This is a genomic window from Nonomuraea sp. NPDC051298 (genome assembly GCF_055586305.1).
Window position 1 is genome coordinate 643,095 of the sequence record NZ_JBVJIM010000002.1, and the last position, 363,028, is coordinate 1,006,122.

A 363,028-nucleotide genomic window follows, 5' to 3' on the forward strand; every position below is an offset into this window, starting at 1 on the left:
ACGGTTGCTGAGGGCGGAGGTGGTCGCGCGGCCTCCTGCGTTGGCGCGGTCGGGGGGATGGTTGCTGAGGGCGGAGGTGGTTGTGCACCTCCTGCGCTGGTGTGGCTGGGGAGACGGTTGCTGAGGGCGGAGGTGGTCGCGCGGCCTCCTGCGTTGGCGCGGTCGGGGGGATGGTTGCTGAGGGCGGAGGTGGTTGTGCACCTCCTGCGTTGGCGTGGCTGGGGAGACGGTTGCTGAGGGCGGAGGTGGTCGCGCGGCCTCCTGCGTTGGCGCGGTCGGGGGGATGGTTGCTGAGGGCGGAGGCGGTTGCGCACCCCCTGCGTCGGCGCGGCCCGGTGGACGGTTGCTGAGGTCAGGCCGGGATAGCTTCCCGCGTCGACTTGGCAGGTGGATGTTCGGTTGAGCGCGGGCGGGGGTCGCCGTGCGTGCCAGTACGGCTGTGGGTTGCTGGGCTGAGGTCACGGTGGGGAAGCTATCCGCCGCCTGGGGCAGCACAACCCCGAGACGGTTGGCTGGTAGCGGACCTTGACGGGACAGGGGCAGTCGCCCGCGCCATCACGGTTGCGGGACGGTTGGCCGAGTGCAGGGCCAGATGGGGCCAGGAGAGCGCGTTTGTGCTGGTGCGGCTGAGGGACGGTCGCCGGAGGTAGCTGCCTGTGTCGGCTCGGCTGCGGGATGGGCGGCTGACGATGGGCCGGGCCAAGGCAGCGGGGTCGGGCAAGGCGGCGGGGCCGGGGCAAGGCGATGGGCCGGGCAGGGCGGCGGGGTCGGGCAAGGCGGCGGGGCCGGGGCAAGGCGATGGGGTCGGGCAAGGCGGCGGGGCCGGGGCAAGGCGATGGGTCGGGCAGGGCGGCGGGGTCGGGCAAGGCGATGGGTCGGGCAAGGTGGCGGGGTCGGGCAGGGTGACAGGACAGGGTACGGCGAATGGGATCGTCGTCGTTCTGGCCTGCTTACTTCCTCTTGGTGGTGGTTGCTTGAAGGGCGGGTTGTGGCTTGGAGGGTGGTGGGGGTGCCGCCGCTCAGGGGCGCGCTCTGGCGAGTGCGTCCCTGAGCGGGGGTGCAGCCTTGTGGGGTGCTTCCTGACGGGTCAGGCGCGGCGGAGTTGGAAGGTCAGGCCCAGGTCGGCGTCCGTGTGGGACGGCAGGCCGTCGGCGGTGCCCTCCGTGAGGTCGGTCGCCAGCACCTCCTCCGTCACCACGTGGCCCTCCGCGCGCAGCGCCGTGGCCAGGTCGGGGGAGGAGGCGGTCCACCACAGGTGGATGCGGTCGGTGATCGACAGGCCCGTGGACTTGCGGGCGTCCTGGACCAGGCGGATGACCTCGCGCAGCAGGCCCGCGCGGCGCAGCTCGTCGGTCAGCTCCAGGTCGAGGGCGACCGTCTCACCGGTGCCCGTGCCGATCGCGCCGGTCTCCACCGCCCAGCCCGAGCGGGGCTGCTCGTTGACGATCACCTCGTCGGGGCCGAGCATGATCTCGCCCAGCTCGTCGGCCTCCACCATGACCGTCGAGCCCGAGCGCAGGGCACGGGCGACCCGGGTGGCGTCGGCGGCCTCGATCGCGGCGGCCACCATCTTCGTACGGGCCCCGAACCGCTTGCCCAGCGCCCGGAAGTTGGGCTTGACCGAGTAGGACACCAGATCGGCGCTGAAGCCCGACATGTCCTCCAGCGTCTGGACGTTCAGCTCGTCGGCCACCAGCCCGCGCAGCTCCCCGGGCAGCGACGGCCAGTCGTGCGCCCCCACCAGCGCGCGCCGCAGCGGCTGGCGGGTCTTGACGCCGGAGGAGGCGCGGGCCGAGCGGCCCAGCTCCACCAGGCGACGCACCAGGGCCATCTGGTCCGACAGCACGGGGTCGAGCAGGTCGTCGCGCACCTGCGGCCAGGTCGTCAGGTGCACCGAGGACGGCTCCTGCGGCCCGCGCAGCACGTCCCAGAGGTAGTCGGTGACGAACGGCGTGATCGGCGCCATCAGCTTGAGCACGGTGTCGAGGCACTCGTACAGGGTCGCGAACGCGTCTTCCGAGCCCTGCCAGAAGCGGCGGCGGGAGCGGCGGACGTACCAGTTGGACAGGTCGTCGAGGAAATCGGCCAGGCGGCGGCCGGCCCGCTGGGTGTCGTAGTCGTCGAGCGCCGCCGTGACCTCGGCCACCGTACGGTGCAGCTCGGCCAGCGCCCAGCGGTCGAGCAGCGGGCGCTGGGCGGCCGGGGTGGCCTCGGCGAGCCGGTCGGGCGACCAGGACTCGGCGTTGGCGTAGAGGGTGAAGAACGAGGCGGTGTTCCAGAGCGTCAGCAGGACCTTGCGGACGATCTCCTCCAGCGTGCCGTGCCCCACCCGGCGGGCCGCCCACGGCGAGCCGGAGCAGGCCATGAACCAGCGCAGGGCGTCGGCCCCGTGCTGGTCCATCAGCGGGATCGGCTCGAGGATGTTGCCCAGGTGCTTGCTCATCTTGCGGCCGTCCTCGGCCAGGATGAGGCCGAGGCAGAGCACGTTCTCGTAGGAGGAGCGGCCGAAGACGAGGGTGCCGACGGCCATCAGCGAGTAGAACCAGCCACGCGTCTGGTCGGTGGCCTCGCAGATGAACTGGGCCGGGTAGAGGCCCTCGGGCAGGCCCCGTTCGCCCCACTGGGCGAACGGCATGGAGCCCGAGTCGTACCAGGCGTCGATGACGTCGGGCACCCGGCGGGACACGCCGCCGCAGGCCGGGCAGTCGAACGTCACGTCGTCGACGTAGGGGCGGTGCGGGTCGAGCGCGGAGATGTCGCGGCCCGCCAGCGAGCCCAGCTCCTCCAGCGAGCCGACGCACGTCACGTGGGACTCGTCGCGCTCGCACACCCACAGCGGCAGCGGCGTGCCCCAGTAGCGCGAGCGGGACAGCGACCAGTCGACGTTGTTGCGCAGCCACTCGCCGAACCGGCCCCACTTGATCGTGTCGGGATACCAGTTGGTGTCGGCGTTCTCGGCCAGCATCTGGTCCTTGACCGCGGTGGTGCGGATGTACCAGGACGGGAGCGCGTAGTAGAGCAGCGCCGTGTGGCAGCGCCAGCAGTGCGGGTAGCTGTGCTCGAAGTGGCTGCCGCGGTAGAGCAGGCCGCGCGCCCGCAGGTCGTCGGTCAGCTCCTCGTCGGCGTCCTTGAAGAACTTGCCGCCGACCATGGGCACGTCGTCGAGGAAGCGGCCGTCGGGGCCGATCGGGTTGACGACCGGCATGTCGTAGCGCTTGGTGACGGCCAGGTCGTCGGCGCCGAAGGCCGGGGCCTGGTGTACCAGGCCGGTGCCGTCTTCGACGGTGACGTAGTCGCCCAGCACGACGTAGTGGGCGCCGGGGATGTCGACCAGGTCGAACGGCCGGCTGTAGGGAGTGTGCTCGAGGTCGCGGCCGGTGTAGCGGGCCACCTCGGTCACCCCCTCGCCGAGCACCGACAGCAGCGGCTCGGCCACGACGAGGACCTCGCCCTCGGCCGTGCGGGCCGCCACGTAGGTCACGTCGGGGTGCACGGCGACGGCCGTGTTGGAGACGAGCGTCCACGGCGTGGTCGTCCAGACCAGCAGCGCCGCGCCCAGCTCGGCCAGCGGGCCGGCGGTCACGGGCATGCGGACGTGGACCGACGGGCTGGAGACGGTCTCGTAGCCGCCCGGCTGGCCCAGCTCGTGGTCGGACAGCCCGGTGCCGCAGCGCGGGCAGTAGGGCGTGATCCGGAAGTCGCGGAACAGCAGCCCCTTGTCGAAGACGACCTTCAGCGACCACCACACGGACTCGATGTAGGACGGGTCCATCGTGCGGTAGGCCTGGGACAGGTCGATCCAGTAGCCCATCCGCTCGGTCATCTGCTCGAACGCGTCGACGTGCCGCAGCACCGACTCGCGGCACTTGGCGTTGAACTCGGCGATGCCGTACGTCTCGATGTCCTTCTTGCCGGACAGGCCCAGCTCGCGCTCGACGCCGACCTCGACCGGCAGGCCGTGGCAGTCCCAGCCAGCCTTGCGGGGCACGCTGAACCCGCGCATCGACTTGTAGCGTGGGAACAGGTCCTTGAACACGCGCGCCTCGACGTGGTGGACGCCCGGCAGGCCGTTGGCGGTGGGCGGCCCCTCGTAGAAGACCCAGGAGGGGTTGCCGGCGTTTTGCTCCACGGAACGCTCGAAGATCTTCCCGTCCCGCCAGCGGTCGAGAATCTCGCGCTCGAGCGCGGGCAGGTCGACCTGCGCGGGAAGAGAGCGGAACGTTGGCGACGACATTTCGGGCGTGACCTCCACGCTTGAGCGGCCGGTAGGGCTGTGCGTGAAGGGACGAAGCCTCGCGGCCCCGCGGTACCACCCCTCTTGACCCCGCGCTAGGCGAGGCCCTCTTCATTGACTGCGGCCGGTTCTAATGAGCCCGTGAGGGCCGTTCTTCCGGCGGCTCCGGGGTGATATCCCTCACAGTCGGGCCCCATCAACGCCTTGCAGACACAAACCATAACGCAGAGTGGAGGCGAAGGCTTCCAGGTTTTCCAGGGCGGAGCCCGGCTCTCGACACCGATCGGTACGCAAGTCGTAAACCGCGCAAAGTTGTGGGAATGGACGCCGCTGAGGAGGAGTTGAATGCGCGGGGCGGGATAGTACGGGAGAGGTAAACCGTCCGGCGGGTCGTTTGCCGTTCCGTTATCCGGATCCTAAGCTGCCCGCACCATTTCACGGCCTTGATCAGCAATGGAGGCAGCCATGGCGGCAGTCACGCAGACGGCTACACCGACGATGTGGTCGGCGGAAGAGCTGGCCGAGGTACGCGGCAGGCTCCAGAAGGAGATCGACGAGCTCGAGGCGGACATCCTCCGCCACGAGACCGAGATAGCCTCTGGAGACGTCACCCAGGGAGCCGGCGACGACCAGGCGGACGCCGGCGCCAAGACGTACGAGCGCGAACGCGAGATCGCCCTTACCCTGAATGCGCGCGATCTGGTCGCGCAGAACGAACGTGCGATCGCCAGGATCGACGCAGGGACCTATGGAGTGTGCGAATCGTGCCACAAGCCGATCGGCAAGGAACGCCTCCAGGCGTTCCCGAGGGCGACGCTGTGCGTGACCTGCAAGCAGAAGGAGGAGCGCCGGTAGCGGGCGGCCCGGGGGAGGGTGGCACGGCGGGCAGGGCCCGCCGTCGCCTGATCACCATCCTCATCGCGCTGGCGGCCGTGATCTACGCGGCCGACCTCGCCACCAAGACGGTGGTGCTGCGCACCCTGGAAGGCGAGGCGCCGCTGGTGGTCATCCCCGGCGTCCTGCAGTTCCGGGTCATCTTCAACTCCGGCGCCGCGTTCAGCATCGGCACCGGAATGACCTTCGTCTTCACCCTCATCGCGGCCGGCGTGGTCGTGGCCATCGTGCGCACCGCCCGCAAGCTGGGCAGCCTCTCCTGGGCGATCACGCTCGGCCTGCTGCTGGGCGGGGCGGTGGGCAACCTCACCGACCGGCTGCTGCGCTACCCCTCGGGCATCGGGCGCTCCACCCAGCTCCAAGGGCACGTCGTCGACTTCATCGAGGTGCTCCCGGGGAACTTCCCCGTCATCGACTACTTCCCCGTCTTCAACATCGCCGACTCGGCGATCGTCTGCGGCGGCATCCTGGCGGTCATCCTGGCCTGGCGCAACGTACAGCTCGACGGCTCCAAGGAGGAGCCGCGCACGCGCGGGCACGAGGAGAAGGAGGTGGCCGGCGATGACTGAGCAGCGCAGCCTGCCCGTGCCCGACGGCCTGGAGGGCGAGCGGCTCGACGCCGCGCTCTCGCGCCTGTTCGGCTTCTCCCGCACCCGCGCCGCCGAGCTGATCACGGCGGGCGAGGTGCTCGTCGACGGGCGGCAGCCCGCCAAGTCCGACCGGGTGCAGGCGGGCGCCTGGCTCGACGTGACCATGCCGCCGCCGGTCAGCGCGCCCATGCCGGTCGCCGAGCCGGTGCCGGGCATGTCCGTCGTCTACGAGGACGACGACATCGTCGTGGTCAACAAGCCCATCGGGGTGGCCGCCCACCCGACCGTCGGCTGGACGGGCCCCACCGTGATCGGCGGCCTGCTCGGGGCCGGGCACACCATCGCCACCAGCGGCGCCGCCGAGCGCCAGGGCATCGTGCACCGGCTCGACGCCAACACCACGGGCACCATGGTCGTGGCCAAGAGCGAGCACGCCTACTCGCATCTCAAGCGGGCCTTCAAGGAACGCACGGTCGACAAGCGCTACCACGCGCTCGTGCAGGGGCATCCCGACCCGTTCAGGGGCACGGTCGACGCGCCCATCGACCGGCACCCGGCGGGCGACGGCCGCTTCGCCGTGGTGGCAGGGGGCAAGCCGTCGGTGACGCACTACGACACGGTGGAGGCGTTCCGTGCCGCGTCGCTGCTGGACATCAAGCTGGAGACCGGGCGTACGCACCAGATCAGGGTGCACATGGCGGCGCTGCGCCACCCGTGCGTCGGAGACCTGCAGTACGGCGCCGACCCCACGCTCGCGGCCCGCCTCGGCGTCACCCGGCAGTGGCTGCACGCGGTGGCCCTCGGCTTCGAGCACCCCTCGACGGGCGAGTGGGTGTCGTTCGGCACCGACTACCCGCAGGACCTGCAGAAGGCCCTCGACATCGTGCGCGACGAGTCCTGAGGGCCGCGACGAGTCCTGAGGGCCTCTGTCCGGGGGAGCTAGCCCAGCGCCATCCGGGCGAGTGCCGTGACGACCGCCGCGGCCGCCAGGACGACCAGGAACGGCGCGCGCAGCAGCAGCGCCACCAGCGCGGCGCCGAGCCCAGCCGCGCGGGCCGGGTCGAAGCGCAGCCCGCCCTCCGCCGTGAACATCTGCACCGCGATCAACGCCGCCAGCAGCGCCACCGGCACGAGTTCGGCGAACCTGCGCACCGCCGGGTGGTCCAGCACCGCCCGGGGGGCGGCCAGCCCGGCCAGCTTGAGCGCGTAGCAGCCCGCGCAGACGGCGGCGATCGCCCACCACAACGTCATCGCACCATCACCACCAAAACGGCCACGGCCGACATCAGCACCGGCACGCCCGGCGGGAAGAACGGGGTGGCGCACAGCGCGACCGCCGCCGCGGCCACGGCGAGCCGGCGCAGTTCGGCGCTCTCCGTCAGCCGGGGCCACAGGATGGCCAGGAACGCGACCGGGCCCACCACGTCCAGGCCCAGCACGCCGGGGTCGCCCAGGAACGAGGTGCCGTACGCGCCGGCCAGCGTGGTCAGGTTCCAGGTGAGGTAGAGGCTGGCGAACGTGGTCACGAAGCCCGTACGCGCGGCCTCCTGGGTCGGCTGGGCCAGCGCGACGGCCGTGGTCTCGTCGATGACGCCCTGGGCGGCCAGGAGCCTGCGCGGGCCGCGTACCCGGAGGAGGTCGGCCAGGCGCAGGCCGTACAGGGTGTTGCGGCCGCCCAGCAGCAGCGCGCCCAGGGCGGCGGCCAGCAGGTCGCCGCCCGCCCCCACCGCGCCGGTCAGCGCGAACTGCGAGGCGCCCGTGAACGCCAGCAGGCTCAGCACGCACGCCTGCGGCACGGACAGGCCCGCGGTGACGGCCGCGGCGCCGAAGGCGAGCCCGGACAGCCCCACGGCCAGGCCCACGCCCAGTCCGTCCCGTACGGCGGCGGAACGGTGAGTTGTCGGTTCCATGCCTAGGGAGGCTAGGTGCCGGGTGATTAGCGGGTCTTGTACGTTCCTGCGGCCTTTTGGTAGGCGGCGGGAGGGACGCCCATGATGCGCTTGAAGTGGCGGTTGAGGTGGGCCTGGTCGGTGAAGCCCACCTCGGCGGCCACGAGCGCCGGGCGCACGCCGGCCAGCAGGAGGTGACGGGCCTGGCGTACCCGGAGGGAGGTCAGGTAGGCGTGCGGCGGCATCCCCGTCGCCTCCTTGAACGCCCGCAGCAGCGCGAACGGCCGCGCCCCCACCGCGCCCGCCAGGTCGTCCAGCGTCGGCGGATCGACCAGGCTCGCGTGCAGCACGTCGAGCGCCTCGCGCACCGCCCGCCTGCCCTCGGCGGGCGGCACCGCGGGCGGCCTGGGGGCGGCGTGGCGGGTCAGCAGCCGGGCGAACAGCGTCCGGCTCAACGTCGAGGCGGCCAGCGCGTCACCGCGTTCCGCGGCCTCGTGCGCGCGTCCGAGCAGCGCCGCCACCTGGTCGTCGCGCGCCACCTGGCGCGGGAAGTGCGGCGTCCCCGCGGGCGCGCCCAGCTCCTCCGCGACGGCGGCCAGCGCGTGGACCGACGGGTAGAGCATCCGGTACGCCCACCCGCCCGGCACCCCGGCCTGCCCCGTGTGCGCCGAGTCGGGGTTGACCAGCACCAGCTCGCCCGCGCCCGCCCGGTGCAGCGTGCCCCGGTAGTCGAACTCCTCCACGCCCGCGACGATGAGGCCGATGGCGTAGCCGTCGTGCGCGTGCCGGGAGAAGCGGTGGGTGACGTAGCGGGCCTTGAGCAGGTCGGTCTCCGGCACCGCCGGGTGCCGCCAGAACCGCGCCTGCTCCTTCATCGTGCTCTGAACGTCTTGGCGAACGTCTCGAAGTAGCGGCGGTCCTTGGTCCAGCGGGAGTTCGGGGTCTCCCAGTAGAGGGCGTACGGCCGGCGGTCGGCGGTGTGGAAGCCCCGGTTGACCACGTGGATGGTGACGCCCTCGCGCACCCTGGTGAACTCCCAGTCGGCGGCCGGGCGGCCCTGGTAGTCGAGGGCGGTGATGCCGATGCGCCGATAGCCCTGGAACTCGCCCTTGCGCTTGATCTCCGCCTCCAGCGCGGTCCAGTGTCGTACGGGGTCGGACCAGGGCAGGTCGGGCACCGTCCACTCCACGATCATCGCGCCGGAGGTGCCGGGGCCGGTGAAGGAGACGCTGTCGCGGGTGACGTGCTTCTTCGCCGTCCAGCCGTCGGGCATGGCGATCTGGAAGCGGCCCGCCGCGTTCGTGTAGCGCCGCCAGCCGTCGGGGACGGGCGTGGTGGGGGGTGCGGTGGGATCGTCTTCCGGGGTCGCCGACGGGTCCGCGGACGGCTGCTCGTCCGGGTCCTGGGCCGGGGCGCTCGGGTCGCCCGCCGGGACAGGGCCGGTGGTGGCCTGCCCGACCGGGGTGGGGTCGGTGTCGGTGGGCGCGGCGCTCCAGCGGTCGGACAGCAGCACGACCCCCGTGCCCAGCAGCGCCAGGGCGGCCACGGCCGCGGGCGCCCAGATCCACCACGCCCTCCCGCGTCGGTCCCGCTCTCCGGGGACGGTGGGGGACGGCCCGCCCGTCTCCGCCGGCCCTCCTCCGGCGAGCCCGTCACCGGTCCAGGGCGCGGGGGTGGGTGCGTGGCCTTGCGAAGTGGAGGGAGAGGGCTGAGGAAGGGGCGGGGCGGGGGAGGCGGAGGCAGGTGCGGAGGCGATCTCGTACAGGAGCCGGGCGGCCTCCTCCGCGCCCATCCGCGTGGCCGGGTCGGGGCGCAGCAGGCCCATGACGACCGGCCGCAGTGCCCCGGCCCGCGCCGGCGGCGCGGGCTCGTCGCGCAGCACCGCCGCCACGGTCGCCGCCCAGGAGTCGCGCCTGAACGGCGGCTCGCCCTCGACGGCCGCGTACAGGGTCGCGCCCAGCGACCACAGGTCGGACTCGGGCCGGGCCGGTTCGCCGTTGAGTCGCTCCGGCGGCATGTACGCGGGCGTGCCCACCAGGCCGCCGGTCGCCGTCAGCCCCGCCTCGGTCTCCATCGAGGCGATGCCGAAGTCGGTCAGCACCACCCGGCCGTCGTCGGCCAGCAGCACGTTCTCCGGTTTGACGTCGCGGTGCAGCACCCCGGTCGCGTGCGCGGCCCGCAGCGCGTCGAGCACCCGGCCGCCGATCACCGCGACCTGCCGCGGTCGCAGCGGCCCGTCCGCGCCGATCACCTGCGCCAGCGAGCGCGACCGGACGAGCTGCATCACGATCCAGGGCCGGCCGTCCTCCTCGACGACGTCGTGGATGACCACGACCGAGGGATGGTCGAGGCGGCCCGCCGCCCTGGCCTCCCTGATGGTCCTGCGGTTGAGCTCGGCCCGCTTGGCGTCGCCCACCCCGGTGTAGCGGACCTCCTTGATCGCCACCGTGCGGTCGAGCAACTCGTCGTACGCTCGCCACACGACGCCCATCCCGCCCTCGCCGAGCGGTTCGAGCAGACGATAGCGATTGCCGACGTGCACGGGCGCAGCCTACTTGGCGGGCTCGAACGTCGCGCAGAACCCCAGGAACAAGTCGTAGTCCGCCTTCCAGTGGCTGTTGAGCGTGTGCCAGTAGATGGCGTACGCCCGCCCGTTGTACGTGACGAACCCCCTGTTGCGGACCCGCGTCTTCCCCGTGTTGGTGTTCCAGGTGAAGTCCCAGTCGGCGGCGGCCTTCATGTAGGCGGGCGGATCCTCGACCTTCTCGATGGCGAGCTTGTCGTAGCCGCCGAAGTTGTTCTTGAGCGACGGCTCCTGCTTCTTCCAGTCCTTGTACGGGTCCGTGCCCGGCTTGGCCGCCTCCTCGATCATGACGTACGCGTTGGAGGCCGCGCCCGGTCCCTTGAACTTGACCTGCCGTCCGCTGCGCGTCCACACGTCCCAGCCCTTGGGCAGGCCGATGGAGAAGCCCATCTTCTTGTCCTTGTACATCTTCCACCCGGCGGGCAGCGGGTCCTTCGTCTCCTTGGGCGTCGCGCTCGGTGACGGCGCGGCGGTCTCCGAGGGAGAGGCGGAGGGCGACGCGGAGGGCGGGGGAGAGGGAGGGGACGCGCTCGCCGAGCCTGCCGGGGTCGAGGCGGTGACGGCGGCCGCGGTGGGGCCGCCGGTCTCGCGCGGCTCCTCGTCGGGGGCCGAGCTGAGGCCGAGGTAGCCGCCCACCCCGGCCACCAGCACGACGGCGACGGCCGCCGCGAGGATCATGCCCGCCCGCCGCGGCTCTGGCCTGACCGCGCCGATGGTGGACTCCCCGGAGCCGCCCGGGGGAGAGGGCGGCGTCGGCTTGACGGTCTGCGCCTGCGAGATGCGCGCGCCGGTCTCGGGCAGGGCCGCCGGTACGGGCTTGGGCCCCGGTTCCCCTCCCAGGACGAGGTCAGGGTCGGTGGGGGTGTCGTCCTCGACGGGGGCGTACGGGCGCCTGGCCTTGGCCGGGCCGGGCCGCTTCGGCTTCGCGGGCGGGGCGGCGGGACGCGGGGCCGGCGGCGGGACGTGGAGTTCCTGCGCGGGGAACTGCGTGGTGGGCGGCGGGCTCGCCTGCGCGACGGTTTCGCGCAGCAGCCGCTGCGCCTCCTCGAACGTCAGCCGCTGCACCGGCTCCTTGACCAGCAGCCCCTGGATCACGTCGGTGAGCGGACCCGCGTGCGGCGCGGGGTCGGGCTCGTCGGTGAGTACGGCGTGCATGGTGGCCAGCGCCATCCCGCGCTCGTGCGGGGAGCGGCCCTCCACGGCCGTGTACAGGGTGGCGCCGAGGGACCACAGGTCGGACTCGCGCCGCGCGGGCAGGCCCTTGAGCCGCTCGGGCGCGATGAACGCGGGCGTGCCCGCCAGGCCCGTGACCGTGAGCTGCGTCTCGGTCTCCAGGGTGGCGATGCCGAAGTCGGTGAGCACGACCCGGCCGTCGTCGGCCAGGAGCACGTTCTCGGGTTTGACGTCGCGGTGCAGCACCCCCGCCTCGTGGGCGCGGTGCAGCGCGTCCAGGACGGCCAGGCCGATCTCGGCCACCCGCTTGGGCGGCAGCGGCCCGTCCTGCTTGATCACCGCGCCCAGCGACCGTGACGGGACGAGCTGCATGACGATCCAGGGCCGTTCGTCCTCCTCGATCACGTCGTGCACGACGATCACGTTGGGGTGCTCGAACCGCGCGGCCGCCCTCGCCTCGCGCATGGTGCGGCGGTTGAGTAGCTGCACCTCCTCGCCCAGGGCGGCGGCGTATCTGACCTCCTTGACCGCCACCGTGCGGTCGAGCAGTTCGTCGTGGGCGCGCCAGACGATGCCCATGCCGCCCCTGCCGATGGGCTCCTGCAGGTGGTACCGGCCGGCGATGCGGCGTCCGTCCTGCTTACGATCCGACGTCAACGGCCTCAAACCCCTCCTCTAGGCCAAGAAATACTCCCATAGCGGGGGATCAACGGCGACTCGCCTGAAGGTCAGTCCGCCCTGTACAACGTGCCGACCAGCAGGTCGGGACGGGGTGTAGGGTTCAGATATGACTTGTCGTCGCTACGCGTTTACCGAGCCGGCTCCGGGAGAGCCGGTCGTCGGGTAGCGACCGCCTGGAGTCGGCACGAGGCAGAGACCATCGTCTCTGCCTTTTTGGTTTTCCGCCGGCTCCGCAGGGCCGGCCCTGGAGTCGAGGAGCCGGAATGTCATCGACCTTGGAACGTCAGGCTGTCGCGGTGGGCGGCCTGCTCGTCGGCGAGGGGCCCGCCGTGGTGATCGGCGGGCGCGTCAGCCTGCGGGCCCCGCGCGGGGCGGCCGACCCGTACACGGCGCTGCGGGAGGGGGCCACGCTGGTGGAGCCGGCCACGGCGGCCGACCTGCCGGCGATCGCCGAGCTGGCGGGGGCCGTGGTGGTGGGGGCGTCGTGGACGCGTGACATCCCCCTGGTGCGGGCGGCGTCCGGGCTCGGGCTGCCGGTCGTGGTGGAGCGGCGGCCGTCGGCCCCCGTGGAGGAGTGGCTGGGCCTGGCCGACTACTGCGCGACGGAGGGCGACGGGCGGGTCATCCTCTGCGAGGGCGGGCGTCCTGACCTGGGGCTGGTGCGGGCAGCGCGGGCCGCGGGCGGGCGTCCCGTGCTGGTGGACGTCTCGGGCGACGCCGGGCTGTCGGCCGCCGCGGTCGCGGCCGGGGCCGACGGGCTGATCACCGGCGCGGCGGACCGGCTGGCCGCCGAGGAGGCCGTGACGGTCGTGGGCGGGCTGCTGCGCGAGGAGACGCCCGCCACGCTGCCGGAGTGCCGCGAGGCGATCGACCGGGTCGACGCGGCGCTGGCCACGCTGCTGGAGCGGCGGGCCGGGCTGGCGGGGATCGTGCAGCGGATCAAGCCGGTCGGCGGGTTCGCCGGGCGCGACCTGGCCAGGGAGCGCGCGCTCGTCGCGCGGATGGCCGTACGGGCGCCGTCGCTGGGCGAGACGCGGCTCGCCGCGATCATGAACGCCGTCATCGAGGCCGGCCTGCACCTGGCCGAGGAACGCGCGGGCCGCTGAGCGCCGCATCCGAGAGCGGCCGTCAGGGGCGTGCGGAGCTGGGGGCGGTGGTCAGGTGGAAGTTGTTCATCGGGCGGCCCGGCCCCCGGGCGATCTGCCCGGTGATCAGCTCGGCGAAGCGGCGGTATCCGTCGCCCGTCGGGTGGTAGCTGCGGGCGTTGACCTTCAGCTCCTCCATGTCCATGGCCAGCCCGTTCAGGAACGGCTGCGGCTGCCCCACCTCGTGGCCGGCGAACGCCTCGTAGGCGTCCACGTACTCGGCGCTGCCGGGCGCCCCGAAGCCGGCGATCGCCCGGTCGAACTCGGCCACCACCGACCCCACCGTGTCGTTGAGCCGCCGCGTCACGCCGTTCAGCCAGCGCTGGTCCGCCACGCTCAGGTTGTCGACGCTCGCCACCGGGTCGGCGGGGAAGGGCCTGGGGTAACCGAGCACGACGACCCGCGCCTGCGGCGCGCGTACGCGCAGCTCCCTGAGCACCTCGAGCAGGCTCGTCCGCAGCTCGTCGATGCGCCGGTTGACGGCGGCGTCCTGGTCGACGCAGGCCGACGACCACGGGAGCTTGACGATGCAGCCGGTCAGCACCTTCGAGAACCCGGCGTCGTTGCCCCCGATGCTCAGCGTCACCAGGCTCGCGTCACCGCTCACCCGGGTGATCTGGGGAGGCTGGCCGTGCTGGCCGGTCAGGAGCTGGCGGGTGGTCGCGCCGCTGCAGGCGTAGAACGCGGTGCCGCCGCCGAACCGGTACGTCTCGGCCACCAGCGGCACGTACGAGCCCGTGGCCCGATGGCAGCGGTCGGCCCCGTCGTTGACCGGCTCCTTGTCGAGGTCGTAGACCCCTTCGCCGGAGGAGTAGGAGTCGCCGAGCGCCACGTAGGCGCCGCTCTGCGCCACCTGCACGGCCGTCAGCCGGGTGACCTGCGGCAGCGCCCCGGCGGGCGCCCGCCCGGTGGGACAGCCCGCGTCGAGCACGGCGCACGCCAGTTTCGGGAAGACGTCGAGCGCCAGGCACGCCAGCGCCAGTGCGACACCCGTCGCGGCCGCCGCCGCGACCTGGACGATCTTCCGTCTCGCCCCGTCCAGCGCGACCTCCCGAGCGGCGACTCCTTCTGGCTGCGCCATCGAGACTACCCAGCCGATGATCGGCGCGGGCGCCCGACTCTTCTTCCGCGAGGCGTCCCGGCTCAGGCGGGGACGGGGCTCAGACGGCGCGCGGAGGGTCGGGGTGCAGCTCGGGCGGCAGGCGCGCGGTGCGGGCGGCGCCGCGGCGGCGTACGATCACCCAGCCCACGGCGATGCCCGCCGCCAGGGCGGGGATGAGGTAGAAGGCCACCCGCTGGTCCTGGTCGGCGAACGGCATCAGCAGCACCACCAGCGCCAGGAACGCCAGCGTCAGCCAGTTGGTGTAGGGCGAGCCCGGCATCGGGAAGGTCGAGCGGTGACCGGCGCGGCGCAGGCGGGTCTGGCACCACACCAGCACGCCCCACGTGGTGACCACCCCGAGTGAGGCCACGGCGGTGGCGATGTTGAAGGCCCGCTCGGGCAGGAAGTAGAACAGCGCCACCCCGCCCAGGAACATGATCGCGGTGAACAGGATGCCGCCGGTCGGCACGTGCCGGGAGCTGAGCGCGCCGGCGAAGCGGGGGGCCTCCTGCTTCATGGCCATCGAGCGCAGGATGCGGCCCGTGGCGTACAGGCCGGAGTTGCAGGACGACAGCGCGGCGGTGATGACGACGAGGTTCATCGCGTCGGCCGCCCACGGCACGCCCAGCCCGGCGAAGACCGTCACGAAGGGGGAGGTGTCGGCCCGGTAGGCGGTCCACGGCAGCACCATGGACAGCAGCGCCACCGAGCCGACGTAGAAGATCGCGATGCGCCACACGACGCCGTTGATCGCCCGCGGCATGACCTCGTGCGGCCTGGCCGTCTCGCCCGCCGTGATGCCGACCAGCTCGATCGAGGCGTACGCGAAGACCACCGACTGCAGGCTCATCAGCACCATCGGGAACCCGGTCGGGAAGAACCCGCCGTGCGCGACCAGGTTGCCCGGCCCCGCCTCGCCCACCGCGAACACCACCAGCACCAGGCCCACCACCAGGAAGACCGTGATGGCCAGGACCTTGAGCATGGCGAACCAGAACTCCAGCTCGCCGAACAGCCGCACCGACAGCAGGTTGACGATCAGGACGAAGCACAGGGAGATCAGGGCGGTGAGCCACTCGGGGAAGGCGGGGGCCCAGTAGTGGATGTACGCGGCGATCGCGGTCAGCTCGGCGATGCCGGTGAAGGCCCAGTTGACCCAGTACATCCAGCCGCTGGCGAAGGCCGCCCACGGGCCGATGAACTCCCCGGCGTACTCGACGAACGAGCCGGAGGCGGGGCGGTAGAGCACCAGCTCGCCCAGCGCCCGCATGACGAAGAACGCCGCCAGCCCGGCGGCGGCGTACGAGAGCACGAGGGCGGGCCCGGCGGCGGCCAGCCGCCCCCCGGCGCCCAGGAACAGCCCCACGCCGATCGCCCCGCCGATGGCGATCATCTGAACCTGGCGGTTGCCCAGCGCGTGGCTGTATCCCTCGTCCGACTGCGTGCGCACCGAGTGACTCCTTGACTACCTTGGGTGAGTCCGAGGATATCGGCGCTGCTGGCCGCGACGCCCCCGGCACGCCGGTCGGAAGGGGGGCGCGAGGCGGCTCCGGGATGTCGGCCGGGCCCACTAGAGTCGGATCACACCCACCGCCATCGAGACCGGGAGGCGCCCCTCCATGTCGTCCAGCGACTCGTTCGTGCATCTGCACGTCCATACCGAATACTCGATGCTGGACGGGGCGGCCCGCCTCAAGCAGATGTTCAAGCAGGTCGGCGACCTGGGCATGCCCGCGATCGCGATCACCGACCACGGCAACATGCACGGCGCCTACGACTTCTACAAGCAGGCCACGGCCGCCGACATCAAGCCGATCATCGGCATCGAGGCATATGTCGCGCCCGAGTCGCGGCACAACAAGAAGCCGGTGCTGTGGGGCGAGCCGCACCAGAAGCGTGACGACGTCTCGGCGGGTGGCTACTACACCCACATGACGATCTGGGCGCGCAACAAGACCGGCCTGCACAACCTGATGCGGCTGTCCTCGCGCGCCTACACCGAGGGGTTCGTGCGCAAGTGGGCGCGCATGGACGCCGACACGCTCGCCGAGCACGCCGACGGCCTCATGGCCACCACCGGCTGCCCCTCGGGCGAGGTGCAGACACGGCTGCGGCTGGGCCAGTACGACGAGGCGCTCAAGGCCGCCGCGAAGTTCCAGGAGATCTTCGGCAGGGAGAACTTCTTCCTGGAGATCATGGACCACGGCCTGGACATCGAGCGCCGCGTCCGCGACGGGCTGACCCGCATCAGCCATGAGCTGGACATCCCGCCGTTGGTCACCAACGACTCGCACTACACCTACGAGTCCGACGCGCCCTCCCACGACGCCCTCCTGTGCATCCAGACCGGCAAGCAGTTGTCCGACCCCGACCGGTTCCGCTTCGACGGCAGCGGCTACTACATCAAGACCGCCGACGAGATGCGCGCGGTCGACTCCTCCGACCTGTGGGCCGAGGGCTGCCGCAACACGCTGCTGGTGGCCGAGCGGGTCGATCCCGCCGGGTTCTTCGAGTTCAAGAACCTCATGCCGACCTACCCGATCCCCGAGGGCATGACGGAGAGCGAGTTCTTCCGCCAGTCCGTCTGGGAGGGCATGGCCAGGCGCTGGCCCGAGGGCTACGACGAGCAGCACAAGAAGCAGGCCGAGTACGAGATCGGCATCATCGAGCAGATGGGCTTCCAGAGCTACTTCCTCGTGGTGGCCGACTTCATCATGTGGGCCAAGGAGAACGGCATCCCGGTCGGCCCGGGGCGCGGGTCCGCGGCGGGGTCGCTGGTGGCGTACGCGATGGGCATCACCGACCTCGACCCGATCCCGCACGGCCTGATCTTCGAGCGCTTCCTCAACCCCGAGCGCGTGTCCATGCCCGACGTCGACATCGACTTCGACGAGCGCAGGCGCGGCGACGTGATCCGCTACGTGACCGAGAAGTGGGGCGCCGACAAGGTCGCCATGATCGCCACGTTCGGCACCATCAAGGCGAAGGCCGCCATCAAGGACGCCGGCCGCGTCCTGGGCTACCCCTACGCGCTGGGCGACCGCGTCTCCAAGGCGTTCCCCCCGGCCGTCATGGGCAAGGACATCCCGCTGTCGGGCATCTTCGACAAGGACCACCCGCGGCACGCCGAGGCCGGCGAGCTGCGCAAGCTCTACGAGGAAGACGTCGACGTCAAGGCGACGATGGACCTCGGCAAGGGTCTCGAGGGCCTGATCCGGCAGACCGGCGTGCACGCCGCGGGCGTGATCATGTCGCGCGAGGTGCTGACCGACCACATCCCGGTCATGCGCCGCGACTCCGACGGCGTGATCATCACGCAGTTCGACTACCCGACCTGCGAGACGCTCGGCCTGCTCAAGATGGACTTCCTGGGCCTGCGCAACCTCACCATCATGGACGACTGTCTCAAGATGATCGAGTCGACCACGGGGGAGAAGGTCGACCTGCTCGCGCTGCCGCTCGACGACCGCAAGAGCTACGAGCTGCTGGCCAAGGGCGACACGCTGGGCGTGTTCCAGCTCGACGGCGGCGGCATGCGCTCGCTGCTGCGCCTGATGCGGCCCGACAACTTCGAGGACATCTCCGCGGCCCTCGCCCTCTACCGGCCGGGCCCGATGGGCGCCAACTCCCACACCAACTACGCGCTGCGGAAGAACGGCCAGCAGGAGATCACGCCGATCCACCCCGCGCTGGCCGACCCGCTGAAGGACATCCTCGACACGACCTACGGCCTGATCATCTACCAGGAGCAGGTCATGGCCATCGCCCAGCGCGTGGCCGGCTACTCGCTCGGCGCCGCCGACCTGCTGCGCCGCGCGATGGGCAAGAAGAAGAAGGCGGAGCTGGACAAGCAGTACGCCTCCTTCGAGCAGGGCATGAAGGACAACGGCTTCCCCGACGCCGCGATCAAGGCGCTGTGGGACATCCTGCTGCCGTTCTCCGACTACGCCTTCAACAAGGCCCACACCGCCGCCTACGGCCTCATCGCTTACTGGACCGCCTTCCTCAAGGCCAACCACCCGGCCGCCTACATGGCCGCGCTGCTGTCGTCGGTCAAGGACGACAAGGACAAGTCGGCCCTCTACCTCAACGAGTGCCGGCGCATGGGCATCAAGGTGTTCCCGCCCGACGTCAACGACTCCGACTTCGACTTCACCCCGCGCGGCACCGACATCCGCTTCGGCCTGTCGGCCGTCCGCAACGTCGGCGCCAACGTCGTCGACGGCATCATCTCCGCGCGCAAGGAGAAGGGCCGCTTCGCCGACTTCAAGGACTTCCTGCGCAAGGTGCCGGCCATCGTCTGCAACAAGCGCGTGATCGAGTCGCTGGTCAAGGCGGGGTCGTTCGACTCGCTGGGCCACGTGCGCAAGGGCCTGGTCATGGTGCACGAGCAGGCCGTCGACGCGATCATCGACATCAAGAAGAACGAGGCCATCGGCCAGGACTCCCTCTTCGGGGCGATCGACGGCGGCGAGGACCAGACCTTCGACGTGCAGATCCCGGTCGGCGAGTGGGACAAGAACACGCTGCTGCAGTTCGAGCGGGAGATGCTCGGCCTCTACGTGTCCGACCACCCGCTGTTCGGCGTCGAGCACATCCTGGCCGCAGGGGCCGACTGCTCGATCGCGGCGGTGCAGGACGAGAGCCGGGCCGACGGGCAGGTGGTGACCGTGGGCGGCATCCTGAGCGGGGTGCAGCGCAAGGTCACCAAGAAGGGCGACACCTGGGTGCTGACCCAGCTCGAGGACCTCGCGGGCTCGATCGAGGTGATGATCTTCCCGTCGGCGTACCAGTTGTGCTCGACGATCCTGGCAGAGGACGCGATCGTCTTCGTCAAGGGGCGCATCGACAAGCGCGAGGACGTCGCGAAGGTCATCGCCATGGAGGTGACCGCGCCCGACCTGACCCAGGAGGCCGGCGGGCCGCTGCTGGTGAGCCTGCCGCTGACCCGCTGCACGCCGCCGGTCGTGGGCCGGCTGAAGGAGATCCTGACGACGCACCCGGGCACCTCGGAGGTGCACCTGCAGGTGCACAACGGCCCCAGGACGACGGTGATGCGGGTCGGCGACCGGCTGCGGGTCACGCCGTCTCCGGCGCTCATGGGCGACCTCAAACAGCTCCTCGGCCCGGCCTGCCTGGGCGCCTGACCTCGCCGTCGCCTTTCGGGTGGCGGTGGGGGAGGATCGCAGGGTGAGCGAACTGCACTACCTGACCGCCACCGAGCTGGCCCGCCTGATCAAGACCCGGCAGGTCAGCGCCGTGGAGGTGCTCCAGGCCCACCTCGACCGCATCGAAGAGGTCAACCCCCGCCTCAACGCGATCGTCACCCTGGCCGCCGAACGCGCCCTCGACGCGGCCAGGGCGGCCGACGCGACCCTGTCCGCAGTGGCGCGGTCCGAGGGGGCACGGGAGGCGGCGCGGTCCGGGGAGCTGCCCCTGGGCCCGCTGCACGGCGTGCCGGTGGCGCACAAGGACCTGGTCGACACGGCCGGGATCCGCACCACGTACGGCTCGCCGCTGTTCGCCGAGCACGTCCCCGACCAGGACGACGTGATCGTCCGGCGGTTGCGGGCGGCGGGGGCCGTCACGGTCGGCAAGACCAACACCCCGGAGTTCGGCACCGGCTCCCACACCGTCAACGAGGTGTTCGGCGCCACCAGGAACCCCTACGACCTGGACAGGTCGGCCGGAGGCAGCAGCGGGGGAGCGGCCGCCGCGCTGGCCGCCGGCCTGGTGCCGCTGGCCGACGGCTCCGACATGGGCGGCTCGCTGCGCAACCCGGCCTCGTTCTGCAACGTGGTCGGGCTGCGGCCCACGCCCGGCCGCGTCCCCGACCCGTCCGACCTCGCCGCCTGGTACACACTGGCCGTGCCAGGCCCGATGGCCAGGACGGTCGACGACGTCACGCTGATGCTGGGGGCCATCGCCGGGTTCGACCGGCGCTCGCCGTACTCGATCAAGGAGGTCTTCGCGCCAGAGCCCGAGCAGGGCGTGGCGGGGCTGCGCGTGGCGTGGAGCCCCGACCTGGGCGGGCTGCCGGTCGACGCGGCCACGGCGGCGGTCACCGCTGCCGCGCCCGCCGTGTTCGAGCGGCTCGGCGCGCGGGTCGAGCAGGTCGAGCTCGACCTGAGCGGCGCCGAGGACGCGTTCAGGACCTACCGGGCCTGGTACTACCTGCTCGCCCACGGCGACAAGAGCGGCCTGGGCCCCAACACGGCCTGGAACGTCGAGCAGGGCCGCCAGGTCACCGGTGCCGACCTGGCCCGCGCCGAGGTGGCCCGCAGCCGCCTCTACCAGCGCATGGCCGCCTTCTTCGACACCTATGACGTGCTCATCGCGCCGGTCAGCCAGGTGCCGCCGTTCCCGGTCGAGCACCCGTACGTCGGCGAGATCAACGGGGAGAGGCTGCCCGACTACCTGTCGTGGATGCGCTCGGCGTACTGGATCAGCGTCCTGCACGCGCCGGCCGCGTCGGTGCCCGCCGGGTTCACCCCCGACGGCCTGCCGGTGGGCGTGCAGATCGTCGGGCGGCCGTTCGAGGACGCCAGGGTGCTGCGGGTGGCGCGCGCCTTCGAGCAGGCGACCGGGCACGGCCTGCGCAGACCCCCGCTCTAGCGGCGCTCGCCCAGGTCGGGCCCGATCCCGTACGGATGCCGCAGCGGCGACTCCCGGTAGCCGTGCATGCCCTCCAGCAGCCCGAAGAACCCCACGGCCAGCAACGGCCACGAGACCAGCACGCCGGAGGCGGTCAGCCGCAGCGCGCCGGGGACGACCTTGACCCCGGGCGCGGCGGCGGCCTCGACCGTGACCGCCCCGATCGTGAACGTGGTGCCCGTCCACAACGTCAGGAACGCGGCCAGCACGCCGCCCGCGCACAGCCCCAGCAGCACCGGCAGCATCCACTGCCGCCCGCTGAACCAGGCGACCCCGCCGCACAGCAGCCCGAGCGCGCCCGTGATCACCGCGTACCAGCCGTCGGCCGCGATCAGCGCCTGCGTGGCGGGGTCGGCGAGCACGGTCGTGCCCTGCTCGGTGACCTGGTAGGGGGCGCGCGGCGTCAGCCCGGACCAGACCAGGCCGGCGGCCACCCCGAGAGCGGCGAGTGTGAGGACAGTTACCGCAAAAGCGCGTACTTCCCTCGCCACGCCACTCCCCCTCACATGTACGTCCGAATCAGCTCGATGGTATCCCCCGGCTAGGCTCGCTCCGTGATTGAAGAAGAGGTCTGGCTCATAGAACCCTCCGGCCCGCTCCGGGGTGACGTCGAAGTGCGCGGTTCGAAGAACGGCGTGTCCAAGCACATGGTCGCGGCCATGCTCGGCTCCGGCGAGAGCAGCATCCACAACGCGCCCGAGGTGGGCGAGGTCGAGATCACCGCCGCCATGCTGCGGGCCCTCGGCATCCACGTGGAGATCTCGGGCACGGAGATCAGGATCGAGCAGGGCACGGAGATCGAGCCGCGCGTGCCCGCCGCGTTCACCGGCCTGAACCGGATCCCGATCCTCATGCTCGGCCCGCTGCTGCACCTGGCGGGCGAGGCGTTCGTGCCGCTGGTCGGCGGCGACCCGATCGGGCGGCGGCCGGTGAACTTCCACGTCGAGGCCCTGCGCGCGATGGGCGCGGAGGTGGAGGTGGGCGACACCGGCATCTTCGCCAAGGCCAAGCGGCTCAACGGCACCCGGATCGAGCTGCCGTACCCGAGCGTGGGCGCCACGGAGACCGTGCTGATGTCGGCGGTGCTGGCCGAGGGCAAGACCGTGCTGAAGAACGCCGCCATGGAGCCCGAGGTGGTGGAGCTGGCGCTGTTCCTGCAGCGGATGGGGGCGAGGATCGAGCTGTCGCCCGACCGCAGGATCGTCATCGAGGGCGTCGAACGGCTGCGCGGCGCCTCCACCTGGCTGACCGGCGACCGCATCGAGGCGTTCTCGTACCTGGCGGCGGGCCTGGTCACCCAGGGCGAGGTACGCGTGCACGGCTGCCCCCAGGACCGCCTGGTCACCGCGATCACCACGCTGGCCAGGATGGGCGCCCAGTTCGACATCAACGACGAGTACCTGTGCGCCACCGCGCCCCCAGAGGGCCTGCGCTCGGCGGCCGTCCAGACCGACACCCACCCCGGCTTCATGACCGACTGGCAGACGCCGCTCATGGTGCTGTTCACCCAGAGCCACGGCATGTCGGTGCTGCACGAGACGGTCTTCGAGAACCGCCTGGTCTACGTGCCCGCGCTGCAGAAGATGGGCTGCGAGATCGAGGTGTTCGACCAGTGCCTGGGCGGCCCCGCCTGCCGCTACCACGACACCAACGCCCGCCACTCGGCCGTCGTGCGCGGCGTGTCGCGGCTCAAGGGCGCCGACGTGACGCTGCCCGACATCAGGGCCGGGTTCTCGGCCGTGCTGGCGGCGGCGGTGGCCGACGGGCCGTCGACGCTGCGCGGCGTGCACCACATCGAGCGCGGCTACCACCGGCCGTTCGAGCAGTTCGTCTCGCTGGGTCTCAACATCACTCGGCAACGGTAAAGACGTTGGAAGCGGACGTTTGCCGCTGATCGGGACGTCGCAGATCATCTGACGTGACCGTACTCAGATCCGTCGGAGCTCTCGGGCTCGCGGGGGCGCTGGGCGGAGTGCTGGCGGCAGCGCTGGCCGCGCCGGTGGTGGGCGGGGGTGGCATCGCCGCGAAGGACGTCGCGAACACCTTCGTGGACCTGCCGCCCGCCCCGCGCGAGGAGCCGCTCGCGCAGGTGACCAGACTGCTCGACAAGGACGGCCGGCAGTTCGCCCAGTTCTACGAGGCCAACAGGACGGCCGTCCGGCTCGGCGCGGTCGCGCCCGTGATGCGCAAGGCCATCGTGGCCATCGAGGACGCCCGCTTCTACGAGCACGGCGGCCTCGACGTCAGGGGCACGCTCCGGGCGCTGCTCACCAACACCCAGGCGGGCGGCATCCGGCAGGGCGGCTCGTCGCTGACCCAGCAGCTCGTCAAGAACATCCTGGTCGAGAGCGCCCGCAGCGACGCCGAACGCGACAAGGCCCGCGCGCCCAACCTGGCACGCAAGATCACCGAGCTGCGGCTGGCGCTGGCGCTGGAGAAGAAGTACCGCAAGGACGAGATCCTTGAGCGCTACCTGAACATCGCCTACTTCGGGGCCGGGGCCCACGGCGTGGAGGCGGCGGCCAGGCGCTTCTTCTCCACCTCGGCCGCCCGGCTGAGCCTGCCCCAGGCGGCCACGCTGGCGGGGGCGCTGCGGATGCCGTACTCGACCGATCCCTCGCTCGGGAACACGCACAGGGCGCGGCTGAAGATGCGGCGCGACCTCGTCCTCGACCGCATGGCCGGGCTCAAGTGGATCACCCCGCAGGAGGCCGGCGCCGCCAAGGCGACGCCGCTCAACATCCGGCTGCGGCCCGAGCCAGGCGGCTGCGAGCAGAGCGACTATCCCTTCTACTGCCTGTACGTCCAGCGCGAGCTGCTGTCGAACCCCGTCTTCGGCAACACGCCCAGGGAACGGCAGGCCAGGATGACCAGGGGCGGCCTGGTGATCAGGACCAGCCTCGACCCGATCGCGCAGCGGGCCGCCGAGCAGGCCATCCGTCAGCACGTCTCGCCGGACGACACCGAGGTGGCCGCCGAGGCCATGGTGGAGCCGCGTACCGGCAGGATCAGGGCGATGGCGGCCAGCAAGCGCTTCGGCCGCAACCCCGGCAACCGCAAGAACGGCCCCAAGACCACCTTCAACCTGGTCGCCGACATCGCCCACGGTGGCGGGCAGGGCTTCCAGGCCGGTTCGACGTTCAAGGTGTTCACCCTGGCCACGGCGTTGCAGCAGGGGTGGCGCTTCGGCGACGGCTTCCAGACGCCTGGCTCGATGACGCCTTCGCAGGGCTACCGCAACTGCGCCGGCCGCTCCGTCAACGACCCCAACGCGCGCGTGCTCAACGCCAGCGGCGAAGGGTCCGGCGGCCCGCACAGCATCGAGACCGGCACCTGGAAGTCGGTGAACATCTTCTACATGATGCTGGAGCGCAAGGTCGGGCTCTGCAGCGTCGTCCGTACGGCCCAGGCGCTCGGCGCCGTACGGGCTGACGGGGCGCCGCTGCGGGAGGTGCCGACGTTCACGCTCGGCATCAACGAGATGGACCCGGTGACGGTGGCGGCGGCGTTCGCGGCGTTCGCGGGGCGCGGGCTCTACTGCCGGCCGCTGGCCATCGTCGAGATCACCGGACGGGACGGGCGGCGCACGCACGTTCCGCCCTCCTGCGACCAGGTCATCGAACGGCCGGTCGCGGACGCGGTCAACCACGTGCTCAGCGGCGTGTTCGACAAGGGCACCATGCAGGGGCAGAGCATCGGGCGGCCGGCCGCAGGCAAGACCGGCACCAACAACGGCTACACCTCGGCGTGGTTCGCCGGGTACACGCCCGACCTGGCGGCGGCGGTGAGCGTGGGGGACATCCGGGGGTCGTACAAGTTCCCGCTGCAGGGGGTGCAGATCGGGGGCCAGTACTACGGGTCGGTGCAGGGCGCGTCGCTGCCCGGGCCGATCTGGGTGCAGTCGATGCAGGCGGCCCTGGAGCGTACGGAGCCGCGCGGGTTCTCCGCGCCGGACATGTCACGCTTCGGGGGCGGGCACACGCCGGGGCTGGAGGAGGCGCTGGCCGAGGAGGCCCGCCGCAACCAGCCGGGTGACCAGCCGTTCGGGCGGCACCGGCGGCTCTTCGAATGGCTCCTCGGGCAGGTGGGGCCGTCGCTGGAGCGGCCGCGGCGCGGTCGCGACGAGGGGTGGGCGGACTGGCCGCCGTCCCGCGAACCGGCCCTGTCGCCGCGCCCCGCCCGGCCGGACCGGTTCGACCGGCCCGACCCGTACGTCCGGCCCCCCTCGTACGCCCGGCCCCACCCGTACGTCCGGCCCGACCGCTCGACCGAGCGGCCGTGGCGCGGCCGTCCGGAGTACGGGCTGCCCGAGCGCCGCCGCTACGGCCGCCCTTAGGACGGCCGACGGCCCGGAAGGGCGGGTTGCCCGAGCGCCGCCGCTACGGCCGCCTTATGACGGCCGTAGCGGCCCGGAGGGGTGGGTTGCCCGAGCGCCGCCCCGTCGGCCGCGCTGGCGCAGCCGACGGGGATGCGGCGGGGGTCAGGCGGTCTTGCCGATCCGGGCGGTGACGGCCCTGGTGAGCGTGATGAGGTTGTCGGGCGCGGTCTCGATCTGCAGGCCGCGCTTCCCGGCGGAGAAGTAGATCGTCTCGAAGTCGAGGGCCGAGGAGTCGACCACCGTCGGGAGCTGCTTGCGCTGGCCCAGCGGGCTGATGCCGCCGACGACGTAGCCCGTCACCCGCTCGACCTTCGCGGCGTCGGCCATCGCGGCCCGCTTGCCGCCGAGCGCGGCGGCCAGCGCCTTGAGGTCGAGCCTGCCCGCCACCGGCACGACCGCCACCGCCAGCCCGCTCTCCACCTCGGCGACCAGCGTCTTGAAGATCCGCTCGTACGGCACGCCCAGCGCGTCGGCCGCCTCCTCGCCGTAGGCCAGGGCGGAGGCGTCGTGCGCGTACGGATGGAGGGTGAACGCGGCCTTCGCGCCGGCCAGCGCCACGGTGGCCGGGGTGCCGCCGGTGCCGTGCCGTGACGCGTCAGCCGGAGCCGAGGCGTTGCCGTGAGCTGCGGTTCGGGTTTTCCTGGACATGTCTGTCGACCCTAGCGGGTCACGGGCACTGGGCACCGATGTGCGAGCATGCGCAGGTGCAGGACACCCGCACCGCGCCTGGGCGTCCGTACGGACGCGAAAACAGTCCGGCCCCGCTGCCAACCTTTTTCCCCACCCTCCGCGTTGAGGCCATGTGAGTGACCCAACGGAAGACGCGGCGTACGCCGCCTTCGTCGAGGCGGCCTGGAGCAGGCACATGGCCGTCGCCATCCTGCTCACCGGCGACCGGCACCGGGGCGAGGAACTCCTCCAGGACTGCCTGGTACGGCTGTACGTGCGGTGGCGACGCGTAGGCGCCACCGACCCGCATGCCTACCTGCGGCGAATGCTGGTCAACGGGAACGTGAGCTGGTGGCGGCGACGGCGACGCGAACTGCCCACCGCCAGCCCGCCCGACCACGCCGATCCCCGGTCCGGGCCGTACGAACCGCACGAGGAACTGCGGCGCGCGCTGCTCGCCCTGCCCCGCAGGCAGCGCGCCATCGTCGTGCTCCGCCACTACGAGGACCTGACGGAGAAGGCCGTCGCGGCGGCCCTCGGCTGCACGGTCGGCACAGTCAAGAACCAGCACTCCAGAGCGATGGCGCGGCTGCGCACGGCTCTGCGGGAAAGCCAGGAGGCGGCACGATGAACGACGACCGGGAACACGACGACCGGGAACACCTCGCCCAAGCGCTGCGCACCCTCGCCCACCGTGAACCGGCCACCCCCGCACCCGTGCCGGAGTTGGTGCGCCGGGGACGCCGCGCCAAGCGGACCCGTGCCGCGGTGAGCGCCCTCGCCGGAACGGCCCTCGCCTCGGCGGCCGTCGTCGTGGTCCTGGGCGCGGGCGGTCTCGGCCCGGCCGTCCCGCCGCCGAGCGCGGTCCCCGGCACGAGCACGCCACACTCCGGAGCGGGTACGCGGCCCGCGCAGCCCGCCCGTTCACCCGCTCCGGACGCCCGGTCCTTCCTGCTGGCCGCGGCCGAGACCGCCGCCCGTGAGCCGGCCGAGTCGGGCTCCCACTGGTACACCCGCCTGCGCACCGTCCAGCCGGCGCACCACCCGGGACAGCGGGGACGCGAGACCCCGTTCTCGGCGACCGTGGCGAGCACCCAGGAGACCTGGTACGCCCTCGGCGAGGGCGCGCGCAACCGGACCATCACCGGCCAGGACCAGAAGGTCGCCTTCGCCTCCCCCGAGGACGAGACGGAGTGGAAGAAGCTGGGCTCGCCCGAACTGACCCAGGGCGGGCCGTCGACCAACGACTACGACACGCAGCTCTACTTCCAGATCGGCACCCACCGGTTCACCGCCCAGCGACTGCTGGAGCTGCCGGCCGAGAAGGACGGACTGGAGGCCCTGCTGCGGCGGCTGTTCGACGAGGAGTCCGCGAGCGACTGGTGGCCGAGCAAGCCGGAACTCTCCGGCTACCTGTGGTCGACGGCCCAGGACCTGCTGGCCGGCCCGATCAGTCCCGGCACCCGCTCCGCCCTCTACCGGCTGCTCGCCGAACAGCCCGAGATCAGGTCGCTGGGAGAGGTCACCGATCCGCTGGGGCGCACGGGGATCGCCCTGACGCTGAACACGGCGGACAACGGAGACGGCGCGGGCGAGTCCCGCCTGATCGTGGACGACGGCACCGCGGAGTTGCTCGCCCACGAGTTTCGGCCACAGGGGCGATCGGCTCCGGCACTGCAGGTCACTTATGAGGACATGGGCTGGGTCGACGGCGTGGACGAACGCCCGCAGAGCTGACCCCGGCCCGAATCGGGGGCGCAGGTTGTCGATCGTTGCGAATCTACAGTGTAAAGGCCCGGCCCGGAGTGTAGCCGAACGCCCTCCTGAACACGTCGATGAACGCGCTCGCCGAGGCCCAGCCGCACCGATGGGCGACCGTGGTCACGGGTTCGCCGTCGGCGAGCAGGAGCAGGGCATGGTGCAGGCGGAGCTGGGTGCGCCACTGGGGGAAGCTCATGCCCAGCTCGGCCCGGCACAGGCGGGCGAGGGTACGGTCGCTGGTGCCCGTACGGGCCGCCAGCCGGGCCAGCGTGCTGCTGTCGGCCGGGTCGCGGCGCAGGGCGTCGCAGACGGCGGCCAGGCGGGGGTCTGTGGCGGTGGGCAGGTGCAGGGGCTGCTCGGGAGCGCGCCTGAGCTGGTCGAGCAGCACGGCCAGCAGCCGCGCCCGCTCCCCGCCGCCGTGCCCGTGCCCGCGATCGTCGCCGTCCTGTGCCTGTTCGCCCGCATGGTTGCCGGTGTGGTCGCCCGCGTACCGGCTCGCGCGGTCGCCCGTCGGGTCGGCGGTGTAGGCGATGATCAGCTCGCGGAGGAGGGGGCCGACCGCGAGGACCGCGGGCCGGTCCAGGGCGAGCGGGTTCTCCGTCAGCCCGACCAGCCGCAGGTCCGTGTCGCCGTGCGCCAGGTGCCGGTGGACGGTGCCCGACGGCACCCAGATCGCCCGGTTGGCGGGTGCCACCCAGGTGCCCGCGTCGGTGGTGACGGAGAGGACGCCGCGGCAGGCGTACACGATCTGGTGGTTGTCGTGCCGGTGCGCGTCGATGCCCGCCCCGGAGGCCAGGGGGCGCCGGCCGGTGGGCGCCTCGGCCAGATGGCGGATTCTCGACATGGATTGGCATTTTATCGGAAGCGAGCCAGCGGCGGCCGGGAAATCATCGAAGCGTGAGTCGAAGTGTGGGCCGAAGCGTGGGTCGCGGCGTGAACAGGATCTCCCCGCTCGCCGCCGGTCACGCCACCGTGGACTTCTACCAGGGCGCGGTCCCCGCCCTCGTGCCGTTCCTGGTCGCGGACCGCGGCTACGGGTACGTCGCCGCCTCCGGCATCGTGCTGGCCGCCACGCTGCTGTCGTCGATCGTGCAGCCCGTGTTCGGCGTGCTGACCGACAGGTGGCGCATGCCGTGGCTGATCCCGTTGAGCATGCTCCTGTCCGGGGCCGGGGTGGCGGCCGGGGGAGTGACGGACTCGTACGCGCTGACCTGGCTGGCCGTGGCCCTGTCCGGGCTGGGCGTGGCCGCCTACCACCCCGAGTCCGCCCGGCTGGCCAGGATCGCCAGTGAGGGCAGCCACGTGCGGATGAGCTGGTTCTCGCTGGGCGGGACGCTGGGCTTCGCCTCGGCCCCGGTGCTGGTGACGCCGCTGCTGTCGGTGTGGGGCCTGGGGGCCTCGCCGTTGCTCGCGCTGCCCGCGGTGCTGGGCGCTGTGCTCACGCTGCCCGCGGTCAGGGCGCTGGGCGGACAGGGGCCGCGGGCGCGGGCCGCGGCGCCGGTGGTGGGGAGTGACGACTGGCCGGCGTTCACCAGGCTGTCGATGGTGATCGTCTTCCGTTCCGTCGTGTACGTCGGCCTGAGCGCCTTCGTGGCCCTGTTCATGGGCGGCGGGGCGGCGGGGGCCGTGGCGTTGTTCGTGCTGTTCGCGGGCGGGGCGGTGGGCACGGTGCTGGGCGGGCGGCTGGCCGCGCGCTGGGGGCGCGTCCGTACGATGCGGCTGGCGTACGCGCTGGCGGTGCCCGCGGTCGCCGGGGTGGTGCTGGCGCCGGGGCCGGCCGCGTACGCGTTCATCGCCGCCTCCTCGATCGCCCTGTACGCCCCCTTCTCCCTCCACGTCACCCTGGGCCAGGACTTCCTGCCGACCCGGGTGGGCACGGCCGGCGGCGTCACCCTGGGGCTGGCGGTGAGCGTGGGCGGCCTGGCCAGTCCGCTGGTGGGCGCGGTGGCCGAGGCCGCCTCGCTCAGGACGGCGCTGGCCTGCCTGATCGTGTTCCCGGTGCTGGCCTGGCTGCTGTCGCGCACGCTCGTGGAGCCCGCTGCGGCCACAGCCTGACGTACTCCTGCCCTGCTCCGGCGATCGGCCTCCGGCTGTCGGTCAGCCGCGGGCGGACAGGCGCAACTCGTCGGTGTTGTCGCGCTGGGTCGGGTCCAGGCGGGTCGAGGTGACGCGGGCGGTGATCGGCAGGTCGCGGCCGGAGTTCCGCTCGACGTACGTGCGGGCCGTCAGGCGCACCGGCCTGCCGGGACGGACGGCCTCGATCGTGCAGGCGGCCTCCCGGCCGTCGATACGGCACGTGGCGCCGCTGACGGAGTTCAGGCGGACGCCCGGCGGCACCCTGAGCGTGACGGGCACCTGCGCGGCGGCCATCAGCCCGCGCATGGTGACCGTGGCCGTGACGGTGGCGGACCGGCCGCGACCCGCCGTCTGGTGGGGCCTGGCCAGCTTGACCGACAGCGCGTCGTAGACGCCGCGCGGGTCGGCCTTCTTGACGATGGCGCCGTAGCCTTCGAGGTTGAGCGCGTTGGCGACGGAGTTGCCGTCGGACGCGCCGTCCTCCGTGCCCGCCGACAGCACGCCGACCAGGTCGCCGGTGCCCCTGAGGATCCACGCCCCGCCGCTGTGCCCCTTGTACAGATGGCAGTTGTACGTCTCCAACCGCCCCGTCGTCGCGGGCAGGGCGGCCTGGCGGGCGGCGAGCATGGTCTCCGGCTCGCTGACCCCCTCGGCCTGCCTGGTCCTGGCCAGGCACCAGAGCTGGTCGCGGCCGTCGTACGGCTTCCTGCCGAGCAGGCCCGGGTAGCCGGTGGTGGCGATCGTGTGCCTGCCGCCCTGGTTGAGCATGGGGGTGAAGGCGCCGACCTCGTCCTGGAGGGTGCGCTTGCGGCGGCCGACCTCGATGAGGGCGATGTCGTAGATGGAGTTCCAGTCGCCGCCGCTCATCCCGGTGTAGCCGTCGGGTTTCCACGCGCGCCGCCCGCCCCACCGTCCGTACGGCTCGCGCTGCCGTACGCTCTCCGCCCGCCCGTCGTAGGCCGGCACGAAGGCGAAGTTGGTGTGCCAGCGGCCGGTCACCGTCCCCTCGGGAACGCCGTAGACGCAGTGGGCGGCGGTCACGATCAGCAGCCCGGCGGCCGAACGGACCACGGAGGCGCTGCACGAGTCACCGGTCCCGCCGGCGTTGACGAAGAACAGCCGGCCGCTGATGCGGCTGAAGGGCGTCGCGGTGTAGGGGCGGCGGACATCGGCGTAGCCGTTGGCGTCCGCGCCGGGGGTGAGCCGCTTGGCCGAGGGCACGCTGCGCAGGGCGGCCGTCCGCTCGGCGCCGGAGGTCGCGAACGTCCTCGGGGTGCTCGTCGCCGAACGCGGCGCGGCGTGCCGGGCCGCGCTGGTCGCGGCACCGCCGATCCCGGTGCCGACCTTGGTGCCGATGGTGGTGCCGATGGTGGCGCCGGTCGCGGAGCCGATGGTGGTGCCGGGAGTGGTGCCCGCGGTGGTTCCCGCGGTCGTGCCCGACACGGGCAGTTCGGCGGCCCTGGCCCTGGCCTGCTTGCCCGGGGTCCAGTAACGCACCGCCCGCCCTGGACGCATCAGCGGCGACGCCTCGGCGCCCCACCGCCGGTCGCCCGCGGCCGCCACGGCGGCGGCACGGCCGTCCGCCGGCGGATCGGCCTTCAGCGGCGTCCCATGACCGGCGTTCAACGGCGTCCCCCGCCCGGCTCGAAAGGGAGTCCCGTCCCCGGCTCGAAAGGGGGTCCCGTGCCCGGAGGTCAGGGACGTCACGGGGTGCCGGTCCGCCTGCGCCTGGGCGGGCGCGGGAGGCCGGTCGGCGGCCGCGGGCAGTGCGAGCGTGACGCCGGCCAGCGTGGTCAGCATGGTGGCGAGTGTTTTCTGCACAGTGTCCCCCGAGCGGCTCGACAACCTTCCAGTCACTGTAAGTCACCATAAGATGACGAAGAGTAGTGAGGGGGGTGCGTGTCGGTCATCGGCCCGCGGGTGCGGGCGGTGAGCCCCGATGGCCGGTCGCCGGTCGGCGGCAGCCGGTGATCAGCCCGCGGCGGCGTCGCCTTCGCGGTGCGGGAGCTGTTCGGTACGCGCCTCGGCGGGCTCCCGGTCCGGCCGCAGCCCCCGCCAGGAGGCGTGCCGCAGCCGTCCGTCACCGGTGACCTCGGCGTACTGCACCTCCCCGACCACCACGGGCGTGACCCAGTGCGTGTCCCTGACGTGCTCGCGCGGCACCGCCTCGTCGAAGGGCGGGTCGGGACGCTCCAGCGGCGCCAGCCGCTCGGCCAGGTCGCGCAGCACGGCCTCGGTGAACCCGGTGCCGACGTGGCCGACGTACCGCAGCCGCCCGCCGGGGTCGTACGCGCCGAGCAGCAGCGACCCGATCATCCCCGAGCGGCGTCCGCCGCCGGCCTTCCAGCCGCCGATGACGACCTCGACGGTGCTGACGTTCTTGACCTTCGTCCACTCGCCGGTACGCCGCCCCGGCCGGTACGGCGAGCCCATCCGCTTGCACACGACCCCTTCGAGCCCGAGCTGCCGGGAGGAGTCGAACGCCCGCGAGGCGTGGTCGGCGAACCAGACGGGCACCTCCCACCGGTAGCCGGGCGTGAGCGTGCCCTCCAGCAGCTCGCGCCGTTCGGTGTAGGGCCGGGCGATCACGCTCGCGCCGTCGAGGTGCAGCAGGTCGAAGGCCATGAACGTCACGGGCACCGTCCTGGCCAGCTCGGCCACGGCCGCCGGGTGGCGCTGGTGCATCCGGGGTTGCAGGGCCTCGAAGCTGGGCCGTCCCGCCTCGTCGAACGCCACGATCTCGCCGTCGATCACGGCGGCGTGCCCGCCGGTGGCGCCGCCCATGAGCCGAAGTTCGGGGTAGGCGGCGGTGATGTCCTTGTCGTTGCGTGACATCAGGCGGACGGCGCCGTCCTCGACGTAGGCGAGGGCGCGTACGCCGTCCCATTTCATCTCCACGGCCCAGTCGTCGCCCTGGACGGAGGTCAGTGTCCCGAGTTGGGCCAGCATCGGGGAGTAGGAGGGCAGCCGAACCATGGTGCAGGCCGTACCCCGTCCGCTTGATCGACAGTGGTGGACGGGGGTCTACAGATGGTCAAGTGGCGTGTCTTCCACCAGCTCGGCCAGGTCGACGCCGTGGTCGGCCAGCTCGGAGACCGTCGTGCAGTAGGCGCGCAGGTAGGTGCGGTCCTCGACGCGGTGGGAGACGCGCAGCAGCGGGCGGTCGTCCAGGATGATCGCCTCGACCAGGATGCCGTCGGGCCCGCGCCACTGTCTCATGGCGTAAGGGTAGGAGCCGGGAACGGCGGGCTCGCGGGCAGCCCCCGGGTGGCGCGTCAGGCCGCTCGCGGGTGGTCGGCGCAGGCCGGGACGGCCGATGCCGAAGTGACGGATGTGGCGCCCGTGCACGACACGGACCCCAGGTAAAACAACGTAACGTTACGTTTTGATCACGCGGGATTTTTCTTGGCACAGCGCGTTAGCCGGGGCGTGTCCCGGGCACAAGGCATGCCTCTGGCTTTCCCCGGCCGTGGCCGTACCCCCGTGACGGCCACGGCGCCGGCCCCGGCAGGCCCGGTCCGGGGTCATGACGGCCGCGGAGGCGCGCGTGGCTAACGCCGCCCCGCGGCCGTCAGGCGTCCGGATGGTGGATACACGATGACTCCAGGCCCGGACTCCGTAGACTGTGGGGGTGATTTCCCGTATCGACATGCGCGGCCCCCTGCCCGAGGGCCTGCGCGACGTGCTGCCACGCGCCGAGCTCGACGTCGAGGCCGCCCTGGAGAAGGTGCGGCCCATCTGCGACGACGTGCGCCATCGCGGGGCGGCGGCCGTACGGGAGCTGACCGCCAGGTTCGACGGCGTCGAGATCGCCTCCGCCGTCGTCCCCGCCGAGGCGCTCGAAAGGTCCCTGGCCGAGCTGGACCCGAAGGTCAGGGCGGCGCTGGAAGAGTCGATCAGGCGGGCCCGGCTGGTCCACCGCGACCAGCGGCGGGCCGACGTCACCACCCAGGTCGTGCCCGGCGGCACCGTGACCGAGCGGTGGGTGCCGGTCGAGCGCGTGGGCCTCTACGTCCCCGGCGGCCGCGCGGTCTACCCCTCCAGCGTGGTGATGAACGTCGTGCCCGCCCAGGAGGCCGGCGTCGGCTCGCTGGCCGTGGCGAGCCCGGCCCAGAAGGCGTACGGCGGCCTGCCGCACCCCACGATCCAGGCCGCGTGCGCGCTGCTCGGCGTGGACGAGGTCTACTCGGTGGGCGGGGCGCAGGCGGTGGCCATGTTCGCGTACGGCACCGAGGAGTGCCCGCCCGTCACCATGGTGACCGGGCCGGGCAACATCTGGGTGGCGGCGGCCAAGCGGCTGCTCAAGGGCCGCATCGGCATCGACTCCGAGGCCGGTCCGACCGAGATCGCCATCCTGGCCGACGAGACGGCCGACCCGGTGCACGTCGCCGCCGACCTGATCAGCCAGGCCGAGCACGACACGATCGCCGCCGCCGTGCTGGTCACCACCAGCCCCGAGCTGGCCGACGCGGTCGAGAAGGAGCTGCCCGGCCAGGTGTCGGCCACCCGGCACTCCGAGCGCGTCACCGAGGCGCTGTCCGGCAGGCAGTCGGGCATCGTGCTGGTGAGTTCGATCGACGACGGCCTCGCGGTCGTCGACGCGTACGCGGCCGAGCACCTCGAGATCCACACCGCCGACGCGGCGGCGGTCGCGGCGCGGGTGCGCAACGCCGGGGCGATCTTCGTGGGCACCTACGCCCCGGTCTCGCTCGGCGACTACCTCGCCGGCTCCAACCACGTGCTGCCCACGGGCGGCTGCGCCTGCCACTCCAGCGGCCTGTCGGTGCAGTCGTTCCTGCGCGGCATCCACGTCGTCGACTACACCCGCGAGGCGCTGGCGGGGGCGGCGGCCCACGTGTCGGTCCTGGCCGACGCCGAAGACCTGCCCGCCCACGGCGCCGCGATCCGGGCCCGGTTCGACTGGCGAGTGCCCACGGAGTCCGTGTGAACCGCGACCTGCCCAGTGACGTGCCCAGTGACGTGCCCAGTGACGTGCGCCGCGACGCCGACGGCGAGCTGACCCTCGACGCGCTGCCCATCCGCGACGACCTGCGGGGCAAGTCGCCCTACGGCGCCCCCCAGATCGACGTCCCGGTCCGGCTCAACACCAACGAAAACCCCTACCCGCCCTCGCCCGAGCTGGTCGCCGACCTGGCCAGGGAGATCGGGGAGCGGGCGGGCGGGCTCAACCGCTATCCCGACAGAGACGCGGTGGAGCTGCGCGCCGGGCTGGCGGCCTACCTCGGCCACGGCCTGACCACGGCGCAGGTGTGGGCCGCCAACGGCTCCAACGAGGTGCTCCAGCAGATCCTGCAGGCGTTCGGCGGCCACGGCCGCACCGCGATGGGGTTCGAGCCGTCCTACTCCATGCACCCGATCATCACCGGCGGCACCAACACCGAGTGGATCAAGGCGTTCCGCGAGGGCGACTTCTCGCTCGATCCGGGCAAGGCCACCGCCGCGATCGAGGAGCACCGCCCCGACCTCGTCTTCCTCACCTCCCCGAACAACCCCACCGGCACCGCGCAGCCGATGGAGACCATCGAGGCGGTGCTGGCCGCCGCGCCCGGCATGGTCGTGGTCGACGAGGCCTACTTCGAGTTCGCCCGCGAGGGCACGCCGTCGGCGCTGACCCTGCTGCCCGAGCACCCCAGGCTGATCGTCACCCGGACGATGTCCAAGGCGTTCGCCATGGCCGGCACCCGGCTGGGCTACCTGGCCGCGCATCCGGCCGTGGTGGAGGCGCTGCTGCTGGTGCGGCTGCCGTACCACCTGTCCACGCTCACGCAGGCGGCGGCGCTGGTGGCGCTGCGGCACCACGCCGAGCTGCTCGGCACGGTCGACGCGCTGCGGCGCGAGCGCGACGAGACGGTGGCGTGGCTGCGGGCCAGGGGTCTGGCCGTGGCCGACTCCGACGCCAACTTCGTGCTGTTCGGGCGTTTCCCCGACCGGCGGGTGGTGTGGGAGGGGCTGCTGGCGCGCGGGGTGCTCATCCGCGAGGTGGGCCCACCGGAGTGGTTGCGTGTGTCGATCGGCACGGGCGAGGAGATGGCGGCCTTCCGCGCCGCCCTGGAAGGAGTGTTGTGAGCCGCGTAGGTCGCGTCGAGCGTGTCACGAAGGAGACCTCGGTCCTGGTGGAGGTCGGCCTCGACGGCACCGGCCGGGTCGAGGTGGCCACGGGGGTCGGCTTCTACGACCACATGCTGGCCCAGCTCGGCAAGCACGGTCTGTTCGACCTGACCGTCAAGACCGAGGGCGACCTGCACATCGACTCCCACCACACGATCGAGGACACCGCGCTCGCGCTGGGCGCCGCCTTCCGCGAGGCTCTGGGCGACAAGTCGGGCATCAGGCGGTTCGGCAGCGCGTCGTGCCCGCTGGACGAGTCACTCGCGCAGGTCACCGTCGACCTGTCCGGTCGCCCCTACCTCGTGCACTCCGAGCCCGAGGGCATGGCGCCGATGATCGGCCCCGAGTACGACACGACGATGACCCGGCACATCCTGGAGTCGTTCGTCGCGCAGGCGGCGATCTGCCTGCACGTGCACGTCCCCTACGGCCGCAACGCCCACCACATCGTGGAGGCCCAGTTCAAGGCGCTGGCCAGGGCGCTGCGTGAGGCGTCCGAGCTCGACCCGCGCGCGACCGGCGTGCCCAGCACCAAGGGCGTGCTGTGACCGACAACCTGCTCGCGGTGGCGATGGTCTTCATCGGGTTGTTCCTGATCGGGGGTGTGTTCTCGCTGGCCAGGCAGGGTCTCAAGATCGGTGCGGGCATCTGCGCGCTGGGCGCGGCGATGGCGATCACGGCGGGGGTGCTGTGGTGGTGAGCAAGAAGAACGTCGTGGTCCTCGACTACGGCTCGGGCAACCTGCGCTCGGCCGAGCGCGCCCTGGCCAGGGCCGGGGCCGAGGTGACGGTGACGTCCGACTTCGAGGCGGCACTCGAGTGCGACGGGCTCGTCGTGCCGGGCGTGGGCGCGTTCGAGGCGTGCATGAAGGGCCTCAAGGCCGTGCACGGCGACCAGATCGTCGGCCGCCGCCTGGCGGGAGGCCGTCCGGTGCTGGGCATCTGCGTGGGTATGCAGATCCTGTTCGCCAGGGGCGTGGAGCACGGCGTGGAGACCGAGGGCTGCGGCGAGTGGCCGGGCACGGTCGAGCGGCTCGACGCGCCCATCCTCCCCCACATGGGCTGGAACACGGTCAAGGCGCCCGCGGGCAGCGTGCTGTTCGACGGGCTCGACGCCGCCACGCGCTTCTACTTCGTGCACTCCTACGGGGTGCGCGAGTGGGTGCTGCGCACCGGTGACGGCTTCGCCGAGCCCGTTGTGACGTGGGCCGAGCACGGCGTGCCGTTCGTGGCCGCGGTGGAGAACGGCCCGCTCATGGCCACCCAGTTCCACCCGGAGAAGTCCGGCGACGCCGGGGCCGCCTTGCTGAAGAACTGGCTCAGGACACTGTGAGCAAAGAACGCGCGCGCCGCCGGGCCGAGCGGGAGGCGGAGCGGGCGCGTGCGATGCGGGCCAACGAGGAGCGGCAGGCCCGCAGGGCCCGCCGCCACGCCCTGCTGGCCCGCCTGACACCGCACCCCGTGCGCTTCTACCGCCAGGGCGGGTTGCTGGCCCGCCGCCACCGGGCACAGAACACCGTGGTGGGGGTGGGATTCCTGCTCGTGCAGGTGGTCGTCTGGCTGGTGTGGGGGTCGTTCCCGATCAGCTTCGGCGTCCTGGTCCTGTCCCTGCTGCTCGCACCCGTTGTCGTGACCCTCGCTTTCGACCGGAGGATCTGATGTCGCTCGTATTGCTGCCCGCCGTGGATGTCATCGACGGCCAGGCCGTACGCCTGGTGCAGGGCGAGGCCGGGACGGAGACCGGCTACGGCGAGCCCCTGGCGGCCGCGCTCGCGTGGCAGGAGGCGGGCGCCGAGTGGATCCATCTCGTCGACCTCGACGCCGCCTTCGGCCGGGGCACCAACCGGGAGCTGATCGCCGACGTGATCGGCAGGCTCGACGTCGACGTCGAGCTGTCCGGCGGCATCCGCGACGACGAGTCGCTGGCCGCCGCGCTGGCCACCGGCTGCCGCCGGGTCAACATCGGCACGGCCGCGCTGGAGAACCCCGAGTGGTGCCGGAAGATCATCGCCGAGCACGGTGACCGGGTCGCGGTCGGCCTCGACGTACGCGGCACCACGCTGGCCGCCCGCGGCTGGACCGAGGACGCCGGAGACCTGTGGGAGGTCCTCGACCGGCTGGAGGCCGACGGCTGCCCCCGCTACGTGGTCACCGACGTGACCAAGGACGGCATGCTCCAGGGCCCCAACCTCGACCTCTACCGCCGCATCTGCGCCCGTACCGAGCGGCCCGTGGTGGCCAGCGGCGGCGTCTCCAGCCTCGACGACCTGGTCGCACTCGCCTCTCTGGTCCCCGACGGACTGGAGGGCGCCATCGTGGGCAGAGCGCTGTACGCTCACGCGTTCACACTGGAAAACGCACTGGCCGCGGTCCGCGGGTAGCTCTTGCCGGGAGGGGGCGAGATGAGCGTCAGCAGCATCGGCATGGAAAGCACCGGTTACCGGGTGTTCTCTGGTGGCATCTGGGAGGAGAAGTACGGTTACGCCCGTGCGGTGGTGGCGGGTGAACGCGTGATCGTGTCCGGCTGCACGGCCACGGTCGACGGAGAGGTGCGCCACATCGGCGACGCCTACCACCAGGCCCTGACCGCGATCGACATCGCGCTCGAAGCGGTCCTGATGGGCGGCCTGGCGCGCGAGGACGTCGTCATGGTCCGCTACTACGTGGTGGAACAGCGCCACTTCGACCCCGTCGGGCAGGCACTGCGCGAGGTGTTCGCGAAGGTGCGCCCGGCCTGCACGGGGGTCAGGGTGGCCGGGCTGGTCGACCCGAGAATGCTGGTAGAGATCGAAATCGAGGCACTGCGAACATGACCGTGGCGGTAAGAGTGATCCCCTGTCTCGACGTGGACGCCGGGCGTGTGGTCAAGGGCGTCAACTTCGAGAACCTGCGCGACGCGGGCGACCCCGTCGAGCTGGCCAGGCGCTACGACCAGGAGGGCGCCGACGAGCTGACCTTCCTGGACATCACGGCGTCGTCCGGCGAGCGGGAGACGATGCTCGACGTGGTGCGCAGGACCGCCGAGCAGGTGTTCATCCCGCTCACCGTCGGCGGGGGGATCCGCTCGGTCGAGGACGTCGACCGGCTGCTGCGGGCCGGGGCCGACAAGGTCTCGCTCAACACGGCCGCCATCGCCCGTCCTGAGCTGCTCACCGAGGCGTCCAGGCGGTTCGGCGCCCAGTGCGTCGTGCTGTCGGTGGACGCCCGCCGGGCGCCCGGCACCCCGAGCGGCTTCGAGGTGACCACCCACGGCGGGCGGCGCGGCACCGGGATCGACGCGGTGGAGTGGGCCGCCCGCGGCGAGGCGCTCGGCGTGGGCGAGATCCTGCTCAACTCGATGGACGGCGACGGCACGCTCGACGGTTACGACCTGGAGATGCTGCGCGCGGTCCGGGCGGCCGTGCGGGTGCCGGTGATCGCCAGCGGCGGCGCGGGCCGGCTGGAGCACTTCCCCCCGGCGGTGGCGGCGGGCGCGGACGCCGTGCTGGCGGCCAGCGTGTTCCACTTCGGCACGCTGAAGATCTCCGAGGTCAAGGAGACGCTCCGGATGGCGGGCCACCCGGTCCGCTAAGGGGGTCAGAAGACCCGCAGGTGCTGGGCGAGTTCGTAGGCGACGTCCCTGGCGGCGAACGCGGCGGCCTCGGACCGCTTGACGGCCAGGTACGCGCCGCGCCGCAGCGGTCCGAGCGCCTCCATGAGCACCTCGTCGGCCTCCAGCGCGTCGAGCGCCTCGTCGAGCGAGGCCGGCAGGCGGGGGTAGCGGCCGGGGCGCGTGTCGGGGTCGACCTCGACGGGCTCGCCCGGGTCGAGCCCGCGCCGGATGCCGTCGAGGCCCGCGTGAATGACGGCGCCCAGCGACAGGTAGGGGTTGGCCGAGGAGTCGGACGGTTTCAGCTCCAGGTTCGGCTCGCCGTGCTCGCCCACGGGGGAGCACACCCGGACGGCCGCCTCGCGGTTGTCCGGGCCGTGCACCGCGTACGCGCCCGCCCACGTACGGGGGGTCAGGCGGCGGAAGCTGTTGACGCTGCCGCAGGTCAGCGCCGTGAGCGCGGGGAGGTGCGCGATCAGGCCGCCGATGAACCCGGCGCGCACCCCGCTGTCGCCGGCGAAGACGTTGCGCGTGTCGTTCCACAGTGACAGGTGCAGGTGGGCGCCGTTGCCGGCCTGGTCGGCCAGCGGTTTGGGGGCCAGTGAGGCCCACATCTGCATGCGCATGGCCACGCCGCGCACGCTCTCGCGGTAGATGACGTGGTTGTCGGCGGCGCGCAGGGCGGGCGCGTGGTGCACGGAGAGCTCCTGCTGGCCGGGGCCCAGCTCGGGGTGGTAGTGCTCGACGCGCAGGCCCTGGGTCTCCAGCGTGCGGACCAGCTTGATCGTGTAGTCGTGCGCGGTGTCGAAGCCCGTTCCCGCGTAGCAGAGCGAGTCGTCGAGCGGCACCAGCCGGTCGGGCCCGCCGGCCGGGTCGGGCAGCCGCCGCCCCAGCGTGAACTCCGGCTCGAACGCGGCCGACAGCGTGTAGCCCTCGGACCTCAGCTCGGCGATCGCGTCCTTCAGGAACGTGCGGGCGCACGCTCCCCACGGGCTGCCGTCGGCCTGGCGCAGGTCCGACAGCATCGCCGCCGCGCCGGGCGCGTAGGGCAGCGGGACGTAGGTGGCGGGGTCGGGAACGATGCGCACCTCGCCCACCGGACCCAGGTGCTCGACCTCCTGGAGCTGGTCGAGCATGTTCATCGCCATCATGGCCACCGTGTGCCCGATGCCTGAGCTGAGCCGTTCGGCCAGCCGTGACCGGGATGCCGCTTTCCCGCGAATCACGCCGCCATGGTCGGCGTACAGGAAACGGATCAGCTCGACGCCCTCGAGCTCGGTTCGCTCGAGGATGCGCCGCGCATCGGCGTCGAGCCGATCGGGCTTGGCGGTGAGGCGATCTCTCATCCTGCCTGCGTAACACGATCCGGCAGCGCGGGGAAGCACCCCGGCGCAGACAGGACCGACTGTCAGGTCAGAACACTTGAGAAGAACACCGCCAACTGATTAGCTCCTTGGATGATTCCGTCGAACACACCGTTGACCGCGGCGGCGGCTTGGGCCGGCCGGGTGAACAGGTAGAAGACCACGAACGCGACAGCCACGTAGGTGATCACCTTCTTGACCTGCATGGGGGGCCTCCTGCAGTCCATTCCCAGCCGTATATACCCGGATCTGGGCGATCACTAGGCATCTTCTGTGAAGATGTTCATGATCCTAACCGGGGGGCTTCTTTCACCTGCCATGGTACGGGCTTGAGCTTGCCCGCGAGTGCCCGCCGCGCCGGGATTTCCGCGGTGACCGAGCCCGATCCGAGGGGGAGCCGGTCACGCGGCGACCGCACTCCTCGCTCGTGGCGCGGTCACCGCCACGCCGAGGGTGGCGACGACCAAGACGCCCAGTACGGCCAGCGTCGCGGCGTCGGGGTGGACGAGCGACTGCCCTCGTAGGGCCTGCCACAGGACGATTGCGAACAGTCCGGCGTAGAAGAGCCCGGCGGCGAACACCAGGCGCAGCCTGACGCTCTCCTGCCGCAGGACCGCCCAGCGCGCCGACAGCGCCACCAGCAGCAGCGCGAACAGCGGCAGCAGTTGCAGGGCGTGCATGCCGACGAAGTGAGGCACGCGCAGGTCGCCGCCCACGGTGCTCCACCCGACCAGCGGCAGTCCGGGGCCGCCGTCGGCGACGCCCACGCTGTGGGCGCCGGCGAAGTCCTCGGCCCAGGTCTGCCCGGGGACGCCGGTGGCCATCAGGGCGCCGGAGGCGACGCCGAGCGTGGAGACGACCAGGCCGATCCGTACGGTCCAGGTGCTGACGCGGTCGGCCTGCCGCTCGGCGATGACGAAGATCGCGGCGACGAGGTTGGCGAGCATGAGCACGCCGATCGTGGCGCCCATCGCGATCCAGATCGACCCGTCCAGCGGGGTCGCCTCGTTGAAGTGGCTGTGCCGGCCGCGGGCGGCCTGCAGGGCGATGAGGACGACCTCACCCAGGCCCGCCACGGCCAGCGTCGTACCCATCCACCAGCTCACCCGCCCGGCCCTGTGCCGCAGCGAGAGTAACCAGGCCCAGGTGAAGGAGTAGAGGGCCAGGGAGATCGTGAACTTCAACGGCTTGATCCAGATCGGGAGGCCGTCGAGCGTCCGCGGATCCACGAGGACGAGGACGAGGAGGACGGGGCTCGCCGCGGCCATGAGCGCGGCGAAGAGCATGAGGGGACGGTGCCAGTGCGACATGGGAAACGCCCTTCCGTCGAGCGGATAGTGGATAGTGCTACTTGTCACTATCTATAGCTAAACTATCCAGGAACGACAAGAGGGGACGTGAAAGCGTGCGGATGGCGGAGCTCAGCCAGACGACCGGGGTCCCGGTTCCGACGATCAAGTACTACATGCGGGAGGGACTGCTGGCCCCTGGGCGGCCGACCGGCCGTAACCAGGCCGAGTACGGGGAGGAGCACGTACGCCGGCTCCGCCTCGTACGGGCGCTGGTGGAGTACGGCGACCTGTCCATCGCGGTCATCCGCGACCTCACCGCGCGGATCGACAATCCGGACCTGGAGGAGTTCGACCTGCTGGGCGCCGCCCAGAAGACCGTGACCCAGCGGAAGGAGGCGCGGCCGGGGCCGTACAAGGACGAGGCGGAGCAGCGCCTGTACGACCTGCTGTCGGCGCGCGGCTGGCGGATCCGCACCGGCGACCCGGCCTACCGCACCGCCGTGGGCGTGCTGGCCACGCTCGACGAGGTGGGCAGGCACGACATGCTGGAGGCGCTCGACGCCTACGCCGACGGGGCCGAGCGCATCGCCGAGGCCGACGTACGCCTGCTGGGCGGCGATGTGAGCGATCGGGAGCGGGCGGTGGAGATCGTGGTCATCGGCACCTCGGTGGGCGACACGCTGATCGCCTGCCTGCGGCGGCTGGCCCAGTCCACCGTGGCGGAGCGCATCTACGCGCGCGTCCCGCCCGCCGGGGAACGCGGGCCCGGCCTCCCCGGAGCCCGGCGACCCTGAACCACGTCAGAGGCCGAGGGCGGCCTCGCGCAGGCGGGTCACCGCCTCGGGGTCGCCGGTGAGCTCGACCCTGGCGTGCCGCTGCCGTCCGAAGCTGAACAGGAGCAGCTCGGAGGCCCGGCCCGTGACCTCCACCCGCGCGCCGCCCTTGGGCCCGCCGAGCGCGACGCCCCCGCCGAGCCGGTGCAGCGCCACCCCCACGGGCGCCTTGCGCAGCATCAGCCGCGCGCCGGTCGCGACCCGCTTCCAGATCAGTTGCTCCAGGTCGGCGGGCAGCTCGCGCGGCTCCCACGACGGCTGCGCGCGCCGCACGTCCTCGTGGTGCACGAACAGCTCCAGCGCGTTGACCGCCTCGTCGAGCGCGGGCAGCAGGCCGTAGACGCCGCCGGGCCGGCGGACCAGGCCGACCAGCTCGGGGTAGGGGTGGCGGGCCTTGAACCCGCGCTGCACGGAGGCGGTGTATCCGGCCAGGGGCTTGAGCCCGATGCCGGCCATGGCGTCGGGTCTGCGCTCGCGCAGTGCGAGGTGGGCGGCCAGGTCGTAGGTGGTCCAGCCGGTGCACAGCGTCGGCGCGTCCGGGCCGAGCCGGTCGAGCAGGTCGCAGAGCGCGGAGCGTTCGCCACGGGCATGAGTCACGTATCCAACCCTACCGGCGGGAATAACCACATGATCGGGCGTGATAGGGACATACGTAGAAACGTCGGACATGAGAGGAAACCCGTCGAGTGGCGACCAAGGTCACCTCGGCCGTGATGCGTCAGGGGCTCCGCGTCCTTGGGGTGGCCATTCGCACAGAGAAGACGCTCTTCGCCGTGGCCGTCCTGGCCAGCGGCCTCTACGGCGGCATGACCGTGGCCTCCGCCTGGGCGCTCGGCTGGGCGACCCAGAACGTCGTGCTGCCCTCGTTCGCCGAGGGCCGGATCACCACGGGCGCCATGTGGACCGGTGTGCTGCTGATCCTCGGCACGGCGCTGCTCAAGGCGTTCGGCGTGGCGGGTCGGCGGATCCTGGCCGGGGTCATCCAGTACCGCATGCAGGCCCGCTCACGCCGCGACGTCACCAGTCAGTACCTGCGCCTGCCGCTGTCGTGGCACCACAGCCACCCCACCGGGCAGCTCCTGTCGAACGCCAGCGCCGACGCCGAGGCCGCCTGGGCGCCGCTCGCGCCGCTGCCCATGGCGGTCGGCGTGATCGTCATGCTGTTCACCGCGGCGATCGCGATGTTAGTGACAGATCTGCCGCTCGCGCTGGTGGGCTTCGTCATCTTCCCGGCCATCGCCGTACTCAACCTGATCTACCAGCGCAGGCTCAGCCCGCTGGCCACCCGCGCCCAGCAACTGCGCGCCGAGGTCAGCGAGATCGCGCACGAGAGCTTCGACGGCGCGCTCGTCGTCAAGACGCTCGGCCGCGAGGACCTGGAGACCGAGCGGTTCCGGCGGCGCGCACACGAGCTGCGCGACGCGAACGTGGCCGTCGGCCGGATTCGCGGGCTGTTCGACCCGATGCTGGAGGCGCTGCCCACGCTGGGCGTCCTCGCCGTGCTGGCCGTCGGCGCGGTACGGCTGTCGGCCGGCGCCATCGGCCCCGGCGACCTCGTGCAGGTCGCGTACCTGTTCACGCTGCTGGCCTTCCCCATCAGGGCGCTCGGCTGGGTGCTGGCCGAGCTGCCGCGCAGCGTCGTCGGCTGGCAACGGGTGCAGTCGGTGCTGGAGGCGACCGGCTCCATGGAGTACGGCACGACCCCCGCCACGGAGACGGCCGCCCCCGCCGCGCTGGAGATCGAGGGCGTCTCCTACGCCTACGGCACGGCCGAGGTGCTGCACGACATCACCTTCCGCGTGCCCGCCGGCCGTACCGTCGCGCTCGTCGGGCCCACCGGGTCGGGCAAGTCGACGCTGGTCCAGCTCCTGGTCCGGCTGGTCGACCCCGACGCCGGCCGGGTGCTGCTCGACGGCGTGGACCTGCGGGAGCTGCCCTACGGCGGCGTGGCGGCCGCGGTGGCGCTGGTGCCGCAGCAGACCTTCCTGTTCGACGACACCGTACGCGGCAACGTGGCACTCGGCGCCGACGCCACCGACGAGGACGTGGCGGCGGCCCTGCGCCTGGCCCAGGCCGACGGGTTCGTGGACCGCCTGTCCGCCGGTCCCGGCACCCGCGTCGGCGAGCGCGGCGCGTCCCTGTCGGGCGGCCAGCGCCAGCGCCTGGCCCTGGCCCGCGCGCTCGTGCGCCGGCCCCGCCTGCTCATCCTCGACGACGCCACCTCCAGCGTGGACCCGCAGGTCGAGGCCAAGATCCTGTACGGACTGCGGGACGCCGCCGAAGCCTCCACGGTCGTGGTCGTCGCCTACCGGATGGCCACCATCGCCCTGGCCGACGAGGTCGTCTACCTCGACCGGGGCCGCGTCGTGGACCGGGGCACGCACGAGCAGCTCATCGAGCGCTGCCTCGGCTACCGGAACCTGGTGACCGCCTACGAGCGGGAGGAGGCCGAGCGCGCCGCCATCGACGTCCCGGCCACGCCACCACCCGGTACGGGCCCCGCCACCCGTCCCGCCGACGACGAACCCATCGAAGAGGAAGAGATCAGCGCATGACGGCGCAGGGCATCCAGCGCGGCTCCGACCGCTCCGCGCTGGCCACGATCCGCCAGGGGCTCTCGCTCACCCCCGAGTTCCGCAACGGATTAGCGGGCACGATGGCGCTGGCCGTGGTCGCCACCATCGGCAAGATCATCGTGCCGATCGCGGTGCAGCAGACGATCGACACGGGTCTCAAGACCGGCACGCCCGACCTCCCGTACATCACCACTGCCGTACTGATCTGCGCGGCGGCGGTCGTGCTGACGGCGCTGGCCGGCTACGTCATGAACGTCCGCCTCTACCGGGCCACCGAGTCCTCCCTGGCCACCCTGCGCGTACGCGGCTTCCGGCACGTCCACGACCTGTCGGTGCTCACCCAGAACACCGAGCGCCGCGGCGCCCTGGTCTCCCGGGTCACCAACGACATCGACCAGATCAGCGCCTTCATGCAGTGGGGCGGCCTGATGATCATCGTGGCGTTCGGCCAGCTCTTCGTGGCCACCGTGCTGATGTTCGTCTACTCCTGGCAGCTCACGCTGCTGGTCTGGGCCTGTTTCGTCCCGCTGCTGATCGCGCTGCCGCGCTTCCAGCGGCTGCTCTCGCGGGCGTACACGGTCGTGCGCGAGCGTACCGGGGACATGCTGGCCGCCGTCAGCGAGTCCGTCGTCGGCGCGACCGTCATCAGGGCGTACGCCTCCGAGCGCCGCACCGCGGAACGCATCGGCGCGGCCGTGGACGCCAACAGGAAGGCCCAGATCAGGGCGCAGACCATCGTCGGGTTCGTGTTCCCGCTGACCGAGATCGTGGCCGCCCTCGCCATCGCCGGGATCGTGCTGCTCGGCGTGCGGCTGGGCGTGTCGGGCGAGATCACGCAGGGGCGGCTGGTGGCGTTCCTGTTCCTGGTCACGCTGTTCGTCTCGCCCCTGCAGACCGCCACCGAGGTGCTGAACGAGGCCCAGAACGCGGTCGCCGGCTGGCGGCGCATCCTCGGCGTCATCGACACGCCGCCGGACGTGGCCGACCCCGGCGAGAAGGGCGTGGTGCTGCCCCGCGGCCCCATCGAGGTGGCCTTCGAGGACGTGCACTTCTCCTATCCCGGAGGCGCGCCCGTGCTGCGCGAGGTCACGGTCGAGATCCCGCCCCGCTCCCGCGTCGCCGTGGTGGGGGAGACCGGCTCGGGCAAGACCACGTTCGCCAAGCTGCTGACCAGGCTCATGGACCCGGGCTCCGGCCGTGTCACGGTCGACGGCCACGACCTGCGCGACGTGCGCTTCACCTCCCTGCGCGAGCGGATCGTCATGGTCCCGCAGGACGGCTTCCTGTTCGACGGGACGCTGGAGGAGAACGTCCGCTACGGCAGGCCCGCCGCCACCACCACGGAGATCGAGCTGGCGCTGACCGAGCTGGGCCTGGCCGACTGGCTGGAGGGCCTGCCGAACGGCCTCGGCACCCCGGTCGGCCAGCGCGGCGAGTCGCTGTCGGCGGGGGAGCGCCAGCTCGTCGCGCTGGCCCGCGCCTACCTCGCCGACCCCGACCTGCTGCTGCTCGACGAGGCAACCTCCGCGGTCGACCCGGCCACGGAGGTACGCCTGGCGCGCGCGCTCGAAGGCGTCACCCGGGGCCGTACGGCCGTGTCGATCGCGCACCGGCTGTCCACGGCGGAGAACGCCGACGAGGTGCTCGTCTTCGACGCGGGACGCCTGGTGCAGCGGGGGTCGCACGCGGAGCTGGTGCGGGAGCCGGGCGTGTACGCCGACCTGCACGCGTCCTGGGTCTCGGCGGCCCGCACGTAGGGGGCGGGGCGCCGCGTACGGCAGCGGACGACGCGGCGTTCCCGGTGGGCCGGGCGGGCGACCCGGCTGGTTGAATGGGGTGCATGTCCCTGGATCCCAAGATCGCGTCCCGGCTGAGGCGGAACCCCGACGGGCTGGTGCCCGCGATCGCCCAGCAGTACGACACCGGCGAGGTGCTCATGCTGGCCTGGATGAACGACGAGGCCCTGCACCGCACGCTCACCACGGGCCGGGCGACCTACTGGTCCCGCAGTCGCGGCGAGTACTGGGTCAAGGGCGGCACCTCCGGGCACGTCCAGCACGTCAAGTCGGTGGCGCTCGACTGCGACGGCGACACCATTCTGATCAAGGTCGACCAGGTGGGTGTGGCCTGCCACACCGGCGACCGCACCTGCTTCGACGCCGACCGGCTCGAGCTGGCGCTCGGCTGAGGCGGGCGCCATGCGAGACGACAGGCGGGGCCTGTGGAGCTGGGTGGCGCTGACCGCCGCCGGATGCCTGCTGGTGCTGGTCGCCGCGGGCCGAGCCTGGGTGCGGGTGCTCCAGGGGGCGGGGGCGGTCGCGCCGACGGGCGGGCAGCTCAGCCCCGTACTGACGCCCGTGGCCCTGGCCGGGCTGGCCGGGGTGGTGGCCGTGCTGGCGACCAAGGGCACCGGGCGGCGGGTCATCGGCGGGCTGCTCGCCCTGTGCGGCGCGGGCGCGGCCGCGGCGACGTGGACGGCGCTCGACGACGCGGGCGTCACCGGCTGGCTGCGCGAGCAGAACGTGCTGCACGGCGCCGCCGATCTCCCCTGGGAGGCCATGCCCCTGTGGCCGAGCGTCTCGGCGGTCGGCGCGGCGCTGGTGCTGGCGGGCGGAATCGTCGCGGTCGTCCGCGGGGGCCGCTGGAGCGGCATGTCGGCCCGCTACGACCGGGGCGCGAGCTCGTCGGCGGAGGCCGCCACGCAGGTCAGTGACGACAGAGCCCTCTGGGACGCGCTCGACAGAGGAGACGACCCCACCGACGCGCGCCGCGATTAGGCAATGGCGAATCCTCCACTGTTCTGAATCCTTGTCTGCTTGGCAATCGTTTCCTCAATAAGCTGCCGTTGCAACTCGCGACGAAATACTTGAGGAGCCAGCTCATGAGCTACGGGGATCAGGGCGGTAACGGCGGCTATGGCGCGCAGCCGTCCGGCGGCGGTTACGGCCAGCAGCCCCAGAGCGGCGGCGGTTACGGCCAGCAGCCGGGAAGCGGGGGAGGCTACGGTCAGCAGCCGGGGAGCGGCGGGGGTTACGGTCAGCAGCCGGGGAGCGGCGGGGGCTATGGCCAGCAGCCCCCGAGCTACGGCGACTACGGCCAGCAGCCGCCCAGCCACCCGCAGGAACTCGGCTACGGCCAACTGCCCCCGAGCGGCGGCTACGGCCAGCAACCCCCCAGCTACGGCGGCCACGGTCAGCAGGGTTACGCCCAGCAGGGCTATGGCCAGCAGGGCTACGGGTACGGCCCGCCCCAGCAGCCCCGCTCCACCAACGGCATGGCGGTGGCCTCGCTCGTGCTGGGCATCATCGGCCTGGTCTTCTGCGGGATCACCAGCATCCCCGGCGTGATCCTCGGGCACATCGCGCTCAACCGGATCAAGCGCACTGGCGAGGAGGGCTCGGGCATGGCCGTGGGCGGCCTCGTCACGTCGTACATCACGGTCGTGATCTGGCTGCTGTGCTGGATCATCTTCGGCGGCATGCTGCTGTCGCTGATCGGCCTGAGCGCCGCCGCCACCTCGTCCACGTACGAGTAGGCCCGCCCGACACACCCGCAGCGTAGCCGGACCGTGACGACGTGCTTGCGGTCCGATTACGAATTGTCCGCAAAGCGGATGTTCGACCACGTAGAGGGATGGTTTCTCGCTAGGCTGCCGCGCGCACCTCGACTCAGATGACGACATAAGGGGTCATGAGCATGAGTTACGGAAACCAGGGCGACGGTGGTTACGGGGCCCAGCCACCCGGCGGCGGGTACGGCCAGCAGCCGCCCGGCGGCGGTGGTTACGGCGGCGGTTATGGTCAGCAGCCTCCCTCCGGCGGTGGCTACGGCCAGCAGCCCCCGAGCGGCGGCGGGTACGGCCAGCAGCCTCCGAGCGGCGGCGGCTACGGCGGTGGCTACGGTCAGCAGCCTCCCTCCGGCGGTGGTTACGGCGCCCCCGGGGCCGAGCCGCCGGACAACCACCTCGTCGCCGCCATCCTGACCACGCTGTTCTGCTGTCTGCCCTTCGGCATCGTGTCGATCGTCAAGTCGACGCAGGTGAACCAGAAGTGGCAGATCGGCGACTTCGCGGGCGCCCAGCAGGCGTCCGAGGAGGCCAAGACGTGGTGGAAGCGCGCCCTGATCACTGGCATCATCGTGAACGTCGTGTCCATCATCCTCGTCATCGTGTACTTCGTGGTGATCGCCGCCAGCATCAGCGCGTCGTACTCCAGCTACTAGAGCTGGTGAAGGGCGCTCTCCTGGACGTCACGCACGGAAGGCGGATACTGGACGCATGAGCATCGCGGCAACCGGGCGGCGGGGCACTGACCGCCTCAAGGGCATGCTGGCGCCGCTCGGGGTTGCGGCCGCGACGGGGGCGGTGTTCGCGATCGTCGCCGTGGTCGACCCCAACGAGCCGGGTCACTACCCGACCTGCCCGTTCCTGTGGCTCACCGGCCTCTACTGCCCGGGGTGCGGCACCCTGCGCACCATCCACGCGCTGGCCCATCTCGACCCGGTCGCCGCGCTCGGCCTCAATCCGCTGGCCGTGGCGATGACGCCGTTCCTGCTGTTCTGGTGGGGGCGGTGGATGGTGCGGGCCTGGCAGGGGCGTCCCCGGCGCACGACTCTGGCCCATCCGGCGTGGCTGTGGGCGTTCCTCGGAGTCGTCATGGTCTACTGGGTCGTCCGCAATCTGCCTTTCGGGGCGTTCCTCGCTCCCTAGGCGGTGCCCACTTGGGGGACCGGTGGTGAGGTGCCCGCGCGAGGGCCGATACCATCGCAGGACAAGGGCAGAGAGCGAACGCGACGCGAACTCTCCGCCGACCCCCAGCAGCCGACCGGAGGGACCCCAAGCGCGTGAGTGAGCGGACCGAAGGGCCGAGCGTCCTCGACGACATCCTCGACGGGGTGCGCGCCGACCTCGCCGCACGTCAGCAGGCCGTCTCGATCGACGAGCTCAAGCAGCGGGCCGGGCGGGCGCAGACGCCCAGAGACGCCATGGCCGCGCTAGGGGGCGACCGGGTCTCGGTGATCGCGGAGGTCAAGCGCTCGAGCCCGTCGAAGGGCGCGCTCGCCGCGATCGCCGACCCGGCCGCGCTGGCGGCCGACTACGAAGCGGGCGGCGCCCACGTCATCAGCGTGCTGACCGAGCGGCGCAAGTTCGGGGGCAGCCTCGAAGACCTGGCCGCGGTGCGCGCCCGGGTCGACATCCCGATCCTGCGCAAAGACTTCATCCTCACCTCCTACCAGCTCTGGGAGGCCCGCGCCCACGGCGCCGACCTGGCCCTGCTCATGGTCGTCTGCCTGGAGCAGGAGGCGCTGGTCTCGCTCATCGAGCGGGCCGAGTCGATCGGGCTCACCCCGCTGGTCGAGGTGCACACCGAGGAGGAGCTGGAGCGGGCGGTCGCGGCCGGTGCCCGGGTCATCGGGATCAACGCGCGAAATCTGAAGACACTCGAGGTCGACCGCGAGGTCTTCACGAAACTCGCGCCGAAGATCCCCGATAATGTGCTCAAGATTGCCGAGTCGGGCGTGCGCGGCCCGCATGACCTGCTCGCCTACGCCCGTGGCGGCGCCGACGCCGTCCTGGTGGGGGAGAGCCTGGTCACCGGCAAAGACCCGCGCAAGGCAGTGGAGGCGCTGGTGACCGCCGGCGCTCATCCGTCGACGCGCCCCGACCACTCAGCAGAGGGATAGCAGTGGCACACGAAGACACCATTCTGACGGCCGCCGATCTGGCGGGCAACGGCGTGCACGGGGACGACCCCGACGTGCATGGCAAGTTCGGCGTCTTCGGCGGCCGATACGTACCCGAGGCGCTCATCCCGGCGCTCGACGAGGTGGCCGCGGTCTACGACAAGGCCAAGAACGACGCGCAGTTCCTGCGCGAGTTCGACCACCTGCTGCGCACCTACGCGGGCCGCCCCACCACGCTGACCGAGGTGCCGCGCTTCGGTGAGCAGGCCGGCGGGGCCAGGATCGTGCTCAAGCGCGAAGACCTCACCCACACCGGTGCCCACAAGATCAACAACGTGCTGGGCCAGGCGCTGCTGACCAAGCGGCTGGGCAAGCGGCGGGTGATCGCCGAGACCGGCGCCGGCCAGCACGGCGTGGCCACCGCCACCGCCGCGGCCCTGCTCGGCCTGGAGTGCGTCATCTACATGGGCGCGGTCGACTGCGAGCGCCAGGCGCTCAACGTCGCCAGGATGAAGCTGCTCGGCGCCACCGTGGTGCCGGTCAAGAACGGCTCCCAGACCCTGAAGGACGCCATCAACGAGGCGTTCCGCGACTGGGTGACCAACGTCGACACCACCCACTACCTGTTCGGCACGGTCGCGGGGCCGCACCCGTTCCCCGAGATCGTCCGCGACTTCGCGCGCATCATCGGCGTCGAGGCCCGCCGCCAGATCCTCGAGCTGACCGGCGGGCTGCCCGACGCGGTGTGCGCCGCGGTCGGCGGCGGCAGCAACGCCATCGGCATCTTCCACGCCTTCATCGGCGACGAGGGCGTCCAGCTCCACGGCTACGAGGCCGGCGGGCACGGGCTGGAGAGCGGCGAGCATGCGCTCACGCTCACCGCCGGCTCGGTCGGCGTGCTGCACGGCTCGCGCACGTACGTGCTGCAGGACGACGAGGGCCAGACCATCGAGTCCCACTCGATCTCGGCCGGGCTCGACTACCCGGGCGTCGGCCCCGAGCACGCGTGGCTGAAGGACTCCGGCCGCGCCACCTACCACGGCGTCACCGACGACCAGGCGATGGCCGCGTTCTCGCTGCTGGCTCGCACCGAGGGCATCATCCCCGCCATCGAGTCCGCCCACGCCCTGGCCGGCGCGCTCGAGCTGGGCCGCGAGCTCGGCCCCGAGGCGACCATCCTGGTCAACCTGTCCGGGCGCGGCGACAAGGACATGGGCACGGCCATGAAGTACTTCAACCTGTGACGTGCTTCGGCTTGTGACGTGCTTCGGCCTGTGAAGTGCTTCGGCCTGTGACGCCGTGCCCCGCCGACGGCCTGCGCCGGGCCGGTCGGGCCCGCGACCCGGCCGCGTCCGACCGGCGCGGGGAATGACCGGCGCGGGGAATTCTGCGGCGGGCGCGCGGCAGGGCATCATGGTGAGACTCGACCTTCGAAACGGACAGACATGACGACTCTTCAGACGGTTTTCGCCAAGGCGAAGGCGGAAAACCGGGCCGCGCTCGTCGGCTACCTGCCCGCGGGCTTCCCGTCGAAAGACGGCGCCATCTCCGCCGCCGCGGCCCTGGTGGAGGCCGGCTGCGACGTCATCGAGATCGGCCTGCCCTACTCCGACCCGCTCATGGACGGGCCCACCATCCAGGACGCGGTGCACCGGTCGCTGACCAACGGCACCCGCATCGCCGACGTCATGCGCACGGTCGAGGGCGTGGCCGCCACCGGGGCCGCCACGCTCGTCATGACGTACTGGAACCCCGTCGACAAGTACGGCGCCGACCGCTTCGCCCGCGACCTGGCCAACGCCGGGGGCGTCGGCACGATCACGCCCGACCTGACGCCGGAGGAGTCCGAGCCGTGGCGGGCGGCGTCCGCGGCGGCGGGCATCGACACGGTGTTCCTGGTCGCGCCCAGTTCGACCGAGCCGCGCATCGAGGCCGTCGTCGAGTGCTGCACCGGCTTCGTGTACGCCGCCTCCCTCATGGGCGTCACCGGCGCCAGAGAGAGCGTCAACATCGCCGCGGAGGGCCTGGTCAAGCGCACCAAGGCGCACACCGGCCTGCCGGTGTGCGTGGGCCTGGGCGTCGGCACGGGCGCGCAGGCGGCCGAGGTGGCGGCCTACGCCGACGGCGTCATCGTGGGCTCGGCGTTCATCCGCCGGCTGCTCGACGCGCCCGACGAGGCGGCCGGGCGCGAGTCCGCGGCGGAGCTGGCGCGCGACATGGCCAAGGGCGTGCGCCGCTGAAGGAGGGCGTCAGGCGTTCCCGGGGGCTGTGGCGGGTGAGCGACGGCTGATCGTACGACGGTGTGTCGCCCTGGCGAGGGGCGCGGCCGGGTCGTCGGCGTACTCGTCCGGGTCCGCCCTCCTATCGGCCACAGGCAGGAGCGAAGGCCCGTCCTGCACCCGCTGTGGCACCCGTTCGGCCCGCGCTGGGTGTCGAGCGGGCGAACTCGCCGGTGCCCTGCCATCCAGGCCCTCAGGCGTTCGAGGCGGGAGCGCGCCGGCAGGCGGTGGTGCGCCCGGATGCGGCGCTGGTGACCGATTCACCCCTTCTTGCTTGTATGGGTAATTTTTAACTCAGGTAGGTAAAAGTGGGGAACTCTCCCAGGTCAGCGGCAGGAAACCCGCTTAGCTGACGCTTATCTTCGACGTGATCGGATGAGATCCGGGTACTGTGCCCATCCCGGCGCAGAGACAGAGGAGAACATTCGTGGCCGCGTCACCATCGTCGCCTTGGGCGAGAAGAGCGATACCCTGGGTGACGACCGTCGCTCGGCTCGTGCTGGGCGGGGTGCTGATCGCGGCGGGCGCGCTCAAGATCGGTAACCCGGCCGACTCCGTCGTGGCGGTCAAGGCTTACCAGTTGCTGCCGGAGTCGATCGCCGTCGCGGTGGGCTACGCCCTGCCGATCCTGGAGATCGTGGTCGGTGTGCTGCTGGTCGTCGGTCTGTTGACCAGGGTGGCCGCGGTCATCGCCGGGCTGCTCATGTTCGCGTTCGTGTTCGGCATCGCCTGGGCGTGGGCGAACGGTCTGCGGATCGACTGCGGCTGCTTCGGCGGCGGCGGCCAGTTGGGGGCGGGCCAGGAGCCGACCTACTTGCTCGACATCCTGCGCGACTTCGGCCTTGTGCTGCTCGGCGCCTGGGCCGCGCGTTTCCCGCCGGGCCGTTTCGCGCTCGACGGGGCCCTCGGGCTCGGGGGCGACACACGTGAGGAGGAAGACGAGTGATGAGCAAGGGCGAGCGCACCAAGACGAAGTCGCAGTCGGCGCGCGAGAAGATCAAGGCGCAGCAGGCCGAGCAGCGGGTCCGCGACAGGCGACGGCGCGTGGTGACATATGTCACCGCCGGGGTGGTCGCGGTGGCCGCGGTCGGGCTCGGCTGGTGGTACGCCGCCAGCATCTCACGCTCGGAGGAGGCCACCGGCGCGCTGGCGCCGATCACCGTGCAGTCCGACGGCAGCGTGGTGATGGCCCAGAACGGCGTCACCAGGCCGGTGGTCGACATCTACGAAGACTTCCAGTGCCCGGCCTGCAAGGAGCTCGAGCGGGTCAGCGGCCAGACCTTCAAGAACCTCGCCGCGGAGGGCAAGGCCAAGGTCGTCTATCACCCGATCACGATCTTCTCCCAGGAGCCCACCAAGTCCAACTCCGTACGCGCGAGCAGCGCCGCCCGGTGCATCGCCGACGGCAAGCAGTGGCTGACCTTCCACAACCTGCTCTTCGAGAACCAGCCCTCGGAGACCGCGCAGGGCTTCCTGCCCGACCAGCTCAAGGAGTGGGGCAAGGAGGCCGGGGTCACCGCGCCCGGCTTCGACCAGTGCGTCACCTCGAACAAGCACGCCGACGCGCAACTCGCGTACAGCAAGAAGATCATCGACGAACAGAAGATCGATCACACGCCGACAGTGAAATTGAACGGCACGGAAATAGACAATCCGGTATTGTTCAGCCCGTCGCAGCTACGCGATGAGATTACCGAGGCGGCCAAATAGGCTCGCGTCCGCTACCCTCACCTGACATGCCCCTAGCCTCGATTCCCAGCCCTTCCGAAGGGGTCTGGTATCTCGGAATCATCCCGATCCGGGCTTATGCGCTATGCATCGTGCTCGGCGTCATCGTCGCCGTCTGGCTGAGCGAGCGGCGCTGGCGCGCTCGCGGTGGCCAGAAGGGGACGATCATTGACATCGCCGTCCCCGCGGTCATCTTCGGCCTCATCGGCGGACGGCTCTACCATGTCATCACCGACTGGCAGACCTATTTCGGCAGCCGCGCGATCAAAGAGCCCTACAAGGCGCTCTACATCTGGGAGGGCGGCCTCGGCATCTGGGGCGCGATCGCCCTCGGCGGGGTCGGCGTCTGGCTGGCCGTGCGCAGACGCGGCCTGTCCATGGGCGCCGTCGCCGACACGGTCGCGCCAGGCATCGCCTTCGCCCAGGCCATCGGCCGCTGGGGCAACTGGTTCAACCAGGAGCTCTACGGCTCGCCCACCACGCTGCCGTGGGGCCTGGAGATCGACGTCGACCACGGCGGCGAGCCCGGCGTCCTCTACCACCCGACCTTCCTGTACGAGTCGCTGTGGGACGTCGCGCTCGGCTTCGTGCTGATCTACGCGGGCCGTCGCTTCGCGCTGCACCACGGCCGGCTGTTCGCCGTCTACGTCGCCGGATACACGCTCGGCCGCTTCTGGATCGAAGGGCTGCGCATCGACCCGGTGGGCGGCGTCGACCACGCGGTGGAGTTCCTCGGGTTGCGGATCAACCAGTGGACCTCGGTGGTGCTGTTCGTCGGCGCGCTGGTGTACCTCTGGGTGACCAGGAACAAGTCGGGCGAGGAGATCGTGGTGGCGCCGTCGCCCGACGACCCGGTCGACCCGGCCCACGCCTCCGGCCAGGCCGATCCCGGCACGGGCGAGTCCTCGGCGGCCGAGGCCGCTTCTGACGACTCGGCGGACGCTCCCGAGGGCTCCTCCAGGGATGCCACGAAGGACACGTCCACCGCCGCCACCACGGGCGACGCCACGACCGGTGCCACCGGTGACGCCTCCGCCGAGACCTCCGCCGACGCCGATTCCCCGAGGGCGGAGGGCTCCGACGCGGAAGCCTCCTCGTCCTCGTCCTCCTCCTCGGAGGAGGCCGCTGGGGAGCCCGCTGAGGAGAAGGTCTCCGACGCCGAGCCCGAAACCGTGACGAAGGAGAAGAACTCGCGATGAGCGGTCGCGCGGAGGTCCACCACCGGCATCGCGACGTCACCGGAGGTCGGTCACGGCCAGCGGTGTTCGGCGCGACGGACGGCCCGGTGTCGAACTTCGCGCTCATCGCCGTCGTCGCGTTCGGCACGGGCGGGGCGGCGGGGCGGTGATGGCCCGCAGACGCGCCACGCCCGGCGGCTCCAACGGTGGCGGCCGTTCGGCGGGCAACGGAGAAGGAACGGGCCGCTCCCGGGGCTCCCGCTCCGGGCGCGGCACCGAGCGTGGTGCCGAGCACGGTCGGCACTCGTCGAGCGCCGGCGACGGCACCCGGCCCGACCCGGGCGCCGGTGGCGGCGGCCGTCGGTCTGCCGGGCGCGACGGCGGCGGGCCCGTGGGCGGCGATGGCCGCGGCCGGGGTGCCTCGGACGCCGACGGCGGCTTCTGGCAGTCTTCCGACCCCGCTCCTGGCGACGCCCAGCCCGCTGGGTCGGACAGTGGCGCCTGGCACTCCACCAGCCCGGACGGTGGTGCGTGGCAGTCGGCTGGTTCGGACGGTGGTGCTTGGCAGTCCACTGGTCCAGGGAGCGGTGCTTGGCAGTCCGCCGGTTCGGATGGCGGTGCGCGGCGGTCGGCTGGGGCGGAAGGCGGGCGTGGTGGGCGCAGGGCCGCTCGTTCGCGTGGCAACGTCCCCTCCTCGGAGCAGGGCCAGGCCACCTCGGGGGCGGTCAGCGGCGACTGGCAGGCGGCCGGTTCCGCCACAGGCGGTCGGCGGGCGGCCGGTCCGTCCGGTGGTGATCGGCCGGATGCCGGCTCGGCGGGTGATGGCCGGTCGGGTGCCGGTGCTGACAACGGTGGGCGGTCGGTGGGCCGTCGAGGTCGACGGCGGTCGAGCACCGACGGCGACGCCGGGCGAGCGGCCACCGACGCTGGGCGGGCGGCCACCGACGGCTGGCGAACGGCCACCGACGGCGGCCAAGGCCGGGCTGCCACCGATGGTGGCGGATGGCCCGCTGGAGCTGGCTCCCATGGTGGTGCGGGAGTGGCGGGCACAGACGGTGGTGGTTGGCCTGCTCGTGGCTCCCGTGATGGCGTGGGGGCGGCGGGCACGGACGGCGGTGGTTGGCCTGCTGGAGGCCCCCGTGGTGGTGCGGGAATGGCAGGTACGGATGGTGGTGGTTGGCCTGCCGGTGGCTCCCGTGGTGGTGCGCGGTCGGTAGGCACGGATGGTGCTGGTTGGTCTGCTGGAGGCTCGCGTGATGGCGTCGGGGCGGCAGGGACGGACGGCGGTGGTTGGCCCGCTGGTGGCTCGCGTGGTGGTGCGGGGGCTGCGGGTACGGATGGTGGTGGATGGTCTGGTGGTGGCTCTCCCGGCGGTGTGGGGATGGCTGGCACCGATGACGGTGGTTGGTCGGTGGCGAGGTCCGGGAACGACGCGGCGGCCGGCTACGGAAGGGGCGCGGCGCAGGGCTCGGGGAACCACGCGGCGGCGGGCTCGGTAAACGACACGAGATTGGGCTCTGAGCCCGGCGGACGGTCGGTGCCGGATGGTGAGGCCGGAGGACGGCAGGGTGCGGGAGGTGAGAAACGGCGCTCGCGTGGCCTCGGCTTCCGGGGCCGTGGTCGCCAAGCCGACGCTGGTCGGCGGTCGGCCGGCGAACCCGAGCCCGATGTGGCGTCGGCGGATGGGACCGACGGTGACGAGTGGTCGACAGGCGGTGCCGGTGGCGGCACGTGGACCGCAGGTGGCGTAGCCGGAGGTTTGTGGGCTGCGGGCGGTGTCGATGGTGGCCGGCGTTCCAGGAGGGGCGGGCGCTCTTCGACCGGCAGACGGTCAAAGGACGGCGATGACGACGGTCAGTGGCTGGCGGACGATGGCCGGTCAACGGACACCGATGGCGGTGGCTGGCTTTCCGCGGACACTGACGGCGGCGGCTGGGGTTCTGGGGCTGGGGACACCGATGGTGGCGGTCGGCGGACAGCGGTGGCAGCGGACAGCGGCGGCAGCGGACGGCGGTCGGCGGACAGCAGTGGTGGTGGTCGGCGGTCGGCGGCCGACGACGGTGGTGGTTGGCGGTCGGCGGACAGTGATGGTGGCGGCGGACGGCGGTCGGCGGGTGGCGACGGTGGCAGGCGGTCTGCTCGGGGTGCCGGTGGGCGGCGGTCGGCCGAGGACGACGATGACGAGAGTGGGTGGTCGCTCCGAGACCTCGGCGGCGGGATACGTCCTGCCGCGAAGGAGGGCGGGAGGCGATCTGCCCGGGATGCCGGCGGGCGGCGGTCGGCCGGAGACGACGACGGAGAGGCCACCGAGAGTGGGGGCGACGTGGTGGGCGGGTCGCGTAAGCGGCGCCGGACGCCGCCCTCCGACTGGCAACTACCGCTGCTCACCGACTTGGGTCTGCGCCCCGGGCAACAGCGGATGCTCGTGATCATCGCGTCGGTCGCCGGTGCGCTGGCGGCTGCCGTGGGGTTCGTGGCGGTCGCGAATTCGCTCGGTACGTACACGCCCGAACGGCCGGCCAGTGCCGCCGTGGTCGCCCCCGGTGCGCCGCTGCCGCAGGTGTTCCACGGCTGGGGCTCACCCAAGCTGTTCGACCCCGTGGCCGAGAGGTCCAAGGACGCCAAGGCGCTCACAGAGAAGGAAGTGTTCAGCGAGACCGAGCTGACCGTGTCCAAGAAGTTGAAGCTCAAGCTCGTCTCCAAGCAGCTCGACGCCGACTGCGCCCAGGCGCTGTGGGGTGCCGACCTCCTCGAACTGACGTCGGACGCCGGTTGCACCCAGGCCGCGCGCGGCCTCTACGCCAGTTCCGACGGCCGCTACATCGGCCAGTACACGCTGCTCAACCTCAAGGACGGTCAGTCGGCCGGTGAGTTGGTGGAGTCCTTGAAGACTCTTTACCGTGGCGGGTGGGTCCACCCCCTGAGCACGGACAAGGCCGCCTTTCCCGCCGGTGGTTACTCGGAGGCGGGCAGTTACGCGCTCGGCCACTACGTTGGGCTGGTGTGGCTCGGCCGGGCCGACGGCGCGGAACCCACCGTCAAGGACGACTTCGTCTCCCTCACGCTGGCACTGCGGGGAGCGGAAAAGGCCGTCTACCGCCGTGTCGTCTCGATCACGGGGCCGTCCTCCTGATGCCGGGCGACGTGGCGTTCATCCGTGTGATGCGTGGCCCTTTGGGCTCCGCTGACTGCGCCGCTGCGTCGGCTGGTCCGGTGCTCCCTGGAGGGGTGGTGTTCCCTGAAGGGGTGGCGGTGTCCCCTGGAGGGGTGGTGTCCCCTGGAGGGGTGGCTTTCGGTCGGAGGGGCTTTGTGCGAGGGTTCCAGGGGCTCTCTGGGCGAGGTCGCGTGTCTGTGGGAGTCGTTCGAGGTGGCGGCGTGTCTGTGGGAGTCGTACGGGGTGGGGGCGTGTCTGTGGAGGTCGTACGGGGTGTGTCTGTAGGAGTCGTTCGGGGCGGCGTGTTTGTGGGAGTCGGCGTCTGATGTCGCGACGTGTTCTGATTCCTGCCGTGCTTGCCCTCGTGGCCGCAGTCGCCGTGGCAGGTTGGTTCTGGCTGGGGCGGGAGGAGCCTCGTCCCGCCACCTTCCGGGGCGAGCCGACCTCCGCGTTCTACACGGCCATCGGCACCCGCCAGAACGACGCCACCCCGCTGACCCTCCAAGAGGTCTTCACCGAGGCCACCCGTACCCTCGGGTCCATGAGTCTGGTCGCCACCCGCTCGTTCGCCGACTGTGGCGAGGTGCTGTGGGGCACGACGGCCGCCGGGTGCACGCAGGCGCTCCAGGCCACCTACCAGGGGGGCTCTTTGGCGGGGCAGTTCGTCATCTTCAACCTGAGTGACGGGCAGGCGGCCGATGCGCTGGTGGCGGCTCTGCAAAAGGACGCGTTCGTACGGCAGGAGGCCGCGTTCGACCCTGAGGGAAGCCGGGCCCAGGCCCGTGCCATGGGGCATTACGTGACGGTGAGCTGGGTTGGTGGGGCGGCGTCCGCATCGGCATCCACGTCCACGTCCACGTCCACGTCCACGTCCACGTCCACGTCCGCGTCCGCGTCCGCTCAGGATCTTGTGGCTGCCCTGGTCGCGCTGGACGGCCTCGGGCGCGTGGTCCAAGGCCGCATCGTCGCCGTCACCTGAGCCACCCCATCACCTGAGCCATCCATCACCTGAGCCTCCCGCCGTCACCCGGGCCCTGTCATCCGGGCCCTGTAGCTCGGGCCCTGTCGCTGGGGGCCTGTCATCCAGGTTTTGGCAGGCGACCAGTTCGTCGGACCTGGCGACGGGATCTGCTGATGGGGGCTGCTCTTTGGACCCGCGCCGATGGGGATGCTCTGAGGTCACGTTCACAGACGTGATCTTGGGCCAGAGGTGATGGTCTCGGGCCGTAGGCGGGTGAAGGGCCGACCGAATCGGCAATTCTGGGGACGGGTGATGGGTGGGGGGATTTGGGTGGGTTAGGTGGTTGTGGTGAGGGCTGTGATGGTGGTGGAGATGGCGGGGGCGAGCGCTGATAGGCGGTGGAGGGGGGCTTCCAGGGGGGTGAGGTCGTCTGACCAGTCGGCCGCCTCGCGGATCAGCGTCCGGGCCTCGTTCTTGGTCAGGGTCGTGCCCTGGGTGCGGGCTGCCGCGATGAGCCCTTCCCGCCACGTGTTCGCCAGCTTGGAGTGCCCGTTGTCCAGGATCCTGCGCAGCACCGACTCGGCCTGCCCGTCGGGCTGCGGCAGTCGTACGGCGTCGAGCACGCCCTCGTCCGCCTCGCTCACCGTGTACACGGCCGACAGCACCTCGGGCACGGATGCGAGAGTGGCCCCCACGACGCGTACGTGCGTGGCCCGGGTCGCCAGGAGCAGGCGCGGGAGCGCGGCCTCCAGGCCGGGCGGTACGGCCACGGCCACCCGGGCGGGCGCGGCGGCGTACGGCTTGGCGAGCCAGGTCGAGAGCTTGACCCGGGGGCGGTCGAGGTCCTTGGGCCATTCGCCCACCAGCAGGTCGGGCTCGAACCCGGACAGAGCCCGCGCGATGCCCGCAGAGGCGGCTGCCGTGCTCTCGGCTGCGGTACGTCTCTCAGCGGTGGCCCGCGTGTCGGCGGCGGCCCGTCTCCCGGTGGCGGTGCTTTCGACGGACTGCGGGCCCTGCGTGTAGATGGCGGTGGTCTGGCGGCTCAGCCGGGACTGCACGGCCGGGCGGGTCTTGGTGGTGGGGCGCAGGATGTACAGGTCGGCGGCCGACCCGATGGCCTCCGCCCCGAAATATCGGTTGAAATCTGGGTAAATTGCCTCGTACGTGAGGTTGAGCTCCGTGAGTTCCTGCTGCACCTTGAGCGCCAGCATCGGCGTACGCTCGCTGGCCCCGTATGCCAGCAGCACCCGTCCCTCGTCCTTCAGCCCTTCCACCGCCCGCGCCACGAACAGGCCCGTGCCCTCCGGCGTGTACGGCGGGTCGGTGAGCGCCAGGTCGTGGTCGCGGGCCGAGCCCGGCAGGCCGAGCCGCAGGTCGGCCCAGCGAGTGTGTACGCCCAACCGCTGGTCGTCGATGTAGGCCAGGATGCGCTCGTCGACGTCGACCACGGTGACGTCGGTCTCGGGATGCACCAGCTTGACGGCCAGCGAGGTCAGGTCGTGGTCGCCCACGCACAGCAGGCGCGCGCCCGGCAGCCAGAAGCGGGCCCCGAGCAGCAGCGCCCGCCGCAGCACCGTCTCCGGCGTGGCCGAGACGTGGTCGAGCACGTGGCGGGCGCGGGGGGCCTTCGCGACGAGGTCGCCGAGGCGGTCGAGCACGTGGGCGTAGTGGGGGAGCAGGTGGGCCACGGGGTCTTCCGGCTGCGGCGCCACGGCGAGAAGGTCCTGGTAGGCGGGGGTGTCGACGAGCGGGACGCGCACCCTGTCACCGTCGCGCTCCAGGACCAGCTCACGCAGCAGGGCCTCGACGGTACGCCGGGCCGTGGCGGTCTCCCTGACCAGGTCGGCCAGGGTGCGCCACTGGCCGTCGCAGAGGAGGGCCAGGGCGTGTCTCAGTCGCCTGCTGTCGGCCCCGGCCTCGCTGAGCAGCCGTTCCAGCCCGTCACGCTCCATGCGCGAACCCTATCGGGGTTTCGGCTGTTGAGGCCGCCGAGGGCACTGCGGCTGTTGAGGCCGATGAACGGCTGCTGAGGTCGATGAGGTCACTTTGGCGAAGTCAAGTCGAAGCAGCGAATGGGGCCGAAAGGTTCGAATTGGCGCTGGCAGCGCTGGCGGAGTTGGCGGAGGTTGGCGGCGCTGGTGACGCGGGTGGCGCCGTGGTGCTGGTGCTGGTGGTGCCTGTGTGGTGTGGGATGGTGCTGATGGTGATGTGCTGGTGCTGATGGTGCTGGCGGTGTTGTGGCTCTGTGGGGTCGGTAGCCCGGTGGTGCTGAGGATGCTGGCTTGAGCTGGTGGTGCTGATGAGGGGCTTCGAGCGTTGGGGCTGGCGAGGACAGTGGGGCCGTTGAGGTTGCTGCTGCTCGGACCGCTGAAGCCCGTTGAGGTCGCTCGGGCCGTGGGGCCAGTGGTGCCGTCGAGGCTGCCGATGTTCTCGAAGCGCTCCGGGCTCGGGGGCGGCGGGTACGGGACTCGCTTCCTCTGACGTATTCCCGTGGTCACGCTCGGGAATTTCGGGGGGTATGCCCGGGGTTTGGGATAAGGAGTTCGGATGTCGAGACGGTCGGAATGTTCGCAATGTGGATGCGGCGGGCACCATTCCGGCAGGGTGAGGTAACCTCTACCCACGATACGCAGCAGGGCCAACGTCGTCCCCGCCTGTAGAGCAGTTCGAGACAGACGATGACGACGGGAGGGATTCAATGCCTGCTGCCCACCTCGGGTTCCCCGAGCCTCAGGGTCTCTACCACCCCGCCAACGAGCACGATGCCTGCGGAGTCGCCATGGTGGCCGACGTCGCGGGCCGCCGTGGTCATGCGATCGTGGTCAAGGCCCTGACGGCGCTGTGCAATCTTGATCACAGGGGCGCCAAGGGTAGCGAGCCGGACACCGGCGACGGAGCCGGGATCCTGACGCAGATCCCCGATGGGTTCTACCGGGCGAGCGTGCCGTTCACGCTGCCCGCCGCCGGTTCGTACGCGACCGGCATCGCCTTCCTGCCGATCGACGACGAGGCCAGGGGCATCGCCACGCGCCTGATCGAGGAGATCGCGGCCGAGGAGGGCCTCACCGTGCTCGGCTGGCGGGAGCTGCCCGTCGACCGGGCGCTGCCCGGGCCGAGCGCCAGGGCCGTCATGCCGCACTTCGCCCAGCTCTTCGTCTCCAGCCCCGCCGGGCTCGAGGGGCTGGAGCTCGACCGGCTGGCGTTCTGCCTGCGCAAGCGGGCCGAGCACGAGGCCGACGTGTACTTCCCCTCGCTGTCGGCCCGTACGGTCGTCTACAAGGGCATGCTCACGCCCGGGCAGGTCGAGCCGTTCTTCCCCGACCTGAGCGACGAGCGTTTCGAGAGCGCGATCGCGCTGGTGCACTCGCGCTTCTCCACCAACACCTTCCCGAGCTGGCCGCTGGCCCACCCCTACCGTTACATCGCACACAACGGCGAGATCAACACGGTCAAGGGCAACCGCAACTGGATGCGGGCTCGCGAGGCGATGCTGGCTTCTGCCCACATTCCGGGCGAAATTTCACGACTTTTCCCCATCTGTGACCCGGATGGGAGCGACACCGCCAGCTTCGACGAGGCACTCGAACTGCTGCACATCGGCGGACGCAGCCTCCCCCACGCCGTGCTCATGATGATCCCCGAGGCGTGGGAGAACCACACGGAGATGGACCCGGCGCGGCGGGCCTTCTACGAGTTCCACTCCACGATGATGGAGGCGTGGGACGGCCCCGCCTCGATCACGTTCACCGACGGCACCCTGGCCGGCGCCGTGCTCGACCGCAACGGCCTGCGCCCAGGACGCTTCTGGGTGACCGCCGACGGCCTGGTCGTGCTGGCCTCCGAGGCCGGCGTGCTCGACATCAAGCCCGAGGACGTGGTGCGCAAGGGCCGCCTCCAGCCGGGCCGCATGTTCCTCATCGACACCGCCCGCGGCAAGATCATCGAAGACGACGAGATCAAGGCGGAGCTGGCGGCCGAGCTGCCGTACGTCGACTGGCTGCACGCCGGGCTCGTCCGCTTCGAGGAGCTGCCCGCCCGCCAGCGCGAGATCCCCACCCACGAGGCGCTCGTCAAGCGGCAGCAGACCTTCGGCTACACCGAGGAAGAGCTGCGCGTCATCCTGTCGCCCATGGCCAAGGTCGGCCAGGAGCCGATCGGCTCCATGGGCACCGACACGCCCGTGGCCGTGCTGAGCGAGAAGCCGCGGCTGCTGTTCGACTACTTCACCCAGCTCTTCGCGCAGGTCACGAACCCGCCGCTGGACGCCATCAGGGAAGAACTGGTCACCTCCCTGGCCAGCACGCTCGGGCCCGAGGGCAACCTGCTGGACCCGGGGCCCAGCTCCTGCCGTCAGCTCGTGCTGCCGTACCCGGTGCTCGACAACGACGAGCTCGCCAAGATCATCCACATCAACGACGAGCACGACCTGCCCGGCTTCCACCCGTACGTGATCAGCGGCCTGTACGAGGTCGCCGGGGGCGGAGAGGCGCTGCTGCGGCGGCTGGAGGAGATCAGGGCCGAGGCGTCGCGGGCGATCGCCGACGGCGCGCGCATCATCGTGCTGTCCGACCGCGGCTCCTCCGACACGCTCGCCCCGATCCCGTCGCTGCTGCTGACGGGCGCGGTGCACCACCACCTGATCCAGGAGAAGACCCGCACCAAGATCGGCCTGGTCGTCGAGACCGGCGAGGCCCGCGAGTGCCACCACATGGCGCTGCTGATCGGCTACGGCGCCGCGGCGATCAACCCCTACCTCGCGATCGAGACCATCGAGGACCTGGTCGACACCGGCGTCCTGCGGATCGGCAAGCACAAGGCCGTGCGCAACCTGATCAAGGCGTACGGCAAGGGCGTCATCAAGGTCATGTCCAAGATGGGCGTGTCCACGGTGGCCTCCTACACCGGCGCGCAGATCTTCGAGGCGCTCGGCCTGAGCCAGGAGGTCATCGACTCCTGCTTCACCGGCACCACCTCGCGCCTGGGCGGCGTCGGCTTCGACGTGCTGGCCGCCGAGGTCGAGCAGCGGCACCGGCACGCGTACCCGAGGGTGGAGAACGCCCACCGCAGGCTCCAGGTCGGCGGCGAGTACCAGTGGCGGCGCGAGGGCGAGCCGCACCTGTTCAACCCCGACACCGTCTTCAAGCTGCAGCACGCCACCCGCACCCGCCGCTACGAGATCTTCAAGGAGTACACGAGCCTCGTCGACTCCCAGGCGGAGCGGCTGATGACCCTGCGCGGCCTGTTCAAGCTGCGCAAGGGCACCCCGGTGCCCCTCGAAGAGGTCGAGCCGGTGGAGGACATCGTCAAGCGCTTCTCCACGGGCGCTATGTCGTACGGGTCCATCTCGATGGAGGCGCACGAGACGCTCGCCATCGCGATGAACCGGCTCGGCGGCAAGTCCAACACCGGCGAGGGCGGCGAGGACCCCGAGCGGCTGCACGACGCCGCCCGCAGGTCCGCGATCAAGCAGGTGGCCTCCGGCCGGTTCGGGGTCACCTCCGAGTACCTGGTCAACGCCGACGACCTGCAGATCAAGATGGCCCAGGGCGCCAAGCCCGGCGAGGGCGGCCAGCTCCCCGGCCACAAGGTCTACCCGTGGATCGCCAAGACCCGGCACTCCACGCCCGGCGTCGGCCTCATCTCGCCGCCGCCGCACCACGACATCTACTCGATCGAGGACCTCGCCCAGCTCATCCACGACCTGAAGAACTCCAACCCGCGGGCCAGGGTGCACGTCAAGCTGGTCGCCGAGGTCGGGGTGGGCACGGTCGCGGCGGGCGTGTCCAAGGCGCACGCCGACGTGGTGCTCATCTCCGGGCACGACGGCGGCACCGGCGCCTCGCCGCTCACCTCGCTCAAGCACGCGGGCGCGCCGTGGGAGCTGGGCCTCGCCGAGACCCAGCAGACCCTGCTGCTGAACGACCTGCGCGACCGCATCGTGGTCCAGGTCGACGGCCAGCTCAAGACCGGCCGCGACGTGGTCATCGCCGCGCTGCTCGGCGCCGAGGAGTACGGCTTCGCCACCGCTCCGCTGGTCGTCTCCGGCTGCGTGATGATGCGGGTCTGCCACCTCGACACCTGCCCGGTGGGCGTGGCCACGCAGAACCCCGAGCTGCGCAAGCGCTTCACCGGCAAGCCCGAGTTCGTGGTCAACTTCTTCGAGTTCGTCGCGCAGGAGATCCGCGAATACCTGGCCGAGCTGGGCTTCCGCTCGCTCGACGAGGCCATCGGGCACGTCGAGCTGCTCGACACCACGGCCGCGGAGGAGCACTGGAAGGCCGGCGGGCTCGACCTGTCGCCCATCCTGCACCGGCCCGACCTGCCCGCCGGCACCGCGCTGCGCAGGCTCGTCGAGCAGGACCACGGCCTGGAGCACGCGCTCGACAACACGCTCATCCAGCTCGCCGAGGGCGCGCTCAACGAGGGCACCCCGGTCACGCTCGACCTGCCCATCCGCAACGTGAACCGCACGGTCGGCACCATGCTCGGCTACCAGGTCACCCAGCGGTACGGCGGCAAGGGCCTGCCCGACAACACCATCGATATCTCCTTCACCGGCTCGGCGGGCAACTCGTTCGGCGCGTTCCTGCCGCGCGGTATCACGCTGCGCCTGACCGGCGACGCCAACGACTATCTCGGCAAGGGCCTGTCGGGCGGGCGGATCACCCTCCGGCCGCACGAGGAGGCCCCGCTCGACGGCCACATCATCGCCGGCAACGTCGCCCTGTACGGGGCCACGTCCGGCGAGGTGTTCATCAGGGGCGTCGTGGGCGAGCGGTTCTGCGTCCGCAACTCCGGCGCCACGGCGGTCGTCGAGGGCGTGGGCGACCACGGCTGCGAGTACATGACCGGCGGCAGGGCCGTGGTGCTCGGCCCGACCGGGCGCAACTTCGCGGCCGGGATGTCGGGCGGCGTGGCGTACCTGCTGGATCTGAAGCCCGAGCGGGTCAACCGCGAGATGGTCGCCATCGAGGCGCTCACCGAGCAGGACTCCGAGTTCCTCAAGGAGACGGTCGAGAAGCATTTCGCGGAGACCGGCTCGCCGGTGGCCAAGCGGCTGCTGGCCGACTGGGACGCGGCGCTGGCCAGGTTCGGCAAGATCATGCCGACCGACTACAAGAGGGTGCTGGAGGCCGCAGAGGCCGCCCGCATCGAGGGCAGGGACATCGACGAGGCGGTCATGGCCGCCGCTGTGCAGGGATAAGGGAGGCGTACCGAATGGCTGACCCGAAGGGTTTTCTCACGCACGACCGGGAGCTGCCGGCACGCCGCCCCGTGGACGTCCGCATCACCGACTGGCGCGAGGTCTACCAGGACTTCTCGCAGGAGCGGCTGACCAGGCAGGCGGCCCGCTGCATGGACTGCGGCATCCCGTTCTGCCACAACGGCTGCCCGCTGGGCAACCTCATCCCCGAGTGGAACGACCTCGTCTTCCGTACGGACTGGCGCGAGGCGATCGAGCGGCTGCACGCCACGAACAACTTCCCGGAGTTCACCGGCAGGCTCTGCCCGGCTCCGTGCGAGGCGGCGTGCGTGCTCGGCATCAACGCCGACCCGGTGGCGATCAAGCGGGTCGAGGTCGAGATCATCGACCGGGCCTTCGCCGAGGGCTGGGTGACCCCGCAGCCCCCGGCCGTCAGGACCGGCAAGAGGGTCGCGGTCGTCGGCTCCGGCCCGGCCGGGCTCGCCGCCGCCCAGCAGCTCACCAGGGCCGGGCACGACGTGGTGGTGTTCGAGCGGGCCGACAGGATCGGCGGGCTGCTGCGTTACGGCATCCCCGAGTTCAAGATGGAGAAGCGGCACATCGAGCGCCGCCTGGAGCAGATGCGGGCCGAGGGCACCGAGTTCCGCACCGGCGTGGACGTCGGCGTCGATCTCACGGCCGCGGAGCTGCGCGAGCGGTTCGACGCCGTGGTGCTGTCGGGCGGGGCCACCCAGTGGCGCGACCTGCCGGTGCCGGGGCGCGAGCTGGCGGGCGTCCACCAGGCGATGGAGTACCTGCCGCTGTCCAACAAGGTGCAGGAGGGCGATCTGGACCGGTCGCCGATCTCGGCCGAGGGCAAGCACGTGGTGGTCATCGGCGGCGGCGACACCGGCGCCGACTGCATCGGCACGGCGATCAGGCAGGGGGCCGCGTCGGTCACCCAGCTCGAGATCATGCCGCAGCCGCCGGCCAGCCGGCCCGGCAGCCAGCCGTGGCCGACGTTCCCGATGCTGTTCAAGATGGAGAGCGCCCACGAGGAGCTGGTCGACGGCGGGGGAGCGCGGGTCTACGCGGTCTCCACCACCGAGTTCGTCGGCGACGACGCCGGCAACGTGCGCGCCCTGCGGCTGGTCGACGTCGAGGGGCCGCAGAGCGGGTTCAAGCCGGTGCCGGGCACCGAGCGGGAACTCCCGGCCGAGCTGGTGACGCTGTCCATGGGCTTCGTCGGGCCGGAGAAGGGCGCCCTGCTGCGCGACCTGGCCGAAGTCGCCGGTGACGGCTTCTACGACGCCAGGGGGAACGTGGCGCGCGACAAGACGTACATGTCCAAGGTGGACGGCGTCTTCGTGGCGGGCGACATGGGGCGCGGGCAGTCGCTCATCGTGTGGGCCATCGCCGAGGGGCGGGCCGCCGCCTCCGGGGTCGACCGGTTCCTGACGGGCGAGACGGCGCTGCCGTACCCGATCCCGCCGACGGCCCGGCCGCTGGTCTGACGCCTCACGCTCCGGCGGGCCCGCTCTGGGCCCGCCGGACGACGGCGTCGAGCACCCGCTGCGACTCGGGGTCGGCGGCCCGGTAGATGACCAGCCGCTGGCTCTGGGCCTGCAACGGCATCAGCACCTCGTACGCGACGGTCAGCGGCCCCTCGGTGGCGTGCCGCAGCCGCTTCTGGCCCCGGGCGTTGACGCGTACGTCGCGCTTGGCCCACAGCCGGGCCGCCTCCTCGCTGCCCGTGGTGAGCTGCTCCACGAGCTGCGCCATCGCCTTGTCGCCTGGATGGGCCGCCCACGCGGCCCGCAGGTCGGCGATGCCCTCGCGCAGCGACCGCTCGCGGTCGCGGTAGAAGTGGCGCAGCCCCGGGTGCAGCATGCACAGCCACAGGGTGTTGCGCTGCTCGGGCGGCACCGCGCCGAAGTCGAGCATCAGCGCGGCCATCTCCGGATTCCAGGCCAGGATGTCGAAGCGGTGGTTGACCAGCATGGCGGGCAGCGGCGAGAGGTCGAGCACGAGCTGGGCCAGCGGCCCCGCCTCCTCCTCGGCCGCCTGCCGGGTGGGGCGCTGCTGGGCCAGGTCGAACAGGTAGGCCCGCTCGTCCTCGCTCAGCCGCAGCGCGTCGGCCAGCGCCTCCAGCACCTCGGGCGAGGGCCGCAGCCCGCGCCCCTGCTCCAGCCGGACCACGTAGTCGACGCTGACCCCGGCCAGCTCGGCGACCTCCTCGCGGCGCAGGCCGGGGGTGCGGCGGTGGGCGCGGCGGGACGGCAGCTCGACCGTGTCGGGATGCAGCCGCTCACGGCGGGTGCGCAGGAAGGCCGCCAGCTCGCGGGCCTGATCGACGGTGCTCATCACCTCCGATGGTACGGCCCGGCGTTCCTGGGACTTCCGATCCCAGGAAGAGCCTTCCCTTACCCACGACTCCCGGCCGGGGCAGCCTGGTGGGCATGACGACACTTGACACCTTCCGTCTGCTGGGCCGCTCCGGGCTGCGGGTCTCGCCGCTGTCGCTGGGCACGATGACGTTCGGGACGGACTGGGGCTGGGGCTCGGACAAGGACGAGTCGCGCCGCATCTTCGACACGTACGTGGATCGCGGCGGCAACTTCGTCGACACCGCCAGCCAGTACACCGAGGGCACGGCCGAGGCCCTGGTGGGGGAGTTCGCGGCGGGGCGGCGCGAGCAGCTCGTGCTGGCCACCAAGTACAGCATGGCCAGGCGCAAGGGCGACCCCAACTCCGGCGGCAACCACCGCAAGAGCATGGTGGGGTCGGTGGAGGCCAGCCTGCGCCGCCTGAACACCGACCACCTCGACCTGCTCTACCTGCACGCTTGGGACTTCACCACCCCCGTGGAGGAGATCCTGCGGGCGATGGACGACCTCGTCAGGGCGGGCAAGGTGCTCTACGTCGGCGTCTCCGACCTGCCCGCCTGGCAGGTCTCCCGCATGCAGGCCATCGCCGACCTGCGCGGATGGTCGCCGCTGATCGCCCTGCAGATCGAGTACAGCCTGGTGGAGCGGACGGTCGAGCGTGACCTCGTCCCCATGGCGCGCGAGATGGGCCTCGGGGTCGTCCCGTGGTCGCCGCTGGCCGGCGGGGTGCTCGCGGGCAAGTACACCCGCGCCGACCTCGACCTGGGAGAGGGCACCAGTGACCCGTCCGGCACCCGCAAGAACGTGGCCGCCGCCAACGGGTCGCTGACCGAGCGGTCCCTCGCGATCGCGGAGGTGGTCAAGCGGGTCGCCGCCGAGATCGGCTCGACGCCCTCGCAGGTGGCGCTGGCCTGGACGCTGCTCGACCCGGCCGTGACCGCGCCCATCGTGGGGGCCCGTACGCTGCGTCAGCTCGAGGACAACCTGGGCGCCCTCGACGTACGCCTGGACGCGGAGCACCTCGCCGCCCTGGACGAGGCCAGCAGGGTCGACCTGGGCTTCCCGCACGAGTTCCTGCGCCGGCCCATGTCGCGCGGCGTCATCATGGGCGGCGTCACCATCGAGCCCCGCCGCTGACATCCCGGCCTGTGAATCCGCTTCGCCCAGCTACGACCGAAATTTCACTATTAAGGGGCATCGCTGGTTAACTGTCGGGAAGATTGAGATTCTGCGACAGTCGGTGGATGGGGGAACGATGCGGCGCGTCGCCTCTGGCTTGACGGCGGTGGCCGTGCTCGCGATCAGCGCGTGCTCGACCGCCGCGCCACGACCCCTGGCCGCGGCGGGCCCGGCCGCCGTGGCCGCCTCGACCGGCTCGACCCCCTCGGCCGCGCCGGCCGCCTCCCAGGCCGAGTTCCTGGTCTTCTACGACCGCGGCAAGCAGGACGAGGCCCGCGCCGCCGTCGAGCGCGCCGGTGGGCGGACCGTCTCCGCCGACACCAAGCTCGACTATCTCATGGTCACCGGCTCGGGCGGCGGATTCGAGGAGGCCGTGGGCGCGGACGACGCCGTCGCCGGGATCTCGCCCGACCGGAGCATCGGCTACGCCGCCGCCCGCCCCGCCAAGACGCTCCCCGGCGCGGACGCGTTCGCCAAGAACCCGGCCAAGAACACCGGACAGGGCGCGGACCAGGCCGAGCCGCTCGCCGCACGCCAGTGGGACATGCGGATGATCGGCGCCGACCGCGCGAACGCCAAGGCGCCCGGCACCAAGCAGGTCCTGGTCGGCGTCATCGACACCGGCGTGGACGGCAAGCACCCCGACATCGCCCCCAACTTCAACCGTGAGCTCAGCCGCAACTTCGTCACCGACAAACCCAAGGACGAGCGCGGCGAGACCCTCGACGGACCCTGCGAGGCCGCCGACTGCAAGGACCCCGTCGACGTCGACGACGACGGCCACGGCACCCACGTCGCCAGCACCATCGCCTCGCCCGTCAACGGCATCGGCATCGCCGGGGTCGCGCCCGGCGTCCAGATCGTGAACATCAGGGCCGGCCAGGACTCCGGGTTCTTCTTCCTCAAGCCCAGTCTCGACGCCCTCACCTACGCCGGCGACATCGGCGTGGACGTCGTGAACATGAGCTACTACGTCGACCCCTGGCTGTTCAACTGCGCGGCGAACCAGGCCGACACCAGGAAGCAGCAGTTGGAGCAGCAGGCCGTGATCACCGGCATGCAGCGCGCACTCGACTACGCCCGCGAGCGCGGCGTCACGCTCGTCTCCGCCCTCGGCAACGGCTCCACCGACCTCGGCCACCCCAGCGTCGACAGGCAGAGCCCCGGCTACCCGAAGGGCGAGGAGAAGGAGCGCAAGGTCGACAACACCTGCCTCAACGTGCCCGCCGAGTCGAAGGGCGTCATCTCCATCTCCGCGCTCGGCCCCTCCGGCCGCAAGGCCATCTACAGCGACTACGGCGACGAGCAGACCGACCTGGCGGCGCCAGGCGGCGACGTGCTCGACGGGGAGGGCACCCTGGCCACCCGGTCGATCCTGGCCGCCGCGCCCGAGCGCGTGCTGCGCGCCACCGGCCGCATCGACGCCGCCGGCAGGCCCAAGGGCGCCGACGTCGTCGCGGACTGCACCGGCGGCACCTGCTCCTACTACCAGTACCTCGAAGGCACCTCCATGGCCTCGCCGCACGCCGCGGGCGTGGCCGCGATCCTCGTCAGCCGGTTCGGCAAGCCCGGCAAGGGCGGCCTCGAGCTGTCCCCTGACACCGTCGAGAACCTGCTCTACCAGACCGCCACCCAGAAGGCGTGCCCCACCCCGCGCCAGTACGTCTACAAGGCGTTCGGCCAGACCGCCACGCACGACTGCGAAGGCGGGCCGTCCGACAACGGCTTCTACGGTCACGGGATCGTGGACGCCTGGAAGGCGGCCACCGTCGAGCCATGATGTACCGCCTCCTCGCCGACGCAGCGATGGTGGTGCATTTCGCCTTTCTCGCCTACCTGGTCGTGGGCGGGTTCGTCGCCTGGGTGTGGAGGCGGACGATCTGGGCCCATCTCGCGGCCGTGACCTGGGGCGTGCTGTCGGTCGTGGTGGGCCTCGAGTGCCCGCTCACGCTGGTGGAGGACTGGGCACGACGCGCGGGCGGCGAGCCGGGGCTGCCGCCCAGCGGGTTCATCGACCACTACATCGAGGGCGTGATCTACCCGGAGGAGTACACGAACTTGGTGCGACTGGGGGTCGCCGTTCTCATAGTGTTCTCCTACGTCGGGTACGTTCTCCGTCGTCAGTGACTACCAAGTGGTCTGTACCAATTAAGGTAGGACTCGTGACTCGTCGCGCGAAAATAGTCTGCACCCTAGGCCCCGCCACTTCCTCCAAAGAACGCCTCCACGAGCTGATCGCGGCAGGCATGGACGTGGCACGGTTCAACCTCAGCCATGGCAATCATGACCTGCACAGAGAGATCTATGACCGGGTCAGGGAGGTGGCGGCCGACCTCGGCCGCGGTGTAGGCGTGCTCGCCGACCTGCAGGGCCCCAAGATCCGCGTCGGCACGTTCGAGGAGGGGCCGGTCAGGCTGGGCTTCGGCGACGTCTTCACCATCACCACCGAAGACGTGCCGGGCGACCGCGAGCAGGTCTCCACCACCTACAAGGGCCTGCCCAACGACGTGCGTCCCGGTGACACGATCCTGGTCGACGACGGCCGCCTCGTGCTCGAGGCCACCCGCGTCGACGGCGAGCGCATCGTCACCCGCGTCGTCATCGGGGGCATGATCTCCGACAACAAGGGCCTCAACCTGCCCGGCGTCAACGTCAGCGCCCCCGCGCTCACCGACAAGGACGAGGCCGACCTGCGCTGGGCGCTGCGCACCGGCTTCGACATGATCGCCCTGTCGTTCGTGCGCCGCCCGTCCGACGCCGACGTGGTGCGCAACATCATGGAGCAGGAGGCCGTCCGGCTGCCGCTGCTCGCCAAGATCGAGAAGCCGCAGGCCGTCGACCGCCTCCCCGAGATCGTCGACGCCTTCGACGGCATCATGGTGGCCCGTGGCGACCTCGGCGTCGAGCTTCCGCTGGAGCAGGTGCCGATCGTGCAGCGGCGCATCATCGAGCTGTGCCGCGAGAAGGCCCACCCGGTCATCGTGGCCACCCAGATGCTCGACTCGATGATGAACTCCCCGCGCCCCACCCGCGCCGAGACGTCCGACGTGGCCTACGCGGTCATGGACGGCGCCGACGCGGTCATGCTGTCGGGCGAGACCTCGGTCGGCAACTACCCGATCGAGGCCGTCTCCACGATGGACCGCATCGCCTGCGCCGCGGAGAAGTCCTCGCTGCACGCCACCCACACGCTGGAGCGCATGCCCGAGACCACCGGCGGCGCCATCGCGCGGGCCGCGGCCGAGGTGGGGGCGATCGTCGGCGCCAAGGCGCTGGTGGCCTTCACGATGTCGGGCGAGACGGCGCGGCGGCTGGCCCGCTACCGCTCGCCGATCCCGCTGCTGGCCTTCACCTCCGCGCCGCACGTGCGGGGGCAGCTCTCGCTGACGTGGGGGGTGGAGACGTTCCACGTGCCGTTCGTGCACCACACCGATGACATGGTGCGGCAGGTGGAGGCGTCGCTGCTGTCGCTGGGGCGGCTGGAGAAGGGCGACAAGGTGGTCATCGTGGCCGGTTCGCCTCCCGGCACCCACGGCTCCACCAACGCGCTGCGCGTCCACACGATCGGCTCGGCGGTCTCACACACTCACTGAGCCGACAGGGCGAGCGACCAGCCCGGCCCCGCGTCGGCCGTCGCCACGCGGGGCCCGCCGCTTTCCGACGCCGCGCCTCCCCTCCAGCGAGGGGCTTGGCGCGGCGGGCCGTCGGCGCGTCAGTTGGCGTGCAGGGCGGCGTTGAGCTCGATCCGGCCGCCCGTACGCGGCACCGCCTCCACGGCCCCCGACTGCGAGTTGCGGCGCAGCAGGACCCCGTCGGAGCCCGACAGCTCGGCCGCCTTCACCACGGTGCCGTCGGGCAGGCTCACCTTGGTGCCCGCGGTGACGTAGAGCCCGGCCTCCACCACGCAGTCGTCGCCCAGCGAGATGCCCAGCCCGGAGTTCGCGCCCAGCAGGCAGCGCTCGCCGACCGAGATGACCTGCTTGCCGCCGCCCGACAGCGTGCCCATGATCGAGGCGCCGCCGCCCACGTCGGAGCCGTCGCCGACGACCACCCCGGCGGAGACCCGGCCCTCGACCATCGAGGCGCCCAGCGTGCCGGCGTTGAAGTTCACGAAGCCCTCGTGCATGACCGTGGTGCCGGCGGCCAGGTGGGCGCCCAGGCGCACCCGGTCGGCGTCGGCGACGCGCACCCCTTCGGGCAGCACGTAGTCGACCATGCGGGGGAACTTGTCCACCCCGTAGACCGTCACCGCGCCCCTGGCCCGCAGCCGCAGCCGCGTACGCTCGAAGCCGGCCACCGGGCACGGCCCGAAGTTCGTCCACACCACGTTCGCCAGCAGGCCGAAGACGCCCTCCAGGCTGACGCCGTGCGGCCGCACCAGGCGCGCGGAGAGCAGGTGCAGGCGCAGGTAGACGTCGTGGGCGTCGGCGGGCGGCTCGGAGAGCTTGGCGATCTCGGTGCGCACCGCCACCACCTCCACGCCGCGCGCCGCGTCGGGGCCGGTCAGCTCGGCCAGCTCGCCCGCCTCCTCGGCGGACAGCCGCCGCGTGCCCGAGGCGGGCGCGTCGCCCAGCTCGGGGGCGGGGAACCAGGTGTCGAGTACGGTGCCGTCGGCGGCGACGGTGGCCAGGCCGACGCCGAAGGCGCCGGTCGAGGCGGGATCGATAGCAGTCACACGCCCAAAAATACCGTTTCGCAGGTCAGCCCAGGGCGCCCAGGTCGGCCGAGAGCCAGCGTTCCGGCCGCATCCTGAAGGTCACGAGCACGTTCAGGTCGGATCCCTGGACGTAGCCCGAGACCGCGTCGGGCGGCAGGTAGCGGGCCGAGATGCGGGTCAGCTCGTCGAGCGTGGTCGGCCCCGAGCCCACGACCGACCCCTCCACCGACACGTAGCGGTAGGTGGGGCTCACCCGCTGCACCAGGATCGAGAACCGGCCCGACTTCGCGATCAGCCTGGCCTTGATCGAGTCTTCGTCGGTCAGGAACCTGACGTCGCCGCCGGGACTGTAGTCGTACCAGACCGGTACGGTCAGCGGGGCCCGGCCCTCGCCGGACTCGACGGCCAGGCTCGCGATGTGCGGCTCCGCCAGGAACGCCTCCCGCACCGCCACGCTCAACGGCATCCCGCCCACCCCCCGGTAGTCACCGATCTTGAAACGGCTATTCCCACTGGGAGCGATTCCGAAAAGTCGCCCACGCCCGGCTTCGCAGGCCGACGGGCCGGTACGACGGCGGCCGGATGGTGGCCGAGGACCGTCGCAGGAGAGGGCGAGACGCCCGGCCGACGAGGGCCCGGCGGCTCACGGTGAAGTGCCCCGGGTGGGATTCGAACCCACACTGTATGGATTTTGAGGCCATCGACTCTGCCGATTGGTCTACCGGGGCGGGGGTGACCGGTCTGGGATCTCGTAGCGTAGCGCCCGAGCCGCACCGGCGTGGATCTAATCTACCGGACGTCTGTACTCTTCTGCTCGTGAGTACGCAGCGGCGAGTAGTGATCGCGGAAGACGAGGCCCTGATCCGCCTCGACCTCAAGGAGATGCTCCAGGAGGACGGCTACGTCGTCGTGGGCGAGGCCGGTGACGGTGAGCAGGCGATCCAACTGGCCGCCGACCTGAGACCCGACCTCGTCATCCTCGACGTGAAGATGCCCGTGCTCGACGGCATCTCGGCGGCCGAGCGGATCGTCGCCGACCGGATCGCCCCCTGCCTGATCCTGACCGCCTTCTCCCAGCGTGATCTGGTCGAGCGGGCGCGGGACGCCGGGGCCATGGCCTACCTGGTCAAGCCGTTCACCAAGGCCGACCTGGTGCCGGCGATCGAGATGGCGGTCAGCAGGCACGAGGAGATGGTGGCGCTGGCCGCCGAGGTGTCGAGCCTGTCGGAGCGGCTGGAGACCAGGAAGCTGGTCGAGCGGGCCAAGGGCCAGTTGATGACGCAGCACGGCTGGAGCGAGCCGCAGGCGTTCCGGTGGATCCAGAAGGCGTCGATGGACCGGCGGCTGAGCATGCGTGAGGTAGCCCAGATCGTTATAGACGACGCGGCGGAGCGATCTTGAGAAGGCGCAATATCAGGTGATTTGACCCGATGGGTGGTGGTTCGGTTACGACTGGGCATCCAACCGGCCTCGGGTGCTTTCGCGGTCGGCGTCCCGGCGCGTAACTGATGGGCGGACGGAACGTTCGCTCATCTTCGAACGGAGACGCTCTCGATGATCCGCATTTTCCGCGTGCCGCTCGCCGCCGTGACGGCGTGCGCGGCGCTGGCGGCGTGTTCGTCCGGCGGCCCGGTCCCCGGCGCCACGGGCTCGGCCTCGGTACAGCCCTCTTCCGGGCAGCCCTCCCCTGGCCGGGCGGCGAAGGGGGACGGCACGCTGACCGTCGGCACGGTGCTGCCGCAGACGGGTTCGCTGGCGTACCTGGGGCCGCCCATGTTCGGGGGCGTCGACCTCGCGCTCAAGGAGATCAACGAGGCGGGCGGGGTGCTGGGCAGGCCGGTCGCCAAGTTCGACACCGACTCGGGTGACACGACGACCAACATCGCCTCGCAGTCGGTGGACAAGCTGCTGGCGCAGAAGGCGGACGCGATCGTCGGGGCCGCCTCGTCGTCGGTGTCGGAGTCGGTGATCGACAAGATCACGAGGGCGGGGGTGGTGCAGTTCTCCCCGGCCAACACCTCCGACGCGTTCACCACGATCAACGACAACGGGCTGTACTTCCGTACCGCGCCGCCGGACAAGCTGCAGGGGCGGGTCCTGGGCGACCTGGTGGTCTCCGACGGCAACGACACCATCGGGATCCTCGCCATGCAGGACTCCTACGGCTCGGGCCTGGCCGACCAGGTGACCGCGACGGCCGAGGCGGGCGGGGCGACCGTGGTGGAGCGGGTCGACTACGACCCGAAGGCGGCCGACTTCTCCGCCGACGTCGCCCGGATCAAGGCCAAGAACCCCAAGGGCATCGTGCTGATCGGCTTCGAGGAGACCGCGAAAGTGGTGCAGGAGCTGGTCAAGCAGGGGCTGACCAGCGACAGGCACAAGTGGTACATGGTCGACGGCAACATGTCCAACACCAACTTCGCCACGGCTCCGAAGGGCACGCTGGAGGGGGTCAAGGGCACCCTGCCGGGGGCGGCGGCGCCGGAGGCGTTCCAGAAGCGGCTGCTGGCGGTGGATCCGGAGCTGAGCGAGTTCACGTACGCGACGGAGTCGTACGACGCCGTCACGCTCATCGCGCTGGCCGCCGAGGCGGCCGGCGACGACTCCGGGGCGGCGATCGCGGGCGAACTGGTGGAGGTCAGCAAGGGCGGCGAGAAGTGCGAGAGCTTCAAGGAGTGCGCCGACCTGCTCAGAGCCGGCCAGGACATCGACTATGAGGGCGTCAGCGGGCCCGTCGACTTCAACGACGTGGGTGACCCGTCGGTCGCGACGATCGGCGTCTACCAGTACGGCCCCGACAACACGTTCAACGCCGCCAAGGCCCTCGAATATCGCAAGGGCAACGTCGCCGGGTGACGTTCGCATTTAGCCCCTGGCCCGGAAATTTCTGATCGGAGGTTACTTATCAGGAGGTATCGGTAACTCTCGCGAAACAAGTCATTACTTAGGGTGTTTGGGACATTACGAATCGGCATAAAAGCCTCGTAAGAACTCCCCATTAGCACCCAGAACAGGCATGCTGAACTCGGAAAACCCGGCGAAGGTGATCGTCCTTCGCTGAGATAAGGGGAGTCTCTTTGATGTACCGCATTGCTCCAGCGGGACGCGTCCTGGCCGTCGCGGCCGCGGCGAGCCTGGCCCTGACGGCCTGTGGCGGCGGCGGTGACACGTCCGCACAGCAGTCCGCCTCCGCCGCGCCGTCCACGGCTGCCTCCTCGGCGCCGGCGGCGAAGGGCGACGGCACGCTGACCATCGGGACGGTCCTGCCGCAGACGGGTTCGCTGGCCTTCCTCGGCCCGCCCGAGTTCGCCGGTGTGGACCAGGCCGTCAAGGAGATCAACGAGGCCGGCGGGGTGCTGGGCAAGCCGGTCAACAAGATCGACACCGACTCGGGCGACACGACGACCAACATCGCCTCGCAGTCGGTGGACAAGCTGCTCGCGCAGAAGGCCGACGCCATCATCGGCGCCGCGTCCTCGTCGGTGTCGGAGTCGATCATTGACAAGATCACGGGGGCGGGGGTCGTGCAGTTCTCGCCGGCCAACACCTCCGACGCGTTCACCACGATCAACGACAACGGCCTGTACTTCCGTACCGCGCCGCCGGACAAGCTGCAGGGCCGCGTGCTCGGCGACCTGGTCGTGGCCGACGGCAACGACACCGTCGGCATCCTGGCCATGCAGGACTCCTACGGCTCCGGCCTGGCCGACCAGATCACCGCGACCGCCGAGGCGGGCGGCGCGAGCGTCGTCGAGCGGGTCGACTACGACCCCAAGGCGGCCGACTTCTCCGCCGACGTCGCCCGGATCAAGGCCAAGAACCCCAAGGCCGTCGTGCTGATCGGCTTCGAGGAGGGCGCCAAGGTCGTGGCCGAGCTGGTCAAGCAGGGGCTCACCGCCGACAAGGTGAAGTGGTACATGGTGGACGGCAACATGTCGAACACCAACTACAAGGAGATGCCCAAGGGCACGCTCAAGGGCGTCAAGGGCACCATCCCCGGCGCCGAGGCCCCCGGGGAGTTCAGGAAGAAGCTCCAGGAGATCAACCCCGACCTCGACGACTTCACCTACGCCGCAGAGTCGTACGACGCCGCCAACCTGATCGCCCTGGCCGCCGAGGCCGCCAAGGACGACACCGGCAAGTCCATCGCCGCCAAGCTGGCCGAGGTCAGCAAGGGCGGCGAGAAGTGCAAGAGCTTCAAGGAGTGCGTCGACCTGCTCAAGGCCGGCAAGGACATCGACTACGACGGGATCAGCGGGCCGGTGGAGTTCGACGCCAACGGTGACCCGTCCGTGGCCACGATCGGCGTCTACCAGTACGGCGACGACAACACGTACGACGCCGCCAAGGCGCTGGAGTACCGCACCGGCAAGATCGAGGGCTGACCGCCTTCCCCCGCCCCCTGCCCTCCCCTGAGGTCCTGTGAAGGGAGGGCGGGGGCTCTCCCGTTCCCCGCCGTCCCCGGTGGGGGGCGGGATTTTTCGTTCGAGCGGTCAGCCGGGGAGGCCGCAGGCCCGCAGGGCGTACGCGATGAGGCGGTCCTGCAGCGGCTTGGGCGGCGTCACGATCACCACGCGCTCCTCGCCCCCGTCGACGGCGGCCCGCACCGGGAACAGGAACGCCTTCTTGGCCTCGGCGAACGCGTGCGGGTCGCAGCGGCCGGGACTCAGCTCGACCGGCACCTCCAGCCGCCGCGCCCCGGCCGCCAGCGTGCCCAGCGGTCTGCTCTCCGGGGTGACGATGTAGTGGGTGGTGCCGCCCACGTCGTTGATCGTCACCGCGCCCGCCCCGCGCCGCGTGACCACGAGGTTGCCCCGCATGACCCGGTTCGCCCCATCGCCCGCCCCGCTGCCGGACTCGGCGTCCGTCTCCGTCCACTCCGGGCCGAACTCGATGCTCGCCGCCTGCTTGACCAGGAACTCCGAGCACTCGTCGCGCAGCAGCCTGGCCAGCAGCGGGTCGGGGTGCGGCACGGGGAAGACCACCTCGCGCAGGGCCTCCTCGGAGCCGGTGCGGACGTGGGCCACGACCGTGGCAGGACGGACCTGAGGCAGCCCCTGCGGGGAGCATTTGGCGGGGCCGTACTTGATGGGCAGGTCCGTACGTTCGGTCCGCCCGATGGCCGCGTCGGCCCGCTGCGGCGGCAATGTCGTGAACGACTCCGACACGAGCTGAAGATCGGCGAAATAGACGGAGGTGTCACCGGTATTTCGGACGGCCACCTGAAGCTCGTGCACCGGCTCGTCCGAACGCCATTGCGCGAGCGAGACCGACACCCCGGGCGGAGGCGTGGCGGCCGGGGCCGCGGGCGGTGGCGGCGAAGCGCAGGCGGCGGCGGCGAGGAAGGTGATCGCGAGGGGAACGGTAATGCGCTTCACCTGTCGCAGATTAAGCGTCCTTACGCAGGTCCGTAAGTTGAGGAGTGATTACGACTCCGCATCCAAGTGCCGACAGTTCCCCACCGGACCTGGTTGGAGTACACAGCGATTTTGTACGTTTCCTGCATTCGATCGGGAACGCTCGGCGGTGCTGACGGATCCCGGCCTGGAAATGAAGGAGACACTTCATGATCCGCATTGCTCCCGTGGGGCGGGCGCTGGCCGTCGTGGCTGCCACCAGCCTGGCCCTGACAGCCTGCGGTGGTGGCGGCAGTGACACCGCCACGCAGACCTCCCCCAGTGCTTCCGCGCCCGCCTCCTCCGCGTCCGCCCCCGCGGCGAAGGGCGACGGCACGCTCACCCTCGGCACGCTGCTGCCCCAGACCGGTTCGCTGGCGTTCCTCGGCCCGCCCGAGTTCGCGGGGGTCGACCTGGCCCTCAAGGAGATCAACGACGCCGGGGGCGTGCTGGGCAAGCCGGTCGCCAAGTTCGACACCGACTCGGGCGACACGACGACGAACATCGCCTCGCAGTCGGTGGACAAGTTGCTGGCGCAGAAGGCCGACGCCATCATCGGCGCCGCGTCCTCGTCGGTGTCCGAGTCCGTGATCGACAAGATCACGGGTGCCGGCGTGATCCACTTCTCGCCGGCCAACACCTCCGACGCGTTCACCACGATCAACGACAACGGCCTGTACTTCCGTACCGCGCCGCCGGACAAGCTGCAGGGCCGCGTGCTCGGCGACCTGATCGTGGCCGACGGCAACGACACGGTCGGCATCATGGCGATGCAGGACTCGTACGGCACCGGCCTGGCCGACCAGGTCCAGAAGACCGTCACCGACGGCGGCGCCGAAGTCGTCGAGCGCGTCGACTACGACCCCAAGGCGGCCGACTTCTCCGCCGACGTCGCCAAGCTCAAGGCCAAGAACCCCAAGGGCATCGTGCTGGTCGGCTTCGAGGAGACCGCGAAGGTCGTCCAGGAGCTGATCAAGCAGGGCATGCCGGCCAGCAAGCACAAGTGGTACATGGTCGACGGCAACACCTCCAACACCAACTACGTGAAGATGCCCAAGGGCACGCTCACGGGTGTGAAGGGCACGATCCCCGGCGCCGCGGCCCCCGAGGACTTCCAGACCAAGCTGCTCGAGATCAACAAGGACCTCGAGGACTTCAGCTACGCCCCCGAGTCGTACGACGCGGCGAACCTGATCGCGCTGGCCGCCGAGGCCGCCAAGAGCGACGCCGGCGTGGACATCGCGGCCAAGCTGGCCGAGGTCAGCAAGGGCGGCGAGAAGTGCAAGAGCTTCAAGGAGTGCGTCGACCTGCTGAAGGCCGGCACGGACATCGACTACGAGGGCGTCAGCGGCCCGGTCGAGTTCAACGAGGCCGGTGACCCGGCGGTCGCCACCATCGGCATCTACCAGTACGGCGAGGACAACAAGTACGCCACCAAGGCCCTGGAGTACCGCACCGGCAACATCGCCGGCTGAGCATCGCCCCAGTCCCGCAGAAGCGTACGAAGAGGGCCCGGTCACCCGACCGGGCCCTCTTCGCATGCCGTTCACATCCCGCCACAGAAAAACGGGGAAGGGGCCCTGGGGGAGCCCCTTCCCCGTCTCGGTCGTCGCGTCACGCCTTGGCGAGCGTCCCGAGGTAGAGCTCGATGACCTTGGGGTCGTTGGCGAGCTGCCGGCCGGTGCCGGTGTAGGCGTTGCGGCCCTGGTCGAGCACGTAGCCGCGGTGGCAGATCTGCAGGCAGCGCCGCGCGTTCTGCTCCACCATGATCACGGTGACGCCGGCCTTGTTGATCTGCTGGGCCTGGATGAAGACCAGGTCCTGCAGCTTGGGCGACAGACCGGCCGACGGCTCGTCGAGCAGCAGCACCGACGGCTCGGTCATGAGGGCCCTGGCCATGGCCACCATCTGCCGCTCACCGCCCGACAGGGAGCCGGCGCGCTGCTTGCGCCGCTCCTTGAGCGCGGGGAACAGCTCGGCCACGAACTCGAAGCGCTCCTTGAACTTCCCCGGCACCTGGAAGGCGCCCATCTCGAGGTTCTCCTCGATGGTGAGGCTGGGGAAGACGTTGTTGGTCTGCGGCACGTAACCGACGCCGCGGGAGACCAGCGAGTGGGCCTTCATGTTCGTGATGTTCTCGCCCTTGAGCAGCACCGTGCCGCTGCGGATGTTGACGAGCCCGAACATGGCCTTCAGCAGCGTCGACTTGCCGGCGCCGTTGGGGCCGATGATGCCGATCAGCTCGCCGTCCTTCACGTACAGGTCCGAGCCGTTGAGGATGTTGACGCCGGGCAGGTAGCCCGCGATCAGCTCGTCGCAGCGCAGCAGGGCGTCCTCGGCGCCCGCCAGGTGGGCGGAGCGGTCGGTGACGGCCGCCTGGGACACCGCCTCCGGGGCCGCTGCCGCTGCTGCTGCCGCTTCTGGGGCCGGGCCGGGGGCCGGCGCTTCGTCGGCGCTCACTTCTGCGTCTCCTCTTCGATCTCGGCCTCCAGGGCCGCCTCGGCCTCGTGAAGCTGGGCCGCCAGCTCGGTGTCCGACAGCGGGGCGTCGTGGTGGGCGCCCAGGTAGGCGTCGATCACGCGCTCGTCGGACATGATCGTGGACGGCGGGCCCTCGGCGATCACCGCGCCCTGCGCCATGACGACGACCCAGTCGCTGATGTCGCGGACCATGTCCATGTCGTGCTCGACGAACAGCACCGTCATGCCCTGCTCGCGCAGGTCCTTGACGTGCCCGAGCAGCGACTGCGTCAGCGCCGGGTTCACCCCGGCCATCGGCTCGTCGAGCATGACCAGCTCGGGCTGGACCATGAGCGCGCGGGCCATCTCCAGCAGCTTGCGCTGGCCGCCGGACAGCGACCCGGCGAAGTCGTCGCGCTTGGCGTCGAGCTTGAACCGCGCCAGCAGCTCCTCGGCGCGCTCGGTGATCTCGTCCTCCTGGGCTCGCCAGGAGCCCGGCACCAGGGCCCGCCAGAAGTTCTCGCCCTTCTGCCGCTGCGCGCCCAGGCGCATGTTCTCCAGCACCGTCAGGCGCGAGAGCGCCTTGGTGAGCTGGAACGTGCGGACCATGCCCGCCCGGGCGACCTTGTGCGCGGGCACGCCGTTCATCGACCGGTCGTTGAACCGCCACGACCCGGAGTCGGCCGTGTCGAAGCCGGTGAGCTGGTTGAAGAACGTGGTCTTGCCCGCCCCGTTGGGGCCGATCAGCGCGGTGATGGAGCCGCGCTGGATCTCGACGTGCTCCACCTCGACGGCGGTCAGGCCGCCGAAGCGGCGCACCACGTTGTCGACCACGAGGATGGGGTCGGGCTTGGGCACGCCGGGCTCGCGCGCCAGATCCTTGAAGGCCGCCAGTGCCGCGGCCTTGCGCTCGGTGGTCGTGGTGGGGGTCTCAGCGTGCATCGATCGCAATCTCCCTCTTGTCACCGAAGATGCCCTGTGGCCGGAAGACGAGCAACAGGATGAGGCCGAGACCGACGAAGACGTACCGCAGGGCGCCGACCTGGTTGGTGTCGATGAACGTGATGACGCCGGCGCCGACGGCCTCGCTGAGCACGCCGTTCAGCAGGACGAGCAGCACCCAGAACAGCATCGCCCCGACGACGGGGCCGAGCACGCGGGCGGCGCCGCCCAGGATGACCATCGTGTACAGGTAGAAGGTGGTCTCGGTGCCGAAGACGTCGGGCTGCACCGACCCGTAGGCCAGGCCGTAGATGAAGCCGCCCAGGCACCCGATGACGCCGCCCAGGATGAGCGACTGCATCTTGTACGAGAACACGCTCTTGCCCAGGCTGCGCACCGCGTCCTCGTCCTCGCGGATGGCCTTGAGCACGCGGCCCCAGGGGCTCTTCATCAGCAGGAAGACGATGGCGCAGCACAGGGCCACCAGCAGCCAGCCGACGACCAGCACCCACAGCGTGCGGTGGTTGAAGAACAGCGGCACGGGCCCGAGGTTGAAGCCGTACTCGCCGTCGGGGAACGGGTTGAGCGCGTAGAAGCCGTCGGTGAAGCCGCGCTGGCCGTCGGAGCCGCCGAAGACGCTCTTGAACTGCACCGAGCGGAAGATGAGCCGGACGATCTCCGCCGCGGCGATGGTGACGATGGCCAGGTAGTCGGCGCGAAGCTGCAGGGTCGGTATGCCCAGCAGGATCGCCAGAATCACGGCCGCGATCAGGCCGACGATGATGCCGATCCAGAACGGCAGGCCCATGACGGTGACCGTCACGGCCAGGCCGTAGCCGGCCACGCCCATGAACGCGGCCTGGCCGAAGTTGAGCAGGCCGGTGTAGCCGAAGTGGATGTTGATGCCGATGGCGGCGAGTCCGTACAGCACCGTCTCGACGTTGACCGCGGCCTTGAGGGTGGTGCTGATGATCGTGATCCAGTCCATGGTGATCCTCCCCCGATCAGCCGATCCGCTCGCGGCGGCCCAGGATGCCCTGCGGCCGGACGAGGAGCACGATGATGAGTACGGCCAGCGCGCCGACGCTCTTGAGCTCCGGCGGCACCCACAGGGTCGAGACCTGGATGAACAGGCCGACCACGAGCGAGCCCACCAGGGCGCCGAACGCGGTGCCGAGGCCGCCGAGCGTGACGCCGGCGAAGATGAGCAGCAGGATGTCCTGGCCCATCGTGTACTTCAGGTTCTGCGAGAGCCCGAGCATGATGCCGGCCAGTGCCGCGATGGCGCCGCCGAACGTCCAGATGATCCGGATGACCCGGTCGACGTTGATGCCGGACGAGGCCGCCAGCGCCGGGTTGTCGGCCACCGCGCGGGCGGCCTTGCCGGTGCGGGTGCGCAGCAGCGCGATGCCGACGATGATGAGGACCGCCAGCTCGATGCCCATGGCGACGAAGTTCTTGGGAGCGGCCGAGATGGGGCCGACCTGGATGCCGGGCTGGGCGGTGTACTGGGCGTACGCCTCGGTCTGGCCGCCGAAGAAGATCAGGAACACGTACCGCAGGAAGAGCGCCACGCCGATCGAGATGATCATCATGGCGATCGTGCCGGTGCCGCGCCGGCGCAGTTGCCCCCAGAAGAGCCGGTCCTGCAGATACCCGAGGACCGCGGCGACGGCGACGGCTATCACCGCCGCTGGGATGAGATGCAGCCCCATGCCGATGTTGAACGCGTAGGCCAGGATGGCGCCCAGGGTGACCAGCTCGCCGTGGGCGAAGTTGGTCAGGCCGGTGGTGCCGTAGATGAGCGAGAGGCCGAGCGCGGCGAGGGCGATGATCAGGCCGAGGTTGAGGCCCTCGAACGTGAGCTGCGCCGCCTGTGCCCAGAACGTGCTCCCGCCACCGCCGTCCCCCTGCTGCTGGTCCGCGGCACCCTTGGGCTGGAGCGCGAACAGCACCGTGGAGCAGTTGCCCTCGTAGACCGTCGGGGTGCGGACATTGGTGCCACCGCGCACTTCCGAGTTCTGTGGAAGACTGCTGACATCCAGGGTGACCTGGTACTTACCCGGTTTGTCGACCTGAACGTCCCACGTGCCTTGTGCGTCGGTTGCGACCTCCTTGACGGGTTGTCCGCCCTCGGTGGTCACGGCGATTTTGGCGCCGTTCACTGGCTGGCCTTGGAGTTTGAGTGTGCCCCTCAATCCCTGGCAATCGGCGGGGTCCGCGTGCGCGGGGCCGGCGATCAGGAAGATGAAGCCACTCAGAAAGGCCGTGAACGCGATCACGGCTCTGCGCAATGGTGCTCCCTCGGGTAGTCAAGGCGGGGTTGTGCCCCTCCATCTCGACATGCGCGCATCGCAGGCACAACTGGGATGCAATGGCGGGAGCTTATTCCTGCGACGCCCGTTTCAGTATGGTTCGTCACCAATTAGTGACATGCGTGTGTCACTCATGTGAGGAACCAACAACGCTGGTCAGGGGCTAAATCGGGGTATACACCTGGCGCTTTGAGAAACGAATCGGTAACGATCACGGAGAAAGGGTCGACGAACCCGCGGGGCGGCCTTTGGGGCCGTGTAGGGGCTTACCCTGCCGTACGCGGGAACCTCCGCGCTCGAACGGGACCGAACACGTTTTCTACTGGGCCTCCCCGCGGGCTCTGGTGGGGACCACCGTAGCGACCCGTGGGGGCCGCGTGCAAAGGATCGGTCAAAGTGACGCCAGGGTCACGCCAGGGTCACGCCACGGTCACGTCATGGTCAGCGGTCGCGCAGCATGCAGGTGAGGCGGGCGGTGCACACGCGCCGTCCCCGCTCGTCGCTGATCTCGACGTCGTACGTCGCCAACGTGCGACCCCCGTGCAACCGCGTCGCGACACCCGTGACGTGACCCGACGTCGCCGAGCGGTGGTGGGTGGCGTTCAGCTCGATCCCCACGGCGATGCGCTCGGGCCCGGCGTGGATGGCCGCCCCCGTCGAGCCCAGCGTCTCGGCGAGCACCGCGGAGGCCCCTCCGTGCAGCAGCCCGTACGGCTGCGTGTTGCCCGCCACGGGCATCCTGGCCACCACCCGCTCCGCGCTCGCCTCCAGGAACTCGATGCCCATCCGGTGGACGAGCGTGCCCTCGTGCACCGCGCCGAAGAACGCGGGATCCAGGAGGGCGGGGTCCGCGGACGCGGGGGCGGGTGCGGGGTCCGTGGGGCCGGTCTGCGTCAAAGGGACGCCTCCACTCTTCCGAGCTCAGGTTTTCTGTCGCAGACGCAGACTAGGCTGCCTCTGTGCCGAAGAGTGAAGTGACCCCCAGCCGCCCGTGCCTGTTGCTGCTCGACGGGCATTCCCTGGCCTACCGCGCGTTCTACGCGCTCAAGGACGCCAACCTCATGACCACCGACGGTCAGCACACCGAGGCGGTCTACGGGTTCACGTCCATGCTGACCAACGTCCTGCGCGACGAGCAGCCGACGCACGTCGCGGTGGCCTTCGACCGGTCGGAGCCCACGTTCCGGCACGAGGCGTACGCCGAATACAAGGCCAACAGGAGCGAGACGCCGGAAGACTTCCGCGGCCAGATGCAGCTCATCTACGAGCTGCTCGACACGTTGCGCATCCCGCGCCTGTCCAGGGCCGGCTTCGAGGCCGACGACCTCATCGCGACCCTGGCCACCCGCGCCGACGAGCAGGGCATGGACGTCCTGATCGTCACCGGCGACCGCGACGCGCTGCAGTTGGTCAACGAGCACGTCACCGTCCTGATGACCAGGCGCGGCATCAGCGACATGACCCGGTTCACGCCCGAGGCCGTCGAGGAGAAATACGGGCTCACCCCCGTGCAGTACCCCGACTTCGCCGCCCTGCGCGGCGACCCCAGCGACAACCTGCTGAGCATCCCCAGCGTGGGGGAGAAGACCGCGGCCAAGTGGGTGCGCGAGTTCGGCTCGCTGACCGCGCTCGTCGACCGGGTCGACGAGGTCAAGGGCAAGGTCGGCGACAAGCTGCGGGAGCACGTCGCCCAGGTGCTGATGAACCGCCGGCTCACCGAGCTGCTGCGCGACGTCCCCGTCGAGGCGGAGCTGGGCGACCTCCAGCAGGGCGAGTGGGACCGCGAGGAGATCAACAAGCTGTTCGACAGCCTGCAGATCCGCGGCGAGCTGCGCGAGCGGGTGTTCAAGGTGCTCGGCACCGGCGAGCAGGAGCCCGAGCAGGGCTTCGAGGTCGAGACCGTGCTGCTCGGCCCCGACCGGGTCGCCGGGTGGCTCTCCGCGCTCCCCGAGGGCCGTGCCGGGCTGGCGTTCAAGGGCTCCTACGGCAGCGGCACCGGCCGCATCGACGCCATCGCCGTCGCCTCGCCCGACGGCACCGCCGCGCACATCGACCCCGTCAAGCTCACCGAGGGCGACGAGGCCGCGCTGCGGGCCTGGCTGGGCGACGCGACCAGGCCCAAGGCCGTCCACGACGCCAAGGGGCCCATCCTGGCCCTGTGGGCGCAGGGCATGGAGCTGCGCGGCCTGAGCTGCGACACCGCCCTGGCCGCCTATCTGGCCATGCCGGGCCAGCGCACGTTCGCCCTCGAAGACCTCGCCCGCCGCTACCTCCACCGCGACCTGCGGGCCGAGGAGGAGCCCAGCGGGCAGGCCGCGCTCTTCGGCGACGACGAGGACGCCCCGGCCAAAGACCTCGCCCTGCGCGCCCACGCCGTGCGCGAGCTGGCCGAGGCCCTGGAGGCGTTCCTGGCCGGGCGGGGCGGCACCCAGCTCCTGGCCGACGTCGAGCTGCCGCTGCTGTCGGTGCTGGCCGGGATGGAGCAGTCCGGCATCGCCGTCGACAGCGAATACTTCACCGGGCTGGAGGCCGAGTTCGGGGCCGCGGTCAAGCACGCGGTGGAGGAGGCCCACCGCTCGGTCGGCGAGCAGTTCAACCTCGGCTCGCCCAAGCAGCTCCAGGAGATCCTCTTCGTCCGGCTCAACCTGCCCAAGACGAAGAAGATCAAGACCGGCTACAGCACCGACGCCGACCAGCTCGCCTGGCTGGCCGCCCAGACCGAGCACGAGCTGCCCACGATCATGCTGCGCCACCGCGACCAGCAGAAGCTGCGCACCACGGTCGAGGGCCTCATCAAGGAGATCGGCGACGACGGGCGCATCCACACCACGTTCAACCAGATCATCGCGGCCACGGGCCGGCTGTCGTCGGAGAAGCCCAACCTGCAGAACATCCCGATCCGTACCGCCGAGGGCCGCCGCATCCGGCAGAGCTTCGTGGTCGGCGCGGGCTTCGAGACGCTGCTGACCGCCGACTACAGCCAGATCGAGCTGCGCATCATGGCCCACCTGTCGGGCGACGAGTCGCTGATCGCGGCGTTCGAGTCGGGCCACGACTTCCACCAGGCCACCGCGGCGCGGGTGTTCGACCTGCCGCCCGAGCAGATCGACGGCGAGCTGCGGGCCCGCATCAAGGCGATGAACTACGGCCTGGCCTACGGCCTGTCCGACTTCGGGCTGGCCCAGCAGCTCAACATCCCGGTGGCCGAGGCGCGGGCGCTGAAGGAGGAATACTTCCAGGAGTTCGGCGGCGTACGCGACTTCCTGCACGCGATCGTCGCCCAGGCCCGCGCCGACGGCTACACCGAGACGATCATGGGCCGCCGCCGCTACCTGCCCGACCTCACCAGCGACAACCGTCAGCGTCGCGAGATGGCCGAGCGGATGGCGCTCAACGCCCCCATCCAGGGCTCGGCGGCCGACATCATCAAGGTCGCGATGCTCCACGTGCACCAGGCGCTGCGCGAGGAGGAGCTGACCTCGCGGATGCTGCTGCAGGTGCACGACGAGCTGGTGTTCGAGGTGGCGGCCGGCGAGCTGGAGCGGCTCACGCAGCTCGTCCGCGACCAGATGAACGCCGCCTACCACCTTCGGGTGCCGCTGGAGGTCTCCGTGGGCGTGGGGCGCACCTGGGAAGACGCGGGCCACTGAGGCGGGGCCGCCCGGACGGCGGCGCTCCGCGACTGTGTGAGCAACTGTGTGACCCCTTCACCGAACGGCCGGGAGTTTCGTGCGGCAACCAGCATCTCTCACGCGGATCGTCGGCATCGCGAACGTCCTGGTGATCGTCGTCGCCGTCGCCGGCCTCAGCCTGTTACCCGGCGAGCCCCGGCCGCACGGCGGGCAGGCCCGCACCGAGCCGAGCTCCGCCGGGCCGAAGGCGGCCGCCACGCCCGGGGGCAGCCCGGGGCCGCCGACCCCGTCCCCTGTCGGCCAGCCGCCCGGGGCCGTCGCCACCCCCGAGTTCGCCCGCCAGGTGCGCGCCAACGAGGCCGGGCTGGTGCCGGTGCTGATGTACCACCGCGTCCTGGCCAAGCGGATCGCCTCGCTCGACCGCACGCCCGCCCAGCTCAGGGACGAGCTGGAGAAGCTGGCCAAGAAGGGATACGTGCCGATCACCGCCAGGGAGTTCGTCACCGGCGACATCCGGGTGCCCGCGGGGAAGTTCCCGGTCGTGCTGACGTTCGACGACGGGCACCGCAGCCACTTCGGGCTCGACGCGGGCGGCGCGCCGCGGCCCGACACGGCCGTGGGCGTGATCGAGGACGTCGCGCGCCGATATCCGGGCTTCCGGCCGACGGCCACGTTCTGGATCAACCGCGAGCCCTTCGGGCTGCGCGACCGCGACGCGCAGGCGGCCGCCGTGCGGTGGCTGGTCGAGCACGGCTACGAGGTGGCCAACCACACCTGGAGCCACCCCGACCTGCGCCGTCTCAAACGCAAGAAGGTGCAGGAGCAGATCGTCCGGATCGAGCGCCTGCTCGGGAAGCTCGGCGCGCCGCCGTCGGAGACGATGGCCCTGCCGTACGGGTCGCTGCCCCGGGGCAAGAAACCGGCCAGGACCGGGTCCTGGGACGGCACGCGGTATGATTTTGCCGGAGTGTTCCTCGCCGGGGCCGAGCCGTCACTTTCGCCGTACGCGAAAAAGTTTGACCGCGGGGCGATCCAGCGCATCCAGAGCAACGGCAAGAAGGGCGAGTGCCGCAAGTGGTGCTCGCAGTACTGGCTGGAGTGGCTGGACAAGCACCCTGGTGAGCGCTTCGTCAGCGACGGCGATCCGGAGCGGATCTCCATGCCGGAGAAACTTCGAGGTAATATCGTCCTCAAGCGAGGGCGTGAGGTCATCGTCTATTGACTCCTCCCCGGATTGACCCCGTGGCGAAGGTCTCATATGCTGATCGCTGCGCTGTGGGCTCGCGCGCGCCTCAGACGGAGCGGGCTCGCGCTCGGTCACGTCGATGTCGTAATTCCTCGGCTTGATGCGGAAGAGGGCCTGCCGCGCATCCGCCACATCGACATCCTGTCCGCGTTCGGAGCAATTCCACACATGACGTCCAGCACTGAGGCCACCTCGAGCACCCCGCAGGTAGCGGTCAACGACATCGGGTCCGAGGAAGCCTTCCTCGCGGCGATCGACGAGACCATCAAGTATTTCAACGACGGCGACATCGTCGAGGGCACCGTCGTCAAGGTCGATCGAGACGAGGTTCTTCTCGATATCGGCTACAAGACCGAGGGTGTCATCCCCTCGCGCGAGCTTTCGATCAAGCACGATGTCGATCCTGCTGACGTCGTGGAAGTCGGAGAGCACGTCGAAGCCCTGGTCCTCCAGAAGGAGGACAAAGAGGGCCGCCTGATCCTGTCCAAGAAGCGGGCTCAGTACGAGCGCGCCTGGGGCACGATCGAGAAGATCAAGGACGAGGACGGCATCGTCACCGGCACCGTCATCGAGGTCGTCAAGGGTGGTCTCATCCTCGACATCGGCCTGCGCGGCTTCCTCCCGGCGTCCCTGGTCGAGATGCGCCGTGTGCGCGATCTGCAGCCGTACGTCGGGCGTGAGCTCGAAGCCAAGATCATCGAGCTCGACAAGAACCGCAACAACGTGGTCCTTTCGCGCCGTGCCTGGCTCGAGCAGACGCAGTCCGAGGTTCGCCAGACGTTCCTCAACACCCTTCAGAAGGGGCAGGTCCGCAAGGGCGTCGTCTCCTCGATCGTCAACTTCGGCGCGTTCGTCGACTTGGGCGGCGTAGACGGCCTGGTCCACGTCTCCGAGCTGTCCTGGAAGCACATCGATCACCCGTCCGAGGTGGTCGAGGTCGGCCAGGAGGTCACGGTCGAGGTCCTCGACGTCGACATGGAGCGCGAGCGCGTCTCCCTGTCGCTCAAGGCCACCCAGGAAGACCCGTGGCAGCAGTTCGCCCGCACCCACCAGATCGGCCAGGTCGTGCCGGGCCGCGTCACCAAGCTGGTGCCGTTCGGTGCGTTCGTCCGGGTCGAGGAGGGCATCGAGGGTCTGGTGCACATCTCCGAGCTGGCCGAGCGGCACGTGGAGATCCCCGAGCAGGTCGTCCAGGTCGGCGACGAGATCTTCGTGAAGATCATCGACATCGACCTCGACCGTCGTCGCATCAGCCTCTCGCTGAAGCAGGCCAACGAGGGTGTCGGCACCGAGGTCGAGTTCGACCCGACCCTCTACGGCATGGCGGCCACCTACGACGACCAGGGCAACTACATCTACCCCGAGGGCTTCGACTCGGAGACCGGGGAGTGGCTCGAGGGCTTCGACAAGCAGCGTGAGGAGTGGGAGCGGCAGTACGCCGAGGCCCAGCAGCGCTTCGAGGCCCACAGGAAGCAGATCGAGGAGGCCCGCAAGGCCGAGGCGGAGGCCGGCGAGGCCGCTCCCTCGTCCTACAGCGGCGAGACGCAGCCCCAGCAGGGCGGCGGCTCCACCTCCTCCACCCCGGCCAGCGGCGCGCTCGCCTCTGACGAGGCGCTCGCGGCTCTGCGCGAGAAGCTCGCGGGTGGGCAGAGCTGAGGTCCTCCTGAGGGTCTCAGCCGCTGCCCGGTGATCACGGGCAGGAAGTAGGTCGTCAAGGCCCCGCACGGGAAACCGTGCGGGGCCTTTTCGCGTTGGTGGGGGCCTTTGGGTGCTCGCGTGCTGCCGCAGGAGGTCTGAAGGGACGGGGACCGGCCGGAGGTGAACGCGGAACGAAATGTTCCGCATTGAGGGCTACGGTGCTGGTCATGAACGAAATCCAGCCTTTCCTTATCGACATCCCGCAGACCGACCTCGACGACCTGTACGACCGCCTGAGGCGTACCAGGTGGGCGGCGCAGTTGCCCGGCGGGTGGAGCAGGGGCGTGCCGGTGGCCTACCTGCGCGAGCTGGCCGCGTACTGGGCCGACGGGTTCGACTGGCGCGCCCAGGAGGCCCGGCTGAACGCCTTCCCGCAGTTCACCACCGTCATCGACGGCCAGACGATCCACTACCTGCACGTACGCTCGCCCGAGCCCGGCGCGCTGCCGCTGATCATGACGCATAGCTGGCCGAACACCGTGGCCGAGTTCCTCGACGTGATCGGGCCGCTCACCGACCCGCGCGGCCACGGCCTCGACCCCTCCGTCGCCTTCCACGTCGTGGCGCCGTCGCTGCCCGGGTTCGGGTTCTCGCCGTTCCCGGAGCCCGCCGACCAGCGGCCGTGGAGCATCGAGCGGGTGGCGCGCACCTGGGCCGAGCTGATGAGCCGGCTCGGGTACGAGCGCTACGGCGCGCAGGGCAACGACGCGGGCGCCCTCGTCACGCCGCAGCTCGCGGTCCTGGCCGCCGAGCACGTGGTCGGCTCGCTCATCACCGCCGGGCTCGGCATCCCCACCGGCAAGCCCGGGGAACTGGACGAGGCCAGTGCCGAGGAGCTGGCCGAGCTGGAGGTGATGGCCGGGCGGATGTCCGGGGGCAGCGGGTACGGGCCGTACCTGGCGGCCAGGCCGCAGACGCTCGCGTACGGGTTCGCCGACTCGCCGGTGACGCAACTCGCCTATCTGGTGGAGAGGTTCAAGGAGTTCGACGGGTGGGACGCGCCGGAGGCCGAGCACATCGCCAGGGATCTGGTGCTCACCAACGCCAGCCTGTACTGGTTCACCGGCACCGGCGGGTCGTCGTCCTGGACGTACTACGACGGCGCGGCCGGGCTGCCCATCGAGCAGACCGTGGTGCCCTCCGGGGTGACGCACGGCGGGCCCTCGGTGCTGAGGCGGATCGCGGAACGCGGTAACGACCTCGCGTACTGGGGGCAGGGGCAGAGCCCCAGTCACATGGTGGCCATGGCGGCGCCCGAGTCGCTGGTGAACGGTATACGGGAATTTTTCGGGACACGGCGCTGAAGGGGGTGCAGATTTTACCTCCGGCCTCGGTAAGGCACTGATCCGCGCGGCCGGGCGCTGGGACACTGGGCTGCGTTTTGTGACGGCTGTGACCCTCGGGGGCGATGCACATGAACGTGGTTCAGTGGGCGCGGCGCCGTCAGGGGGGTCGGCGGGGTCAGGGGCTTTGGTGGGGTCAGGGGCTTTGGTGGGGTCAGGGGCTTCGGCGGGTCTGCCGTGTCGCCTGGGTACGTGACCTTGGGGCGGCCCGTCGTGATGGGGTGGCCCGTCGTGATGGGTCGGCTCCTCGTGTCGCGTCGGGTCCTCGTGTTGCGTCGGGCTCCGCGTCGGGCTCTCGTGTCGCGTTGGCTTGTCGTGAGGGGTCGGCCTGTGGCCTTGGGTCGGCTCGTCGCCTTGGGTCGGTCCGTGGCGTTCGTCGCATCTGGCGTGTCTTGTCGATGGGGCGCGTTCAGTGGATGCGGCGCCTTTTGCTGGTGCGCCGGGTTGGGCGGATGCGGTGTGATCCGTCGGTGGGTCGCGTTCCGTGGGCGACGCGCGTTCGGTGGGCGCGGCGGATCGGCCGGGCGGCGGTCGCTATGATCGCCGCCACCGCCACTGCCGCCGCGATTGTCGTCGCCGTTGTCGTTGGCGGCTCGGGGATGTCGGATGCCGGGGCCTCGGCTCGCGGGAGGGTGGGGCCCGGTGTGGGCGGGCCCTCAGCGGTGGGGTCCGAAGCGGGTGGGCCATCAGCAGGTGAATCCGTAGCGGGTGGGCCTTCATCGGGTGGGCCTTCATCGGGTGGGCCTTCAGCGGGTGAATCCGTAGCGGGCGGGCCCTCAGCGATGGGCGCCCACCCCGTTCGGCCTGCCCCCGCCGACTTGGGCGGGGACGGGGGCGGACTCCCTGCGCCCGCCGGTGGCCTGGGTATGGCGGGCGGCCGATCCTTGGCGTTCGCTGGGGGTCTGGAGGCGGCGGTCCCGGTGTCGGCTGGTGGCTTGGGCGGGGCGGGGGGCCGATTCGGGGCATCTGCTGGTGGCTCGGGTGTGGTGGGTGGTGGCTTTTCCGGGCTCGACGGTGGGGCGGGTGGTGCTTGGGGGGTGGGGAAGTGGGCTGGGGGTTTTGGGGGTGGGCGTGTGGAAGGGCGTGGGTGGGGGTGGGAGGGGTGGTGGGACTGTGGGGATGGGTTGCAGTGCGGGAGGTTGTCGGTGCCGGTCGACTGGGCTCGGCCGGGCGGCGCCCGTACGGAGATCGATCTGGCCAGGATGCCTGCCCGTGACCCGGTCCGGAGCATGGGGGCGCTGGTCGTGAACACGGGGGAGGGCTCCACCGTGCAGGGGGTGCGGCACCGGCCCGACACCGTCAGCGAGCTGGCCCGGTGGTTCGACGTGGTGCTCGTGGAGCCGCGCGGCATCGGTGACCGGGGGAGTCCGGCCATGGTGCGGTGTTCCGTGCCGCAGCCCGACCCCCGCAGGCTCCAGGTGACCCCTGGGCGGGCCGCGTGGCGTGCGTACGCGCGTGACAACGCCGCCTACGACCGCAGTTGCCGCATCGCCGCCGGACCCGCCTACGCGGGCCTCACGTCCTGGCAGGTGGCACACGACCTCGACGCCCTGCGTGCCGCCCTCGGCGAGCGGCGGCTGCGGTACTTCGGCAACGGCTACGGGGCGGTGTACGGGCAGGCGTACCTGGAGCTGTTTCCGCGCAGGGTCGAGCGGATGTACCTGGAGGGCGTGCCCGACCATGGCGAGCCCGGCGTCGGGCGAAGGCTGATCGCCCACGCGCGGGCGGCCGAGCGGCAGTTGGCCCGGTTCCGCGACTGGTGTGCCGCGCACCTGGGCTGTCCCCTCGACGACGACGCCGTGTCGGTGCTCGACGGGCTGCTCGACGGGGCGCCCCTGCCCGGCCCAGGACGTACGCTGGACGGCCGCCGGATCGCCGCCGCCGTGTTCGCCGGGCTCGTCCCTCGGCGCTGGCCCGAGTTGGCGCGGGCGTTGTCGGCAGCCGAGGCGGGCGACGTGGGTCCGCTGGCCGCGATGGCGGCCGAGCCGCCGCCGGTCGCGCCCGCGACGGTGACCCGGTCGATGCTGTGCCACGACTTCATGCCCGCCGTGCCCGGCTACCGCCGGTTCCTGGCGATGGAGGAGCGGCTGCGCGCGGTCGCGCCCCGCGTGGGCTGGCTGAGCGGCCGCTACGAGGTCGGCCGCTGCCTGGGTCTGAGCGGACGCCCCGCCTGGCCGCCGCGCCCCGTTCACCTGGGCAAGGGCCCCTCGGTGCTCGTCGGCATCGGGCGGCTGGACACGGTCGGCCCCGCCTCCGCCTCCGCCCGCCTGGCCGCGCGGATCCCCGGCGCGACGGCGCTCTGGCACGGCGACGGGCACGGCGCGTACCTGGAGCAGGGGGCCGCCAAGCTCCGCGCCACCTGCCTGCGCGCCCGGGTGCACGCCTACCTCGTCAACGGCCGGCCGCCCCCGCCCCGCACCTTGTGCCCGGCGGAGCTGACGGCCGGTCACGGCTCCTGAGATAGGGTGGCGCGGGTGGTCATAGAAGCGGCTGTGGCGGCGGACGCGGGCGAGATCCTCACCCTGCAGCGGGCGGCCTATCTCAGCGAGGCCCAGCTCTACGGTGATCCGTACATCCCGGCGCTGGTGGAGTCGCTGGAGCAGGTGCGCAAGGTCATCGAGGGCGCGCTCGTGCTCAAGGCGGTCGACGCCGGGCGGATCGTGGGCTCCGTACGCGGGCGGTCGTCGGGCGCCACCTGCCTGGTCAGCCGCCTCGTCGTCGCCCCCGACCGTCAGGGGCAGGGGATCGGCACGGCCCTGCTGCGCGCCCTGCACGAGCGGGTGGCCGAGGCGACGGCGTTCGACCTGTCCACCGGCCACCTGTCCGACGGGCACCTGCGGCTCTGCCGACGCCTGGGCTACCGGGAGACCAGTCGCGAGCGCATGGACGACCACCTGACGATCGTGCACATGCGCAGGTCACCGGACCGGTCGCAGCCCGCGCGGTGACCCGCCGAGCCCTCGCCTCTTCGAGCCCGACCTGGCCGTATGCCGGGGTCGGCGGCTCGCGGTGAGGGTGGATAGGCTGCTCGGGTGCTGAAAATCGGGCTCACCGGCGGGATCGGCTCCGGCAAGAGCGAGGTGTCCAAGCGGCTGTCGGCCAAGGGCGCGATGGTGATCGACGCCGACAAGATCGCGCGTGAGGTGGTGGCGCCGGGCACGCCGGGGCTGGCGCGGGTGGTGGCCAGGTTCGGCGACGAGGTGCTCCATCCCGACGGTTCGCTCAACAGGGAGAAGCTCGGCTCGCTCGTCTTCGCCGACTCCGAGCAGCTCGCCGCGCTCAACGGGATCGTGCACCCGCTCGTGGGGGAGCGGGTGGCGCAGCTCCAGCGGGAGGCCGCCCCCGGCGCGATCATGGTCTACGACGTGCCGCTCCTGGTGGAGAACAAACTGGCCCCCATGTACGACGTCGTCATCGTCGTCGACGCCGCCGACGACCTGCGCATCAGGCGGCTGACCGGGCAGCGCGGCATGTCCGAGTCCGACGTCAGGGCCCGCATCGCCGCCCAGGCCACCCGGGAGGAACGCCTGGCGGCGGCCGACATCGTCATCCCCAACGAGGGCTCACTGGAGGAGCTGGACTCCCGGGTGGACGAGGTCTGGGGCGACCTGCTGCTCCGCGCCGCCGGAGGCTGAGACCGCGCGGAGGGCCACGGGCGTGAGCAGGGGCTGCCGCCGGGAGCGCAGGCTTGGCGCTCCTCCGCGCGGCAGAGCGCTGAAGCGGCTTGGCGCTTCTCCGCGCCGCAGAGTGCCGAAACCGGCCCGTGGGCGTGCCGGAGCTGCCGCCCGTCGCCCCGTTGACGGCATGACGTCCTTCCGTGACGATCGGAAAGATCGCCCGACAGGATCGTGGAAGGACCGCCGATGCCGCGTCCATCACTCCGGCGTGCCGCCTTGTCCGGCCTGGCCGTCGTCGTGAGCCTGATCGTCGCCACAGACCCCGCCATCGCCACAGACCCCGCCATCGCCACAGCCCCCGCCATCGCCACAGGCCCCGCCGTCCCCGCGGACGCGGCGGTGGGGTCGTTCCGTAACCCGGTCAACGCCGCCGCCGACCCCAGCCTGATGTACCACGACGGCAACTACTACGTGGCCACCACGCGCGGCGACCGGATCGGGATCTGGCGCTCGCCCAGCCTCGCCACCCTGCTGGCCGCGCCCGAGCAGGTCGTCTGGCGCGACGCCGACCCCGGCCGCAACACGCAGATGTGGGCGCCCGCCTTCCGCCACGTCGGATCCCGCTGGTACATCTACTACACCGCCTCCGACGGCGTGGACGCCAACCACCGCATGTACGTCCTGGAGTCGGCCGGCGACGACCCCATGGGCCCGTACGCGTTCAAGGCCAAGATCGCGGACTTCGGCGAGTACGCCATCGACGGCGAGCCGATCACCCACAACGGCGTGTCGTACTTCGTCTGGACCGGCCCAGGGCGGGGCATGGGCGGCCCCGCGCAGCTCTACATCGCCAGGATGAGCGACCCGTGGACCGTCACCGGCGGCCGGGTCGCCATCCCCGCCGACGGCGGCTGCGCCGAGGTGCGCGAGGGGCCGACCCCGCTCTACCGCAACGGCAGGACGTTCCTGACCTACTCCGCGTGCGACACCGGCAAGCCGGACTACCAGCTCTGGATGAAGAGCATCGCGAACGGCGCCGACCCCATGGTGGCCGCCAACTGGACGCAGCACCCGGGCCCGGTGTTCTCCCGCAACGACGCGACCGGCGTGTGGGGGCCCGGCCACCACTCGTTCTTCCGCTCCCCGGACGGCACCGAGGACTGGATCGCCTACCACGCCAAGAACACCGGCGTCTACACCTACGACTTCCGCACCACCCGCGTGCAACGGTTCACCTGGAACGCGGACGGCACTCCGAACTTCGGCCGCCCGCTGGCGGCCGGGGCCACCCAGCAGCTCCCGTCCGGCGACCCCGGCGCGGCCACGTCGGTGATCAACGACTTCGACGCGCAGGTGACGTACGCGGGCACGTGGCAGTCCGGCTCCGGCTGCGGCACCCAGTGCTTCTGGGGGAACGACCACTGGAGCGGCCAGGCCGGCGCGACCGCGACGGTCAGCTTCACCGGCACGCGGGTGGCCCTGCTGAGCGTGCGCGACCGGGGCAACGGCATCGCCGCCATCTCCATCGACGGCGGCCCCGAGCAGCGCGTGGACTACTACAGCGGCATCCGGGTGGGCGAGCAGCTCAACTACCTGAGCCCGGTGCTCGCGCCGGGGCCGCACACGCTGCGGGTGCGGGTGACCGGGGAACGCAATCCCGCCTCGGGCAGCACGGTGATCAGCATGGACCGGATCGAGGTGTACTGACCGCGCCCTGCCGGGACCGTGCCACGCCGCGACGCTCAGATGGGCGAGTCGAGCGGCACCTGCCGCACCCCCGGCAGGTACGCGTCCAGCTCCCCCAGCTCGAACCGCGACATGCCCACCACGTGCCAGAACTGCCCGCCGGGCTCGCCGTGGACCTTGTACCGGCCGTCGGGCGCCAGCGCGGCCCACCCCTCGGGCAGCGCGAGCAGGGTCGCCCGCCGCTCTCCGCCCGCCCAGAGGATCACCACGCCGTCGTCGCCGGCGCTGGCCAGCAGGTCGGAGACAGGGCTGAAGGCGACCGACCAGACCCGCCGGCTGTGCCCGGCCAGGACGTGCCGCGCCACGCCGGTCGCGGTGTCCCAGACGCGTACGAGCAGGTCGTCGCCGCCGGTGGCGATCCTGTCGCCGGAGGCGTCGAACGCCACGCTCCACAGCCGTCCCTCGTGCCGCAGCGTGTGCACCAGCCGTGGCTGCCACGCCTGGCCCGGCGGCAGCTCCCACACCATCGCCCTGCCGTCGTTGCCCGCGCTGGCCAGGTGGCGGCCGTCGGGGGAGAAGGCCACCGAGAAGACCCGGTCGGCATGCCCCTCCAGGGTGGCCACCCGGCCGCCGGTGGCCACGTGCCAGAGCCGGACGAGCTTGTCGTCGCAGCCGGTGGCCACATATTCGCCGTCGGGGCTGAACGCGATCGAGCGCACCCGCCCGCGGTGGTCCGTCAGGTTGACCACCAGCCGCCCGGTCGGGCGGTACCAGACGCGTACGCTGTCGTCGTCGTTGGCCGTGGCCAGCGCCTTGCCGTCGGGGCTGAACGCCTCGGCCCACACGTGGTCGGTCTCGGCGTGCAGCTCGCGCTCGTAGTCGCCGGTGGCGGCGTTCCAGAAGTGCACGCCGCCGTCGTTGCTGGAGGTGGCCAGCGTCGGGCCGGCGGGGGAGAAGGAGGCCGAGATCAGCCGGTCGGACGTGCCGGTGAACTCGCGTAGCCGCCGCCCGGTGCGCGGCTCCCACACGCGGACGATGCCGTCGTTGCCGCTGGTCGCCAGCATCGTGCCGTCGGCGCTGAACCTGACGGAGGAGATGCGCCGCCCGTGCCCGCGCAGCACCCGCTGGCTGTGGCCCGTCGCCGGATCCCACAGCCGCACGGTGCCGTCGTTGCTGCTGGTGGCCAGTTGCTGCCCGTCGGGGCTGTAGGCGAACGGCCAGACCGAGCTGCGGTGCCCGGTCAGCTCGACCCGCTGCCCGCCGCCGACGGGCTGCAGCCGCACCACGCCGTTGGCGTCGCCGCTGGCCAGCACCTGCCCGTCGGGGCTGAAGGTGACCTGGTAGACGGCCGCCGCGTGGGTGGTGTGCACGCCTCGGGACTCGCCGGACGGGCTCCACAGCCGTACGGCGCCCTTCGTGTCGCCGGAGGCCAGCAGCGAGCCGTCGGGCGAGAACGCCACGCAGTAGACGCTGCCCAGGTGCCCGGTCAGCTCGTGCAACCGGGTCCAGGTGGCGGTGTCCCACAACCGGACGGTGCCCGCCTCGTCGCAGGTGGCCAGCAGCCGGCCGTCGGGGCTGAGGGCGGCGCGGTAGACGCTGCCCCGGTGCTCGCCGAGCGTCTCCTTCATCTGCCCGGAGCCGAGGTCCCAGACCCGGACCACGCCCGCCGAGTCGCCGGTCACCAGCGCCGAGCCGCTGAAGCAGGCCGTGAAGACCGGCGCCCGGTGCCCGCTCAGCTCGTGCGCCAGCCGCCCGGTGGCGGTCTCCCACACCCGTACGACGCCGTCGCCGCCGCCCCCGGCCACCAGCTCGCCCGAGGGGTCGAGGCGCAGCGGCCAGACGCCGTCGGGATGGCCCGCGAGCTTGCGCAGGGGCTCGCCGGTCAGCGTGTCCCACAGCAGCACGACGCCGTCGCTCGCGCCCGTGGCCAGCAGGTCGCCGGCGAAGCCGACCGCGTAGACGCGGCCCCGGTGCCCCTGGAGCGTCCGCACGGGCGTGCCGCCCGCGCACAGCAGCACGCCGCCGTCCTCGTTGCCGACCGCGATCATGGCCCCGTCGGGGCTGTAGGCGATGGGCTCGGGCAGGCGGCTGGTGTCGAAGCGGTAGCCGTACGGGACGCCGATGCCGGCGGGCGCGAACTCCACCTCGACCGGCTGCCTCGGCACCACGGCCGCGCCCGGCAGGTGGGGCAGCGTGCCGGTCACGTCGATGAGCGAGGCCCGGTGCCAGCGGGCGCCCTCGACGGTCGCGTCGCTCAGGTCGACCCGGGTCAGCCGCGCGCCCGACAGGTCCGCGTCGCGCAGGTCGGCGCCGGTGAGCTGGGCGCCGTCGAGGCGGGCGCCCCGCAGCGCGGCCCCGCGCAGGGTGGCCCTGGACAGGTTGGTGCCGGCCAGCGTCGCCTCCGACAGGTCGGCGCCGGTCAGATCGACCTCCCGCAGGTCTCTGGCCGACAGGTCCTCGCCCTTGAGGTTGGCCCCGCGCAGGTCGGCGTGGGCGGGGGTGCGCAGCCTGGCGGCGATCTTGACCGCGTTGGCCCTGGACACGTCGTCGGGCGGCGGGTCGTTCACCCACGCCCGCAGCGCGCGTACGTCGGCCAGGTCGCACAGGAACTCCACGGTCAGCGCCGACAGCGGCCGGCGCGACAGCAGGACCGGGTTGTCCGCGGTGGCGGCGATGTGCCGGGCGATCAGCCACTCCATCACCGAGGCGTGGATGAACCCGAACATCCCCTCGTCGGTACGGACGAGCAGGCTCCCCGAGCCCATCCTGAACGCGGCGTGCGCGGCCGAGAGCTGCCCGTCGGCCAGGTCGGTCAGCGTCTCGCCGATCTCGGTCAGCTCGTCCAGGCCCAGCAGCGACTCGCCGGACTCCCACAGCCGCGCCGCCAGCGCGGTCACCGCCCGCCACAGCTCGTCGAGGGTCAGCCCGGCCGCCGAGCCGGGGACGCGCGCCCGCCGCTCCTCGAAGGCCAGCCAGGAGCCGAGGATCTCCTCGTACAGCAGGGCGGGGCTGATCGTGTGGCGGGCCTCGGCCACCGTACGCAGGCGGTCGGCGTCGAGGTCGGCGATGAAGCTGAGCATGCGCGGGTTCTGGGCCAGCGCCAGCAGGTCCTCGATCTCCCCCAGCAGCGACATGCGCGCGCGGGCCTCGTCGCCGCCGGAGAACCGGTTGGCCAGGTAGGAGCGGATCTGGTCGGGAGCGAAGTTCTGGACGGCGAGCACCCGCCGCTGGGGCAGCACCCCGACCATCTCGCCCAGCGAGGTCAGCACCTGGCTGTGCGACTTGAAGTGCTGGGTGCGGCTGGCCACCACGATCTTGGCCTTGTCGTCGGCCGCGGCCAGCAGCGTGGCCAGGTGGTCGGCCGCCCGGTCGTAGGTCAGCCGGGCCACCAGCTCGTCGAACCCGTCGAACAGCAGCACGATCCGGCCCTGCCGCAGCAGGTAGCGGAACGCCTTGAGGTCGATGAACTCCTCGCCGTGGCTCGCCAGGTGGGCCGCCACCAGCGCGTCCACCGACTGCGCCTTGTCGAGGGCGCGCAGCTCGATGAGGATCGGCGTCAGGTGCGGCAGCTCGGCCGGGATGCGGCGGGCCAGCTCGCGCAGCGCGAACGTCTTGCCGTGGCCGAAGTCGCCCAGCAGCAGCAGGAACCGGCCGTGGTCGGCGGCCAGCAGGCGCATCAGCTCGTCGGTCAGGCCGTGTCTGACCTGGCTGCCCGGGCGGTCCAGCTCGCGGTAGCGCTGGGGCACGTAGAGGGCGGGCGGGTAGCGGCGGTCGTTCGTCAGCCGGACGGTCTGCTCGGTGACGTAGCCGCTCAGGTCGAGCAGCCCCTGGAACTCGGCGAAGCTGCGCAGCCGCACACCCCTGCGCATCAGGTCGTCGCGCAGGGCCCGCGGCGCGGGCGGCCCCTGGTAGACCAGTTCGGCGGACAGGCCCGCCGCGTGCGCCCGCCGGACGAACTCCGCCGCCGCCTCCTCGGCCACCTCGCCCACGTGCGCGCCGATCATCATCTGCCGGACGAACCCGTCTTCGGGGTGGGTGACGACCAGGTGCGCGTCGAACCTGCGGATCCTGGCCCGCTCGTGCCGGGCCTCGCAGACCTCGGCGATGCGGTCGAGCAGCAGCTCGACCGGGGTGGGCTCGCGTACTTCCGGCTCTGGCGCTGGCGGCGGGAGCGCCGGGCTCTCGCCGCTGAACGTGGCCTGCGCGGCCCGCCAGCGGGCGCGGACCCGGTCGGGGCGCCCCTCGTCGGGCAGCCACGTGCGCAGCCCGTCGGGGCCGATCTCGACGACCTGGTGCCGCCCTGCGCGCGGCGTGGCCACCCGACCCTCGGCCGCCGTGCCCGTGCCGCCGTGGAAGAGCAGGTGGAGCCGGTGCCCCAGCAGGCGTTCGAACGTCGCCGCGTCTCTCAGCTCCTCCGGTGGGTGCCCCAGGGCGCCCAGGCGCAGCCACGCGCTCTCCTCGTACGGCCGCAGCCGCTCGGCGAACCAGGCCGCCTGGGCCTCCCCGAGCAGCGCGTACGCGTCGCGTTCCAGATGGCTCATCGCCATCGTCGAGTTGAGCCCGGCCACGACCACCTTCAGGTCGGGCACCTCGAACAGCGTCCACGGCTGCCCGCCGTCGAACACCCGGTCGTCCAGCCCCTGGTACACCTCGCCGAACAGCTTGGCGAAGTGGCGCCACTTGGGCCAGTAGGGCGGTTGCGGCCGCTCGTCGTCGGCCTCGCAGGTCATGAAGTACGCGCTGGCGGCGGCCTTGGTGACGTCGCGCGGGCCGGGCAGCAGGACGAGGCGGTGCGGCTCGAGCCCGATCAGCAGCCGCAGGTCGGTCACGAACCGCGTCGCCTGCCCGAACTGCCCCAGGCTGCCCGACTCGGTCAGGTCCCCGCTGACGACCATCAGGTCGGGGCGGGGCATGCCGCGGTCGTACATGGCGGTCAGGTCGGCCCAGATGCGCGCCTGCATGTCCTCCGGCGTGAACGGGTCGCCGGGGTCGGGCAGCGCCCGGCCGAACCGGGGCCCGCCGATGTGCAGCACGCTGATCGACTCGCGGGCCCGGCCGTCACCGGCCGACGGCGGGAACTTCGGCGCGGTGACCGGCGTGCGCCGGGCCCTGGACCGCTCGGCGGGCGGCGGGAGCGTCGGGGCGGGCGGCGGCGGGCGGGAGCCGTCGGGGAAGGCCGGCGCGGCCTCCGGCTTGGCCCGGCCGGACATCGCCTCTCTGACCCGGCCCAGCAGCAGCGCCCTGGCCTGCCCAGGGTCGGTGACGCCCAGCAGGTCGACCCAGGTGATCGTGGACAGCAGCCCTTCGAGCCGCACGTCCTCCAGCCTGATCGTGACGAGCTTGTTGGACGGGTGGTCGGGGTCGGCGCGCAGCGCGGCCTGCCACTCCAGGCGGCCGTAGCGGGAGCCCAGGTAGTTGCGCGAGAGCACGGCCACGACGAGCTGCGCCTCGCTGACCCCGCGGTCCATGAAGTCGATGAAGTTGGTGCCGGGCACGAAGTCCCACGCCTGGATCATGGTCTTGTAGCCCGCCGCCTCCAGCTCCCAGGCGATCCAGGTGGCCCAGGCCGTGTCGGCCGGGGAGTAGCTGACGAAGATGTCGGTCGGCCTGCCGTCACGTGCCATCTGCTCAGTATCCCCCGTGGGATCGGTGATTTGGAGTCCGTGTGCGATCATCGTCGGGTGGGGCGGCGTCTGGGCGTACTCGACTGGGTCAGGATCGGGCTGCTGGCTCTGGGCCTGGTCTTCCTGGTCACCGGGCTGCTGCCCTGGGCCCAGGCCGCCGAGAGCTTCGAGAGCGTCGGGCCGCTGCTGATCTTCCTGGTGGCGGTCATCGTGCTGGCCGAGCTGACCAAGGAGGCCCAGGTCTTCGACGCCATCGCGGCCAGGATGGCGGTGCTCGGGCGGGGCAACTACGCCGCGCTTTTCGTGCTCTGTACGGCCTTCGCGTCGTTCGTCACGATATTTCTGAACCTGGACACGACGGCCGTCCTGCTCACCCCCGTCATGCTCGCCCTGGCCCCCCGGGCCCGCATCGCCGCGCTGCCCCTGGCCATGACCACGATCTGGCTGGCCAACACCGCGAGCCTGCTGCTGCCGGTCTCCAACCTGACCAACCTCCTCGGCATGGACAAGATCGGCCTCGACGCCACGGAGTTCGCCGCCCGCATGTGGGCGCCCCAGGTCGTCTCGATCGCGGTGACGATGGCGTTCCTGTGGGTGTTCTTCTGGCGGCGCGGCGAGCGGCGCGACCTGCGCTACACGCCGCCGGTGCTGGAGCCGGTCGCCGACCGCGCGCTCTTCGCGGCGGCCTCGGCCGGCTGCCTGCTGTTCATCGTGCTGCTGCTGGCCGAGACACACGTCGCCGTCGCCGCCACCGCGGCGGCCGCCGTCGTGGTGGCGGCCTTCGTGCTGCGCGCCCGCGAGCGCCTGACGTGGAGCCTGATCCCGTGGCAGCTCGTCGTCCTGGTGACCGGCCTGTTCCTGGTGGTGCCCACGCTCAGCGCGCACGGCCTGTCCGGGCTGATGAGCTGGATGATCGGCGCAGAGGGCGACCCCTACCGCACGGCCGCCGTGGGCGCCGCGCTGTCCAACGCGATCAACAACCTGCCCGCCTACCAGGCCGTCGAGGCGGTCATCCCGGCCACCGATCCCGACCGCCTGCTGGCCCTGCTGGTCGGCACCAACGTCGGCCCGGTCATCACCCCGTGGGCGTCGCTGGCCACGCTGCTGTGGTTCGAGTCGTGCCGCCGCCACGGGGTGCGGGTGCCGATGCGCCGCTTCCTGCTCACCGGCGCGGGCCTGGCCGTCGTCGGGCTGGTGGCGACGGTGTGGGCGCTGGTCGCGTTCGCCTGAGGCGGCTTGACCGAGGTGGCGGACCGGCCTCAGCCCAGGAACGCCAGCAACCCCGGCAGGGCCCTGGGGTGGGCGGCCACGAAGCTGCGCTCGTCGGCCGGGGTGTCGATGCACTCCTCGTACGGCCCGCCGTCCAGCGCCCGGATCTCGATGCCCGCCTCCTGCGCCAGCAGCGCCCCGGCCGGCAGGTCGACCACCCCGGCCCGGTAACCGACGATGCCGTCGATGTCGCCGCGCGCCAGCATCGCCCACGCCAGCAGCGGCGCCCAGAGCTGAAGCACCCGGCGCGCGTTGAGGTCGAGCGCCGTCTTCAGCCGCCGTACGGTCGCGTCGTCCCTGGCCAGGCCGTAGCCCTGGGTCCAGGCCAGCAGCGGACCGTGCGGGCTCGGCGCGTAAGGGGCCGCCAGGCGCGCCCCCGAGGACGCCACCGCGCCCCCGCCGCGCACGGCCGACCACGTCTGCGCGGAGACCGGGTCGTGCACCACGCCCAGTTGGGGGCACCCGCCCCGGCAGAGCGCCACGCCGACCACGTACGCGGGCAGCCCGATGGCCACGTTGTTGGTGCCGTCGAGCGGGTCGACCAGCCACGTCCACTCACCTCCCGCCGCCCCCGCCAGCCCCGACTCCTCGGCGATCACCGTGTGCGACGGGTACGCCGTCAGTATCCGCTCCAGCAGCAGCTTCTCCGAGGCCAGGTCGAGATCGGTCACCACGTCGCCCGCCGCGCCCTTGGCCCGCACGCCCAGACCGGCCAGATCCTCTCCTGCGCCCCGCACGCCCTCCCGGAGCAGCGCTCCCGCCGCCTCGGCGGCTTCGACGGCGACCGTGCGAGCGTGATCCAGGTCCATCGGGTGCCCTCTCAGGTCAGGTGCGCGGTGATCAGACGGACGGCCAGGGCCGTCTCCTCGGAGTCCAGCGACTGCCTGGACACGTGGTGGGCGGCGCCGCCCAGCGGGCCCAGCGACAGATCACGGCTGCCGGGCCGGCCGCGCCCCAGCGCGATCGTGGCCGCCTCGTCGCCCTCGGGCACGACGCTGCTGTGGAACCGGCCCGCGCCAAGAGTGTAGGTGTCGCCGGGCCCGAACACCTCCACCAGGCTCGTGGCGTGCCGCACCGTGCGGCGGGTGGGCGAGATGCGGTCGCCGTCGGCCCCGCTGACCACCTCGTACACCCGGTGCGTGGCGTCGGAGCCGGCGTCGGTGACCATCGCGTGCACGTTGCGCATCTGGCCGTAGAGCACGTGGCTGACCAGGTCCCAGCTATGGCAGTGGATCTGGGAGGTGGTGGTCTCGGCGTGCGGGATCGAGCCGGACCACAGGTGCAGGCACACGCCCTCGCCGCCGTCGCGCTCCAGCGGCAGGCACACGAACCCGAGCGGGTGGCGCACCGCGCTCAGGCCGGGCCTGGACAGCTCTCCCAGGGCCCACGCGCGGGCCCTGCCCTCGCGAACGAGCCGCTGAACCCGTCGGTGACTCATGCGTACGGGTCCGGGGCACGGAGCGCCTTGAGGGCGATCTCGACGATGTCACGATCGCTGTAGGTCTTGGGCAGGGGCACCCCGATGCGTTCGAACAGCTCCTGCACCTCCTCCGTGGTGGGCTCCTTGCTGAGCGGCACGTCCTGGTACATCTCCAGCGGCACCCGCCGCGCCTGCTCGAAGCTGAGCCGCAGCTCGGTGTCGCAGTTTTCGTAGTAGAACGTGCCGGCCAGCGCGGTCATCGCCATGTTCGGGTCTTCGACCGTCATGATCAGCCGGGTGGTCGACAGGTCCCAGCGGAACGTGGTCATCGTCGACGACAGGCCCACCCCGATGTCGAGCAGGGTGTAGTCCTGGCGGTGCCAGAAGGCGGCCAGGATGGTGGCGTACGACTCCTTCCTGACCCGGTCGGTCGTCCACACCTCGCCGGTGCCGTCGGGGAGGTTGGACAGCGAGCGGCGGTAGTTGGCGTACTTGGCGCACAGCTCCTTGCTGGACGGGTCGATGACCTCGATCCGTACCGTGAGGTGGCGTTTGTCCCTGCGGGCGGCCTCGACGCACTTCGGCAGCGTGACCGCGCGCAGGTAGGTGCCGGTGCCGCCCTTGAAGCTCCACCGGGTGGTGTCCTTCCTGGCCTCGGCGTGGGACTGGGCGATCTCCTGCCTGCTGCCCAGCACCCGGACGAGCTGCAGCGCGTCGAGCGCCCTGCGCGTGCTGTGGGCCAGCGTCTCGATCTGCTCCAGGCGGGCCAGCCGCACGGGCAGCTCGGCCAGCGCGCCCGAGGTGATCGTCTTCTCGACGGGGGCCTGGCGGGCGCGGTCGCGCAGCAGCGCCGTGGCCACCAGCGCCAGGATCACGAGGGTCGCGGCGGTCACGAGCTGCGCCTGGATCTCGTCGCCCTTGGGGCCGAAGATCTCGTCGGGCATGATGCCGAGCACGCCGACCACGATCGCCAGCCCGAGCGCGATGGCGCCGTCGGCGTTGCGCGCCGCCCATGGGGCGCTTCGCTTCAACGCCGCCATGAACCGTGCCATCGCTCGCCCCACCGTCCGACGATCGGTCAGTCCCCGACGTCATGGTAACGACCGCGCCAGGCGACTGCCAGCACACGGAAAGGAGCGAAGTGCCTAGCCTCCGGGACTTTCCCGCCCGCTTTCGCCAGCGTCCTGAAACCCGCCGCGCTTCGGGACGGACGACGGCGGGCGGCGCCGAGCCGCCGCTCGACGCCGCCCGATCGAGGGCCAGGGGCCGGGGGTCAGAACCAGCCGCGCTTGCGGGCCATCTGCTCCAGGCCGCGCTGCAGGGCCGCCTCCGCCGAGCTGGGCGACTCGTCGTAGCGGACGGTGAAGCGGTTGTAGGAGTCGTGGCTGGAGGTCAGGAAGCCGCCCCGCTTGTCGGCCTCCAGGATGACGTCCATCTGCCGCGGCCCGGCGATGAACGTCAGCTCCAGCTCGTTGAAGTGACGCCGCCACTGGCCGCCCGCGTAGTACTCGATCTCCTGGAAGAACGGCATGGTCGACCCGTAGAGGGTGCCGCGCTCCAGGTCGGCCTTCTTGAACTGGAAGCCCAGCCGGTCCAGCGCGCCGATCACGTGGTCCTGGGCCGGCAGCGGGCTGACGAACAGCGGGTCGAGGTCGCCCTTGTCCAGCGCGCCCGCCAGCGCCAGCTCGGTCTGGACGCCCAGCTTCATGCCGTGCAGCGGGTGCCCGGCGATCGCGCTGATCGGCGTCTCCCACGGGATCGGGATCTCGAACGGGTGCTGGTGCTGCGCGCCCGCCGCGAGCTGGAACGTCCCGGCCACCTGCTGGCGCAGGAAGCTGTAGGACGTCTTGTACTCGCTGTCGCCCGACTCGACCTCCACCACGGCGGTGAGGTCGATGTAGATGCCCTCGACCTTGTACTCGGAGTTGCCGCCACGGAAGTGGACGACGCCGCGCAGCGGCTCGCCCGGACGCACGCCCGTGTTGGTCAGCACCGTGTCGACCTCGACGCCCGCACCGAACGCGGCCATCAACTTGCGGAACACCATGGGGTTCTCCTATGCGGAAGGTTTGTGACCGTTGATCTGGCCTGCTCCCGTGCCCGAGATGCGGGGGAGCAACTGGGCCAGGAGGAGGGTGGACAGAGCGGAGTCCGACTGGCCCTGCTGGGTGCGTACGACCAGGGGCTGGGGGGCGTTCTCCGCGAGTTTGGCGCCCACGTCGAGGCGCCGGCGGGCCAGCTCGTAGTGCAGCACGGCCCGGTTGTCCCGGTACGACTCGGCCAGCCGCCGCAGCGCCTTGGCCTCGTTCTCGGCGGCGGTCAGCTCGGCCCGGCCGCGCGCCTCGATCTCCCACGTCACCCGCTGCGCCTCGGTCTCCTGCTCCTCCAGCATGCGCGCCACGTCCTTGCGCGCCTTGTTGTGGGCGGCCTTGACCTCGACGACCCGGGCGTCACGGGTCTTCTTGGAGCGTTCGATCTCCATGAGCAGCGTGTCGATGCGGCGCTTGCGGGTCAGCTCCCACTCGCGCTCGTACGCCGACAGCTCCTTGGCCACCTTCTCGCGGGTGGCCAGGTGCTGCTGGTACTGGTCGGGCAGTTGCACGTCGGGGATGTTGGCGCCGGTGACGCGCACGCCGTAGCGGCCGAGTTGGCGGTTGAGCGCGTCCTGCATGTCGCCGACGTCGGAGCCGCGCAGGTCGTAGGCGCGCTCGGTGTTGACCCGGCGGCTGCGCTGCCTGATCGCGTCCTGCACGGCGCTCGACAGCACCAGGTCGAAGTTGCCCGCGCCGATCGTGCGCACGAACGCCACGGGGTCCACGATCCGGAACTTCAGGAAGAACTCGATCGACTTCAGCGGCACGTTCTCGGCCGTGGGGCAGGCCACGATCGGCGCCGAGTACGGGATCTCGGTGGAGGTGTCGACGACCGCGTCCACCCGGTCCCACGGCAGCCACAGGTAGTGGCGGCCCGGCGGGAGGGTGCCGACGATGGCGCCCCAGCGGCTGCGCACGCCGGTGGTGCCCTCCTCGATCTCGATGATCGCCTTGCGCCACATCGTGACCAGCGCCGCGAGCAGGGACACCAGCGCCGCGAGCCCGGCGAGGAGGGTGAGGTCGGTGAGCGCCGCCATCCCCGCGAAGTACAGCGCCAGGAACACCAGCGTCATCCAGGCGAAGCCGCGCCGGTCCTTGGGGATGACGACGGGCACGAGCTGGCCCTGCTCGCCGCCCCGCAGGAGCTGGCGGATGTCTCCCCAGGAGGCCAGCGACTCCTTGATCTTCGAAAACTCGCGGCTCATCAGCTCTCACTCCCCGGCTTGACGTGGTGCCTGCCGCCCGGCAGCAGCCGCTCGACGGTGCTCTCCAGCTCGGAGTCCGGCTCCGGCGTCTCCGGCGGCTGGGTGACGTCGGCGGCGGTCCGCTCCAGGAGGGCGCCGATCTCGTCCTCCCGCTCGCGTACGCGGGTGGCGATCTCGTCGAGCCTGGAACGGATGGCGGCCATGTCCTCGGCGGAGAACAGCACCGCGTCCTTGCCGCCCACGAGCTGCTGGGCCAGGGCCAGGAAGTCGATGTCGGTCTGCTCGCCCACCTGCACCACCTGGGGCAGCCGGGTGGCGACGGACTCGAGCTTGTTGAGCAGGTCCTGCTGGAAGCGGTAGTCGAGGATCTCGGGTGCCTCGGCGGCCGACAGCGCCCGGATGTCCAGCGCCTGCGCCTCCAGGAGCGCGGCGTTGGCGTTGGCCGTGGACTCGGCCTCGACCAGGCGCTGCCTGGCCTGCGCGGTGGCCTGGTGGGTGGCGCGTTCGAGCGCGGTGTCCATCCTGGCCTGGTAGCCGGCGATCTCCGCCTGGATGGCGCTCAGCGTCTCCTGCAGCCCGGCCAGCTCCTTGACCAGGTCGCCCTCGTTCTGCTCCTTGCGCAATTGCAGCTCGTACTCGTAGGTGTAGGCCTCCTTGGCGACCCGGACCATCTCGGGGGCGGCCAGGTCCATGCGGTACTCCTGGCTGGACGGCTCGGCGTGCGTGATGTTGACGTCGGTGAGCCGTACGGCGGGCAGGAACTGCTGGTTGAGGCTCTCCAGTATGCCGAGCGTGCTCTCGCCGACGAGGTCGTAGATGTCCTCGGCGCGCTGGGCGTAGATCAGGGAGCGGGTGACCTCGCTGATGGCGTTCTGGAGCTTGGACTGGAAGCCGCTGACCGAGCCGAGCACGAAGATGAACTCCGCCGGGTTCTCGATCCTGAACTGCAGGAAGAGGTCCACGCTGGCCTTGACGCCCTGCTGGGTGGGCGCCTCGCTGATCGGCGCGTTGAACGGGTACTCGCGGGTGGTGTTGACGATGTAGCTGACCCGCTTCCACGGGTTGAACAGCGTCACCCGGCCGGGGTCGGCGATCTGCACCAGCTTGCCGAACTGGGTGATCAGCGCCTTGCAGCCCTCGGGCACCATCACCACGCTGCGCCGCCACCACAGGAACGCGGCGGCCAGCACCAGCACCACCCAGTAGTGCGGGCCGAACACCACGTCGGAGCTGGGGATGATGTTGCCGAGCGCGCCGATGAGGCCGAGCAGCACGAGGATGCCCAGCGGCACGACCATCTTGGCGGTGCTGCCCTTGGGGATCACCACGGGGGAGATGACGTGCATGCCGTTCTCGGCGAAGCTGCGGTTGACGATCTCGCCGGCCTCGTTCAGCGACGCGGACCTGGCCTCGATGAGGGTGCCGACGGACGCGCCGCCGTCGCGGGCGGCGGCGAAGTCGTACGGGTTCAGCCTGAACCCCGGGGCTTGACCCGCCAGGTTCCCCGCCTGGTCCATCACCTGGCCCATGGCCTGTCCCATCGCATGGCGTACGTCACCCCCCTGGGCCACCGCTTGGGCTATGCCCTGCCCCGCCTGGATCAGTGCCTCTCTGGGTCGTGACATCGAACCTTCCTTTTCCGCTACAGGCGATTCAGACCGTATCGGGTGCGACTTACTGTTCGCTTGCAATGCGTGTCATATGTCTATTGCAGGATGTAGTAGGTGTGCTATTGATGTAGTAGACCTACTATCTGGAGGATCGATGGGAGCAGTGAGAGAGCTGACAGGCGGTACGGACCTCGGGGAGACGGCCGCCGCCATCGAGGCGCGCGGGCTGCGGATGGCGTACGGGCAGAAGGAGGTCCTGCGGGACGTCGCCTTCGCCATCCACCCCGGCGAGGTGATCGCGCTGCTCGGGCCCAACGGCGCGGGCAAGACGACCACGATCGAGATCCTGGAGGGGTTCCGGGTGCCGTCCGCCGGCCACGTACGCGTGCTGGGCGTCGAGCCGGCCCGCGGCGACGAGCGCTGGCGGGCCAGGCTGGGCGTGGTGCTCCAGTCGTGGCGCGACCACGGGCGCTGGCGGGTGCGCCAGCTCCTGGAGCACCTGAGCCGCTACTACGAGCCGTACGCGGACCCCGGCAGGACACCGCTCGACACCGGCGAGCTGATCGAGGCCGTCGGGCTCGCCGAACACGCCGGCCAGCGCATCAACCGGCTCTCCGGCGGGCAGCGGCGCCGCCTCGACGTCGCCATCGGCATCGTCGGGCGCCCCGAGGTGCTCTTCCTCGACGAGCCGACCGCCGGCTTCGACCCCCAGGCCAGGCGGGACTTCCACGACCTCGTCCACCGGCTGTCCGACCTCGACGACACCACGATCCTGCTCACCACGCACGACCTCGACGAGGCCGAGAAGCTCGCCGACCGCATCCTCATCCTCGCCGGTGGCCGCATCGTCGCCGACGGCAGCCCCGACAGGCTCGCCCGCGAGTTCTCCCGCGACGCCCAGGTGCGCTGGAGCCGCGACGGCGAGCACTTCGTGCACGCCACACAGGACGCCGTCGGCTTCGTCCGCGAGCTGCTCGACCAGCACCCCACCGGGATCGGCGACCTCGAGGTACGCCGGGCCACGCTCGAGGACACCTACATGACCATCGTCAAGGGGGAGGAAGCGTGAACCCCACGCTGCACGCCGCGCGGCTCGGGCTGTCCCGCGGCTGGGTCGAGTTCAAGCAACAGTTGACCAGCCCGCAGGACCTGGGGTTCACCGTGGTCAGCACCGTGGCCTTCGCCGTCGTGCTCTACTTCCAGCGCGACGCGACGCTGCCCGGCACCGACCTGCCGCTGGCGGCGGCCACGCTGCCCGGCCTGCTCGGGCTGCTGATCCCGGTCAACGGACTGCTGGGCGCGGTGGGCTCGCTGTCCGTCGAAAGGGAGGACGGCACCCTGCTCAGGGCCAAGGCCCTGCCCCAGGGCATGGTCGGCTACCTCGTCGGCCGGATCGTGTCGCTGTCCTACTCCACCGTGGCGTCGCTGGCGCTGATGCTCGTCGCGGGGCTGTTCTTCGTGCCGGGGCTGCTCGGGATCGGGCTGGGCAACTGGCTCACCATCGCCTGGCTCACGGTGCTGGGCCTGCTGTCGGCGCTGCCGCTGGGCGCGGTCATCGGCTCCCTGGCCGCCAGTCCGCAGACCGCGGCCGGGATGTCCATGCTCGCCATCGGCGGTCTCACCGCCGTCTCGGGCGTCTTCTACCCGATCACCGCGCTGGCCGGCTGGCTGCAGGCGCTGGCCCACGTCTTCCCGCTCTACTGGCTCGGCCTGGGCATGCGCTCGGCGCTGCTGCCCGACGCGGCCGCCGCCGCGGAGATCGGCGGCTCGTGGCGGCCGGTGGAGACCACGCTCGTGCTGCTCGCGTGGGCCGTGGCCGGGCTGGTGCTGGCGCCCCCGATCCTGCGCAGGATGGCCAGGCGCGAGTCCGGCTCGGCGATGGAACAGCGCCGCCATCGGGCGATGCAGCGGGTCACCTGAGAAACTACGTCCTGATGAGCGAGATCGTCTACAACCGCATCGCGCTGCTGCGCGCAGAGCGGAACGTGACCCGCAGGCAGCTCGCCGACGCGCTGGGGGTGCACTATCAGACCGTCGGTTACCTCGAACGCGGCGAATACAGTCCAAGCCTTTACCTGGCGCTGCGGATCGCCGATTATTTCGAGGTGCCTGTCGAGGTGGTCTTCTCCACCACCCCGTTCCCTCGCATCGGCGAGCGTACGGCCTGACGACGGCGTCCGGCGAAGATGTCGGTGGCGCCGCCTACAGTGGCAGCATGCGACCGGTCACTGATTTGCAGCGGAAGGTGGCGCCCTTCGAGGTCGTCACCGAGATGACTCCTTCCGGCGACCAGCCGACGGCCATCGCCGAGCTGGAGCGCCGCGTCAAGGCCGGGGAGAAGGACAACGTCCTGCTGGGCGCCACCGGCACCGGCAAGACGGCCACGATCGCCTGGCTGATCGAGCGGCTGCAGCGGCCCGCGCTGGTCATGCAGCCCAACAAGACCCTCGCCGCGCAGTTCGCCAACGAGCTGCGCGAGATGCTGCCCAACAACGCGGTCGAATACTTCGTCTCCTACTACGACTACTACCAGCCCGAGGCGTACGTCCCGCAGAGCGACACCTACATCGAGAAAGACTCCTCGATCAACGACGAGGTCGAGCGGCTGCGCCACTCGGCCACCAACTCGCTGCTCACCCGCCGCGACACCATCGTGGTCGCCTCGGTGTCGTGCATCTACGGCCTGGGCACGCCGCAGGAATACGTCGACCGCATGGCCCGGCTGCGCGTCGGCATGGACGTCGAGCGCGACCAGCTCCTGCGCCGCCTGGTCGACATGCAGTACGCGCGCAACGACCTGGCCTTCACCCGGGGCACGTTCCGGGTGCGCGGCGACACGATCGAGATCATCCCGAAGTACGAAGAGCTGGCCGTGCGCATCGAGATGTTCGGCGACGAGATCGAGAAGCTCTCGACCATGCACCCGCTGACCGGCGAGGTCATCACCGAGGACGAAGAGCTCTACATCTTCCCCGCCTCCCACTACGTCGCGGGCGAGCAGCGCATGGCCGCCGCAGTGGCCGGCATCGAGATCGAGCTGGCCGACCGGCTCGCCGAGCTGGAGCGGCAGGGCAAGCTGCTGGAGGCGCAGCGGCTGCGGATGCGCACGACGTACGACATCGAGATGATGCGCCAGATCGGCACCTGCTCCGGCATCGAGAACTACTCGCGCCACATGGACGGCCGCGAGGCCGGCAGCGCGCCCAACACGCTGCTCGACTACTTCCCTGAAGACTTCGTGCTGGTGCTCGACGAGTCGCACCAGACGGTGCCGCAGATCGGCGCGATGTACGAAGGCGACGCCTCCCGTAAGCGCACGCTGGTCGAGCACGGCTTCCGGCTGCCGTCGGCGCTCGACAACCGGCCGCTGAAGTGGGAGGAGTTCCTCGATCGCATCGGGCAGACCGTCTACCTGTCGGCCACGCCCGGGCCCTATGAGCTGGGGCGGGCCAAGGGCGACGTGGTCGAGCAGGTCATCCGCCCGACCGGCCTGGTCGACCCCGAGATCGTGGTCAAGCCCACCAAGGGCCAGATCGACGACCTGGTCCACGAGATCCGCGAGCGGGCCGGGCGCGACGAGCGCGTGCTGGTCACCACGCTGACCAAGAAGATGTCGGAAGACCTGACCGACTATCTTCTCGAGCTGGGCATCCGGGTCCGCTACCTGCACAGCGAGGTCGACACGCTGCGCCGCATCGAGCTGCTGCGAGAGCTGCGCACGGGCGAGTTCGACGTGCTGGTCGGCATCAACCTGCTGCGCGAGGGCCTCGACCTGCCCGAGGTGTCGCTGGTGGCGATCCTCGACGCCGACAAGGAGGGCTTCCTGCGCTCGGAGACGTCGCTCATCCAGACCATCGGCCGCGCCGCCCGTAACGTCTCCGGCCAGGTCCACATGTACGCCGACAAGGTCACCCCGTCGATGGAGCGCGCGATCGACGAGACCAACCGGCGCCGGGCCAAGCAGATCGCCTACAACGAGGCCAACGGCATCGACCCGCAGCCGCTGCGCAAGAAGATCGCCGACATCCTCGACTCGCTCCAGCGCGAAGACGCCGACACCGACCGTCTGCTCGGCGGGGGCCGTCAGCAGTCGCGCGGCAAGGCGCCCGTGCCCGGCCTGGCCCGCCAGGCAGGTCAGGCCGGTCAGCACGCCAAGGCCATCGCGGGCGAGATGCCGCGGGCGCAGATGGAGTCGCTCATCGAGTCGCTGACCGAGCAGATGCACCAGGCGGCGGCCGACCTCCAGTTCGAGGTGGCCGCGCGGCTGCGCGACGAGATCAAGGAGCTCAAACGCGAGCTGCGCGACATGCGCGAGGCGGGAGTGAAGTAAGCCGTGCCCGCTGACCTGGGCGAATGCTTTGCCTTCTGGCGGGCAGCGTCCAGGTATGAACAAGACGATCATCGGGGCCCTGATCGGCGCGACGGTGCTCGCGACAGGCTGTGGCACCGCCGCCAGGGAGGCGGAGCGGTTGTCCGCGCAGTCCTCGCCGACGCCGCCCACGGCCACCATGGAGCCGGCCAGCCCCACCGGGTCACCGACCGGCAGCCCAGGCACGGTCAGCCTCGAACACCTCAAGCAGGCCGCCCAGGCCGCGACCGCGGCGGTGCCCGGCTCCAAGCTCGTCGGCATCGAGAGCGAAGAGAACGGCCGGTGGTGGGAGGCACACGTCGTCGGGGAAGACGGCACCGAACACAAGATGGACATCGAGAACGGCAAGGTCGTGCGCGGCCCCACCACCGAGGAGGAGGACGCCGCCGCCAAGGCCAAGCGCAAGGAGGAGCTGGCCGCGGCCAAGGTCGACTACGTCCAGGCGGCCGACAAGCTCGTGGCCGCCGTGCCTGAGGGGCGGATCGTCGAGTTGCGGCTCGACACCGAGCACGGCAAGACCGTGTGGGAGGGTGAGCTGGTCACGCCCGACGGCACCAAGCACGAGGCCACCGTCGACGCCGCCACCGGCGAGGTCGTGAAGGGCAGCGCCTCCCCGACGTGACATCGGGCCGCCGGTCGAGCGCGCACCCCTGACCGCCATCCAGGACGCCCGCTCGACCGCCGCGACGGCGGGCCGTACCCACGGCCCGCCGCCGTCCCGTCCACCTCCGCAACGAGAACCGCAGACGGAGCCGCGACCGGAACCCAGATGAGGTCGCAGCCGGAGCCTCGGTTGGAGCAGCGGTTGGAGGCGTGGCAGGGCTGGGGTGGTGTGGTAGGTGAGCTGATATTGCGATGCGCCCGTCTCGCCCCACCTTGTATGTTGCGCACATGGGACGCTGCCCCGAATGCCATCGCTGGGAGCCCGCCGGGGTTCTCGGCTGCGCCCGATGCGCCGGGATCGTCGACGAGATCGTCGAGGAGGGCTGGCGGGCCTTCCTGGAGAGCGAGTTCGGCGCCGCCGAGCCGCCGGACGAGCGCCTGATCGCCGAGATGGTGACCGAGGAGCCCGACAGGCATCCGTGGCGCGTGGTCGACGCCGCGTACGACCGGCTGACCTGCGCGGAGTGCGGCGGCAAGCTCAGCAGGGGACCGGCCGGGTGCGGCCCGTGCGACCTGGCCAACGGCTTCCGCTACAGCGCCGTCGAGATCGACCGCCCGGGTGTGCCGCCGGGCAACGAGCACGCGCTGCGGGTCAACGTGTCGGTGGCCCGCCGCCCGTCGGGGATCTCGGCCCCGGAGGTGCTCGTACGGTGCCTCTCGCTGCCCCTGCTGCTGGCGGGCCGGCTGCCGACCCACGCCCAGGCCCAGGCCGTCAAGTCGCTGGCCGCCAGGGGCGCTACGGAGGCGGAGCTGGTCGCGGCGGTCTACGGCGACGACGGGAGCGCGGCCTGATCCGGCTCAGCCCGAGACCTGCCGCAGATCGAGGTCGAGGTCCACGTCGAACCCGAGGTTCGTCCGGAGCCGCCTGCGATGGATACCGGTGGGGACGTAAGCCTTGACCACGGGCTCGAGCTCGAACGTATACACCACCGCCAGGCCGTCCTCCTGCTCCACCCGCCAGAAGTGCTCGATGCCGGCGTCGGAGTATTTGATCGGCTTGGTGACTCGATCCCGCTCTCCGGATTCGTCGGAGACGACCTCGACGACCAGATGGACGTCCTCCGGCCGGAACGAGGTGATCTTCGTGCTGAAGGCAGACCTCTGGACCAGGAGGAGGTCGGGTTCGAGCCGCTGCCGCATGCCCAGCGTCACCGTCATCCCGCGCACGACCATGAGCGTGCCGGGCGGCCGGAACGACTGTTCGAGCAGGCGGAGCATGAGCATGTGGAAGCCGGTCTGCGGCGACCTCGAGATGAGGGACCCATCGATCAGCTCGACGTGCCGGGGCGCGTGAGGGGGCAGGTGATCGAGCAGGTCGGCGGTCCACCCGCCGGCGGGGCCGGGACGGAGCCGTTCCGGCCAGGCTGCGCTCATGGGGACGTCTCCTCAGGCCGTTGCACGCGACGCGTTCATCATGTCGCATGCCGTAGCCGTCAGGGGCGGTCCTTGCGGTCTTCGATCGTGCGGCGGTACAGCTCGTCGATCTCGTCGAGGGGGTCCTTGATCGGGGCCTGGCGGCGGGCCTCGATCTCCAGGTCGGTGCGCGAGGTGAGGTCGGCGATGCCCGTCGCCGTGTGCTGCACCTGGTCGCCCAGCAGGTCGGCCCGGATGCGGGCGCACATGGCCGTCAGCTTGGCCTGGTGCTCGCGCAGGCGGTCGAGGGTGGCGTGGTCGACGTAAGGGGACACGCGGCGCTGCTGGGCGTACATGCCGAGCTGGCTGTCGTGCACGTCGGCCTGGGCCGTCAGGTCGGCCAGCAGGCGGGGCAGCTCTCCGAGCCCCCACCCCTGGTGCTGGGCGTTCTCGACGGCCTGCCGGGTGAGGGTGACCTCGCGGCGCAGGTCGAGCCGGAGGCGCTCGACCTCGGCGGCGTCGCCGGTGCCCATCGCGTTGACGTGCGTGCTGAGCCGGACCGTGGCCTGCCTGGCCTTCACCGCGGCCTTCTTGCCCAGCTTGACCAGCAGGTAGATGCCCACACCGCCCAAGAGCAGGAGGAACGCCAGGATCACCAGCACGATGACGAGGAAATCGCCGAGCATTGCCACCTCTCGTTGGTGTTCGTGCCTTGAAGGATAGTCCGCCCCGGGCGTTCCGGCGCGCGTGAGGCGGTCCCGATGCCCAAGCAAGCTCTTGATCGAGGCGCGACGCCTGTGTTTCAGTGCACATGTCCGCTGAACCACCCCAGAAAGGGCGTACGGCGTGCTGGACGGCAAGGTAGTGATCATCACGGGCGGCGCCCGGGGCATGGGCGCGGCCACCGCCCGGCGCTGCGTGGCGGCCGGGGCGCGGGTCGTGCTGACCGACCTCCTGGTGGAGGAGGGTACGGCCACCGCCAAGGACCTGGGCGCCCGGTTCATCGCCCACGACGTGACGAGCCAGGACGACTGGGCCGCGGTGACCGCCGAGACCCTGGAGGAGCACGGACGGCTCGACGGCCTGGTGAACAACGCCGGCATCGCCACCGTCCTGCCGATCGAGCAGCAGTCGCTGGAGGAGTTCGAGCAGGTGCTCCGGGTGAACCTGGCCGGCGTCTTCCTGGGGCTCAAGGCCGTGGTCGGGCCCATGCGCGACTCGGGCGGCGGCGCGATCGTGAACGTGTCGTCGGTCGCGGGGCTGTTCGCCCTGCCGGGGACGGGCGGCTACGGCGCGTCCAAGTGGGGCGTGCGCGGGCTGACGAAGATCGCGGCACTGGAGTTCGCGCGGGATCGCATCCGGGTCAACTCCGTACATCCCGGGATGATCGCCACCCCGATGACGAGGCTGCTCGGGGCCGTGCCGGAGGAGGGGACCTTCGGGCTGGCGCCCGCCGGGCGGTGGGGCGAGGCCGCGGAGGTCGCGGAGGCGACCGCGTTCCTGCTGTCCGACGCGGCCTCGTACGTGACCGGCGCCGAGCTGGCCGTCGACGGCGGCTGGAGCGCGGGGGAGACCGCCATCCTGCCCCGTCCGAAGCCGCCCATGAGGCCGCCGACCTCGGACGGGAGCGCGGGATAGGTGCCATACGCGCAGGTCGGGCCCGAGGTCAGGCTCTTCTACACCGACGACGGGCAGGCGGGTGGCGGGCCGCCGCTTTTGCTCGTGCACGGCTGGGGCGCCGACTCCCACCAGTGGGCCTGGCACATCGACGCGCTGGCCGCCGCGCACCGGGTGATCGCCGTGGACCTGCGCGGCCACGGCTACTCCTCGGTCCCCGAGACCGGGAACACGCCCCGCATGATGGCCGCGGACCTGCACGCCCTGCTCGACCGCCTGGACGTCCCGCAGGTGGTGGCGGTCGGGCACTCCATGGGCGGCCAGGTGGTCTCGATCCTGGCGGTCGAGCACCCCGACCGGGTACGCGCGCTCGCCGCCCTCGACCCCGGCTACGGCATGACCGCCGAGCTGGCCCGCGGCTTCCCGAGGATGATCGAGGGACTGAGGGGCGAGCGCCCGCACGAGGCCGCCGAGCGGATCGACGAATGGTGCACGAACGCCGCCACCCCCGCTCTCATCAGGCGCTGGCACAAACGCCGCCTGTACGGGACGCCGCCGCACGTCCTCGCCCAGGCGTTCGAGGCCATGTTCACCGGCCGGGACGCCATCGGGGTGCGCCCGGCCAGCGACGACTACCTGGCGCGCAGGCGGTGCCCGGTGCTGTCGATCTGGGCCGACCCGGGGCGGGCGGAGTGGGAGGCGGGGCTGCTGAAGGACCCGGCGTCCGCGGTCGTGTGCTGGGAGGGGGCGAGCCACCGGCTGCACGAGGAGCGGCCCGCCGAGTTCGTGACCGCCTTGGAGGGCTGGCTGCGCACGCTCCAGGACGCCGCTCGGGAGCCGGGTCAGCCTGGCGGGTGACCGCCTGTCGCCCCCCTGCGGGCCCTCCGCCGTGCCCGGAAGCGGCGTACGCGCCGGATGGCCCACCACGCCACCACCGCGAACAGCAGCAGCGCGACGATCACCAGCGCGGGCGCGAACACCGCGACCAGGCTCATCCCGAGCGACCCCGCGTCCTCGGCCGTGCTCACGACCGGCGCCCCGACCCCGGCCGTCCCGGCGTTGACCACGGGGCGGGCGGCGGCCTTGACGGCGTGTACGGCCAGCGCCACGACGATGCCGAGCAGCCACCCGGCCCACGGGTGCTCGGTCATCCAGGACGAGCGCTCGAACTCGGCGGCGGCGTTCGTGGCCGAGAAGACCACGCCGCCCGAGGCCGGGCGCACCACGGTCTGGATGGCGTCGTTGACGCTGTCGACGGCGGGCACCTTGTCCAGCACCGTCTCCGCGACGAGCAGCACCGCGATGACGCCGAGGACGCCCCAGTTCGACAGCCAGGAGTAGCCGTCGGGCAGCCGGACGGCGTCGGTGAAGTTCGCGAGCACGCCCACCACGAGGAGCGGGATGTACGCGTTCAGCCCGGCGGCCGTGGACAGGCCCAGACCGGTCAATGCGGCGAGCATGCCCCTAGTCTGCCCGGACCGCCTCGTCCATGAGGCCGGTGAGGCCGGGATCGGTGAACTCGGCCACCGCCCGCTCGTACTTCTCCACGCCCCACGACCAGAAGTCGAAGTCGATGGTGTCGTTGGCGCCGTCCTGGATCGAGGCCCACAGGGTCCAGCCGTACTTGGACATGAGGCCGAGCAGGCGCGCTCGGGCGATCTTGTGGCGCAGGCGGCGGCCGTAGTAGGCGGTGACGAGCGCGTCCAGGTGGCCCGGCGGCAGGTCGGACTCGCTCCAGATGTTGCCCAGCTCGAAGCAGGCGTCGTTGTTGCCCGCGTACTCGTAGTCGATGAGCCACAGGCGCTCGCCGTCATCGAGGATGTTGCCGGGCAGCAGGTCGTTGTTGCACGGGACGGTGCCCTCGTCGCGCACGGCCAGGCACCTCCTGATCCGGGCGACGTCGGGCATGAAGTCGAGGTAGCGCGGCGGCAGCTTGAAGCCGCGCTCGCGCACGATCTCCAGGTAGCGCCGCTGGACCTCGAACATGTCGAAGTCGCGCACGAACCGCGGCCCCGCGTGCAGCCGCCGGCACGCCTCGGCCACCCGGGGCAGGTTCGCCGGGTCACGCAGGTCGTCGGCCGTGAACGCGCGCGCCGGCAGGTACCCCACCACCAGCACCCCGAGAGCGGGCAGATAGTCGTGCACCGGCGCTCCGACCCCGGCGCGGGCCGCCGCCACGGAGTTCGCGTGCTCGGCGTCCCTGTCGATGGCCAGCAGCGCCCCGTCACTGGCCCACACGCGGACGACGTAGACGCCACGCGGGGTCGTGACCTTGTAGTTGTGGTTGGTGAGCCCGCCGGGCAGCTCCTCGACGGAGCGCGGCACGCCGGACAGCAGGGGGATGCGATCGAGGACCTCGGGCGTGACCATGCTCGATGCTAGCCCCGGCGCCCTAAACGGTCTAGACCTTTTACGGCGTGCCGGTTAGCCTCGCGACCATGAGCGACTCGGCCCGCATCGTGATCATCGGTGGCGGGGTGGGCGGCGCGTCCGTCGCCTACCACCTCACCCGACTCGGCGAACGCGACGTCGTCCTGCTGGAGCGGGACGAGCTGACCAGCGGCTCCACCTTCCACTCCGCCGGGCTCGTCGGGCAACTGCGCGCCGACCCCACGCTGACCCGGATGAACCAGTACTCCGTCGAGCTCTACCGCACGCTGGACGCCGGATGGACCGAGTGCGGCGGCATCAAGCTGGCCGCCACGCCCGAGCGCATGGCGGAGATCCGCCGCCAGATCGGCTGGGCGCGCACGTTCGGGCTGCCGCTGGAGGAGATCTCGGTGGCCGAGGCCGTGGAGCTGTTCCCGCTCATGGACCCCGAGGGGGTGGTGGGGGCCGCGTACCTGCCGACGGACGGGCAGATCGACCCGTCCCAGCTCTGCTACGCGCTGGCGACCCGCGCCCGCGAGGGCGGGGCGACGCTGCGCACCCGCACCCGCGTGCTCGGCGTCAAGGTGGTCAATGGCCGGGTCGCCGGGGTCAGCACCGACCAGGGCGACATCGACTGCGAGATCGTGGTCAACTGCGGCGGCATGTTCGCGGCCGAGATCGGCCGCATGGCGGGGGTACGCGTCCCGATCGTCCCCATGTCGCACCAGTACGTGGTCACCGACGCCTTCCACGACCACACGGGCCTGCCCACGCTGCGCGACCCCGACCTGCTCGTCTACTACCGGCAGGAGGTGCAGGGCCTGGTCATGGGCGGGTACGAGCGCACCTGCGCCCCCTGGACGGCCGGGCCGAACTCCTACGACGCCGTGCCGCCCGACTTCAACGGCAGGCTGCTGGCCGAGGACTGGCCGAGGTTCGAGGAGATCTCCGGCAACTCCAGGATCCGGGTGCCCGCCATGGCCGACGTCGGCATCCGCAAGCTGATCAACGGGCCGGAGGCGTTCACCCCCGACAACGAGTTCTGCCTCGGGGAGACCGAGGTCGGCGGGTTCTTCGTCGCGGCCGGGTTCTGCGCGCACGGCATCGCGGGCGCGGGCGGCATCGGCAAGGTCATGGCCGAGTGGATCGTCGAGGGCGAGCCCGGCATGGACGTCTGGCACATGGACATCCGCCGGTTCGGCCGCCAGTACCGCTCGCCGTCGTACACGATCAAGCGGGCGGTCGAGAACTACGAGACGTACTACGACATCCGCTACCCCGGCCACGAGCGGTCGGCGGGACGGCCGCTGCGCGTCTCGCCCGCCTACGGCTGGCACGCCGCGCACGGGGCCGTCTTCGGCGAGAAGTCCGGATGGGAGCGGGTCAACTACTACACCGCGAACGAAACGCCAGGCGGGCCCGCGGGCGAGGACGAGCGCCCGCACGGGTGGGCGGGACGGCTGTGGTCGCCCGCGATCGGGGCCGAGCACCGGGCCACGCGCACGGCGGCCGGGCTGTTCGACGAGAGTTCGTTCGCCAAGATCGAGGTCACCGGGCCGGACGCCGCCGAACTCCTGGAGTGGGTGTGCGCCAACCGGGTCGCCCGCCAGGACGGCGTCGTCACCTACACGCAGGCGCTCAACCGGCGCGGCGGCATCGAGTGCGACTTCACCGTCACCAGGCGCGGCGAGCGGGAGTTCCTCGTCGTCACCGGCACCGCGTTCGGCTCCCACGACCTGGGCTGGCTGCGCAAGCAGGCCGCGCTCACCGGCGCGAACGCCAGGATCGCCGACGTGACCGGCCAGTACGCCTGCTTCGCCCTGTGGGGTCCGCGGGCCCGCGACGTCCTGGCCGGGCTGACGCCCGACGCGCTGGACTTCCCGTTCATGTCGTCCCGCGAGCTGACCGTGGGGGACGTGCCGGTGCTGGCGCTGCGGGTGACGTTCGTGGGCGAGCACGGGTGGGAGCTGTACTGCTCCAGCGAGTACGGGCTCGGCCTGTGGCAGGCGCTGTGGCGGGCGGGGGAGCCGTACGGGCTGGTGGCCGGGGGCTACCGGGCGATCGACAGCCTGCGGCTGGAGAAGGGCTACCGGGTGTGGGGCGCGGACCTCGGGCCCGAGACGACGCCGTACGAGGCGGGGCTGGGCTTCTGCGTCAAGAAGGAGGGCGACTTCCTCGGCCGGGACGCCCTCGACCCCGATCCTGGGCGCAGGCTGCGCTGCCTGACGCTGAGCGACCCGCGCGCCGTCGCGCTCGGCAACGAGCCGGTACGCCTGGACGGCCGGGTGGTGGCCCGCGTCACGTCCGGCGGCTACGGCTACACCGCCCGCGAGTCCATCGCCTACGCCCACCTGCCGGCCGAACCAGGGGCGCCGGTCGAGGTCGAGGTGGAGGGCCGCTGGGTGCCGGGCACCGTGGTCAAGGGCCCGCTCGTGCCCTGACCGCGCCCTGACCATGCCAAATTGCGCTCCGTCAGGGACTCCCCGGCTCCTGGACGCCGCTGCGCACCGAGATGCGGACCCGGTCGGGACGGAACAGGTCGAGCGCGTACTCCACCGGCGTGCCGTCGGCCGCGTAGGCGGTCCGCTCGATCAGCATGAGCGGCGTGCCGGGCTCGATGCCCAGCTCGGCGGCCTCGCCGGGCCGGGCGATCACCGGTTCGAGGTGCTCGACCGCCGTACGCGGCTCCAGGCCGTAGCGGGTGGCCAGCAGGGCGTAGAGGGAGCCGGTGAGGTCTTCCCCCAGCAGTCCGGGCAGGTCGGGGAAGTACGAGCGCTCCAGGGCCACCGGTGAGCGGCCCGCCGAGCGTACCCGGGTCACCTCGTGCACCGGCGCGCCCGCCGCCACCCCGAGCGCGCGGGCCGCGGCGACGGGCGCGGGCACGGTCGCGGCCCGCAGGATCCGCGCCCGCGCCCGCAGGTGGGCGCGGCGCATCTGCTCGGTGAACCCGGCCAGCCCCGTCAGGTCGCACTCGACGCGCGGCTCGGCCGGGGGCCGGGCCACGAACGCGCCTCCCGACCTGCCGGGTACCCGCAGCAGCACCCCCTCGTGTTCCAGCGTGGCCAGCGCCTGCCGCAGCGTCATCCGGCTCACGCCGAGCCGCCCGGCCAGCTCCCGTTCGCCGGGCAGCCGGTCGCCCGGCGCCAGCTCGCCGCGCGCGATCGAGGCGAGCAGCCAGCGCTCGATCTGCACGTGTGCGGGGACGCCGGTGCCACGCTCCAGCTCAGGGGGGGTCCCGACCACAGGCGCAGGTTACCTCCTGACGAAATCCCGGCAACGCCGGGAGACTGCGGGAGACCGCCGGGAGACCGCGGGAACGGCCCGGCCGCGCTACGGAGCGCCGACGGCGGCGCCGCCGGAGCGCAGGGAGGCGGCCGGGAGCGCGTTCACTCCGACAGGCGCCGGAGCCGGTCGACCGCCTCGCCGAACTCGCTGACCAGGTCGTAGACGACGTCCTTGGCGGGCCTGACCTGGCGGAGCTGGCCCACGACCTGACCCACGTAGTAGTTGACCAGCTCCAGCGCCCCCTGCTCGCCCTTCTCCGCCGCCGCCTCGACGCGGGCCATCGCGGCCTCGGTCACGAGGAGCTGCAGGGGCATGCCCAGCGGCCCCGGGCTCTCCTGGCCGGAGTCCCACTCCTCGGTCCAGGCCGACCTGAGCTGCCTGGCCGGCTTGCCCGTACGGGAGCGGGAGCGGACGGTGTCCAGCGACGAGGCCGCCAGCAGCTTGCGCCTGACCGCCGGGGACGTCTCGGCCTCCTCCGTGGTCAGCCAGACCGAGCCGCACCACACGCCCTGCGCCCCGAGCGCCATCGCCGCCGCCATCTGCCTCCCGGACGCGATCCCGCCCGCCGCCAGCACCGGCACGGGGTCGACCGCGTCCACGACCTGCGGCACCAGCACCATCGTGGAGATCTCACCGGTGTGGCCGCCCGCCTCGGTGCCCTGGGCCACGATGAGGTCGGCGCCCGCCGCGACCTGCCTGCGGGCGTGCTCGACCGTGCCGACCAGCGCGGCCACCGGCACGCCCGCCTGCCTGGCCCGGGTCACCATCTCGGGCGGGGGCGGTCCCAGGGCGCTGGCGATCAGCCCGATCCGGTGCTTGAGCGCCACGTCGATCAGCCCGGTCGCCCCGGCCGCCGTCACCCGCCTGCCGACCTCGTCGGCCACCGCGGTGAGCGGCTGGCCGGTGGCGCTGACGCCGTACTTGGACAGCAGGTGCGTGACGAAGTCCCGGTGCCGGTCGGGGACGGCGTCCATGAGGTGCACGCGCCGGTCGAGGGCGGAGGCGTCGATCTTGCCGGGCACGAGCACGTCGACGCCGTAGGGGCGGCCGTCCACGTGCTCGTCCAGCCAGGTCAGCTCCGTGTCGAGCTGATCGGGCGAGTACGCGACGGCGCCCAGCACCCCGAACCCGCCCGCGTTCGTGACGGCGGCCACCACGTCGCGGCAGTGGCTGAAGGCGAACAACGGGAACTCGATCCCCAAACGCTCACATATGGCGGTCCGCATGACCCGACGCTATCCGTCAGAACCTTGTTCGGTCCATCCCTCTCCTGAGCCGTCCCCGGCCCTCCGCCCGCCGGATCCGGGTGCGCGGGGCGGGTCAGGTGGTGGCGTCCAGCGTGACGGGGGAGTGCCAGCCCAGCTCCGGGGTGTACCCGCGGACCCGCCTGGCCGGGACCCCGGCCACCACGCTGTGGTCGGGGAACTCGCCCCGCACCACCGCCCCGCCCGCCACCACGCACTGGCGGCCGAGCGTGGTGCCCGGCAGGATGATCGCCCCCGCGCCCAGCCACGAGCCCGAGCCGATCGAGACCGGGCTGTTACGCGGCCACTGGCGGCCGATGGGCACGTCCGGGTCGTCGTAGACGTGGTTCTGGTCGGTGATGTAGACGTACGGGCCGGTGAAGACGTCGTCGCCGATCTCGATCGACTGGTGGGCGACGATGTGCGAGCCCCGGCCGATCGAGCAGCCCCGGCCGATGCGCAGGATCGAGTCGGGGCCGAGGTCGGGGCCGGGCATCATCCCGCACGAGATCGACACCCGCTCCCCGATGAGCGTGTGGTCGCCGATCTCGATCCACTGCTCGCCGAAGATCGCGCCGGGCGGGAAGGCGATGCTGACACCGTCGCCCATCAGGCGGAACCGGTAACCCGCGGGGGTGGCCGGAGTGATCGCGCCGGCGTGGCGGATCGCGCCGTAGGCACGGTGCATCAATGTGCCCAAAGCCCGCCGAACTACTGACATAAGGACCAAAGTTACCGCTAGGTCGGGCCGTTCAGGCATGTGAGGGGCGTTGTTTGATATCCTGAGAGCCCGTGGACACTTCGACCACACCTCGAGCCACGGGAGCCCCTTTGCGCAGCGCATCGCAAACCAAGCATCTGTTCGTCACCGGCGGTGTCGCCTCCAGTCTCGGCAAGGGGCTCACGGCGTCAAGCCTCGGTCGCCTGCTCAAAGGGCGCGGTCTCAGGGTCACCATGCAGAAGCTCGACCCCTACCTCAACGTCGACCCCGGCACCATGAACCCGTTCCAGCACGGTGAGGTGTTCGTCACCGACGACGGCGCCGAGACCGACCTCGACGTCGGCCACTACGAACGTTTCCTCGACACCGACCTGCACGGCTCGGCCAACGTGACCACCGGCCAGGTCTACTCCAACGTCATCGCCAAAGAGCGGCGCGGCGAATACCTGGGCGACACCGTCCAGGTCATCCCGCACATCACCAACGAGATCAAGGACCGCATCCGGGGCATGGCCGGTCCTGAGGTCGACGTGGTCATCACCGAGGTCGGGGGCACGGTGGGCGACATCGAGTCGCTGCCGTTCCTGGAGGCCGTCCGCCAGATCAGGCACGAGGTGGGGCGCGACAACGTGTTCTTCCTGCACGTCTCGCTGCTGCCGTACATCGGGCCGTCGGGAGAGCTGAAGACCAAGCCGACCCAGCACAGCGTCTCGGCGCTGCGCAGCATCGGCATCCAGCCCGACGCGATCGTGCTGCGGTCCGACCGGCCCGTGCAGGCGGCGATCAAGCGCAAGATCAGCCTCATGTGCGACGTGGACGAGGACGCCGTCGTGTCCGCCGTCGACGCCGACTCGATCTACGACATCCCGAAGGTGCTGCACTCCGAGGGCCTCGACGCGTACGTGGTGCGCCGGCTCGGCCTGCCCTTCCGCGACGTCGACTGGAAGGAGTGGGAGCAGCTCCTGCGCCGGGTGCACCGCCCGGCCAGGGAGGTCACGATCGCGCTTGTCGGGAAATATATTGATCTGCCGGACGCGTACCTCTCGGTCACGGAGGCGCTGCGCGCCGGCGGGTTCGCCAACGACGCCCGCGTCAACATCCGCTGGGTCAAGAGCGACGACTGCGAGACCCCCGAGGGCGCCGAGCGCGAACTCGACGGCGTCGACGGCGTGCTGATCCCCGGCGGCTTCGGCGTACGCGGCATCGAGGGCAAGATCGGCGCCATCCGCCACGCCCGCGAGGGCAAGATCCCGCTGCTCGGCATCTGCCTCGGCATGCAGGGCATGGTCATCGAGGCCGCCCGCAACATGGCCGGCATCGAGGGCGCCAACTCCGCCGAGTTCGACCCCGACACCAAGCACCCGGTCGTCTCCACCATGGCCGACCAGGAAGACGTCGTGGCCGGCGAGCGCGACATGGGCGGCACCATGCGCCTGGGCATCTACACCGCCAAGCTCGGCGAGGGCACCCTCGCCCGCCAGTTGTACGGCGGCAGGGCCAAGGCCGACGAGCGCCACCGCCACCGCTACGAGGTCAACAACTCCTACCGCGGGCGGCTCGAGAAGGTCGGCCTGGTCTTCTCCGGCCTGTCGCCCGACGGCCGCCTGGTCGAGTACACCGAGCTGCCCACCGACCAGCACCCGTTCTACATCGGCACCCAGGCCCACCCCGAGTTCCGCTCCCGGCCCACCCGGGCCAACCCGATGTTCGACGGCCTCATCGGCGCCGCCCTCATCTACGCCGACAGCCGCGTGGGCAGTGCCAAGGTGGGCCCGTGAAGAAAGAGGAGATCGAGAAGGGCGGCGTCCCCGTCGAGGACACGCCCGAGGCGTGGGACGTCGTCGAGACCAGGCATCGCTTCAAGGGCCACATCATCGACGTGGTCACCGACACCGTCAGGATGCCCCGCGACGAGGTCGCCGAGCGCGACTACGTCGTCCACCCCGGAGCCGTCGCCGTGCTCGCGCTCGACGAGCATGACCGCGTCCTGATGATCAGGCAGTACCGCCACCCCACCCGCCACCTGATGTGGGAGCTGCCCGCCGGGATCCGCGACGTGGCAGGCGAACCGCTCGCCACCACCGGCGCCCGCGAGCTGGCCGAGGAGTCCGGCTACCGGGCCGGCACCTGGCACACGCTCGTCGACCTGCGCTCCTCGCCCGGCATGACCGACGAGCGCGTCCGGGTGTTCCTGGCACGCGACCTGACCAAGATCCCCGACGAGGAGAACGGCTTCGTCCACCGGCACGAGGAAATCGACATGCCGGTCGAATGGGTCCCTCTGGCCGACGCGGTGGAGAAGGCGCTCATGGGAATGATCCACAATTCCTCGGCCGTGGCCGGTATCCTCGCCGCATATGCCGCGTCGGTCGAGGGGTACGCCCTGTTGCGCCCCGCCGACGCCCCGGAGGCGTGACGGAAGGACCAGTTCGTGGAGGCGGTGCTCTCCAGCTACCTCGCCCATCTGGCGGTGGAGCGCGCCCTTGCCGCCAACACGCTCGCGTCCTACCGGCGTGACCTGCGCCGATACTTCGAACACCTCCAGGCGCGCGGTCGGCGGGAGCTCGACCAGGTGGGGGAGGCCGATGTCCTGGCCTTCCTCGCCGCGCTGCGCGAGGGCGACGGTGAGCACCCCGCCCTCGTGGCCAGCTCCGCCGCCCGCGCCCTGTCCGCCGTCCGCGGGCTGCACCGCTTCGCCCTGCGCGAAGGGGTCACGGCCCACGACCCCGCCCACGAGGTACGCCCGCCGCGCCAGCTCCGCAGGCTCCCCAAACCCATCGCGGTCGACGAGGTCGAACGCCTCATCGCCGCCTCGGGCCCCGACGGCGCACCCCTGACCCTGCGCAACCGGGCCCTGCTGGAGGTCCTGTACGGCACCGGGGCCCGCATCTCCGAGGCCGTCGGGCTGGCCGTGGACGACCTCGAGGACGACCAGGTACGCCTGCGCGGCAAGGGCGGCCGCACCCGGGTCGTGCCCCTGGGGCGCTACGCGCGCTCGGCGCTGGACGCGTACGTGGTGCGGGCCAGGCCGGGGCTCCTCGCCCACGGGCGCGGCACCCCGGCCGTCTTCCTCAACGCCCGTGGCGGACGCCTGACCAGGCAGGGCGCCTGGGAGGTGCTCCAGGCCGCCGCAGAACGCGCCGGACTCGACGGGATAAGCCCGCACGTGCTCCGGCATTCCTTCGCGACCCACCTTTTGGACGGCGGCGCGGACGTTAGGGTGGTGCAGGAGTTGCTCGGCCACGCCTCCGTGACGACCACTCAGGTCTACACCCTGGTCACGGTCGACAAGCTCCGCGAGGTGTACGCGGCCGCGCATCCGCGTGCCCGGCAGTGATCTATAGTCTTTTGGGACGTGCGCCACCCACGGCGTGCCGCCTTGCCGCGTTTAGTGGTGACGCCATAGTGTCCGTCCGGACGGTCCGGTTCGGGATCGTCAGGGAGGTTCGAGCTGGTGACTGTGACGACCAAGGGTTCGACCCCGGGGACCCCCGACAACCCCTGGGGCGACACGAAGACCAACACGCCCTCCAACGGCGTCAACCTGGGCCCCACACGGCGGCCCAGACCCGTGTTCCCCGAGCCGGTGCCCCCCGCGGTGCACGGCCCGGCGCGCGTGGTCGCGATGGTCAACCAGAAGGGTGGCGTCGGCAAGACCACGACCACCATCAACCTGGGGGCCGCGCTGGTCGAATGCGGTCTCAAGGTGCTCCTGGTCGACTTCGACCCGCAGGGCGCCCTCTCCGTCGGGCTGGGCATCAACCCGCTCCAGCTCGACCTCACCGTCTACAACCTGCTCATGGAGCGCGGCGTCACCGCCGAGGAGGTGCTGCTGGAGACCGGCGTCGAGGGCCTCGACCTGCTGCCCAGCAACATCGACCTGTCCGCCGCCGAAGTACAGCTCGTCACCGAGGTGGCCCGCGAGCAGGTGCTCGGCCGGGTCATCAAGCCGCTGCTGCCGCACTACGACGTGTGCCTCATCGACTGCCAGCCGTCGCTGGGCCTGCTCACCATCAACGCGCTGACCTGCGCGCACGGTGTGATGGTGCCGCTGGAGTGCGAGTTCTTCGCCCTGCGCGGCGTGGCGCTGCTCATGGACACCATCTCCAAGGTCCAGGAGCGGCTCAACGAGGAGCTCGAGATCGAGGGCCTGCTCGCCACCATGTACGACGCCCGCACCCTGCACGGGCGCGAGGTGCTGGCCCGGGTGGTGGAGGCGTTCGGCGACAAGGTGTTCCACACGGTGATCAACCGTACGGTGCGCTTCCCCGACGCGACGGTGGCCGGCGAGCCGATCACCACGTTCGACCCGTCGTCCCTGGGCGCCAACGCCTACCGTGAGCTGGCCCGCGAGGTGCTCTCGCGCTGGCCGGCGCCTGCCACAATGGCCAGGTGACCGCAGAGCAGACCGCGCCCCAGGGCTTCCAGGTCCACCTGGACGTCTTCGAGGGGCCCTTCGACCTGCTCCTCGGTCTCATCGCCAAGCACAAGCTCGACATCACCGAGGTCTCGCTCTCCAAGGTTACCGACGAGTTCATCGCGTACATCCGGTCCCGTGGCCCCGAGTGGGACCTCGACCAGACCAGCCACTTCCTGCTGGTCGCGGCGACCCTGCTGGATCTCAAGGCGGCCCGGCTGCTGCCCTCCGGCGAGGTGGAGGACGAGGAGGACCTGGCGCTGCTGGAGGCCAGAGACCTGCTGTTCGCCCGGTTGCTGCAGTACAAGGCGTACAAGGAGGTGGTGAAGGTCTTCGCCGGGCGGATGGCGGAGGAGGCGCTGCGATTCCCCCGTACCGTGCCGATGGAGGAGCAGTTCGCCAACCTGCTGCCCGAGCTGATCCTCGGCATCGGGCCCGAGCAGCTCGCCCGCATCGCGGCCAGGGCGTTCACGCCGAAGCTGCCGCCGACCGTCAGCGTGGGGCACATCTACCAGCCGCTGGCCAGCGTCAGGGAGCAGGCGGCGATCCTGGTCATGCACCTGCGCAGGCTGCGGCGGGCCACCTTCCGCGCGCTCGTGGCCGACTGCGGGGGGACCATCGAGGTCATCGCCAGATTCCTGGCCGTGCTGGAGCTGTTCCGTGAGTCGGCGGTGACGTTCGAGCAGGTCGAGCCGCTGGGGGATCTGCACGTGACCTGGACGGGGTCCGACGACGGGGACGTCGCGGTGGGGGACGACTACGAGGAATCCGCGGAGAAACCATCCAATGACTGACGACAACCCGCTGCCCAACCCGCGCCGTTCGCCCGACTCCGAGCCGCCGCTGCCCTCCTGGATGACCCTCCCGGGCTCCCTCGCCCAGCCGGGGGCGCCGCACTTGGAGGACGAGGCGGACGCCGCCCCCGAACCCTCCGAACCCCCGCCCTCGCCGGTCACCGACGAGGCCGGACCCGGCTCCGAGTCCAGTGCCGAGTCCATTACCGAGTCGATTTCCGGGGCCGGTTCTGAGGCCGGTTCCGAGGTCGGAGAGGTGGACGCCGAGGAAGCGGCAGCCGCGGGCGGTTCCGAGGCTGGAGCGGTGGGCGCCGAGGAGGCGACAGCCGTGGCCGAGACCCCGGGCTCCTCCGACGCCGATTCCGCTGTTCGCGAGGCAACGGCGCCCACCGCGCCCGAGACAGCGGCTGCGCCCGACGCGGCAGGCGCGCCGCCTGCGGAGGCGGTGCTCGCGGACACGCTGCCTGCGGAGGCGCTGCCTGTGGCGGGCGTGGAGGGCGAGGAAGACGCCGTGCCCGTCGCTTCCCCGCCGACGGACGGGATACCGGGCGCGATCGTCGAGCCTGAGCCTGAGCCTGAGCCTGAGCCTGAGCCTGAGCCTGAGCCTGAGCCTGAGCCTGAGGCGGAGGTGGACGTTGCGCTCGGCACTGGGGTGAGCACCAAGCCAGACACCGAGCCAGACGTTGCGTCGCCCACCGCGTCGCCCACCGCGTCGCCCACCGCGTCGCCCACCGCGTCGCCCACCGCGTCGCCCACCGCGTCGCCCACCGCGTCGCCCACCGCGTCGGACATCGCGCCGGACATCGCAGTGGGCGGTGTGGTGGGTGGTGGGGCTTGGGGAGTTGGTGAGGCGGAGGAGGGGCTCGCGAGGGAGCCGGAGGAGGCTGGGGAGCCGGGACCGGCGCTGGAGGCGGCGTTGGAGGCTATCCTGATGGTGGTAGATGAGCCCGTCGCCGAGGTGACTCTCGCTCAGGTGCTGGAGCGGCCCACGCACGAGGTGGCCGCCGCTCTGCGGGGCCTGGCAGCGGAATACACGGCCGCCGGGCGGGGTTTTGACTTGCGGGAAGTCGCGGGCGGCTGGCGGTTCTACACGCGGGCCGACTGCGCGCCGCTGGTCGAGCGGTTCGTACGCGACGGACAGCAGACGCGGCTGACCCAGGCCGCGCTGGAAACTCTCGCGGTCGTGGCCTACCGGCAACCGGTGAGCCGTGCCCGCGTCGCCGCGGTACGCGGTGTCAACAGCGACGGCGTCATGCGGACGCTCGTCGCCAGGGGGCTGGTCGAGGAGGCCGGCACCGACCCGGAGAGCCAGGCAGTGCTCTACCGGACAAGCTCATACTTCCTTGAACGTCTGGGACTGCGGGACCTCAGCGAGCTTCCCGAGCTCGCTCCCTTCCTCCCGGACGACGTGGAGAATCTCGAGGAGACGACAAAGTGATCAACAGGCGTAGTACCCCGTCCGGTGATGGACGCGGTCGTGGACCCGCCGGCGGCTCCGGCCGTGGTGGGCGTCCCGCCTTCCGTTCCGACGACAACCGCCGCGGTACCCGCCGCGGTGACGACAACCGCGGTGGTTTCCGCCGCGACGACGACTTCCGCGAGCGTCCGTCACGCGATTCGCTGCGCGCCGACCGGGGCGGCTCCCGCTCCGGGTACGGCACGCGCGACGGAGACGGCGGCCGCGAAGGCACCGGACGCCAGGGCCAGGGCCAGAACCGCCAGGGCCCGGGTCAGAGCCGCGGCCGTCAGGGCCAGAGCCAGAGCTATGGTCGTCCGGGCCAGGGCCAGGGCCAGGGCCAGGGCCAGGGCTACGGCCGTCCGGGCCAGGGCTATGGCCAGAGCCAGGGCCGGGGTCGTCCGGGCCAGGGCCAGGGCCGAGGGCCGGGCCAGGACCGAGGCCAGGGCCAGGGCCGGTTCGAGCGCGATGACCGCTACCGGCGCGACGAGGGTTACGGACGTGAGCGCCGCTACGAGCAGGGCGACCGTTACCAGCGCGGTGACCGTTACGGGCGCGATGAGCGTTACGGGCGGGGCGATCGTCCTGAGCGCCGTGAGGGCTCGGGGCGTGATGATCGTTTCGGCGGCGACCGCTATGAGCGCGGTGCGCGTTCCGGACGTGACGACCGTTCCGGACGTGACGACCGTTACGGGCGCGGCGAGCGGTACGAGGGCCGCGGAGAGCGGCGTGACGAGCGGCCCGGCGAGCGGCCCGGCGAACGGCATGGTGAGCGTCGCGGCGAGTGGCGCGGCGAGCGGCGTGACGAGTCCCAGGGTGAGCGGCGCGGTGAGTGGCGCGACGACCGGGCCGGTGGTTTCCGGGCCGGTCGGAGCGGGCGGCGTGAGGACGTCGCCCCCAGGTCCGCCGCCACGTCCCGCTCCCGGTACGGCAGGAGGGACGACGACCGTCCCGAGCGTTCCGAGTGGCGTGGCGGGCAGGGGGAGCGTCCCCAGCGGCCTCAGCGCGTCGAGCGGCCCGACCGGCCGGGTGGCGGCGAATGGCGGTCCGACCGATCGGGCGGCGGTGAGCGGCGGTTCGACCGGACGGGCGGCGGTGAGCGGCGGGCGCCTCGTACGCCGCGTCGCGACGACGTCCAGACCACCGGCGGGCCCAGGCGTCCGGGCTCCGGCGGCCCCGGCAGCCCGCAGCGCGACCGGATCAAGGCGGCGAGGCAGCCCATCCGCGACCGCGACCTCTTCCCCGAGGGCTACACCGACGAGCGCGACACCACCGAGGTGCCCGACGGCATCCGGCTGCAGAAGGTGCTCGCCCAGGCGGGCGTGGCCAGCCGCAGGGCCTGCGAGGAGATGATCGGCGAGGGCCGCGTCACCGTCAACGGCCAGGTCGTACGCCGGTTCGGCGCCAAGGTCGACCCGGCCGCCCAGGTCATCCACGTCGACGGCAAGCGCATCCCGACCGCGCCCGACCTGGTCTACTACGCGCTCAACAAGCCGATCGGCGTCGTCTCCACGATGGACGACCCGCAGGGGCGTCCGTGCCTGGCCGACTACGTCGAGGAGCTGGCGCCCAGGTTGTTCCACGTGGGGCGGCTCGACACCGAGACCGAGGGCCTGCTGCTGCTCACCAACGACGGCGAGCTGGCCAACCGGCTGACGCACCCGAGCTACGGCGTTCAGAAGAAGTACTGGGCCAAGGTGCCCGGCCCGATCCCGCGCGACCTGGGGCGCCGGCTCAAGCAGGGCATCGAGCTGGAGGACGGCCTGGTCAGGGCCGACTCGTTCTCCATCGTGCAGGAGCACGGCCAGCAGGCGCTGGTCGAGGTCGTCCTGCACGAGGGCCGCAAGCACGTGGTCAGGCGCATGCTGGAGGAGACCGGTCACCGGGTGATCGACCTGGCCAGGATCGAGTTCGGGCCGGTGAAGCTGGGCCGCACGAAGCCCGGCACCATCAGGGCGCTGACCTTGAAGGAAGTCGGCGAGCTGTACGCGGCGGTGAAGCTGTAATCTGGCCGGACGTAGGGGCCCGCGCGATCCGCCGCGCGGGCTCTGCGGGCACAGAAGGAGACGAAGCGCATGGTGCGGGCGATCCGCGGGGCGATCCAGGTGGACGCCAACGAGCGCGCCTCGGTCATCTCGGGCACGACCGAGCTGGTCAGCGCGATCATGGAGCGTAACGACCTGAGCCCCGACGACGTGATCAGCGTGCTGTTCACCGCCACGCCCGACCTGACCGCGGAGTTCCCCGCGCTCGCCGCGCGTAAGCTGGGTTTCCACGAGGTGCCGTTGATCTGCTGCACCGAGATCGACGTGCCGGGCGCGCTGCCGCGGGTCGTCCGTCTCATGGCGCACGTGGAGAGCGATCGTCCGCGTTCCGCGATCCAGCACGTCTACCTGCGCGGCGCGATGGCGCTGCGCCAGGACATCGCCCAATAGACCTCAGGTAAACCAGGTAAGCAGCAGAGCAGTTCAGCAGCCCGTACGGCCCATACACCAGGACATCGAGATGGAACTACGTACCGTGCTCGTCGTGGGCACCGGTCTGATCGGCACCTCCGCGGCGCTCGCGCTGCGCAAGCGCGGGGTGCGGGTGCTGCTCGCCGACCGCGACCCGGGAGCCGTGCGCCTGGCGCGGGAGCTGGGCGCGGGCGAAGACTGGCTGCCCGACGCCGCCGAGCGTGAGTCGGCCGATCTCGCGATCGTCGCGGTGCCCCCGGCCCACGTGGCGAGCGAGCTGCTGGAGCTGCAGCGCATCGGCGCGGCCCGCTTCTACACCGATGTCGCCAGCGTCAAGGCCGAGCCCATTCACCGGGCCGCGCAGCTCGGCTGCGACCTGGCCGCCTACGTGGCCTCCCATCCGCTGGCCGGGCGGGAGAAGTCGGGGCCCGGCGCCGCCCGCGACGACCTGTTCCTCGGCCGTCCGTGGGCCCTGTGCCCGACGGACGAGGCCGACCCCGAGGCGAAGGCGGCCGTGCTGCGGCTAATCGAGCTGTGCGGGGCCAACGCCGTCGAGGTGAGCGCGATCGACCACGACCGCGCCGTGGCCGTGGTCTCCCACGCGCCTCACGTGGCCGCCTCCGCGGTGGCCGCCAGGCTGGCCGACGCCACCGACGTGGCGCTCGGGCTGGCCGGGCAGGGGGTGCGCGACGTGACCCGCATCGCGGGCAGCGACCCCGGCCTGTGGCTGGGCATCCTGTCGGGCAACGCCTCCCCGGTGGCCGAGGTGCTGGAGGCGGTGGCCACCGACCTGGCCGACGCCGCCACCGCGCTGCGGGCCATGGCCGAGGGCGACGGCACCGCCACCAACGAGATCACTGAGCTGCTCAAGCGCGGTGTGGTGGGCCACGACCGCATCCCGGGCAAGCACGGCGGTCCCGCCTCGTCCTACGCGGTCGTCCAGGTCGTCATCGGTGACCGTCCCGGGCAGCTCGCCCGGCTCTTCCAGGTGTGCGACGAGGTCGGGGTCAACGTCGAGGACGTACGCCTCGAGCACGCCCCTGGCCTGCCCCTGGGCATCGCGGAGCTGTCGGTGGAGCCCGACGCGGCCACCGCCCTCACCCAGGCCCTGCGCGAACGGGGCTGGCAGGTGCCCTGACCTCCGCGAGCACAGACAGCACCGCGGGCGGGACCGGGTCATCGGTCCCGCCCGCGGCGTTCTTACGGATCAGTGTTTGTTGATCGCCTGGCTGACGGCGCTCGGGCCGTCGTACTGACGATCGGGCATGGCCTGGAGCGCCTTGACTATGGCGTCGCTCGCGTTGTGCTTGCGGGCAGCCCTGATCAGGTCTTCCTTGGTGGCCGGGTAGTCGACGCCGCTCAGGTGTTTCTGCAGGTCGATCGGGTTCGGTGCTGTTGTCATGGCCCTCTGCTGCCCTTCGCTCACGATGGGTAACGAGTGACTTCGAGATTTCTTCCGGAACTTTCCGGTTCTCCTGTCTCGTCGGGGCGTTGACGGGTGGCCGGGCGTGGCATAGAAAGGCGGTAACAGCGTTACCGATAAGAAACGGTGTTACCGGGCATGGCGGGATCCGCGTATCAGCAGGCTCAGCGGGAGGGGCAGGGCGTCGTCAGGGCGGCTGTCCTGGAGGTGGCCAAGCGGCTGCTGGTGACCGAGGGGCCGGGGGCGCTCACCGTGCGCAGGATCGCCGGCGAGGTGGGCTGTTCGACCAAGGTGATCTACACGCTCTTCGGCGGGAAGGACGGGCTGAGCGAGGCGCTCTGGCTGGAGGGGTTCGCCAGGTTCGAGCGGCGGCTGGTGGAGGTGCCGCCGGACGACGACAAGCTCGCGCGGCTGCACGCGGGGCTCCTGGCCTACCGCGAGTACGCGCTGGGCGAGCCCGACTACTACAGGGTGATGTTCCAGGGGGCGATGCCGGGGTTCCGTCCGGGGCCGGAGGCGGTGGTGGCGGCCAAGCGCACGTTCGACCTGCTGGTACGCGGCGTGGCCGAGTGCCTGGAGGCCGGGGTGTTGCGGGGGGCCGAGGCGACGGAGATCGCCGATGTGCTGTGGATGGCCGTGCACGGTGCGGTGAGCCTGGAAATCCTGGGCTATTTCGATCGGGCCGTGGCAGAGCAGCGCTACCGGCTGCTCTGCACCTCGGTGCTCACACCGTTCCTGGCCTCCTGCCGGACGGGTGCCCGTGAGACGGACGCAGACGAGAGGGAAGTGTGATGATGAAATCTCCCTTCAGCGATGGATTCGCCCCGGTGGCCGAGGAGATCACCGCTTTCGACCTCCAGGTCACCGGCCGCATCCCGGACGAGCTGAACGGCCGCTACCTGCGCAACGGCCCCAACCCGCTCAGCCTCGACGACCCCTCCGCCGGGCATCTGTTCCTGGGCGAGGGCATGGTGCACGGCGTACGGCTGCGTGAGGGCCGCGCCGAGTGGTACCGCAACCGGTGGGTGCGCTCCGCCCGGGTCGCCGAGCGGCTCGGCGAGCGGCCCCGTCCAGGGCCCGTGCACGGGGGCATGGACTTCGCGGCCAACACGCACGTCATCGGGGTGGCCGGGCGCACGTTCGCGACGGTGGAGGCGGGGGCCCTACCGTACGAGCTGGGCTACGAGCTCGACACCCTCGGCTCGTGCGACTTCGGCGGCGGCCTGCCCGGCGGGTACGCCGCCCACACCCACCTCGACCCGGTCAGCGGGGAGCTGCACGCGCTGGCGTACTTCTTCGCCTGGGACCACCACCAGCACATCGTCATCGACCCCAAGGGGACGGTCACGCAGGTCAGGGACATCCCGGTGCCCGACTCGCCGATGGTGCACGACTTCGCGATCACCGAGCGGTTCGTGGTGATCTACGACCTGCCGGTCACGTTCAGCATGGGGCACGCGGAGAAGGGGGTGCTGCTGCCGTACGCGTGGAACGAGGAGCGCGCCCCGCGCGTGGGGCTGCTGTCACGCGAGAGCGGCGAGGTGCGGTGGGTGGAGGCGCCGTCCTGCTGGGTCTTCCACACCCTCAACGCCTACGACGACGGCGACCAGGTGGTGGTCGACGTGGTCAGCTACCCCAAGGGCTTCGTGGACGCGCGTCTCGACCTGGGCGGCTCGCCTGCGCTCGACCGCTGGCGGATCGACCTGACCACGGGCAGGACGGCGGTGACGCGCCTGGACGACCGCGCGCAGGAGTTCCCGCGCATGGACGAGCGCCGCACCGGCCGCCCCTACCGCTACGGCTACGCGGCCGCCACCACGGAGCTGCGCGACATCGTCGGGAACGAGTTCGAGGACCTGCCCGACGAGGCGTTCGAGAACACGCTCATCAAGCACGACCTGGTGCGGGGCACGCAGGAGACGCGGGTGTTCGGGCGCGGCGCGTACGTGGGCGAGCCGGTGTTCGTCGGCTCGGGGGCGGCCGAGGACGACGGTTGGCTGATCGCGTACGTCAACGACCCGGCCAGGGGAGCGACCGACCTGGTGATCCTTCAGTCGCAGGACTTCACCGGCGAGCCGGTCGCCACCGTGCACCTGCCGGCCCGGGTGCCGCTCGGCTTCCACGGAAGCTGGATCGCCGACTGACGGGGAGCTGGATCGCCGACCTGGCCGGAGGCGGTAGCCTCTTCGCGTCGGACAAGACGTGATTGAAGAAGGAGCGCCGTGACCGGTCTGGTCGTCGCCATGGACGGCCCTTCGGGGTCGGGTAAGTCGAGCGTGTCGCGTGGCGTGGCCCGCGCGCTGGGCCTGCGTTACCTCGACACCGGCGCGATGTATCGCGCGATGACCTGGTGGATGCTCCGGCAGGGCGTCGACCTGGCCGATCCCGCCGCGATCGCGGCACGCTGCGGCGAGCCGGGCATCGTGTCCGGCACCGACCCCGACGCCCCCGCCATCCACGTCGACGGCGTCGACGTGGCGGGGCCGATCAGGGAGGCCGAGGTCACCGGCGGGGTCTCGGTCGTCGCGGCCGTTCCCGAGGTGCGGGCGCTGCTGGTGGCGCTGCAGCGGGAGATCATCGGCAAGGGCGACATCGTGGTCGAGGGCCGCGACATCGGCACGGTCGTCTGGCCGGACGCCACCGCTAAGATCTACCTCACGGCCAGCGCCGAGGCCCGCGCCCGCCGCCGCAGCGCCGAGCTGGCCGGGTCCACGGTGGAGGCGCAGCAGCAGGCCATGGCCCGGCGTGACACCCTCGATTCGACACGCAAGACCGACCCACTCTCGATGGCGGACGGCGCCGTCGAGGTCGACACCACCGCGCTCAACCTCGAAGAGGTCATCGCGGAGGTGCTGAGGCTGGTCGCGGAGCGGACGGAAGCCGACGGAGCGCGCGAGCCGCGCCCCGGCGGGTCCGGAAGCGGGCGCGGCCGTATCCACGAGCGCACCTGAGACAGGCTCAGGTGCGGTACTCACAAAGGACGAACAATCGTGACAACGGGGGATTGGGTCGAGGCCGACCTCGACGACCTTGAGATCGGCGAGCACGAGCACGGCGCTCCGGCACCGGTCGTGGCCATCGTGGGGCGGCCGAACGTCGGCAAGTCCACGCTGGTCAACCGCATCATCGGCCGCCGCGAGGCGGTCGTCGAAGACGTGCCGGGGGTCACCCGCGACCGCGTCACCTACGACGCCAACTGGCGTGGCCGCCGCTTCACCGTGGTCGACACCGGCGGCTGGGACCCCGAGGCCACCGGCATGAACCTGCGCATCGCCGAGCAGGCCCAGGTGGCCGTCGAGCTGGCCGACGTGATCGTGTTCGTGGTCGACGCCACCGTGGGCGCCACCGACGCCGACGAGGTCGTGGGCTCGGTGCTGCGCCAGTCGGGCAAGCCGGTCGTGCTGGCCGCCAACAAGGTCGACAACCAGCAACTCGAGCTGGAAGCCGCCGCGCTGTGGTCGCTCGGGCTCGGCGAGCCCTACCCGGTCTCCGCCCTGCACGGGCGCTCCAGCGGCGACCTGCTCGACGTCGTGCTCGACGCGCTGCCCGAGACGCCGCAGCTCACGTTCGAGGCCGAGCGCGGGCCCGCCCGCGTGGCGCTGCTCGGCAAGCCCAACGTGGGCAAGTCCTCGCTGCTCAACAAGCTGGCCGGAGAAGAGCGGGTGCTGGTCGACCCGATGGCGGGCACCACCCGCGACCCGGTCGACGAGCTGATCGAGCTGGGCGGGCGCACCTGGCGCTTCGTCGACACCGCCGGAATCCGGCGGCGCGACCGCGAGCTGCAGGGGGCCGACTTCTACGCGGCCATGCGCACGCGGGCGGCGCTGGAGCGTACGGAGGTGGCGATCGTGCTGATCGACGCCAGCGAGCCGCTCACCGAGCAAGACCTGCGCATCATCGGCCTGGTCATCGAGTCCGGGCGGGCCATGGTGGTGGCCTTCAACAAGTGGGACCTGCTCGACGAGGACCGGCGCTACTACCTGGAGAAGGAGATCGACCGGCAGCTCGTCCGCACGCCGTGGGCGCTGCGCGTCAACATCTCCGCCAAGACGGGCCGCCACGTCGACCGGCTGGTCCCGGCCCTGGAGAAGGCGCTCGACTCGTGGTCCACGCGGGTGCCGACGGCCAGGCTCAACGCGTTCCTCACCGAGCTGGTGCACCAGACGCCGCCGCCGGTCCGGGGCGGCAAGCAGCCGAAGATCCTCTTCGCCACGCAGGCGTCGGTCGAGCCGCCCAAGTTCGTGCTGTTCACCTCGGGCTGGCTGGAAGACACCTACCGGCGCTTCATCGAGCGGCGCATCCGGGAGGAGTTCGGCTTCGCCGGCTCGCCGATCGAGGTGACGATGAAGATCCGCGAAAAGCGCGCCAAGAAAGACAAGTGACCTGCGGTAAGATCGACCGCAACACGCTGACGGAGACGAGTAGCCAGCGGGCCGCACGGCCCCAGAGAGCCGCCGGTAGCTGCGAAGGCGGCGCCGTGCCCCGCTGGTGAAGACACTCCCGAGTGCGGGGAGGAAATGCCCCGCCGGTCTGACCCCCGTCACAGGGTCGTGAAGGCCGCCCCGCGCACGGGGTGGCGAAAGTGCGGTGGCACCGGGAGCTCCCTTCTCCCCCGCACTCCCAAGGGGTCATGCACTTCCGCAGAGGAGCTGTAATGATCTCTCGTGTTCTGTCCGCCGAGCTCGCTGAGCACGCCGGGCAACGAGTGACGATCGCCGGCTGGGTCCATCGCCGCCGGCAACTCAAATCCGTGTCCTTCCTCGTCGTCAGAGACCGGTGCGGGCTGGCCCAGGCGGTCACCGCGCACGACCTGCCGCCCGAGGAGAGCGTCGTCGAGGTCACCGGCACCGTGGCCGCCAGCCCACAGGCCCCGGGCGGCTACGAGCTGGTCGCGCCGGAGGTCGAGGTGCTGGCCGAGCCCTCCGTGGCGCCGCCGTTCGACCTGTATCGGCCCGTGGTCGGGGCGGCGCTGCCAACCGTGCTCGACCACGCGCCGGTCGCGCTGCGGCACCCGCTGCTGCGGGCGCCGCTCGAGCTGTCGGCCGCCAGTGTGGCCGGGTTCCGTGAGGCGCTCGACCGGCTGGGCTTCACCGAGATCCACACCCCGAAGATCGTCGGCTCGGCCACCGAGTCGGGCGCGAACGTCTTCGGCATCGACTACTTCGGCCGGCCCGCCTACCTGGCACAGTCGCCGCAGTTCTACAAGCAGGCGATGGTCGGGGTGTTCGAGCGGGTCTACGAGGTCGGGCCCGTCTTCCGCGCCGAGCCGCACGACACCGTGCGGCACCTGGCCCAGTACACGAGCCTGGACGCCGAGCTGGGCTTCGTCCGCGACCACCGCGACGTGATGGCGGTGCTGCGGGAGGCGGTGGCGGGCATGCTGGAGTCCGTACGCCGCCGCGCCCCGTCGGCCCTCGACCTGCTCGGCGTCCGGCTTCCACGGGTACCCGAGGAGATCCCCGCCATCCACTTCACCGAGGCGCAGCGGCTCACCTCGTCGGACGAGCCCGACCTGTCGCCCGCGCAGGAACGCCTGCTGTCGGAGTGGGCCGAGCGGGAGCACGGGTCGGAGTTCCTCTTCGTCACCGGGTACCCGATGTCCAAGCGGCCGTTCTACACCCATCCCGACCCGGCGCGGCCCGGCCACTCCAACGGGTTCGACCTGCTCTTCCGTGGCCTGGAACTGGTCACGGGCGGGCAGCGGTTGCACCGGTACGACGACTACGTGCGGGCGCTGGCCTCCCGTGGGGAGGGGACGGAGGCGTACGAGGGGTATCTGCAGGCGTTCAGGTACGGGATGCCGCCGCACGGCGGGTTCGCGCTGGGGCTGGAACGGTGGACAGCACGGCTGACGGGTGCGGCCAACATCCGCCAGACCACCGCGTTCCCCCGGGACCTGCACCGCCTGTCCCCGTGACATGACGGGGCTGACGGGGCGGCCTTCCACGAGGGCCGCCCCGTCGTCGCCGTGACGCTATCTGCGGCGGGACGGCATCAACGCCGCGACGCCCACGCCGGCCAGGCAGACGAACGCCGTGACGAGGAACATCTCGGTGTACTCGATGTGCAGCGCGGCCTGCACCTTGGCGGTGTAGTCGGCGAGCTGCCGCTGGTACGTCACCCCGTCCACGCCGAACGGCAGCGGCGTGTCCAGGTCGGCGGTCAGCGAACGGAAGCGGTGGAACCCCCACGCCGACACGGCGGCGATGCCGATCAGCATGCCCATCATCCTGGCCACGACCACCGCCGCCGACGCCACTCCGTGCTGCCCGGCGGCGGTCACGCGCAGCACCGCCGCCGACATCGGGGCGATCACCAGGCCGAGGCCCAGGCCCGCCGTGACCAGGGCGACGTCCACCGCCAGGCCCGCCCCGGACAGGTCGGACGGCCAGCGGCTCATCAGCCAGTAGCCGGCCGTCGCCACCGCCATGCCCGCCACGGCCACCACGCGGTCGCCCAGCCTGCGGGCCAGGAGGCCGCCGAGCAGCGCCGCCACGGTGAGGGCGACGAGGAAGCGGCCCAGGACCAGCGACGCGCCCAGCTCGTCGGCGCCGAGCAGGGTCTGCGCGGTGAGCGGCACGAACACCATGGTGACCAGCAGCGCGGCCCCGGCCAGGAAGGCCACGGCCAGGGTGGCGAGCAGCGGGACCTTGCGGGTGGCGGTGAGGTCGAGCAGGCGTACGGGGGAGCGGACCTCCCACCACACGAACCCGGCCGCCACCGCCGCCCCGGCCGCGATCAGGTACGGGCCCCAAGGGGGCAGGATGGCGGTGGCGGGGTCGGGGTTGTAGAGGCCGATGATCAGCAGCGCGAGCGCCAGGGCCAGCAACACCCCGCCGACCACGTCCACCCGATCATCCGCCCGGCCGTCCACGTCACGGGCCGCCCGGCCGCCGGGTGCCTGCGCTGCCTCCGCTGTGGTGACGATGGTGACGGCGGGATCGGTGATGGTGGTGGGGACGGATGGGCGGGTACGGGGCGGGACGGTGAGGTGGACGGCGACGGCGGCCAGCGCGGCGAGCGGGACGTTGATCCAGAAGATGGCGTGCCAGCCCCCCAGCTCCACCCCCGCCACCACCGTGCTCGGTATCCCCGCCAGCAACCCCCCGTACAGCGGCCCGAGCGCACTGCCCAGCTCCTGCGCCGCCCCCACGGCGCCCAGGGCGAGCGGCCGCTCGCGTTCCGCCCACAGGTCGCCGATGAGCGCCATCGTGATCGGCAGCAGCGCGCCCCCGGCCACCCCCTGCACGGTACGCCCGGCCACCACCATGACCTCCCCGGACGCCAGCGCCGTCAGCACCGAGCCGAGCGCGAACGCCGCCAGGCAGGCGTGGATGAGCGGCCGCCGCCCGTACCGGTCGGAGAGCCGGCCGAGCAGCGGCATCGCGGCGACGTACCCGAGCAGGAAGCCCGTGACGATCGGCGTGGCGCGTTCGAGGTGGTTGAGCGGGATGCCCACGTCTTCGGCGATGCCGACCAGGACCGTCACCACCACGTAGGCGTCCAGGGCGGCCAGCAGCACCACCGCGCCACCGGTGCCGAGCACCACCCGGCGGGCGTGCCTCATCAGGTGTGCCTCACCCGGCGGGGGGCGGGGTGATCGTGACCGGCGCGTCGTACTCGCTGAACGCCACCGTCACCGTGCCGTTCTGCAGCGGCAGGCTCGCCTTGGTGAGCCTGCCGGTGGCCTGGTCGAGCCAGATCCTGCCGCTCACGCCCTGCGTGACGCCGGGGATGATCTGGCCCACCACGTTCCCCGGGAAGGTCGTGGCCACCCGGTACGCCCCGCTCTCCACCCCCTCCACCATGGGGTCGGTGGCCGAGGCGAGCAGGTGCGCGATGCCTTTGGTGGGCTCGAGGATCACCGACGGGTCGTAGATCTGGGCGAGCTGCTCCCGCGTCATCTTCTGGAACCCGCCCGTCGCGCCCTTGAAGTGCACGGTGTCGCCGACCACGGCGAACGTCACCTCGAGGAGGTTGCCCAGCGCCTCGATCGTGATCGTGCCGTCGGCGTCGCCCCCGGCGGTGAGCCGGCCGTCGGCCTTCTTGACCGGCACGTTCGGCTTGCCCTCGGTCGTGATCGAGAACCTGGCCGACTTGACGGCCTTCATGGCCTCGGCGGCCTTCGCCATCAGGTCGGGCCCGGCGGGCAGCTCGCCCCCCGCGCCGCTCGACGAGCACGCCGACGCCAGCGCGAGGACCACCACGATCAGTAGCTTTCTGAGCATGCCCCGGATGCTAGCGACCGGCCGTGAACTCCGTGTGGCGTCGCCGATATCGGTTGGATGTCAGCGCGGCTCCACCGACCGCTTCACGGTCCGCGCGGCCTCGTCGGCCGCTCCCCGGTCAGCGCAGCTTCTTCAGGTGCTCCACGATCGGCGCGTACGCCGCCTCGATCGCGTCGAGCTGATCGTCGGTGAGCAGGTCGACGAAGTGCTCGCGCACGCCGCCCACGTGGTGCGGCGCCACCCGCTGGGTCGTCTCCCAGCCCTCGTCGGTCAGCACCGCGAACGTGCCCCGCCGGTCGTCGTGGCAGTCTTCCCTGGCGACCAGGCCCTTGGCCTCCATGCGGGAGATCTGGTGCGACAGCCGGCTGCGTGACTGGATGGTCGCGTCGGCCAGGTCGCTCATCCGCATGCGGCGCCCGGGGCTCTCGGAGAGGTTGACGAGGATCTCGTAGTCGTTCAACGAGAGCGCGTGCTCCTGCAGCTCGCGGTCGAGCCGGTGCATCAGCAGTTTGTGCACCGCCAGGTGCGTACGCCAGGCACGCTGTTCGGCGGGTGATAGCCAGCGAGGCGCGCTCATGATCCCCAATTTAGCGCACATAGTGTGGTGTGCCATGGAGGACAGGTCGGGGGAGAGTCTGGGCACCGTGCTCGTGGCCGGCGCCGCGAACCTCGTCATCGCGCTGGCCAAGCTCGTCGCCGGGCTCATGAGCGGCTCGGCGGCCATGCTGTCGGAGTCGGTCCACTCCGCCGCCGACACGGTGACCGAACTGCTGCTGCTGGTGGCGGTACGCCGTGCGGCCAGGCCCGCCGACCAGCGGCATCCGTTCGGGCACGGCAAGGCCGGGTTCGTCTGGGCCATGATGGCGGCGGTGGCGACGCTGGTGGGCGGGGCCGGGTTCGCCATCACGCACGGTCTGCACGTGATCGGCCACGGTGAGGAACTGTCGAACCTCACCCCGTCCTACATCGTGCTGGCGGTCTCGTTCGTCATCGAGGGCGTCTCGTTCACGAAGGCACTCTCGCAGTTGCGCGGCCAGGCCACCCGCTACGACGTCGACCCGCTGCGCCTGGTGCGGCTCACCTCCGACACCCCGCTCAAGGCCGTGCTGTTCGAGGACGCCGCCGCCCTCGTCGGGCTGCTGATCGCCGGGGCGGGGCTGCTCGGCTCGCAGCTCACCGGCTCCGCGCTGTGGGACGGCGCCGCGTCCGTCGCGATCGGCCTGCTGCTGGTGGTCGCGGCGCTCACCCTGATCCAGTCGAACCTGTCGTTGCTCGTCGGGCAGGCCGCGCCCCGGAGCGTCGAGGGCGACATCCGCGCCGTGCTGCTGGAGCAGCCCGAGGTCGAGGACGTGGTCGAACTGCTCACCATGATGATCGGGCCCGGCGAGATCCTGGTGGCCGCGAAGATCGACTTCCGGGACGAGGCGAGCGCGGCCGGCGTGGAGATCGCCTGCGACGAGGTGGACCGGCGGCTGCGCGCCCGGGTTCCCGGGGTCAGGCACGTCTTCCTCGACCCCACTCCGAAACACTCCCGCTGACACGTGTCTCAGAGCCTGCTGACGTGTTCCAGAGGGAAGCGCCGGATTGTGGTCGTCTCGACTTCCCGGCGCACGAGGCGGCGGTGGCGGACCGGCCAGGCGAACGCCCGTCCCCTCGCCCGTCACTTCTTGGAGATCATGACCTCGTGGCCGTCCGGGTCGGTCGCCTTGATGTAGGTGCCCCAGGGCTCCTCCACCGGGTCGGTCACGGTGACACCGGCCGCGCGCAACCGACGCACCGTTTCGTCGATGTCGTCGCAGGCGAAGGTGAGATAAGCACCCTCGCCTGGCTTCTTGCCGAACGCCTCCGCGCTGTGCAGGGTGATCGAGGTCTGCCCGTTCGGCGGCTTGACCTCCACCCAGCGCGCGCCCGGCCACATCTCGGCGTCGACGGTCTTGGTGAAGCCGAGCTGGTCGACGTAGAAGTCCACCGACCGCTGCTGATCGGCCACGTACATGACGGCGACACTGATATGGGTGATCATGAACATCCCTTTTGTCGGCTCACCGCATCGGTCGTCAGCGACGACGGAACAGCAGAAGTTTAGGTGAAGAACTCATGTTTCGGGTGATCTTTTACCCGGTGGCGCCGCGTACCGGCTCCAACGGGTCGTGGCCCTGTGCCGCCGTCACGGGCCGCTGCCGGGCTCCGGGATGGGCACGCGCCTGGCGGGGGTGTCGGTGACGACCGCGACCCTGATGTCGGGCCCCACGCTCCACTCCAGCAGGTGCCGGCCGGTCAGGTCGTCGCCGCCCTCGCCGAGCTTGTCGAGCGTCAGCTCGCCGCGCTTGATGAGCGCCTCCTTGCGCGTCCAGTGCCGCATCAGCTCGTCGTTGCCGGTGACCAGCGCCCGCTCACGCGGGGTGAGCACCCGGTCGGCCAGCATCGTGTCCAGCGGGCCGGGACGTACGCGCTCGGCGTCCACGCCGACCTTGCCCGGCCCGGCCACCGCGCACACGTAGCCGCGCGTGTGACTGAAGCTGACGCCCAACTCGGGGGCCTGCTCGATGTGCGGCTTGCCGTGGCCGTAGCCGTGCAGGTCGCAATGTTGCAGCAGCGTCAGCCCGGCCGGGTCGGCGTCGAGCACGGCGGCGGCGCACAGTCGTACGAGGAGGTGGGCGGCGACGAAGCAGTCGCGGTCGTGCTCGAACCTGAAGCGCGCCGCGCGCTCCCTCTCCACCTCGGTGAGCCAGTCTTCCGGCGCGCGCACCTCGTCGGGGTGGCCGCCCATCGCTAAGGGGCCGATGGTCACTCCTTCGCCTTCGCGTCGTCGCCGTCGAGGTTGTACTGGTCTTCGGATGCCGCGCCGAGAACGGTCACGTCATTGATCTTCCAGCTCCCCTTCTCCTTCACAAGGCTGATCTTAAGGTGCGAATCCTTGACGGAGCGGATGGCTTCTGAAGTGTTCACCTGCTGGTCCACGACGACGATGGCGTGGGCGGTGGCCTCGTCCACGTCGGCCAGGTACACCTCGCGCACGGTGGCCTGCGAAGTGGCCTTGAGCTTGACGATGACCTGCGCCATCGCGCCGCCGAACGCCGCGTCGTAGGTCGACAGGAAGTCGCCCGTGGCCTGGGCGGCCAGGGTGGAGCGGGTGTTCTGCAGGCCCTGGTAGTCGTAGCTGAGCAGGGCTCGGCTGAACGCGCTCGCCGCGCCCGAGACCTCCAGGCGCAGGGCGCGCTCCGACTCCAGCCTGGAACGGGCGTCCTGGGCCTGCGCGGCGGAGATCCACTGCAGGACGGCGGTGGCGGCGATCGCGGCGACGAGCATGGCGGCCAGCGCGCCCAGCAGCCTGACCCGGCTGAGGCGCGAACGGGCCCGGCCCGCCGCACTCCCACCGCCCGCCGCCTCTCCGCCCGCCGTCGGTCCGTCCGCGGCCGCGGCCCCGGCGGCGGCGGGCCGGGAGGTGGATTCGGTGTCGGGGAGGTCGTGTCCGGTGGTCATCTCGGCTCCTCACGGCGGCGGGCGGCCCGGCCCGCGGCGACCCAGCCCACGATGCCACCGCTCGCCACCACGGCGAGGAAAATCGCGGCAATCAGGGGTGCGGTGTTCGGCGCGGTACCGGACGCGGTGCGGGTGGCGGCCACGCCCTCGGGTGGCTCGGTGGGATCCTGCTTCGGGGACGTTCCGGTCTTCTCGGGCGAGGTCTTCTCGGGCGAGGGACGGCCGGACCCGCCGGGCCGGGCGGCGGCGGCCTCGCCGGGGCCGGTGCTCCGGCCGGTGTCACGCGTGTCCTGGGCCTGCCGAGCGGCGTCCCGAGCGGTGTCCCGGGCCGTGTTCCGGACGTCGGGCACGGGGGCGCGGTCAGGGCAGGCGCGGAGCTTGGGCACCGTGGGCGGTCCCAGCGGCCCGGCGTACTCCTCGGCGGGCGGCGGCGCCCCGGGCACGCTGAAGACGAACGCCGCCTTGCCGTACACGGTGTCCCCGCGCCGCTCGGTGACGTCGTCGGCCAGGCTCAGCGCGGTCGGCATGATGCTGAGCAGATGGTGCACGTTCTGCCCGGTACGCGCGGAGAACGCCGGCTCGTGCGGCAGCCCGGCCGCCGTCAGCAGGCAGGAGAACCCCGGCCTGGACGCCCGCACGGCCGCGTCGAGCTGGGCGAACACCCCGGGACCCCGGTCGAGGAAGGCGTTGAGGTCGGCCCTCGACTCCCGCAGCGTGGCCGTCACCGTGCTCAGGTCGGTGATCCCGGAGGCCAGCTCCCCCCGCTTGCCTGCCAGCGTGTGCGTGAGCCGGGTGAGCTGCACCGACAGGTCGTCGAGCACCTCGGCGTTGTCGGCGAGCGTGCCGGTCAGCGTGTGGGCGTCCTCGATGATGCGCCTGATCGCGGGCGCCCGCCCGTCGAGCGCGACGGCCAGCTCGTGCACGATGGTGTCGGCGTCCTCGGGCGGCACCGCGTTCAGCAGCCTGCCGACGCCCTCGAAGAGCTTCTTGTAGTCGAGCGGCACGGTCGTCCTGGCCAGCGGGATCGTGTCGCCCGCCGCGAGTGGCGGCCCCGTGACGCCGGCGGCGGGCGGCGAGAGCTCCACGTACGGCTCCCCGATGGCCGACCTGCGCCGCACCTCGGCCGTGACGCCCTTCGGCAGCCGGACCTCCCTGTCGAGGTCCAGCCCCACGACGATCCTGCCGGGCGCCAGGCGCACGTCGCCGATCCTGCCGACCCGGACCCCCAGGTACGCCACGTCGAACCCCCGGATCAGCCCGGGGGAGGAGACGAACTCGGCCGAGACGCGGTAGGGCCGCTCGATCGCGTCCAGCCGGATGATCGTGCTGAACGCCCAGACCGTCATGACGATCCCGAGCAGTACGAAGAAGCCCAGGTTCAGGTGGATGCGGTGTCCCCTCATCGCGGTCCCGTCCTCATCGTGGCGGCTCCAGCAGCAGGCGGAAGTCCTCCACCCGGTCGCGTACGGGGTTCTGCCGCGCGGGCAGCAGCACGCCCTTCAGCCACAGGTAGATCAGGACCTGCCCGTTCACGGTGACCGGCGGCGCGTCGATGAACTTCTGGATCTTTCCCACCAGCGCCTTCAGGTCCTCCTTGCCCCGCAGCATCGACGACGAGATCGCCTCCAGCTCGCGCAGCAGGGTGCGCAGCCGGGCGGCGTGGCGCGGGTAGACGGTGAGGTTGGCCTCCCTGGCCAGCTTCGTCAGGGCGACGATGGTCTTCTTCACGTGCCCGCGCCCGTGGGCCAGGCGTTCGGTGGCGGCGGCCAGCGTCCCGGGCAGGCGGTCCAGCTCGGCGCTGCCCTTGGCCAGGTCGTCGCCGAGCCGGGCCAGCGCGTCGATGCTGGTGGCGAGGTCGCCGCGGGCGGCGGCGTAGGCGTCGGTGACCTCCGCGGTCTGCCTGATCAGCTTGTTGACGTCGTCGCCCTGCCCGGCGAACGCGGTCGAGGCGGCGTCGAGCACCGCGTTCACGTCCTGGGCGCCGAGCGCCGCGACGAGCGGTCCCGCCTTGGCGGTGACCTGCTCGATGTCCGGTTCGACCGACGTCTCGGAGATGGTGGCGCCGTCCTTCAGGTACGGCCCCGTGGCCAGGTCCTCGCCCGCCGGCGGGGCGAGCAGGACGTAGTTCTCGCCCAGCACCGACGTCTTGGCCACGGTGGCGGTGCTGCCCTCGGGCACCCGGTGCGCGGACTGGACCGACATGGTCACCCTGGCCCGGTAGCCCTCCAGGCGGATGCCGGTGACCGTGCCCACCCGTACGTCGGCGATCTGCACGCTGTGCCCGGCCACCAGGCTCTGCACGTCGTCGAAGACCGCGTGCAGGGTCAGGTCGCCGGTGGTCGCGCCGAGCGTCTGCAACGAGCAGGAGGCCGTGCAGGACACCACGGTGGCCAGCGCGACCAGCAGGCGTGCTCTCATCGCCGGCCTCCCCGCCGCTGGAAGGGGCAGTTGCTCAGCCCGCCGGGCAGGCACGGCACCTCGCCCAGGTTCAGCGCGTCGAACAGCGGAGTCAGCCACGTCCTGGTCATCGCGTTGAGCACCACCCGGATCTTGAGCACGTGCTGCTCGCGGTCCCACGACTCGATCAGCACGTCGGCGAGGTCGGCCGCGCCCTTGACCGCCCGCGCCATGGAGGCGCTGTTGGCCCGGACCGTCAGCACCAGCTCGGCCAGCGTCGTGGCGGCGGCGGGGAGCCGTTCCGCGTACTGCTCGATGATCACGTCGCCGCGCCGGACGAACCCGGCCATCGAGGAGACGAACCCGCGCAGCCGCTGCCGTTCCTCCGCCAGGATCGCGCCGGCCTCGGAGAACGCGTCGATCGCGCCCGTCACCTGGCGCTCGCGCTCGTTGAGGCCGGTGGCCAGCTCGTTGAGGCCCTTGGCCAGGTCGACGAGCCGCTGGTCCTGCGCGGCCAGCAGGCCGGTGAGCCGGGAGGTGTCGTCGAGCGCGTCGCCGATCGTCCTGCCCCGCCCCCTGACGCCGTCGGCGAGGTCGCCGGCCACGTGGCCGAGCTTCTCGTCGTCGAGCGCCTCGGTCAGCTTGGTGAACGCGTCGAGCGCGTCGTCGATCTCCACCGGCAGGTCGGTGCGCTCCAGCGGGATCGTCGCGCCGGGCTGGATCCGCCGCTCGCCGGGCTTCCACGGGGGGTAGAGGACGACGTTGCGCTCGCCGAGTGTGTTCTGCGGCGCGACGACGGCCTTGACGTCGGACGGCAGCGGCACGTGCCGGTCGACCAGAAGCTCGACGCGCACCCGGTCGCCGGTGATCCGGATCCGGTCCACGTACCCGGCGTCGAGGCCCATCACCTTCACCCGCGCCTCCTCGTACAGGGAGGGCGCCTTGGCGAAGATCGCCACCAGCCGGTACGGCTCCGCCCCGGTCACCGAGCACCCCGACGCCAGGAACGCCCCTGCCAGCAGCACCACCGCGAGCCGTCTCATCCGCCGCCCTTCCTGTCCTTGGCGATCGCGCCCAGCACCTCGGGGTCGATGGGCCCCAGGCCGGTGGCGATGGCCTCCAGCCAGGGGCCCTGGCCGCCCATGGTGGCCAGCCCGGAGAACGTCGGTCCCGCCCACGCCAGCAGCGAGTTCAGCCGTTCGCCGCTGCCGCTGAGCCGCGTCGTGATGGCGGCGTTGTCGTCGAGCACCTTGACCAGCGTGTCCTCGTGCGCGGTGATCAGCCGGGTGGTGCTGCGCACCAGGTCGCTGCCGTCGCCGAGCAGCGTGCGCAGCTCGTTCCTGCGGCGGCGCAGCTCGCCCAGCATGGCCTCGACCGCGTCGACGAGCCTGCCGAGCTGCGCGTCCTTCTTCTCCAGGACGTCCATGATCCGGGTGCCGTTGTCGAGCAGGCGCTGGAGCTGCGGCTCGCTCTTGCTGACCGTGTCGGACAGGTCGCCGATGTCGTCGAGCAGGCGGGTGACGCGGCCGCGCTTGAAGGTGTCCAGCTTGCCCAGCTCCTCGAGCAGGTCGTCCACGGCGTCGGTGTCGAGCCGCTCGACCAGCCGGGTGGCGTCGTTGACGGCGTCGTTGATCAGCGTGGGCACGCCGGTCCGCTGCACGGGGATGCGCCGCCGGGCCTCGGGGAGCTGGTCGAGGTAGGGGGGCGAGACCGCGCCCGTGAGCTTGACGTACCGGCCGCCGAGCAGGTTGGACAGGGTGATGTCGGCGCGGGTGGCGCGGCCGAGCCGTACCCCGTCGTCCACCCGCCAGGTGACGACCACCTGGCCCTGCGCGTAGTCGGCGCGGACCTCGGTGACCTCGCCCACCCGCACCCCTGCCACGCGTACGTCGTTGCCGGTACGCAGCCCGCCGGAGTCCGTGAACACGCCCGACACGGTGTAGCCGCCCTCCAGCAGCCCCAGGTTGCCGACCAGGAACGTGCCCACCAGGACCGCCGCCAGCGTGGCCAGCGACACCAGGCCGACGACGTGCTTGTCGCGGTCGCGGAAGGATCTGCCGGCCATCACTGCCCCACCAGCAGCTTCCGCAGGTCCTTCTCGCTCTGGATCCTGGTGTTGCGCAGCGGCGGCGGCGTCTTCATCCCGTACGGGCAGGGCGCGGCGCTCAGCGCCACGCAGGGGACCGCGGCGATGAAGTAGTGCCCCCGGTTGACCGACGAGTACGCCCGCGCGAACAGCGGCTGGAACGTGCTGACCGTCCTGTCGATCGCGCCCACGTTCCGCCGGAGGCCGCCGGTCAGCCCGGACAGGTTGTCGACCAGGCGGCCCAGCTCTCCGGCGTTCTTGCCGAGCACCTCGTTGGAGGTGCGGAAGGTGGCCGACAGCTCCACCAGCGCCTCGTCCACCAGCTCCCGGTTGTCGGCGAACGCCTCCGACAGCGTGACGAGGTTGTCCACGAGCCGCTCGATCTGCTCGTCCCGCCTGGCCACCACGCCGGTCACCGTGGCGTAGTCGTCCAGGAGCCGTTCGATGGTCTTCCTGCGCTCGTTGACCGTGGTGGTGATGGCGTTGACGTTGTCGAGCAGGCGCGGGAGGTTGCGGTCGTTGCCCCTGAGCGACGTGGCGGCGGCGGTCAGGAGCTGGTTGATCTGCTCGGGGTCGAGGCTGCGGGTGAGCGGGCCGAGGTCGCTGATCAGCTCGCCGAGGTCGACGACGGACGAGGTGCGCGCGATGCGCGCGCCGGGGGGCAGCCTGCCGGGCGCGGTGCCGGGCAGCAGGTAGACCACGCGCTGTCCCACGACGTTGCGCCAGCGTACGGCGGCCGCGGTGTCGGTGGGCACCCTGACCGAGTCCTGCACCTCCATGGTCACCTCCGCCCGCCCGTCCACGACCCTGATCGTGTCGACCCGGCCCACGGGCGCTCCGGCGATCTTGACCTGGTCGCCCTCGACCAGCCCGGAGACGTCGTCGAACAGGGCCACCAGCCGGTAGCCGCCGCCCGTGCCCACCCGCGCGACCTGCACGCCGATCACCACGATGAGCGACAGGCACAGGCCGACGAACAGCACGACGCGCACGAGGGTCCACCTGCGCCGGACGCGTTCCACCTCAGCGCCTCCCGTCGGTCGGGCCGCACAGGCCCACGATCAGCTCGCACACGTCCGTGGCGACGAACGCCTCCACCTGGAGCTGGCGTCTGCCGTCGGGGCCCGGCGCCTCGATCAGCTCGTTCAGCAGGTCCACCAGCCGGTTGAGGCCGCGTACGCCGTCGCCGGTCAGGCCGAGCTGGGCGTAGATGAGCGCGGCCACCCGCTCGCCGGAGCGCACGCCGGCCCGCAGGTTCCCGCGGTGTTCGGCCAGGCCGTGCGAGACCTGGCCGGAGACCGAGGTGAACTCCTGGAGCAGGGCGCGTACCTTGTCGGCCCGCTTCAGCAGGTCGGGAGTGATGACGTTCAGGTCGGAGGAGATGGAGACCAGTTCGTCGCCCTTGTCCGACAGCGCCGTGCCGAGCAGCGCGGTGTCGCGCAGGAACCGCCGCGCCCGGTCGCGCTGCCGATGCGCCACGCCGACGAGCGTGCCGGCGTCGCCGATCAGCTCGCGCAGGTTCGCGCCCTGGCCCTCGAGGCCCTTGGCCAGCGTGTGCACGATCACCGTGACCTCGCGCGGATCGACCGCGTCCAGGCCGCGGTAGGCGTCGCCGAGCGTGTCGGACAGGTCCAGCGGCTCCTCGGTGTCGCGGATGACCGCGCCGGCCGCCAGGTACGGGCCCGCCGTCTCGCCGGAGCCGGGCCGCAGGTCGACGAACTTGGGGCCGAACACCGACGCGGGCTCCACCGACGCCACCGCGGTCCCCGGCACTTTGACGGCCGCCTCGACGTGCATGGTGACCACGGCCCGGCCCTTGGCGTCGAGCGCGACGCCGGTCACCTCGCCGACCGTGATGCCGCGGATCTTGACCGGCGAGCCGGTCGTCAGGCCCTGCCCGGCCCGGCCGAACACGGCGTCGTAGCGGGTGCCGGTGACCTCGGTGGCGGCGCGCACCGCGTACAGGGTGGCCGCGGCGAACAGCACGAGCACGGCGAGCGAGACGCCCAGCCGGGCGGGGAGGGAGAGTTCTGCTCGGCCCACCGGCTCACCCCGTCAGCGGTATGCTGCCGCCGCCACCCCAGAACAGGTACGACAGCAACAGGTTGAGCAGCACGATCGTGACGATCGACTGGCGGATGGCCCGGCCCGCCGCCACGCCCACGCCCACCGGCCCGCCCGTGGCGTGGAAGCCGTGGAAGCAGTGGATGACGATGACCGCGAAGGCGAACACGGCGACCTTGGCGACGCTGAACACGATGTCGCTGACCGGCAGGTACAGGTAGAAGTAGTAGTCGTAGACCCCCGGCGCCAGCCCGAACAGCACCGTGCACATCAGCCGGGTGGCGAAGAAGCTGGCGAACAACGCGATCAGGTAGATCGGCACCAGCGCCAGCAGCGCGGCCACGACCCGGGTGCAGATCAGGTAGGTGAAGGCGTTGATGCCCATCACCTCCAGCGCGTCGATCTCCTCCGAGATCCGCATCGCGCCCAGCTCCGCCGTGAACGACGAGCCGACCTGCGCCGCCAGCGCCGTGGCCGCGATGATCGGGGTGATCTCGCGGACGTTGGCGAAGCTGCCCACCAGCCCCATGAACGACTCCGCGCCGATGGCCTGTAACCCCTGGTAGCCCTGCAGGCCCACGGTCGCGCCCACGACGAACGCCATCGTGAACACCACGAAGATCATGCCGCCGCCGATGACGGTCGCGCCGACGCCCACGACCACGTCGCTGACCTGCCGCAGGACGACCTTGACGTATTTGAGCCGCAGCACGATGTCGCGTACGGAGTAGAACAGCACCTTCCACACGAACAGCGGCCAGTCGGCGGGCGCGGCGAGCCGCTCGGCGAGGTCCCGCCCTCCGACGGCGAGGCCGGTCCCGGCGCCGGTCACGGCGTCCCCATCAGAACGACCTCGGCGGGTAGGCCAGGAAGTACACGGCCGAGATCACGTAGTTGAACGCGAACACCAGCATGAACGTCACCACGGTCGACTGGTTGACCGCCCGCCCCACCCCGACCGGGCTGGTGGCGCACGTCATGCCCTTGTAGCAGGCCACGCCGGCCGCGACGAACCCGAAGATCCACGCCTTGAACAGCGTGACGTACAGGTCGGAGGCCACGACCAGCGAGAGCGCCCCGTCGAAGTACGCGCCGGGCGTGACTCCCTGCACGATCACGTTGAAGAAGTAGCCGCCGGCCGCGCCCGCCACGATGACCAGCGGGCACAGGCACACCGCGACCGTGCTGGCCGCCCACATGCGCGGCGTGACCAGGCGATGGATCGGGTTGACCGACATGACCTCCATCGCGCTCAGCTCGTCGCGGATGTGGCGGGCCCCGATGTCGGAGGTCATCGCGCTGCCGCCGGCCCCCGCGATGAGCAGCGCGCCGGCCAGCGGGGCCACCTCGCGGACGAGGCCGACGAAGACGGCGCTGCCGGTGACGGAGCCGGCGCCGAGCTGCCGGGCCAGCTCGCCCACCTGCAACGCCACGGTGGCGCCCAGCGGCAGCGAGACCAGCAGCACGGGGACGCTGGTGACGCGGGCCAGGAACCAGCACTGGCCGACGAACTCCCACCACCAGTGCCGGACGTCCCAGCTCCGGCGCAGGCCCTCCAGCACGATGACGAACAGGTCTCCGACCTGGCCGAGAGCCGAGCCGGCCCGGCGTCCGACATGCCCGGACCAGGCCATCACCACCTCCGCCGCCTACGGAGTGGCCACGCTACTGACGGGCTGTCCAGCAGTCGATGCTTCAGTGAGAATTTGCGGAAAAGGTATGAGGGCCGGGTTGCGCCTTGCCAGTCGGCACTGAACGTGACAGGCTCGCTACCTATTGCCGTCGTGCGGGCGAGGTCGTCACGAGAGGGCGGCCATCCACGTCTCGATCTCGTCCGGGTGCCGGGGGAGCCCGGCGGACAGCATCGTGGCGCCGTCGGCGGTGACGACCAGGTCGTCCTCGATGCGGATGCCGATGCCGCGCAGCTCCTCCGGCAGCGTCAGGTCGTCGGGCTGCAGGTAGAGACCCGGCTCCACGGTCAGCACGTGGCCCTCCTCCAGGACGCCGTCCAGGTAGACCTCCGCGCGGGCCTTCGCGCAGTCGTGCACGTCGAGGCCGAGCATGTGGCCGCTGCTGCACAACGTGTAACGCCGGTAGAGGCCCGTCTCCATCAGCTCGTCGGTCGACTGCTTGAGCAGGCCCCAGTCGCGCAGGCCGTCGCAGATGACGCGCATGGCCGCCAGGTGGAAGTCACGGAACCGGGCGCCGGGCCGCAGCGTGGCGATGGCCGCGGTCTGCGCCTCGTAGACCAGCTCGTACGCCTGCCGCTGCACAGAGCCGAACCGGCCCGACAGCGGGAACGTCCGGGTGACGTCGGCCGTGTAGAGCGTGTCGGCCTCCACCCCCGCGTCCAGCAGCAGCAGGTCACCGGCGGCCAGGGCGCCGTCGTTGCGGATCCAGTGCAGCACGCAGGCGTGCGCCCCTGAGGCCACGATGCTCTCGTAGCCCGCCGCGTTGCCCTCCAGCCGCGAACGCAGCCCGAACACGCCCTCCAGGTACCGCTCGCCGCGCGGGTGACCGAGGGCCTGGGGGAGCGCGCGTACGACGTCCTCGAAGCCGCGTACGGTCGCGTCCACGGCCGAGCGCAGCTCGCCCACCTCCCACTCGTCCTTGACCAGCCGCATCTCCGACAGGAACGATGCCAGCTCGTCGTCATCCGCGCCCCGGGGCACCTCCGCGTCGACCGAGGCGTCCACCCCGCGCAGCACCCGCGCCGGGCCCGCCAGCTCGAGATCGCGGATGTGGGCGCACTCGATCTGGTACAGCTCCGCGGCCTCGGCCAGGTCGGGGCGCGGACCGGCCCAGAACTCGCCGTAGCGGCGGTCGCGGTAGAACTCCTCGCCCTCCTCGCGGGGGGCGCGCGGCCGGACGTACAGGACCGCCTGGCCGGACGGCTCGATCACCAGCACGTCGTCCGACTCGCCCGCGCCCGTCAGGTACGAGTACGCGCTGTGCGGCCGGAACCGGTAGTCGCTGTCGTTGCTGCGCACCTTCAGCGTGCCCGCCGGGATCACCAGCCGCTCGCCGGGGAAGCGCTGCGCCAGCGTGGCCCGCCGTTTGGCCGCCCACGGCGCGATCGGCCGCGCGCTCACCTCGGCCCTGCCCTCCCGCGCCCAGCCGGTGCGCATGAAGGCGGCCAGTTCGTCGGTGATGGGCAGATCGTGGCTTCCGATGTTGAGCGGCTCGTTCATGCGGCGGTCCTCGGGTGTCGATCCGGTGTTCGGTACGGGAGCAGCCTACGTGGGCCCCGGGTTGACTCCCCGCCCCCCGGCTTGTTTGCCTGGACGCAGGCTTGGAATATGAGGGAAAGAGGTGGTGCACATGCTCATCGGAACGATCCTTCGTAACAAAGGCAGTGACGTGACGACCGTGGCGCCTGGGGCGACCGTCCGGGAGTTGCTCGCCGAGCTGTCCGGGCACAACATCGGAGCCGTCGTCGTCTCCTCCGACGGGGTCACCATCGGGGGCATCGTCTCCGAGCGTGACGTCGTGCGCCGCCTGCACGACCGCGGCGCGGCCGTTCTCGACCTGCCGGTCTCGGCCATCATGACCACCGAGGTCACCACGGTCGGGCCGCACGAGAACGTCGACTCGGTGCGGCGCACGATGACCACGCAGCGCTTCCGTCACCTGCCCGTGGTCGAGAACGGCAGGCTCGTCGGCATCGTCAGCATCGGCGACGTGGTCAAGAGCGCCATCGAGGAGCTGGAGACGGAGAAGGCGTCGCTCGTTGACTATCTGCATCGCTGACGACTATCTCCGTCGTTGACAGGGATGGCAGGCTTGGTCCGTGATGTACGGGCCCCCTCCCCCTGACCAGTACCCCGCGTACCCTCCGGCGACGAGCAGCCCGCCGATCATCGTGCTCGTCGCGGGGCTGGCCGCGCTGCTGGGCTTCCTGCTGGGCGTGTTCGTGGGCTTCGGCGCGCAGACGACGGCGGCCGAGCCCGAGCCCGAGCCCACGGTCACGGTGACGGAGACCGAGTCCGCCCTGCCGCAGGACCCCCTCCCCTCCGACCCCGTCCCGACCCCTCCCGCCGGGACGCCGCCGCAGCAGACCGTCCCCAGCCAGACGCCGCCCGGCCTGACCCCTCCCGCGCAGACGCCCCCTGGTCAGACCCCTCCCGGTCAGACGCCGCCCGGCCAGACCAATCCGCAGCAGACCCCACCTGGTCAGACGCCGCCGGGCCAGACCCCTCCCGCGCAGGGCCCGCCGGAACAGGACCTGCTCGGGAGGGACGGCGGCTCCTGAGGCCGCCCGCCGCCCCCCGGGCCGCCGCTTCTCCGCTGACAGCGGTGTTTGCACTGGTAGGGCGGGCGTAGGAGGATGCGCTCAGCCCACCAAGGAGGAAGAAATGTCGGTGTTGCAGAGCTTTGTGGACAGCGTACGCAGCGGGGCGATCGAGGTGATCGACCTGACCGCGCCCCTCACGGCGGACACGCCGATCCTCCAGTTGCCCGAGCCGTTCGGCAACACGATCCCGTTCCGGCTGGAGGAGATCAGCCGCTACGACGACCGCGGCCCCGCCTGGTACTGGAACGACCTCCACCTGGGCGAACACACCGGCACGCACTTCGACGCGCCCGTCCACTGGGTCACCGCCCGCGACGGGCAGGACGTCTCCGAGGTGCCCGCGCGCAGCCTCATCGCGCCCGCCGTGGTGCTCGACCTCGCCGCCGAGGCGTCCAAGGACCCCGACTTCCTCCTGCAGGTCGACCACGTCAAGGAGTGGGAGCGGGTCAACGGCCCGCTCCCCGACGGCGGCTGGCTGCTCTACCGCACCGGCTGGGACGCCCGCTCCACCGACCAGGCCGCCTTCCTGAACGCCGACGAGAGCGGGCCCCACACCCCCGGCGTCTCGGTGGAGTGCGCCCGGTGGCTGGCGTCCGAGACCCCCGTACTCGGCATCGGCGTCGAGACCGTGGGCACCGACGCGGGCGCCGCGCACTCCTTCGACCCGGCCTTCCCCTGCCACTCCTTCCTGCTGGGCGCGGGCAAGTACGGACTGACCCAGCTCCGCAACCTCGACCGCCTGCCGGTGACCGGCGCCGTCGTGGTCGCGCCGCCGCTGCCCATCGTGGGCGGCTCGGGCAGCCCGGTACGCGTGCTCGCCCTGGTGGAACGTTGATCGTCGCCGAGGCGGTCGGCCGGGCCCTGGCCGCCTGCGGCGCCGAGACCGTCTTCGGAGTGGTCGGCAGCGGCAACTTCCACGTCACCAACGCCCTCGTGGCCGCCGGCGCGCGCTTCGTCGCCGCCCGCCACGAGGGCGGGGCCGCCACCATGGCCGACGCGTACGCCAGGATGAGCGGGCGGGCCGGGATCGTGTCGGTGCACCAGGGGCCGGGGCTCACCAACGCGATGACCGGCCTCACCGAGGCCGCCAAGAGCCGCACCCCGCTGATCGTCGTGGCCGGTGAGGCCACGGAGGTCCGGTCGAACTTCCACATCGACCAGGCGGGGCTGGCGGCGGCGGTGGGCGCGGTGCCGATGCGGGTCACGGGGAGCGCGCAGGCCGTGGCGCAGGTCGTGGCGGCGTATCGGGTGGCGGTGGAGGAGCGCCGGGCCGTGCTGCTCAACCTGCCCCTCGACGTCCAGGCGGCCCCGTACGACGGCGCTCTCGACCTTCCCACCCGGCCCCTGCCGTCGCCCTGGTCCGGCGCGGATGGGGGGTCGCCCGGCGAGGAGGCGGTGGGCGGCGTCGCCGAGCTGGCCGGGGCGTTGGCGGCGGCGGAGCGGCCGGTGTTCGTGGCCGGGCGCGGCGCCCGGCACGCGCGCCGGGAGCTGGTGGATCTGGCGGAGCGGACGGGCGCGCTGCTGGCCACGTCCGCGGTGGCCAAGGGGCTCTTCCGGGGCAGCCCGTGGGACCTCGACGTGTCCGGCGGCTTCGCCACGCCCCTGACCGCCGAGCTGATCCGGGCCGCCGACCTCGTCGTCGCCTGGGGGTGTGCCCTGAACATGTGGACCACCCGCCACGGCTCCCTCATCTCACCGGGCGCGACGGTGGCGAAGGTCGACCTCGACGCGGCGGCGCTCAAGACGCACGTCCCGGCCGACCTGGGCGTGGTGGGCGACGTGGCGCACGTCGCCCGGTCGGCGGCGGCCCGTCTCACGCCGGGGAAGGCGGGCTACCGCTCGCCCGCGCTGGCCGCCCGCATCAGGGACGAGGGACGCTGGCAGGCGGTCCCGTACGAGGACGAGAGCGGCGACGGCAGGATCGACCCCCGGACGCTGACGATCGCCCTGGACGGCCTCCTGCCGAGCGAACGCGTCCTCGCCATCGACTCGGGAAACTTCATGGGCTACCCGTCGATGTTCATGGACGTCCCGGACGAGGGAGGTTTCTGCTTCACCCAGGCGTTCCAGTCGATCGGGCTCGGCCTGGCCACGGCGATCGGCGCGGCCGTGGCCCGCCCCGACCGGCTCCCGGTGGCCGCGCTGGGCGACGGCGGCGCCCTCATGGGCCTGGCCGAGCTGGAGACCGTGGTCCGGCTCGGGCTTCCCATGGTGATCGTGGTCTACGACGACGAGGCGTACGGGGCCGAGGTGCACCACTTCGGCCCGCACGGTCACCCGCTCGGCACCGTCACGTTCCCCCCGGCCGACCTGGCGGCCATCGCCAGGGGCCACGGCCTGGCCGCCGTGACCGTCACTCGGCGGGCGGACCTGGCGGGAGTGTCGGAGTGGCTGGACGGTCCGCGCGACCGTCCGCTGCTGGTGCACGCCAAGGTGACGCGCGAACACGGCTCGTGGTGGCTGGAGGAGGCGTTCAAAGGCCACTGAGGGGGAGAGGGCCCGGGGGGGTCAGAGCTTGCGGTAGGTACGGGCCTCCTCCGCCGCGGCCAGGACGTCGGCCAGCGAAGCGCCCGCACCCGCCGCCACCGCCGCCGCGATGGCCCCCTCCACGAACGGCACGTCGGCCACGACCACCCCCGGTTCGGCCTCGGCCAGCAGCCGGGCGGTCAGCACCGAGCTGCCGAGGTCGGGGATGAGCACCACGCCGTGGCCCCGGTCGACGCGGCGCACGGCCTCCTCGACGAGGTCCACGCTCGTGCCCAGCCCGCCCTCCTGCGTGCCGCCCGCCGCCGCCATGGGCGCGTCCTCGCCCGCGATGCCCCTGGCCAGCGCCACCGCCTCGGCCGCCAGCCCCGCACTGTGCGAGACCAGCACGACTCCCACCATCACGCCGTCCCGCCATCGCACCGACATCTGCCCGCCGCCGTCATCCCGCCGTCCGGCCGGCGTCACCTGGGGACGTCATCCCGCCACCGTGGCCAGCGCCTCCATGAACAGCGCCGCCGAGGCCGCGCCGGGGTCCTCGTGCCCGATGCTGCGTTCGCCGAGGTAGCTGGCCCGCCCTCGCCTGGCCTGCATGGGGATCGTGCTCTTGGCGCCGTCGACGGCCGCGAGCGCCGCCTGGTCGAGCGCCTTGCGCACGCCCACCCCGTCGCGTACGGCCAGGGCCAGCGCGCGGGAGGCGGGGGCCAGCGCGTCCACCATGGTCTTGTCGCCCAGGGCGGCCTTGCCCAGCCGCTCGACCGCCACCACGCCCTCCTCGAACGCGCCGGCGAACCCGGCCAGCGTCACCGGCGACGTCAGCGTCCTGCCCATCTGCCGGAACGCAGACCCGTACAGCGGGCCGGAGGCGCCGCCGACCCGGCGGATCAGCGTCGTGCCCGCCGTCGTCAGCACCTCCGCGGCCGAGCCCGGCGCCGAGTCGGCCAGCACCTTGCGGACCTCGGTGAGGCCGCGGTCGAGGTTCGTGCCGTGGTCGGCGTCGCCGATCGCCGCGTCGAGCCGGGTCAGCCGGTCGCGGTCGCGGTGGATCAGCCTGGCGGCCTCCTCGAACCAGGCCACGAACAACTCGGTGTCCATCATCGCCCCCAGCGCAGCGCGGGTGTCTCGACCGGTGCGTCCCACAGGCCGGTCAGCCTGTCGTCGAGCAGGCAGATCGAGACGGAGAAACCCTGCATGTCGAGACTCGTCACATAGTTGCCCACCAGCGACCGGGCCACGCGTGCCCCCTTGCCCTCGGCGAACGCCACCACCTCCGCGAAGACCACGTACAGCTCCAGGAGCGGGGTGCCGCCCATGCCGTTCACCAGCACCAGCAGGTCGCCGCGCAGCGGCAGGTCGCGGTGGACGGCCTCCATCGCCACCCCGGCCAGCTCGTGCGCCGACGCCATGGGCACCCGGGCCCGCCCCGGCTCGCCGTGGATGCCGATGCCCAGCTCCACGTCCGTCTCCGGCAGGTCGAAGATGGGCTTTCCCGCGGCCGGGGGAGTGCAGGAGGTCAGCGCGATGCCGAACGAGCGGCTGCGCTCGTTCACCTCGCCCGCCACGGCCGCCACCTCGGTCAGCGGCGCGCCCTCCTCGGCCAGCGCGCCCGCGATCTTTTCCACGAAGACGGTCGCCCCGGTGCCGCGGCGGCCCGCCGTGTAGAGGGAGTCCTGGACGGCGACGTCGTCGTCCACCAGCACACTGACCACCTCGACGCCCTCGACCAGTTCGGCGGCCATCTCGAAGTTGAGCACGTCGCCGGTGTAGTTCTTGACGATGTGCAGCACCCCGGCGCCGCCGTCCACGCCCGTGGTGGCCGCGATGATCGGGTCGGGGCCGGGGGAGGTGAAGATCTCGCCGGGGCAGGCGGCGTCGAGCATGCCGTGGCCGACGAAGCCCACGTGCAGCGGCTCGTGGCCGGAGCCGCCGCCGGAGACCAGGCCCACCTTCCCGGGGCGCGGGCCCTCGGCGCGGTAGACCACCTGGTCGCGGACGCTCAGCGACGGATGGGCCGCGGCCACGCCGGTGAGCGCGTCGGCGACGACCGAGTCGGCCGCGTTGATGAGCTTCTTCATGGTCACAACATCTGCCCGTTTTCACGACCGCGCAAGCGTCGTAGCGTGGGCGGCGTGCATGCGCGCCGCCGTCTCGCGCGGTTTCACGCCGCGCAGGGTGGCCGCACTCGAACCCATGATCAGGCAGATCGTCCGCGGCCACATCGAGCGGGCCACGGAGCGGGGGACGTTCGACTTCGCCCGTGACCTCGCGGCGAGGCTGCCGCTCGACGTGATCTCCGAGCTGGTGGGGTGCCGCCGTCGGAACGGGCGAACGTGCGGCGCGACTCCAGCCTCGTGCTCGCCTACGACCCCGAGGGCCAGATGTCGGAGGAGGGCGTCAAGGGCATCGTCTCGCTCGGCGGGTGATCGGCGCGGGCGCGGAGACCACCACCCACCTGCTCTGCGCCGCCTGGTACTGGGCGTGGGCAATGTCAGGGGCATGGTCAGCCTCCCGACTACCGTCAAACCCGCCTGAGTAGGTTACGGTCTGCTTCATGGCTGAGATCGTGTACCCGCCGGTGATCGCCGCCGCGCGGACCCTCTTTCGCGTGCTCGACATCCGCTTCCACATGGAGGGGACCGAGCACGTGCCGCGGTCGGGGGGAGCGGTGCTGGTCAGCAACCACGTCAGCTACCTCGACTTCATCTTCGCCGGGTTCGCCGCGCTGCCCTCGAAGCGGCTGGTGCGTTTCATGGCCAAGCACGACGTGTTCGAGCACCCCGTCTCGGGGCCGCTGATGCGCGGCATGCACCACATCCCGGTGGACCGGGGGGCCGGGGCCGGCTCGTACGCCACGGCGCTGCGGATGCTGAAGGCGGGCGAGGTGGTGGGCGTCTTCGCCGAGGCCACGATCAGCCGCTCGTTCACCGTCAAAGAGATCAAGAGCGGCGCCATCCGGATGGCCCAGGCGACCGGCACGCCCGTCATCCCGGTCGGGCTGTGGGGCGGCCAGCGGCTGTGGACCAAGGGACGCCCGCGCAAGCTGCTGCAGCGGCACGTGCCGCTCACCATCCTGGTGGGCGAGCCGATCTATCCCAAGCGGGGCGAGAACGTCAACGACCACACGGCCGACCTGCACCGGCGGCTGTCGGAGCTGGTCGACCGGGCGCAGCGCACCTATCCGGAGGTGCCGCCGGGGGTGTGGTGGCAGCCGGCCCACCTCGGGGGCTCGGCTCCGACGCCGGAGGAGGCGGCGGCCATGGACGCCGCCGAGGCCGAGGCCCGCGCCCAGAAGGCGGACTAGCCGCGGCGCTGTCGTCTGTCGTGAGCGCCCGGCACGTTTCCGCGGGCGCTCAGGCGGGGCAGGTGGTCGCCGCCCCGCACGTCGGACGGCCGCCTGGTGCGCGGCACGTCGTCAGATGGCCGCCTGGTACGCGGCGCGTCGTCAGATAGCGGCCTTGTGCGCGGCGCGCCGTCAGATGGCCGCCTGGTACGCGCTGGCCCGCATGCCCGCCAGCAACCCGGCCGTCTGCTCGGGCGTGAACCGGCGCACCGGGTCGCGGTGCAGCAGCCCCTCGATGAGCGGCCGCATCACCCCGGCCCGCCGGGGCGGCGGGTAGGGGCCGCTCCTGGCCATCCCGAGCACCGTCGCGGCGTCCTGCCCGGGGTAGGGCGGCTGACCCTCGATCGCGCTGTAGAGCGTGGCCCCGAAGGACCACATGTCGGCCTCCTTGCTGGCCGGGCCGCCGTGCAGGCGCTCGGGGGCCATGAACGCGGGCGTGCCGCGCAGACGCCGCGAGGTCGTCATGCGGATGTCGCCCTCGGCGGTTGCGATGCCGAAGTCCGTCAGCACCACGCGGTCACCGGTCAGCATGACGTTGGCGGGCTTGACGTCCCTGTGCAGCACGCCCGCCTGGTGCGCGGTGCGCAGCGCCGCGAGCAGGTGCTGCCCGATCGCCACCACCGACTGCGCGGGCAGCGTGCCCACCTGGGAGAGCAGTTGGTGCAACGAGAGCCCGTCGAGGTACTCCATCACGATCCAGAGCTTGCCGCCCTCCTCGATCAGGTCGTGCACCGTGACGATGTTGGGATGCGTCAGCCCGGCGGCCATCCTGGCCTCACGCAACACCCGGCGGCGCACCATCTCGACCTCACCGGCCAAGGTCAGCTCCTTGAGCGCCACCGTACGGTGGAGGAGCTGATCGAACGCCCGCCAGACGACTCCCATACCCCCACGACCGGCCTCCTCGTTCAGGAGATACCGTCCGCCGATCTGCCGCATACCATCCCCTCAAGCTCGGGGATAATCATGTCACTTCCACCCAGGCTCTAGGGTGCCTAACGTGATCTGGATATGTCGGAAAGTGTAGGCGCGCTGGTCAGAGGCCCAGAAATTTGGTCCGACAGGGCGCGCCACACCAGGAAGACCCCCGCCAGACATACTCCCGTGGCGCCCACGAGGACGGCCGCGAGCCCCGCGAACTCGGCCACGACGCCTCCCAGAGCCGCTCCGACCGGCATGCCGCCCATCCCGACGAGCCGGTAGGCCGAGTTGACCCGGCCGAGCAGCTCCGGCGGGATCAGCCGCTGCCTGGCCGAGATCACCAGGACGTTCCCCGCCGCGCCGATCAGCCCCCACAGGACGGCCGTCGGGTAGAGCGCCCACGGCGACGGCGCCAGCACCGGCACCAGGAGCAGCAGGCTGCTGAGCAGCCAGTTGCCGAGCAGCGCCCTGAACTCGCCGAACCAGGCCGCCGCCCGGCCCGACAGCAGCGAGCCCAGCACGGCGCCGACTGCGAAGGCGGTGGTCATCAGGCCGTACTCGCCGGGCGCCAGGCCGATGGCGGACCCGTCGCCGACCGCCCACAGCACGAACACGGCGAAGTAGGCGGAGTTGGCGAAGTTGAGCAGGCCCGCGGTGATCGCCAGGCTCCGCAGGACGCGATGGGACCACAGGTAGCGCAGGGCCTCGGCGATCTCCGCGCGCATCGGCCGCCGCTCCCGCGGGCCGTCCACCCGGTACGCGCCCCGCATGCCCAGCAGGAGCAGCCCCGCGAGGGCGTACAGGAGGGCGGGCGCCCCGTAGAGGGCGGCGGGCAGCGACACCACCAGCAGGCCCGCCACGGGGGCGCCGACGAAGTCGTTGCCGATCATCTGGGCCGTGGAGACGCGGCCGTTCGCCCTGGTCAGGTCGTTCGTGCGGACGGCCATGGGCAGGATGGACTGCGCGGAGAGGTCGGCGAAGACCTCGCTCACCCCCGCCAGCAGCACGGCGGCCAGCAGCAGCCACAGGTTGAGCAGGCCGAGGGCGGCCAGCAGCGTGGCGGTGCCGAGGATCGCGGCGCGTACGAGGTTGGCCCTGACCATGATCCGGCGGCGGTCGGCCCGGTCGGCCAGCGCCCCCGCGTGCAGCGCCAGCGCCAGCCAGGGCAGCGTGGCCGCGGCCCCGACGAGGGAGACCAGGGCAGGGGAGCGCGTCATCGACACGGCCAGCAGCGGCGCGCCGACCTTCAGCACGCCGTCGGCCAGGTTGGACAGGGCGGTGGACGACCACAGGAAGGCGAACGATCGCCCAAGACCGGCCACGTCTCACTCCGATAGTGTGTAAGGGAAAGTGTGCATACGTTTCTTTGCAAAGATAGGCTTGCACGGGATGCAGATCAAGAGCTTCTCCGCCCGTACGCTCGACGCGAACGCCCTGAAGTCCTTCGCGCACCCCATGCGGCTGCGGATCTACGAGCTTCTCGACGAGAACGGCCCCTCCACGGCGACCCGGCTCGCCGCCCTCCTGGCGCAGAACAGCGGCGCGACCAGCTACCACCTGCGAGAGCTGGCCAAGCACGGCATGATCGAGGTGGTGCAGGGGATGGGGCGGGGCAAGGAGAAGTACTGGCGGGTCACGCCCGGCGGCTTCTCCTTCGGCGGCCCGCCCGCCGACCCCGAGGCGGCCGGCGCGCTCGACTACCTGCTCGACGACCTCGTACGCCAGCGCGGCGCGGAGCTGTCCCGGTGGCGGCAGGAGGGCGACCGGGCGCCGGAGGAGTGGGTCCAGGCCGGCGGGTTCGGGCGGCGGTCCCTGCGGCTCACGGCGGAGGAGACGGCGCGGATGCGCGACGAGGTGTTCGGGGTGCTGGAGCGCTACCGGGCGCTGTCGGACGAGCGGCAGGACGAGCACCCCGAGGGGGAGGAGCCGGCCGGGCACGTGATCGTGCACTTCGACGTCCTCCCCCTGGGCGCCGTCCGCGACCGCTGAGCGCGGAACCGGACGGCGCGGCGAAGATCCAGGGGAGTGCCGGTCAGGACTGCGTCGGTGAGGGGAGGAGGCTGAGGGCGCGCTCGGCCAGGCCCTCCGGGGCCGACCTGGGCGAGCCGGTGTCGAACGGCGGCTGCGGGTCGTACTCGATCAGGAGCTGCACGCTCTGCGCCGTCTCCACGTCCTTGGCCTGGGCCAGCAGCGTCAGCGCCATGTCGATGCCCGCCGACACCCCCGCCGCCGTCACGGTCTTGCCGGAGGTGACCACGCGCTCGCTCACCGGCTCGGCCCCGTAGCGGCGCAGTTCGTCGAGCAGCGCCCAGTGGGAGGTGGCCTTGAGCCCCTGCAGCAGCCCGGCCGCGCCGAGCAGGAGCGAGCCGCTGCACACCGACGTCGTCCACCGGGTGTGCCGGTCGGCCCGCCTGATCCAGGCGACCAGGTCCGCGTCCGCCAGCGACTCGAACGTGCCGCTGCCGCCGGGGACCACGATCACGTCCGGCGCGGGCACGTCCTCGTACGAGGCCGTGGCGGTCAGCAGGAACGTTCCGTGGTCGTCGCCGACGGGCCCCGGCTCGGCGGCCACGAACGTGACCGTGCAGCCCGGCGCGAAGGACAGCACCTGGTACGGCCCCACCGCGTCGAGCGCCGTGAACCGGGGGTAGAGCGGAATCGCGATGTGCATGTCGTCTCACCTTTCCTTCGACTGAAATCTGCGGCGGTGGTCGCCCGGCGAGACCCGCCAGTGCCGCCGGAAGACGCGGTAGAGCGTCTCCGGCGAGCCCAGCCCCGACTCCCTGGCCACCGCCTCCAGGGGCAGGCCGGTCAGCTCCAGCAGCCGCCTGGCGGTGTCGGCGCGGCTGCGCTCGACGTACCGGCCGGGGGGCAGGCCGGTCTGCTCGGTGAAGACGCGCGAGAAGTGGCGCGCGCTCATCCCGACGCGTACGGCGAGCGCGGGCACGCTCAGGTCGGCGCCCGGGTTCGCGTCGATGTAGGTCTGCAACTCCCTGAGCGGCTCGCTGCGCGGCGTCATGGCCCGCATGGGCACGCTGAACTGGCTCTGCCCGCCCGGCCGGTGCAGGTAGACCACGAGGCCGCGGGCGACGTCGCCGGCCAGGGCGTGGCCGTGGTCCCTGGCCACCAGTGCGAGCGCCAGGTCCACGCCCGACAGCACGCCGGCGGAGGTCCAGACGTGGCCGTCCTCGATGTAGAGGGGTTCGGCGTCCACCTCGACGCCCGCGTACCGGCTCTGCAGCTCCCCGGCCGACAGCCAGTGCGTGGTGGCCCGGCGGCGGTCCAGCAGCCCGGCCTCCGCCAGCAGGAACGCGCCGTTGCAGACCGAGGCGACCCGGCGGGCGCCGGCGGCCAGACGGGCGACGCCCGCGACCAGCTCCCGGTCGGCCAGCCGCGCGGGCAGCGCGGGACCGCCCGCCACCAGCAGCGTGTCGACCGGGCCCGTGGTCTCGCCGAGCGCGGCGGCGGTCACCGTGACGCCGTTGCCCGCCGGTACGGCCCCGCCCCCCGGCGCCACCACCTCCACCGCGTACGGATGCTCCGGCGCGAGCAGCCCGGCCGTGGCGAACACGTCGGCGGGGCCGGCCATGTCGAGGAGCTGGAACCCGGGGAAGACGACGATCAGGACCCGTCGTTGCATGTCTTCATGCTGGGCGGGACCCGCCCATGGCGTCAACGACACGGTCATTGCACATTACGCCACGTCCACCGGCGAAGCAGAGGGGCGCCGCGCCCTGGACGGAACGCCGAGAGCCCCCGGGGCAGGCCGGGGGCTCTCGCCGTAGATGGGCTGAGGAGGGGTGTTCAGCCCATGTGCGGGTAGCGGTGGTCGGTCGGAGGCACGAACGTCTCCTTGATCGCGCGGGCGCTCACCCAGCGCGTCAGGTTGAAGATCGAGCCGGCCTTGTCGTTGGTGCCCGAGGCGCGCCCGCCGCCGAACGGCTGCTGGCCCACGACCGCGCCCGTCGGCTTGTCGTTGACGTAGAAGTTGCCCGCCGCGAAGCGCAGCCGCTCGGCGGCGGCGGCGATCGCGTACCGGTCCTGGGCGACGATCGACCCGGTCAGCGCGTACGGGGCGACGCCCTCCATCTGGTCGAGCACCCTGTCGAAGTCGCGGTCCTCGAAGACGTGCACGCCGAGGATCGGCCCGAAGTACTCCTTGACGAAGATCTCGTCGGCGGGGTCGGCGCACTCCATGATGGTCGGCTTGACGAAGTAGCCGACGGAGTCGTCGTACGAGCCGGTGAGCACGTCGATGTTCGAGGCCGCCCGCGCCCGGTCGATGGCCTCCTTGTGCTTGGCGAAGGCCCGTCCGTCGATGACCGCGCCCATGAACGTCGACACGTCGGCCGTGACGTCGCCCACGGTCAGCGACTCGGCCGCGGAGACGAAGTCGTCACGCAGGCGGTTCCAGACCGAGCGCGGCACGTACGCCCGCGAGGCGGCCGAGCACTTCTGCCCCTGGTACTCGAACGCGCCCCTGACCAGCGCCGTGGTCAGGACCGCCGGGTCGGCGGAGGGGTGGGCGAGCACGAAGTCCTTGCCGCCGGTCTCCCCGACCAGGCGCGGATAGGTGCGGTAGCCGGAGATGTTCGTGCCGATCGTGTGCCACAGGTGCTGGAACGTCGCGGTCGAGCCGGTGAAGTGGACGCCGGCCAGCGCCGGGTGGGTGAGCGCGGCCGCGGAGACGGCCTGCCCGTCGCCGGTGACCAGGTTGATCACCCCGGGGGGCAGCCCGGCCGCCTCCAGCAGCCGCATCGTGAAGTGCGCGGCGAACTGCTGGGTGGGCGACGGCTTCCAGACGACGACGTTCCCCATCAGGGCGGCCGACGTCGGCAGGTTCCCGGCGATGGCCGTGAAGTTGAACGGCGTGATCGCCAGCACGAACCCTTCGAGCGGCCGGTACTCCATCCTGTTCCACACGCCAGGCGACGAGATCGGCTGGTCGGCGTAGAGCTGACGGGCGTAGGCCACGTTGAACCGGAGGAAGTCGATCAGCTCGCAGGCCGCGTCGATCTCCGCCTGCTGCACCGACTTCGACTGGCCCAGCATGGTCGCCGCGTTCAGCGTCGCCCGCCACGGGCCCGACAGCAGGTCGGCCGCCTTCAGGAAGATCGCCGCCCGCTCGTCGAACGCCAACGCCCGCCAGGCGGGCGCGGCCCGCAGCGCCGCGTCGACGGCGTCCTGCACGTCCTGGGCCGTAGCGTCGTTGGTACGGCCCAGGACAGCGGCGTGGTTGTGCGGTTGAACCACGTCAATGGGGGCGCCGCCGCCGAGGCGCTGCTCGCCGCCGATCGTCATGGTCAGGTCGAGCGACGACCCGGCCAGCTCCTTGATGCGGTCTTCCAGCGCCGCCCGCTCGCTGCTGCCGGGCGCGTAGCCGGACACGCGCTCGTTCGCGGGCACGGGAACGTTGCTGATGGCATCCATTTACTTACCCCCAAGGGCACGAAGGAAGAAGGCGACGTTGGCCGGCCGCTCCGCCAGGCGGCGCATGAAGTAGCCGTACCAGTCGTCTCCGTACGGCACGTAGACGCGGACCGTGTGACCGGCCCCGGCCAGGGCCTCCTGCCGGTCGGTCCTGATTCCGTAGAGCATCTGGAACTCGTGGTCGCCGATCGCCCGCCCGAACCGGTCGGCGAGCAGCTCCGTGATCGCGATCATGCGGTCGTCGTGCGTCGCCACCATGGGGTACCCCTGCCCCGCCATGAGGATGCGCAGGCATCGCGCGTACGCCCGGTCGACGGCGGCCCTGCCCTGGTGGGCGACCGAGGCGGGCTCGCGGTAGGCACCCTTGACCAGCCGTACGCGGGAGCCCTCCGAGGCCAGGTCGCGGCAGTCCTGCTCACTGCGGAACAGGTACGCCTGGATCGCCACGCCCGTCGCCGGATGGTCCTCCCGCAGCTTGCGCAGGATCGACAGCGTCGAGTCGACGGTGGTGTGGTCCTCCATGTCGAGCGTGACGGTGGAGCCGCCGGCCGCGGCGGCGGCGCAGATCTCGCGGGCGTGCTCGAGCGCCATGGCGTCGTCGAGCCGCTGCCCGACGGCCGACAGCTTGACCGACACCTCGCCCCGGGAGCCGAGCCCCAGCGGCCTGATCGCCTGGAGCAGCGCGAGGTAGGCGTCGGCGGTGGCCTCGGCGTCCCGCGCGTCGAGGGTCTCCTCGCCGAGGTGGTCGACGGTCACGGCGAGCCGGGCGTCGCGCAGCCGTTCGACGGCGTCGCGGGCCTCCTGGACGCTCTCACCCGCGACGAACCGCTTCACGACCTTCTTCGTGGGCGTGAAACCCGACACGGCGCGGCGTACGGCACCGCTCCTGGAAGCGGCGAGCAGCAGTTGACCCAGCATGCCCCCAAGTGTAAAAACGCAGCTCAGAGGGGGCCATCGACGCGCGTAACGCCGGGTGTGGGAGGCTGTCGTACAAATGCACAACTCGGCAGACCTACAAGAGATCGTCGACGAGATCGCCGCCCGCCTGGGGGCGTCCGCGACGCTGGAGGACCGCTCGTTCCGGCTGCTGGCCTACGGCGCGCAGCACGGCGACATCGACACGGTCCGCCAGGAGTCGATCCTGCGCCGGCGGGCCAGCGGCGAGGTGCGCGACTACTTCGAGCGCTACGGCATCGCCCGCGCCGGCGGCCCGGTCAGGATCCCCGCCGACGCCGAGCTGAAGGTCCTGGCCAGAGTCTGCTGGCCGCTGCGCCACGCCGACGTCACCTACGGCTACCTGTGGCTGCTCGACTCGGGCGAGCTGACCGACGCGCGGCTCGCCACCGCCGCGCCGCTGGTGGCCAGGGCCGCCGCCGAACTCGCGCAGGAGGCCAGGAGCAGGCAGGACCTCGGACGCGGCCTGCGCGCCCTGTTCTCGGCCGACCCCGAGGAACGCGCCGGCGTCTCGCTGGAGGTGAGCGGCCCGGTGGCGGCCATCGCCGTACGCGAGTCGCAGGAGCGCGTGGCCGCCCTCTGGACGCTGCCGCGCGGCGTCCTGGCCAGGCCAGGCTCGCCGGTCGCCCTGCTCGCCCCCGCCCACCTCGCGGGTGAGGTGGCCCAGACCATGCGCGGCGCGTACGGCACCGCGGCCGGCCTCGGCGCCGCCAGGTCCGACCCGGCCGACGCCTGGCTGAGCTGGCGCGAGGCCCGTCAGGCGCTGCGCGTCGCCGAGCACTTCCCCCGCTACGGGCCGGTCGCCCGCTGGGAGGACCTGGGCGTGCACCGGCTGCTGGCCCGCCTCGGCCAGGCCGACCTGCGCGAGCTGGCCGCCGAGACCGCGGCGCTCGACGCCGAGCTGGCCCAGACCGTGGAGGTCTACCTCGACCGCGGCGGGCACGTCCAGAAGACGGCCGCCGAGCTGGGCGTGCACCGCCAGACGCTCTACTACCGGCTGGGCAAGGCCGAACGGCTCACGCACCGCGACCTCTCCGACGGCGACGACCGGCTGGCGGTGCACCTGGGCCTCAAGGCCGCCCACCTGCTCGTCGCCGACCCCGGGGCCTGAAGGCGGCTCGGGGTCCGGCGGCGGCGCGGCAGGCTAGTCGTCGAGGACCTGACGCAGGCTGACGGCGAACGCCTCCGGCTCGCCGGCCATGCCGAACGTGTCGTCCATGAAGCCGCCGTGGTGGCTGGGGAAGACGACGGGCTTCGTACCGAGGCGCTCGGCGACCGCCTCGCCCGAGCGGCGCGCCATCTCGCCCTCCGACTCGGCGCCCACCGCGATCACGACCCGCGTCGAGGCGGCGCGCAGCGCGCCGAAGTCGTGCTCGTAGTGGGTGACGGCGATGAGGTTCTGCCCGAACAACGGGTCGTTCCCGGTGCCGTCGTCGTGCTCCGGCATCCCGGGGATGCTCGGGGCGGGCCGGTCGGCGAAGTCGGCGGGGATCTCGCCGCGCAGACCGGTGACCGCGACGAACTTGGCCATCGCCGCGCCGAACCCGTCACGCTCGTACGCCCGGCGGATGTCCAGCACGGCGGCCAGCGCGTTCTCCCGGTCCGGCAGGGCCTGGGCGGCCGGCGGCTCGTGCGCGACCAGCGTACGCACCTGCTCGGGATGCCTGGCCACCAGCGCCAGCCCGTTGACGGCCCCGCCGCTGCTGCCGAACACGTCCACCGGCCCGGCGCCGAGCGCCTCGATCAGCCGGTGCAGGTCGTCGGCGTGCTGGTCGGGCGTCGACTCGCGGGCGTCGTCGGTCCGCTCGCTCCGGCCGATGCCGCGCGGGTCGTACGTCACCACCGTACGGTCCTGGAAGAGACCGGCCAGGGCGGTGAACCCGGTGGCGTCCATCGGGCACCCGACCATGAGCAGGACCGGCCTGCCGCTCGCCTCGGCCGCGCGCACGTCGTAGTGCAGGACGGCGCCGGGCACCTCAAGGGTGTGGGACATGTGAAGGCTCCTTTTTCGCGTCTGCTGTGCAGACCGGTACGGCGACGGAAACTCATCGCCCGGCGCCCCTCGATTTTCGCGCCTCGCCGGTTCGCCTTCGCTCAGCCCTTCCCACGCCGGACCAGGCGGGTGGAAGGGTCAGGCGCGGGTGGCCTCGTAGACCCGTACCAGCTCCTGGCTCACCCGCTCCCACGAGTAGCGCGAGCGCGCCCGGTCGGCGCCCGCGTAGCCGAGCGCGGTCCGCAGCGTGGGGTCGTACAGCAGCTCGCGGGCCAGCCGCGCGGTGCGCGCGGGCCGGTCCGGCGGCACCAGCAGGCCGGTGACGCCGTCGATGATGGAGTCGAGGTGGGCCCCCACGGCAGAGGCGATCACGGGCACGCCACAGGCCATCGCCTCGAGCGCGACGACCCCTGTCACGGCCTCGCGCGGCACCGTCACCACGGCGTCCGCGCTGCGCATCAGCTTGGGCACCGCGGCCCGCTTCACCTGGCCGAGCAGCGTCACCCGGTCGGCCACGCCGAGCTGGTCGGCCAGCGCGCGCAGGCGGCGCGCGTCCCTGTCCTCGTCGAGCTCCTCGGGCTCGGGCCCGCCCGCGATGACGAGTTCGACGTCGTCGAGGCCCTGCAGCGCGCGTACGACGGTGTGCGCGCCGCGCTCGATCGTCAGCGGCCCGAGGTGCAGCAGGCGCTTGCGCGTGCCCCGCGTGGCGATCGGGCCACGGCGCTGGAAGCGTTCCGTGTCCACGCCGTACGGCACCACGGCGATGTTGCCGCGCGGCACCCCCAGCCGGATCAGCGCCGACTCCTCGTCACCCGAGCCGGCGATGACCGCGTCGGCCCGGCGGCCGAGCGCCCGCTCCAGCTCCAGGTGCGTGGCGTCGACCGTGTGGAACGTCTGTGTCACCGGGACGCCCAGCCCTTCGGCCCCCGCCACCGCGACCAGCCCGCCGGTCCACGAGTGCGCGTGGATGACGTCCGGCCGGTCCTGGCTCCAGCGCCGCATGAGCTGGTTGCCCACCTCGTTGAGGTACGGCACCAGGTCGTCGGCGGCCAGCTCCTTGGCCGGGCCTGCGTCGATGTGCTCCAGCGTGACTCCCGGGGCCACCCGCGTCTTGGGCTTGCCCTCCGCGCTGTCACGGCGGGAGTAGATGGTGACGTGGTGCTCGCGGCCCAGCTCGCGGGCCACCGACACGATGCGATGGCGCTGGTTGCCGTTGGCGGAAGCGACGATCGCGATATTCATGGCACACCTCAGCGTGGAAAGCCTCGAAGGTGTGCCTGCGTCTTAGGCACGTCGTTCTCCGATTTCGACCATACCCAGGTATCCGGCGATCGCAAACCACCGCAGATCAGACACCTCGGAGCGCGAAAACCACGATCTCATCCCAGACCCGGCCTCCCGAGAACGCGTGCCGGTCCGCCTCCACCGTCTTGACCACGGTGGACGGCGACTGCCCCGCGCACCGGCTGAGCACGTCGGCCAGCCGCTCCTCCCCGTACGGCTCGCCGCGCTCGTCGCGCGAGGAGACCAGGCCCTCCGAATAGAGCACGAGCGTCTCCCCCGCGGCCACCGTCAGCGTCTCCACCTCGGTCTCCGCCTCCGGCGAGATGCCCAGCGGCACCCCGCCGCCCGCGGTGAAGCGCACACCGCCGTCCGGCTGGAGCATCGCCGCAGGATGGTGCCCGGCCGACGACAGCCGGATCTCGCGCCCTCTGACGAACCCCGCCACCGCCATCACGAACATGCCCGTGCCCTGCGCGACCAGGGCCTCGTTGACCTTGCGCATCACCAGGTCGGGATCGGACTCCCAGACGCTGAGCACCCGCAGGCCGCCGCGTACCATGGCGCTGACCGAGGCCGCCTCCTCGCCCTTGCCCGCCGCCCCGCCCAGCGCGAACCCCCACCCGTGCGCGACGGGGAACACGTCGTAGAACTCGGCCCCCACCGAGGATCCCGGGTGGTAGACGGCCGCCGCCTCGTAGCCGGGCACGTCGGGCAGGTTGCGCGGGGCGACGCTGGCCGACAGCGCGTCGGCGGCCCGCGAACGGCTCTGGAAGCTGCCCTGCGCGCGTACGGCCAGGCCGATCTGCAGGCCCACCTCCTGCATGACGGCCAGGTCGGCCAGCGCGTACGGGGGCTTGTCGAGCGTACGCACGAGCGTCAGCACGCCGTCGGAACGCCCGATGGGCACGCACACCAGCGACCCCGCGCCCATCGCCGTCAGCAGCGGCCCCTCGGCGCAGAAGCCGAGCAGCGTCTCGTCGTCCACCATCTCCAGCACGACGCCGGAGCCGCGCTCCAGCACCTGCGCCACCACCTGGCCGCCCGCTGGATCGGCCGACTCCACCTGCCGTACGAGGTCGCCCAGCGGCTGATCCTTGGGCGCCATGACGGACGAACGGCGCGGCGTCCCGTCGCGTACCATGTCGGCGATCACCCAGTCGGCCCACTCCGCCGCCAGCAGCCGCATCGCCCGCTGCAGCGCGACCGGGCGCAGCAGCGCCTCCTCGTCCAGCAGCAGCCCGGCCATCCTGGTCAGCAGGTCCTGCCGCCTGGCCGCGGCCAGCAGCAGCGCGCCGTCGGTCAGCTCGGGCCGCCGCGCGCCCGGCTCGGGGAGCCGCACCTCGGTCGGCAGCGCCACCGCCGCCACCATCTGCTGCGGCTCGCCCGGCATCGTCAGCCTGGTCAGCGCGAGCTGCACGGTGTGCGTGCGCCCCTGGTGCGCCAGCCTGGTCTCGAACGCCGTCGGCTGCCCGGTCTGCAGCACCGACGTCAGGTGCGAGCGGAACGCCGCCCGCCGCGACACGTCCACCAGCAGCGGGAACGACCGGCCCACGAGATAGCCGTCGGGGCTGCCCAGCAGGCGCGCGGTCTCGGGGTTGATCCGCCTGACCACACCGCCGCCGTCGAGCACGATGACCGGCACCGGGAAGGCCCGCAGGACCTGGCGCAGCAGCTTCAGCTCCCGCTGCGTGCCGTCCTTCTTGCCGCCCGCGCGCTTGGGCGCCTTGCGCAGCTCCTCGCGGGCCTCGGCCAGCAACTCGGCGGCGGTGTCCAGCTCGGCCAGCGCGGCGTCGAGCGTGGGCGCCAGGTCGGCGGGGTATGCGGCCCTCGCGTCATGCAACGAGGACACGCGTGCGGTCAGCGCGTCCAGGGCGTGTTCGAGGTCCGGCATGGTCATGGTCTGACGCTACGCCACCCGGGATAATGCCAGCCATAAGGGGTAGAAGCATCTTGCTATGGAATCAGCCGGGTAGAACCCTTTCACCATGGAATCGACCGCTATGATCACCCCCGGTCTCGCCCGCGATCTCGCCGCGCTGGGCAGGCTGGGCGAGGGCACCTCGACGGAGAGCGTGCTGCGCGGTCTCACCACGGCGCTGGCGGCGGGCGTACCCGGCTGCTCGGGGGCCTCCGCCGAACACTGGCGCGACCACCGGGTGCTGGTCTCCGGCTCGCACAGCGAGCTGATCCTGCTCGTCGAGGGCGAACGCGAGCTGGGGGAGGGCCCCTCCATCGAGGCCAGGCAGAGCGGCGGGCGCGCCACAGTGACAGATGTGCTCAAAGAGACGCGCTGGCCGCGTTACGACGCGCTGGCCACCCGCTGGGGCGTGCGCTCGGCGCTCGTCGTGCCCATCGAGGCGCCGCCCGCGCTGCTGGTCGTCGGGCTCTACTCGGTACGCCCGGGGGCGTTCTCCCCCCAGGGGGCCGGCTTCCTCGCCGACATGCTGGCCGAGCAGGTCGGCGTGGCCATGGCGAACATCTGGGAGTTCGAGGAGGTGCGTACCGACGCCGCGCAGCTCCAGGAGGCCCTGGCCGGACGGGCGGTCATCGACCAGGCCAAGGGCCTCATCATGCAGACCAGCGGGTGCACCGCCGAGGCCGCCTTCGAGGAGCTGCGCCGGATCTCCCAGCACCACCAGGTCAAGGTGGCCGACCTCGCCAGGCTCCTGGTGGACGAGCACCAGCGCAAGTCTTCCGGCCGCTGACCCTGCTCCGGACCCCGTTCGCGGGCGGATCCTGTTTGCGGGCGGGACTTTGTGGGCGGGGCCCTATTTGCGGGCGGCCAGCGCGTCGTCCAGCGTGTCGTAGAGCGGCAGCCGCTGCGCCAGCCCCGTGATCCACATCACCTTGGACTTGGAGTACTCGACCCCGATCAGCGCGAACGTGGCCCCCGCCGCCAGGCTCGTCTGCCAGTGGTGCACGATCAGCCCGAGCGCGCGCGAGTCCATGAACGTCACCCCGGCCAGGTCGAGGATCAGGTCTGAGCCCGCCATCGCCAGATGGTCGGCGAACTGCGCGCGTGTCGTGGCGTCGAGCACGCCGTCGACCCTGACCACGGTGATCCCGTCGACAGTCGACGACGTCAGGCGCAGGGCCGCCACCGGCTCCCCGCCGTTCTCCGGCATTGTCACGGAGCAACCCTACTGTCCCGCGCGATCGAGGAATACTTCGCGCCACAGGGGGGGATACTGGAGGCGAAGTCCAGCAGAGGGCTTCGGTCTCGAGACCAGAGCGAGGCGTGCCTCTGCATGGGCTTTTTTGCTTTGCCGGAGGCCGCCTGCGATCCATATGAGGAGCAGCGATGGCTGTGCAGGAATACGTCCTCGAGGAGATGACCGCGGAAGAACTCCTGGCCGAGATGGCCGGGGAGCAGACACCCGACAGTCACAAGGAGCGCCTGCGCGAACGCATCGTCGAGATGCACAGGCCGCTCGCCATGGAGATCGCACGGCGCTACCGCTACCGCGGCGAACCGCTGGAGGATCTCCTCCAGGCCGCGTACGTCGGTCTGATGAAGGCCGTCAACGGCTTCGACCCGAGCCTCGGCCACGCGTTCAGGGGCTACGCGGTGGTGACGATGACCGGCGAGGTCAAACGGCACTTCCGTGACCGTACCTGGGCCATCCGGGTGCCCCGGCTTTACCAGGAGCGGCGCTCCGAGCTGAACCGGCTGGTCGCGGACCTCAGCCAGGACCTCGGCAGGTCCCCGACCGTGGCGGAGCTGGCCGCCAAGATGAACATCAGCGAGGAGGACGTCCTGCTGACGCTCGACGCCTCCGCCGCCTACAGCACGCTCTCGCTGGACGCGCCCCTGGGCACCGACGACGACGCCGCCTCGCTCGGCGACGTCATCCCGGAGGACGACGACACGCTGAGCACCATGGTCGACAGGGAGGCCGTCAAGCCGCTCATCGACGCGCTCCCGTCCCGCGAGAAGCACATCCTGCTGCTGCGGTTCTTCGGGAACATGACACAGGCCGAGATCGCGGCCGAGTTCGGCATCTCCCAGATGCACGTCTCGCGCATCCTCCGCAAGGTTCTCGACCAGCTACGGGCGGAGCTGGTCGGCTAGGGAGGACGGTCGCCGGGTGAACGAGGACGTCGAGCCTCCGTCGGGCCACACGGCCCCGCCACCCGGCACGCCCACAGTGGCCCCGCCACCCGGCACGCCCGCAGTGGCCCCGCCACCCGGCACGCCCACGCCGAGACCACCGGCCAGTGCGCCCGTGACAGGTCCGCCACCTGGCACGCCCGTGATGGGCCCGCCACCTGATGCGCCCCTGACAGGCCCGCCGCCCGCCACGCCCATGCCGGGACCGCCACCCGGCGCACCCGTCAGACAACTCACCTTCCGGCTGCCAGACCTGCCCGAAGTGCGGCGCTTCGCCGAGGACGAGGCCCGCGCGGTCGACATGCCCGACGAGGCCGTCGCCGACTTCGTCATCGCCGTCAACGAGGTGGCCACCAACGCCGTCACCCACGGGGCCGCCGACGCGCGCCTGCGCTCCTGGGCCGCCGACGGCGACCTGGTCATCGAGGTGCACGACGGGGGCACGTGGCAGCCCGGCCCAAGACCCGGCGCGGTGGGCGGGATGGGCCTGTGGGTGGCCCGCCTGCTGGCCACAGAGCTGACCCTGCGGACCGGGAACGGCGGCAGCACGGTCGTCATGCGCTTCCCCGGCAAGACCTGACCCTTCGACCCCGCCGTTCGATTACGCCGTTCGATGACGCCGCCTACCGGCGGGCGCGGCCGCGCCACTTGCCGGACCCGGTGCGGATACCGGCCGTGCCGACCCCCGCCTGGTGCAGAGCCAGCAGAGTCAGCCCCAGCAGGACGAACGTCATGCCGGAGAACCCGCCGGGAATCGACGCGCCTACCAGGTCGAGCAGGAAGCCCAACCCGAAGATGACGGCCGCGATGACTGCGAGCATGGTCATGTCACCTCGTTTCTTGATCCTGGTGTGACTTGGGTTCGATGGTGGTTCGGTGGGGTCTGATGGGGTCGGTGGGAACGTGCGCCGCCCCCTCCGTGGCCTCCGCGACACCTGGGCCGAGCCGCCTATGACCGGCTGGCTCACTGCGCTCGTCGAGCCCCGTGGACGCTGTGGGAACTTTGGGATCTCGTGAAGGGCGGGAGACGTCATTGGGGCCGTCGCCCTCGCTGGGGTCGATGAGCCGATCGCGCTCGGTGGTGCTGGTGGCCTCAATGAGGCGGTCGCGGTGTGGCGAATCGGTCGTGTTCTGACGTTGCGACGGCACTTTCAGCTCGTCGCCGCTCATATCGTTTCACCGTCCTCGCGTGGTGTCTGCGGTAACTCCTCGAACAGCACGCCGGCAGTGCACCAAGGGCTGCCGGAGTTCGTACTCGTCGGAGCCGAACGCGTTCGCGAAGCCGGGTGCGGCGCTTCCGCTGCGGCACGGGGTACCCCCACTGCGATGAGCGCCATCACCGCGACCACGACGACGACGGCCACCCAGGTCCAGGTGGTCATGATGTTCGCCTCCGGTCTCTGTGCCGAGACCGGTGACTGCCCTCGAAGGGCGGGCCGAAACCCCCGTCTCAGCGGGCTTCGAGCGCTTTCCTGGCCGCGTCCAGCACGTTCGCGATGTGGGAATCCGACGGCGGAGCCGGGATCTCGCTGAACCCCTCGGCGGCGTCGTACCGTACGTCGAGGCCGGAGTCGACGAGCCGTTGCGCCCACCGCAGCGCGGTGTTCAACCGCTCGGCCGCCGGCGGCTTGCCCTGCGCCGCCGCTGACAGGTTGCGCAGATTGGTGGCCGGCCCGGACTGGGAGTGCGCGCGGTCCAGCTTCCAGGGAAGGGCGGCACTGTGGTCGAGCATCGGCTTGGCCAGCCCGGCCGCCCGCTTCGCCTGCAGCACCCCGGACTCGCTGACCCCGAAGTGAGCGGCCAGCTCCTGCACGCTCCTGCCCTCGGTGACCAGCCGCGCCAACTCCTTCCGATCAATGGTCGGCTTACGCCCCACCTGGCCGCCTCCGCTCCCGCTTCACGTGTACGCGTGCACCTCCGATGTGCGCTAAGGTTATGACGTCCCGCCCCGCAGAGGGGCGGCCGACACGACCGGGACGTAGCGCAGCTTGGTAGCGCACTTGACTGGGGGTCAAGGGGTCGCAGGTTCAAATCCTGTCGTCCCGACCAGATTTTTTCTCTGGTCGATAAGGGTGTCACCTTTCTGGGTGGCACCCTTTCGCATTGGTGAGTGACCAACTGAGTGACTACCCTCTGAAGAGCGTGCCCATCTTCGCAGCTCCTTGCGGGAGTACAGGGCGGATCTGCTTGCGAGAGGCGGGCGATGTCCTCCGGGGGGACGCCGGAGTCGGACAGCAGCGAGACGAAGCCGCGCCGCATCTCGCGGGGCGTCCAGTAGTACGCGGGCATCCCGGCGTCCTTGACGATCTTCCGGAACGCTCTGCGTACGTTGTGGGCGTCAAGCGCTCGCTGCGCTCGCCACGGGGCTCCGGGTCGGATTGCCATGTTCCTGCGCAGGGCCATCCAGCCTCCGGCCATGGCCTGAATCTGCCACGCAGGGTAGTTGTTGATCAACTGCTGCAAGGTCACGGGCACGACTGCGCTCCGGCGACCGGCGTAGAGGATGTGTGAGCCTCCCGCAGTTGGGCGTAGCGGAGAGCGATTCGGTGGGCGGCCCGAGCAGGTTCGGTGGATGGGTGCGAGGCGTAGATGACTCGTTGTCGTCTCGCATCCCATGCTGATCGCCACCAGTACCGCCCGCCATGGCACCAGACGACTAATCCGGCCCAGACGGACACCAGTGCCAGACCGTAGCCATCATGCACGTCTGCGGAGACGCCATGAGCGGCGAGGGCCTCGGCCAGAGCTGCGGCGGTATGTGTCTCCAGCCGGGATGAAGAGGGGCTCACAGCGTCTGCTCCGCTGCGCCCTGCTTCTTCAACTGCTCGGCGAGCTGGGCGACGTCGTCCGCATCGATCGTCTGGCAGAGGCCGTGATCCACCTCTTGCGGGGATAGGCGTCGGCCGTTTCGCGTTGCCCAGAGACGCCCCGCAGAACTACGCCAAATGCACCAACCAGGAAAAGCCTCCTGGAGGTCTTCGAGAATTGCCGGTGTGGACATGGGGACAGCGTGCTTACCCAGGCGTTACGAACCCACCGCGTTATCAAGACGTCCAGGACGTTATGGAGTTACGCTCAAAACGTCCCTGACGTCCTCCGTTTCGAGGTGTGCCGTGGCCACCGCCCCCCTACGTGCGACACCAATGGGCCGCCGCAGAGGCACTAGGAATTGAGGCTACCGTGCTATGGCCAGACGCAATTCTCAATACGGTGAAAACAGGACCGGACAAGGAGGTGCTGACCGTTTACCCGTATCGGTCCGCATGCCCGAAATCAATCTGGCGCAATCTCATCAACTCGGCACGAAATGAGATCGTGTTCGCCGGTTACACGAACTACTTCCTGTGGCTGGAGCATCCGAACCTGGCGAAGGTCCTCAAGCGGAAGGCCCAGCAGGGCTGCAAGATCCGGTTTCTCGTCGGCGATCCGGAGAGTGACGTCACACGCAACCGTGAGGAAGTGGAGAACGTCCCGTTGACCGTCTCCACGCGTATCCGGATCACGCTGTCGGAGATCGAGCACCTCCGAGACGTCCCCGGCATCGAGGCCCGGTACGGTGACGAGCACATTGCCATGAGCGTGTTCCGGTTCGACTCGGAGATGCTCGTCACGCCACACTTGGCCAAGCTCGTCGGTCACGACTCGCCGATGCTGCACCTGCGGCGGTACCAGGACGACGGGTTGTTCGACCGGTTCGCGTACCACGCCTCTGAGTTGTGGAGCAATGGCCGTGACGTGTGGCAACAGCCCCAGCCCACAGGGCAGATCCTGGGTGACTGACTGAGTGACAACCGGCTCGGACGGCCCTGGACATGAGGGGATCGTACGGGACCGTAATCCCAGGTGGGGGCGGGTATCGATCGTGATCTCGCCCCCTTGTGACGTGCCTGGGGTCAAGGCGTCGCAGGTTCAAATCCTGTCGTCCCGTCCAGATTCTTGCTGGTCGAGCAGGGTGTCACTCTTCTGGGTGGCACCCCAAGTGAAGAGAGCGTCCAGCGCCGCAGCTCCTTGCGACAGTACGGGGCGGATCTGCTTGTGGTGGAGGGCTTCGGTGACGGTGGTGCTGCTGCGGGCGACGGTCGCGATTGACCATACTTCATTGAACGCAGTATGGTGCCGGGCATGTTGGAAAGATCCGCATTGGGGCTGATCGTGACAGCCGCGTCCACGGCCTCTGGCCGGGGCGAACGCCCCTTGCGGCTGACGCCGAGCGCTGCCGCAACAGTCGCCGGCCGGTCCCGCACGACCTGCCGGATCGGACGGTGGCCGGCTCGCAGGTGAGCCACGGAAGAAGCAGATCACGCGCGCCGGCGGGTGCGCCGGACGCCACCACGAGCCGTACGGGTGCCTCGGCGGTCGCGTGCGCGCGTGACGTCGGAATACGGGGAGAGCGACCATGAACACCATGAGAATGTCCGCCTTGGTGCTGGCTGCGACGGCCGTGCTCGGCGGCTGCGGGGGTGACGCCGAGCCGGCCGCCAAGAGCGCTGCACCTTTTTCGAAGTCGGCCCAAACGGTGCACGAGAAGCGGCGCCAGTTCGAGTCCGTCAAGGCCGACTGCATGAAGCAGAAGGGCTTCAGGTACATCGCCTACGTGCCACCGGAAGATCCCCTCACCGAGGAGGAGCGCAGGCGCAGAGTCGGCGACTATGAGGCGTTGAAGGCCCAGCGGGCGAAGTACGGCTTCGGGGTCTTCTCGCTGTTCGTCCACCCGAAGGGCCCGGACGCCCCCGCCAGCATGCCCGACCTTTCGGGGAGCGACCCCAACGGGAAGATCCGGGCGAAGCTCTCCCCGGCTCAGTACAAGAGCTACTGGAAGGCCGTGGACGCCTGCATCGTCGTCGCGGCCAAGCAGGTTCTCGGCAAGGAGGTGACGTCCGACATGGACCTGTTCGACCAGCTCGCCGCCGCCTCGGAGAAGGCGACTCAGCGCGAGATCGACGGCGACGCCGAACTGGTCAAGCTGGCATCGAGCATGGCCACGTGCCTGACGGGCAAGGGATACAAGGTTTCCGACACCAGGCCGGTGCAAATGGCGAACCGCGGCCGGCTCGCGTTCCTCGATCAGGAGGACGAGGTCGGCCGCAGGCAGCGCGAGAAGGATCCCGAGATGCCCTCGCCCCCCAGGAAGGGCGAGACCGTGCAGAAATTCGGGGCCCAGCTCACGGCTGCCCAGGCCAGACCGTACCTGGACAAGGAGATCAAGGCCGCTCTGGACGATCTGGAGTGCGGCAGGGACTTCTATCGGGTCTACACCCCCAAGTCGGAGTCCATCGCTCAGAAGATCGCCGAGGAATACAGCTACTGACGAGCCTCACCATGACGGTCCGTGATCTCCAGCGGCGTAGCTGTTCCGGGCCGCCACCGCCCTTGTCGTGGTGGCCGAGGGGCGTCGGCGGCCACCGGGGCAGGCGGCTCCAGGTGGTGATCGTTCGGGTTGCCGGTCGTGAAGGTCAGCAGGTTCGGCGGTAAGGGATCTCCGGGAGGTAAGTGCTCCAGTCAGCTTCGGACAGCGGGCCGAATTGGGCGCACAGCGCGGCTTTGATCCGGTCGGGTGCGATGAGGTGGGTGCGCAGGCGGCCCTTGTCGTCGAGGGCGATGACGGACGAACCGTCCGGGGAGAAGGCGAGGGTCTTGATCGTGCTGGTGGGGAAGTTGGTCAGCACGGGTGCGTAGGGGGTCCTGCTGGGCACGTGCCACAGCCTGATCTGGTCCGAAGATCTTTCGGCGATGGCGAGCAGGCTTCCGTCGGGTGAGAACCTCATCCAGCGGGGCAGTTCGCTGTTGATCCGGGCGCGGGCCAGGCGCAGGAGGGTGCGGCCATCGTAGGCGGTGAGGGTTTTGTCCATACCGACCTGGTCGGCGAGGACTCCGTTCTTGCTGAGCGCCAGGGGGCGAGTCAGCTCGGTGCTGGGGGCCGCCAGTCTCTCGCCGGTGGCGACGTCGACCACGCCCTGGTCGGGGGCGGAGACGACGGTCCGACCGTCGTGGCTGAAAAGGATCTGGGAGGTCTCGTCGAGCTGGGAGAACGCCACGACCCGGGCGGTCGCCTGTCGCCGGCCGGTGGAGGTGGCGCGGAGCCTTCCCGTTGGGACGTCCCACAGGTCGAGCCGGGTGGCGTAGCCGGTGAGGGTGGCCACCGCCAGCGTCCTGCTGTCCGGGGAGAACGCCACCGGAGTGCTGGTGCCGAGCCGGTGCCGGGTTCGCAGGGTGATCTTTCTGGTCGCAGAGGCGATGTCCCAGACGTCGATGTCGCCATTGGCGTTGAGGTAGGCGAGCAGCCGCCCGTCTTGCGACAGTTCGAATCGCCCGGGGTCCTTCCCCCAGTCGGGTTCGGGGATGGGCAGGGTCGCCCGGAGGGTGCGCCGGATGGGGTCCCAGATCTCCACGCCGCGGTAGTCGTAGCGGCGCAGCGCGATCGTCGTGCCGTCCGCGCTGGCCACCGCCGTGTCGAGGTGCTCGGGGATGAGTTGGACGGGGTCGCGGAGCGCGCTGAGCGACAGGACGACGGCACCGTCGCGGACACAGCGCAGCGTACGGTCTTCAGGGCCGAAGACGAAGTCGACACAGTTCGTGTCCGGGTACCGGTAGACCGGCTGGGTGAAGTAGGTCTCGTCGAGGTCCCAGATCGTGGCGCCCACGTTCAGGTAGCGGCTGTCGGAGCTGAAGCCGAGGTGACCCGTCGTTTCTGGCGGGATCGTCAGCCACCTCACTTCGGGGCCATTTTTGCCGATTCTGCCGCTCTTATCGACTTTGTCGAGATGGATGATCGCCAATGAGTTGTTGCCGCGTTGTCGTACTGCCAGGATTTCGCCGTCGGGGCCGGCGCTCAGGTCGGTGATCGGTTCCCCGTCCAGGATGAGCCGTTTCCTGGGCGTTCGTCGACCGGTCTCCAGATCGCGCCATTGCAGCGTCGACCCTTGCGCGAAGATCAGATGATTGCCGTCTCCCGCCGCCAGGCCGCCGGGGTGCTCCCAGACGGGCTTTCCCGTGGTGGTGTCCCACACCTTGGTGCGCAGCGTCTTGCCACTGCCTTCGGGGCTGATCAGCCGGGTTCCCGTCTGGCTGAGCGCGATGTACGGAGTGGTGACACGAAAGGTGACCGGCCAGGCACGTCCGGTCGCGGTGTCCCAGATGCCGACGGTTCCGTCCTGCCGTACGACGGCCAGCACCTTGCCGTCGCCGCTCAGGGAGACGATCCTGGTGAAGCCCGATTCGGCGATCGGGGTTCCGGTCAGGGTGATGGTGCGCGTCACCTTCCGTTGATCCACGTCGATGATCTTCACCTCGTGGCCGAGTGACCGGGCGGCGGCCTCCAGGCGGCCGGTGTCGGTGGTGGTCCACTCCCAGTGGCCGTCGACTCCCTCGGGCCGATAGGTGTAGAGCTCCGGTTGGTGGTAGAGCATGACCAGGGCGCGGCGGGTGGCGTAGGCGTCAGGAGCGAGGCTCGCGGCGGCGACGGCCAACTGTTTGGCGGTGGCCGCGTCAACGAGGTGCAGTTGGTCGGCGGCCTGGCCGGCGACGCGCGTGGCGACGGACTCTTCGTCCTGGTAAGTGATGGTCTGGTCCCGCGCCGCCAGGGTCCGCCCTTGCGCGATCGCCGTGCCGGTGGCGACGGCGAGCAGGACGGCCAAGGCGGCGCTGAGCAGCGTCCGGTTGCGGCTCGTACGCCGGACGGCGCGTATCGAGTGGTCGAGGAAGGAACGTTCGAGGAGATCCGGCGTGAGGCGCCGGGGCCCGGCCAGGGCGTAGGAGACCGCTTCGTCGAGTGCGGCGCCCTGCAGCAGGTCGACGCTCTCCTGGCCGTGCAGGTGCCAGCGGCGCGCGGCGTCGGAGAGGGCGTGGTGGGTGGTGAGGACCGCGCGGTCCGACTCCAGCCAGTCACGCAGCCGCGGCCACGCCGACAGCAGCACCTCGTGGGTGATCTCCACGGTGTCCTGGTCCTGGGTGAGCAGGCGGCTGTGCGTGAAGGCGGCCAGGACCGTGGCGGTCGAACGGCTGCCGAACTCCGGGCCGAGGAGACCGGCGCCGGCCACGCGACGCCGGACACCGTCGACGCCGCCGCTGATGGTCACCAAGCGCAGGAACAGGGCCCGGACCATCCGCTGATCCGCCTCGTCCAGGCCGGTGACGATGCGCTCGGCGGTCGTGGCCACGGCCCGCTCGATGCCGCCGGTGACACGGTAGCCGTCGATGGTCAGGGTGTGGCCGTGCCGCTGCTGCCAGGTGGTGCGCAAGGCGTGGGCCAGCAGCGGCAGACGCCCGGCCGCGTACCCGTCACCGGTGGTGGCCCCAAGATCGCCGAGCAGGCGCTCGACCAGCCCCGGCTCGACCTCCACGTCCACGTCCCGGGCCGGGGACAGGATCGCTTCGCGTAGTTCGTCCTGCGACATCGGCCCGACCCGCACCTGGCTGTCCTGCAGCCCCGCCCACAACCGGGGGTGGTCGGCGCAGCGGGCGTGGAATTCCGAGCGCAGGCCGCAGACGACCAGCGCCACCGGAGAGCCGCCCTCGGGGTCGGGGCCGGCCAGCTCGGTGATCATCTCGATGAAGCGGCGCCGCTCCGGCTCGTCCGGGCACTGGGTGAACAGTTCTTCGAGCTGGTCGACGATCACGACCAGGCGTGGCCCGCCGGCGTCCGGATCGGCGTCATCGACGCGAAGCGACTCGTGCAGCAGCCGTGCGCACTGCCGGCCCCCCGCCTCGATCGCTTCACCGGCCTGCTCGGGCCCGACGCCGGGCAACGTCGCCAGGCTCGCCCGCAAGGCCGCCATCGGCTGGGCCGTGGGCGTGAACAGCAGCCGTGGCCAGTGCCGCGATCCGGGAAGGGCGCCGTCTTCCAGGGCGGGCAGCAACCCGGCCCGCAGCAGCGATGACTTCCCCGCCCCTGAGGGGCCCACGACCATCAGCGGGCCGCCGTGCTCTGCGTGCTCGTCCAGGCGCGCGGTCAGCTCTGTGAGCAGCCGGTCCCGGCCGAAGAACCAGCGGGCCTCCTCGGGCCCGAACGGGGCCAGCCCCGGGTAGGGGCAGAGGTCCACCGCCTCGCCCGAACGGGCGCGCCTCGGATCCATCCCCGCCCTTCTCCACGTACGAGCTCGATCGGCGAGGGCCACCGTAGCCGCCGATGCCCTGTCGCGTAGGCGGAATGCGCAATGCGCATACCCCGGAATATCGGGACGAGGGCGATCACGCGCTCCTATTTGCTTTAGGGATCTCCTTTTGGCTCGATCCATCGTCGAAAAGAGCCGGGCGGCCGGCAGTTATGGCCCGCCCGGATTCGACAATTGGGGCGGATATTCGGGGCTGCGATTTGGTGAGCGTGAATCCGTAAAGTGCGTGAGTTTCGCCTGTGGTCCTCAGGCGCCTTCGGCCATAATGGTGCTCCTGCACGGCGCCATGTCCATCGCAGAACGTGACAAAGCGGGAATGCCATGAGTTCTGAAGCAGCTTTACCCAGCAGCGACGACACGCATCGTGCGAGCGGGACCAGAGTGCTCGACGTGGTCCGCGACGTGGTGGCCGAGGTCGCGCCCGAGGAACTCGTGCTTGTCGACGGGCTGGCCGGGCTCGACGACGACGCGGTCCTGCGGCGGCTGGGCCGCAGGCGCGGCCGGCGCGAGCCGCTGGGGTTCGGCCTGGGTGAGGTCGCGGTGCTGGTGACTCCGGTGGTGTGGCTCGTGCTCGACGAGGCCGCGCGGCGGATCGGGGGCGCGGCGGGGGACGGCGCGGTCAACGGGACGAAAGCCGTGCTGCGTAAGCTCTTGCGCAGGCCGGCCACGGCCGCGGTCGTCCCCGACCTGACCCGTGAACAGCTTGCCGAAGTCCACCAGCAGGTGGTCGAGACCGCCGTGAAGCACGGTCTGGAGGACAGCCGCGCGCGGCTCATCGCCGACGCCGTGGCGGGCAGGCTCGCACTGGCCGCCGCAGGGGACGACGCCGAAGAGCCGGACGGCCCGGACGGCGACGGCACCGCGGGCCTGGACTAGCGATGGCGGGCGTGGTGGCCTCGCCACGAATCGACGAACGGGCGATGGCGGCAGGCACGACCACGAGGTTCACCCTGCTGCTGGTCCTGCTGGTGGTGAGCAGCGGCTCGATGATGCAGGCCGTGACCGACCGGTTCTACGGCGCATCCGACTACGGCTGCCTGCTCGCCGCCGGAGGCGACCCCAACCAGGGCGTGGGCCAGGCGAACGCCGCCAGGATTCTTTCGTACTTCGACGCCTACCAGACATGCAGGGATCGGTACGAGCCTGGGGCGCCGTTGTGGCTGACCCTGTTGTGGCCGGCCCTGCTGGTGACCGCGACCGTCGCGCTGTTCTGGTGCCTGCCCCGGTGGAGGGCACGGCGCGGCCGGCTCGTTCCGCTGGAGATGATCGACCGCGACGGCGAGATCCGGGGCAGGCTGGAGAAGTTCGCGGAGGACGCCGGGCTGGACCGCGTGCCGCGAGTCGTCGTCGACCCGGCGGCGGCCTCCACCAGCGCAGTGGTGTTCGGGAGCAATCGCCGGCCGATCGTGTGCCTGCACGGCGGCCTGCTCGCCCGCAGGAACACCGACCGCGACGCCTTCCGAGCGGTGGCCCTGCACGAGTTCGCCCACGTCCGCAACGGCGACGTCACTCTCACCTACGCCACCATCGCCGTGTGGCGAGTGTTCGTCGCCCTGGTGCTCCTGCCGTACGTCATCTGGCAACTCGCCGCGATCCCCACTTCCGCGCGGTTGCGGTTCTGGTCTGCCGACGTACCGCATGCGACGCGTGAGCTGCTGCTCGCGGCCGTCATGGTCACGCTGGTCTATCTCGCCCGGTCGGACGTGCTGCGCAACCGGGAGATCTACGCCGACCTCGCCGCGGTGCGCTGGGGCGCGGATTCGCGCGGCTGGGCGTCCAAGACATCCGACCAGGCCGGGGGCGGGCTGCGGCGGGCACTCGGCTCCTTCGTCGAACTGTGGCGCGCCCATCCACGCTGGGAACTGCGTCGGAATGCTCTGGCCGACCCGGCGGCGCTGTTCGGTGTGCAGGCCCTGCCGATGTTCCTGACCGGGGCCGCCGCCGTGCTGATCGACACTCAGGCGAGGTCCTACTGGTCATTCTCCGTCAACACCGTGGCTGCCCAGACGACGGTTGCGCTGGTGGCGGCGGGCCTGGCCACCGGGGTGGCCGGGACCGCGCTGTGGCGGGCCGTGGCCTACGCCGTGCACGGCGGGGGCCGCATGCCCTCCGGTGTGCGTGCGGGGCTGTGGCTGGGAGCCGGCCTGGTGGTCGGTGAGTTGTTCCTGAACCGGGTCGCGGTCGGGCAGTGGGTGCCGAACCACCCGCTGGTCCTGGCGCTGGTGCTGTTCGCCGGAGCGGCGTTCGGCTGGTGGACCGCGCAGTGCGCTCAGCTCTGGGTCAGGGCGTGGCCGGGACCCACCATCCGGCCGGCCATGCTGCTGGGCCTGGCGGCCGCGTGGCTGGTGCTGACTTCGTGGTTCGCGTGGTGGTCGAGCCAGGGCACAGTGCTGGTGAGCATGGGGCTGATCTACGGTGCCGGGGTGGCTCGGGTGTTGCAGGACACCTTCGGCGCCTTTCCCGGCGACGATTCGGCCATGCTGTCCGTGATCGGCGTGGTGCTGGAGCCGCTGTCGGGCCTCACCGGGCCCCTCGTCCTGTCCGCGGTCGTGGCCCTGTGGGTGGTGCCGCTGCTCGCCTGGACGCTCGGTACGCCCACGGTCCCGCCCCGCTGGGTGTTCGGCGTCGTGGGCGGGGCGGGCAGGCGGGCGGAGCCGGGGGAGGTGGTGCCGCCGCTTCGGCGCGTGCTGCTGGTCGCGCCGGCGGGCGTGCTGACGTGCTGGGCCGCCATCGCGGTCGTGATGGGGTACATGCACACCTGGCAGTCCCCGTCCGGGCGACAAGAGCCCTACTACGTCCTGGTCTACCTGGCGTGGACGCTCGTGGCCCTGGTGGCGGGGTCCGCGGCGGCCGCCGTCGCCGCGAGCGTCCTGGCACGCCGCTACCGGCTGCTCGTCGCGCTGATCACCGCCGAGAGCGTGGCCTTGGGCGGCCTCGTCGGCCACTTCGTGCTCATCGCCGCGGACGGATGCCTCCAGCCGCTCAACACGCTGGCGACCAGTTGCCAGTGGCGGCCGGGCGTGGCCTGGCCGCTCGTCCACACCCTGCTGGGCTCTGTCCTCGTGCTCACCGCGATCGCCGCCGTCATCGCGGCCGCGATCGTGTCGGCGGCCCACAGGGCGCGGCGGTCCAGAACGGAAGGCGCGCTCCCCGAACCGCGACCGGGAGGGGCGCGGAGCGGGCTCACCGCACGTCGCCTCTGCGTGTTCGCGTTGTCCGCCGCGGCGGTGGCGGCAACGGTGGCGGCAACCGTGGCGGCGACGGGACCGCAGGGCTCGTCCGGGGGCGCCCCCGGGATCGAGGTGCGGCAGATGGTGTCCGTCGACGAGGTGGCCGTACCCGACACGACGAGGAACCTGCAGGTGGCGGCCTGGTGGTTCCGCGGCGGGATGGACCTGCAGAATCGCTACATCACCGTCATCAAGCGTCTCATCGCGGCCCAGAAAGATGCCGCGGACTCGAGGAACGGCGACATCGACCCGGCCCTCCTCCGCCCCCTGTGCGGCGACTTGGGGCAGATCGCCCGCGACGCCGGCCGTTACTTCCCGGCCCCCGATCCCGAGATCCAGGGCCTGTGGCGGACGTTCATCACCCAGACGGAGAGAGCCGGCGGGAACTGCAGGCAGAGCCTGGACCACGACGACGGCGACCTCTTCATCGCGTTCACGAGAGAATTCAACGAGGCGGCGGAAGCCCTCGTGTCGATCGCACGCCGGGTCGTCGAGGCGGGACAGGCCGCCTTTTAGGGCCCGTACGGCCAGGAGAAGCGGAGGGCTCCCGGGCCTGCGCACGGCGACGCGGTCGGACGTGCCGGAGGGCCGGTGCTGGATCAGGTCAGATCGGCCCAAGGGGCCGGCGGGGCTGAGGTGAAGAAGCGGAGCAGGGCCAGGAGGCGGCTGGCGGGAGGGGCGGTCCAGTGGCGTTCGTCCGGGCGCGGGACGGGGTCGGCCAGGCGCCCGAGCGCCCAGGTGAGGTGGCACCACAGGACGCGGGCCTCCCAGGTCGCCGAGCCTGCCTGGCCGGTCTCCTGCCGGTAGCCGTCGAGCATGGCCGGGACGCCGGTGAGGGGGACCTTGGCGAAGTCGACGGCAGGGTCGGCCCATTGGGCGTCCCCCCAGTCCACGATTGCGTTGAGCTGAGCGGGCTTCGGGGAGACGAGCAGGTTCTGCGGCGCGAGGTCGCCGTGGACCAGGACCAGAGGCGGGTTCGCGGGGAGATGCTCCGAGAGCCGGTCGAACCAGCCGCTGAGCCAGCGGGCGGTGTCGATGTCGAGCCAGCCTTTCATCAGAAGGCGGTCGGTGAGCGCCCAGGGGTCTGCGGCGTCGTCATCCGTGGGGACGGCAGGAAGGGCGGGCGCGGTGTCCGGGGACAGCCGGTGCAGCTTGGCCAGCTCTTGTCCGGCCTGGAGGAAGACGCGGTCTGTGTCCGAGGCAGGCAGGTCGAGGCTCGCGAGGTCGGCTCCCCGGGCTCGGGTGAGCACCATGTAGGGCACGTCCACCACCGAGCAGGTGTCGTCGAAGGCGACGACCCGCGGAGTGCGTACGCCCGCACGCAGGGCGACGGGGATGACCGCGGCCTCCTTGACCAGGTCAGGGAGAAACCGCCTGGTTCGTGGGATGCGCAGCACCAGGTCGTCTCCGAGCAGGAAGACGCGGTTGGCCACCCCCGCGGGCAGGGGACGCACCTGCTCGGCGGTCGTGCCGTGCCGACTGGCGATGGCGGCCAGGGTTTCGTCGCTCGGCTCGTGTTCCAGCATGGTCGAGCATGCTGACACGGACGGCCGGGAGCTGTCTCACCGTTTTTCGGCGTTCCCGCCAGGGGGTGCCGCGTGCCGGGCGATGTGGAAGCTTCTGACGTGGTCGACGCGTCCGGTCTCGGCAGGGTGCACTTGATCTACGGGGAGGCCCTGGCAATCTCCCCCGGAGAAGAAGTAGGCGCTCTGGCCGGTGAGGTTGCGAACGAGCCGCGACCCGTCGTTCGAGCTGAGGGGGTGGCAGCCGCTCGGGTTCTCGTAGTGGCGGTCGTCGATGATGAGCAAGCCCCTCGCGGCCTGTGCCGGAGCGAGCGGAGCCATGGCCATGACACCTGCGGCGGCCAGGGTCACGGTGGTGGTTGGGATACGCATGCGGGTTCCTTCGGCGGACACGGCCGAGATGCGGCCCTTACTGTGATCACCTTATGTGGTTATATGGCGACTGTCAGTAATGTTGGGCTGTGTTGGTCTTAAGGAGTGCTCGTTCTGCGCCACGTGTGCCCGGCCAATGGTTAAGTGCCTTTCTCCGGGGTGGGATCGCTTGGGATGGCCGTGTGGCTGAGCGGTCTATTCCTGTGCTCGGGTGAGGTGCCGCAGTGTGTACGCCGGGGAGGCGAAGGCGCCGCCCTGTGGCCGGTCGTCGGTGAAGAAGGCGTCGGCGGCCGGGAGGCGGTGTGCGTACGTCTCGGCGTTGTCCTGGGGGTGGTAGGGGAGCCGGTCGTCGAGGGTCCAGAAGCGGCGGGTGTTGGCGGAGACCGCGTAGGCCGCGGTGAAACCGGGAGCGGGGGCCGTCAGGGCGGCCCAGAAGAAGCCGGCGCAGTCTCGCGGGCTCAGCCAGGTGGCCAGGTGGCGGGGCTCGGCGGGCTCGGGTTCGAGGCTGCCGATGCGCAGGCACACCACGTCCAGGCCGAACTTGTCGGTGTAGAGGCGGCCCAGGGCCTCCATGGCGGCCTTGCTGACGCCGTACAGGCCGTCGGGGCGGGGTGGCAGGTCGGCCGGGATCGTCTGGGCGGCCGGGTAGCAGCCGGTCAGGCGGTTGCTGCTGGCCAGCACGACGCGCCCGACGCCCGTGCGGCGGGCCGCCTCCAGGACGTGGTGGGTGCCCTGGACGTTGGCCTCCAGCAGGTCGGGGAGCGGGGCCTCGTCGGGGACGCCCGCCAGATGGACGATCGCGTCGGCGCCCTCGACGATCGGCAGGAGGTCGGTGACGCCGGTCAGCGTCGTGGTGTGGACCCGTTCGTTGGCCGATCCGGCGGCGAGCGGGGCGCGGTCGACCGAGATCAGGCGGTGGAGCCGGCGGCGCAGGGGCTCGCGCAGCACGGACCCGACGCGCCCGGCGGCACCGGTGAGGACGACCGTTTCGACTGTCATGGGAGATGAGTGTGCCATCGGGTCCCGACATTTCGAGGTTGTCATATGACTTATGGATTCATACGATGACTTGGAAATCGCGCCGCCGACCCCCGAGGACCCTTCATGGCTTCCGACCGCATACGTCACGTCGCTCTCTCCTCCGTCACGCTCCCGCTGGACGTACCCGTCAGCGACGCCAAGGTGCTCACCGGGCGGCAGAAGCCCATGACCGAGATCGTCTTCCTGTTCGCCGAGATCACCACCGAGGACGGGCTCTGCGGCACCGGCTTCGGCTACTCCAAGCGGGCGGGCGGCCCGGCCCAGTACGCGCACGCGAAGGAGGTCGGCGCGAACCTCATCGGGCAGGACCCGTCGGACATCGGCAGGGTGTACGAGTCGTTGCTCTGGGCCGGGGCGTCGGCCGGCAGGTCGGGGGTCGCGACGCAGGCGCTGGCCGCCGTCGACGTCGCGCTGTGGGACCTGAAGGCCAGGCGTGCCGGGCTGCCGCTGGCCAAGCTGCTCGGCTCCTACCGTGACTCCGTCAGGACGTACAACACCTCGGGCGGGTTCCTGCACGCGCCGGTCGAGGAGGTGAAGGCGCGGGCGACGCAGTCATTGGAGAGTGGCATCGGGGGGATCAAGATCAAGGTGGGGCAGCCGGATATGCGGGAGGATCTGCGGCGGTTGGGGGCGGTGAGGGAGCATCTGGGGGAGGGTGTTCCGTTGATGGTGGATGCGAATCAGCAGTGGGATCGGGTGTCGGCGTTGCGGTTCGGGCGGGCGGTGGAGGAGTTCGGGCTGGTGTGGATCGAGGAGCCGTTGGACGCCTACGACGCCGAGGGGCACGCGCAACTCGCCGCCGCCCTCGACACGCCCATCGCCACCGGGGAGATGCTCACCAGCGTCGCCGAGCACGTACGGCTCATCGAGGCCCGCGCCGCCGACATCATCCAGCCGGACGCCCCCCGCGTCGGCGGCATCACCCCCTTCCTGCGGCTGGCCACGCTCGCCGATCACGCGGAGCTGCAACTCGCCCCCCACTTCGCCATGGAGATCCACCTCCACCTGGCCGCCGCCTACCCGCGCGAGCCGTGGGTCGAGCACTTCGAGTGGCTCAACCCGCTCTTCAACGAGCGGCTGGAGACGCGTGACGGGCGGATGATCGTCCCGGACCGGCCAGGGCTCGGGTTCACGCTCAGCGAGCAGTGCCGCGCGTGGGTGGTGGACAGCGTCGCGTTCGGGAAGGCGTGAGGCGGGCGTGGGTGACCGGATCGCGTCAGTACGGTTCGGGCGGTACGCCGTCCCGCTCGCATACGCGGTGAGCGACGCCGAGGTGGCTACGGGGCGGCAGCGGCCGCTGTCCCCGGATCGGTCGAGGAGGTGAAGGCGCGGGCGACGCAGTCGTTGGAGCGCGGCATCGGGGGATCAAGGTCAAGGCGGTCACGCCGCACTTCGTGATGGAGATCCACGTGCACCTGGCCGCCGCCTACCCGCGTGACTCCTGGGTCGAGCACATCGAGTTCCCGGTCGGCGGCCGGTAGATTGTGCCCCGTGCCGCCAGAGCCCGTGCCGACGAACCCGGTGCCGACGAACCCGGTGCCGACGAACGCGGTGCCGCCGGACCGCAAGCTCGACCGTGACACCGGGCGCGGGCTCGCGTACGAGCTGGTCGAGCGGCTCAAGGCCCGCATCCTGGCCGGGGAGATCGCGCCCGGCCAGAAGCTGCCGACGGAGTCCTCGCTCATCCAGGAGTTCGGCGTCAGCCGTACGGTCGTGCGCGAGGCCGTCTCACGCCTGCAGGCGGCGGGGCTGGTCGAGACCTTCCAGGGGCGCGGCTCGTTCGTGCTCACCCTGCCGCCTTCCACGGCCTTCTCGGTGGAGGCGGCGCAGGTCCGTACGCATCGCGACGTCCTCGACATGATCGACTTCCGGATCGGGGTCGAGTCGGAGGCGGCCGGGCTGGCGGCGGAGCGGCGTACCGAGCCGCAGCTCAAGGCCGTTGAACGGGCACTGGTCGATCTGGGGGGCACCGGCGGCCGCGGGCAGCCCGCGAACGCCGTCGAGGCCGACTTCGAGTTCCACCTCAAGATCGCGCTGGCGTCGGGGAACCGGTTCTACTCGGACCTGCTGGCGTCGCTGGGGCCGATGATGATCATGCTGCCGCGTACGCGGCTGGAGCACGTCTACACGGTCACCGACGCCTCCCACTTCACCCGGGTGACGCTGGAGCACGAGAACATCTACCGGGCCATCGCCGACCAGGACGCGGCGGCGGCCCGGGCGGCGATGCGGCTGCACCTGTCCAACTCCCGCGCCCGCCTCCAAGCCCCTTAGCCGCGGCGCTCGGGGGCGCTCAGGCCGTCGGCGACGTCGTCCACCTCCAGTCCGCGCACGAGCGCACCCGCGACCGCGTCTTGTCGGGGCCCTTTGCCACAATCCATGCCATGACGAGCAAGAATGCCCCTGAGTTGCGCCAGTTCTGGCACCGGGACCAGATCGACACCGAGTTGTCGCGTGAGCTGATCGACTGCTGGGTCGAGGTCAGCAATGCCGGTGGGGCGGTGGGGTTTCCGTTCCCGCCGGTGACCGCGGAGGAGGTCGCCCCGGCCGCCGAGCGGCTCATCGCGGGTCTGCATCCCGACCACAGCCGCCTGGTCGTGGCCATGGTCGGCGGCGTCCTGGCGGGCTGGCTGAACGTCCGTCGCGATCCCCATCCGCTCGTCGCGCACTGGGGCACGTTGCACCACGTCCAGTCGCACCCCGCCTTCCGGGGACGCGGCGTCGGGTCTGCCCTGATGGACTACGCCCGTCAGGTCGCCCGTGCGGACATGGCTCTGGAACAACTGCACCTCGCCGCCCGGTCCGGGATGGGTCTGGAGCACTTCTACGGTGGTCTGGGCTTCGAGGAGATCGGCCGCCGCCCCGGCGTCCTGCGACTGGCGCCAGGTGACGACCGGGACGAGATTCTCATGGTCCTGACGCCGCTGTGACGGTTCCGTCGCCGCCGATCAGGTGCCGGGGCCGGCGTCCGCAGGAAATCGTTCCCTCAGCAGGCCGGTGACACGGGCGAAGCGGGCCAGTTCCTCCTGAGGGACGGTCTTGCCCGGGCCTCCGAGGAGGGCCGACGCGGACAGCCGGAAGATCAGGGCCCTGACCAGCATCTGGAGCCCGTCGCGGCCGGGAAGCGCGCTGTCGATGAGTGCTGGGGCCGCGTCGTGGTAGAGGAGGCCGTCGGCGACGACTATGGCTTCGGCGTACCCGGCGGGCCGCCAATAGGGCGAGAAGTCGATCACGGCGGGCGGTTGCCCCGGCTGCAGCAGCACATTTCCCGTCAGATCCCCGTGCACGAGCTGACTCGGTGCGTCCACGGGACGCATGAGCGCCCGCAACGTCGTCAGCAGCCCGTTCGTGTGAGCCTGGGCCACCGGGCCGATCTCGTCCCATGCGATGCGGTCGGCCACCGCCCAGGGATGCCGGCGCCGGTCGAGCAGGCCGGGCCGGGGCAGGTGACGCAACGCCTGGTGAAAGGCCCGGCCGGCGGCCAGCAGCGTCGCCCACTCACCGGCGGGCCCCGCCTGGCCCGCCACGAACTCGTAGCCCGCCCACCCGGCCACGACGTGGCTTCCGTCGTCCGCGCGACAGGGCCGGGGGACTCGGAACTCCGCCGAGGGAGCCAGACCCGCGAACACCTCCGCGGACCACTCGGCCTCTTCCACGTCGTCGACCGGCTTCAGGATCGCGTTCCCGGCTCGGAAACTCTGCCCCTGGCCGCCCGTGAGCGGGTGCGCCGTACCCGTGAGGTGGAAGGCCGCGAGCGCGCCGGCCGGGGGAGCCCAGGATCGGGGCCGGACGTCCTCGCCGGTCACCAGCGGGCCGTGTTGGGGACGAAGGCGGGCACGACCGTACGCATGTACGCCGTGTCCTCCCGCCCCCGCTGCCCGCACCTCACGTACTGCTCGTGCAGGGCGGCCAGCGCGTCCTCGTCCAGTTCGACGCCCAGCCCCGGGCCGGTCGGCACGGCCACGCCGCCCTCGCGGAACTCCAGCACCCCCGGCTTGACGACCTCCTCCGTCTTCCACGGGTAGTGCGTGTCGCAGGCGTAGGTGAGGTTCGGGGTGGTGGCGGCCAGATGGGTCATGGCCGCCAGGCTGACCCCGAGGTGGGAGTTGGAGTGCATCGACAGCCCCAGGCCGAACGTCTCGCAGATGCCCCCGAGCAGCGCCGAGCGCCGCAGGCCGCCCCACAGGTGGTGGTCCGAGAGCACCACCTGCACGGCGTCGGCGGCGACCGCGGGCTTGAGGTGCTCGAAGGCGATGACGCACATGTTGGTGGCCAGCGGGAGGCCGGTGTGCCGGGAGAGCGCCGCCATGCCGTCGATGCCGGGGGTCGGGTCCTCCAGGTACTCCAGGACGCCCGCGAGCCGGTCGGCCACCCCGATCGCGGTCCCGACCGTCCAGGCGCCGTTCGGGTCGAGGCGCAGCGCGTGCCCGGGGAAGGCCGCGGCCAGGGCCTCGACGGTCTCGATCTCGTGCTCGGGCGGGTGCACGCCGCCCTTGAGCTTGATGGCGGTGAAGCCGTACTCCGAGACCATCCGCCGCGCCTGGGCGACCATCTGCTCGGGCGTGCGGCCCTCGCCCCACGTGTCGTCGTCGTGCCCGGGGTGGCCCGCCCACTTGTAGAACAGGTACGCCGAGTACGGCACCCGCCCGCGTACGGCCCCGCCCAGCAGGTCGCTCACCGGCCGCCCCAGCGCCCTGCCCTGCAGGTCGAGCAGCGCCACCTCGAAGGGCGCCACCACGGTGTCCACGGCGCTGGAGACCTCCAGCATGCCGCCGAAGCTCGCGCCCGCCCCGCCCGTCGAGGCGCCCAGGGTCTCGACCACGAGGCGGCGCAGGGCGTTGAGGTCGAAGACGTCCGCGCCGGGCAGGGCCGCGGCCACCGCCTCCAGCCGGCCGAGGTGGGCCTGGTCGGCGTACGTCTCGCCGAGTCCCACCAGGCCCTCGTCGGTGTGGACCTGGACGATCGCGCGCAGGACGTACGGCTGGTGGACGCCGACCACGTTGAGCAGGGGCGGGTCGCGGAAGGCGACGGGGGTGACGGTGACCCGGCTGACCCGCCCGGCCGCGACGGTCATGAGATCTTCTCCTTCACGGGGTCGGAGGCAGGGGCGGACGTCCTGCGGCGCAGGGCCGTGCGGAGCAGCGGCCACACGGCCACGAGCAGGACCAGGGCGAGCACCGTGCCCGAGATGGGCCGGGTGAGGAAGCCGGTCGGGTCGCCGCCGAAGATCAGCAGCGACTGCCGCGCCGAGTTCTCGATCATCGAGCCGAGCACGAACGCCAGCACGAGCGGCCCCGGCTCGAAGCCGAACTTCTTCATCAGGTACCCCAGCAGGCCGAACGCGATCACCAGGAAGACGTCGTAGATCTGGTTGTTCACCGTGTACGCGCCCAGCAGCGTGATGAGCACCGTGATCGGCGCCAGGATCGCCGGACGGACCCGCAGGATCTTCACGAACAGCCCGACCATCGGAATGCTCATGATCAGCAGCAGGATGTTGCCGAGGTACATCGAGTTGACCACGCCCCAGAACACGTCCGGGTGCTCGGTGACCAGTTGCGGGCCCGGCTGGATGCCCTGGATGAGCAGCGCGCCGAACATCAGGGCCATCGTCGCGTTCGCCGGGATGCCCAGCGTGAGCAGCGGGATGAAGGACGAGGTGGCGGCGGCGTTGTTGGCCGTCTCCGGCGCGGCCACGCCTTCGATCGCGCCCCGGCCGAAGCGCTCGGGCCGCTTGGCCCGCCGCTTCTCCAGCGCGTACGCGGCCAGCGACGACAGCACCGCCCCGCCGCCCGGCAGCACGCCGAGCACGAACCCGACGAGCGAGCCGCGCCCGATCGCGCCCTTGGCCTGCCCGAGGTCCTGGCGGGAGGGCCAGACGTCGCCGACCTCGGCGGGGGAGTCCACCGCCTTGTGCCGCTGCTCCAGGTTGTGCAGGATCTCGCTCAGGCCGAACAGGCCCATGGCGATCGGGATGAAGTCGATGCCCTCGGCGAGGTTGAGGCTGCCGAAGGTGAAGCGTTCCGCGCTGGTGAACGTGTCGCGGCCGACGGTCGCGATCAGCAGGCCGACGCAGGCCGCGATGACGGCCTTGAGCCTGTTGCCGTTGCCGACCGACGAGATCAGCAGCACGCCGAGGATGCCCAGGGCGGCGTACTCGGGCGGCCCGAAGTCGAGCGCGAACCCGGCCACGATCGGCGCGACCAGCGTCAGGCCGAGGATCGAGACCGTGCCGCCGATGAACGAGCCGATGGCCGCGATGCCCAGCGCGGTGCCCGCCCTGCCCCGTTTGGCCAGCGCGAAGCCGTCGAAGACGGTCACCACCGAGGACGCCTCGCCGGGCAGGCGGAGCAGGACCGAGGTGATCGTGCCGCCGTACTGGGCGCCGTAGAAGATGCCGGCCAGCATGATGATCGCGGACACCGGCCCGATGCCGTACGTGATCGGCAGCAGGATGGCGATCGTCGCGCCGGGCCCGAGGCCGGGCAGCACGCCGATGAGCATGCCGATGACGACGCCGACGAGGCAGTAGAGCAGGTTGGCCGGCTCGAGGACGACGCCGAAGCCGTTGAGGATCGGGGAGATGTCCATGCGACTTTCTCAGACGAGGCTTTCTCAGACGAGGTGGGGGAGCGGCACCCGCAGCAGCACCACGAACAGCAGGTAGAACGCCGCCACGGAGGCGATGCTGACGATGACGGCGGAGCGCCACGACTCCCCGCCCAGCCAGCGCAGCCAGACGAACATGAGCAGCAGCGAGGGGATCTCGAAGCCGATCAGCGGCAGCAGCGCGGCGAGCAGCACGAGGCTCACCAGGCCGGCCGCGGTGAGCAGGCTCGACCGGGAGAACCGTTCGGAGTCCGTCAGGCCGCGGCCCGTGACGACGAGCACGGCCGACAGGACGACGATGACGACGCTGACGGCGAACGGCCACAGGCCGGGCCCCGGCTGGGTGAGGCGTCCGAGCCCGAGCGCGGACGAGCCGATCGCGCCGCAGACGCCGACCGCCAGCGCCACCGCGGCCGCCGCGACCTGCGAGACCGGCCCGGCGTGCGGCGGCCGGGCCGCGCCCGTCCCGTCGCCGGACGGGTCGGCGGGGGTGGGGTCGGCGGGGGTGGGGCCGGGGTCGGGGATGGACATGCACACTCCTTCGTGGCGGGCGCGGGCCGCGGTCAGCCGGCCAGGCTGATGCCGAACTTGCCGAGCTGCGCCTGGTAGGTGGTGGCGTCGTTCCGCAGGGCCGTGAGGACCTCCTGCGGGGAGACCTCCATGGGGGTGAGCGAGTTGTCCTCGTTGAACTTCTTGTACTCCGGCGTGGCGAACGTCTTCCTGGCCACGTCCAGCAGCTTGGCCTTGACGCCCTCCGGCGTGCCCTTGGGCGCGGTCAGGAAGCGGTACTGGGTGACCAGCACGTCGAAGCCCTGCTCCTTGGCCGTCTTCACGTCGGGCAGGTAGGGGATGCGCTGCTCGGAGAAGACGGCGAGCGGGACGAGCTTGCCGGCCTCGATGTTCTCGATGGCCTCGCCGATCTGCATGGTGGAGACGTCCACCTGGTTGCCGAGCAGCGCGGTCAGGTTGGGGGCGCCGCCGTCGAACGGCACGGCGGTGGCCTCGATCCCGGCGGTCTTGAACGTCAGCGCGGAGGCGAGCTGGGCGCCGGTGCCGACGCCGGTGGTGCCGTACCGGATGGTCTTGCCGGCCTTCTTCATGTCCTCGATGGACGTGTAGCCGGATCGGGTGTTGGTCGCCATGACGTAGTCGTCGCGCGAGACGCCGGTGATGACGTCGAACGAGTCGATCTTCGTGGCCTCGGCGGGCGAGACCGTGAGCGGCGTGATCGTGAAGAGCGAGGCGTTCTGTACGGCGATCTTGTAGCCGTCGGGCTCGGCCGACTGGAGCTCCTTGGCGTTGAGCGCGCCGTTGGCGCCGGGCTTGTTGAGCACGGGGGCGGAGACGCCGAGCTGCTTGCCCATGCCCTGGGCCAGCGCCCGGGTGATGAGGTCGGTGGAGCCGCCCGCCGAGGCGCCGACGCTGAACTCGATGTTGCCCGACGGATAGTCGCCGTCGCCGCCACCGGAGGAGGTCGTCTTGACGCCACCGCACGCGGTCAGCGCGATCGCGGCGGCCGCGCCGGCGACACTCAGGAGGACGCGGCGGGGGGCTGTCCGAGACGTCGGCATTGACTGCTCCTTCGTGCGGGCGGGGGAGGCCGCCCGTGGATCTGGTGCAGCGGAGGAGTCGCGTAGTGTTACGGCACGGTTTCCGCTCTGTAGTTCTCCGGAGACTAGGGACCTGCCTTGATGCCTGTCCAAGGTCATTTCGGTATCGAGTGATACTCTTTGCGCATCATGCTAACACTCGATCAGATCCGGGCATTTGTCGCTGTTGCCGAGGAACTGCACTTCGGTCGCGCGGCTGATCGGCTGAGCATGACCCAGCCTCCGCTCAGCCGGCACATCCAGAAGCTGGAGCGCGTGATCGGCGTGACCCTCCTGGAACGCGACAACCGGCACGTGGTGCTCACCGACGCCGGGCGCGGCTTCCTGGAGGACGCCCGGCGCATGCTCTCCCTCGTCGACACCGCCGGTGACCGGGCGCGGCGCATCGCCAGCGGCGCGGCGGGCACCGTACGGCTGGGCTTCACCGCCGTCTCGGCCATCAGCATGCTCGGCACGCTGCTGCGGCGGCTGTCCGAACGGCTGCCCGAGATCGACGTCATCCTCCACGAACGGGTGACCGCCGGGCAGGTCGACGGCCTGCTGCGCGGCGAACTCGATCTCGGCCTGGCCCGCCCGCCGTTCGACATCGCCACACTCGACTCGCGCGTCGTGTTCCGCGAGCCGCTGTGCGCCGTGGTGCCCGCCGGGCACCGCCTGGCCGGTCTGGGCCGCCCGCTCGCCCCCGACGACTTCGACGGACTGCCGGTGATCAGCTACAACCCGGTCCAGTCGCGCTACTTCCACGAGCTGACCGTCCGCTTCCTCACCAACGCCCACCCGCGCATCGAGCAGCAGGTACACCAGATCCTCACCGCCGTGCTGCTGGTGGCGGCGGGCCGGGGGGTGGCGCTGGCGCCCGCCAGCGCCCGCTCGCTCGGCGTGCACGGCATCGCCTTCTGCGACCTCGTCAGGGGCGGCGGCGATCACCTCGACGGCCACCCGGACGGCAGGGCCGTCGCGGGCGAACCCGTCGAGCTGCACGTCATCTGGGACCGCAACTCGACCAACCCCGCGCTCGGCCGGGTCCTGGAGCTGCTGCCCGACCTGGAGGCATGATGCTCCATCGGCATCGCCGGATACACAAACGCACTTGGACAGGAATCGCCGCTCCTTCCTAGCCTGGCGGTCTCAGACCCACCGGCGGTACGGGAGACCCCCACGGCCGCACCTGAAGCGAGGAGCGTCAGCCCCATGCCCCGTTACGCCCCGCAGGAGCTGGCCACACAGCTCAAGAGCGGCCTGTTGTCGTTCCCCGTCACCCACTTCACCGATGACCTGGAGTTCGACGAGGCGGGCTACCGCGAGCACCTGTCCTGGCTGAGCGGCTACCCCGTGGCCGGGCTGTTCGCCGCCGGGGGCACCGGCGAGGGCTTCTCGCTGACCCCGGCCGAGATCGACCGGGTGGTCCGCGTGGCGGTCGACGAGGTGGACGGCAGAGTCCCGGTCGTGGCCCCGGCCACCGGCGGCACCGCGCTCGCCGTGGCGCAGGCCGAGGCCGCCGCCGACGCCGGGGCCGACGGCCTGCTGCTGATGCCTCCCTACCTCACGGAAGCCGGTCAGGCGGGCCTGGTCGAGCACGTCTCCGCCGTCTGCCGCGCCACCGGCCTGGGAGTGATCGTCTACAGCCGGGCCAACGCCGTGCTCACCGACCGCTCGGTGGCGGAGCTGGCCGAGCGGAACGAGACGCTCGTCGGCTTCAAGGACGGCGTCGGCAACATCGAGCACCTCACCCGTATCTACGCCGCCGTCGGCGACCGCCTGGCCTACGTCGGCGGCCTGCCCACGGCCGAGACGTTCGCGCTGCCGCTGCTCCAACTCGGCATGAGCACGTACTCCTCGGCGATCTTCAACTTCGTGCCGCGGTACGCGCTCGACTTCTACGCCGACGTCCTGGCCCAGGACCGCGCGGCCGTCTACCGGCGCATCCGCGAGTTCGTGGTCCCGTACCTGGACATCCGCGACCGTACGAAGGGGTACGCTGTGTCGATCATCAAGGCGGGCCTGGCCGCCGTCGGCCGCCCGGCCGGTCCCGTCCGCCCGCCGCTGCAGGACCTGACCGAAGGCGAGCTGGCCGAGCTGACGGCCCTCATCGACAAGATCAGCTAGGGGTGGCTGCCGTGTCTCCCACCGTCGACCGCGTGGAGGTCGTCCCCGTCGCCGGGTACGACAGCATGCTGCTCAACCTCAGCGGCGCCCACGGGCCGTTCTTCACCCGCAACGTCGTCATCGTCACCGACTCCGACGGGCGTACCGGCCTGGGCGAGGTGCCCGGCGGGGAGCCCATCAGGCGGACCGTCGAGGAGGCGGGCGCGCTGCTGACCGGGCGGCCCGTGGCCGGCTACCGCACCCTGCTGCGCTCGGTGGCCGAGCGCTACGCCGCCAGGGACGCCGCGGGACGCGGCGCGCAGACGTTCGACCTGCGTACCACCGTGCACGCCGTCACCGGGCTGGAGTCCGCGCTGCTCGACCTGCACGGCCGGTATCTCGGCCTGCCCGTGGCCGACCTGCTCGGCGAGGGCCGCCGCCGCGACCGGGTGCCGATGCTGGGCTACCTGTTCTACGTCGGCGACCCCGGCCGGACCGGCCTGCCCTACCTCGTGGACGACGGCGGCGACGACCGCTGGTCCCGGCTGCGCCGCCGCGAGGCGCTCACGCCGGACGCCGTCGTGGCGCTGGCCGAGGCCGCGCAGGAGCGCTACGGCTTCACCGACTTCAAGCTCAAGGGCGGCGTGCTGGCCGGAGAGGAGGAGGTCGAGGCGGTCAAGGCGCTGGCCCGCCGCTTTCCCGGGGCCCGCGTCACGCTCGACCCCAACGGCTGCTGGCCGCTGGCCGACGCCGTACGGCTGTGCCGGGGGCTCGGCGGCGTCCTGGCCTACGCCGAGGACCCGTGCGGCGCCGAGGGCCGCTTCTCCGGACGCGAGACCATGGCCGAGTTCAGGCGGGCGACCGGGCTGCCGACCGCGACCAACATGATCGCCACCGACTGGCGGGAGCTGGCGCACGCCGTACGCGCCGACGCCGTGGACATCCCGCTCGCCGACCCGCACTTCTGGACCATGGCCGGGTCGGTCCGCGTGGCCCAGCTCTGCCACGACTTCGGGCTGACGTGGGGGTCGCACTCCAACAACCACTTCGACATCTCGCTCGCCATGTTCACGCACGTCGGGGCCGCCGCGCCGGGCGAGATCACGGCGCTGGACACGCACTGGATCTGGCAGGACGGGCAGGCGCTGACCACCGAGCCGTTCCGGATCAGCGGCGGCGCGATCGAGGTGCCGACGACGCCCGGCCTCGGGGTCGAGCTGGACCGCGACGCCCTGGCCGCGGCCCACGAGCTGTATCTGAGGCACGGCCTGGGCGCCCGTGACGACTCCGTCGCTATGCGATCTCTGGTGGCGGGGTGGGAGTTCGACCCGAAACGGCCCTGTCTCGTCCGCTGAGGGGTCGGAGCCGTCAAGAAGCCGGGCCATCAGAAGCCGGAGCCGTCAGAAGCCGGGCCGTCAGAAGCCGGGGCCGTCAGAAGAGCGTCAGCGGTTCTTCGTCCGGCATCGGGTCGGGGAGCGGGGCCAGGCCGGGGACGCGGGCGCGTACCTCGTCGTGGAAGCGGCGGGCCAGGCGCGGCGCGTCGGCGTTGTCGGGAGTGTGGATGAACACGGTCGGGGACCGGCCCTCGCGCAGCCACTCCGCGGCCGTCTCGACCCAGGGCAGCCAGCCCTCCACCGTGCGCCGCTCGTCGTCGCGGCCCAGGTAGCGCACGATCGGACGGCCGGTCAGCGCGCGGGAGCGGCGCGGCACGCGCGGCTTCTTCGTCCACGCGTCGCGCTCGGCGTCGCTGGTCGGCGGGCTCGCGAACATCACCGTCGTGTCGAACGGCACCCATTCGGCCGCCACGGGCGCCAGGATCCGTTCGAGGAGGCGTTCGGCGCGTTCGTCCTCGAAGAACGCGCGGTGGCGGACCTCGACGGCGTAGCTGTGCCCGCGCGGCAGCCGCCGCAGGAAGGCGGCCAGGACGCCCACGTCGGAGGGGGCGAACGAGCCGGGGAGCTGCACCCAGAGCGCGTGCACCCGCGGCCCCAGCGGCTCGATCGCGTCGAGGAACGCGCCCAGCTCCGCCTCGCCTCCCGCCAGGCGGTGCTCGTGGGTGACCGGCTTGGGCAGCTTGACGACGAAACGAAAGTCCGGCGGGGTCTGGGCCGCCCACGTCTCGACCGTGGCGCGTGACGGGGTGGCGTAGAACGTCGTGTTGCCCTCCACCGCGTCGCACCAGGTCGCGTACGCCCGCAGGCGCTCGCCCTGAGGCAGGTGACCGGGCAGGAGCCGCCCCTGCCAGCGCGCGTGCGTCCACATCGCGCATCCCACATGAAGCCGCATGAACCGACGCTATCGGAGATCGGCGACACGGCCGGACGCGCGTCCCGCCACGTCCGAGTGCCGGTCCAGGGGCTTAGTGTGGGCTCATGGGCATGGTCGGTACGGTCGGGCTGGTGCTGCATCCCCAGCGCGACTCCAAGAAGGCGATCGACATCATCCTGCGGTGGGCCGCGGCCAAGGGCGCCACCGTGGTCGGCCTGCCGGAGGAGGTCGGGCGCATCGACTGCACCGCCGTGCCGGTCGACGCCACCGAGTTGGTGGAGCGGGCCGACCTGCTGGTCGGGCTCGGCGGCGACGGGACGATGCTGCGCACCATGCGGCTGCTGGCCGGGCGGGAGACGCCCATCCTGGGGGTCAACCTGGGCAAGCTCGGCTTCCTGGCGGAGATCGACGTGGACGAGCTGCCCCGTACGCTGTCGGCGATCGACGCCCACGAGTACACGATCGAGCCGCGCATGGCCATCCGCAGCCGGATCACGGGGACCGAGGTGACGGCGTTCAACGACATCGCGCTCGTCCGCTTCCCCGGCGACGGGCTGGCCGCCGTGTCCATCACCCCGTCGGGCAGCCCCTTCGTCCGGTACGCCGCCGACGCCGTCATCGTGTCCACCTCCACCGGGTCGACGGCCTACAGCTTCTCCGCCGGAGGGCCCATCGTCTCGCCCCGGGTGGAGGCGGTGCTGGTCGTGGCCGCCGCCGCGCACTCGTCGTTCAACCGGGCCCTGGTGCTGCCCGCCGACGAGGAGGTGACGCTCCAGGTGCTGCCGAGCAGCGGGCGGCTGGCGGTGGAGGTCGACGGGGCCGTGGTGGGTCACTTGTGCCCGGGCGACACCGTCACGGTCGTCGCCTGGCCGGGGGCGGCCAAGGTGGTGCGGCTGGGCACCACCTTCTACGAGCGCGCCCGCCGCAAGCTGCGCGTGGACGGCAGCGCCGAGGTCGAGTGACCTGCGCCCGTGCCCGGCGGCCTGTCAGGCGCCCGCGCGGCGGCGGTGCCGGGCCGGGCGCTCGGGCTGCGGCTCCCGAGGCGGTGACTCCCGATGAGGCGGCTCGCGATGAGGCGGCTCGTGGTGCGGTGGCTCCCGATGAGGCGGCTCGTGGTGTGGTGGCTCGTGGTGCGCGGGCGCCTCGGGACGTGGCAGCGGCGTGAAGAAGTCGTCGTCGGCGGGCGTGTGCGGGGCGAAGAAGTCGCCGGGCTCCTCGTCGGAGTCGGCGCGCTGACGGGAGCCGATACGCAGACGGGCCCCGACCCGCTCACGAGCCCCGGCCCGCGCACGGCGGCCGGACCGTTCACCGTGGCCGGGTTGTCCATGTGAGCCGGGCTCGTCGTGGGAGTGGGCCTCGCCGTCCCGCTGCCGGGCGGCGGTGAAGGCGGCCAGGGCCGTGGTGATGGGCACGGCCGCGATGAGCCCCAGCGTGCCCACGACACTGCGGACGATCTCCTGCGCGATGACCGGCGTCGTCAGCACCTGGCCCAGCGGCTGCTCACCGATGCTGAACAGCAGCAGCAACGGCAGCGACGCCCCCGCGTACGCCAGGATGATCGTGTTGATCACCGAGGCGATGTGCGCCCGCCCGATGCGCCCGGCCGCCCGGTAGAGGCGGGTGAAGCCGTAGGACGGGTTGGCGTGGGCCAATTCCGCCACCGTCACCGCCTGCGTGACCGTGACGTCGTCGAGCACGCCCAGCGCGCCGATGATGATGCTGGCCAGCAGCAGCCCCCGCGTGTCGATCGACAGGCTCATACCCAGCATCAGCGCGCTGTCGTCGGTGACCCCGTTGAGCTGGGCGAACCCCAGCGCCCCGTACGACAGCAGCCCCGTCAGCGTGAGGCTGGCCAGCGTCCCCAGCACCGCCACGGAGGTGGACAGCGAGAAGCCGTGCGTGAGGTAGAGCACCATCAGCATGATGGCCGCCGCCCCCACGATGGCCACCAGCATCGGTGACCGGCCCTCCAGGATGCCGGGGATGACGAACGTCAGCAGCAGCACGAACGTGACCGCCAGCCCCACCAGCGCCGTCACCCCGCGCCAGCGCCCGAACGCGATCACCGCCAGCGCGAACGCCGCCCCGAACAACCACAGCGGCGTCGTACGGTCGTGGTCGGAGATCTGGTACGTCCCGTCGGCGCCCCGCAGCAGGATCACGTCGTCACCGGCGGCGAAGTGCTGCGCCCCCGGGCCGCTGGGCAGCCGCAGCTCGACGTCCTGGCCCAGCTCGGGGCCGTCTCCCAGCTTGACGACGGCGTTGCCGCAGGTGGCCGGGTCGGGCTTGGGTGAGCCCTCGGGGGCGGCCGGGCAACGTTTGAGCGCGACGCTCACGACCGAGCCGGTGAGCCGTTCGACGCCCGGTTGCACCGCGGGGGTCTGCTTCCCGCCCTCGGGCCAGAGCCACACCAGCGCGGCCAGGGTGACGATCGCCAGCGGTGCGAGGATGGCCAGGGCGACCACCACCGTGCGCCGCGAGCTGGGTACGGCGGTGCCGTGCGCGTGGTTGGCGCCCATCGCGTGAGAGATCCTCCTCGGGTGACGACAAGGACAGTACTGCACCCGGCCGCGCGGGGTAGGCGCAACGACATGACATGGCTGGTGGGCACCTCGGGGTGGCAGTACAAGGACTGGCGCGGGGTCCTGTATCCGGCGGGCGTGCCGATGCGGCTCTGGCTGGAGACGTACGCCGCCGAGTTCCGCACCGTCGAGAGCAACAACGCCTTCTACCGGCTGCCGAGCCCAGCCTCGTTCGCGGCCTGGCGCGACCGTACGCCGCCGGGGTTCGTGATGGCGGTCAAGGCCAGCAGGTTCCTCACCCACATCAAGCGGCTGGCCGAGCCGGAGGAGCCGGTCGCGCGGCTCATGGGCGCCGCCGCCGGGCTGAGGGACAAGCTCGGCCCGGTCCTGTTGCAGCTCCCGCCCACCCTCAAGGGCGACCCCGGCCTGCTCGACAGGTGCCTTCGCTGCTTCCCCGCGCACGTCAGGGTGGCGGTCGAGCCGCGGCACCCGTCGTGGTGGAGCGAGGAGGTGCGCGAGGTCCTGCTGGCGCGGGCCGCCGCGCTGTGCTGGGCCGACCGGCTGGGCCGGCCGCAGTCGCCGCTCTGGCGTACCGCGGACTGGGGTTACGTACGCCTGCACGAGGGCACGGCACGCTGGGAGTACGGCGAGCGCGCGCTCAGGACGTGGGCGGCCAGGGTGCGCGAGGCGGGCTGGCAGGACGCCTACGTCTATTTCAACAACGATCCCGGGGGCGCGGCGGTGCGTAACGCGAGGCGATTTGCCAGACTCGGCTAGTGCACACGCGTCTGTACCGTAACGGCGTCCTCGTGAAGGAAGGCTTCCCCATCGCGGACGTCTCCGACTATGTCAGCGATCCCGAGAACACGGTCTGGTTCGATCTCTGCTCCCCGTCGCCCGCCGATCTCGGGGTGATCAGCGAGGAACTGGGCCTGCACGAGCTGGCGGTCGAGGACGTCCTGTCCGACCACCAGCGGCCGAAGGTGGACGTCTACGACAACCACCTGTTCATCACCGTCTACGGCCTGCACTTCGACGAGGGACGGCTCGACCCCGTCGAGGTGAACCTGTTCGTCACTTCCAACGCGCTGGTCACCGTGCGCGGGAGCGACCACTTCGACATCGGCGAGGTGCTCCGGCGCTGGGACGCCGCCTCCCGCCTGGCCGGGCACGGGGTGACGTTCCTGCTGCACGGGCTGCTCGACTACGTGGTGGACACCCAGTTCGACCTGGTGCAGGACCTCGACGGGCAGGCGGAGGCGCTGGAGGAGTCGCTGTTCGAGGAGCAGGTCCACGACGGCAGGCAGCTCCAGCGCACCATGTACGAGCTGCGCAAGACGACCACCAGGCTACGCAAGATCACGATCCCCATGCGCGAGGTGGTCGGCACCCTGCTCCGGCGCGATCAGGAGGTGGTCGCCGACCCGGTGATGGTGCCGTACTACGAGGACGTCTACGACCACGTGCTGCGGGTGACCGAGTGGCTGGAGTCCATCCGCGACATGCTCGCGAACGTCCGCGAGACCCGCCTGGCCCAGCAGGGCTTCCGGCTCAACGAGATCATGAAGCGGGTCACGAGCTGGGCCGCGATCATCGCCGTGCCCACCATGATCACCGGCTTCTACGGCCAGAACGTGCCCTATCCGGGTGAGGGGACCCCGTGGGGCTTCTGGATGTCCACGGTGCTGGTGGCGGTGGCCTCCGTGGCGCTGTACTCGGTGTTCAAGAAGAAGGACTGGCTGTGAGCGCGGCCTGCGCGTCTCCCACGGCCCGCTGGAGGGGGCCCGCGTAGGGCGGCGGGCAGGGCTCGCCGCGCACCTCCAGGGCGGGCCGCAGCGCCACGCGCACCTCGGCGGCGCCCTCGGCCGGGTAGAGGGGCAGGCACCGGCCGCCCGACACCAGCGTCCTGCGGCCGATCGAGGTGGTCAGCAGCGACAGCTCCGCGTACGTCGCCGGCTCGGCCAGCCGCAGCACCCATCCGCCGCCGGGCGTGCGGGACCGCTCCCCGTCCAGGGCGTAGTAGTCCAGGACGCCCGCGCTCAGCGAGACCACCGCCCGCATGGTGAAACGCGCGCCCTCCACGGTGAACACCTCCGCCGAGGGCGCGCGGTAGATCGAGTGCACGTAGCCGATCGCGAAGCGGCCCGCGGCGATGGGCAGGCCGTTCACGGTCAGGCGGCCGGCGCCGCCGCCCGCGCCGAGCGCCGCCACCGCCGCGAGCGCGAGGACCGGCCGGGCCAGCCGGCTCAGCCGCGCGGCCGGCCGGGGGGCGGCCCTTCCCCGCGGCCGTGGAGTCGGCCGTGGAGTCAGCCCTTCTCCCGGTAGTAGCGGGCCGCGCCCGGGTGCAGCTCGACCGGCGCGACCTGCTGCCCCATCGCCGGGTCGAGCTTCTCGGCCTCCGGGTGCACGGCCGACAGCTCGGACTTCTTCTCGAAGAGGGTCTTGGTGATGTCGTACGCGAGCTGCTCGGTCATCGAGTCGGGCACCAGCAGCACGTTCGCGATGCCCACGGTCTGGATCGTGCCGGACAGCTTGTAGGTGGACAGGTCCACGTTCAGCGCCACGTACTGCTCGCCGTACGTGGACTGCATCTTCGCCAGCACCTCGCCGGTGTCGAGCAGCTTCATGCCGGGCCTGCTCACGGCCAGGTCGGTGATGCCGGACGTGGGCAGGCCGCCGACCCAGAAGAAGGCGTCGATGGTGCCGTCCTTGGCCGCCTGCACCGACTCGTTGATGGAGAGCTGCTGCTTGATGACGTCGGTGTCGGGGTCGAGCCCGGCCGCCTGCAGCACGCGCCTGGCCACGACCTGGGTGCCGGAGTTGGCCGGGCCCAGCGAGACGCGCTTGCCCTTCAGGTCGGCGACCTTGGTCGCGTCCACGCCGGGGGAGACCACGAGGTGGGTGTAGTTGTCGTAGATGCGGGCGATGGCCTTGATCGGCTGCTTGGCGGTGAAGGTGTCCTTGCCGTTGACCGCGTCGGCGGCCGTGTCGGCCTGCGAGAAGCCGAGCTGGGCCTTGCCGGAGGCCAGCAGCTTGATGTTCTCGACGGAGGCCGAGGTGACCGACGCCGTCGCCTGGGTGTTGGCGATGCCGGACGACAGCTCCTTGGCCAGGCCGCCGCCGTAGACGTAGTAGACGCCCGTCGTACCGCCCGTGGCGATCGAGATGCGGTTGCCCGAGCCGCCGCCCGCGCCGCACCCCGCCACGGCCAGGACGACGGCGGCGACTGTCGTGAGAATCCGCTTCACGCTGGGTCCCTTCTCCTTCTTCTGAGGCTCCTGCGTCCGACGACGAGGTGCACGGCCGCGGCCACGGCCAGCACGGCGAGGCCGGCCACGATGGGGACGGGTTCGAGGAACAGCAGCAGCACCGCGGCCACCGCCGCCAGCAGCCGCACCGGCCAGCCGGCCGGCCCGCCGGTGGCCAGGGCCAGCGCGGCCACGGCGACCGCCGAGACCGCCGTCATCAGCAGCACGGTGCCGAACGGCCCCTGCCCGAGCAGCGCCTGCCCGTTCGGCGTCAGCACGAAGGCGAACGGCACCAGGAACGCCGGCAACGTGTAACGCCAGGTCATCATCATCGTCCGGTACGTGTTGCCGCCCGTGATGGCCGCCGCCGCGACCGCGGACAGCGCCGTGGGCGGGCTCACCTCCGACAGCACCGCGTAGTAGAAGACGAACATGTACGCCTCCGGCCTGGTCACCCCGAGGTCGAAGAGCGCGGGCCCGATGATGACGGCGGCGATGATGAAGCTCGCCGTCACCGGCACGGCCAGGCCCAGCAGCAGCACCGCGATCGCCGCCATGACCGTCGTGAGGATCAGGCTGCCCGCGCCGATGTCCACGATGATGTCGGCCAGCTTCTGCCCGAGCCCCGTCAGCGTGATCGCGCCCACGATGATGCCCGCCGCCGCGCACACCGCGGTCACCGGCAGCACCTCCAGCGTGCCCCTGGCCAGCGCCCGCCCGACCCGCCTGGGCCCCATCCGGTGCGCCGGGTCGAGGAACGACATCAAGAACGCGACCGCGGTGGCGATCACCACCGACTGGAACGCCGACCGGTCCAGCGCCATCAGCACGACGATGAGGATCAGCGAGCTGAAGTGGTAGCCGAAGCGCAGCAGCAGCCGCCCGGCCCCGGGGGCGTCCACCCGCACGGGCTGGGTGCCGAAGCGGCGCGAGTCGATCTCGATGGCCAGGAAGACGCCCAGGTAGTAGAGCAGCGTGGGGATCGTCGCGTACAGGAGCACCTGGAGGTAGCTCACCCCGAGGTACTCGGCGATGATGAACGCCGCCGCGCCCAGCGTGGGCGGCGACAGGATGGCGCCGATGCCGCCCGCGGCCAGGATGCCCGCGGCCGGCTCCTTCGGGTAGCCGGCCTGCCGCAGCACGGGCCAGGCCACGCTGCCCAGGCTGACGGTGGTGGCCACGCCCGAGCCCGACACGGTGCCGAGCAGGAAGCCGGCCGTGGTGACCGTACGTCCTGGGGCGGCCCGCGACCTGCGGAAGGCGGCGAAGCTCAGGTCGATGAAGAACTTGCTCGCGCCCGAGTATTCGAGCACCGCGCCGTAGACGGCGAACAGGATGATGTAGCTGGCGGCCACCTGCATCGGGACGCCGAAGAAGCCCTCGGTGCCGGTGTAGAGCTGGGACACGATCTGGCTGAGGTCGAAGCCCGGATGCCCGATGCTCCAGTCGATCGGCAGGTACGACCCGTACGCGGTGTAGACGAGGAAGGCGACGCAGATGACGGCGAACGACCAGCCGACGGTGCGGCGTACCGCCTCCAGGAGCAGCACCGTCAGCGCCACGCCCGCCGCGATGTCGAGGTCCGTGAGCGCCGCGCCCGAGCCCCGCTCGCGGAAGGCGTCGATGTCGAGCAGCGGGTAGAGCAGCACGGCCAGCGAGGCGGCGGCCAGCAGCCAGTCGGCCACGCTCGGCCACTCCGCCCGCCGCCCGCCCTCCTGCGCGGGCCGGGGTGCCTCGGGGCGGCGTAAGAGGCGGCGCAGCGGCGCGGACAGCCCCGAGCGGTAGCAGAGGAAGACCAGCGGCAACGCCACCGCCAGGAACGTCATCCGGTGCTCGATCGCCTCGACCGGCCAGAACACCACCGCCAGCGAGTACACCGACAGCAGCCCGCCCAGGACCCACACGCCGAGCCGGAGCGGCCCGCCCAGCTCCCGCGCCGGACGTTCCTGTTCATGGGCCGAAACCAGCTCGGCCGTCCGATCGCTCAGCTCGGTCAAGTCGCCCTCCCCCGGACACGGCGTTGCAGGGACCTTACGAGCCCTTTACGTGATCGCGGAACCCTCCGTTACCTTATTGATCTCCACCGGTCAGACGAACGGTCGCGATTGTGCGGCGAGCTGTTCGATCGGCACCGCACCGGCCTGGCCGCCGTCGCGCAGCCGCACCGCCGCCCGCCCGCTCGCCACCTCGCGCGGCCCCACCACGAGCTGGTACGGCACCAGCCGGTGCGCCCTGATCCTGGCCCCGAGGCTGCCCCGGTCCGCGGGCGCCAGCTCGGCCCGCAGCCCCGCCTCCAGGCACTGCCGCAGCAGCCCGGTGGCGGCGGGCAGCTCGGCGTCCGACAGCGGCAGCACCACGGCCTGCACCGGCGCCATCCAGGCGGGGAACGCGCCGCCGTGCACCTCGACGAGGTGGGCGACCAGGCGCTCGATGCCGCCGACCACGCTGCGGTGCACCATGACGGGCCGCTCGCCGGGCCGCTCGCCGCCCGCGTAGCGCAGGTCGAAGCGGGCGGGCTGGAAGTAGTCGACCTGGACGGTGGACAGGGTCGACTCGCGCCCGGCCGGATCGGCGATCTGGATGTCGATCTTGGGGCCGTAGAAGGCGCCCTCGCCGCGCTCCTCGTCGAAGGGCCGTCCGCGCTCCCGCAGCACCCCGCGCAGGACCTCCTCCGCCCGCGCCCACATGGCGGGGTCGGCCACGAACTTGGCGCCCTCGCCGCCCAGCGACAGCCGGTATCGGGCGGCCCGGATGCCGAGCCGGGCGTGCGCGGCCTCGATGAGGTCGAGCGCGGCCGACACCTCCGCGCCGGCCTGGCCCGGCGCGCAGAACACGTGGCCGTCGTTGAGCTGGATGGCCCGCACCCGGCTCAGCCCGCCCAGCACGCCCGACGGCTCCGAGCGGTACATGCCGCCCAGCTCCGCCACCCGCAACGGCAGGTCACGGCGGCTGCGCCCGCGCGAACGGTAGATGAGCGCGTGATGCGGGCACAGGCTCGGCCGCAGCACGAACTCCTCCCCGCCCACCTCCATCGGCGGGAACATGTCCTCGGCGTAGTGCGCCCAGTGGCCCGAGCGCTCGTACAGCTCGCGTTTGCCCAGCACCGGGGAGTTGACGTGCTGGTATCCGGAACGGCGTTCGAGCTCGTGGACGTAGTCCTCGACGGCCTTGCGCACGGCCGCCCCGGCGGGCAGCCAGTAGGGCAGGCCGGAGCCGATCAGCGGGTCGGTGCCGAAGATGCCCAGCTCGCGGCCGAGCCTGCGATGGTCGTTCATGATCATCCTTTCCTGGGAAAGGGCGAACGACCAGGCTCCCGGGCGTCCGCCCGGGAAGCATGGAGTCAGCGCGCCGGGACGAGGTCCGGCGTCGTCGTGACAGAAGCGCGCTGCATGCGAACGACCCTAGCATCGGCGGCCGGGGACGCGCCTTCCGGTAAAACTTCAGGAGAATTTTGGTCAATGATATAAAGCAGTCGTGGCCCTGATCACCGTTGACGCGCGCCATCTCGAGGCGCTCGCCGAGGTCGGCTACCAGGTCGCGGGCGGTGGGGGCGGGCCAGGCGCGATGGCGGCGCTGCGCCGCGTGGTCCCGCTCGACGCCTACGAGTTCGTCGCCTACGACCCCGCCACCGGTCGCCACCACAGCGTCGTCTCCGACGGTCACCCGCGCATCGACCACGACGCGGCCGAGGAGTACGCGGGGCTGGAGGCGTACCGCAGGGCCGTCGCCACCCGCGCGCCCGTCGGCATGCCCGAGCCGGGCACCGAGCGCTACTTCCGGCGCCACCTCGCCCCCTACGGCTGGCGGGCCGGGCTGACGGCGCCGCTGTTCCTGCACGAGGGCCGCTTCACGGGCCTGCTGCACCTGGTCTCCGCGCGGGCCTTCGCGCGGGCGTTCCCGCGGCGGACGGAGGCGCTGGTGGCGGCGGTCAGCCCGCTGCTGGCCCACGTCACCGACCTGAGCAGGTGCGTGATCGACCCGGTGGGGCTGCCGCCGGGCTTCCACGCGGTGGCCTACGACCGGCTCGGCACCCGGCGCGCGGTGCCGGGGCACGAGACCTCCGCGGTGCTGTGGGACGACCCGGCGATGGCGGCGTACGCGCGGGTGTTCATCGACTCGCGCGAGCTGAACCGGCGCGGGCTGTGGCTCGGGGGCGACGGCCGGTGGCGGGAGGTACGTCTGGTGCGGGCCGGGGTCGGGTTCCAGGGCTCGCTCCAGGGGGCGGTGGCGGCCGAGCGGCCGTGCCCGCTGCCGTACGAGCTGACGGGGCGGGAGGTCGACGTGCTCACCCGGGTGGCGGCGGGCGACTCCAACCCGCAGATCGCGGCGGCGCTGGTGCTCAGCGTGCGCACGGTGACGACCCACCTGGAGCACATCTTCGCCAAGCTGGGCTGCGACAGCCGCACCCGCCTGACCACAAAGGCACTGGCCGAGGGGCTCTGCCGCCTCGACGCCTGAGGCCCCTCGACGGGGACGGCCGGGCGGATCCGGGCCCCGCGGTCGGATAGAAAGTTTCGTGGGCCTGTCTTTCCGCGCTCGTCCCGTTCGTAGACATGGCGAGGCGGCGAACCGGGCCGCCACGACGAGACGGGAACACACCATGAAGTACATGCTCCTCATCAACACCACCGACACCGACGGCTCAGGCACCGCTGACTGCGACGAGGTCGCGTTCGAGGAGTGGGGGGCCTACGACAAGATCATCAAGGACTCCGGGGTCTACGTCTCCGGTGAGGCGCTGGCCGACCTGACCACCGCCACCGCCGTCCGCGTGGGCGCGTCGGGGGAGCGTACCGTCACCGACGGGCCGTTCGCCGAGACGCGGGAGATCCTCGGCGGCTTCTACGTCATCGACGTGCCCGACCTCGACGTCGCCCTCGACTGGGCGGCCCGTTGCCCGGGGGCCCGCGGCGGCGGTTCCGTCGTGGTCCGGCCGGTCGCCGATTTCGACGTCTGAGCGCGGCCGTGCGGTCGGCGTCGCGACGGGAGGTCTGATGACGAGGGACGGGCACGGGGAGGTGGGGCCCTCGGTCGAGGCCGTCTTCCGCGAGGAGCGCGGGCTGCTCCTGGCCGCTCTGGTCCGCCGCTTCGGCGACCTCGACCTGGCCGAGGAGGTCGCCTCGGAGGCGATCGAGGCGGCGCTGGTGCACTGGCGGGTCGGCGGGGTGCCGCCCAAGCCGGGGGCGTGGCTGATGACCACCGCGCGGCGGCGGGCCGTCGACCGGCTGCGGCGCGACCGCGCGTACGCCGCCCGGCTGGCCGTGCTCCAGGTGGAGGCCGACCGGGCGGGGCCCGCGCCGGGCGCCGACGCCGACGGCGAGCTGCCCGACGAGCGGTTGCAGCTCTTCTTCACCTGCGCCCACCCGGCCCTGCCGGCCGAGGACCGCGTGGCGCTGACGCTGCGCTGCCTGGCCGGGCTGACCACGCCGGAGGTCGCGCGGGCCTTCCTGGTCCCGCCGGCCACCATGGCCAAGCGGATCGTACGGGCCAAGAAGAAGATCCGCGAGGCCCGCATCCCGTTCCGCGTGCCCGGCGCGGACGAGCTGCCCGAACGGCTGCCCGGCGTCCTCCAGGTGATCTACTCGATCTTCACCGAGGGGTACGCCGCCAGCTCGGGCCCCGCCCTCCTCCGTACGGAGCTGGCCGAGGAGGCCCTCCGGCTGGCCCGCATCCTGCGCCGCCTGCTGCCGGGCGAGCGGGAGGTGGCCGGGCTGCTCGGCCTCATGCTGCTCATCCACGCGCGGCGCGAGGCCAGGGTCGGCCCGGACGGCGAGCTGGTGCTGCTCGACGATCAGGACCGCGCCCGCTGGGACCGTACGATGATCGAGGAGGGTCAGGGCCTGGCCGTCGCCGCGCTCACCGGCGGACCGGCCGGCCTGTACGGGGTCCAGGCCGCCATCGCCGCCCTGCACGACGAGGCCGCCGACGTGGCCACCACCGACTGGCCGCAGATCGTGGCGCTCTACGACGTGCTGCTGAGGCTGGCCCCCTCGCCGGTCGTGGCGGTCAACCGGGCCGCGGCGGTGGCCATGCGCGACGGGGCCGAGGCGGGGCTGGCCCTGCTCGACGAGTTGGCCGGGGAGCAGCGGCTGCGCGGCTACCACCCGTACGCGACGGCGCGGGCGGACCTGCTGCACCGGCTGGGCCGCTTCGGCGAGGCCGCTGCCGCCTACCGCGAGGCGCTCGCCTCGGCCGGCACCGAGCCCGAGCAGGCGCACCTGCGGCGCAGGCTGAGCGAGTGCGAGCAGGTGCGGGGGGAGGGCCGCTGACGGCGGGCGGCGCGTAGGGGCCGCCCGCGCCTGCTGCCGAGGTCACCCGGGGCCGCCGTCGGCGCTCACGACCAGGCCGCGGATCTCGTAGCCGCCGATGTCGTTGGCGAACGTCACCCGCGGCGCCACCGCCATCCTGACGCCGTCCAGCGCGAACAGGCGGGTCAGGAAGACGTCGGTCTCCAGGACCGCGATGCCCGCCCCCGGGCACCGGTGCGGGCCGTCGCCGAAGGACAGCGCCGGGGTGCCCGTGCCACCGTCGACCGTACGGCCGGGACACAACGACAGCGGGTCACCGTCCATCGCGCCGGGGTCGGTGTTGGCCTGGTCGACGAGCACCTCGACGAGCGCGCCCGGCGGCACCGTGACAGGACCGTCGGCCCCGGCCAGCTCCAGCGCCTCTGTGGTACGCCGGCGCAGCCGGCCCACCACGGGCTCCAACCGCAGGATCTCGTGCAGCACGGCCAGCCGCTCGGGCTCGCCGGCCGCGCGGTAGCGGTCCAGCAGCGCCTCGTCGGTGAACAGGTGCCAGGCCGCCACGCAGATGAACTCCCGCGTGGTGACCATCCCGGCCGCGGCGAACGTCAGGCACTCCCCGACGATCTCGGCCGCCGTGCACCCCTCCGAGAGCAGGTGCGAGATGAGGTCGTCGCGCGGCTCGCGGCGGTGGTCGGCGATCGCGGGGCGTACGTCGCCCAGGTAGAAGTTCGCCCAGTTGAAGCCCTGGCGGAGCGCCCAGTAGATCCCGTGCGGGCTGGTGAACCCCGGCCGCCCGAACTTCTCGGGGAAGAACCGCTCCAGCCGAGCCCTGACGCCGGGCCGGCTCGACGTGAGGCCGATGATGGTGCTCGCCACCTCGATCGCCATGCCGAAGCTCAGCTCGGACAACAGGGCGCTGCCGCCCGCCCGAAGACCGGCGAGCCGCGCGTCGGCGGCCCGTGCCATCAGCTCGCGGTAGTGCTCGTCCACGCGGCGGGGCGTGAAGTACTTCGCGGTCTGGCGGCGGTGCTCGCGGTGCTCGGGGCCGTCCCGGTAGAGGACCGGCCGCCGGATCCTGGACGGCAGCTTGTTCACGGTCTCGATGCCGAGGCCCGCCTGGACGGTGGCGTGGCTGCGCAGCACGGCCCTGGCCTGGGCGTAGCCGCGTACCCGCCAGACGCCGTCGTCGGAGCGGGCCACCGGGCAGGTCTCCTGCGGGCTGGTGGGGAGGTCTGTGCGCTCGATCTTGCGTGCGTCGCCGCCGTGATGGTGCACTCCGAACGTCTCCCGTCTCGGTCCGCTGCCTGTCAGTGATCTCACGAACACCCTGAGGCTCGCACGGCGACCGCGGCGCGTAAAGGCGTGCGGCGGCCGGGCGCCAGACGCCGGGTCTCAGACGGCGACGCCGGTCGGGACGCGTTCCTGCTCCAGCTCGAACCAGACCGTCGTGGCGCCGGCCTCGCGGGTGAAACCCCAGCGGTCGCTGAGCGCCTCGATCAGCGGCAGGCCGCGCCCGTGGGTGGACTGCGTGCTCGTACGGCACACGCACGGCGCCCGGTCCGACCCGGCGTCCGTCACGAGCACCCGTACCGACGTGTCCGAGCTGGCCACGCTCACCGTGAACGAGCCGCCCGAGCCCGAACGGGTGTGCAGGATCGCGTTCGTGGCCAGCTCGCTGGTGAGGAGCACGACGTCGTCGTAGAGCGGGTGCTCGCGGCCCAGCGCCGCCGTCACGAGCCCTCTGGCCCTGGACACCTGGGAGGGCATCCCCGGCAGCCTGGCCACGAGATCGCCGGCCCGGTCGTCCCCCTCTGCCTGCTGCGCGTCCGGCGATGCCACGGCGACCTCCCCCAATTCCGGTGACGTAATGAGACGCCTCAGGGGTGGGCTGGAGATTATCGCGAAAAGGTAGGAATCGCCTTTCCGAGGTCGCCTGCACGACTCCGGACGCCGACCGAGTACGCTGCGATCGACGAGTCGTCTAGGCCCATGGGGGAGCGGGAGGTCGCGTGAGCAGCCTGGAGGCCGTCTGGGTGCAGCCGTACGAGCGGCCGGGGGCGGTGGTCGTGACCGGCGTCTTCGACATCCTGCACGTGGGCCACGTGCGTTACCTCGGCGCGGTGGCCGCGCGCGGGCTGCCGCTGGTCGTCGGCGTCGAGGACGACCCGCGCGTACGAGCGTGGAAGGGGCCGAGCCGGCCCTTCAACCCGTCGGCGGAGCGGGCCGAGGTGCTGGCCGCGCTCCGCTTCGTGACCGGGGTCTTCATCGTGACGGGGCCGCCGGACGCGCACGGGCCCGACGACTACATCGACCTGCTCGCCCCGATGCGGCCGGGGGCGCTCGCCCACACGGCGGGCGACCCGCACGCGGGCAACCGCGCGGCGGCGGCGGCGATCCTGGGGGCCGAGTGCTGGGAGCTGGACGCCATCCCGGACCGCTCCACGACCCGCATCGTCAACGCGGCGGGCAAGGGCTGACCCCACCCGCCCCGGCATTCCCCTCCGTCCCACCGGCCACCTCTCCCGAGTCGTCTGGATGCCTCTGACGGCGACCGAGAGGGGGCGAAGGCGTCTTCGGCTGCTTGGCTGCGGTCCGGGCGTGTTCGGCCGTGTTCGCCGGGTCCAGGGCGCTTGTGCGGGGTGCCGCGCGGGGGCGGGTGCGCGGTGCGTGGCGGGATGCGGCCCGGTCGGGAAACGTGCGTCGGTTGGGAAAGAGGTGGCGTCAGGGGTGGCGGGCATGATCGCGTAATCTTTCGTGACATGACTGCCGACCTGCTGGCGAAACGGGTGACGAACCTGCTGGCACCGCAGGTGCTGGTGATCCTCATGCCGCCGGTCGTCGGCCTCCTCGCGCAAGGGTGGAGCGGCGCGGCGTGGGGCCTGGTGGCGTCGGCGCTCTGCGGGGGAGTCCCGGCGGCGGTGATCGCACTGGGCGTGCGCACGGGACGCCTCGACTCCCACCACATCGTCGACCGGGCCCGCCGTACCAAACCGCTGCTGGCGGCGGTGGCGGCGGTGCTGGCGGCGCTGGCGCTGCTGGTCGTGACGGGCGCCCCGGCGCTGCTCGTCGCGACCGTGACCGCGATGCTGGTCGCGCTGGCGGTGACCGTCCCGGTCACGCTGCGCTGGAAGATCTCCTTCCACGCCGCCGTGTCAGCGGGCACGGTCGTGGTGTTCACGCACGTCCTGCCGGCGTGGCCGACCGCCCTGGCCGGGGCCGCCGTGGTGGGGCTGGTGTGCTGGGCCCGCGTACGCCTCGCGCACCACACCTGGCCGCAGGTCGTCGTCGGTGCGGCGGTCGGCACGCTGACCACCTGGGCGACCCTGAGCCTCTTCGGCCTGGGCTGAGAGGGGACACGCCCGGCCCGGGGAAGGGTGGAATAGCGGGGTCGCCGACGGGGTTCCCGCGAGTATGGATGCCACGAACCGCGGCCGGGTGCGTGTCGAGCCCACGGCCAAGCGCGTGCGGACCTACCTCGGCGGCCGGGCGGTGGCCGACACCACCTCCGCCCTCCTCGTGTGGGAGGTCCCGTACTATCCCGCCTACTACATCCCGCTGGACGACGTGGACGCGTCCGCGCTGAAGCCCACGGGCGCCACCAAGCACTCCCCGAGCAGGGGCGACGCCGTGGTCTACACGGTCACCTCGGGCACGGCGGAGGCTCCGGGCGGGGCCCTGGCCTACCCCGAGTCGCCGCTGGACGCCATCCGCGGCCACGTACGTTTCGAGTGGGACGCGATGGACGCCTGGTTCGAGGAGGACGAGGAGGTGTTCTTCCACCCGCGCGACCCGTACACCAGGGTGGACATCCTGGCCGGTTCGCGGCACGTGCGAATCGAGGTCGACGGGGTCACGGTGGCCGACACGCACCGGCCGTACCTGCTGTTCGAGACCGGGCTGCCGACCCGCTACTACCTGCCGAAGACCGACGTACGGCTCGACCTGCTCGAGCACACCGACACCGCCACCAACTGCCCGTACAAGGGTACGGCCGAATACTGGTCGGTCAACGGGAAGAAGGATCTGGCCTGGTCGTACCGCACGCCGCTGCCGGAGAGCGAGAAGATCGCCGGGCTGGTCGCGTTCTACGACGAGAAGCTCGACGTGTACGTGGACGGCGTGCTGCAGGAGCGGCCGAAGACGAAGTTCTCCTGAGGGCCTCCATCTACTTCGGCTCGCTCTCCAGGCCGCGGATGAGCGCGTCGAGGGCCTGCGCGAAGTCGGCCTCCGGGTCCACGCCGTCCCGGGTCCCGCGCAGCAGCCTGCTGAAGTGCGGCAGTGCCTCGGGGTCCATCCGGGTGATGAAGGCGCCCACGTTGCGCTCGCCCGCGTGGACCTCGGGGAGGTTCGTGAACCCGCCCGTGGACATCAGCAGCGAGCCGAACACCAGCCCGTTCACCGCGCCCAGCGCCCGCCAGGCGCCGACGTCGTCGAAGCCGGCCTCGTACAGGGCTCCCACCAGCGCGTCCACGGGCCGCAGGGCGCGTACGGAGGTCGGGTTGGACCGGTCGGTGGCCAGCGCCAGCGGCACGACCGGATGACGGCGGAACGCCCGATACATGCTCAGCGCCGCCTCCCGGATCCGCCGTTGCCACGGCAGCCCCGGATCCGTGGTTCGGCCCGCCCGCGCGCACGGCGGCGTGACCCCGCGGGCCGGGGTCAGGCGGTGAGCAGGCGGGCCGGGGTCAGGCGGTGAGCAGGTGGGCTGGGGTCAGGCGGTGAGCAGGCGGGTCAGCACGCGGGTGCCGAACTCGAGGCCCTCCACCGGCACCCGCTCGTCCTTCCCGTGGAACATCCCGAAGTAGTCGAGGTCGGGCCGGAGCATGAGCGGCGCGAACCCGTAGCCCCTGATGCCGATCCGGGCGAACGACTTGGCGTCCGTCCCCCCGGCCATCACGTACGGGACCGGCCTGGCCAGCGGATCCTCGGCCACCAGCGACCCGGCCAGCTCGTCGAAGAACGGCGACGGGTAGGGCGCGTCGGGCGCGTCCTCCAGGTTGACGAACTCGCGGGTGATCTTCGGCCCGAGCAACTCGTCGATCGTCGCCAGGAACTCCTCCTGGAGCCCAGGCAGATAACGCCCGTCCACGTGCGCCTCGGCCGTCGAGGGCACCACGTTCACCTTGTATCCGGCGTCCAGCATCGTCGGGTTGGCCGAGTTGCGGATCTGGCCCTCGAACAGGCCGCCCAACGGCCCGAGCCGGGCCGCCTCCGCGTCCAGCCGGTCCAGGTCGACCGGCCGGCCGGTGATCTCCGACAGGCTCCGGATGAGCGCCGCCACCGACGGCGTCAGGCGTACCGGCCACTGGTACGAGGCCACCCGCGACAGCGCGTGCGCCAGCGTCGCGACCGGGTTGTCCACCGGCGGGCGCGACCCGTGGCCGGCCACGCCGTGCGCGGTGAGCTTCATCCAGGCGGTGCCGCGCTCGCCCACCGCGATGGGGTAGACCCGGTGCTCGCCCGAGGCGACGCTGAACCCGCCGGACTCGCTGATCGCCTCGCTCACCCCGTCGAACAGCTCCCGGTGCTCACTCACCGCGTGCCGCGAGCCGTAGTCGCCGGTGGCCTCCTCGTCCGCCAGGAACGCCAGCACCAGGTCACGCCTGGGCCGTTCGCCCCGCGCCCGCATGCCGAGCACGGTGGCCAGCGTCATCGCGCACGAGCCCTTCATGTCGACCGCGCCCCGGCCGTACACGCAGCCGTCCACGATCTCCCCCGAGAACGGGTGCATCCGCCACTCGGCCGGGTCGGCGGGCACCACGTCGAGGTGGCCGTGCACGAGCAGCGCGTCGGTGGAGTCGCCGTCGATCCTGGCCACGACCGTGGTCCGCTTCGGCGCCGACTCGAACACCACCGGCTCCACCCCCGCGTCGGCCAGCAGCGTGGCGACGTACTCGGCGGCCGGGCGCTCACCGTCGCCCGGATTGGTGGTGTCGAACCTGATCAGATCCGAGCAGATCTCGGCAACGCTCTTCACGCTCTTCCCTTCAAGGTCAACGGCGGCACGTCGGGGGTCTCCAGGCCGAAGATCAACCCGTAGAAGGCCAGCTCGGCCTCCAGCGCCGCGACGATAGTCTCCTCCCTGCGCCAGCCGTGCTGCTCGCCGGGGAAGGTGAGCAGGGCCCACTCTTTGCCATGTTTGTCCAGCTCGGCGGTGAACCGTTCGGCCTGGCCGACGTCCACGATGGCGTCCTCCAGGCCGTGCATCATGAGGCAGGGACCCGAGGCGCGGGCGGCGTTCAGCAGGGGCGAACGCTCGGTGTAGCGGTCCCTGGTCTCCGGCAGCGGGCCCACCAGGCCGTCCAGATAGCGTGACTCGAAGTCGTGCGTCTCGGCGGCCCAGCTCTCCGGGTCGGTGATCGCGTAGTGCGCGACCCCGCCCGCGAACACGTCGCTGTGCACGAGCGCCGCCACCGTGGTCCAGCCGCCCGCGCTGCCGCCCCGGACGGCGAGCTTGGCGGCGTCGGCCCGGCCCAGCTCGACCAGGCCGCGCGCCACCTTGGCGCAGTCGTGCACGTCCACCACGCCCCACTGGTGGCGCAGCCGCTCCCGGTAGGCGCGGCCGTAGCCGGTGGAGCCGCCGTAGTTCACCACGGCCACGCCGATGCCCCTGCTGGTGAAGTACGCGATCTCCAGGTCGAGCACGATCGGCACGCTCCCGGTGGGACCGCCGTGCACGAAGATCACGTACGGTCCCGGGCCCTCCGCGGCTCCTGACGGCGGGTAGAGGTGCGCGTGCACCCCCTCGACGGTCACCGCCTCGGGGGTCGGCAGCAGCGCGCGGTCCGGCAGCGGCTTGCACGGCGAGACCACCTCGTGCGCGCCGTCGTCCAGGCCGACGAGCGTCACCTCCATCGGCGTGTACGGCGTCGCCCGCACGGCCGCCACCCTGCCGCCCCCCGCGGCTCCTGGGTCCGCCCCTGGACCTGCCCCTGGACCTGCCACTGACACGGTCGAGGCCCAGAAGGTGGCGGGGCCGCCGATCTCCCGCAGGTCGCCGGTCTCCGGGTCGAGCACGCCGAGGCGGCGGCGGTCGGCGGTGCCGTACACGACGGCGAGGCGGCCGTCCTCGGCGACGGCGAAGCAGGTCAGGCCCGGTTTCCAGGCCGCCGTGCCGAACTCCAGCGCCATCGGGGTGAGGTTGCGGGCGGGGGAGCCGTCGAGGGTGACGAGGTGGATGTTCCACCAGCCGGTGGGGTCGGTGACCGCGTACAGGCTCGACCCGTCGCGCCACTCGGCCTGGACCACGGACTCGGCCGGGCCGCCCGCGACCACCTCGTACGGGCCCGCCGTGCCGTCCGCCCCCAGCGGGGCCACGCACAGCTCGGTGCCGTCCCAGGGCATGTTCGGGTGGTCCCAGCCGATCCAAGCGACATGTCGGCCGTCAGGCGAAATGCGGGGATTCATCAGGAAATGGTGGGCTTTGACGATGACCCTGAGCGGGCCTCCGTCGAGCGGCACCGCCACCAGGTCCCGCACGTCGTCCGTCTCCCTGACCGCCCACACCTCCGGGCGGCCCGGCGGCAGGTACAGGTCCCCGTACCGGGACGGGCCCTCGGGGGTGAGCGCCACCGGGGCGGCCCCGTCGATGCGGTAGAGGCGCTGGTCGGCCCAGTTCGTGAAGACCAGGCCGCCGCCGGGCAGGGGGCGCCAGGAGCGGCCGCCGTACTCGACGAGCCGGTTGCGCGCGTTCCAGCCCTCGGGGAGCGCGTCGACGCGGGAGCCGTCGGGCAGGCGGCGGACCACGCAGCGCCGCCCGCCCTCGTGCGGGCGGGGCTCGTCCCACCAGACCTCGACGCCCGAGGGCGAGGCGACCGCCTCCACCCACTGCGGGCCGCCGTCGGTACGGGCCACGTCGATCGGTCGAATGCTCATCAACTCACCAATTGCCGTCGGTACATGGAGGAAGAGGGACCTCGGGAGGGTGCAGGACGTACGCGATGCCGCCGCTGCCCGAACTCCTGAGCCACACGTGCTCGAACGCCGCCCGCCGGTACACCCGGCGGACCTCGGCGTCGCCCGGCGCGGCCGGGTCGTTCACCACGACGTCGCCCTCGGCCGTGAAACCGGCGATGACCAGGATGTGACCGCTGGTCGTGTAGCAGGAGCCGGGCAGCTCGTGCGCCTTGAACGACTGCGAGGTGATCACCGGGATGCCGGCCCGGACGAACCGTTCCAGCTCCGTCGCCGACCGCAGCCGCGTGACGAACCCCGACAGGCCGTACCGTCCCGCGTAGGCCACGTTGAACGGCCAGTTGCCGGTGCCCTGGTAGCTCGCGTCGTACGCGCCCGCCGCCGCGTGGTCCACGCCGGGGGCCGGGTCGCCGTCGCCCACCCAGGCCAGCTCGCCGGGCGACGGGCCGCGTCCCCAGAAGGCCAGCACCATCGCCACCGACGCCGGACTGCACCAGTTGACGCCCCCGCCGTCGTAACGCGGGTGGTGCCCGGCGTGCGCGTGCTGCGAGTACCGGGGCACCGCCAGCTCCACGGCCCCGCCCCCGCCGGGCGCGCTCGGCCCGGGGGGACGCGGCGGCAGCGCGGAGGCCATCACGCCCAGGCCGGTCACGCGGGCGCCCGCGCCGTGCCGGGTCACGCGTACCTGGTAGGCGACCACCGGCCGCCTGGCCACGTACGTGTCCACCGCCACGTCGCCGTCCTCGTCACCCTGGCCGGGCACCGACGTGCGCGGGCGGCCGTGCTCGGACCAGCGGCCCATGACGTACCACTTGGTGAGGCCGCCGGAGGCGGTCCTGGCGCGCAGCGCGATCTCGATCCATGAGCCGGGCGGGGTCCGCGCGGTCCAGGACGGGATGATCTGGGTCGCCGGAAAACCGATCACCCGCTCCTCGCCCACCCACACCCGCGCCCCGGCCACCTCGGGCCCGGCGACTTCGGGCTCGGCGGCCTTGGGTGCCACGGCCTCGGGCTCCGTGATCTCGGGCACGGCGAAGCGGGTGAAGGCGACGCGGGCCAGATCGACGGTGAGCACCAGGCACATTGTGGTTTTGCCCTCCATGTCGCACATCGGATGGTTTACGTACCGGCCCGATTGTGTCGGTGATCATCTCTATGGTTCGGGGCATGACTCAAGCGGTACAGGCATACTCCTACGCCGGGCACTCCGTGCTCGCCGACGGCCGGCTCGGCCTCTCGACCTCCGGTGGCACGGCGTTATCCGGCCCTCAGAGCCACCCCAGGTTCTTCAGCGGCCTGCTCACCCAGGCCGCTCCCGCCGCCGCGGGGCTGCTGGCCGTCGCCGACGTCGCGCTCACCCGCTACCACCAGCCCCGGCCCGGATGGACCCGCGACCCGGTGGTGACGTGCGACGGCGGGCGGCTCAGGTTCGAGTCGTTCTCGGCGTGCGGCGGAGTCTACGCCCGCCTCGACGTCGTCGCGCTCGACGGCGACGTGCTCGACCGGGGCACCACCAACGTCGACGTCAACGGCCCGCTGCGCGAGTCGCTGGCCAGGGTGGGCGGCAAGGACCCGCTGCACCTGGGCGTCGGGCCCGACGAGCTGATCGTCACCACGCTCGACGGCGCGGTGGTGGAGAAGAAGGTGCCGCTGCCGTCGCGGTGGCTGCGCGGGTTCGCCGAGGTGCAGGTCATGGCCGCCGGGTGGGATCTGCGGGCCGAGCTGGCGGGGCCGCAGGCCGTACGCTTCCTGCGTTCCCTGCCCAGGGGCGCCCGTTCCAGGGTGTGGGCCGTGCCCGCGGGCCGTGACCTGCGGCTGTCCTCCGGCGCGACGGCGGGCGGGGTGTGCCTGTCCGGCACCGGGCGGGTGGCCACGCTGATGCCGCTGCTCAGGTTCGCCAAGGCGCTGCGCGTCTACGGCCCGCGCGACGGCTCGTCCACGGCGGGCGCGTGGGAGCTGGAGCTGCCCGGCATGCGCTACACGCTGGCGATCTCGCCCGAGCCGGCGCGCGGCTTCTCCGGCGAGGGGCAGGTGCTCGACGACCTGGCCACCGACGAGGCTGCGGGCGACGCCGACGTGGTCGGCATGCTGCTCAACTTCGAGCCCACCGTCGAGCTGGGGCTGCTCGCCGACCGCGCGGGCCTGCCCGTCGAACGCGTCCGCGCCGCGCTCACCCAGCTCGGCACCGCCGGCCGGGTCGGCTACGACCTGCACAAGGCCGCCCACTTCCACCGCGAGCTGCCCTACGACAAGGAGCAGGTGGCCGAGCTCAACCCGCGGCTCACGTCCGCGCGGGTGCTGGTGCGCTCGGGGGCCGTACGGCTGCTGCCCGGCGACCGGGCCGAGGTGACGACCGGTGGCGGCGTACGCGAGGTGCTGGTGGCGGAGGGCACGTGCACGTGCCCGTGGTGGTACGACCACCGGGGGTCCCGAGGGCCGTGCAAGCACGTGCTGGCGGCCAGGATCGCGGCCCGGGCGACGCTGGACGAGTCGGGCCACGCCCCCGCGGGCGGTCTCACGGCGGAGTGGCCGGCGGCGCACGGGCTCGCCGCGGGGCCCGCCCAGTGACCGTGGACGACACCGCCCCAGGCCCGGCCTCGGAACCTGCCACAGGTTCGGCGGCGAGCCCATGGGCGGGCGCGGCGACCGGCCTGGCCCAGGGGACGGCCGCAGGTCCGGTGCCGGAGACGGCGGAGAGCGGCCCAGACCCAGGGCCGCAGTCGGGGTCAGGCCCAGAGCCGGGGTCGGGGCCAGGGGCAGGATCGAGGGCGGGCCTGTGTGCGGGCGCGGCGGCTGGCCTGGCCCAGGGGACGGCCGCAGGTCCGGTGCCGGAGGCGGCGGGGAGCGGCCCCAGCTCGGGCTCTGGCCCAGGGTCAGGGCCGGGTCTGGCGTCGGGGCCAGGGGCGGGGGCGGGGGGCGTGGCTCGGTCCGAGGCCGACCCGCTCGTGCTGGCCTGGGTGAGCACGGCGCCCGACGTGGGCACCCTGCGCGACGACAGGCTGCTCGACGATCTCCTGCCCCTGCTGTTCGATGCCGAGGGTGTCGGCGCGGTCCTGCGCGACGAACGCGCCGACCGGCCCGAGCCCCGGAGCTGGCTGGGCGCGCTCGTACGGCTGGCGGGCGAGGGCAGGGTCGGGCGCGACCTGCTGCTCGACGGGTGCCTGCGGCGTTTCCAGCGCGGCGGCCAGGCTGCCGACCTGCGCTTCTTCGTACGCCTGCACGAGCTGCTCGACCCCACGTACGACGAGGTGAGCAAGCGCCGCCACGACTACCTGCGCCTGCTGCCCGCCACCCCCGGCACGGTCGCGGAGACGGCGCTCAGGCAGGTGCGGCGGCTCGACGACCTGGAGCCGGAGGAGGTGACGCGGGCACTGCGGGCGCTGCTGTCGAGGGGCGAACGCAAGCTGCTGACGGCCGGGCTGACATGGCTCGACGAGGTCGCCGCCGCCGGTGACCCGGCCATCGGGCTCGACGAGTTGGGCCCGGTGCTCGGGCACTCGTTCGCCTGCGAGTCCGCCGACGTGCAGGGGCGGGCGGTGCGGGTGGCGGTCAAGCACGCCAAGCTGTTCACGGACGCGGGGGCGCTGGGCATCAGGGACGCGATCGGCGTCCTGCCCCTCGGGCTGCGGGAGACGCTGGCGGAGGTGTTCGCCGGGGAGGGCGGGGAGACCCGGCGGGACCCCGACGGGTTCACCCCGGTGCCGCTGCCCGAGCCCGTGCGGGCCGGGCCGTTCCGCGCGCCGGTCCTGACGGCGGGTGAGCTGGACGGGCTGCCGGACGACTCACGGTGGGAGGCGGCCGAGCTGTGGCTGGCGGGCGTGGTCCGCCTGTACGGGCGCGACCGCGACGGGCTCGCGGCCAGGCTGGCGGAGAAGCGTCCCGCCGGGGGAGCGCCGCCGGGCCGGTGGCTGGAGGTCTCGCAGTGGGCGGGGGAGATCGTCCGCCTGGTGACGGGAGCCCGCGAGCCCCAGGAGAGGCGGCTACCGGGCGGTCCCGTGGCCAGGGAAGGGCCGCCGGGTGATCCTGCGGCTCAGGAGGGGCTGTCGGGTGGTCCTGCGGCTTGGGAGCGGCTGCCCGGTGGTCCCGTGGCTCGGGAAGGGCTGTCGGGTGGTCCTGTGGCTCGGGAGGGGCTGTGGGATGGTCCTGTGGCTCGGGAGCGTATGCCGGGTGGTTCTGGGGCTCGGGCGTGGCGGCTGCCGGGCGGTGACGACGTGCCGGGGCCCCACCTGTTCCTGCTGCGGCGCTGGGCCGAGGTGGCGCAGGCGATCGAGGGCGGGACGCCGCCGCCGTACCTGCTGGCCGAGCCCACCGAGGCGACCGGCCACGTCGATGCGGGCGAGCTGGTGGAACGGCTGGCGGGCTACGAACGCGACGGTGTCAGGGCCCTGCCCGCCGACCTCCGGCAGGCACTGCTCCGGCTCCCCCGGGAGATCGCGCCGGACGTGGTGACGCGGGCGAGCACGCTGACCTCGGAGGCGGGCCGGACGGCGGCGTACTGGATGGCCGGGGGACGGCCCGACACCGTCGCGGAGATCGACTGGTGCTACCGCCCGCAGGGGGAGACGCCGGGGCATGACGACAGGCGCGTGTACGGCGACGACCGGGACTCGGCCGGATCTGGGTCGATGGCGGACGAACTGCTGCCGCGCCTCCGCCTCCGCCCCGCCCCACCGGTCGCCGACGGGGTGCCGCCAGAACCGCCGGGCGAGCGGGTGCCGGTCGGCGGTCTGGTGGACGGGGCGATCGGCGGCCTGCAGGACGAGACGGTCAGCGGTCTACTGGACGGGGCGGTCGGCGGTCTGCTGGACGGGGTGGTCGAGCCTCGGCTGACGGGGTATGGCGGGTATCTGCGCTGGTGGCCGTACCTGATGCCGTCGCATCGGGAGGCCGTCGCGGCTCAGCTCGTGCCGTACCTGTTCGAGCGGTGGCAGCGGCCCCGTGCCGAGCCGTCCCAGGCGCTGGCCCTGGCAGCCGCCGAGGGGCCCGCGGGGGAGGCGGTGGCGCTCGTGCTGGCGTACTTCGCCGCCGACCGGGCCTGGTCCGCGGCGCCGGAGCGGCGGGCCGGGCCGCTGGTGGACATGGCGGCGCGCGGGCACCTCGACGCCGAGGGGGTGGGGCGGCAGCTCGCGCTGCTGGTTCGCCGTACGGACCTCAAACCGGGGCCGGTGTTCGAGACGCTGGAGAGCGCGGCCGTGCTCGGGGCCCATCGGGAGGTGTGGCGGGTCGTGGCGGGGTTCCTGCCCGTGTTCCTGCCGGGGCCGGGGGAACGGTCGCACACCCGGCACACCCAGAGCCTGGTGTTCGCCCTGCGGGCGGCGCGGTGGGCGAGGGCGCGCGGGGCGCTGGCGTGCGTGGCGGAGATCGCGCAGCGCCGGGCGTCGAACAACTTCGTTCGCGAGGCCCGCCGCCTGCACACCTACCTGCTGTGACGGACGCCCCGCCGCACGCCTGGTGCGGCGGGCGGGGGCTCAGCGGTACTGCGCCGCCGAGCCCTCGCCCCCGGCCTCGGCCGGAAGAGCCGCGAGCGGACCAGCCGCGAACAGACCAGCGGGGCCGCGGCCGGAGCGGCGTTGGTCAGAGGTAGAGCCCCGTGGACTCGTCGCCCGGGGTCGGGGTGATCTCGCGGCCCGAGCGCAGCGCGTACAACTGCGCCAGCGTCGCCCCCGAAGGGCCCACGCCCTCCGGCGAGCCCAGCCAGGTCACCGCCTCCTCCTTGCTGAGCGGCCCCACCTCCACCTGCGCCAGGCAGCGGCCGGGGCGGACGACGGCCGGGTGGAGCCGGGCCAGGTCCTCGTTCGTGGTGATCGCCACCAGGACGTCGCGGCCCTGCCCGAGCAGCCCGTCGGTCAGGTTGAGCAGGCGCGAGAGCCCCTGCCCCGCCTGCGCCTTGGCGCCCGAGCTGATCAGCTCGTCGCAGTCTTCCAGCACCAGCAGGCGCCAGCGCTGCGTCTCCTCGTCGGTGTCGTAGCCGACCGCCACCTCCATCAGGTAGCCCGGCTCGTTGAACAGGCGCTCAGGGTCGAGTACGCAGTCGACCTGGCACCACTCGCTCCACTGCTTGGCCAGCGACCGCAGCAGCGTGGTCTTGCCGGTGCCCGGCTGCCCGTGCAGGAGGATGAGGCGGCCGTTGACGTCGCCGGGCGTGATGGACATCAGCCGGTCGAGGGCCGGGCGGACCTTGGCCGAGTAGTTCTTGCTGATCTCGGGCCAGGGCTGCGCCGTGATCGGCTTCTCAGAACGGGTGCCGCCGTGCATGCCCCGCCACCAGAAGCCCATCTCGACGTGGTCGACGTCGGGAACGGCCTCCTCGGCTCCCTCGATGCTCTCCGCGAGCACCTTCTTGGCCAGATCCTCGTCGACCGCCGTCACGCTGACCGTCGCCGTGCGGTTGCGGTGGCGTACGATGCGCAGGGTCCAGCCGTCGCCGCAGATCAGCCGCGACTCGGAGCCGTCCTCGACCCGCGCGGTGCGCAGCACGCGGCCGCCGGGGGGCGCGAGCGTGGCGTCAGGGCGTACGCGCTCCAGGTTGGCCAGGCGGGACCACGGCTGCGCGCCCGTCGCGAACGGCGACAGCGCCAGTGCGTCGATCACGTCGATGGCGGAGTCGGCGTCGTCGATCCAGATGTTCATCGGGAGCTCAGAGGAGTCCGGGCTGGGGAACGGCACCTCCCTAATCACAGACATACCGTTAATGATCTCCGTCTCGGTGCGGGATGTCGAAGGGTTTTGAACGGTGGATCCGCTTAGTTCTTCTTGAGGGTACCGGTCTGTGTGACGAGACCGGGGCCCGGCAGGTCGCGCCAGGTGTAGGTGAGGCCGTCGCCCTGCCTGTCCAGGGTGATCGTGCCGGGGATGCAACCGCCGTCGTTCTGGCCGAGGGTGAAGGTCAGGCGGGCCGGCTCCACCTTGGTCAGGGTGATCGTGCCGCGGCAGTCGTCGTCCTGGTCCTTCTCCTCCCACTGCGCGGTGGACTCGCCTTCCTCCAGCTCGACCCGGTTCTCGGCGCCGTCGGTGTCGAGCGGGTTGGTGCTGGTGGTGGTGCCCGACCAGTCGCCCTCGAAGGCGGCCGGGATCTCGAGGTCGGCGTCGGGGGTCTCGTCCGGCGCGCCGTCGCCGTCCGGCGGCGTGGCGGGGCTCGTCTCGGTGCCGGTCTCCTGGCCTGTCTGCTCCGGGGACGGGGATCGCGGCCGTCCGGTGGCGTCGGCAGGGCCGGTGGTCTGCGCGGGGCCGGAGTTTTCCACGGGGCCGGTGGCCGTGGGGGAGCGGTCGACGATGGTGGTGGCGGGGGCGCCGTCGCGCAGCAGGAGTGCGGTGACGGCCGCGCTCAGCGCGACCAGGGCCGCGACGAGGCTGATCAGCAGGGCGCGCGAGCCCTTACCGCGCGAGGAGGCGCCGGTGGTCTCCGCCGGCGCCTGCGGAGACGTCGCCCCGCCGTCACGCGGCGGCCCCGCCTGCCCCAGGAACGCGGCGGGAGCGGGCCCTGGCGGCCCCGCACCGGGCTGGGACGGATGGCCGTGCGGCGCTGTACCGGCCGCTGAGGAGGGATGGCCCTGCGGCCCCGCACCCGCCTGGGGCGACGGGTTTCGCGAGCCGGTCACGGGCGGCGGCGGGCTGGTGGCCGCGGACGGGCCGCCCCTCTCGGCAGCCGGGGAGCGGGGCGGGCCCGGGTTGACGAGGGAGACCATGAGCTGCTGCGCCGTCGGCCGCCACGCCGGATCCTTGGCCAGGCACGACGCGATCACCTCACGCAGCCGCGGCGGCAGCGCCGACAGGTCCGGCTCGGTGTGCAGCACCCGGTGCAGCACGGCCGGCACCGTGTCGGCCCCGAACGGGCTGGTGCCCGTGGCCGCGAACACCATCGACGCCGCCCACGCGAACACGTCGGAGGCCGGCCCGGCCGGTGAGCCGCCGATCTGCTCGGGCGCCAGGTAGGCGGGCGTGCCGATCAGCCCCGAGGTGATGGTCGCCGCCCCCTCGGCCCTGGCGATGCCGAAGTCGACCACCCGCGGCCCGTCGGGCCCCAGCAGCACGTTGGCCGGCTTGAAGTCGCGGTGCACGATCCCGGCCGCGTGGATGGCCGCCAGCGCCGTGGCCGTGCCGACGAAGAGGCGTTCGAGCTCGCCGCCGCGCAGGGGCCCGCGGTCGCGTACGCGCTCGGCCAGCGACGGCCCCTCGACGAACTCGCTCACCACGTACGGCCGCGCCCCGCCGGTGGACACGTCGAGCACCCGCGCCGTGCAGAAGGACGCGATGCCCTCCAGCGCGTCCAGCTCGCGCGCCAGGCGGGCCCGCGTCTCCTTGTCGCCCGTGTTGAGCAGCTTGATCGCGACCGGTTCGCCATCAGGGGAGTGGGCGAGGTAGACCACGCCCTGCCCGCCTTCGCCGATCCGTCCGGCCAGACGGTACGCGCCCAGCGTCGCCGGATCGTCAGGGGTGAGGGGGCTCGCCATGGTCGCTACGTTACCGGTCGCCATGCGGAAGCAAAGATCCACCGGTACCTTGTTTCGTCGTGTCAAATCACTCCTTACGCGGAGGTATCCGGGAAGTGTCGAAGATCACGTTCCGCGAGCGGGCGCGGTACTGGTTCGACAACACCATGTCCAGAGGGACGGCGTCGCTGATCGGCTGGCTGGCGGTGGTGTCGGCCGCGATGATCGTCGTGGTGACGGTGCTCACGCTGTGGCTGGCGCCCAACGAGCCGGAGGGGGTGGGGAACGCCGGGGAAGTGCTCTGGATCTCCCTCATGCACGCGCTCACCCCGAGCAAGGTGGCCAGCGACAAGGGCTCGATCGCGTACATGACGGTGATGTTCGCCGGGTCGCTCGGCGGGCTGTTCATCGTCAGCCTGCTCGTCGGCCTGCTGTCGACCGGGCTCAAGGAGCGGCTGGACCGCCTGCGCAGGGGACGCTCGCGCATCGTCGAGTCGGGGCACACGGTGATACTCGGCTGGTCCGACCAGGTGTTCACGATCGTGACCGAGCTGGTCAAGGCGCAGGCCAGCCAGAAGCGCTCGGTCATCGCCGTCATGGCCGACCGCGACAAGCTGGACATGGAGGAGGAGATCCGCGAGCACGTCGGCAGCCTCGGCGGGACCCGGCTGGTCTGCCGCACCGGGCGGCCCACGGAGCCGCGCGACCTCGCCCTGATGAACCTGGCCACGGCCAACTCGGTGGTCGTGCTCTCCCCGGAAGGGGACGACCCCGACGCCCACGTCATCAAGATCCTGCTCGCCCTGGCCAAGCGCGACGGCGCCCACCCCCCGGTGGTGGCCGCGCTCACCTCCAGCCGCAACATCGCCGCCGCCCGCCTGGCCGGCGGCCCTGACGTGCACCTCGTCGACTCCGACGACACCGCCTCCCGGCTCATCGTGCAGTCCTCGCGCCAGTCAGGCATGTCCGTGGTCTGCATGGACCTGCTCAACTTCGACGGCGGCGAGGTCTACCTGCGCACGCCGAAGAAGCTCGTGGGCATCACGTACGGCGAGGCGCTGCACGCCTACCAGACCGCCTCCGCGATCGGCCTGCGCCGCCCGTCCGGCGTCGTGCTGAACCCGCCCATGGACACCGTCGTCAACGCCGACGACCAGGTCATCGTCATCGCGCACGACGACTCCCACGTACGCCTGGCCGCCGGCAAGCCGTCCCTGGACGAGCCGGCCGTCGTCATGGCGGGCAAGGCCCCCGCCGAGCCCGAGCGCACGCTCCTGCTCAACTGGAACGGCCGCGCCGAGCAGATCGTCCGCTACCTCGACGGCTACGTCGCCCCCGGCTCGGTCCTGGAGATCGCCTCCGACCACCCCAAGGCCGGCTCCGGCCTCGCGGGGCTGCACCACCTCACCGTGAACGTCAAGGACTGCGACACCTCCGACAGGTTCGCCCTGGAGTCGCTCGGCGTCGGCCTGTTCCAGCACGTCATCGTGCTCTCCGACGACCGCTTCGAGGCCCGCCACTCCGACACGCGCACGCTCATGACCCTGCTCCAGTTGCGCGACATGCAGAGCGCGCTCGGCGAGCACTACTCGATCGTCAGCGAGATGCACGACGAGAACAACCGCGCCCTGGCCGAGGTCACCGAGGCCGACGACATCGTGATCAGCGACACGGTCATCGGCCTGCTGCTGGCCCAGCTCGCCGAGAACCGCCACCTCGCGGACGTCTTCGGCTACCTCTTCGACTCGCGCGGCTCGGAGATCTACCCGCGCCCGGCGGGCGACTACGTCAGGGCGGGCACGCAGGTGTCGTTCTCCACGGTGGTGGAGTCGGCGCGGCGCAGGGGCGAGACCGCCATCGGCTACCGCGACGCGACGGCACGCAACAAACCACCGCATTACGGCATCGTCCTGAATCCGGACAAGTCCCAGTCCGTCACGCTGGGGCCCGGCGACTCCGTCATCGTCCTGGCGGAACGCTGACCTGCCGGGAAAGAGACGTTTCCCGCTCGGGTGATGGGTTAGCGTTTGCCCGTGAGGACCATCGACTGGGTGGACGGAGCCGTCGAGCTCGTCGACCAGACCCTCTTGCCCGACAAGTGCGTCATGCTGCGTATCCAGACGGTCGCCGAGCTGGTGGACGCCATCCGCCGCCTCGCCGTGCGCGGCGCTCCCGCGCTCGGCGTGGCCGGCGCGCTCGGCGTCGTGCTGGCCGACGGCGACCCCGGCCAGATAGCCGAACTGCGCGCGGCCCGCCCCACCGCCGTCAACCTGGCCTGGGGCGTCGACCAGGCCGCCGCCCGAATCGGCCATGGACGGGAGGCGGTGCTCGCGGTCGCCCTGCGCGTCCGCGACGACGACATCGCCGCCTGCCGCGCCATGGGCGAGCGCGGGGCCGACCTCCTCGAAGGCGACCGGCTGCGGATCATGACCGTGTGCAACTCCGGCGGGCTGGCCGCCGTCGAGCGCGGCACCGCGCTGGGCGTCGTCCAGACCCTGCACGAGCGCGGGCGGCTGACCGAGGTGCTGGCGCTGGAGACCCGCCCGCTGCTGCAGGGAGCCCGGCTCACCACGTGGGAGCTGGCCAGAATGGGCGCGCCGCACCGGCTCATCGCCGACTCCGCGGGGCCGTACCTGCTGGCCAGGGGTGAGGTGGACGCGGTGCTCATCGGCGCCGACCGCATCGCCGCCAACGGCGACACCGCCAACAAGATCGGCTCGTACGCGCTCGCGCTCGGCGCCGAACGGGCCGGGGTGCCGTTCATCGTGGTCGCGCCCGAGTCCACGATCGACCAGAGCACCCCCACCGGCGACCAGATCGAGATCGAGGACCGGGGCGCCGACGAGATCGTCACCATCAGAGGCGTACGCGTGGCGCCGGAGGGCACCCCCGCGCTGAACCCGGCCTTCGACGTCACACCGCACGACCTGATCAGCGCGATCGTGACGGAACAGCGGGTGATCAGACCCTAGAGAACAGGACACGACCGGACAGGACGGGCCGCGACCCAGACGAAATCCGCGATCTCCGGGACCCGTGCGCATTCCCCGCGTTACGCTCAGTCGTCACGACCGCGACCCCCCGGAGATCACTGTGGCCATCGACCTGGTGACACGACGTGATTGGAACGCCCGCGCGCCGCGCGGCGACTACACACAGCTCGACTCCACCAAGGGAGTCAAGGTCCACTACACGGGCGGCAGGGTCGACCCGGCCATCGTCTCCGACCACGACCGCTGCGTGGCCCTCGTACGCTCCATCCAGAGCTACCACATGGACGGCAACGGCTGGATCGACATCGGCTACTCGTTCGTGGCCTGCCCGCACCGCAAGGTGTTCGAGGGCCGCGGGCTGCACCACCTGCCCGCCGCCAACGGTCCCGGGCTCAACTCCGGCCACTACGCCGTGCTCGGGCTGGTCGGCAACACCGGGCTCATCGAGCCGCCCGACGCGGTCCTGCACGCGATCCTCGACGCCGTCCAGTACGTACGCGACAGCGGCGACGCCGGCCGCGAGATCAAGGGTCACCGCGACGGCTACGCCACCGACTGCCCCGGCACGCCCCTCTACGCCTGGGTCAAGCGCGGCGCGCCCCGGCCGGGAGAGGACGCCGAGGGCCCCACGGCGCCGCCGTTTCCCGGGCGGGCGCTGACGTACCCGCCGGTGACGCGCGGGCAGGACGTACGCACCTGGCAGACGCAGATGCGCGCACGCGGCTGGGACGTCGACGTCGACGGCGCCTACGGCCCCGCCTCGCGCGACGTGTGCCGCCGGTTCCAGCGGCAGCAGGGCGTGACCGACGACGGCATCGTGGGGCCGGTCACGTGGCGGCTGGCGTGGGAGGCGCCGGGCGGTTAGGTTCCGCCCCGGGTTACTCGGTTTCCGATGTTCCGCCTACTATCCGAACATGGAACTGGCAGCGGGGTTCGCGTCCATCTCACGGGACGACTGGCGCGCTCTGGCGGCGGAGGTGCTGCGCAGGTCCGGTGCCGGTTCGCCGGAGGAGGCGCTGTCCAGGACGACCTACGACGGGGTGAAGATCGCGCCCCTCTACGATATGGACGACCTGCCAGGCGACGCCGGATCGCCCGGCGCGGCCCCCTACGTGCGCGGGTCCCGCGCCGCCGCCGGATGGGACGTGCGGCAGCGGCACGCCGTGGCCGACCCCGAGGCCGTGCTGGCCGACCTGGAGAACGGCGTCACCTCGCTCTGGCTGGTCGTCGGCGACGGCGCCATCCCGGTCGGCGAGCTGGGCACGGTGCTGAAGGACGTCTACCTCGACCTGGCGCCGGTCGTCCTGGAGGCCGGAGAGCGCTCGCGCGAGGCCGCCGAGGTCCTGTTCGGCCTGGCCGCCGAGCGCGGCACGGCGCCGATCGGCAACCTGGGCGCCTCCTGCCTGCGCGGGCCCGGCGGGCTCGGGCTGGCGCTGCGCTGCGCCGCCGACTTCCCCGGGCTGCGGGCCGTCACGGTCGACGCGACGCCGTACCACGACGCTGGGGCGGCCGACGCCGAGGAGCTGGCCTGCTCGATCGCGCTGGGCGTCGCCGAGCTGCGGGCGCTGACCGGCGGCGGGCTCTCCGCCGCGCGGGCGCTCGGCCAGCTCGAGTTCCGGTACGCCGCCACCGCCGACCAGTTCGCCACCGTCGCCAAGCTGCGCGCCGCCCGCCGCCTGTGGGCCAGGGTCGCCGAGGTCTGCGGCGTCCCCGAGGCCGGCGGGCAGCTCCAGCACGCGGTCACCAGCTCGGCCATGATGACCGCCCGCGACCCGTGGGTGAACATGCTGCGCACCACCCTGGCCTGCTTCGCCGCCGGGGTGGGCGGGGCGGACGCGGTCACCGTGCAGCCGTTCGACGCCTGCCTGGGGCTGCCCGACTCCTTCTCGCGCCGCATCGCCCGCAACACGCAGTCGCTGCTGCTGGAGGAGTCGGGGCTGGGGCGGGTGATCGACCCGGCCGGCGGCTCCTGGTACGTCGAGCGCCGCACCGCCGACCTGGCCGAGGCGTCCTGGGCGCTGTTCCAGGAGATCGAGGCGGTGGGGGGCATCGCGGAGGCGGGAGACCTCGTCGCGGCCAGGATCGCCGCCACCCGCGCCCGCCGCGAGGACGACGTCGCCCACCGACGCCTGCCGATCACGGGGGTGAGCGAGTTCCCCGACCTCGCCGAGAAGCCCGTGCGCCGCACGCCCGCGCCTCGGGGCCCGGCCGCGCAGGCCCCGCCGGGCACGCTTCCAGGGGCGCCGCCGGTGCGCTACGCCGAGCCGTTCGAGCGGCTGCGCGATCTGGCCGACGCCCAGCCCGAGCGCCCCAAGGTGTTCCTCGCCACCATCGGCCCGCTGTCCGCCCACACCGCCCGCGCCACGTTCGCCGCCAACCTCTTCCAGGCGGGCGGCCTGGCCACCGAGACCGCCGGGCCCGGCAGCGACCCCGAGCAGATCGCCACCGCGTTCGCGGTCAGCGGGGCCGTGGTCGCCTGCCTGTGCTCCAGCGACCGCCTCTACGGCGAGCACGCCGCCGCCGTGGCCACCGCACTGCGCAGAGCGGGTGCGAGAAAGGTGTGGCTGGCGGGGAAGGGTAGCTATGAGGGCGTCGACGACAACCTCTACGCCGGTTGCGACGCCCTGGCCGTCCTCCGCGAGACGTTCGACGACCTGGAGGTGACCCGATGATCCCGAACTTCTCCGACATCCCGCTCAGCCCCCTGCCGAAGCGGGCGGCGGCGGGCCCGCGGCCGGAGGGCGAGGTCTGGGAGACGCCCGAGGGCATCGCGGTCAAGCCGCTCTACACCGCCGCCGACCTCGAGGGGCTCGACTTCCTGCGCACCTATCCGGGCGCGGCCCCCTACCTGCGCGGCCCGTACGCCACGATGTACGTCAACCAGCCCTGGACCATCCGCCAGTACGCGGGCTTCTCCACGGCGGAAGACTCCAACGCCTTCTACCGGCGCAACCTGGCGGCCGGGCAGAAGGGCCTGTCGGTGGCCTTCGACCTGGCCACGCACCGGGGCTACGACTCCGACCACCCCCGTGTGGCCGGCGACGTGGGCATGGCGGGGGTGGCCATCGACTCGATCTACGACATGCGGCAGCTCTTCGCGGGCATCCCGCTCGACCGCATGTCGGTCTCGATGACCATGAACGGCGCCGTCCTGCCCGTGCTCGCCCTGTACATCGTGGCGGCCGAGGAGCAGGGCGTGCCGCCGGAGCAGCTCGCGGGGACCATCCAGAACGACATCCTCAAGGAGTTCATGGTCCGCAACACCTACATCTATCCCCCGGCCCCATCGATGCGGATTATTTCCGATATTTTCGCTTACACCAGCGAAAAGATGCCGAAATTCAACTCCATCAGCATCTCCGGCTACCACATCCAGGAGGCCGGCGCGACGCTGGACCTGGAGCTGGCCTACACGCTCGCCGACGGGGTCGAATACCTGCGCGCCGGGGTCGGCGCGGGGCTCGACATCGACCGGTTCGCGCCGCGGCTGTCGTTCTTCTGGTGCATCGGCATGAACTTCTTCATGGAGGTCGCCAAGCTCCGCGCCGCCCGCCTGCTCTGGGCCGGGCTCGTCGCGGGCTTCGACGCCAAGAACCCGAAGTCGCTGAGCCTGCGTACGCACAGCCAGACCTCCGGCTGGTCGCTCACCGCACAAGACGTCTACAACAACGTCGCCCGCACCTGCGTCGAGGCCATGGCCGCCACCCAGGGCCACACCCAGTCCCTGCACACCAACGCCCTCGACGAGGCCCTCGCGCTGCCCACCGACTTCTCCGCCCGAATCGCCCGCAACACCCAGCTCCTCCTGCAGCAGGAGTCCGGCACCACCCAGGTGATCGATCCCTGGGGCGGCTCCTACTACGTCGAGCGCCTCACCCACGACCTCGCCGAACGCGCCCTGTCCCACATCGAGGAGGTCGAGGCCGCCGGCGGCATGGCCAGGGCCATCGAGGCCGGGCTGCCCAAGCTGCGCATCGAGGAGGCCGCCGCCCGCACACAGGCCCGCATCGACTCCGGGCGGCAGCCCGTGATCGGCGTGAACAAGTACCGCGTGGCGAGCGACGAGGACATCGAGGTGCTCAAGGTCGACAACAGCGCCGTACGCGCCCAGCAGCTCGACAAACTCGCCCGCCTCAGGGCCGAACGCGACCCCGAGGCCGTCGGCCGCGCCCTCGACGCGCTCACCAAGGCCGCCGGCCACCCCGCCCCCGGCCTGGAGCACAACCTGCTCAAGCTGGCCGTCGACGCCGCCCGCGCCAAGGCCACGGTGGGAGAGATCTCCGACGCGCTCGAGCGGGTGTTCGGCAGGCACGCCGAGCAGGTGCGTACCATCACTGGCGTGTACCGCGACGAGTCAGGGTCGGCCGCCGGCATCGAGCGCGTCCGCCGGGCGTGCGCGGACTTCGAGCGGGCCGAGGGCCGCCGGCCGCGCATCCTGGTGGCCAAGATGGGCCAGGACGGGCACGACCGCGGCCAGAAGGTGATCGCCACCGCCTTCGCCGACCTCGGCTTCGACGTCGACGTCGGCCCGCTGTTCCAGACGCCGGAAGAGGTCGCCAGGCAGGCGGTCGAGGCCGACGTGCACATCGTGGGCGTCTCGTCGCTGGCCGCCGGGCACCTCACGCTGGTGCCCGCGCTGCGCGCGGCCCTGGCCGACCTCGACGCCGCCGACATCATGATCGTCGTGGGCGGCGTCATCCCGCCCGGCGACCACGACGAGCTGCGGGCCGCGGGCGCCGCCGCGATCTTCCCTCCGGGCACCGTGATCGCCGACGCCGCCCTCGACCTGCTGGAGCAGCTCGCGAACCGTCAGTAGGCGCCCTGCTCGCACATCGTGACCCTGATCGTGCGCTGGACGGAGACGGGCGAGATGATCCGCACGGTGACGTTGTGGACGCCGCCGGTGCTCCTGAGGGCGCGCGGCGAGGTGATGTAGCGCCGGCCGTCCTCGGAGATGATCGCCGAGGAACGGCCCGCCGACGCGCCGTCGATGACCCAGGTGTAGGTGAAGTTCACCTGCGCGCCCGTACGCTGGACCAGCGCCTGGAGCGCCACCTCGCCGCCCGCCCAGCAGTCGCCGTTCCGCGTGCCGTTGGGGCGTACGGAGACGAGCTTGAGCGCGCCCGCGGCCGGGACCGTCTCGCCGTCGGTGGGGAGGGTGCTCGGGGTGTCGTCCGTCTGCGGGGTGGGCCTGGCGGTACGCGTCCTGCGCGACGGGGTCTCCGTCGGCGTCGTGGCGGGGGCGTCCCCGGGGGAGGTCGTGGCCGCGCCGGTGACGGCCATGTTCTTGGTCTTCGGGGTGGGCGTGGTCGGGGTGAGCCAGACGATCGCGATGGCCAGCGCGCACACGCACAGCCCGGCCACGAGCGCGATTACCGCGGTCCTGAGCCGGCGCCGCCCGCGGCGCTTCCCGGCGGGCCGCGCCTGTTGCCCGGCCTCCCGTCCCCGGTCCTCCACGACGCCACCCGCCTGCGCCTCGTACGCCGTCTGCTCGTACGCCGTCTGCTCGTACGCCGTCTGCTCGTACGCCGTCTGCTCGTACGCCGTCTGCTCGTACGCCGTCTGCTCGTACGCGGGCGGCTCGGGTGCCGTCGGGGTCGCGTGGGGCGTCTCGACGGGGGAGGAGAGGTCGAACAGCGCCTGCATCGACGAGGCCGCCTGCTCGGTGCCCCCGTGACCGGCGACCTCGTGACCGGAGCCCTCGTGCCTGGCGGCCTCATACCCGGGGGCCTCATACCCGGGGGCCTCGTATCTGGGGGTGCCGCCCCACTGCTCGTACGCCTGCGCCGGATCCTCGTGGTGCGCGACCGGAGGCCGGTACGGCTGGTCGTTCCACGGCGCACCCTGGTGAGGGCCGGGGTACGCGGAGTACGCGGACCGGGCGTCGTGCTGCGGGCCGCTGTCAGCGGGATGGGCGGCCGCGGGGTCGTGGTGCGGGTCGTGGCGCGGGTCCGGGGAGCGGCGGTGGCCGGACGGCTGCGCCGGGTCCTGGAAGGGATCCTGGTAGGTGTCCTGGTAGGGCTCCCGGGCGCGGTGCGGGGAAGTGTTCTGCGCATGGCCGGGGGCGCCCGCGTGGGGCACGCTCGGGAGCACGGCCGTCTCGGCTCCTGGGCTCGCGGGCGGCTCCCACGACCTGTCGGGGGTCTGCTCCCACAACCGGTCCGGGGTATGCTCCCAGGCCGCGTCGGGCGTATAGTCCGCGGTGGCGTGGGACGCGTCATGGCCCAGTCCGTGGGCGGGTGCGGGGGCGGCGCCGGACGTCGGGGCCGCGTACGGGGCGGGCTGCCGCCGCGAGGGCGCGGCCAGCCGCAGCAGCACGTCGCGCATCGCGGGCCGGGCCGCCGGATCCTTGGCCAGGCAGGCCGCCACGATCTCCCGCAGCGGCCGGCCCAGCTCCCCGAGCTGCGGCTCCTCGTTCAGGATGCGGTTGATCACCACGGGCAGCGCGTCATCGCCGAACGGCGGCACCCCCGTGGCCGCGAACACCAGTACCGACGCCCACGAGAACACGTCGGCCGCCGCCCCCACCGGCTTCCCGCCGAGCTGCTCCGGCGCCATGTACGCGGGCGTTCCCACGATGTTGCTGGTCGCCTTCATGCCCGAGCCCAGCGCCACGGCGATGCCGAAGTCCACCACCCGCGGCCCGTCGGGCCCGAGCACGACGTTGGAGGGGGTGAGGTCGCCGTGCAGGACACCGGCCTGGTGGATGGCGTCGAGCGCGGTCGCGGTCGCCACGGCGAGCCGCAGCAGCTCCGACCCGCCGTGCCGGCCCGCCTGCTGCAGCGAGGGCCCGTCCACGTACTCGGCCACGATGTACGGCCTGCCGCTGGTCGAGGCGTCGAGCACCTGCGCGAGGCAGAACGGCTCGACCTTGCGCGCCGCGGCGATCTCCTTGGCCAGGCGCTCGCCGACGGCGAGTCCCTCGCGCAGCACCTTGACGGCGACGGGGGTTCCGTTGCGTGCCTGGCCGAGATAGACGACACCGTGGCCGCCCGCACCGAGCCGACCGACCAGCCGGTAGGGTCCCACCGCTGCCGGGTCGCCCTCGCGAAGGGGTTCGACGTTGGGCATGAGGGGAGTGACTCCTGTGACGGCTGAGATCAGAACTCCAGCACCCTACTCGCAAAGGTCAAGACTTGTCAGAAGTTAGGCTGATCAACTGGGAAGAAGGGGGTAAATGGGGTGCACTCGCTGGAGGACTACGCCCGCGGCGTACGGGCGGGGTCACGTACCTGGATCGCCCGCGCGATCACGCTGGTCGAGTCGACCAGGCCCGACCACATGGCGCTGGCACAGCGGCTGCTCGTCGACCTCACCCCCCTCTCCGGACGGGCCCGCAGGGTCGGCGTGTCGGGGGTGCCCGGCGTCGGGAAGTCCACGTTCGTGGACGCGCTGGGCACCCGGCTGACCGCGCAGGGGCACAAGGTCGCCGTGCTGGCCGTGGACCCGTCCTCCACGCGAACGGGCGGCAGCATCCTCGGTGACAAGACCCGCATGTCCCGGCTGGCGGCCGACCCCGCCGCGTTCATCCGCCCCTCGCCCACCTCCGGCACGCTCGGCGGCGTCACCAAGGCCACCAGGGAGGCCATGGTCGTGGTCGAGGCGGCCGGCTTCGACATCGTCCTGGTGGAGACCGTCGGCGTGGGCCAGTCGGAGACCTCGGTGGCCGACATGGTGGACACGTTCCTGCTGCTCACCCTGGCCCGTACGGGTGACCAGCTCCAGGGCATCAAGAAGGGCGTGCTGGAGCTGGCCGACGTCATCGCCGTCAACAAGGCCGACGGCGAGTACGAACTGCCCGCCAGGAAGGCCGCCCGCGAACTGTCGGGGGCGCTGCGCCTGCTGCGCTCAGGTGACGCCCCGCCGCCCGTACTGACCTGCAGCGCGCTGACCGGCGACGGGCTCGACAAGCTCTGGCGGCACGTCCTGGCCCACCAGGACGCCCTCGACCTGGCCGCCAAGCGCAGCCGCCAGCAGGTGCGCTGGACCTGGACGCTCGTCCAGGACCGGCTGCTGTCGGAGCTGCGCAACGACCCTGAGGTGGCGGCGATCACCGAGGAGGTCGAGCGCGAGGTGCTGGCCGGAGAGATCACCCCGGCTCTGGCCGCGGACAGACTCCTCTCCGCCTTCAGACGCCCCCGATCCTGAGGGCGAGGTCTCAGAACCGGGTCGTCTCGTCCACGGTCGCCTCCGCGCGTATCTGCTGCGGGGTCTTCCCCTTGACGCCCTCCAGGTTCGCGCCGCTGAGCTGTGCCCCGCGGAGATCCGCTCCGCTCAGGTCCGCCCCGCGCAGGTCCACCCCCGACAGGTCCGCGCTCTGCAGGAACGCTCCGCGCAGGTTCGCTCCCTGGAGGTTCGCGCCGGACAACGAGGCCGCGGCCAGATATGCGCCGTCCAGGTGTGCTTCGTCCAAGTTCGCACTGGCCAGGAATGCGAACCTCAGGTCCGCGCCGCGCAGATCCGCGCCGTAGAGCTGCGCACCGCCCAGGAACGCCGTGTTCAGGTCCACGTTGCGCAGGCTCATCTCGGTCAGCTCCGCCCGGTGAAAGCGGACCTGAGAAAAGTCGGCAAGGCCGCCGAAAGGGGTTGCGCCGTCACCACGTCCGCTGCTCGCCAGATTGGCGGCGATGGTCATGGCCGCTGACACATCCGCCTTCGGCTTGGTAAGAGGTACCTCCCGGAGCTTGAGGTGGGTTGCCGTTTTCGCCGTGCAGATCGGGGGGAGTTTCTGCTGCTCGTCTGTCGCCGTGCAGAAGTCGTGCCCACGGACGAAGGCGGCCAGCACGTTGCGGATCGAGTCCCGGTCGCGGGGTGAGTCGACGGCCAGGCGTTGTAGAGCGTAGATGCCGCCCAGGCGCACGTCCTGTTGGGCTGATCCCAACTGTTCGACGGCTTTGGTGTAGCGGTCGGTGATCTGGCCTTGTTCGGCCAGGCGCTGGCCGTCCACCGCGAGGAGCTGGGTCTCGCGGGCGGTGTTCAGGGACTCGGCGGTGTACCAAAGACCTTGGGCGGTGAACACCAGACCGCCGATCACCACCATGCCGGTGGCGGCCTGGATCAGCGTGTGCCGGGCGGCGTTGACCGCTTCGGCGCGCTCGGCCGGGCTCATCTGCCGACGCTCGGCAGTGCTCAACGGGGTGCTCTCCCCGGCCAGCCGCCGCGCGACCGGGCCGATCAGCAGGGCGAGCAGCAGACAGGCCACGCCCGTCAGCGCCGTACCGGTCAGTGTCCACCGCGCCCAATCCGGCATCGGCAGCGCGGCCGCCGCGCCCGCGCAGGCCGCGATCGCCACCACGATCGCAGCCAGGGAGAGCAGCCGGAGCCAACGCCGCGGAGCCGGATCCGGTGCCGCGGAAGGCTCGCCCATGGCGGACGCGCTTGGCGCGGCCGTGTCCCGGGCGGCACGGCGGGCCCGCGCGGCGACGGCCGCGGCGATGATCTCGCGCGGTGGTACACGGGGTGGTACACGGGGAGGTCTGATGGTCGCATCCCTATCGCACCGTTCACCTGGCCGTGATCCAAGTTACGGGAAGGGAGGACCCAGAGGAAGGAGTCCTTCGTCGACCTCCTCCTGCTGGGACGCCGCGCGGCTCGACTCGGCCGCGGTCGTGGTCGTGGTCGTCCGGTGAGCGCGGGCTCAGAGGCAGCCGCTCCGCTTCAGGGACTTGGACCAGGCCGGGAGCGCGTCGGTGAGCTGCGGACGGGTGATGGACCAGAGTTCACGCCCTTGCCCCGGCACGAGTTCCTGGCCGCCCAGGAGGACGTAGGAGGTCTTGTCGAAGATGAGGGATTCGCGGGAGACGGCGCCCCCGGGGCCTCGGTTGTCCACCCGGGTCACGGCGATGCCCGATTTGCCGGTGGCGTCCTTGAGCTCTTCCACCTCGATGCCCGGCAGGGTCGCGGCGATCTTGAAGATGGCCGCCTGCTGCTCGGGCGGGACCGGGCTGCCGAGGATGTGGACGACGCCGTTCCAGGTCTGGGTCGCTGTGTCCTTGCTGGGGGCCATTTCGTTACCGCGTTCGGCCAGCTTGCGCCGGAGCTGCTCCTGGTCGGTCGGCCACCCGCGAAGGTCGGCGTAGGCAGGACGCCCGGCGCCACGCTCGGGGCACCGGGTCAGGAGTTCCCGGTACTCGGGGCCCCGGGGGTTGGATTTCGACGGCTTGTGCCACCACAGGTCTGGGCGGGAGCCGTCGACGGACTCCCAGACCTCGCCCGTGACGTGGCGCGGACCACCGACGTTGGAAACCCCGTTCTCGCTGCGGGTCTCCGCGATCCGTTCGTAGTGGAGGTACTGGTCGTCGCGGGGTTCCGGCCACGGGGTGGCGGTCGCGGCGTCGGCCGCCAGCCTCAGCACCTCGGCGGCGCTCGCGGGCGCGAGGGGGTTGAACGACTGGAGGGCGATCGCTCCTGCGGTCATCGCCGCGACCAGGCCGCCCGCCGGCAACAGACGCCGCACTCCGGCCGCCCGTGCCCGGGGCCGCCGGGTCGTGCGGGCTTCGGTCAGGAGGGCGGTACGGGCGGGGGCGAGGCGGTCCGCCGTGGGGTGCGGCTTGTCGGCGAACAGGTCGCGCAGGTCGCGGAGTTCGGTCAGGTCGGTCAGGTCGGTCCGTTCGTTCATGAGGTCTGCTCCGTCGTGGGGTCGGTGCTGCCGAGGGCGTCGCGGACGATGGCCCGCGCGCGGTTGAGGCGGGAACGGACTGTTCCGATCGGGATGGACAGGGCGTTGGCGACCTCCTCGTAGGTGAGGTCGGCCCAGGCCACGAGTAAGAGGGCGTCGCGGTCGCGGGCCTTCAGCGAGGCGAGCGCCTGGGCGAGCGGGCGGCGTACGGCATGCGCGCTCGCCCGCTCAAGAGCCTGCTCCATGGCCTCGTCGGCGTCGGGAAGCACGCCCATTTTCGAGTAAGCCCGGTAGCGGTGTACCTCGGCACGCTGATGCCGGCGGATGAAGTTGGTCGCGAAGCCGTACAACCAGGGGAGGGCCTCCGGGCGGGCGGTGTCGTAGTCGCGGCGCTGCCTGAACGCGGCGAGGAACGTCTCGGAGACGACGTCGTCGGCCGTGTCGTCGCCGAGCCGGCGGGCCACATAACGGTGGATGTGTCCTGCGTGCCTGTCGAACAGCAGGGCGAAATCCTCGGGATCTCGCCACGATCGTTCGATCAGGGCGGCGTCAGACAGGGTCGTGCTGAGCGGCATGTGGTTGGGCCTTCCCAAGGAAGTGGTTTCGCCCGTCTTTCACACAAGTCAGCGAACGAGTTCACGGCGAGCTGCCGCGGCGCCGGTGCAGGGAAGAAGGGGCTGCCGTCGAGGACGTCTCCGGCTGAGGTGGTGGTTCATGGGGGGAGGTCAGCCTTCGGGAGTGGCGGCACGCCGCCAGGCCGCCTCGCGCAGCAGGCGCAGGCCGTTGAGGCCGACGATGACGGTGGAGCCCTCGTGCCCGGCGACGCCGAGAGGCAGCGGCAGCTCGCCGACCAGGTCCCAGATGACCAGGCCGGTGATGAACACCGCGGCGATGACGAGGTTCTGGACGACGAGGCGCTTGGCCCGCCGTGACAGGGCCACCACCGCGGGGATGGCGGCCAGTTCGTCGCGCACCACCACGGCGTCGGCGGTCTCCAGGGCCAGATCGGAGCCGGCGCGGCCCATGGCGATCCCGCTGTACGCGGCGGCCAGCGCGGGGGCGTCGTTCACGCCGTCGCCGACGACCAGCACCTTGCGCCCGGCGTTCTCCATCTGCCGCACGGCGGCCACCTTGTCGGCCGGCAGCAGTCCGGCACGCACGTCGACGATGCCGACCTCGCCGGCGAGGCGGGCGGCGGAGCGGGGGTTGTCGCCGGTGACCAGCACCGGCGTGGCACCGGTCAGAGCGGTGAGGGAGGCGACGGTGGTCGCGGCGTCCGGCCGCAGGCGGTCGGCGATGCCGAGCGCTCCGGCCGGGACGCCGTCGAGGGTGACCAGGACAGCGGTACGGCCCTGGCTTTCCAGCCCGGCGACCGCGGTCGCGGCGTCGGCGGCGCGTTGCCCGCTCAGGCCACGCAGCAGCCGCTCGGGGCTGCCGACGCCGACCTCGACCCCGTCAACGGTGGCGGTGACGCCGAGGCCGGGGGTGGAGGCGAAGTCCTCCACCCCGGGCACCCGCAGGCCGCGCTCGCGGGCCGCGGCGACGACGGCGCGCCCCAGCGGGTGCTCGCTGGGGTGCTCGGCCGCCGCGGCCAACGCCAGCAGGGCGTCGGCGTCCAGGTCGGCCCCGGGCAGGGGACGGAGGTCGGTGACGCGGGGGGCGCCTTCGGTCAGGGTGCCGGTCTTGTCCAGGGCGACCGCGTCGATCTGGCCCAGGCGTTCCATGACCACGGCGGACTTGATCAGCACGCCGTGCCGTCCGGCGTTGGCGATCGCCGACAGCAGCGGCGGCATGGTGGCCAGCACCACCGCGCACGGCGAGGCGACGATCATGAACGTCATCGCGCGCAGCAGCGTCGACTGCAGATCGGCGCCGAAGACCAGCGGCACGGTGAACAACGCCAGAGTGGCGGCCACCATGCCGATCGAGTAGCGCTGCTCGACCTTCTCGATGAACAACTGGGTCGGCGCCTTGGTCCTGGACGCCTCCTCGACCATGGCCACGATCCGGGCGATCACCGAGTCCGACGGGTCGCGCTCGACCCGTACCCGAAGCGCGCCGCTGCCGTTCAGGGTGCCGGCGAACACCTCGTCGCCCACCTGTTTGGCCACCGGCAGCGGCTCGCCGGTGATGGTGGCCTGGTCAACCTCGCCGGCTCCGTCCAGCACCCGCCCGTCGGCGCCGACCCGTTCGCCGGGCCGGATGAGGATCACCTCGCCGAGCGCCAGTTGCCCGGTGGGTACCGTCTCCTCCCCGCCGTCGTCGGTGAGGCGGGTGGCGGTGGCGGGGGCCAGGTCGAGCAGGCCGCGTACCGAGTCCTCGGTGCGCTTGGTGGCCACGGCCTCCAGCGCGCCGGAGGTCGCGAAGATGACGATCAGCAGCGCGCCGTCGAAGACCTGCCCGATCGCGGCGGCGCCGATCGCCGCGGCGACCATCAGCAGGTCCACATCCAGCGTCCGCTCGCGCAGCGCCTTCAGCCCGGCCAGGCCGGGCTCCCACCCGCCGGCCGCGTAGCAGGCCAGGTACAGCCCCCACCACAGCCACGACGGCGCGCCGGCCAGATGGCTGACGCCGCCCACGGCGAACAACGCCAGAGCCAGCACGGCCCAGCGCACCTCCGGCAGCGACCACATCCCCGACCAGCGCGGCGCAAGAGCCCTGGCAGGCGGTACGGCGCCGACCTGGCCGGCGGCCGGTGTCCTCAATTCCGTTGTCACCGCATCATCGTATATGCGCACCCACGCAGATACGCAAGCAGGAAGGTGAAGGGGTATGCTGGCGGGTATGCACACGTCGTTGCCGGACTTCGACATGCCGAACGAGGAGCAGGTGCACCTGGCCGCCGAGTCGTTCCGGCTGCTGTCCGATCCCACCCGCATCAAGATCCTGTGGGCGCTGCTGCAGGGCGAGTCCAACGTCGCCTGCCTGGCCGAACTCGCCGACGCCGCGCCCACCACGGTCAGTCAGCACTTGGCCAAGCTGCGGCTGGCCGGTCTGGTCAAGGGTCGTCGCGAGGGCACCTTCGTCTACTACAGCGCGGCCGACGAGCACGTGCGCCGCCTGCTCACCCAGGGCCTGTACCACGCCGACCACATCGATGGCGACACCGACCACGACGACCTGGGCCACGCGCCCGGCCTCACCACCGTCGAAGAGCCCGCCGCCGGGTAGGCAGTTACGGTCGCCGTCGCCGCGCACGGCAACCAGGCGCGGGCATGGGATCCGGCCACGGGTGAAAGCCTCGGCAGGACGATCGCGGTGTCGGGGGGCGGGGACGGCACCGTACGGCTGTGGGGTCTGGGGGCCGCGCCGTTGTTGTCAGGCGGGTGGCCGCGACCTGCGGTCTTGCGATCGTCTCCTCGGTGATGACCATGTGCCGGGGGCTTGCGGACAGTTATCGCAACCTGTAGGTTGCTTATTAATGGCAACCCAAAGGTTGCGAAGGAGGGGGAGTATGGTCGCGGATTCGATCGAGCGGGTGGTGGTGCTACGGCACCCCATCGACCGGGTGTGGGCCGCGCTGACCACCGCGGAAGGGCTCTCGCGGTGGTTCGGCTCGGCGGCGGAGATAGAGCTGCGGCCCGGCGGGCGGGCGTTCTTCCGCTGGGACGACCTCGACCAGGAGTCAGTCGCCACGATCGCGGTGGTCGACCCGCCGCACCGGTTCGCGTTCAGGTGGGGGATCGAGGGGCTGCCGGAGGAGGACGCGCCCCAGACGCTGGTGGACTTCACCCTGGAGCAGGTGTCCGACGGCACCCGGCTGCGCCTCGTGGAGAGCGGGTTCGCGCAGGCGGCCGACGATCTGGCCCGGTCTGCCCACCAGAGCAACAGCCAGGGATGGGACGCTGAGCTGGCCGACCTGAATGCCTACCTCGATGCGGCCGCCTGATACTGAGGAGCAGGCCGTCGCGGTGTTCGCGGCACTCACCGATCCGACGCGGCGGGCGCTGCTGGAAGAACTCGCCCGCGCCGGGCCCGCGACCGTCACCGATCTGGCGCGACGGTTGCCGATCAGCCGCCAGGCGGTCGCCAAGCACCTCGGCCAGCTCGCCGAGGCGGGCCTGATCAGTTCCGGCGCACCGGACGGCCGTCGCCATCCGTACCGGCTGGAGCCGGCCGCCGTGCGCGCGGCCCAGGTGTGGCTGGCCGGGCTCGCCAACAGGTGGGACCACCGGCTGGCCGCGCTGGAACGCGCGCTGGACATCACCGACCCGAACGAAGGAGTCACACAACCATGAGCAAGCCAGAGTTCACCGCAGGTCTGAACATCGCCATGAAGATCCCCAAGGCCAACTACGAGGCCACCGTGGCCTTCTACCGCGACACCCTGGGCTTCGACGTCAAAGAGGACGACGTCTCCTACGCCCCGACCGTCTCGAGAACCCATTCGGTGCGGTTCGGCCCCAACACGCTGTGGCTCGACTGCGTCGACAACTACAGCCGGCCCGACCTGTGGCTGCAACTGCACACCGACGACCTGGACGCGGCGACCCGCGAACTGGCCGACATCGGCATCCACCCGTGTGACGAGGTGGAGCCCTTCGAGAACTTCGAGTCCAGAACCCACTGGATCAAGAACCCGGCCGGTGTCGTCCACCTGCTCGCCGAGTCCGGCTGACCCTACGATGACGCGAGCCCGAGGTCGGGCAGTGCCCGGGACCAGCGCGGTTCGCGGGAGGTCACTCCGGCGCGCGGGGGAACTCCGAGCACCGGAAGGAGCCGAACCGCCCGGCCTTGTCGCGCTGGATGGTGACCGTGACGGCGTCGGGGTCGATGTCCGAGCGCGCGGCCAGGGCGCTCGCGGCGGTGCAGGTGAGCTGCCCCAGCCACAGGTTCTGGTCACGCTGCCTGGGCGACAGGCTCCCCAGCGGCGTCGGTACGGGGGCGGCGAGGGAGATGGTGACCTTCGCCCCTTCCGAGGTGACCTTGGCCGGCGTGTCGGTGTCGGGCTGTAGTTCGGTGCGCAGTCCCTGCCGTTGCTCGTCCGAGGTGGGGCCGTCCACCAGCAGGTTCAGCGTCTCCTCCGGCGAGGGCCACGGCATGGGCCGGCTCACGGCGCGCAGGCGCGCGCCCGACACGAAGTAGAGGCGGATGCTGGGCTGGAACCCGACGGGCGGTTCGCCCCCGTCCAGCACGCCGGTCGGGCTGATGGCGCATCCGGCCAGCAGCGAGGCGACCGCCAGTGCGCGGGCGGGCCCGCGGAGGTTCATCTCGGCTCCGGGTGACGGGGAAGGGCGACGCGGAACAGGGCGCCGCCGCCGGGTGGGTTGGCCACGTCGATCGAGCCTCCGTGCAGGCGCGCGTTCTCGAGGGCGATGGCCAGGCCGAGCCCGCTTCCTTCCGACCTCGTCCTGGCCGCGTCGGCCTTGGAGAAACGGTCGAAGACGTGCGGGAGAAGGTCCGGGTCCACCCCTGGGCCGGCGTCCTGGACCTCGATGAAGATCCGGTCGGTGTCCGGCGGGGCGTCCGCGCGCAGCCGTACGGTGACCGGGGGCGCCCCGTGCCGCAGGGCGTTGCCGACCAGGTTGGCCACGATCACGTCGAAGCGGCGGGGGTCCATCCGGATCCGCACCCGCGAGGGCAGGTCCAGGACGACGCGGGCGGTCCAGCCGCGGGTACGCAGGCAGGCGCGGATCGCGTCGGCCACGTCCACGTCGTCCAGGCTGAGCCGCGCCGCCCCCGCGTCGAACCGGGAGATCTCCATGAGATCGTCGACGAGCCGCGCCAGCCTGCCCACCTCCAGGTTCAGCAGCCGGGCGGCCTCGGGCAGGTCGCCTTCGAGGTGACCGGCCTCCTCCTCGAACATCTCCGCCATCGCCAGGATGGACGCGAGCGGGGTGCGCAGTTCGTGGGACACGTCGGCGACGAACCGGCGGGCCCTGACCTCCATCTCGCGCAGCTCGGACAGGTTGGCCTCCAGGGCGGCGGCCGTGCCGTTGAAGGTCTGCACCAGCCGGGCCAGCTCGTCGCGGCCGGTCACCTTCAGCCGCGTGTCCAACTCGCCCGCTCCGAGCCTGCGCGCCGCCCGGTCCAGGTCGCGCACCGGGCGCAGCACGCCTCCGGCCGCCAGCAGCGCGAACAGCACGGCCAGCGCCGCGACCGGGAGCAGGCCGTTCCGCGCGGCGACGATCAGCGCGTCCCGGTCCGCCGCCTCCTTCTGCAGCGGGGTCACGAGGTAGACCTCCACCCCGGAGGGATCGCGCTGGCGGCCCAGCAGCACGGGCGTGCCCACGACGAGGTAGGGGGTGCCGGACGAGACGACCCGCTGGTAGGCCAGCCGCCGCCCGTCCGCGACGCTGCGGCGGAGCGCGGGCGTGATCGGGCCGGTGCCGTCTCCCGAGGCGACCAGGCCCGAGTCCGCGTAGACGGCGGCGCCGGTCGCCTCCAGGAACGCGGGCGCCACGCCGTTGGCGAGCCGTTGCAGGGCCGCGCGGTCGGGCGGGTGCCGCATGTTCTCGGTGAGGGTCGCGACGCGCAGCCGGAACTCGTTGACGACCGACCACTCCGTCCTGGTCAGCATGAGGTCGTGCGCCTGGCGGTAGACCAGCCCGGCGGCGGTGACCGCGCTCAGCCCCGCGAGCAGCACGAAGACGACCACCAGCCGGGCCCGGAGCCCGCGCATCCCCAGCGGGAGCCTGGGCCTGCGCCTGTCTCGAGCGGCGGGTGTCACAGAGGGCCGAACCGGTACCCGAACCCGCGCACGGTCTGGACGTACCGGGGCTTCGAGGGGACGTCCTCGATCTTCGTACGCAGCCGTTGCACACACGCGTCCACCAGCCGGGAGTCGCCCAGGAAGTCGAGGTCCCACACCGACTCGAGGAGCTGCTGGCGGCTGAACACCTGGCCGGCCGCCGCCGACAGCTCCAGCAGCAGCCGCAGCTCCAGCGGGGGCAGCGTGATCGGGACACCGGCCTTGGACACGGTCAGCGAGCCCCGGTCGATCGTCAGGTCGCCGTGCGACTCCGGCCCGGTTTCCGGCGCTTCCGCCGCGCTCCCGCGCCGCAGCACCGCGCGGATCCGCGCCTCCAGCACGCGCGGACGTACGGGCTTGACCACGTAGTCGTCGGCGCCCGCCTCCAGGCCGCTGACGATGTCGAGGTCGTCGCCACGGGCCGTGAGCATGACGATCGGCATGGGGCCGCCCGCCCGGATCCGGCGGCAGACCTCGAAGCCGTCCAGGCCGGGCAGCATCAGGTCGAGCACCACGATGTCGGTGGGGGTGACCTGTAGCCGGCGCAGCCCTTCCTCGCCCGTGCCGGCGGCGTCGACCTCGTGGCCGTGGCGGCTGAGCGAGAGACGCAACCCCTCCCGTACGGAGGGGTCGTCCTCGATCAGCATCACCCTGGCCACGGTTCAAGTATCCGGCTTGATCACCACGTTTCCGGACGATGTCGCCATTCATTACACGCTCATGACATTCCAATCATGGCGGGCGCACATCGCGCTGCCAGCATCTGAGCCGCTCCCCATCGGAACTCTGATCGCGGGCGGTCCGCGCCGATCCGGCGCGGCCGTCGTAGGAGGATGTCATGCGTTTTGCCGGTAATGCTGTGGCCGCGGCGGGGCTCACCGTCGCCTTGCTGACCGTCGCCGGGCCGGTCCTGGCGGCGACGGCGCCCAACCCTGTGGGATCGCCGACGCCCCAGCCCCGTTTCGGGGAGCCGGGCCGCCAGATTCCCGAGGGGGCTCCGGAGACCGGGGGCGGTCGCGACGCGAGCGCGCTCGTACCGGTCGGAGGGGTCCTGCTCGCCGCCGGAGCCGGGACGGGTCTGCTGGCACTGCGCCGCCGCAAGCGCGCTCAGGCGTGAGGTGCCGGAGCTGACCAGGGGCGGCCACCGGGCCCTCGGCCTGGTGGCCGCCGCGCTCACCGTGGCGGGCGCCGTACTCGCGAGCACCGCCCTCCTGTCCAGGGAGGCATGGGAGGCCAGGGAGGCCCCGCCCGCCCCCGCGCGCGTGGAGGCGGCGGACGACCCCACCCGTACGCGAACACGGGGGACGGACTCCCCGTCGACCGCTCCCGTCCTGCCCCGTTCCGAACCGCGCCGCCTGGACGTGCCGAGGATCGGCGTGCACGTCGCCCTCTCGCGGCTCGGCCTCAACGCCGACGGCACCGTACAGGTGCCACCGGTGGACCGGCCCGAGCAGGCCGGTTGGTACGCGCGCGGCTACGCGCCCGGGGAGCGCGGGGCGTCCGTGATCCTCGGCCACGTCGACGGCGCGGGACGCAGGGGCGTCTTCCACGAACTCGGACGGATGCGCCGGGGCGACCGCATCTCCGTCACCCGCGCGGACGGGTCGGTCGCCGCCTTCGTGGTGCAGTCGGTGGAACAGGTGCCCAAGAGCCGCTTCCCCTCCCACCGCGTGTACGGTCCGCTCGACCACGCGGGCCTGCGCCTGGTGACCTGCGGCGGCGGCTTCGACCCGCTGACCGGCCACTACACGGACAACGTCATCGTCTACGCGCGTCTCACCTGACCGGCCGGGCCTCGTACCCCGGCCGGCGGGTCCGGCTCGCGTACACCGCGTCGTTTACCTGACGTCGCCGACGGTAACGCTATGTAGTGGAACCGTGGATCGGAGAGGATCCCCCCTTGCGCATCTCAACCACGCTCGCCGTGCTCGCCGCCGCCGGGCCCATGGCCATGGCCCCGTCAGCCCCCGCCTGGGCGGGCTACGAAACCCGCGCCGTCAACGGCGCTCAGCACCACCACGCAGCCGCCCAGGCCGCGTCCGCGCTCCCGGCCACCGGATCGACAGCCCTCCGAACGAACGGCCCCGTCGCGCTCCCAGCCCGCGTCGCGGCGCAGCAAGAAGTGCCGGAACTCGACGCACCGGGCACTGCGAAGCCTGTCACCTTCCCGCCGGACAACCGCGTCCGCCCCGCCTCGAGCACGTTCGTCTTCACCGCTCCGCGCCACACCCACATCACCCGCTTGGAGATGAACTGCCGCCCCCGCCCTTGCGCGGAGGCCATCGCCACCGACGGCTCCACCGCCACCGTCCGCATGCCACCGGGGCGGTGGCGGTGGAACATGCCCGTACGCGTCTGGCTCCAGGCCGACGCCAACGCCCCTTTGACCAGGGCCCGGTACAGCGGAAGTCTGAGCATCGACGGCGAGCAGCAGCCTCTCGACGTGATCATCACCGAGGGCAAACAGGGCTTGTTCGGCATCAGCCGTGCGGACACCCCCGACAACAGTGGCGCGCTGGTGTCCGAGGTCGTGCCGGGCGGCCCAGCCGACAAGGCCGGGATCCGCGCAGGTGACGTCATCATCGCCTTCAACGGCAAGACCGTCACCAACGCCAGGGAGCAGCGTGCCGCCCGCACGGGAGTGCGCGCCGGAGCCACCGTGCCCGTCACCTACCGCAGGCCCGACGGCAGCGTCAGGACCACCGAAGCCACCCTGGTCGACGTGCTCTGATCATCGCTGCGGCCCGGTACGCGCGAGATCGTTCTCAGCGCCGATGCTCAACTGTTCACGCCTGACCTGAAATTCTGCCGTCGCCCGCGAACACGTAGGAACTGAAAGCCCGCAGCGTTCGAAAGGGTCTGACGAGGATGGCGCGTGAATGAACAAGACGACCGGTCCCGGTTCGAGGCGGTCTACCGGCAGACATATGAGCAGATCCTCGGCTACGCCGTACGGCGGTGCTCCTCTCCGGAGGACGCCGCCGACGTCGTGGCCGAGACCTATGTGATCGCCTGGCGGCGGATAGCCGAGCTGCCCCACAGCGAGGCCGGCAAGTTGTGGCTGTACGGCGTGGCCCGGCGGGTCCTGGCCAACCACCGCCGCGGCGAGCGGCGCAGGCTCACCCGGCACACCGAACTCACGGACGAGCTGGAACACCTCTACGCCGCCCACTCCCACCAGACCGAGCAGGACGTCGCGAACGGGGTGGACGAGGCGCTGGACCTGCTCTCCGACAGCGATCGCGAACTGCTCGCCCTGGCCCTGTGGGAGGGGCTCGACCCCGGCGAGATCGCCCAGGTGCTGGACTGCTCCCGCAACGCCGCCCGCATCCGCCTGCACCGGGCCCGCGGGCGCTTCGCCAAGGCCCTGGAGAAGACCCGCTCATCGGCCCGTTTCGCGGCACGGCCGCTCATCGAGAAGGAGTCACGGTGAACAACGACCTGATCTTCAAGCACCGGGCGAGGGTGCTGGACGAGAGCCTGGCCGGGAGCGCGTCCACCGCGGGGGCGGACGCGCTGCTGACGCAGATCGTCTCGCTGGAACGTCCACCGGCCCGGCGGCGGCGGCTCATGCTGTCTCCCCGCCGCGCCCTGCTCGGCGTGGCCACGGCCGCCGCCCTGGCGGGAGCCATCGTCGTCGTGCCGTCCCTGTTCGGGACCGCCGAGCAGGTGTACGCCAGCCAGGCGGTGACGATCGACCGCGTCGGCGACGAGTTCGCCTTCTACTTCACCGAAGGAGATCCCGATCCCGCGGAGCTGGAGAAGGCGTTCCACAAGGTCGGCCTGGACAACCTCACCGTCGAGCTGATCCCCGTCTCGCCGCGGCAGCCGGGGTCCGTCTTCGGATTCGAGAAGTCCGACCCCGACGCGACGGCGGCGTTCACCGGGTCCAGTTGCCCCGAGCGGGTCGCCGACTGCATCACCGCCTTCAGCGTCACCGCGGACATCGAGGGACCCGCGACGGTCAGACTGGGCCGCCCGGCCGAGCCGGGTGAGAAGTACGCCTACCCCGCCGACGCCAGTTGGCCGGGCGAGGCGCTGGCCGGGGTGAAGCTCACGGGACGTCCGGCGTCCGAGGCGGCACGCGTCGTGCGCGAGCACGGCCTGAAGGTGGCCTACGCCCTCGACTGGCCGCTGCGCAACGGCGACCACGGCTTCCGCTCCGAGCCGGACGTCCCCGACTCACGGATCGATCCGGACCGGCCGGTGGCGACGGCGGAAAGCTACAACGACGGCGTGATCGTCCTGCACGTCGTGCCTGGCCCGGCCGAGACCCCGCCGCCCGGGTTCTGACCTGCCCCGATGCGCGTGCCTGGCACGGGTGGCGCGGTGATCGGCCGGCGATGGGCCGCCGTTTCCCCGGGATCAGGCCAGGCGAGGCGGCCGGGGAACCCGGCCGCCTCTTCCGGCTCAGCCGGACAGGTGGAACTCCTCCAGTTGCATGACCGGGCGCAGGCGCTGCTCGGCCCCGCCCTCGCCGAAGTAGTGGCGCAGGCGGTCGTTCAGCAGTGCGTTGCCGATCGGCCCGAGCACCATCGCCTGGTCGAGGGCCAGGTAGCGCCTGGCCGGGGTGTTGGAGCGGACCGCGATCGAGTCGTAGAAGCCACCGGGACCGTACGCGTCCAGGTTCTGCCGCAGCTTGCGCAGGTTGGCCAGCGCCTCGTCGGACGCGTACGGCAGCGCGAGGAACGACGCGTGCGGGGTCACCACGCCGTCACCGAACGTCGGTGGCGGCTGCGGGTCGCGGCAGCCTTCGTACCCCTTGTCGACGTTGGTCTGCTCACGGTCCGACGGGTAGCCGCCGGGGTCCATGCCCATCTCGTCGACGCCGTAGACGGAGTATCCGCCGAACGGGTCGCTCGCCGGCGAGAAGCCCCAGTAGCCGTACCCCGCCTCGATCAGGCCGTGCTCGATCTGGCCGCGCACGTAGACGGGATGGTTGCGGCCCCAGCTCTTGGGGCCCCATCGTTCCTCGGGGACGAACATGGCCGGCATCAGCGCCTCGAACATGTCCCCGCCCCAACTGGGCACGAACCGGCGGCCGCGGTACTCGTACGTGCCCTCGAAGACCTCGATCCCGAGGTAGGTGTCGACGCGTCCGACGGGACGCTGCTCGACCCAGCCCCAGTCGCAGCTCGCGGGGAACGTCCGGTTCGGGCCGAAGTACCAGACCTGGGGGACCTGGCCGAGGGCGACGCCGACGTACCCGGAGATCCGCGCCTCCGTGATGTGGGTGTCGTAGTGGAAGCAGCCCAGCCAGAGCGGCTTCCCCTGGTACGTGTTCTGCTCCGTGCACTGGCCGGGCGGCGGCTGCTCGTCGAAGAAGCCGCCGCGCATGAGGCCGCCGCCGCGGTTGTGCTGCGCGGTGGGCGCCGCGGTGTAGTAGATCCCGAAGTCCATCTCGCCGAGCAGCCGGGTGGCCTGCGCGCCGGCGGGCCCGCGCACGGACGCGCGCACCACCATGAGCGCCGAGGCCAGCCAGCCGTTGTCGACGCTGGACAGGAACGGATGGATCGGGTCGCCGCTGCCGGGGAACTCCCGCAGCACCTTCAGGGTCGCCGGGTCGTACCAGTTGTAGAACATCCCGGACGGCTCGTGGTGCGGCAGGCGGTCGAGCGTGTCCAGCGTCTGCCGGATGCGCTGGTCGGCCTCGCGCGGGCTGACGATGCCGAGGTCACGGGCGATCACGGTGCTCCACAGGTAGCCGCCGATGTTGGTCGGGGACGTGTAGCGGCTGCGGGTGGAGGGGGCGAGGTCGCCGCCGATGTGGTCGTGCGGCAGGCCGGTCGCCGGCTCCGTCATGGCCACGAACGAGCGCCAGGTGTCCGCGGCGTAGCGCATCAGGGTGCTCCGGTCGCCGCCGGACGCGGCGGCGGCGGGGGAGGGGGAGGGGCCGAGCAGGACCGCCGCGAGGGCGGGAACGAGCAGGATGATCAGCCGGCGTTTCACGCGACCTTCTCCAGGATGTACGTGCCGGTGCCGTCGGCCATGCCCGAGCTGTACTGGCGAACCAGCTCACGGTCGGCGACCCGGGCCTGTCCGATCATGAAGCCGGTGCTCTTGATCTGGAAGCCGACCTTGGTGGAGCCGGGAACGTCCCGGTAGAGGTAGATGCGCTGGTGGTCGTCCACGGTCCGGCAGGCGTCCTCGACGAGCCGGCCGCCTTCGTTGGCGCTCTCCCCGCCCACCAGGGTCAGGCAGTTGCCGCTCTGGCGGTTGATGAACACGTGCTCGGTCATGCCGTTGCTCACCGGCCCCTGGCACACGGTCCACATCGCGCGGGTGGAGGTCGACCAGCCCCGGAGGTCGAACACGTTGGTGCCGTCGACGTTCCACCAGTTCAGCAGCCGGTCCGGGGTGCCGACCCGGTAGTAGCCCGGCTCGCAGGTGAAGCCCGGCGGCGCGGCGAAGGGCGCCATCGCCGCTCCGGACGCCCGCTTCTCGGGCGCGGGCGTCTCCCGCTCCTGCTGGGGCGCGGTCCCGAAGCAGCCGAGCCGCTCCTGCGCCAGCCTCATGAGGGTCCCCGCGGGTACGACGTCGTCGCACGTGATCGCGCCCTCTTCGATGGCCGTGAACGTCGTGTAGGCGCCGCCGGGCCGGTCGGTCCACTCGGTGGCGAACGTGCCGTCGCCCTTGTCCACGCGGCCGCAGTTGACGCTGCCGTACTCGCCGGTCACCGCCCGGGTGCCCTTGTACAGGGCGTAGTAGCCCGGAGCGTTGAAGGTCCAGGATATGGCCGTGGACTCCGAGTCGGTGGTGGCGGTGGTCGTGTTCACCGTTTGCTGCACCGCCGTCGCGACGCTGCCGAGGACCTTGGTGTCGAACGTGCTGGTGATCGTCACGCTCGTGCCGACCGCGACGGTGACCACGGTGGACTTCTGCAGGGTGACGGTGTGGTTGCCGACCGATCCGGCCGTCACGTAGAAGGTCTTGAAGTGCGTGATCGTCGGCGTGACCGTGCTGCTCTTGACGTACGGGGAGCGCTTGCCGAGATCGGCGGCCGTGCAGGGGGTGCCGACCTTCGGGTCTTCCGCCGCCGCCGCGGCGGGCCCGGTGGTCGTTGCCAGGCCGAGGCCGGCGGTGGTGATGGGCATCGCGAACGTGAGCGCACTGCGGGTCAAGCGACGTAACCGTTTCACTGTGCCTCCTTCGGGACGAGCCCGTCGAGGGTCCGCGTACGGGCTTGCTGTAAGCGCTTACAGCACGATTTCTACAGTGAGCAGCCCGGTGGGTCCTGTCAACCCTTGTGTCAGAGGTGCGTCACCGGCGTCGGGCGAGCGTCACGCCGCCCCGCACCCGCAGCTACCGCGGATCACCAGATGCGTCTCCAGCACGCGGTCGACCGCGGCCGGCCCGCTGCCCTCGATGTCGCGCAGGAGCAGCCGCGCGGTCTCCCGGCCCAGCTCGCGCATCGGCTGGTGCACGGTGGTCAGCCCGGAGACCGGCAGACCGGCCATCGGGATGTCGTCGAACCCGGTGACCGCGACGTCCTGCGGCACCCGATGCCCCCGGTCCAGCAGGGCGAGCACGACGCCGATGGCGGTCTCGTCGTTGGCGCAGACCAGGGCGCGCGGCGGCGGCCCGGCCGCGAGCAGCCGGTTGACCGCGATGAACCCCTCCGACTGGGTGAGCCCCACCCGCACCGGCTCGGCCGGCGGCTCGGCGCGGACGTGCCGGTGCGCCTGCGCGAACCCTTGCCAGCGGTAGCCCGCGTCCGGCGAGTTGTCCGGGTCGCCGACGAACGTCAGCCGGTCGTACCCGTGGTCGAGCAACAGGTGCCTGGTCAGCCGGTCGAAGGCGGAGAGGTTCTCGGTGCGGACCGTGGGAATGCCCGCCCGCGGCCGGCTGGCCAGCAGGACCACCGGGTCGCCGCGGTCGTGCAGGCGGTCGACCAGCTCGTCGGGCAGCACACCGCCCATGACGGCCAGCCCGTCGACCCGCGCCGCGGTGTCCCTGACCAGTTCGTGCGACTCGCGGAGCAGGTGGGTGCCGAGGATGAGGACGGCGAGATGGGCGTTGACGGCCTCCTCCTCGAAGCCGCCCATCACCTCGGAGTAGTACGGCCCCGACAGGCCGGGGAAGACGATGCCGAGCGCGCCGTGGGAGCGCTGGGCGAGCCCGCTGCCCAGGCGGCTGGGCCGGAAGTCGTGGCGCTCGATGGCGGCCTGCACGCGCCGACGGGTGTCGTCGGAGACCTGGCCCACGCCCCTGGCCACCCTGGAGACAGTCGCGACCGACACGCCGGCCTCCTGCGCGATCTCCTGGAGGGTCGTCGCGCGCCTGCCCCGCTTCGCCATCCGGCACCCACGCCCTGAAAACGCTTGCTGACACGCTTTCGGCGACTCTATGCCACGCCCGAAGCGCCCGCAACCCGAAGCGCCCGCAACCGATGGGGCCGCAACCGATGGGGCCGCACGCACGCACGCACGCGGGTGCGGGCCGGGTGGGGTCGCCGTCCGCTGGAGAGCGGGCCGCGGCGGTCGGGTGCGGGCCGCGCCTTGACATCGCCCACGTTCGCAAGGAAGTGTAAGGGTTTCAGAAACCGGTTACAGCGGAGGCGAAACAGGTGACCACCCGCATCGACTGGGAGTCCCGCATCTCCCGTCGTTCCGACAGCACCCGGCGCAGCGAACCGCCCGCGCTCCCACCCCCCACCGGCCTGGTGGCGGAGGCGGGCCAGGGGCACGTGACCCTGCGGTGGCAGCCGGTCGAGGGAGCCGTCGGATATCTCGTCCACCGGGCCGAGGCCCCGGACGGGCCGTACGCCCCGTGCGACCATCTGGGGCAGGACGTGCTGGCCGTGCCCGACACCTCGTACGTCGACACGACGGGCCGGCCGGGCACGCCGTACTTCTACGCCGTGGCCTCGGTGCCGGAGGTGACGGTGACCGGACGGCTCGGCCCCGCCGTCCCGGCCACGGCCCTGCCCCCGGACGGCGCGACACCACGGGTCACGCTGAGCGTCGGGACGGACGAGACCCCGCTGCGCAGGCCATGGAGACCGATGATCGGCAGCGAGCGGCTCAGCCAGCTACGCTGCGCCGACCTGAGCGGCGGCCGGCCGATCGGCGAGGAGCTGCTGGCGGCGCTCGAAAGGATCAGCGCGGAGATCGGCGTCGAGGCGGTGCGCGCCCACGCGATCCTGCACGACGACCTCGGCGTCTACCGGGAGGTCGACGGCGAGCCGGTGCACGACTTCACCGGGGTAGACGAGGTGTACGACGCCGTGCTGCGGGCCGGGCTGCGGCCCGTCGTGGAGATCGGGTTCATGCCGCGCGACCTGGCGAGCGACCCCGAGCGCACCGTCTTCGACTACCGCGCGATCATCTCGCCGCCCAAGGACTGGCAGCGGTGGGGCGACCTGGTGCGGGCGCTGGTCCAGCACCTGGTCGACCGCTACGGCCTGGACGAGGTGCGCCAGTGGGACTTCGAGGTGTGGAACGAGGCCAACCTCGAGGTCTTCTGGTCCTCCGACCGCGAGGAGTGGATGCGCCTGTACGACGTGACCGCCTTCGCCGTGAAGGACGTCGACCCGTCGCTGCGCGTCGGAGGCCCCTCCTCCGCGGCGGCCGGATGGGTGGACGAGCTGCTCCAGCACGTCGCCGAGTCCGGGGCGCCGCTCGACTTCGTCTCCACCCACACCTACGGCAGCCCGCCCCTCGATCTGCGTCCCACGCTGGAACGGTTCGGGCGCGAGGACGCGCGGATCCTGTGGACCGAGTGGGGCGTCACCCCGACCCACTTCAACCCGGTCAACGACGGGGCGGCGTCGGCGATGTTCCTGCTGCAGGGCATGCGGTCGGCGGCGGGGCGGGTGGACGCGCTGTCGTACTGGGTGGCCTCGGACCACTTCGAGGAGCTGGGCAGGCCGCCGCGGCTGCTGCACGGCGGCTTCGGGCTGATCACGGTGGGGGGCATCGCCAAGGCCCGCTACCACGCCCTGCACCTGCTGTCGCGGCTCGGCGACGTCGAGCTGCCCGTCACGGCCGCGGGCGACGGCGCCGGCGGCCTGGTCCAGAGCTGGGCGAGCCGCCGCGCCGACGGCACGCTGGCGATCCTGCTGTGGAACCACACGCTCGACCACTCCAAGGCGGGCGGCGGCGCGGGTCTCGACCGCCGGGTGCGCCTGTCCGTCGGCGGGCCTGTCCGGCCCGTCACGGTGACGCGGCTCGACCGCGACCACGGCGACGTGTCGGTGCTCGCGGCGCGTCTCGGCGTGGCCGAGTGGCCGACCGAGGAGCAGTGGGAACCGCTCCGCGAGGCGGACGTCCTGCGCGCCGAACCCGCGGAGGCGACCCCCGAGGGGGGCCGCCTCGTCATCGACCTGGATCTCCCGCAACCTGGCGCCGTTCTGGTGGAACTGCCGGCGACGGATTAGGGATCGAGTCGAGGAGCAGCCTGGTGTAGGAGTGCTCGGCCCGCCTGATCACCCGGAGGGCGGGCCCGCGCTCCACGACCTTGCCGTCGCGCAGCACCAGGACCTCGTCGGCCAGCAACCGGGCGCTGAGCAGGTCGTGCGTGATGTAGAGCATCGCGATGCCGCGCTCACGCACGAGCCGGTCGAGCAGTTCGAGGATCTCGGCGCGGATCGACACGTCGAGCATGGAGATCGGCTCGTCGGCGACCAGCACCTCCGGCTCCGGGGCCAGGGCGCGGGCGATCACGACCCGCTGCCGCTGGCCTCCGGAGAGCTGGTGGGGCAGCTTGTCCAGGTACTGCGACGCGGGCGCGAGGCCGACCGTCTCGAGCAGCTCGGCCGACCGCGTCCGGGCATCTGCCGCGGTCAGGCCGAGGTGGTTGCGCAGCGGCCTCGACAGGGCGTAGGCGAGCGTCCTGGTCGGGTTGAGCGCGGCGAACGGGTCCTGGAACACCAACTGCACGTGCCTGCGGTAGTCCTTGAGCCCCCGGCCGCGCAGCCTGTCGACGCGGATGCCGTCGCCGAACACCACGGACCCCGCCGTCGGCCGTTCGACGCCGGTGACCAGCCGGGCCAGCGTCGTCTTGCCCGACCCGCTCTGGCCCACGAGGGCGGTCACGCTGCCTCGGCGCAGGTCGAAGGAGACGTCGTCCACCGCGCGGGTGGCGCCGTGCCGCGCCCGGTAGTCCTTCACCACGGCCCGCACGGACAGCACCGGCGGGGCGTCCGGGGGACTGGAGCGCGCGGCGGCGAAGACGCCGGAGGTGGCGGTCTCGGGCACCTGGCCGGCCAGCAGGCAGCGCGCCGCGCCGCTCCCGGCCGGCAGCAGCTCGGGGTGGGTGGTGGCGCACCGGTCGAGCGCCACCGGGCAGCGGGGCGCGAAGCGGCAGCCCTCGTGCGGCAGGGACAGGTCCGGAGGGCGGCCGGGCACGTAGTCGACGGTGATCTCGGGCGCGCGCGGGTCGGCGTAGGAGCCGAGCAGGCCGCGCGTGTACGGATGCAGCGGCGCGGCGAGCATCGCGCCTGCGGGCTGGTCCTCGACGATCTCCCCGGCGTACATGACCATGACGCGGTCGGCCATCTCCATGACGGTGCCGAGGTCGTGGCTGATGAAGAGCACGGCGAAGCCGAGCGAGGCCCGCAGCTCGCGCAGCCGGTCCAGGATGGTGCGCTGGACCACCACGTCCAGGCCGGTGGTGGGCTCGTCGAGCAGCACGAACCGCGGCGACAGGGCGAGCGCGAGCGCGAGGGCGACGCGCTGCTTCATGCCTCCCGACAGCTCGTGCGGGTACCTGCGCAGGACGTCGGGCTCCAGCGAGACCAGCTCCAGCAGCTCCCGCGCCCGGTCGCCGGGATCGACGGAATGCGCGCTGAAGGTGTCCGCGAACTGGGCCCCGACCGTGATGACCGGGTTCAGGGAGTTCATGCTGCTCTGGAAGACGGTCGAGATCTTCGCCCAGCGCAGCGGCCGCAGGGCGTCCTCGTCGGCGGTGGTGACGTCCACGCCGTCGAAGACGATCGTGCCCCCGGAGATGGACGCGGGCTTGTCGAGCAGGCGGAGCACGGCGTTGCCCAGCGTGGACTTGCCGCAGCCCGACTCTCCCAGCAGGCCGACGAACTCCCCTTCCGCGACGTCGAAGCCGACCCGGTCGACCGCCGTGACCGGAGCGCCGTCACGCGGGCTGTAGGTCACCGACAGGTCCCTGACCTCCAGCAACGCCATGTCAGTCCTCCCTCAGGTGCGGGTTGCTGAGCGCGTCGACCCCGAAGTTGATCAGCGTGAGGGCGATCATCAGCCCCGCGAAGGCCACGCCCGGCGCCACGAGCCACGCCCACTGGCCGGTGAGCATCGCGCCACCGCTGTTGGCCTGGTTGAGCATCGTGCCCCAGCTCGTGGTGGCCGGGTCGCCGAGCCCGAGGAAGGCCAGCCCCGCCTCGCCGCCGATCGCGCCCAGGCAGGCGCCCATGAAGCCGACGACGACGAGCGAGGTCATGTTGGGCAGGATCTCCCTGGCGATGATCCTGGCCGTGGAGTCGCCGGCGAACTTCGCCGCGGTCACGTAGTCGCGGGTGCGCAGGGTGATGATCTGCGAGCGTTTGATCCGCGCGCCGTACGCCCAGCCGGTGACGCTGATCACCATGATGATCAACCACAGTCCCTTGACCGGCGAGTAGGCCGCCAGCGTCACCATCAGCGGCAGCACCGGCACGACCAGGGCGAGGTTGATGAAGAACGACAGCACCTCGTCGACCACCCCGCGCAGGTAGCCCGCGGTCAGGCCGATGACCAGGCCGACCACGGTGGACACCGTCCCGGCCGCCAGCCCGACGATCAAGGAGGTGCGGGCGCCGTACAGGAGCTGCGAGAACACGTCCTCGCCGCGCGCGGTGGTGCCCAACCAGTGCGCGGCGGACGGCGTCGCCGAGGCGGCGTAGGAGTCGTCGCGTGGCGCGTACGGCGACAGCCACGGCGCCAGCACGGCCACCAGCGTGAACGCCGCCAGCAGGATCAGCCCGATCCGGCACTTGCGGTTGCGCCACAGGATGACGAACCAGCCGGGCAGCCGCGAGGCCCTGGACGCCTGCGCGGCGGACAGTTCGGCGGTCACGTCGCCACCTTCTTCCTGACCCTGGGGTCGAGCACGCCGTACAGGACGTCCGCCAGGAAGTTGGCCACCAGCACGCCGATCGTGATGAACAGGAACAGCGCCTGCATCAGGGGGTAGTCGCGGTTGGAGACGGCCTCGAACATCATCCGGCCGAGCCCCGGGTAGTTGAAGATCTGCTCGACGAGGACGGTCCCGCCGAGGATGCCGCCGAGCGCGATGGCGAACCCGGTGACGTTGGGCAGGACGGCGATGCGCGCGCCGTACGTCAGCGCGATGCGGGGGCGCGACAGGCCGCGCGCCCTGGCCAGCCGGGCGTAGTCCTCGCCCAGCGTCTGCACCATGTTGTTGCGCATCCCGATGATCCAGCCGATCGGGCCGACGATCAGCAACGACAGCGCGGGCAGCACGCTGTGCTGGACGGCGTCGGAGAAGAACAGCCAGGTCCAGCCGGGGCTGCTGCCGCCGCCGTAGCCGCCGCCCTCGGGGAACCAGTTGAGCGTGACCGCGAAGACGTAGATGAGCAGCAGGGCCAGCCAGAAGAACGGGAGCGTGCCGACGAACGTCGAGCCCAGCGTGATCACCGAGTCGACCCTGGTGTTGCGCCGGTAGGCGGCCCACGCGCCGAGCAGCGTCCCGATGACGAAGGAGAGGATCTGGGTGACGCCGACCAGGGCCACCGTCCACAGCAGGCCCTGGCCGATCATGTGGGTGACCGAGTAGGGGAAGTAGGTGTAGGAGACGCCGAATTCGCCCCGCACGAGGGTCGACAGGTAGTCGGCGTACTGCTGGAGCAGGTTTCCCTCCGGCGCGCCGAGCATCTTGCGCACGGCCGCGACCTGGGCGGGGTCGACGGCCTGCGACTGGCCGCGCAGCCGCTGCACGATCGCCTCGGCCGGATCCCCCGGCTGGAGCCGGGGGATGAGGAAGTTCAGCGTGATCGCCGCCCAGAGCGTGGCGGCGAAGAAGCCGGCGCGCCGGAGGAAGTACCTCATGCCGGCTTCAGGCGCGTGACGATCAGCAGGTTGTCGCCGGGGCCCGCGTAGGTGTCCTGTTCGTTCGGCCAGCCCACGGCCTTGCTGGTCCGGTACTGGAACCACTTGGCGCCGTACCAGATCGGGATCACGGGCACCTCGTCCACCATGATCTTCGACAGGCCGGCGACCGCCTGCTTCTGCGCGGTCTCGTCGGTGGCGACGCGCAGCTCCTCGAGCAGGCCCTCGGTCTCCTCGTCGTTCCACCGGACGAAGTTGCTGAGCGCCTTCTTGCCGACGGGGGCGCTCTGGTCGGCGCCCAGCGGCTCGGAGAAGTTCCTGAACATGTTGCACGAGCCGCCGTGCACGCCGAAGAGCGTGTCGTAGCTGCCGATGGCGCGGTCGCGGTCGTAGGTCTCGGGCGTGGGCGTCTCGAGGTCGACGTCGAAGCCGAGCGCCTGGAGGTTCTTGACGATGATCTGGGCGGCCGACAGCCAGTCCGTCCAGCCGGACGGGGTCTTGAAGGTGAACGCCAGCGGCTTGCCGTCCTTGCCGAGCCGGCGTCCCTCGGCGTCCTTGCGGTAGCCGGCGGCCGTCAGCGCGGCGTCGGCCGCGGACTGGTCGTAGCCGATGCGGCCCTGGTCCTGGACGCCCTGCGGGAGCCACGCCTCCTGGCCGGGGACGACGAGCCCGGTCTGGCTGGCCTGCTTGACGTAGCCGAGCTGCGCCTTGTCGATGATCGTACGGTGGTCGAAGGCCGTGGTCAGGGCCTTGCGGAAGGCCACGTCGTCGAAGGGGGCCTTGGTGAGGTTCATGTAGAAGCTGATGGTGCCGCCGGGCGGGTACCAGTAGTGGTTGTTCTTCGGATCGCGGTCGACGAACGCCTTCTTGATGTCGGGCACGAACATGGCGTTGTGGTCGTAGCTGCCGCGGCTGAGCTTGAGCTGCTCGACGGCGCCCTGCGCGTCGGCCTTGTGGAAGCGGATCTCCTGCACCTTCACCTTGTCCGCCTGCCAGTAGCCGGGGTTGCGGGCGATGGTGAGCTGCTGCCGGTTCATGGCCTTGACCGTGAACGGCCCGGTGCCGACGGGGTTGTCGGCGTTGACGAAGGTGACGGGGTCGGGGACCTTCGACCAGATGTGCTCGGGCACGACGGGGACGTTGACCGCGAGGGTGAACACCGAGGCGCCCGCGCTCTTGAACCTCATCGTCACCGTGTCGGCGGTGGCGTCCACCGACTCCAGGTAGCGCCCGAGTCCCTGCGTGTCGAGGGCCTCGTGCTGCTTGATCAGGTTGTAGGAGAAGGCCACGTCCTTGGCGGTGAAGGGCTGCCCGTCGGTCCACTTCACGCCCTGGCGGATCGTGAACGCCAGCGTGCGCGGGTCCGTCCACTCGTACGCGGTGGCCAGCCAGGGCTGCGGCGTGCACGCGTACGTGTTGAAGAGCATCAGCCGTTCGAAGAGGTAGTCCGTGGCTCCCAGGCGGGTGGCGTTGAGGTAGGGGTTGTAGTTGGCCTGGGGCTCCGCGCCGCCCCCGAAATCGCCGTAGTCCAGGAAGCCGATCATCCCGTCGGCCGCCGGGGTGTCGCGCGCGGCCCCCTCGGTGCCCGTGCATCCTGCGAGTAACACCACCGAGGCGGCGGCGATCCCTGCCAGCGTGCGACGTCTCACCTGACTCACTCCTTAGCTATGTGCGGGGGCATCCGCAGCTCTCGCGGAAGACCGGCTCGGTGGCGAGCACCGCGTCCATGACGGCTCCCCGGTTGCCGAGCCCAGAGATGAGCAGCCGTGCGGTGGTGGCGCCCAGCTCACGGATGGGCTGGCGCACCGTGGTCAGCCGCGGCTGCACCAGCGACGCCATCGGGACGTCGTCGAAACCCGTGATCGCCAGGTCGCCCGGCACCGACAGGCCGCGGCCCAGCGCGCCGATCAGCACCCCGAGCGCGGTCTCGTCGTTGGCGCAGACCACGGCGCGCGGCGGCCGCCTGCTGTCGAGCAGCTCGCCCGCGGCCAGCACGCCGTCGGACTGCTGCAGGCCCAGGAGCACCGGGTTGCGCGGCGCGGTCACGCGGGCCTGCTTGTGCGCGGCCTGGAACGCCTCCCACCGGTCCGTCACGTCGGGCGAGCCGCCGGGGTTGCCGACGAACGCCAGCCTGCGATAACCGTGGTCGACCAGCAGGTGCCGGGTCAGCTCGCCGATCGTGGAGTTGTCGGCCCTGACCGCGGGGACACCGTCCATCGGCCGCCCGGCCAGTACCACGACGGGCACTTCCGCGGCGACCCTGCGCAGGGTTTCGGCGCGGACCGTGTCGCCGTGGATCGCGATGCCGTCGACGCGCGAGGCCATGTCGAGCACGCTGTCGTCGGAGTCGGGCCGGTGATGGGTGACCAGGATGTGCACCCCGGTGCCTGCCTCCATGGCCTGCGACTCGAAGCCCTGGGTCAGCTCCGAGAAGTACGGCCCCGCCAGCCCGGGGAAGACGATCGCCACCATGCCGTGTCGCTGCTCGGCCAGCGTCCTGCCCATCTGGCTGGGGCGGTAGCCGTACTCCTCGATGATCCGCAGCACGCGCTCGCGCGTCTCCTGGCTCACCTGACCGGTGCCGCGCGAGACGCGGGAGACCGTGGCCACCGAGACCTCGGCGAGCTTGGCGATCTCGCGAACCGTCAGGCGCTTGTTGCCCATGTGCCGCCTGCTTCCGTAACGTTTGCAGTAACCGCTTTCAGTGACCTTATGTGAGAACCCTCACAGCGGCAAGACCCCCCGGCGAAAGGACGCGGCCCATGCGGCTCATGCGGTTCGGCAGGCGCAGGATCCTCCTCGACGGCGCACCTTCCCTGGTGATGGCGGGCGAGGTGCACTATTTCCGGCTACCCAGGCGCGACTGGGCGTCGCGGCTCGACTGGCTCCTCGACGCGGGCTGCAACGCCGTCGCCTCCTACATGCCGTGGCTGGTGCACGAGCTGCCCGACGGGACGATCGACCTGGACGGCAGCACGGCGGAGCACCGCGACGTACGGACGTTCCTGGATCTGGCCGAAGAGCGGGGCCTGCTGGTCATCGCCCGGCCCGGCCCCTTCGTGATGGCGGAGCTGAAGAACGAGGGCATCCCGTACCGGATCTACGAGCAGCACCCGCAGGTGCACCCGGTGGGCTGGGACGGCGCCCCCGCCCCCACCAGGACCATCGACTACCTGTCACCCGACTTCCTGGCCGAGGTCGACCGGTGGTACGCGGCGATCATGCCGGTGCTGGCGGGGCGGGTGGCCGCGGTGCAACTGGACAACGAGATCGGGATGCTCTCGTGGGTGAGCAACACGCCCGACCTGACCGAGGTCGTCCTCGCGGACTTCGCGGCGTGGGCCGCGGAACGCTTCGACGTCCACGAGCGCTACGGCCGGTGGCCGGTGGGCCGCTCGCCCGAGGCGCCGTCCCTGGCCTTCCACCACGACCTGAGCGACTACATGCGCTACCGCTACGCCCGGTACATCGCCTTCCTGCGCGAGAGGGCGGAGGCGTACGGGGTCGGCGGGCCGTTCCTGATCAACATCCACGGCACCGGCGACGGCCGGGGCCGCACCTACCCGATCGGGATCAGCCAGCTCTACCGCGGCTACCAGGGCCTGCCCCAGATGACCTCCGGCTCCGACCACTACCTGGGCGACCTGACGGTGGGCAACGTCGCCGACCTCTACGTCGGCAACGCGTTCATGGCCGCCGTGCACGACGCCGACCAGCCGCTGACGTCGCTGGAGTTCGAGGCGGGCACCGGCGACTACGGCGAGGACCTCGGCCGCCTGGTGCCGCCGTCGGCGCTCGACCTCAAGGTCAGGCTCTGCCTCGCGCAGGGCAACCGGCTGATCAACTACTACCTCTTCGCGGGCGGCTACAACCGGCCGCTCGACGTGCCCTCCGGCGACGGCAACGACCGCATCGCCTTCACCGGCGAGCGCCACGGCTTCGCCGCGCCCATCGATCCCGAGGGCCGGCCGAACCTGTCCTACCCGGCGCTGCGCGAGGTGACCCGGGCCGTCCAAGGCATCGCCGGGCTGCTCGCCGACATGGACGAGGAGCACGACGGCCTGGCGCTCGGCTTCGTCCCCGACCACTATCTGACCGAGTACCGCCATCCAGGCGACGGCGCCCGCGCCGAGGTCGTCGCCGACCTGGAGCGGTTCCGCGGCATGGGCGGGCGTGACGTGCTCGCCCGCGCACTGCTTCTGTCCGGTTTCTCCTTCCCCGCGGTCGACGTGCAGGCCGCCGAACTGCCGCCGGTGCTCGTCCTGGCCGGCGCGTCCACGCTCGCCGCCGCGGTCCAGCGGCGCCTCGCCGACCACGTGCTGGCGGGCGGGCGGCTGCTCCTCGCCGGTCTGCTGCCCCGGCTCGACGTGGACGGCGCCCCCTGCACGATCCTCGCCGACGCCCTCGGGCTGGAGCCGGGTCCCGTCGTGTACGGCGGAGCCGACCGCTTCCCGTCGGTCCGCGGCGAGTCCTTCGAGGTCAGGGTGGACGTCCTGCAACCGTTGACCGGCGCGGGCGAGACCCTGGTGCGCGAGGTCTCGTCGGGGGCCGCCGTGGGCGTGGAGGTGCGGGCCGGCGCCGGCCGCGCGATCGTGCTCGCCTGCGACTACCCGTGCCACCTGGACTTCTGGACGGGCCTGCTGGCGCGGCTCGGCGTACGACCGCGCCACACGCACGACGCCCCCGCCCCCGGCCTCGTCGTCACCTCGACGGCCGACGGCGCCGGCCGGCGGCTGGTCCACCTGCTCAACGTCGGCCCGGTCGAGCAGTCGTTCGTCCTGCGCCGTGACGGCGAGCCGTTGTTCGAGGGCCGGCGGATTCGCCTGGCGGCCAGGTCAGGGGCGATGCTCCCGGTCGGGGTGGGCAAGGTGGCGTGGTCGACGTGCGAGCTGGCCGGGCTCACGGAGGACGGGGCGCGGCTGCGCAGGCGGCACCCGGGCGACGCCGCCGCCTTCCTGGGGCCGGTCCACGCCCCGCACGACGCCGCGGTCTCCCTGACGCCGGACGGCCTCACCCTGGTCCACTGGACCTCCGCCCCCGCCGAGCCCGGCGAGGTCACCGAGGTCCGCTGGGCGCTGTGACCGCTGCGCGAACTCACGTCGCGTGACCGGCGCGTGACCGGCGCGGCCGACGCCCGTCGACCGGGCGTCGGCCGGATCGGAGGTCAGGAGCCCTCGGCGATCTGCTGGAGCTTGCCGAGCACGGCACGCGGGTCGCCGCCGGGCGCCAGGGCGGTGCCCAGGTCCGCGGCCATCGTGCCGCGCAACTCGGCCCAGACCGGCTGCGAGGTCGGGTCGAAGCGGGCCTTGGCCACCATGTCCACGATGGGGCTGACCTTCGGGTCCTCGCGCATGACCGCCGAGCCGGACATGGTCGTCGGCAGCAGGCCCTCGACCTTCAGGTACCTGGCGTAGTTGTCGGCCTGGTAGAAGTAGTCGAGGAACTCCCGGACCAGTGCCTGGTTGCCGTCCTTCTTGAAGGCCATGAGATAGTCCTGGATGCCATGGGTGCTCGGCTCGGCCCCGTGGTTGGTGGGATGGGGGGCGGTCCCGTAATCCACCTCCCCCTTCTCGACCTGGTCGAGGAAGGCCCGGGTCCCGAAGGACGCGTACACCATGCCCACCTTGCCCTGGGCGAACAGCGGCCAGGTGCCGTCGGGCCGGTTGGTCTGCCCGGGGTTCGGCTGCGTGTAGCCCTCCTGGGTCAGCGACTTGAGGAACTCCAGCGCCTCGACGTTGCGCTCACCGTTGACGGTCCACTTCCCGCCGGTACGCCAGTCACCGCCGTTGGCGCGTACCCAGGTGCCGAACTCGTAGTCGCCGGCCTCGGCGCCGAGCGCCAGCGCGTACGGCACGTAGCCGCCGGGCAGCGCCTTGATCGCCTTCACCGTCGCGCGGAACTCGTCCCAGGTGGCCGGGGGCCTGTCGAAACCGGCCTCCTTCAGGATCTTCTTGTTGTAGTACATGCCGTTGACGGTCGCGACGAACGGCAGGCCGTACTGGGTGCCGTCGTAGGTGGCGTTCTCGGCGAAGGAGGGGAGGAAGTCCGACAGCACCTCCTTGGAGACCACCTCCTCGGCGCGGTACAGCAGCCCGGCCTCCGCGTAGTCGGCGAAGACGTTGATGTTGAGGATGTCGGGGAACTGCTTGGTCTGGACCATGGTGTTGACCTGGCTCTGGAGGTTTCCCCAGTCGATCACCTGCAGGTCGACGTTCTTGCCGGGGTGCGCTGCCTCGAACGACCTGATCAGCTCGTCCCAGTAGGGGCGCGTGCCCTGCGTGTACTGGGCGACGACCAGTTTGACGGACTGCTGCTCGCCGCCGCCGCCCGTGCCGCCGCCGCACGCGGCGAGCGCGAGTACGAGGCCGGCCGCCGCGGCCAGGCCGCCAAGTCGTGATCTTCTTCTGGAGCTCATGTCACGCCAGTCCTTCTCATGTCACTTGGTGCTACCTGCGGTCAGGCCGCTCACCAGATGCTTCTCGATGAGCGCGAAGAGGATCACCGCCGGCACGATCGCCATCAGCGCGGCGGCGAAGAGATACTGGTAGTTGGTCTCGTAGAGGCCGATGAACTGCTGGACGCCGACCGTGAGCGGCACGCGTCCGGAGGCCGGGTCGTTGAAGAGCGTCAGCGCGATGACGAACTCGTTCCACACCTGGATGAAGGTGAAGATCATCACGGTGACGAGGCCGGGGGCGGCCAGCGGGAGGATCATGCGCAGCATGATCCGGAAGCGGCCGAGACCGTCCATCATCGCGGCCTCGTCGATCTCCACGGGGATCGAGCTGAAGTGCGCGTGCAGGATCCACACCGCGAACGCGAGGTTGAAGGCCGAGTTGATGGCGATGATGACGGCGTAGCTGTTGATCCCGTTCACCGCCAACGCCTGCTGGTAGAGCCCGATGAGCAGCGCGACCGCCGGGAACATCTGCGTCACGAGGATCACGCCCAGGTAGGCCGACCGTCCCCGGAACCTGGCGCGGGCCAGCACGTACGCGGCCGGCGCGGCGACGACCAGCACGAGTGCCGTGGAGACCAGCGCGACGGTCAGGCTGACCCGGAAGTAGTCGGCCAGCGGGATCTGTCTCCACACGTCGGCGTAGTTGGACCAGGCCCAGTTCTCCGGCAGGTACGTCGCGGGGACGGCGAACAGTTCGGCGTCGGTCTTGAGCGAGCCGGACAGCATCGCGGCGTAGGGGGCGACGAAGAACAGTGCCACCGCGAACCCGGCGACCGGGAGCACGACGGGGCGGACGCGCCGCCATCCCCGGCCCACGCGGACCAGGACCGGCCTGCTCCTGCTCGCCAGGACCGGGCGTCGCGGTGCCGGGACGGGACGTCCGGGCACGGGTGCGACGGCGGGCGCAGGGGCAGGGGCCTCGTCGGCCGCCGCGGGATTGCGGTGGGGCCGCAGGACCAGCACGAAGAGCAGGATGAGCACGAGCAGGAAGACCACGTTGAGCACGCCCAGCGCCGCAGCCTCGCCCGCGTCGAGCTGGGCCGTGAACGCGATCTTGTAGAGCCAGGTCACCGTCGTGTCGGCATGGTTCCCCGCCGTCTTGCCCATGATCACCCAGATCACGGTGAACGCGTTGAAGACGTGCAGCATGTTGAGAATCAGCGCGATCATGAGCGACGGCCGCAGGATCGGCAGCGTCACCCGCCGCCAGGTCGCCCACGCCCCCGCCCCGTCGATCCTCGCGGCCTCCAGCACGTCGTGCGGCACCGTCTGCAGCCCCGACAGCAGCACGTACGTGGTGAACGGCATCGACGTGACGATCCCGACCGCCATGACCGAGTACAGGGCGGTGGCGGGATCCTTGTACCAGTCGACCGGCGCCGAGATGATCGACAAATCCATGAGCAGCCGGTTGAGCAGCCCGTTGCCGCCCTCGTAGATGAAGCGCCACACGGTCGCGGTCATCACCAGCGAGGTCGCCCACGGCACCAGCAGCGCGAGCCTGACGATCCTGCGGCCGAAGAACTCCTTGGACAGGAACTGCGCCAGCGCGAGCGAGAGCACGACGGTCAGGCCGACCACGATCACCAGCCACAGCAGCGTGTTGCCGATCACGAGGCCGAGCGCGTCCTCCTGGAGCAGCCTGGCGTAGTTGTCCAGCCCGGCGAAGCCCCTGACCAGGCCGATCCTGCTGATGTCGAGGAAGGACATCCAGGCCATGTACAAGGCGGGGAAGACGATGACACACGCGATGAGGACCGTGCTCGGCGCGAGCCAGCGCCAGGGCACGGTGCGGTGCCACAGATCGGCCGTTCGCCGCGCGAGCCCGGGACCCGCAGGTCGATTTCTCAGCACCGCAGCCCCTTTCGTCGAACAGTGGGCGCAATGTTGTGTCATGGTTTTGCTCGATGTCAAGCGATTGACCGCAAAATCAATCAGCTTTGATCATCCGGTTCGCATGTCCGCTCACTGCGGAACGTCCCGGCCGAACGTCTCCCTGTGCAGCCGTTCCAGGGCGATGACCACCGCGCCGCGCACCACCGGGTCGCCCTCCACCGTGCCGACGGTGACCTCGGTGCGGAGCGGGAGGTCGTTCCTGAGCCGCTCCTCCACCCTGGCGGCGAGCGGCAGGCCCGCCGCCCTGGCGATCTCTCCGGCCAGCACCACGAATCCGGGGTCGGCGACCGCGCAGATGCCCATGGCCGCGACCGCGACCCGCTCGGCCAGCGCGTCCAGGAAGTCCGGTGTGGCCTGTCGTACCGCGGAGACGTTGTCCCCGGCGGGCAGGCCGTGCTCGGCGGCCAGCTCGCGGACGGCGGGACCGCCGACGAGGTGCTGCAACGTGCCGCCGCCGAGGCCGGTGGGGGCGTAGGCGATCTCGCCGGCGCCGCCCGACCTGCCACGATGCAGGCGCCCGTCGAGGATCACCGCCACCCCGAGCCCCTCGCCGAGCGACAGCAGCGCGAACGTGTCGTGCCCGCGCGCCGCACCCAGCCGGTGCTCGGCCAGCCCGGCCAGATTGACCTCGTTCTCCACCAGGACGGGTACGTCGCCGAGCCGGTCACGCAGACCGGGCAGCAGGTTGGCGTGCCAGGTGGGCAACGCGTGGATGAAGGCCACGTCGCCGCTGGCCGGATCCACCACGCCGGGCGTGCCGACGACGACGCCGTCCAGGCGGGTGACCTCGGCGTCGGCCAGCGCGGCGGCGATGGCGTCGTACACGAGCCGGTCGGGGGCCACGCCCGGGTCCTGGGGCAGCGCGGCGGCGCCGATCTGGCGGCCGAGGACGTCGGCGACCGAGGCGAGCACCCGGTCGGGGCGGACCTCCACCCCCGCCACGTGGGCCCGGTCGGCCACCACGCCGTAGAGCAGCGCGCTCGGGCCTCGCCGCCGGGCCTGCGACTGGCCGACCTGGCAGATCAGGCCCGACTCCACCATGCGGTCGACCAGGTCGCCGACCGTCGCCCTGGACAGGCCCGAGCGCTGCTGCAACTCCGCCCGGGACAGTGGCCCGTGGGCGAGCAGCAGGTTGTACGCCGTCCTGTCGTTGATCAGGCGCGCGGTGTGCGGGGAGGCGGTGCGTGACATGGCGATTGTCTATCACAGCCCTCTTTCTTTCTGGATCCCATCCTGTTAGTTTGCCGGGCATGTCCCTGCCGCTGTTCTTCTTCCTGGACGGCGTCGTCTTCGCCACGTGGGTGGTCCGCATCCCCTCGGTCAAGGACCACCTGGGCGTCAGCACCGGCGGCCTCGGCGTCGCGCTCATGTGCATGGCGGTCGGCACCGGCCTGGCCATGACCGTGAGCGGACGGCTGTGCGCGCGCCACGGCACGCGGCCGGTCACCCTCGTCGCCATCACGCTGCTCGGCCTGGCGCTGCCGTTCGTCGCCCGCGCCGACACGATGGCGGCGCTGTGCGTGACGCTCGCGCTGACCGGGCTCTGCTACGGCACCGTCAACATCGGGCTGAACAGCGCGGCCGTCGAGGTCGAGCAGGCCACCGGGCGGCCGATCATGTCGGTGCTGCACGGACTGTGGAGCTTGGGCGGCCTGGCCGGGGCGCTGCTCGGCGGCCTCGTCGTGGCCCGGCTGACCACCTGGCAGCACTTCCTGCTGGCGGCCGCCCTCGTCCTCGTCTGCACGGCCGTGCTGGCCAGGCCGCTGCTGCGCGGAACCGTCCCCTCCAGGCCCGCCTCGCGGGGCGGGCGGCGCTCGTTCGGCCCGGCCGTGGCGCTGTGCGGGGTGCTGGCCATGTGCGCGACGTTCGGCGAGGGCGCGGTGGCCGACTGGAGCGTGCTGCACCTGCGCGACGGCCTGAACGCGGAGGCGAGCCTGGCCGCCTACGGCTTCTCGGCCTACTCGGTGGCGATCGCGCTCGCCCGGCTGGCGGGCAGCCGTCTGGTGCGGCGGCACGGCCGGACGGCCGTGCTCGTGACCGGCGCCGTGCTGGCGGCGGGCGGCATTCTGACCGCCTCGTGGGCGGGTTCCGTCGTGGTGGCGTTCGGCGGGTTCGTCGCGGTCGGGCTCGGGCTGGCCAACGTGTTCCCGCTGGCCATCGCGCAGGCGGGCGCGCTCGGCGGCCCCATGGGCGTGGGCCTGGCCGCCGGCATCGGGCACGCGGGGATGCTGGCGGGGCCGCCGCTGATCGGGTTGCTCGCCGAGCACGCCGGGCTGGCGAACGCGCTCGCCGCCGTCGCCGTCTCCTCCGGGGCCATCGTGCCCCTCGCACTCTGTCTCCGTACCGGAAGCTCACGAAAGGCACTGGCATGACCGACCCCTATCGCACCCTGCTACCCGCCCCCCGCCATGCGGCGAGCGGCGAGGGCGGCTTCGCGCTCGGCAGCGTGTACGGCGATCCCGGCCTGGTCGAGGTGGTGCGACCGCTGCTCGGCCCGTTGCCCGCGGCTGCCGGGCCCGAGGGCGCGCTGTCCGTGCGCCTGGGGCCGGGCGGCCCCGGGTCCTACCGGTTGCGGGTCTCGACGGGCGGGGCCGAGATCGTCGGCGCTGATCCCGATGGGGTACGGCACGGTGCGCAGACGCTGAAGCAGTTGCTCGGTCCGAACGCGTACCGCGCCGCCGGACGCCCGGGTGGGGTGGTGCCGTGCGGAGAGGTCGAGGACGAGCCCGCGCTGGGCTGGCGTGGCGGCATGCTCGACGTCGCCCGGCATTTCATGACCAAGCTCACCTTGCTGCGCTATGTCGATCTGCTCGCCATGCATCGGATGAACCGCCTCCACCTGCACCTCACCGACGATCAGGGCTGGCGCGTCGAGAGCAGGAGATATCCGGAGATCAACAGGAGGTCCACGCACCGCCGCGAGACCATGGCCGGACATCACCACGCGGACCCGACCCCCGACGGCACGCCGCACGGCGGCTATTACACCCTCGACGACCTGGCCGAGGTCTCCGCCTACGCCGCCGAGCGCGGGATCACCGTCGTCCCCGAGATCGACCTGCCCGGCCACGCCTCCGCGCTGCTGGCCGCCTTCCCCGAGCTGGGCACCGGCGCCGACGAGGTGCTGCGGGGCTGGGGCATCTCGGCAGGCGTGCTCAAGCCGGTCCCCGCCACGGTCAAGCTGGTGTGCGAGCTGATCGACGAGTTGCTCACCGCCATCGACACCCCTTACGTGCACCTGGGCGGCGACGAGTGCGTCACCAAGGACTGGCCGGGCGATCCCGAGGTGGCCGCGCACATGGCGGCCATCGGCGCCGAGCAGCCGAGCGACCTGCACGGCTGGTTCCTGCGCGAGGTCGGCGGGCATCTGGCCGGGCGCGGCAAGCGCATGGTGGTCTGGGACGAGGCGTTCCAGACCGGTGGCGTGCTGCCCGACACGATCGTGATGTGCTGGCGCGGCGAGGCCATCGCCCGGCAGGCCGCCGCCGCGGGATACGACGTGGTGCGCACGCCCGAGTACCCCACCTACCTCAACTTCGACCAGTCGGACGGGCCCGAGGAGCCGCTGTCCATCGGCGGGCCGATCACGCTGGAGGACTCGGCGTCGTTCGCGCCGCGGCCCGCGTCGTGGACGGACCAGGAGCGCGCGAAGGTGCTCGGCGGGCAGTTCCAGGCGTGGAGCGAGTACATCCCGGACGCGCGGCACCTGGACTACATGGTGTTCCCCCGTGCCTGCGCGATCGCGGAGACCCTCTGGTCCGGCGGGCCCGCCGACTACCCGTACCTGGTCGAGCGGCTGCGCGAGGGCCACCTGGCCAGGCTGGAGGCGGCCGGTTGCGAGTACCGGCCGCTCGGAGGGCCGCATCCCTGGCAGGCGGGCGGCACCGGACCGCGGGCCCACGCGCAGGAGGGACGCACGACCAGGGAGGGCTGGCTGGAAGGGACCGCTCTCCTGCCCGACTCCGGCGTGGTCGCCCGGGCCACCACGCACGACGGCTGACGACCGCGCACGGCGCGGACTTTCCTCTCGGCCTGGACACGATCCGCACCGCCCAGGCCGCTCCCGTTGACGACGACCACACGAGGGCGGACCACACAACCTGCGCGCGGAGTGCTCGACCGGGCTGAACGATCTTCGCTGTAGCGCACGCTCGCGGGCGAACTCGGGCCGTCGAGTGATAGGAGATCCAGGAGCGGCCCGGCCACTCCTGGCCGCGCTCAGCGCATTTCCGCTGCTCAGGGGCCGGTGCGGCGGGCCGAGCGGGGCGTCAGCCGGGTCGTTGTCCGGCCTTGTCGACGATGGCGGTCTTGACGAGGGCGTCCCAGTTGTGGATCTCGCCCTTCTTCATGGTGTCGAAAGGTCCGTTCCTGTGGTCTTTGACGACGATGGTGCGGTAGCCCAGATATTCGTAGGTCTTCGGGTTGATGAAGACCTCGTCGCGCAGGTAGCCGTCCAGGACGTGGTAGAGGGTGATGCCCTGGCGTTTGAGCAGATCGGTGGCCTTGGCCTCGTAGCGTACGCCGGGGATCTCGGCCATGGCGCCGTACATGGCGGCACGGAGGGTGGCGGGCAGCGCGGTGTCCATCATGCCCATCGCGATCGTCTGGAACGCCTGCCTGTCGCGCCCTGCGGACGTGAGAGGAGGCACCGACTCCTCGGCCAGGCGTTGTGCCTCCTCGGGTGACTTGCCGCGGTTCTCCGCTCGTTGCCGGGCGCTCTCCAGGGACGAGGCTCGACGCTCGGCGTTTTCCGCGTCGATCGTCTCGTAGATCCGGGTCAGCAGCTCGGCGGGGTCGGTCGGCAGGGCGAGCAGGTAGGGGTAGGTCACCTCGAACTCCGACCCCTTGTAGACCTTGAGCTCGCCGTCCTCGATGAGGGCGAACGCCTTGTCGTTGAGCTGTCGCCACTGCTCGCGGGTGTTGGTCAGCTTCGGCCTGCCGCGTAGCCATTGGCCGCCGTCCACCCGCGTCTGGGCGGTCAGGCTTTTCACGTAGCCCCATCGTGTGGGCTCGGCTGTCCACGCGGGCTCGTCGCCGGCCAGCAACGCCGCGTTGTCGGCCACGTCCTGGGCGTCGGCCACGGGGCGCAGTTGTAGCTCGGTGACGGTGGGCGGCTGTGCCTGGGGGGCCTGCGGGGCTTTCCCGCTGTCGGGTACGGCCGTCACTGCCACGACCGTCACGGCCACGGCCACCGTGGCGGCTGCCCCGGCCACGGTCAGCGCCCACATCGGCCGGATCCGGCGGGCTCGCCGCCGTCGGCTCCCGTGCATGTGCGTGCCCAGGCGTGAGCGGGCCACGCCGATGGTTTCCTGAGCGGGCTCCGGGATCGCGTCGTGGTAGCGGCGCAGTTCCTGCAGCTCTTCCATGGTTCAGACCTCCTTCGCCGCGTGACCGAGCATCGTGCGCAGCTTGGCTCTGGCCCGGTTCAGCCGGGAACTGACGGTGCCGATGGGGACGCCCAGGGCGAAGGCCGCCTCCGCGTAGCTGAGTCCGGCGCAGGCGACGAGCATCAGCGCGTCCCGGTCGCCCGGGGACAGCCTCTTCAGGCCGAGAGCCAGCCGGGGGCTGAGCTGCTCGGCGGTCACCCGGTCGGTGACCCGGTCGGCGTGGCTCTCGATGTCGTCGCGGGCTGCCGAGCGGCTGAGCGCCCGGTAGAGGCGCAGCTCGTTGCGGCGGTGGCGGCCGATGAGGTTGGTGGCGATGCCGTACAGCCAGGCCTTGGCCTCGGGACGGGTCAGGTCGTAGCGGCCGCGCTGGTCGAACCCGGCCAGGAACGTCTCGGCGGCCACGTCGTCGGCGGCGGCGGGCCCGAGCCGGGCGGCGGCGTAGCGGTGGATCGCGGTGAAGTACCGGTCGAAGATCACTGAGAACCACTCGGGGTCACGGCACGAGTTCGCGATGACCGACGCGTCGTCCGCCTCGGCGGCCACCCGTAGGGAGGGGTTGGAAGAAGGGTCATGCATCCGGCGCCTTTCTCGAAAGAGGGTCGGCGCTGATTGCCCGATGCGGGCGTCCTTGTTCGCGGTTGTTTCACGGTTTTTTCACAGAGCACGTCGGAGGGCGCTGACGACCAGCGTTCCCGCCCCGCTCCGTAGCGCCCCAGGCCGACCGGCCACGGCAGCTCACTGTACCCGCGTGCTGCTGAACGGATGGGCCACCGTCGGCGGCCGGTGTGCTGAAGGTCATATCCAGGAGCGAGCGGGAGGTGTTCGCTCGCCTGTCGTCGATGTCGGTCGTGGCATCGATCTCCTTCGGCTGGGGTCAGACGAGGCCGCCGTTGGCGTACAGGACCTGGCCGTTGATCCAGCGGGCCGGTCCGGCCAGGAAGGCGACCACTTCGGCGATGTCCTGCGGGGCGCCCAGGCGTTCGAGCGGGGCGGCCTTGGCCAGGTTGCCGATCGTGGCCTGGTCCTTGCCCTGGAGGAACAGCGGTGTGGGGGTGGGGCCCGGGGCCACGGCGTTGACGGTGATGTCCCTGCCGCGCAGTTCTCGGGCCAGGACCAAGGTCATGGCCTCTACCGCGCCCTTGCTCGCCGCGTAGGCGCCATAGGTGGGGAAGCTCAGACGGGTGACGGAGGTGGAGAAGTTGACGATCGCGCCGCCGGCGCGCACCCGCCGGGCCGCCTGCTGGGAGACCACGAAGGTGCCGCGGATGTTGGTGCGGTGCATCCGGTCGAGCTCGTCGAGGTCCAGGGTGGCGATCGGGGCCAGGTGCATGACGCCTGCGGTGTTGACGACGACGTCGATGCCGCCGAACTCCCGCTCGACGGCCTCGAAGGCCGCGGACATGGCGTGCTCGTCGGCGACGTCGCCGCCGACCGCGATCGCCCTGCCTCCGGCCGAGGTCACCGCGGTGACCGTCTCGTCGGCCCTGGCCCTGTTGCCCGCGTAGTGCACGGCGACCGCGAGGCCGTCGCCGGCCAGGCGTTCCGCGACCGCCCGGCCGATGCCGCCGGAGCCGCCGGTGACGAGGGCGACGCGGGTGGTGGTGTGGTCGTTCATGTCGTGTCCTTTGCGTTTCTGGCGTGCCGACCCGCAGCCCGAGCCGATTGGGGCTCGAGCGTCGCGGCAGGGGGTCAGCGGGGCCGGCCGGGTTCGGCGATCTGGGTCAGCCAGTGCTTGAGCAGCCCGGACTCCGCGGAGTTGAACGGCTCGGGGGTGAGCCGGTCGAGCGAGGCGATCAGGGTGTTGGCGGCCGCCTGCCGCGCGTCGCCCGCGGAGGTGTCCGCCGTGGGGTCGAGCAGGACGGCCCGGTGGATCGCGTCGCGGACCAGGGATGACAGGCTCGCGTCCGGATACTGCGCGGGGTGGGTGAGCAGGGCGAGCGCGACGCCGGTGTTGGCGGACATGACCATGCGAGCGGCCACCTCCGGCGTCACCCGGAGGCGTCCCTGCGCGGCGAGCCGCTCCAGCACACCGCGCAGGATGCGCATGGCCTCCTCGGCCGCCTCGGGCTTGGCGCGCAGCGCCGGGGAGAACATCAGCTTGTAGGCGTTGGGATGGGCGAGCGCGAACGCGGTGTGGCTGTCCCACCCTGCCCGCAGGTCCTGTAACGGGTCCTCGGACGCCTCGGCCGCGCGTTTGGTCTCCAGATATTGGTCCCAGACGTGGTCGACGGTCGCGGCCAGCAGGCCGTCCTTGTCGGTGAAGTGCCGGTACAGCACGGGCTGCTGCACCCCGGCCGCCTCGCACACCGCTCGGGTGGACACGTCGCCGCTGGGTGAGCGGGCCAGCAGGTCCGCCGTCGCCGCGATTATCGCCGATCTCGTATCCATGTAGTCGATGATAACGCGAAGGGTGAATCGGTGACAACGCCACACTGTTATCGGCGATTCGCGGGTGGCCGACCAGCGCTACAACGCCATGCGGTGCTCAGGTGGGGAGGGCGGCGAGCCAGTCGGTGAGATGGCGGTTGACCTCGTCTCGGCGCTCCTGCTGGATCCAGTGGCCGCACCCGTCGAGAACGTGCGAGGCGACCAGCCCGGGCAGGGTGGTGGGGTAGGCCGAGATCGCCTCGGTCAGCCAGGTGGTGGAGGCGTCCAGGGCTCCGCCGAGGAACAGGGACGGCTGGGTGATGGGTTCGCCGGAGAAGTCCGCGAGGTCCGCCCAGTCCCGGTCCATGTTCCGGTAGCGGTTGAGCGCCCCGCTCATGCCGGTCCGCTCGAACTCCGCGGCGTAGCGGTCGAGTTCGTCCTCGCTGAGCCAGCCGGGCAGCCGGCCGGCCGGGAACCGGTCGCGCAAGGTCCCGCCCCGGCTCACGAAGTGCGGGTCGGGGGAGCCCGGCGTCGGCATGGTGTCGGCGGACAGCGCGGCGTAGAGGCCGGCGAGCCAGCCGCGGACGTCCGGCTCGATCTCCGCCTCGGCCCTGCCCGGGTCTTGGAAGTAGGACACGTAGAACTCGTCGTCCCCGCCCATCCGCGCGAAGACCTCGCTGGGCCGCGGCCCGCCGGGCGGCGTGTAGGGGACGCTCAGCAGGCCGACCGCGCGGAAGACGTCAGGTCTGGTGAGTGCGGAGCTGGCGGCGATGTTCGCGCCCCAGTCGTGCCCGACGACCACCGCGGTCTTCTCGCCGAGCGCTGCCACGACCGCGACGTTGTCCTCGACGAGTTCGAGCATCCGGTACGCGGGCACCTCCGAGGGCTTGGACGAGCGTCCGTAGCCGCGAACGTCGATGGCGACCGCGCGGTATCCGGCCGCGGCCAGCGCCGGTAGCTGATGGCGCCAGGAGTACCAGAACTCCGGGAACCCGTGCACCAGGAGCACCAGCGGTCCGGCACCCTGCTCCACGAGATGCGTCCTGCCCGCCGGAGTGGGAACCAGCCGATGTGTGACATCCATGATCTGGGGAGGCCGTGCCATGAGTTCTCCGTTCCTGCCGGTTCGATCGGTGCGCACACGCCGGGGCGGCCACCGGTCGGTGCCGGGGGTCGCCGAACGTCGGGCGCAGGCGGGCATCATGCGACGATGGGGGAGCCGGTCGCAAATGCTGATGCCGTTTCGGCAAAACTGGACACGCGGAACGGAACCGAGGTCAGGTGAGAGGGTCCGATTCGGGGCGACCTGGCGGGCCGTCGCCGCTCATCGGCAGGTCACGCTGATTCGGCGGCCTCTCCGGCCTCCTGCAGGGTGACGAAGCGGTGCTGGCTGGCCAGCGCGTGGCCGATCGCGACGACGCCCACGACGGGCCACTCCACGATCTCCAGCACCCCCAGCGAGACCAGGACCGCGTAGAAGGCAAGGTGTCGGGGCTCGGGCAGGGACAGCGTGCCGACCACGGGCAACGTGATCCGCCTGCCGTGCGCGCCCTCGGCGGGCCTCACGACCATGATGTCCCTCCTTCGATCGACGACTCATCGTCCGACTGCCCTCTGCCGGACCTGATAATCCGCTGGAGCTGGTTCCGGGGCGGCCGTCACGGACATGGGAGCCGGGTCGAGGGCTGGTTGCCTTCCTCGCGGAGCTGTTCGAGCCGCTCCACGAGGAAGCTCCAGGTCCTCCAGAACTCTTCGAGGTATTCCCGCCCCTGACCGTTCAGGGAGTACACCTTGCGCGGCGGCCCCTTCTCGGACGGGACCTTCTCCACGTCGACGAGGCCGCGCCGCTCGATCCTGACGAGCAGCGCGTAGACCGTGCCCTCGGCGATGTCGGAGAAGCCCTGGTCACGCAGCCGCGCCGTGATCTCGTAGCCGTACGCGGGCCGCGCGGACACGGTCGCGAGGACGATGCCCTCCAGCGTCCCCTTGAGCAGCTCCGTCTCCAGTTTGCCCATGGAACGCCCCCTTCCAGCTACTACTTAACGCTGCTCACTACTGGTGCATGGTAACGCCGAACAGTTCCTCCGGCGCCACGTCGCCCAGCGGGGCGGGCGACGTGGCGCAGGCGGGCGGGGAGCGCGCCGGTTACGCGTAGAAGGCGTCGAGGACCTCGCCGTGGCGCTCCTCGACGGCCTTGCGCCTGATCTTGAGGCTGGGCGTCAGCTCGCCGGTCTCCACCGTGAAGTCCCCGCCCAGGATCGCGAACTTCTTGACCGTCGCGTAGCTGGCCTCGCCCTCGTTGACCTGCTTGATCGCCTTCTCGACCTCGGCGCGCATGCGCGGGTGCTCGCGCAGCTCCTCGGGGTCGGTGGGCAGCGACCCGGCCCGCGCCCACGGCTCGACCACGTCCATGTCGAGGGTGACCAGGGCCGTGACGTAGTTGCGCCGGTCGCCGTGCACGAACACGTGCGACAGGTACGGGCAGGCCGCCTTGATCCGGCCCTCCAGGTACGTCGGCGCGACGTACTTGCCGCCCGAGGTCTTGATCAGCTCCTTCTTGCGGTCGGTGATGCGCAGCCGCCCGGCCTCGTCCAGCTCGCCGATGTCGCCCGTGCGCAGCCAGCCGTCCTCCAGCGCCTCGGCGGTCTCCTCCGGCAGCCCGTGGTAGCCGCGCATGATGCCGCGCCCGCCGATGAGGATCTCGCCGTCGTCGGCGATGCGCACCCCGGTGCCGGGGAACGGGAGCCCGACCGTGCCGAACCGCACCGACTGCGGCAGGTTGAGGAAACTGCCCGCCGACGACTCCGTCAGGCCGTAGCCCTCCAGGATCGTCAGCCCGGCCGCGTCGAAGAACTCGGCGATGTCCTGCGAGAGCGGGGCGGCGCCGGAGATGAAGAAGCGGATCCGGCCGCCGAAGCGCTCGCGCAGCTTGGCGAAGACCAGGCGGTCGGCGAGGGCGTACTCGGCCCGGGTGCTGAACGGGACCTCGGCGCCGCGCTGGCGGGCCCGTACGACCCGGGCGCCGGTCTGCCGCGCCCAGTTGAAGATGCGCAGCTTGAGCCCGCCGTCGCGCCGCATGTTCGCCGCCACCGTGTTGTGGATCTTCTCGAAGATGCGCGGCGCGGCGGCCATGACGGTCGGCTTGAGCACGCCCAGGTTCTCGGCGATCTTGTCGAGGCGGCCGTCGATCGCGGTGGCCACGCCCACCTCGATCATCACGACCTCCAGCAGCTTGCCGAACGAGTGCGACAGCGGCAGCCACAGGAAGTGCAGGTCGGCGGGGGAGAGCAGGTCGATCTCGCGGACCGCCCCGGCCGCGTAGAGCCAGTTGTCGTGGGTCAGCTCCACGCCCTTGGGACGGCCGGTGGTGCCGGAGGTGTAGATGAGGGTGGCCAGGTCGTGCTGCCCGATGGCGTCCACCATCGCGTCGTAGTCGGCGCCGTCGTCCGCCCCGCCGCTCTGCGGGGCCTCGCTCAGCGAGGCGAGCGTGACCACCCAGCCGTCGTCGCTCGGCGAGCCGTCGATGACGATCACGCGCGTGACGTCGGGCACCTCCTTCCGCACCGACCGCAGCTTGGCGACCTGCTCGTCGTTCTCGGCGATGACGATCGTGCTGCCCGAGTCGGTGATGACGAACGCGGACTCGGCGGCGGTGTTGGAGGGGTAGATCGTGGTGGTGGCCGCCCCGGTCGCCAGCACGGCCAGGTCGCAGATGATCCATTCGAGGCGGGTGGAGCAGAGGATGGACACGCGGGTGTCCGGCCCTGAGCCCAGCCCGGACAGGCTCAGTGCGAGGCCGCGTACGCGCTCGCCCACCTCCCGCCATGTCAACGAGGTCCACCCGTCGCCCGAGGGCACACGGTACGCCTCGGCGTCGGGGGTCGCCGCGATCCGGTCGCGAAGCAGGGAGGGAATGCTGGACATGCCTGACCTCCTGGGGGATGTTGGCCCCGACTCTAGGCTGACGGCACCGTCTAGGTCGACAATCCGCGGCGATCTCGGCTCCGGCGCGGCCCGCGCCGGCTTCAGCCGACGGTTCGCGACGGTCTCGGCCCGGGCGAGGCGACGCCGACGAGCCGGGCGGCGCGCACCTCCCACACCCCGCACGCGCACCTGAGGTAGGAGACCACGCCCTCGGAGGTGTGGTGGGTGGAGACGACGGTCATGGCGAGCGGGTCATGCAGGTCTCTGGAGTGCATGATTCCAACCTGATGTAATGACCTTATGCATTTCAACGCTTACGGCGGCAATGGTGCGGCGCTCGCGGCGGCGCTGGTGAACGCGTCCGACTTCGGTCCCGCCGCCGTCGAGGCGATGCTGACCGAGCACCGCCTGCTGCGCGCCGCCGTCACCCCCGCCCAGGCGGGGGAGCTGCGGGTGTGGGCGGCCCGGCTCGCCCCCGTGTTCGGGGAGCGGGATCAGGAGACGCAGATCAAGCTGGTCAACGAGCTGCTCGACGAGACCGCGGCCAAGCCGTACGTGAGCGCCCACGACGGCCGCGAACCCCACCTGCACTTCTTCGCCGTCGACGCCGACATCGTCGCCAGGGCGAAGGACACGACGGCGGGCGGGCTGGCCATGGCGCTGTCGTTCGCCGGGGGCAGGCGGCTGGGCCTGTGCGACCGGGAGGGCTGTGACACCGTGTTCGTCGACACCTCCCGCAACGGCAAGCGCCGGTTCTGCACCCTGGCCTGCGCGAACCGGGTGAACGTGGCGGCGCACCGGGCCAGGAGCCTTGCCAGGTGATCCGCGGGTCGCATAGAATCCCCCACGTCTTATCGCCGAACCGTGGGGGCAGTTGACGTGAGGATCTGAGGTCGCGGGCACCGCGCCGTTCAGCCCTGTCGTGGGCATGCGCGCAATCACCTGGACCTCGAGGAAATCCTCGCCTCAGACCGCGGGCTCCAACCGGGCCTCCGCGTGTCGCGGCCTCCGTGTGTGTTGCGCGTACAGCGGTGTTTCCCGCCAAGTCACGAAATGTCGATTCTTTTGTGATGGGAGCCACCTTATGAGTTTTTCTGTTGTCGTCGATCACGTCACCTTCGGCTGGCCGGACGGGACGAGCGTGCTCGACGGCCTCGACGCCGCGTTTCCCTCGGGGCGTACCGGGCTCATCGGGCTCAACGGGTCCGGCAAGTCCACCCTGCTCAAGATCGTCGCCGGGGAGCTGACCCCGCGGTCCGGGTCCGTCTCCGTCGCGGGCATGGTGGGCTACCTGCCGCAGAACGTCCCGCTGGGCGCCGGGCGCACCGTGTCGGACCTGCTGGAGATCAGCGCGACGCGGGCGGCGCTGCACGCCATCGAGGGCGGTGACGTGGCCGAGGAGCACTTCGCCGCCGTCGGCGACGGCTGGGACGTCGAGGAGCGGGCCCAGGCCGAGCTGGACCGGCTCGGGCTCGGCCACGTCGGCCTCGACCGTACGGTGGGCACGTTGTCCGGCGGCGAGACCATCATGGTCGCGCTGGCCGCGCAACTGCTGAAACGGCCCGACGTGCTGCTGCTCGACGAGCCCACCAACAACCTCGACCTGGACGCGCGGCACCGCCTCTACGCGGCCGTGAGCGCCTGGCAGGGGGTGCTGCTCATGGTCAGCCACGACCGCGCGCTGCTGGAGCTGGCCGACCAGATCGCCGAGCTGCGCGACGGCTCCGTACGCATGTACGGGGGCAACCTCACCGCCTACGAGGAGCAGCTCGCGGCCGAACAGGAGGCCGCCGAGCGCACAGTACGCACCGCCGAGGGCGAGGTACGCCGCCAGCAGCGCGAGCTGATCGACGCCAGGACCAGGATCGACAGGAGCCTGCGCACCGGCAGGAAGGCGTTCGAGAACAAGAAGGCGTCGAAGATCATCGCCAACGGGCTCAAACGCAGGGCCCAGGTCACCGCGGGCAAGCAGCGCGGCCTGCACCAGGAGAAGCTGGACGAGGCGCGCGAGCGGCTCAGCGAGGCCGAGCAGGCCGTGCGCGACGACGCGGAGCTGCGCATCCAGCTCCCCGGCACCGAGGTGCCCGCCGGGCGCACGGTGCTGACCCTGCCGCTGGACCCCCGCCGACGGCCGGACGACCCGGCCAACGCGGACGGCGCGGCCAACGCGGACGGCGCGGCCAACGCGGACGGCGCGGGCGGTACGGGTGGCGTGGTGGCCCCTTCCGCCGTCGTGCTGGAGGAGCTGGTCGTGCGCGGGCCCGAGCGGATCGCGCTGCTCGGCCCCAACGGCTCGGGCAAGACCACGCTGCTCAAGCGCATCGTCGAGCACGGCGCCCACGTGCCCGTCCGCTACCTGCCGCAGCGGCTCGACCTGCTCGACGACGCGCTCAGCGTGGTGGACAACGTGCGCGCCGCGGCCCCGTCCGCCTCGGTGAACGACGTGCGCGCCCGCCTGGCGCGCTTCCTGTTCCGCGGGGAGCGGGTCAACCAGGCCGTGGGCACGCTGTCGGGCGGCGAGCGGTTCCGCGCGACGCTGGCCGCGCTGCTGTCGGCCGAGCCGCCGCCGCAACTCCTGCTGCTGGACGAGCCCACCAACAACCTGGACATGGCCAGCGTCCGCCAGCTCGCCCAGGCGCTGTCGGCGTATCGGGGGGCGCTCATCGTGGCCAGCCACGACCTGCCGTTCCTGGAGACGCTGGGGATCACCAGGTGGCTCCGGCAGGACAGGGACGAGGGACTGGCCGAATCGTGATTGACGGTTGGGGATCAATCCGACGATAGTGTGGCAGGTGGCTACACCCCGGTTGATCTCCTGCGTTCTTGCTCTGGCGACCCTGTCCGCCCTCGGATCGTGCTCCACGGGCGGGCTCTCGCCGTCCGGAGGGGAGCCGAGGATCTCGGGCGTCGCGGGCGGCGACGGCGCCGCGCCCGCCGGGGGCGGCACTCCCGGCGGCCAGGGCCCGGCGGCGCTGACTCCGGAGGCGTACAAGAGCGAGCTGGAGACCCGGCGCAAGCCGATGACCGACGCGATCTCCTCGCTGGCCGGGGCACGCGGGGTCAAGGCCCTGGACCAGCGGGTGGGCAAGGCCGAGGACACGCTGAACGGCGCGGCCGACGCGCTGGCCGCGCTCACGCCGCCCGACGCCGTGCGCACCCAGCACGAGGCGTACGTGAGCAGTCTGCGCGACTTCACCACCGAGCTGGGCACCACGGCGGGCAAGGTCGGCGCGCGCGACCTGTGCACGTCCTCGGCCGTGTTGACCGACCTCGACGACTCGCTGACCGCGCTCGACGAGGCGGGGCGGGCGCTGGAGAGCGCGGGTGACTACCCGGCCGACGTCGTCGAGGTCAAGGCCGGTGACCGGAAGAACCGGCGGCTGAGCAACGGCGCGTTCGTGCGCAAGGGCGGCTCGTTCAACGGGCGCAGCTCGCTGGAGATCGACAACGGCGGGAGCCTCGACGCCGTGGTCACCGTCATGCGCGGCGGCAGCAAGGTGTTCAGCATCTATGTGCGCAAGAAGGCGAAGTTCAAGATCCGGAACGTCCGCGACGGCAACTACAAGATCTACTTCACGCACGGCACCGACTGGGACGGCAAGAACCGCGCGTTCACCCGCGACTGCAGCTTCGAGAAGTTCGAGAAGACGGTGAAGTTCAAGACGACCTACACCGCCACGCAGATCCTCTGGCACGACTGGCGGATCACGCTGCACGCCATCTCCGGCGGCAACGCCCGCACCGCGCCGGTCGACCCGGACGACTTCCCCGGCTGACCGGGCCGCTCTTTCCGCGAAGGCACGCCGGGAAGCGAAGGTACGCCGGGAAGACGGAGGGCCGCGCACCTCAGGTGCGCGGCCTCACGGGTTCAGGTCGAGAACAGCATGCCCACCCAGCTCCGCTGACCACGGTGGCCGTGGTGGCCGTGGTGACCGCCGTGATGAGGGGCGCCCCACGCGGGGCCGGGGGCGGGGGGCGGCGGAGCAGAGTGATACTGCGTCTCCATGCGGGTCAGGGTCTCGAGCTCGCCGTAGTCGAGGAAGATCCCGCGGCAGTTGTCGCACTGCTCGATGTGGACGCCGTTGCGCTCATAGGTCCGCATGTTGCCGCGGCACTTGGGGCAATGCATCTAAGTCGCTCTCCTTGGCTTCGAGGTCTCAGGGTGAAACCTACCGCGCGCAACCCCGTCACGCTCGGACGATTCTGTTGCACGATTCGACCAACGAATGTTCGACCTCGTCGAGTTCCCGCTCCTCCCGCCAGGCGTTGACCACGGCGACCGCCGCGAGCTGGACGGTGAGCGCCCGCGCGGGCACGTCGAGCCGCGCCCAGGGGTCGTCGCCCGGCCCGAGCGCGGGCCCGCCGGAGGCCAGGTACGCCCCCAGGAACCGCTCCCAGACGGCCGGTTCGAGCAGCCCGGCGGCGTACCAGGCGGCCGGTCTGGCCAGGTCCCAGGCCGGGTCGCCGACGCCGAGGTCGTCGACGTCGATGAGCAGCCACCGGTCGCGGTGGACGAGCTGGCCCAGGTGCCAGTCGCCATGGGTCAGCAGCCCGGGCAGCGACCCCGCCGACGGCCCGGACGGCCATCCTGACCGGTGCCCTGGCCGCGACCCCGGCTGCGACCCCGGCTGCGGCCAGGGCAGCGGGGGAGAGTCGGGCAGCTCCTCGAACGCCCGCCGGATGAGCCGCTCCACCGGCCCGTCGCCCGGCATGCGGCGCACGGCGCGGGCCGCCCTGGCGGGCCCTCCGGCGGGCGGCAGCCCCGGCAGCACGGTCAGCGGGACGGCGTGCAGCCTGGCCAGCAGCCTGGCGCCCTCCTCCCACGGCGCGGCGCCCGGGTCGTCGTCGTGGGAGATGGGGCGGCCCGCCGGCCACACCGTCACCGCGCGCCCGGCCGCCGACAGCACGTCGGGGTTCAGCGGGGCCAGCATCACGCCGCTCACCGAGGCCGACGCGGCGGCGCGCAGCCGCTGCCGCAGCCCCTCGGGGTCGTCACGGGCCGAATGGGCCTTGACCACGACCTCACCCATGCGTAACACCACGACGTCCGTACGTGTCGGGTGCACCACGGGTGTCCCGGCCCCGCCGTGCGCGGCGGCGATGCCCGCCAGCTCCTCCTCCAGACCCACCCGTACAGACTAGGGCGCTGTCCGGGAAATGAGACCAGAGGGCCAGACTGGTAGGCATGAGAGTCGGTTTCGCCGTACCCCAGTCAGGGCCCTGGGCCACCTCCGCGAACATGCGCCGGGTCGCCACCCGGGCCGAGGAGCTCGGGTACGCCGAGCTGTGGACGTTCCAGCGGCTGCTCTATCCGGTCGGGCATCCGATGGGACCCACCTACCGTTCGGTCCACGACCCGCTGATCACGCTGGCCCACCTGTCGGCCGTGACCGGCGCCATCGGGCTGGGCGTGGCCGTGGTCAACGCGTACGTGCAGCCGGTCGAGCTGGCCAAGCAGCTCGCCACGTTGCAGACGCTCTCCGGCGGGCGGCTCACGGCGGGGGTCGGGCTGGGCTGGGTGCCGGAGGAGTTCGAGGCGTCCGGCGTGGACATGGCGCGGCGCGGGCGCCGGGCGGAGGAGTTCGTCGAGGTGCTGCGCAAGGCGTGGACCGACGACGTGGTCGAGCACTCCGGCGACTTCTACCGGGTGCCGCCCGCCCACCTCGACCCCAAGCCCGTGCCTGGGCCGCCGCCCGTCCTGCTCGGCGGCACCGCCGAGGTCGCGCTGCGCCGCGCGGCGCGGCTGGCCGACGGCTGGGTCAGCTCCAGCAGGGAGGACCTGTCGGCCATCGGCGGCCGGATCGAGCTGCTCAAGGCGGAGCTGACGGCGGCCGGGCGCGACCCCGCCGCGTTCCGGTTCGTGGTGCGCGGCGCCACGCGGGTGCGCACGGCCGACGAGCCCCGCCCGCTGAGCGGCACGTACGACAAGATCCGGCGCGACGTGGCCGAGCTGGCCGCCGCGGGCGTGACAGACGTCTTCCACGACCTGAACTTCGACACCGAGATCCCGGTGGCCGGCGCGGACGACGCGATGCGCCGGGCCGAGGAGGCGCTGGAGGCGCTGGCTCCCTATCCGCCGCCGTAGGGCACGGTGATGATCTCCAGGTTGTGCCCGTCGGGGTCGGACCAGTAGAGGCCGCGCCCGCCGTCGTTGGTGTTGATCTGCCCCGGACGCTGGTGGAACGGATCGGCCCAGTACGTCAGGCCGCGCTCCTTGATCCGGCCCCAGATCTGGTCGAACTCGTCGTCGCCGACGAGGAAGGCGTAGTGCTGCGACGGCACCTCGGGGCCCGCCTGCACCACGTCGAGCGAGACGTCGTTGCCGAGCGAGACGACGCGGAACGGGCCGTACTCGGGTGCCGGGTCCAGGCCGAGGATCTCGACGAGGAAGGTGGCGGTCGCGTCCCTGTCACTGGCCGGCACGATCGTGTGGTTCAGATGGACGGACATGTCTCCAGGCTATGTCAGGCGGCTGGCGGGGGCACGCCGAGCGCCTCACCGGCATCTCCACCCACAGGCTCACCTCGGGTGAGTGGCCGGGCGATCACCTTGTGTCAAGGACAGGCGGGCCGCCTCCGCGGCCACCGCGTGCCGCAGCTCGCGAACGGCTGTGCCGCCCCGCCGCGGGTGCACGGCGTTGGTCAGCAGCACCACGGTCAGGCGGCGGGCGGGGTCGATCACGAGCGAGGTGCCGGTGAAGCCCGAGTGGCCGTACGCGCCGGTCAGCGGGCCGACGATGGCCGGATCGCCGATCCGCACGCCCAGCCCCTGGCGGAACGGCGCGCCCTCGGCCCCCTGGTCGCGCACCATCTCGGCGACGCTCTCCTGCCGCAGCACGGGCGCGCCGCCCTCGCGCAGCACCTCGCCGATGGTCAGCAGGTCCGCGGCCGTGGAGAACAGGCCCGCGTGCCCCGCCACGCCGCCCAGCGCGTACGCGGTCTCGTCGTGCACCTCACCGCGTACGCAGCCGGGCCCAGGACGCTCGGGCTTCCACTCGGTCGCGGCGACGCGCGCCAGCCTGGAGCCGCCGGGGCGGTAGCCGGTGTCGGACAGTCCGAGCACGCCGGTCACCCGGTCGCGCACCAGGGCGTCGAGCCGCGCCCCGCCCGCCAGCTCGGCCAGGCGGCCCGCCATGATCATGCCGACGTCGCTGTACAGGCACGGCCCGCCGACCGGGTGGATGATCGGCGTGCGCAGCAACGCGGCCAGGCGCGTCTCGGCGTCGGCCCGGGGCAGCTCGCGGTCGATGCGGCGGTCCGCGGGAAGCCCGGCGGTGTGGGTGAGCAGGCGGCGGAGCGTGATGCGCGGGTCGGTGCCCTCGATCCGGGCGGCCACCGGCTCGTCGAGGTGGAGCCGGCCCTCCTCGGCCAGCGAGAGCAGCACGACCGTGGTGAAGAGCTTGCTGACCGAGGCCAGGTCGAAGATCGAGTCGCGGCGGGCGGGCGGGCGGCGCTCGGCCAGGGTCCCGTGGGCGTCGGCGTAGCGCACCAGCTCTCCGGCGACGGCCCCGGCCGCCACGGAGCCGTTCACGGCGATCAGCGCGACCGCGGCCGAGCACACGCGCGGCACGGCGTCCGCCAGGATCGCCTCCAGCCCCACCGGCATCCTTCCCCCTCATCACCGTCGTCGTCCGGCCCGGGGGCCGCACGGCCATCCGGGGGAGCCTGCGTCGCTCCCGCCCCGATGGACCAACTCCATGATGCCGAAAGGTCCGGCCGTCCGGGGCCCGCTGCACGTCCGGGCGACGGGCTCCGTGCCGCCGTCAGGCCCCGTTCTCCGGGGGTCCGCTCCGACACCCGGCCCAGAAGGAGTCTGCGCCCCGGTCAGCCGCTGAGGGCGTCGCTGAGGCGTTCGCCGTGCGACTCCAGGAGCGCGCGGGCCCTGTCCGCGTCGAGACCGTGCTGGATCATCAGCACCGCGATCTTCGCCTGACCGCCCGCCGCGTCCAGCGCCGCGCCGGCCGTCTCCTGGTCGGCTCCGGTGATGTCGCTGACCATGCGCACCGCCCGCCCGGCGAGCTTGCTGTTCATGGCCGACATCTCGATCATCTTGTTCCCGTACGTACGGCCCAGCTTGACCATCGAGATCGTCGAGATCATGTTCAGCACGAGCTTCTGCGCCGTGCCCGCCTTGAGCCGGGTCGAGCCGGTCACGACCTCGGGCCCCACGACCACCTCGATGGGGTGCTCGGCGGCGGCCGACAGCGGCGCGTCGCTGTTGCACGACAGCGAGACGGTCAGCGCGCCCCGGCCGGTCGCCTCGGCCAGCGCGCCCAGCACGAAGGGGGCCCGTCCGCTGGCGGAGATGCCGACGACCGAGTCGAGCGGCCCCACCTCCAGGTCCTTCAGCGCGGCGGCGCCCGCCTCGGTGTCGTCCTCTGCCCCCTCGACCGAGCGGGTCAGCGCGTCGGGCCCGCCCGCGATGATGCCCTGCACCAGCGAGGGGTCGGTGCCGAACGTGGGCGGGCACTCGCTGGCGTCGAGCACGGCCAGGCGCCCCGACGTGCCGGCGCCCACGTAGAGGAGCCGGCCGCCCTGGGCCATCCTGTCGGCGATCCCGTCGATGGCCGCCGAGATCGCCGGGATGACCACCGCAACGGCGGCGGGCACGGCGGCGTCGGCCTGGTTCATGAGGAGGGCGATCTCCTTGGTCGGCAGCCGGTCGATCTGGCTGTAGCGGGGATCGCTCTGCTCGGTGGACAGCTCGAGTAGCGGATCAATCATGTCGCTAATTTCCACCCTTTACTTCTCTCTTGTAAATATCTTTCAGACAATGGGTTCATGCAACCCGTACGAACAGGAGCCGAACGGCTGGCCGCGGATCCCCGCCTCGCCGGGGGCACCCGCCTCGGCCTGATCACCAACCCCACCGGAGTCCTGCCCGATCTGACCCCCACACCCGTCGCCCTGTCGGCCGCGGGACTGAAGCTGACCGCCCTTTTCGGGCCCGAGCACGGCATGCGCGGCACGGCGCAGGCCTCGGGCGGCGAGAGCGACGCCGTCGACGAGCGGACCGGCCTGCCCGTCTACGACACCTACCAGCTCTCCGGCGACGACCTGGACCGGGTCGTGGCCGCCTCCGGCGTGGACACGCTGGTCTTCGACATCGCCGACGTGGGCGCCCGGTTCTACACCTACGTCTGGACCATGTACGACCTGCTGGAGTCGGCCGCCCGGCTCGGGCTGCGGTTCGTCGTACTGGACCGCCCCAACCCGCTGGGCGGCGCCGTGGCCGAGGGGCCGGTGCTCGACCCGGCGTTCGCGAGCTTCGTGGGCCGCTTCCCGCTGCCGGTACGGCACGGCAGGACGGCGGGGGAGCTGGCCGAGCTGTTCGGGTTCGACCTGGACCTGACCGTGGTCAGGATGGAGGGCTGGCGGCGGGAGACGGCCTTCGCGGAGACCGGCCTGCCCTGGGTGATGCCGTCGGTCAACATGCCGACCCCGGACACCGCGCTGGTCTACCCCGGCACCGGCCTGTTCGAGGGGACGAACTTCTCCGAGGGACGCGGCACGACCCGGCCCTTCGAGCTGGTAGGGGCCCCGTACGTCGACGGGCGGTTCGCCCCGGCGCTGGCCGGGCTCGGCCTGCCGGGGGTGCGGTTCAGGGAGACGTGGTTCACGCCGACGTTCCACAAGCACGCCGGCACCCCCGTGCGCGGGGTGCAGCTCCACGTGCACGACCGCGACGCCTTCAGGCCCGTGCTGACCGGCCTGTCGATGCTGTACGTCGCCCGCGACCTCTACCCTGACGACCTGCGCTGGTGGGGCCCCGACCTGTTCCTGGACCACCTGTGGGGATCCGACTCCCTCACCAGGTGCCTGGAGGCCGGTGGGGACCCACGCGAGCTCTGCCCGCCGCCGGGACGTCCGGAGGGGCGGCTGCTCTACGGTACGGATCATCACGCCAGTTCGCGCCGGTAGAGCCAGAAGACGCGTTCGGCTCGCGCGCCCACGGCGCGCGAGTAGAACGCCAGCGGCCCCACCCATCCGATCTGGGACTCGGTCTGCCCGGCGTCCCGCTGCTCGGCCAGGCACCTGCGCAGCAGCACCCGGCCCAGGCCGAGCCCGCGGGCGCCGGGCGCGGTGCCCATCGGGCCGAACCAGGACGGCCGCGCCCCCCAGGCGGCGAACCCGAGGATCCGGCCGTCGCGCTCGGCGTAGTGCAGCCCGGTCGCGTTGACCGCCTCCCAGGCCCACCGGTCGTTCCAGTGCTCCTCGGCGAACGCGGCCACCCGCTCCCGGCCCGCACCGTCTCCTGGGCCGTCTCCAGCGCCGACTCCTGGGCCGACTCCTGGGCCAACTCCTGGCCCGGCCGCGCGCACGGTGACGCCGGCCTCGGCCAGCCGCGCCAGCTCGTCCTCGACGGACAGGTCCGCCTTCATGAGGTCGGCCGTCATGTTCCAGGCCACGTGGTACTGCTCGTACCCCAGGCTCTCGGCCAGGCAGGCGGCGGCGGTGTAGCGGACGTCGATGCCCGGCCAGCCGTAGCACGGCGGGTTCCCGGCGAAGTGGGCCTCCCTGGCCCCCTGCCCGCGCAGCCACTCCTCGGCCGCGCGCACCAGCGCCCGCCCGCGCCCCTCTCCCCGGGCGGACGGGTGCACGGCGAGCAGATCGACGTGCCCCGTGTCCGGATCCTTCTCGGACATCGAGGCCATCACCACGCCGCCGTCGGTGGCCAGCGCCGTCCAGCGCCGCCCGGCCGGGGGCCGCGACAGGCGCCCGACCAGGGCCGCCCCCTCCCCGGCGTCCAGCGTCAGCGCGGCCTCGGCCACGCGCGCCGCCTCGGCGGGCTCGGCGGCCCGTACGGCGTGGGACATCACACCTCGCTCATCGGGCGGGCGATCACGCTGCGGCGCTCGGGGTAGAAGCACGCGTGCTCCTGCGGCACGCCCTCGGTGATCTGGAGCAACGGCCGCTCCTCCGCGCACCGCTCGCCGCGGAACGGGCAGCGGCGGGCGAACAGGCAGCCGTCGTCGGACCGGCTCTCGTCCAGCGACTCCAGCGGCACCACGGGCTGCTCGCCCGGCCGCTCCAGCCCGTGCAGCACCGGGATCGCCGACAGCAGCGACTGCGTGTACGGGTGCACGGGGTCGGCGATGATCGTGTCCACCGCGCCGCGCTCGACGACCTGGCCGCGGTAGATGACGTACAGCTCGCCGTCGCCGCCGATGTAGCGGGCGGTGGCCACGTCGTGCGTGATGAACAGCACGCTCACCCCGAGGCGCTCGCGCAGGTCCTTCAGCAGCGACAGGATGCCCAGCCGGAGCGAGACGTCGATCATCGAGACGGCCTCGTCGGCGACCAGCATCTCCGGGTCCACGGTCAGCGCGCGGGCGATGACCACCCGCTGGCGCATGCCGCCGGAGAGCTGGTGCGGGTAGCGCGCCAGCACCGTGCCGGGGTCCAGGCCGACCAGCGACAGCACCTCGGCCGCCCGCTCGTCCACCCACGACCTCGGCCGTCCCGTCTGCCCGGCGCGCAGGGTCAGCGGCGCGTGCAGCGTCTGGTGGATGGTCCGCGTCGGGTTCAGGGCCGAGTACGGGTCCTGGTGGATCATCTGGATCTTGCGGAAGTGCGGCTGGCGCTGCTTGGGCTTGAGCGCGGACATGGAGACGCCGTCGATGGCGACCTCACCCTCGTCGTACGCCTCCAGCCCCGCGATGATCCGCCCCAGCGTGGTCTTCCCGCAGCCGGACTCCCCGATGAACGAGGCCGCCCCGCCCTTGGGGATGGCGAAGTCCACGCCCCGCAGCGCCCGCACCTCGCGGGCCCCGAGCACCTTGCCCCGCTGCTTGAAGGTCTTGACGACCCCGGTCCCGGTGATCATGCGTGCTCCTTCACGGTCACGGCGTGGCACGCCACGGTCCTGGGCCCGTACGCGACGGCTTCCGGGTCGACGTCGTCGCACACGTCCATGCGCAGCGCGCAGCGCTCCCTGAACACGCAGCCCCGCTTCGGCACGGTCGCCAGCGTCGGCGGGCGGCCGGGCAGCGCCTGGGCCTCGTCGATGTCGCCGACGAGGCGGGGGATGGCCCTGATCAGGCCCCGGGTGTAGGGGTGCTGGGGCGAGCCGAGCACCTCCCTGGTCGGGCCCTGCTCGACCAGGCGGCCGCCGTACATGACGGCCAGCCGGTCGGCGACCTCGGCCACCACGCCGATGTCGTGCGTGATGACCAGCGTGGTCAGGCCGCGCTCCGCGTGCACCTCGCGCACGATCTTCAGGATGTTGGCCTGGGTGATCATGTCGAGCGCGGTGGTGGGCTCGTCCAGCACCACCAGGTGGGCGTTGAGCACCAGCGCCAGCATGATGCCGACGCGCTGGCGCATGCCGCCGGACAGCTCGTGCTGGTGCGAGTCGAGCACGCGGGCGCCGTCGAGGCCCATCCTGGACAGCAGCTCCTTGGCCTCGCGCACCAGGCCCCGCAGGTCCTCCACGCCGTGCGAGCGGCCCAGGTCGAGCAGTTGCTTGCCGACCGTCTTGAGCGGGTTGAGGGAGTTCTGGGCGGCCTGGAAGACGTACCCGATGTGCCTGCCCCTGGCCTTGCGCAGCCGCTCGCCCGCCAGGCCCACCACGTCGCCCAGCCCGTCGATCTCGACGCTGCCCGCCGCGATCCTGCCGGGCGGCTGGACGGCGTTGAGCAGCGACAGGGCCAGCGTGGACTTGCCCGAGCCGGACTCGCCGACGATGCCGGTGATCGAGCCGGGCTCCAGCGTCAGCGTGACGTCCCTGACGGCGGGCAGCTCGCCCGCGGGGGTCTTGTAGACGACCGTGAGGCCGCCGATGCGCACTCCGGGCGCTTTCTCGCTCACCCTCTACTCCTCGCGCAGCCGGGGATTGAAGATCTCGTCCATGGCGTCCACCACGAGCACGATGGCCAGGGTCAGCAGCAGGATCGCCAGCAGCGGCCCGATGAGGAAGCCCAGCGCGCTCGGCACGGTGAGCGCTCCCGAGCGGAACACGGCCGTGTTGAGCATCTGGCCCCAGTTGTTCGACTCGTACGGCAGCACGCCCAGGAAGAAGAGCCCCACCTGCGCGTACACGCCACCGGTGATCGCGATGAGCATGTTCATCGCGATGTACGGCGCCATGCTCGGCAGCAGCTCCTTGCCCACGATGTGCGTGGTGGACAGCCCCAGCCCGCGCGCGGCCTCGATGAAGCCCCGCTCGCGCAGCGAGAGCGTCTGGGAGCGCACGGCCCTGGCCACGCCGCCCCAGCTCAGCAGCCCCAGCACCAGGCCCATCTGGACGGCGCTGCTGAACTTCCACACCGTGGACAGCACCAGCAGCAGCGGCAGGCCGGGGATGGTCAGCTTCATGTCCGTGATCCGCATGAGCACGGTGTCCCAGCGGCCCCGCTTGAAGCCGGAGAACAGCCCGACGGCGGTGCCCAGGACCACCGTGATGACCGCGGTCACCAGGGCGGCCAGCAGCACGTACCGCGAGCCGGTGACGACGAGAGCGATCACGTCGCGGCCCTGGTCGTCGGTGCCGAGCCAGTGCTCCCAGCTCGGCGGACTGATGATCTGCGTCGGGTCGAGCGGCAACTGCGCGGGGTAGAACATCGGCCCGAACAGGCCCATGAAGACGAACCCGGCCACGAGCACGGCACCCACCATGCGGCTGGGCTTGCGCTTCATCACCCGCCAGACGCCCGCCCAGAAGTTGCGCCGCATCGCGGCGCTCGTCGACGCGCTCTCCAGGAGCACGCTCATGACGACACCTCCTCCCCGCTGCGGACCCGCGGGTCGATCACGGAGTAGAACAGGTCGGCGAGGATGTTCGCCAGGATGGTGGCCACCGTGATGATCAGGAACGCCCCGCTCATCAGCGCGTAGTCACGCATGGTGATGCTGTCGATGAGCAGCAGGCCGAGCCCCGGATAGTTGAAGATCCGCTCGATGAACACCGCGCCGCCGAGCAGCAGGCCCAGCGACAGCGCGAGGATCGTGAACAGGGGCAGGATCGCGTTGCGGGCGATGTACCTGAAGACGATCGAGCGCTTCATCCCGCGCAGCTCCGCGGCCAGGATGAAGTCGTCGCCGAGCACCGTGACGACGCTCGACTTCATGGCCAGGATCCACCCGCCGTACGCGGCCAGCGCGTACGTCGCCACCGGCAGCACCGCGTGCTCGGCCAGCGAGCCGAGGTAGCCGGCGTTGAACCCGGGCTCGAACAGGATGTCCACCGGCCCGCCGTCGGGCAGGATCGGGATCAGCGTGGCGAAGATCGCGCCGAGCAGCAGGCCCAGCACGTACTGCGGCACGCCGTGCAGCAGGGATCCGGAGATGGCCAGGATGTCGCCCAGCTTGCCGGAGCGCTTGATGGCCGCGTAGACGCCCATCAGGATGCCGACCAGGAAGCTGAGCAGCGTGCCCGCCAGCACCGGTAGAACGGTCCACTTGGCGGCCTCGCCCAGCACCTGGGTGACGGGCGCGCCCGCGTGGGTGACCGACTGGCCGAGGTCGAAGCGGAACAGCCCCGACATGTACTGGACGTACTGCTCCCACAGCGAGCCCTTGGGCTGGAACCCGTACAGCACGCGCGTGGCCGCCTCGGCCGCCTGCTGGTCCATGCCCTGCTGGATCAGCTTCTGGACGTTGGCCGCCACCGGGTCGCCGGGAATGCTCCTGACGATGAAGAAGCTGATCGTGGCCACGACGAGGATCATGACGACCCCGCGGGCCAGGTGGCCCGCGAGTCGCCGTGCGATGACTACCATAGGCACTTTCTCTACTGCTTCGCCTTGATGAGACCGAGCTGCATCCAGACACCGGCGTTCAGGCGGAGCAGGTCGCTGTCCTGGGCCGGCCAGCCGGTGAAGCGGCTGGTGTTGGTGAACTGGGAGTTGACGTAGTCCCAGAGCTGGATGGCCGGCAGGTCCTGGTTGGCCGTCTTGGCGAGCTGCGCCATGATCGGCTTGGCCTCCTCGGGGGTGGCCGCGTTGAGCTTGGCGGTCAGCTCACCCGGGTTGATCTTGCCGACGCCCTCGACGTCGATCTCCTCCGCGCTGCCCATGAAGTTGCCGCCCTTGCCGGGGGCGTTGTGCGCCACCTTGCCCGCGACGTTGGACCAGCCGTTGGAGACGCCGTAGAGGCGCGCGAAGATGTCGTACGGCGCCGGGCCGAGCGCCATCAGCCACAGGCCGACGTCGTACTTGCCCGCCGCGATCTCCTCCTGGTAGACGGCGAAGTCGGCGACGGTCACGACCTCGGCGTCCACCCCGGCGGCGATGAGCTGGCTCTTGATGTTCTCCTCCGCCGAGATCCAGTCGGAGAACGGCGCGGGGGCGTACATGGTGAGCTTCCACGGCTTGCCGTCGGCCAGGGTCCACTTGCCGTCGGTCTTCTTCAGGCCGGCCGCCGTGAACTCCTCCTCCGCCTTGGCCACGTCGTGCTTGTACGGGTTGAGCGCGGCCAGCTCGGAGCCGATCCACTCCTGGGCGGGCTTCTGGTGCATACCGGAGGTCGTCACGGCCGGCGTGCCGCCCTCGGGCGAGGCCACCTTGGTCACCTGGTCGCGGTCGATCAGGTAGGCCAGGCCGCGCCGCACGTGCACGTTGTCGTACGGCTTCTTCGTCTGGTTGAACGCCATGCCGACGGCCACCGGCGAGAAGCCGGTGATGACGTTGGAGCCGGGCGCCTGCTTGATCCGGGTCATCACGTCGGTGGGCATGGCGGTGAAGCCGGCCTGGTCGAGCTTGCCGGCGCTCAGGTAGTTCCAGATCTGCTCGTTGCCGCTGAAGTTGAGGAACTTCACCTGGGCCGGCGCGACGTTGGCGGCGTTGTAGAAGTTCTTGTTCTTGACCAGCAGCGCCTCGCCCGGGTTCACCCGCTCCAGCGTGAACGGGCCGGCGGAGACGTCCTTCGGCGGCGCGAAGGCGAGCACCTTCTGGCCGATGGCGAGGATCTCCTCGCGGGCCTTGTCGGCGTCGCCGCCGGTGCCCCTGGCGGCCTTCAGCTTGTCCCAGAAGTCGGCCGGCAGCGTGCTGCTCCAGACGTGCGCGGGCACGACCCACGTGTCCATGATGCTGCGGCCGAACTTGGAGCTCGGGTTGGACATGTCCTGGGTGACCTTGACGGTCTTGGGGTCGACCACCGTGACGTCGGACGCCACGCCCGCCGCGCCCGGCGTCACCGCGAACGCGGTGCTGCCCTGGGTGGAGGCCAGGCCCAGCGAGAGCTGGACGTCGTCGGCCGTCACGGGCTTGCCGTCGGACCACTTGGCGTTCGGCTGGATGTGGATGGTGATCGACGAGTTGTCGGGCGCGATCTCCCAACTGGCGGCGATGCCCGGGTAGAACTGGTTCGGGTCGGTCACGTGGTTCTTGACCCACCCGAGCTTCATGGCGTTGTAGCCGAGGAAAGAGTTGCCCTTGGGCGCCCACGGGTTCGCGGGGCCGGTCGCATCGAGGCCGGGCTTGTTCACGTCGATCGTGGTGAACAACCCGCCGCCGGTCGAGCCGCCGGAATTGTTGGTGCTGCCGCCGCTGCACGCCGCTGTCGCGGTGGCCAGGCCCAGCAACGCCACTACCGCTGCCAGTCGCTTCATTTGCCGCTCCGGGGGATGTCTCTAGGGATTGACCGGACATTACGATCGCGCCACGCGAGCGTCAATAATCTCCAGTGGTTGTGAGGTTAATGTAACTTTCCTTCATCAGTGTACGGAGTGGAGCTAAGCGCCATCAAATTTTCGGTCAGCTTTGGAGCAGGACCGCGGCGCCGCTGAACCGGTCGGCCGCGAGATCGGCCAGCGCCCGGTCCGCCTCCTCGAAGGGGTAGGGCGTCGTCGTGACCCGCGGCGGATGCGCCAGCGCGAGCTCCAGGTAGGCCCGCCCGTCGGCCCTGGTGTTGGCCGTCACGCTGCGGAGCGTGCGCTCCTGGAAGAGATGCCGCTCGTAGTCGAGCGGCGGGATGTCGGTCAGGTGGATGCCTGCCACCGCCAGGGTACCTCCCCGGTCGAGTGCTTCCAGCGCGGGCGGCACCAGCGTGCCCACGGGCGCGAACAGGATGGCCGCGTCGAGCGGCTCGGGCGGCCGGTCTCCCGCCGAGGCCGCCCCCAGCTCCAGGGCCAGCTCCCGGGAGGCGGCCGACCTGCTGACCGCGTGCACGACCGCGCCCCGCGCGATCGCGGCCTGGGCGGTCAGGTGGGCCGAGGCGCCGAATCCGTAGATCCCCAGCTTCCCGCCCGGCGGCAGGTCGCAGCGCAGCAGCGCCCGGTAGCCGATGATCCCGGCGCACAGCAGCGGCGCCAGCCGCTCGGCCGGTACGTCGTCGGGCAGGGGATAGACGTAGTCGCGGGGTGCGGTGAGGTAGCCGGCGTACCCGCCGTCGGCGTCCCAGCCCGTGTAGGTGGAGCCGGCGCAGAGGTTCTCCATCCCCGCGCGGCAGTACTTGCACACGCCGCACGTGGAGCGGAGCCAGGCCACGCCGACCCGCTCACCCGTGCCCTCGACCCGCCCCACGACCTGGTGCCCGGGGGTGGTGCGGGGCCGCCGCGGCGCCAGGTCGCCCTCGGCCAGGTGCAGGTCCGTACGGCACACCCCGCACGCCTCCACCCGGATCAGGACCTCGCCGGGCCCCGGCTCCGGCACGTCCCGTTCGATCAGCGCCAGCGGCCGGGACGCCATCGGCCCCGGCCGCTCCACCACCCAGGCCCGCATGTCAGGACAGCCTGGAGTGGGCCAGAGAGGCGTACAGCGCGGCCCCGTCGGTCAGCACCGCGTCGTCGAAGACCGCCTCGGGCGAATGGTTGTACGGCGCCGTGGCCGGGTCGCGGCCGGGCGGGCAGGCCCCCAGGAAGACGAACGCCCCCGGCACGTTCTCCAGCACGTACGAGAAGTCCTCCGACCCCATGATCGGCTGCGGCGAGACGAAGTAGCGCCCAGGCCCGAACAGCTCGTCGGCCGTCTCGTGCACGAAGTCGACCTCGCCGCGGTCGTTGACCGTCACCGGGTAGCCCATCCCGAACGACGCCTCGACCTCCAGGCCGTGCGCCGCCGCGATGCCCCGCACGACCTCGGTGAGCCGCTTCTTGACCCGCTCCCTGTTGTCCTTGCTGAAGGTGCGCACCGTGGCGTCGAAGCGGGCCTCGTCGGGGATGATGTTGTCGGCCGTGCCGCCGTGGAAGCTGCCCACCGTCACCACGACCGGGTCGAACACGTCGAACGTCCTGGTCACCATCGTCTGCAGGGCCGTCACCATCTCGCAGCCCGCCTGGATCGGGTCGAGCGAGCGGTGCGGGCTCGACCCGTGCCCGCCACGCCCCTTCACCGTCACGTTGAACGTGTCGGCCGCTGCCATGATCGGCCCAGGCCGCGACGCGAACAGCCCCGGCGGCAACATCGCCGACACCACGTGCATGCCGTACGCCGCCACCGGCCGCTCGCCCGCCGCGTCGAGCACCCCCTCGGCGATCATGTGCTTGGCGCCCTCGTGGCCCTCCTCGCCCGGCTGGAACATGAAGATCACGTCACCGGCCAGCTCCTCCCGCCGCGCGCTCAGCAGGTGCGCCGCCCCCGCCAGCATCGCGGTGTGCAGGTCGTGCCCGCAGGCGTGCATCCGGCCTGGCGACTGGGAGACGTAGGGCAGGTCGTTCTTCTCGGTCACGGGCAGGGCGTCCATGTCGCCCCGCAGCAGCACCGCCGGTCCCGGGCGGCCGCCCCTCAGCACGGCGGTCACCGAGCTGAGGGCCTTGCCCGTGGTGATCTCCAGCGGCAGTCCCTCCAACGCCGCCAGCACCTTCTCCTGGGTGCGCGGCAGGTGCAGGCCGAGCTCCGGAGTGGTGTGCAAAGAGTGCCTGAGCTGGACGATCTCGTCTCGCATGTCCTGCGCGGATTCAGTGAACGACATGAAGAACATTGTTCACGCACCGGGCGGGAAGTCGATAAGGCGCGCTCGGTACGATGTGGGCGTGACTCAGCGCAAGCGGATCGACTCCTGGTTGTCCGACATGGACGGCGTTCTCGTCCACGAGGGGCGGCCGGTCCCCGGCGCCGACGAGTTCATCAAGCGGCTCAGCGAATCGGAGAAGAAGTTCCGGGTCCTGACCAACAACTCGATCTACACGCAACGCGACCTCTCGGTACGGCTGGCCGGCGCGGGCCTGGCCGTGCCCGCCGAGTCCATCTACACCTCCGCGCTGGCCACCGCCCAGTTCCTCGACGACCAGCGGCCTGGCGGGTCGGCGTACGTGATCGGCGAGTCCGGGCTCACGACGGCGCTGCACGAGGTCGGCTACGTGCTGACCGACCTCGACCCCGACTACGTGGTGCTCGGCGAGACCCGTACCTACAGCTTCACGCAGATCACCCGGGCCATCCGGCTCATCGAGGGCGGGGCCCGCTTCATCGCCACCAACCCCGACCCTGTCGGCCCCTCCACCGAGGGCTCGCTGCCCGCCTGCGGCGCGGTGGCGGCGCTCATCACCAAGGCCACCGGCGTGGCCCCCTACTTCGTCGGCAAGCCCAACCCCCGGATGATGCGCAGCGCGCTCAACGCGATCGAGGCGCACAGCGAGACCACGGCCATGATCGGCGACCGGATGGACACCGACATCGTGTCGGGGATGGAGGCGGGGCTGTTCACGATCCTCGTCCTCACGGGCGTCACCCAGCGCCACGAGATCGACCGCTTCCCCTATCGGCCCTCCCTGGTCGTCGACTCGGTCGCCGACCTCGTCGACCTGATCTGACCCGGGCCTGATCTGGCGGGGACCTGATCTCCGTGAGTCGGACGGCGATCCTGACGCCCGCTGACAGGTACGGCTGGCAGTCTCGACTGTCATGAACCGCCTTTACCTGGAGATCGGCCCGAAGAGGGTGTTCGCCTGCTCACTCGACTGGCCCGGGTGGTGCCGGGTCGGCAAGGGCGAGGAGGCGGCCGTCGAGCGGCTGCTGGACTACCTTCCCCGCTACCGCGTGGTCGCCGCCCGCGCCGGGCTGGAGTTCGCGCCGGGTGACCCCGAGGTGGTGGCCAGGGTGCCGGGGAGCGGGGTGACGGACTTCGGGGTGCCGGAGCGGGTGCCGGAACTCGACTGGGAGCCGCTGTCCGGCCCGGAGGCCGAGCGCTCGGTCGCGCTGGTGCGGGCGGCCTGGGCGCTGTTCGACGAGACGGCCGAGGTCTCGCCCGAGGAGCTGCGCAAGGGCCCGCGCGGGGGCGGGCGCGACCGTACGAAGATCGTGGACCACGTGACGGAGGCCGAGCGCTCGTACGCCAGGAGGGTGGGCGTGCGGCACAGGCCGTTCACGTCACGTGCGGACCGCGAGGCCATGCGCGCCGAGCTGGCCCAGGTGCTGTCCCGTCCGTGGGCGCCTCAAGAGACCGGGCGGGAGAGCCCGCCCCAGAAGGCGTCCTGGCCCCCGCGCTACGCGCTGCGCCGCATCGCCTGGCACGTACTCGACCACCTGTGGGAGATCGAGGACCGGCGTTAGAGTCGTGTTTGGCGGAAGATCAGAGGGAGAGCACGGATTCCATCATCCCGGCGGGGCAGAGCTGGCCGAGCACCGCGCGTACCTGGGCGCGCAGGTCCGGGGCGGCCAGGCGGCCGTTCTCGTCGAAGTAGGGGCAGGCGGGGGAGACCACCAGCTCGGCCCCCATTACGACCGCCCGCGCCTCGAGGAGCTGCTTGTTCAGCTCGGCCTGCGCCCACATGGCCCCGCAGGCCCGGGCGCTGGCGCTCATCACGGCCACGTGCTTGCCCGACAACCCGTCGCCCGCCGCCATCCAGTCCAGCACGTACGTCAGCTCGACCGGCAGCAGGCTGTGCTCGGGGGCCGTCAGCAGCACCGCGTCACCGTCGGCGACCAGCCCGACCAGCTCACGAGCCGGGGCCGGGGCGGGCCCTGGACGGTACGGCGTGATCGCGTCCAGTCCCCGCCATACTTCGAACTCCACGTCCCTCGGCAGCTCGCCGCCCGCTGCGTCCAACAATCTGGTGATAAATGATCCCACGTGCAGACTGGCGGCGATTCCGATGATTTTCACCCACTGCTCCAAAGAGGTCCCGAAGTTACCGAGAACCTGCCCGATGCCGTGGATGTCCAAGACCATACGCGAGTCAAGAGGCGCACAGTCTTTGCCGTACCGGGAGACGCGCTGGTGGAGCCGCCTACCGGGAGGAGCGCTGGTCGTCGGACGCCCGGGGGCGCCGGAAGATGAGGGCCAGCACGCGCAGCACCAGAATCGACGAGATCACCAGCAGGTTGTAGCCGATGAGCTGGAACAACGTCGTCGTCGGCGGCAACGCCACGGGCCCGCCCTCCGAGCCCAGCAGGACGACCGCCATCACCCCCGCCGTGGCGCCCAGCACCGTGAGCAGCACCTGGTGCAGCAGGCCGGTGACGAAGCGGCGGTCGCGTTCGTCGGCCAGCAGGCGCACGTTCATGCTGAAGCGGCCGTGTTCCGCGGCGCTCGCGATGCGCTCGACCCGGCGCGGCAGGCGGCGCAGCATCGGCAGCAGCGCCGCCACCTCCTGCGCCACCGTCTCGCGCACGGTGTCGGGGCCGATCTGCTCGGCCAGATAGCGCCCGGCGAACGAGCGGGCCTCACCGATCAGGTTGAACCCGGGTGACAGGCGGACGAGCGTGCCCTCCAGCGTGGCCAGCGCGCGGAAGACGGCGGCCACCTCGGGCGGGATGGACAGGCCGTACTCCGAGACGATCTTGAACAGGTCGGTGAACATCTGGACGCTGTCCATGCCCGGCGCCAGGTGTTTGGCCATGAACTGGCCGAGCGCCCGTTCGAGCGCGGGCTCGTCGATGTCCTCCGGCCGGGGCACGACCTCCAGCAGCGCGTCCGTGACGCCCAGCGGGTCCTGGCGGTTCATGGCCAGCAGGAAGCGTTGCAGCGCCGAGCGTACGGAGCCGTCCAGCCTGCCCACCGAGCCGAAGTCGAGCAGGCCGAGCGTGCCGTCCTCCAGCAGCATGAGGTTGCCCGGGTGCGGGTCGGCGTGGAAGACGCCCTCGACGAGGATCTGCCTGAGCAGGCAGTCGAGCAGGTCGCGGGCCAGGCGCGGGCCCTGCTCCGCGGAGGCGGCGGTGACCGCGCGGCCCGACAGCCGCTGCATGACGAGGACGCGTTCCGAGCACATGGCGCTGACCGGGGCCGGATAGCTGACGGGGCCGCCGCCGGAGGCCGCCACGGCCGCCATGTTGGCCGCCTCGACGCGGAAGTCGAGCTCCTCGCGGATCGCCGCGGCGAACCCGTCTGCCAGGTCGATCAGGCCCAGCGAACGGCCCCAGCGGGTCCTGGCCTCCAGCGTGGCGGCCAGGCGGCGGACGATGTCGAGGTCCTTGCCGACGACCGCGCCGATCCCCGGCCGCTGCACCTTGACCACGACGCTCTCGCCGGAGTGCAGTCGGGCGACGTGGACCTGCCCGATGGAGGCGGCGGCCAGCGGCGTCCTGTCGAACTCGGCGAACACCTCGTCGACCGGCCCGCCCAGCTCCCGGACCAGCAGCGGCTCGACCCGCTCCCACGGGGCCGGGGCGACCTGGTCCTGCAGCCGTCCCAGCTCCTCGACGAACTCGGCGGGCAGCAGGTCACGCCGGGTGGACAGGACCTGGCCGAGCTTGACGAAGGTGACCCCGCCGTCCTCCAGGGCCCCGCGCAGCGACCTGGCCAGGCGCAGCTTGCCCGAGCGGTCCTCCAGCCGCTCGCCCCGCCCCCGCAGGTACGGGCCGAGCCCGTGGCGGATGGCGACCCTGGTGATCTGGGAGTACCTCCTGCCCCGCGACAGCCGCCCGCGCAGCGACCTGGCCGCCTCCAGGGGCCCCGGCACCGAGCCAGGCGGCACCAGGGCCTCGGCGAGCACCAGCAGGGCCATGGGGATGAGCACGAAGACCATGACGACCAGCAGGAGCAGGCCCAGGGCGGCGGCGCCGGGGGGCTCCTGCGTGGCGTCCATGGGGCCGAGGGTCCCCAGGATCGGCTCCAGCATCGACTGCGCCAGGGCGAACGCCAGCAGCGCGGCCAGGAAGGTGCGCAACGCGCCGAACCGCACATCCAGCAGGCGCTGCGCCGCGGTGGCGAGCAAGAGGATCATCAGCAGGGTGACGCCGCTGACGAACACCGCCGTGGAGAGGTCCATGAGCCAGGATCCTCCCACGGCCCCCCGTCTCGCCGCCCCCATAGCCGGGCAAAAGCCACCATTTCGCAGTCGCGGGTGACGGTCCCGGCCGTCAGGCCGGGGACGGTGGGTGGCGGCCCGGTCGGGTGGCCCGGTCGGGGGCGCGGTCGGGCTGCCGGCGGGCGGCGGCGCGGGCCGGTAGCCGGCAGGCTGGTTTGGGGCGGGCCGGTCTACTGGCGGGCGGCGGTGCGGGCGCGGCGCTCCTCACGGCGCTCCACGAAGCGGGCGGCCGTGGCCTCCGTCCTGGCCAGGAACGCGGCCAGCTCCTCGCGCGCCTTCTCGCCCTCGCCGTCCAGGCCCGTCTGGTCGAAGATCGACCACTGCCGCAGCACCGGCATGAGCACATCGTCGAGGTGCAGGCGCAGGTCGTAGATGCCCTCGTTCGCGATGATCATCGCCTTGCGGGCGAAGCCGTCCATGCCCTGGCCCGGCATCTGGAACGTGGTCACCACGTCGGTCACCGACCGCATCGTCTGGCTCGGGTCGAGCTCGAAGGCCGCCTTGAGCAGGTTGCGGTAGAAGAGCATGTGCAGGTTCTCGTCGGCGGCGATCCTGGCCAGCAGCCGCTCGCACCCCGCGTCGCCGGACGCCCTGCCGGTGTTGCGGTGCGCGATGCGGGTGGCCAGCTCCTGGAAGGACACGTACGCGAGCTGCTGGAGCATCGTGTCGTACTCGGAGACGAAGCCGCTCTCCATGTGCCGGATGCGCGCCCGCTCCAGGGCCACCGGGTCCACGGCGCGGGTGACGGTGAGGTAGTCGCGGATCGCGGTGCCGTGCCGGCCCTCCTCGGCGGTCCAGCGGTGCACCCACGTGCCCCAGGCCCCGTCACGGCCGAACGTGCTGGCGATCTCGTGGTGGTAGCTGGGCAGGTTGTCCTCGGTCAGGAGATTGACGATGAGCGACACGCGCGCCGCTTCGGGGATCTTGGAGTCGCCCTCCTGCCACGCCTCGCCCCCGTAGATGCCGTCGAAGTCGCGGCCCTCGCTCCACGGGATGTACTCGTGCGGGAACCACTCCTTGGCCATCTTCTCGTGGCGGTCGAGCTCCGTGGCCACGACAGGCTCGAGCTCGTGCAGCAGCTCCGTCTGAGTCATCGCCATATAAGATCTTCTCCTTCAGGTTACGGTACCGTAGGTTAGGTTACCGGAAGGACAAACAGGTCAAATAGGGTGGATGTATGCGACCCAGTGTCCGTGGTGTCCTGCTCGACCATGACGAGCGGCTGGTTCTCTTCCGGCGTACGGTGCCGGGGCGGGCGCCGTACTGGTCCGTGCCCGGCGGGCACGTCGAGCCCGGGGACGGCACGCTGGAGGACACCCTGCGCCGCGAACTGCTGGAGGAGCTGGGCGCGACGGTATCGGCGGTGACGCCTCTGGTGACGGTGTCGTACCCGTGGCAGGGCGAGGTCAAGACACAGCACGTCTTCGGGTGCCGGTTGGTGTCCATGGACCCGGAGCTGCGGAACGGGCCCGAGTTCGAGGACCCGTCGCGGGGCGCGTACGAGGTGGAGCGCGTCCGGCTGGAGAGGTCGGAGCTGTTCGCCAGGAACCTGGTGCCCCAGGCGGTGGCCGGTTACCTCTCGGCCACCATCACGGCCCTGCCCCGGCTCATCGGCCGACGGCCGGGCCGAAGGGCGGATCGCCCGGTCAGGGGTCGCGGCGCAGGCGCTTGAGGTCGGCGCGGTGCTTCTTGGCGGCGATGCGGCGCTCGACGGTGCCCCGGCTCGGCTTGGTCGGGCGGCGGCGCTTGGGCGGCGGGGCGATGGCCTCGCGCAGGCGCTGCGCCAGCCGGTGCGCGGCGGCCTCCCTGTTGCGGAGCTGCGAACGGTATTCGGAGGCGGCGATGGTGATCGTGCCCGCGCCCAGCCGGTCGAGGGCCCGCGCCTTGAGGTGCGGCGGCAGCGCGGTGCTCGCGGCCACGTCGAAGCTCAGCTCCACCCGGCTGTCCGTGGTGTTGACACCCTGGCCGCCCGGCCCTGACGAGCGCGAGAACCGCCAGACCAGCTCGGCGTCGGGGATGACGACCGAGTCGTTGACGACCAGCGGGCCGGGCATGAGCGGACTCCCGTTCTCGAACGCGTCACCACCGGGCGACATGTCACCGTACAGAGCAACCGTATCCGGAGGTCGTACCCGGCCCGCAATCGCATTTTCCGCCGCCCGCGCCGCCCGTCTCGCCGGTTGACGCCCGGCTGCAAGCCAGGTGTGCCAATATCACGCCAAAGCGCGAAGTGATCACGGGGTTGGGGAGGCGCGGTGGCCGTCATCGTCGGCGTGCACGGGATCGGCAAGTACAACTACTACCTCCAGGCCGGGCGGTCCGTGCCGGGCGCGGCCGAGGCCATGCGCCGCAAATGGGACCGCTACCTCCACGCTGCGCTCGGGGGAGAGGCGCGGGCGTACTTCGCCGAGATCGCCTACTTCTCCCACCTCCTGCACGACGGCGACGGCGGCGGGGGTGGCGGCGAGGGCGGCGGCGAAGGTGGCGCGCCCGACGCGGCGGCCGCCATGGAGGCGCAGGCCCAGCAGGTCCTCGCCGACTGGGCGCGCAACCTCGGGGTGGGCGAGCACGTCACGGGGGCGCTCAAGTCGTTCACCGGCTGGCTGCTGGACAAGCTGGACGGCAGGTCGGCGGCGTTCGCCAAGCTGTTCGCGCCCGAGGTGGCCGCCTACCTCACCGACCAGGCCAGGCGCGAGAAGTGCCGGAGCGCCGTGGCGGACGTCATCCGGCGCAACCGCGCCAGGGTGGTCATCGCCCACTCGCTGGGCAGCGTGGTCGCGTACGAGGCGCTGTGGTCGGAGCCGGACCTGCGGATCGACCTGCTGCTCACCCTCGGCAGCCCGCTGGGCATGCGCAACGTGGTCTTCGAACGCCTCCTGCCCACCCCGGTCAACGGCCGCGGCCGCCGGCCCCCGGGCGTCGCCCGCTGGGTGAACGTCGCCGACAAGGACGACATCGCCGCCATCCCGCCCGACCTGGCCGCCAGCTTCACCGGCATCGACCGCGAGGAACTGGTCAACCTCGACTGGCTCGACTTCCACACCGCCGGGAAATACCTGGGCTGCCCGGCGCTGGGCCCGCATCTGCGACCATTCGTGGCATGACGTGGATTGTCTTCGACTACGGCGGTGTCCTGTCGCTGCCCCAGCCCGACTCCGACAACGCGGCCATGGCGCGGGCCGCGGGAGCCGAGCCCGAGGCGTTCAAGCGCGGTTACTGGGAGCACCGCCTGGAGTTCGACCGGGGTCTGAGCCCGTACGCGTACTGGTCGGCGGTGCTGGGCCGGCCCGTGACCCAGAGCGAGACCGCCCGGCTGGTCGCCATGGACGTCGCGTCCTGGGCCCGTCCCAACGAGGGCACGGTCGCGCTGCTCGGCGAGCTGCTGGAGTCGGGACGCGACGTGGCGCTGCTGTCCAACGCCCCCGTGTGCATGGGTGAGGGCCTGGACGAGCTGCCGTGGGTCGCCGCGATCGGCCGCCGCTTCTACAGCGGCAAGATGGGCCTGGTCAAGCCCGACCGGGAGATCTACGACGAGATGGCCCGCGAGCTGGGCGCCGACCCGTCCGAGATCGTCTTCATCGACGACCGCGAGGAGAACGTCGAGGGCGCCGAGCGGGCCGGGATGACCGGCGTGCACTTCACCGACGCCGCCACCCTACGCGCGGCGCTCCCTGACGTGGTCCTGCCCGGCTGACGTTTCCCGGCTGTCGCCGTTCACCTGCTCTTTCTCCGGGCGGGCGGCCCTCGGGCGTGTCGCAGACCGACCGATGCTGTTCACCCGCGCTTGACTCCACTGTCACGGCGGAGTCAGCGCAGGTGGACATACCTGTGAACGTGGACCGCAGAGCCTTCCTGACAGCGGCGACAGCCGGACTCCTCCTCCCTCAGCCCATGATCGCCCCGGCCGCCGGGGCGGCCTCCAGGACCCTCAGATCCGACCCCTTCTCGCTGGGCGTGGCCTCCGGCGACCCCGCTGCCGACGGCTTCGTCCTGTGGACCAGGCTGGCCGTCGACCCGCTGGGCGGCGACGGGCGCGGCGGCATGCCCTCCCGCGACGTGGACGTGGAGTGGCAGGTCGCCACCGACGAACGCTTCGCCAAGGTCGTCAAGTCCGGCACCGCCACCGCCAGGGCCCGCGACGCCCACAGCGTGCACGTCGAGCTGAAGGGGCTGGAGCCGGGACGCGACTACTTCTACCGGTTCAGGAGCGAGGGCCGCCTCTCTCCGGAGGGCCGCACCAGGACGACCCCGCAGGGCGAGACGCCGCTCAACTTCGCGGTGGCCGCCTGCGCGCACTACGAGCACGGCTACTACACCGCCTACCGCCGCCTCGCCGAGCAGGAGCCGGACCTGGTGGTCTTCCTCGGCGACTACATGTACGAGTACGGCCCCAGCGGCTACACCGCCCTGGCCGGCCGCGTCCGCACCCACACCCCGGGCAAGTGCCGGACGCTGGCCGACTACCGGCTGCGGCACGCCCAGTACAAGAGCGACCCCGACCTGCAGGCCGCGCACGCGGTCGCGCCCTGGCTGGTGGCGTTCGACGACCACGAGGTGGAGAACAACTGGGCCGGCCCCGTCTCCAGCACGGGCGCGGCGGGCTTCGAGCAGCGGCGGGCGCAGGCGTTCAAGGCGTACTACGAGAACATGCCGCTGCGCCGCGCCAGCCTCCAGGGGGCGGTGCTGCGGGTGAACCGGCGGGTCTCCTGGGGCACGCTGGCCCGCTTCCACCTGCTCGACACGCGCCAGTTCCGCGACGACCAGGCGTGCCTGGACGGCGTGCGGGCGGGCTGCGACGAACGGCTCGACACGCAACGCACGCTGCTCGGGAGCGAGCAGTGGCGCTGGCTGGAGAGCGGCCTGGACGCCTCCACCACCCGCTGGAACCTGCTCGGCCAGCAGATCATGGTGGCCCAGCGCGACTTCAAGGTCGGCCCCGGCCGGGAGGTGAACCTGGACTCCTGGGACGGGTACGCCGCCGAGCGCACCCGCCTGCTCGACTCGCTGGCCCGCACGCCGAACCCCGTGGTGCTGACCGGCGACGCCCACATGCACCACCTGTCCGAGCTGAAGCCAGACTTCGACGACCCGGACTCGCCGGTGGTGGCCAGGGAACTGGTGGCCTCGTCGATCGCCAGCGACGGCGACGGCTACCGGGACCGTACGTGGATCGCCGAGGCGCTGCAGGAGAACCCGCACATCTCCTACATCGACCAGCGGCGCGGCTACCTGATGGCGCGGCTGACCCGCGACGAGCTGTCGGTGGACTTCCGGACCCTGGACTACATCTCCCGCAGGGGAGCCCGCGCCAAGACCGCCCACCGCGTCACGATCCCGGCCCTCACGGGGGAGACCGCCGCGGGCAAGGCGGCGGCCCCCCGCACCACCGGCTGAGCGCCGCCCCTGGGCCGTTCGCCGTTCGCCGGTTGCCGGGCGCCGGGCGTCGCGGTAGCTCACGGCCCGGCTCCGTGGTCATGGCTGAGCGGCGGCCCGTTGGCTGAACGTTCGCTGGGAGCCCGCTGAGAGTCTGCTCAACCATTTTGTCCACATGGTGAGACGGACCCGCGGCAGGAGGAGGGTCCGGCCGGACTCCTGGTGGCAGGTACAGCGGAGTCCGGCCGGGGTGGCCGGCCCGGGCGGGCGGGTGGTTCCGTCCGGACCGGCCGGCTTCAGGCGCCGGGCCAGCTCCCGTCGGGGAACTCGCCCGACGTGCCGTCCGACATGACCACCTGGTCGCTCTCGCCGAGCCCCGAGGTGACCTCCACGTACTGGTCGCCGCGCACGCCCGTGTGGACGACCTTCGCCGCGTCCCGCCCGTCGGAGCGGACGGTGACCACCTGCGTGCCGTCCGAACGGCTGCGCACCGCCGCGGCCGGTACGTAGATCGCGTCCTTGGACTCGTCCGTGGTGATCGTCGCCGAGGCGGTCTGCCCGAGCATCAGCCCGGCCGGCGGCTCGTCGAAGGCCAGGGTGACCGAATAGCGGACGAGCTGGCCCTCCACCGTCGCGGTCGGGGCGATCGCCGTCACCTTGGCCAGGTAGTGCTCGCCGCTGCGCGTCGCCAGCGTGACCTGGGCCTGCTGGCCGAGCTTGAGCCGGTTCACGTCGGACTCGGTGACCATGGCCTGGACCTGCAGTTCGTTCAGGTCGCCCAGGCTGATGAAGGTGCCGGTGCCCGCCGCGTCACCGGGGGCGCCGCCGACCGAGAGCACCGTGCCGGCCGCCGGGGCCACGATGCTGGTCGCCCGTACGGCGTCGGCGGCCTCCTCGACGGCGGCCTCGGCGTGGTCCACGTTCGCGGCGGCCTGCTCCTCGCTGAGCCCGCCGCCCTGCTGCTGGGCACCGCCTCCGCCCGTGCCTCCGCCCGTGCCTCCGCCCGTGCCCCCGCCCGTGCCCCCGCCCGTGCCCCCGCCCGTGCCTCCGACTGTGCCTCCGCCTGTGCCTCCGCCGGTGGTGCCGGTGGCGCAGGAGCCCTGGCCGGTGCTGGGCTGGCCTGACGGCTTCCCGGATCCGGACGCGCTGGGCTTTCCTGAGGGTTTGCCGGTGGGGGACGGTTGCCCGGTGCTCGACGGCTTCCCGCCGCCGGGCGGCTGCCCCGTCGGGGACGTGGACGGCGAGACGGTCGACGGCGGGTTGCCGCCGGGCTGCCCGGTGCCTCCACCCGGGCCACTGGCCGTCGGGGTGGGGGTCGCGGTGACGGTGGTCGTCGCAGTGGCCGTAACAGTGGCCGTGACAGTGGCGGTCACCGTGGCCGTCACGGTGACCGTCGGCTCGGACCCGGTGGGCTTCGAGGTCGGCGTGGCCGTCGGGTGCGGGGTGGCGGTCGGGGTGGCCGTTCGCGCGGCCGTCCGCGCCGTGGCCCGCGTACCGGCCGGGGCGGTGGTGGCCTGCTCGGTGGTCTTCGCAGCGGCCTTGGCCGTGGCCTTGGCCGCGGTCTGCGTGGGGGTGGGTGTGGGGGTCTGCGTGGGACCGGCGCCGAAGTCGGCGACCGGCCGCGCGTCCACCGCTGCGCCTGCCTGCGTGCCCGCCTGAGAGCCCGCCTGGGCTCCAGCCGTCCCAGGCCCCTGGACGCCCCCGGCCGCGGGCGTCGGAGCGGCCGAGGGCGTCTTACCGGCCGCGGGAGTCGCGCCGGCGGTGGGTTTCGCACTGGCCGAGGGCGTCTTGCCGCCCCCGGTCGGTACGCAGGCGCCTCCCGGACTCCCGGAAGACCCTGTGGACGACGAGGAGCCAGGGGAACCCGAGGACCCCGAGGTCCCCGAGGTCCCTGAGGACCCTGAGGACGTGGTGGCCGCCGTGGCGGCCTCGTCCAGGGCCTCTTCTGCCGCCGCCAGGTCGGCCTTGGCCGCCGTGTACGCCTCCCGCGCCGCCCGCCCGTCGATCCTGGCCAGCACCTGGCCCTTCTTCACCTTGGTCCCGACCTTGACGTACACCTTCGTCAACGTCCCGGCGGAGCCGAAGGCCAGGTCCCGGCGCGAGCCGTCCACGGTGTTCCCCGCCGCGCTGACCGAGGCGGTGACCTGCCCGCGCTGCGCGGAGGCCAGCCGGGCCTGGATGGTGGGCGGGGCGTCGTCGCGCAGCACCAGCACCAGGCCGGACCCGGCCACGAGCACGGCGAGGGCCAGTCCGCCCAGCGCGAAAGTCGGTCTCATGAGCGGCCATCCTGACCGACCAGAGTCGCGCCAGGCTGCGAGCAGCCTCAGAGTTACCTGTGTGCCCGATTTCCGGCCAGGACGCACAGCGAACGTTCAGCTTGCTCGCGGCTGCGGCGCAGCCTTGTGTGCAAGGGTCACCGCTCGTGAAGGTGTCGATCAGGCGCAGAGCGCTGATAACCAACGGAGCACTCGCGGTGCTCCTGCTGGGCGGTGCCGGGTTCGCCTACGCACAGCTCGGCGCGGGCCCGGCCGCGGGTGAGATCACCGTGCGGACGGTGGCCGCGGGCCGAGGCTCCGTGACCGCCTCGGTGTCCGCCTCGGGCGCGGTGGAGAGCTCCCAGTCCAGAACGCTGTCGTTCGGTACGGGCGGAACCGTCGAGAAGATTTACGTCAAGGCCGGCGACAAGGTCGACAAGGGCGACATCCTGGCCTCCCTCGACGACTCCACCGCCCAGGACGGTCTCACGGCGGCCAAGGCCACCTACGACAGCGCCGTGGACGACGGGACCGATACGGCCCAGCTCTACGCGGACTACGTCAAGGCCCGCAACGCGTACCGGGAGGCCCAGCGCACGGTCGCGGCCACGGTGCTGAAGGCCCCGTTCAAGGGGACGGTCACGGCGGTGAACGGCTCGGTCGGCGGCACCAGCTCGGGATCCGGCTCGGACTCCGGTGCGGCGTCCGGCGCGGCCTCCGGAGGGCAGGGCTCGACGGGCACGGCGGCCGCCTCCTCGGGCGGATCGTCGGGCGGCAGCGGCTTCATCGAGATGGCCGACACCGCCAAGCTCCAGCTCGTCGGCACCTTCACCGAGTCGGACGTCGGCAAGCTCAAGCAGGGCCAGGAGGCCACGATCACGTTCGACGCGCTGCCGGGCGTGACCGCGACCGGGGAGGTCACCCAGATCGAGCCGGTCTCCTCCACCACCAACAACGTCGTGCAGTACCCGGTCACCGTCACCTTCAACGACGTCCCCGACGAGGTGCGGCTGGGCCAGACGGCCACCGTCGACGTCGTGGTCGGCCAGGCCGAGGACGTCGTCACCGTGCCGTCCACGGCGGTCTCCACGAGCGGCGGCCAGACCACGGTCACCGTGCTGAGGAACGGCAGCCAGGTCAGGACCCCGGTCGAGGTCGGCGTCCAGGGCGCCACGCTGACCGAGATCAAGTCCGGCGTGTCGGAAGGCGACCAGATCGTGCCCGCGACCACGGCGCCCGGCGGCACCGCGGGCAACAGCGGCGGCGGCCAGCGGCAGTTCAGCGGCGGCGGCTTCCCCGCGGGGGGCGGCGGTCCCGGGGGCGGCGGCATGCCGGGAGGCGGGCGATGACGGCCGCGGAGTCGCCGGCCGGGGAGCCCTTCCCGGTCCTGCGGGTGCGTGACCTGGTCAAGGAGTACGGCGACGGCGACGCCAAGGTCCGCGCCCTGCGCGGCATCAGCCTCGACGTCGAGCAGGGCGACTTCCTGGCCATCATGGGCGCCTCCGGCTCCGGCAAGTCCACGCTCATGAACATCCTGGGCTGCCTCGACGTCCCGTCCTCCGGCACGTACCTCATCGACGGGGCCGACGTGGGCCGGCTGGACGAGCACCAGCTCGCCATCCTGCGCAACCGCCGGGTCGGCTTCGTCTTCCAGTCGTTCAACCTGATCCCGCGCATGAGCGCCCTGGCCAACGTCGAACTGCCGCTCGTGTACGGCGGCGTCGGCCAGGCCGAGCGCCGCGCCCGCGCGCTGGCCGCGCTGGAGCAGGTGGGGCTGAGCGAGCGCGTGCACCACGAGCCGAACCAGCTCTCCGGCGGCCAGCAGCAGCGCGTGGCCGTGGCCAGGGCGCTGGTCACCGCGCCCGCCCTGCTGCTGGCCGACGAGCCCACCGGCAACCTCGACACCGCCTCGACCCAGGACGTTCTGGAGATCATGGACCGGCTCAGCGCGTCCGGCCGCACGATCGTGCTCATCACGCACGAGGACGACGTGGCCGCGCACGCCAAGCGGGTGCTCAGGCTGGTGGACGGGGAGATCGTGGAGGACCGCCGCCAGGCCCCGGTGGACGGCCCGCCGCCGCGCCTGCGCGACCGGACTCCCGACCCTGAACGAGACGGGGCGGTGGCCCGATGAACCGGCTGGAGATCCTCCGCTTCGCCCTGCGCGGCCTGCTGGCCAACAAGATGCGCAGCGCACTGACCACGCTGGGCATCCTCATCGGCGTGGCCGCGGTCATCATGCTGGTGGCCGTCGGTGAGGGCTCCTCGCAGAGCATCACGCAGAACATCCAGCGCCTCGGCGCCAACACGCTCACGATCTCCCCGTCCTTCTCGGGAGGCGGGGGCGGGGGCGGTGGCGGCGGCGGGGGTGGCATGCGCGCGCCGGGTGGCGGCGGTGGCAACACGGGGCCGCGTACCCAGGCCAGGGAGCTGAGCCTGGCCGACGCCCAGGCGCTGACGAACAGGACGCTGGCCCCGTCGGTGAAGACCGTCTCGCCGGTGGTGAACGCCTCGTCCGCCACCGCCGCGTTCGGGGCCGCCAGCCATGCGGTCGCCCAGTTCGTCGGCACGTACCCCAGCTATTTCGAGGCCATGAACAAGCCCGTCGCCAAGGGCACGTACTTCTTCAACGACGACGTGACGGCCGCCAGGAAGGTCGTGGTGCTCGGCCAGACCGTGGTGGAGGAGCTGTTCGGCGCCGTCGACCCGATCGGCAAGCAGGTCAGCGTGTCGGGCGTGCCGTTCACCGTGGTCGGCGTGCTGAAGGAGAGCGGCTCCACCGGCATGCAGGACGCCGACGACATGGCCATCGCGCCGCTGCCGACCGTGCAGCAGAGCCTGAGCGGGTTCGGCTCGCTCGGGCAGATCGTGGTGCAGGCGAGCGGGGCCGACGCCACGACGGCGGCGCAGGCCGAGGTCACGGCTATCCTCAACCAACGACACGGCATCACGAACGACAACCCCGACTACCGGATTCTCAACCAGGCCACGTTGCAGGAGACCGTCAGCGCGGCGACCGGCACCTTCACCGTGCTGCTGGGCGCCGTCGCCGCGATCTCGCTGCTGGTCGGCGGCATCGGCATCACCAACATCATGCTGGTGACGGTGACCGAGCGCACGCGCGAGATCGGCATCCGCAAGGCCATCGGAGCGCCCAGGGGCGCGATCCTGGGCCAGTTCCTGATGGAGGCCACGTTGCTGAGCCTGGTCGGGGGGTTGTCCGGGGTGCTGGTGGCGTTCGTGGGGACCAGGTTCACCATCGCCGGCATCGAGCCGGTCCTCGTGCCGTCGTCGGTCGTGCTGGCGCTGGGCGTCTCGCTGGGGATCGGGCTGTTCTTCGGCAGTTATCCCGCCAACAGGGCGGCCAAGCTCAGGCCGATTCAGGCCCTGCGCCACGAATAGGAGAAGGACATGGACGACAAACTGGATTCCTCGCCGTTCCCCGACGACCTGCGGGATGAGCTGGCCGCCCAACCGGCCAAGGGCTTCTCGAAGGTCACGCTGGCGCTGGGGGCCGGGGTCGTGCTGGTGGCCGGGGTCCTGCTCGGCATGCAGGCCGACAGCCTGTTCGGCACCGCCGAGCCGCCGCCCGGCGCGGCGGGCCAGCAGCGTCCCATGGGCGGGTACGGCCAGCAGCCGGGCGGCGGCGGCCAGCGTGGCCAGATGCCCGGCGGCGGTGGCCAGCCGGGCGGCCAGCCGCCGGGCGGCGGCGGTCAGCGCATGGGCGGGGCGGGTACCATCGGCACCGTCGAGAAGATCGAGGGCGGCAAGGTCTACGTCAAGACCGCGGACGGCGCCACCGTCACCGTGAACACCACCGACCAGACCACCGTGCAGATCTCCAAGCCCGGCAAGGTCTCCGACCTCGAGACCGGCACCTCGATCGTGGTGCGCGGGGAGCAGGGCGCCGACGGCGCGGTCACCGCCGCCTCCATCAGCCAGGGCGGTGCCCCCCAGGGCACCCAGGGAGGCGGCCCGCGATGACCGAACCCGAGGCCAGGCTGCTGGTGGTCGACGACGAACCCAACATCAGGGAGCTGTTCTCGGCCAGTCTGCGCATGGCCGGGTTCGAGGTGCTGACGGCGGCCGACGGCAAGGAGGCCCTGCGGGTGGCCGAGGAGAGCACGCCCGACCTGGTGATGCTCGACGTCATGCTGCCCGACCTGGACGGCCTGGCGGTCGCGGGAAGGCTGCGATCCCGCGGCCGCCGGGTCCCGGTGCTGTTCGTGACCGCCAAGGACACGCCGGAGGACCGGATCGCCGGGCTCGGCCTCGGCGAGGACTACGTGACCAAGCCGTTCAGCCTGGAGGAGGTCATCGCCCGCATCCGGGCCGTGCTGCGCAGGACGCGGCGCGGCACGCCGCCGCCGAACCGGCTGCGGGTGGCCGATCTGGAGCTGGACGAGGAGAGCCACGAGGTCTGGCGCGACGGTGTCCCCGTACGGCTCTCGCCCACGGAGTTCAGGCTGCTGCGGTACTTCATGCTCAACGTGGGCCGGGTGCTGTCGAAGACGCAGATCCTCGACCACGTCTGGAACGGCGACTGGCGCACCGACGTCGGCCTTGTCGAGTCGTACGTCTCCTACCTGCGACGTAAGGTCGACACGGGCGAGCGCAAATACCTGCACACCCTGCGCGGGGTCGGCTACATCCTGCGCCCGCCACGCATTTGACGCCTCCGCCATGGTCGCGCGGAGCACCGAGCCTATGAGGAGCCGCAGGAGAACAGCCGGGATGGAGAGCCTCGGGAGACACCTGTCCAGGGCGCCGCTGTGGCTGCGCCTGGTTTCGGCGACCCTCCTGCTGGTCACCCTCGCCATCACGCTGACCGGTCTGGTCGCCGTGCGGCTGCTGCGCAGCTACCTGGTCGAGCGGGTGGACCAGCAGCTCCAGACGGCCACCATGCCCCGCGAGCCGCTCCCGCCGCCGGTGGAGCCCCGCCCCGACGCGCGGCCGCAGCGCTACTTCGGCCTGTTCCACGGCGTGCTCTTGAACTCGGTCGGCGAAGTGGTCAGGACCGTCAGCGAATCCACCGAGACGCACAGGCCCGCCCTGCCCCGGCTGACCCTCGACGAGGTGATCGCGCGGCACGGGCGTCCGTTCACGGTGGACTCGCGCGACGCGGGCGGCCCGAGCTGGCGGGTCGTCGCCGCCCCCGCGCGCGACGGCGGCAGCCGGATCATGGCGATCAGCCTGGGCGACGTGGACGCGACGGTCTCCCAGCTCTTCCTCATCGTGGGGGTGGCCGGCGGCGGCACCCTGGCCGTGCTGGGGGTCGCCTGCTACTGGGTGGTACGCAGGAGCCTGCGCCCGCTGGGCGAGATCGCGAACACCGCGGACGGCATCGCGCGCGGCGACCTGTCGCGCCGGGTCCCGCTCTGGGCGGACACGACCGAGGTCGGCAAGCTCGGCCGTTCGCTCAACGCCATGCTCGCCCAGATCGAGGTGGCGGTGCGCGAGCGAGAGGAGGCCGCGGAGTCGGCCCGCGAGTCCGCCCAGTCGGCCCGGCAGTCGGCCACGGCCGCGCGGCGGTCGGAGGAGCTGATGCGCCGGTTCATGGCCGACGCCTCGCACGAGCTGCGCACGCCGCTGACCTCGATCAGGGGTTTCGCGGAGCTGTACCGGCTGGGGGAGGAGAAGGACCTGGCGGAGGCCGTACGGCTGCTGAGCCGCATCGAGGGGCAGGCGGCCCGGATGGGGCTGCTCGTGGAGGACATGCTGCTGCTGGCCCGGCTCGACCAGCGCCGCGAGCTGGCGATGCGCCCGGTGGACCTGCTCAGCCTGTGCGCCACCGTCGTGATCGACGCCCAGACGCTCGCGCCGGACAGGAAGATCGAGCTGGTACGGCTCTTCCAGGACGCGGACGACGACGAGCAGCGCGGCGGCGACGTGATCGTGACCGGCGACGAGCCGCGACTCGCGCAGGTGCTCAACAACCTGGTCACCAACGCGCTCACGCACACCCCGGCGGGCACCCCGATCCAGGTCAGGGTCGGCGTGGACGGCGACCACGCGGTGGTGGAGGTGGCCGACGAGGGGCCCGGGTTCACGCCGGAGGTGGCCGAGCGGGTCTTCGAGCGGTTCTACCGGGCCGACCCGGCCCGCAGCGCGGGCGGCTCGGGGCTGGGGCTGTCGATCGCGGCGACGCTGGCGGAGGCGCACGGGGGCGCGGTCATGGCGGAGTCGGAGCCCGGCGAGGGCGCGTTGTTCCGGGTGGTCCTCCCGGTCGAGCCGGACGAGGAGCCCCGGCCGAAGGCATAGGGGGAGGGTCAGCCGAAGGTGTAGCCGTACAGTCCCGTGCCCTTGCTGAGCCGCCGGACCTTGCCCAGTTCGAGCCCTTTTTCCCGGCGTCCCGGCGCGTACATGACCAGGCCCTGGTCCGGCGCCGCCACCACCAGGCCGTCCACCGGCGAGCGCTCGGCCGACAGCGACCGGTACCGCTCCCACCCGGGCAGCGAGGTCAGCGCCGCCCCGAAGTCCTGGCCCTCGCCCTTGATCAGCAGGTTCCCGACCCGCGTCAGCCCGCCCGACGACCGGCCCGCCAGCACCTGCACGGCCTTCTCGCCGGGCACGCCGATGGCCAGCTCGTCGTTGCCGTCGCCGTTGAAGTCACCGGCGGTCAGCGAGGCCCCGAACCGGTCGTAGTAGCGGGGCTTGCCGTCCAGCGTGTTCTGCGACCACGCCTCGGTCCTGTCCGTACGCAGCCCGGCCCGCGAACCGTACAGCACGTCCACCGTGCCGTCGCCGTAGTCCATGGCCCGCTGGTTGGCGCTGAGGCCCTCGCCCGGCACGCCGATGGCCAGGTCGGCGCGGTCGTCGCCGTTGAAGTCGCCGGTGGCGAGCGCGGCCCCGAAGTTGTCCCACTTCTCGGACGCGCCCTTGATGCCCGGCGTGCTCTGGGTGAGCAGCCGGGCGCTGCGCCGCCGTACGTCGATCACGGTGACCGAGCCCTGCCCGTCCACCTTCACGCTGTCGGCGGGCGCCCCCACGGCCAGCTCGTCCGTGCCGTCGCCGTCGAAGTCGCCGGTCGCCAGCGCGGCGCCCCACTGGTCGGTGACGCTCGCCGACTGCCCCACCCACCCCGACTTCTGCGTGATCTGGTACGGCTTGCGGCCCTTCATCCAGTACACCGTCACCGCCCCGCCCGACCGGTGACTCGGCGCGCCCACGGCCAGCTCGTCCTTGCCGTCGCCGTCCAGGTCGCCCGCCGCCAGCGCGGCCCCGAACCGGTCGCTGCCCGGCTTGGCCGGCGCCAGCTCCTGCCCGGTCACGAGCCCCTCGGGGGAGCCGTTGAAGATCTGCACGACCCCGTTGCCGTCGCCGCCCGGCACCCGCTTCCCCACGAACTCCTCCGACACGCCCACCGCCAGGTCGGCGCACCGGTCGCCGTTGAAGTCGCCCACGGCCAGCGCGGAACCGAACGAGTCGCCCGGCTCCGCGCCGTCGCCCTGGGTGAGCTTGACCTGCCTGCCCGACCCGTACATGACGGTCACGGAACCGGCCCTGGAGGAGTCGTACGGGGCCGCCACCGCCAGGTCGGGCCGGCCGTCGGCGTCGAAGTCCAGCGGGTGGCCGCCGCACGCGCGCGCGGGGGCCTGGGTCGTACCGGTGGCGAGGGGGAGGAGCAGACAGGCGGCGAGCAGCGCATTCATACCGGAAGTAATGACCAGTTACCTCGAACCAGGTCTGAACGGCACGAGAACGGCCTAGGAGGGCAGGATGCACATCGCGCTCAGCACGGACGCGGCCACCCCGCGTAACACCGTCGTGCACTCCCCGGACGCCCGCCGGACGCGCCCCGGCCACCCGCACCCCCGCCGGACACCCTCCGGCCACCTGCCGGACGCGCCCCCGTTGATCATCACTCGCCGGCGGGTCACCGGACGGGCCTTTCGGATCGGCGGCCGGGCGCGGGCGTCCGTGCCAGGATAAGCGGGTGGACGTCGATCTCGCGGACCTCGATTTCTGGCGCAAACCCCTCAAAGAGCGCGAAGCGGCCTTCGCCCGGCTCCGGCAGCGGGAGCTGCCGGTGTTCTTCCCGGAGAAGAAGGTGCCGTTCCTGCGCTCCGGCAAGGGCTTCTACGCCCTCGTCCGGCACGCCGACGTGGTCGAGGCCGGCCGCAACGCCAAGATCTTCGCCAGCGAGCCGGCCGTCACCAACCCCGAGCCGCCCGGCTGGGTGAAGCAGGTGTTCGGCGAGTCGATGGTCAACATGGACGACCCGCGCCACGCCCGCCTGCGCCGCATCGTGACCCGGTCGTTCAGCCCGAAGATGCTGGCCGGCCTGCAGAGCGACATCGAGGCGGCGTGCGCGCGCATCGTCGACGATGTCGTCCGCGACGGGCCGCGCGACTTCGTCACCCAGGTCGCCGCCCGGCTGCCCATCCACGTCATCTGCGACATGCTCGACGTCCCGCCGGAGCTGCGCGAGCGGGTCCACCGGCACGCCGACATCTCCACCGCCTACACCGGCGTGCGCCCCAGCCTGGCCCGCAGCGTGCGACTGGCCGGCCAGAACATGCTGGCCCTGCTCGCCCTGCAGCGCATGGTCATCAGGCTCGGCCACGAGCGCGTCGCCAAGCCCGCGGGCGACCTGGTGTCCCTGCTGGTCAACGCCAACCCCGACGGCGAGAGGCTCACCGACAAGGAGCTGGGCTCGTTCTTCGCGCTGCTGCTGGTCGCCGGCAACGAGACGGCCCGCAACACGATGGCCCACGGCATTCGCCTGCTCACCGAGCACCCGGCCCAGCGCGAGCTGCTGGTGAACGACTTCGACGCGCACATCAACGGCGCGATCGAGGAGATGGTCCGCTACGTGTCGCCGATCATGCAGTTCCGGCGCACGGTCACCGCCGACCACTCGCTGCGCGGCCTGGAGCTGCGCAAGGGCGACAAGGTCGTGCTGTTCTACGGCTCCGCGAACCGCGACGAGTCGGTCTTCCCCGACGCCGACACGTTCGACATCACCCGCGACAGCAAGCCGCACGTCGGCTTCGGCGGCCCGGGGCCGCACTTCTGCCTGGGGGCCAACCTGGCCAGGCAGGAGCTGCGGACGATGTTCCGCGTGCTGCTGACCCGGCTGCCCGGCATCCGTACGGTCGGCGAGCCCGACCTGCTGCTGTCGAACTTCGACAACAGCGTTCGCACGCAGGCGTTCACGTTCTGATCAGGAAGCCTGGGGCTCGACCGGGTCATCCTGGTCGTCGGCCAGGACGTTCGTCCTGAGCGTGAAGAACGTGATCAACGCCGCGACCACCATCATCACGGCGCTGATCAGCATCGCCGTCCGGAACCCCGCGTCGAACACCGGCGGGTTCTCGAACGCGTCGCCCACCAGCCCCACCAGCGGCGGCACGGCGGCCACGGCCAGCAGGCTCCCCGTACGCGCCACGGCGTTGTTGACCCCGCTGGCCGTGCCCGCGTACCGCTCCTCGGCCGTGGCCAGCACGGTCGCGGTCAGCGGCGCGACCGCCGCCGAGAGCCCCAGCCCGAACAGGAACACCGCGGGCAGCACCTGGAACGGGTACGACGCGCCGAACCCGATCGTGCTCATGGCCACGAACCCGGCCCCCGCCAGCAGGATCCCCAGCGTCATGGGCCAGCGGGGGCCGACGCGCTTGGCCACGTCGCCGGCCCTGGCCGACAGCAGCATCATCAGGATCGTCGTCGGCAGCATCGACAGCCCGGCCGCGACGGGGGAGAACCCGGACACCACCTGGAGCTGCACCACCAGCAGGAAGAACACCACGCCCATGGCCGCGTACATGATCAGTGTGACCGCGTTCACCGCCGTGAACACGTGGTTGCGGAACATGCCCACCGGCACCAGCGCGTCAGGCGACCTGCGCCGCTGCACCACCACGAACGCCACGCCCAGCGCCAGCCCCACCACCAGCGGCACCGGCGTCCCCTGCTCGATCAGCCCGTACGTGATCCCGGCCAGCGCCAGCGCCGCCAGCACCGAGCCGAGCACGTCGAAGCGCCCCGCCGCCGCCTCGTCCCTGCTCTCCGGCACGTGCCGCAGCGTGACGAACACGATGAGCGCCGCGAACGGCAGGTTGATCAGGAACGCCCACCGCCACCCGGCCGTCTGCACCAGCCACCCGCCCAGCAGCGGCCCGATCGCGCTGGCCACGCCGCCCAGCCCCGACCACACGCCCACGGCCCTGGGCCGGTCGTGGCGGACGAACGACGCCTGGATGATCGCCAGCGAGCCGGGGGTGAGCAGCGCCCCGCCGATGCCCTGCAGCGCGCGGGCCGCGATGAGGAACTCGATGTTCGGCGACAGCCCGCACAGGGCGGAGGCGACGGCGAACCAGACGGTGCCGATGAGGAAGATCGTGCGGCGGCCGTACCGGTCGCCGAGCGAGCCGCCGAGCAGGATCAGCCCGGCCAGGGTGAGGGTGTAGGCGTTGATCGTCCACTGCAGGCCGTCCATGTGCGCCCCGAGCTCCCGGCCCAGGAACGGCAGCGCCACGTTCACGACGGTGCTGTCGAGCAGCGCCAGCCCGGAGCCGAGCACCGTCGCGAACAGGATCCAGCGGCCGCGCGCCGACTTGAGCTGGACATGACCGTTCAGCGCCCCGGGACCGTGAGTCATGCGGACCATCCTCCCACCGGCCCCCAAATCGCCCACCCCGCCCCCGCCTTGCCGCCGGGCGTCACCCCCGGTGTCACCCCTCACCCTGAAGGTCGGGGCGCTCAGCCGCCCCCGGCGAGGGCCCGCAGCACGAACTCCGACACCAGCTCCCCGGTGGCCTCCACGGTCACCTCGCCGCTGATCAGCGGCACCCGTTCCGCGCCCACCACCGCCATGATCATCCGTACGGTGGCGGCCACGTCGAGCACCCGGAAGTCTCCCGCCTCGATCCCGCTCTCCAGGATGTCCGCCAGGATCCGCTGCATCGGCGCCACGTGCTCGGCCAGCCGCTGGTAGGCGTCGGGCCCCAGCGCGGCGCTCAGGTCGGCCGCCCCCGGATGCGGGTGCGCGAGCAGCCCCGCGAGTTGCAGCCGCACGAACGCCCGCAACCGATCGGCGGGCGAGGCCCCGGCCGGCAACTCGCGCTCGTAGCTCTCGATGAAGTAGTGCGTCACCCGCTCGGTGAACGCCAGCAACAGCGCGGCCTTGTCGGGAAAGTAGTTGTACAGAACGGTACGGGTGATACCGGCCTCGCCCGCCACGTCGGTCATGGAGATCGCATCGATGCCCTGCACTCTCGACAGGCGCGAGACGGCCTGCAGAATCCGGTCGCGCGTCTGGGCGCGGTGCTCACCGATGGTGGCGGCGGAGATACGGGGCATGCCCCCATGGTAGGCCGCCGCCTCCCGGACACCCCAGCAAACTCCTGCCCCAAAATAGGCATAGATGGATGAATCATTCGGTCGCTTGACTGAATGTTTCGTTCATGCTTCCCTGGCTCCATGCTCTACGGGACCCCGGCTCTCGAGCCCGCCGACAAGTCCGTCCTGGCCGAGATCGAGGACATGCGGCAAGACCTGAAATACCGGCTGGCCGAGCCCCATCGCTGGGACGGTCAACTGCGCAGGCAGTTGCAGGCGCGCGCGATTCAGGGCTCCAACGCCATCGAGGGTTACCGCGCCGGGGTCGAGGACATCCAGTCCATCATGGTGGGGGAGGAGCCCCTGGAGACCGCGCAGTCGGTGGTCAAGGAGATCGCCGGTTATCAGCAGGCGCTGACCTATGTCAGGCTGCTCTCCCGCGCCCCGGTCTTCGACTACGACGTCGGCGTGCTCAATGCCCTGAACTTCATGATGATCGGCCACCACGTGGAGAAGACTCCCGGAGTCATGCGTCCGGGCAGTGTCTACATCCGCTGTTCGGTGTCCCGGGAAGTCGTCTACGAAGGGCCGGACGCTGAGCACATCCCCGCGCTCATGGGTGAGTTGATCTCATGGCTGAATGGGGGAGACAAGGACGCGCCCAGCTACGTGAGGGCGGCGATGGCCCATTTCAACCTCGTCAACATTCACCCCTGGCGTGACGGAAACGGCCGTATGGCACGGGCCCTGCAGACGCTCGTCCTCGGCCGGGACCGAATCATGACGCCCGAGTTCTGCTCCATCGAGGAATGGCTCGGGCGGCAGCGCACCACCATCGAGTACTACGACGTTCTCGGGGCGGTCGGGCGGCGTCGGTGGAGTCCGCACGGCGACACCCTCGACTGGGTCCGGTTCTGCCTGAGGGCGCATCACATGCAGGCCCAGCGGGTGGCGGCCCGGCTGGTGGAGGCCGGTGAGATCTGGACGTACCTGGAGGAACAGGTGGACGCGGAAGGGCTCAACACGCGGTGCGTGTCGGCGCTCTACGAGGCGTTCGTGAACCGGCGGCTGAGGCGGAGCCGCTATCAGGCCGATGAGGAGCTGAGCCAGGGGCAGGCCGCCCGTGACCTCCGTGACCTGGCCGCCAAGGGCTGGCTCCAGCCCTACGGGGAGACGAAGGGCCGCTTCTACCAGGCCGGACCACGGATGGCCCGGCTCAAGGCCGAGTACGCGGAGAGAGCCACGCCGCTGCGCGATCCGTACCGCTAGTCGCGCCGACGCCAGAGAGGGCTACGAGAGGCTACGCGGGGGTCCTGACGACGTGTCTCAGTTCGGCGAGTACCTCGGTGTTGAGCTGGTAGGCGAGTTTCACCTCGGCGATCACGCGCTGCTGTTCGCGGTCGTCGAGTTCCTGACCCAGGCCGTCGAGGCGGGAGCGGTACTCGGTCTTGAAGCGTGGCAGGCTGCCCAACTCGTCGAAGATGTAGAAGTCGACGCCGCCGCCCTTGGCATAGCCGTAGATCTTCTGCAGCTCCATCCGGATGAACTGGCCGCCCGACAGGTCGCCCAGGTAGCGGGTGTAGTGGTGGGCCACGTAGCCGCCCGGCCAGTCGGAGACCTGCTCGATGCGGGCCACCAGGGTGCGGGTGGACTTCGACGGGGTGATCCGGCTGCGCCAGTCCGGGCCGTAGATCGTGGCCAGGTCGCGTTCCAGCGCCCGCTCGCGGTACAGCTCGGGGAAGACGAAGCGGCCCGCCACCGGGTGGCCGGCCAGGTCGCGGGACGCGCCGTCGAGGGCGGCGTAGGCGAAGTAGTGCTGGGCGACCATCTCGCCGTACTCGTGCGCGCTCAGCCGGCCGCCCATCAGCGCCGAGAGGTAGCCCTCGGACTCGGCCGACTCATGGTCGGCCCAGGTGGCGTTCCTCAGGGTTTCGGAGAACGACGTGGTCACGTCCCACCTCTGCTCGTGTCGGCACTTCATGACGAAGTGTCACAAACGGCGGCCTCCGGCGTCAAGCTGATGACGACACGATGTCATCAAAGTCTGCCTCCACCCTCACTTACCCAGGAACGGCGACCTCAAAGAGCGTACCCGCACGCAGCGTCACGAGGCGCGTTCGGCGTAGTGGCAGGCGGCGTAGTGGGCGTCCACGGCCTCCAGGGACGGCTCCACCTCGGCGCACCTGTCCGTCGCCTTCCAGCAGCGGGTGTGGAAACGGCAGCCCGGCGGCGGTGACACCGGGCTGGGCGGGTCTCCGGCCAGCATGATGCGGGACCGTCCGCGCAGGGCCGGCTTGGGCACGGGGGCCGCCGACAGCAGGGCCATCGTGTACGGATGCGCCGGCGCCTGGTACACCTCCGCCGCCGGTCCCATCTCCGCCAGCCGGCCCAGGTACATCACCCCCACCCGGTGCGACACGTGCCGTACCACGGCCAGGTCGTGCGCGATGAACACCAGGGCCACCCCGAGCGTCCGCTGCAGCTCCGCGAACAGGTTGACCACCTGTGCCTGCACCGACATGTCCAGCGCCGACACCGGCTCGTCGCACACGATCACGTCGGGCTCGGTGGCCAGCGCCCGCGCGATGCCGACCCGTTGCCGCTGGCCGCCGGAGAACTCGTGCGGGAAGCGGTTCATCCGGTCGGGGGACAGGCCGACCAGCGACAGCAGCTCGCCGACCCGGTCCCGCATCGCGCGGGAGTCGCCGGCCAGGCGGTGCACGCGCAGCGGCTCGGCCACGATGTCGTGAATGGTCATGCGCGGGTTGAGCGACGTGAGCGGGTCCTGGAAGACCATCTGGACGCGCCGCCGGATGTCGCGCGGCACCCCGCCCCGGCTGAAGAACGGACGGCCGCGGAAGGTGACCTCGCCCTGGTCGGGACGTTCCAGGCCGACGAGCATCCGGGCCAGCGTGGACTTGCCGCAGCCGGACTCGCCGACGATGCCGAGGGTCTCGCCGGGGTACAGGTCGAGGTCCACGCCGGCCACCGCGCGGACGGCCCCGCCTCTGGAGAGCAGGCCGCCGCGGTAGGTCTTGTGCAGGTTCGAGGCTTTCAGCACCGGTTCTCTGGTGGTCCCAGAGGGGGTGTCAGGTGAGGGCGCCATCGAGCATCTCCTCCGAGTGGTGGCAGGCCGCGTACCGGTCCGAGCCGGTACGCAGGATCGTCAGCGGCGGCCGGGTGCGGCCGCAGATCTCGCTCGCCCGGTCGCACCGCGGCGCGAACGAGCAGCCCGGCGGCACGTCCGCCGGGCTCGGCGGCGCCCCGGGGATGGCGCGCAGCTCCGAGGCCGGGCTTTCCAGGTCGGGGATGGCGGCGAGCAGGGCCGCCGTGTACGGGTGCGCCGGCCGGTCGTACAGCTCCCCGACCTCGCCCCGCTCCACGATCCGCCCCGCGTACATGACCGCCACCTGGTCGCTGACCTCGGCCGCCACGCCCAGGTCGTGCGTGATCAGCAGCACGGCGGTGCCCAGCTCGCGCCGCAGCCGGTCGATCAGCTCCAGGATCTGCGCCTGGACGGTCACGTCGAGCGCGGTCGTCGGCTCGTCGGCGATGATCAGGTCCGGCTCCAGCGCCACCGCCATGGCCACGAGGATCCGCTGCCGCATCCCGCCCGAGAACTGGTGGGGGTAGTCGCCGATGCGCCTGGCGGCGGCGGGGATGCCCACCAGGTCGAGCATCTCGATGGAGCGCGCCCTGGCCTCCTTGCGCGACAGGCCGCGGTGCACCCGGTACAGCTCGCCCATCTGGTCGCCGATGCTGAGCACCGGGTTGAGCGCCGACAGCGCGTCCTGGAAGACGAGCGTCATCTCGCTGCCGCGCAGGGACCGCAGCTCGTCGGCGCCCATCGCGAGCAGGTCGCGCCCGCCCAGCCTGGCCGCCTCGAAGCGCACGTGTGCGCCCGGCTGGTCGAGCAGGCCCATGACGGCCTTGGCGGTGACGGACTTGCCCGAGCCGGACTCGCCGAGCAGCGCCAGCGTCTGGCCGCGCTCGATGGTCAGGTCCACTCCGCGCACCGCCGGGATCTCGCGCCCGTGGGCGGTGAACGTGACCCGCAGGTCGCGTATCTCCAGCACCGGTGGCTCGCTCACCGCACGCCCTCCTTGACTGTGACGAAACTTGGCGTTTACAAGGTCTCCGTTGCCGGAAAGCAACTCGAATATTGTCTTTAGCGCCCGATACTGGCAAACTTCCCGCAATCGGACAAGAGGGGTTACCAGATGCTGGAAGCAGCCAAGGGTTACAAGGGCTACCGTTCGTACGAATATCTGGAGGCGGGCGTCGACTACCGCCGCTTCGACCTGTCGCCGGAGCTGGGGCGGGTCCCGGCCTACCAGGGGCCCGCGCTCACCGCCGAGCAGACCGAACGGGTACGCCGCCTGCTCACCGACAGCCTGGTCGTCTCCCTGCACGACCACCCGTCGGTCTTCCCCGACGACATCCGCGAGACCGTGGACTACAACCGCACGGCCCGCCACCACACCGGCTACGAGGGCCTGGCCCGCTCCGGCATGACCGTCGTCTTCGACAACCTCATGGACGGCACCTGCTGCATCACCAGCCAGGCCGGCTGGAAGTGGAACGACGTCGTCGCCGACATCGGCATGCGCCTGTCGGACCTCGCCCATCAGGACTTCCTCATCAAGGTCGAGCGCCTGGCCGACGTACGCGAGGCGCATGCCAGCGGTCGCATCGGCCTCGTGCTCGCCCTCGAGGCGGCCACCATGATCGAGAACGAGGTCGACCGCGTCGACATGCTGTACGGCTTCGGCGTACGGCAGATGGGCATCGCCTACAGCGAGGCCAACACCCTGGGCGGCGGGCTGAAGGAGCGCGGCGACGGCGGGCTGACGCTGTTCGGCGAGAAGGCCGTGCGCCGCATGAACAAACTGGGCATCGCCATCGACGTCTCCCACTCCGGCGACCAGACCTCGCTCGACACGATCCGCCACTCCACCAAGCCGATCCTCATCACCCACGCCGGCGCCCGCACGGTCTGGCCCACCAACCGCATGAAGCCCGACTCCGTCATCAAGGCGGCGGCCGAGCGCGGCGGCGTGATCGGCCTGGAGGCGGCCCCGCACACGACCCTGTCGCCCGACCACCCCCGGCACAGCCTGGAGTCGGTCATGGACCACTTCACGTATTGTGTGGAACTGGTCGGCATCGACCACGTGGCGTTCGGTCCCGACACCCTGTTCGGCGACCACGTCGGGCTGCACGACACCTTCGCCGAGCACCTGTCGCTCAACGAGGCGCACGCCGGCGTCGCCTACGAGAAGGTGCCGTACGTGGACGGCCTGGAGAACCCGGCCGAATGCTTCTGGAACATCATCGCCTGGCTCGTCACCCACGGTTACTCCGATGACGAGATCACCAAGGTCGTCGGCGGCAACGTCATGCGCGTGCTGGAAGAGGTCTGGATCTGATGAGACGTGCAACCCTGCTCGCGGCCCTGCTGGCCGCCGCTCTTACCGCGTGCTCGCCCAGCGTGCCGGGCCAGTCCGGCACCCAGGCGAGCGGTTCGCAGGCGCCCGCCTCGGCCGACCGGCTGACCATCGGCACCACCGCGGACGTGGTCAACTTCAACCCGTTGGTCGGCAACAGCCGTACGGACTCGTGGGTGACCAATCTCATGTACCCGCACCTGACCCAGATGGACTCCGCGGGCAAGCGCGTCCCGTACCTGGCCACCGAGTGGTCGTACTCGGAGGACGGCAAGACCGCCACGGTCAAGCTGCGCGACGACATGAAGTGGTCCGACGGCAAGCCCGTGAGCGCCGACGACGTGGTGTTCTCCGTGACGGCGGTGCAGAAGGAGAAGTTCGGCGTGGTGGCCGGGCTCATCACCGCGCTGGACAAGGCCGAGGCCGTCTCGCCGACCGAGGTGCGCTTCAACCTGACCCGCCCCGACGGCACCTTCCTCGACAACGTGGGCTTCTGGCTGCCCGTCGTGCCCAAGCACGTGTTCGAGAAGGCGCCGAGCGTGCAGAAGTTCGCCAACGACGCGAACTGGGTCAGCGCGGGGCCGTTCAAGCTCACCAAGGTCGAGCGCGGCCAGCGCTACATCATGGAGCGGGTCGACGACTTCGGCCCCGGGGCGCCCACGGTCAAGGAGATCGTGTTCCGCGTCTTCCCCGACGTGAACACCGAGGTCCTGGCGCTGCGCAACGGCGAGATCGACCTGATCGGCAACGTGCTGCCGCCCGCCACCGCGACCGAGCTGAAGAGCGACCCGAACGTCAAGCTGGAGCAGATCCCGTCGCTGGGCTGGGCGCACCTGCAGTACAACACCAAGCGCAAGCCGCTGGACGACGTCCGCGTCCGCCAGGCGCTGGCCCACGCCGTCGACTACGAGGCCATCAGGAACATCGCGCTCAAGGGCTTCGCCAAGTCGTCCAACTCCAGCGTCCTGACCCCGTCGCTGCCCGACTACGCCGACCCCGCCTCGAAGGAGTACGTCTTCGACCCCGAGCTGTCGAAGAAGCTGCTGGCCGAGGCCGGGCAGTCGAACCTCAGCCTGAGCATGATCTACGACCAGGCCGACCCGAACATCGCCCGCTGGGCCCCCATGGTCCGCGACTCGGCGAAGAAGGCCGGGATCACGATCAAGCTCCAGGGACTGGAGCGCAACACGTACCTGGACAAGACGTTGAAGCGCGACTTCGACATCTACGCCGGGTCGTGGGCGGTCATGGACAACCCGCCCGCCAACCTGGGGCTGGCCTTCAAGACCGGCGGGTTCATCAACTACGCCCAGGTCAGCGACCCCAAGCTGGACGACCTCATCGACCAGGCGCAGCGCGCGCTCACCCAGGAGGAGGCCAAGGCGCCGATCCAGGAGGCCGCCCGGATCATCCGTGACCAGGTCTACGACAACGTCCTGTACGTGGAGACGTTCAACATCGCGCACTCCACGAAGTGGACCGGGTTCCGGCCGATGCCCAGCGAGCTGCTGTCGATCCTGAACCCGCTCTCCCTCGCCTCGGCCAAGCCGGCGGGCTGATCGCCATGCGCTTCGTCGGCCTCCGGCTGGCCCGCGGCCTGCTCACCCTGTGGTTCGCGGTCACGGTGACGTTCTTCCTGGTCCGCCTGCTGCCGGGCGACCCGGTGCTGGCCGTGGCCGATCCGAACATGACCGAGGAACTGCGTCAGAAGCTGCTGGCCGACTTCGGCCTGGACCAGCCGCTCGGCGTCCAGTACCTGGACTACCTCGGCCAGTTGCTGCAGGGCAACCTCGGCATGTCGTTCCGGCAGTCGATCCCCGTGACGACCGTCCTCATGGAGCGGCTGCCGTGGACGCTGATCCTGACCGGCTCGGCCATGGTGGTGACGATCGTGCTGGGCATCCCGCTCGGCGTGCTCGCCGCCACCAGGGCCAAGGGCTGGCTCGACCGCGTCATCCAGCTCACCGGCGTCACCGCGCAGTCGTTGTTCGTGCCGAGCGTGGGCATCTTCCTGATGTACGTGCTGGGCGTGTGGCTGGGCTGGTTCCCCATCGGCGGCGCGGTCGACCTCGACGCCACCGGCCCCGCCGCCACCCTCAGCATGCTGCACCACCTGGTGCTGCCGTGCCTGTCGCTGGTGTTCATCCAGCTCGGCGGCTACGTGCTGACCATGCGGACCACGCTCATCGAGGCACTCGGCGAGGACTACGTGTCGCTGGCCAAGGCCAAGGGCGTGCGTCCCGGGGCCGTGGTGTGGAAGCACGCCCTGCGCAACGCGCTGCTGCCGACCACCACCATCGCCGGGCTCCAGCTCGGCACCCTGGTCGGCGGCGCGGTGCTGACCGAGACCATCTACGCCTACCCGGGGATCGGCCGCGCCATCTACGAGGCGGTCGGCCAGCTCGACTTCCCTGTGCTGCAGGGCGCGTTCGTGCTGCTCGCCGCCGCCGTCGTGGTGGCCAACCTGATCACCGACGTGGCCTACGGAATCCTCGACCCCAGGGTGCGCACCTCATGACGGCATCCGTGACGGCCGCGGCCGTCGAACTCACCCCACGCCAGCGGACCTGGGCGTCCTTCCGGCGCAACCCGCTCGGCGTGGGCAGCGCGATCGTGCTGACCCTGATGGCGCTGGTCGCGCTGCTCGCCCCGCTCATCGCGCCGTTCCCCGAGGGGTACGGCACCGACACCTCCCAGCCGCCCTCGGCCGCCCACTGGTTCGGCACCGACGACATCGGCCAGGACGTCTTCGCCCAGGTCGTCTGGGGCACCCGGGTCAGCATGGCGGTCGGCGTCAGCGCGTCCGTGCTGGCCATCGTCATCGGCCTGCTCATCGGCGTCAGCGCCGCCTACTTCCGCCGCCTGGACACGCCGCTCGGCGTGCTGGTGGACCTGTCGCTGTCGTTGCCCGTGCTGCCGCTGATGATCCTGGTGGCGGCGCTGGCCGGGCCCAGCGTGCGCACGCTGGCCGTGGTGATCGCGCTGTTCAGTTGGCCGGAGGTGGCCCGCGTGGTGCGCTCGCAGGCGCTGGCGATCGTGCCCATGCCGTTCGTGGCCGCCGCCAAGGTCGTCGGCGGCTCGTCGCTGTGGATCGTCCGCAAGCACCTGCTGCCCGGCGTGGTGCCCGTGGTCGGCGTGTCGGTGGTGCTGACCACGTCCCGCGCGGTGCTGGCCGAGGCCGGGCTGTCGTTCCTCGGCCTGGGCGATCCCAATAGCTGGTCGTGGGGCACGATCCTGCACAAGGCGCAGCAGTCGGGCGCGCTGGCCTCCGCCTGGTGGACCACGCTGTTCCCGTCGCTGGCGATCCTGCTGCTGGTGCTGTCCACGACCCTCCTGTCCGTGGCCTACAACGACGCTCGCAACCACAGGAGCGATTCATGACCTTCTCCCAGAGGCTGCCCGGCTCCTTCTACGCGGGAGCCCTCGACCGGGTCAGAGCCCGGATGTCCGAGGACGGGCTGTCGGCGCTGCTGCTCGACGACCCGCTCGACGTCGCCTACCTCACCGGCTTCCACCACTTCCCGAACGAACGGCCGGTCGCCTGCTGGCTGCCGCTCGACGGCGACCCCGTGCTGCTCGTGCCCGAGCTGGAACGCGAGTACGCCCACGACCAGCTCGCCAGGGCCGAGATCGTGGCCTACCCGGAGTTCCCCGGCCTGCGGTCGCCGTTCGCGGTGCTGGCCGGGCACGTACGCGTCCCCGACCAGGCCGCGTACGCGTCCTCGACCGCCGTGGGCCGGGCGAGGGCGCTGGCCGAGGCGTTCCCCGCGACGCGCTGGAGCGTCTCCGACGCGGTCGGCCGGGTGCGCCTGCGCAAGCTGCCCGAGGAGATCGCGCTGCACGAGGAGGCCGCCCGCATCGCCGACCAGATGATCGAGGCCGGGGTCGAACTGGTCAGGTCGGCCGTCGAGTCCGGCGGCGCGCTGCCCTCGGAGACCGAGCTGGCGGGCCACGTCATCGCGCACGGCTCCCGCCTCATGTACGCCCGCCACGAGGACGTCGTCGTGGTGCCCATGCTCACCGGCGGCCTCGTCTACGGCGGCCCCAACTCGGCCCAGCCGCACCGCCTGCCCGGCGGCGACCGGCTGCGGGCGGGGGAGACGTTCATGCTGTCGCTCGGCTGCGCGGTCGGCGGCCGGTTCGTGGAGAGCGAGCGCACGTTCGTCATCGGCGAGCCCACCAGCCGCCAGGCCCGCTACTACGAGGTCGTCCGCGAGGCGCAGGAGGTCGGCACCGAGGCGCTCGTCCCCGGCGTCACCTGCGAGGAGGCCAACCGCCGCTGCCTGGCGGTCATCAAGGAGGCCGGGTACGGCGAGCACCTGCGCCACCGGCAGGGCCACGGCATCGGCCTCGGCTTCCACGAGCCGCCCTGGCTGTCGGACGGCGACGCCACCGAACTGGCCCCCGGCATGATCCTGTCCAGCGAGCCCGGCGTGTACGTGCCCGGCCACGCCGGATACCGCATCTCGGACACGGTGCTGGTCACCGAGTCGGGGCCGCGGCGGCTGACGGCGTACCCGCGCGAGCTGACCGACGTCATCATCTGAACCCCCTGCACTTCCCGAAGGAGACAAGCGCTTGTACGTCGACATCAACGGCAACCGGCTCAACGTCGAGGTCCTCGGCGAGGGCGAGAACGTGATCATCGCCCACCACGGCGCGCCTGGACTCGGGTCGCTCGCCGAGCCCAGGGCCTCCTTCGGCCGGCTCGCCGACGCCTACCGGGTGGTCGTCTTCGACGCCAGGGGCTCGGGGAGCAGCGGGCTGACCGGCCCGTTCTCGCACGAGCAGTGGGTGGCCGACGTCGAGGCCCTGCGCCGCTGGATCGGCGTCGAGCGGGTGGTCATCGCCGGCGGCTCGTACGGCGGCTTCATCGCCATGGAGTACGCCGCCCGCCACCCCGACCGGGTCAGCGCCGTCGTGCTGCGCGACACCTCGGCCGACAACGCCAACCAGGAGCTGGCCACGCGCAACGCCGCCGCCTCATCCCGGGTGGCGATCGACCGGGACAAGCTCGACCGGATCATGTCCGGCACCGTCCGCGACGACGACGACCTGCGCGACTGCTGGCGCGAGATCCTGCCGCTCTACGACCACGACTTCGACCCCGTCAGGGACCGGGCCAAGGTCGAGCAGCGGGTGGCCGCCACCCCGTACCACTACGAGACGCACAACTACGCCTTCGCCGTCAACCAGCCCGCCTACGACATCAAGCACCTCCTGCCCGGCATCACCGCGCCGGCCCTGGTGACCGTCGGACGGCACGACTGGATCACGCCGCCCGAGTGCAGCGAGACCATCGCGCGCCTCATCCCCCGCGCCGAGCTGCGGATCTTCGAGAAGTCGGGGCACTCGCCGCAGGTCGAGGAGGCCGACCTGTGGGAGGCCACCGTCCGCACGTTCCTCGACGGTGTGCTCGGCGGCGCGCTCGGCGAGGTGCGAGCACGGGGCTGAACGCGCGATGATGCCCCCGATGGAAGATCTCGATGACCTCGACCGCAAGATCCTCGCCGCGCTGCACGTGAACGGCCGGGCGAGCTGGACCGACCTGGCCCAGCTCCTCGGCATCTCCACCACCACGGTGGCGCGGCGGGCCCAGCACCTGTTCGGCGCGGGGCTGGCCAGGGTGGCGGTGCTGCCGCACCCCGAGCACGAAGGGCCCGTCGACCTGTTCGTCGTCCGGCTGACCTGCGCGCCGGGCAGCCAGCTCCGGGTGGCCGGGGTGCTCGCCCGGCACCCTGGCACCCGCTACGTCGCCATCCTCACCGGCGGCTACGACGTGGTGTTCGAGCTGGTCGTCCCCAAGAACGGCGACCTCTACTCGATGCTGGTCGACTTCGTGCACTCCGTCCCAGGGGCCCAGCAGAGCAACGCCGACCTGGTGCTGCACACGTACAAGGTGAGCTACGACTGGAGCGTGCCCGTCCTGGGGGAGCACGCGGCGGCGTTCGCCGGGCGGCGGCCCGTCCACGTCTGCGAGCGCGGCCACCTCGACGACGTCGACCGCGAGGTGCTGGCCGCGATGCGCGAGGACGGCCGGGCCAGCTTCCAGTCCGTCGGCCGCCGCCTCGGCATCAGCGAGAGCACGGCCCGGCGGCGGCTGGAGGCCATGCTGGAGCGCGGCTGCGCCTCGGTCACCACGTTCATCCCGGCCGCCGCGCTCGGCTACGAGGCCGAGATCCTGTTCTGGCTGTCGGTCGAGCCCAGCATGCAGGACAGCGTGGCCGAGCAACTGTCGCACGAGCGCGGCGTGCGGATGATCGCCTCCATGCTGGGGCAGGCGTCGCTGTTCTGCGAGGTGATCGTGCCGACCACCGCCGACCTGCACCACTTCACCTCGCGCACCCTGGCCGCCGTGCCCGGGATCCGCTCGTGGACGGCCGGCGTCCAGGTCCTGACGGTCAAGCGCGGCTTCCTCATGGTGCCGTGGGCCGAGGACCGGATCGCGGCGGCCCTGGCGGACGCGCCGCAGTCGTAGCGCGCGTGTAGCGGTGCTTGGCGCCCGGCGGGAAATACTCCGGGTCGCCCGCCTCGCGCAGCCGGACGAACGGCATCCGCTGCCCCGGCGGCACGTACGCGGCGAACTCGCTGTTCAGGCGGAGCAACTGGCCGAGGATCGACTCGCCCGCCGCCTGGGCGACCTCCTCCGAGGGCTTCTCGCCGGGCATCAGCTCCACCGTCACCACCAGGTGCCGGTCGTGCCGCTCGTCCTCGGCCACCTCCAGCACGAACTTGCCGGTCACCGACCCGCTCACCTCCGGCTGCTCCAGGCCGACCGCGATGTTCTCGGGGTAGACGTTCGCGCCGTAGTAGGACACGGTGAAGTGGCTGCGGCCGAAGACGTACACGAAAGGGCGCTCGGGGCCGTCCGCCTCGGGCCGGTGACCGCGGTCCCTGACGAACCCCAGCAGGTCCCGGTACGGGAGCACACCGCCCTCGTCCGCGATGTGGTAGCGGATCAGCGGCACGCCGTTGTCGCCCGAGAACAGCAGCGTGCCCTGGTGCTCCTCGAAGAAGCGGACCCGCGGGTCGTACTGGACGAGGGTCGGCAGGCGCGACTCGCCAAACAGCTCCCTGGCCGTGCCCGGCCGGGCGGCCAGGAAGCGGCGGATGCCCACCGACAGCGCCGTCTCGTTGGCCAGGACGCCCGCGTCGGCGGTGCCGTACAGGGAGGCGATGCCGCGTACGGGGTCGGCGATCCCGGCCCGTTCGGCGACCAGCGCCCGCCACTCCTCGCTGAACACCTCGCCCGCCGTGACCAGCTTGACGTTCCAGTCGGCCCAGGGGAGGTCCTCGGTGTCGATGACGTTCTTCAGGAACGGCGGGTAGCCCAGCAGCACGACCTGGTCGAAGTGCGGGGCCAGCTCGGGGATCACCCGTCGGATCTCCCGCCGGTCGGTGCCGGGGGCGACCACGGTGATCGGGTAGCCGCGTTCGGCCAGGTGGCGGCAGCAGCCGACGGTGAACAGGCCGCCCACCCAGGTGCCGAGGGCGAAGCAGACCACGGCCAGCGTCCGCCGCTCGCGGGCGCCGAAGGAGTCGCCGAAGACCTCCTCGAAGCGGTCGGCGATCACCCGCTCGTCCGCGACCGAGCGCGGCCAGAACGACGGCGTCCCCGTGGACCCGGAGGAGACGGCGATCATGTCGCCGATCACTCCGTTCCTGCACAGGTCGGGGAGGGGGTGGCGGAGGGTGTAATTGTCCTTGGTGGTCATGGGCAGCCGGGCGAAGTCCTCCGGCGTCACGACCTTCGCGGGGTCCACCTGGTGCTCGTCGAGGAACCTGCGGTAGGCGGGGACGGTGGCAGCCACCTCGTGGAAGAGCTCAACCGGGTCCATCCGCCGACTGTACGGCGCGGGCGCGGGCCGGGGAACGACCCCGGCCCATTCCCCGGTCGATTCCCCCGGCCATTCCCCGGCCTCTTGCCCGGCAGTCTGCATGGTCCTTCGCCTGGCCCTTCGCCTGGCGCTTCGCCCGGCCTATTCGCCGGGGCGGACCAGGCCGCTCTCGTAGGCGTACACGATGGCCTGGGCACGGTCGCGCAGCCCGAGCTTCATCAGCACCCTCCCCACGTGCGTCTTGACCGTCTGCTCGGCCACGAACAGCTTCTCGGCGATCTCCTGGTTGGACAGCGCCTGCGCGACCAGCATGAGCACCTCGCTCTCCCGGTCGGTCAGCTCGTCGAGCCGTCGGCCCGCCACCGGCCGGGACGTGCCCAGCCGGGCGAACTCGGTGATCAGCCGCTTGGTGATCGCCGGGGCGATGAGCGCCTCCCCGGCCGCGACCACGCGTACGGCCTCGGCGAGCTGCGCGGCCGAGGCGTCCTTGAGCAGGAACCCGCTCGCGCCCGCCCGCAACGCCTCGTAGACGTAGTCGTCGAGGTCGAACGTCGTCAGGATGAGCACCTTCGCGCTCTCCTGGCGGGCGAGCAGCTCCCTGGTCGCCTCGAGGCCGTTCATGACGGGCATGCGCACGTCCATCAGCACCACGTCGGGGCGCAGCTCGGCGGCCCGCTCGACGGCCTCGCGCCCGTCGGCCGCCTCGCCCACCACCTCGATGTCGGGCTGCCCGCTCAGGAACACCGTGAACCCGGTGCGCACCATGCCCTGGTCGTCGGCGATCAGAACCCGGATCAACCGCCCTCCCTCTCCGCGATCGGCAGGCTCACGCGTACCTCGAAGCCTCCGCCGGGAACGGGCCCGGCGTCGAGCGTGCCGCGGAGCAGCGCCGCCCGCTCCCGCATCCCCACCAGCCCCTGCCCGCCCTCGCGCGCCGCCGCCTGCGCGGCCCTCCCGCGCGGGGCCGCCGGCTCGGTGCCCGGTCCGTTGGCGATGCGCAGGCGCAGCTCGACGTCGGTGCGGGTGACGTCGACCGCGACGGTGGCGCCGGGCGCGTGCCGCATCACGTTGGACAGCGACTCCTGGACGATCCGGTAGGCCGACAGCTCCACCGCCGACGGCAGCCCGCCCGGTGCGCCGCCCTGCTCGACACGCACGGCCAGCCCGGCGGCCCGCGCGTTGGCGACCAGCTCGTCGATCCGGTCGAGCCCCGGCTGCGGCGCGGTGTCGGTGCGGCCCGCCGGATCGCGCAGCACGCCCAGCACCTGGCGCAGCTCGGCGATCGCCTCCAGCGACAGGCCCCGGATCTCGGCCAGCCCCGCTTCGAGCTGGGCCACGTCGCCCGCCGCCTTGAGCGGCACCGCCTCCGCCTGGATCGCGATCACCGACATGTGGTGCGCGACCACGTCGTGCAGCTCGCGCGCGATGCGGGCGCGCTCGGCCAGCACCGCCTGCGCGTTCTCGGCCTCCCGCGTGCGCCGCTCCTCCGCCACCAGTTTCTCGGTGGCGCTGCGCCGGACGCGTACGTTGTAGCCGAACAGCGCCGCGACCGACACGATGACGGCGATGAGCGGCATCGAGTTGGGGTGGATGATCCAGGCGGCGAGCACGGTGAGCACCCAGACGGCCACCGTCACGCGCCGTTCGCAGCGTACGGCGACCGAGTAGAGGACCATCAGGTAGGTGACGATCGCCGGCAGGAGATAGGGCGGATCGCCCTGGACCAGCCTGACGTTGACCCAGACGACGAGGGGCAGCGCCACGAACGCGACCCGCCAGGCGGCCAGCGGCCAGCGGTGCCGCAGGGCCAGGGGCAGGCAGGCGCCGATCGCGGTCAGGTAGACCACGGACTCGGCGATCGGGCCCGGCCGGGTGCCGCCGAGCGCGAGCGCGCGGGCGGCGTCGAGGTTCCAGTCGAGCACCATCGACAGGGTGAGCCCGTAGAGGAAGACCGCCAGGGCGAGATCGGCGAGCTGCACCAGGTCGTAGGTCTGGAACGGCAGCAGGCGGCGAATGCCGCGCGGCACCCGGTGCCTCAGGCGGGGCACGGGCCGGTGGGGATCGGCCTCGCCCCGGAACAACGCCAGCTCGACCGGCCGCAGCCCCACCAGGGCGGCCTCCCGCACCCGCTCCCAGCGGCGTGACGCCGGGGCCTCACGCCCGGCGTCACGGCCTCCGCCCCCGGCCGGGTGGGGCCGGGCGACCGAGCGGCCGAGCCCACGGGCCCATCGGACGAGGATCACCTGGCCGAGCTTACGTCGGCGCCCGGCGCCCGTCGTCACACCGGGGTCTGATCCCGGCCCTCACCCTCAGGTAGCACTTACACGATTACGATCGCCGTGAGCGAACATCGGCAATGAAGGGAACAACGGGCGGCTCCAATGAATTGAGTCGGTATAACTCAACCCTTTGGAGTTCGCATGAGTGAGAGCTTGATCCTCCCGGTCCTGCCGCTCGACGACGAGGTCGTCCTGCCGGGCATGGTGGTTCCGCTGGACCTGTCCGACTCCGAGGTGCGCGCTGCCATCGAGGCGGCCCGTGCATCCGGTGGCAACAAGCCACGGGTCCTGCTCGTTCCCCGCGTCGACGGCCGCTACGGCGCGATCGGCGTGCAGGCCGTCATCGAGCAGGTCGGGCGGCTGCCGGGTGGCGAGCCCGCCGCCGTCGTGCGCGGCGTCAACCGCGTCCGCGTGGGCACCGGCACGACCGGCCCCGGCGCCGCACTGTGGGTCGAGGCCGACACCATCGACACCGCCGCCGTGGGCGAGCGCGCCCACGAGCTGGCCAAGGAGTACAAGGCCCTGGCCACCACCATCCTGCAGAAGCGCGGCGCCTGGCAGGTGGTCGACCAGGTCAACCAGATCGACGACCCCTCACTGCTGGCCGACAGCTCCGGCTACACCCCGTGGCTGACCACGGCCCAGAAGGTCGAGCTGCTGGAGGCGGCCGACCCGGCCGACCGGCTGGCCAGGCTGATCGAGTGGTCCCGCGAGCACCTCGCCGAGCTCGACGTCGCCGAGACGATCCGCAAGGACGTCCAGGAGGGCATGGAGAAGCAGCAGCGCGAGTTCCTGCTCCGCCAGCAGCTCGCCGCCGTCCGCAAGGAGCTGAAGGAGCTGAACGGCGACTCCGCCGAGAGCGAGGAGGAAGACTACCGCGCCCGCGTAGAGGCCGCCGACCTGCCGGAGAAGGTGCGCGAGGCCGCGCTCAAGGAGGTCGACAAGCTGGAGCGGACCTCCGACCAGTCGCCCGAGACCGGCTGGATCCGCACCTGGCTCGACACCGTCCTCGACCTGCCGTGGAACGAGCGCACCGAGGACAACTACGACATCACCGGCGCCAGGGCCGTGCTCGACGCCGACCACACGGGTCTCGACGACGTGAAGGACCGCATCATCGAGCACCTGGCCGTGCGCAAGCGCCGCCAGGACAAGGGCCTCGGCGTGGTGGGCGGCCGGCGCAGCGGCGCCGTGCTGGCCCTGGCCGGCCCTCCCGGGGTCGGCAAGACCTCCCTGGGCGAGTCGGTGGCCCGCGCGATGGGCCGCAAGTTCGTCCGCGTGGCGCTCGGCGGCGTCCGCGACGAGGCGGAGATCCGCGGCCACCGGCGCACCTATGTCGGCGCCCTGCCCGGCCGCATCGTGCGCGCCGTCCGCGAGGCCGGCTCGATGAACCCGGTCGTCCTGCTCGACGAGGTCGACAAGGTCGGCTCCGACTACCGCGGCGACCCCACGGCCGCCCTGCTGGAGGTGCTCGACCCGGCACAGAACCACACGTTCCGCGACCACTACCTCGAGGTCGAGCTCGACCTGTCCGACGTGCTGTTCCTGGCCACGGCCAACGTCCTGGAGGCGATCCCCGGGCCGCTGCTCGACCGGATGGAGATCGTCACCCTCGACGGCTACACCGAGGACGAGAAGGTCGCCATCGCCCGCGACCACCTGCTGCCCCGGCAGCTCGAGCTGGCCGGGCTGACGGCCGAGGAGGTCACGGTCGAGGACACCGCGCTGCGCAGGCTGGCCGCTGAATACACCCGCGAGGCCGGGGTCCGCTCCCTGGAGCGCTCGATCGCCAGGATCCTGCGCAAGGTGGCGGCCAAGGACGAGCTGCCCGTGACCGTCGGCGACGACGACCTGGTCGGCTACATCGGGCGGCCCAGGTTCGTGCCGGAGTCGTCGCTGCCCGAGGCCACCCAGCGCACGTCGGTGCCGGGCGTGGCCACCGGCCTGGCCGTCACCGGGGCCGGGGGCGACGTGCTCTACGTGGAGGCGTCGCTGGCCGACCCGGAGACGGGCGAGACGGGGCTCACGCTCACCGGCCAGCTCGGCGACGTGATGAAGGAGTCGGCCCGGATCGCGCTGTCCTACCTGCGCTCGCACGGCGCGGAGCTGGAGCTGCCGGTCACCGCGCTGAAGGACCGTTCTGTGCACGTGCACTTCCCGGCGGGCGCGGTGCCGAAGGACGGGCCGTCGGCCGGGGTGACGCTCACGACGGCGCTGGCCTCGCTGCTGTCCGGGCGGCAGGTCCGCGGCGACGTGGCCATGACCGGCGAGATCTCGCTGACCGGGCGGGTGCTGCCGATCGGCGGCGTCAAGCAGAAGCTGCTGGCCGCGCACCGGGCGGGCATCACGACCGTCCTCATCCCGGCCCGCAACGAGCCCGACCTCGACGACGTGCCCGAGGAGGTGCGCGGCGAGCTGACCATCCACACCGTCAGCGACGTGCGCGAGGTCCTCGACATCGCGCTCACCCCGGCCCAGGTCGCCTCCTCCGTGGCGGCCTGACCTGCCCGTCTCCGAGACGAGTCTCCCGGACGACCGCCCCGCCGTACTCGCCCTTCCCAGGGGTGCGGCGGGGCGGTTTCGTGCGTGCCGCCGGACCGGTGACCCGGATCACAAAAAGATCGGGAATAGGGGGATCTTGCCGGATCGTTGGCAACGGCGTGAACGAGGCACCCACACCGGGCTATGTGCTGCGCAGGCTGAGCCACCTGCCGTTCCACCCTGGCACGCGCTGACCGGAGCGCCCTGTCTTCCGGTGATGTACGTTCGCGCGGCCCGTGGTGGCCGCCCTCAGTCGTGGGGATTATCCGTGATCCAGGCTTCTGGCCTGCGCAAGCAGTACGGCACGACCGTCGCCCTGGACGGCGTCGACCTGCACGTGCGCGAAGGCGAGATCTACGGCGTGCTCGGTCAGAGCGGCGCCGGCAAGAGCACGCTCCTGCGCTGCGTCAACCTGCTCGAACGCCCCGACGCGGGCACCGTCACCGTCGCGGGCCAGGACCTGACCGCGCTCGGCAGCCGCGAGCTGAACCGCGCCAGGCAGCGCATCGGCATGATCCACCAGCACTTCGCCCTGCTCTCCTCGCGCACGGTGGCCGGGAACGTGGCCTTCCCGCTGGAGGTCATGGGCGTGCCCAGGGCCGAGCGCGAGCGCCGCGTCGGCGAGCTGCTGGAGCTGGTCGGCCTGGACGGGCGCGGCAAGGACCACCCGCACCAGCTCTCCGGCGGCCAGAAGCAGCGTGTCGGCATCGCCAGGGCGCTGGCCGGCGAGCCCGCCGTGCTGCTGTCCGACGAGGCCACCTCCGCCCTCGACCCGGCCACCACGCAGTCGATCCTGGCCCTGCTCAAGCGGCTCAACACCGAGCTGGGGCTGACGATCCTGCTCATCACCCACGAGATGAACGTGGTCAAGAGCGTCTGCGACTCGGTCGCCATCATGGCGCGGGGCCGCGTCGAGGAGTCGGGCGCCATCGCCGACCTCATCAGGACGCCCGGATCCCGCCTGACCAGGGAGATCTTCCCGCTGCCCGAGCCCGCGCCCGCCGGGTCGGTGACGCTGACGTTCACCGGCGACCCCCGGCAGCCCGTGGTGTCGGAGGTGGCGCGGAAGTTCGCCGTGGACGTCGGCATCCTGGGCGGCTCCATCGAGGACCTGGCCGGCGGCCCGGTCGGCCGCCTGCGCGTCACGCTGGACGGCGCCGAGCGCGCCGCCGCGCTGGCGTACCTGCGTGATTCCGGGCTGATCGTCGAGGAGGCCGCGTGACCTGGGAAGAGATGCTGCCGCTGCTGGGCCCGGCCACGCTGGAGACGGCGCAGATGGTCGGCTGGTCCGCGGTGTTCACGCTGCTGCTCGGCCTGCCGCTGGGGGTGGCGCTGGTGGTGTTCGACCGGGGCGGGCTGCGGCCGGCGCCGGCGCTGAAGTCGGCGCTCGGGTTCGTGGTCAACGTCGGGCGGTCGCTGCCGTTCATCGTGCTGATGATCGCGATCATCCCGTTCACCCGGCTCGTGGTCGGCACCACCATCGGGACCGCGGCGTTCGTGGTGCCGCTGACCGTGGGCGCGGTGCCGTTCTTCGCCCGGCTGGTCGAGACCGCGCTGCGCGAGGTCGGCACCGACGTCGTGCAGGCCGCCCAGGCCATGGGCGCGAGCCGGACCACCATCGTGCGCAAGGTCCTGCTGCCCGAGGCGCTGCCCGGCCTGGTCGCGGGCCTGACCGTGACCGTCGTCGCGCTCATCGGCTACTCCGCGATGGCCGGCACGCTCGGCGGGGGAGGGCTGGGCGACCTGGCCGTCCGGTACGGCTACCAGCGGTTCGAGACCCTCCTCATGATCGTCACCGTCGTGCTGCTGCTCGTGATCGTGCAACTGCTCCAGAGCCTGGGCGACTGGGTCGCCCGGCGCCTATCACATAAGTAAGGAAGATCATGCGTATTCACCGCCTTGCGGGTGCCGTCGCGCTGGCCCTGTCGCTCGCCGCGTGCGGCACGTCGCAGTCCGCGACCGGGACCGCCGCCGAGACCGCGGCCGGGACCACGGCCGCCGAGTCGGCCGACACCGTGCTCAAGATCGGCGTCAGCCCCGTGCCGCACGGGGAGATCCTCGACTTCGTCAAGCAGAACCTGGCCCCGACCGCCGGGCTCAAGCTGGAGGTCGTGGAGTTCACCGACTACGTGCAGCCGAACGTGCAACTCGACGAGGGTCGGCTGACGGCCAACTTCTTCCAGCACAAGCCGTACCTCGACGACTTCAACGCGAGCAAGGGCACCAAGCTGAGCTTCGTCACGCCGGTGCACCTGGAGCCGCTCGGCCTCTACTCCAAGAAGATCACCAGCTTGCCTGCGCTGGCCTCCGGGGCCACCGTGGCCCTGCCGAACGACGCCACGAACCTCGGCCGCGCGCTCAAGCTGCTGGCCGACAACGGCGTGATCAAGCTCAAGGACGGCGCCGGCACCGCGGCCACCGAGCGCGACGTGGTCGAGAACTCCAAGAACCTGCAGTTCAAGCCGCTTGAGGCGGCGCAGCTCCCGCGCTCTCTGGAGGACGTGGACGCCGCCGTGATCAACGGCAACTACGCGCTCGAAGCCGGGCTCAAGCCCGCCACGCAGGCGCTCGTGCTGGAGAAGACCGAGGGCAACCCGTACGTGAACGGCCTGGTCGTGCAGTCGGGCCACGAGCAGGACGCCGGCATCGTGACCCTCGGCAAGCTCCTGCAGGACCAGAAGGTCAAGGACTTCATCAAGCAGAAGTACGAGGGCTCGGTCATCCCCGCGGAGTGACCGGCTCGCCCTTCCCCTGCCAGGACCGGGGTTCTGGCGTGGCGGCCGACCAGCCGAATACTGTTCTGTCATGTATCCGGGAGCCATCGCAGCAGTCACCCCCGACAAGCCCGCTGTGATCATGGCGGGCTCCGGGCAGGTCGTCACCTACCGCGAACTGGACGAGGAGTCGAACCGGCTGGCCCACCTCTTCCGCGAGGCGGGGCTGCGGCCGGGCGACCACGTCGCCTTCCTGCTCGCCAACCACCCCCTGTTCCTGGCCGTCGCCTGGGCCGCGCACCGCTCGGGCCTGTACTACACCCCGATCAGCTCGCGGCTGCAGGCCGACGAACTCGCCTACGTCGTCGGCAACTGCGGCGCCCGGGTCTTCATCTCCAGCGCCGCCCTGGTCGGCCTCGCCACCTCCGTCACCGCCGCCACGCCAGGTGTGGAGCTGCGGCTCATGCTCGACGGCGTGGCCGACGGCTTCGAGCCGTACGCGGAGGCGGTCGCGAAGCAGCCCGTGACCCCGATCGTGGACGAGTGCGCGGGCGCCGACATGCTCTACTCCTCGGGCACCACCGGTCGCCCCAAGGGCGTCAAACCGTCCTCCGCCCACGGCCCGCTCGACGAGCCCGGCGCGCTGTTCAGGCTCGTCCAGGGCCTGTTCGCGCCCTCGGGCGACAGCGTCTACCTCTCGCCCGCGCCGCTCTACCACGCCGCGCCGCTGCGCTACTGCCTGACCTTCCAGCGGCTCGGGGCCACGGTGGTGGTGATGGAGCGCTTCGACCCGGAGCGCTACCTCGCGCTGGTCGAGCGGTACCGGGTGACGCACACGCAGCTCGTACCGACGATGTTCATCAAGATGCTCAAGCTGCCGCCGCAGGCCCGGCAGCGCCACGACCTGTCCTCACTCCGGTACGCCATCCACGCCGCCGCGCCCTGCCCCGTCCCCGTCAAGGAACAGATGATCGACTGGTGGGGCCCCATCGTCCACGAGTACTACGCGGGCACCGAGGGCAACGGCTTCCTCTACGCCGGCCCCGAGGACTGGCTGGCGCACAAGGGCACGGTCGGCCGCTCGCTGCTCGGCACCGTGCACGTCTGCGACGACGACGGCGAGGACCTGCCGCCCGGCGAGCACGGCACCATCTACTTCGAGAACGGCGCCCGCTTCGAGTACCACGGCGACCCCGCCAAGACCCGCGCGGCCCAGGACCCGCGCGGCCGGGGCTGGACCACGCTGGGCGACATCGGCTACCTGGACGAGGAGGGTTTCCTGTACCTCACCGACCGGCGCTCGTACATGATCATCTCCGGCGGGGTCAACATCTACCCGCAGGAGGCCGAGAACGTGCTGTCGGTGCATCCGAAGGTGGACGACGTGGCGGTGTTCGGGGTGCCGGACGAGGAGATGGGCGAGCAGGTCAAGGCCGTGGTCGAGCTGGCGTCCATGGACGAGGCGGGGCCGGAGCTGGAGGTGGAGCTGATCGCGTACTGCCGGGAACGCCTGGCCCACTACAAGTGCCCTCGAACGGTGGACTTCCGCCCCGAACTGCCCCGCCAGCCGACAGGCAAGCTCTACAAGCGCCTGCTCAGAGACGAGTACTGGCCCGCGGAGAAGCAAAATCCAGGAAATCGCTTTTGAGCTGGAGCAAGTCGGGCGGGAACTCGTGGTCAGCCCTGGTGGAGCCGCCCCGTTCACGTGGTTCGGAGGGATCTTGAACCGTACACGTGCGCGATCTGCGAGAGGGCTCGCCGAGACGTGGACACATGTTCAGCCCTCCGCTCGGGAGCGGGCGTGGCGGCGGCTGTACGCAGAGCTGCGATCAGCTCGCGGGTCCGGCCGGGCAGCGCGTCCAGGATGTCAGCCAGGTCGCCGGCGCCTTCCGAGGAGAGGTCCCGTGTGCGCGGGCACGGGTGAGCCGGACGACGTGCGGGTGCCTCTCCACCCTGTACCGCAGCCTGGCCAAGGAGCGGGTGGCCGCTCGCGACCACGTTGCGCTGTCCGCCATGGTCCAGGGCGGCGACTGGGCTGGACATCCTGCCGATTGTCAGAAGGGTGGCCTCGCAAATCGATGCCGCGGAGTAGGTCCGTCAGCGGAACGGCGCAGGTTCTTACGCGCCGCCATCAGCGCTGACGACCCACATGAACGAACGGTCGAGCTTGCATGTTTCGCGCGCGAATGCACAGTGCTTAGTTGCTGGGTTCCGCAGGCCGGGTTTCGGGTTCGGCGACCCAGCCGGCGGTCAAAATGAGGTGGCTTCGGCGGTCAACAGCGAGGAATCCGAAGGGATGGCTGAAGTCGAGGTCGATGTGTTTGACGCGGTAGGGAGGTGGTGGGCCTATTCCGCCTGCCACAGCGCCGAAGGCGGTGATAGCGGCGGCCTCGAAGCCGGTGGCTTGGAAGGTGGCGACGACGTTCTGCTGAGCCTGGGTGACGGCGAGGGGCTGGGGGCTGATGCCGGGGAAGTGCCCGCGGCTCGGGTCGGTCACCGTTGCCAGGCCGAAGACCTCGGGCAGGTCCAGCAGGTCGTGCGTGGAGGCGATGGTGAAGCGCGGGACCCTGACGTTCAATACGTCGTCAGGGGCAGGCTGCGGACATGACGGACTGTTACCCCGGGCCCGGGGCTGCCCGAAGGCAGGAGGCCGGTTGGGATGGCGGGGTGATGTCCGGCCAGTACGTCGATAGCGGCGGTGAGGACGTCGCCGGGTTTGATCGAGTTGCCTCCGAGAACAAGATGGACATCGAGTCCGCCTGTACCCATGACGCGAAGCAAGGTCAGCGGGCCGGCAGGGGTATCAGCAACCCTGGCACGGTCGAGGATGCCAGTGCGACGGTGTAGGACATGAATCTCACGTCCGGCCCACGGGCCGGCCTCGAACAGGTCGATGTCATCGGAGAACGGGCGAAGCCATTTGGTGCGAACGGTCAGCGCCATGGCCAGGACAAGGAGCACTCGGTCGGTCAGATGAAGGGGCATGGCGGGAACGAGCCCGCCAGTTTGTTCATTGGCCCAGGCGTCGAGTCGGAGTTGGTCGGCGGTGGGGTCCGAGGTCAGTTCGCCTTGCATGCCTGGGGGAAGCGTGGTGAGCCAGGCCCGATGCAGGGGCAGGTTCGGCCTGGACCACAAGCCCAGCGCCGAGCGGATCGCCGTGGATCTGTCCATGATCGACAGCACGGCTCGGGCCGCCTGGGATGAGGTGGCGGCGTCCATCCCGACGGCCTCCTGCAGTTCCCTGCGTCCCCGTCCCTCGGCGGCCGATGCCAGGTGGGCCAGCAGCGGCCAGGCGCCTGCCCCGGTCATCACGACCGACTCACCCGAACAGGTGTGCACCCATCGGGCGGTCAGCGTGTTCACCGCGGTCACCGAGTCGTGCTGGTGCTGCGAGTTCATGCAGGTGACCGTATAAGAGTCAAAAGTCTTGGGCGAGGAGATTTCTGGCCTTGAGGTACGCCAGGGGTGCCCGCTCGCTGCGGGCGGCCCGCTGCCGCTGAACCAATGGAATCATCTGGCCGTCACCTATAACGGCACAATAATCACCCTGTACCTGAGCCGCAGAAAATAACGCATGGGGCGGACCCGGTCTTATTATGTATACGGTCGAAGGTTGGACGGGAACGCCTTCTTCATCCGCCTCTACAGCAAGGAAGGCGTCCGGCAGAATCATTGATCCGGAGCAACGGAACAAGCTTCCATTCGTATTGGATGCAGGGTGTGGTCTCGTTCCGAAGACCGCGCCCTGCATTATCAATGAAACGTGCGGAGCGTGAATGTCGCAACTTGTCGATCGTCTCCACGAGACCATCACGGTGGAGCGGAGTCAATTCATGCTGAGAGATCAGGACGGTACCTTGGACGACCCGCCGGGCTGGCCTGGTGTGGAGGAGGTTTCGGCGCGTCTCAGCCAAGCCTCCTGGTTCGAGGCGACCTTGAATTGGGCGGTATTTCTGAGCAGTGACGGATGGCATGAGACCCAGGTTGTCCTGGAACTGTGGGATGGTTCCCCTCCCGATGCCACCGGTTCCTGGGAAAGGAGTAAGGTGGCCCCTTTTTATTCCAGTTCCGGTCTCGTCTACTTGAGCAGGCTATACGGTAGCGGGCCCCCGCCTGCGCCCTTGGATCTGCGTAGAGATGCCGACGAATGGAATATCAGGGCAAGTCGTCGTCCGGGCGAGGGCTGGATCTGGCCAAAAGAAGACTCTCCTCCGCAAGGCGTTGAGGAGTGGTGTATTCAGTTCTGGCCCCTACGAGGCCGGGTCGCTGATCTTACGGATGCTCCTCGTAGAACAGCGGACTCCCCAAGCGTCGAGAGGTACCTCAAGACTCTATCCAGGATTGGAGCCTGACGCTGTAGGTTTCGCGGCTCCAGTATCGACCTACACGACTCTTTTGAGTGCGCCACACCTCCGGTTATGCAAGGCCGCCTCATCGTTGAGGCTCCTATCGAGGTGGTTAAGGGCGGTGTCGGGCGAGCACTCCCGCTGACCAGCACGAACACCATCGCCTAGTGTCATGCGCCTCATGGCGCACCGGCTTTGGTGTAAAGCTCGGTGACGTGGCGTTCAGTGACGTCATGATCGGTGCGATCGGCCACGATTTCGGCGTGCCGTTGTCGGCGGAACGCGAGGGCCAGGGTGATGGCGGCACCTACCCCTGCCGCAGCGGCGGTCACGGTCCGGATGATCTCATTGCGTGCGCTGGCAGCCACACCCCGGGTCCTGGATCGGGGGCAAGCCGGGACCCACGGCGACGTCCGCCGATGGCCCGGGGCCGGGCGCGTACGGCCGGCTACGGTCGGTGATGGGTTCGAGGTGCACTGGGGCCTGACCGGAGCAGAAGCGGTGTCGAACTCCACGCGCCGACCGGCAACAGGCATCTAAGCGTTTACTGGCGCTACTGACTCGCACGGCGACACGATCGTGTCACCCAGGGCAGTTACCAGGACGAACATGCCCTCACTGCGTGATCTTTCCTGTCATTACTGAGGACGGGCTACGCCCAACTCGTATTCGTTCCAACCTGCAGACGGCAACATCCGCACTCCCTGGCTCGCCAGGCGGAGTGCCCCCTCGGTGTAGCAGTGGTTCTTGTATTCATGCCGGGCCTGGGAGATCGGATTGACGACCCATGCCCCCTTGCGCATGGAGGCGGCGGCCTGACGGCGAATTTTTCGCCACAGAGCGAGCTCGGCATCCTTTTCGGTCATCGCTCCGAGAAAGGACTCGCGCAGCGCATCCGCTGAGCGTTCTCCGATTTCAATCGTCAACACGTCAGGATTGCGGCGGTAGAACTCCTCCGATGATGAGGCCTCCAGAACGGAGGTGGCCGGAGCGAGATAGAGCCGATTGACTTCGGCGACCGCTGGCGACTCCGGGCGCAGGTCCTCGGCTGCTATCGGCCTCACCCGGTCCGTGCCGGCCCTTTCACCAGCGACTTGCAGATGCATACTTTGAGCCCACGACCTGGCGAGCTCGACTATCTCGCCAGGCTCCGCGTGGAACTGCAGTGATACTTTGGCCACCTGATGCCCTAATTGTAAGGTACAAAATGCATCTCTAGTCCGATTCCCTCGAGATCGCGCTCGCCTTGGAGTGCGGCTACGGCGGGGTATTCGCGGGCGATGATGCTCTTTTCGAGCCGCCCGACGACGTCGAAGAGCAACGCGGCTGTCTCGTCGTTCATGTCGCCCTCCGAACCCTGCGCTCCCCCAGAGCCTTTCACGAAGGGGTGAGGTGCGGCAGCGTGAATGGCACCGCACCTCAATCAGGGTCAGGTGGCCTTGCTCAGGAGCGGTCGGTGCAGGACTGCCTCGAGAGTCCGCGGGGTGCCGAGGTCGAGGTCGTCGACGCCACCGGTGGCCATGCGGTGCATGTTGTGCTCCGCTCTGGCCGCGCCGCGGACGGTCTGCTCATGGTGGGTGAAGGTGTTCACCGCCTGGACGACGCCGAAGCCGTGCCCTGCCAAGGGCGGACGCGCTGGTCATGGTTCCACAGGCGCGCAAGGGCGTGACGCTTGCTCTCGGCAAGGGTGCGCTTGCGACCGTGCTCTGCGGGGACGGGGGTGTGCTTGTCGAGGAAAGTGCTCCAGTCCTTCCGGGACACCTTGATCTGGCACAGTCGTCGGACCTCGGCGGCGAAGCCGCGGCGTTGGTCACGTCTCCCGCAGGCCAATGGGTTCCCGCGCCGACCACGCCCAGCGCCGCCTGAGCGGCGGTGCGGATGGGATGCTCGAACGCGTCGCTCCAGAATGCTCCTGTGGTCCACCTTTCATGCCGTCCTTTAGGACGCGGGGGTGGTGCAGGTGGGGGTAGGGGTAGCGGCGGGCCACGTGCAGGTTCGCGCGGGCCGGCTGTCGATGACGAGGTTGAAGGGCTGGTCGAGACCCGCGGCTGGGAGCGCTGGCGTCGCCCTTCGGCCCTCTGGTGACTGCGGGATGGGAATGCGGAAGGACGGCCCGCATCTGGCGGGATCGGCCCGGGGACTGAGGACCGTGCTCGGGAGCGTGGCTCGCAGTTATGAATCAGTTAGCGGCACCATCTGGTGTCGCCTTCTCCGGCTACGGCAGAATCCGCCGCTGTGACCGATGAGAAGATCTATGAGCAGCAGTTGAACGCCGTGATCCGCGAGGCCAGTGGAGGAACCTGCTCGAGCTTCTGGTCGTCATCGTACGGCAGGCCGTCAGCGCGGCGATCGTGTGCGCCGCGATCGGCTTCCTGTTCGACCTAGTGGCCCGTCACGCAACCTTGGCCGGGTAACTGGTCCAGCTTCGGATGGGTGAAGTGGCGGCGAAGCTGGTCTTCGGTTGGGCACGGGCGTT

Annotated in this window: 321 protein-coding genes and 2 tRNA genes; 164 read left to right on the forward strand and 159 right to left on the reverse strand. The window is 71.6% G+C overall.

Annotated features, from left to right (window positions below; translation table 11 throughout):
• Positions 1–1,087 precede the first annotated feature (1,087 nt).
• On the reverse strand, positions 1,088–4,234 hold the full coding sequence (ileS, locus tag ACZ6S0_RS08290; protein WP_465914606.1) for an isoleucine--tRNA ligase: 3,147 nt from the start codon (positions 4,232–4,234) through the stop codon (positions 1,088–1,090).
• A 465-nt stretch (positions 4,235–4,699) separates the two neighbouring features.
• On the opposite strand from ileS, the gene ACZ6S0_RS08295 reads away from it, so the two are divergent.
• Genes ACZ6S0_RS08295 through ACZ6S0_RS08305 form a run of 3 tightly spaced genes read left to right on the forward strand, consistent with a single transcriptional unit; the run spans position 4,700 to position 6,619 of the window.
• Positions 4,700–5,089, forward strand: coding sequence for a TraR/DksA family transcriptional regulator (locus tag ACZ6S0_RS08295; RefSeq protein ID WP_344891575.1), 390 nt, complete (start codon positions 4,700–4,702; stop codon positions 5,087–5,089).
• Complete coding sequence (gene lspA / locus ACZ6S0_RS08300; protein WP_465914608.1) at positions 5,053–5,697, forward strand: signal peptidase II; 645 nt, start codon at positions 5,053–5,055, stop codon at positions 5,695–5,697. The genes ACZ6S0_RS08295 and lspA overlap by 37 nt, the downstream gene beginning before the upstream one ends.
• Positions 5,690–6,619: an RluA family pseudouridine synthase gene (locus tag ACZ6S0_RS08305; RefSeq protein ID WP_465914611.1), complete on the forward strand. Its 930-nt coding sequence runs from the start codon at positions 5,690–5,692 to the stop codon at positions 6,617–6,619. The genes lspA and ACZ6S0_RS08305 overlap by 8 nt, the downstream gene beginning before the upstream one ends.
• Positions 6,620–6,657: 38 nt before the next feature.
• Here ACZ6S0_RS08305 and ACZ6S0_RS08310 read toward each other — a convergent pair whose 3' ends face one another.
• The 5 genes from ACZ6S0_RS08310 to ACZ6S0_RS08330 are packed head-to-tail and all read right to left on the reverse strand — an operon-like array spanning position 6,658 to position 12,021.
• Entirely contained in the window at positions 6,658–6,969 is a 312-nt protein-coding gene (locus tag ACZ6S0_RS08310) for an AzlD domain-containing protein (RefSeq protein ID WP_465914612.1), read from the reverse strand.
• Positions 6,966–7,628, reverse strand: a complete 663-nt coding sequence (locus ACZ6S0_RS08315) for an AzlC family ABC transporter permease (protein WP_465914615.1) — start codon at positions 7,626–7,628, stop codon at positions 6,966–6,968. Before ACZ6S0_RS08315 ends, ACZ6S0_RS08310 begins: the two co-directional genes overlap by 4 nt.
• 26 nt (positions 7,629–7,654) lie before the next feature.
• Positions 7,655–8,482: an AraC family ligand binding domain-containing protein gene (locus tag ACZ6S0_RS08320; RefSeq protein WP_465914617.1), complete on the reverse strand. Its 828-nt coding sequence runs from the start codon at positions 8,480–8,482 to the stop codon at positions 7,655–7,657.
• Positions 8,479–10,149 carry a serine/threonine-protein kinase gene (locus tag ACZ6S0_RS08325; protein WP_465914619.1) on the reverse strand — a complete coding sequence of 557 codons (1,671 nt, stop codon included), beginning with the start codon at positions 10,147–10,149 and terminating at the stop codon, positions 8,479–8,481. The genes ACZ6S0_RS08320 and ACZ6S0_RS08325 overlap by 4 nt, the downstream gene beginning before the upstream one ends.
• A 9-nt stretch (positions 10,150–10,158) precedes the next feature.
• Positions 10,159–12,021, reverse strand: a complete 1,863-nt coding sequence (locus ACZ6S0_RS08330; protein ID WP_465914620.1) for a serine/threonine-protein kinase — start codon at positions 12,019–12,021, stop codon at positions 10,159–10,161.
• A 287-nt stretch (positions 12,022–12,308) separates the two neighbouring features.
• Between ACZ6S0_RS08330 and ACZ6S0_RS08335 the strand changes: the two genes are divergently transcribed.
• On the forward strand, positions 12,309–13,151 hold the full coding sequence (locus ACZ6S0_RS08335; protein WP_465914622.1) for a chorismate mutase: 843 nt from the start codon (positions 12,309–12,311) through the stop codon (positions 13,149–13,151).
• A gap of 22 nt (positions 13,152–13,173) precedes the next feature.
• On the opposite strand, the gene ACZ6S0_RS08340 is transcribed toward ACZ6S0_RS08335, so the two are convergent.
• Positions 13,174–14,271 carry an SGNH/GDSL hydrolase family protein gene (locus tag ACZ6S0_RS08340; protein WP_465914625.1) on the reverse strand — a complete coding sequence of 366 codons (1,098 nt, stop codon included), beginning with the start codon at positions 14,269–14,271 and terminating at the stop codon, positions 13,174–13,176.
• Positions 14,272–14,350: 79 nt separating this feature from the next.
• Positions 14,351–15,742, reverse strand: a complete 1,392-nt coding sequence (locus tag ACZ6S0_RS08345; RefSeq protein WP_465914626.1) for an amino acid permease — start codon at positions 15,740–15,742, stop codon at positions 14,351–14,353.
• 169 nt (positions 15,743–15,911) lie between these two features.
• On the opposite strand from ACZ6S0_RS08345, the gene dnaE reads away from it, so the two are divergent.
• Together dnaE and ACZ6S0_RS08355 are read left to right on the forward strand one after the other, a co-directional pair.
• A complete protein-coding gene (gene dnaE / locus ACZ6S0_RS08350; RefSeq protein WP_465914628.1) occupies positions 15,912–19,439 on the forward strand; it encodes a DNA polymerase III subunit alpha in 3,528 nt (1,175 codons plus the stop codon).
• A 43-nt stretch (positions 19,440–19,482) separates the two neighbouring features.
• Positions 19,483–20,907 (forward strand): amidase, encoded by a 1,425-nt coding sequence (locus tag ACZ6S0_RS08355; RefSeq protein WP_465914630.1) that lies wholly within the window; start codon positions 19,483–19,485, stop codon positions 20,905–20,907.
• Here ACZ6S0_RS08355 and ACZ6S0_RS08360 read toward each other — a convergent pair.
• On the reverse strand, positions 20,904–21,380 hold the full coding sequence (locus ACZ6S0_RS08360) for a hypothetical protein (RefSeq protein WP_465914633.1): 477 nt from the start codon (positions 21,378–21,380) through the stop codon (positions 20,904–20,906). The two genes, ACZ6S0_RS08355 and ACZ6S0_RS08360, sit on opposite strands and share 4 nt — an antisense overlap.
• A 120-nt stretch (positions 21,381–21,500) precedes the next feature.
• On the opposite strand from ACZ6S0_RS08360, the gene murA reads away from it, so the two are divergent.
• Both murA and ACZ6S0_RS08370 read left to right on the forward strand, forming a co-directional pair.
• Entirely contained in the window at positions 21,501–22,811 is a 1,311-nt protein-coding gene (gene murA, locus ACZ6S0_RS08365) for a UDP-N-acetylglucosamine 1-carboxyvinyltransferase (RefSeq protein WP_465914635.1), read from the forward strand.
• Positions 22,812–22,864: 53 nt separating this feature from the next.
• On the forward strand, positions 22,865–25,282 hold the full coding sequence (locus ACZ6S0_RS08370; protein WP_465914637.1) for a transglycosylase domain-containing protein: 2,418 nt from the start codon (positions 22,865–22,867) through the stop codon (positions 25,280–25,282).
• A gap of 144 nt (positions 25,283–25,426) precedes the next feature.
• On the opposite strand, the gene ybaK is transcribed toward ACZ6S0_RS08370, so the two are convergent.
• Positions 25,427–25,972, reverse strand: a complete 546-nt coding sequence (gene ybaK, locus ACZ6S0_RS08375; RefSeq protein ID WP_465914639.1) for a Cys-tRNA(Pro) deacylase — start codon at positions 25,970–25,972, stop codon at positions 25,427–25,429.
• 154 nt (positions 25,973–26,126) lie between these two features.
• On the opposite strand from ybaK, the gene ACZ6S0_RS08380 reads away from it, so the two are divergent.
• Together ACZ6S0_RS08380 and ACZ6S0_RS08385 are read left to right on the forward strand one after the other, a co-directional pair.
• Positions 26,127–26,624: a SigE family RNA polymerase sigma factor gene (locus ACZ6S0_RS08380; RefSeq protein ID WP_465914641.1), complete on the forward strand. Its 498-nt coding sequence runs from the start codon at positions 26,127–26,129 to the stop codon at positions 26,622–26,624.
• Positions 26,621–27,730, forward strand: coding sequence for a CU044_5270 family protein (locus ACZ6S0_RS08385; RefSeq protein WP_465914643.1), 1,110 nt, complete (start codon positions 26,621–26,623; stop codon positions 27,728–27,730). The genes ACZ6S0_RS08380 and ACZ6S0_RS08385 overlap by 4 nt, the downstream gene beginning before the upstream one ends.
• Before the next feature lie 43 nt (positions 27,731–27,773).
• Here ACZ6S0_RS08385 and ACZ6S0_RS08390 read toward each other — a convergent pair whose 3' ends face one another.
• Entirely contained in the window at positions 27,774–28,598 is an 825-nt protein-coding gene (locus ACZ6S0_RS08390) for an AraC family transcriptional regulator (RefSeq protein ID WP_465914645.1), read from the reverse strand.
• An 89-nt stretch (positions 28,599–28,687) separates the two neighbouring features.
• On the opposite strand from ACZ6S0_RS08390, the gene ACZ6S0_RS08395 reads away from it, so the two are divergent.
• Positions 28,688–29,809, forward strand: a complete 1,122-nt coding sequence (locus ACZ6S0_RS08395) for an MFS transporter (protein WP_465914647.1) — start codon at positions 28,688–28,690, stop codon at positions 29,807–29,809.
• A gap of 42 nt (positions 29,810–29,851) precedes the next feature.
• Here the strand turns inward: ACZ6S0_RS08395 and ACZ6S0_RS08400 are convergent, their stop codons facing one another.
• The 3 genes from ACZ6S0_RS08400 to ACZ6S0_RS08410 all read right to left on the reverse strand — a co-directional run bounded on the left by ACZ6S0_RS08400 (position 29,852) and on the right by ACZ6S0_RS08410 (position 33,049).
• Positions 29,852–31,630 (reverse strand): trypsin-like serine peptidase, encoded by a 1,779-nt coding sequence (locus ACZ6S0_RS08400; protein ID WP_465914649.1) that lies wholly within the window; start codon positions 31,628–31,630, stop codon positions 29,852–29,854.
• A gap of 171 nt (positions 31,631–31,801) precedes the next feature.
• Positions 31,802–32,806 (reverse strand): non-homologous end-joining DNA ligase, encoded by a 1,005-nt coding sequence (gene ligD, locus ACZ6S0_RS08405; protein WP_465914651.1) that lies wholly within the window; start codon positions 32,804–32,806, stop codon positions 31,802–31,804.
• 48 nt (positions 32,807–32,854) lie between these two features.
• Positions 32,855–33,049: a hypothetical protein gene (locus ACZ6S0_RS08410; RefSeq protein WP_465914653.1), complete on the reverse strand. Its 195-nt coding sequence runs from the start codon at positions 33,047–33,049 to the stop codon at positions 32,855–32,857.
• 412 nt (positions 33,050–33,461) lie between these two features.
• On the opposite strand from ACZ6S0_RS08410, the gene hisD reads away from it, so the two are divergent.
• From hisD to hisF, 9 genes are all read left to right on the forward strand, one after another.
• Positions 33,462–34,778 carry a histidinol dehydrogenase gene (hisD, locus tag ACZ6S0_RS08415; protein ID WP_465914655.1) on the forward strand — a complete coding sequence of 439 codons (1,317 nt, stop codon included), beginning with the start codon at positions 33,462–33,464 and terminating at the stop codon, positions 34,776–34,778.
• Between the two features lie 68 nt (positions 34,779–34,846).
• Complete coding sequence (locus tag ACZ6S0_RS08420) at positions 34,847–35,917, forward strand: histidinol-phosphate transaminase (protein ID WP_465915228.1); 1,071 nt, start codon at positions 34,847–34,849, stop codon at positions 35,915–35,917.
• Positions 35,914–36,507 (forward strand): imidazoleglycerol-phosphate dehydratase HisB, encoded by a 594-nt coding sequence (gene hisB, locus ACZ6S0_RS08425; protein ID WP_344875739.1) that lies wholly within the window; start codon positions 35,914–35,916, stop codon positions 36,505–36,507. Before ACZ6S0_RS08420 ends, hisB begins: the two co-directional genes overlap by 4 nt.
• Positions 36,504–36,659: a hypothetical protein gene (locus tag ACZ6S0_RS08430; protein ID WP_465914657.1), complete on the forward strand. Its 156-nt coding sequence runs from the start codon at positions 36,504–36,506 to the stop codon at positions 36,657–36,659. Before hisB ends, ACZ6S0_RS08430 begins: the two co-directional genes overlap by 4 nt.
• The gene (gene hisH / locus ACZ6S0_RS08435; protein WP_465914659.1) at positions 36,653–37,291 is read left to right on the forward strand and encodes an imidazole glycerol phosphate synthase subunit HisH; all 639 of its coding nucleotides are present in this window, start codon (positions 36,653–36,655) and stop codon (positions 37,289–37,291) included. Before ACZ6S0_RS08430 ends, hisH begins: the two co-directional genes overlap by 7 nt.
• Positions 37,288–37,617: a hypothetical protein gene (locus tag ACZ6S0_RS08440; protein WP_465914660.1), complete on the forward strand. Its 330-nt coding sequence runs from the start codon at positions 37,288–37,290 to the stop codon at positions 37,615–37,617. Before hisH ends, ACZ6S0_RS08440 begins: the two co-directional genes overlap by 4 nt.
• Positions 37,617–38,339, forward strand: coding sequence for a bifunctional 1-(5-phosphoribosyl)-5-((5-phosphoribosylamino)methylideneamino)imidazole-4-carboxamide isomerase/phosphoribosylanthranilate isomerase PriA (gene priA / locus ACZ6S0_RS08445; protein ID WP_465914662.1), 723 nt, complete (start codon positions 37,617–37,619; stop codon positions 38,337–38,339). Before ACZ6S0_RS08440 ends, priA begins: the two co-directional genes overlap by 1 nt.
• Positions 38,340–38,360: 21 nt before the next feature.
• A complete protein-coding gene (locus ACZ6S0_RS08450) occupies positions 38,361–38,771 on the forward strand; it encodes a Rid family hydrolase (RefSeq protein ID WP_344875728.1) in 411 nt (136 codons plus the stop codon).
• Positions 38,768–39,529, forward strand: a complete 762-nt coding sequence (gene hisF, locus ACZ6S0_RS08455) for an imidazole glycerol phosphate synthase subunit HisF (protein ID WP_465914665.1) — start codon at positions 38,768–38,770, stop codon at positions 39,527–39,529. The genes ACZ6S0_RS08450 and hisF overlap by 4 nt, the downstream gene beginning before the upstream one ends.
• Positions 39,530–39,534: 5 nt before the next feature.
• Here hisF and ACZ6S0_RS08460 read toward each other — a convergent pair whose 3' ends face one another.
• From ACZ6S0_RS08460 to ACZ6S0_RS08470, 3 genes are all read right to left on the reverse strand, one after another.
• Positions 39,535–40,893, reverse strand: a complete 1,359-nt coding sequence (locus ACZ6S0_RS08460; protein WP_465914667.1) for a glutamine synthetase family protein — start codon at positions 40,891–40,893, stop codon at positions 39,535–39,537.
• A 62-nt stretch (positions 40,894–40,955) separates the two neighbouring features.
• On the reverse strand, positions 40,956–41,117 hold the full coding sequence (locus tag ACZ6S0_RS08465) for a hypothetical protein (protein ID WP_169789240.1): 162 nt from the start codon (positions 41,115–41,117) through the stop codon (positions 40,956–40,958).
• Between the two features lie 195 nt (positions 41,118–41,312).
• Entirely contained in the window at positions 41,313–42,221 is a 909-nt protein-coding gene (locus ACZ6S0_RS08470; protein WP_465914668.1) for a hypothetical protein, read from the reverse strand.
• Between the two features lie 101 nt (positions 42,222–42,322).
• On the opposite strand from ACZ6S0_RS08470, the gene ACZ6S0_RS08475 reads away from it, so the two are divergent.
• A complete protein-coding gene (locus ACZ6S0_RS08475; protein WP_465914669.1) occupies positions 42,323–42,997 on the forward strand; it encodes a MerR family transcriptional regulator in 675 nt (224 codons plus the stop codon).
• Positions 42,998–43,003: 6 nt separating this feature from the next.
• Here the strand turns inward: ACZ6S0_RS08475 and ACZ6S0_RS08480 are convergent, their stop codons facing one another.
• The gene (locus ACZ6S0_RS08480; RefSeq protein ID WP_465914670.1) at positions 43,004–43,633 is read right to left on the reverse strand and encodes a TIGR03085 family metal-binding protein; all 630 of its coding nucleotides are present in this window, start codon (positions 43,631–43,633) and stop codon (positions 43,004–43,006) included.
• A 116-nt stretch (positions 43,634–43,749) separates the two neighbouring features.
• On the opposite strand from ACZ6S0_RS08480, the gene ACZ6S0_RS08485 reads away from it, so the two are divergent.
• The 17 genes from ACZ6S0_RS08485 to ACZ6S0_RS08565 all read left to right on the forward strand — a co-directional run bounded on the left by ACZ6S0_RS08485 (position 43,750) and on the right by ACZ6S0_RS08565 (position 60,612).
• Entirely contained in the window at positions 43,750–45,591 is a 1,842-nt protein-coding gene (locus tag ACZ6S0_RS08485) for an ABC transporter ATP-binding protein (RefSeq protein WP_465915231.1), read from the forward strand.
• Positions 45,588–47,369: an ABC transporter ATP-binding protein gene (locus ACZ6S0_RS08490; RefSeq protein ID WP_465914672.1), complete on the forward strand. Its 1,782-nt coding sequence runs from the start codon at positions 45,588–45,590 to the stop codon at positions 47,367–47,369. Before ACZ6S0_RS08485 ends, ACZ6S0_RS08490 begins: the two co-directional genes overlap by 4 nt.
• An 83-nt stretch (positions 47,370–47,452) precedes the next feature.
• Positions 47,453–47,800, forward strand: coding sequence for a phosphoribosyl-AMP cyclohydrolase (hisI, locus tag ACZ6S0_RS08495; RefSeq protein ID WP_465914674.1), 348 nt, complete (start codon positions 47,453–47,455; stop codon positions 47,798–47,800).
• A gap of 10 nt (positions 47,801–47,810) precedes the next feature.
• A complete protein-coding gene (locus ACZ6S0_RS08500; protein ID WP_465914676.1) occupies positions 47,811–48,389 on the forward strand; it encodes a Trp biosynthesis-associated membrane protein in 579 nt (192 codons plus the stop codon).
• Positions 48,390–48,493: 104 nt separating this feature from the next.
• Entirely contained in the window at positions 48,494–49,147 is a 654-nt protein-coding gene (locus tag ACZ6S0_RS08505; RefSeq protein ID WP_465914678.1) for a DUF4190 domain-containing protein, read from the forward strand.
• 161 nt (positions 49,148–49,308) lie between these two features.
• On the forward strand, positions 49,309–49,833 hold the full coding sequence (locus ACZ6S0_RS08510; protein WP_465914680.1) for a CD225/dispanin family protein: 525 nt from the start codon (positions 49,309–49,311) through the stop codon (positions 49,831–49,833).
• Positions 49,834–49,888: 55 nt separating this feature from the next.
• Positions 49,889–50,320, forward strand: a complete 432-nt coding sequence (locus tag ACZ6S0_RS08515; protein ID WP_465914681.1) for a DUF2752 domain-containing protein — start codon at positions 49,889–49,891, stop codon at positions 50,318–50,320.
• 134 nt (positions 50,321–50,454) lie between these two features.
• The gene (gene trpC / locus ACZ6S0_RS08520; protein WP_344875700.1) at positions 50,455–51,294 is read left to right on the forward strand and encodes an indole-3-glycerol phosphate synthase TrpC; all 840 of its coding nucleotides are present in this window, start codon (positions 50,455–50,457) and stop codon (positions 51,292–51,294) included.
• Positions 51,295–51,317: 23 nt separating this feature from the next.
• Entirely contained in the window at positions 51,318–52,538 is a 1,221-nt protein-coding gene (trpB, locus tag ACZ6S0_RS08525; RefSeq protein WP_465915234.1) for a tryptophan synthase subunit beta, read from the forward strand.
• A 201-nt stretch (positions 52,539–52,739) separates the two neighbouring features.
• Entirely contained in the window at positions 52,740–53,534 is a 795-nt protein-coding gene (gene trpA, locus ACZ6S0_RS08530) for a tryptophan synthase subunit alpha (RefSeq protein ID WP_465914683.1), read from the forward strand.
• A gap of 514 nt (positions 53,535–54,048) precedes the next feature.
• Positions 54,049–54,519, forward strand: a complete 471-nt coding sequence (locus ACZ6S0_RS08535; RefSeq protein ID WP_344875696.1) for a MauE/DoxX family redox-associated membrane protein — start codon at positions 54,049–54,051, stop codon at positions 54,517–54,519.
• The gene (locus ACZ6S0_RS08540) at positions 54,519–55,283 is read left to right on the forward strand and encodes a DsbA family protein (protein WP_465914686.1); all 765 of its coding nucleotides are present in this window, start codon (positions 54,519–54,521) and stop codon (positions 55,281–55,283) included. Before ACZ6S0_RS08535 ends, ACZ6S0_RS08540 begins: the two co-directional genes overlap by 1 nt.
• Positions 55,284–55,393: 110 nt before the next feature.
• Positions 55,394–56,500 carry a prolipoprotein diacylglyceryl transferase gene (lgt, locus tag ACZ6S0_RS08545; protein WP_465914688.1) on the forward strand — a complete coding sequence of 369 codons (1,107 nt, stop codon included), beginning with the start codon at positions 55,394–55,396 and terminating at the stop codon, positions 56,498–56,500.
• A complete protein-coding gene (locus ACZ6S0_RS08550; RefSeq protein ID WP_465914689.1) occupies positions 56,497–56,649 on the forward strand; it encodes a hypothetical protein in 153 nt (50 codons plus the stop codon). Before lgt ends, ACZ6S0_RS08550 begins: the two co-directional genes overlap by 4 nt.
• A 633-nt stretch (positions 56,650–57,282) precedes the next feature.
• Entirely contained in the window at positions 57,283–57,696 is a 414-nt protein-coding gene (locus tag ACZ6S0_RS08555; RefSeq protein WP_465914692.1) for a hypothetical protein, read from the forward strand.
• A gap of 1,202 nt (positions 57,697–58,898) precedes the next feature.
• On the forward strand, positions 58,899–59,612 hold the full coding sequence (locus ACZ6S0_RS08560) for a hypothetical protein (protein WP_465914694.1): 714 nt from the start codon (positions 58,899–58,901) through the stop codon (positions 59,610–59,612).
• 373 nt (positions 59,613–59,985) lie between these two features.
• The gene (locus tag ACZ6S0_RS08565) at positions 59,986–60,612 is read left to right on the forward strand and encodes a hypothetical protein (RefSeq protein ID WP_465914695.1); all 627 of its coding nucleotides are present in this window, start codon (positions 59,986–59,988) and stop codon (positions 60,610–60,612) included.
• A 317-nt stretch (positions 60,613–60,929) separates the two neighbouring features.
• On the opposite strand, the gene ACZ6S0_RS08570 is transcribed toward ACZ6S0_RS08565, so the two are convergent.
• Positions 60,930–62,546: a bis-aminopropyl spermidine synthase family protein gene (locus tag ACZ6S0_RS08570; protein ID WP_465914697.1), complete on the reverse strand. Its 1,617-nt coding sequence runs from the start codon at positions 62,544–62,546 to the stop codon at positions 60,930–60,932.
• A gap of 746 nt (positions 62,547–63,292) precedes the next feature.
• Here ACZ6S0_RS08570 and gltB point away from each other — a divergent pair.
• The gene (gltB, locus tag ACZ6S0_RS08575; RefSeq protein WP_465914698.1) at positions 63,293–67,798 is read left to right on the forward strand and encodes a glutamate synthase large subunit; all 4,506 of its coding nucleotides are present in this window, start codon (positions 63,293–63,295) and stop codon (positions 67,796–67,798) included.
• Positions 67,799–67,812: 14 nt separating this feature from the next.
• Positions 67,813–69,291, forward strand: coding sequence for a glutamate synthase subunit beta (locus ACZ6S0_RS08580; protein WP_465914699.1), 1,479 nt, complete (start codon positions 67,813–67,815; stop codon positions 69,289–69,291).
• A gap of 4 nt (positions 69,292–69,295) precedes the next feature.
• Here ACZ6S0_RS08580 and ACZ6S0_RS08585 read toward each other — a convergent pair whose 3' ends face one another.
• Positions 69,296–70,141: a helix-turn-helix domain-containing protein gene (locus ACZ6S0_RS08585; RefSeq protein ID WP_465914701.1), complete on the reverse strand. Its 846-nt coding sequence runs from the start codon at positions 70,139–70,141 to the stop codon at positions 69,296–69,298.
• A gap of 95 nt (positions 70,142–70,236) precedes the next feature.
• Between ACZ6S0_RS08585 and ACZ6S0_RS08590 the strand changes: the two genes are divergently transcribed.
• The 4 genes from ACZ6S0_RS08590 (at position 70,237) to pyk (ending at position 74,936) form a co-directional block, all read left to right on the forward strand.
• On the forward strand, positions 70,237–71,301 hold the full coding sequence (locus tag ACZ6S0_RS08590) for an aldo/keto reductase (RefSeq protein WP_465914702.1): 1,065 nt from the start codon (positions 70,237–70,239) through the stop codon (positions 71,299–71,301).
• A gap of 118 nt (positions 71,302–71,419) precedes the next feature.
• The gene (locus ACZ6S0_RS08595) at positions 71,420–73,123 is read left to right on the forward strand and encodes a S8 family peptidase (RefSeq protein WP_465914703.1); all 1,704 of its coding nucleotides are present in this window, start codon (positions 71,420–71,422) and stop codon (positions 73,121–73,123) included.
• Positions 73,120–73,470, forward strand: coding sequence for a DUF2784 domain-containing protein (locus tag ACZ6S0_RS08600; protein ID WP_465914704.1), 351 nt, complete (start codon positions 73,120–73,122; stop codon positions 73,468–73,470). Before ACZ6S0_RS08595 ends, ACZ6S0_RS08600 begins: the two co-directional genes overlap by 4 nt.
• A 35-nt stretch (positions 73,471–73,505) precedes the next feature.
• Positions 73,506–74,936 (forward strand): pyruvate kinase, encoded by a 1,431-nt coding sequence (gene pyk / locus ACZ6S0_RS08605; RefSeq protein WP_344875668.1) that lies wholly within the window; start codon positions 73,506–73,508, stop codon positions 74,934–74,936.
• Positions 74,937–75,055: 119 nt separating this feature from the next.
• On the opposite strand, the gene dapD is transcribed toward pyk, so the two are convergent.
• From dapD to ACZ6S0_RS08620, 3 genes are all read right to left on the reverse strand, one after another.
• Entirely contained in the window at positions 75,056–76,018 is a 963-nt protein-coding gene (gene dapD, locus ACZ6S0_RS08610) for a 2,3,4,5-tetrahydropyridine-2,6-dicarboxylate N-succinyltransferase (RefSeq protein ID WP_465914708.1), read from the reverse strand.
• Positions 76,019–76,043: 25 nt separating this feature from the next.
• On the reverse strand, positions 76,044–76,466 hold the full coding sequence (locus ACZ6S0_RS08615) for a pyridoxamine 5'-phosphate oxidase family protein (protein ID WP_465914709.1): 423 nt from the start codon (positions 76,464–76,466) through the stop codon (positions 76,044–76,046).
• Between the two features lie 188 nt (positions 76,467–76,654).
• Positions 76,655–76,728, reverse strand: a tRNA-Leu gene (locus ACZ6S0_RS08620).
• Positions 76,729–76,816: 88 nt separating this feature from the next.
• Here ACZ6S0_RS08620 and ACZ6S0_RS08625 point away from each other — a divergent pair.
• The 3 genes from ACZ6S0_RS08625 to ACZ6S0_RS08635 all read left to right on the forward strand — a co-directional run bounded on the left by ACZ6S0_RS08625 (position 76,817) and on the right by ACZ6S0_RS08635 (position 80,385).
• Positions 76,817–77,401, forward strand: a complete 585-nt coding sequence (locus ACZ6S0_RS08625) for an ANTAR domain-containing response regulator (protein WP_344875661.1) — start codon at positions 76,817–76,819, stop codon at positions 77,399–77,401.
• A gap of 153 nt (positions 77,402–77,554) precedes the next feature.
• Entirely contained in the window at positions 77,555–78,856 is a 1,302-nt protein-coding gene (locus tag ACZ6S0_RS08630; protein WP_465914711.1) for an ABC transporter substrate-binding protein, read from the forward strand.
• A gap of 224 nt (positions 78,857–79,080) precedes the next feature.
• Positions 79,081–80,385: an ABC transporter substrate-binding protein gene (locus ACZ6S0_RS08635; RefSeq protein ID WP_465914713.1), complete on the forward strand. Its 1,305-nt coding sequence runs from the start codon at positions 79,081–79,083 to the stop codon at positions 80,383–80,385.
• A 108-nt stretch (positions 80,386–80,493) separates the two neighbouring features.
• Here the strand turns inward: ACZ6S0_RS08635 and ACZ6S0_RS08640 are convergent, their stop codons facing one another.
• Positions 80,494–81,378, reverse strand: coding sequence for a hypothetical protein (locus ACZ6S0_RS08640; RefSeq protein ID WP_465914714.1), 885 nt, complete (start codon positions 81,376–81,378; stop codon positions 80,494–80,496).
• Between the two features lie 188 nt (positions 81,379–81,566).
• Here ACZ6S0_RS08640 and ACZ6S0_RS08645 point away from each other — a divergent pair, with 188 nt between their 5' ends.
• Positions 81,567–82,871, forward strand: coding sequence for an ABC transporter substrate-binding protein (locus tag ACZ6S0_RS08645; RefSeq protein ID WP_465914716.1), 1,305 nt, complete (start codon positions 81,567–81,569; stop codon positions 82,869–82,871).
• A gap of 139 nt (positions 82,872–83,010) precedes the next feature.
• Here ACZ6S0_RS08645 and ACZ6S0_RS08650 read toward each other — a convergent pair whose 3' ends face one another.
• The 5 genes from ACZ6S0_RS08650 to ACZ6S0_RS08670 all read right to left on the reverse strand — a co-directional run bounded on the left by ACZ6S0_RS08650 (position 83,011) and on the right by ACZ6S0_RS08670 (position 87,898).
• Positions 83,011–83,856: an ABC transporter ATP-binding protein gene (locus ACZ6S0_RS08650; protein WP_465914718.1), complete on the reverse strand. Its 846-nt coding sequence runs from the start codon at positions 83,854–83,856 to the stop codon at positions 83,011–83,013.
• Entirely contained in the window at positions 83,853–84,797 is a 945-nt protein-coding gene (locus ACZ6S0_RS08655) for an ABC transporter ATP-binding protein (RefSeq protein WP_465914720.1), read from the reverse strand. The genes ACZ6S0_RS08650 and ACZ6S0_RS08655 overlap by 4 nt, the downstream gene beginning before the upstream one ends.
• The gene (locus ACZ6S0_RS08660; RefSeq protein ID WP_465914721.1) at positions 84,787–85,785 is read right to left on the reverse strand and encodes a branched-chain amino acid ABC transporter permease; all 999 of its coding nucleotides are present in this window, start codon (positions 85,783–85,785) and stop codon (positions 84,787–84,789) included. The genes ACZ6S0_RS08655 and ACZ6S0_RS08660 overlap by 11 nt, the downstream gene beginning before the upstream one ends.
• A gap of 16 nt (positions 85,786–85,801) precedes the next feature.
• Positions 85,802–86,962, reverse strand: a complete 1,161-nt coding sequence (locus ACZ6S0_RS08665; RefSeq protein WP_465914723.1) for a branched-chain amino acid ABC transporter permease — start codon at positions 86,960–86,962, stop codon at positions 85,802–85,804.
• Between the two features lie 591 nt (positions 86,963–87,553).
• On the reverse strand, positions 87,554–87,898 hold the full coding sequence (locus ACZ6S0_RS08670) for a PaaI family thioesterase (protein WP_465915236.1): 345 nt from the start codon (positions 87,896–87,898) through the stop codon (positions 87,554–87,556).
• 173 nt (positions 87,899–88,071) lie between these two features.
• On the opposite strand from ACZ6S0_RS08670, the gene polA reads away from it, so the two are divergent.
• From polA to ACZ6S0_RS08710, 8 genes are all read left to right on the forward strand, one after another.
• Positions 88,072–90,762, forward strand: a complete 2,691-nt coding sequence (gene polA, locus ACZ6S0_RS08675) for a DNA polymerase I (RefSeq protein WP_465914725.1) — start codon at positions 88,072–88,074, stop codon at positions 90,760–90,762.
• Between the two features lie 79 nt (positions 90,763–90,841).
• Positions 90,842–91,966 (forward strand): polysaccharide deacetylase family protein, encoded by a 1,125-nt coding sequence (locus tag ACZ6S0_RS08680; RefSeq protein ID WP_465914726.1) that lies wholly within the window; start codon positions 90,842–90,844, stop codon positions 91,964–91,966.
• A gap of 192 nt (positions 91,967–92,158) precedes the next feature.
• Complete coding sequence (rpsA, locus tag ACZ6S0_RS08685; RefSeq protein WP_465914728.1) at positions 92,159–93,646, forward strand: 30S ribosomal protein S1; 1,488 nt, start codon at positions 92,159–92,161, stop codon at positions 93,644–93,646.
• A 209-nt stretch (positions 93,647–93,855) separates the two neighbouring features.
• Complete coding sequence (locus tag ACZ6S0_RS08690) at positions 93,856–94,992, forward strand: epoxide hydrolase family protein (protein WP_465914730.1); 1,137 nt, start codon at positions 93,856–93,858, stop codon at positions 94,990–94,992.
• Between the two features lie 1,184 nt (positions 94,993–96,176).
• Positions 96,177–97,490 carry an alpha/beta hydrolase gene (locus tag ACZ6S0_RS08695; RefSeq protein WP_465914732.1) on the forward strand — a complete coding sequence of 438 codons (1,314 nt, stop codon included), beginning with the start codon at positions 96,177–96,179 and terminating at the stop codon, positions 97,488–97,490.
• 15 nt (positions 97,491–97,505) lie between these two features.
• Entirely contained in the window at positions 97,506–97,979 is a 474-nt protein-coding gene (locus ACZ6S0_RS08700; RefSeq protein WP_465914733.1) for a GNAT family N-acetyltransferase, read from the forward strand.
• Between the two features lie 84 nt (positions 97,980–98,063).
• On the forward strand, positions 98,064–98,666 hold the full coding sequence (gene coaE, locus ACZ6S0_RS08705) for a dephospho-CoA kinase (protein WP_465914735.1): 603 nt from the start codon (positions 98,064–98,066) through the stop codon (positions 98,664–98,666).
• A gap of 228 nt (positions 98,667–98,894) precedes the next feature.
• On the forward strand, positions 98,895–100,355 hold the full coding sequence (locus ACZ6S0_RS08710; protein WP_465914737.1) for a glycoside hydrolase family 43 protein: 1,461 nt from the start codon (positions 98,895–98,897) through the stop codon (positions 100,353–100,355).
• 35 nt (positions 100,356–100,390) lie between these two features.
• Here ACZ6S0_RS08710 and ACZ6S0_RS08715 read toward each other — a convergent pair whose 3' ends face one another.
• Positions 100,391–105,958 (reverse strand): WD40 domain-containing protein, encoded by a 5,568-nt coding sequence (locus ACZ6S0_RS08715; RefSeq protein WP_465914739.1) that lies wholly within the window; start codon positions 105,956–105,958, stop codon positions 100,391–100,393.
• A gap of 57 nt (positions 105,959–106,015) precedes the next feature.
• Between ACZ6S0_RS08715 and ACZ6S0_RS08720 the strand changes: the two genes are divergently transcribed.
• The gene (locus ACZ6S0_RS08720) at positions 106,016–107,188 is read left to right on the forward strand and encodes an ArsB/NhaD family transporter (protein ID WP_465914740.1); all 1,173 of its coding nucleotides are present in this window, start codon (positions 106,016–106,018) and stop codon (positions 107,186–107,188) included.
• 29 nt (positions 107,189–107,217) lie between these two features.
• Here the strand turns inward: ACZ6S0_RS08720 and ACZ6S0_RS08725 are convergent, their stop codons facing one another.
• The 6 genes from ACZ6S0_RS08725 to ACZ6S0_RS08750 all read right to left on the reverse strand — a co-directional run bounded on the left by ACZ6S0_RS08725 (position 107,218) and on the right by ACZ6S0_RS08750 (position 113,570).
• Positions 107,218–108,036 (reverse strand): inositol monophosphatase family protein, encoded by an 819-nt coding sequence (locus tag ACZ6S0_RS08725; protein ID WP_465914743.1) that lies wholly within the window; start codon positions 108,034–108,036, stop codon positions 107,218–107,220.
• Positions 108,037–108,047: 11 nt separating this feature from the next.
• A complete protein-coding gene (locus tag ACZ6S0_RS08730; RefSeq protein WP_465914744.1) occupies positions 108,048–108,665 on the reverse strand; it encodes a hypothetical protein in 618 nt (205 codons plus the stop codon).
• The gene (locus ACZ6S0_RS08735) at positions 108,662–109,699 is read right to left on the reverse strand and encodes a hypothetical protein (RefSeq protein WP_465914746.1); all 1,038 of its coding nucleotides are present in this window, start codon (positions 109,697–109,699) and stop codon (positions 108,662–108,664) included. Before ACZ6S0_RS08735 ends, ACZ6S0_RS08730 begins: the two co-directional genes overlap by 4 nt.
• 221 nt (positions 109,700–109,920) lie before the next feature.
• Positions 109,921–110,694, reverse strand: a complete 774-nt coding sequence (locus tag ACZ6S0_RS08740) for a sporulation protein (RefSeq protein ID WP_465914748.1) — start codon at positions 110,692–110,694, stop codon at positions 109,921–109,923.
• A gap of 9 nt (positions 110,695–110,703) precedes the next feature.
• A complete protein-coding gene (locus ACZ6S0_RS08745; protein WP_465914750.1) occupies positions 110,704–111,945 on the reverse strand; it encodes an SPFH domain-containing protein in 1,242 nt (413 codons plus the stop codon).
• A complete protein-coding gene (locus ACZ6S0_RS08750; protein ID WP_465914752.1) occupies positions 111,945–113,570 on the reverse strand; it encodes an SPFH domain-containing protein in 1,626 nt (541 codons plus the stop codon). The genes ACZ6S0_RS08745 and ACZ6S0_RS08750 overlap by 1 nt, the downstream gene beginning before the upstream one ends.
• A 139-nt stretch (positions 113,571–113,709) precedes the next feature.
• Between ACZ6S0_RS08750 and ACZ6S0_RS08755 the strand changes: the two genes are divergently transcribed.
• The 6 genes from ACZ6S0_RS08755 to ACZ6S0_RS08780 all read left to right on the forward strand — a co-directional run bounded on the left by ACZ6S0_RS08755 (position 113,710) and on the right by ACZ6S0_RS08780 (position 119,379).
• Entirely contained in the window at positions 113,710–114,624 is a 915-nt protein-coding gene (locus ACZ6S0_RS08755) for an ABC transporter ATP-binding protein (RefSeq protein WP_465914754.1), read from the forward strand.
• Entirely contained in the window at positions 114,621–115,475 is an 855-nt protein-coding gene (locus ACZ6S0_RS08760; protein ID WP_465914757.1) for an ABC transporter permease, read from the forward strand. The genes ACZ6S0_RS08755 and ACZ6S0_RS08760 overlap by 4 nt, the downstream gene beginning before the upstream one ends.
• 14 nt (positions 115,476–115,489) lie before the next feature.
• Positions 115,490–115,723, forward strand: coding sequence for a helix-turn-helix transcriptional regulator (locus ACZ6S0_RS08765; protein ID WP_465914760.1), 234 nt, complete (start codon positions 115,490–115,492; stop codon positions 115,721–115,723).
• A 47-nt stretch (positions 115,724–115,770) separates the two neighbouring features.
• Positions 115,771–117,885 carry an excinuclease ABC subunit UvrB gene (gene uvrB / locus ACZ6S0_RS08770; RefSeq protein WP_465914762.1) on the forward strand — a complete coding sequence of 705 codons (2,115 nt, stop codon included), beginning with the start codon at positions 115,771–115,773 and terminating at the stop codon, positions 117,883–117,885.
• Positions 117,886–117,940: 55 nt separating this feature from the next.
• Complete coding sequence (locus ACZ6S0_RS08775) at positions 117,941–118,546, forward strand: PepSY domain-containing protein (protein WP_465914764.1); 606 nt, start codon at positions 117,941–117,943, stop codon at positions 118,544–118,546.
• Positions 118,547–118,815: 269 nt separating this feature from the next.
• Complete coding sequence (locus ACZ6S0_RS08780; RefSeq protein ID WP_465914767.1) at positions 118,816–119,379, forward strand: hypothetical protein; 564 nt, start codon at positions 118,816–118,818, stop codon at positions 119,377–119,379.
• Between the two features lie 6 nt (positions 119,380–119,385).
• On the opposite strand, the gene ACZ6S0_RS08785 is transcribed toward ACZ6S0_RS08780, so the two are convergent.
• Together ACZ6S0_RS08785 and ACZ6S0_RS08790 are read right to left on the reverse strand one after the other, a co-directional pair.
• Positions 119,386–119,961 carry a Uma2 family endonuclease gene (locus ACZ6S0_RS08785; RefSeq protein WP_465914768.1) on the reverse strand — a complete coding sequence of 192 codons (576 nt, stop codon included), beginning with the start codon at positions 119,959–119,961 and terminating at the stop codon, positions 119,386–119,388.
• 59 nt (positions 119,962–120,020) lie between these two features.
• The gene (locus ACZ6S0_RS08790) at positions 120,021–120,626 is read right to left on the reverse strand and encodes a hypothetical protein (protein WP_465914770.1); all 606 of its coding nucleotides are present in this window, start codon (positions 120,624–120,626) and stop codon (positions 120,021–120,023) included.
• A 160-nt stretch (positions 120,627–120,786) separates the two neighbouring features.
• Here ACZ6S0_RS08790 and ACZ6S0_RS08795 point away from each other — a divergent pair, with 160 nt between their 5' ends.
• Both ACZ6S0_RS08795 and ACZ6S0_RS08800 read left to right on the forward strand, forming a co-directional pair.
• A complete protein-coding gene (locus tag ACZ6S0_RS08795) occupies positions 120,787–121,578 on the forward strand; it encodes a glucose 1-dehydrogenase (RefSeq protein ID WP_465914772.1) in 792 nt (263 codons plus the stop codon).
• On the forward strand, positions 121,579–122,415 hold the full coding sequence (locus ACZ6S0_RS08800) for an alpha/beta fold hydrolase (protein WP_465914773.1): 837 nt from the start codon (positions 121,579–121,581) through the stop codon (positions 122,413–122,415).
• On the opposite strand, the gene ACZ6S0_RS08805 is transcribed toward ACZ6S0_RS08800, so the two are convergent.
• Together ACZ6S0_RS08805 and ACZ6S0_RS08810 are read right to left on the reverse strand one after the other, a co-directional pair.
• A complete protein-coding gene (locus tag ACZ6S0_RS08805; protein WP_465914775.1) occupies positions 122,400–123,017 on the reverse strand; it encodes a DUF4126 domain-containing protein in 618 nt (205 codons plus the stop codon). The two genes, ACZ6S0_RS08800 and ACZ6S0_RS08805, sit on opposite strands and share 16 nt — an antisense overlap.
• 4 nt (positions 123,018–123,021) lie before the next feature.
• Positions 123,022–123,927 (reverse strand): choline/ethanolamine kinase family protein, encoded by a 906-nt coding sequence (locus ACZ6S0_RS08810; protein ID WP_465914777.1) that lies wholly within the window; start codon positions 123,925–123,927, stop codon positions 123,022–123,024.
• Positions 123,928–123,995: 68 nt separating this feature from the next.
• Between ACZ6S0_RS08810 and ACZ6S0_RS08815 the strand changes: the two genes are divergently transcribed.
• Positions 123,996–126,368, forward strand: a complete 2,373-nt coding sequence (locus ACZ6S0_RS08815) for a GcvT family protein (RefSeq protein WP_465914779.1) — start codon at positions 123,996–123,998, stop codon at positions 126,366–126,368.
• 31 nt (positions 126,369–126,399) lie between these two features.
• Here ACZ6S0_RS08815 and ACZ6S0_RS08820 read toward each other — a convergent pair whose 3' ends face one another.
• The 3 genes from ACZ6S0_RS08820 to ACZ6S0_RS08830 all read right to left on the reverse strand — a co-directional run bounded on the left by ACZ6S0_RS08820 (position 126,400) and on the right by ACZ6S0_RS08830 (position 129,144).
• Complete coding sequence (locus ACZ6S0_RS08820; RefSeq protein WP_465914781.1) at positions 126,400–127,170, reverse strand: GntR family transcriptional regulator; 771 nt, start codon at positions 127,168–127,170, stop codon at positions 126,400–126,402.
• A gap of 143 nt (positions 127,171–127,313) precedes the next feature.
• A complete protein-coding gene (locus tag ACZ6S0_RS08825) occupies positions 127,314–128,438 on the reverse strand; it encodes a nitronate monooxygenase (protein WP_465914785.1) in 1,125 nt (374 codons plus the stop codon).
• Between the two features lie 94 nt (positions 128,439–128,532).
• Positions 128,533–129,144, reverse strand: a complete 612-nt coding sequence (locus ACZ6S0_RS08830; RefSeq protein WP_465914787.1) for an acyltransferase — start codon at positions 129,142–129,144, stop codon at positions 128,533–128,535.
• Positions 129,145–129,287: 143 nt separating this feature from the next.
• On the opposite strand from ACZ6S0_RS08830, the gene ACZ6S0_RS08835 reads away from it, so the two are divergent.
• From ACZ6S0_RS08835 to ACZ6S0_RS08875, 9 genes are all read left to right on the forward strand, one after another.
• Positions 129,288–130,955, forward strand: coding sequence for a CTP synthase (locus ACZ6S0_RS08835; RefSeq protein WP_465914789.1), 1,668 nt, complete (start codon positions 129,288–129,290; stop codon positions 130,953–130,955).
• Positions 130,952–131,593, forward strand: coding sequence for an NUDIX domain-containing protein (locus ACZ6S0_RS08840; protein WP_465914792.1), 642 nt, complete (start codon positions 130,952–130,954; stop codon positions 131,591–131,593). The genes ACZ6S0_RS08835 and ACZ6S0_RS08840 overlap by 4 nt, the downstream gene beginning before the upstream one ends.
• A gap of 15 nt (positions 131,594–131,608) precedes the next feature.
• Positions 131,609–132,514 (forward strand): site-specific tyrosine recombinase XerD, encoded by a 906-nt coding sequence (locus ACZ6S0_RS08845; RefSeq protein WP_344888349.1) that lies wholly within the window; start codon positions 131,609–131,611, stop codon positions 132,512–132,514.
• A gap of 117 nt (positions 132,515–132,631) precedes the next feature.
• Entirely contained in the window at positions 132,632–133,573 is a 942-nt protein-coding gene (locus ACZ6S0_RS08850; protein WP_465914795.1) for a ParA family protein, read from the forward strand.
• On the forward strand, positions 133,570–134,388 hold the full coding sequence (locus tag ACZ6S0_RS08855; RefSeq protein WP_465914798.1) for a segregation and condensation protein A: 819 nt from the start codon (positions 133,570–133,572) through the stop codon (positions 134,386–134,388). Before ACZ6S0_RS08850 ends, ACZ6S0_RS08855 begins: the two co-directional genes overlap by 4 nt.
• An 817-nt stretch (positions 134,389–135,205) precedes the next feature.
• Complete coding sequence (gene scpB, locus ACZ6S0_RS08860) at positions 135,206–135,826, forward strand: SMC-Scp complex subunit ScpB (RefSeq protein WP_465915238.1); 621 nt, start codon at positions 135,206–135,208, stop codon at positions 135,824–135,826.
• On the forward strand, positions 135,823–137,850 hold the full coding sequence (locus ACZ6S0_RS08865; protein ID WP_465914800.1) for a pseudouridine synthase: 2,028 nt from the start codon (positions 135,823–135,825) through the stop codon (positions 137,848–137,850). The genes scpB and ACZ6S0_RS08865 overlap by 4 nt, the downstream gene beginning before the upstream one ends.
• Positions 137,851–137,919: 69 nt before the next feature.
• On the forward strand, positions 137,920–138,279 hold the full coding sequence (gene aroH / locus ACZ6S0_RS08870; RefSeq protein ID WP_465914802.1) for a chorismate mutase: 360 nt from the start codon (positions 137,920–137,922) through the stop codon (positions 138,277–138,279).
• A 70-nt stretch (positions 138,280–138,349) separates the two neighbouring features.
• Positions 138,350–139,438 carry a prephenate dehydrogenase gene (locus ACZ6S0_RS08875; RefSeq protein WP_465914804.1) on the forward strand — a complete coding sequence of 363 codons (1,089 nt, stop codon included), beginning with the start codon at positions 138,350–138,352 and terminating at the stop codon, positions 139,436–139,438.
• A gap of 69 nt (positions 139,439–139,507) precedes the next feature.
• On the opposite strand, the gene ACZ6S0_RS08880 is transcribed toward ACZ6S0_RS08875, so the two are convergent.
• Positions 139,508–139,702 carry a DUF2795 domain-containing protein gene (locus ACZ6S0_RS08880; RefSeq protein ID WP_465914806.1) on the reverse strand — a complete coding sequence of 65 codons (195 nt, stop codon included), beginning with the start codon at positions 139,700–139,702 and terminating at the stop codon, positions 139,508–139,510.
• A 159-nt stretch (positions 139,703–139,861) separates the two neighbouring features.
• Here ACZ6S0_RS08880 and ACZ6S0_RS08885 point away from each other — a divergent pair, with 159 nt between their 5' ends.
• From ACZ6S0_RS08885 to aspS, 5 genes are all read left to right on the forward strand, one after another.
• Positions 139,862–140,515: a TetR/AcrR family transcriptional regulator gene (locus ACZ6S0_RS08885; RefSeq protein ID WP_465914808.1), complete on the forward strand. Its 654-nt coding sequence runs from the start codon at positions 139,862–139,864 to the stop codon at positions 140,513–140,515.
• Positions 140,515–141,867, forward strand: a complete 1,353-nt coding sequence (locus ACZ6S0_RS08890) for a carotenoid oxygenase family protein (RefSeq protein WP_465914809.1) — start codon at positions 140,515–140,517, stop codon at positions 141,865–141,867. Before ACZ6S0_RS08885 ends, ACZ6S0_RS08890 begins: the two co-directional genes overlap by 1 nt.
• Before the next feature lie 78 nt (positions 141,868–141,945).
• Positions 141,946–142,674, forward strand: coding sequence for a (d)CMP kinase (gene cmk, locus ACZ6S0_RS08895; RefSeq protein WP_465914811.1), 729 nt, complete (start codon positions 141,946–141,948; stop codon positions 142,672–142,674).
• Between the two features lie 39 nt (positions 142,675–142,713).
• Positions 142,714–144,105: a ribosome biogenesis GTPase Der gene (gene der, locus ACZ6S0_RS08900; protein WP_465914813.1), complete on the forward strand. Its 1,392-nt coding sequence runs from the start codon at positions 142,714–142,716 to the stop codon at positions 144,103–144,105.
• Between the two features lie 272 nt (positions 144,106–144,377).
• Positions 144,378–145,640, forward strand: a complete 1,263-nt coding sequence (gene aspS / locus ACZ6S0_RS08905; RefSeq protein WP_465914815.1) for an aspartate--tRNA(Asn) ligase — start codon at positions 144,378–144,380, stop codon at positions 145,638–145,640.
• 57 nt (positions 145,641–145,697) lie between these two features.
• Here the strand turns inward: aspS and ACZ6S0_RS08910 are convergent, their stop codons facing one another.
• The 3 genes from ACZ6S0_RS08910 to ACZ6S0_RS08920 all read right to left on the reverse strand — a co-directional run bounded on the left by ACZ6S0_RS08910 (position 145,698) and on the right by ACZ6S0_RS08920 (position 148,528).
• Positions 145,698–147,290, reverse strand: a complete 1,593-nt coding sequence (locus ACZ6S0_RS08910) for an MFS transporter (protein WP_465914818.1) — start codon at positions 147,288–147,290, stop codon at positions 145,698–145,700.
• Between the two features lie 10 nt (positions 147,291–147,300).
• Positions 147,301–147,951: an LppX_LprAFG lipoprotein gene (locus ACZ6S0_RS08915; RefSeq protein WP_465914820.1), complete on the reverse strand. Its 651-nt coding sequence runs from the start codon at positions 147,949–147,951 to the stop codon at positions 147,301–147,303.
• A gap of 118 nt (positions 147,952–148,069) precedes the next feature.
• Positions 148,070–148,528 (reverse strand): MarR family winged helix-turn-helix transcriptional regulator, encoded by a 459-nt coding sequence (locus ACZ6S0_RS08920; protein ID WP_465914822.1) that lies wholly within the window; start codon positions 148,526–148,528, stop codon positions 148,070–148,072.
• A gap of 34 nt (positions 148,529–148,562) precedes the next feature.
• On the opposite strand from ACZ6S0_RS08920, the gene ACZ6S0_RS08925 reads away from it, so the two are divergent.
• The gene (locus ACZ6S0_RS08925; RefSeq protein WP_465914824.1) at positions 148,563–149,489 is read left to right on the forward strand and encodes a cation diffusion facilitator family transporter; all 927 of its coding nucleotides are present in this window, start codon (positions 148,563–148,565) and stop codon (positions 149,487–149,489) included.
• 122 nt (positions 149,490–149,611) lie between these two features.
• Here ACZ6S0_RS08925 and ACZ6S0_RS08930 read toward each other — a convergent pair whose 3' ends face one another.
• The 12 genes from ACZ6S0_RS08930 to ACZ6S0_RS08985 all read right to left on the reverse strand — a co-directional run bounded on the left by ACZ6S0_RS08930 (position 149,612) and on the right by ACZ6S0_RS08985 (position 161,172).
• Positions 149,612–149,974, reverse strand: a complete 363-nt coding sequence (locus ACZ6S0_RS08930; RefSeq protein WP_465914825.1) for a VOC family protein — start codon at positions 149,972–149,974, stop codon at positions 149,612–149,614.
• A gap of 144 nt (positions 149,975–150,118) precedes the next feature.
• Positions 150,119–150,742 carry a 4'-phosphopantetheinyl transferase family protein gene (locus tag ACZ6S0_RS08935; protein ID WP_465914826.1) on the reverse strand — a complete coding sequence of 208 codons (624 nt, stop codon included), beginning with the start codon at positions 150,740–150,742 and terminating at the stop codon, positions 150,119–150,121.
• Positions 150,739–151,434 (reverse strand): hypothetical protein, encoded by a 696-nt coding sequence (locus ACZ6S0_RS08940; RefSeq protein WP_465914828.1) that lies wholly within the window; start codon positions 151,432–151,434, stop codon positions 150,739–150,741. The genes ACZ6S0_RS08935 and ACZ6S0_RS08940 overlap by 4 nt, the downstream gene beginning before the upstream one ends.
• The gene (locus tag ACZ6S0_RS08945; protein WP_465914830.1) at positions 151,431–152,837 is read right to left on the reverse strand and encodes an MlaD family protein; all 1,407 of its coding nucleotides are present in this window, start codon (positions 152,835–152,837) and stop codon (positions 151,431–151,433) included. The genes ACZ6S0_RS08940 and ACZ6S0_RS08945 overlap by 4 nt, the downstream gene beginning before the upstream one ends.
• 13 nt (positions 152,838–152,850) lie before the next feature.
• Positions 152,851–153,852: an MCE family protein gene (locus ACZ6S0_RS08950; RefSeq protein WP_465914831.1), complete on the reverse strand. Its 1,002-nt coding sequence runs from the start codon at positions 153,850–153,852 to the stop codon at positions 152,851–152,853.
• Positions 153,849–154,874 carry an MCE family protein gene (locus ACZ6S0_RS08955; RefSeq protein ID WP_465914833.1) on the reverse strand — a complete coding sequence of 342 codons (1,026 nt, stop codon included), beginning with the start codon at positions 154,872–154,874 and terminating at the stop codon, positions 153,849–153,851. Before ACZ6S0_RS08955 ends, ACZ6S0_RS08950 begins: the two co-directional genes overlap by 4 nt.
• Positions 154,871–155,896, reverse strand: coding sequence for an MlaD family protein (locus tag ACZ6S0_RS08960; RefSeq protein WP_465914836.1), 1,026 nt, complete (start codon positions 155,894–155,896; stop codon positions 154,871–154,873). Before ACZ6S0_RS08960 ends, ACZ6S0_RS08955 begins: the two co-directional genes overlap by 4 nt.
• Complete coding sequence (locus ACZ6S0_RS08965; RefSeq protein WP_465914840.1) at positions 155,896–156,939, reverse strand: MCE family protein; 1,044 nt, start codon at positions 156,937–156,939, stop codon at positions 155,896–155,898. Before ACZ6S0_RS08965 ends, ACZ6S0_RS08960 begins: the two co-directional genes overlap by 1 nt.
• Position 156,940: 1 nt before the next feature.
• Positions 156,941–157,960, reverse strand: coding sequence for an MlaD family protein (locus ACZ6S0_RS08970; RefSeq protein WP_465914844.1), 1,020 nt, complete (start codon positions 157,958–157,960; stop codon positions 156,941–156,943).
• Positions 157,961–157,964: 4 nt separating this feature from the next.
• Positions 157,965–158,813: an ABC transporter permease gene (locus ACZ6S0_RS08975; protein ID WP_465914848.1), complete on the reverse strand. Its 849-nt coding sequence runs from the start codon at positions 158,811–158,813 to the stop codon at positions 157,965–157,967.
• 10 nt (positions 158,814–158,823) lie between these two features.
• Complete coding sequence (locus ACZ6S0_RS08980; protein ID WP_465914851.1) at positions 158,824–159,615, reverse strand: MlaE family ABC transporter permease; 792 nt, start codon at positions 159,613–159,615, stop codon at positions 158,824–158,826.
• Positions 159,616–159,780: 165 nt separating this feature from the next.
• On the reverse strand, positions 159,781–161,172 hold the full coding sequence (locus ACZ6S0_RS08985) for an aminopeptidase P family protein (RefSeq protein ID WP_465914855.1): 1,392 nt from the start codon (positions 161,170–161,172) through the stop codon (positions 159,781–159,783).
• Between the two features lie 130 nt (positions 161,173–161,302).
• Between ACZ6S0_RS08985 and ACZ6S0_RS08990 the strand changes: the two genes are divergently transcribed.
• From ACZ6S0_RS08990 to ACZ6S0_RS09005, 4 genes are all read left to right on the forward strand, one after another.
• On the forward strand, positions 161,303–161,731 hold the full coding sequence (locus ACZ6S0_RS08990) for a CBS domain-containing protein (protein ID WP_465914858.1): 429 nt from the start codon (positions 161,303–161,305) through the stop codon (positions 161,729–161,731).
• A 40-nt stretch (positions 161,732–161,771) separates the two neighbouring features.
• Complete coding sequence (locus tag ACZ6S0_RS08995; protein WP_465914860.1) at positions 161,772–162,233, forward strand: hypothetical protein; 462 nt, start codon at positions 161,772–161,774, stop codon at positions 162,231–162,233.
• 103 nt (positions 162,234–162,336) lie between these two features.
• A complete protein-coding gene (locus ACZ6S0_RS09000; RefSeq protein ID WP_465914863.1) occupies positions 162,337–163,110 on the forward strand; it encodes a cyclase family protein in 774 nt (257 codons plus the stop codon).
• Positions 163,107–164,762, forward strand: coding sequence for a thiamine pyrophosphate-binding protein (locus ACZ6S0_RS09005; protein WP_465914865.1), 1,656 nt, complete (start codon positions 163,107–163,109; stop codon positions 164,760–164,762). The genes ACZ6S0_RS09000 and ACZ6S0_RS09005 overlap by 4 nt, the downstream gene beginning before the upstream one ends.
• A 21-nt stretch (positions 164,763–164,783) precedes the next feature.
• Here the strand turns inward: ACZ6S0_RS09005 and ACZ6S0_RS09010 are convergent, their stop codons facing one another.
• From ACZ6S0_RS09010 to dhaK, 3 genes are read right to left on the reverse strand one after another with little or no spacing between them, the layout of a single operon-like run.
• Complete coding sequence (locus ACZ6S0_RS09010) at positions 164,784–165,227, reverse strand: PTS-dependent dihydroxyacetone kinase phosphotransferase subunit DhaM (RefSeq protein WP_465914867.1); 444 nt, start codon at positions 165,225–165,227, stop codon at positions 164,784–164,786.
• A 9-nt stretch (positions 165,228–165,236) separates the two neighbouring features.
• Positions 165,237–165,857, reverse strand: coding sequence for a dihydroxyacetone kinase subunit DhaL (gene dhaL, locus ACZ6S0_RS09015; protein WP_465914869.1), 621 nt, complete (start codon positions 165,855–165,857; stop codon positions 165,237–165,239).
• On the reverse strand, positions 165,854–166,834 hold the full coding sequence (gene dhaK / locus ACZ6S0_RS09020) for a dihydroxyacetone kinase subunit DhaK (RefSeq protein ID WP_465914871.1): 981 nt from the start codon (positions 166,832–166,834) through the stop codon (positions 165,854–165,856). Before dhaK ends, dhaL begins: the two co-directional genes overlap by 4 nt.
• Before the next feature lie 476 nt (positions 166,835–167,310).
• Between dhaK and ACZ6S0_RS09025 the strand changes: the two genes are divergently transcribed.
• A complete protein-coding gene (locus tag ACZ6S0_RS09025; RefSeq protein ID WP_465914873.1) occupies positions 167,311–168,060 on the forward strand; it encodes a lysophospholipid acyltransferase family protein in 750 nt (249 codons plus the stop codon).
• A 171-nt stretch (positions 168,061–168,231) separates the two neighbouring features.
• Here the strand turns inward: ACZ6S0_RS09025 and ACZ6S0_RS09030 are convergent, their stop codons facing one another.
• Together ACZ6S0_RS09030 and ACZ6S0_RS09035 are read right to left on the reverse strand one after the other, a co-directional pair.
• On the reverse strand, positions 168,232–169,038 hold the full coding sequence (locus tag ACZ6S0_RS09030; RefSeq protein WP_465914875.1) for a serine/threonine-protein kinase: 807 nt from the start codon (positions 169,036–169,038) through the stop codon (positions 168,232–168,234).
• Positions 169,039–169,094: 56 nt separating this feature from the next.
• Positions 169,095–170,342 carry an MFS transporter gene (locus tag ACZ6S0_RS09035; RefSeq protein WP_465914877.1) on the reverse strand — a complete coding sequence of 416 codons (1,248 nt, stop codon included), beginning with the start codon at positions 170,340–170,342 and terminating at the stop codon, positions 169,095–169,097.
• A gap of 67 nt (positions 170,343–170,409) precedes the next feature.
• Between ACZ6S0_RS09035 and ACZ6S0_RS09040 the strand changes: the two genes are divergently transcribed.
• Positions 170,410–171,009: an ArsR/SmtB family transcription factor gene (locus tag ACZ6S0_RS09040; RefSeq protein WP_465914878.1), complete on the forward strand. Its 600-nt coding sequence runs from the start codon at positions 170,410–170,412 to the stop codon at positions 171,007–171,009.
• A gap of 43 nt (positions 171,010–171,052) precedes the next feature.
• On the opposite strand, the gene ACZ6S0_RS09045 is transcribed toward ACZ6S0_RS09040, so the two are convergent.
• The 4 genes from ACZ6S0_RS09045 to ACZ6S0_RS09060 form a co-directional block, all read right to left on the reverse strand.
• The gene (locus tag ACZ6S0_RS09045) at positions 171,053–171,691 is read right to left on the reverse strand and encodes a DJ-1/PfpI family protein (protein WP_465914882.1); all 639 of its coding nucleotides are present in this window, start codon (positions 171,689–171,691) and stop codon (positions 171,053–171,055) included.
• A 6-nt stretch (positions 171,692–171,697) separates the two neighbouring features.
• Positions 171,698–172,660: a GlxA family transcriptional regulator gene (locus tag ACZ6S0_RS09050; RefSeq protein ID WP_465914884.1), complete on the reverse strand. Its 963-nt coding sequence runs from the start codon at positions 172,658–172,660 to the stop codon at positions 171,698–171,700.
• Positions 172,661–172,824: 164 nt separating this feature from the next.
• Entirely contained in the window at positions 172,825–174,450 is a 1,626-nt protein-coding gene (gene pruA, locus ACZ6S0_RS09055) for an L-glutamate gamma-semialdehyde dehydrogenase (RefSeq protein WP_465914886.1), read from the reverse strand.
• Positions 174,451–175,368: a proline dehydrogenase family protein gene (locus tag ACZ6S0_RS09060; RefSeq protein WP_465914888.1), complete on the reverse strand. Its 918-nt coding sequence runs from the start codon at positions 175,366–175,368 to the stop codon at positions 174,451–174,453.
• A gap of 76 nt (positions 175,369–175,444) precedes the next feature.
• Here ACZ6S0_RS09060 and ACZ6S0_RS09065 point away from each other — a divergent pair, with 76 nt between their 5' ends.
• Entirely contained in the window at positions 175,445–176,515 is a 1,071-nt protein-coding gene (locus ACZ6S0_RS09065; protein ID WP_465914890.1) for a PucR family transcriptional regulator, read from the forward strand.
• 33 nt (positions 176,516–176,548) lie between these two features.
• Here ACZ6S0_RS09065 and ACZ6S0_RS09070 read toward each other — a convergent pair whose 3' ends face one another.
• The 3 genes from ACZ6S0_RS09070 to ACZ6S0_RS09080 all read right to left on the reverse strand — a co-directional run bounded on the left by ACZ6S0_RS09070 (position 176,549) and on the right by ACZ6S0_RS09080 (position 180,578).
• Positions 176,549–177,397, reverse strand: coding sequence for an alpha/beta fold hydrolase (locus ACZ6S0_RS09070; RefSeq protein WP_465914892.1), 849 nt, complete (start codon positions 177,395–177,397; stop codon positions 176,549–176,551).
• Positions 177,398–177,535: 138 nt separating this feature from the next.
• Entirely contained in the window at positions 177,536–178,639 is a 1,104-nt protein-coding gene (locus tag ACZ6S0_RS09075) for a glycosyltransferase (protein WP_465914894.1), read from the reverse strand.
• 106 nt (positions 178,640–178,745) lie between these two features.
• Entirely contained in the window at positions 178,746–180,578 is a 1,833-nt protein-coding gene (locus tag ACZ6S0_RS09080; protein WP_465914897.1) for a PP2C family protein-serine/threonine phosphatase, read from the reverse strand.
• A gap of 88 nt (positions 180,579–180,666) precedes the next feature.
• On the opposite strand from ACZ6S0_RS09080, the gene ACZ6S0_RS09085 reads away from it, so the two are divergent.
• Entirely contained in the window at positions 180,667–181,386 is a 720-nt protein-coding gene (locus ACZ6S0_RS09085; protein WP_465914899.1) for an ANTAR domain-containing protein, read from the forward strand.
• Between the two features lie 63 nt (positions 181,387–181,449).
• Here ACZ6S0_RS09085 and ACZ6S0_RS09090 read toward each other — a convergent pair whose 3' ends face one another.
• Entirely contained in the window at positions 181,450–181,806 is a 357-nt protein-coding gene (locus ACZ6S0_RS09090; RefSeq protein ID WP_465915240.1) for an STAS domain-containing protein, read from the reverse strand.
• A gap of 176 nt (positions 181,807–181,982) precedes the next feature.
• Between ACZ6S0_RS09090 and ACZ6S0_RS09095 the strand changes: the two genes are divergently transcribed.
• Entirely contained in the window at positions 181,983–182,753 is a 771-nt protein-coding gene (locus ACZ6S0_RS09095) for a SigB/SigF/SigG family RNA polymerase sigma factor (protein WP_344888212.1), read from the forward strand.
• A 235-nt stretch (positions 182,754–182,988) separates the two neighbouring features.
• The gene (locus ACZ6S0_RS09100; protein WP_465914902.1) at positions 182,989–183,372 is read left to right on the forward strand and encodes an ATP-binding protein; all 384 of its coding nucleotides are present in this window, start codon (positions 182,989–182,991) and stop codon (positions 183,370–183,372) included.
• Between the two features lie 43 nt (positions 183,373–183,415).
• Here the strand turns inward: ACZ6S0_RS09100 and ACZ6S0_RS09105 are convergent, their stop codons facing one another.
• Positions 183,416–183,619: a hypothetical protein gene (locus tag ACZ6S0_RS09105; protein ID WP_465914904.1), complete on the reverse strand. Its 204-nt coding sequence runs from the start codon at positions 183,617–183,619 to the stop codon at positions 183,416–183,418.
• Between the two features lie 623 nt (positions 183,620–184,242).
• Positions 184,243–184,668 (reverse strand): hypothetical protein, encoded by a 426-nt coding sequence (locus tag ACZ6S0_RS09110; protein WP_465914906.1) that lies wholly within the window; start codon positions 184,666–184,668, stop codon positions 184,243–184,245.
• A gap of 96 nt (positions 184,669–184,764) precedes the next feature.
• On the opposite strand from ACZ6S0_RS09110, the gene ACZ6S0_RS09115 reads away from it, so the two are divergent.
• From ACZ6S0_RS09115 to ACZ6S0_RS09125, 3 genes are all read left to right on the forward strand, one after another.
• Positions 184,765–184,841: transfer RNA gene (locus ACZ6S0_RS09115), tRNA-Pro, on the forward strand.
• Between the two features lie 1,131 nt (positions 184,842–185,972).
• Positions 185,973–186,572, forward strand: a complete 600-nt coding sequence (locus tag ACZ6S0_RS09120; RefSeq protein ID WP_465914908.1) for a hypothetical protein — start codon at positions 185,973–185,975, stop codon at positions 186,570–186,572.
• Positions 186,573–187,188: 616 nt separating this feature from the next.
• Entirely contained in the window at positions 187,189–188,100 is a 912-nt protein-coding gene (locus ACZ6S0_RS09125; protein WP_465914909.1) for a hypothetical protein, read from the forward strand.
• Between the two features lie 145 nt (positions 188,101–188,245).
• Here ACZ6S0_RS09125 and ACZ6S0_RS09130 read toward each other — a convergent pair whose 3' ends face one another.
• A complete protein-coding gene (locus ACZ6S0_RS09130; protein ID WP_465914911.1) occupies positions 188,246–191,863 on the reverse strand; it encodes an nSTAND1 domain-containing NTPase in 3,618 nt (1,205 codons plus the stop codon).
• A 429-nt stretch (positions 191,864–192,292) separates the two neighbouring features.
• Here ACZ6S0_RS09130 and ACZ6S0_RS09135 point away from each other — a divergent pair, with 429 nt between their 5' ends.
• A complete protein-coding gene (locus tag ACZ6S0_RS09135) occupies positions 192,293–192,778 on the forward strand; it encodes a hypothetical protein (RefSeq protein WP_465914913.1) in 486 nt (161 codons plus the stop codon).
• A gap of 2 nt (positions 192,779–192,780) precedes the next feature.
• Entirely contained in the window at positions 192,781–195,648 is a 2,868-nt protein-coding gene (locus ACZ6S0_RS09140; RefSeq protein WP_465914915.1) for a M48 family metalloprotease, read from the forward strand.
• Positions 195,649–195,731: 83 nt separating this feature from the next.
• On the opposite strand, the gene ACZ6S0_RS09145 is transcribed toward ACZ6S0_RS09140, so the two are convergent.
• The 3 genes from ACZ6S0_RS09145 to ACZ6S0_RS09155 form a co-directional block, all read right to left on the reverse strand.
• Entirely contained in the window at positions 195,732–196,658 is a 927-nt protein-coding gene (locus tag ACZ6S0_RS09145; RefSeq protein ID WP_465914917.1) for a phosphotransferase family protein, read from the reverse strand.
• Between the two features lie 36 nt (positions 196,659–196,694).
• Positions 196,695–197,027 (reverse strand): hypothetical protein, encoded by a 333-nt coding sequence (locus ACZ6S0_RS09150; RefSeq protein ID WP_465914921.1) that lies wholly within the window; start codon positions 197,025–197,027, stop codon positions 196,695–196,697.
• A 195-nt stretch (positions 197,028–197,222) separates the two neighbouring features.
• Positions 197,223–198,026 carry an NAD-dependent epimerase/dehydratase family protein gene (locus ACZ6S0_RS09155; RefSeq protein WP_465914923.1) on the reverse strand — a complete coding sequence of 268 codons (804 nt, stop codon included), beginning with the start codon at positions 198,024–198,026 and terminating at the stop codon, positions 197,223–197,225.
• Positions 198,027–198,131: 105 nt separating this feature from the next.
• Between ACZ6S0_RS09155 and ACZ6S0_RS09160 the strand changes: the two genes are divergently transcribed.
• From ACZ6S0_RS09160 to ACZ6S0_RS09170, 3 genes are all read left to right on the forward strand, one after another.
• Positions 198,132–199,259, forward strand: coding sequence for an L-talarate/galactarate dehydratase (locus ACZ6S0_RS09160; protein WP_465914925.1), 1,128 nt, complete (start codon positions 198,132–198,134; stop codon positions 199,257–199,259).
• 300 nt (positions 199,260–199,559) lie between these two features.
• On the forward strand, positions 199,560–200,342 hold the full coding sequence (locus tag ACZ6S0_RS09165) for a FadR/GntR family transcriptional regulator (protein WP_465914927.1): 783 nt from the start codon (positions 199,560–199,562) through the stop codon (positions 200,340–200,342).
• Positions 200,343–200,452: 110 nt separating this feature from the next.
• Positions 200,453–200,998, forward strand: coding sequence for a GNAT family N-acetyltransferase (locus ACZ6S0_RS09170; RefSeq protein WP_465914929.1), 546 nt, complete (start codon positions 200,453–200,455; stop codon positions 200,996–200,998).
• Positions 200,999–201,016: 18 nt separating this feature from the next.
• Here ACZ6S0_RS09170 and ACZ6S0_RS09175 read toward each other — a convergent pair whose 3' ends face one another.
• Genes ACZ6S0_RS09175 through ACZ6S0_RS09195 form a run of 5 tightly spaced genes read right to left on the reverse strand, consistent with a single transcriptional unit; the run spans position 201,017 to position 206,248 of the window.
• The gene (locus ACZ6S0_RS09175) at positions 201,017–201,874 is read right to left on the reverse strand and encodes a hypothetical protein (RefSeq protein WP_465914931.1); all 858 of its coding nucleotides are present in this window, start codon (positions 201,872–201,874) and stop codon (positions 201,017–201,019) included.
• Complete coding sequence (locus ACZ6S0_RS09180; RefSeq protein ID WP_465914932.1) at positions 201,871–203,142, reverse strand: glucarate dehydratase family protein; 1,272 nt, start codon at positions 203,140–203,142, stop codon at positions 201,871–201,873. The genes ACZ6S0_RS09175 and ACZ6S0_RS09180 overlap by 4 nt, the downstream gene beginning before the upstream one ends.
• Positions 203,139–204,659, reverse strand: a complete 1,521-nt coding sequence (locus ACZ6S0_RS09185) for a tripartite tricarboxylate transporter permease (protein WP_465914934.1) — start codon at positions 204,657–204,659, stop codon at positions 203,139–203,141. Before ACZ6S0_RS09185 ends, ACZ6S0_RS09180 begins: the two co-directional genes overlap by 4 nt.
• Before the next feature lie 24 nt (positions 204,660–204,683).
• Positions 204,684–205,208, reverse strand: a complete 525-nt coding sequence (locus ACZ6S0_RS09190) for a tripartite tricarboxylate transporter TctB family protein (protein WP_465914936.1) — start codon at positions 205,206–205,208, stop codon at positions 204,684–204,686.
• A 32-nt stretch (positions 205,209–205,240) separates the two neighbouring features.
• Positions 205,241–206,248: a tripartite tricarboxylate transporter substrate binding protein gene (locus ACZ6S0_RS09195; RefSeq protein WP_465914938.1), complete on the reverse strand. Its 1,008-nt coding sequence runs from the start codon at positions 206,246–206,248 to the stop codon at positions 205,241–205,243.
• Positions 206,249–206,416: 168 nt separating this feature from the next.
• Here ACZ6S0_RS09195 and ACZ6S0_RS09200 point away from each other — a divergent pair, with 168 nt between their 5' ends.
• From ACZ6S0_RS09200 to ACZ6S0_RS09210, 3 genes are all read left to right on the forward strand, one after another.
• A complete protein-coding gene (locus ACZ6S0_RS09200; protein WP_465914940.1) occupies positions 206,417–207,343 on the forward strand; it encodes a LysR substrate-binding domain-containing protein in 927 nt (308 codons plus the stop codon).
• 135 nt (positions 207,344–207,478) lie between these two features.
• Positions 207,479–208,393, forward strand: coding sequence for a 5-dehydro-4-deoxyglucarate dehydratase (kdgD, locus tag ACZ6S0_RS09205; protein ID WP_465914942.1), 915 nt, complete (start codon positions 207,479–207,481; stop codon positions 208,391–208,393).
• 11 nt (positions 208,394–208,404) lie between these two features.
• A complete protein-coding gene (locus tag ACZ6S0_RS09210; RefSeq protein ID WP_465914944.1) occupies positions 208,405–209,727 on the forward strand; it encodes an enolase C-terminal domain-like protein in 1,323 nt (440 codons plus the stop codon).
• Positions 209,728–209,803: 76 nt separating this feature from the next.
• Here ACZ6S0_RS09210 and ACZ6S0_RS09215 read toward each other — a convergent pair whose 3' ends face one another.
• A complete protein-coding gene (locus ACZ6S0_RS09215; RefSeq protein ID WP_465914946.1) occupies positions 209,804–210,658 on the reverse strand; it encodes a DUF72 domain-containing protein in 855 nt (284 codons plus the stop codon).
• Between the two features lie 86 nt (positions 210,659–210,744).
• Between ACZ6S0_RS09215 and ACZ6S0_RS09220 the strand changes: the two genes are divergently transcribed.
• Entirely contained in the window at positions 210,745–211,602 is an 858-nt protein-coding gene (locus ACZ6S0_RS09220; RefSeq protein ID WP_465914948.1) for an NAD(+)/NADH kinase, read from the forward strand.
• 24 nt (positions 211,603–211,626) lie between these two features.
• Here ACZ6S0_RS09220 and ACZ6S0_RS09225 read toward each other — a convergent pair whose 3' ends face one another.
• Positions 211,627–213,159 carry a YibE/F family protein gene (locus ACZ6S0_RS09225; protein ID WP_465914950.1) on the reverse strand — a complete coding sequence of 511 codons (1,533 nt, stop codon included), beginning with the start codon at positions 213,157–213,159 and terminating at the stop codon, positions 211,627–211,629.
• 72 nt (positions 213,160–213,231) lie between these two features.
• Here ACZ6S0_RS09225 and ACZ6S0_RS09230 point away from each other — a divergent pair, with 72 nt between their 5' ends.
• The gene (locus ACZ6S0_RS09230) at positions 213,232–213,939 is read left to right on the forward strand and encodes a DUF72 domain-containing protein (RefSeq protein WP_465914952.1); all 708 of its coding nucleotides are present in this window, start codon (positions 213,232–213,234) and stop codon (positions 213,937–213,939) included.
• Entirely contained in the window at positions 213,939–214,907 is a 969-nt protein-coding gene (locus ACZ6S0_RS09235) for a magnesium transporter CorA family protein (RefSeq protein WP_465914953.1), read from the forward strand. The genes ACZ6S0_RS09230 and ACZ6S0_RS09235 overlap by 1 nt, the downstream gene beginning before the upstream one ends.
• Here ACZ6S0_RS09235 and ACZ6S0_RS09240 read toward each other — a convergent pair.
• From ACZ6S0_RS09240 to thrS, 4 genes are all read right to left on the reverse strand, one after another.
• Positions 214,885–215,373, reverse strand: a complete 489-nt coding sequence (locus ACZ6S0_RS09240) for a DUF1850 domain-containing protein (protein ID WP_465914955.1) — start codon at positions 215,371–215,373, stop codon at positions 214,885–214,887. The genes ACZ6S0_RS09235 and ACZ6S0_RS09240 overlap by 23 nt on opposite strands.
• A gap of 95 nt (positions 215,374–215,468) precedes the next feature.
• Positions 215,469–216,410 carry a TAXI family TRAP transporter solute-binding subunit gene (locus ACZ6S0_RS09245; protein WP_465914957.1) on the reverse strand — a complete coding sequence of 314 codons (942 nt, stop codon included), beginning with the start codon at positions 216,408–216,410 and terminating at the stop codon, positions 215,469–215,471.
• Positions 216,407–218,407 carry a TRAP transporter permease gene (locus ACZ6S0_RS09250; protein WP_465914960.1) on the reverse strand — a complete coding sequence of 667 codons (2,001 nt, stop codon included), beginning with the start codon at positions 218,405–218,407 and terminating at the stop codon, positions 216,407–216,409. Before ACZ6S0_RS09250 ends, ACZ6S0_RS09245 begins: the two co-directional genes overlap by 4 nt.
• Before the next feature lie 90 nt (positions 218,408–218,497).
• On the reverse strand, positions 218,498–219,754 hold the full coding sequence (gene thrS, locus ACZ6S0_RS09255) for a threonine--tRNA ligase (RefSeq protein ID WP_465915242.1): 1,257 nt from the start codon (positions 219,752–219,754) through the stop codon (positions 218,498–218,500).
• A gap of 130 nt (positions 219,755–219,884) precedes the next feature.
• Between thrS and ACZ6S0_RS09260 the strand changes: the two genes are divergently transcribed.
• The 3 genes from ACZ6S0_RS09260 to ACZ6S0_RS09270 all read left to right on the forward strand — a co-directional run bounded on the left by ACZ6S0_RS09260 (position 219,885) and on the right by ACZ6S0_RS09270 (position 222,679).
• The gene (locus ACZ6S0_RS09260) at positions 219,885–220,868 is read left to right on the forward strand and encodes a helix-turn-helix transcriptional regulator (RefSeq protein ID WP_465914962.1); all 984 of its coding nucleotides are present in this window, start codon (positions 219,885–219,887) and stop codon (positions 220,866–220,868) included.
• Positions 220,869–221,010: 142 nt separating this feature from the next.
• Positions 221,011–221,367 (forward strand): YciI family protein, encoded by a 357-nt coding sequence (locus tag ACZ6S0_RS09265; protein WP_465914964.1) that lies wholly within the window; start codon positions 221,011–221,013, stop codon positions 221,365–221,367.
• A 37-nt stretch (positions 221,368–221,404) separates the two neighbouring features.
• Entirely contained in the window at positions 221,405–222,679 is a 1,275-nt protein-coding gene (locus ACZ6S0_RS09270) for an RNA polymerase sigma factor (RefSeq protein WP_465914967.1), read from the forward strand.
• 42 nt (positions 222,680–222,721) lie between these two features.
• Here the strand turns inward: ACZ6S0_RS09270 and ACZ6S0_RS09275 are convergent, their stop codons facing one another.
• Together ACZ6S0_RS09275 and ACZ6S0_RS09280 are read right to left on the reverse strand one after the other, a co-directional pair.
• Entirely contained in the window at positions 222,722–223,978 is a 1,257-nt protein-coding gene (locus tag ACZ6S0_RS09275; protein ID WP_465914969.1) for a cytochrome P450, read from the reverse strand.
• A gap of 72 nt (positions 223,979–224,050) precedes the next feature.
• Positions 224,051–224,497: an ATP-binding protein gene (locus tag ACZ6S0_RS09280; RefSeq protein ID WP_465914974.1), complete on the reverse strand. Its 447-nt coding sequence runs from the start codon at positions 224,495–224,497 to the stop codon at positions 224,051–224,053.
• Between the two features lie 170 nt (positions 224,498–224,667).
• Between ACZ6S0_RS09280 and ACZ6S0_RS09285 the strand changes: the two genes are divergently transcribed.
• The 3 genes from ACZ6S0_RS09285 (at position 224,668) to ACZ6S0_RS09295 (ending at position 226,813) form a co-directional block, all read left to right on the forward strand.
• A complete protein-coding gene (locus tag ACZ6S0_RS09285; protein ID WP_465914976.1) occupies positions 224,668–225,135 on the forward strand; it encodes an adenylyltransferase/cytidyltransferase family protein in 468 nt (155 codons plus the stop codon).
• 282 nt (positions 225,136–225,417) lie between these two features.
• Complete coding sequence (locus tag ACZ6S0_RS09290; protein WP_465914978.1) at positions 225,418–226,005, forward strand: hypothetical protein; 588 nt, start codon at positions 225,418–225,420, stop codon at positions 226,003–226,005.
• A 64-nt stretch (positions 226,006–226,069) separates the two neighbouring features.
• Positions 226,070–226,813 carry a DUF427 domain-containing protein gene (locus tag ACZ6S0_RS09295; RefSeq protein ID WP_465914980.1) on the forward strand — a complete coding sequence of 248 codons (744 nt, stop codon included), beginning with the start codon at positions 226,070–226,072 and terminating at the stop codon, positions 226,811–226,813.
• Between the two features lie 10 nt (positions 226,814–226,823).
• Here the strand turns inward: ACZ6S0_RS09295 and ACZ6S0_RS09300 are convergent, their stop codons facing one another.
• The 4 genes from ACZ6S0_RS09300 to ACZ6S0_RS09315 are packed head-to-tail and all read right to left on the reverse strand — an operon-like array spanning position 226,824 to position 231,656.
• Entirely contained in the window at positions 226,824–227,321 is a 498-nt protein-coding gene (locus ACZ6S0_RS09300; RefSeq protein ID WP_465915244.1) for a TetR/AcrR family transcriptional regulator C-terminal domain-containing protein, read from the reverse strand.
• A gap of 48 nt (positions 227,322–227,369) precedes the next feature.
• A complete protein-coding gene (locus tag ACZ6S0_RS09305) occupies positions 227,370–228,635 on the reverse strand; it encodes a M20/M25/M40 family metallo-hydrolase (protein ID WP_465914982.1) in 1,266 nt (421 codons plus the stop codon).
• Positions 228,632–230,533, reverse strand: a complete 1,902-nt coding sequence (locus ACZ6S0_RS09310) for a dipeptidyl-peptidase 5 (protein ID WP_465914984.1) — start codon at positions 230,531–230,533, stop codon at positions 228,632–228,634. The genes ACZ6S0_RS09305 and ACZ6S0_RS09310 overlap by 4 nt, the downstream gene beginning before the upstream one ends.
• Before the next feature lie 4 nt (positions 230,534–230,537).
• A complete protein-coding gene (locus tag ACZ6S0_RS09315; RefSeq protein WP_465915246.1) occupies positions 230,538–231,656 on the reverse strand; it encodes a C39 family peptidase in 1,119 nt (372 codons plus the stop codon).
• A gap of 83 nt (positions 231,657–231,739) precedes the next feature.
• Between ACZ6S0_RS09315 and ACZ6S0_RS09320 the strand changes: the two genes are divergently transcribed.
• On the forward strand, positions 231,740–233,140 hold the full coding sequence (locus ACZ6S0_RS09320) for an SWIM zinc finger family protein (protein ID WP_465914986.1): 1,401 nt from the start codon (positions 231,740–231,742) through the stop codon (positions 233,138–233,140).
• A gap of 350 nt (positions 233,141–233,490) precedes the next feature.
• The gene (locus tag ACZ6S0_RS09325; protein ID WP_465914988.1) at positions 233,491–236,001 is read left to right on the forward strand and encodes a hypothetical protein; all 2,511 of its coding nucleotides are present in this window, start codon (positions 233,491–233,493) and stop codon (positions 235,999–236,001) included.
• A gap of 145 nt (positions 236,002–236,146) precedes the next feature.
• Here ACZ6S0_RS09325 and ACZ6S0_RS09330 read toward each other — a convergent pair whose 3' ends face one another.
• Both ACZ6S0_RS09330 and ACZ6S0_RS09335 read right to left on the reverse strand, forming a co-directional pair.
• On the reverse strand, positions 236,147–237,256 hold the full coding sequence (locus ACZ6S0_RS09330) for a DUF5925 domain-containing protein (protein WP_465914990.1): 1,110 nt from the start codon (positions 237,254–237,256) through the stop codon (positions 236,147–236,149).
• 59 nt (positions 237,257–237,315) lie between these two features.
• Entirely contained in the window at positions 237,316–239,022 is a 1,707-nt protein-coding gene (locus ACZ6S0_RS09335) for a serine/threonine protein kinase (protein ID WP_465914992.1), read from the reverse strand.
• Positions 239,023–239,117: 95 nt separating this feature from the next.
• Here ACZ6S0_RS09335 and ACZ6S0_RS09340 point away from each other — a divergent pair, with 95 nt between their 5' ends.
• The 5 genes from ACZ6S0_RS09340 (at position 239,118) to scpA (ending at position 246,810) form a co-directional block, all read left to right on the forward strand.
• Entirely contained in the window at positions 239,118–240,983 is a 1,866-nt protein-coding gene (locus ACZ6S0_RS09340; protein WP_465914993.1) for a CASTOR/POLLUX-related putative ion channel, read from the forward strand.
• A 51-nt stretch (positions 240,984–241,034) separates the two neighbouring features.
• The gene (gene mtnA / locus ACZ6S0_RS09345; protein ID WP_465914995.1) at positions 241,035–241,973 is read left to right on the forward strand and encodes an S-methyl-5-thioribose-1-phosphate isomerase; all 939 of its coding nucleotides are present in this window, start codon (positions 241,035–241,037) and stop codon (positions 241,971–241,973) included.
• 136 nt (positions 241,974–242,109) lie between these two features.
• A complete protein-coding gene (locus ACZ6S0_RS09350) occupies positions 242,110–242,859 on the forward strand; it encodes a peptidoglycan recognition protein family protein (RefSeq protein WP_465914997.1) in 750 nt (249 codons plus the stop codon).
• Between the two features lie 49 nt (positions 242,860–242,908).
• Positions 242,909–244,666: a methylmalonyl-CoA mutase family protein gene (locus tag ACZ6S0_RS09355; RefSeq protein WP_465914999.1), complete on the forward strand. Its 1,758-nt coding sequence runs from the start codon at positions 242,909–242,911 to the stop codon at positions 244,664–244,666.
• On the forward strand, positions 244,663–246,810 hold the full coding sequence (scpA, locus tag ACZ6S0_RS09360; protein ID WP_465915001.1) for a methylmalonyl-CoA mutase: 2,148 nt from the start codon (positions 244,663–244,665) through the stop codon (positions 246,808–246,810). The genes ACZ6S0_RS09355 and scpA overlap by 4 nt, the downstream gene beginning before the upstream one ends.
• On the opposite strand, the gene ACZ6S0_RS09365 is transcribed toward scpA, so the two are convergent.
• Positions 246,804–249,065, reverse strand: a complete 2,262-nt coding sequence (locus ACZ6S0_RS09365) for a serine/threonine protein kinase (protein ID WP_465915003.1) — start codon at positions 249,063–249,065, stop codon at positions 246,804–246,806. The two genes, scpA and ACZ6S0_RS09365, sit on opposite strands and share 7 nt — an antisense overlap.
• 111 nt (positions 249,066–249,176) lie before the next feature.
• Between ACZ6S0_RS09365 and meaB the strand changes: the two genes are divergently transcribed.
• Positions 249,177–250,142: a methylmalonyl Co-A mutase-associated GTPase MeaB gene (gene meaB, locus ACZ6S0_RS09370; RefSeq protein ID WP_465915005.1), complete on the forward strand. Its 966-nt coding sequence runs from the start codon at positions 249,177–249,179 to the stop codon at positions 250,140–250,142.
• A gap of 10 nt (positions 250,143–250,152) precedes the next feature.
• On the opposite strand, the gene ACZ6S0_RS09375 is transcribed toward meaB, so the two are convergent.
• The 4 genes from ACZ6S0_RS09375 to ACZ6S0_RS09390 form a co-directional block, all read right to left on the reverse strand.
• Positions 250,153–251,361: a pentapeptide repeat-containing protein gene (locus ACZ6S0_RS09375; RefSeq protein ID WP_465915007.1), complete on the reverse strand. Its 1,209-nt coding sequence runs from the start codon at positions 251,359–251,361 to the stop codon at positions 250,153–250,155.
• Between the two features lie 270 nt (positions 251,362–251,631).
• Positions 251,632–252,612, reverse strand: a complete 981-nt coding sequence (locus ACZ6S0_RS09380) for a CU044_5270 family protein (RefSeq protein ID WP_465915008.1) — start codon at positions 252,610–252,612, stop codon at positions 251,632–251,634.
• Positions 252,609–253,187: an RNA polymerase sigma factor gene (locus ACZ6S0_RS09385; RefSeq protein ID WP_465915010.1), complete on the reverse strand. Its 579-nt coding sequence runs from the start codon at positions 253,185–253,187 to the stop codon at positions 252,609–252,611. Before ACZ6S0_RS09385 ends, ACZ6S0_RS09380 begins: the two co-directional genes overlap by 4 nt.
• A 150-nt stretch (positions 253,188–253,337) precedes the next feature.
• A complete protein-coding gene (locus tag ACZ6S0_RS09390; RefSeq protein WP_465915011.1) occupies positions 253,338–255,329 on the reverse strand; it encodes a heavy metal translocating P-type ATPase in 1,992 nt (663 codons plus the stop codon).
• A gap of 67 nt (positions 255,330–255,396) precedes the next feature.
• Between ACZ6S0_RS09390 and ACZ6S0_RS09395 the strand changes: the two genes are divergently transcribed.
• The 4 genes from ACZ6S0_RS09395 (at position 255,397) to ACZ6S0_RS09410 (ending at position 257,230) form a co-directional block, all read left to right on the forward strand.
• A complete protein-coding gene (locus ACZ6S0_RS09395; protein WP_465915014.1) occupies positions 255,397–255,783 on the forward strand; it encodes an ArsR/SmtB family transcription factor in 387 nt (128 codons plus the stop codon).
• Positions 255,784–256,066: 283 nt separating this feature from the next.
• Positions 256,067–256,501, forward strand: coding sequence for an SRPBCC domain-containing protein (locus ACZ6S0_RS09400; protein ID WP_465915016.1), 435 nt, complete (start codon positions 256,067–256,069; stop codon positions 256,499–256,501).
• Complete coding sequence (locus ACZ6S0_RS09405; protein WP_465915018.1) at positions 256,488–256,850, forward strand: ArsR/SmtB family transcription factor; 363 nt, start codon at positions 256,488–256,490, stop codon at positions 256,848–256,850. Before ACZ6S0_RS09400 ends, ACZ6S0_RS09405 begins: the two co-directional genes overlap by 14 nt.
• The gene (locus ACZ6S0_RS09410) at positions 256,847–257,230 is read left to right on the forward strand and encodes a VOC family protein (RefSeq protein ID WP_465915019.1); all 384 of its coding nucleotides are present in this window, start codon (positions 256,847–256,849) and stop codon (positions 257,228–257,230) included. The genes ACZ6S0_RS09405 and ACZ6S0_RS09410 overlap by 4 nt, the downstream gene beginning before the upstream one ends.
• Before the next feature lie 61 nt (positions 257,231–257,291).
• Here ACZ6S0_RS09410 and ACZ6S0_RS09415 read toward each other — a convergent pair whose 3' ends face one another.
• The 3 genes from ACZ6S0_RS09415 to ACZ6S0_RS09425 are packed head-to-tail and all read right to left on the reverse strand — an operon-like array spanning position 257,292 to position 259,962.
• A complete protein-coding gene (locus ACZ6S0_RS09415; RefSeq protein ID WP_465915021.1) occupies positions 257,292–257,822 on the reverse strand; it encodes a hypothetical protein in 531 nt (176 codons plus the stop codon).
• Entirely contained in the window at positions 257,819–259,234 is a 1,416-nt protein-coding gene (locus ACZ6S0_RS09420; RefSeq protein ID WP_465915023.1) for an ATP-binding protein, read from the reverse strand. The genes ACZ6S0_RS09415 and ACZ6S0_RS09420 overlap by 4 nt, the downstream gene beginning before the upstream one ends.
• Before the next feature lie 44 nt (positions 259,235–259,278).
• Positions 259,279–259,962, reverse strand: coding sequence for a response regulator (locus tag ACZ6S0_RS09425; protein WP_465915025.1), 684 nt, complete (start codon positions 259,960–259,962; stop codon positions 259,279–259,281).
• Between the two features lie 179 nt (positions 259,963–260,141).
• Here ACZ6S0_RS09425 and ACZ6S0_RS09430 point away from each other — a divergent pair, with 179 nt between their 5' ends.
• From ACZ6S0_RS09430 to ACZ6S0_RS09450, 5 genes are all read left to right on the forward strand, one after another.
• Positions 260,142–260,420, forward strand: a complete 279-nt coding sequence (locus ACZ6S0_RS09430; RefSeq protein WP_465915028.1) for a hypothetical protein — start codon at positions 260,142–260,144, stop codon at positions 260,418–260,420.
• Between the two features lies 1 nt (position 260,421).
• Positions 260,422–261,087, forward strand: coding sequence for a class F sortase (locus ACZ6S0_RS09435; protein ID WP_465915030.1), 666 nt, complete (start codon positions 260,422–260,424; stop codon positions 261,085–261,087).
• 116 nt (positions 261,088–261,203) lie between these two features.
• Positions 261,204–262,034 (forward strand): S1C family serine protease, encoded by an 831-nt coding sequence (locus ACZ6S0_RS09440; RefSeq protein WP_465915031.1) that lies wholly within the window; start codon positions 261,204–261,206, stop codon positions 262,032–262,034.
• A gap of 144 nt (positions 262,035–262,178) precedes the next feature.
• Entirely contained in the window at positions 262,179–262,736 is a 558-nt protein-coding gene (locus ACZ6S0_RS09445) for an RNA polymerase sigma factor (protein WP_465915032.1), read from the forward strand.
• Positions 262,733–263,596, forward strand: a complete 864-nt coding sequence (locus ACZ6S0_RS09450; RefSeq protein ID WP_465915034.1) for a hypothetical protein — start codon at positions 262,733–262,735, stop codon at positions 263,594–263,596. The genes ACZ6S0_RS09445 and ACZ6S0_RS09450 overlap by 4 nt, the downstream gene beginning before the upstream one ends.
• A 117-nt stretch (positions 263,597–263,713) precedes the next feature.
• Here ACZ6S0_RS09450 and ACZ6S0_RS09455 read toward each other — a convergent pair whose 3' ends face one another.
• The 3 genes from ACZ6S0_RS09455 to ACZ6S0_RS09465 form a co-directional block, all read right to left on the reverse strand.
• Positions 263,714–265,252 carry a glucoamylase family protein gene (locus tag ACZ6S0_RS09455; protein ID WP_465915036.1) on the reverse strand — a complete coding sequence of 513 codons (1,539 nt, stop codon included), beginning with the start codon at positions 265,250–265,252 and terminating at the stop codon, positions 263,714–263,716.
• A complete protein-coding gene (locus ACZ6S0_RS09460; protein ID WP_465915038.1) occupies positions 265,249–266,442 on the reverse strand; it encodes a hypothetical protein in 1,194 nt (397 codons plus the stop codon). The genes ACZ6S0_RS09455 and ACZ6S0_RS09460 overlap by 4 nt, the downstream gene beginning before the upstream one ends.
• A gap of 141 nt (positions 266,443–266,583) precedes the next feature.
• Complete coding sequence (locus ACZ6S0_RS09465) at positions 266,584–267,600, reverse strand: LacI family DNA-binding transcriptional regulator (RefSeq protein WP_465915040.1); 1,017 nt, start codon at positions 267,598–267,600, stop codon at positions 266,584–266,586.
• A 269-nt stretch (positions 267,601–267,869) separates the two neighbouring features.
• Here ACZ6S0_RS09465 and ACZ6S0_RS09470 point away from each other — a divergent pair, with 269 nt between their 5' ends.
• Positions 267,870–269,681, forward strand: a complete 1,812-nt coding sequence (locus ACZ6S0_RS09470; protein ID WP_465915042.1) for a GH39 family glycosyl hydrolase — start codon at positions 267,870–267,872, stop codon at positions 269,679–269,681.
• On the opposite strand, the gene ACZ6S0_RS09475 is transcribed toward ACZ6S0_RS09470, so the two are convergent.
• From ACZ6S0_RS09475 to ACZ6S0_RS09495, 5 genes are read right to left on the reverse strand one after another with little or no spacing between them, the layout of a single operon-like run.
• Positions 269,620–271,443 carry an ABC transporter ATP-binding protein gene (locus ACZ6S0_RS09475; protein WP_465915043.1) on the reverse strand — a complete coding sequence of 608 codons (1,824 nt, stop codon included), beginning with the start codon at positions 271,441–271,443 and terminating at the stop codon, positions 269,620–269,622. The two genes, ACZ6S0_RS09470 and ACZ6S0_RS09475, sit on opposite strands and share 62 nt — an antisense overlap.
• Before the next feature lies 1 nt (position 271,444).
• Positions 271,445–272,329, reverse strand: coding sequence for an ABC transporter permease (locus ACZ6S0_RS09480; protein WP_465915045.1), 885 nt, complete (start codon positions 272,327–272,329; stop codon positions 271,445–271,447).
• Positions 272,326–273,321, reverse strand: coding sequence for an ABC transporter permease (locus tag ACZ6S0_RS09485; RefSeq protein ID WP_465915047.1), 996 nt, complete (start codon positions 273,319–273,321; stop codon positions 272,326–272,328). The genes ACZ6S0_RS09480 and ACZ6S0_RS09485 overlap by 4 nt, the downstream gene beginning before the upstream one ends.
• Entirely contained in the window at positions 273,318–274,970 is a 1,653-nt protein-coding gene (locus tag ACZ6S0_RS09490; protein ID WP_465915049.1) for an ABC transporter substrate-binding protein, read from the reverse strand. Before ACZ6S0_RS09490 ends, ACZ6S0_RS09485 begins: the two co-directional genes overlap by 4 nt.
• A 16-nt stretch (positions 274,971–274,986) precedes the next feature.
• A complete protein-coding gene (locus ACZ6S0_RS09495; RefSeq protein ID WP_465915051.1) occupies positions 274,987–275,985 on the reverse strand; it encodes a LacI family DNA-binding transcriptional regulator in 999 nt (332 codons plus the stop codon).
• A gap of 98 nt (positions 275,986–276,083) precedes the next feature.
• Here ACZ6S0_RS09495 and ACZ6S0_RS09500 point away from each other — a divergent pair, with 98 nt between their 5' ends.
• Positions 276,084–278,402 (forward strand): beta-galactosidase, encoded by a 2,319-nt coding sequence (locus ACZ6S0_RS09500; protein ID WP_465915053.1) that lies wholly within the window; start codon positions 276,084–276,086, stop codon positions 278,400–278,402.
• An 83-nt stretch (positions 278,403–278,485) separates the two neighbouring features.
• Here ACZ6S0_RS09500 and ACZ6S0_RS09505 read toward each other — a convergent pair whose 3' ends face one another.
• The 3 genes from ACZ6S0_RS09505 to ACZ6S0_RS09515 all read right to left on the reverse strand — a co-directional run bounded on the left by ACZ6S0_RS09505 (position 278,486) and on the right by ACZ6S0_RS09515 (position 282,868).
• On the reverse strand, positions 278,486–279,736 hold the full coding sequence (locus tag ACZ6S0_RS09505; protein ID WP_465915054.1) for an extracellular solute-binding protein: 1,251 nt from the start codon (positions 279,734–279,736) through the stop codon (positions 278,486–278,488).
• A 21-nt stretch (positions 279,737–279,757) separates the two neighbouring features.
• Entirely contained in the window at positions 279,758–281,635 is a 1,878-nt protein-coding gene (locus ACZ6S0_RS09510) for an ABC transporter permease (RefSeq protein ID WP_465915056.1), read from the reverse strand.
• Positions 281,636–281,746: 111 nt separating this feature from the next.
• Positions 281,747–282,868: an ROK family transcriptional regulator gene (locus ACZ6S0_RS09515; protein ID WP_465915058.1), complete on the reverse strand. Its 1,122-nt coding sequence runs from the start codon at positions 282,866–282,868 to the stop codon at positions 281,747–281,749.
• Positions 282,869–282,927: 59 nt separating this feature from the next.
• On the opposite strand from ACZ6S0_RS09515, the gene ACZ6S0_RS09520 reads away from it, so the two are divergent.
• Positions 282,928–284,049 (forward strand): MFS transporter, encoded by a 1,122-nt coding sequence (locus tag ACZ6S0_RS09520; protein WP_465915061.1) that lies wholly within the window; start codon positions 282,928–282,930, stop codon positions 284,047–284,049.
• Positions 284,046–285,677, forward strand: coding sequence for a beta-N-acetylhexosaminidase (locus ACZ6S0_RS09525; protein WP_465915062.1), 1,632 nt, complete (start codon positions 284,046–284,048; stop codon positions 285,675–285,677). Before ACZ6S0_RS09520 ends, ACZ6S0_RS09525 begins: the two co-directional genes overlap by 4 nt.
• A 268-nt stretch (positions 285,678–285,945) precedes the next feature.
• Here the strand turns inward: ACZ6S0_RS09525 and ACZ6S0_RS09530 are convergent, their stop codons facing one another.
• The 9 genes from ACZ6S0_RS09530 to ACZ6S0_RS09570 all read right to left on the reverse strand — a co-directional run bounded on the left by ACZ6S0_RS09530 (position 285,946) and on the right by ACZ6S0_RS09570 (position 293,630).
• On the reverse strand, positions 285,946–287,043 hold the full coding sequence (locus ACZ6S0_RS09530) for a hypothetical protein (RefSeq protein WP_465915064.1): 1,098 nt from the start codon (positions 287,041–287,043) through the stop codon (positions 285,946–285,948).
• Between the two features lie 3 nt (positions 287,044–287,046).
• On the reverse strand, positions 287,047–287,640 hold the full coding sequence (locus tag ACZ6S0_RS09535; RefSeq protein WP_465915068.1) for an RNA polymerase sigma factor: 594 nt from the start codon (positions 287,638–287,640) through the stop codon (positions 287,047–287,049).
• 298 nt (positions 287,641–287,938) lie between these two features.
• Complete coding sequence (locus ACZ6S0_RS09540) at positions 287,939–288,679, reverse strand: SDR family oxidoreductase (RefSeq protein ID WP_465915070.1); 741 nt, start codon at positions 288,677–288,679, stop codon at positions 287,939–287,941.
• Positions 288,680–288,753: 74 nt separating this feature from the next.
• A complete protein-coding gene (locus tag ACZ6S0_RS09545; RefSeq protein WP_465915073.1) occupies positions 288,754–289,452 on the reverse strand; it encodes a TetR/AcrR family transcriptional regulator in 699 nt (232 codons plus the stop codon).
• A gap of 97 nt (positions 289,453–289,549) precedes the next feature.
• The gene (locus ACZ6S0_RS09550) at positions 289,550–290,536 is read right to left on the reverse strand and encodes an alpha/beta fold hydrolase (protein WP_465915075.1); all 987 of its coding nucleotides are present in this window, start codon (positions 290,534–290,536) and stop codon (positions 289,550–289,552) included.
• A gap of 230 nt (positions 290,537–290,766) precedes the next feature.
• Positions 290,767–291,003 carry a hypothetical protein gene (locus ACZ6S0_RS09555; protein WP_465915077.1) on the reverse strand — a complete coding sequence of 79 codons (237 nt, stop codon included), beginning with the start codon at positions 291,001–291,003 and terminating at the stop codon, positions 290,767–290,769.
• Positions 291,004–291,089: 86 nt separating this feature from the next.
• On the reverse strand, positions 291,090–291,446 hold the full coding sequence (locus tag ACZ6S0_RS09560; protein WP_465915079.1) for a PadR family transcriptional regulator: 357 nt from the start codon (positions 291,444–291,446) through the stop codon (positions 291,090–291,092).
• Positions 291,447–291,576: 130 nt separating this feature from the next.
• The gene (locus tag ACZ6S0_RS09565; protein ID WP_465915081.1) at positions 291,577–293,355 is read right to left on the reverse strand and encodes an AMP-dependent synthetase/ligase; all 1,779 of its coding nucleotides are present in this window, start codon (positions 293,353–293,355) and stop codon (positions 291,577–291,579) included.
• A gap of 101 nt (positions 293,356–293,456) precedes the next feature.
• Positions 293,457–293,630 (reverse strand): hypothetical protein, encoded by a 174-nt coding sequence (locus ACZ6S0_RS09570; protein WP_465915082.1) that lies wholly within the window; start codon positions 293,628–293,630, stop codon positions 293,457–293,459.
• A 25-nt stretch (positions 293,631–293,655) separates the two neighbouring features.
• Between ACZ6S0_RS09570 and ACZ6S0_RS09575 the strand changes: the two genes are divergently transcribed.
• From ACZ6S0_RS09575 to ACZ6S0_RS09585, 3 genes are all read left to right on the forward strand, one after another.
• On the forward strand, positions 293,656–294,177 hold the full coding sequence (locus tag ACZ6S0_RS09575; protein ID WP_465915084.1) for a CGNR zinc finger domain-containing protein: 522 nt from the start codon (positions 293,656–293,658) through the stop codon (positions 294,175–294,177).
• Between the two features lie 262 nt (positions 294,178–294,439).
• Positions 294,440–296,110, forward strand: coding sequence for an ABC-F family ATP-binding cassette domain-containing protein (locus ACZ6S0_RS09580; RefSeq protein WP_465915085.1), 1,671 nt, complete (start codon positions 294,440–294,442; stop codon positions 296,108–296,110).
• A 37-nt stretch (positions 296,111–296,147) separates the two neighbouring features.
• Positions 296,148–297,131 carry a hypothetical protein gene (locus tag ACZ6S0_RS09585; protein WP_465915087.1) on the forward strand — a complete coding sequence of 328 codons (984 nt, stop codon included), beginning with the start codon at positions 296,148–296,150 and terminating at the stop codon, positions 297,129–297,131.
• A 92-nt stretch (positions 297,132–297,223) separates the two neighbouring features.
• On the opposite strand, the gene ACZ6S0_RS09590 is transcribed toward ACZ6S0_RS09585, so the two are convergent.
• Positions 297,224–297,484, reverse strand: coding sequence for a TFIIB-type zinc ribbon-containing protein (locus tag ACZ6S0_RS09590; RefSeq protein WP_465915089.1), 261 nt, complete (start codon positions 297,482–297,484; stop codon positions 297,224–297,226).
• 58 nt (positions 297,485–297,542) lie between these two features.
• Positions 297,543–298,484, reverse strand: a complete 942-nt coding sequence (locus ACZ6S0_RS09595; RefSeq protein WP_465915090.1) for a phosphotransferase — start codon at positions 298,482–298,484, stop codon at positions 297,543–297,545.
• 56 nt (positions 298,485–298,540) lie between these two features.
• Here ACZ6S0_RS09595 and ACZ6S0_RS09600 point away from each other — a divergent pair, with 56 nt between their 5' ends.
• Entirely contained in the window at positions 298,541–299,440 is a 900-nt protein-coding gene (locus tag ACZ6S0_RS09600; protein WP_465915092.1) for a TIGR03619 family F420-dependent LLM class oxidoreductase, read from the forward strand.
• Here ACZ6S0_RS09600 and ACZ6S0_RS09605 read toward each other — a convergent pair.
• The 3 genes from ACZ6S0_RS09605 to murQ form a co-directional block, all read right to left on the reverse strand.
• Positions 299,425–299,805, reverse strand: coding sequence for a VOC family protein (locus ACZ6S0_RS09605; protein ID WP_344872023.1), 381 nt, complete (start codon positions 299,803–299,805; stop codon positions 299,425–299,427). The genes ACZ6S0_RS09600 and ACZ6S0_RS09605 overlap by 16 nt on opposite strands.
• 69 nt (positions 299,806–299,874) lie before the next feature.
• A complete protein-coding gene (locus tag ACZ6S0_RS09610) occupies positions 299,875–300,960 on the reverse strand; it encodes a serine hydrolase domain-containing protein (RefSeq protein WP_465915095.1) in 1,086 nt (361 codons plus the stop codon).
• 218 nt (positions 300,961–301,178) lie between these two features.
• The gene (gene murQ / locus ACZ6S0_RS09615; protein ID WP_465915097.1) at positions 301,179–302,078 is read right to left on the reverse strand and encodes an N-acetylmuramic acid 6-phosphate etherase; all 900 of its coding nucleotides are present in this window, start codon (positions 302,076–302,078) and stop codon (positions 301,179–301,181) included.
• 57 nt (positions 302,079–302,135) lie between these two features.
• On the opposite strand from murQ, the gene ACZ6S0_RS09620 reads away from it, so the two are divergent.
• Positions 302,136–303,275 carry an exo-beta-N-acetylmuramidase NamZ family protein gene (locus ACZ6S0_RS09620; protein ID WP_465915099.1) on the forward strand — a complete coding sequence of 380 codons (1,140 nt, stop codon included), beginning with the start codon at positions 302,136–302,138 and terminating at the stop codon, positions 303,273–303,275.
• Here ACZ6S0_RS09620 and ACZ6S0_RS09625 read toward each other — a convergent pair.
• The 8 genes from ACZ6S0_RS09625 to ACZ6S0_RS09660 all read right to left on the reverse strand — a co-directional run bounded on the left by ACZ6S0_RS09625 (position 303,254) and on the right by ACZ6S0_RS09660 (position 312,203).
• A complete protein-coding gene (locus ACZ6S0_RS09625; RefSeq protein ID WP_465915100.1) occupies positions 303,254–304,171 on the reverse strand; it encodes a GNAT family N-acetyltransferase in 918 nt (305 codons plus the stop codon). The genes ACZ6S0_RS09620 and ACZ6S0_RS09625 overlap by 22 nt on opposite strands.
• Entirely contained in the window at positions 304,171–305,181 is a 1,011-nt protein-coding gene (locus tag ACZ6S0_RS09630; RefSeq protein WP_465915101.1) for an ABC transporter ATP-binding protein, read from the reverse strand. Before ACZ6S0_RS09630 ends, ACZ6S0_RS09625 begins: the two co-directional genes overlap by 1 nt.
• The gene (locus tag ACZ6S0_RS09635) at positions 305,178–306,164 is read right to left on the reverse strand and encodes an ABC transporter ATP-binding protein (RefSeq protein ID WP_465915103.1); all 987 of its coding nucleotides are present in this window, start codon (positions 306,162–306,164) and stop codon (positions 305,178–305,180) included. The genes ACZ6S0_RS09630 and ACZ6S0_RS09635 overlap by 4 nt, the downstream gene beginning before the upstream one ends.
• A 3-nt stretch (positions 306,165–306,167) precedes the next feature.
• Positions 306,168–307,067 carry an ABC transporter permease gene (locus tag ACZ6S0_RS09640; protein ID WP_465915105.1) on the reverse strand — a complete coding sequence of 300 codons (900 nt, stop codon included), beginning with the start codon at positions 307,065–307,067 and terminating at the stop codon, positions 306,168–306,170.
• Positions 307,064–308,074 carry an ABC transporter permease gene (locus ACZ6S0_RS09645; RefSeq protein ID WP_465915107.1) on the reverse strand — a complete coding sequence of 337 codons (1,011 nt, stop codon included), beginning with the start codon at positions 308,072–308,074 and terminating at the stop codon, positions 307,064–307,066. The genes ACZ6S0_RS09640 and ACZ6S0_RS09645 overlap by 4 nt, the downstream gene beginning before the upstream one ends.
• Positions 308,075–308,085: 11 nt before the next feature.
• Complete coding sequence (locus tag ACZ6S0_RS09650) at positions 308,086–309,903, reverse strand: ABC transporter substrate-binding protein (protein WP_465915109.1); 1,818 nt, start codon at positions 309,901–309,903, stop codon at positions 308,086–308,088.
• 145 nt (positions 309,904–310,048) lie between these two features.
• A complete protein-coding gene (locus ACZ6S0_RS09655; protein ID WP_465915112.1) occupies positions 310,049–311,014 on the reverse strand; it encodes a zinc-dependent alcohol dehydrogenase family protein in 966 nt (321 codons plus the stop codon).
• A gap of 1 nt (position 311,015) precedes the next feature.
• Positions 311,016–312,203 (reverse strand): M20 metallopeptidase family protein, encoded by a 1,188-nt coding sequence (locus ACZ6S0_RS09660; RefSeq protein WP_465915114.1) that lies wholly within the window; start codon positions 312,201–312,203, stop codon positions 311,016–311,018.
• Positions 312,204–312,264: 61 nt separating this feature from the next.
• Between ACZ6S0_RS09660 and ACZ6S0_RS09665 the strand changes: the two genes are divergently transcribed.
• Together ACZ6S0_RS09665 and ACZ6S0_RS09670 are read left to right on the forward strand one after the other, a co-directional pair.
• Positions 312,265–313,044 (forward strand): HAD-IIA family hydrolase, encoded by a 780-nt coding sequence (locus ACZ6S0_RS09665; RefSeq protein WP_425568488.1) that lies wholly within the window; start codon positions 312,265–312,267, stop codon positions 313,042–313,044.
• A 91-nt stretch (positions 313,045–313,135) separates the two neighbouring features.
• Positions 313,136–313,783 (forward strand): hypothetical protein, encoded by a 648-nt coding sequence (locus ACZ6S0_RS09670; RefSeq protein WP_465915117.1) that lies wholly within the window; start codon positions 313,136–313,138, stop codon positions 313,781–313,783.
• A gap of 19 nt (positions 313,784–313,802) precedes the next feature.
• Here the strand turns inward: ACZ6S0_RS09670 and ACZ6S0_RS09675 are convergent, their stop codons facing one another.
• The 3 genes from ACZ6S0_RS09675 to ACZ6S0_RS09685 form a co-directional block, all read right to left on the reverse strand.
• Entirely contained in the window at positions 313,803–314,402 is a 600-nt protein-coding gene (locus ACZ6S0_RS09675; RefSeq protein ID WP_465915119.1) for an NADPH-dependent FMN reductase, read from the reverse strand.
• Between the two features lie 58 nt (positions 314,403–314,460).
• Entirely contained in the window at positions 314,461–316,440 is a 1,980-nt protein-coding gene (locus ACZ6S0_RS09680) for an ABC1 kinase family protein (protein ID WP_465915121.1), read from the reverse strand.
• A 209-nt stretch (positions 316,441–316,649) separates the two neighbouring features.
• On the reverse strand, positions 316,650–317,579 hold the full coding sequence (locus ACZ6S0_RS09685; protein ID WP_465915123.1) for an acyl-ACP desaturase: 930 nt from the start codon (positions 317,577–317,579) through the stop codon (positions 316,650–316,652).
• Between the two features lie 77 nt (positions 317,580–317,656).
• Here ACZ6S0_RS09685 and ACZ6S0_RS09690 point away from each other — a divergent pair, with 77 nt between their 5' ends.
• Complete coding sequence (locus ACZ6S0_RS09690; protein WP_465915125.1) at positions 317,657–318,151, forward strand: NUDIX hydrolase; 495 nt, start codon at positions 317,657–317,659, stop codon at positions 318,149–318,151.
• Here the strand turns inward: ACZ6S0_RS09690 and arfB are convergent.
• Positions 318,126–318,533, reverse strand: coding sequence for an alternative ribosome rescue aminoacyl-tRNA hydrolase ArfB (gene arfB / locus ACZ6S0_RS09695; protein ID WP_465915127.1), 408 nt, complete (start codon positions 318,531–318,533; stop codon positions 318,126–318,128). The two genes, ACZ6S0_RS09690 and arfB, sit on opposite strands and share 26 nt — an antisense overlap.
• A gap of 201 nt (positions 318,534–318,734) precedes the next feature.
• Here arfB and ACZ6S0_RS09700 point away from each other — a divergent pair, with 201 nt between their 5' ends.
• The 3 genes from ACZ6S0_RS09700 to ACZ6S0_RS09710 all read left to right on the forward strand — a co-directional run bounded on the left by ACZ6S0_RS09700 (position 318,735) and on the right by ACZ6S0_RS09710 (position 321,873).
• Positions 318,735–319,583 (forward strand): hypothetical protein, encoded by an 849-nt coding sequence (locus ACZ6S0_RS09700; RefSeq protein WP_465915129.1) that lies wholly within the window; start codon positions 318,735–318,737, stop codon positions 319,581–319,583.
• On the forward strand, positions 319,580–320,173 hold the full coding sequence (locus tag ACZ6S0_RS09705) for an HAD family hydrolase (protein ID WP_465915131.1): 594 nt from the start codon (positions 319,580–319,582) through the stop codon (positions 320,171–320,173). Before ACZ6S0_RS09700 ends, ACZ6S0_RS09705 begins: the two co-directional genes overlap by 4 nt.
• Positions 320,174–320,370: 197 nt before the next feature.
• A complete protein-coding gene (locus ACZ6S0_RS09710) occupies positions 320,371–321,873 on the forward strand; it encodes an alkaline phosphatase D family protein (protein WP_465915133.1) in 1,503 nt (500 codons plus the stop codon).
• Between the two features lie 275 nt (positions 321,874–322,148).
• Here the strand turns inward: ACZ6S0_RS09710 and ACZ6S0_RS09715 are convergent, their stop codons facing one another.
• Positions 322,149–324,128 (reverse strand): efflux RND transporter periplasmic adaptor subunit, encoded by a 1,980-nt coding sequence (locus tag ACZ6S0_RS09715; RefSeq protein WP_465915135.1) that lies wholly within the window; start codon positions 324,126–324,128, stop codon positions 322,149–322,151.
• Between the two features lie 146 nt (positions 324,129–324,274).
• Between ACZ6S0_RS09715 and ACZ6S0_RS09720 the strand changes: the two genes are divergently transcribed.
• From ACZ6S0_RS09720 to ACZ6S0_RS09745, 6 genes are all read left to right on the forward strand, one after another.
• Complete coding sequence (locus tag ACZ6S0_RS09720; RefSeq protein WP_465915137.1) at positions 324,275–325,456, forward strand: efflux RND transporter periplasmic adaptor subunit; 1,182 nt, start codon at positions 324,275–324,277, stop codon at positions 325,454–325,456.
• A complete protein-coding gene (locus tag ACZ6S0_RS09725) occupies positions 325,453–326,241 on the forward strand; it encodes an ABC transporter ATP-binding protein (protein ID WP_465915139.1) in 789 nt (262 codons plus the stop codon). The genes ACZ6S0_RS09720 and ACZ6S0_RS09725 overlap by 4 nt, the downstream gene beginning before the upstream one ends.
• Positions 326,238–327,509 carry an ABC transporter permease gene (locus ACZ6S0_RS09730; protein WP_465915141.1) on the forward strand — a complete coding sequence of 424 codons (1,272 nt, stop codon included), beginning with the start codon at positions 326,238–326,240 and terminating at the stop codon, positions 327,507–327,509. The genes ACZ6S0_RS09725 and ACZ6S0_RS09730 overlap by 4 nt, the downstream gene beginning before the upstream one ends.
• Positions 327,510–327,518: 9 nt before the next feature.
• Positions 327,519–328,091 (forward strand): hypothetical protein, encoded by a 573-nt coding sequence (locus ACZ6S0_RS09735; RefSeq protein WP_465915143.1) that lies wholly within the window; start codon positions 327,519–327,521, stop codon positions 328,089–328,091.
• Complete coding sequence (locus ACZ6S0_RS09740) at positions 328,088–328,780, forward strand: response regulator transcription factor (protein ID WP_344877762.1); 693 nt, start codon at positions 328,088–328,090, stop codon at positions 328,778–328,780. The genes ACZ6S0_RS09735 and ACZ6S0_RS09740 overlap by 4 nt, the downstream gene beginning before the upstream one ends.
• A gap of 61 nt (positions 328,781–328,841) precedes the next feature.
• On the forward strand, positions 328,842–330,368 hold the full coding sequence (locus ACZ6S0_RS09745; RefSeq protein ID WP_465915146.1) for a sensor histidine kinase: 1,527 nt from the start codon (positions 328,842–328,844) through the stop codon (positions 330,366–330,368).
• Positions 330,369–330,376: 8 nt separating this feature from the next.
• On the opposite strand, the gene ACZ6S0_RS09750 is transcribed toward ACZ6S0_RS09745, so the two are convergent.
• The gene (locus ACZ6S0_RS09750) at positions 330,377–331,759 is read right to left on the reverse strand and encodes an FG-GAP-like repeat-containing protein (RefSeq protein ID WP_465915147.1); all 1,383 of its coding nucleotides are present in this window, start codon (positions 331,757–331,759) and stop codon (positions 330,377–330,379) included.
• Between the two features lie 67 nt (positions 331,760–331,826).
• On the opposite strand from ACZ6S0_RS09750, the gene ACZ6S0_RS09755 reads away from it, so the two are divergent.
• Together ACZ6S0_RS09755 and ACZ6S0_RS09760 are read left to right on the forward strand one after the other, a co-directional pair.
• Positions 331,827–332,039: a hypothetical protein gene (locus ACZ6S0_RS09755; RefSeq protein WP_465915149.1), complete on the forward strand. Its 213-nt coding sequence runs from the start codon at positions 331,827–331,829 to the stop codon at positions 332,037–332,039.
• Positions 332,040–332,043: 4 nt separating this feature from the next.
• A complete protein-coding gene (locus ACZ6S0_RS09760; RefSeq protein ID WP_465915151.1) occupies positions 332,044–333,273 on the forward strand; it encodes a cytochrome P450 in 1,230 nt (409 codons plus the stop codon).
• Here the strand turns inward: ACZ6S0_RS09760 and ACZ6S0_RS09765 are convergent, their stop codons facing one another.
• Both ACZ6S0_RS09765 and ACZ6S0_RS09770 read right to left on the reverse strand, forming a co-directional pair.
• Complete coding sequence (locus tag ACZ6S0_RS09765) at positions 333,274–334,707, reverse strand: MFS transporter (protein WP_465915153.1); 1,434 nt, start codon at positions 334,705–334,707, stop codon at positions 333,274–333,276.
• 101 nt (positions 334,708–334,808) lie between these two features.
• A complete protein-coding gene (locus ACZ6S0_RS09770; protein ID WP_465915155.1) occupies positions 334,809–335,408 on the reverse strand; it encodes a TetR/AcrR family transcriptional regulator in 600 nt (199 codons plus the stop codon).
• 120 nt (positions 335,409–335,528) lie between these two features.
• Here ACZ6S0_RS09770 and ACZ6S0_RS09775 point away from each other — a divergent pair, with 120 nt between their 5' ends.
• Positions 335,529–336,656 carry a Fic family protein gene (locus ACZ6S0_RS09775; RefSeq protein WP_465915157.1) on the forward strand — a complete coding sequence of 376 codons (1,128 nt, stop codon included), beginning with the start codon at positions 335,529–335,531 and terminating at the stop codon, positions 336,654–336,656.
• A 31-nt stretch (positions 336,657–336,687) separates the two neighbouring features.
• Here ACZ6S0_RS09775 and ACZ6S0_RS09780 read toward each other — a convergent pair whose 3' ends face one another.
• From ACZ6S0_RS09780 to ACZ6S0_RS09790, 3 genes are all read right to left on the reverse strand, one after another.
• Entirely contained in the window at positions 336,688–337,368 is a 681-nt protein-coding gene (locus ACZ6S0_RS09780; protein ID WP_465915159.1) for a biliverdin-producing heme oxygenase, read from the reverse strand.
• A gap of 123 nt (positions 337,369–337,491) precedes the next feature.
• Positions 337,492–338,493 carry an ABC transporter ATP-binding protein gene (locus tag ACZ6S0_RS09785; RefSeq protein WP_465915161.1) on the reverse strand — a complete coding sequence of 334 codons (1,002 nt, stop codon included), beginning with the start codon at positions 338,491–338,493 and terminating at the stop codon, positions 337,492–337,494.
• The gene (locus tag ACZ6S0_RS09790; protein WP_465915162.1) at positions 338,477–339,478 is read right to left on the reverse strand and encodes an ABC transporter ATP-binding protein; all 1,002 of its coding nucleotides are present in this window, start codon (positions 339,476–339,478) and stop codon (positions 338,477–338,479) included. Before ACZ6S0_RS09790 ends, ACZ6S0_RS09785 begins: the two co-directional genes overlap by 17 nt.
• A 129-nt stretch (positions 339,479–339,607) precedes the next feature.
• On the opposite strand from ACZ6S0_RS09790, the gene ACZ6S0_RS09795 reads away from it, so the two are divergent.
• Genes ACZ6S0_RS09795 through ACZ6S0_RS09825 form a run of 7 tightly spaced genes read left to right on the forward strand, consistent with a single transcriptional unit; the run spans position 339,608 to position 347,312 of the window.
• Positions 339,608–340,816 carry a dipeptidase gene (locus tag ACZ6S0_RS09795; protein WP_465915165.1) on the forward strand — a complete coding sequence of 403 codons (1,209 nt, stop codon included), beginning with the start codon at positions 339,608–339,610 and terminating at the stop codon, positions 340,814–340,816.
• On the forward strand, positions 340,816–342,393 hold the full coding sequence (locus ACZ6S0_RS09800) for an ABC transporter substrate-binding protein (protein ID WP_465915167.1): 1,578 nt from the start codon (positions 340,816–340,818) through the stop codon (positions 342,391–342,393). Before ACZ6S0_RS09795 ends, ACZ6S0_RS09800 begins: the two co-directional genes overlap by 1 nt.
• A gap of 5 nt (positions 342,394–342,398) precedes the next feature.
• Positions 342,399–343,352 carry an ABC transporter permease gene (locus tag ACZ6S0_RS09805; RefSeq protein ID WP_465915169.1) on the forward strand — a complete coding sequence of 318 codons (954 nt, stop codon included), beginning with the start codon at positions 342,399–342,401 and terminating at the stop codon, positions 343,350–343,352.
• A complete protein-coding gene (locus ACZ6S0_RS09810) occupies positions 343,349–344,215 on the forward strand; it encodes an ABC transporter permease (RefSeq protein ID WP_465915170.1) in 867 nt (288 codons plus the stop codon). The genes ACZ6S0_RS09805 and ACZ6S0_RS09810 overlap by 4 nt, the downstream gene beginning before the upstream one ends.
• Entirely contained in the window at positions 344,212–345,381 is a 1,170-nt protein-coding gene (locus ACZ6S0_RS09815; RefSeq protein ID WP_465915172.1) for a M24 family metallopeptidase, read from the forward strand. The genes ACZ6S0_RS09810 and ACZ6S0_RS09815 overlap by 4 nt, the downstream gene beginning before the upstream one ends.
• Positions 345,382–345,412: 31 nt before the next feature.
• The gene (locus ACZ6S0_RS09820; protein WP_465915174.1) at positions 345,413–346,288 is read left to right on the forward strand and encodes an alpha/beta fold hydrolase; all 876 of its coding nucleotides are present in this window, start codon (positions 345,413–345,415) and stop codon (positions 346,286–346,288) included.
• A 19-nt stretch (positions 346,289–346,307) separates the two neighbouring features.
• Positions 346,308–347,312, forward strand: a complete 1,005-nt coding sequence (locus ACZ6S0_RS09825; protein ID WP_465915176.1) for an Lrp/AsnC family transcriptional regulator — start codon at positions 346,308–346,310, stop codon at positions 347,310–347,312.
• Here ACZ6S0_RS09825 and ACZ6S0_RS09830 read toward each other — a convergent pair.
• The 3 genes from ACZ6S0_RS09830 to ACZ6S0_RS09840 all read right to left on the reverse strand — a co-directional run bounded on the left by ACZ6S0_RS09830 (position 347,251) and on the right by ACZ6S0_RS09840 (position 350,915).
• Positions 347,251–348,672 (reverse strand): phenylacetate--CoA ligase family protein, encoded by a 1,422-nt coding sequence (locus ACZ6S0_RS09830; RefSeq protein WP_465915178.1) that lies wholly within the window; start codon positions 348,670–348,672, stop codon positions 347,251–347,253. The two genes, ACZ6S0_RS09825 and ACZ6S0_RS09830, sit on opposite strands and share 62 nt — an antisense overlap.
• A 141-nt stretch (positions 348,673–348,813) precedes the next feature.
• Positions 348,814–349,470, reverse strand: a complete 657-nt coding sequence (locus ACZ6S0_RS09835; RefSeq protein WP_344877793.1) for a response regulator transcription factor — start codon at positions 349,468–349,470, stop codon at positions 348,814–348,816.
• Positions 349,467–350,915 (reverse strand): sensor histidine kinase, encoded by a 1,449-nt coding sequence (locus ACZ6S0_RS09840; RefSeq protein WP_465915181.1) that lies wholly within the window; start codon positions 350,913–350,915, stop codon positions 349,467–349,469. The genes ACZ6S0_RS09835 and ACZ6S0_RS09840 overlap by 4 nt, the downstream gene beginning before the upstream one ends.
• 177 nt (positions 350,916–351,092) lie before the next feature.
• On the opposite strand from ACZ6S0_RS09840, the gene lon reads away from it, so the two are divergent.
• The 5 genes from lon (at position 351,093) to ACZ6S0_RS09865 (ending at position 357,854) form a co-directional block, all read left to right on the forward strand.
• Complete coding sequence (gene lon, locus ACZ6S0_RS09845; protein WP_465915183.1) at positions 351,093–353,453, forward strand: endopeptidase La; 2,361 nt, start codon at positions 351,093–351,095, stop codon at positions 353,451–353,453.
• Between the two features lie 307 nt (positions 353,454–353,760).
• Entirely contained in the window at positions 353,761–354,714 is a 954-nt protein-coding gene (locus ACZ6S0_RS09850; RefSeq protein ID WP_465915184.1) for a methionine ABC transporter ATP-binding protein, read from the forward strand.
• Complete coding sequence (locus ACZ6S0_RS09855; protein WP_465915185.1) at positions 354,711–355,367, forward strand: methionine ABC transporter permease; 657 nt, start codon at positions 354,711–354,713, stop codon at positions 355,365–355,367. Before ACZ6S0_RS09850 ends, ACZ6S0_RS09855 begins: the two co-directional genes overlap by 4 nt.
• An 8-nt stretch (positions 355,368–355,375) precedes the next feature.
• Positions 355,376–356,227, forward strand: a complete 852-nt coding sequence (locus ACZ6S0_RS09860; protein ID WP_465915187.1) for a MetQ/NlpA family ABC transporter substrate-binding protein — start codon at positions 355,376–355,378, stop codon at positions 356,225–356,227.
• Between the two features lie 70 nt (positions 356,228–356,297).
• Complete coding sequence (locus ACZ6S0_RS09865) at positions 356,298–357,854, forward strand: AMP-binding protein (RefSeq protein WP_465915190.1); 1,557 nt, start codon at positions 356,298–356,300, stop codon at positions 357,852–357,854.
• A gap of 549 nt (positions 357,855–358,403) precedes the next feature.
• On the opposite strand, the gene ACZ6S0_RS09870 is transcribed toward ACZ6S0_RS09865, so the two are convergent.
• The 7 genes from ACZ6S0_RS09870 to ACZ6S0_RS09900 all read right to left on the reverse strand — a co-directional run bounded on the left by ACZ6S0_RS09870 (position 358,404) and on the right by ACZ6S0_RS09900 (position 362,475).
• Positions 358,404–358,784, reverse strand: a complete 381-nt coding sequence (locus ACZ6S0_RS09870; protein ID WP_465915192.1) for a serpin family protein — start codon at positions 358,782–358,784, stop codon at positions 358,404–358,406.
• Positions 358,781–359,605 (reverse strand): hypothetical protein, encoded by an 825-nt coding sequence (locus ACZ6S0_RS09875; RefSeq protein WP_465915194.1) that lies wholly within the window; start codon positions 359,603–359,605, stop codon positions 358,781–358,783. Before ACZ6S0_RS09875 ends, ACZ6S0_RS09870 begins: the two co-directional genes overlap by 4 nt.
• Positions 359,606–360,731: 1,126 nt before the next feature.
• Entirely contained in the window at positions 360,732–360,920 is a 189-nt protein-coding gene (locus tag ACZ6S0_RS09880; RefSeq protein ID WP_465915196.1) for a hypothetical protein, read from the reverse strand.
• Positions 360,921–361,190: 270 nt separating this feature from the next.
• Positions 361,191–361,658 carry a hypothetical protein gene (locus tag ACZ6S0_RS09885; protein ID WP_465915197.1) on the reverse strand — a complete coding sequence of 156 codons (468 nt, stop codon included), beginning with the start codon at positions 361,656–361,658 and terminating at the stop codon, positions 361,191–361,193.
• Between the two features lie 83 nt (positions 361,659–361,741).
• Positions 361,742–361,894 carry a hypothetical protein gene (locus ACZ6S0_RS09890; RefSeq protein ID WP_465915199.1) on the reverse strand — a complete coding sequence of 51 codons (153 nt, stop codon included), beginning with the start codon at positions 361,892–361,894 and terminating at the stop codon, positions 361,742–361,744.
• A gap of 87 nt (positions 361,895–361,981) precedes the next feature.
• Complete coding sequence (locus ACZ6S0_RS09895; RefSeq protein WP_465915253.1) at positions 361,982–362,176, reverse strand: hypothetical protein; 195 nt, start codon at positions 362,174–362,176, stop codon at positions 361,982–361,984.
• Positions 362,140–362,475: a DUF932 domain-containing protein gene (locus ACZ6S0_RS09900; protein WP_465915201.1), complete on the reverse strand. Its 336-nt coding sequence runs from the start codon at positions 362,473–362,475 to the stop codon at positions 362,140–362,142. The genes ACZ6S0_RS09895 and ACZ6S0_RS09900 overlap by 37 nt, the downstream gene beginning before the upstream one ends.
• Between the last annotated feature and the right edge of the window lie 553 nt (positions 362,476–363,028).

What these genes read in the sequence shown, in the direction of transcription:
- ACZ6S0_RS09070 (WP_465914892.1), bottom strand. Translation starts at nt 177,397, where the DNA reads ATGTCCCACACCCTTGAGGTGCCCGGCGCCGTCCTGCACTACGACGTG.
- ACZ6S0_RS09060 (WP_465914888.1), bottom strand. Translation starts at nt 175,368, where the DNA reads ATGCTGGGTCAACTGCTGCTCGCCGCTTCCAGGAGCGGTGCCGTACGC.
- ACZ6S0_RS09805 (WP_465915169.1), top strand. Translation starts at nt 342,399, where the DNA reads ATGCGCTTCGTCGGCCTCCGGCTGGCCCGCGGCCTGCTCACCCTGTGG.
- ACZ6S0_RS09085 (WP_465914899.1), top strand. Translation starts at nt 180,667, where the DNA reads ATGGAATCGACCGCTATGATCACCCCCGGTCTCGCCCGCGATCTCGCC.
- ACZ6S0_RS09770 (WP_465915155.1), bottom strand. Translation starts at nt 335,408, where the DNA reads ATGCCCCGTATCTCCGCCGCCACCATCGGTGAGCACCGCGCCCAGACG.
- ACZ6S0_RS09655 (WP_465915112.1), bottom strand. Translation starts at nt 311,014, where the DNA reads ATGCGGGCCTGGGTGGTGGAGCGGCCGGGGCCGATGGCGTCCCGGCCG.
- ACZ6S0_RS09515 (WP_465915058.1), bottom strand. Translation starts at nt 282,868, where the DNA reads ATGTCACGCACCGCCTCCCCGCACACCGCGCGCCTGATCAACGACAGG.
- ACZ6S0_RS08925 (WP_465914824.1), top strand. Translation starts at nt 148,563, where the DNA reads ATGGAGGACAGGTCGGGGGAGAGTCTGGGCACCGTGCTCGTGGCCGGC.
- ACZ6S0_RS08960 (WP_465914836.1), bottom strand. Translation starts at nt 155,896, where the DNA reads ATGGCCGGCAGATCCTTCCGCGACCGCGACAAGCACGTCGTCGGCCTG.
- ACZ6S0_RS08450 (WP_344875728.1), top strand. Translation starts at nt 38,361, where the DNA reads ATGAGCGTCAGCAGCATCGGCATGGAAAGCACCGGTTACCGGGTGTTC.
- arfB (WP_465915127.1), bottom strand. Translation starts at nt 318,533, where the DNA reads ATGCCCGGCCCGCTGGTCGTCAACGACTCGGTCGTCATCCCCGACGCC.
- ACZ6S0_RS09555 (WP_465915077.1), bottom strand. Translation starts at nt 291,003, where the DNA reads ATGGTCGTGAGGCCCGCCGAGGGCGCGCACGGCAGGCGGATCACGTTG.
- ACZ6S0_RS09075 (WP_465914894.1), bottom strand. Translation starts at nt 178,639, where the DNA reads ATGAATATCGCGATCGTCGCTTCCGCCAACGGCAACCAGCGCCATCGC.
- ACZ6S0_RS09755 (WP_465915149.1), top strand. Translation starts at nt 331,827, where the DNA reads ATGCACATCGCGCTCAGCACGGACGCGGCCACCCCGCGTAACACCGTC.
- ACZ6S0_RS08590 (WP_465914702.1), top strand. Translation starts at nt 70,237, where the DNA reads ATGACGACACTTGACACCTTCCGTCTGCTGGGCCGCTCCGGGCTGCGG.
- ACZ6S0_RS09530 (WP_465915064.1), bottom strand. Translation starts at nt 287,043, where the DNA reads ATGGAAGAGCTGCAGGAACTGCGCCGCTACCACGACGCGATCCCGGAG.
- ACZ6S0_RS09310 (WP_465914984.1), bottom strand. Translation starts at nt 230,533, where the DNA reads ATGAGCATTCGACCGATCGACGTGGCCCGTACCGACGGCGGCCCGCAG.
- ACZ6S0_RS09145 (WP_465914917.1), bottom strand. Translation starts at nt 196,658, where the DNA reads ATGCTGGAACACGAGCCGAGCGACGAAACCCTGGCCGCCATCGCCAGT.
- ACZ6S0_RS08470 (WP_465914668.1), bottom strand. Translation starts at nt 42,221, where the DNA reads ATGTCGCACTGGCACCGTCCCCTCATGCTCTTCGCCGCGCTCATGGCC.
- ACZ6S0_RS08645 (WP_465914716.1), top strand. Translation starts at nt 81,567, where the DNA reads ATGATCCGCATTGCTCCCGTGGGGCGGGCGCTGGCCGTCGTGGCTGCC.
- pruA (WP_465914886.1), bottom strand. Translation starts at nt 174,450, where the DNA reads ATGGATGCCATCAGCAACGTTCCCGTGCCCGCGAACGAGCGCGTGTCC.
- ACZ6S0_RS09875 (WP_465915194.1), bottom strand. Translation starts at nt 359,605, where the DNA reads ATGAACTCGCAGCACCAGCACGACTCGGTGACCGCGGTGAACACGCTG.
- ACZ6S0_RS09610 (WP_465915095.1), bottom strand. Translation starts at nt 300,960, where the DNA reads ATGCCGGTGGGGCTGGAGGCGATCCTGGCGGACGCCGTGCCGCGCGTG.
- ACZ6S0_RS08585 (WP_465914701.1), bottom strand. Translation starts at nt 70,141, where the DNA reads ATGAGCACCGTCGATCAGGCCCGCGAGCTGGCGGCCTTCCTGCGCACC.
- ACZ6S0_RS09560 (WP_465915079.1), bottom strand. Translation starts at nt 291,446, where the DNA reads ATGGGCAAACTGGAGACGGAGCTGCTCAAGGGGACGCTGGAGGGCATC.
- ACZ6S0_RS08505 (WP_465914678.1), top strand. Translation starts at nt 48,494, where the DNA reads ATGAGCTACGGGGATCAGGGCGGTAACGGCGGCTATGGCGCGCAGCCG.
- ACZ6S0_RS09380 (WP_465915008.1), bottom strand. Translation starts at nt 252,612, where the DNA reads ATGAACGAACGGACCGACCTGACCGACCTGACCGAACTCCGCGACCTG.
- ACZ6S0_RS08295 (WP_344891575.1), top strand. Translation starts at nt 4,700, where the DNA reads ATGGCGGCAGTCACGCAGACGGCTACACCGACGATGTGGTCGGCGGAA.
- ACZ6S0_RS09815 (WP_465915172.1), top strand. Translation starts at nt 344,212, where the DNA reads ATGACCTTCTCCCAGAGGCTGCCCGGCTCCTTCTACGCGGGAGCCCTC.
- ACZ6S0_RS09200 (WP_465914940.1), top strand. Translation starts at nt 206,417, where the DNA reads ATGCTAACACTCGATCAGATCCGGGCATTTGTCGCTGTTGCCGAGGAA.
- ACZ6S0_RS09690 (WP_465915125.1), top strand. Translation starts at nt 317,657, where the DNA reads ATGCGACCCAGTGTCCGTGGTGTCCTGCTCGACCATGACGAGCGGCTG.
- ileS (WP_465914606.1), bottom strand. Translation starts at nt 4,234, where the DNA reads ATGTCGTCGCCAACGTTCCGCTCTCTTCCCGCGCAGGTCGACCTGCCC.
- ACZ6S0_RS09080 (WP_465914897.1), bottom strand. Translation starts at nt 180,578, where the DNA reads ATGACCATGCCGGACCTCGAACACGCCCTGGACGCGCTGACCGCACGC.
- ACZ6S0_RS09125 (WP_465914909.1), top strand. Translation starts at nt 187,189, where the DNA reads ATGAACACCATGAGAATGTCCGCCTTGGTGCTGGCTGCGACGGCCGTG.
- ACZ6S0_RS09505 (WP_465915054.1), bottom strand. Translation starts at nt 279,736, where the DNA reads ATGAGCTCCAGAAGAAGATCACGACTTGGCGGCCTGGCCGCGGCGGCC.
- ACZ6S0_RS08390 (WP_465914645.1), bottom strand. Translation starts at nt 28,598, where the DNA reads ATGTCGAGAATCCGCCATCTGGCCGAGGCGCCCACCGGCCGGCGCCCC.
- ACZ6S0_RS09485 (WP_465915047.1), bottom strand. Translation starts at nt 273,321, where the DNA reads ATGAGGTACTTCCTCCGGCGCGCCGGCTTCTTCGCCGCCACGCTCTGG.
- ACZ6S0_RS08385 (WP_465914643.1), top strand. Translation starts at nt 26,621, where the DNA reads ATGAACGACGACCGGGAACACGACGACCGGGAACACCTCGCCCAAGCG.
- ACZ6S0_RS08690 (WP_465914730.1), top strand. Translation starts at nt 93,856, where the DNA reads ATGAACGAAATCCAGCCTTTCCTTATCGACATCCCGCAGACCGACCTC.
- ybaK (WP_465914639.1), bottom strand. Translation starts at nt 25,972, where the DNA reads ATGTCCAGGAAAACCCGAACCGCAGCTCACGGCAACGCCTCGGCTCCG.
- ACZ6S0_RS08485 (WP_465915231.1), top strand. Translation starts at nt 43,750, where the DNA reads ATGCGTCAGGGGCTCCGCGTCCTTGGGGTGGCCATTCGCACAGAGAAG.
- ACZ6S0_RS08750 (WP_465914752.1), bottom strand. Translation starts at nt 113,570, where the DNA reads ATGTCACGACCCAGAGAGGCACTGATCCAGGCGGGGCAGGGCATAGCC.
- ACZ6S0_RS09095 (WP_344888212.1), top strand. Translation starts at nt 181,983, where the DNA reads ATGGCTGTGCAGGAATACGTCCTCGAGGAGATGACCGCGGAAGAACTC.
- ACZ6S0_RS09885 (WP_465915197.1), bottom strand. Translation starts at nt 361,658, where the DNA reads ATGCATCTGCAAGTCGCTGGTGAAAGGGCCGGCACGGACCGGGTGAGG.
- ACZ6S0_RS08465 (WP_169789240.1), bottom strand. Translation starts at nt 41,117, where the DNA reads ATGCAGGTCAAGAAGGTGATCACCTACGTGGCTGTCGCGTTCGTGGTC.
- ACZ6S0_RS08710 (WP_465914737.1), top strand. Translation starts at nt 98,895, where the DNA reads ATGCCGCGTCCATCACTCCGGCGTGCCGCCTTGTCCGGCCTGGCCGTC.
- ACZ6S0_RS09410 (WP_465915019.1), top strand. Translation starts at nt 256,847, where the DNA reads ATGAGCAAGCCAGAGTTCACCGCAGGTCTGAACATCGCCATGAAGATC.
- ACZ6S0_RS08765 (WP_465914760.1), top strand. Translation starts at nt 115,490, where the DNA reads ATGAGCGAGATCGTCTACAACCGCATCGCGCTGCTGCGCGCAGAGCGG.
- ACZ6S0_RS08735 (WP_465914746.1), bottom strand. Translation starts at nt 109,699, where the DNA reads ATGGCACGGTTCATGGCGGCGTTGAAGCGAAGCGCCCCATGGGCGGCG.
- ACZ6S0_RS09565 (WP_465915081.1), bottom strand. Translation starts at nt 293,355, where the DNA reads ATGTCCAGCATTCCCTCCCTGCTTCGCGACCGGATCGCGGCGACCCCC.
- ACZ6S0_RS09405 (WP_465915018.1), top strand. Translation starts at nt 256,488, where the DNA reads ATGCGGCCGCCTGATACTGAGGAGCAGGCCGTCGCGGTGTTCGCGGCA.
- ACZ6S0_RS09890 (WP_465915199.1), bottom strand. Translation starts at nt 361,894, where the DNA reads ATGAACGACGAGACAGCCGCGTTGCTCTTCGACGTCGTCGGGCGGCTC.
- ACZ6S0_RS08320 (WP_465914617.1), bottom strand. Translation starts at nt 8,482, where the DNA reads ATGAAGGAGCAGGCGCGGTTCTGGCGGCACCCGGCGGTGCCGGAGACC.
- priA (WP_465914662.1), top strand. Translation starts at nt 37,617, where the DNA reads ATGTCGCTCGTATTGCTGCCCGCCGTGGATGTCATCGACGGCCAGGCC.
- ACZ6S0_RS09230 (WP_465914952.1), top strand. Translation starts at nt 213,232, where the DNA reads ATGACATGGCTGGTGGGCACCTCGGGGTGGCAGTACAAGGACTGGCGC.
- ACZ6S0_RS09785 (WP_465915161.1), bottom strand. Translation starts at nt 338,493, where the DNA reads ATGGCGCCCTCACCTGACACCCCCTCTGGGACCACCAGAGAACCGGTG.
- ACZ6S0_RS09130 (WP_465914911.1), bottom strand. Translation starts at nt 191,863, where the DNA reads ATGGATCCGAGGCGCGCCCGTTCGGGCGAGGCGGTGGACCTCTGCCCC.
- ACZ6S0_RS08540 (WP_465914686.1), top strand. Translation starts at nt 54,519, where the DNA reads ATGAGCAAGGGCGAGCGCACCAAGACGAAGTCGCAGTCGGCGCGCGAG.
- ACZ6S0_RS08785 (WP_465914768.1), bottom strand. Translation starts at nt 119,961, where the DNA reads ATGAGCGCAGCCTGGCCGGAACGGCTCCGTCCCGGCCCCGCCGGCGGG.
- ACZ6S0_RS09800 (WP_465915167.1), top strand. Translation starts at nt 340,816, where the DNA reads ATGAGACGTGCAACCCTGCTCGCGGCCCTGCTGGCCGCCGCTCTTACC.
- ACZ6S0_RS08515 (WP_465914681.1), top strand. Translation starts at nt 49,889, where the DNA reads ATGAGCATCGCGGCAACCGGGCGGCGGGGCACTGACCGCCTCAAGGGC.
- ACZ6S0_RS09580 (WP_465915085.1), top strand. Translation starts at nt 294,440, where the DNA reads ATGAGTTTTTCTGTTGTCGTCGATCACGTCACCTTCGGCTGGCCGGAC.
- ACZ6S0_RS09395 (WP_465915014.1), top strand. Translation starts at nt 255,397, where the DNA reads ATGCACACGTCGTTGCCGGACTTCGACATGCCGAACGAGGAGCAGGTG.
- ACZ6S0_RS09430 (WP_465915028.1), top strand. Translation starts at nt 260,142, where the DNA reads ATGCGTTTTGCCGGTAATGCTGTGGCCGCGGCGGGGCTCACCGTCGCC.
- ACZ6S0_RS09575 (WP_465915084.1), top strand. Translation starts at nt 293,656, where the DNA reads ATGCATTTCAACGCTTACGGCGGCAATGGTGCGGCGCTCGCGGCGGCG.
- hisF (WP_465914665.1), top strand. Translation starts at nt 38,768, where the DNA reads ATGACCGTGGCGGTAAGAGTGATCCCCTGTCTCGACGTGGACGCCGGG.
- ACZ6S0_RS08460 (WP_465914667.1), bottom strand. Translation starts at nt 40,893, where the DNA reads ATGAGAGATCGCCTCACCGCCAAGCCCGATCGGCTCGACGCCGATGCG.
- ACZ6S0_RS09105 (WP_465914904.1), bottom strand. Translation starts at nt 183,619, where the DNA reads ATGACCATGCTCGCAGTCATCGCGGCCGTCATCTTCGGGTTGGGCTTC.
- ACZ6S0_RS09630 (WP_465915101.1), bottom strand. Translation starts at nt 305,181, where the DNA reads ATGATCACCGGGACCGGGGTCGTCAAGACCTTCAAGCAGCGGGGCAAG.
- aspS (WP_465914815.1), top strand. Translation starts at nt 144,378, where the DNA reads ATGATCTCTCGTGTTCTGTCCGCCGAGCTCGCTGAGCACGCCGGGCAA.
- ACZ6S0_RS08555 (WP_465914692.1), top strand. Translation starts at nt 57,283, where the DNA reads ATGCCGGCTCGGCGGGTGATGGCCGGTCGGGTGCCGGTGCTGACAACG.
- ACZ6S0_RS09750 (WP_465915147.1), bottom strand. Translation starts at nt 331,759, where the DNA reads ATGAATGCGCTGCTCGCCGCCTGTCTGCTCCTCCCCCTCGCCACCGGT.
- ACZ6S0_RS08570 (WP_465914697.1), bottom strand. Translation starts at nt 62,546, where the DNA reads ATGGAGCGTGACGGGCTGGAACGGCTGCTCAGCGAGGCCGGGGCCGAC.
- ACZ6S0_RS09765 (WP_465915153.1), bottom strand. Translation starts at nt 334,707, where the DNA reads ATGACTCACGGTCCCGGGGCGCTGAACGGTCATGTCCAGCTCAAGTCG.
- ACZ6S0_RS09545 (WP_465915073.1), bottom strand. Translation starts at nt 289,452, where the DNA reads ATGGATACGAGATCGGCGATAATCGCGGCGACGGCGGACCTGCTGGCC.
- ACZ6S0_RS09400 (WP_465915016.1), top strand. Translation starts at nt 256,067, where the DNA reads ATGGTCGCGGATTCGATCGAGCGGGTGGTGGTGCTACGGCACCCCATC.
- ACZ6S0_RS08790 (WP_465914770.1), bottom strand. Translation starts at nt 120,626, where the DNA reads ATGCTCGGCGATTTCCTCGTCATCGTGCTGGTGATCCTGGCGTTCCTC.
- ACZ6S0_RS09810 (WP_465915170.1), top strand. Translation starts at nt 343,349, where the DNA reads ATGACGGCATCCGTGACGGCCGCGGCCGTCGAACTCACCCCACGCCAG.
- ACZ6S0_RS09040 (WP_465914878.1), top strand. Translation starts at nt 170,410, where the DNA reads ATGCAGATCAAGAGCTTCTCCGCCCGTACGCTCGACGCGAACGCCCTG.
- ACZ6S0_RS09265 (WP_465914964.1), top strand. Translation starts at nt 221,011, where the DNA reads ATGAAGTACATGCTCCTCATCAACACCACCGACACCGACGGCTCAGGC.
- ACZ6S0_RS09330 (WP_465914990.1), bottom strand. Translation starts at nt 237,256, where the DNA reads ATGTCTGTGATTAGGGAGGTGCCGTTCCCCAGCCCGGACTCCTCTGAG.
- ACZ6S0_RS09725 (WP_465915139.1), top strand. Translation starts at nt 325,453, where the DNA reads ATGACGGCCGCGGAGTCGCCGGCCGGGGAGCCCTTCCCGGTCCTGCGG.
- ACZ6S0_RS08600 (WP_465914704.1), top strand. Translation starts at nt 73,120, where the DNA reads ATGATGTACCGCCTCCTCGCCGACGCAGCGATGGTGGTGCATTTCGCC.
- ACZ6S0_RS09150 (WP_465914921.1), bottom strand. Translation starts at nt 197,027, where the DNA reads ATGCGTATCCCAACCACCACCGTGACCCTGGCCGCCGCAGGTGTCATG.
- ACZ6S0_RS09860 (WP_465915187.1), top strand. Translation starts at nt 355,376, where the DNA reads ATGCGTATTCACCGCCTTGCGGGTGCCGTCGCGCTGGCCCTGTCGCTC.
- ACZ6S0_RS08595 (WP_465914703.1), top strand. Translation starts at nt 71,420, where the DNA reads ATGCGGCGCGTCGCCTCTGGCTTGACGGCGGTGGCCGTGCTCGCGATC.
- ACZ6S0_RS08550 (WP_465914689.1), top strand. Translation starts at nt 56,497, where the DNA reads ATGAGCGGTCGCGCGGAGGTCCACCACCGGCATCGCGACGTCACCGGA.
- ACZ6S0_RS09670 (WP_465915117.1), top strand. Translation starts at nt 313,136, where the DNA reads ATGAACCGCCTTTACCTGGAGATCGGCCCGAAGAGGGTGTTCGCCTGC.
- ACZ6S0_RS09025 (WP_465914873.1), top strand. Translation starts at nt 167,311, where the DNA reads ATGGCTGAGATCGTGTACCCGCCGGTGATCGCCGCCGCGCGGACCCTC.
- ACZ6S0_RS09590 (WP_465915089.1), bottom strand. Translation starts at nt 297,484, where the DNA reads ATGCATTGCCCCAAGTGCCGCGGCAACATGCGGACCTATGAGCGCAAC.
- hisI (WP_465914674.1), top strand. Translation starts at nt 47,453, where the DNA reads ATGTCCCTGGATCCCAAGATCGCGTCCCGGCTGAGGCGGAACCCCGAC.
- ACZ6S0_RS09740 (WP_344877762.1), top strand. Translation starts at nt 328,088, where the DNA reads ATGACCGAACCCGAGGCCAGGCTGCTGGTGGTCGACGACGAACCCAAC.
- ACZ6S0_RS08930 (WP_465914825.1), bottom strand. Translation starts at nt 149,974, where the DNA reads ATGATCACCCATATCAGTGTCGCCGTCATGTACGTGGCCGATCAGCAG.
- ACZ6S0_RS09270 (WP_465914967.1), top strand. Translation starts at nt 221,405, where the DNA reads ATGACGAGGGACGGGCACGGGGAGGTGGGGCCCTCGGTCGAGGCCGTC.
- ACZ6S0_RS09065 (WP_465914890.1), top strand. Translation starts at nt 175,445, where the DNA reads ATGCACAACTCGGCAGACCTACAAGAGATCGTCGACGAGATCGCCGCC.
- ACZ6S0_RS09735 (WP_465915143.1), top strand. Translation starts at nt 327,519, where the DNA reads ATGGACGACAAACTGGATTCCTCGCCGTTCCCCGACGACCTGCGGGAT.
- ACZ6S0_RS09415 (WP_465915021.1), bottom strand. Translation starts at nt 257,822, where the DNA reads ATGAACCTCCGCGGGCCCGCCCGCGCACTGGCGGTCGCCTCGCTGCTG.
- ACZ6S0_RS09000 (WP_465914863.1), top strand. Translation starts at nt 162,337, where the DNA reads ATGTCGGTGTTGCAGAGCTTTGTGGACAGCGTACGCAGCGGGGCGATC.
- ACZ6S0_RS09050 (WP_465914884.1), bottom strand. Translation starts at nt 172,660, where the DNA reads ATGCAACGACGGGTCCTGATCGTCGTCTTCCCCGGGTTCCAGCTCCTC.
- ACZ6S0_RS09475 (WP_465915043.1), bottom strand. Translation starts at nt 271,443, where the DNA reads ATGGCGTTGCTGGAGGTCAGGGACCTGTCGGTGACCTACAGCCCGCGT.
- ACZ6S0_RS08475 (WP_465914669.1), top strand. Translation starts at nt 42,323, where the DNA reads ATGGCGGAGCTCAGCCAGACGACCGGGGTCCCGGTTCCGACGATCAAG.
- ACZ6S0_RS08780 (WP_465914767.1), top strand. Translation starts at nt 118,816, where the DNA reads ATGGGACGCTGCCCCGAATGCCATCGCTGGGAGCCCGCCGGGGTTCTC.
- ACZ6S0_RS09385 (WP_465915010.1), bottom strand. Translation starts at nt 253,187, where the DNA reads ATGCCGCTCAGCACGACCCTGTCTGACGCCGCCCTGATCGAACGATCG.
- ACZ6S0_RS09865 (WP_465915190.1), top strand. Translation starts at nt 356,298, where the DNA reads ATGTATCCGGGAGCCATCGCAGCAGTCACCCCCGACAAGCCCGCTGTG.
- ACZ6S0_RS09140 (WP_465914915.1), top strand. Translation starts at nt 192,781, where the DNA reads ATGGCGGGCGTGGTGGCCTCGCCACGAATCGACGAACGGGCGATGGCG.
- ACZ6S0_RS09570 (WP_465915082.1), bottom strand. Translation starts at nt 293,630, where the DNA reads ATGCACTCCAGAGACCTGCATGACCCGCTCGCCATGACCGTCGTCTCC.
- ligD (WP_465914651.1), bottom strand. Translation starts at nt 32,806, where the DNA reads ATGGTTCGGCTGCCCTCCTACTCCCCGATGCTGGCCCAACTCGGGACA.
- ACZ6S0_RS08830 (WP_465914787.1), bottom strand. Translation starts at nt 129,144, where the DNA reads ATGCACCGTGCCTACGGCGCGATCCGCCACGCCGGCGCGATCACTCCG.
- ACZ6S0_RS08630 (WP_465914711.1), top strand. Translation starts at nt 77,555, where the DNA reads ATGATCCGCATTTTCCGCGTGCCGCTCGCCGCCGTGACGGCGTGCGCG.
- murQ (WP_465915097.1), bottom strand. Translation starts at nt 302,078, where the DNA reads ATGATTGATCCGCTACTCGAGCTGTCCACCGAGCAGAGCGATCCCCGC.
- ACZ6S0_RS09495 (WP_465915051.1), bottom strand. Translation starts at nt 275,985, where the DNA reads ATGGGCAACAAGCGCCTGACGGTTCGCGAGATCGCCAAGCTCGCCGAG.
- ACZ6S0_RS08920 (WP_465914822.1), bottom strand. Translation starts at nt 148,528, where the DNA reads ATGAGCGCGCCTCGCTGGCTATCACCCGCCGAACAGCGTGCCTGGCGT.
- lon (WP_465915183.1), top strand. Translation starts at nt 351,093, where the DNA reads ATGAGTGAGAGCTTGATCCTCCCGGTCCTGCCGCTCGACGACGAGGTC.
- ACZ6S0_RS09550 (WP_465915075.1), bottom strand. Translation starts at nt 290,536, where the DNA reads ATGGCACGGCCTCCCCAGATCATGGATGTCACACATCGGCTGGTTCCC.
- ACZ6S0_RS09675 (WP_465915119.1), bottom strand. Translation starts at nt 314,402, where the DNA reads ATGGTCTTGGACATCCACGGCATCGGGCAGGTTCTCGGTAACTTCGGG.
- ACZ6S0_RS08580 (WP_465914699.1), top strand. Translation starts at nt 67,813, where the DNA reads ATGGCTGACCCGAAGGGTTTTCTCACGCACGACCGGGAGCTGCCGGCA.
- ACZ6S0_RS09195 (WP_465914938.1), bottom strand. Translation starts at nt 206,248, where the DNA reads ATGCCGACGTCTCGGACAGCCCCCCGCCGCGTCCTCCTGAGTGTCGCC.
- ACZ6S0_RS09680 (WP_465915121.1), bottom strand. Translation starts at nt 316,440, where the DNA reads ATGGACCTCTCCACGGCGGTGTTCGTCAGCGGCGTCACCCTGCTGATG.
- ACZ6S0_RS08985 (WP_465914855.1), bottom strand. Translation starts at nt 161,172, where the DNA reads ATGAACGAGCCGCTCAACATCGGAAGCCACGATCTGCCCATCACCGAC.
- ACZ6S0_RS08890 (WP_465914809.1), top strand. Translation starts at nt 140,515, where the DNA reads ATGATGAAATCTCCCTTCAGCGATGGATTCGCCCCGGTGGCCGAGGAG.
- ACZ6S0_RS09535 (WP_465915068.1), bottom strand. Translation starts at nt 287,640, where the DNA reads ATGCATGACCCTTCTTCCAACCCCTCCCTACGGGTGGCCGCCGAGGCG.
- ACZ6S0_RS09540 (WP_465915070.1), bottom strand. Translation starts at nt 288,679, where the DNA reads ATGAACGACCACACCACCACCCGCGTCGCCCTCGTCACCGGCGGCTCC.
- ACZ6S0_RS08825 (WP_465914785.1), bottom strand. Translation starts at nt 128,438, where the DNA reads ATGCGGACCGCCATATGTGAGCGTTTGGGGATCGAGTTCCCGTTGTTC.
- ACZ6S0_RS08805 (WP_465914775.1), bottom strand. Translation starts at nt 123,017, where the DNA reads ATGCTCGCCGCATTGACCGGTCTGGGCCTGTCCACGGCCGCCGGGCTG.
- ACZ6S0_RS09225 (WP_465914950.1), bottom strand. Translation starts at nt 213,159, where the DNA reads ATGGGCGCCAACCACGCGCACGGCACCGCCGTACCCAGCTCGCGGCGC.
- ACZ6S0_RS08745 (WP_465914750.1), bottom strand. Translation starts at nt 111,945, where the DNA reads ATGAGCCGCGAGTTTTCGAAGATCAAGGAGTCGCTGGCCTCCTGGGGA.
- gltB (WP_465914698.1), top strand. Translation starts at nt 63,293, where the DNA reads ATGCCTGCTGCCCACCTCGGGTTCCCCGAGCCTCAGGGTCTCTACCAC.
- ACZ6S0_RS08910 (WP_465914818.1), bottom strand. Translation starts at nt 147,290, where the DNA reads ATGAGGCACGCCCGCCGGGTGGTGCTCGGCACCGGTGGCGCGGTGGTG.
- ACZ6S0_RS09730 (WP_465915141.1), top strand. Translation starts at nt 326,238, where the DNA reads ATGAACCGGCTGGAGATCCTCCGCTTCGCCCTGCGCGGCCTGCTGGCC.
- aroH (WP_465914802.1), top strand. Translation starts at nt 137,920, where the DNA reads ATGGTGCGGGCGATCCGCGGGGCGATCCAGGTGGACGCCAACGAGCGC.
- ACZ6S0_RS08730 (WP_465914744.1), bottom strand. Translation starts at nt 108,665, where the DNA reads ATGAGTCACCGACGGGTTCAGCGGCTCGTTCGCGAGGGCAGGGCCCGC.
- ACZ6S0_RS08660 (WP_465914721.1), bottom strand. Translation starts at nt 85,785, where the DNA reads ATGGACTGGATCACGATCATCAGCACCACCCTCAAGGCCGCGGTCAAC.
- ACZ6S0_RS08340 (WP_465914625.1), bottom strand. Translation starts at nt 14,271, where the DNA reads ATGGCGCAGCCAGAAGGAGTCGCCGCTCGGGAGGTCGCGCTGGACGGG.
- ACZ6S0_RS09525 (WP_465915062.1), top strand. Translation starts at nt 284,046, where the DNA reads ATGACCGACCCCTATCGCACCCTGCTACCCGCCCCCCGCCATGCGGCG.
- ACZ6S0_RS09520 (WP_465915061.1), top strand. Translation starts at nt 282,928, where the DNA reads ATGTCCCTGCCGCTGTTCTTCTTCCTGGACGGCGTCGTCTTCGCCACG.
- ACZ6S0_RS08810 (WP_465914777.1), bottom strand. Translation starts at nt 123,927, where the DNA reads ATGGTCACGCCCGAGGTCCTCGATCGCATCCCCCTGCTGTCCGGCGTG.
- rpsA (WP_465914728.1), top strand. Translation starts at nt 92,159, where the DNA reads ATGACGTCCAGCACTGAGGCCACCTCGAGCACCCCGCAGGTAGCGGTC.
- ACZ6S0_RS08615 (WP_465914709.1), bottom strand. Translation starts at nt 76,466, where the DNA reads ATGCCGTTGAGCGTGGCGGTGCGGGAGGCGTTCCTGGCGGAGCCGCAC.
- ACZ6S0_RS08955 (WP_465914833.1), bottom strand. Translation starts at nt 154,874, where the DNA reads ATGAGACGGCTCGCGGTGGTGCTGCTGGCAGGGGCGTTCCTGGCGTCG.
- ACZ6S0_RS09355 (WP_465914999.1), top strand. Translation starts at nt 242,909, where the DNA reads ATGGAACTGGCAGCGGGGTTCGCGTCCATCTCACGGGACGACTGGCGC.
- ACZ6S0_RS08950 (WP_465914831.1), bottom strand. Translation starts at nt 153,852, where the DNA reads ATGAGAGCACGCCTGCTGGTCGCGCTGGCCACCGTGGTGTCCTGCACG.
- ACZ6S0_RS09215 (WP_465914946.1), bottom strand. Translation starts at nt 210,658, where the DNA reads ATGCGGCTTCATGTGGGATGCGCGATGTGGACGCACGCGCGCTGGCAG.
- ACZ6S0_RS09795 (WP_465915165.1), top strand. Translation starts at nt 339,608, where the DNA reads ATGCTGGAAGCAGCCAAGGGTTACAAGGGCTACCGTTCGTACGAATAT.
- ACZ6S0_RS09155 (WP_465914923.1), bottom strand. Translation starts at nt 198,026, where the DNA reads ATGACAGTCGAAACGGTCGTCCTCACCGGTGCCGCCGGGCGCGTCGGG.
- ACZ6S0_RS09830 (WP_465915178.1), bottom strand. Translation starts at nt 348,672, where the DNA reads ATGGACCCGGTTGAGCTCTTCCACGAGGTGGCTGCCACCGTCCCCGCC.
- ACZ6S0_RS09600 (WP_465915092.1), top strand. Translation starts at nt 298,541, where the DNA reads ATGAGAGTCGGTTTCGCCGTACCCCAGTCAGGGCCCTGGGCCACCTCC.
- ACZ6S0_RS08500 (WP_465914676.1), top strand. Translation starts at nt 47,811, where the DNA reads ATGCGAGACGACAGGCGGGGCCTGTGGAGCTGGGTGGCGCTGACCGCC.
- ACZ6S0_RS09715 (WP_465915135.1), bottom strand. Translation starts at nt 324,128, where the DNA reads ATGAGACCGACTTTCGCGCTGGGCGGACTGGCCCTCGCCGTGCTCGTG.
- ACZ6S0_RS08875 (WP_465914804.1), top strand. Translation starts at nt 138,350, where the DNA reads ATGGAACTACGTACCGTGCTCGTCGTGGGCACCGGTCTGATCGGCACC.
- ACZ6S0_RS09295 (WP_465914980.1), top strand. Translation starts at nt 226,070, where the DNA reads ATGGATGCCACGAACCGCGGCCGGGTGCGTGTCGAGCCCACGGCCAAG.
- ACZ6S0_RS09465 (WP_465915040.1), bottom strand. Translation starts at nt 267,600, where the DNA reads ATGGCGAAGCGGGGCAGGCGCGCGACGACCCTCCAGGAGATCGCGCAG.
- ACZ6S0_RS09825 (WP_465915176.1), top strand. Translation starts at nt 346,308, where the DNA reads ATGGAAGATCTCGATGACCTCGACCGCAAGATCCTCGCCGCGCTGCAC.
- ACZ6S0_RS09780 (WP_465915159.1), bottom strand. Translation starts at nt 337,368, where the DNA reads ATGAAGTGCCGACACGAGCAGAGGTGGGACGTGACCACGTCGTTCTCC.
- uvrB (WP_465914762.1), top strand. Translation starts at nt 115,771, where the DNA reads ATGCGACCGGTCACTGATTTGCAGCGGAAGGTGGCGCCCTTCGAGGTC.
- ACZ6S0_RS08880 (WP_465914806.1), bottom strand. Translation starts at nt 139,702, where the DNA reads ATGACAACAGCACCGAACCCGATCGACCTGCAGAAACACCTGAGCGGC.
- ACZ6S0_RS09685 (WP_465915123.1), bottom strand. Translation starts at nt 317,579, where the DNA reads ATGGCGATGACTCAGACGGAGCTGCTGCACGAGCTCGAGCCTGTCGTG.
- ACZ6S0_RS08410 (WP_465914653.1), bottom strand. Translation starts at nt 33,049, where the DNA reads ATGAGACAGTGGCGCGGGCCCGACGGCATCCTGGTCGAGGCGATCATC.
- ACZ6S0_RS08755 (WP_465914754.1), top strand. Translation starts at nt 113,710, where the DNA reads ATGGGAGCAGTGAGAGAGCTGACAGGCGGTACGGACCTCGGGGAGACG.
- ACZ6S0_RS08885 (WP_465914808.1), top strand. Translation starts at nt 139,862, where the DNA reads ATGGCGGGATCCGCGTATCAGCAGGCTCAGCGGGAGGGGCAGGGCGTC.
- ACZ6S0_RS09090 (WP_465915240.1), bottom strand. Translation starts at nt 181,806, where the DNA reads ATGCCGGAGAACGGCGGGGAGCCGGTGGCGGCCCTGCGCCTGACGTCG.
- ACZ6S0_RS08310 (WP_465914612.1), bottom strand. Translation starts at nt 6,969, where the DNA reads ATGACGTTGTGGTGGGCGATCGCCGCCGTCTGCGCGGGCTGCTACGCG.
- dhaL (WP_465914869.1), bottom strand. Translation starts at nt 165,857, where the DNA reads ATGATGGACACCGAGTTGTTCGTGGCCTGGTTCGAGGAGGCCGCCAGG.
- ACZ6S0_RS09500 (WP_465915053.1), top strand. Translation starts at nt 276,084, where the DNA reads ATGCGGCTCATGCGGTTCGGCAGGCGCAGGATCCTCCTCGACGGCGCA.
- ACZ6S0_RS09045 (WP_465914882.1), bottom strand. Translation starts at nt 171,691, where the DNA reads ATGCACATCGCGATTCCGCTCTACCCCCGGTTCACGGCGCTCGACGCG.
- ACZ6S0_RS08335 (WP_465914622.1), top strand. Translation starts at nt 12,309, where the DNA reads ATGTCATCGACCTTGGAACGTCAGGCTGTCGCGGTGGGCGGCCTGCTC.
- ACZ6S0_RS09365 (WP_465915003.1), bottom strand. Translation starts at nt 249,065, where the DNA reads ATGCCCAACGTCGAACCCCTTCGCGAGGGCGACCCGGCAGCGGTGGGA.
- ACZ6S0_RS08980 (WP_465914851.1), bottom strand. Translation starts at nt 159,615, where the DNA reads ATGGCCTGGTCCGGGCATGTCGGACGCCGGGCCGGCTCGGCTCTCGGC.
- ACZ6S0_RS08510 (WP_465914680.1), top strand. Translation starts at nt 49,309, where the DNA reads ATGAGTTACGGAAACCAGGGCGACGGTGGTTACGGGGCCCAGCCACCC.
- dnaE (WP_465914628.1), top strand. Translation starts at nt 15,912, where the DNA reads ATGTCGTCCAGCGACTCGTTCGTGCATCTGCACGTCCATACCGAATAC.
- ACZ6S0_RS09605 (WP_344872023.1), bottom strand. Translation starts at nt 299,805, where the DNA reads ATGTCCGTCCATCTGAACCACACGATCGTGCCGGCCAGTGACAGGGAC.
- ACZ6S0_RS08740 (WP_465914748.1), bottom strand. Translation starts at nt 110,694, where the DNA reads ATGGTGTTCCGCAAGTTGATGGCCGCGTTCGGTGCGGGCGTCGAGGTC.
- ACZ6S0_RS09620 (WP_465915099.1), top strand. Translation starts at nt 302,136, where the DNA reads ATGCAACCCGTACGAACAGGAGCCGAACGGCTGGCCGCGGATCCCCGC.
- kdgD (WP_465914942.1), top strand. Translation starts at nt 207,479, where the DNA reads ATGCCCCGTTACGCCCCGCAGGAGCTGGCCACACAGCTCAAGAGCGGC.
- ACZ6S0_RS08635 (WP_465914713.1), top strand. Translation starts at nt 79,081, where the DNA reads ATGTACCGCATTGCTCCAGCGGGACGCGTCCTGGCCGTCGCGGCCGCG.
- ACZ6S0_RS09160 (WP_465914925.1), top strand. Translation starts at nt 198,132, where the DNA reads ATGGCTTCCGACCGCATACGTCACGTCGCTCTCTCCTCCGTCACGCTC.
- trpA (WP_465914683.1), top strand. Translation starts at nt 52,740, where the DNA reads ATGACGACTCTTCAGACGGTTTTCGCCAAGGCGAAGGCGGAAAACCGG.
- ACZ6S0_RS09290 (WP_465914978.1), top strand. Translation starts at nt 225,418, where the DNA reads ATGACTGCCGACCTGCTGGCGAAACGGGTGACGAACCTGCTGGCACCG.
- ACZ6S0_RS09640 (WP_465915105.1), bottom strand. Translation starts at nt 307,067, where the DNA reads ATGAGCGTGCTCCTGGAGAGCGCGTCGACGAGCGCCGCGATGCGGCGC.
- ACZ6S0_RS08315 (WP_465914615.1), bottom strand. Translation starts at nt 7,628, where the DNA reads ATGGAACCGACAACTCACCGTTCCGCCGCCGTACGGGACGGACTGGGC.
- dhaK (WP_465914871.1), bottom strand. Translation starts at nt 166,834, where the DNA reads ATGAAGAAGCTCATCAACGCGGCCGACTCGGTCGTCGCCGACGCGCTC.
- ACZ6S0_RS09315 (WP_465915246.1), bottom strand. Translation starts at nt 231,656, where the DNA reads ATGTGCCTGGTGCTCACCGTCGATCTGGCCCGCGTCGCCTTCACCCGC.
- ACZ6S0_RS09170 (WP_465914929.1), top strand. Translation starts at nt 200,453, where the DNA reads ATGACGAGCAAGAATGCCCCTGAGTTGCGCCAGTTCTGGCACCGGGAC.
- ACZ6S0_RS08915 (WP_465914820.1), bottom strand. Translation starts at nt 147,951, where the DNA reads ATGCTCAGAAAGCTACTGATCGTGGTGGTCCTCGCGCTGGCGTCGGCG.
- ACZ6S0_RS08670 (WP_465915236.1), bottom strand. Translation starts at nt 87,898, where the DNA reads ATGGGCATCGAGTTCCTGGAGGCGAGCGCGGAGCGGGTGGTGGCCAGG.
- ACZ6S0_RS08945 (WP_465914830.1), bottom strand. Translation starts at nt 152,837, where the DNA reads ATGAGGGGACACCGCATCCACCTGAACCTGGGCTTCTTCGTACTGCTC.
- ACZ6S0_RS09710 (WP_465915133.1), top strand. Translation starts at nt 320,371, where the DNA reads ATGATCGCCCCGGCCGCCGGGGCGGCCTCCAGGACCCTCAGATCCGAC.
- ACZ6S0_RS09100 (WP_465914902.1), top strand. Translation starts at nt 182,989, where the DNA reads ATGCCGGGACCGCCACCCGGCGCACCCGTCAGACAACTCACCTTCCGG.
- ACZ6S0_RS09660 (WP_465915114.1), bottom strand. Translation starts at nt 312,203, where the DNA reads ATGTCGTTCACTGAATCCGCGCAGGACATGCGAGACGAGATCGTCCAG.
- ACZ6S0_RS09645 (WP_465915107.1), bottom strand. Translation starts at nt 308,074, where the DNA reads ATGGTAGTCATCGCACGGCGACTCGCGGGCCACCTGGCCCGCGGGGTC.
- ACZ6S0_RS09180 (WP_465914932.1), bottom strand. Translation starts at nt 203,142, where the DNA reads ATGACCGTCGCGGCCGGGCGGGTCAGCCGGGTCACCGTCACCCCCGTC.
- ACZ6S0_RS08490 (WP_465914672.1), top strand. Translation starts at nt 45,588, where the DNA reads ATGACGGCGCAGGGCATCCAGCGCGGCTCCGACCGCTCCGCGCTGGCC.
- ACZ6S0_RS08560 (WP_465914694.1), top strand. Translation starts at nt 58,899, where the DNA reads ATGCTCGTGATCATCGCGTCGGTCGCCGGTGCGCTGGCGGCTGCCGTG.
- ACZ6S0_RS09190 (WP_465914936.1), bottom strand. Translation starts at nt 205,208, where the DNA reads ATGTCCATCCCCGACCCCGGCCCCACCCCCGCCGACCCCACCCCCGCC.
- ACZ6S0_RS08940 (WP_465914828.1), bottom strand. Translation starts at nt 151,434, where the DNA reads ATGACCACCGGACACGACCTCCCCGACACCGAATCCACCTCCCGGCCC.
- ACZ6S0_RS08715 (WP_465914739.1), bottom strand. Translation starts at nt 105,958, where the DNA reads ATGGCACGTGACGGCAGGCCGACCGACATCTTCGTCAGCTACTCCCCG.
- ACZ6S0_RS09220 (WP_465914948.1), top strand. Translation starts at nt 210,745, where the DNA reads ATGGGCATGGTCGGTACGGTCGGGCTGGTGCTGCATCCCCAGCGCGAC.
- ACZ6S0_RS08305 (WP_465914611.1), top strand. Translation starts at nt 5,690, where the DNA reads ATGACTGAGCAGCGCAGCCTGCCCGTGCCCGACGGCCTGGAGGGCGAG.
- ACZ6S0_RS09420 (WP_465915023.1), bottom strand. Translation starts at nt 259,234, where the DNA reads ATGCGCGGGCTCCGGGCCCGGCTGGTGGTCGTCTTCGTGCTGCTCGCG.
- ACZ6S0_RS09030 (WP_465914875.1), bottom strand. Translation starts at nt 169,038, where the DNA reads ATGCGGCAGATCGGCGGACGGTATCTCCTGAACGAGGAGGCCGGTCGT.
- ACZ6S0_RS08655 (WP_465914720.1), bottom strand. Translation starts at nt 84,797, where the DNA reads ATGCACGCTGAGACCCCCACCACGACCACCGAGCGCAAGGCCGCGGCA.
- ACZ6S0_RS08400 (WP_465914649.1), bottom strand. Translation starts at nt 31,630, where the DNA reads ATGCTGACCACGCTGGCCGGCGTCACGCTCGCACTGCCCGCGGCCGCC.
- scpA (WP_465915001.1), top strand. Translation starts at nt 244,663, where the DNA reads ATGATCCCGAACTTCTCCGACATCCCGCTCAGCCCCCTGCCGAAGCGG.
- ACZ6S0_RS09320 (WP_465914986.1), top strand. Translation starts at nt 231,740, where the DNA reads ATGACTCAAGCGGTACAGGCATACTCCTACGCCGGGCACTCCGTGCTC.
- ACZ6S0_RS08990 (WP_465914858.1), top strand. Translation starts at nt 161,303, where the DNA reads ATGCTCATCGGAACGATCCTTCGTAACAAAGGCAGTGACGTGACGACC.
- ACZ6S0_RS09375 (WP_465915007.1), bottom strand. Translation starts at nt 251,361, where the DNA reads ATGGGCGAGCCTTCCGCGGCACCGGATCCGGCTCCGCGGCGTTGGCTC.
- ACZ6S0_RS09625 (WP_465915100.1), bottom strand. Translation starts at nt 304,171, where the DNA reads ATGTCCCACGCCGTACGGGCCGCCGAGCCCGCCGAGGCGGCGCGCGTG.
- ACZ6S0_RS08815 (WP_465914779.1), top strand. Translation starts at nt 123,996, where the DNA reads ATGAGCGACTCGGCCCGCATCGTGATCATCGGTGGCGGGGTGGGCGGC.
- ACZ6S0_RS09705 (WP_465915131.1), top strand. Translation starts at nt 319,580, where the DNA reads ATGACGTGGATTGTCTTCGACTACGGCGGTGTCCTGTCGCTGCCCCAG.
- ACZ6S0_RS08725 (WP_465914743.1), bottom strand. Translation starts at nt 108,036, where the DNA reads ATGGACCTGGATCACGCTCGCACGGTCGCCGTCGAAGCCGCCGAGGCG.
- ACZ6S0_RS09650 (WP_465915109.1), bottom strand. Translation starts at nt 309,903, where the DNA reads ATGAAGCGACTGGCAGCGGTAGTGGCGTTGCTGGGCCTGGCCACCGCG.
- ACZ6S0_RS09335 (WP_465914992.1), bottom strand. Translation starts at nt 239,022, where the DNA reads ATGGCGAGCCCCCTCACCCCTGACGATCCGGCGACGCTGGGCGCGTAC.
- ACZ6S0_RS09745 (WP_465915146.1), top strand. Translation starts at nt 328,842, where the DNA reads ATGGAGAGCCTCGGGAGACACCTGTCCAGGGCGCCGCTGTGGCTGCGC.
- ACZ6S0_RS09775 (WP_465915157.1), top strand. Translation starts at nt 335,529, where the DNA reads ATGCTCTACGGGACCCCGGCTCTCGAGCCCGCCGACAAGTCCGTCCTG.
- ACZ6S0_RS09185 (WP_465914934.1), bottom strand. Translation starts at nt 204,659, where the DNA reads ATGGACATCTCCCCGATCCTCAACGGCTTCGGCGTCGTCCTCGAGCCG.
- ACZ6S0_RS08775 (WP_465914764.1), top strand. Translation starts at nt 117,941, where the DNA reads ATGAACAAGACGATCATCGGGGCCCTGATCGGCGCGACGGTGCTCGCG.